This window comes from Azospirillum sp. A23 (assembly GCF_042938965.1).
Classification (GTDB): domain Bacteria; phylum Pseudomonadota; class Alphaproteobacteria; order Azospirillales; family Azospirillaceae; genus Azospirillum; species Azospirillum melinis.
The window spans coordinates 167,604-617,434 of the sequence record NZ_CP170667.1 but is presented as its reverse complement, the minus strand read 5'-3'; the positions used below and the strand labels follow the sequence as shown (position 1 = coordinate 617,434).

At 68.2% G+C, this 449,831-nt stretch carries 415 protein-coding genes, 5 tRNA genes, 1 other RNA gene and 1 pseudogene (2 of these 422 cut by a window edge); 207 read left to right on the top strand and 215 right to left on the bottom strand.

Annotated elements, in window-relative coordinates; all coding sequences use genetic code 11:
• The 4 genes from rnr to egtB form a co-directional block, all read left to right on the top strand.
• Positions 1–1,724 carry the 3' portion of a ribonuclease R gene (gene rnr, locus ABNQ40_RS20250; RefSeq protein ID WP_109047233.1) on the top strand. Its footprint begins 427 nt before the window's first position, so only the last 1,724 of its 2,151 coding nucleotides appear in the window; its start codon lies off the left edge, out of view; it ends in the stop codon at positions 1,722–1,724.
• Positions 1,725–2,004: 280 nt separating this feature from the next.
• Positions 2,005–3,684 (top strand): S41 family peptidase, encoded by a 1,680-nt coding sequence (locus ABNQ40_RS20245; protein WP_391348706.1) that lies wholly within the window; start codon positions 2,005–2,007, stop codon positions 3,682–3,684.
• Between the two features lie 157 nt (positions 3,685–3,841).
• A complete protein-coding gene (gene rpmG / locus ABNQ40_RS20240; protein WP_012974790.1) occupies positions 3,842–4,009 on the top strand; it encodes a 50S ribosomal protein L33 in 168 nt (55 codons plus the stop codon).
• Positions 4,010–4,237: 228 nt separating this feature from the next.
• Positions 4,238–5,611, top strand: a complete 1,374-nt coding sequence (gene egtB / locus ABNQ40_RS20235; RefSeq protein ID WP_247879460.1) for an ergothioneine biosynthesis protein EgtB — start codon at positions 4,238–4,240, stop codon at positions 5,609–5,611.
• On the opposite strand, the gene ABNQ40_RS20230 is transcribed toward egtB, so the two are convergent.
• Together ABNQ40_RS20230 and ABNQ40_RS20225 are read right to left on the bottom strand one after the other, a co-directional pair.
• Positions 5,535–6,875: a PAS domain-containing protein gene (locus ABNQ40_RS20230; protein ID WP_109047235.1), complete on the bottom strand. Its 1,341-nt coding sequence runs from the start codon at positions 6,873–6,875 to the stop codon at positions 5,535–5,537. The genes egtB and ABNQ40_RS20230 overlap by 77 nt on opposite strands.
• A 70-nt stretch (positions 6,876–6,945) precedes the next feature.
• The gene (locus ABNQ40_RS20225) at positions 6,946–7,137 is read right to left on the bottom strand and encodes a hypothetical protein (RefSeq protein ID WP_109047236.1); all 192 of its coding nucleotides are present in this window, start codon (positions 7,135–7,137) and stop codon (positions 6,946–6,948) included.
• 366 nt (positions 7,138–7,503) lie between these two features.
• Between ABNQ40_RS20225 and ABNQ40_RS20220 the strand changes: the two genes are divergently transcribed.
• The 4 genes from ABNQ40_RS20220 to leuA all read left to right on the top strand — a co-directional run bounded on the left by ABNQ40_RS20220 (position 7,504) and on the right by leuA (position 11,313).
• A complete protein-coding gene (locus ABNQ40_RS20220; protein ID WP_098739305.1) occupies positions 7,504–7,953 on the top strand; it encodes a pilus assembly protein TadG-related protein in 450 nt (149 codons plus the stop codon).
• Positions 7,954–8,076: 123 nt separating this feature from the next.
• Complete coding sequence (locus ABNQ40_RS20215; protein ID WP_109047237.1) at positions 8,077–8,472, top strand: CidA/LrgA family protein; 396 nt, start codon at positions 8,077–8,079, stop codon at positions 8,470–8,472.
• A complete protein-coding gene (locus tag ABNQ40_RS20210; protein WP_109047238.1) occupies positions 8,469–9,191 on the top strand; it encodes an LrgB family protein in 723 nt (240 codons plus the stop codon). The genes ABNQ40_RS20215 and ABNQ40_RS20210 overlap by 4 nt, the downstream gene beginning before the upstream one ends.
• Positions 9,192–9,615: 424 nt before the next feature.
• Positions 9,616–11,313, top strand: coding sequence for a 2-isopropylmalate synthase (gene leuA, locus ABNQ40_RS20205; protein ID WP_109047239.1), 1,698 nt, complete (start codon positions 9,616–9,618; stop codon positions 11,311–11,313).
• A gap of 53 nt (positions 11,314–11,366) precedes the next feature.
• Here leuA and ABNQ40_RS20200 read toward each other — a convergent pair whose 3' ends face one another.
• Positions 11,367–13,049: a methyl-accepting chemotaxis protein gene (locus tag ABNQ40_RS20200; RefSeq protein ID WP_109047240.1), complete on the bottom strand. Its 1,683-nt coding sequence runs from the start codon at positions 13,047–13,049 to the stop codon at positions 11,367–11,369.
• Positions 13,050–13,077: 28 nt separating this feature from the next.
• Positions 13,078–13,539, bottom strand: coding sequence for a cache domain-containing protein (locus tag ABNQ40_RS20195; protein WP_199235204.1), 462 nt, complete (start codon positions 13,537–13,539; stop codon positions 13,078–13,080).
• A 249-nt stretch (positions 13,540–13,788) separates the two neighbouring features.
• On the opposite strand from ABNQ40_RS20195, the gene rfaD reads away from it, so the two are divergent.
• The 5 genes from rfaD (at position 13,789) to ABNQ40_RS20170 (ending at position 18,794) form a co-directional block, all read left to right on the top strand.
• Complete coding sequence (gene rfaD, locus ABNQ40_RS20190; protein ID WP_109047241.1) at positions 13,789–14,775, top strand: ADP-glyceromanno-heptose 6-epimerase; 987 nt, start codon at positions 13,789–13,791, stop codon at positions 14,773–14,775.
• 11 nt (positions 14,776–14,786) lie between these two features.
• Complete coding sequence (gene lgt, locus ABNQ40_RS20185; protein WP_109047242.1) at positions 14,787–15,608, top strand: prolipoprotein diacylglyceryl transferase; 822 nt, start codon at positions 14,787–14,789, stop codon at positions 15,606–15,608.
• A gap of 4 nt (positions 15,609–15,612) precedes the next feature.
• Positions 15,613–16,746, top strand: a complete 1,134-nt coding sequence (locus ABNQ40_RS20180) for a class I SAM-dependent methyltransferase (protein ID WP_109047243.1) — start codon at positions 15,613–15,615, stop codon at positions 16,744–16,746.
• Between the two features lie 142 nt (positions 16,747–16,888).
• On the top strand, positions 16,889–17,656 hold the full coding sequence (gene pgeF / locus ABNQ40_RS20175; protein WP_109047244.1) for a peptidoglycan editing factor PgeF: 768 nt from the start codon (positions 16,889–16,891) through the stop codon (positions 17,654–17,656).
• A 202-nt stretch (positions 17,657–17,858) separates the two neighbouring features.
• Complete coding sequence (locus ABNQ40_RS20170) at positions 17,859–18,794, top strand: ribose-phosphate pyrophosphokinase (protein ID WP_109047245.1); 936 nt, start codon at positions 17,859–17,861, stop codon at positions 18,792–18,794.
• Between the two features lie 72 nt (positions 18,795–18,866).
• Here ABNQ40_RS20170 and ABNQ40_RS20165 read toward each other — a convergent pair whose 3' ends face one another.
• A complete protein-coding gene (locus ABNQ40_RS20165; RefSeq protein ID WP_109047246.1) occupies positions 18,867–19,076 on the bottom strand; it encodes a helix-turn-helix transcriptional regulator in 210 nt (69 codons plus the stop codon).
• Positions 19,077–19,133: 57 nt separating this feature from the next.
• Between ABNQ40_RS20165 and ABNQ40_RS20160 the strand changes: the two genes are divergently transcribed.
• Together ABNQ40_RS20160 and ABNQ40_RS20155 are read left to right on the top strand one after the other, a co-directional pair.
• Positions 19,134–19,838 carry a LexA family transcriptional regulator gene (locus ABNQ40_RS20160; RefSeq protein WP_247879461.1) on the top strand — a complete coding sequence of 235 codons (705 nt, stop codon included), beginning with the start codon at positions 19,134–19,136 and terminating at the stop codon, positions 19,836–19,838.
• A 120-nt stretch (positions 19,839–19,958) separates the two neighbouring features.
• Positions 19,959–20,246, top strand: a complete 288-nt coding sequence (locus ABNQ40_RS20155) for a hypothetical protein (protein WP_109047248.1) — start codon at positions 19,959–19,961, stop codon at positions 20,244–20,246.
• Positions 20,247–20,252: 6 nt separating this feature from the next.
• Here the strand turns inward: ABNQ40_RS20155 and ABNQ40_RS20150 are convergent, their stop codons facing one another.
• Positions 20,253–20,642 (bottom strand): carboxymuconolactone decarboxylase family protein, encoded by a 390-nt coding sequence (locus ABNQ40_RS20150; RefSeq protein WP_109047249.1) that lies wholly within the window; start codon positions 20,640–20,642, stop codon positions 20,253–20,255.
• A gap of 291 nt (positions 20,643–20,933) precedes the next feature.
• On the opposite strand from ABNQ40_RS20150, the gene ABNQ40_RS20145 reads away from it, so the two are divergent.
• A complete protein-coding gene (locus ABNQ40_RS20145) occupies positions 20,934–21,728 on the top strand; it encodes a molecular chaperone (RefSeq protein ID WP_247879462.1) in 795 nt (264 codons plus the stop codon).
• Positions 21,729–21,898: 170 nt separating this feature from the next.
• Positions 21,899–24,070: a hybrid sensor histidine kinase/response regulator gene (locus tag ABNQ40_RS20140; RefSeq protein ID WP_247879463.1), complete on the top strand. Its 2,172-nt coding sequence runs from the start codon at positions 21,899–21,901 to the stop codon at positions 24,068–24,070.
• On the opposite strand, the gene ABNQ40_RS20135 is transcribed toward ABNQ40_RS20140, so the two are convergent.
• Entirely contained in the window at positions 24,063–24,314 is a 252-nt protein-coding gene (locus ABNQ40_RS20135; RefSeq protein WP_109047252.1) for a hypothetical protein, read from the bottom strand. The genes ABNQ40_RS20140 and ABNQ40_RS20135 overlap by 8 nt on opposite strands.
• A gap of 174 nt (positions 24,315–24,488) precedes the next feature.
• Positions 24,489–24,713 (bottom strand): hypothetical protein, encoded by a 225-nt coding sequence (locus ABNQ40_RS20130; protein WP_042443767.1) that lies wholly within the window; start codon positions 24,711–24,713, stop codon positions 24,489–24,491.
• Between the two features lie 408 nt (positions 24,714–25,121).
• Here ABNQ40_RS20130 and ABNQ40_RS20125 point away from each other — a divergent pair, with 408 nt between their 5' ends.
• Complete coding sequence (locus ABNQ40_RS20125) at positions 25,122–25,490, top strand: hypothetical protein (RefSeq protein WP_244592747.1); 369 nt, start codon at positions 25,122–25,124, stop codon at positions 25,488–25,490.
• 4 nt (positions 25,491–25,494) lie between these two features.
• On the opposite strand, the gene ABNQ40_RS20120 is transcribed toward ABNQ40_RS20125, so the two are convergent.
• The 3 genes from ABNQ40_RS20120 to ABNQ40_RS20110 are packed head-to-tail and all read right to left on the bottom strand — an operon-like array spanning position 25,495 to position 28,180.
• Positions 25,495–26,454, bottom strand: a complete 960-nt coding sequence (locus tag ABNQ40_RS20120) for an ABC transporter ATP-binding protein (RefSeq protein ID WP_109047253.1) — start codon at positions 26,452–26,454, stop codon at positions 25,495–25,497.
• A complete protein-coding gene (locus ABNQ40_RS20115) occupies positions 26,451–27,446 on the bottom strand; it encodes an HlyD family secretion protein (protein ID WP_109047254.1) in 996 nt (331 codons plus the stop codon). The genes ABNQ40_RS20120 and ABNQ40_RS20115 overlap by 4 nt, the downstream gene beginning before the upstream one ends.
• The gene (locus ABNQ40_RS20110; RefSeq protein WP_109047255.1) at positions 27,443–28,180 is read right to left on the bottom strand and encodes a TetR/AcrR family transcriptional regulator; all 738 of its coding nucleotides are present in this window, start codon (positions 28,178–28,180) and stop codon (positions 27,443–27,445) included. The genes ABNQ40_RS20115 and ABNQ40_RS20110 overlap by 4 nt, the downstream gene beginning before the upstream one ends.
• A gap of 351 nt (positions 28,181–28,531) precedes the next feature.
• On the opposite strand from ABNQ40_RS20110, the gene nifA reads away from it, so the two are divergent.
• The 14 genes from nifA to ABNQ40_RS20040 all read left to right on the top strand — a co-directional run bounded on the left by nifA (position 28,532) and on the right by ABNQ40_RS20040 (position 40,616).
• A complete protein-coding gene (gene nifA / locus ABNQ40_RS20105; RefSeq protein ID WP_109047256.1) occupies positions 28,532–30,454 on the top strand; it encodes a nif-specific transcriptional activator NifA in 1,923 nt (640 codons plus the stop codon).
• 123 nt (positions 30,455–30,577) lie between these two features.
• Positions 30,578–31,474 carry an adenylate/guanylate cyclase domain-containing protein gene (locus tag ABNQ40_RS20100; protein WP_247879464.1) on the top strand — a complete coding sequence of 299 codons (897 nt, stop codon included), beginning with the start codon at positions 30,578–30,580 and terminating at the stop codon, positions 31,472–31,474.
• A 187-nt stretch (positions 31,475–31,661) separates the two neighbouring features.
• Complete coding sequence (gene nifB, locus ABNQ40_RS20095) at positions 31,662–33,224, top strand: nitrogenase cofactor biosynthesis protein NifB (protein ID WP_109490626.1); 1,563 nt, start codon at positions 31,662–31,664, stop codon at positions 33,222–33,224.
• 47 nt (positions 33,225–33,271) lie between these two features.
• The gene (locus ABNQ40_RS20090) at positions 33,272–33,463 is read left to right on the top strand and encodes a 4Fe-4S dicluster domain-containing protein (protein WP_014248512.1); all 192 of its coding nucleotides are present in this window, start codon (positions 33,272–33,274) and stop codon (positions 33,461–33,463) included.
• 52 nt (positions 33,464–33,515) lie between these two features.
• On the top strand, positions 33,516–34,043 hold the full coding sequence (locus ABNQ40_RS20085) for a hypothetical protein (protein ID WP_109047258.1): 528 nt from the start codon (positions 33,516–33,518) through the stop codon (positions 34,041–34,043).
• Positions 34,040–34,864, top strand: coding sequence for a 4Fe4S-binding leucine-rich repeat protein (locus ABNQ40_RS20080; protein WP_109047259.1), 825 nt, complete (start codon positions 34,040–34,042; stop codon positions 34,862–34,864). The genes ABNQ40_RS20085 and ABNQ40_RS20080 overlap by 4 nt, the downstream gene beginning before the upstream one ends.
• A gap of 30 nt (positions 34,865–34,894) precedes the next feature.
• Entirely contained in the window at positions 34,895–35,221 is a 327-nt protein-coding gene (locus ABNQ40_RS20075) for a nitrogen fixation protein NifZ (protein WP_109047260.1), read from the top strand.
• 58 nt (positions 35,222–35,279) lie between these two features.
• Positions 35,280–35,585 (top strand): nitrogen fixation protein NifZ, encoded by a 306-nt coding sequence (locus ABNQ40_RS20070; protein ID WP_109047261.1) that lies wholly within the window; start codon positions 35,280–35,282, stop codon positions 35,583–35,585.
• A gap of 29 nt (positions 35,586–35,614) precedes the next feature.
• The gene (locus tag ABNQ40_RS20065) at positions 35,615–36,766 is read left to right on the top strand and encodes a cysteine desulfurase family protein (protein ID WP_247879465.1); all 1,152 of its coding nucleotides are present in this window, start codon (positions 35,615–35,617) and stop codon (positions 36,764–36,766) included.
• A 40-nt stretch (positions 36,767–36,806) separates the two neighbouring features.
• Positions 36,807–37,016, top strand: a complete 210-nt coding sequence (gene nifT / locus ABNQ40_RS20060; protein WP_098739281.1) for a putative nitrogen fixation protein NifT — start codon at positions 36,807–36,809, stop codon at positions 37,014–37,016.
• Between the two features lie 5 nt (positions 37,017–37,021).
• Positions 37,022–37,306: a hypothetical protein gene (locus tag ABNQ40_RS20055; protein WP_109047262.1), complete on the top strand. Its 285-nt coding sequence runs from the start codon at positions 37,022–37,024 to the stop codon at positions 37,304–37,306.
• A complete protein-coding gene (locus tag ABNQ40_RS20050; protein ID WP_199235205.1) occupies positions 37,307–38,518 on the top strand; it encodes a DegT/DnrJ/EryC1/StrS aminotransferase family protein in 1,212 nt (403 codons plus the stop codon).
• A 36-nt stretch (positions 38,519–38,554) separates the two neighbouring features.
• Complete coding sequence (locus ABNQ40_RS20045) at positions 38,555–39,442, top strand: SIR2 family protein (RefSeq protein WP_109047263.1); 888 nt, start codon at positions 38,555–38,557, stop codon at positions 39,440–39,442.
• 118 nt (positions 39,443–39,560) lie between these two features.
• Positions 39,561–40,616 carry a lipid A deacylase LpxR family protein gene (locus ABNQ40_RS20040; protein ID WP_109047264.1) on the top strand — a complete coding sequence of 352 codons (1,056 nt, stop codon included), beginning with the start codon at positions 39,561–39,563 and terminating at the stop codon, positions 40,614–40,616.
• A gap of 4 nt (positions 40,617–40,620) precedes the next feature.
• On the opposite strand, the gene ABNQ40_RS20035 is transcribed toward ABNQ40_RS20040, so the two are convergent.
• Entirely contained in the window at positions 40,621–41,265 is a 645-nt protein-coding gene (locus ABNQ40_RS20035) for a DUF4337 domain-containing protein (RefSeq protein WP_109047265.1), read from the bottom strand.
• A gap of 220 nt (positions 41,266–41,485) precedes the next feature.
• Here ABNQ40_RS20035 and ABNQ40_RS20030 point away from each other — a divergent pair, with 220 nt between their 5' ends.
• The 10 genes from ABNQ40_RS20030 to ABNQ40_RS19985 all read left to right on the top strand — a co-directional run bounded on the left by ABNQ40_RS20030 (position 41,486) and on the right by ABNQ40_RS19985 (position 53,823).
• On the top strand, positions 41,486–42,052 hold the full coding sequence (locus tag ABNQ40_RS20030) for a septation protein A (RefSeq protein ID WP_109047266.1): 567 nt from the start codon (positions 41,486–41,488) through the stop codon (positions 42,050–42,052).
• A gap of 119 nt (positions 42,053–42,171) precedes the next feature.
• On the top strand, positions 42,172–42,480 hold the full coding sequence (locus tag ABNQ40_RS20025) for a twin-arginine translocase TatA/TatE family subunit (RefSeq protein ID WP_109047267.1): 309 nt from the start codon (positions 42,172–42,174) through the stop codon (positions 42,478–42,480).
• Positions 42,481–42,662: 182 nt separating this feature from the next.
• Complete coding sequence (locus tag ABNQ40_RS20020) at positions 42,663–43,793, top strand: SPOR domain-containing protein (protein ID WP_247879466.1); 1,131 nt, start codon at positions 42,663–42,665, stop codon at positions 43,791–43,793.
• A 267-nt stretch (positions 43,794–44,060) separates the two neighbouring features.
• Positions 44,061–44,459, top strand: coding sequence for a response regulator transcription factor (locus tag ABNQ40_RS20015; protein ID WP_109047269.1), 399 nt, complete (start codon positions 44,061–44,063; stop codon positions 44,457–44,459).
• Positions 44,456–46,693 carry an exonuclease domain-containing protein gene (locus tag ABNQ40_RS20010; RefSeq protein ID WP_247879467.1) on the top strand — a complete coding sequence of 746 codons (2,238 nt, stop codon included), beginning with the start codon at positions 44,456–44,458 and terminating at the stop codon, positions 46,691–46,693. Before ABNQ40_RS20015 ends, ABNQ40_RS20010 begins: the two co-directional genes overlap by 4 nt.
• Entirely contained in the window at positions 46,690–46,914 is a 225-nt protein-coding gene (locus tag ABNQ40_RS20005) for a hypothetical protein (RefSeq protein WP_109047270.1), read from the top strand. The genes ABNQ40_RS20010 and ABNQ40_RS20005 overlap by 4 nt, the downstream gene beginning before the upstream one ends.
• Before the next feature lie 9 nt (positions 46,915–46,923).
• Positions 46,924–49,728, top strand: a complete 2,805-nt coding sequence (locus ABNQ40_RS20000; RefSeq protein ID WP_109047271.1) for a sensor histidine kinase — start codon at positions 46,924–46,926, stop codon at positions 49,726–49,728.
• A 264-nt stretch (positions 49,729–49,992) separates the two neighbouring features.
• Positions 49,993–51,657 carry an ATP-binding protein gene (locus ABNQ40_RS19995; RefSeq protein ID WP_109047272.1) on the top strand — a complete coding sequence of 555 codons (1,665 nt, stop codon included), beginning with the start codon at positions 49,993–49,995 and terminating at the stop codon, positions 51,655–51,657.
• A gap of 52 nt (positions 51,658–51,709) precedes the next feature.
• The gene (locus tag ABNQ40_RS19990) at positions 51,710–53,431 is read left to right on the top strand and encodes a PAS domain-containing sensor histidine kinase (RefSeq protein ID WP_109047273.1); all 1,722 of its coding nucleotides are present in this window, start codon (positions 51,710–51,712) and stop codon (positions 53,429–53,431) included.
• On the top strand, positions 53,428–53,823 hold the full coding sequence (locus tag ABNQ40_RS19985) for a response regulator (protein ID WP_109047274.1): 396 nt from the start codon (positions 53,428–53,430) through the stop codon (positions 53,821–53,823). The genes ABNQ40_RS19990 and ABNQ40_RS19985 overlap by 4 nt, the downstream gene beginning before the upstream one ends.
• 107 nt (positions 53,824–53,930) lie before the next feature.
• Here ABNQ40_RS19985 and moeB read toward each other — a convergent pair whose 3' ends face one another.
• From moeB to ABNQ40_RS19955, 6 genes are all read right to left on the bottom strand, one after another.
• The gene (gene moeB / locus ABNQ40_RS19980) at positions 53,931–55,088 is read right to left on the bottom strand and encodes a molybdopterin-synthase adenylyltransferase MoeB (protein ID WP_109047275.1); all 1,158 of its coding nucleotides are present in this window, start codon (positions 55,086–55,088) and stop codon (positions 53,931–53,933) included.
• A 13-nt stretch (positions 55,089–55,101) separates the two neighbouring features.
• Positions 55,102–55,386: a MoaD/ThiS family protein gene (locus ABNQ40_RS19975; RefSeq protein WP_161958122.1), complete on the bottom strand. Its 285-nt coding sequence runs from the start codon at positions 55,384–55,386 to the stop codon at positions 55,102–55,104.
• Complete coding sequence (locus ABNQ40_RS19970; RefSeq protein ID WP_109047276.1) at positions 55,383–56,804, bottom strand: TfuA-like protein; 1,422 nt, start codon at positions 56,802–56,804, stop codon at positions 55,383–55,385. The genes ABNQ40_RS19975 and ABNQ40_RS19970 overlap by 4 nt, the downstream gene beginning before the upstream one ends.
• Positions 56,801–58,129 (bottom strand): YcaO-like family protein, encoded by a 1,329-nt coding sequence (locus ABNQ40_RS19965; protein ID WP_109047277.1) that lies wholly within the window; start codon positions 58,127–58,129, stop codon positions 56,801–56,803. The genes ABNQ40_RS19970 and ABNQ40_RS19965 overlap by 4 nt, the downstream gene beginning before the upstream one ends.
• Positions 58,130–58,258: 129 nt before the next feature.
• Positions 58,259–59,581: a hypothetical protein gene (locus tag ABNQ40_RS19960; protein ID WP_391348673.1), complete on the bottom strand. Its 1,323-nt coding sequence runs from the start codon at positions 59,579–59,581 to the stop codon at positions 58,259–58,261.
• Positions 59,582–59,764: 183 nt separating this feature from the next.
• Positions 59,765–60,310, bottom strand: a complete 546-nt coding sequence (locus tag ABNQ40_RS19955) for a GNAT family N-acetyltransferase (RefSeq protein WP_247880024.1) — start codon at positions 60,308–60,310, stop codon at positions 59,765–59,767.
• Between the two features lie 361 nt (positions 60,311–60,671).
• Between ABNQ40_RS19955 and ABNQ40_RS19950 the strand changes: the two genes are divergently transcribed.
• The 4 genes from ABNQ40_RS19950 to glyS all read left to right on the top strand — a co-directional run bounded on the left by ABNQ40_RS19950 (position 60,672) and on the right by glyS (position 64,685).
• A complete protein-coding gene (locus tag ABNQ40_RS19950) occupies positions 60,672–61,121 on the top strand; it encodes a hypothetical protein (RefSeq protein ID WP_109051636.1) in 450 nt (149 codons plus the stop codon).
• A gap of 131 nt (positions 61,122–61,252) precedes the next feature.
• On the top strand, positions 61,253–61,552 hold the full coding sequence (locus tag ABNQ40_RS19945) for a hypothetical protein (protein ID WP_247880214.1): 300 nt from the start codon (positions 61,253–61,255) through the stop codon (positions 61,550–61,552).
• 144 nt (positions 61,553–61,696) lie between these two features.
• The gene (locus ABNQ40_RS19940; protein WP_109051634.1) at positions 61,697–62,593 is read left to right on the top strand and encodes a glycine--tRNA ligase subunit alpha; all 897 of its coding nucleotides are present in this window, start codon (positions 61,697–61,699) and stop codon (positions 62,591–62,593) included.
• Between the two features lie 4 nt (positions 62,594–62,597).
• Positions 62,598–64,685, top strand: a complete 2,088-nt coding sequence (glyS, locus tag ABNQ40_RS19935) for a glycine--tRNA ligase subunit beta (RefSeq protein WP_109051633.1) — start codon at positions 62,598–62,600, stop codon at positions 64,683–64,685.
• A gap of 31 nt (positions 64,686–64,716) precedes the next feature.
• Here glyS and ABNQ40_RS19930 read toward each other — a convergent pair whose 3' ends face one another.
• Positions 64,717–65,355: a chemotaxis protein CheC gene (locus ABNQ40_RS19930; protein ID WP_109051632.1), complete on the bottom strand. Its 639-nt coding sequence runs from the start codon at positions 65,353–65,355 to the stop codon at positions 64,717–64,719.
• A 5-nt stretch (positions 65,356–65,360) separates the two neighbouring features.
• A complete protein-coding gene (locus ABNQ40_RS19925) occupies positions 65,361–65,720 on the bottom strand; it encodes a response regulator (RefSeq protein WP_109051631.1) in 360 nt (119 codons plus the stop codon).
• A gap of 158 nt (positions 65,721–65,878) precedes the next feature.
• Between ABNQ40_RS19925 and ABNQ40_RS19920 the strand changes: the two genes are divergently transcribed.
• The 3 genes from ABNQ40_RS19920 (at position 65,879) to ABNQ40_RS19910 (ending at position 67,707) form a co-directional block, all read left to right on the top strand.
• Positions 65,879–66,349 (top strand): putative toxin-antitoxin system toxin component, PIN family, encoded by a 471-nt coding sequence (locus ABNQ40_RS19920; protein WP_247880022.1) that lies wholly within the window; start codon positions 65,879–65,881, stop codon positions 66,347–66,349.
• Positions 66,350–66,482: 133 nt separating this feature from the next.
• On the top strand, positions 66,483–66,941 hold the full coding sequence (locus tag ABNQ40_RS19915; RefSeq protein WP_109051629.1) for a hypothetical protein: 459 nt from the start codon (positions 66,483–66,485) through the stop codon (positions 66,939–66,941).
• Positions 66,942–67,095: 154 nt separating this feature from the next.
• The gene (locus ABNQ40_RS19910) at positions 67,096–67,707 is read left to right on the top strand and encodes a DedA family protein (protein ID WP_098739256.1); all 612 of its coding nucleotides are present in this window, start codon (positions 67,096–67,098) and stop codon (positions 67,705–67,707) included.
• 83 nt (positions 67,708–67,790) lie between these two features.
• Here ABNQ40_RS19910 and ABNQ40_RS19905 read toward each other — a convergent pair whose 3' ends face one another.
• From ABNQ40_RS19905 to gltX, 10 genes are all read right to left on the bottom strand, one after another.
• Entirely contained in the window at positions 67,791–69,011 is a 1,221-nt protein-coding gene (locus ABNQ40_RS19905; RefSeq protein ID WP_247880020.1) for an HD domain-containing phosphohydrolase, read from the bottom strand.
• A 123-nt stretch (positions 69,012–69,134) separates the two neighbouring features.
• Positions 69,135–70,370: an SLC13 family permease gene (locus ABNQ40_RS19900; protein WP_109051628.1), complete on the bottom strand. Its 1,236-nt coding sequence runs from the start codon at positions 70,368–70,370 to the stop codon at positions 69,135–69,137.
• A 22-nt stretch (positions 70,371–70,392) separates the two neighbouring features.
• Complete coding sequence (locus ABNQ40_RS19895; protein WP_109051627.1) at positions 70,393–71,217, bottom strand: MBL fold metallo-hydrolase; 825 nt, start codon at positions 71,215–71,217, stop codon at positions 70,393–70,395.
• A gap of 218 nt (positions 71,218–71,435) precedes the next feature.
• A complete protein-coding gene (purL, locus tag ABNQ40_RS19890; RefSeq protein ID WP_109051626.1) occupies positions 71,436–73,661 on the bottom strand; it encodes a phosphoribosylformylglycinamidine synthase subunit PurL in 2,226 nt (741 codons plus the stop codon).
• Positions 73,658–74,347: a phosphoribosylformylglycinamidine synthase subunit PurQ gene (purQ, locus tag ABNQ40_RS19885; RefSeq protein ID WP_109051625.1), complete on the bottom strand. Its 690-nt coding sequence runs from the start codon at positions 74,345–74,347 to the stop codon at positions 73,658–73,660. The genes purL and purQ overlap by 4 nt, the downstream gene beginning before the upstream one ends.
• A 112-nt stretch (positions 74,348–74,459) precedes the next feature.
• A complete protein-coding gene (locus ABNQ40_RS19880) occupies positions 74,460–75,686 on the bottom strand; it encodes an ammonium transporter (protein ID WP_109051624.1) in 1,227 nt (408 codons plus the stop codon).
• Between the two features lie 240 nt (positions 75,687–75,926).
• The gene (locus tag ABNQ40_RS19875; protein WP_109051623.1) at positions 75,927–77,297 is read right to left on the bottom strand and encodes a TldD/PmbA family protein; all 1,371 of its coding nucleotides are present in this window, start codon (positions 77,295–77,297) and stop codon (positions 75,927–75,929) included.
• 120 nt (positions 77,298–77,417) lie between these two features.
• A complete protein-coding gene (locus tag ABNQ40_RS19870; RefSeq protein ID WP_247880018.1) occupies positions 77,418–77,768 on the bottom strand; it encodes a DoxX family protein in 351 nt (116 codons plus the stop codon).
• Positions 77,769–78,023: 255 nt separating this feature from the next.
• Positions 78,024–79,400, bottom strand: coding sequence for a cysteine--tRNA ligase (gene cysS / locus ABNQ40_RS19865; RefSeq protein WP_109051621.1), 1,377 nt, complete (start codon positions 79,398–79,400; stop codon positions 78,024–78,026).
• Between the two features lie 28 nt (positions 79,401–79,428).
• Positions 79,429–80,772 (bottom strand): glutamate--tRNA ligase, encoded by a 1,344-nt coding sequence (gene gltX, locus ABNQ40_RS19860; RefSeq protein ID WP_109051620.1) that lies wholly within the window; start codon positions 80,770–80,772, stop codon positions 79,429–79,431.
• A gap of 180 nt (positions 80,773–80,952) precedes the next feature.
• Here gltX and elbB point away from each other — a divergent pair, with 180 nt between their 5' ends.
• The 3 genes from elbB to ABNQ40_RS19845 all read left to right on the top strand — a co-directional run bounded on the left by elbB (position 80,953) and on the right by ABNQ40_RS19845 (position 82,698).
• Positions 80,953–81,621 (top strand): isoprenoid biosynthesis glyoxalase ElbB, encoded by a 669-nt coding sequence (gene elbB, locus ABNQ40_RS19855; RefSeq protein WP_109051619.1) that lies wholly within the window; start codon positions 80,953–80,955, stop codon positions 81,619–81,621.
• A gap of 135 nt (positions 81,622–81,756) precedes the next feature.
• Positions 81,757–82,326: a hypothetical protein gene (locus ABNQ40_RS19850; RefSeq protein WP_098739245.1), complete on the top strand. Its 570-nt coding sequence runs from the start codon at positions 81,757–81,759 to the stop codon at positions 82,324–82,326.
• Positions 82,327–82,473: 147 nt separating this feature from the next.
• On the top strand, positions 82,474–82,698 hold the full coding sequence (locus tag ABNQ40_RS19845; RefSeq protein ID WP_109051618.1) for a hypothetical protein: 225 nt from the start codon (positions 82,474–82,476) through the stop codon (positions 82,696–82,698).
• Between the two features lie 62 nt (positions 82,699–82,760).
• Here the strand turns inward: ABNQ40_RS19845 and nadE are convergent, their stop codons facing one another.
• A complete protein-coding gene (nadE, locus tag ABNQ40_RS19840) occupies positions 82,761–84,458 on the bottom strand; it encodes an NAD(+) synthase (RefSeq protein WP_109051617.1) in 1,698 nt (565 codons plus the stop codon).
• Positions 84,459–84,722: 264 nt separating this feature from the next.
• On the opposite strand from nadE, the gene ABNQ40_RS19835 reads away from it, so the two are divergent.
• Both ABNQ40_RS19835 and ABNQ40_RS19830 read left to right on the top strand, forming a co-directional pair.
• Entirely contained in the window at positions 84,723–85,706 is a 984-nt protein-coding gene (locus ABNQ40_RS19835) for a hypothetical protein (protein ID WP_247880017.1), read from the top strand.
• A 165-nt stretch (positions 85,707–85,871) separates the two neighbouring features.
• A complete protein-coding gene (locus ABNQ40_RS19830) occupies positions 85,872–86,282 on the top strand; it encodes a nuclear transport factor 2 family protein (RefSeq protein ID WP_109051615.1) in 411 nt (136 codons plus the stop codon).
• Between the two features lie 27 nt (positions 86,283–86,309).
• On the opposite strand, the gene ABNQ40_RS19825 is transcribed toward ABNQ40_RS19830, so the two are convergent.
• The 3 genes from ABNQ40_RS19825 to ABNQ40_RS19815 all read right to left on the bottom strand — a co-directional run bounded on the left by ABNQ40_RS19825 (position 86,310) and on the right by ABNQ40_RS19815 (position 90,600).
• Positions 86,310–87,557, bottom strand: coding sequence for a serine hydrolase (locus ABNQ40_RS19825; RefSeq protein WP_109051614.1), 1,248 nt, complete (start codon positions 87,555–87,557; stop codon positions 86,310–86,312).
• Positions 87,558–87,739: 182 nt separating this feature from the next.
• Complete coding sequence (locus tag ABNQ40_RS19820; RefSeq protein WP_109051613.1) at positions 87,740–89,482, bottom strand: glycosyltransferase family 39 protein; 1,743 nt, start codon at positions 89,480–89,482, stop codon at positions 87,740–87,742.
• Entirely contained in the window at positions 89,479–90,600 is a 1,122-nt protein-coding gene (locus ABNQ40_RS19815; RefSeq protein ID WP_109051612.1) for a glycosyltransferase family 2 protein, read from the bottom strand. Before ABNQ40_RS19815 ends, ABNQ40_RS19820 begins: the two co-directional genes overlap by 4 nt.
• 412 nt (positions 90,601–91,012) lie before the next feature.
• On the opposite strand from ABNQ40_RS19815, the gene ABNQ40_RS19810 reads away from it, so the two are divergent.
• Complete coding sequence (locus ABNQ40_RS19810; protein WP_109051611.1) at positions 91,013–93,022, top strand: methyl-accepting chemotaxis protein; 2,010 nt, start codon at positions 91,013–91,015, stop codon at positions 93,020–93,022.
• Positions 93,023–93,182: 160 nt separating this feature from the next.
• Complete coding sequence (locus ABNQ40_RS19805; protein WP_109051610.1) at positions 93,183–93,848, top strand: elongation factor P hydroxylase; 666 nt, start codon at positions 93,183–93,185, stop codon at positions 93,846–93,848.
• A gap of 82 nt (positions 93,849–93,930) precedes the next feature.
• Here ABNQ40_RS19805 and ABNQ40_RS19800 read toward each other — a convergent pair whose 3' ends face one another.
• From ABNQ40_RS19800 to ABNQ40_RS19785, 4 genes are all read right to left on the bottom strand, one after another.
• Positions 93,931–95,628 (bottom strand): methyl-accepting chemotaxis protein, encoded by a 1,698-nt coding sequence (locus tag ABNQ40_RS19800; protein WP_109051609.1) that lies wholly within the window; start codon positions 95,626–95,628, stop codon positions 93,931–93,933.
• Positions 95,629–96,251: 623 nt separating this feature from the next.
• On the bottom strand, positions 96,252–97,196 hold the full coding sequence (locus tag ABNQ40_RS19795; RefSeq protein ID WP_109051608.1) for an AEC family transporter: 945 nt from the start codon (positions 97,194–97,196) through the stop codon (positions 96,252–96,254).
• 84 nt (positions 97,197–97,280) lie between these two features.
• Entirely contained in the window at positions 97,281–97,949 is a 669-nt protein-coding gene (locus ABNQ40_RS19790; protein ID WP_098739234.1) for an RraA family protein, read from the bottom strand.
• An 836-nt stretch (positions 97,950–98,785) separates the two neighbouring features.
• Positions 98,786–98,860, bottom strand: a tRNA-Gly gene (locus ABNQ40_RS19785).
• A gap of 161 nt (positions 98,861–99,021) precedes the next feature.
• Here ABNQ40_RS19785 and ABNQ40_RS19780 point away from each other — a divergent pair.
• The 5 genes from ABNQ40_RS19780 (at position 99,022) to ABNQ40_RS19760 (ending at position 102,094) form a co-directional block, all read left to right on the top strand.
• The gene (locus ABNQ40_RS19780; RefSeq protein ID WP_109048127.1) at positions 99,022–99,582 is read left to right on the top strand and encodes a prolyl-tRNA synthetase associated domain-containing protein; all 561 of its coding nucleotides are present in this window, start codon (positions 99,022–99,024) and stop codon (positions 99,580–99,582) included.
• Between the two features lie 169 nt (positions 99,583–99,751).
• On the top strand, positions 99,752–100,714 hold the full coding sequence (locus ABNQ40_RS19775; protein WP_109048128.1) for a co-chaperone YbbN: 963 nt from the start codon (positions 99,752–99,754) through the stop codon (positions 100,712–100,714).
• Between the two features lie 58 nt (positions 100,715–100,772).
• Positions 100,773–101,441 carry an LON peptidase substrate-binding domain-containing protein gene (locus tag ABNQ40_RS19770; protein WP_109048129.1) on the top strand — a complete coding sequence of 223 codons (669 nt, stop codon included), beginning with the start codon at positions 100,773–100,775 and terminating at the stop codon, positions 101,439–101,441.
• A gap of 27 nt (positions 101,442–101,468) precedes the next feature.
• A complete protein-coding gene (locus ABNQ40_RS19765) occupies positions 101,469–101,699 on the top strand; it encodes a Trm112 family protein (RefSeq protein WP_109048130.1) in 231 nt (76 codons plus the stop codon).
• Positions 101,696–102,094, top strand: a complete 399-nt coding sequence (locus tag ABNQ40_RS19760; protein WP_109048131.1) for a gamma-butyrobetaine hydroxylase-like domain-containing protein — start codon at positions 101,696–101,698, stop codon at positions 102,092–102,094. The genes ABNQ40_RS19765 and ABNQ40_RS19760 overlap by 4 nt, the downstream gene beginning before the upstream one ends.
• A gap of 42 nt (positions 102,095–102,136) precedes the next feature.
• Here ABNQ40_RS19760 and ABNQ40_RS19755 read toward each other — a convergent pair whose 3' ends face one another.
• The 4 genes from ABNQ40_RS19755 to ABNQ40_RS19740 all read right to left on the bottom strand — a co-directional run bounded on the left by ABNQ40_RS19755 (position 102,137) and on the right by ABNQ40_RS19740 (position 107,351).
• Entirely contained in the window at positions 102,137–103,666 is a 1,530-nt protein-coding gene (locus ABNQ40_RS19755; RefSeq protein WP_109048132.1) for a UbiD family decarboxylase, read from the bottom strand.
• Positions 103,667–103,862: 196 nt separating this feature from the next.
• A complete protein-coding gene (gene phbB, locus ABNQ40_RS19750; RefSeq protein ID WP_063635164.1) occupies positions 103,863–104,585 on the bottom strand; it encodes an acetoacetyl-CoA reductase in 723 nt (240 codons plus the stop codon).
• Positions 104,586–104,733: 148 nt separating this feature from the next.
• Positions 104,734–105,909 (bottom strand): acetyl-CoA C-acetyltransferase, encoded by a 1,176-nt coding sequence (locus tag ABNQ40_RS19745; protein WP_098739226.1) that lies wholly within the window; start codon positions 105,907–105,909, stop codon positions 104,734–104,736.
• 113 nt (positions 105,910–106,022) lie between these two features.
• Positions 106,023–107,351, bottom strand: coding sequence for an alpha/beta fold hydrolase (locus ABNQ40_RS19740; RefSeq protein WP_109048133.1), 1,329 nt, complete (start codon positions 107,349–107,351; stop codon positions 106,023–106,025).
• A 590-nt stretch (positions 107,352–107,941) separates the two neighbouring features.
• Here ABNQ40_RS19740 and phaR point away from each other — a divergent pair.
• Positions 107,942–108,592 carry a polyhydroxyalkanoate synthesis repressor PhaR gene (gene phaR / locus ABNQ40_RS19735; RefSeq protein ID WP_109048134.1) on the top strand — a complete coding sequence of 217 codons (651 nt, stop codon included), beginning with the start codon at positions 107,942–107,944 and terminating at the stop codon, positions 108,590–108,592.
• A gap of 222 nt (positions 108,593–108,814) precedes the next feature.
• Positions 108,815–109,033, top strand: a complete 219-nt coding sequence (locus tag ABNQ40_RS19730) for a hypothetical protein (RefSeq protein WP_109048135.1) — start codon at positions 108,815–108,817, stop codon at positions 109,031–109,033.
• 39 nt (positions 109,034–109,072) lie between these two features.
• On the opposite strand, the gene ABNQ40_RS19725 is transcribed toward ABNQ40_RS19730, so the two are convergent.
• The 8 genes from ABNQ40_RS19725 to ABNQ40_RS19690 form a co-directional block, all read right to left on the bottom strand.
• On the bottom strand, positions 109,073–110,263 hold the full coding sequence (locus ABNQ40_RS19725; RefSeq protein WP_109048136.1) for a glutathionylspermidine synthase family protein: 1,191 nt from the start codon (positions 110,261–110,263) through the stop codon (positions 109,073–109,075).
• Between the two features lie 419 nt (positions 110,264–110,682).
• Positions 110,683–111,063 carry a hypothetical protein gene (locus ABNQ40_RS19720; RefSeq protein ID WP_109048137.1) on the bottom strand — a complete coding sequence of 127 codons (381 nt, stop codon included), beginning with the start codon at positions 111,061–111,063 and terminating at the stop codon, positions 110,683–110,685.
• 281 nt (positions 111,064–111,344) lie between these two features.
• A tRNA-Ala gene (locus tag ABNQ40_RS19715) sits at positions 111,345–111,420 on the bottom strand.
• A gap of 38 nt (positions 111,421–111,458) precedes the next feature.
• Positions 111,459–111,545: transfer RNA gene (locus ABNQ40_RS19710), tRNA-Leu, on the bottom strand.
• Positions 111,546–111,681: 136 nt separating this feature from the next.
• The gene (locus ABNQ40_RS19705; protein ID WP_109048983.1) at positions 111,682–112,623 is read right to left on the bottom strand and encodes a methyltransferase domain-containing protein; all 942 of its coding nucleotides are present in this window, start codon (positions 112,621–112,623) and stop codon (positions 111,682–111,684) included.
• A gap of 212 nt (positions 112,624–112,835) precedes the next feature.
• On the bottom strand, positions 112,836–113,804 hold the full coding sequence (gene mepA / locus ABNQ40_RS19700) for a penicillin-insensitive murein endopeptidase (protein WP_247879688.1): 969 nt from the start codon (positions 113,802–113,804) through the stop codon (positions 112,836–112,838).
• A gap of 157 nt (positions 113,805–113,961) precedes the next feature.
• The gene (locus ABNQ40_RS19695) at positions 113,962–115,095 is read right to left on the bottom strand and encodes an ABC transporter permease (protein ID WP_109048982.1); all 1,134 of its coding nucleotides are present in this window, start codon (positions 115,093–115,095) and stop codon (positions 113,962–113,964) included.
• A 70-nt stretch (positions 115,096–115,165) separates the two neighbouring features.
• A complete protein-coding gene (locus ABNQ40_RS19690; protein WP_199235492.1) occupies positions 115,166–116,959 on the bottom strand; it encodes an ABC transporter transmembrane domain-containing protein in 1,794 nt (597 codons plus the stop codon).
• A 233-nt stretch (positions 116,960–117,192) separates the two neighbouring features.
• On the opposite strand from ABNQ40_RS19690, the gene rpmE reads away from it, so the two are divergent.
• The gene (gene rpmE, locus ABNQ40_RS19685) at positions 117,193–117,417 is read left to right on the top strand and encodes a 50S ribosomal protein L31 (protein WP_012974887.1); all 225 of its coding nucleotides are present in this window, start codon (positions 117,193–117,195) and stop codon (positions 117,415–117,417) included.
• A 121-nt stretch (positions 117,418–117,538) separates the two neighbouring features.
• Here rpmE and ABNQ40_RS19680 read toward each other — a convergent pair whose 3' ends face one another.
• Positions 117,539–117,967, bottom strand: a complete 429-nt coding sequence (locus ABNQ40_RS19680) for a DUF1465 family protein (protein ID WP_098739216.1) — start codon at positions 117,965–117,967, stop codon at positions 117,539–117,541.
• A gap of 264 nt (positions 117,968–118,231) precedes the next feature.
• Between ABNQ40_RS19680 and ABNQ40_RS19675 the strand changes: the two genes are divergently transcribed.
• The gene (locus tag ABNQ40_RS19675) at positions 118,232–118,720 is read left to right on the top strand and encodes an Hsp20 family protein (protein WP_391348641.1); all 489 of its coding nucleotides are present in this window, start codon (positions 118,232–118,234) and stop codon (positions 118,718–118,720) included.
• Positions 118,721–118,822: 102 nt separating this feature from the next.
• Here ABNQ40_RS19675 and ABNQ40_RS19670 read toward each other — a convergent pair whose 3' ends face one another.
• The 3 genes from ABNQ40_RS19670 to ABNQ40_RS19660 form a co-directional block, all read right to left on the bottom strand.
• Positions 118,823–119,422, bottom strand: coding sequence for a PDC sensor domain-containing protein (locus ABNQ40_RS19670; protein WP_391348639.1), 600 nt, complete (start codon positions 119,420–119,422; stop codon positions 118,823–118,825).
• A 131-nt stretch (positions 119,423–119,553) separates the two neighbouring features.
• Complete coding sequence (locus ABNQ40_RS19665) at positions 119,554–120,216, bottom strand: hypothetical protein (RefSeq protein WP_391348638.1); 663 nt, start codon at positions 120,214–120,216, stop codon at positions 119,554–119,556.
• Positions 120,217–120,471: 255 nt separating this feature from the next.
• Positions 120,472–120,561 (bottom strand) — tRNA-Ser (locus tag ABNQ40_RS19660).
• Between the two features lie 208 nt (positions 120,562–120,769).
• On the opposite strand from ABNQ40_RS19660, the gene rplU reads away from it, so the two are divergent.
• The 5 genes from rplU (at position 120,770) to ABNQ40_RS19635 (ending at position 124,680) form a co-directional block, all read left to right on the top strand.
• Positions 120,770–121,087: a 50S ribosomal protein L21 gene (gene rplU, locus ABNQ40_RS19655; protein WP_391348635.1), complete on the top strand. Its 318-nt coding sequence runs from the start codon at positions 120,770–120,772 to the stop codon at positions 121,085–121,087.
• Positions 121,088–121,143: 56 nt separating this feature from the next.
• Positions 121,144–121,431 carry a 50S ribosomal protein L27 gene (gene rpmA / locus ABNQ40_RS19650; protein ID WP_109048977.1) on the top strand — a complete coding sequence of 96 codons (288 nt, stop codon included), beginning with the start codon at positions 121,144–121,146 and terminating at the stop codon, positions 121,429–121,431.
• 162 nt (positions 121,432–121,593) lie between these two features.
• Positions 121,594–122,901, top strand: a complete 1,308-nt coding sequence (gene obgE / locus ABNQ40_RS19645) for a GTPase ObgE (RefSeq protein WP_109048976.1) — start codon at positions 121,594–121,596, stop codon at positions 122,899–122,901.
• Positions 122,891–124,030: a glutamate 5-kinase gene (gene proB, locus ABNQ40_RS19640; RefSeq protein ID WP_098739206.1), complete on the top strand. Its 1,140-nt coding sequence runs from the start codon at positions 122,891–122,893 to the stop codon at positions 124,028–124,030. The genes obgE and proB overlap by 11 nt, the downstream gene beginning before the upstream one ends.
• Positions 124,031–124,035: 5 nt before the next feature.
• A complete protein-coding gene (locus ABNQ40_RS19635) occupies positions 124,036–124,680 on the top strand; it encodes an HAD family phosphatase (RefSeq protein ID WP_109490834.1) in 645 nt (214 codons plus the stop codon).
• A 22-nt stretch (positions 124,681–124,702) separates the two neighbouring features.
• On the opposite strand, the gene ABNQ40_RS19630 is transcribed toward ABNQ40_RS19635, so the two are convergent.
• From ABNQ40_RS19630 to ABNQ40_RS19590, 9 genes are all read right to left on the bottom strand, one after another.
• On the bottom strand, positions 124,703–125,281 hold the full coding sequence (locus ABNQ40_RS19630; RefSeq protein WP_109048974.1) for a hypothetical protein: 579 nt from the start codon (positions 125,279–125,281) through the stop codon (positions 124,703–124,705).
• A 133-nt stretch (positions 125,282–125,414) separates the two neighbouring features.
• Positions 125,415–126,590 (bottom strand): divergent polysaccharide deacetylase family protein, encoded by a 1,176-nt coding sequence (locus tag ABNQ40_RS19625; protein ID WP_391348630.1) that lies wholly within the window; start codon positions 126,588–126,590, stop codon positions 125,415–125,417.
• A gap of 15 nt (positions 126,591–126,605) precedes the next feature.
• Positions 126,606–128,048, bottom strand: a complete 1,443-nt coding sequence (locus tag ABNQ40_RS19620; protein ID WP_109048972.1) for a S41 family peptidase — start codon at positions 128,046–128,048, stop codon at positions 126,606–126,608.
• Positions 128,049–129,431, bottom strand: coding sequence for a murein hydrolase activator EnvC (locus ABNQ40_RS19615; protein WP_109048971.1), 1,383 nt, complete (start codon positions 129,429–129,431; stop codon positions 128,049–128,051).
• A gap of 246 nt (positions 129,432–129,677) precedes the next feature.
• On the bottom strand, positions 129,678–131,255 hold the full coding sequence (gpmI, locus tag ABNQ40_RS19610; RefSeq protein ID WP_109048970.1) for a 2,3-bisphosphoglycerate-independent phosphoglycerate mutase: 1,578 nt from the start codon (positions 131,253–131,255) through the stop codon (positions 129,678–129,680).
• Positions 131,256–131,344: 89 nt separating this feature from the next.
• On the bottom strand, positions 131,345–131,803 hold the full coding sequence (gene rlmH / locus ABNQ40_RS19605) for a 23S rRNA (pseudouridine(1915)-N(3))-methyltransferase RlmH (protein WP_109048969.1): 459 nt from the start codon (positions 131,801–131,803) through the stop codon (positions 131,345–131,347).
• 37 nt (positions 131,804–131,840) lie between these two features.
• Complete coding sequence (gene rsfS, locus ABNQ40_RS19600) at positions 131,841–132,287, bottom strand: ribosome silencing factor (RefSeq protein ID WP_109048968.1); 447 nt, start codon at positions 132,285–132,287, stop codon at positions 131,841–131,843.
• On the bottom strand, positions 132,284–133,012 hold the full coding sequence (locus tag ABNQ40_RS19595; protein ID WP_247879687.1) for a nicotinate-nucleotide adenylyltransferase: 729 nt from the start codon (positions 133,010–133,012) through the stop codon (positions 132,284–132,286). The genes rsfS and ABNQ40_RS19595 overlap by 4 nt, the downstream gene beginning before the upstream one ends.
• Positions 132,993–134,267 carry a glutamate-5-semialdehyde dehydrogenase gene (locus tag ABNQ40_RS19590; RefSeq protein WP_109048967.1) on the bottom strand — a complete coding sequence of 425 codons (1,275 nt, stop codon included), beginning with the start codon at positions 134,265–134,267 and terminating at the stop codon, positions 132,993–132,995. Before ABNQ40_RS19590 ends, ABNQ40_RS19595 begins: the two co-directional genes overlap by 20 nt.
• 181 nt (positions 134,268–134,448) lie before the next feature.
• Here ABNQ40_RS19590 and ABNQ40_RS19585 point away from each other — a divergent pair, with 181 nt between their 5' ends.
• The 15 genes and pseudogenes from ABNQ40_RS19585 to ABNQ40_RS19515 all read left to right on the top strand — a co-directional run bounded on the left by ABNQ40_RS19585 (position 134,449) and on the right by ABNQ40_RS19515 (position 149,606).
• A complete protein-coding gene (locus ABNQ40_RS19585; protein WP_109048966.1) occupies positions 134,449–135,192 on the top strand; it encodes a sulfite exporter TauE/SafE family protein in 744 nt (247 codons plus the stop codon).
• 20 nt (positions 135,193–135,212) lie between these two features.
• Positions 135,213–135,719 carry an RNA pyrophosphohydrolase gene (locus ABNQ40_RS19580; RefSeq protein WP_109048965.1) on the top strand — a complete coding sequence of 169 codons (507 nt, stop codon included), beginning with the start codon at positions 135,213–135,215 and terminating at the stop codon, positions 135,717–135,719.
• Between the two features lie 184 nt (positions 135,720–135,903).
• Entirely contained in the window at positions 135,904–136,218 is a 315-nt protein-coding gene (locus tag ABNQ40_RS19575; RefSeq protein WP_109048964.1) for a lipid asymmetry maintenance protein MlaB, read from the top strand.
• Entirely contained in the window at positions 136,203–136,580 is a 378-nt protein-coding gene (locus ABNQ40_RS19570) for a response regulator (protein WP_109048963.1), read from the top strand. Before ABNQ40_RS19575 ends, ABNQ40_RS19570 begins: the two co-directional genes overlap by 16 nt.
• A 34-nt stretch (positions 136,581–136,614) precedes the next feature.
• Complete coding sequence (locus ABNQ40_RS19565; protein WP_109048962.1) at positions 136,615–138,933, top strand: chemotaxis protein CheA; 2,319 nt, start codon at positions 136,615–136,617, stop codon at positions 138,931–138,933.
• A gap of 9 nt (positions 138,934–138,942) precedes the next feature.
• Entirely contained in the window at positions 138,943–139,482 is a 540-nt protein-coding gene (locus tag ABNQ40_RS19560) for a chemotaxis protein CheW (RefSeq protein WP_098739194.1), read from the top strand.
• A 67-nt stretch (positions 139,483–139,549) separates the two neighbouring features.
• Positions 139,550–142,099, top strand: a complete 2,550-nt coding sequence (locus ABNQ40_RS19555) for a methyl-accepting chemotaxis protein (protein ID WP_109048961.1) — start codon at positions 139,550–139,552, stop codon at positions 142,097–142,099.
• A 34-nt stretch (positions 142,100–142,133) separates the two neighbouring features.
• Entirely contained in the window at positions 142,134–143,054 is a 921-nt protein-coding gene (locus tag ABNQ40_RS19550; protein WP_109048960.1) for a protein-glutamate O-methyltransferase CheR, read from the top strand.
• Between the two features lie 3 nt (positions 143,055–143,057).
• Positions 143,058–143,720, top strand: coding sequence for a chemotaxis protein (locus ABNQ40_RS19545; protein WP_109048959.1), 663 nt, complete (start codon positions 143,058–143,060; stop codon positions 143,718–143,720).
• Between the two features lie 3 nt (positions 143,721–143,723).
• Positions 143,724–144,791: a chemotaxis response regulator protein-glutamate methylesterase gene (locus tag ABNQ40_RS19540; protein ID WP_109048958.1), complete on the top strand. Its 1,068-nt coding sequence runs from the start codon at positions 143,724–143,726 to the stop codon at positions 144,789–144,791.
• Positions 144,792–145,295: 504 nt separating this feature from the next.
• Positions 145,296–145,976, top strand: a pseudogene (locus tag ABNQ40_RS19535) (methyl-accepting chemotaxis protein); the annotation flags it as partial.
• 51 nt (positions 145,977–146,027) lie between these two features.
• Entirely contained in the window at positions 146,028–146,333 is a 306-nt protein-coding gene (locus ABNQ40_RS19530) for an STAS domain-containing protein (RefSeq protein ID WP_109048956.1), read from the top strand.
• Positions 146,334–146,338: 5 nt separating this feature from the next.
• Entirely contained in the window at positions 146,339–147,133 is a 795-nt protein-coding gene (locus ABNQ40_RS19525) for an ATP-binding protein (RefSeq protein WP_247879686.1), read from the top strand.
• Positions 147,134–147,198: 65 nt separating this feature from the next.
• Positions 147,199–148,392 (top strand): response regulator, encoded by a 1,194-nt coding sequence (locus ABNQ40_RS19520; protein ID WP_282187177.1) that lies wholly within the window; start codon positions 147,199–147,201, stop codon positions 148,390–148,392.
• The gene (locus tag ABNQ40_RS19515; RefSeq protein ID WP_109048955.1) at positions 148,389–149,606 is read left to right on the top strand and encodes a PP2C family protein-serine/threonine phosphatase; all 1,218 of its coding nucleotides are present in this window, start codon (positions 148,389–148,391) and stop codon (positions 149,604–149,606) included. The genes ABNQ40_RS19520 and ABNQ40_RS19515 overlap by 4 nt, the downstream gene beginning before the upstream one ends.
• 102 nt (positions 149,607–149,708) lie before the next feature.
• Here ABNQ40_RS19515 and rpsD read toward each other — a convergent pair whose 3' ends face one another.
• On the bottom strand, positions 149,709–150,323 hold the full coding sequence (gene rpsD / locus ABNQ40_RS19510; RefSeq protein WP_109048954.1) for a 30S ribosomal protein S4: 615 nt from the start codon (positions 150,321–150,323) through the stop codon (positions 149,709–149,711).
• A gap of 255 nt (positions 150,324–150,578) precedes the next feature.
• On the opposite strand from rpsD, the gene ABNQ40_RS19505 reads away from it, so the two are divergent.
• From ABNQ40_RS19505 to ABNQ40_RS19490, 4 genes are all read left to right on the top strand, one after another.
• Positions 150,579–151,739, top strand: coding sequence for an NAD(P)/FAD-dependent oxidoreductase (locus ABNQ40_RS19505; protein ID WP_109048953.1), 1,161 nt, complete (start codon positions 150,579–150,581; stop codon positions 151,737–151,739).
• A 125-nt stretch (positions 151,740–151,864) separates the two neighbouring features.
• Positions 151,865–152,341 (top strand): Hsp20 family protein, encoded by a 477-nt coding sequence (locus ABNQ40_RS19500; RefSeq protein ID WP_098739184.1) that lies wholly within the window; start codon positions 151,865–151,867, stop codon positions 152,339–152,341.
• 92 nt (positions 152,342–152,433) lie between these two features.
• Positions 152,434–152,655 (top strand): DUF1150 family protein, encoded by a 222-nt coding sequence (locus ABNQ40_RS19495; RefSeq protein ID WP_098739183.1) that lies wholly within the window; start codon positions 152,434–152,436, stop codon positions 152,653–152,655.
• 173 nt (positions 152,656–152,828) lie between these two features.
• Positions 152,829–153,905, top strand: a complete 1,077-nt coding sequence (locus ABNQ40_RS19490) for a hypothetical protein (RefSeq protein WP_109048952.1) — start codon at positions 152,829–152,831, stop codon at positions 153,903–153,905.
• 19 nt (positions 153,906–153,924) lie between these two features.
• On the opposite strand, the gene ABNQ40_RS19485 is transcribed toward ABNQ40_RS19490, so the two are convergent.
• The 4 genes from ABNQ40_RS19485 to rmuC all read right to left on the bottom strand — a co-directional run bounded on the left by ABNQ40_RS19485 (position 153,925) and on the right by rmuC (position 158,190).
• Positions 153,925–154,125 (bottom strand): hypothetical protein, encoded by a 201-nt coding sequence (locus tag ABNQ40_RS19485; protein WP_247879685.1) that lies wholly within the window; start codon positions 154,123–154,125, stop codon positions 153,925–153,927.
• Positions 154,126–154,259: 134 nt separating this feature from the next.
• Positions 154,260–156,284 (bottom strand): methyl-accepting chemotaxis protein, encoded by a 2,025-nt coding sequence (locus tag ABNQ40_RS19480; RefSeq protein ID WP_391348617.1) that lies wholly within the window; start codon positions 156,282–156,284, stop codon positions 154,260–154,262.
• Positions 156,285–156,460: 176 nt separating this feature from the next.
• Positions 156,461–156,649, bottom strand: coding sequence for a hypothetical protein (locus ABNQ40_RS19475; protein ID WP_098739180.1), 189 nt, complete (start codon positions 156,647–156,649; stop codon positions 156,461–156,463).
• 83 nt (positions 156,650–156,732) lie between these two features.
• Positions 156,733–158,190: a DNA recombination protein RmuC gene (gene rmuC, locus ABNQ40_RS19470; RefSeq protein WP_247879561.1), complete on the bottom strand. Its 1,458-nt coding sequence runs from the start codon at positions 158,188–158,190 to the stop codon at positions 156,733–156,735.
• Positions 158,191–158,337: 147 nt separating this feature from the next.
• Between rmuC and ABNQ40_RS19465 the strand changes: the two genes are divergently transcribed.
• A complete protein-coding gene (locus tag ABNQ40_RS19465; protein ID WP_109047926.1) occupies positions 158,338–158,946 on the top strand; it encodes an NUDIX hydrolase in 609 nt (202 codons plus the stop codon).
• Between the two features lie 8 nt (positions 158,947–158,954).
• Here ABNQ40_RS19465 and ABNQ40_RS19460 read toward each other — a convergent pair whose 3' ends face one another.
• Positions 158,955–160,190: a ChaN family lipoprotein gene (locus tag ABNQ40_RS19460; protein WP_247879562.1), complete on the bottom strand. Its 1,236-nt coding sequence runs from the start codon at positions 160,188–160,190 to the stop codon at positions 158,955–158,957.
• 54 nt (positions 160,191–160,244) lie between these two features.
• Positions 160,245–160,430, bottom strand: coding sequence for a hypothetical protein (locus ABNQ40_RS19455; RefSeq protein WP_146255395.1), 186 nt, complete (start codon positions 160,428–160,430; stop codon positions 160,245–160,247).
• Positions 160,431–160,503: 73 nt separating this feature from the next.
• Here ABNQ40_RS19455 and ABNQ40_RS19450 point away from each other — a divergent pair, with 73 nt between their 5' ends.
• A complete protein-coding gene (locus tag ABNQ40_RS19450) occupies positions 160,504–161,241 on the top strand; it encodes an SDR family NAD(P)-dependent oxidoreductase (RefSeq protein ID WP_109047927.1) in 738 nt (245 codons plus the stop codon).
• Between the two features lie 51 nt (positions 161,242–161,292).
• Here ABNQ40_RS19450 and ABNQ40_RS19445 read toward each other — a convergent pair whose 3' ends face one another.
• On the bottom strand, positions 161,293–162,456 hold the full coding sequence (locus ABNQ40_RS19445; protein WP_109047928.1) for a pyridoxal phosphate-dependent aminotransferase: 1,164 nt from the start codon (positions 162,454–162,456) through the stop codon (positions 161,293–161,295).
• A gap of 55 nt (positions 162,457–162,511) precedes the next feature.
• Positions 162,512–163,843, bottom strand: a complete 1,332-nt coding sequence (locus ABNQ40_RS19440) for a gamma-glutamyltransferase (RefSeq protein WP_247879563.1) — start codon at positions 163,841–163,843, stop codon at positions 162,512–162,514.
• A 67-nt stretch (positions 163,844–163,910) separates the two neighbouring features.
• Between ABNQ40_RS19440 and ABNQ40_RS19435 the strand changes: the two genes are divergently transcribed.
• The 4 genes from ABNQ40_RS19435 (at position 163,911) to ABNQ40_RS19420 (ending at position 168,445) form a co-directional block, all read left to right on the top strand.
• Positions 163,911–165,287, top strand: a complete 1,377-nt coding sequence (locus tag ABNQ40_RS19435) for a M48 family metalloprotease (protein WP_109047930.1) — start codon at positions 163,911–163,913, stop codon at positions 165,285–165,287.
• 162 nt (positions 165,288–165,449) lie between these two features.
• Positions 165,450–166,880 (top strand): esterase-like activity of phytase family protein, encoded by a 1,431-nt coding sequence (locus ABNQ40_RS19430; protein ID WP_247879564.1) that lies wholly within the window; start codon positions 165,450–165,452, stop codon positions 166,878–166,880.
• A 142-nt stretch (positions 166,881–167,022) separates the two neighbouring features.
• Entirely contained in the window at positions 167,023–167,802 is a 780-nt protein-coding gene (locus tag ABNQ40_RS19425) for a DsbA family protein (protein WP_247879565.1), read from the top strand.
• Positions 167,803–167,815: 13 nt separating this feature from the next.
• Positions 167,816–168,445, top strand: coding sequence for an HAD family phosphatase (locus ABNQ40_RS19420; RefSeq protein WP_247879566.1), 630 nt, complete (start codon positions 167,816–167,818; stop codon positions 168,443–168,445).
• A gap of 39 nt (positions 168,446–168,484) precedes the next feature.
• Here ABNQ40_RS19420 and ABNQ40_RS19415 read toward each other — a convergent pair whose 3' ends face one another.
• The 5 genes from ABNQ40_RS19415 to ABNQ40_RS19395 form a co-directional block, all read right to left on the bottom strand.
• Positions 168,485–169,153, bottom strand: a complete 669-nt coding sequence (locus ABNQ40_RS19415) for an MT-A70 family methyltransferase (protein ID WP_098739173.1) — start codon at positions 169,151–169,153, stop codon at positions 168,485–168,487.
• 128 nt (positions 169,154–169,281) lie between these two features.
• On the bottom strand, positions 169,282–169,989 hold the full coding sequence (locus ABNQ40_RS19410; RefSeq protein WP_247879567.1) for a Crp/Fnr family transcriptional regulator: 708 nt from the start codon (positions 169,987–169,989) through the stop codon (positions 169,282–169,284).
• The gene (locus ABNQ40_RS19405; RefSeq protein ID WP_109047932.1) at positions 169,986–170,606 is read right to left on the bottom strand and encodes a YgjV family protein; all 621 of its coding nucleotides are present in this window, start codon (positions 170,604–170,606) and stop codon (positions 169,986–169,988) included. Before ABNQ40_RS19405 ends, ABNQ40_RS19410 begins: the two co-directional genes overlap by 4 nt.
• Before the next feature lie 417 nt (positions 170,607–171,023).
• Positions 171,024–171,590, bottom strand: a complete 567-nt coding sequence (locus ABNQ40_RS19400; RefSeq protein WP_109047933.1) for a cold-shock protein — start codon at positions 171,588–171,590, stop codon at positions 171,024–171,026.
• A gap of 226 nt (positions 171,591–171,816) precedes the next feature.
• A complete protein-coding gene (locus ABNQ40_RS19395; RefSeq protein WP_109047934.1) occupies positions 171,817–172,947 on the bottom strand; it encodes an alkene reductase in 1,131 nt (376 codons plus the stop codon).
• 197 nt (positions 172,948–173,144) lie between these two features.
• Here ABNQ40_RS19395 and ABNQ40_RS19390 point away from each other — a divergent pair, with 197 nt between their 5' ends.
• Entirely contained in the window at positions 173,145–173,924 is a 780-nt protein-coding gene (locus tag ABNQ40_RS19390; RefSeq protein WP_109047935.1) for a histidine phosphatase family protein, read from the top strand.
• A 45-nt stretch (positions 173,925–173,969) separates the two neighbouring features.
• Positions 173,970–174,893 (top strand): NAD(P)H-hydrate dehydratase, encoded by a 924-nt coding sequence (locus ABNQ40_RS19385; protein WP_391348607.1) that lies wholly within the window; start codon positions 173,970–173,972, stop codon positions 174,891–174,893.
• A 3-nt stretch (positions 174,894–174,896) separates the two neighbouring features.
• Here the strand turns inward: ABNQ40_RS19385 and ABNQ40_RS19380 are convergent, their stop codons facing one another.
• Positions 174,897–175,643, bottom strand: a complete 747-nt coding sequence (locus ABNQ40_RS19380; RefSeq protein ID WP_109047936.1) for a ribonuclease T2 — start codon at positions 175,641–175,643, stop codon at positions 174,897–174,899.
• 150 nt (positions 175,644–175,793) lie between these two features.
• Here ABNQ40_RS19380 and aat point away from each other — a divergent pair, with 150 nt between their 5' ends.
• Together aat and ABNQ40_RS19370 are read left to right on the top strand one after the other, a co-directional pair.
• A complete protein-coding gene (gene aat / locus ABNQ40_RS19375; RefSeq protein WP_109490714.1) occupies positions 175,794–176,447 on the top strand; it encodes a leucyl/phenylalanyl-tRNA--protein transferase in 654 nt (217 codons plus the stop codon).
• Positions 176,448–176,491: 44 nt separating this feature from the next.
• Complete coding sequence (locus ABNQ40_RS19370; RefSeq protein WP_109047937.1) at positions 176,492–178,144, top strand: hypothetical protein; 1,653 nt, start codon at positions 176,492–176,494, stop codon at positions 178,142–178,144.
• Here the strand turns inward: ABNQ40_RS19370 and ABNQ40_RS19365 are convergent.
• The 4 genes from ABNQ40_RS19365 to ABNQ40_RS19350 form a co-directional block, all read right to left on the bottom strand.
• The gene (locus tag ABNQ40_RS19365) at positions 178,042–179,154 is read right to left on the bottom strand and encodes an anhydro-N-acetylmuramic acid kinase (RefSeq protein WP_109047938.1); all 1,113 of its coding nucleotides are present in this window, start codon (positions 179,152–179,154) and stop codon (positions 178,042–178,044) included. The two genes, ABNQ40_RS19370 and ABNQ40_RS19365, sit on opposite strands and share 103 nt — an antisense overlap.
• A 39-nt stretch (positions 179,155–179,193) precedes the next feature.
• A complete protein-coding gene (locus ABNQ40_RS19360; protein ID WP_109047939.1) occupies positions 179,194–180,057 on the bottom strand; it encodes a hypothetical protein in 864 nt (287 codons plus the stop codon).
• A gap of 316 nt (positions 180,058–180,373) precedes the next feature.
• Positions 180,374–180,838, bottom strand: a complete 465-nt coding sequence (gene bcp / locus ABNQ40_RS19355) for a thioredoxin-dependent thiol peroxidase (RefSeq protein WP_109047940.1) — start codon at positions 180,836–180,838, stop codon at positions 180,374–180,376.
• Positions 180,839–180,882: 44 nt separating this feature from the next.
• A complete protein-coding gene (locus ABNQ40_RS19350; RefSeq protein WP_109047941.1) occupies positions 180,883–183,924 on the bottom strand; it encodes a bifunctional [glutamine synthetase] adenylyltransferase/[glutamine synthetase]-adenylyl-L-tyrosine phosphorylase in 3,042 nt (1,013 codons plus the stop codon).
• A 99-nt stretch (positions 183,925–184,023) separates the two neighbouring features.
• Between ABNQ40_RS19350 and ABNQ40_RS19345 the strand changes: the two genes are divergently transcribed.
• Positions 184,024–187,755 (top strand): DUF3971 domain-containing protein, encoded by a 3,732-nt coding sequence (locus ABNQ40_RS19345; RefSeq protein ID WP_109047942.1) that lies wholly within the window; start codon positions 184,024–184,026, stop codon positions 187,753–187,755.
• Positions 187,756–187,806: 51 nt separating this feature from the next.
• Here ABNQ40_RS19345 and tyrS read toward each other — a convergent pair whose 3' ends face one another.
• A complete protein-coding gene (gene tyrS, locus ABNQ40_RS19340; RefSeq protein WP_109047943.1) occupies positions 187,807–189,075 on the bottom strand; it encodes a tyrosine--tRNA ligase in 1,269 nt (422 codons plus the stop codon).
• A 388-nt stretch (positions 189,076–189,463) separates the two neighbouring features.
• Between tyrS and bfr (ABNQ40_RS19335) the strand changes: the two genes are divergently transcribed.
• Together bfr (ABNQ40_RS19335) and bfr (ABNQ40_RS19330) are read left to right on the top strand one after the other, a co-directional pair.
• A complete protein-coding gene (gene bfr, locus ABNQ40_RS19335) occupies positions 189,464–189,946 on the top strand; it encodes a bacterioferritin (protein ID WP_109047944.1) in 483 nt (160 codons plus the stop codon).
• A 14-nt stretch (positions 189,947–189,960) separates the two neighbouring features.
• Positions 189,961–190,440 carry a bacterioferritin gene (bfr, locus tag ABNQ40_RS19330; RefSeq protein WP_109047945.1) on the top strand — a complete coding sequence of 160 codons (480 nt, stop codon included), beginning with the start codon at positions 189,961–189,963 and terminating at the stop codon, positions 190,438–190,440.
• 50 nt (positions 190,441–190,490) lie between these two features.
• Here the strand turns inward: bfr (ABNQ40_RS19330) and parA are convergent, their stop codons facing one another.
• Positions 190,491–191,135, bottom strand: coding sequence for a ParA family partition ATPase (gene parA / locus ABNQ40_RS19325; protein WP_109445569.1), 645 nt, complete (start codon positions 191,133–191,135; stop codon positions 190,491–190,493).
• Positions 191,136–191,249: 114 nt separating this feature from the next.
• Here parA and ABNQ40_RS19320 point away from each other — a divergent pair, with 114 nt between their 5' ends.
• The 3 genes from ABNQ40_RS19320 (at position 191,250) to leuC (ending at position 195,346) form a co-directional block, all read left to right on the top strand.
• Positions 191,250–192,245, top strand: a complete 996-nt coding sequence (locus ABNQ40_RS19320) for an L-threonylcarbamoyladenylate synthase (protein ID WP_109047946.1) — start codon at positions 191,250–191,252, stop codon at positions 192,243–192,245.
• Between the two features lie 111 nt (positions 192,246–192,356).
• Entirely contained in the window at positions 192,357–193,775 is a 1,419-nt protein-coding gene (locus tag ABNQ40_RS19315; protein WP_109047947.1) for an FAD-binding oxidoreductase, read from the top strand.
• Between the two features lie 167 nt (positions 193,776–193,942).
• Entirely contained in the window at positions 193,943–195,346 is a 1,404-nt protein-coding gene (gene leuC / locus ABNQ40_RS19310; RefSeq protein WP_098739155.1) for a 3-isopropylmalate dehydratase large subunit, read from the top strand.
• 75 nt (positions 195,347–195,421) lie between these two features.
• Here the strand turns inward: leuC and ABNQ40_RS19305 are convergent, their stop codons facing one another.
• Together ABNQ40_RS19305 and ABNQ40_RS19300 are read right to left on the bottom strand one after the other, a co-directional pair.
• Entirely contained in the window at positions 195,422–196,732 is a 1,311-nt protein-coding gene (locus ABNQ40_RS19305; RefSeq protein ID WP_109047948.1) for a branched-chain amino acid ABC transporter permease, read from the bottom strand.
• An 86-nt stretch (positions 196,733–196,818) separates the two neighbouring features.
• Positions 196,819–197,838: an aspartate-semialdehyde dehydrogenase gene (locus ABNQ40_RS19300; RefSeq protein ID WP_109047949.1), complete on the bottom strand. Its 1,020-nt coding sequence runs from the start codon at positions 197,836–197,838 to the stop codon at positions 196,819–196,821.
• 199 nt (positions 197,839–198,037) lie between these two features.
• Here ABNQ40_RS19300 and ABNQ40_RS19295 point away from each other — a divergent pair, with 199 nt between their 5' ends.
• Positions 198,038–199,648 (top strand): ABC transporter substrate-binding protein, encoded by a 1,611-nt coding sequence (locus tag ABNQ40_RS19295; protein WP_109047950.1) that lies wholly within the window; start codon positions 198,038–198,040, stop codon positions 199,646–199,648.
• A gap of 93 nt (positions 199,649–199,741) precedes the next feature.
• Here ABNQ40_RS19295 and ABNQ40_RS19290 read toward each other — a convergent pair whose 3' ends face one another.
• Entirely contained in the window at positions 199,742–200,377 is a 636-nt protein-coding gene (locus ABNQ40_RS19290; protein WP_109047951.1) for a cysteine hydrolase family protein, read from the bottom strand.
• An 85-nt stretch (positions 200,378–200,462) separates the two neighbouring features.
• Here ABNQ40_RS19290 and ABNQ40_RS19285 point away from each other — a divergent pair, with 85 nt between their 5' ends.
• The gene (locus tag ABNQ40_RS19285) at positions 200,463–201,347 is read left to right on the top strand and encodes a LysR family transcriptional regulator (RefSeq protein WP_109047952.1); all 885 of its coding nucleotides are present in this window, start codon (positions 200,463–200,465) and stop codon (positions 201,345–201,347) included.
• A 59-nt stretch (positions 201,348–201,406) separates the two neighbouring features.
• Positions 201,407–202,372: a S9 family peptidase gene (locus ABNQ40_RS19280; RefSeq protein ID WP_109047953.1), complete on the top strand. Its 966-nt coding sequence runs from the start codon at positions 201,407–201,409 to the stop codon at positions 202,370–202,372.
• A 6-nt stretch (positions 202,373–202,378) separates the two neighbouring features.
• Here ABNQ40_RS19280 and truA read toward each other — a convergent pair whose 3' ends face one another.
• The 3 genes from truA to def are packed head-to-tail and all read right to left on the bottom strand — an operon-like array spanning position 202,379 to position 204,638.
• On the bottom strand, positions 202,379–203,116 hold the full coding sequence (truA, locus tag ABNQ40_RS19275) for a tRNA pseudouridine(38-40) synthase TruA (RefSeq protein ID WP_109490715.1): 738 nt from the start codon (positions 203,114–203,116) through the stop codon (positions 202,379–202,381).
• Between the two features lie 5 nt (positions 203,117–203,121).
• Positions 203,122–204,078 (bottom strand): methionyl-tRNA formyltransferase, encoded by a 957-nt coding sequence (gene fmt, locus ABNQ40_RS19270; RefSeq protein ID WP_109047954.1) that lies wholly within the window; start codon positions 204,076–204,078, stop codon positions 203,122–203,124.
• Positions 204,079–204,125: 47 nt separating this feature from the next.
• Entirely contained in the window at positions 204,126–204,638 is a 513-nt protein-coding gene (def, locus tag ABNQ40_RS19265; protein ID WP_109047955.1) for a peptide deformylase, read from the bottom strand.
• A 141-nt stretch (positions 204,639–204,779) separates the two neighbouring features.
• On the opposite strand from def, the gene cobS reads away from it, so the two are divergent.
• The 3 genes from cobS to ABNQ40_RS19250 are packed head-to-tail and all read left to right on the top strand — an operon-like array spanning position 204,780 to position 206,855.
• Positions 204,780–205,631 (top strand): adenosylcobinamide-GDP ribazoletransferase, encoded by an 852-nt coding sequence (gene cobS / locus ABNQ40_RS19260; protein ID WP_109047956.1) that lies wholly within the window; start codon positions 204,780–204,782, stop codon positions 205,629–205,631.
• Positions 205,628–206,272 (top strand): histidine phosphatase family protein, encoded by a 645-nt coding sequence (locus ABNQ40_RS19255; protein ID WP_109047957.1) that lies wholly within the window; start codon positions 205,628–205,630, stop codon positions 206,270–206,272. Before cobS ends, ABNQ40_RS19255 begins: the two co-directional genes overlap by 4 nt.
• 52 nt (positions 206,273–206,324) lie before the next feature.
• A complete protein-coding gene (locus ABNQ40_RS19250) occupies positions 206,325–206,855 on the top strand; it encodes a pyridoxamine 5'-phosphate oxidase family protein (protein WP_109047958.1) in 531 nt (176 codons plus the stop codon).
• A gap of 135 nt (positions 206,856–206,990) precedes the next feature.
• Here ABNQ40_RS19250 and ABNQ40_RS19245 read toward each other — a convergent pair whose 3' ends face one another.
• The 3 genes from ABNQ40_RS19245 to mtgA all read right to left on the bottom strand — a co-directional run bounded on the left by ABNQ40_RS19245 (position 206,991) and on the right by mtgA (position 209,938).
• Entirely contained in the window at positions 206,991–208,361 is a 1,371-nt protein-coding gene (locus ABNQ40_RS19245) for a DEAD/DEAH box helicase (protein ID WP_109047959.1), read from the bottom strand.
• A 293-nt stretch (positions 208,362–208,654) separates the two neighbouring features.
• Positions 208,655–209,179, bottom strand: coding sequence for a flagellar basal body-associated FliL family protein (locus ABNQ40_RS19240; protein ID WP_109047960.1), 525 nt, complete (start codon positions 209,177–209,179; stop codon positions 208,655–208,657).
• Between the two features lie 84 nt (positions 209,180–209,263).
• Positions 209,264–209,938, bottom strand: coding sequence for a monofunctional biosynthetic peptidoglycan transglycosylase (gene mtgA, locus ABNQ40_RS19235; protein WP_109047961.1), 675 nt, complete (start codon positions 209,936–209,938; stop codon positions 209,264–209,266).
• Between the two features lie 112 nt (positions 209,939–210,050).
• Here mtgA and ABNQ40_RS19230 point away from each other — a divergent pair, with 112 nt between their 5' ends.
• Positions 210,051–212,816, top strand: a complete 2,766-nt coding sequence (locus ABNQ40_RS19230; RefSeq protein ID WP_109047962.1) for an ATP-dependent DNA helicase — start codon at positions 210,051–210,053, stop codon at positions 212,814–212,816.
• A 9-nt stretch (positions 212,817–212,825) separates the two neighbouring features.
• On the opposite strand, the gene ABNQ40_RS19225 is transcribed toward ABNQ40_RS19230, so the two are convergent.
• Entirely contained in the window at positions 212,826–213,773 is a 948-nt protein-coding gene (locus ABNQ40_RS19225; protein WP_109490716.1) for an AEC family transporter, read from the bottom strand.
• Between the two features lie 203 nt (positions 213,774–213,976).
• On the opposite strand from ABNQ40_RS19225, the gene ABNQ40_RS19220 reads away from it, so the two are divergent.
• The 4 genes from ABNQ40_RS19220 to ABNQ40_RS19205 all read left to right on the top strand — a co-directional run bounded on the left by ABNQ40_RS19220 (position 213,977) and on the right by ABNQ40_RS19205 (position 217,762).
• Positions 213,977–214,402, top strand: coding sequence for a tellurite resistance TerB family protein (locus ABNQ40_RS19220; protein WP_098739139.1), 426 nt, complete (start codon positions 213,977–213,979; stop codon positions 214,400–214,402).
• A 30-nt stretch (positions 214,403–214,432) separates the two neighbouring features.
• Positions 214,433–215,320, top strand: coding sequence for an NAD(P)-dependent oxidoreductase (locus tag ABNQ40_RS19215; protein ID WP_109047963.1), 888 nt, complete (start codon positions 214,433–214,435; stop codon positions 215,318–215,320).
• Between the two features lie 222 nt (positions 215,321–215,542).
• A complete protein-coding gene (gene cimA, locus ABNQ40_RS19210; RefSeq protein ID WP_109047964.1) occupies positions 215,543–217,144 on the top strand; it encodes a citramalate synthase in 1,602 nt (533 codons plus the stop codon).
• 150 nt (positions 217,145–217,294) lie between these two features.
• Entirely contained in the window at positions 217,295–217,762 is a 468-nt protein-coding gene (locus ABNQ40_RS19205; RefSeq protein WP_109047965.1) for a preQ0 transporter, read from the top strand.
• A gap of 77 nt (positions 217,763–217,839) precedes the next feature.
• Here ABNQ40_RS19205 and ABNQ40_RS19200 read toward each other — a convergent pair whose 3' ends face one another.
• From ABNQ40_RS19200 to ABNQ40_RS19175, 6 genes are all read right to left on the bottom strand, one after another.
• Positions 217,840–218,514, bottom strand: coding sequence for a ChrR family anti-sigma-E factor (locus ABNQ40_RS19200; RefSeq protein WP_199235235.1), 675 nt, complete (start codon positions 218,512–218,514; stop codon positions 217,840–217,842).
• A 10-nt stretch (positions 218,515–218,524) separates the two neighbouring features.
• The gene (locus tag ABNQ40_RS19195; RefSeq protein ID WP_109047967.1) at positions 218,525–219,100 is read right to left on the bottom strand and encodes a sigma-70 family RNA polymerase sigma factor; all 576 of its coding nucleotides are present in this window, start codon (positions 219,098–219,100) and stop codon (positions 218,525–218,527) included.
• A gap of 250 nt (positions 219,101–219,350) precedes the next feature.
• Positions 219,351–221,327: a molybdopterin biosynthesis protein gene (locus ABNQ40_RS19190; RefSeq protein ID WP_109047968.1), complete on the bottom strand. Its 1,977-nt coding sequence runs from the start codon at positions 221,325–221,327 to the stop codon at positions 219,351–219,353.
• Positions 221,328–221,374: 47 nt separating this feature from the next.
• Positions 221,375–222,547: a molybdopterin-binding protein gene (locus tag ABNQ40_RS19185; RefSeq protein WP_247879570.1), complete on the bottom strand. Its 1,173-nt coding sequence runs from the start codon at positions 222,545–222,547 to the stop codon at positions 221,375–221,377.
• Positions 222,544–223,461: a diguanylate cyclase gene (locus ABNQ40_RS19180; RefSeq protein ID WP_109047969.1), complete on the bottom strand. Its 918-nt coding sequence runs from the start codon at positions 223,459–223,461 to the stop codon at positions 222,544–222,546. The genes ABNQ40_RS19185 and ABNQ40_RS19180 overlap by 4 nt, the downstream gene beginning before the upstream one ends.
• Before the next feature lie 8 nt (positions 223,462–223,469).
• Positions 223,470–227,306, bottom strand: a complete 3,837-nt coding sequence (locus tag ABNQ40_RS19175; RefSeq protein ID WP_109047970.1) for a response regulator — start codon at positions 227,304–227,306, stop codon at positions 223,470–223,472.
• 289 nt (positions 227,307–227,595) lie between these two features.
• On the opposite strand from ABNQ40_RS19175, the gene ABNQ40_RS19170 reads away from it, so the two are divergent.
• Positions 227,596–228,984, top strand: coding sequence for a sorbosone dehydrogenase family protein (locus ABNQ40_RS19170; RefSeq protein ID WP_109047971.1), 1,389 nt, complete (start codon positions 227,596–227,598; stop codon positions 228,982–228,984).
• A 4-nt stretch (positions 228,985–228,988) separates the two neighbouring features.
• Here ABNQ40_RS19170 and cowN read toward each other — a convergent pair whose 3' ends face one another.
• A complete protein-coding gene (cowN, locus tag ABNQ40_RS19165) occupies positions 228,989–229,285 on the bottom strand; it encodes a N(2)-fixation sustaining protein CowN (RefSeq protein ID WP_085090167.1) in 297 nt (98 codons plus the stop codon).
• A gap of 221 nt (positions 229,286–229,506) precedes the next feature.
• Here cowN and ABNQ40_RS19160 point away from each other — a divergent pair, with 221 nt between their 5' ends.
• Entirely contained in the window at positions 229,507–230,991 is a 1,485-nt protein-coding gene (locus tag ABNQ40_RS19160) for a hypothetical protein (RefSeq protein ID WP_109047972.1), read from the top strand.
• Here the strand turns inward: ABNQ40_RS19160 and ABNQ40_RS19155 are convergent.
• The 5 genes from ABNQ40_RS19155 to ABNQ40_RS19135 form a co-directional block, all read right to left on the bottom strand.
• Positions 230,980–231,711 carry a LytTR family DNA-binding domain-containing protein gene (locus ABNQ40_RS19155; protein WP_109047973.1) on the bottom strand — a complete coding sequence of 244 codons (732 nt, stop codon included), beginning with the start codon at positions 231,709–231,711 and terminating at the stop codon, positions 230,980–230,982. The genes ABNQ40_RS19160 and ABNQ40_RS19155 overlap by 12 nt on opposite strands.
• Before the next feature lie 28 nt (positions 231,712–231,739).
• The gene (locus tag ABNQ40_RS19150) at positions 231,740–232,516 is read right to left on the bottom strand and encodes an RNA methyltransferase (protein ID WP_109047974.1); all 777 of its coding nucleotides are present in this window, start codon (positions 232,514–232,516) and stop codon (positions 231,740–231,742) included.
• A 51-nt stretch (positions 232,517–232,567) separates the two neighbouring features.
• Positions 232,568–233,698: a UDP-3-O-(3-hydroxymyristoyl)glucosamine N-acyltransferase gene (gene lpxD, locus ABNQ40_RS19145; RefSeq protein ID WP_109047975.1), complete on the bottom strand. Its 1,131-nt coding sequence runs from the start codon at positions 233,696–233,698 to the stop codon at positions 232,568–232,570.
• Between the two features lie 94 nt (positions 233,699–233,792).
• Positions 233,793–234,272 (bottom strand): cupin domain-containing protein, encoded by a 480-nt coding sequence (locus ABNQ40_RS19140; protein ID WP_109047976.1) that lies wholly within the window; start codon positions 234,270–234,272, stop codon positions 233,793–233,795.
• Positions 234,273–234,381: 109 nt separating this feature from the next.
• Positions 234,382–235,089 carry an OmpA family protein gene (locus ABNQ40_RS19135; protein ID WP_109047977.1) on the bottom strand — a complete coding sequence of 236 codons (708 nt, stop codon included), beginning with the start codon at positions 235,087–235,089 and terminating at the stop codon, positions 234,382–234,384.
• A 53-nt stretch (positions 235,090–235,142) separates the two neighbouring features.
• Here ABNQ40_RS19135 and ABNQ40_RS19130 point away from each other — a divergent pair, with 53 nt between their 5' ends.
• From ABNQ40_RS19130 to ABNQ40_RS19120, 3 genes are all read left to right on the top strand, one after another.
• Entirely contained in the window at positions 235,143–236,180 is a 1,038-nt protein-coding gene (locus ABNQ40_RS19130; protein ID WP_109047978.1) for a DctP family TRAP transporter solute-binding subunit, read from the top strand.
• Between the two features lie 156 nt (positions 236,181–236,336).
• Positions 236,337–236,876, top strand: a complete 540-nt coding sequence (locus ABNQ40_RS19125) for a hypothetical protein (protein WP_109047979.1) — start codon at positions 236,337–236,339, stop codon at positions 236,874–236,876.
• Positions 236,873–237,367, top strand: a complete 495-nt coding sequence (locus tag ABNQ40_RS19120) for a hypothetical protein (RefSeq protein ID WP_109047980.1) — start codon at positions 236,873–236,875, stop codon at positions 237,365–237,367. Before ABNQ40_RS19125 ends, ABNQ40_RS19120 begins: the two co-directional genes overlap by 4 nt.
• A gap of 87 nt (positions 237,368–237,454) precedes the next feature.
• Here the strand turns inward: ABNQ40_RS19120 and acs are convergent, their stop codons facing one another.
• A complete protein-coding gene (acs, locus tag ABNQ40_RS19115) occupies positions 237,455–239,395 on the bottom strand; it encodes an acetate--CoA ligase (protein WP_109047981.1) in 1,941 nt (646 codons plus the stop codon).
• Between the two features lie 414 nt (positions 239,396–239,809).
• Here acs and ABNQ40_RS19110 point away from each other — a divergent pair, with 414 nt between their 5' ends.
• Positions 239,810–240,034 (top strand): hypothetical protein, encoded by a 225-nt coding sequence (locus ABNQ40_RS19110; RefSeq protein WP_109047982.1) that lies wholly within the window; start codon positions 239,810–239,812, stop codon positions 240,032–240,034.
• Positions 240,035–240,078: 44 nt separating this feature from the next.
• Here ABNQ40_RS19110 and ABNQ40_RS19105 read toward each other — a convergent pair whose 3' ends face one another.
• The 4 genes from ABNQ40_RS19105 to ABNQ40_RS19090 all read right to left on the bottom strand — a co-directional run bounded on the left by ABNQ40_RS19105 (position 240,079) and on the right by ABNQ40_RS19090 (position 242,203).
• Positions 240,079–240,498, bottom strand: coding sequence for an EVE domain-containing protein (locus ABNQ40_RS19105; protein ID WP_109047983.1), 420 nt, complete (start codon positions 240,496–240,498; stop codon positions 240,079–240,081).
• 17 nt (positions 240,499–240,515) lie between these two features.
• A complete protein-coding gene (locus tag ABNQ40_RS19100; protein ID WP_109047984.1) occupies positions 240,516–240,800 on the bottom strand; it encodes a YciI family protein in 285 nt (94 codons plus the stop codon).
• Positions 240,801–240,932: 132 nt separating this feature from the next.
• Positions 240,933–241,562 (bottom strand): 3'-5' exonuclease, encoded by a 630-nt coding sequence (locus ABNQ40_RS19095; protein ID WP_109047985.1) that lies wholly within the window; start codon positions 241,560–241,562, stop codon positions 240,933–240,935.
• A gap of 38 nt (positions 241,563–241,600) precedes the next feature.
• Positions 241,601–242,203 carry an NUDIX hydrolase gene (locus ABNQ40_RS19090; RefSeq protein ID WP_109047986.1) on the bottom strand — a complete coding sequence of 201 codons (603 nt, stop codon included), beginning with the start codon at positions 242,201–242,203 and terminating at the stop codon, positions 241,601–241,603.
• A gap of 262 nt (positions 242,204–242,465) precedes the next feature.
• On the opposite strand from ABNQ40_RS19090, the gene ABNQ40_RS19085 reads away from it, so the two are divergent.
• A complete protein-coding gene (locus tag ABNQ40_RS19085) occupies positions 242,466–243,509 on the top strand; it encodes a cyclopropane-fatty-acyl-phospholipid synthase family protein (protein ID WP_247879571.1) in 1,044 nt (347 codons plus the stop codon).
• A 34-nt stretch (positions 243,510–243,543) separates the two neighbouring features.
• Here the strand turns inward: ABNQ40_RS19085 and lepB are convergent, their stop codons facing one another.
• Positions 243,544–244,254 carry a signal peptidase I gene (gene lepB / locus ABNQ40_RS19080; protein ID WP_247879572.1) on the bottom strand — a complete coding sequence of 237 codons (711 nt, stop codon included), beginning with the start codon at positions 244,252–244,254 and terminating at the stop codon, positions 243,544–243,546.
• Positions 244,255–244,663: 409 nt separating this feature from the next.
• On the opposite strand from lepB, the gene acnA reads away from it, so the two are divergent.
• Positions 244,664–247,354 carry an aconitate hydratase AcnA gene (gene acnA / locus ABNQ40_RS19075; protein WP_109047988.1) on the top strand — a complete coding sequence of 897 codons (2,691 nt, stop codon included), beginning with the start codon at positions 244,664–244,666 and terminating at the stop codon, positions 247,352–247,354.
• 84 nt (positions 247,355–247,438) lie between these two features.
• Here acnA and ABNQ40_RS19070 read toward each other — a convergent pair whose 3' ends face one another.
• Entirely contained in the window at positions 247,439–250,555 is a 3,117-nt protein-coding gene (locus ABNQ40_RS19070) for a PAS domain-containing protein (RefSeq protein WP_109047989.1), read from the bottom strand.
• Positions 250,556–250,918: 363 nt separating this feature from the next.
• On the opposite strand from ABNQ40_RS19070, the gene ABNQ40_RS19065 reads away from it, so the two are divergent.
• Positions 250,919–251,962 (top strand): amidoligase family protein, encoded by a 1,044-nt coding sequence (locus tag ABNQ40_RS19065; RefSeq protein WP_109047990.1) that lies wholly within the window; start codon positions 250,919–250,921, stop codon positions 251,960–251,962.
• Between the two features lie 24 nt (positions 251,963–251,986).
• The gene (locus tag ABNQ40_RS19060) at positions 251,987–252,730 is read left to right on the top strand and encodes a gamma-glutamyl-gamma-aminobutyrate hydrolase family protein (protein WP_109047991.1); all 744 of its coding nucleotides are present in this window, start codon (positions 251,987–251,989) and stop codon (positions 252,728–252,730) included.
• A gap of 174 nt (positions 252,731–252,904) precedes the next feature.
• On the opposite strand, the gene ABNQ40_RS19055 is transcribed toward ABNQ40_RS19060, so the two are convergent.
• On the bottom strand, positions 252,905–253,321 hold the full coding sequence (locus ABNQ40_RS19055; protein WP_109047992.1) for a hypothetical protein: 417 nt from the start codon (positions 253,319–253,321) through the stop codon (positions 252,905–252,907).
• Between the two features lie 444 nt (positions 253,322–253,765).
• Between ABNQ40_RS19055 and ABNQ40_RS19050 the strand changes: the two genes are divergently transcribed.
• A complete protein-coding gene (locus tag ABNQ40_RS19050) occupies positions 253,766–255,325 on the top strand; it encodes a phospholipase D-like domain-containing protein (protein ID WP_247879573.1) in 1,560 nt (519 codons plus the stop codon).
• Between the two features lie 88 nt (positions 255,326–255,413).
• Here ABNQ40_RS19050 and ABNQ40_RS19045 read toward each other — a convergent pair whose 3' ends face one another.
• The 3 genes from ABNQ40_RS19045 to ABNQ40_RS19035 form a co-directional block, all read right to left on the bottom strand.
• Positions 255,414–256,199 carry an OmpA family protein gene (locus tag ABNQ40_RS19045; RefSeq protein ID WP_109047993.1) on the bottom strand — a complete coding sequence of 262 codons (786 nt, stop codon included), beginning with the start codon at positions 256,197–256,199 and terminating at the stop codon, positions 255,414–255,416.
• Positions 256,196–256,801 carry a DUF4398 domain-containing protein gene (locus ABNQ40_RS19040; protein WP_109047994.1) on the bottom strand — a complete coding sequence of 202 codons (606 nt, stop codon included), beginning with the start codon at positions 256,799–256,801 and terminating at the stop codon, positions 256,196–256,198. The genes ABNQ40_RS19045 and ABNQ40_RS19040 overlap by 4 nt, the downstream gene beginning before the upstream one ends.
• 149 nt (positions 256,802–256,950) lie before the next feature.
• The gene (locus ABNQ40_RS19035) at positions 256,951–257,589 is read right to left on the bottom strand and encodes a DedA family protein (protein ID WP_109047995.1); all 639 of its coding nucleotides are present in this window, start codon (positions 257,587–257,589) and stop codon (positions 256,951–256,953) included.
• Positions 257,590–257,737: 148 nt separating this feature from the next.
• Between ABNQ40_RS19035 and ABNQ40_RS19030 the strand changes: the two genes are divergently transcribed.
• From ABNQ40_RS19030 to ABNQ40_RS19020, 3 genes are all read left to right on the top strand, one after another.
• Complete coding sequence (locus ABNQ40_RS19030; protein WP_109047996.1) at positions 257,738–258,409, top strand: NnrU family protein; 672 nt, start codon at positions 257,738–257,740, stop codon at positions 258,407–258,409.
• A gap of 110 nt (positions 258,410–258,519) precedes the next feature.
• Positions 258,520–258,954, top strand: a complete 435-nt coding sequence (locus ABNQ40_RS19025) for a CBS domain-containing protein (RefSeq protein WP_109047997.1) — start codon at positions 258,520–258,522, stop codon at positions 258,952–258,954.
• Positions 258,955–258,985: 31 nt separating this feature from the next.
• Positions 258,986–259,252, top strand: a complete 267-nt coding sequence (locus ABNQ40_RS19020) for a DUF2934 domain-containing protein (RefSeq protein ID WP_109047998.1) — start codon at positions 258,986–258,988, stop codon at positions 259,250–259,252.
• Between the two features lie 17 nt (positions 259,253–259,269).
• Here ABNQ40_RS19020 and ABNQ40_RS19015 read toward each other — a convergent pair whose 3' ends face one another.
• From ABNQ40_RS19015 to ABNQ40_RS19005, 3 genes are all read right to left on the bottom strand, one after another.
• Positions 259,270–260,037, bottom strand: coding sequence for a cold-shock protein (locus ABNQ40_RS19015; protein WP_109047999.1), 768 nt, complete (start codon positions 260,035–260,037; stop codon positions 259,270–259,272).
• Between the two features lie 175 nt (positions 260,038–260,212).
• Entirely contained in the window at positions 260,213–260,398 is a 186-nt protein-coding gene (locus ABNQ40_RS19010) for a hypothetical protein (RefSeq protein WP_109490720.1), read from the bottom strand.
• A 40-nt stretch (positions 260,399–260,438) separates the two neighbouring features.
• The gene (locus ABNQ40_RS19005; protein WP_109048000.1) at positions 260,439–261,047 is read right to left on the bottom strand and encodes a hypothetical protein; all 609 of its coding nucleotides are present in this window, start codon (positions 261,045–261,047) and stop codon (positions 260,439–260,441) included.
• A gap of 247 nt (positions 261,048–261,294) precedes the next feature.
• Between ABNQ40_RS19005 and ABNQ40_RS19000 the strand changes: the two genes are divergently transcribed.
• Positions 261,295–262,242 (top strand): DMT family transporter, encoded by a 948-nt coding sequence (locus ABNQ40_RS19000; RefSeq protein WP_109048001.1) that lies wholly within the window; start codon positions 261,295–261,297, stop codon positions 262,240–262,242.
• Between the two features lie 9 nt (positions 262,243–262,251).
• On the opposite strand, the gene ABNQ40_RS18995 is transcribed toward ABNQ40_RS19000, so the two are convergent.
• The 7 genes from ABNQ40_RS18995 to ABNQ40_RS18965 form a co-directional block, all read right to left on the bottom strand.
• The gene (locus ABNQ40_RS18995; RefSeq protein WP_109048002.1) at positions 262,252–264,831 is read right to left on the bottom strand and encodes an ATP-binding protein; all 2,580 of its coding nucleotides are present in this window, start codon (positions 264,829–264,831) and stop codon (positions 262,252–262,254) included.
• A 160-nt stretch (positions 264,832–264,991) separates the two neighbouring features.
• On the bottom strand, positions 264,992–265,642 hold the full coding sequence (gene maiA, locus ABNQ40_RS18990; RefSeq protein ID WP_109048003.1) for a maleylacetoacetate isomerase: 651 nt from the start codon (positions 265,640–265,642) through the stop codon (positions 264,992–264,994).
• 51 nt (positions 265,643–265,693) lie between these two features.
• A complete protein-coding gene (locus ABNQ40_RS18985) occupies positions 265,694–266,398 on the bottom strand; it encodes an ABC transporter ATP-binding protein (RefSeq protein ID WP_109048004.1) in 705 nt (234 codons plus the stop codon).
• Between the two features lie 12 nt (positions 266,399–266,410).
• On the bottom strand, positions 266,411–267,235 hold the full coding sequence (locus tag ABNQ40_RS18980; protein WP_109048005.1) for an ABC transporter ATP-binding protein: 825 nt from the start codon (positions 267,233–267,235) through the stop codon (positions 266,411–266,413).
• Entirely contained in the window at positions 267,232–268,179 is a 948-nt protein-coding gene (locus tag ABNQ40_RS18975; RefSeq protein WP_109048006.1) for a branched-chain amino acid ABC transporter permease, read from the bottom strand. The genes ABNQ40_RS18980 and ABNQ40_RS18975 overlap by 4 nt, the downstream gene beginning before the upstream one ends.
• Before the next feature lie 13 nt (positions 268,180–268,192).
• On the bottom strand, positions 268,193–269,068 hold the full coding sequence (locus ABNQ40_RS18970) for a branched-chain amino acid ABC transporter permease (RefSeq protein ID WP_109048007.1): 876 nt from the start codon (positions 269,066–269,068) through the stop codon (positions 268,193–268,195).
• Between the two features lie 165 nt (positions 269,069–269,233).
• On the bottom strand, positions 269,234–270,400 hold the full coding sequence (locus ABNQ40_RS18965) for an ABC transporter substrate-binding protein (protein WP_109490721.1): 1,167 nt from the start codon (positions 270,398–270,400) through the stop codon (positions 269,234–269,236).
• A 440-nt stretch (positions 270,401–270,840) separates the two neighbouring features.
• Here ABNQ40_RS18965 and paaX point away from each other — a divergent pair, with 440 nt between their 5' ends.
• The 4 genes from paaX to ABNQ40_RS18945 all read left to right on the top strand — a co-directional run bounded on the left by paaX (position 270,841) and on the right by ABNQ40_RS18945 (position 274,834).
• Entirely contained in the window at positions 270,841–271,785 is a 945-nt protein-coding gene (paaX, locus tag ABNQ40_RS18960) for a phenylacetic acid degradation operon negative regulatory protein PaaX (RefSeq protein ID WP_109048008.1), read from the top strand.
• Positions 271,786–271,916: 131 nt separating this feature from the next.
• Entirely contained in the window at positions 271,917–272,402 is a 486-nt protein-coding gene (locus tag ABNQ40_RS18955; protein ID WP_199235237.1) for a BLUF domain-containing protein, read from the top strand.
• 253 nt (positions 272,403–272,655) lie between these two features.
• A complete protein-coding gene (locus ABNQ40_RS18950) occupies positions 272,656–273,684 on the top strand; it encodes a diiron oxygenase (protein ID WP_109048009.1) in 1,029 nt (342 codons plus the stop codon).
• A 97-nt stretch (positions 273,685–273,781) separates the two neighbouring features.
• Positions 273,782–274,834: a 2Fe-2S iron-sulfur cluster-binding protein gene (locus ABNQ40_RS18945; protein ID WP_109048010.1), complete on the top strand. Its 1,053-nt coding sequence runs from the start codon at positions 273,782–273,784 to the stop codon at positions 274,832–274,834.
• A gap of 15 nt (positions 274,835–274,849) precedes the next feature.
• On the opposite strand, the gene ABNQ40_RS18940 is transcribed toward ABNQ40_RS18945, so the two are convergent.
• From ABNQ40_RS18940 to ABNQ40_RS18930, 3 genes are all read right to left on the bottom strand, one after another.
• Positions 274,850–276,934, bottom strand: a complete 2,085-nt coding sequence (locus ABNQ40_RS18940; RefSeq protein WP_109048011.1) for a methyl-accepting chemotaxis protein — start codon at positions 276,932–276,934, stop codon at positions 274,850–274,852.
• A gap of 312 nt (positions 276,935–277,246) precedes the next feature.
• Positions 277,247–278,263 carry a fumarylacetoacetate hydrolase family protein gene (locus tag ABNQ40_RS18935; protein ID WP_109048012.1) on the bottom strand — a complete coding sequence of 339 codons (1,017 nt, stop codon included), beginning with the start codon at positions 278,261–278,263 and terminating at the stop codon, positions 277,247–277,249.
• A 49-nt stretch (positions 278,264–278,312) separates the two neighbouring features.
• A complete protein-coding gene (locus ABNQ40_RS18930; protein ID WP_109048013.1) occupies positions 278,313–279,437 on the bottom strand; it encodes a homogentisate 1,2-dioxygenase in 1,125 nt (374 codons plus the stop codon).
• Between the two features lie 157 nt (positions 279,438–279,594).
• Here ABNQ40_RS18930 and ABNQ40_RS18925 point away from each other — a divergent pair, with 157 nt between their 5' ends.
• The gene (locus tag ABNQ40_RS18925; RefSeq protein ID WP_109048014.1) at positions 279,595–280,140 is read left to right on the top strand and encodes a MarR family winged helix-turn-helix transcriptional regulator; all 546 of its coding nucleotides are present in this window, start codon (positions 279,595–279,597) and stop codon (positions 280,138–280,140) included.
• 9 nt (positions 280,141–280,149) lie between these two features.
• Here the strand turns inward: ABNQ40_RS18925 and ABNQ40_RS18920 are convergent, their stop codons facing one another.
• Complete coding sequence (locus tag ABNQ40_RS18920; protein WP_109490722.1) at positions 280,150–280,788, bottom strand: transferase hexapeptide repeat family protein; 639 nt, start codon at positions 280,786–280,788, stop codon at positions 280,150–280,152.
• 245 nt (positions 280,789–281,033) lie between these two features.
• Between ABNQ40_RS18920 and ABNQ40_RS18915 the strand changes: the two genes are divergently transcribed.
• The 3 genes from ABNQ40_RS18915 to ABNQ40_RS18905 all read left to right on the top strand — a co-directional run bounded on the left by ABNQ40_RS18915 (position 281,034) and on the right by ABNQ40_RS18905 (position 284,454).
• On the top strand, positions 281,034–282,689 hold the full coding sequence (locus ABNQ40_RS18915; RefSeq protein WP_109048015.1) for an FAD-dependent oxidoreductase: 1,656 nt from the start codon (positions 281,034–281,036) through the stop codon (positions 282,687–282,689).
• A 27-nt stretch (positions 282,690–282,716) separates the two neighbouring features.
• Positions 282,717–282,914 (top strand): DUF2783 domain-containing protein, encoded by a 198-nt coding sequence (locus tag ABNQ40_RS18910; RefSeq protein ID WP_109048016.1) that lies wholly within the window; start codon positions 282,717–282,719, stop codon positions 282,912–282,914.
• A 124-nt stretch (positions 282,915–283,038) separates the two neighbouring features.
• Complete coding sequence (locus tag ABNQ40_RS18905; protein ID WP_391348559.1) at positions 283,039–284,454, top strand: CocE/NonD family hydrolase; 1,416 nt, start codon at positions 283,039–283,041, stop codon at positions 284,452–284,454.
• A gap of 77 nt (positions 284,455–284,531) precedes the next feature.
• Here ABNQ40_RS18905 and infC read toward each other — a convergent pair whose 3' ends face one another.
• The 5 genes from infC to ABNQ40_RS18880 form a co-directional block, all read right to left on the bottom strand.
• A complete protein-coding gene (gene infC / locus ABNQ40_RS18900; protein ID WP_376957331.1) occupies positions 284,532–285,095 on the bottom strand; it encodes a translation initiation factor IF-3 in 564 nt (187 codons plus the stop codon).
• Between the two features lie 48 nt (positions 285,096–285,143).
• Positions 285,144–287,108, bottom strand: a complete 1,965-nt coding sequence (gene thrS / locus ABNQ40_RS18895) for a threonine--tRNA ligase (protein ID WP_109048017.1) — start codon at positions 287,106–287,108, stop codon at positions 285,144–285,146.
• Positions 287,109–287,284: 176 nt separating this feature from the next.
• Entirely contained in the window at positions 287,285–288,559 is a 1,275-nt protein-coding gene (locus ABNQ40_RS18890) for an EAL domain-containing protein (RefSeq protein ID WP_247879575.1), read from the bottom strand.
• 128 nt (positions 288,560–288,687) lie between these two features.
• On the bottom strand, positions 288,688–289,761 hold the full coding sequence (locus tag ABNQ40_RS18885) for a quinone-dependent dihydroorotate dehydrogenase (protein ID WP_109048019.1): 1,074 nt from the start codon (positions 289,759–289,761) through the stop codon (positions 288,688–288,690).
• Complete coding sequence (locus ABNQ40_RS18880; protein ID WP_109048020.1) at positions 289,758–290,132, bottom strand: DUF952 domain-containing protein; 375 nt, start codon at positions 290,130–290,132, stop codon at positions 289,758–289,760. The genes ABNQ40_RS18885 and ABNQ40_RS18880 overlap by 4 nt, the downstream gene beginning before the upstream one ends.
• Positions 290,133–290,476: 344 nt before the next feature.
• On the opposite strand from ABNQ40_RS18880, the gene ABNQ40_RS18875 reads away from it, so the two are divergent.
• Entirely contained in the window at positions 290,477–290,695 is a 219-nt protein-coding gene (locus ABNQ40_RS18875) for a hypothetical protein (protein WP_109048021.1), read from the top strand.
• A 14-nt stretch (positions 290,696–290,709) separates the two neighbouring features.
• Here the strand turns inward: ABNQ40_RS18875 and ABNQ40_RS18870 are convergent, their stop codons facing one another.
• From ABNQ40_RS18870 to ABNQ40_RS18825, 10 genes are all read right to left on the bottom strand, one after another.
• On the bottom strand, positions 290,710–291,030 hold the full coding sequence (locus tag ABNQ40_RS18870; RefSeq protein ID WP_098739076.1) for a hypothetical protein: 321 nt from the start codon (positions 291,028–291,030) through the stop codon (positions 290,710–290,712).
• A 34-nt stretch (positions 291,031–291,064) separates the two neighbouring features.
• Positions 291,065–292,591 (bottom strand): phage terminase large subunit, encoded by a 1,527-nt coding sequence (gene terL, locus ABNQ40_RS18865; RefSeq protein WP_109048022.1) that lies wholly within the window; start codon positions 292,589–292,591, stop codon positions 291,065–291,067.
• Positions 292,588–294,618 carry a glycosyl hydrolase family 28-related protein gene (locus ABNQ40_RS18860; RefSeq protein WP_109048023.1) on the bottom strand — a complete coding sequence of 677 codons (2,031 nt, stop codon included), beginning with the start codon at positions 294,616–294,618 and terminating at the stop codon, positions 292,588–292,590. The genes terL and ABNQ40_RS18860 overlap by 4 nt, the downstream gene beginning before the upstream one ends.
• 30 nt (positions 294,619–294,648) lie before the next feature.
• Positions 294,649–295,455 (bottom strand): hypothetical protein, encoded by an 807-nt coding sequence (locus ABNQ40_RS18855; RefSeq protein ID WP_146255396.1) that lies wholly within the window; start codon positions 295,453–295,455, stop codon positions 294,649–294,651.
• Entirely contained in the window at positions 295,455–297,350 is a 1,896-nt protein-coding gene (locus ABNQ40_RS18850) for a hypothetical protein (RefSeq protein WP_109048025.1), read from the bottom strand. Before ABNQ40_RS18850 ends, ABNQ40_RS18855 begins: the two co-directional genes overlap by 1 nt.
• Positions 297,351–297,363: 13 nt before the next feature.
• A complete protein-coding gene (locus tag ABNQ40_RS18845) occupies positions 297,364–297,933 on the bottom strand; it encodes a hypothetical protein (protein ID WP_109048026.1) in 570 nt (189 codons plus the stop codon).
• An 80-nt stretch (positions 297,934–298,013) separates the two neighbouring features.
• Positions 298,014–298,286, bottom strand: coding sequence for a hypothetical protein (locus ABNQ40_RS18840; RefSeq protein WP_109048027.1), 273 nt, complete (start codon positions 298,284–298,286; stop codon positions 298,014–298,016).
• Between the two features lie 62 nt (positions 298,287–298,348).
• Positions 298,349–299,167 (bottom strand): phage capsid protein, encoded by an 819-nt coding sequence (locus tag ABNQ40_RS18835; protein WP_109048028.1) that lies wholly within the window; start codon positions 299,165–299,167, stop codon positions 298,349–298,351.
• A 325-nt stretch (positions 299,168–299,492) separates the two neighbouring features.
• Positions 299,493–299,717 (bottom strand): hypothetical protein, encoded by a 225-nt coding sequence (locus ABNQ40_RS18830; RefSeq protein WP_098739068.1) that lies wholly within the window; start codon positions 299,715–299,717, stop codon positions 299,493–299,495.
• Positions 299,714–300,160 (bottom strand): Fur family transcriptional regulator, encoded by a 447-nt coding sequence (locus ABNQ40_RS18825; RefSeq protein WP_109048029.1) that lies wholly within the window; start codon positions 300,158–300,160, stop codon positions 299,714–299,716. The genes ABNQ40_RS18830 and ABNQ40_RS18825 overlap by 4 nt, the downstream gene beginning before the upstream one ends.
• 156 nt (positions 300,161–300,316) lie before the next feature.
• Here ABNQ40_RS18825 and ABNQ40_RS18820 point away from each other — a divergent pair, with 156 nt between their 5' ends.
• On the top strand, positions 300,317–300,859 hold the full coding sequence (locus ABNQ40_RS18820) for a superoxide dismutase family protein (protein ID WP_109048030.1): 543 nt from the start codon (positions 300,317–300,319) through the stop codon (positions 300,857–300,859).
• Positions 300,860–301,177: 318 nt separating this feature from the next.
• A complete protein-coding gene (locus ABNQ40_RS18815) occupies positions 301,178–302,665 on the top strand; it encodes a DEAD/DEAH box helicase (RefSeq protein WP_199235238.1) in 1,488 nt (495 codons plus the stop codon).
• An 88-nt stretch (positions 302,666–302,753) separates the two neighbouring features.
• Here the strand turns inward: ABNQ40_RS18815 and gstA are convergent, their stop codons facing one another.
• The 7 genes from gstA to ABNQ40_RS18780 all read right to left on the bottom strand — a co-directional run bounded on the left by gstA (position 302,754) and on the right by ABNQ40_RS18780 (position 309,698).
• Positions 302,754–303,368 carry a glutathione transferase GstA gene (gene gstA, locus ABNQ40_RS18810; protein WP_109048031.1) on the bottom strand — a complete coding sequence of 205 codons (615 nt, stop codon included), beginning with the start codon at positions 303,366–303,368 and terminating at the stop codon, positions 302,754–302,756.
• Positions 303,369–303,447: 79 nt separating this feature from the next.
• Entirely contained in the window at positions 303,448–304,272 is an 825-nt protein-coding gene (locus tag ABNQ40_RS18805) for an acyl-ACP desaturase (protein ID WP_109048032.1), read from the bottom strand.
• 273 nt (positions 304,273–304,545) lie between these two features.
• Positions 304,546–304,962 (bottom strand): F0F1 ATP synthase subunit epsilon, encoded by a 417-nt coding sequence (locus ABNQ40_RS18800; RefSeq protein WP_109048033.1) that lies wholly within the window; start codon positions 304,960–304,962, stop codon positions 304,546–304,548.
• A 157-nt stretch (positions 304,963–305,119) separates the two neighbouring features.
• Positions 305,120–306,541 carry a F0F1 ATP synthase subunit beta gene (atpD, locus tag ABNQ40_RS18795; protein WP_109048034.1) on the bottom strand — a complete coding sequence of 474 codons (1,422 nt, stop codon included), beginning with the start codon at positions 306,539–306,541 and terminating at the stop codon, positions 305,120–305,122.
• A gap of 86 nt (positions 306,542–306,627) precedes the next feature.
• Positions 306,628–307,512: a F0F1 ATP synthase subunit gamma gene (locus tag ABNQ40_RS18790; RefSeq protein WP_109048035.1), complete on the bottom strand. Its 885-nt coding sequence runs from the start codon at positions 307,510–307,512 to the stop codon at positions 306,628–306,630.
• Positions 307,513–307,599: 87 nt separating this feature from the next.
• Entirely contained in the window at positions 307,600–309,129 is a 1,530-nt protein-coding gene (atpA, locus tag ABNQ40_RS18785) for a F0F1 ATP synthase subunit alpha (RefSeq protein ID WP_098739059.1), read from the bottom strand.
• Positions 309,129–309,698: a F0F1 ATP synthase subunit delta gene (locus tag ABNQ40_RS18780; RefSeq protein ID WP_098739058.1), complete on the bottom strand. Its 570-nt coding sequence runs from the start codon at positions 309,696–309,698 to the stop codon at positions 309,129–309,131. Before ABNQ40_RS18780 ends, atpA begins: the two co-directional genes overlap by 1 nt.
• Before the next feature lie 382 nt (positions 309,699–310,080).
• On the opposite strand from ABNQ40_RS18780, the gene ABNQ40_RS18775 reads away from it, so the two are divergent.
• Positions 310,081–310,476 carry a hypothetical protein gene (locus tag ABNQ40_RS18775; protein ID WP_109048036.1) on the top strand — a complete coding sequence of 132 codons (396 nt, stop codon included), beginning with the start codon at positions 310,081–310,083 and terminating at the stop codon, positions 310,474–310,476.
• Positions 310,477–310,585: 109 nt separating this feature from the next.
• On the opposite strand, the gene ABNQ40_RS18770 is transcribed toward ABNQ40_RS18775, so the two are convergent.
• Positions 310,586–311,092 (bottom strand): cache domain-containing protein, encoded by a 507-nt coding sequence (locus tag ABNQ40_RS18770; RefSeq protein WP_247879576.1) that lies wholly within the window; start codon positions 311,090–311,092, stop codon positions 310,586–310,588.
• Between the two features lie 210 nt (positions 311,093–311,302).
• The gene (locus tag ABNQ40_RS18765) at positions 311,303–313,609 is read right to left on the bottom strand and encodes a primosomal protein N' (RefSeq protein WP_247879577.1); all 2,307 of its coding nucleotides are present in this window, start codon (positions 313,607–313,609) and stop codon (positions 311,303–311,305) included.
• Between the two features lie 105 nt (positions 313,610–313,714).
• Here ABNQ40_RS18765 and fsa point away from each other — a divergent pair, with 105 nt between their 5' ends.
• The 4 genes from fsa (at position 313,715) to ABNQ40_RS18745 (ending at position 318,563) form a co-directional block, all read left to right on the top strand.
• A complete protein-coding gene (gene fsa / locus ABNQ40_RS18760) occupies positions 313,715–314,371 on the top strand; it encodes a fructose-6-phosphate aldolase (RefSeq protein WP_109048038.1) in 657 nt (218 codons plus the stop codon).
• Positions 314,372–314,388: 17 nt separating this feature from the next.
• Positions 314,389–315,111: a DUF484 family protein gene (locus tag ABNQ40_RS18755; protein ID WP_109048039.1), complete on the top strand. Its 723-nt coding sequence runs from the start codon at positions 314,389–314,391 to the stop codon at positions 315,109–315,111.
• Positions 315,108–316,073, top strand: coding sequence for a tyrosine recombinase XerC (locus tag ABNQ40_RS18750; protein WP_109048040.1), 966 nt, complete (start codon positions 315,108–315,110; stop codon positions 316,071–316,073). Before ABNQ40_RS18755 ends, ABNQ40_RS18750 begins: the two co-directional genes overlap by 4 nt.
• 309 nt (positions 316,074–316,382) lie before the next feature.
• A complete protein-coding gene (locus ABNQ40_RS18745) occupies positions 316,383–318,563 on the top strand; it encodes a methyl-accepting chemotaxis protein (protein ID WP_391348543.1) in 2,181 nt (726 codons plus the stop codon).
• 103 nt (positions 318,564–318,666) lie between these two features.
• Here ABNQ40_RS18745 and lpdA read toward each other — a convergent pair whose 3' ends face one another.
• Positions 318,667–320,064: a dihydrolipoyl dehydrogenase gene (gene lpdA / locus ABNQ40_RS18740; RefSeq protein WP_391348541.1), complete on the bottom strand. Its 1,398-nt coding sequence runs from the start codon at positions 320,062–320,064 to the stop codon at positions 318,667–318,669.
• 160 nt (positions 320,065–320,224) lie between these two features.
• Positions 320,225–320,812, bottom strand: coding sequence for a Uma2 family endonuclease (locus tag ABNQ40_RS18735; RefSeq protein ID WP_109052006.1), 588 nt, complete (start codon positions 320,810–320,812; stop codon positions 320,225–320,227).
• Positions 320,813–320,990: 178 nt separating this feature from the next.
• Between ABNQ40_RS18735 and ABNQ40_RS18730 the strand changes: the two genes are divergently transcribed.
• Complete coding sequence (locus tag ABNQ40_RS18730; RefSeq protein WP_042692070.1) at positions 320,991–321,149, top strand: entericidin A/B family lipoprotein; 159 nt, start codon at positions 320,991–320,993, stop codon at positions 321,147–321,149.
• Positions 321,150–321,306: 157 nt separating this feature from the next.
• On the opposite strand, the gene ABNQ40_RS18725 is transcribed toward ABNQ40_RS18730, so the two are convergent.
• The 4 genes from ABNQ40_RS18725 to ABNQ40_RS18710 form a co-directional block, all read right to left on the bottom strand.
• Positions 321,307–321,675 (bottom strand): DUF6481 family protein, encoded by a 369-nt coding sequence (locus tag ABNQ40_RS18725; RefSeq protein WP_109052005.1) that lies wholly within the window; start codon positions 321,673–321,675, stop codon positions 321,307–321,309.
• A gap of 206 nt (positions 321,676–321,881) precedes the next feature.
• Positions 321,882–322,091, bottom strand: a complete 210-nt coding sequence (locus ABNQ40_RS18720; RefSeq protein ID WP_109052004.1) for a cold-shock protein — start codon at positions 322,089–322,091, stop codon at positions 321,882–321,884.
• A 231-nt stretch (positions 322,092–322,322) separates the two neighbouring features.
• Positions 322,323–323,768 carry a D-glycero-beta-D-manno-heptose-7-phosphate kinase gene (gene rfaE1, locus ABNQ40_RS18715; RefSeq protein WP_109052003.1) on the bottom strand — a complete coding sequence of 482 codons (1,446 nt, stop codon included), beginning with the start codon at positions 323,766–323,768 and terminating at the stop codon, positions 322,323–322,325.
• Between the two features lie 69 nt (positions 323,769–323,837).
• Positions 323,838–324,152: a hypothetical protein gene (locus tag ABNQ40_RS18710; RefSeq protein ID WP_109052002.1), complete on the bottom strand. Its 315-nt coding sequence runs from the start codon at positions 324,150–324,152 to the stop codon at positions 323,838–323,840.
• A 130-nt stretch (positions 324,153–324,282) separates the two neighbouring features.
• Here ABNQ40_RS18710 and ABNQ40_RS18705 point away from each other — a divergent pair, with 130 nt between their 5' ends.
• The 3 genes from ABNQ40_RS18705 to ABNQ40_RS18695 all read left to right on the top strand — a co-directional run bounded on the left by ABNQ40_RS18705 (position 324,283) and on the right by ABNQ40_RS18695 (position 326,957).
• Positions 324,283–325,764, top strand: coding sequence for a HAMP domain-containing sensor histidine kinase (locus tag ABNQ40_RS18705; protein WP_109052001.1), 1,482 nt, complete (start codon positions 324,283–324,285; stop codon positions 325,762–325,764).
• Between the two features lie 119 nt (positions 325,765–325,883).
• Positions 325,884–326,072: a hypothetical protein gene (locus ABNQ40_RS18700; protein WP_109052000.1), complete on the top strand. Its 189-nt coding sequence runs from the start codon at positions 325,884–325,886 to the stop codon at positions 326,070–326,072.
• A 90-nt stretch (positions 326,073–326,162) separates the two neighbouring features.
• Complete coding sequence (locus ABNQ40_RS18695; protein ID WP_109051999.1) at positions 326,163–326,957, top strand: methyltransferase domain-containing protein; 795 nt, start codon at positions 326,163–326,165, stop codon at positions 326,955–326,957.
• 19 nt (positions 326,958–326,976) lie between these two features.
• On the opposite strand, the gene ABNQ40_RS18690 is transcribed toward ABNQ40_RS18695, so the two are convergent.
• The 3 genes from ABNQ40_RS18690 to tsaD form a co-directional block, all read right to left on the bottom strand.
• Positions 326,977–327,405 (bottom strand): DUF2141 domain-containing protein, encoded by a 429-nt coding sequence (locus tag ABNQ40_RS18690; RefSeq protein ID WP_109051998.1) that lies wholly within the window; start codon positions 327,403–327,405, stop codon positions 326,977–326,979.
• A gap of 137 nt (positions 327,406–327,542) precedes the next feature.
• Complete coding sequence (locus ABNQ40_RS18685; protein WP_109051997.1) at positions 327,543–328,562, bottom strand: NAD(P)H-dependent glycerol-3-phosphate dehydrogenase; 1,020 nt, start codon at positions 328,560–328,562, stop codon at positions 327,543–327,545.
• Positions 328,563–328,608: 46 nt separating this feature from the next.
• Positions 328,609–329,694 carry a tRNA (adenosine(37)-N6)-threonylcarbamoyltransferase complex transferase subunit TsaD gene (gene tsaD, locus ABNQ40_RS18680; protein WP_109051996.1) on the bottom strand — a complete coding sequence of 362 codons (1,086 nt, stop codon included), beginning with the start codon at positions 329,692–329,694 and terminating at the stop codon, positions 328,609–328,611.
• A gap of 144 nt (positions 329,695–329,838) precedes the next feature.
• Here tsaD and hemC point away from each other — a divergent pair, with 144 nt between their 5' ends.
• The 4 genes from hemC to ABNQ40_RS18660 all read left to right on the top strand — a co-directional run bounded on the left by hemC (position 329,839) and on the right by ABNQ40_RS18660 (position 334,825).
• Entirely contained in the window at positions 329,839–330,777 is a 939-nt protein-coding gene (gene hemC, locus ABNQ40_RS18675) for a hydroxymethylbilane synthase (protein WP_109051995.1), read from the top strand.
• Between the two features lie 26 nt (positions 330,778–330,803).
• The gene (locus ABNQ40_RS18670; protein WP_109051994.1) at positions 330,804–331,574 is read left to right on the top strand and encodes a uroporphyrinogen-III synthase; all 771 of its coding nucleotides are present in this window, start codon (positions 330,804–330,806) and stop codon (positions 331,572–331,574) included.
• Between the two features lie 135 nt (positions 331,575–331,709).
• Positions 331,710–333,479, top strand: coding sequence for a COG4223 family protein (locus ABNQ40_RS18665; RefSeq protein WP_109051993.1), 1,770 nt, complete (start codon positions 331,710–331,712; stop codon positions 333,477–333,479).
• A complete protein-coding gene (locus ABNQ40_RS18660) occupies positions 333,476–334,825 on the top strand; it encodes a heme biosynthesis protein HemY (RefSeq protein ID WP_109051992.1) in 1,350 nt (449 codons plus the stop codon). Before ABNQ40_RS18665 ends, ABNQ40_RS18660 begins: the two co-directional genes overlap by 4 nt.
• A gap of 131 nt (positions 334,826–334,956) precedes the next feature.
• Here ABNQ40_RS18660 and ABNQ40_RS18655 read toward each other — a convergent pair whose 3' ends face one another.
• Positions 334,957–336,801: a right-handed parallel beta-helix repeat-containing protein gene (locus ABNQ40_RS18655; RefSeq protein ID WP_247880080.1), complete on the bottom strand. Its 1,845-nt coding sequence runs from the start codon at positions 336,799–336,801 to the stop codon at positions 334,957–334,959.
• A 352-nt stretch (positions 336,802–337,153) separates the two neighbouring features.
• Between ABNQ40_RS18655 and ABNQ40_RS18650 the strand changes: the two genes are divergently transcribed.
• Positions 337,154–338,563: an O-antigen polymerase gene (locus ABNQ40_RS18650; protein ID WP_109051990.1), complete on the top strand. Its 1,410-nt coding sequence runs from the start codon at positions 337,154–337,156 to the stop codon at positions 338,561–338,563.
• On the top strand, positions 338,560–339,510 hold the full coding sequence (locus ABNQ40_RS18645) for a glycosyltransferase family 2 protein (protein WP_109051989.1): 951 nt from the start codon (positions 338,560–338,562) through the stop codon (positions 339,508–339,510). The genes ABNQ40_RS18650 and ABNQ40_RS18645 overlap by 4 nt, the downstream gene beginning before the upstream one ends.
• Here the strand turns inward: ABNQ40_RS18645 and ABNQ40_RS18640 are convergent.
• The gene (locus tag ABNQ40_RS18640) at positions 339,449–340,015 is read right to left on the bottom strand and encodes an MAPEG family protein (RefSeq protein ID WP_109051988.1); all 567 of its coding nucleotides are present in this window, start codon (positions 340,013–340,015) and stop codon (positions 339,449–339,451) included. The genes ABNQ40_RS18645 and ABNQ40_RS18640 overlap by 62 nt on opposite strands.
• A gap of 268 nt (positions 340,016–340,283) precedes the next feature.
• Between ABNQ40_RS18640 and ABNQ40_RS18635 the strand changes: the two genes are divergently transcribed.
• On the top strand, positions 340,284–340,412 hold the full coding sequence (locus ABNQ40_RS18635; protein WP_256379242.1) for a hypothetical protein: 129 nt from the start codon (positions 340,284–340,286) through the stop codon (positions 340,410–340,412).
• A 56-nt stretch (positions 340,413–340,468) separates the two neighbouring features.
• On the opposite strand, the gene ABNQ40_RS18630 is transcribed toward ABNQ40_RS18635, so the two are convergent.
• The 5 genes from ABNQ40_RS18630 to ABNQ40_RS18610 all read right to left on the bottom strand — a co-directional run bounded on the left by ABNQ40_RS18630 (position 340,469) and on the right by ABNQ40_RS18610 (position 343,236).
• On the bottom strand, positions 340,469–341,572 hold the full coding sequence (locus tag ABNQ40_RS18630) for an alpha/beta fold hydrolase (RefSeq protein ID WP_109051987.1): 1,104 nt from the start codon (positions 341,570–341,572) through the stop codon (positions 340,469–340,471).
• 37 nt (positions 341,573–341,609) lie between these two features.
• Positions 341,610–342,011 (bottom strand): envelope stress response membrane protein PspC, encoded by a 402-nt coding sequence (gene pspC / locus ABNQ40_RS18625; RefSeq protein WP_098739034.1) that lies wholly within the window; start codon positions 342,009–342,011, stop codon positions 341,610–341,612.
• 62 nt (positions 342,012–342,073) lie between these two features.
• Positions 342,074–342,301, bottom strand: a complete 228-nt coding sequence (gene pspB, locus ABNQ40_RS18620; protein ID WP_109051986.1) for an envelope stress response membrane protein PspB — start codon at positions 342,299–342,301, stop codon at positions 342,074–342,076.
• A gap of 81 nt (positions 342,302–342,382) precedes the next feature.
• Positions 342,383–343,054, bottom strand: coding sequence for a phage shock protein PspA (gene pspA / locus ABNQ40_RS18615; RefSeq protein WP_109051985.1), 672 nt, complete (start codon positions 343,052–343,054; stop codon positions 342,383–342,385).
• A 17-nt stretch (positions 343,055–343,071) separates the two neighbouring features.
• Entirely contained in the window at positions 343,072–343,236 is a 165-nt protein-coding gene (locus tag ABNQ40_RS18610) for a hypothetical protein (protein WP_199235430.1), read from the bottom strand.
• 179 nt (positions 343,237–343,415) lie between these two features.
• On the opposite strand from ABNQ40_RS18610, the gene pspF reads away from it, so the two are divergent.
• Both pspF and aceB read left to right on the top strand, forming a co-directional pair.
• Positions 343,416–344,435, top strand: a complete 1,020-nt coding sequence (pspF, locus tag ABNQ40_RS18605; RefSeq protein ID WP_199235429.1) for a phage shock protein operon transcriptional activator — start codon at positions 343,416–343,418, stop codon at positions 344,433–344,435.
• Positions 344,436–344,526: 91 nt separating this feature from the next.
• Complete coding sequence (aceB, locus tag ABNQ40_RS18600; protein WP_247880078.1) at positions 344,527–346,161, top strand: malate synthase A; 1,635 nt, start codon at positions 344,527–344,529, stop codon at positions 346,159–346,161.
• A 32-nt stretch (positions 346,162–346,193) separates the two neighbouring features.
• Here the strand turns inward: aceB and ABNQ40_RS18595 are convergent, their stop codons facing one another.
• A complete protein-coding gene (locus ABNQ40_RS18595) occupies positions 346,194–346,946 on the bottom strand; it encodes a class I SAM-dependent methyltransferase (protein ID WP_109051983.1) in 753 nt (250 codons plus the stop codon).
• 193 nt (positions 346,947–347,139) lie between these two features.
• Here ABNQ40_RS18595 and ABNQ40_RS18590 point away from each other — a divergent pair, with 193 nt between their 5' ends.
• On the top strand, positions 347,140–348,096 hold the full coding sequence (locus tag ABNQ40_RS18590; RefSeq protein ID WP_098739029.1) for an acetyl-CoA carboxylase carboxyltransferase subunit alpha: 957 nt from the start codon (positions 347,140–347,142) through the stop codon (positions 348,094–348,096).
• A gap of 129 nt (positions 348,097–348,225) precedes the next feature.
• Here ABNQ40_RS18590 and mgtE read toward each other — a convergent pair whose 3' ends face one another.
• Positions 348,226–349,653, bottom strand: a complete 1,428-nt coding sequence (gene mgtE, locus ABNQ40_RS18585; RefSeq protein ID WP_109051982.1) for a magnesium transporter — start codon at positions 349,651–349,653, stop codon at positions 348,226–348,228.
• Between the two features lie 354 nt (positions 349,654–350,007).
• Here mgtE and ABNQ40_RS18580 point away from each other — a divergent pair, with 354 nt between their 5' ends.
• A complete protein-coding gene (locus tag ABNQ40_RS18580; protein WP_109051981.1) occupies positions 350,008–350,310 on the top strand; it encodes an STAS domain-containing protein in 303 nt (100 codons plus the stop codon).
• Between the two features lie 92 nt (positions 350,311–350,402).
• Here the strand turns inward: ABNQ40_RS18580 and ABNQ40_RS18575 are convergent, their stop codons facing one another.
• Positions 350,403–350,723, bottom strand: coding sequence for a hypothetical protein (locus ABNQ40_RS18575; protein WP_109491191.1), 321 nt, complete (start codon positions 350,721–350,723; stop codon positions 350,403–350,405).
• A 386-nt stretch (positions 350,724–351,109) separates the two neighbouring features.
• Here ABNQ40_RS18575 and ABNQ40_RS18570 point away from each other — a divergent pair, with 386 nt between their 5' ends.
• Positions 351,110–351,823 carry a phosphatase PAP2 family protein gene (locus ABNQ40_RS18570; protein WP_109051980.1) on the top strand — a complete coding sequence of 238 codons (714 nt, stop codon included), beginning with the start codon at positions 351,110–351,112 and terminating at the stop codon, positions 351,821–351,823.
• 98 nt (positions 351,824–351,921) lie between these two features.
• Here ABNQ40_RS18570 and ABNQ40_RS18565 read toward each other — a convergent pair.
• Positions 351,922–352,006: transfer RNA gene (locus tag ABNQ40_RS18565), tRNA-Leu, on the bottom strand.
• Between the two features lie 186 nt (positions 352,007–352,192).
• On the opposite strand from ABNQ40_RS18565, the gene lipB reads away from it, so the two are divergent.
• Positions 352,193–352,933 carry a lipoyl(octanoyl) transferase LipB gene (lipB, locus tag ABNQ40_RS18560; RefSeq protein WP_109051979.1) on the top strand — a complete coding sequence of 247 codons (741 nt, stop codon included), beginning with the start codon at positions 352,193–352,195 and terminating at the stop codon, positions 352,931–352,933.
• Here the strand turns inward: lipB and ABNQ40_RS18555 are convergent.
• The 5 genes from ABNQ40_RS18555 to ABNQ40_RS18535 all read right to left on the bottom strand — a co-directional run bounded on the left by ABNQ40_RS18555 (position 352,930) and on the right by ABNQ40_RS18535 (position 357,709).
• Positions 352,930–353,442: a hypothetical protein gene (locus tag ABNQ40_RS18555; RefSeq protein WP_109051978.1), complete on the bottom strand. Its 513-nt coding sequence runs from the start codon at positions 353,440–353,442 to the stop codon at positions 352,930–352,932. The two genes, lipB and ABNQ40_RS18555, sit on opposite strands and share 4 nt — an antisense overlap.
• Positions 353,429–354,289 (bottom strand): hypothetical protein, encoded by an 861-nt coding sequence (locus tag ABNQ40_RS18550; protein ID WP_247880077.1) that lies wholly within the window; start codon positions 354,287–354,289, stop codon positions 353,429–353,431. Before ABNQ40_RS18550 ends, ABNQ40_RS18555 begins: the two co-directional genes overlap by 14 nt.
• Before the next feature lie 120 nt (positions 354,290–354,409).
• Positions 354,410–354,700, bottom strand: coding sequence for an acylphosphatase (locus tag ABNQ40_RS18545; RefSeq protein WP_109051976.1), 291 nt, complete (start codon positions 354,698–354,700; stop codon positions 354,410–354,412).
• Positions 354,697–356,442, bottom strand: a complete 1,746-nt coding sequence (locus tag ABNQ40_RS18540; protein ID WP_109051975.1) for a long-chain fatty acid--CoA ligase — start codon at positions 356,440–356,442, stop codon at positions 354,697–354,699. Before ABNQ40_RS18540 ends, ABNQ40_RS18545 begins: the two co-directional genes overlap by 4 nt.
• Positions 356,443–356,617: 175 nt before the next feature.
• A complete protein-coding gene (locus tag ABNQ40_RS18535) occupies positions 356,618–357,709 on the bottom strand; it encodes a serine hydrolase (protein ID WP_109051974.1) in 1,092 nt (363 codons plus the stop codon).
• Positions 357,710–357,896: 187 nt separating this feature from the next.
• Here ABNQ40_RS18535 and ABNQ40_RS18530 point away from each other — a divergent pair, with 187 nt between their 5' ends.
• On the top strand, positions 357,897–358,778 hold the full coding sequence (locus tag ABNQ40_RS18530) for a hypothetical protein (RefSeq protein ID WP_109051973.1): 882 nt from the start codon (positions 357,897–357,899) through the stop codon (positions 358,776–358,778).
• A gap of 30 nt (positions 358,779–358,808) precedes the next feature.
• Here ABNQ40_RS18530 and ABNQ40_RS18525 read toward each other — a convergent pair whose 3' ends face one another.
• The 5 genes from ABNQ40_RS18525 to ABNQ40_RS18505 all read right to left on the bottom strand — a co-directional run bounded on the left by ABNQ40_RS18525 (position 358,809) and on the right by ABNQ40_RS18505 (position 366,258).
• On the bottom strand, positions 358,809–359,450 hold the full coding sequence (locus tag ABNQ40_RS18525; protein WP_247880075.1) for an FkbM family methyltransferase: 642 nt from the start codon (positions 359,448–359,450) through the stop codon (positions 358,809–358,811).
• A 374-nt stretch (positions 359,451–359,824) separates the two neighbouring features.
• On the bottom strand, positions 359,825–361,378 hold the full coding sequence (locus ABNQ40_RS18520) for a SpoVR family protein (protein WP_109051972.1): 1,554 nt from the start codon (positions 361,376–361,378) through the stop codon (positions 359,825–359,827).
• A gap of 79 nt (positions 361,379–361,457) precedes the next feature.
• Positions 361,458–362,750, bottom strand: a complete 1,293-nt coding sequence (locus ABNQ40_RS18515; RefSeq protein ID WP_109051971.1) for a YeaH/YhbH family protein — start codon at positions 362,748–362,750, stop codon at positions 361,458–361,460.
• Between the two features lie 148 nt (positions 362,751–362,898).
• A complete protein-coding gene (locus ABNQ40_RS18510; RefSeq protein ID WP_109051970.1) occupies positions 362,899–364,845 on the bottom strand; it encodes a PrkA family serine protein kinase in 1,947 nt (648 codons plus the stop codon).
• 954 nt (positions 364,846–365,799) lie between these two features.
• Complete coding sequence (locus ABNQ40_RS18505; RefSeq protein ID WP_391348519.1) at positions 365,800–366,258, bottom strand: response regulator; 459 nt, start codon at positions 366,256–366,258, stop codon at positions 365,800–365,802.
• A 245-nt stretch (positions 366,259–366,503) separates the two neighbouring features.
• On the opposite strand from ABNQ40_RS18505, the gene ABNQ40_RS18500 reads away from it, so the two are divergent.
• Positions 366,504–367,370, top strand: coding sequence for a DUF4743 domain-containing protein (locus ABNQ40_RS18500; RefSeq protein ID WP_109491190.1), 867 nt, complete (start codon positions 366,504–366,506; stop codon positions 367,368–367,370).
• A 119-nt stretch (positions 367,371–367,489) separates the two neighbouring features.
• Here the strand turns inward: ABNQ40_RS18500 and ABNQ40_RS18495 are convergent, their stop codons facing one another.
• On the bottom strand, positions 367,490–368,029 hold the full coding sequence (locus ABNQ40_RS18495) for a cytochrome c family protein (protein WP_109051968.1): 540 nt from the start codon (positions 368,027–368,029) through the stop codon (positions 367,490–367,492).
• 387 nt (positions 368,030–368,416) lie between these two features.
• Between ABNQ40_RS18495 and ABNQ40_RS18490 the strand changes: the two genes are divergently transcribed.
• The 3 genes from ABNQ40_RS18490 to ABNQ40_RS18480 all read left to right on the top strand — a co-directional run bounded on the left by ABNQ40_RS18490 (position 368,417) and on the right by ABNQ40_RS18480 (position 370,733).
• Positions 368,417–369,202: a 3-deoxy-manno-octulosonate cytidylyltransferase gene (locus tag ABNQ40_RS18490; protein WP_109051967.1), complete on the top strand. Its 786-nt coding sequence runs from the start codon at positions 368,417–368,419 to the stop codon at positions 369,200–369,202.
• Positions 369,203–369,318: 116 nt separating this feature from the next.
• On the top strand, positions 369,319–370,185 hold the full coding sequence (locus ABNQ40_RS18485) for a prephenate dehydratase (RefSeq protein ID WP_109051966.1): 867 nt from the start codon (positions 369,319–369,321) through the stop codon (positions 370,183–370,185).
• A gap of 239 nt (positions 370,186–370,424) precedes the next feature.
• Complete coding sequence (locus ABNQ40_RS18480) at positions 370,425–370,733, top strand: hypothetical protein (protein ID WP_109051965.1); 309 nt, start codon at positions 370,425–370,427, stop codon at positions 370,731–370,733.
• An 8-nt stretch (positions 370,734–370,741) separates the two neighbouring features.
• On the opposite strand, the gene nudC is transcribed toward ABNQ40_RS18480, so the two are convergent.
• Positions 370,742–371,647: an NAD(+) diphosphatase gene (gene nudC / locus ABNQ40_RS18475; RefSeq protein ID WP_109051964.1), complete on the bottom strand. Its 906-nt coding sequence runs from the start codon at positions 371,645–371,647 to the stop codon at positions 370,742–370,744.
• A gap of 176 nt (positions 371,648–371,823) precedes the next feature.
• Here nudC and hisN point away from each other — a divergent pair, with 176 nt between their 5' ends.
• From hisN to rpmB, 10 genes are all read left to right on the top strand, one after another.
• Entirely contained in the window at positions 371,824–372,606 is a 783-nt protein-coding gene (gene hisN / locus ABNQ40_RS18470) for a histidinol-phosphatase (protein WP_109051963.1), read from the top strand.
• Between the two features lie 10 nt (positions 372,607–372,616).
• Positions 372,617–373,129, top strand: a complete 513-nt coding sequence (locus tag ABNQ40_RS18465; RefSeq protein ID WP_109051962.1) for a hypothetical protein — start codon at positions 372,617–372,619, stop codon at positions 373,127–373,129.
• A gap of 93 nt (positions 373,130–373,222) precedes the next feature.
• A complete protein-coding gene (locus tag ABNQ40_RS18460) occupies positions 373,223–375,073 on the top strand; it encodes an extracellular solute-binding protein (protein ID WP_109051961.1) in 1,851 nt (616 codons plus the stop codon).
• Between the two features lie 74 nt (positions 375,074–375,147).
• The gene (locus ABNQ40_RS18455; protein ID WP_109051960.1) at positions 375,148–377,007 is read left to right on the top strand and encodes an extracellular solute-binding protein; all 1,860 of its coding nucleotides are present in this window, start codon (positions 375,148–375,150) and stop codon (positions 377,005–377,007) included.
• A 61-nt stretch (positions 377,008–377,068) separates the two neighbouring features.
• Positions 377,069–378,178 (top strand): microcin C ABC transporter permease YejB, encoded by a 1,110-nt coding sequence (locus ABNQ40_RS18450; RefSeq protein WP_109051959.1) that lies wholly within the window; start codon positions 377,069–377,071, stop codon positions 378,176–378,178.
• On the top strand, positions 378,178–379,263 hold the full coding sequence (locus tag ABNQ40_RS18445; RefSeq protein WP_109051958.1) for an ABC transporter permease: 1,086 nt from the start codon (positions 378,178–378,180) through the stop codon (positions 379,261–379,263). Before ABNQ40_RS18450 ends, ABNQ40_RS18445 begins: the two co-directional genes overlap by 1 nt.
• Positions 379,264–379,288: 25 nt before the next feature.
• On the top strand, positions 379,289–380,929 hold the full coding sequence (locus tag ABNQ40_RS18440) for an ABC transporter ATP-binding protein (protein WP_109051957.1): 1,641 nt from the start codon (positions 379,289–379,291) through the stop codon (positions 380,927–380,929).
• 110 nt (positions 380,930–381,039) lie between these two features.
• A complete protein-coding gene (meaB, locus tag ABNQ40_RS18435; RefSeq protein WP_109051956.1) occupies positions 381,040–382,050 on the top strand; it encodes a methylmalonyl Co-A mutase-associated GTPase MeaB in 1,011 nt (336 codons plus the stop codon).
• 213 nt (positions 382,051–382,263) lie between these two features.
• Positions 382,264–383,001, top strand: coding sequence for a phasin family protein (locus tag ABNQ40_RS18430; RefSeq protein WP_109051955.1), 738 nt, complete (start codon positions 382,264–382,266; stop codon positions 382,999–383,001).
• 230 nt (positions 383,002–383,231) lie between these two features.
• Positions 383,232–383,531, top strand: coding sequence for a 50S ribosomal protein L28 (gene rpmB / locus ABNQ40_RS18425; RefSeq protein WP_012973047.1), 300 nt, complete (start codon positions 383,232–383,234; stop codon positions 383,529–383,531).
• Between the two features lie 259 nt (positions 383,532–383,790).
• Here the strand turns inward: rpmB and ABNQ40_RS18420 are convergent, their stop codons facing one another.
• Positions 383,791–384,414 carry a regulatory protein RecX gene (locus ABNQ40_RS18420; protein WP_247880070.1) on the bottom strand — a complete coding sequence of 208 codons (624 nt, stop codon included), beginning with the start codon at positions 384,412–384,414 and terminating at the stop codon, positions 383,791–383,793.
• A gap of 182 nt (positions 384,415–384,596) precedes the next feature.
• Here ABNQ40_RS18420 and ABNQ40_RS18415 point away from each other — a divergent pair, with 182 nt between their 5' ends.
• The 6 genes from ABNQ40_RS18415 to ABNQ40_RS18390 all read left to right on the top strand — a co-directional run bounded on the left by ABNQ40_RS18415 (position 384,597) and on the right by ABNQ40_RS18390 (position 389,804).
• On the top strand, positions 384,597–385,400 hold the full coding sequence (locus tag ABNQ40_RS18415; protein WP_109051954.1) for an ABC transporter permease: 804 nt from the start codon (positions 384,597–384,599) through the stop codon (positions 385,398–385,400).
• 140 nt (positions 385,401–385,540) lie between these two features.
• Complete coding sequence (locus ABNQ40_RS18410; protein WP_199235612.1) at positions 385,541–386,698, top strand: aspartate aminotransferase family protein; 1,158 nt, start codon at positions 385,541–385,543, stop codon at positions 386,696–386,698.
• Positions 386,695–387,648, top strand: coding sequence for an ornithine carbamoyltransferase (gene argF / locus ABNQ40_RS18405; protein ID WP_109051952.1), 954 nt, complete (start codon positions 386,695–386,697; stop codon positions 387,646–387,648). The genes ABNQ40_RS18410 and argF overlap by 4 nt, the downstream gene beginning before the upstream one ends.
• A 167-nt stretch (positions 387,649–387,815) precedes the next feature.
• Positions 387,816–388,757 (top strand): Hsp33 family molecular chaperone, encoded by a 942-nt coding sequence (locus ABNQ40_RS18400; RefSeq protein ID WP_109051951.1) that lies wholly within the window; start codon positions 387,816–387,818, stop codon positions 388,755–388,757.
• Between the two features lie 126 nt (positions 388,758–388,883).
• A complete protein-coding gene (locus ABNQ40_RS18395) occupies positions 388,884–389,480 on the top strand; it encodes a hypothetical protein (RefSeq protein WP_109051950.1) in 597 nt (198 codons plus the stop codon).
• Positions 389,481–389,549: 69 nt separating this feature from the next.
• Positions 389,550–389,804, top strand: a complete 255-nt coding sequence (locus ABNQ40_RS18390; RefSeq protein ID WP_109051949.1) for a hypothetical protein — start codon at positions 389,550–389,552, stop codon at positions 389,802–389,804.
• A 147-nt stretch (positions 389,805–389,951) separates the two neighbouring features.
• Here the strand turns inward: ABNQ40_RS18390 and ABNQ40_RS18385 are convergent, their stop codons facing one another.
• Positions 389,952–391,844: a potassium transporter Kup gene (locus ABNQ40_RS18385; protein WP_109051948.1), complete on the bottom strand. Its 1,893-nt coding sequence runs from the start codon at positions 391,842–391,844 to the stop codon at positions 389,952–389,954.
• Positions 391,845–392,075: 231 nt separating this feature from the next.
• Here ABNQ40_RS18385 and ABNQ40_RS18380 point away from each other — a divergent pair, with 231 nt between their 5' ends.
• The 6 genes from ABNQ40_RS18380 (at position 392,076) to ABNQ40_RS18355 (ending at position 398,824) form a co-directional block, all read left to right on the top strand.
• On the top strand, positions 392,076–393,134 hold the full coding sequence (locus ABNQ40_RS18380) for a diguanylate cyclase (protein WP_109051947.1): 1,059 nt from the start codon (positions 392,076–392,078) through the stop codon (positions 393,132–393,134).
• A 139-nt stretch (positions 393,135–393,273) separates the two neighbouring features.
• A complete protein-coding gene (locus tag ABNQ40_RS18375) occupies positions 393,274–393,840 on the top strand; it encodes a hypothetical protein (protein WP_109491188.1) in 567 nt (188 codons plus the stop codon).
• Between the two features lie 25 nt (positions 393,841–393,865).
• Positions 393,866–394,387 (top strand): hypothetical protein, encoded by a 522-nt coding sequence (locus ABNQ40_RS18370; RefSeq protein WP_109051946.1) that lies wholly within the window; start codon positions 393,866–393,868, stop codon positions 394,385–394,387.
• A 104-nt stretch (positions 394,388–394,491) separates the two neighbouring features.
• Entirely contained in the window at positions 394,492–397,614 is a 3,123-nt protein-coding gene (locus ABNQ40_RS18365; protein ID WP_109051945.1) for an error-prone DNA polymerase, read from the top strand.
• Positions 397,615–397,723: 109 nt separating this feature from the next.
• Entirely contained in the window at positions 397,724–398,101 is a 378-nt protein-coding gene (locus ABNQ40_RS18360) for a VOC family protein (protein ID WP_109051944.1), read from the top strand.
• A 27-nt stretch (positions 398,102–398,128) separates the two neighbouring features.
• Positions 398,129–398,824: a YafY family protein gene (locus tag ABNQ40_RS18355; protein WP_109051943.1), complete on the top strand. Its 696-nt coding sequence runs from the start codon at positions 398,129–398,131 to the stop codon at positions 398,822–398,824.
• A 20-nt stretch (positions 398,825–398,844) separates the two neighbouring features.
• On the opposite strand, the gene ABNQ40_RS18350 is transcribed toward ABNQ40_RS18355, so the two are convergent.
• Together ABNQ40_RS18350 and ABNQ40_RS18345 are read right to left on the bottom strand one after the other, a co-directional pair.
• Positions 398,845–399,468 carry a ParA family protein gene (locus ABNQ40_RS18350; protein WP_109051942.1) on the bottom strand — a complete coding sequence of 208 codons (624 nt, stop codon included), beginning with the start codon at positions 399,466–399,468 and terminating at the stop codon, positions 398,845–398,847.
• Between the two features lie 11 nt (positions 399,469–399,479).
• Positions 399,480–401,084: a CYTH and CHAD domain-containing protein gene (locus ABNQ40_RS18345; protein ID WP_109051941.1), complete on the bottom strand. Its 1,605-nt coding sequence runs from the start codon at positions 401,082–401,084 to the stop codon at positions 399,480–399,482.
• Between the two features lie 302 nt (positions 401,085–401,386).
• Here ABNQ40_RS18345 and ABNQ40_RS18340 point away from each other — a divergent pair, with 302 nt between their 5' ends.
• On the top strand, positions 401,387–402,580 hold the full coding sequence (locus ABNQ40_RS18340) for a phosphoglycerate kinase (protein ID WP_109051940.1): 1,194 nt from the start codon (positions 401,387–401,389) through the stop codon (positions 402,578–402,580).
• A 63-nt stretch (positions 402,581–402,643) separates the two neighbouring features.
• Here the strand turns inward: ABNQ40_RS18340 and ABNQ40_RS18335 are convergent, their stop codons facing one another.
• Entirely contained in the window at positions 402,644–403,822 is a 1,179-nt protein-coding gene (locus ABNQ40_RS18335) for an AAA family ATPase (protein WP_109051939.1), read from the bottom strand.
• Positions 403,823–403,972: 150 nt separating this feature from the next.
• Here ABNQ40_RS18335 and ffs point away from each other — a divergent pair.
• From ffs to recR, 4 genes are all read left to right on the top strand, one after another.
• Positions 403,973–404,070: signal recognition particle sRNA small type (ffs, locus tag ABNQ40_RS18330), an RNA gene on the top strand.
• Positions 404,071–404,174: 104 nt separating this feature from the next.
• Positions 404,175–406,037 carry a DNA polymerase III subunit gamma/tau gene (locus tag ABNQ40_RS18325; protein WP_109051938.1) on the top strand — a complete coding sequence of 621 codons (1,863 nt, stop codon included), beginning with the start codon at positions 404,175–404,177 and terminating at the stop codon, positions 406,035–406,037.
• 3 nt (positions 406,038–406,040) lie between these two features.
• Positions 406,041–406,364 carry a YbaB/EbfC family nucleoid-associated protein gene (locus ABNQ40_RS18320; RefSeq protein WP_063635355.1) on the top strand — a complete coding sequence of 108 codons (324 nt, stop codon included), beginning with the start codon at positions 406,041–406,043 and terminating at the stop codon, positions 406,362–406,364.
• 61 nt (positions 406,365–406,425) lie between these two features.
• Entirely contained in the window at positions 406,426–407,019 is a 594-nt protein-coding gene (recR, locus tag ABNQ40_RS18315) for a recombination mediator RecR (protein WP_109051937.1), read from the top strand.
• Positions 407,020–407,038: 19 nt separating this feature from the next.
• Here the strand turns inward: recR and ABNQ40_RS18310 are convergent, their stop codons facing one another.
• The gene (locus tag ABNQ40_RS18310) at positions 407,039–408,370 is read right to left on the bottom strand and encodes a class I SAM-dependent RNA methyltransferase (RefSeq protein ID WP_109051936.1); all 1,332 of its coding nucleotides are present in this window, start codon (positions 408,368–408,370) and stop codon (positions 407,039–407,041) included.
• Between the two features lie 39 nt (positions 408,371–408,409).
• A complete protein-coding gene (locus tag ABNQ40_RS18305; protein ID WP_109051935.1) occupies positions 408,410–408,832 on the bottom strand; it encodes a thioesterase family protein in 423 nt (140 codons plus the stop codon).
• A gap of 192 nt (positions 408,833–409,024) precedes the next feature.
• On the opposite strand from ABNQ40_RS18305, the gene ABNQ40_RS18300 reads away from it, so the two are divergent.
• A complete protein-coding gene (locus ABNQ40_RS18300) occupies positions 409,025–409,270 on the top strand; it encodes a hypothetical protein (protein ID WP_014248877.1) in 246 nt (81 codons plus the stop codon).
• A gap of 3 nt (positions 409,271–409,273) precedes the next feature.
• Here ABNQ40_RS18300 and ABNQ40_RS18295 read toward each other — a convergent pair whose 3' ends face one another.
• From ABNQ40_RS18295 to hemA, 5 genes are all read right to left on the bottom strand, one after another.
• Positions 409,274–410,089 (bottom strand): ABC transporter permease, encoded by an 816-nt coding sequence (locus tag ABNQ40_RS18295; RefSeq protein WP_109051934.1) that lies wholly within the window; start codon positions 410,087–410,089, stop codon positions 409,274–409,276.
• A gap of 10 nt (positions 410,090–410,099) precedes the next feature.
• Positions 410,100–410,984, bottom strand: coding sequence for an ABC transporter permease (locus ABNQ40_RS18290; RefSeq protein WP_109051933.1), 885 nt, complete (start codon positions 410,982–410,984; stop codon positions 410,100–410,102).
• Between the two features lie 102 nt (positions 410,985–411,086).
• Entirely contained in the window at positions 411,087–411,863 is a 777-nt protein-coding gene (locus ABNQ40_RS18285) for an Hpt domain-containing protein (RefSeq protein WP_109051932.1), read from the bottom strand.
• Between the two features lie 133 nt (positions 411,864–411,996).
• On the bottom strand, positions 411,997–412,542 hold the full coding sequence (locus tag ABNQ40_RS18280) for a hypothetical protein (protein WP_109051931.1): 546 nt from the start codon (positions 412,540–412,542) through the stop codon (positions 411,997–411,999).
• A gap of 205 nt (positions 412,543–412,747) precedes the next feature.
• Positions 412,748–413,962, bottom strand: a complete 1,215-nt coding sequence (gene hemA / locus ABNQ40_RS18275) for a 5-aminolevulinate synthase (RefSeq protein WP_109051930.1) — start codon at positions 413,960–413,962, stop codon at positions 412,748–412,750.
• A gap of 471 nt (positions 413,963–414,433) precedes the next feature.
• Here hemA and ABNQ40_RS18270 point away from each other — a divergent pair, with 471 nt between their 5' ends.
• Positions 414,434–415,558 (top strand): DUF2235 domain-containing protein, encoded by a 1,125-nt coding sequence (locus ABNQ40_RS18270; RefSeq protein WP_109051929.1) that lies wholly within the window; start codon positions 414,434–414,436, stop codon positions 415,556–415,558.
• A gap of 103 nt (positions 415,559–415,661) precedes the next feature.
• On the opposite strand, the gene upp is transcribed toward ABNQ40_RS18270, so the two are convergent.
• From upp to ABNQ40_RS18240, 6 genes are all read right to left on the bottom strand, one after another.
• Positions 415,662–416,312, bottom strand: a complete 651-nt coding sequence (upp, locus tag ABNQ40_RS18265) for a uracil phosphoribosyltransferase (RefSeq protein ID WP_109051928.1) — start codon at positions 416,310–416,312, stop codon at positions 415,662–415,664.
• 95 nt (positions 416,313–416,407) lie between these two features.
• Entirely contained in the window at positions 416,408–417,316 is a 909-nt protein-coding gene (locus ABNQ40_RS18260) for a diguanylate cyclase (RefSeq protein ID WP_109051927.1), read from the bottom strand.
• 95 nt (positions 417,317–417,411) lie between these two features.
• A complete protein-coding gene (locus tag ABNQ40_RS18255; RefSeq protein ID WP_109051926.1) occupies positions 417,412–418,056 on the bottom strand; it encodes a phosphoribosylanthranilate isomerase in 645 nt (214 codons plus the stop codon).
• Positions 418,053–418,766, bottom strand: a complete 714-nt coding sequence (gene pyrF / locus ABNQ40_RS18250; protein WP_109051925.1) for an orotidine-5'-phosphate decarboxylase — start codon at positions 418,764–418,766, stop codon at positions 418,053–418,055. Before pyrF ends, ABNQ40_RS18255 begins: the two co-directional genes overlap by 4 nt.
• A 72-nt stretch (positions 418,767–418,838) precedes the next feature.
• Positions 418,839–419,414: a biliverdin-producing heme oxygenase gene (locus ABNQ40_RS18245; protein WP_109051924.1), complete on the bottom strand. Its 576-nt coding sequence runs from the start codon at positions 419,412–419,414 to the stop codon at positions 418,839–418,841.
• A gap of 23 nt (positions 419,415–419,437) precedes the next feature.
• Entirely contained in the window at positions 419,438–421,333 is a 1,896-nt protein-coding gene (locus ABNQ40_RS18240; protein WP_109051923.1) for an ABC transporter ATP-binding protein/permease, read from the bottom strand.
• A 274-nt stretch (positions 421,334–421,607) separates the two neighbouring features.
• On the opposite strand from ABNQ40_RS18240, the gene ABNQ40_RS18235 reads away from it, so the two are divergent.
• Positions 421,608–424,142, top strand: coding sequence for a methyl-accepting chemotaxis protein (locus tag ABNQ40_RS18235; protein WP_109051922.1), 2,535 nt, complete (start codon positions 421,608–421,610; stop codon positions 424,140–424,142).
• Positions 424,143–424,248: 106 nt separating this feature from the next.
• Here ABNQ40_RS18235 and ABNQ40_RS18230 read toward each other — a convergent pair whose 3' ends face one another.
• Entirely contained in the window at positions 424,249–425,028 is a 780-nt protein-coding gene (locus tag ABNQ40_RS18230) for a 3-hydroxybutyrate dehydrogenase (protein WP_109051921.1), read from the bottom strand.
• A gap of 88 nt (positions 425,029–425,116) precedes the next feature.
• Positions 425,117–426,280, bottom strand: coding sequence for a patatin-like phospholipase family protein (locus ABNQ40_RS18225; RefSeq protein ID WP_247880067.1), 1,164 nt, complete (start codon positions 426,278–426,280; stop codon positions 425,117–425,119).
• A 350-nt stretch (positions 426,281–426,630) separates the two neighbouring features.
• Between ABNQ40_RS18225 and ABNQ40_RS18220 the strand changes: the two genes are divergently transcribed.
• Entirely contained in the window at positions 426,631–426,822 is a 192-nt protein-coding gene (locus tag ABNQ40_RS18220) for a hypothetical protein (protein WP_109051919.1), read from the top strand.
• Between the two features lie 12 nt (positions 426,823–426,834).
• Here ABNQ40_RS18220 and ABNQ40_RS18215 read toward each other — a convergent pair whose 3' ends face one another.
• Positions 426,835–428,436: a cisplatin damage response ATP-dependent DNA ligase gene (locus tag ABNQ40_RS18215; RefSeq protein WP_391348496.1), complete on the bottom strand. Its 1,602-nt coding sequence runs from the start codon at positions 428,434–428,436 to the stop codon at positions 426,835–426,837.
• The gene (locus ABNQ40_RS18210; protein ID WP_391348494.1) at positions 428,433–429,524 is read right to left on the bottom strand and encodes a ligase-associated DNA damage response exonuclease; all 1,092 of its coding nucleotides are present in this window, start codon (positions 429,522–429,524) and stop codon (positions 428,433–428,435) included. Before ABNQ40_RS18210 ends, ABNQ40_RS18215 begins: the two co-directional genes overlap by 4 nt.
• A gap of 39 nt (positions 429,525–429,563) precedes the next feature.
• Between ABNQ40_RS18210 and ABNQ40_RS18205 the strand changes: the two genes are divergently transcribed.
• Both ABNQ40_RS18205 and ABNQ40_RS18200 read left to right on the top strand, forming a co-directional pair.
• Positions 429,564–430,478, top strand: coding sequence for a pseudouridine-5'-phosphate glycosidase (locus ABNQ40_RS18205; protein ID WP_391348491.1), 915 nt, complete (start codon positions 429,564–429,566; stop codon positions 430,476–430,478).
• Between the two features lie 115 nt (positions 430,479–430,593).
• Positions 430,594–431,010, top strand: coding sequence for a hypothetical protein (locus tag ABNQ40_RS18200; RefSeq protein WP_109051915.1), 417 nt, complete (start codon positions 430,594–430,596; stop codon positions 431,008–431,010).
• 300 nt (positions 431,011–431,310) lie between these two features.
• Here the strand turns inward: ABNQ40_RS18200 and ABNQ40_RS18195 are convergent, their stop codons facing one another.
• Entirely contained in the window at positions 431,311–434,358 is a 3,048-nt protein-coding gene (locus ABNQ40_RS18195; RefSeq protein WP_391348489.1) for an EAL domain-containing protein, read from the bottom strand.
• 443 nt (positions 434,359–434,801) lie between these two features.
• Between ABNQ40_RS18195 and ABNQ40_RS18190 the strand changes: the two genes are divergently transcribed.
• A complete protein-coding gene (locus ABNQ40_RS18190) occupies positions 434,802–435,929 on the top strand; it encodes a catalase family protein (protein WP_391348487.1) in 1,128 nt (375 codons plus the stop codon).
• Between the two features lie 64 nt (positions 435,930–435,993).
• On the opposite strand, the gene ABNQ40_RS18185 is transcribed toward ABNQ40_RS18190, so the two are convergent.
• The 3 genes from ABNQ40_RS18185 to ABNQ40_RS18175 form a co-directional block, all read right to left on the bottom strand.
• The gene (locus tag ABNQ40_RS18185) at positions 435,994–436,548 is read right to left on the bottom strand and encodes a hypothetical protein (protein ID WP_391348485.1); all 555 of its coding nucleotides are present in this window, start codon (positions 436,546–436,548) and stop codon (positions 435,994–435,996) included.
• A 127-nt stretch (positions 436,549–436,675) separates the two neighbouring features.
• Positions 436,676–437,533, bottom strand: coding sequence for a pirin family protein (locus ABNQ40_RS18180; RefSeq protein ID WP_391348483.1), 858 nt, complete (start codon positions 437,531–437,533; stop codon positions 436,676–436,678).
• A 177-nt stretch (positions 437,534–437,710) separates the two neighbouring features.
• A complete protein-coding gene (locus ABNQ40_RS18175; protein WP_109051910.1) occupies positions 437,711–439,144 on the bottom strand; it encodes an ammonium transporter in 1,434 nt (477 codons plus the stop codon).
• Between the two features lie 672 nt (positions 439,145–439,816).
• Here ABNQ40_RS18175 and glgC point away from each other — a divergent pair.
• Both glgC and glgA read left to right on the top strand, forming a co-directional pair.
• On the top strand, positions 439,817–441,088 hold the full coding sequence (gene glgC, locus ABNQ40_RS18170) for a glucose-1-phosphate adenylyltransferase (RefSeq protein ID WP_109051909.1): 1,272 nt from the start codon (positions 439,817–439,819) through the stop codon (positions 441,086–441,088).
• Positions 441,089–441,227: 139 nt separating this feature from the next.
• A complete protein-coding gene (gene glgA, locus ABNQ40_RS18165; RefSeq protein ID WP_109051908.1) occupies positions 441,228–442,694 on the top strand; it encodes a glycogen synthase GlgA in 1,467 nt (488 codons plus the stop codon).
• 34 nt (positions 442,695–442,728) lie between these two features.
• Here glgA and ABNQ40_RS18160 read toward each other — a convergent pair whose 3' ends face one another.
• The gene (locus ABNQ40_RS18160) at positions 442,729–445,560 is read right to left on the bottom strand and encodes a pentapeptide repeat-containing protein (protein WP_109051907.1); all 2,832 of its coding nucleotides are present in this window, start codon (positions 445,558–445,560) and stop codon (positions 442,729–442,731) included.
• Positions 445,561–445,963: 403 nt separating this feature from the next.
• Between ABNQ40_RS18160 and ABNQ40_RS18155 the strand changes: the two genes are divergently transcribed.
• Both ABNQ40_RS18155 and ABNQ40_RS18150 read left to right on the top strand, forming a co-directional pair.
• Positions 445,964–446,392, top strand: a complete 429-nt coding sequence (locus tag ABNQ40_RS18155; RefSeq protein ID WP_109051906.1) for a helix-turn-helix domain-containing protein — start codon at positions 445,964–445,966, stop codon at positions 446,390–446,392.
• A 41-nt stretch (positions 446,393–446,433) separates the two neighbouring features.
• The gene (locus ABNQ40_RS18150; RefSeq protein ID WP_391348479.1) at positions 446,434–447,249 is read left to right on the top strand and encodes an IS3 family transposase; all 816 of its coding nucleotides are present in this window, start codon (positions 446,434–446,436) and stop codon (positions 447,247–447,249) included.
• Here the strand turns inward: ABNQ40_RS18150 and ppdK are convergent.
• Positions 447,177–449,831, bottom strand: the 3' portion of a protein-coding gene (ppdK, locus tag ABNQ40_RS18145) for a pyruvate, phosphate dikinase (protein ID WP_109051904.1). It continues 39 nt past the right edge of the window; 2,655 of the gene's 2,694 nt are visible here — the last part of the coding sequence; its start codon lies off the right edge, out of view; it ends in the stop codon at positions 447,177–447,179. The genes ABNQ40_RS18150 and ppdK overlap by 73 nt on opposite strands.

Sequence of the window (449,831 nt, the reverse complement as noted above, 5' to 3'; positions counted from 1 at the left end):
GCATCGACGGGGAGCGCGAGGGCCGCATCCTCGGCGTCTACCGGCCGAGCGCCGATGGCGGGCGCATCCTCCCGACCGACCGCCGCCACAAGACCGAATTCCTGGTGCTGCCACCCAACCGCGGCGATGCCGAGCCGGGCGACCTCGTCTTCGCCGACATCCTGCCGGCCGGGCGCGCCGGCCAGCCGCAGGCCCGCGTGGTCGAGCGGCTGGGCTCCACCGACGAGCCGCGCGCCTTCAGCCTGATCGCCATCCATGCCCACGGCATCCCCACCGTCTTCCCGCACGCAGCCTTGCGCGAGGCGGAACTGGCGGCGATGCCGGCGCTGATGCAGCGGGAGGATCTGCGCGACATCCCGCTGGTAACCATCGACGGCGCCGACGCCCGCGACTTCGACGATGCCGTGTGGGCGGAGGCCGACGGCGATCCGGAGAACCCGGACGGCTGGCACCTGATCGTCGCCATCGCCGACGTGTCCTATTACGTGCGGCCGGGATCGGCGCTTGACCGCACCGCCTACGAGCGCGGCAACTCCGTCTATTTTCCCGACCGCGTCGTGCCGATGCTGCCGGAGGCGCTGTCGAATGGCCTGTGTTCGCTGCGGCCGGGGGAGGATCGCGCCTGTCTGGCCTTCCACCTGTGGATCGACCGCAACGGTGTGCTGATCCGCCATCGTCTGGTGCGCGGGCTGATGCGGTCGGCGGCGCGGCTGACCTATGAACAGGCGCAGGACTGCCACGACGGCCGGCCGGACGAGGTGACGGGGCCGCTCGCCGACGGCGTGATCGCCCCGCTTTTCGGCGCCTATGCCCGGCTCGCCGCCGCCCGTGCCAAGCGCGGCACACTGGAACTGGACCTGCCGGAACGCCGCGTCCACATCGACGAACGCGGCCGGGTCGCCGAAATCGCCAGACGCGAGCGCCATGACAGCCATAGGCTGATCGAGGAGTTCATGATCGCCGCCAACGTCGCGGCGGCGGAGGTGCTGGAGCGGCGCACCATGCCGGGCCTCTACCGCATCCACGACCGCCCCTCGATGGAAAAGATGGAGGCGTTGCGCGGCTTCCTGGCCGGGATCGGCCACCCGCTGACCAAGAGCGCCGACCTGACGCCCGACCACTTCACTCGCATCCTGCGCAAGGTGGAGGGAACATCGCACGCGCCGCTGATCAGCGAGGTGGTCCTGCGCGCCCAGGCCCAGGCCGCCTACAGCCCGGACAACATCGGCCATTTCGGGCTGGCGCTGCACCGCTATGCCCATTTCACCTCGCCGATCCGCCGCTATGCCGACCTGATCGTCCACCGCGCCCTGATCCGCACGCTGGGGCTGGGCGTCGGCGGGCTGGACGACGAGACGCTGGGCCGGCTGGCGGAGATCGGGGACCATCTGTCCGGCACCGAACGCCGCGCCGCCACCGCCGAGCGCGACGCGGTGGACCGCTACACCGCCGCCTTCCTGGCCGACCGCATCGGGGAGCGTTTCAGCGGCCGAATCTCCGGCGTCAGCCGCTTCGGGCTGTTCGTGCGGCTGGACGAGAGCGGCGCCGACGGGCTGGTTCCGGCCAGCAGCCTGCCCGACGACCGCTACGACCATGACGAGGCCGCGCACGCCCTGGTGGGACAGCGTACGGGGCGAACGTACCGCCTCGGCAGCCCGGTCAAGGTGGTGCTGGTGGAGGCAGATCCGGTCAGCGGCAGCACGCTTTTCCGGCTGGCCGACTGAGGCCTGACGGAAGAGTCACCCCAGACCCGTTGCAGAATGGCAACGCTTGAGCCAGGAGGCCGGCCGGAAGGCGACTCGTGGGCAGGTCACGGTTTCAGGGTACCGCCGCCATACAAGCGTGGCCTTGGCGACACAGGGTTGGACATTCCGCAACATTGTGGTGCGGCCCGCAATTTTGTCCCGCCCGCCCTCCTGAACGAAGGTGTATCTATCACCCATCCGGGATCGGGAACATCCTCCTCCGGTCCGGCTGCAGGAAAGGGAGGCCGCGGTTCGCCCCATGGCCCAGTTCGATCACAACGTGTGCGATCACGGCGTGTGCGACCAGAATGCACCGTCCCACGTGCCGTCTTTTCGGATCTCCGCCCTATCGGGCGCCCTGATTTCAGGTGTGGCGCGCCGCTTCAGCCGCCCGCTCCGTCATCTGGCCTTCCAGTTTTCCGCCGCAGCCCTTCTCGCCACCACTACTCTTGCCGGAACTCCGCAGGCCGCGAACACCGCGCCGCAGCCGGTGACCGAACAGGTTTTCTCCGTCGGCTTCGCCAAGATCGCCGAGGTCTATCTGGAGCCGGTGTCCTTCAACCGCCTGGGAATGGACGGGTTGAAGGGACTGACCGCGCTCGACCCGTCGGTGACGGTGGAGCATGCCGGCAGCACCGTACGCCTGTACGTGTCGGGCGCCCTGGCGGCGGAGTACGGGACCGCGGCCGATGGCGACGCCGCCGGCTGGGCGGTTCTGACCACCCGCATCATCGACCGCGCCCGTGCCTACTCCCCGACCCTGGCGAAAGCGACGCCGGAGCGGCTGTATCAGGTGGTGTTCGACGGCGTCACCGCCGATCTCGACGGCTATTCCCGCTACACCGGCGTCCAGCGCGCCAGCAACGAACGCGCCCAGCGCGAGGGGTATGGCGGCGTCGGCCTCTCGCTGGACACCACATCCAACGGTCGCGTCATCGTGCATGACGTGATGCCGCACAGCCCGGCCGAGCGCGTCGGCATCGTCGACGGCGACCAGATTCTCGCCATCGATGGCGACCTGACGACGCGGATGAGCGCGGCGGACATGCGCGAGCGGCTGCGCGGTCCCACCGGCACGCTGGTCACGCTGACCGTCGCCCGCGACAATGGCGCCCCCCGCCGGCTGCCGCTGCGCCGCGAGCGGGTGGTGCCGAACACCGTCACCTATTCGCTGTCCGGCGACGTCGGCATCGTCAAGCTCGACCGCTTCAACGCCACCACGGCCTCCAGCCTGCGGTCGGCGGTGACCTCCATCCGTCAGGCGGCGGGGCCGACGCTGCAAGGCATGGTTCTCGACCTGCGCGGCAATCCGGGCGGTCTGCTGGACCAGGCGGTCGCCGTCGCCGACCTGTTCATCCGCCGCGGCAGAATCATCTCCACCGAAGGACGCAACCCCGAAAGCCGCCAGCGCTTCGACGCCAACCCCGACGACCTGCTCGACGGGCTGCCGCTGGTGGTGCTGGTCGACGGCCGCTCCGCCTCGTCGGCGGAGGTGGTGGCGGCGGCGCTGCAGGACTCGGGCCGCGCGGTGGTGGTCGGTGCCTCCAGCTATGGCAAGGGCAGCGTCCAGACGGTCAACCGCCTTCCCAACGACGGCGAGCTGTTCCTGACCTGGAGCCGCATCTACACCCCGGCCGGCTATACCCTGCATCGCCAGGGCGTCCAGCCCACCGTCTGCACCAGCCGGGCCGGCCAGACCGATCCGGAGGCTCTGCTGTCCGACCTGCGCGAGGGGCGGCTGCGCCCGGCGCAGGTGGCGAGCTGGCGGTCCAAGGCGGCCGACGACGAGCATGCGCTGAGCGCCCTGCGCGAAGCCTGCCCGTGGAAGGAGCACGAGCCGGAACTGGACCTGAAGGTCGCCATGCGTCTGCTGGCCGAGCCGGGGCTGTACCAGCGCGCCGTCGCCACCGCCGTGGTCAACACGGTGGCGGAGCGCTGACACCTGTTTCGGGGGGCGTCGCTGTGGCAATCGCCGTCGGACGCCAGATTCACCGCCCATAGGGCTTGACATTGCGGCGTCAGACGGTATTTTCCGCCGCTACGACGCCGCCCCCGCCGGGCCGGCGGGGCACGGATTTTTTGTCGGGATCGAGATCATGGCCAAGCAGAACACCGTCCTCATCAAGCTGGTGAGCACGGCTGACACCGGTTTCTTCTACGTGAAGAAGAAGAACCCGAAGAAGACCACCGAGAAGCTGTCGTTCCGCAAGTACGACCCGGTGGCGCGCAAGCACGTCGAGTTCAAGGAAGCCAAGATCAAGTAAGTCTTGTCCGACACTGAGCTGTGCTTCCAGTGAACAAGGCCGCCTTCCGGGCGGCCTTTTCGCTTTTGGTTCCATGCATCGCCGGTGCCTTTTATCGGCCATTGCAGATGCGGCGTCCGGTCGCAGCCGCTATTTGCGGTGACTGTTCCACCACGGATGCATGCATTCCAAAAGTGGCGCTCCGGGTGGACACTCTCCGAAGAGATCCGGATTTCGGAGGGACCGCCCGTGCCCGACACACATCCCATCCTGAGCGCAGATCCGACCGCCGCGCAATCCCTCACCGAACGCCGGCAGTCCCTCGCCACCCGCTTCCAGAAGGCACGTTCCCGCACCGCCGAACTGGTCGCCACCCTGTCGCCGGAAGACCAGATGGTGCAGACCGTTCCGGACGGCGCACCGGCGAAATGGCATCTCGCCCACACCAGCTGGCTGTTCGAGGTCGCGGTGCTGATTCCCTTCAGCCCCGGCTATCGGACGGCGGACCCGGCCTTCCTCGACCTGTTCGCCGCCAACAGTGATGGCGGCGTCGCGCCCACCCGCGTTCTGTCGCGCCCGACAGCGGCCGAGATCATGCGCCACCGCGACCAGATCAACGCCGCGGTGCTGCACCTGATCGACGGCATCGACGACGGGCTTTGGGACCCTGCCGAATCGGCGCTGATGATGGCCATCGCCCACGAGCGGCGCCATCAGGAGCGCATGCTGCTGCACATCAAGCATGCCCTGTGGAGCAACCCGCTGCGGCCGGCCTACGAGCAGGCGCCCGACCACCCGCATCTGGGTGCCCCGCCCGATGGCTGGCTGAATCAGCCCGGCGGCCTCGTCGAGGTTGGCCGGCCGATGCCGTTGCCCGGATTCGACCATGAGAGCCCGCGCCACCGCGTCTGGCTGGAGCCCTACCGGCTGGCTGCCCGCCCGGTGACCTGCGGCGACTATCTCGCCTTCATCGAGGCCGGCGGTTACGGCGACCGCTCCCTCTGGCTGTCCGATGGTTGGGGGGTCGCAAAGGCCGAAGGCTGGAGCGCCCCGCTCTACTGGCAGCGCGGCGACTCCGAATCGGGCAGCCGCTGGCAGGTCTTCACCCTCTATGGCATGCAGCCGCTCGATCCCGACGAGCCGGTCTGCCATGTCAGCTGGTACGAGGCCGACGCCTATGCCCGCTGGGCCGGCAAGCGCCTGCCGCGGGAGGCGGAATGGGAAGCGGTCGCCGCCGGCTGCGACAGCATGGGCAACCTGTTGGGCACCGGCCATCGCCATCCGCGCGCCGGCACCTGCCATGGCACCGGCCCCTGGCAGATGTGCGGCGACGTGTGGGAATGGACCGCCGACGCCTTCACGACATATCCCGGCTACCGCCGCCCCCACGCCGGGGACAAAACGGCTCTGGACGAGGCGGTGAACGGCCGGCTCGCCAGCAACCGCATGGTGCTGCGCGGCGGCAGTTGCCTCACCCCCTTCGACCATGCCGGCCCGTGGACGCGCCATTACCTGCGTCCGGAGACCCGGCTGTCGATGAGCGGGTTCAGGCTGGCGGAGGATGTGCCGGCGACACCTGCGCGTCGCCGCCGGCGATCAGCGCCCGCGCCTGCCCCTGGGTGACGACTCCGCGTTCCGTCAGGCGGGACAGCAGCGCGACGGCAAGCTCGGCCTGGGCCCGCGCCTCGCCCTGGGGACCGTTGCTTGAGCGGCGGGGCAAAGCGAAGGCCTCTGCCAAACGGTCGGACGATGCACCGGCCAGGGCCGGGTCCAGCGCTGCCGCCAGCGCGCCGAGATCGAGCGTCGGCGGAAACGCCGGTTCGGCGATGCCTGCCAGGGCTGCCGACCGCGCCAGCGCCGCAATCGCCGAGTCGATGCCGATCCCAACAGCGATGCAGTTGTGCAGCGCCTCCTGGATCGCCGGCCACACCGCGGCGAAGGGGCGTTCGCCCGCCACCATGGCGGTGCCGATGCCGTGACGGGCCGCCGCCTCGGCCGGTACCGGCTCGATGGGATCGATCAGCAGGGCGAGCGACACGGTCGGAAAGATGCGCGACCCGACCAGCCGGACGGTGCCGACCGCGATCACCGGACCGCCGTCAGCCTCCACCCCCGCAGTCGCCACCCAAAGCGCAACGAACGGCAGGGCGGCCAACGGCTCCTCGTCGCCAAGCGGGGTGGCGGGCTGGGCCGGACGCAGGCTGAGCGTGCGCTTGCCGCTGAGGCCGGCGGCGTGGGCCATGCCGCGGGCGGGGAAAGACAGCAGAACACCGGCGCTGAGCCCCAGATCGGCCACCCGCGCCGACAGTTCGCCGTCTTCCGTCCGGCGCAGCACGGCGGTGACGGGGACACCGCCGCCGCGCGCCCGCTCCATGGCGCGGGCCAGATCGTCACGGAGCAGCGACTTGCCGATGTCGGCCCCCTCCTCCACACCCAGCAGACGGGCCGCGGCAGGGTTCAGCTGCTCCACCCGCCCCTGCTCGTCGAGGATCAGCAGAGGATCGTCGGACAGGGCCAGAGCCGCCCGCAAGGCCCGGTCGATGCGCCCGCCGCCCAGCGGTCCCTCACCCAAACCGCGCTCGCTGCCGCGGGCCAGACTGACCACCTCGGCCAAGCGCGCCAGTTCGCCGGACATCGGTTCGAGATCGACCCGGTTGCGGGCGCCCGACAACCTGTCGGACAGGCGTTCGAGGTCGCGGAAATGGCGCGACAGTCGCGAGAAGACGAACCACCCCGACAAAAGTCCGAGCCCGCAGATCGCCAGGCCGCGGGTGAAGGCGGTTCGGTCGTCCGCCGCCAGCTGTGTGATCTCTACGCCCAGAAACACCAGCGCGGCCGCCGTCACGGCCAGCCCCAGCATCACCACGCGCCAAACTCCGCCCCTCATCGGGCCGTCTCCCCATCATTGCGCCCGGAGTCTAGCGGGCAGAGGGGAAACGGAGAAGCCGCACGCGTGTTCAGCGCATCAGGACGATGGTCCAGGCGCCCTCCACCTCGGCCATCAGGCCGGCCAGCGCACCGCGCACCGCGCCCGACAGGCCGACCAGCAGAAGTGCCACCGCCGCAACAGCCAGCGCATTGTCCAGGAGCGACCGCGTCGGCCAGCGTCCGGTGGAACGGTCACGGGCAAGAGACGGAAAGAACGGCATCGGCGGCTCCGGTCTGGAGGGAGTGGGACTTGGTCCAAGCCTACCGACGGCGATGACGAACAAGCCCTTAACGCGGTGCCGGGGAGTGCCGCTTGACTCACCTTTGACTCGGCACAGCCGCGATTCACGAAGGTTTTTAAAGTCGAGGCAGCGCTTCCCACCCCCATGCGGAGGGCTCTACCCTTTACGGCTGCGTCCGCGAATTTGGGTTACCGCCTTTGCGTAAAATACATAACAACTTGCGCCGCGATTTTTGCTGTCCTTCACCTGCATTTCTTGGTTTGCCTGTTTGTCGGATGATGCTAAGAGTGATGCATCCAATCAAAACACTCCTTTCCGCATAGGCAATTGCTTGGGAGGCCGGCAATGACTTTGGTCTATCGTCCCCTGCCCTATGGCGGGCACGAAGACCGGCGGACGGGTCGTCACCTGCTTCTGGTGGTCGCCCTGATCCTTGCCATTCCGACCGCGTTGGGTGCCGGCTGCACCGTCGATGCCTTGCGCAGCTATGCGGTGGAAGCCCGGCTGTCGCAGGCGGTCGATGCCGCCGCGCTGGCCGGCGGGCGCGTGATGTTCGACTCACAGCGCGACGGACACATCCGCAGCTTCTTCGACAAGGCCTTCCCCAACGGCTTCCTCGGATCGAACCTGTCGCCCCTGACGATTGCCGAGGATGCCGCCGCCGGCACCCTGACGGTCAGCGCCCACGCCACCGTCAACGCCATCTTCCTGCGCCTGTTCGGCAAGAAAGAGGTGACGGTGGAAGCGCAGTCCATCGTCCGCCGCGGCCAGCACGTCCGCAGCAAGCTGCAATAACCTCCCCACTTCCTGACCGAGACTCATCGCCGATTCGCGACGCTCGCATTCGCGGAATGCAGCCCGGCGACTTCGCAACTGCGGTAGAAGGAGCGCAGCACGCCCCTTCTATCGGAGTCCGCGATGCTCGGAACCCTGACGCTCCTGCTGCTCTGCCAACTGGCCGGTGAACTGGCTGCCCGCCTGTTGCACCTGCCGATCCCCGGCCCGGTGCTGGGCATGCTGCTGCTGTTCGCCGGGTTGCTGCTGCGCGGCGGCGTGCCGGACACGGTGCAGGACACGGCGGGCGGGCTTCTGCGCCACCTGTCGCTGCTGTTCGTGCCGGCCGGCGTCGGGGTGATGGTCCATGTCACCCGCCTGGAGACCGAGGCTCTGCCCATCGTCGCCGCCCTGTTCGGCAGCACCCTGTTCGGCATCGCGGTGACGGCGAAGCTGATGGCCTTCCTGTTGAGCCGCACCGATCCGCGGCTGGAAGAGGAACCGGCGGTCGGAGAGCAGGCCAAGGGAGACCGGGCATGAGCGCCGATCTTCACCAGATCTGGGTCTATCTGTCCGCCAGCCCGCTGGCCGGGCTGACGCTGACGCTGGTCGCCTACCAGATCGGCCTGTGGGTCTTCGAAAAGCTGGGACGGCGCCCGGTACTGAACCCGGTGCTGATCGCCGTCATCCTGATCGCCGGAACGCTCAGCCTGTCCGGCATCGATTACCGCACCTATTTCGACGGCGCGCAGTTCGTCCATTTCCTGCTCGGCCCGGCCACGGTGGCGCTCGCCATCCCGCTCTACAACCAGTTCCAGGAGGTCCGCCGCTCAGCCGTGGCTCTGGTGGTGGCGCTGCTGGTGGGATCCGCCGCCTCGGCGCTGAGCGCCGTGGCGCTGGTCTGGTCGTTCGGCGGCAGCAAGGCGACCATCCTGTCGATGGCGCCGAAATCCGTCACCTCACCCATCGCCATGGGCGTGTCGGAGCAGATCGGCGGCCTGCCGTCGCTGACCGCGGTGTTCGTCATCATCACGGGCATCGTCGCCGCCAGCCTCGGCACCTGGGTGCTGAACCTCGTGCGGGTGAAGGACTGGCGCGCCCGCGGCTTCGGCATGGGCGTGGCGGCGCACGGCATCGGCACCGCTCGCGCCTTGCAGGTCAACGAGGTGGCAGGTGCCTTCGCCGGGTTGGGCATGGGGTTGAACGGGCTGGCGACGGCGTTGCTGCTGCCGACTCTGTACCACCTGATCTGGGGCTGACGCGTGAGGATGGGAAGGATGGAAGGGGCGGCGATGGTTGGTGCATCCCGCAGTCCGATTTTCGCCAATCCGGGCTTGACAGCCATGCCGCACCTGCGCACAGTGCGCCCCATGAACACCATCGACCTGCAGAACGCCCTTCTTCGACTTCTCGGCCCGGCGCTTTAAGCGTCCGGGTTTGTCGCGTTCGCACACCATTTCCATCGGTCGAAGTGTCTGTTCCATGAGCGATGTTTTCAAAGGCGCCGGCATCGGCGTCGCCCGGCCGGGGCCGGGACTGCGACTTACCGACGGTCGCTGAGCCACATCCGGCGGCTCCGCGGCCGTACCCCTCGCCGGTCCCTCCGCCTTTCAAAATCCGATCCGCCGCCCCCGCCCGCACAGACTGCCGGGCCCGGAGCCGCCACTGGAGCCGAACGACGCCATGAGCACCGCGACCCAAACCAACATCCCGAGCCTGCCGAAGTCCCCGTCCAAATACGCCCCCTTCCCCCAGGTGAAGCTGACCGACCGCCAGTGGCCGTCACGCACCCTGGACAAGGCGCCGATCTGGTGCTCGGTCGACCTGCGCGACGGCAACCAGGCGCTGATCGAGCCGATGGGGCCGGACCGCAAGCGCGCCATGTTCGACCTGCTGCTGCGCATGGGCTTCAAGGAGATCGAGGTCGGCTTCCCCGCCGCGTCGCAGACCGATTTCGACTTCTGCCGCGAGATCATCGACGGCAACAAGATCCCCGACGGCGTCACCATCCAGGTGCTGACCCAGGCGCGCGAGGAGCTGATCCGTCGCACCTTCGAGGGCATCAAGGGGGCCAAGCGCGCCATCGTGCATCTGTACAACTCCACCTCGGAGTTGCAGCGCCGCGTCGTGTTCGGGCTGGACCGCCAGGGCATCGTCGACATCGCCGTCCAGGGTGCCAAGCTGATCAAACAGCTGGCCGACGAGACCCCGGAAACCGAGATCGTCCTGCAATACTCGCCGGAGAGCTTCACCGGCACCGAACTGGATTTCGCCGTCGAGATCTGTGAAGCGGTGATGGCGGTCTGGCAGCCGACGCCCGAGCGCAGGATCATCCTGAATCTGCCTTCGACGGTCGAGATGTCGATGCCGAACGTCCATGCCGACCAGATCGAGTGGTTCTGCAAGACGATGAAGAACCGCGAATCGGCGATCATCTCGCTGCATCCGCACAATGACCGCGGCACCGGCGTCGCCGCGGCCGAACTGGGGCTGCTGGCCGGCGCCGACCGCGTCGAAGGCACCCTGTTCGGCAACGGCGAGCGCACCGGCAACGTCGACGTCGTCACGTTGGCGCTGAACATGTTCACCCAGGGCGTCGATCCGGAACTGAACATCGACGACATCAACGAGATCGTCCGCGTTTCTGAATACTGCACGCAGTTGCCGGTCCATCCGCGCCATCCCTATGCCGGCGAACTGGTGTTCACCGCCTTCTCCGGCTCGCACCAGGACGCGATCAACAAGGGGCTGAAGGCTCTGACCAAGTCCAACACCGGCAAGTGGGAGGTCCCGTACCTGCCCATCGACCCGCAGGACCTGGGCCGCAGCTATGAGGCGGTGATCCGCATCAACAGCCAGTCCGGCAAGGGCGGCATCGCCTATGTGCTGGAGAAGGACTACGGCCTGCAGATTCCGCGCCGCCTGCAGATCGAGTTCTCCAAGGTCGTGCAGCGCGTCGCCGACGAGACCGGCAAGGAACTGTCGCCTGCCGACATCCACGCCGCCTTCCAAGCCGAGTATCTGGACGCCGACAGCCCGCTGGAACTGATCGAGCATTCGACCGAGCCGCGCGGTCCGAACTCGGGCGCCCGCGCCATGAGCGTGGTGATGCGCCGCAACGGCGAGATCGTCACCACCAAGGGCAAGGGCAACGGCCCCATCGACGCCTTCCTGGACGCCCTGCGCCAGGGCTGCGGCACCGACCTGCACGTCGTCGATTACCGCGAGCACGCCATCGGCTCCGGCGAGGACGCCCAGGCCTGTGCCTATGTCGAGGTAAAGACCGGCGACAAGACCCTGTTCGGTGTGGGCATCGACGCCGACATCGTGACCGCCTCGTTGCGGGCCTTGGTCAGCGCTGCGAACCGGTCGGTCCGCTAACGGATCCCGGATGCCAGGGACGGTGCGTCCTCGTCCCTGGCATCCCCGCCAAATCAGGCGCCGCGAACCTCGTTCAGGAAGCTGCCGATCTCATGGTTGAGCTGATCGGCTCGCCGCTGCAGGCTTTCCGCCGCGCTGTTCACCATGCGGGACGCCTGTTCGGTCTGGGTCGCCCCCTCCATCACGTTACCGACCTGGGCCGCGATCTCCCCCGTCCCATGCTGCAACTGGCGGATGTTGAGCAGAATGTCGCCTGTCATCGCCGTCTGGTTCTCGATGGCAGCGGCGATCTCGCTTGAGCTCCGGCTCATGCCGTCGATGGTGCCGACGATGGCGCGCAGGGCGTCCGCCGCTTCGCCGGTGGCGTGCTGAATGGCCTCCACATGGTCGGCGATCTCCGCCGCCGCCCGCGTCGTCTGACCGGCAAGCGATTTCACCTCACCGGCCACCACGGCGAATCCCTTACCGGCCTCGCCGGCGCGCGCTGCTTCAATGGTCGCGTTCAGGGCCAGAAGGTTGGTCTGTCCCGCGACCTCGCCGACCAGCCGGATGACCGCCCCGATCTGCTCGGCCGCCTGCGTCAATCCGCTGATCAACTTGTCGGTCCGACGGGCATCCGCAACGGCATGATGGGCAACCTCGGCGGATTCGCTTACCCGGCTTCCGATCGCACCGATGGTGTCGACCAGATGCTCGGCCGCCGCGGTGACGCTACGGGCGCTGGCCGCCGCCTGATCGATGGCCGCCACCATCCCCGAAGTCTGGCCGGTGGTACGGTCGGCGATCACCGCCATTTCCTGCGACGTCCGGCCCAATTGCCCCACCGCGGTGATGGTTTCGTCGATGACGGTCTTGGAAGCCGCGTCGAACTGCCGCGAAAGATCGGCGAGGCGGTCGGCACGCCGCCGCTGCACCGCACTGTTGTCGGCATTTTCCCTCATCATGCGCTGCCGGTCGGCCTCGTTCCCAGCCAGGATGGAGATCGCGGCAGCGATGCCACCGATTTCGTCACGCCGCATCGGCAACCCGGCGCTGACCGTCACACCGACCCTGCCGCCGGACAGATCCCGGACGACATCAGCGAGATGAGCAAGCGGCCGGGCGATGTCGCGCCGGGTGAAGCGATAGAGCAGCGAGACTGCAGCCATCGACAGCAGAACCTGGACCAGGACGACGCCGTACGACACGGCGATTGAATGGGTCGTCTGCCGCTCCGCCTCATCCACCAGTCCGCTGTAGAGCGTCGTAACCTCGGAAACCACCGCGGCGAGGATGTTGGCCTGTTTCTCCAACCCGCCCATGAAGGCCAGGGTGGTCGACGCGTCGCCATCCAGGATATCGATCAGGTCCACGCTGCGGGCGGTGTATTTGCGGACCGCTTCGTCCAGCCTCCGGCCGATCCCCTCATCGTCGAGATCGGTCAGTCCGCCGGCCAGCGCGGCGCCGCCGTCCGCGATGCTCCTACCAGCCTCATTGGCACGCTGCTTGGCTGCCTCGATGCGATCCTCGGGCAACTGGACCGACATCTGGGCAATCAACTCGTACATCAGTTTGCGATGCACCGCCAATGCCTGGGAGAATTCGGCCGCCCGGCTGGAACCGGCAATGGCACGGGCCAGCATGGTGGAGACCTGCCCGTCAACCGCCGACAAGGCATAGACCTGGACACCGCCCAGCAATGCCATCGCGGTCGCCAACGTGAGGAAATGGGCCACCAGTTTTCTTGAAAGCGTCATCGCACGCCCCGCTTGGCATTATCCTGGATTATTTTTTGTATATCCCGGCGCATACGATATTTTCACTGAGAACTTCGCAATACATTTGCTTCGGCTCTACTTTCTTGTTTGTTGGGTTTGTGAATTTATAATCTTGCCAGAAGCTCTGCTTCGATTGCGCCATTTCGACCCTTTCTTTCACATAGAGCTTCCCATCTATGTCCTGGGCGTCGATCAGATCCTTGCCGATCAGCTTGGGGTTAGCCCCATGGGCGATACAACGGCCCGTGCGGTCGTAGACCACCACATAGAGATCGCGATCCGTGAAGCTACCGCTCTTGTCATTGAAGGCCGTAAACGCCTTCTCCGCACCTGCGGACTTGATCTCGGCAACCGCCTTGCCCACCATCGCCACCGCTTCGTCCCTGGTGGCAAAGGTTTCGGCACCGGCGGAGGTGGCCATCAGCACCAGCAGCGCTCCGGCAACAGCAGTATGGTGGGAGAGACGCATGGACGCTTTCCTTTCGCAACCGTCCCCAAATCATCAGCCATGCTCACATCTTCGACGTGAGATCAACCAGATGGGAGCAACCCTTACAAAAATTTCCCGGCTGAATATTTCCAGATGTTGCTCAGCAACACTGTCGCCCTCCATGCTCCGAGGCATCAATCCCTTGAGCTTGCGACCATCTCCGCCACTGCCTATAACGGCCGGAACATCGGGCCGCGGCAGGCCGCCGCGGACAGCAGGGACAGCGCTATGATCGTGGTCACCGGCGGGGCCGGCTTCATCGGGTCCAACCTTGTCGCGGCTCTGGCTGCGCGCGGCATCACCGACGTGGCGGTCGTCGACCGCTTCCGCGAGGGCGAGAAGTGGCAGAACCTCGCCAAGCGCGAGGTCACGGCCCTGGTTCCGCCCGAGCAGACGCTGGCCTTCCTCGACCAGCACGCCGCCGAAATCGACACCGTCTTCCATCTCGGCGCCATCTCCGCCACCACCGAGCGGGACGTCGACAAGATCGTCGCCAACAACGTCGCGCTGACGCTGGATCTGTGGCGCTGGTGTTCCTGGCGCGGTTGCCGGCTGATCTACGCCTCCTCCGCCGCGACTTATGGCGACGGCTCCGCCGGTTTCGACGATGACGGCTCCTGCGACGGGCTGGCGCGGCTGCGGCCGCTGAACGCCTATGGCTGGTCCAAGCATCTGGTCGACCGCCGCATCGCCCGCGCCGTCGCCGGCGGCGACCTCGTGCCGCCGCAATGGGCCGGGCTGAAATTCTTCAACGTCTACGGCCCGAACGAAGCCCACAAGGGCGACATGATGAGCGTGGTCGCCAAGCTGCATCCGCAGCTGACGGCCGGCCAGCCGGCGCGCCTGTTCAAGTCGCACAAGGACGGCTTCGAGGATGGCGGCCAACTGCGCGACTTCATCCATGTCGACGATTGCGTCGCGGTGATGCTGTGGCTCTACGACCATCCAGACGTCAGCGGCCTGTTCAACGTCGGAACCGGCAAGGCGCGCAGCTTCAAGGATCTGGCGCTGGCGACGTTCGGCGCGCTGGGGCTACCCCCCCGGATTGAGTACTTCGAGATGCCCGAGCATCTGCGCGGCAAATACCAATATTTCACGCAGGCGACGACGGATCGCCTGCGCGCCGCCGGGTTCGACCAGCCCTTCACCGGGCTGGAAGAAGGTGTCCGGCGCTATGTGCAGGATTTCCTGTCGCAGCCCGACCCGTATCGCTGACCGGAGTTCCTATGCTCGCCACCCTGCCTGTCGTGGCCTTCCCCACCATCGACCCGGTCGCCTTTTCCATCGGCCCGGTCGTCGTCCGCTGGTATGCGCTGGCCTATCTGGCCGGCTTCGTGCTGGGCTGGCGTTATTGCCTGGGGCTGGCGCGGCTCGATCCCGACCGCCGGCCGAACCCCGAGGAGTTCGACGACTTCCTGACCTGGGCGGTGATCGGCACCATCCTGGGCGGGCGGCTCGGCTATGTGCTGTTCTACAACCTGCCCTATTATCTGGAAAACCCGCTTGACGCGGTTCAGGTCTGGCATGGCGGCATGTCCTTCCATGGCGGCATGGTCGGCGTGCTGACCGCCATTGCGCTGTTCTGCTGGCGGCGCGGCATCTCGCCCTTCGTCTTCGGCGACATCATCGCCGCCTGTGCGCCCATCGGGCTGTTCTTCGGCCGCATCGCCAACTTCATCAATGGCGAGCTTTATGGCCGGCCGGCCCCCGATTTCGCCTACGCCATGGTGTTCCCGCGCGACCCGTTGCAGGTACCGCGCCATCCCAGCCAGCTCTACGAGGCGGCCCTGGAAGGCGTGGTTCTGTTCATCCTGCTGGCGATTGCCATCCGCAGCCCGGCGCTGCGCAACCGGCCGGGCACGATCGGCGGGCTGTTCCTGATCGGCTACGGCCTGTCGCGCATCACGGTCGAGTTCTTCCGCGAACCCGACCCGCAATTGGGCTTCCTGTTCGCCGGCGCCACGATGGGGCAGCTGCTGTCGCTGCCGATGCTGGCAATCGGCCTGTGGCTGGTCCTGCGCGGCCGGCGTCATACCATCCCGGCCTGACGCCATGGCGGACGAAAGCGCCGGTCCGGAAACGCTGGCCCGCCTGCTGGCCCGCCGCATCGTGATGGACGGTCCGATCAGCGTCGGCGCCTTCATGGCGGAGGCGCTGGGCCATCCACGCTTCGGCTATTACATGCGCCGCGACCCGTTCGGCAGCGGCGGCGACTTCACCACCGCGCCGGAAATCAGCCAGATGTTCGGCGAGCTGGTCGGGCTCTGGTGCGTCGACAGCTGGGCAAGGCTGGGTGGTCCCGGCCCCTTCCATCTGGTGGAGCTGGGTCCCGGTCGCGGCACGCTGATGGCCGACGTGCTGCGGGCGGCGGCGGTGCTGCCGCTGTTCCGCGACAACGCCATCGTCCATCTGGTGGAAACCAGCCCGTCCTTGCGGGAGCGGCAGCGCCAGACGCTGCACCCCATCCTGGGCGACGCGATCCACTGGCATGACCGGCTGGAGAATGTGCCGGACGGCCCTACCATCCTGATCGCCAACGAGTTCTTCGACGCCCTGCCGATCCGTCAGGTGCAGAAGACCAACTATGGCTGGTTCGAGCGGCTGGTCGATGTCGAGCCCGCCAGCACCGAGGACGATCCGCGCTTCCGCTTCGTGCTGGAGGCCTTCGGCAGCTCCGGGAAACGGCTGGTACCGGATGCTTTGCGCGACGCGCTCGACGGCAGCGTGGTCGAGGTTTCTCCTGCCTCACAGGCGGTGGCGCGGCTGATCGGCACCCGGCTGGCCGCAGCCCCCGGTGCGGCGCTGGCCATCGACTATGGTTACGCCCACGGCCCGGCGGTCGGCGACACGCTGCAAGCGATGCGGCGCCATGCCTACGCCCCCGTGCTGGAGGCGCCGGGCGAGGCCGACCTGACGGCCCATGTCGATTTCGCCGCAATCGCCGCCGCGGCGCGGGAGGGCGGCGCCCAATCCTTCGGCGTGGTCGAACAGGGAGAATGGCTGACCCGGCTGGGCATACGCCAGCGCGCATCCGCCCTGGCGGCGAAGGCTCACCCGGCCCAGGCGCAGGACATCCGCAGCGCGCTGGACCGCTTGATCGATCCCGCGCAAATGGGCAGGCTGTTCAAACTGGTCGCGTTCGCCACGCCCGGAGCCTTCGCCGACTCTCCCCCGGCCGGCTTCTGACCGGCGGACGCGGAAACCGGGTCAGAGAGACCGCACCATAACCGCCAGAAACACAATCCGGGCGGACCGTGCATCGCGTCCCCTGCCCTGTCGGGCATAATTGCCGGGCATGGGGGCCACAGAACAGGGAAGGACGGCGTTCGTGATCACACTCGGCGCGCTGAACGACATCACCCACATTCGACACGCCTTTTTCACCCGCACCGGCGGGGTGTCCACAGGGCTTTACGCCTCGCTGAACTGCGGGCTGGGGTCCAACGACTCCGCCGCGGCCGTGCATGAGAACCGCGCCCGTGCCGCCGCGCGCATGGAAGTGACGCCCGCCAACCTCATCACCTGCCATCAGGTCCACAGCCCGACCTGCGTCGTGGTGGAAGAGCCCTGGACGCCGGAAACCGCGCCGAAGGCAGACGCCATGGCGACCCGGCAGTCGGGGATCGCGCTGGGCATCCTGACCGCCGACTGCGCGCCCGTCCTGTTCGCCGACAGCAAGGCGCGGGTGATCGGCGCCGCCCATGCCGGCTGGAAGGGCGCCAAGGGCGGCGTCATCGAGGCGACCGTCGCCCGCATGGTCGAACTGGGGGCCAAGCCGAACCGGATCGTCGCCTGCATCGGTCCCTGCATCGCCCAGCGTTCCTACGAGGTGGGGCCGGAATTCCCGACCCCGTTCGAGGAGGAGGACGCGCGCAACCGCGACTACTTCGCCCCCGCGCGCAAGCCCGGCCATTTCCTGTTCGATCTGGCGGCCTACGTCACCCGCCGGCTGGGCGACTCCGGCGTCACGGTGATCCAGCGCTGCCCCAACGATACGGTGGCCGAGGAGGATCGCTTCTTCAGTTATCGCCGCTCCTGCCTTCGGGAAGAGGCGGATTACGGCCGCGGCCTTTCGGCCATCGTCCTGCAGAACTGAAACAGCGCGAACGGGTGGGCGGAACGGCCATGGTCATGCCGCCCGCGCAGGGCGGCATTCCCCAATGGGGAAAGACCCGACCGTCATGGAACGTTTACATGGGGCCGACCCTTTGTTATGGTCCGCCCCGTTTTCAAGGGGCGCCGGCGCGCAAGCGGCGAACGTGCCTTGAGCCGTTTCCCTGCAAAGAGAGCCGACCCCGATGAAGGTGCTTGCCGGCAACAGCAACCGTCCGCTGGCCGAGGCGATCTCCACCTGTCTCGGCGTGCCGCTGACCAAAGCCAGCGTCCGCCGTTTCTCCGACATGGAGGTTTTCGTCGAGATCCTGGAGAACGTGCGCGGCGAGGACGTGTTCGTCGTCCAGTCGACCTCGTTCCCGGCCAACGACAACCTGATGGAACTGCTGGTGACGATCGATGCGCTTCGGCGCGGGTCGGCCCGGCGCATCACGGCGGTCATCCCCTACTACGGCTACGCCCGCCAGGATCGCAAGACCGGCCCGCGCACGCCGATCTCGGCCAAGCTGGTCGCCAACCTGATCACCCAGGCCGGCGCCAACCGCGTGCTGACGATGGACCTGCACGCAGGCCAGATCCAGGGCTTCTTCGACATCCCCACCGACAACCTGATGGCCGCCCCGGTCTTCGAGAAGGACATCCGCCAGTCCTTCGAGAACATCGGCGAGGTCACCATCGTGTCGCCGGACGTCGGTGGCGTGGTGCGCGCCCGCGCGCTGGCCAAGCGCCTGGACGCCGATCTGGCGATCATCGACAAGCGGCGTGAGCGCGCCGGCGTGTCGGAGGTGATGAACATCATCGGCGACGCCGACGGCCGCCGCTGCATCCTGATCGACGACATCGTCGACTCGGGCGGCACGCTGTGCAACGCCGCCGTCGCCCTGATGGAAGCCGGTGCCAAGTCGGTCCACGCCTTCTGCACCCACGGCGTCCTGTCCGGCGGTGCGGTCGCCCGCGTCGCCGTGTCGCCGCTGGAGCAGCTGGTCACCACCGACAGCATCCAGGCGACCGAGGCGGTGCGCGTGTCGCGCAACATCCGTCAGCTGACCATCGCCCCCCTGCTCGCCGAGGCCATCATGCGCATCAGCGAGGAGCGGTCGGTGTCGAGCCTGTTCTCGTAAGAGCGGCAGCGTTACAGGAAAAGCCCTTTCCCACCGGGAGAGGGCCTTTTTTGTTGCGCGCGTTTTGCTCCATCACCCCGCTCCCTGCCCGTCACCCAGCCCATGGAAGTCGTTCGCCGTCACCTGTCCACCGGTGGCGGCGGCAATTCGGGCCATCACGGCGGGACGGGGAACGCGGCGGCCATGGCGGTAACGGTTGACCGTTGCCTGGCTCGTCCCGATAAGGGCGGCAAAGGCCTCTTCCTTGGTTGCGGTCCGGTTGAGCCAATCGTCGAGCGTCATACCGCAATGGTTTAGACCAGGCAGGCTTCTGCGCGCAACTGGATTTATTCCGTCGCGATGGACTTTCCGAAGCCGTTTTGGTATGAACGGCTCATGACCACAATGCGCGAACTGCGGCAGGCCGCCGGGCTGAGCCAGGAAAAGCTGGCCGAGATGGCCGGCACCTCCCAGCCACAGATCAACAAGCTGGAAACCGGCCAGCGCAAGTTGACCGTCGACTGGGCGGTCAAACTGGCCGGGCCGTTGGGCGTCGAGCCTGCGGTTCTGCTCGGTCTCGACGGGCCGGCCGCCGCGATGGCCCAGACGGCTTCCATGCGCCCAGCACGCCCGTCGCTTTCGCCGCTCCTCCGCACAGCACCGCTTCCGCAGGCACAGGCTGCGGCCTCGATGCCGGTGCGGGCGGCCGCGCGCGGCGGCGTGGATCAGGAAATGTTTCTGGAAGACGGCCCCATCGACTGGATCGCACGGCCCGATTACCTGAAGAACGCGCGCGATCCCTACGCCATGTATGTGGTCGGCGACTCGATGATGCCGCGTTTCCGCCCGGCGCAACTTCTACACGTCAACCCGCATAAGCCGCCGGCAGCGGGGTCCGGGGTGGTGGTGGTCAAATGCAACAAGGCGGTGCTGGTGAAGGAGTTCGTACGGCGAGGCCCCGACATGGTGATCCTGCGCGAATACCGGCCGGCCGACCGTGAGTTTCCCGTTCCGCTGGAAGAGATCGATACCCTGCACACCGTGGTCGGCTTGCAGGAACCCTGAGCGGCATACCGCAACGGTATTGGCTTTTCCTGGCTCATATAGTCCAATTTGGACTATTCCTTCGTTCGGCGAAGCGACGGACATCTCCGGCGCACCACAGCCGATCAAGGAGACAAGGCCATGCCCCAGCTCTATCCACGCTTCCATCCCGGCCCGTCGGGCGGGCGGCTCGACAGCTTCAGCGAGCGCGGCGCCCACGAACTGGCCCGCCGCATCCGCACCGCCTGGGCCAACATCGGCTGGGACGTGGAGGTGCGGGTGGAGCGCATCGCCAGTGAAGAGTTGGGCGACGGCCGCAGCACCGCCCACTTCACCGTTCGCAGCGACCTGATCAACGGCCTGCCCCAGCGCCGCCTGTCCCAGCGCCGGCCGGACGAGGCGGCACGGGCGCTGCCGCGCGCCGCCTGATGCGGCTCACTTCAGCCGCTCGTCCAACTCGACCTGATAACCGACGGCAAGGCGGTTGGTCTCGTTCGCCATGCCCACCACCGCAATCAGTTCGCCGAACTGCGCGTCGGTCATGCCCAGACGCCGCGCCGCCGCCTCGTGCGAGCGGATGCAATACTGGCAGTTGTTGGTGACGCTGACCGCGACGAAGATCATTTCCTTGACCAGCGGGTCGAGCGCACCGGGCGCCATCACCTCCTTCAGGCTTTCCCAGGTCCGTGCCAGGGTCGGCGGATGGTGGGCGACCGCCTTCCAGAAATTGTTCACGTCGGGGACGTTGCGCGCCGCCTTGATGTCGTCGTAGACGGCGCGGACCTCCGGGGTGGCATCGGCCTGTTCGATCAGGGGAAACGGCATGGTGGCGGGAACTCCTGCGGGGGGACGGCGACTTGCGATAAGGCAGGACATCGTGTCGCAAGGCAACAGCCGGTCCACGTCTTTCCCCCGTCCATCGGCCAAGTTGACCAATGCTTGTCCCGCTGGTAGTAGAGACTTGCAACAGATCGCGCAAACGTTCGGACGAACAATCCGCCCGGAAGCCGCGGCGCTGGAAGAAATCCATAAGACACGAAATCCATTCGTGCAGCGTTCCCATGCGGCCCGGCCCCGGCACATGTCCGATCCGGCCCGAATGCCGGGAGGAACAGCGTGGACAGCACGGTTCTAGAGGCCGCCTTGCCACCCCATCGTCAGGACGGCCATCATAAGGATGGTGCCGGCATCGGAAGTGCCCCCGTTCCCAATACCCTCGATCTGGCCGCCTCATCCCAGGGCCTGCGTCTGCTCGTCCGCCTGCATGCCGAAGAACCGACCGCCGCCTTGCTGGAGACCTTGCGGCGCGACCCGGTCGGCCGCGGTCCGCTGGCGCTCGACCGCGACGACTCCCAGCAGGCCGCCGCCCTGGTGGACGAGGTGGTGAGCGATCTGCCGGAACGGATCACCCGCCGCAGCCTCGCCCCGCTGGTCGCCGATTTCGCCGCCATCCACATCAACGGCGGGCTGCGGGCCTGTCCGACCGAAGGTCTGTGGCTGGAGGAGAGGTTGCGGGACGATGCCGCCGCCTCTCTGCTGCGCTGGCGCACCGGCCTGGAAACGGAGCTGCGCCTGCCGCCGCTGGACCGGCTGCCGGACGACCATGTCGCGGCGGAGTTGGCCGTTCTCGCCGCGCTGCTCGACCGCGGGCGCACGCTCTACGCCGTCCGCTTCCTCGACCGCCACCCGCTGCGCTGGATGCCGGATTTCTGCAGCCGCGTCGCAACCCGGTGCCGCGAACCCTTCTTCGCCGGCATCGCCATCCTCACAAATGCCCATCTCGACGATCTTCGGGACCGGCTGGGCGATCTGTGCGGGCTGCCCCGCCCGGCCGATGACGGTTCCGATGTCCGCCGACGCCGACGCTGGACGGAAGGGCGCTTTCCCCGCGCCTGCACCTGCGATCCGTAAACGGCCGAACTGCGATCCGCCATCGCCGCCCTGCCTTAAAGTCAGAGTTGCCCACCCTTCGATGCTTCGGCCATGGTGACCGGAACGGGGTTAGACCAACGGTCTGCCCCGTGGCCTGTCCTGTGCCGCCGATGGCCGGCAAGCTTCCTTTTTCCTGGCAATGGTTGGTGATGCCCGTTCGCAACCTCGACAGTCGGACCGAGCGCAGGGGGGCCCTGCGCCTTCTGCGCCTGCTGCTGGCTGTGTCGGTCGCGCTGCCGCTCGTGCTGTTCGCCGGCATCGGCTGGCGCGAGCGGTGGGAGGCTCAGGACGAGGCCGAGCGGAACAGCCGCAAGAACGCCCTGATCCTGCACGAACATGTGCTGAAGGTGTTCGACACCATGTCCCAGGTTCTGGATCGGGTGGACGAGCGCATCCATGGACGCAGCTGGCGCGAGATCGCCGAGTCGGAGCCGCTGCACCGCTATCTGAAGACCCTGAAAGGCGAGCTTGAGCAAATCGGTGCCATCGGCCTGACCGATCCCGACGGGTTCGTGCGCAACTCCAGCCTCGTCTTCCCCGCGCGCAACAGCTACATCGGCGACCGCGCGGATTTCCGGGAGCAGCGGGAACAGGACTCCGGCCTGCTCATCGCCGGCCCTGTCGTCGACCCCACCAGCGGCAAGCCCAGCTTCGGCATCAGCCGGCGCCGCAGCAGTCCCGGCGGTCCCGACGGCAGTTTCGACGGGATGATCGCCGCCATCGTCGATCCGGACTATTTCGCCAGCTACTACCGACGGATTATCGGCACCGAAGGGGAATCCATCGCGCTGATCCGCGACGACGGCGCAATGCTGATGCGCTTCCCGACCCTGGACCCGACGCGGCCGAACGCGACTCTGCCGACCCTGCCGGCCGACCGCGGCCTGCGCGCCGAGATCCGCCGCCAGCCGGACGAGGGAGTTTTCCGCACCGGCAACAGCATCGTGCAGGGCCTGGAACGCGTGTTCGCCTACAAGCGGGTCGGCGCCTTCCCGATCTACGTCGTCTATGGGCTGGACGGGACGCAGGTCACCCGGTCCTGGTGGCGCAACATGGCTCTGGACGCCGCCTTCGTCGCTCCGGCGACGCTGGCGCTGGCGCTCCTCGCCTGGCTCGCTTACAGCCGCGCCGCCTCCGAAAACGCTGCGGTCCGGCGCTGGGCGGAAGAGGTGCGCAACCGCGAAAGGCTGGAAGAGGCGCTGCGCCAGAGCCAGAAGATGGAGGCGCTGGGCCAGCTGACCGGCGGGGTGGCGCATGACTTCAACAATCTGCTGACCGCAGCGCTCGCCAACCTGCATCTGCTGTCCCGCCATCTGCCGGCCGACGGCCAGCGCTTCCTGGGCGGGGCGCGGACCGCGCTGGAGCGGGCGGAGAAGCTGACACGGCAACTGCTGTCCTTCTCGCGCCAGGATGCCGTCAACCCGACGGTGGTCGATCTGGGCGACAGCCTGCGCCGGATGGCCGACCTGCTGGAACGCTCGGTCCGGGCGGACGTCGTGCTGGAGTGGGACATCGCCCCGGAGCCGATGGCGGTCGCCGTCGATCAGGTTCAGTTGGAAATGGCCGTGCTGAACCTGGTGCTGAACGCCCGCGATGCCATGCCCGGCGGCGGCCGAATCCGCATCGCCGCCGCGCCCGGTCCAGAGCCACGCACCGCCCGCATCGAGGTTTCCGATTCCGGCGCCGGCATGCCGCCCGATGTGATGGCCCGCGCCTTCGACCCCTTCTTCACCACCAAGGGGGTCGGCAAGGGAACGGGGCTCGGCCTGTCGATGGTCTACGGATTCGCCCGCCAGTCCGGCGGCAGCGCCACCATCGACAGCCGGCCCGGCGAGGGCACACATGTGTGCATCGACCTGCCGCTGACCGACGCCCGGCCGGAGGAGCCGGCCCCTGTCCCGGCGGCCCCGGTCGCGGACATCCGCCCACTGCGCATCCTGGTGGTGGAGGACAATCCGCTGGTGCTGATGGCGACAGTGGAAGGACTGACCCAGGAAGGTTTCTCGGTCGAGACCGCGGAAGACGGCGTCACGGCGCTGGCTCTGCTGGAGACCGACCGCAACTTCGATCTTGTAGTATCGGACGTCGTGATGCCGGGCGGCGTTTCCGGCATCGACCTTGCCCGCCACATCCGCCAGCACTGGCCGCAGTTGCGGGTCCTGCTGGCCTCCGGCTACAGTCCCGAATCGCTGGCCACCATGGGCGCCGACACCGCATCGGTGCTGGCGAAGCCCTTCACCCCCGACCAGCTGGCGGCGCGAATCCGGTCGCTGACCCGGACCGGACCGGGCGGTGGGATTGCGGCGGACGGGATCAGGTAAGCGCGCTGACGAACATCGGCGTCCACAGCGCCATGCACCACACCAGGCCAAGGCACAAGCCGCGGGTCAGATCGTCGAAGGTCGGCTGCTCCAGGCGGTTCAGCTTCCACATCGCGTTGACTTCGCCTGGCGTCAGCGGCCGGTCACCGTACTCGGTGTCGGGATCGAAATCGGACTGAACCGTACGGCGATCGGTCTGCTCACGGCTGGCGGCTGCGCGCCGTTCGGGGTCGCGTGACAGCATGGCTGGGGCCTCGCATCGATAGCGGAATGCCCAACAAGTTTGTGCCCGCCGCCGCCGGCGACCAGCCTTCCTTCCGTCCACGCCGGAATTTTGTCGACATACGAAAAAAGGCCGCCATCCGCTGGACGGATGCGGCCTTTTCGCCAAGCGTCCGGCCGGATCGGCCGGAAAGGATCACTTGCCGGGACGGATCACCGGGGTGAGCTGGTCGCCCCAGTTGCCGGTCTCGTTGTGGTAGCGGGCGGTGCGCATCAGCTCGACCGTCACGCCGGCCTCGACCGCCTTGACGACGGCGTCGTTCAGGCGGTGCAGGTTGTTGGCGACGATGCGGATGGCGCTTTCCTGCTCCGGCGTCAGTTCCGACCGGTCATCCGGCGGCGCGTCCTTGAAACCCGACATGCGTTGTTCCTTCCCCTGGATTGGGACCGCCCCGGCGGGACCGGCTGCGGTCCAGAACTTGGTCATGATCTTGACCGGCCTTTCCGGCCGGTTTTCATCATGTACCACATTGTGTGCGCCGCGACAAAGAGCACGACGCGCCAAGCGCTTGCGACCATTGGCCTCTTGCAACCGGCAAACCGATGCTGAGTCCCTGGCCCCCAGCAATTGACACCCCGACGTTGCGAAGGCATCAGCCTGTAGAAGGTGCCATCCATACCCACGCGCGGCCAAAGGTTGTTTTCTTACAGACGAAAGAAATAATGCTTCAGTGTTGCAATAAACTCTTGGGTTAACTCAATGGTTGACTATCCTCGATTGCGATGCACAGATTTTACCACGATCCAATTCCCCCCCACGGAGATCATCTTGAAGAACGTTGCTGCCAAGGCCCTTCTCGTTGCGTCCTCGCTGTTTCTGATGCATGGCGCGGCGTTTGCCGGCCAGCAGGACTTCACGATCGTCAACAAGACCGGCTATCCGCTGAAGCACATCTACGTTTCGGAAAACAACAACAACAGCTGGGACGAGGATATCCTCGGCCGCGACGTCCTGAACGACGGCGAGTACTTCGAGGTTGCCTTCGCCAAGGCCGAGAGCACCTGCAAGTGGGACATGAAGGTCGTCTATGACGACGGCGAGTCGGCGGTGTGGCAGGGGCTGAACCTTTGCCAGCTCTCCAAGCTGACGCTGAAGTGGAACAAGAACACCGGCGTCACCTCGGCCCAGACCGAGTAATCCGTCACCGGAAATTGTCGGTGCTGCGGTTCATCAGGTGGATGAAGACGTCTTCCAGCGTCGGTTCCGTCGCGGTGATCCGCAGCTCCGGCTGCCCCATCCAGGGGGCGAGCGCCCGGTCCAGGGCTGAGGCGTCGGTTCCGCTGACATGCAGGCGGCTGCCGAAGACCGCCACCATTTCCACTCCCGGCTGACCCTCCAGTGCCGCAGCGATGCGGTGCAGGCCATTGCCCGCGACCAGACGGGTGTGCAGGCCCGACCCGGCAATCACCTGATCGACCGTTCCGTGCGTCATCAGCGTGCCGTAAGCGATGTAGGCGATGCGGTGACAGCGTTCCGCCTCGTCCATGTAATGGGTGCTGACCAGAACCGTCAGACCCTCGCCGGCCAGCCGGTGAATCTCATCCCAGAATTCCCGCCGCGCCTTGGGATCGACGCCCGCCGTCGGTTCGTCGAGCAGCAGCAGCTTCGGCTCGTGCAGGATGCAGGCGGCCAGCGCCAGGCGCTGCTTCCAGCCGCCGGACAACTCCCCCGCCAACTGCGTGCGGCGGTTGGACAGGCCCAGCCGGTCAAGCGCCTCCACCACCCGCCGCCGCCGGTCGGGCAGGCCATACATGCGGGCGACGAAGTCCAGATTCTCGGCGATGCTCAGATCCTCCCAGAAACTGAACTTCTGGGTCATGTAGCCGACCTGCCGCTTGATCGCCGCACTCTGCCGCCGGATGTCGAGGCCAAGGCAGGTGCCCTCCCCCGCATCGGGGGTCAGCAAGCCGCACAGCAGCCGGATCGTGGTGGTCTTGCCCGACCCGTTGGGGCCGAGAAAGCCGTAGATCTCGCCGGTTTCCACCCGGATCGACACATCGTCGACCACGGTCTTGCTGCCGAAGCGCTTGACCAGACCGCGCACGTCGATGGCCGGGCCGCCATTGGCCGCAGAGCTTTCCGCCGAGCTGTCCACCGTCATTGCCCCGTCCCCGCCGGCCGGACATCCGCCAACCAGACATCGACCGGCAGTCCCGGGTTCAGCGGCCGGCCCGATGCCGTTTCCATCCGGGCCTCCACCCGGAAGACCAACTTCTCCCGGCTGCCGACGCTGTAGATCACCGGCGGGGTATATTCCGCCTGCGAGGCGATCCGTGTCACCCGTGCGGACAGGCCGGGTGGACAGCCGTCGCAACGCACCGTCAAGCCGCCGCCCGGCACCACACCCGCCAAGGCGGTTTCCGGGACGAACAGCACCAGCTTCACCCGCTCCGGCGGCAGGAGCGACACCACCGGGGAGCCGGCCGGCACCCACTCGCCGGGATTGTACAGCGTGTCCTCGACCAGGGCCGCCACTGGGGCGACGGGGGCCAGATCGGCCAGTCGCCGCTCCGCCTGGACAAGAGCCGCCTCCGCCTGGGTCACCGTTTCGTCGGCAGCCCGCAACTGTTCGGGCCGGGCCGGCAAGGCGGCAACCGCCAATTGGGCATCCGCCTCCGCCAACTGGCCACGGTCGCGGTCGAAAGCGGCGCGCGCCTGATCGAGCTTGTCCGGGGACGAGACCTTGCGGGCGACCAACTCCTGCTGGCGGGCCAGTTCGGCGGTTGAATAGCGCAGCGCCGCCTCCGCCCGCGCCTTCTGCGCGGTCAGCACCGCCACCTCCTGCGCCCGCTTGCCGGTGGCGAGGTCGGCGCGCTGTGCCCGCGCCTGGGCCAGCGCCGCTGCCAGCCGGTCGCGCTCGGCCCTGGCGGTGGCACGGTCGATGGCGAAGAGCGGCGCTCCTGCCGCCACCTGTGCCCCGCGGGCGACCGACAGGCTTTCCAGCATGCCGGCGCTGGGGGCGGCGATGCGCAGATACTCCCCCTCGACATAGCCATGGGCGAGCGGCGGCGTCCCGCCGGCCGCGATGGGCAGCCCCACCGCCAGAGCGATGGCCGCCAGCCCGTCCAGAAGGCTTCCGAGAAATCCGCTCATGGCGCATCCTCCCCCGCTCCGGCCCGCCCTGTCTGCTCATCCGCATCACGCAGCAGCACATGGCGCAGGTTGTCGATGTGGACCTCCACCAGCGCCGCCACGTCCATGGGCGGTTCGCCATTGACCCCGTCGAAGGAGGTTCGCCACACGGCGCTCATCAGCAGCGGTGCGACGATCAGACGCACGCTGGGATCGAGCTCCATCTGACGGAACTCTCCGCTCTCCATGCCCCGCCGCAGCAGGCCCCCCAAAACACCGAAGCCGCGGCGGATCACCTCGCGGTGGTAGAAGGCGGCAAGTTCAGGGAAATTGCCGGCCTCGGCGATCACCAGCCGCGGGATCACCGCCATGCGCGTCGTGGCGATCAACCGCGCCACCATGCGCAGCAGTTGCTCCAACACCGGAAAGCACGCCCCGCCGGCCGAGGCGACCAGCGCTTCGGCCTGGTGCAGGTTCGGCAGGATGGCGGCGCGGATCACCGCCTTGAACAGGTCCTCCTTGCTGGGAAAGTAGAGATAGAGCGTGCCCTTGCTGACCCCGGCGCGGGCCGCCACCTCCTCCAGCCGCGCGGCGGCGAAACCGCGGTCGGCGAAGACCTCCATCGCGGCGGCGACGATCTCCTGCGGCCGGGCGTCCTTGCGGCGGCGCCAGCGCGGCGGTTCGCCGGACGCAGCCGGATCGGAGGCGAGGGCGGGACGGGAATCGGGCGGAGGACCGGATTTGCGGGAGGGCATGGCGCGCCTCTCTTTATAACTGACCAGTCAGTTATTAACATGATCCGGCCGTTCCACCAATGGCCAAGGTCATTGTGCGCCGCAATAGAATCTATGCAAAAGGTCTTGCCTTTCCGCGAGCAGTCACGGACACTTTCCACCGGCTGGCAGCGTACGAACGGAGTCGCAGCCATGCCCGGCCTGGAAGACGGGCTCCAAAACAGGACATGAACGGCATGGCCGGACCAACGGCCGCCGCGGTTTTCGGGGGGTACGGATCAAGGCGCTGACGCCGGGACCCGATGGCTTGCGATGGCTGGACTCTCCCGTCCGGCATTGGCCCGGGTCCCCAGCCGAGCGAGGGGATCGAACATGCCGAGTGCTGCCCAGTCCGCGTCATCCTCCAGCCTGGAGCTGCTGACGATCTACGAGGTCAGCAAGATCCTCGGGTCGTCGCTGGATCTGGAGCAGACCCTGCGCGAGGTGCTGCGGGCGCTGTCCTACCAGCTGCAGATGCATCGCGGCCGTGTCTATCTTCAGGGCGAGGACGGGGCTCTGCGCCTCGTCGCCGCGCAGGGCCTGCCCAAGGACTCGCCGGCGCAGGAGATCGACTACAACCAGGGCGAAGGCATCAGCGGCCGTATTCTGAAGACCGGCATGCCGGCCGTCGTGCCCAACCTCGCCGAGGAGCCGCTGTTCAACAACCGCTCCGGCGGGCGGGACGATCTGGACGAGCAGGTGGCCTCGCTGGTCGGCGTGCCGATCAAGGCGGCCGGTGCCGTCATCGGCGTGCTGACCATCGACCGCATCTCCGACGACGGCCCCAGCGGTCATTTCGGCTCCGATGTCCGTTTCCTGACCATGGTCGCCAACCTGATTGGCCAGACCGTGCGCCTGCACCGCACGGTGGCGGAAGAGCGGCGCTTCATGATGCGCGAGACCTTCCGCGTCCAGAAGGAGTTGCGGCCGGTGGTGGCGCCGGTCAACGACGTGGTCTGCACCAGCCCCAACATGGTCGACGTTCTGGCCCAGGTGCACCGGGTGGCGCCCTTCAAGTCGACCGTGCTGATCCGCGGCGAGAGCGGCACCGGCAAGGAGCTGATCGCGCGAGCCATCCACAATCTGTCGCCGCGCAAGGATGCCCCCTTCATCCGCGTCAACTGCGCAGCATTGCCCGAATCGCTGCTGGAATCGGAGCTGTTCGGCCACGAGAAGGGGTCCTTCACCGGCGCGCAGAAGGACCACAAGGGCCGGTTCGAGCTGGCGTCCGGCGGCACGCTGTTCCTGGACGAGATCGGCGACATCTCCTCCAACTTCCAGGCCAAGCTGCTGCGCGTGCTGCAGGAGCAGGAGTTCGAACGGGTTGGCGGATCGAAGACGATCAAGACTGACGTGCGTCTGATCTGCGCCACCAACCTGAACCTCGAAGAGGCTGTCGGCCACGGCAAGTTCCGCGCCGATCTGTATTTCCGCATCAACGTGGTGACCATCCACCTGCCGCCGCTGCGCGAACGGCGTGGCGACATCGGCATGCTGGCCCGGCATTTCGTCGGCAAGTTCGGCCGCGACAACGGCCTCAATCTGGACATCGCCCCGGACGCGCTGGAGGTGCTGAACCGCTGCACCTGGCCCGGCAACGTCCGCGAGTTGGAAAACTGCATCGAGCGGGCGGCGACCCAGTGCCGCAACGGCACCATCCGCGTGCCCGACCTGTCCTGCAGCATGAATCTCTGCAACTCGTCGGTTCTGTTCCAGTACCGCACCATGGGCGCCGCCGTCGGCGGGCTGGCCCCGTCGATGAGCGGAACGCCGACCAACCCGTCGGTCGCGCCTCCCGCAGCGGGGCGTCCGCAGACGCCTGCCATGCCGCAAGGAATGCCCCCGGGGATGCCGCCGGCGATGCCGGCCCCCGCCAACGGGGGGGCGCATGGAGCAGCCAACGGAACGCCCAACGGAGCACAGTGGCCGGCCTGCGCATCGGGTTGCGGCGCCGGACCGATGCCGGTCTGCGGCGCCTCGAAACCGCTGCCACCCTCGGCCATCGTCCCCCTGCCCACCCCCCAGCCGACTGCGTCGGCCCCGGCCGTCCCATCCGCCCCGGCGCCGCAACCCGCCTCTGCCGGCCCCGACCTGCCGCTGGACGAACCGGAGTCGGGCCCGCTGCGCGACCGCCTGATCTGGGCGATGGAGCGGACCGGCTGGGTCCAGGCCAAGGCCGCCCGTCTGCTGGGCATGACGACGCGTCAGGTGAGCTACGCGCTGCGCAAGTACAACATCGAGATCAAGCGGTTCTAGGTCCGGAAACCGGGGGGCCGGACATCGTCCGGCGGCCACCCCCGTCGCGCACCCTGCGGTTTCGTGTTACCCTGCCGGGCCTTCGATTCGATGGCATGCTCCCCGGTCGAACGGATTTCCGTCTTGCCTTCGCTTGAGAAGCCCCTCGCCCTGCTGTTCGTCGACATCGCCGACAGCACGATGCTGTACGAGCGCGTCGGCAACGTCACCGCGGCGGCGCTGACGCAGCGGGTGCTGGCCCATCTGCGCCGGCTGGTGGAGGACAATCGCGGCGGCGTCATCAAGAGCCTGGGCGACGGGCTGCTCGCCGCCTTCCCGTTGCGCGACGACAGCGCCCGCACCGCCTGCGCGATGATCGTTATCGAGGACCAGTACGGGCTGCGACTGCGCATCGGCATCCATTTCGGTTCCGTGATCGAAGGAGTCGGCGACCTGTATGGCGACGCCTGCAACGTCGCCGCACGGGTGCAGCAGATCGCCCGGCCGGGCGAGATCCTGGCGACCCAGGCTCTGGTGGAGGGCTTGTCACCCGACCTGCGCAGCCGGACCAAGCCGCTGAGCAACGTCGCGATGAAAGGCAAGACCGCCCCGATTCCCGTCCATCAAATCCGCACCGGCGACGATGTCGAGGACGCCATCGACAGCACCACGCTCGGCTTCTCGCTGGTGTCGGAGGTCGGCCGCAGAATGGTGACGCTGCACCTCGCCTATCGCGGGCAGGACATCACGCTGAGCCAGGCCCTGCCCCGCGTCACCATCGGGCGGGAGGACAGCAGCGGCCTGCGCATCGCCTCGCGCCAGACCTCGCGCCAGCATGCGGTGGTCGACTTCACCCGCGAAAGCTTCCTGCTGACCGATCATTCCACCAACGGCACCTTCATCCGCAGCGGCGGGTCACCGCCGCTCGTGCTGCGCCGGGATGCGACCAAGCTGGTCGGCAGCGGCCTGATCGGCTTCGGGGCGGAGGCGCGCGACGAAGGGCAGGACCATGTCGTCGCCTTCCGCGCCGAACTGGCCTGACCGGTTTGTCGGTACCCCGACAAAGCCCTCCGCCCACCCCGCCATTGTCGCAATGACGACAGCGTCCGCACCCCCGACAAATCCGGACAAGCCTTTGTAATTCCTTCGTTTCTGTTTCTGGCCCCGAACTTGCTTTTCATTCTTCCGTCCAACGGTGTCGTCCGGCACGGCAGGGAAGGAGTGGATGATGAGCAACGTGGTTTCGCTCGACAGCATCTTCGGGCTGGGGGAACTGGCCCCGCCAGCCGTGATGCGGGCAGCACCCGAGGCGGCGTCCGGCTGTTCGTCGTCGCCCTGCGGATCTTCCGACGGTCCGGCCGACATGGACCCGGCGGTGTGGGAAAAGGTGAAGAACCATCCCTGCTACTCGGAAGAGGCGCATCACTATTTCGCCCGCATGCATGTCGCGGTCGCTCCGGCCTGCAACATCCAGTGCAACTACTGCAACCGCAAATACGATTGCTCGAACGAGAGCCGGCCGGGCGTGGTCTCCGAAAAGCTGACCCCCGATCAGGCGCTCAAAAAGATCCTCGCCGTCGCCCAGGAAATCCCGCAGTTGTCGGTGATCGGCATCGCCGGCCCAGGCGACAGTCTGGCGGCCGCCGGCAAGAACACCTTCGCCACCTTCGAGATGCTGCAGAAGAAGGCGCCGGACCTGAAGCTGTGCCTGTCCACCAACGGCTTGGCCCTGCCCGACCATGTGGACACCATCGCCCAGTACAACATCGACCACGTCACCATCACCATCAACATGGTCGATCCTGAAGTCGGCGTGCAGATCTACCCGTGGATCTTCTACAAGCACAAGCGCTGGACCGGGCTGGACGCCGCCAAGATCCTGCACGAGCAGCAGATGCTGGGGCTGGAGATGCTGACCTCGCGCGGCATCCTGGTGAAGGTGAATTCGGTCATGATCCCCGGGGTCAACGACGAGCATCTGCTGGAGGTGAACAAGGCGGTGAAAAGCCGCGGCGCCTTCCTGCACAACATCATGCCGCTGATCTCCGATCCCGCCCACGGCACCTATTTCGGCCTGAACGGCCAGCGCGGCCCCACCGCGCAGGAGTTGAAGGTGGTGCAGGACGCCTGCGAGGGCGGGGCCAAGCTGATGCGCCACTGCCGTCAGTGCCGCGCCGACGCCGTCGGCCTGTTGGGCGAGGACCGCGGCGAGGAATTCACCGCCGACAAGATCGAGGCGATGGGCATCCTCGACTATGACGACGAGGCCCGCCGCAGCTATCGCGAGCATGTCGAGGCCGAACGCGCCGGCCGCAGCGCCTCGAAGGCCGCGGCACAGGCCGATGTGCGCGACAGCGTCGGCACCACGGCCGATCCGATCCTGATCGCCGTCGCCACCAAGGGCGGTGAGCGCATCAACGAGCATTTTGGTCACGCCAAGGAATTCCAGATTTACGAGGTCGGACCCGCCGGCGCCAAGTTCGTCGGCCACCGCCGCGTCGACCAGTATTGCGAAGGCGGCTCCGGCGACGTCGACACGCTGGACGGCGTGCTGGCCGCCATCAACGACTGCACCGCGGTGTTCGTCGCCAAGATCGGCGGCTGCCCGTCCAAGTCGCTGGCCGACGCCGGGATCGAGCCGGTCGACCGCTTCGCCTTCGATTACATCGAGGAATCGGCGCTGGCCTACTTCAAGGACTACGCCGAGCGGCTCGGCCAGGGCGTCGTCCAGTCCCGTGCCGGCCAGGATGCGGTGATCCGCACCGGGGCGCTGACCGCGCGCCGCGCCTGACCCCCTTTTCCCCCTCCACAGCCATCCCATCACCCAAGGAGAGAGCCATGGCCTACAAGATCAAGTCCGCCGAATGCACCGTCTGCGGCGCCTGCGAGGCCGAGTGCCCGAACATCGCCATCAGCCTGAAGAAGGGCACCTACGTCATCGACCCGGCCAAATGCACCGAATGCCAGGGCCAGTTCGACAGCCCGCAATGCGCCGCCGTCTGCCCGGCCGACTGCTGCGTCCCGGCGTGATGTGAAGTCCCCTCTCCCTTGGGGGAGGGGGGAACCCCAGGAGCACCGCGCCATGCTGGACGAGGTGGATGAGGACTGGCTCGCCCGCCGCTATTACGGCGGTGATCTTCCGCCCGAAGCGGAGCGCTGCCTGCATCTGGCCGCCGCCAGCCATGCCGACAGCGGGGCGGCGCTCGCCCATCTCGCCCGCGCGGCGGAGGTTGCCCCCGGTCATCGCCTCGTCGACCTCGGCCATTACAAGTTCCACTTCTACAAGGCCAACCTCGATCAGGCGCTGGTCTATGGCGAGCGCATGCTCGGCCATGCGATGGCGGCACTCGGCGTCAACCATACGGACTGGCGCGGCATCACACCGGCCACGGCCGATTTCCGCGGGCTGGAACCGGCACCCCGCCTGTTCCTGTTCGCCCTGGTCGCCATCGGCTACCTGCTGCTGCGCACCGGCCGACTCGACGCCGGGCGGGAGGCGCTGACCAAGGTCCGCGACCTCGACCCCGACGACCGTTTCGGCGCAGGCCGCCTGATCGCCGTCGCCGACCGCCGCGAGCATGAGGACGAACTTGAGGAGGCCGGCGCATGAGCGACGACATCCTCGAAGCCCTGGACTGGCGCGGCGAATCGATCGACTGCACCGCCTGCGCCCACCGCGACCGCCGGCTCGACCCGGAGACCGCCGTTCTCCCGCCCGGCGGCAAGCTGCCCGGTCATTGCCTGCCGCTGAAGACCTGCGTCGAGGACCGCTACGCCAAGCGCATCCAGCGCTTCTTCGAATGGAACCCGGATCTGTCGGCCGGCCATCTCGACCATCCCTATTTCGAGGTCCGGGCGAATGCCGCGCGCTTCGCCCCGATCTTCCTGCTTCCCCGGCTGATGGGCGATCCGGACGAAACGGTGCGCTCCGTCCTGGCCCGGCGGCTGCCGCGCCGGCTGCTGCTGAAGCTGCGCGACGATCCCGACCGCGAGGTGCGGATCGCCGTCGCCACCCGGTTGGAGGACGCCGACCTCGCCCCACTGATGCGCGACCCCGACTGTTCGGTCCGGCTGCGGGTGGTGCGGCGGATTCCCGACGGCATGCTGCCGGCAATGATGCATGACGAGGACCCGGAGGTTCGGGTGGAGGTCGCCCGCCGCCTTGCCATGGACTGGCTGCCCAGCCTCGCCTGGGACGACAGCCCGCGGGTGCGGCTGGTGGTGGCACAGCGGCTGCCGGCGTCGAAGCTGCACATCCTGCTGCAGGATGCCGACTGGATGGTCCGCCTCGCCGTCGCCGGGCGCATCGATGCCGGACAGTTGGGCTCCCTGCTCGACGATCCGGAGGAGGAGGTGCGGGCCATCGCCCGCCAGCGCGCCGCCGGCCTCGCCGCCGGACTCACCATCGCCAACGACCTCCCGCCCCTCTAGCGACCCCTCAACGGACGGAGCACCCGCGCCATGACCGACACCGAAGCAGCCGCCCCATACCGCCGCGAACGCGCCCGCAGTGCCGAGGACGCCAACGAGCTGGTCGGCCCGCCGGTGCTGGAGCAGGGGTTCAAGGTCAAGGCCCTGCGCGACGTGCGCAACGACGGGACCTATCCGGGCCGGCCGGTCGGCGACTTCCTGATCCGCGAAGGCGATGTCGGCTATGTCATCTCCATCGGGACCTATCTGCAAATGTACTACATCTATGCCGTTGATTTCTTTGAAAAACGGGTCGTCGTCGGCATGCGTGCGCGCGAGCTTCAGGTGATCGACGCCCATTGCAACGCCCCCCAGTGAACACAGTCCGGAAGCCCCAAGCCAAACCAGCTGGTCCCCACCGATAAGGAGCCTTGCGATGTCCGACGTCGAAGCCGCCGCCAAGCCCGGTTTCATCCCGCCACGCGAACCGCTGTACGACTGGGGCCTGCGGGTCACGGTGCAGGAGGATCTGTTCAACGACGGCAGCCACCCGCAGGTGCCGGACGGCGCGCTGCTGGCACCCAGGGGCACGCCCGGCACCATCGTCCGCATCGGCCGCACCGAGGAGGGCAGCCTGCCGGTCTATCTGGTGGAGTTCCCCGGCGGCACCGTCGTCGGTTGCCTGGAGGAGGAGATCGTCCCGGCGGACGGATCGCGGCGCGGCGTGCCCGGTGTGATGTGATGGTGCGTGATGCGATGGGGAGCGATGCGATGACGATCTACCTCGACAACAACGCCACCACCGCCCTGGCTGCGGAGGTGCGCGAGGCGATGCTGCCGCACCTGTTCGGCGAGTTCGCCAACCCGTCCAGCCCCCATTCCGCCGGCATGACCGCCCGCCGCGCGGTCAGCGAGGCCAAGGCGCAGGTCGCGGCCCTGATCGGCGCCAAGCCAGCCGATCTGGTGATGACCGGCAGCGCCACCGAGGCGACCCACGCCGCCATCCTGGGCGCGCTGCGCGTGATCGAGGAGACCGACCACCGCCGCGACCACATCGTCACAACCGCGGTGGAGCATCCGGCGACGCTGGCCCTGTTCGACGATCTGCGCCAGCGCGGCTGGCGCGTCACCATCCTGCCGGTGAACCGCGACGGCCTGCCCTCGCTGGTCGATTTGGCCGCAGTGGTGACGGAGGCGACGGCGCTGGTCTCCATGATGTGGGCCAACAACGAGACCGGCGTCCTGATGCCGGTCGAAGGGGCCTCCGCCATCGCCCATGCCCACGGCGCCCTGTTCCACAGCGACGCGGTGCAGGCGGCGGGCCGGGTGCCGGTCGATTGCGGCATCGCCGACTACCTCACCCTGTCCGCCCACAAGATGCACGGACCGAAGGGCGTCGGCGCGCTCTATGTCCGCAAGGGCGCGCCCTTCCACGCGCTAATCCACGGCCATCAGGAGCGCCGCCGTCGCGGCGGGACAGAGAATGTGCCGGGCATCGTCGGCTTCGGCGCCGCCGCGTCGCTGGCATCGCTTTGGCTGGACGAGACCGACCTGACCGCCTTCCTGCGTGACCGGCTGGAGCAGGGCATCCTCGCCCGCTGGCCCGGTGCGGTGGTGAACGGTGCCGGCGCCGCCCGTCTGCCCAACACCAGCAACATCCGCTTCGCCGACGGGCGCGGCCATCCGGTGGACGCCGAAGAACTGCTGATGCGGCTCGACCGCGCCGGCATCGCCGTGTCGATGGGGGCCGCCTGCTCCTCCGGCGGCAACGAGCCGAGCCATGTGCTGACCGCGATGGGGCTGAACGGCGCCGAGGCCGCCGCCAGCTTGCGCTTCTCGCTGAGCCGCTACACCACGGCGGCGGAAGTGGACGCCGTCCTGTCGGAACTGCCGGCCCTGCATGCCCGGCTGGTCGTGGCCTGAACAAAAAACATAAACCAAACAACAGGATGGAGTGTCGGTGATGAAGGTGATGATCCGCAAGGCGTCCGAGCAGTACACGATCTACGTCGCCAAGAAGGACCTGGAGGAACCCATCGTCGAGATGGAGAAGCCGGGCCTGTGGGGCGGCTGGGTCAAGGTTGCCAACGGGTGGACGCTCGATCTGCCGGAGATGCCGGCGGAAACCCGCCTGCCGATCACCGTGGAAGCCAAAAAACGCGGCACGGAGTAACGCCCATGGCCTTGTCTCCCGAGCGCATCGACAGCATCGCCACCCTGGCCGGCCGGCTGCTCGCCGGGGGCGGCAAGCTCGACGCCGTGGTCCGCAGCGTGCGCGAGGCCAACCCGGACCTGAAGACCGTCACCGGCGCCATGGCTGCGGTGATGGCGGAGGATCCCTTCCGGGAAGAGGCGGGTTTCGACCTGCATCTGGTGGACGGCAACAACCACTGCTGGCTCATCACCGACAAGCCGGAGCTTGCCACCGGCGTCGTGATCGCCCAACGGGACGAGGACGAGTGAATGAGCGAAGCCGCCGCAGCATGGGCCCCCGCAGCCTCCGACGATGACGGGCTGGACGACTATATCCCGCTGACCGATCCGGACATCTCCGGTGCCGAGGTCGAGATGCTCGGCCGCCTGCTGTCCTCCGGGGCCTTGAGCGACGGGCGGATGGTACGGGCCTTCGAGGACGCCTTCGCCGCCTATGTCGGCCGCGACCATGCGGTGGCGGTGTCCAGCGGCACCATGGCCACGCTGCTGATGCTGAAGGGCCATGGCATCGGCGAGGGGGACGAGGTGCTGTGCAGCCCCTTCGGCTGGCATCAGGTGCAGCACGCGGTGGCGCTGTCCGGCGCCACGCCGGTGCTGGTCGACATCGACTATTGGCAGCACACCATCAACCCGGAGAAGGCGGCGGCGCTGATAACGCCGAAGACCAGGGCGATCCTGGCCGCCAACGTCAACGGCCACCCCGCCCATTGGGACGAGCTGCGTGCGCTGGCTGATGCCAAGGGGCTGATCCTGCTGGAGGATTCGACCGAGGCCATCGGCTCGACCTACAAGGGGCAGATGGTCGGCACCTTCGGCGATGCCGCGGTCTTCGACTTTTCCGAACCCGGCATCCTGCTGGCCGGCGAGGGCGGCATGATCGTCACCGACGACCGCGACCTCGCCCACCGTCTGCGCTACATGCGCCGGCGCGAGACGGAGCACCGCAACACGGTGGTCATCACCCGCACCCTGCCCTGGCAGGCGGGGATGAGCGACCTGAACGCCGCGCTCGCCCTGGTGCAGTTGAAGCGCCTGCCGGAGATCCTGACCCGTCGCAATCTGGTGATCGCCTATTACGACGCGGCGATGGCGAGCTTCGAGGGGATCAAGCCGCCCTATCGCGGTCCGGGGGCGGAGGTGGTCAACCCGATGGTCTATTGCGTCCATCTCGGCACCCGCTTCAGCGCGTCGGGCCGCCGCTCGATCATCGAGGATCTGGACACCCACGACATCGACGCCAGCGACTACGGCCAACCGCTGCACACCCAGCAATATTACATCGAAGCGCTCGGTGAACAGCGGGCCGGACGCGGGGCCTGCCCGGTCTGCACCAAGACGGCCGACCGCGTGCTGGCCCTGCCGCTGCACCGCAAGATCACCCGCGATCAGGTCGCCTTCATCGTGGAAACGCTGAAGGACGCCAGCGTCAACACCGGCGCCGGCGCCGCGATCTATCTCTGAAACGCCAGGCTCTAAAACGCCAGGGAGAGGCTTTCCATGACCGTCACCACGCTTGCAACCGATTCCGACACCGTCACGGTTCCGGACGCCGCCGCGGCCCTGGCCGACATCGCCGCGGCGTTGGCGGCGCGGCAGGTGGTGCCCTATCTCGGCCCCGGCGCCTTCGACCTGCTGCCGCCCGACCAGTGTCCGATCCCGCGCAATTCGGCGGAACTGGTGCAGCGCCTGAACGCCAAGGTCGCCGCCCCCGGCCGCATCCGCGCCAGCCTGACCGCGGTCGCGCAGTTCATCGAAACGCGCAAGCACCGCAAGACGCTGGAGACCATCCTCAACGACATCTTCCGGCAGACGGTGCCGGCCACCCTGGTGCATGCCCTGCTGGCGGCGATCCCGGCCCCGCCGCTGCTGGTCGATGTCTGGTACGACAATGTGCTGGACAACCTGTTGAGCGCCACCACCGACCGCCGCTGGGGCCAGATCCAGGGGGTGTCGCACCCGCAATCGACAGGCGAATGGGTGCGCTACTACGCCCCCGACGGCGCCGAAGCCTCCGCCGAGGCGGCGGCCGGCTGGGACACCGTGCTCTACAAGCCGTCGGGGGCGGTGACGCCGGCCGGCAACTACCTGATCTCCGACAGCGACTATGTCGAGATCCTGACGGAGATCGACATCCAGACCCCGATCCCCGCCATTGTCCAGGACCGCCGCGCCGGCCGTCATTTCCTGTATCTGGGCTGCCGCTTCGACCACGAAATCCAGCGCACCTTCGCCCGCCAGATCGCCAAGCGCTCCTCCGGCAGCCACTGGGCGGTGATCCCCGGCGAGTTGTCTAAGAACGAGGCGCGCTTCCTGGCGCTGCATGGAATCAAGCGCATCGACCTGACGCTGGAGGAAGCGGTGGAGGGCTTGCGGACACTGGTATGAGGGTGCGGGGGGCATCCTCGACCGAGGCGCCGGCCCCCTACCCCCAAAGAGGCCGCGCCGCATCGCAACACACATCGCCTCCGTCCGTTATCTCGCGAAACGGATGGAGCGTGCGGGAATGGTGACGAAGAGCGGCCCCACTTTGGCCGCAGCATTTGCGACCCTGCTGCTGACCGCGACGGCGGGCATATCGGCGGCGAATGCGCAGGAGACCACGCCTCCCCCCGGCGATGAGCCTGCGACCTCCGGCCCGGCCATCGGCTTCTGGATCGACAACGATCTGTTCGGCGGCGGGACCGACCGTTACTACACGAACGGGTTCCAGTTCTATTATTTTTCCGGGGCGCGGCCGACCTACGGCAACATCGACTGGCTGGCGAATCTCGTGCCCTGGATCGAACCGGGCGGGGTGCGGCGCTACGGCTTCGCCTTCGGCCAGAACATCTACACGCCGAGCGACCTGACCGCCCGCAACCCGAACCCCAAGGACCGGCCTTATGCCGGCTGGCTCTATGGCCGCGTGTCGGTGCTGAACGAGGCGCCGCGGGCGGTGGACCGCATCGACCTCGACCTCGGCATGGTCGGCCCGGCTTCGCTGGCGGAGCAGACGCAGAAGACGGTCCACAAGATCGTCGACGGCGCCACCTATCCGGAAGGCTGGAACTACCAGCTGCGCGACGAGCCGGGTGTCGTGCTGAGCTACGAGCATGTCTGGCGCGACGAGAAGCCCAACAGCCTCGGCCCGCTGGAATGGGATTTCAGCCCCCATGTCGCCGGCAGCGTCGGCAATGTGCTGAGTTTCGCCGCGGCGGGGGCCAGCATCCGGCTCGGCGGCAACATGCCGCCGCCGGTCGGTGCGCTGGTGACGCGCCCGACCTCCAGCATCCCCTACCAGGACAACCCCTATTCGGAGCGGCCGGGGCGCTTTTCCTGGTACGTCTATGCCAGTGCCGAGGGCCGGGCTGTGGCGCGCAACATCTTCCTGGACGGCAACAGCTTCCGCGAAAGCCGGTCGGTCGCCAAGCATCCGCTGGTCGGCAGCATGCAGGCCGGCCTGACGCTGCGCTATGGCCGCTATGGCCTGACCTACGCCCAGACCCTGCAGACGCCGGAATTCCAAGGCCAGAAGTCGCTGACCAACTACGGCTCCCTGCGTCTGTCGGCCCAGTTCTGAGGGGTCAGAGGAAGGGCAGCGGCAGGATCAGCGTGAAGCCGTCCACCGCCATCAGCACGCCGGCCGCCGCCAGTGCGCGGCTGGCCCACAGGATGAATCCGCGGTTGGTGATGGCGAAGACAGACGCCAGCACGATGGCCAGTTGCAGCATGCCCTCGGCGAAGTCGAAATAGGGGTCCTGAGCCGCGGCATGGTCGCGCCGGACCTCCGCCGCCTTGGCCTTGGCCAGCAGATCCTTGCGGCTGTTCTTGCCGTCGTCGGCCTCCATCCGGTCGGCCGATTGGCGGTATTCGGTGGAGCGCTGCAAAGCCTTGGCCTGGGCGTCCGCCGGCATGCCGGCGGACAGCAGTTCCAGCTCGTCGGCGGCAAGACGCAGGCTGATCTGGCGCTGGGTCTTGGACTGGTAATAGGCGAAGCTGTCCGACGCCTCGATGGCGCTGGCCATCAGCTCCTTGCCGGCATTCGAACCGGCGACGCTGACGATGGCCAGCACCGCCGCCAGGACGGAGATGTAAATGGCGGTGGACATCTTCACCCCATGCCCACCCTCGTCATTCTCTTCGGCATGGTGGTGTCCCGCGGGGCGGTGCTTGGCCCGTTCCCGTTCATGGGCTTCGTCGATCAGGTCCTTCACCTCGGCGGCTTCCATGGTCCCCTGCCCTTCGTCCGGTCCCCCGCCGTTCGGCGGATGACGAAAGAGTTAGCGAAACACTCGACGCGAGAAAAGCCCCGCTCGCGTTCCGTCGCCGGGGGCCACGCGATGTCACCGCCATATTTTCCTTTTCATGGGCGGGGGCGTGCTCCCGAATGTCTCGTGCGTCAACATTCGCCCCTTTCATGGGCGACCGGTTCGGGCTATGTCAGGAACCATGAACCAGTTCGCACGCCTGGCGATCGAGGCCGGCCCGCTCGCCGCCTTCTTCGTCGCCAATTCGCAGGCCGGCATCATGACCGGCACCGCGGTCTTCATGGTCGCCATCACAATCGCGCTCGCGGTATCCTGGCGGCTGGAACGGCGCATCCCGATCATGCCGGTGGTCGGCGCTGGGTTCGTGCTGCTGTTCGGCGGCCTGACGCTGTGGCTTCAGGACGACCTGTTCATCAAGATCAAGCCGACCCTGGTCAACCTGCTGTTCGCCATCGTCCTGTTCGTCGCCCACATGACGCGGCGCAACGTGATGAAGCGCCTGCTGGGCACGGTTCTGAACCTGTCGGACGACGGGTGGCGCACGCTGGGCATCCGCTGGGCGTGGTTCTTCCTGCTGCTGGCCGTGCTCAACGAGGTGGTGTGGCGAAACTTCGCCACCGATACGTGGGTCAACTTCAAGGTGTTCGGCATCATGCCGCTGACCCTGCTGTTCAGCGCCTTCCAGGCACCGCTGATCATGCGCCATCAACTGCCGGATGAGCCGGCGGAAAGCGGCCCGGCAGCCTGACGGCACCGCCTTTGTCACAGTTCCCGGCCATGCCCCTCTTGTGCGGCGCGGAAGGGGCACTCACATTGGTGGCGACCGCGACGACATCCGTTCCGACCGTTTTTCAGAGGTATTGATCGATGGGCAGTTTCAGCATCTGGCACTGGTTGATCGTTCTGGTCATCGTGCTTCTCCTGTTCGGCGCCGGCAAGCTGCCCAACGTGATGGGCGACATCGCCAAGGGCGTGAAGGCCTTCAAGGCCGGACTGAAGGACGAGGACGAGGCCCAGCCGCCAGCCGCGGCCACCACCGCCCAGACGCCGGCCCAGGCTCCCCCGGCCGCGATCAACCCGGCCCCGGCGCAGCCGGCTGCGCCTCAGCCGGCGCCGACCGCCACCACCACGACCACCGCCCAGCCGGTCGACCCGACCCGGCCGCATCAGGGCTGAGGTCCCTTCTTTTGTGCCGCCCGACTGCCGGGCGCGACCGCATGGCGGTTTGAAGGGGCGGCAAAATACGATAAGGAGAAGGGGCTTTCCGCAGCCGGTCCGTGTTCCGCGGCCCCGGCGCGCGGAAGGCCCCTTTTTCTGCTTTCAGCCGGCCCGCCATGACGGGCAAGCGCAGGTCGACCGTGACGCTCAAGCCACCTTACCGGCAGGCTCCCACCCTGACGACACCGACTTTCAAGGACGAGATGAAGGCCAACGGCAAACCTTCCGACACTCCGCCGCCGGAGAACGAGGACATCGCCAAGCTGCTTCGCGCCTTGAACGAAGATCTGCGGGCCGACCCGCAGGACGACGACGTGGAGTATGAGGAGGAGGAGCCGGCAGCCCGCAGCCGCCTGCCGCTAGGCAAGATCGCGTTGGCCCTGGTCGCTGCCGGCGGCATTGCCGTCGGTGTGGTGTATTTCGGCTCGGGCGATCCGGCTCCGGTGACGACGGCCGCCAACAGCGGGGCACCGATGGTGCCTGCCCCCGCCATCACCCGTGCCCCTGCCAACCAGGCGCCCGCCAACCCGGCACCCGGCACCACGGCGCCCGCGACCGGAAGCCTGCCGACCCCGGCAACCACGCCGCCGGCTGCCGCAACGCAGACTCCCCCGGTGCAGTCCGCGCCGGCACAGACGGCCCCCTCCGCCGCACCAGCGCCGCCGGTCGCCGCTTTGCCCGCCAGCCCGCCGCCGGTCCTGAAAGTGCCGGAGCCGCCGTCCGTCCCGGCCACCGCCCCCGCCGCAGCTCCGAAGCCGCGCGCTACGGCACCGGCGGACAGCACCCCCGCGGTCCAGAAGCCGGAGTCGCCGAAGTCCGAAGCAGCCAAGCCGGAAGCGCCCAAGCAGGAAGCGCCGGCGGACACCGGGTCGTTGCAGGCGATGCTGGCGCCGCCCAAGGAGGCGGCAAAGCGTCCGTCCGCCGCGATGCCGGCGGCCCCCGCCACCCCGCCCGCCGCATCCTCCGGCACTGGCGAGCCCAAGCAGGCCGCCAAGGCCGCCGCCCCGTCCGCTCCCGCTGCACAGGCGCCGGCCGGGCGCTACACGGTGCAGGTCGGCAGCTTCTCGGTGACGGGGAACGCCGATTCGCTGGTTCAGCGGCTTCAGGGCAACGGGTTCCAGGCCTACACGGTGGACTGGACCGACAGTTCGAACCGGTCCTGGCGCGCGGTGCGCGTCGGCGGCTACCCCGATCCGGCCGCCGCCAAGCGGGAGGCCGAGCAGTTGAAATCGAAGATGGGGCTCAACCCCGTCGTCGTGACGACGCGCTGACCCCCGGTCTGGCCGGCGACGGACGCCGGCCGGTCCTTGCTCCTGCGACACCGTGTCATCCCAACGAAAGCCCGACGGCGACATTTGGTCGCGGCCGGGCTTTTTCTTTCGGACTTCACCCCCGTTCTTTGGTCGGGGGAGCCGGGAGTGCCGCTTGATCCCCGCTTCTCTTTGCTCGTACCATGGACATTCCAGGGCACGAATGCATTGCCCCGGCCGCAAATTGGGAAGCCGGCACAAGACCGGCGCACCGGAGGACGCCCAGCCATGAAGCCGACCATCCTGGTTGTCGACGACGAGCCCAGCATCGTCCTCTCGCTCCAGGTTCTCATGCAGCGCGCCGGGTTCGACGTGCGCATTGCCCGCGACGGGGACGAAGCGCTGCGCTCGGTGGAGAATTTCACCCCCGACCTGATCCTGCTCGACGCGATGATGCCGAAGCGCGACGGCTTCGACGTCTGCCAGACCCTGCGGACCAATCCGGCATGGAAGACCCTGCCGATCATCATGCTGACGGCGCGCAGCCGCGACGTCGAACGGCAGAAGGGGCTGGCGCTGGGCGCCACCGACTACATCACCAAACCCTTCTCCACCCGCGACCTGCTGACCACAGTCCGCCGCCATCTGGGCCTGACTGCGACCGGCAGCGCGGAGCCGACACCATGACCGCCCCGGCGCTCGATGGGCCGCGGCCGGAGCGGAAGACTGGCGACGCGCCGCCGCCGGCCCCGCTGCTCCGCCCCTTGCCGCGCCGCATGATCCCTCTGACCTTCCGCGCCGCCGGCATCACGTTGGTGGCGCTGGCGGTCGGGCTGGCGGCGGCGGTGCGCGGGTCGGACGCGTCGGACCCGCTGCTGACCTATGCCGTGGTGATGACGGCAGCCTGCGCCGCAGCGGTGTGGGGACTGTGGCTGGCGGTCGACCGCTATCTGCTGCGCGCCGCGGAGACCCTGAGCCGCGAGGCCGGGCTGATCGCCCACGGCAATGCCGAGGGGGCGGTCGGCGGCCGGGTGCCGCTGGCCCGCTATGGCGACCTGCTGCCCATCGCCCGCGCGGTGAACGATCTGTCGGACAAGCTGGCCCAGGTCCGCCGCGACATCGCCCGCACCGTCGCCGACTCCACCGCCAAGGCGGAGGAACAGAAGACGCAGCTCGCCGCCGTGCTGCGCGACCTGCATGAAGGTGTGCTGGTCTGCAACACCCGGCACCAGATCCTGCTCTACAACCAGACCGCCCTCGACATCCTGCACCTGACCGGAGAGCTTGGGCTGGGCCGCTCGCTGCTGCATTTCGTGGTCGCGGAGCCGGTGACCCACACGCTGGAGCGGCTGACCCTGCGGGTGCGCGAAGGGCGGCACGTCAACCACGAGCATGGCACCACCGCCCAGTTCGTCGGCGCCACCACCGATGGCCGCATCCTGCTGGAAGGGCGGATGAGCGCCATCCTGCAGGATCCCGACCCAGCGTCGGACGAACCGCCGACAATCACCGGCTACGTTCTGACCCTGTCCGACGCCACCAGCGAGCTGGCGGCGCTGGGCCAGCGCGACTCCCTGCTGCGCGAAGCGACGGAAGGGTTCCGCGCCCCCGTCGCCAATCTGCGCGCGGCGGTGGAAACCCTGTACGACGCGCCCGACCTCGGCCCAGGCGAGCGCGCCGCCTTCGAAAGCGCGATGCTGGAATCCTGCAACAGCCTATCGCAAAGGCTGGAACGGGTGACCGCCGCCTATCGCAACGTCGTCACCGGCAGCTGGCCGATGAGCGACATCCACTCCAACAACCTGATCACCCTCGTCGCCCACCGGGTCGGCGCCGAATCCGCCACCACGGTGACGCTGACCGGCCTGCCGCAATGGGTGCACGGCGACAGCCACAGCCTCGTCCTGCTGTTCGCCTATCTGATCGGGCGGGTACAGGCGCTGACCGGCGCCACCGCCTTCGATCTGGAGGCGGCCGGCCCGCAGGACGGCGACCGCTGGGTCTATCTCGACCTCGTCTGGCAGGGGCCGGCGGTGTCCAGCGCCACGCTGGACGGCTGGCTGGACCAGACGCTGCCCGACGGTCTGGGCGGCCTCAGCGCCGGCGACGTCCTGCAGCACCACCGCAGCACCGCCTGGAGCGAGCCGCTGCCCACCGACGGCGCCCCAGATACCGCCCGCGCCCGATTGCGCGTGCCGTTGCCGCCGGCTCAGTCGCCACGCACCGCCCAGCCGCGGCCGAAGGCCGGCGCCCGGCCGGAATTCTTCGATTTCGGACTGCTGCACCAGCCGCTGGCGACCAGCGAGCTTGGCCGCACGCCGCTGGACCGGCTGCATTACGTGGTGTTCGACACCGAGACCACCGGCCTGTCGCCCAGCACCGGCGACGAGATCATCCAGATCGCCGCGGTCCGCGTCGTCGGCGGGCGCATCCTGACCGGCGAGACCTTCAACACGCTGGTCGATCCGAAACGGCCGATCCCGCCGGAATCGGTGCCCTTCCACGGCATCACCGACGGGATGGTGGCGGGCAAGCCGACCATCGACGCCGTGCTGCCGCAGTTCCGCGGCTTCGTTTCCGGCGCGGTGCTGGTGGCGCACAATGCCGCCTTCGACCTGAAATTCCTGAAGATGAAGGAACGGGCGGCGGGAGTGGCCTTCGATTGTCCGGTTCTCGACACCATGCTGCTGTCGCGCATGCTGCTGGGCAATGACGGCGACCACACGCTGGACGGCATCGCCGAACGGCTGGGCATCGAGGTGGTGGACCGCCACACCGCGCTGGGCGACAGCCTGGTCACCGCCGCGGTGTTCCTGCGGATGATCGAGATGTTGCGCGAGCAGGATGTGCGGACGCTGGACGACGCCATCCGCGGCGCCAACATCCTGGTCGAACTCGCCGCACGGGAACGCGCCTTTTGAGCGCGCCCGACCCGACACCGGGCCATGGGCCGGGCTCCGGCCGGTATCGCGACCGGATGATCGGCCTGTTCCTGCTGGCGGCCGCCCTGTTCAACCCGCCGCTGCTCGGCCTGTTCGGGGTGAAGGGAACGATCCTGGGGGTGCCGGCGCTCTATGGCTGGGTGTTCGGCATCTGGGCGGCGGTGATCGCGCTGGCGGCAATCGCCGGCCGGGCACGCTAGGAGGACGGCATGGAGGCCTGGCTGGATTGGGCCGCCGTCCTGATCGCCGCGCTGGTCTATCTTTCCGCCCTGTTCGCCATCGCCCATTGGGCCGACCGGCGAGAAGCGGCGGGGCGCAGCGTCATCGCCTCCCCCACCGTCTTCGCCCTGTCGCTGGGCGTCTATTGCACCACCTGGACCTTCTACGGGTCGGTCGGGCGGGCGGCGACTCTGGGCATCGGCTTCCTGCCGGTCTATCTCGGCCCCACCCTGCTGATGCTGCTGGCGCCGCTGCTGTTGCGCAAGATCCTGCGCATCGCCAAGGCGCAGCGCATCACCTCCATCGCCGACTTCCTCGCCAGCCGCTACGGCCACAGCCCCTTGCTGGGCGGTCTGGTGGCGCTGACGGCCACGCTGGGCGTGACCCCCTACATCGCTTTGCAGCTCAAGGCGGTGGCCGTCAGCTTCGACGCGCTGACCGGCGGCGGGCTGGGCACGCCCACCGAGCCTTTCCTCGACCAGGGCTTTCTCATCGCGGCGGTGATGGCGCTGTTCGCCATCGTCTTCGGCGCCCGCCAGATCGACGCGGCGGAGCATCATCCGGGCATGGTCGCCGCCATCGCGCTGGAATCGCTGGTGAAGCTGGTCGCCTTCCTGGCGGTCGGCATCTTCGTGGTCTGGGGCCTGCACGGCGGGCTCGACAGCCTGTTCGCCGCCGCCGCCACCCGCCCGGACCTCTCCCGCCTGATGGGCAGCGAGGCCGCGTTTGGGGATGCCGCGTCTGGCGGCGGTCCTTGGGGCGCCTGGGTCGCCACCACCATCCTGTCTGCCGCGGCAATGCTGTGCCTGCCGCGGCAGTTCCAGGTGATGGTCATCGAATCGACGGACGAGCGCCATCTCGACCGGGCGATCTGGCTGTTCCCGCTCTATCTCCTGCTGATCAACCTGTTCGTCCTGCCGGTGACGCTGTCGGGACTGCTGACCTTCGGCGGAGGGATGGACCCGGACCTGTTCATGGTCGCCCTGCCCCTGAACGGCGGTGCGGGATGGCTGGCCCTGCTGGCCTTTCTGGGCGGGCTGTCGGCGGCGGCGGGGATGATCGTGGTCGAGACGGTGGCGCTGTCCACCATGCTGTGCAACGACTTGGTGATGCCGATCCTGCTGCGCACCCGGTCGCGTGCGCTGGCCCGCTCGGCCGATCTGGCGCCGCTCCTGCTGGCGGTGCGGCGCATCGCCATCGTGGCGATCCTGCTCTTCGGCTACGGCTATTTCCGGCTGGCCGGCTCGGCCTACGCGCTGGTGTCGATCGGGCTGATTTCCTTCGCCGCGGTGGCGCAGTTCGCCCCGGCACTGATCGGCGGCCTTTACTGGCGGGGAGCGACCCGGCGCGGCGCCATCGGCGGCGTGACGGCCGGTGCGCTGGTCTGGGCCTATAACCTGCTGCTGCCCAGTTTCGCGCGTTCGGGCTGGCTGCCATCCAGCTTCATCACCGAGGGGCCATGGGGGATCGCCGCCCTGCGGCCCTACGCGCTGTTCGGGCTGGAAGGGTGGGACTCGCTCGCCCATTCGCTGTTCTGGACCGCACTCGCCAACATCGGCGCCTATGTCGGCCTGTCGCTGTTCGACCGGCAGGGTGCGGCGGAACGGGTGCAGGCTACCGCGTTCGTCGATGCCTTCCACTCCGTGTCGGACGGCGTGACGCCGACGCCAACCGTACAGTCCGACTGGCGCAGCGCCGCCAGCGTCGGCGACCTCACCCGCGTGGTCGCCCGCTTCCTCGGCCCACAGCGTGCCGGGCGTGCCTTCGACGGCGCCGATCCGGACGAGCCGGCCGGACCGGAGCGGCTGCGGCTGGCCGAACGGCTGCTGGCCGGTGCCATCGGCGGAGCGTCCGCCCGCGTCGCGCTGGCCTCCTCCGTGTCGGCAGGTGCCGTGGAGGCGGCGGAGCTTCTGCGGATGCTGGACGAGACCAGCGACGTCATCGCCCACAGCCGCGAACTGGAACGCAAGACGGCAGAGCTGGAACGCGCCACCGACGCGCTGCGCGCCGCCAACGAGCGGCTGACCGAGCTGGACCGGCTGAAGGACGACTTCCTGTCCACCGTCACCCACGAGCTGCGCACGCCGCTGACCTCGATCCGGGCGCTGAGCGAAATCCTGCATGACGACCCCGAACTGGACTCCGGGCAGCGGCAGGAGTTCCTGGCCGTCATCATCAAGGAGAGCGAGCGGTTGACCCGCCTGATCAACCAGGTGCTGGACATGGCGAAGATCGAGGCCGGCGCGCTGGACTGGCGGATCGAAACCATCGACGCCGGACAGGCCCTGACGGAGGCGGTTGCCGCGACGGAGGCGCTGTTCCGCGAGCGCGGCATCGCCCTATCGGTCGACATGCCGGAACGGCTGCCGCCAGTGCGCGGCGATGTGGACCGGGTGATCCAGGTCGTCGTCAACCTGCTGTCCAACGCCGCCAAATTCACCCCGCCCGGCGGACGGACCCGGCTGGTCGCCCGGCTGGAGGGCAGAGCCCTGCGGGTGGCGGTGATCGACAGCGGCCCCGGCGTGTCGGCGAAGGACCGCGACCTGGTGTTCGACCGTTTCCGCCAGTCCGGCGACGCGTTGACCGGCAAGCCCGCCGGCACCGGGCTGGGGCTGGCCATCGCCAAGCGGATCGTCGAACATCTGGGCGGCCGGATCGGGGTGGAAGATGCGCCGGCCGGACCGGTCGCCGAGTCGGGCACCGGGGCATCGTTCTGGTTCACCCTGCCGCTGGCGGATCAAGCCTTCAGCCAGGGCGCCGGAGAGCCGCCGGTCATGGATCGAAAGATTGATTAGACTCTAATCGTTTACAATCGTCTGGCCGTGATGCAATCCCGTGCTATCCTTTCCGGCATGTACGTTCCATATGGATCAGGGGATTTCCGCTTGCGGTCCGGCCCAGCCATGCGCCCATGGCGGCATACAACCGATGGGGTGCCATACGCCACGGCCCTTCCCGTTCGGGCGATGCGCGCTTATGGTGAGGCCCACGGATCGGCGTATGACGCGGCTCCGACGGAACGGCCCGCCTGTCCGGCGGGTTGGCGGTAGGAAGGCGGGATGGGCAAGATACTGGTTGTCGACGACGAGCGGGACGTCCAAACGCTGATCTTGCAGCGCTTCCGCCGCGCCGTCCGTACCGGCGAACTGGAATTCCTGTTCGCCCATGACGGGCAGGAGGCGCTGGCGACCTTGCGCGCCCGGCCCGACATCGACATGGTGCTGAGCGACATCAACATGCCCGGCATGGACGGGCTGACCCTGCTGGATCATCTGCCGCAGGTGAATTCCGACATCCGCGCCGTCATGGTGTCGGCCTATGGCGATCTGGGCAATGTGCGCGCGGCGATGAACCGCGGCGCCTTCGACTTCATCATCAAGCCCATCGACTTCGCCGACCTGGAAGCCACCATCCACAAGACGCTGGAGGCCTGCCAGTCCGTGCGCCGCCTGCGCGACGCACTTCAGGAAACCCGCACGGCGGAGGCGGCGTCGCGCGCCCAGGCCGCCCGCATGCGCCGGGTCCTGGACGGCAGCCCGATCGGTGTCGCCATCATCACCGAAGCCGGCGATCCGGTCTATTGCAACCAGCGCTGCACCGACCTGTTCGGCGTCCCCGCCGACACGCTCCAGCACCATTGCGCCCCCACCCTGTTCCGCCATGTCCAGGAACGCCTGCCGAACCGGGCATCCGGAATCGACGCCTTATCGGTGTCGGACGAGATCCATTATGTGCGCGAGGACGGGCGCACGGTGTGGATGGCGATGTCCGTCGACCGCACCAGCTACGAGAACCAGCCGGTCTTCATCGTCTGGCTCTACGACATCACCGAGCGCAAGGTTCAGGCGGAAGCGCTGCGCCGGGCCAAGGATTCGGCCGAACAGGCGCTGGCCGACCTGGAGCGCATGCAGTCCGATCTGATCCGGGCGGAGAAGATGGCGGTGATCGCCCAGCTGATCGCCGCCGTCGCGCACGAGATCAACACCCCCGTCGGCATCGCCCTGACCGCCGCCACCCATTTGCAGACGGCGTCGGAGGGGATCATCATGACCTTCAACGGCGGCCAGCTGCGCAAGAGCGACTTCCAGGACTATGTCGGCACCGCCAGCGAGGTCTCCACCCTGCTGGTCGCCAACATCGAACGCGCCGCCGCCCTGATCCAGAGCCTGAAGCTGGTGACGGAGGGCAAGGCCAGTTCGCCGCGCAGCCGTGTCGGCCTGCGCGACTACCTGTCGGACATCGTGCTGGCGGTGCAGGTGCAGCCGGCCGCCGCCGGACATGAGCTGGTGCTGGAATGCCCGGACGGGCTGGCGCTCGACACCTATCCCGGTGCGCTGACCGAGGTGCTGCTGGCCCTGCTGACCAATGCCTTCGCCCATGCCTTCGAGGCGGCGCCCGCCCCCGTCGGCTTCGGTGTAAGCGAGAGCGATCAGCCGGAGGACAGCATCCGCCGTCCGGGACAGGTCACGGTTTCGGTCCGGATGATGGGCGACGAGCGGGTGGAGCTGCGCGTGTCCGACAACGGCCGGGGCATCCCCGCCGACATCCAGCCGCGGCTGTTCCAGCCCTTCACCACCACCCGCCGCGGCGCCGGCAGCATGGGGTTAGGGCTGTATGCCGTGTTCAATCTCGTGACCGGCAAGCTTGGCGGCGAGATCGACATCGACAGCGAGGTCGGCCGCGGGACTTGCGTGATCCTGCGGCTGCCACTGGACGCCCCCTGACCCTTTCGGATCAGTGACCGAGCCCTGCGGACGACATCTTCGGGACCCACTTATGGACGACAAAGCCGATCTGCTGCGAGCCCTGCCCCCGCTGTCGTCCTACTCCCCGGAGGAGTCGGTCGTGGCCTCGCTGGACCGAGCGCAGAACTACCACGACCAGCTGGTCGCGGCGATGCCCGGCCTGATCGTCCACCGCGACGGCGTGATCCTCCATTGCAGCGGCACGCTTGCCCGCCTGCTGGGCTACGAGTCGGTCGGGGAGGTGATGGCCCTCCCCGACATCATGGCGCTGATTCCGGAAGACGCCCGGATGGCGGAGCGCAACGCCTATGCCCGCTGCCAGCAGGGCCCGATCCAGCCGCTGGCCCGCCGCATCAAGCGCCATCGGGCCGACACCAGCATCCAGTGGTTCGACCAGCTGCTCGAACCGGTGGACTGGGGTGGCGCGCCCGCGGTGATGGAGATGCTGACCCAGATGCGTCCCCAGGCGGCCAATGCCGAGATCCCGCATCAGGGGCAACTGTTGCAGGCGGCCATCGACGCCATGCCCAACGGCGTGCTGATGCTGGATCGCGGCCTGCGGCTGGAGGGCGCAAACAGCGAGTATTTCCGTCTGTGGGACTATCCCCCCGGCATGTTTCCCCCCGGCACCCCGGTGGCCGAAACCCTCCATTACAACCACCGGCGCGGCGATTACGGCGACGTCCCCTGCGAGGAGACGGTGGCGGAGCTGTGCACCCGCTTCCTGGTCAAGGGCGTCATCAATTCCGAACGCCAGGTTCCCTCGAACGGCCGCATCCTGGACATCCGCACGGCTCCCCGGGCGGACGGCGGCTATGTCATCACCCACCACGACATCACCGACCGCAAGCGCATCGAGGATGAGCTTCGCCAGGCCAAGGAGCGGGCCGAGGCGATCCTGAAGGAGCTGCGCGAGACCCAGCAGCAGCTGATCGTCCAGGAGAAGATGGCCTCGCTCGGCCAACTGACCGCCGGCATCGCCCATGAGTTGAAGAACCCGCTGAACTTCGTCAACAATTTCGCCGAACTGTCGGGCGAACTGCTGGACGAGCTGCTGGAATTGCTGGAGCCGCTGAACGACCATCTGGAGGGAGCGACCCGCACCGACGTGGACGATCTGGTCGACAGCCTGCAAAGCAACCTGCGCAAGATCGCCGACCATGGCCGGCGGGCCGACAACATCGTCAAGAGCATGCTGGCCCATTCGCGCGGCGGCGGCGGCGAATGGCAAAGCACCGACCTGAACGCTCTGGTGGAGGAGGCGCTGGCCCTGTCCTACCACGCCGTGCGCGCCCAGGACCGCAGCTTCAACGCGACTCTGGACCGCCGATTCGACGCGGCGGCGGGCGAAGTGAAGCTGGTTCCACAGGACATCTCGCGTGTGCTGGTCAATTTGTTCACGAACAGCTTTTACGCCGTCCGCAAAAAACAGCTGACCTGCGGCGATCCTGCTTACATACCGGCACTGACAATCACAACCGAAACGAGAGGATCGGACGTTTCCATAAGAATTCGCGACAATGGCATCGGCATGACTACCGCAGTGATCGAAAAGCTTTTCACTCCGTTTTTCACCACGAAGCCTACCGGTGAAGGAACCGGCTTAGGACTTTCACTCAGCTACGACATCGTGGTACATCAACACAGGGGCCGTTTCGACGTATCCAGCATCGAAAACGAGCATGCCGAGTTTACGATCACGCTGCCACGAACCGTGACGGCCATGTCGCTAGGGGAGCGCCGAAAGACATGACCCTGGGAATCCTCGTCGTCGATGACGAACCGGATATCGAGGATCTGTTTCGCCAGCGCTTTCGCGCAGAATTGCGCCGTGGTGAACTGGTGCTTCATTTCGCCACGTCTGGTGAAGAGGCGCTCAAAAGCTTGAACACCGGCCTGCAACCGGAAGCTGTTCTTGTCCTCAGCGATATCAATATGCCGGGGATGAGCGGACTGGACTTCCTGCGGTGTCTTCGTGCAGAAGCGCCGCATGTGCCGGTGATCATGGTCACCGCCTATGGCGACACCGAAAATCGCCGCCGCGCCCTGGACATCGGTGCGACCGAACTGGTGACCAAGCCCGTCGATTTCGTTGCCCTGAAGAAGCTGGTCCAGAGCGTCATCGTCCAGAAGACGGCGGCTTAACGCCCTGCCCCGCTCCCGGTCGACTCCAGGGCTGACCCCGGGGCCGACCCCAGGGCCAACAAAGGACCGGTCCGATTGCGGGACAGGGAATACGCCGCCGCTCTCCGTCACCCCGCGCACACTGCCGCAATGTCGCTCAATTCCGGATGCGCCCCGGCCGAACAGGACGGGCAATCGGGATCGACCGGAACCGTGATCTCGTTGAACTCACCGCGCAGACCGTCATAGAGCAGCAGCCGGCCAGCCAGCGGTTCGCCGAGGCCGAGCAGCAGCTTGATCGTCTCGGCCGCCATGATTGTGCCGATGACGCCGGGCAGCACGCCCAGAACGCCGGCTTCGGCGCAGGACGGTGCATATTCGGCCGGCGGCGGTTCCGGGAACAGGCAGCGGTAACAGGGCCGCACGCCCGGCGCCCCTCCGCCGAACACCGACACCTGCCCTTCGAAGCGGAAGATGGCACCATAGACGTTCGGCACGCCCAGCCGCAGGCAGGCATCGTTGACCAGATAGCGCGTCGGCAGATTGTCGGACCCGTCGACCACCACATCGTGCCCGGACAGCAGTTCCAGCACATTGGCCGCCTCCAGCCGCGTATCGTGCGACACCACCTCGATGGTCGGGTTGAGGTCGAGCAGGGCGGTGCGACCGCTCTCCACCTTGCGCTGGCCCAGCCGGCTTTCGGCATGCAGGATCTGGCGCTGAAGATTGCTGCGCTCGACCCGGTCGTCGTCGATCAGGGTCAGGCGCCCGACCCCGGCGGCGGCGAGATACAGTGCGATGGGCGAGCCCAGCCCGCCGGCGCCGATCAGGGCGACACGGCTGCGCAGCAGCCTGTGCTGTCCGGCCTCCCCCACCTCCGGCATGGTCAGGTGGCGGCGGTAGCGCTCGCGCTGGGCGGCGTCGAGCTGCGGCGGCACCTCAACCGGCAGGCCGCCGGCCTTCCAGGCGGAAAAGCCGCCGGCGACCGACCGCACATCCCGATAGCCCAGCCGCAGCAAATCCTCCGCCGCGAACAGCGACCGGGTGCCACCGGCACACATCAGCAGCAGGGGACGCGCCGGATCGGGCACCTTCTCTTCGATCCGCAACTCCAGGAAACCGCGCGGCAGGCGCAGCGCACCGGCCGGGCTGCCGGTCGCCGTTTCTTCATCCTCGCGGACATCGACCAGCAGGGCACCGTCCCGTTGCAGGGCCAGCGCGTCGGTAGCGGCGACTTCTGCGATGCGGGCGCGCAGTTCGGCGAGACGCCGGTCCTTCAGGCTCATGACGCGAGGCTCCTCAACCGCCGGCCAGGGCGACCATCAGGGTCAGGGTGGCGCCGGCCGGCAAGGCCGCTTCCAGCCCGCCCAGCCGACGGACATCGTCGCGGCCGAGATAGACATTCACGAAACGGCGCAGGTCGCCCTCGGCGGTGAACAGCCGGTCGCGGAAGGCATCCTGCCCGGCGGTCAAAGCCGCCAGCGCCTCACGCACCGTGGCGCCCGGCACCGTCACCTGATCGCGCCCGCCGACGAAGCCGCGCAACGGGGTCGGCACGCGGATGGTCACCTCAGCGTTCGTCACGTCTGCATCTCCTCTTCCGGCATCGCCTCTCCAGCGGGCTCCTGCGGCACCGCCTGAGCCAACGCCGCTTCCGCCTCAACCGCCAGCTGGCGGAACAGGTCGCGCACCTGCTTGGCCCGCATCAGGTCGATGCGCAGGTCCAGCAGGTCCTTGAAGCCATATTCATACGACCAGACGTCGGCCGGCGCATCAACCCGGCAGGCGGTGCTGGCGACATGCTCGGCCAGCAGTTGCTCCACCGTTTCCTTGGGCTGGCGGCTGGCGTCGCCGAAATGCAGCTCCATCACCCGCTCGACCAGCGCCGCCTCTTCGGCGGTGGATTCGTAGAGTCCGCGCAGGCGCAGTTCGTTCAGCACCGGCTTCGTCGTCCGCGCCAGGAAACGGCGCGGGACCAGCCAGAGCCGCATCGCCCGTTCGATGGCCAGCTCGGTCATCAGCTCGCTGAACTCGTCATCGGTCAGGTCGTTGCGGCGGCACCAGTCGGCAAGCGCGTCCGCCCCCACAAGTCCGCGCATGGCGCAGAAACGCCGGGTTTCCGTCCGCACCGCCGTCTCGTCCACCGTGACGCCCATCACCTCCGCGAACTGGCGGATCAGCAGGCGGCCGAGTGCGGCATTGTTGATTTCCGCGAAGTCCGGCCGATGCAGGGCGGCGTGGGAGGCGATCTCCGACAGCGGGACGGTGTTGCCGCCATGGCAGACGCGGCGGTCGCGCTCGTACAGGACATCGAAATAATGGGACGCGTTGAAGTCGAACGGCGCCGGCCGCGGCGGCATGATGAGGCTGCCGAGATGGCTGAGCAGAACCTCCGCATCGCGGCGCTTCTGGTCGATCCCGCCGCTTTCCAGGAAGCGCTGCAGCCGGTCCGTTTCCTCCCCGCTCAGCCCGGCTTCGGCGAAGATGCGGTCGCGGGTGCGTTCGGTGAAGTACAGCCCCTTGGCGGCGACGATCACCCGGTCGTGCAGGGTCCGGTCCGCCACCCCGGCGGTCAGCGCCGCCGCCATGCCGGCGCGCAGGTTCACCAGCGGCTCCGACAGCGGGAGCCAGCCGTCTTCAGGACCGGCATGGGCCAGCGCCACCTCGTCGTCGCCGGTCAGCCGGCCATCGACATAGCCGCGCGCGACCTCGCCGACCGGCACCATGCCGAAGGGATGGCATTCGGCCGCCCGCAAGGCGCCCATGCTGGACGCGCCATAGACCGCCACGCCCTTGTGCAGGGCATAGAGGATCTCCTTGTGCCAGACCGACAGCGACTGGCCGAACACCCCATCGATCAGGGCGATCACGTCCGGCCGGTGGATGGTCATGGCGCTGATGATGTCGGCCTGCGCCGCCGGCGGCAGGAACACCGCATCCGGCAGGATCGCGCGGGCATCCTCCACCGGCATGGTGGGGCCCAGGAACACACAGATCTTCATGCGACCGATCCCATTTGCGCCCCCATTTGCGCCTGAGACGCATGCGCCTTCAGAGCGTCCGCGAAAGCCAGCGGCCGGGCACCCGGAGTGTAGAAGTCGAACTGGTAGCCTTCCAGCCCCGGCACCAGAACCCGCACCACCGGAATGCCGATCTCCGGCAGGGTCAGGTCGAAGACGAGCGCCTGCTCGATCCCGGCGCGGTGCAGCACGGTCAGCAGGATGGTGATGTCGCCTTCGAAAGTCGGGGTGGCGTGGTTCCGGTGGCGGCGCCCGTCGGTGTTGATCGGCGTCGCCTCCAGCGCCGCGATCTCGGCATTGCCATCGGCATTCTGGTTGCGGACCAGATCGCGACGGAAGAAGTCGTCCCGCGAACCGGCGATCAGCACCAGCCGCGACTGCACCGCCTCGGTCAGGGCGCGGCACATGGCGACCGCCGGCTCCAGATGGCTGCCATAGCCGCGGTTCATGCCGGTCTTGCGCATCTCGCGGTCATAGACGATTGCCATGTAGCTCGGCACGCCCAGGTCCGTCGTGACGTCGAACAGCAGCGGACGGATGCCAGCCTGCTCGAACCGGTGCAGCAGGTCGCGCACGGTCGGCGCGTCGATACTGTCCAGATCGACCCGCGGCGTCGGCCAGTTGAGCCGGTCGCCGGCATAGCGCCAGCAGGCCACGGAGTCGCGCTCGATCACCTCGTAGAGACCGGAGGCGACCGCCTCCAGGATGTGGTTGCCGCTGGCCAGCCCGTTGGTGCCCATGGCGTAGAAGCTGCGCGCGCCCGGCTTGGTCCCCGGCGGCATGCTGTGCAGCCCGACCGAGGTCCAGGGAGCGGCGACCGGACGGCCGCTGATCAGGTCCCAGCCCCAGGTCCAGATCTCCGGCCGGTCGGGACGGAAGGAGCCGTGCTTGGTTCCCGGCAAGCGGTCCAGCGGGATACGTCCGTCGGCCGGCAGGTCGTTCCACGCCGCCTCGACATGCGGCAGGCGCAGATGCTCGGCATGGTGGAACTCGATCGCCTCCATCGCGGCGGAGACCGTCGCGGCGGCGAGGCTGAAACCCTTGCCGGCGCTGCCCGACAGGGTCGGGCTGTTCGGCCGGTGTCCGATGACGGTGTGGATGCCCAGACGGTCCAGCCCGGTCACGTCGGCCAGCCGCGTGATGCCGCAGCGGGCGAAATGGGGCGAGATGCGGGCCAGCGTCTCTTCCGGCGTCGCCGTGCGGTGGGTGCCGATGAAGAAGCGCTTGGCGGCGCGGTGGACGGTGTCGCCCAGGCGGATGCCGGGGAACTCCGGATAGACGGTGTCGGGCGATGCGCTGTCAGCCATGGGATGGATCAGGACTCGCGGTTCCGGCCGGTTCGGAGGGAGATGGATTGTCGCCCCGCGGGACGCGGGGCGCATAAGGACAAAGAGGGGCCGGCCGTCTCCCGTGAGGATAGGCCGGCCCCGATGCGATTACGCCTCGGTCTTGGGATCGTCGCCAGCCGCTGCCGGGCCCTGCGATGCGGAGGCCGACGCCCCAGGAGCGGCCGCAGCGGACGTCGCCGAAGCGGACTGCGCCGATGCGGAATGAGCGGAAGCCGGAGCGGCGACCGCCGAGAAGGCCGGGGCCGGAACAGCCGACGCGGACTGCGCGGCAGCCGAGAACGCCGACGCCGGAGCGGCAACCGCCGAGAAGGCCGGGGCCGGAACAGCGGACGCAGACTGCGCGGCAGCCGAGAACGCCGACGCCGGAGCGGCAACCGCCGAGAAGGCCGGGGCCGGGACAGCCGACGCGGACTGCGCAGCAGCCGAGAACGCCGACGCCGGAGCGGCAACCGCCGAGAAGGCCGGGGCAGGAACAGCCGACGCGGACTGCGCAGCAGCCGAGAACGCCGACGCCGGAGCGGCAACCGCCGAGAAGGCCGGAGCCGGGACAGCCGACGCGGACTGCGCAGCAGCCGAGAACGCCGACGCCGGAGCGGCAACCGCCGAGAAGGCCGGGGCAGGAACAGCCGACGCGGACTGCGCAGCAGCCGAGAACGCCGACGCCGGAGCGGCAACCGCCGAGAAGGCCGGAGCCGGGACAGCCGACGCGGACTGCGCAGCAGCCGAGAACGCCGACGCCGGAGCGGCAACCGCCGAGAAGGCCGGGGCAGGAACAGCCGACGCGGACTGCGCAGCAGCCGAGAACGCCGACGCCGGAGCGGCGACTGCCGAGAAGGCCGGAGCAGGAACAGCCGACGCGGACTGCGCGGCAGCCGAGAATGCCGACGCCGGAGCGGCGACTGCCGAGAAGGCCGGGGCAGGAACGGCGGACGCCGACTGCGCAGCAGCGGAGGTCGCCGACGCGGAGGTCGCCGACGCCGAAGACGCCGAAGCGGAGGCGGATGCCGACTGCGCGGAGGCGGAGAAGGCGGGGCCCGGAGATGCCGACGCGGAGGTGGCGGAAGCTGACGTGGCCGAGGCCGAAGTGGCAGAGGCAGAGGTCGCGGAGGCGGAGGTCGCAGACGCCGAAGTGGCAGAAGCGGAGGTGGCGGAAGCCGACGTCGCCGAGGCCGAGGCGGCGGTCGCAATCGACTCGACCGCCACGGCGCTGTCCAGACCGCTCTCTTTGCCCGTCAGGGAGTTGAAGGCGTCGACAGCGGCGCTGTGGACATGGTCGGGAAGGACACCGCCGAACCCGCTCTGTGCCAGCAGGGCTTGCTTGCCCTGAATATCGAGGGCGTTCAGCTGATTACGGAATTCGCCGTCGGTGGCGAGGCGCTTAATGAGGGCGAGTGCCTGTTCCTTGGCCATTTACGGGCCCCTCCTGCAATCGGTCAGCCAATAGGATTGCTGCGAATGGAATGCAACGGCTAAACCAATAGCATAGGCAATCCGCAAAAATTCTAGTGAAAATGCACAAGAATCGGCGATTGCCTCGGAAATTTTAAGTCCGGCACTGCCGCTCCCGACACCGGTAAGGTGGGGCGCATGGCTTTAGAGCAATATGCCTTCCGCAATACGCCGCCTTGCGCGCCATTCCTCGCGCGTCTGGTGCCAGACATCCGCCTCCGGCGGGTTGACCGGTTCAGGCAGCAAGGTCGACCCGCGCACCTCCGCCCCCAGCTTGCGCGCCACCGCCTGCGAGGCCGTGTTGCGGGGATGGATGGTGTGAATGACTTCGGTCCAGCCGAGATGGTCGAACACCCAATCGATGGCTGCGGCAGCGCTCTCGACCGCATAGCCCCGCCCCCAGCAATCCGGCATGATCGCCCAGCCGATTTCCGGCCCCGGCCAGCCATCCGGCACCCACGGCCCGACCCGGCCGACCCAGCGGCCGGTCTCCTTCTCGATGACGGAGAACATGGCGAAGCCCTGGATCGACCAGGCGCCCGCCATCGACAGGAAACCGCGCCAGGCGACCGGACGCGACTGCACGCCACCGATGAACTCGGTTCCTTCCGGATTGGCCATCATCGCCGCCCAGCCATCGAAATCGTCCGCCCGGGTCGGCCGCAGGATCAGGCGAGCGGTTTCCAGCATCGGTTCATCCCTGGGGACCATCATCGCGCCGCCTCGATCATCAGCAGAAAGCGCAGCCATGCCGCGAAAACCCTCCTACACACCGCCCGAGGGAAAGATCGGGGCGAAAGCTTCACAACCGAAGCGTATTTATCGAAACCCGTTCGGCAACGGATGCAAGAAACATCATTCACAAGCATCGAACCGGCGTCCAGAGCGAACTGTCGGCACCACCACTGCACAGCATGACCTTGACCGAACACATTAGGCTTTCTGGGCTAGAGCGACGCCGCTGATCGGATCCCATATAATAGGGCGATGCCCGGCCGTTCCATGTGGCCCGGGCGGACAAAAAGAACAGACACTAGTACGGAGCATAACGATGTCGCGGTTTCGGATGGCGATTCTGGCCCTGGCGGCGGTGAGCGGCGCGACCCTGGCCCTCTCCGGTTTCAGCGGCGGCGCTGCAGCCCAGTCCAAGCTGGATTCCTCGGGCAAGCCCGTTTGGGACGAAAGCCACAACCAGCGTCCGACCGCGGCCAGCGACCGCGCGCTGCCGGCCGGCGTGGTGACCCTGCGCACGGCGACCTCCGCCCCCGGCCTGCTCGGCGTCTATGCCGTCAACGGCCTGCCCTTCGACATCGTGCTGAGCCGGGTCGACGCCACCCAGTGCATCAACATCGTGCCGGAGGATTGCGGACTGCTCGGCACCGACATCCGCGTCGCCACCGGGACGGAGGTTCTGGTGCGCAGCGTGCGGCAGGCCGACATGACCCGTACCTATGGCGTCGTCCCGGTCTACAACTGGCACCCGGCCATCGCCGCCAAGTAAGCCTGTCGCTATCGCAGGACCGCCGCATGCTCTCGCGGCGGTCCCGCCACCTTCCACTCCCCCGTCTATTTCCTTGACTTCCCGTCACCTGCGGGCTGAATGCGCGGGAGATCAGACGGGTTCCGGCGATGATGTCCTTGTCCAAGATTATTCTTCTTGCGCTGGTGATCGGCGCGGTCTGGTTCGGCTGGCGCTGGGTCAACCGTGTGCAGGAGATCGGCCGCGCCCGCAACGCCGCCCGTCGCCAGGACGCACCCCCTCAGCACGAACGGCGCGACGGCGCAGCCGGCGGCGCGTCCGCGCGCAGTGCCGGCGCGCCCGCCCCGGCCATGGAGGCGGAAGATATGGAGAAATGCCCGGAATGCGGCGCCTATGTCGCCCCACGCTCCGCGGTGTCCTGCGGCCGCCCGGCCTGTCCCTACGGCCGCTGACACGATCGCCAACGGCGGGAATCGCCCTCCGCCATCCCCAGACACGACGCCGCGGCGGCGCGATCTGCCGCGCTGCGGCTTGATTTGACGGTGGCGCCCGCCTATCGTGCGGCGCGTTTTCAACATTTCTATTGTGGACCGTCCATGGCCTCCCAGATCGGGACTTCCGACGGCGGAAATTCCGCCGACCGCCGCGGCCTGTCGTTCCAGGCCCTGATCCTCAAGCTCCACCAGTTCTGGTCGGAGCAGGGTTGCGTCATCCTGCAGCCCTACGACATGGAGGTCGGCGCCGGCACCTTCCACCCCGCGACCACGCTGCGCGCGCTGGGTCCCGATTCCTGGAAGGCGGCCTATGTCCAGCCGTCGCGCCGGCCCAAGGACGGTCGCTATGGCGAGAACCCGAACCGCCTGCAGCACTATTACCAGTACCAGGTCATCATGAAGCCCTCGCCGGCCAACGCGCAGGAGCTTTACCTGGACAGCCTGCGCGCCATCGGCATCGACCCGGCGCTGCACGACATCCGCTTCGTCGAGGACGACTGGGAAAGCCCGACGCTGGGCGCCTGGGGCCTGGGCTGGGAAGTGTGGTGCGACGGCATGGAAGTGACGCAGTACACCTATTTCCAGCAGGTCGGCGGCATCGAATGCGACCCCGTCGCCGTCGAGCTGACCTATGGGCTGGAGCGCCTCGCCATGTATGTGCAGGGCGTGGAGAATGTCTACGACCTGGACTTCAACGGCCAGGGCGTGAAGTACGGCGACGTGTTCAAGCGCGCCGAGATCGAATACTCGAAGCATAATTTCGAGTTCGCCAACACCGACATGCTGCTCCAGCATTTCAAGGACGCCGAGGCCGAGTGTCAGGCGCTGGTGGCGCAGAACCTTGCGCTGCCCGCCTATGACCAGTGCATCAAGGCGTCGCATCTGTTCAACCTGCTGGACGCCCGCGGCGTGATCAGCGTTGTCGAGCGCGCAGCCTATATCGGCCGCGTGCGCACGCTGGCCAAGGCCTGCTGCGAAGCCTGGACGGGGGCGAAGTAAACCCATGACCGAACTCCTGATCGAATTCTTTTCCGAAGAAATCCCCGCCCGCATGCAGGCGCGGGCCGCCGACGACCTGAAGCGCCTCGTCACCGACAAGCTGGCGGCGAACGGCCTGACCTTCACGGCCGCCGATGCCCATTCCACACCGCGCCGTCTGGCGCTGGTGGTCGACGGGCTGCCGGAGCGCACCGCCGACGTGCGCGAGGAGAAAAAGGGTCCGCGCGTCGGCTCGCCGGAGCAGGCGGTCGTCGGCTTCCTGAAGTCGGCCGGGCTCGACAGCCTCGACCAGTGCGAGCAGCGCGACACCGGCAAGGGCCTGTTCTATTTCGCGGTGACCGAGAAGAAGGGCCGCGAGACCGCCGAGGTGCTGGCGGAGATCATCCCCGCCGCCATGGCCGAGCTGCCCTGGCCGAAGTCGATGCGCTGGGGCACCGGCACCGTGCGCTGGGTCCGTCCGCTGCACTCGATCGTCGCCCTGTTCGGCGGGCGCGTGCTCGACGGCGGCTATGACATCGGCGGCACCCAGGGCCGCATCGTCTTCGGCAACGGCACCCGCGGCCATCGCTTCCTGGCGCCCGACGCCTTCACGGTGGAGAGCTTCGCCGACTACAAGGAGAAGCTGCGCGCCGCCAAGGTCGTGCTTAGCCGCGAGGAGCGCAAGGCCAAGATCAAGGCCGACGCCGAGACGCTGGCCAAGGCCCAGGGCCTGACCCTGTCGCCCGACGACGCCCTGCTGGAGGAGGTCGCCGGCCTCGTCGAATGGCCGGTCGTGCTGATGGGCAGCATCGACGAGAGCTTCATGGACGTGCCGTCGGAGGTGCTGATCACCTCCATGCGCACCCACCAGAAGTATTTCGCCGTGCTGGATGCCGAGGGCAAGATGGCCCCGCGCTTCATCGTCGTGGCCAACACCGAGACGCTGGACGGCGGCAAGGCCGTGGTCGCCGGCAACGAGCGCGTTCTGCGCGCCCGCCTGTCCGACGCCAAGTTCTTCTGGGACCAGGACCGCAAGACCAAGCTGGAAGCCCGTGTCCCGGCGCTGGAGAAGATCACCTTCCACGCCAAGCTGGGCACGGTGGCCGAAAAGGTCACCCGCGTGCAGTTGCTGGCCGCCGAGATCGCCCGCGCCATCGGCGCCGACAGCGACGCCGCCAGCCGCGCCGCCCTGCTGTGCAAGGCCGATCTGGTGACCGAGGTGGTCGGCGAGTTCCCTGAGGTTCAGGGGATCATGGGCCGCTATTACGCGCTGGGCCAGGGCGAGAGCGCCGACGTCGCCAACGCCATCGCCGACCATTACAAGCCGCTGGGTCCGTCGGACAGCTGCCCGACCGCGCCGGTTTCGGTTTCGGTGGCGCTGGCCGACAAGATCGACACGCTGGTCGGCTTCTTCGCCATCGACGAGAAGCCGACGGGGTCGAAGGACCCGTACGCGCTGCGCCGTGCTGCGCTGGGCGTGATCCGTCTGGTGCTGGAGAACGGGCTGCGGGTGAAGCTGGGCGAGATCTTCGCGGCGGCGCATGGCGCCTACAAGGTCAGCGGCTTCGCCCCGGCCGGCAGCGTCGGCGGCGATCTGATGTCCTTCTTCGCCGACCGCCTGAAGGTGGTGCTGCGCGAGCAGGGCGTCCGCCACGATCTGGTCGATGCGGTGTTCGCGCTCGGCGGTGAGGACGATCTGGTGCGGTTGCTGGCCCGCGTGAAGGCTCTGCAGGCGTTCGTCGGCTCCGACGAGGGCGCCAACCTGTTGGCGGCCTACAAGCGCGCGTCCAACATCGTCCGCATCGAGGAGAAGAAGGACGGTGCGAGTTTCGACCAGCCGGTCGATGCCGACCGCCTTTCCCAGGACGAGGAAAAGGCGCTGTTCGCGGCGCTGAACGAGGCCTCGGCCACTGCGAAGCCGCAGTTGGATGCCGAGGACTTCACCGGCACCATGGCGGCGCTGGCGAAGCTCCGCGGCCCGGTGGACGCCTTCTTCGAGAAGGTCACGGTGAACGCGGAGGACAAGGACCTGCGCGCCAACCGCCTGCGCCTGCTGACGCAGATCCGCACGACGCTGAACGCGGTGGCCGACTTCTCGAAGATCGAAGGGTGATAAATTCGGGGGGCGTTCGCGCCCCCCTTTTTTACAGCCCCGCCAAAGCCCGCCGGATCGCCTCGCGGAAGGCGTCGAGCGATGCGATGTCCAGCAGGAACAACGCATGGCCGCTGGCATCTCCGGCGGCGAGCGCCATGTCGATGCGCACGAACAGCACCGGGTCTGTGCCTGACCCGATCACCGCCGCCGGCGCGCCGGCGCCATAGCCCGGAACCGCCCCCGACAGCTCGCCGCCGATCAGGTTGGACAGGCTGGCGAGACAGCCGTTCAGGATGATGTTGCCGATCTCGGTCAGCGCGTCCTGCTCCATCTCTCCCGGCGCCTCGGCGGCGGGGTCGACGGGGACGAGGCGGCCGACCAGGGCCAGCGTGCCGCGTTCGGGGAAGATCAGCATCGCTTCGCCGGTGAAGGGACCGGTGAAGGCACCGCGCACCGCACAGACCGGCTGGTCGCCATCCAACTCGTCGCCAACCTCGCTGGTGATGCGGGCACGGGTCGAGACTGCGAAGGACGGCACCGACAGATGAACCTCCTCCCCCAGCATCGAGCTGAGGGCGGCGGCCGCTTCGCCCATGCCGATGTTGAACAGTTCGGCGATGGCATCGGCCTCGTCGGCGTCGAGACGGAGCGGGTTGTCCGCCGATGGAACCGATCCGGGCTGTCCCATCGCCGTCACTGTCCGGCCGCGGCGAGGAAGTCGCGGATCTTGTCCGATGTGATCGGCTTGGCGATGAAGCGGACGCCCAGCGCCTCGGCCTTGCGCTTCAGCGTGTCCTGGACGTTTGCGGTCAGCAGCCCGATGGGCAGGCCGACGAAACGCTCCTTCAGCCGTTCGGCGAGAACAAGCCCGTCCATGCCCGGCATGTTGTAATCGACGATGGCGGCGACCGGCGGCACCTCGCCTACGATCTCCAGCCCCTCCTCGCCGCTCGCCGCGGTGACGATGGTCCAGTCGGGCCGCAAGGAGGCGATAACGCTGGAAACCATGTTGCGCGCAAGTCGGCTGTCGTCGACGACGAGGATGCTGGTCATGCCGATACTTCCGTCCTAAAGAGTCCGTTCACACCTTACCGGGTTATTACCGCAAAGTGCTCCTGCCCACAACAGACGCCTCGTATCAGGCCCGACAACTTCAACCGACACAGCTCTGCAATATATCAATGCTCAGTTCCGACAAAGCCGCCTCCGACATGGTTGGCTCCCCTATCCGCCCCCCCGTCCGGGCCGTACTCGACACCAACATCCTGGTGGCCTACGCGCTGCTGGGAAGTGCTGCTGCCCGGCGCCACGATGCGATCCGCCGGTGCGTGGAGCGGGTGCGTGCCGACCGCGGCCTCGTCGGCAGCAGCGAAACGCTGGCCGAGCTGCGGGAGGTGCTGATGCGCCCCACCTTCGACCGCTACGCCGCCGCGACCGAACGCCGCGCCTTCCTGGAGCGGGTCGGCCAGGAGATGACTCTGGTCGCACCGGCCGCGGTCGGTCGGCTGTGCCGCGATCCGGAGGACGACATGTTCCTGGCCGCCGCCGTCGGCGGCTCGGTTCCCTGGCTGGTGACGGTCGACCGTCAGCTCCTGTCGGTGCACCAGGCCGGCGCCACACGCGTACTGCGGCCCGAGCGATTCCTGGAAGCAGTGGCCGTCCAGGATGCCCCTCAGGCATAGCCCGGCAGAATCCACTCGACAAACCGACCGCGATTTCTAGAATGAAAAGAGAACACATCGCAAACTGCGAGTGAACGGGATTGGCCGCCGCAGCGCTGGCGGCATCGATGGAGCGCAGGGGGCATCTGCAGCGATGAGCGTCCAACGGCTATTGTTCGACGACCTGCCGGAAAGCGAGCCGGTGCGCAAGCCGCGCCGGGCGCGGGCTTCCGCGACGGGTGCCGCCCCCTCGACCATGGCCGCCCAGGTCGCCGTGGACGTGGTACGGGAAGCCGCACCGCCGCCCCGGGCGGCGGCGATGGCGGCGAGCGTCGCGACCCTGCCGCTCGCCCCCCCGGCCCCGCCGCCTCCCCCGCCGGCCTTCGACCCGGCAGCACTGTCCAACGCGGAATTGCGGGCACTGGTGCAGGCGCTGCCCGACCAGCGGCTGGCCCATCTGCTGATCGAAGCGGCGCGCGAACTGAAGCGCCGCGCCGCCCCCGACTCCGGGGATACCGACGGCGAAAACGGAGAAGGTGCGAGGGAGCCGAACCCCGCCCTGCTGCGTGCCGCGCGGCAGGCGGTGGGAGAGCTCTCGGGCGAGGATTTCTGACACGCCAGTCTCACTGCTGGGTGCGTCCCTTCGTCAATAAAGTTTCCGAGACAAACCACACGGCTTTATGTCATGATCCCTTCCAGCCCACGCTTTATATGCCGCATCGCACAATAAAGCGGTATCAAAGCGCCGCCGGGCACGCCGAACCCACATGCGACGTCTCCCGGAGGGAGCTTTGGACTGGATTTCGTGGTTGCAGGAATGGGGGAACGCCTTTTACCCGATGGCCTTTGTCTGGGCCTTTTTTGAAGGTGAAACATTTGTAATCTTCGGCGGGATGGGCGCCAAGCTCGGTATCGTCAATCTTTACTGGCTGGTCGGGTCGGTGTGGGTCGGCAGTTTCCTGGGCGATCAGGTCTGGTTCTGGTTGGGCCGCCGCTGGGGCAAGAAGGCGCTGGCCCGTTTCCCCTCCGCCGATGCCCACGCCTGCCGGGTGCTGGGTTGGCTGGAGAAATACGGCGTCGCCTTCATCCTGGTCTTCCGCTTCCTCTACGGCGTCCGGAACATCGCGTCGGTCGCCATCGGCACCTCGGGGATGCCGTGGTCGCGCTTCCTGTTCTGGAACTTCATCGCCGCCGGCATCTGGGCCTGGAGCTTCGCCGGCGCCGGTTACCTGTTCGGTGAGGCTGCCGCCGCCATCGGCGAGGATGGACCGAAGATCCTGCTGCTGACCGGCCTTGCCATCGGCGGTCTGTGGCTCGCGATCAAGAGCATCCGCTGGGTCCGCCGCCGCGCGCTCGCCGCGACCAACCCGGCCGAGTGACCCACACCTGAGCGGGTTGAGCCTGAGACAGGGCCGGTTCGGGAGGTCGTGGACCGCCCGCACCGGCCCTCTTTCGTCAGGCCTCAGGCATCCTGCGTTTCTTGATCCTTCAGCCGCTCCCAGATCTCGCCGAACTCCGCATGGCGGGCGGCGAACAGCGCCAGCAGGCGCGGATCGAAATGGACCTTCGGGTCCAGGCGATCGTCACCGTTCAGCAGGATGTCCACCGTCTTCTCATGGCTGAATGACGGCTTGTAGGGCCGGGCGCTGCGCAGCGCGTCATAACAGTCGGCAATGGCGACGATGCGGGCGGCGAGGGGAATTTCCTCGCCCTTCAGGCCGAACGGATAGCCGGTGCCGGCCCATTGCTCGTGATGGTACAGCGCGATCTCGGCGGCCATCTTCAGCCGGTCCGATGCGACCAGGATGTCGTGGCCATAGACCGGATGGCGCCGCATTTCCGCAAGCTCGCGCTCGTCGAGCCGGCCCCGCTTGTGCAGAACCGCCTGATCGACGCTCATCTTGCCGACATCGTGCAGGGCGGCAGAAAAGCGGATCTCCCGGCAAAAGGCGCGGCTGCAACCGGCCCAGGTCGCCAGCATGTAGGAATATTCGTTGACCCTCAGGATGTGGTTGCCGGTGTCCTCGTCATGCACCTCGGCAGCGCGGGCCAGCAGATTGACCGACACCATGAAGGCCCGCTCCGTCTCCGCCTGGAGTTCGGCGACACGGCGGCGCTCCTTGGTCAGGGCGCGGTTGCGTTCGGTCAGCCGCTCCAGCGTCGCAGCGCGTTCCAGCGCCCGGCCGACGATGTGGTTGACCGGGGCAATCATCTGCTCGTGATCGGGCAGAAAGGCCGGCGGCCCCTCCAGCGGGCGGCGGTTGATCAGCTGCACCACGCCGATGGGCCGGTCACGGAACCCCTTCAACGCGAAGGCCATGATGGACCGGGTGCGGAAGCCGGTGCGCTGGTCGAAGGCGGGGTTGAAGCTGTAGGGCTGGTCGGCCGGAATGGCGTAGGCATCCTCCAGCAGCAGCGTCTCGCCGGTCGCGGCGACATAGCCGACGATGGAGGCCTGGCTGACCGGCACCGAAAACAGGGTCGGCCTGGCGCGGATCACGTCGTTCTGCGCGCTGACCGCATCGAGATGACGGTGCCGTCCCTGCCCGCGCAGCATGAAGACCGTGCCGGCCTCGGCACCCGTCAGTTCGCGGCACTTGCGCAGCACCCGATCGCTGAGCGACCGCAGCGACTGGTTCGGGGCGCTTTCGATAAATTCAAGGAATTGGCCGACCAGACCCACAGCGCTCCCCCACCCCGGCGCACGACAATGGCGCTCCGAACAGAGTACCCCATTTGTCGCACCCGGCAGAAGGGGCTTGCACTTCCGAAAGTCACGCGCTGATCACAGGTCACAGCCTGCCCGTCACAGCCCCATCCACCCGCCGGCCCACAGCCAGACCGCCGCCACCGCCATCGACAGGAGCGCCATCGGCACGCCGCAGCGTGCATGCTCGACAAAGCCCAGCTTGACGCCGGCAGCGGCAGCCCGCTCCGCCACGATGATGTTGGCAAGGCTGCCCGGCAGCAGCAGGTTGCCGGCCAGGGTCGACAGCAGCGCCAGCCCGTAGAGCGCCCCTTCCGGCGGCGACGGCCAGGCGGCCAGCAGCAGGATCACCGCCGGAACGTTGCCGATGGTGTTGCTGCCCGCCAGCGACAGCGGCAGCATCACCGCCAGCCGGTCGGGAAGCCATCCTGCCGCGCTCAGGTCGTTGACCAGCGCCGTCGGGATGCCGGTCAGCCCCAGCGCATGGTTGATCGCGAAGAGCGCGCCGAACAGCACCAGAAGATGCCAGTCGACCATGCCCAGCATGTCGCGGCTGGCCATGCGGCGGCTGACCATCATCACACCGGCGATCAGCAGCACCGCATGCTCCTGCGGGATGTCGCGGGTGAACAGGATCAGCAGAACGAGCGTCGCCGCCACCGCCTTGCCCAACTGCCAGCGGTCGAGCTTCGGCGCCGCCTGCACGGCCTCCTCGTGCCCCTCCTGCGGCATGCCGAAACGGCCGCGCCAGACCAGCCAGACGGTCGCATAGGCGATGGCCATGGCCGCCAGCGCCGGGCCGCCGCAGATCGCCAGGAAGCGCCAGAAATCGAGATGCCCGACCTGCCCGATCAGGATGTTCTGCGGGTTGCCGATCATCGTCGCCGCCGACCCTGCATTGGCGGCGCCCGCCAGCCCGATCAGGTAGGGCCGCGGGTCCAGCTTGCGCGCCTGCAAGCCCAGGCACAGCATCGGCGTCATCGCGAAGACGACCACGTCGTTCGCCAGCACCGCCGACAGCCCGCCGGCGACCAGCACGATCACCGCCAGGAGCCGCGCCGGCGACTTCGCCGCCTGCGCCACCTTCAGCGCACACCAGTCGTAGAAACCGCTGCCGGCATATTGCGCCGACAGGATCATCAGACCCAGCAGGATGAAGATCGTCGGGAAGTCGATGGCCGACACGGCGGCGGCGGTATCCAGCGCCCCGGTCGCCAGCAGCAGGATCGCTGCGACCAGCGCGATGCCGGTGCGGTCGATGCGCAGGCCGGGAAAACCGCCCAGCGCCATGCCCAGATAGGTGGCGGCGAACAGAATCAGGATGGTTGCGGTCATAATGCCCGATGCACAGGGAATGTCAGTCGAGGGAAATGGTGGTTCCCTCGCGCGCGGCAAAGCAATTTGCGAACTCTGCCTTGGCCGCCGCCTCGATCCGCTCCATCGTCGCGTCGTCGTGATCCGGATCGTGGTGGAACAGGCCCAACGTCTTCACATGGGCCGCGCGGGCGATCCGCACCGCTTCCATCCAGGTGGAATGGCCCCAGCCGATCCGCTGCGCCCATTCATCGTCGGTGTAGGTCGAGTCGTAGAGCAGCAGATCCACCCCGTCGACAAGGTTCAGGATGTTGCGATCGGGGTGGTCCGGCACATGTTCGGTGTCGGTGACGTAGGCGACCGACCGCCCCTGATACTCGATCCGGTAGCCGGTGGCGCCGTCGGGATGGTTCAGCGCCGCGGTGTGGATGCGCACCCCGCCCTCCAGCTTGAAGCTGTGGCCGGGCGGCACCTCAAGGAAGCTCAGGTCACCGCCCATGGTGCGCAGCGGCACCGGGAAGAGCGGCCGTTCCATCTGGCGCGCCATCACCGATTCGATGTCGGGACCGCCGTTGAGATGGCCGGAGATGACGCGAAGACCGAAGCCTTTGGTGTAGGCCGGCGCGAAGAAGGGAAAGCCGCTGATGTGGTCGAGATGGGTGTGGCTCAGCAGTAGCGTGGCGCCGGTCACCCCTTCGGCCAGAAGCTTGCGCCCCAGCATCCGCAGCCCGGTACCGGCATCGACGATGATCCGCTGCTTGCCCGCCTGCACTTCAACGCAGGAGGTGTTGCCACCGAACCCCAAATGCGAGGCCATTGGGCAGGGAATGGTGCCGCGCACGCCCCAAAAGGTGACTGAAAACCCCATTCCCCGCCTCCAGGCGCGCTCATATGCCGATCCAACCCTTTAGAGCGGTGAGTTTAACGCGATTTGCCGGTCTGTACACGACAGAGCATGAACGGCGCAGGGTGCTCGCCGCTCCCCGGCCGGAAAAAGAAACGGGGCCGCCTCGCATGAAGCAGCCCCGTCGACCTCGATCGGTCACCTCGATCAGGCTTGGCCGTTTTCCTTACGACCCGGCCGTCTTACAGCTCGGCGGCCATGTATGTCGGCAGCCAGCCTTCGTTCGCCTCGCGCAGGCGTTTCAGGGAAACGATCTCGCCACCGCGGCCCGATAGCGAGGTGCCGCGGGTTTCGCCCAGCACGCTGACCGGAACCCCGGCGGCCTTGGCCTTCTCCTGCACCGTCTCGGCGACGTCCGGACGGACGGCCAGGACGTAGCGGCCCTGGTCCTCGCCGAACAGCACGCGGACATGCTGGCCGTCGAAACCGGTCAGGTAGGCGCCGATGCCGCCGGCCAGCGCCATCTCGGCGATGGCGACGATCAGGCCGCCGTCGGCCGCGTCGTGGCTCGACACCACCAGACCCTCGTGGATCAGGCCGCGGACGAAGTCGCCGTTGCGACGCTCCACCGCCAGATCGACCGGCGGGGGTGCCCCCTCCTCGCGGCCGAGGATCTCGCGCAGGAAGATCGACTGGCCGATGTGGCCTTTCGTCTCGCCCACCGCGAGGATCACGTCGCCCTCGTTCTTGAAGGCGATGCCGACGGCGATCATCGCGTCCGGCATGATGCCGACGCCGCCGATGGCCGGAGTCGGCAGGATCGCCTCGCCGTTGGTCTCGTTGTAGAGCGAGACGTTGCCCGAGACGACCGGGAAGTCCAGCGCCTTGCAGGCCTCGCCGATGCCTTGGACGGCGCCGACGAACTGGCCCATGATCCGCGGCTTCTCGGGGTTGCCGAAGTTCATGTTGTCGGTGATGGCGAGCGGCAGGGCGCCCACCGCCGACAGGTTGCGCCACGCCTCGGCCACGGCCTGCTTGCCGCCCTCGACCGGGTCGGCGAGGCAGTAGCGCGGGGTGCAGTCGGTGGTGATGGCAACCGCCTTGGTCTGGCCCGGCACACGGACGACCGCGGCGTCGGCCTGACCCGACATGAAGCGAGTGTCGCCGCCAACGAGGCTGTCATACTGCTCCCAGATCCAGCGCTTGGAGGCCAGATCGGGGCAGCCGAACAGCTTGGTCAGCGTGTCGCCCAGTTCCTCGGAATAGCCGTCGAACACGCTGTCGGCGACATCCGAAGCCTTCGGCGTCGGCTCCCACGGACGGTTGTATTCCGGTGCGGCGTTGGACACCGGGGCGATCGGCATGTCGCACCAGGTCTCGCCATACATCTTGATGACGAGGTTGCCGGTGTCGGTCAGGTGACCGATGACGGCGAAGTCCAGCTCCCACTTGTCGAAGATGGCCTTCGCCACCTCCTCGCGGCCGGGCTTCAGGATGATCAGCATGCGCTCCTGGCTTTCGGAGAGCATGATCTCATAGGGCGTCATCGCCTCTTCGCGCATCGGCAGGGTGTCGAGCGTCAGCTCGATGCCCAGGCCGCCCTTGCCAGCCATCTCGACCGACGACGAGGTCAGGCCGGCGGCGCCCATGTCCTGGATGGCGACGATGGCGTCCGTCTCCATCAATTCCAGGCAGGCTTCGATCAGCAGCTTCTCGGTGAAGGGGTCGCCGACCTGCACGGTCGGGCGCTTCTCCTCCGAATCCTCGGTGAACTCGGCCGACGCCATGGTGGCGCCATGGATGCCGTCGCGGCCGGTCTTGGAGCCGACATAGACGACCGGGTTGCCGATGCCGGCGGCGGCCGAATAGAAGATCCTGTCGGTCTTGGCGACACCCACGGTCATGGCGTTGACCAGGATGTTGCCGTTGTAGGCCGGGTGGAAGTTGGTCTCGCCGCCCACGGTCGGCACGCCGACGCAGTTGCCGTAGCCGCCGATGCCGGCGACCACGCCCGAGACCAGATGGCGGGTCTTGGGGTGGTCGGGCGAGCCGAAGCGCAGCGCGTTCATGTTGGCGATGGGACGCGCGCCCATGGTGAACACGTCGCGCAGGATGCCGCCGACGCCCGTCGCCGCACCCTGGTAGGGCTCGATGTAGGACGGGTGGTTATGGCTCTCCATCTTGAAGATGACGGCGTCGCCGTCGCCGATGTCGACCACGCCGGCATTCTCGCCGGGGCCGCAGATCACCTGCGGACCGGTGGTCGGCAGCGTCTTCAGCCACACCTTCGACGACTTGTAGGAGCAGTGCTCCGACCACATGACCGAGATGATGCCCATCTCGGTGAAGGTCGGAGTGCGGCCCAGGATGTCCAGGGCGTTCTGGTACTCCTCGGCGGACAGGCCGAACTCCTTGGCGAGTTCGGCGGTGACCGGACGCTCCTGCGCCCTGGTAGCTTCAGCGCTCACGACAGGGCCTCCACCAGACCTTCGAACATGGGCTTGCCGTCGGTGTTGCCGTGCAGGGCTTCCACCGCGTCCTCGGGGTGCGGCATCAGGCCCAGCACGGTGCGCTTGGCATTGAAGATGCCGGCGATGTCGGACACCGAGCCGTTCGGGTTGCCGCGGGGGTCGCTGCGCGCCTCGTCACCGACATAGCGGAAGGCGACCTGGCCTTCGCCGTCCAGCCGCTTCACCGTCTCCGCGTCGGTCCAGTAGTTGCCGTCGCCATGCGCCACGGGGAAACGGACGATCTGGCCCTTCGCGTATTTCCTGGTGAAGGGGCTGTCGGTGTTCTCCACCCGCAGATGCTGGACGCGGCAGACGAACTTCAGCGCGCCGTTGCGCATCAGCGCGCCGGGCAGCAGCCCGGCCTCGGTGATGATCTGGAAGCCGTTGCAGACGCCGAGAACCCGGACGCCCTGATCGGCCCGCGCCTTCACCTCGCGCATGATCGGCGAATGCGCCGCCATGGCGCCGGAGCGCAGGTAATCGCCATAGGAGAAGCCGCCGGGCACGACGATCAGGTCGACCTTGGGCAGTTCGGTGTCGCGGTGCCAGACCAGATGCGGCTTGGTCCCGCTGACGGCCTCCAGCGCGGCGACGGCGTCGCGTTCGCGGTTGGAGCCGGGGAAAACGACGATGGCGGCCTTCATGGGGCGGTCAAAATCCGGCGTCGTGAGGGGGAGGAGTTCGCGCTGGACACTAAAGCCGCCGCCCCGGCAAAGCAAGAGTCGGCCAAGGGGCGGCGGCGTTGTGCGCGGCGCATTACATGCCGGGCGCGTCCTCTTCCGGGTACGCGGTGATGTGGTGCAACGACAGGTCGGCGCCCTTGTACTCCTGCTCGGGATCGAGGCGGATGCCGACGGTGACGCGCAGCAGGCCGTAGACCGCCAGACCCGAGGCGAATCCGAAGCCGGCGCCGCCCAGCGTACCGACGATCTGGCTGAGGATCGACACGCCGCCAAGGCCGCCCAGCGCCTCCTGCCCGAAGACGCCGGCCAGCAGGCCGCCGGTCAGGCCGCACAGACCGTGCAGCGGCCAGACGCCCAGCACGTCATCGATCTTCCAGTCGATCTGGCACTTGTTGAAGGCCCAGACGAACAGCAGCCCGGCGATACCGCCGGTGACCAGCGCGCCCAGCGGGTGCATCACGTCGGACCCGGCGCAGATCGCCACCAGACCGGCCAGCGCGCCGTTGTGGACGAAGCCTGGATCGGTGCGGCTGATCACCAGCGACGTGACGATGCCGCCGACCATCGCCATCAGCGAGTTCAGCGCCACCAGACCCGTCACGCCGTCCAGTACCTGGGCGCTCATCACGTTGAAGCCGAACCAGCCGACGCACAGCACCCAGGCGCCCAGTGCCAGGAAGGGAATGTTCGACGGCGGAATGGCGATCAGCGAACCGTTGGGGCGGTAGCGGCCGCGGCGGTTGCCGAGGTTCAGCACCGCACCCAGCGCCACCCAGCCGCCGAAGGCATGTACCACCACCGATCCGGCGAAGTCGTGGAACGGCTGGCCGAATGTCGCAGCCATCCAGCCTTGCAGGCCGAAGCGGGTTCCCCAGACCGTGCCTTCCAGCAATGGATAGAACAGCGCGATCAACGCCAGCGTGGCGCCGGCCTGCGGCCAGAATCTGGCACGCTCGGCGATGCCGCCCGAGACGATGGCCGGCACCGCGGCGGCGAAGGTCGCGAGGAAGAAGAACTTCACCAGATCGTAGCCATAGGCTGCGAAGCCGCCGCTTCCCTTGCCGACCAGCGTGTGGGCGTCGGCGAAGAAGTCGATCCCGTAGGCCACGGCATAACCGACGAAGAAATAGGCGATGGTCGACATGGCGAAGTCCGACAGGATCTTCACCAGCGCGTTCACCTGATTCTTGCGCCGGACCGTCCCGACCTCCAGCAGGGCGAAGCCGCAATGCATCGCCAGCACCATCACCGCGCCCATCAGCACGAAAAGGACGTCGCCACCCGTCTTTGCCGCATCCATTTGCACAAACCTTCAGCATTTCGCCCAAAAAAACGGCAAATTGCTAACAGATCAGGCAGATACGCGCAAGGGCCTAGCTGATGTTTGGACAGGCAGAGTGGCGGAAATGCAGCACAAAAAGCGGGCGAACCCGCTTTGGGTTGCCCGCTGTCTGCGCAAGAACGATGCCAAATGATGAAGAGACGGGCGGAGCTGCCTCTGCCCTAAGCGGCTTGAACGCCGACGCCTACATACCGGCGCCTACATCCCGGCAATGGTCATGCCGTCGATGCGCACGGTCGGCGCATCCATGCCGAAGCGCAGTTCCAGGTCGTCGGCCGCCTCCATGTTCAGGAACATGTCCTTGAGGTTGCCGGCGATGGTGATCTCGTTGACGGGATAGGTGATCTGGCCGTTCTCGATCCAGAAGCCGCCGGCGCCACGGCTGTAATCGCCGGTGACGCCATTGACGCCCATGCCCATCAGGTCGGTGACGTAGAAGCCGTCCTTGATCTCCGCCAGCATGTCGGCGCGGCTGCGCTTGCCGGCAGCCATGTAGACATTGGCCGGCGCCGGACCCGGCGGGCCGGAGGTGCCGCGGGCGGCGTGGCCGGTTGTCGTCAGGCCGAGCTGCCGGGCGGACCGCAGGTCGAGCAGCCAGGTGGTCAGCACACCGTCCTCGATCAGCGTGCGCCGCGACACTTCGACGCCCTCGGCATCGAAGGGACGGGAGCGCAGGCCGCGCTTCACATGCGGGTCGTCGACGATGGTGATGGAGGACGCGAAGATCTGCTGCCCCATCCTGTCCTTGAGGAAACTGGTGCCGCGGGCGATGCTGGGACCGCTGATGGCGCCGGTCAGGTGACCGAGCAGGCCGCGCGATACCCGTGGGTCGAAGAACACCGGCACCTTGCAGCTCTTGACGCGGCGCGGGTTCAGGCGGCGGACGGCACGCTCGCCGGCCTCGCGGCCGATCTCGGCGGGATCGCGCAGGTCAGCGCCATAGACCTTGCTGTCATAATCATAGTCGCGCTCCATCCCGGTGCCGGTGCCGGCCAGGACGGAGGCAGACAGCGACTGGCGCGACACCCCGTAGGTGCCGGCGAAGCCGTTGGAGGCGGCAATCGCGATGGTCGAGCGGCTCCAGCCGGCATCGCCCCCTTCGGAATTGGTGACGCCCTCGACCGCCAGTGCCGCCTCTTCGGCGATGCGGGCCCGGTCGATCAGCGTTTCCGAGGACGGCTCCTCATCGTCGCAGATGTCGAGGTCGGGCCAGCTGCGGGACAGCTGCTCCGGATCGGCGATGCCGGCGAAGCCGTCCTCCGGCACCACGCGGGCCATGGCGATGGCACGCTCGACCAGCTCGTCCAGCGCCTTGCCGCTGCGGTCGGTGGAGGAGACGATGGCCTGCCGCTTGCCGATGAACACCCTGAGTCCGAGATCGCCGGATTCGGAGCGCTCAAGCTTCTCGGTCTTGCCCAGCCGGTGAGCGAGGGACACGGACGCGCTGTCGAACAGCACGGCATCGGCGGCATCCGCACCGGCGGCGCGCGCCTTGGCGATCAGGTCGTCCAGCAAATTCAGGACCCCGGAGGACTCCGTCTTGTGCTGGTCGTTCGGCGAAACGGTCATCAGGCTCTCCGGTTGGTCTCCGTCCTGTCTACCAAATGGGACGGCGACGCGGAACGGGGAAGAGGCAAATTGCCCCCTCCCCGCTCCGCGCCACCGTCGAATACCGGTTTCGGTTGCGGATCAGGCCAGTTCGCGACGGTCGGCCGGGGCGCCCAGCGCCGGAACCTTCAGGGCGAAGGCGCCCTCGCCCAGCAGCGACTGCACCACCAGCAGGACCGTCCAGAAGGCCGGGAACTCCCAACCGCCGCCCTGCGCATTGAACACCCAACCATTGCCGACATGCTGGAGCGTGGCGCCGATCATGATCGGCAGCAGGGCCAGCGCGATCCAGCGGGTGTAGACACCGGCGATCAGCAGCAGCCCGCCGCCGATCTCGCCCAGGATCACGAGATAGGCGAGAAAGCCGGGATAGCCGATGCTCTCGAAATAGCCGACGGTGCCGGGAATGGTGAAGGTCAGCACCTTCAGCACAAGGCCATGGGCCAGGAACAGCAGGCCGAGGCCGACGCGCAGCAGGAAGGCGGCATAGGGGGCGTGCGATTGTCGATCATGGTCAGGGTCTCCTCAGTCAGGCGGACCGGCGAGGGCCGCGTTTCGTCTGAAGAGGAGATTAGCCGGATCGACGCGCGGGATAATCAGCGGAAGCAGCGAAGGTTTGTTGCGGCCCTGGCAACAATACTAGGGCGGACCGCCCCCTCCCGCAGCGGGAAAGGGCGAATCGGCGAATTACCCCCGCTTCCAGGTCGTGCCCTGCGGACCGTCTTCGAGAACGATGCCCTTGTCGGCCAGTTCCTTGCGGATGCGGTCGGCCTCGGCAAAGTTCTTCGCCGCGCGTGCAGACTTGCGGTCGACGATCAGCTGCTCGACCTCGACGTCGGTCAACCCTTCGGCCCCACCGGTCGGCGCCCAGCGGAACCATGCCTCCGCATCCTGCTGCAACAGGCCGAGCTGTTGTCCGGCCGCCAGCAGCGCACCCTTGGCCGCGGCCTTCTCGGCATCGCTCTTCGCCTTGTTCACCGCGGTCGCCAACTCGTGCAGATGCGCGATGGCGAGCGGACTGTTCAGATCGTCCTCCAGTGCCGCCAGCACGTCGAAGGGCAGTTCGGCCGGAATCGCAGCCGGCTCGCCGCGCAGAGCCTGATACCAGCGGTCGAGCGTGCCCTTGGCCTGCCGGATGCCCTCGCGGGTGAAGTCCAGCGGCTGGCGGTAATGGGCGCTCAGCAGGGTCAGGCGGATCGCCTCACCCGGGAACTCGTCCAGCAGATCGTGGACGGTGAAGAAGTTGCCGAGGGACTTCGACATCTTCTCGCCTTCGACCGTCACGAAGCCGTTGTGGACCCAGGTGCGGGCCAGTCCGTCGGTGCCGTTGGCGCAGCAGCTCTGGGCGATCTCGTTCTCATGGTGCGGGAAGATCAGGTCCAAACCGCCGCCATGGATGTCGAAGGTGGCGCCGAGATGCTCCTTCGCCATGGCGGAGCATTCGATGTGCCAGCCCGGACGGCCGCGGCCCCAGGGGCTGTCCCAACCGGGCTGGTCGGGGCTGCTCGGCTTCCACAGCACGAAGTCGGAGCTATCGCGCTTGTAGGGTGCCACCTCCACCCGCGCACCGGCGATCATGTCCTCCAGCGAGCGGCGGGACAGCTGGCCATAGCTCGGCATCGACGGCACGGAGAACAGCACATGCTCTTCCGCGGCATAGGCGTTGCCGCGCTCGATCAGCGTGGCGATCAGCGCGATCATCTGGCCGATATGCTGGGTCGCCCGCGGCTCGATGGTCGGGCGCAGCGCGTTCAGCGCGTCCATGTCGGCATGGAACAGGTCGGTGGTGCGCGCGGTCAGCGCATCGATCGGCTCGCCGCTGTCCCGCGCCCGGTCGATGATCTTGTCGTCCACATCGGTGATGTTGCGGACATAGGTCACCGCCGGATAGAGCCGCGACAGCAGCCGGAACAGCAGGTCGAACACCACCACCGGCCGGGCGTTGCCGATATGGGCGGTGTCGTAGACCGTCGGACCACAGACATACATGCCGACATGGTCCGGGCGAAGCGGCTCGAAGCGCTCCTTACGGCGGGTCAGCGTGTTGTAGAGGTCCAACGGCACGGTCCGAACTCCTGGATGAAGAAAGGTTTCAGGCGGTTTCGCCGGCCAGACGCCGGAGGCTGCGCGCCCGTCCGATCAGGGGTAGCAGGTTCTTCAATTCCGGTCCATGGTCGCGCCCGGTCAGCGCGCGGCGCAGAGGAAGGAACAGCTCCTTGCCCTTGCGGCCCGTCGCTCCCTTCACCGCATTGGTCCAGGCACTCCAGGTGCCGAGGTCCCACGGCTCGTCGGGCAGCAGCGCCGCCGCCTGGGCCAGGAAAGCGGCATCCTCCACCAGCGGCGTCACCGGCGCATGGGTCACCGCCCACCAGTCCTGCGCGTCGCTCAGCCGCGCCAGATTGGGCCGCACCGCGTCCCAGAAAGCGGCATCGGCGCCCGTCAGGCCCAGCGCCTCCAGCCGGGCGGCCACCGCCTCGAACGGCGTCAGTTGCAGGATGCGGGCGTTCAGCCGGCCCAGCTCCTCCGGATCGAACTTCGGCGTGCCGCGGGCGATCTTCGACAGGTCGAACTCCGCCACCAGTTCCTCAAGCGTCAGCCGCGCCTCGATGGGATCGGAGGTGCCGAGCTTCGCCAGCAGGCTGTTGACCGCCATCGGCTCGATGCCGTCCTCGTCGCGCAGGCTGCCGACCGACAGGCTGCCCAGCCGCTTCGACAGCCCCTGCCCGCCGGCATCGGTCAGCAGCGGCAGATGGGCGAAGGTCGGCACGGCTGCGTTGAGCGCTTCGAAAATCTGGATCTGCACCGCGGTGTTGGCGACATGGTCTTCGCCGCGGATGATGTGGGTGATGGCGAAGTCGGCGTCGTCGACCACGCTGGTCAAGGTGTAGAGCGGCCGGCCATCCTCGCGGATCAGCACCGGATCGCTCAGCGCCATGCCCTCGAATCGCACCGGCCCGCGGACGAGATCTGTCCATTCCACCGGAGTCGGGTTCAACTTGAAGCGCCAATGGGCCTTGCGCCCCTCCCCTTCCAGCCGGGCGCGATCCTCGTCGGTCAGGCGCAGCGCGGCACGGTCGTAGATCGGCGGACGGCCCTGCGACACCAGACTGGCGCGCTTGAGGTTCAGTTCCTCCGACGTCTCGTAGCAGGGATAGAGCCGACCGGCGGCCTTCAACGCCGCTGCCGCCTCGTCATAGCGCGGATAGCGGTCGCTTTCGCGGGCGAAACGATCCCAGGTCAGGCCCAGCCAGGTCAGGTCGGCAGCGATGGCGTCGGCGAATTCCTGGGTGGAGCGCTCCTCGTCGGTGTCGTCAAGCCGGAACATGAAGCTTCCGCCGATCTTGCGCGCAAACAGCCAGTTGACGAGCGCAAGGCGCACATTGCCGACATGGATGCGGCCGGTCGGGCTGGGGGCGAAACGGACGGCGGTGGACATGGCAGGACTCGGGTTGCGGACGGGACAGGCGGGCAGTCCTAGCACGGCCGGCGCGCCTTCCGAAAGCGGTCCGCGACCGATGCATCCGCGCAACAGGTCGAGCATTGCGTCGGTTGCCACGGTAGGCGCGGGAAACGGGCTGCGTTAGCTTGGCGGCAAATCCAATCTCGGAGACATCCTATGGCGGACAAGAGCTTGCGCATCGGCGTCGTGCTGTCGGGCTGCGGCGTGTATGACGGCGCGGAAATCCACGAGGCGGTCTGCACCCTGCTGGCCATCGCCAGGGTGGGCGCGGTGGCGGTGTGCTACGCCCCCGACATTCCGCAGGCCCATGTCGTCAACCACCTGACCGGCCAGGAGACCGGCGAAAGCCGCAACGTGCTGGTCGAGTCGGCACGCATCGCCCGCGGCAAGATCACCGCGCTCAGCGAGTTCTCGGCCGGCGATGTCGATGCGCTGATCTTCCCCGGCGGATTCGGCGCCGCCAAGAATCTCAGCGACTTCGCCTTCAAGGGGGCCGACTGCTCGGTCAACCCGCAGGTGGTGGCCGCCGTCGCCGCCATGCGTGCGGCCGGCAAGCCGATCGGCGCGCTGTGCATCGCGCCGGCCATCCTCGCCAAGATCCTGGGCCAGCAGGGGGTGGAATTGACCGTCGGCAACGATCCTGGCACCGTCGCCGCCCTGGAAGCGATGGGGGCGGTCCATCGCACCGCCACTCATGGCGAGATCGTGGTCGATCCGGGGCTGAAGGTGGTCACCTCCCCTTGCTACATGCTGGACGCCACTCTGGCCCAGATCGCCGAGGGGGCAGAAAATACTGTCAAGGCTCTGGTCGATCTGGCGAAGTAAGCAAGAAAAACGCACGACGAAGGGGGTAGAGATACCTCCTTTGTCACGCGCAATGTCACAAAGCTAGGCAATAATTCATTAACCGTATTCCCACACCCTTTGCCTCGGTTTCTTTTTATCAGGCGAGGGTTGGCGATGACCTGCATTGTGGGATTGGTGGACGGCGATCGCGTGTGGATGGGCGGCGACAGCGCCGGGGTGAACGGGCTGGACATCACCGTCCGCGCCGACACCAAAGTGTTCCGCAACGGCGACAGCCTGATCGGCTTCACCAGTTCCTTCCGCATGGGCCAGCTGTTGCATTACCGGCTGGAGGTCCCGTCCCGCGACCATGACGCCGACCTGTTCCGCTACATGGTCGTCGACTTCGTCGATGCGGTCCGCAACTGCCTGAAGGACGGCGGCTACGCTCACCGCTCCAACGACGTGGAGACCGGCGGCACCTTCATGGTCGGGTTGGAAGGCCGCCTCTTCACCGTGCAGTCCGACTATCAGGTCGGCGAGGCGGTGCGCGGCTACCACGCCATCGGCTGCGGGTCGGATTATGCGTTGGGTTCGCTCGCCTCCACCGCCGGCCAGCCGCCGGAAGAGCGCGTGCTGAAGGCTCTGGAATGCGCCGAGCTGTTCAATGGCGGCGTCCGTGCGCCCTTCACCATCCAGTCCAGCCTACGCCGCCCACAGCTGGCGCTGACCGAAGCCGCGTAACCGGCGTCCCGGAACCCAATCTTCGACCAAAGTCGAAAGCAACGACAAAGGCTGCGCTCTGGCCATCCAAAGCATCGTGGCGTATGAACCCCTGTCTTGCTGCACTGCGGGACAGGGAATAACCACAAAAAACTTTGGGTGATAGAGATGACGGATCAAGCGGTTACCGCCGATGCTTATCTTGGTGAAGACGCGAACCCGGCCGGGTTGTCGAGCAACTGGGGAAACTCGCCCTTCTTCGTCTTTCCCGCCATGCTGCTGATCTTCATCATGCCGCTGGCGATCATCTTCCATCCGACCTGGGTGGTTCTGCCGGCCGTGCTGTGGACCTTCGGCATGATCGCCACGATCATCAAGCTGACGCGCGGCTGACCCCTGCATGACATCGGGATGGGGACGAAGAGGACCGCGGCTCCCCCTTCACCCCGCCCGCTCTACAGCAGATCGGTGAAGCCGCCGGCAATCGGAAAGCGCCGCAACCGCACCGTTGACCGGTGGGACACACGCGGCCCCGGCGGAGCCCCGCGGCGGCCTGCTTCCGCCCGAGCCATCAATCGCCAGACCGCCGCCACCGTCTCCGATGCATGACCGAACGTCATGAGATCGGCCGGCGACAGCCCGCCATCGAGCAAGCCGGCCAGCAGATCGTCCAACGCCTCCGCAGGCGGCAGCCCGGCCGGAGTTTCAGCCTTCATCCGACGCGTCAACACCCGCTCCGGCACCACCAGCCCGGCCGGCCCGCGCGATAGCGCCGGCTGGTTGCGGTTGCGCCAGCGCGCCAGTTCCAGCACCGCCGTCTTCGGCACGTCGGCCAGAACGGCATAGCCGCAACCCGTCTCCTCCGGCGCAAGGCCGAGTAGGCGGTCGGTGCGGTCCACGCTCGACAGCAGCAAGGCCCCCATCCGCTCCGCCAGCGCCGCCAGAGTCGCGGCACGCAGGCGGGCATGCATCCGCTCCACCGCCATGGCCGGATCGCGGCCGGCGAAAGCCGGGGCCAACAGCGAGTCGGCAGCCTTCAGCAGCGGCGCCAGCGCGACATTGTCGAGGCGGCAGCCCAGCAGCTCCACGATTTCCGCCGCGTCGTCCAGACTGTCGGCCAGGGCACCGGCAAGATCAGCGTCCGGGCCGCCCGGCAGCGGTGCCCGGACCGCCAGGACCCGCTCCGGCCCCAACGCATCGACGGCGATGGCGGCGACAAGCGCCGAGTCCAGACCGCCGGTCAGACCGACCGCCACACCCGGCGCGCCGGATTTCGTTACGGCATCGTGCAGACCCAGCACCAGCGCGCCATAGAGCGCCTCAGTTCCTTCAGCCGGAGCAATCGTTTCGGCCTCGGAACTGTCCCAGCCATCATCGTCTCCGCGTTCCCACCGGGTCAGCAGAAGATGTTCGGCGAACAGCGGAGCCTGGGCGACCAGCCGCCCGCCGGGGGCGAGCGCGAAGCTGCCCCCATCGAACACCCGCTCGTCCTGCCCGCCGATCAGGTTCACGGCGGCCAGCGGCAACCCGCATTCCACCACCCGCGCGACGCCGGCATGAATCCGCTGGTCGGCGCGGCCGGGAGCGAATGGACTTGCCAGCATGGCGACCAGCAGCTCGGCACCGCTTTCCGCCAGCGTTTCCGCAACGTCGCCGGTGGTCAAGTCGCCGCCGACCAGCAGGCCGATCCGCACCCCGCGAACATTGACCGGACCCGGCATCGGACCGCTATCGAAACGATCCTCCTCCGGCCCGCCGATTTCGTTGGAATCCGTTACGGCCTGGAAACGAACCGCAGAGATTCTTCCGCCATCCAGCAACAGCGCGGCATTGTGACGCTTCGATCCGTCGCGTCCCAAATCCCCAGGCACCGAATCCCCATGCCAGGGCGCGCCAACCAGCAAGGCCGGCCCACCGTCGGCGGTGTCCTCCGCCAGCGCCTGCACCGTTGCCTCCACCGCGTCGAGGAAGGCAGGAAGTGCGGCGAGATCCAGCAACGGGGCACCGGACAGGCCGGCAGCGGGACAGACGACCAGATCGGCACCGCGCGCCGCGGCCTCGGCCCTTACGGCGCGGAGTCGGTCGGCATTCGCGGCGAGGTTGCCGGCGGCGGGATTGATCTGGGCGAGGGCTATGGACAGGCGGTCGGTCATGATGGCTGGCTCCCTTCTTCCGGGTCCTTTGGCGACAAGGGTAGCAGCCCCTTCTCCTTGGTGAAAGCCGCGGCTCGTCGCAGCTCATCACGCAGGCGGAACAAGTGGCGGCAAGTTATCGGATGAAGTTTCACAGTCGCCGACACTTAGTAAGGAAACGAATTTGTTTCAATCATTGAAAGAAATCCATGAAATTAACAAACGGTAAAGGTTGCCGGCGTCATGCTTCGGCTTGCACACAAACAACGCGATGCGGGGGCATCCATGTACTACGCGGAGCTCAGCGGCCCGAGCGGCAAACCGTCGGTGCTGTCCACGGCTGTGCAGAACGGCTCGTCAAAGACGGCCGGCACGGTGAAGGACGCGCTGGCCAAATCGGACGCGAAAACGGTGGACGGCGACAAGGCAGACAAGAAGTCCCAGTCGCCGGCCTACACCATCAGCCAGTCGATGGAATCGCTGCTGGACAGCATGACCGGCAAGAGCGGCGCCCAGGCTGCGGGCGGGGCAGCGGGCGGGGGTGGCGCCCTAGCATCCGGCAGCGGCGTGGACCGTGCCAAGCAGGCCCAGTCGCTGATGCAGTCGGCGCTGGACCACGGCAAGGGTCTGGCCGGCATGTTCGGCAAGGGCATCGACGCCCTGAAGCAGGGGCTCGGTGACACGCTGAGTGCGCTGGGCGTTCCGCAGAACCGGATCGACGACGCGGTGAAGGGCTTCGGTGACGGGCTGAAGTCCAAGCTGGACGGCATGAACCTCAGCGACCTGTCGGTGGACATGCAGGCCACCCAGTCGCAGTGGTCGATCGAGTCGCACGGGATCGACCTGGAAATCCAGGACGGCGACCGCAGCGTCAAGATCTCGTTTGCGAAATCGACCCTGGACTTCCGCCGCGACGACCAGCGCCTGCAGGCTTCCCTGGGCAAGGGCGGCGACATGGCGCTCAGCGCCACCGGCATGACCACCACCGCCACCGGCAAGTCGACCGGCATGATCGTGCGGTCGGAAGGCTTCAGCGAGGATGAGATCAAGGACATCCTCGGCAAGCTGAACGACATGGCCGCCAAGGGCGGCGGCGGCGACGGGATGAAGGGGCTGGCGGTGCTGAAGCCGACCACGTCGAAGGACGGCGTCACCCACCTGACGCTCGACCTGTCCAATCCGATCGCAGGGCTGTCGGCCGGGAAGAGCGGGACGGCGGCCACCGCCGCAACTCCAGCGAAGTCGCAGAGCGTCGATCTGACCGCCTGAGGCGGTCCGATGCGGTCTCCGACGCGTTCATTGTCACAGCGCCGGCCCGGATCCGTCCGGACCGGCGCTTGCCCATGAGTGATGGCTTCTTTACAAGCGGTCCCGGTGCCGGCCCGCCGGGCCGGGCGCCGTCCGACCTCCCGGAACCATCGCCCGGATGAAGACATGACCGACCGCGACACGCTGCTGGCCCTGAACCAAGCCTTCTACAGGGCCTTCACCAACCGCGACGCCGCCGCGATGGAAGCCCTGTGGGCGGAAACGCTGCCCGTCTCCTGCATCCATCCCGGCTGGACCGCCCTGTTCGGACGCGACGCCGTGCTGACCAGCTGGCGCGACGTTCTGCGCACACCCAGCGGCATCACGGTGGCGGCCCGGAACGAACGGGTCACGCTGCACGGCGACACAGCGCTGGTGGTTTGCGAGGAAACGCTGGGCGATGCCGTCCTGGCCGCCACCAACCTGTTTGCCCGCGAAAAGGGCAACTGGCGTCTCGCGCATCATCAGGCGGGTCCCATCGCCCCAGCCCGCGCCGATGTCGAGATCCCGGTCAAGCCGCTGCGGCGCCTGCACTGAACCGGACCGCAGCTTCACGACAGGGCCTCAGGGCAGGCTCGCCACCTCCGGCCGCGCTTCCAGACGACGGACGAGGTCGATCACAACGTGGTCGGCGGTGACCTGATCGGGATCGCTGTTGGTCAGGGCCACAACGCCCCAGCGATGCGCCTTCGAGAAGGCGATATAGGCGTTGAAGCCGCCGGTGGAGCCGGAATGCCAATGGATCGGCGTGCCGTCCGTAGCCCAGGCGACGAACCATCCGAGCGCCATCGCCCCGCTTCCCAGGCTGCCGGGATCTGCCAGTGACCGGCCGTCGACCTGCACCGACTGCGCCAGCGCCAGGGTGGCCGCCACCGGCGGCGCACAGCCGTGACCGCCCGACCCAACGGCGGCACCGCCCGGGCAATCGCCGAGATTGGCGGAGAGCCAGCGCAGCAGATCGTCGGCCGAGGAATAGAGGCCGAAGGCGGGCAGCATCGCCGGCGCCTCCCAATCAGGCACGGTCCGGCCGCGGGCATGGCCCGCCGCCTTGCGCATCCGCTGCTCGGCCGTCGGGTGCAGGGTGGTGTCGCGCAGCCCGAACCGGTCGGTCACCACCCGTTTCAGCAAGGTCTCGTAAGGCTGGCCGGCCGCCGCCGCCAGCGCCTCGCCCAGCACCGACATGCCGGCATTGGAATAGCTGAAACGCACGCCCGGCGGCACCGGCAGCCGGTAATCGGACAGCCACAGCGCCAACTCGCCCCGCGACAGCGGCTTGTAGGGATTGCGCGGATCCTCCAGCCGGCTCCAAGAGAAGCGGGGGGTTTCCGGCACGTTCGGCAAGCCGGCGGTGTGGGTGGCGAGATCTCGCAGCCGGATCGGACGACCGTCATAGTCCGGCACATGGGCGACCTGCACCGCGCCGACCCGGCGCAGATGGCGCTGAAGCGGGTCGGCGGGGTCGACGCGGCCCTCCCGCATCAGTTCCGCCATGATGGTGCCGGTGAAGGGCTTGGTCAGCGACGCGATCTGGAACAGGGTTCGCCCGTCGGCCGGCCCGCCATCCGGCCGCCCGGCATCGCCACGCCCGACCACCAGCGTCCGGCCATCGCGGATGACGCCGACCACCAGGCTGCCGGTTCCGGCCACCGGCTGCCGCTCCTCCACCGCACGGGTGACCGCATCGACCAACGGGTCGGGAGCCCGGTCCAGGCCGATGGCCCCGGTCGGACCAAGCGGAACGCTCCACAGCAGCAGACACAAAGCGCCACAGAGCAGTCCGTGCCGCAGCCCGTGTAGCAGTCCGCGCCGCATGCACACCTCCGCCCGCTTCCAATCGCGAGCCTGGAGAGTGGGCAGACGTACGGCGGGCGGACAGGGCCGCGAAGGGCGATGCGGCGAAAGACGGGGCGGGAGCCGCCGGGGTACTCCCCAACTGTCCCATCGCCGCCCATCAGGTCAGGCTTGGCAGGCCGGCGTTGGTTATCCGGTCACGGCTATTCGGTGGGGATCTCGGCCCTTGGCGGACGGCGGTCCTTGACCACCGACAGTGGCACGTCGTCGGCAGCGATCTCCAGGATCGGATGGCCGTCCAACAGCGACGGGCACCGCTTCACCTGGGTGAAGGCCAGGAAGAAGTCCGCCTTGCGCCAGTCCGGCTCGATCCCGTTCACCAAACGCAGCCAGGGCGGCAGCTCGAACCGCACCGCCAGCGTGTTGCCGCAGACGGTCAGTGTGTATTGCCGCGGCGGCGCATGGCCATCGTTCTCGCGCTCGACATACTCGATCAGTTCCTGCAACGCCTCGTGCAGGGAATTACCCCAGTAATCCAGTTCGAACCGGCCATCGGCGCCGCGTACACCCCCGACAAACTGGTTGTAATACACGTACTGGTTCGGATGCATGGCGCCCAACTGCCATGCGTACACCACGGCGACCACGGTCATCGCGGCGGCGAACCCCTGCCCCAGCGCCCGGCCGCCGCGCTGTGACAGCGTCCACAGCCGGTCGGCGGCGATGGCGGCCATCACCACGAAAGGCGGCGCCAGGAACAGGAAATGGCGGATGCCGTTGTAGACGGACGGCCGCATCAGCACGAACAGCAGGATCGGCAGGAAGCCCGCCAGTACCAGCGGGGTATAGCGGACCACGGTGAAGGCACCGGCGCGCCGCCAGCCGCCGCGCGCCAGCCAGACCGCCGCCATGATCACCGCGGCCCCGACGCCGATCACCACCGCCTCCGGCAGCTTCACCGCCAGATAGACCGGAAGGTACAGGGCGGGCGGGTCGTTCGAATGGACCAGTTCGCCCATGAACAGCGTCTGGATGTCGATCGGAAAGTGGGAGACGACGCGCAGCGCCTCCAGCGGGTTGCGGAATGGCCGCTGCACCACCCAGGGCCAGAACACCGCCATGATGGCGTAGGCGACCGGGATCGCCGGCCACAGGGACAGGAAGGCGCGCCGCGCATCGGCCAGCGCCCAGCGGTGCCCCTCCTGCCGGGTGACCAGCGCGAAATGCAGCGCCATGGCGACCGCCAGATAGAAGCCGGCCAGCACCGCACCGACGCGGATCGCCAGCGTCATGCCCAGCACCAGCCCGAACTTCAATACGGCGCTCCGGCTGGGACGCGGCATCTGCTTCAGGATGCGGGTGGCGAAATAGAGCGTCCACACCATGCCGGCCGCGAAGGGCACGTCCTTGGTGTTGTTGAACATGGCGCCGTAATAGACGCCGCTCAGCGACAGCAGGGCCGCCGCGATGAAGCCGGCGCGCGGACCGGCCAGCAGCCGGGTGTAACGCCAGGTTCCGGCGATGCCCAGCACGCCGACCAGCGCGCAGAGCAGGTGCCGCGTCTCGTACTCCTCGAAGGGGGAGAAGGGCACGATGACGGCGGTGACGAGGTCGAACAGCCCGCCGTAATAGGCAAGATCCTTGAAATGGAAGGCCGACCGGTCCTGGAAGCCGCTGAGGTAATAGGACAGCAGCTTCTTGCCGTAGATGTGCTGCACCTCCTCGTCGGTGCTGATGCCGTAGCTGAGGAAGGTCAGCGCCGCCAGGATCAGCACGCCCAGAAGAAGCGCGCGCGACAGCCCGTCCCACAGGGCCGCCTCGCCACGTGGCAACGCGCGGTCGGCCGCCGTGGCGGTGGAAGGTGCGGCGGTGGCGGGACGCGGGCGGCGGGCGCCACCACCGGCATCCTCCCCGTCGCCGGTGTGCAGACGGGTCTCGATGCTCATCGGCGCGGCTCCTGCCCCGCTGTTCCGTCGCCGAAGCTTTCGCCGACAGGGTCCAGATCATGCTCGTGCCGGCCGTCCGCCGGACCGAAGCCGTGGGCGGAGCGGACGATGAACAGCGGACGCCCCTTCACCTCGGCGAAGACGCGCCCCAGATAGTCGCCGATGATGCCCAGGGTGATCAGCTGGAGGCCGCCCAGGAACAGCACGGCGACCAGCAGAGATTCATAGCCCGGCACGTCGATGCCATGGATCAGCGTGCGGATCAGGCGGATCAGGATATAGACGAAGGCGACGCCGGACACCGCCATGCCGACCAGACTCCACACCCGCAACGGGAAGGTGGAGAAGGCGGTCAGCCCGTCGAAGGACAGGCGCAGCAGCTTGACGAAGCCCCATTTGGTGTCGCCGCCGGCACGCTCGCCCTGCTCGTAGGGGATCGCGGCCTGACGGAAGCCGACCCAGGCGAAGATGCCCTTCATGAAGCGCGTGCGCTCCGGCATCCGGTTGATGACCTCGACGACGCGACGGTCCATCAGGCGGAAATCGCCGACCTCCCGCGGCAGCTTGATCTCCGACAGATGGTCGAAGACCCAGTAGAACATACGGGCAAACAGCCGGTGCTTCAGGCTCTGCCCGACACGGGCATGGCGCACCGCGACCACCACGTCGAAGCCCTCGCGCCACTTGGCGATGAAGGCCGGCAGCAGTTCCGGCGGATGCTGCAGGTCGGCGTCCATCGGCACGATGGCGTCGCCGGTGGTGTGGCTGAGCCCGGCGGAGAGCGCCAGTTCCTTGCCGAAATTGCGGGACAGGTCGACGACCTTCACTCGAGGCTCGCGGTCATGAACGTCCAGCAGCCGGTCGACGGTGTCGTCGCGGCTGCCGTCGTTGACGCACACCACCTCCCAATCCATGCCGAGCCCGTCCAGCACCGGTACCAGCCGGGCGAACAGGGCGTCGATGTTGGGACCCTCGTTGTAGAAGGGAATGACGACCGACAGGCAGCCGCGCCGTGGACGGCCGTATCGGTCCGCCGGGGGGCGGCCGGCCGCAGGACGGGCGAGAACGGTGCGGGCATCCGGGGAAGCCGCGGAAAGGGGCGCGTCGGGAATGGACATGGCCAGCCGTCGGATCAAAGCGTCAGGGACCGGGAGATGGGGAGATCGGCGACGACCCCGGACGGCCGCTGCGCCCTTTGGCATATATCACGATACGGGGGGATGTTCAAAATGCCTCTCCTGTGACCGCCGCGGCACAAAAAATGGACTGTTCGCCCGTGAAAGCGTCCGGACACCTGCAACCCGCAGTCCAACGAAACAGGCAAACATCCGGCGTTGCGGTTTATTCCAACGATGCCGAACGACTGCTTTCCCCTAGGTCATTCATGGGTCTCTTCGGTTATCGGCGCGCAAGGCCGGTCCATACCGGGGCATGTGGCATGCTTCCTGAAACCGGCCTTTTGGAACAGGTCGCTATCACTGACCTTTTCAGGTTCCGCGCAGTACCCCCGTGCCGATGGAGGCCCCGGCCATGAGCCTTTTCAATCGCTTTTCCGTAGGAACGAAGATCACGGCGGCCAGCGCCGGCATTCTGGTGTTCCTGGTGCTGATCGGCGGCATCGGCGTGGCGGCCCTGTCGGAGGTCGGCGGCGCGGTGGACACCTACCGGCAGCTCGGCCAGCAGACCAACGAGCTGGGACGCATCCAGGCCCTGATGCTGGAGATGCGCCAGCAGGCCACCCGCTTCCTGCTGACCGGGGATCCGGAGGTCGGCGCGACTGTCCGGCGCACGGCGCAGGAGGCGGCGCAGACCATCGACAAGACCCGCGCTTTGGTCACCGACCCTGCCCTGTTGCAGACCGCCGACCATATGGCGCAGGAGATCGCCCAATACCAGGAGGCCTTCGCCGCTGCGATGGATTTCCAGGCCCAGCGCAGCAAGGCCATCTCCGAACTGGACGAGATAGGCCCGCGGCTGGAAAGCGCGCTGGACAACATCATGGACAGCGCCAGCACCGGGGGCGATACCGACGCCGCCTATTTGGCAGGCATGGCGCTGCGCCACATGCTGTCGGCCCGCATTTCGGCGACCCGCTACAACATTGACGGCTCTCCGGCGCTGGCCAGCCAGACCCGGTCCCAGTTCACCGATGCCGCCAGCCGTGGCGGTGCCATGATGGCGAAGCTGACCGACATGGACCGCCGCAAGATGGCGATGTCCTACACCGCCATGCTGCGCGTCTACATCACCGGCTTCAACGGCGTGGTCAAGGCGACCACCGAACGTGACAGGCTGGTCAAGGAGGTGCTGATCCCCGTCGGCGACTCCATCGCCAAGGAGGCGGAGCAGCTGACGGTGGCGAGCGTCGACGCCCAGAAGAGCCTGGGCATGGCAACCGGCACCTTCATCGACAAGGCGCGCGGCGGGATGACGATCGCCTCCCTGATCGCGGTGGTGCTGGGGCTGGCGACGGCGCTGCTGATCGGCCGTGGGTTGTCGCGGCCGGTGGTGGCGATGACCGACCGCATGACCCGCCTGGCCGGTGGCGACCGCAGCGTCGACATTCCCGGCCTGCAGCGCGCCGACGAGATCGGCGGCATGGCCAAGGCCCTGCAGGTGTTCAAGGACAGCCTGATCGAGAGCGACCGGCTGGCCGAAGCCCAGCTCGCCGACCACGAGGCCCAGCGCAGCCGTGGCGAGCGCATCGACCGGCTGACCCAGGAGTTCGACCGGCTGGTGTTGCAGGCGCTGGGCCGGGTGTCGGCAGCGGCGACGCAGTTGCAGGCGACCGCCCAGACCATGTCGGCAACCGCGGAGCAGACCACCCGGCAGGCCGATGCGGTCGCCAACGCCTCGCTAGATGCGACCGGCAATGTGGAGACGGTGGCCGCCGCGACGGAGGAACTGACTGCCTCCATCGCCGAGATCGGCCGGCAGGTGGCGGAAAGCACCCGGATCGCCGGACAGGCGGTCGCCACCGCCGAGAAGACCGACGGCACCGTCCGCGGGCTGGTCGACGCCGCCCAGCGCATCGGCGAGGTGGTGCAGCTGATCAACGACATCGCCAGCCAGACCAACCTGCTGGCGCTGAACGCGACCATCGAGGCGGCTCGCGCCGGCGAGGCGGGCAAGGGCTTCGCCGTGGTGGCGTCGGAGGTGAAGAGCCTCGCCAGCCAGACCGCCAAGGCGACCGAGGAAATCGGCAGCCAGATTGCCGGTATCCAGGAAATCAGCCGGCAGGCGGCGGGCGCCATCGCCGAGATCGGCCGGGTGATCGCCGAGATCAACCACATCTCCACCACCATCGCCGCCGCGGTGGAGGAACAGGGTACCGCCACCAAGGAGATCAGCCGCAACGTCCAGCAGGCGGCGCGCGGCACGCAGCAGGTGTCCGGCAACATCGCCGGCGTGTCGGAAGCCGCGGCCTCCACCGGCGATGCCTCGCGCGAGGTGCTGACCGCCGCCGACGGGCTGAACCACGAGGCGACCGACCTGCGCGGCTTCGTGTCGCGCTTCCTGTCCGATATGCGCGCAGCGTAAGAAACCGCAACCATCCCAAGCGACACCGTGACAGTTATGGCGCCGGCAGGACCCGAAAAGACCGGGACTTGCCGGCGCCATTGTCTTGCCGGGCAGCCCTGCTGCTCTGCACGGTTACATTCCCCTTGCGCCGGGACGCCCCCTTGGGCACATAGGCCCCATGATCCTGACCCCCATCGCCATCGACGACATGCCGAAGGCCATCGCCGCCTTCGACGCCCATCTGGACGGCCATGCCCAAGCGCGCGCCGCCTTCCGCCGGATCGCCGCGACCTGGCCCGTGCGGCCGGACGACAAGCCGGGCGGTGGCGTCGACACACCGACCCACCGGGCGGACGCGGTGCGGCTGGCCCATGCCCATGGCATCGACACGCTGGACGAACCGCCCAGCCGCTCCTTCATGTGGGACGGCAAGGTGATCCGCACCGATGTCGAGGCGACGGTGATCGTGCATGAGGTGGCGCACTGGCTGTGCGCGGCGCCGGAGCGGCGGACGCTGATCGATTACGGCCTTGGCCCCGGTCCGGAGACCACCGCCCGCAAGGAGGCGCGCGCCGACAAGCGCCTGTGCTTCGAGGACTGCATGCATGAGGAGCAGCAGACGTCGCTGCTCGGCGTGCTGTGGGAGGTCGAGCTGGGCCAGCCGGGGATCCTGGCCTTCCTGGAACAGAACTGGATGGAGCATTGGGAGCGGTCGAGCACCGCCGCCTTCTTCATCCGCCATGCCGAGGAACTGTTCGCCCGCGGCCTGATCGACGCCGACGGCCGGCCGGCGACGGCACGCGACTGGGCGGATGCGCGCAAGAAGGTGCTGGAGAGCGTCTGACGCCTCAAAGAACCGGCAGCCAAAACGAGAAACGCCCTTTCCTGCACAATGCGGGAGAGGGCGTTTCTCGTTTTAACCCTCGCTATGCCGCGGTGATGCGGGTGATGAAGGCTTCGATCTCGTGGTCGAGACGGTTGAAGCTGCGCGACAGTTCTTCGGTCGTGTTCTGCACCGACCCGGCGGAATGGCCGGTGGTTTCGGCGGCCTGCTGGACCAGACGCATTTCCTGCATCACCGCCATGGTGTCGACGGCGGCGCGCTGGGACCGGGCGCTGATGTCGCGGGTGGCGGCGTCCTGCTCCTCCACCGCCGCGGCGACGGTGCCGAGGGACTCGTCGACCTGACGGATGGTGCCGACGATGGCGCGGATGGCGCCGACCGCCGCATGGGTCGCGGCCTGGACCGCAGCGATTTCGGCGCCGATCTCCTCGGTCGCCTTGGCGGTCTGGTTGGCGAGGCTCTTCACCTCCTGGGCCACCACGGCGAAACCCTTGCCGGCCTCGCCGGCGCGCGCCGCCTCGATGGTCGCGTTCAGCGCCAGCAGGTTGGTCTGGCCGGCGATGGACTGGATGAGGCCGACGACCTCTTCGATCTTGCGGCTGGCTTCGCTCAGCCCCTGGACGATGCTGTCGGTGCGGCCGGCCTCATCCACTGCGCCGCGGGCGAGCTGCGCCGACTGGCTGATGGAGCGGGTGATCTCGTCGATGGAGGCGCGGAGCTGCTCGGCGCCGGCGGCGACGCTTTCGACCTCACTGGTCGCCTCCTGCACCGAATGGGCGACGCTGTCGCTGTGGTGGCTGGTCTGCTTGGCGTTGTCGAGCATCGAGTTGGCTTCGTTGCGCATCGACGTCGCCGACCGCACGACCTCGCCCATCATTGCCTTGACCGACGCCTCCAGGTCGTTGGCGAGCGCCGTCATCGCCTGCCGCCGCTCCTGCTCGTTGCGCAGGCGCATCGCTTCCTGCTCCCGCGAGAGTTCCTGCACGCGGACGGCGTTTTCCTTGAAGACCTGAACCGTGCGGGCCATCTGGCCGATCTCGTCGCCGCGCTCCGCAGCGGGGATGTCCGCCTCCAGGTTGCCGCGGGCCAGTCGCTCCATCACGTCGGTCAGGCGCACGATCGGGCGGGCGATGTTCATGCCGATGAACAGTGCGACGCCGACCGTCACCAGCAGGGCCGCCGCGGCCACCGCCATGAAGGCCTGGGTGGTGTTGTCGACCGATGCGTTGACCGCGGCGTAGGCGTCGGTCGACACCTTGCGCTTGTAGGTCAGATAGTCGCGGCTGGTCCCCTGCAATCGGGTGTAGGCGGCCTGCACCTCCTGCAGGAAGTCCAGCGGATCGACGCCCATCTTCAGCAGGTCGAGGAAGCTGCCCACCTTCGCCAGATAGGTGGCGCTGTCGGCACCGAACCGCTCGAAGAACTTCGCCTCGTCGTCGGTGTCGGCGGTAGCGCCCTTCAGGGCCTCCGACTGGCTCTTCAGCTTGCCGAGCTGGTTGCCGAGGGCCTTCATCTCCTCTTCCACCGCCTTCGGCGAGGCGTTCGCGCTGCTGAGGATCACGGTCCGGTACATGCCGGCGTGGGCCACCGTCAGGGTATCGGTCAGCCCCTGGATTTCCGCTTCCCGGGTGAAGGAACGGTTGAACAGGGCGTCGAGCAGCGTCGACTGCTGGGTGATCGCCGACCAGCCGAGCAGCGCGATCACCAGCATGCCGATGATCGCCGTCGTCGCCGGAATGGCCATCTTGACGGGGATGTGGAAGTTGTTGAGGAGGGTCATGGGGCACCTGCGTCGGCCGGCTGTCCGTGGCGCGAACGATCCGGTATGGCATTGGGGCGGAGGAACGTGCGGCTGCCGCGCGACGCCGCTCCGGTCGATGAAACCCTGCGGGGACGGACTCCCGCGCCGGTTCCGGGAATGGCATCGACGCGGCCTGCCCGCCGGCACGGCCATCGCTGCGCCATCTCACCCGGAAAATCTTTTGCAATGATTAACGCACTTATTTTTGTACGAGTCTTTGATCTGACACAATCTACGCCGACTTTCTTCGGCATCGAAGCGTTCGGAGTCTTGACCATACTATGATATGCAACAGAAAAGACGGCTTTATTGTTATCCGGAACGAAACCGGCCAATTCCTGCCACCGAAGCGTCTGCTTATCATATTCCGTGTTCTGGAAGATCAAGACACAGCCTTGCCGATATCATGATGCTTAGAAATTCATACAATTAGAGGCTAACAGGATTTCGCTCGCCCATCAATGGTGAGAACGGCAGCCATACTGCCTCACACGGCATGGCGTGCGGCGCCGCCTCCCTCGGCATGGGTTGGCGAGCCATCAAGTAATTTCAGCGTATTGGCGGTCGTTCCGACAATTCCCGCAGACTGGTCCGACCCGGCATCAGCCTGCGGACGACACCATGAAGGCGATGGAAATCGACACCGGCGACAGCAGAGTGGAGATCAGCAGAGACATCGACACCACCTCGCGCCCGGCATTGTAGCGCTCCGCGAAAACATAGGCGTTGATGCCGATGGGCAAGGCCGCGGCGGTCACGGCCGGGGCGACCCACAGCGGCGGCAGGTCGAAAACCTGGGTGGCCAGCAGCCAGGTCAGCAGCGGGTGCAGCCCGGTCTTCAACAACGCCACCACGGTGGCCGGCAGCACCGCGCCCGAGGCCGGGCTGAGCGCCAGCGACGCCCCCAGCGTGAAGCAGGCGCAGGGAAGAACCGTCTGCGCCATCATGGTGAAGCTCTTCATCACCATGGGCGGGATCGCCAGATGGATCAAATTGGCGGCCAGCCCCAAAATAACCGATACCACCAGCGGGCTGGTCAACGTCGCCTTGGCGGCGTCCAGCGTCGCCTTCACCGGCCGCCCGGCCCGGCCGTTGCGCGCCGATCGCTGGGTTTCCGCCAGCATGGTGGCCGAGGTGAACAGCAGGGGCGATTGAAAGACGATCAGCAGCATCACCGGCACCGCCACGGTCGGCCCATAGGCCTCCATGATGATCGGCGATCCCAGCAGCGCGATGTTGGAAAAGGAGCTGGCAAGGCCGATGGGAGCGATCTGCTCCCGCCGGCCGGCCATCCGCATCCACAGCCCGCCGACCAGGAAGACCGCGACCGCCGCGATGTAGAAGGAACCCAGCACCGCCCATTCCAGCGGGTCCGGGATGTCCGCCCGCGCCATGTTGGAGAACAGCAGCGCCGGCAGCGCATAGATGCCGAGGAAACGGGAAAGCCCCTGGACCATCGCAGTGCTGAAGCCACGGTAGCGCGCCGCCCAGAAGCCAAGGGCGATCAGGCCGAACATCGGCAGGACGATCTGGAAAATCAGCGACATGGACGCGGCACCATGGGGGGGCGGGGTCGGCAACGGCCGACAATGCGGCCGACGATGCGGGGGCTTTCCTTTACACGGTTCCGCTCAGTCGGCGGGAACGATCTCCAGCGGCGGGACGCCCAGCACGTCCACCAGGGTCGCGCCGGCCTCGATCTGCTCGGTCCACTTGCGCTCACGCTCCAGCAGGGCGAGGCTCTGGGTCAGGGCGGCGTCGGCGAAGGCCAGCGGCACCACGACCACGCCGTCCTCGTCGCCCAGGATCAGGTCGCCGGGATTGACCGGGACGCCGCCGATTGCCGCGATGACGTCCATCTTGCCGCCGAAATTCTTGTGCGGGCCGCGGGCCACGGCACCCTTGGCGAAGACCGGCAGGCCCAGCCCGCGGATTTCGTGCAGGTCGCGGACCGAACCGTCGACAACCAGACCGCCCAGCGCACGCCGCTTGCAGCAGCGCACCACCCATTCGCCGGCCAGCGCCACGTCGTCCAGGCCGCCGCCGGCCACCACCACCACGTCACCCGGTTCCGCCAGGCTGACGGCGTGGTGAACCATGCTGTTGTCACCGGGCATGGTGACGACGGTGCGGGCCTGACCGCAGATGCGCATACCGGGGACCATCGGCTTGATCCGCGAATCCATGCTCTGACACCGGTTCATCGCGTCGGACGCGACGCTGCTGGGAACCGACGACCATTTGGCGAGGGCATCGGTGGACAGCCGGGGATAGTCGACGAGATAGCGCTGCATAGCCATGACGGTTTCCTTTCCTGGTATCTGGGTCTTGGTATCTGGGCTTCGTATCCGGGTCGGGAGGTCGGGGTCGAAGTCCGGAGAGGCGGAGGTCGCCAGAGGCCCCCGGTGAGGGACCGTCTCTCGATTCCGGCGAGGTTGGACGGAGGGGGGTGGAGCCGAACCGTGCTTTCAGCCATCCCGAATTCCTGCGCCGAATTCCTGCCGGAACCACGGCGGTGAAGCGGTGCCGGCCGAGCGAAGGTAAATGGCCGGAGCATCCTTTCACGGGAGTTTTTCTGAATTTTGACACGATTTTCCGCAGAGTGTCTTCGTTCGCCACAACCCCCGGAGCCTTAGACGCTACTTATTTAGATTTTGAAGTGTACATCCCTATGCGGTCATACGCAAGGAGGTTGACAATCTGTAAATACGTCATAGGAAATTCTGCATCCCCTTTCGGGCTATCTCAACTTGACACACAGCCAAAACGAGAAATTTCCGGAAAATTACAATGAACGCCGACAGCAGGCACAACTGCGGCCGTGCTGAACGGTCTTTTGCCGTAGCGGCGGGAACATCATGCCGTTTCAGCCTCACCATCCGCCTACAATTGTATGACGATCAGGCTTTGACTTGCCGCAATTGAAAGCTGAAAGAATGAGATGGATTGTCGATCCCGCGGATCGGCATCCGATGGTCGATCATCCCGCCCGGAGTTTTCCCCCACGGAGGGCTTGCGGACTGCTAGCCGGCAAGTCCGGATGGACGGGAAACAGGAGGGAGAAAATGCGAAAGGCCGGCACCCGAAGGTCCGGCCTTTTGAAATCGCATGCTCCAGCGTAAAGTCTGGAGGAAACTGGAGCGGGCGAAGGGATTCGAACCCTCGACCCCAACCTTGGCAAGGTTGTGCTCTACCCCTGAGCTACGCCCGCGCTCCATTCCATCGTCCGGCGTTTCATCGGTTCAGACCGTTGTCGCTGCCGTCCGGCGGTGTGCGGCGGACTATACTCATCGGCCGACGCAATGCAAGCGCCTTGTTTCAGTTTTTTTCACCGTCTGGACGATTTTCCGCGCGCCCGGTACAAGGGCTGTCATGGACACCGCATCGACCTCCCTTCCGGACGCCTCCCTTCCCGATGGGGACGCGCCGCTGCCGACCTCGCCGGATCAACTGCTGGCGCGGCTCGACGCGCTGGGCATCCAGGCGACCACGCACAGCCACCCGCCGCTGCACACGGTGGAGGAAAGCAAGGCCCTGCGTGGCGCCCTGCCCGGCGGCCATTGCAAGAACCTGTTCCTGAAGGACAAGAAGGACCAGCATTGGCTGGTGGTGGCGCTGGAGGATGCGAAAATCGACCTGAATCGGCTGGACAAGGCCATCGGGTCGGCGCGGCTGTCCTTCGCCTCGGCGGAGCGGCTTTGGCGCTTCCTCGGCATCCGGCCGGGATCGGTCACGCCCTTCTCGCTGGTCAATGATACCGGACACAAGGTGCGCGTGGTCCTGCAGCAGGCGATGATGGAGCATGACCTGCTGAACTATCACCCGCTGCTGAACGACCGCACCACCGCGATCCGGCGGGACGACCTGATGCGCTTCATCCGCGCCTGCGGTCACGAACCGGCAATCGTCGAGTTCGGCCGCACGCAGGAGTGACGGGCCGGCGCCTCTGCGCAGAGCCTGTCCACGCAATGCTTGCTTGAGCCGCCCTGCGCGCTCACATATGTCGCCAACGATGAGGATCCGGGCCGGCCGGATCGGCAACTCCATGGCCCACCGGGATGTCCTAATGGGCCAGGCATCACCAACGGGACCGAAACACGCCATGTTCTCCATGCCCCCCGCCAACGGGTCCAAGCCCGCCGCTCCCGCCGCCGGTTCCGCCGCCGGTGCCGCTGAGATCGTCAAGGACAGCACCGACCGCGCCTTCATGGCCGACGTGATCGAAGCCTCGCGCGACGTCCCGGTGATCGTCGATTTCTGGGCGCCCTGGTGCGGCCCCTGCAAGCAGCTGGGCCCGATCATCGAGAAGGTGGTGCGCGCCGCCAAGGGCGCGGTCCGCCTGGTGAAGATCGACACCGACGCCAACCCGATGATCGCCTCGCAGCTGCGCGTGCAGTCGATCCCGGCGGTCTATGCCTTCTTCCAGGGCCGTCCGGTCGACGGCTTCATGGGCGCCCTGCCCGAATCGCAGGTGAAGGCCTTCGTCGACAAGCTGGTGGCGCTGGCCAAGCAGGCCGGTGCCGGCGGCGGTGCCGACGACATGCTGGAGGAGGCCTTTGCCCAGGCCAAGGAGATGCTGGAGGGGGGCGACCTGCAGGGCGCACTCGACCTCTACAGCCAGATCCTGCAGGCCGAGCCGGAGAACGCCCAGGCCTATGCCGGCATCGTCCGCTGCCTGATCGCCGCCGGCGATCTGGAGAACGCCAAGCAGATGCTGGCCCAGGCCCCGGAAGCCATCGCCAAGGACAAGGAGCTGGCCAACGTCCGCGCCGCTCTCGACGTGGCGGAACAGGCCGCCAACGCCGGCCCGATCCCGGAGCTGATGGAAAAGGTCGCCCACGACCCGAACGACCATGCCTCGCGCTTCGACCTCGCCATGGCGCTGTTCGCCGCCGGCAAGCGTGAAGCGGCGGTGGACGAGCTGCTGGAGATCTTCAAGCGCGACCGGACTTGGAACGACGACGGCGCCCGCAAGCAGCTGGTGAAGTTCTTCGAGGCGTTCGGCCAGACCGACCCGCTGACGGTGAAGACCCGCCGCCGCCTGTCGACCATGATGTTCAGCTGACGCTTTTTCCGAAAAAAGGACGGCTGTTCCACCGGCGAAGGGGTTCTATCTGATTGGCATGACCAGAAACCCCTTCGACCCCGAGTTCAGCCAATTGCCGGCGATGATGCCGATCTTCCCGCTGGCCGGCGTCCTGCTGCTGCCGCGGGCGCGGCTGCCGCTGAACATCTTCGAGCCGCGCTATCTCGCCATGGTCGAGGATGCGCTGGGCAGCGGCCGCATGATCGGCATGATCCAGCCCCTCGACCCTGCCGGGCGGGAGCGCGAGCCGGCCGTCTATTCCTGCGGCTGCGCCGGCCGCATCACCAGCTTCGCCGAGACCGACGACGGCCGATGCCTCATCACCCTGACCGGGGTCGCCCGGTTCGAGATCGGGCGGGAGGTGGAGGGTGCGCGCGGCTATCGGCGGGTCGTCCCCGACTGGCGCCCCTTCCGCGCCGACCTGGAACCCGAGTCCTGCGGCGACATCGACCGCAACCGGCTGCTAGGCGCCCTGAAGACCTACTTCAGGGTCCAGGGCCTGTCGGTCGACTGGAAATCCATCGAATCGACGCTGGATGAACGGCTGGTCAACTCTCTGGCGATGATCTGCCCCTTCACGCCTGGTGAAAAACAGGCGCTGCTGGAGGCGCCGACCCTGGCGGAACGTGGGAAGCTCTTGATCGGGCTGGTCGAGATGGCCATTCTCGACAGCCATGACGGGGACGGCCCGCCGCCCAAGCACTGATTCCTTCCAATCACCACGAGACACGACATGGCGACGCCCGAGGACAAGAGCAGCGAAGCGAAAACCAACGCCCGCGTCGATCCGAAGCTGCTGGAGATCCTGGTCTGCCCGCTGACCAAGGGTCCGCTGCGTTATGACGCCGAGCGTGCGGAGCTGGTCAGCGAGCGCGCCGGTCTGGCTTATCCGATTCGCGACGGCATCCCGATCATGCTGATCGACGAGGCCCGCAGCCTGGACAAGGTGGGGGCGGCGCGATGAGTGCAGGCGCCGATACGGGCGATGGATTCGGCACGGTCCACTGGCCGACCGAGATCCGCCTGAAGAAGGAGGAGAAGCGGCTGGAGGTCGATTTCGACGACGGCCGGACCTTCTCCTACCCGGCGGAGTTCCTGCGCGTCGTCAGCCCGTCCGCCGAGGTGCAGGGCCACAACCCCAGCCAGAAGCAGACGGTGGCCGGTCGCCGCCATGTCGGCATCATGCGGTTGGAGCCGGTCGGCAATTACGCCATCCGCATCGTCTTCGACGACCTGCACGACAGCGGCATCTTCAGCTGGAAATACCTCTACGAGATCGGCATCGAACAGGAAGCGCTGTGGGCCGAGTATCTTGAAGAGTTGCAGTCCAAGGGCCTGAGCCGCGACCCGCGGCGCTGATGGACTCCCTCTCCCGACCCTGGCCGGGAGAGGGTGGCCCGCTCACTTCTTCCAGATCGGTTTCCCGCTGCCCGGCAGGCCGTACAGGTCCCATTTCCGGCTGACCGCCTCGACGACCTCGTCGGTCATGTGCAGCTTCTCGCCCCATTCACGCTTGGTTTCCGGCGGCCACTTGTTGGTGGCGTCCAGGCCAACCTTGCCGCCGAGCCCCGATTCCGGGCTGGCGAAGTCGAGATAGTCGATGGGCGTGCCTTCGATCACCGTGATGTCGCGGGCCGGATCCATGCGGGTGGAGATCGCCCACATCACGTCCTTCCAGTTCCGAGCGTCGATGTCGTCGTCCACGACGATCACCCACTTTGTGTACATGAACTGGCGCAGGAAGGACCAGACGCCCATCATCACCCGCTTGGCATGGCCGGGATAGGCCTTCTTCATGCTGACCACCGCGATGCGGTAGGAACAGCCTTCCGGCGGCAGCCAGAAATCGACGATCTCCGGAAACTGCTGGATCAGCAGCGGGATGAACACCTCGTTCAGCGCCTCGCCCAGCACCGACGGCTCGTCGGGCGGACGGCCGGTGAAGGTGGAGAGGTAGATCGGCTTGCGCCGCATCGTCATGGCGGTGACGGTGAAGACCGGGAAGGGCTCGACCGAATTGTAATAGCCGGTGTGGTCGCCGTACGGCCCCTCGTCGGCATACTCGTCCAGACTGACATGACCTTCCAGAACGATCTCCGCCTGGGCCGGCACCTTCAGCGGCACCGTCTTGCACTCCACCAGCTCCACCTTCTTGCCGCGCAGCAGGCCGGCGAACTGGTATTCCGACAGGGTGTCGGGCACCGGCGTCACCGCGGCCAGGATGGTGCCGGGATCGGCCCCCAGCACGACGGCGCAGGGCAGTGGCTCGCGCTTGCCGCCCTTCCTTTCTTGATGGGCAGCCCAGCGGTGATGGTGCTGGGCGCCGCCGCGGTGCTTTAGCCAGCGCATGATGGTCTTGTTCTTCCCCAGCACCTGCATGCGGTAGATGCCGAGGTTGAAGTCGTCTTCGCGCTTCCCCGTCGGCCCCTTGGTCACCACCAGCGGCCAGGTGATCAGCGGCGCCGGTTCGCCCGGCCAGCAGCTCTGCACCGGCAGGCGGCCGAGGTCGATGTCGTCGCCGGTCAGCACCACCTCCTGGCAGGGAGCCGAGCCGACCGTCTTCGGCTTCATCGACAGCACGGTCTTGGCGAGCGGGATCAGCTCCAGCGCCTCGCGGAAGCCGCCCGGCGGCTCCGGCTGCTTTAGGAAGGCCAGCGTCTCGCCGACGGCGCGCAGCTGGTGCGGCTCGCGGTCCATCCCCCAGGCGACCCGCTCCACCGTGCCGAACAGGTTGACCAGCACCGGCATCTCCGAGCGCGTGCCGTCGGCCTTGATGACGTTCTCGAACAGCACCGCCGGGCCGTTCTCGGCCAGCAGGCGGGTCTGGATCTCGGTCATCTCCAGCACGCTGGACACCGGCTCCTTCACCACCACCAGCCGCCCCGCCTTCTCCAGCCGGTCGATGAAGTCGCGCAACGAGGTGTAGGGCATCGCAGGGTGTCCAATGTGGTGGTGCGTCCGAAACGGACGATAACCTTCAACTCGGCGGCTGGTCCGTCAAGTGCGGTGGAGGCTGTTTCAAAAACAAAAGCCCCTCCCCCACCCACAGCGGACCAGCGGTCCGGGCAGGGGTGGGAAAGGGGCTTCGTCACATCTCAAAAACCAGGGTGCGAGACCCGGTTCGGGATCAGTACATGTGCTGGCCGCCGTTGACCGACAGGGTCGATCCGGTCATGAAGCCGTTGTCGTCGTCGACGAGGTACAGCACGGCCTTGGCGATCTCCGACGCGCGGCCGAGACGGCCGACCGGGATGCGGGCGACGATCTTTTCCAGCACGTTGGCCGGCACTGCGCGCACCATGTCGGTGTCGATGTAGCCGGGGGCGATGGCGTTGACGGTGATGCCCTTGGCGGCGCTCTCCTGCGCCAGCGCCTTGGTGAAGCCGTGGATGCCGGACTTCGCCGCGGCGTAGTTGACCTGACCGTACTGGCCGGCCTGGCCGTTGACCGAGCCGATGTTGACGATGCGGCCGAAACCACGCTCGCGCATGCCGTCGATGACGTTGCGGCACATGTTGAAGCAGGAAGAGAGGTTGGTGTGGATCACCTTCTCCCACTGATCGTAGGTCATGCGGTGCATCACGCCGTCACGGGTGATGCCGGCGTTGTTGATGAGCACATCGACCGGGCCCAGGTCGGACTCGATCGCGGCGATCCCCTTCTTGCAGGCGTCGAAGTCCGCGACGTCGAACTTGTAAGTCGGGATGCCGGTGCGGGCGGTGAATTCCTCGGCCGCCTGATCGTTGCCGGCATAGTTGGCGGCGACCTTGTAGCCGGCATTCTTCAGGGCGACGGCAACCGCCTCGCCGATGCCGCGGGTGCCACCAGTGACGACTGCAACACGAGCCATAGTTCTTCTCCCCAGATTTAGTGATGGTTGGTTGGTTTCTTTGACTTTTTATTGTTGGGCATGGGACTCCCTCCGCAGGTCCGGCGGATGTCCCAAGCCTTCAAGCGAAGCGGGCCGCTTCCATTTGCGAAAGCGGCCCGTCCGGTCCTCAGTCGCGCTGGACGCAGAGGGCGATGCCCATGCCGCCACCGATGCACAGGGTGGCGAGGCCCTTCTTCGCATCACGCTTCTGCATTTCGAACAGCAGCGTGGTCAGCACGCGGGCACCGGAGGCGCCGACCGGATGGCCGAGCGCGATGGCCCCGCCATTGACGTTGACCTTGCCGGTGTCCCAGCCGAGGTCCTTGTTGACGGCCAGCGCCTGGGCGGCGAAGGCCTCGTTCGCCTCGATCAGGTCGAGGTCGTCGACGGTCCAGCCCGCCTTTTCCAGCGCCTTGCGCGAGGCCGGGATCGGGCCGGTGCCCATGATCGCCGGATCGACGCCGGCGGTCGCCCAGGAAACGATGCGGGCCAGCGGGGTGACGCCGCGCTTGGCCGCGTTCTCCGCCGTCATCAGCACCAGGGCGGCGGCGCCGTCATTGATGCCCGACGCGTTGCCGGCGGTCACGGTGCCGTCCTTCGAGAAGGCCGGGCGCAGCTTGGCCAGCGATTCCTCCGTGGTGCCGTGCTTCGGGTACTCGTCGTCCGAGACGACGACGTCGCCCTTGCGGCCCTTGATGGTGACCGGGACGATCTCGTCCTTGAAGCGGCCGGCCTTCTGGGCAGCCTCGGCCTTCTGCTGGCTGGCGGCGGCGAAGGCGTCCTGCTCCTGGCGGGTCAGCTGCCACTTCTGGGCGACGTTCTCCGCGGTGGTGCCCATGTGATAACCATGGAAGGCGTCGGTCAGACCGTCGCGCAGCATGGTGTCGAGCAGTTCGGCGGACCCCATCTTGGTGCCGTTGCGCAGATGCATGACGTGCGGAGCCATGCTCATGCTTTCCTGGCCGCCGACGACCAGGATATCGGCGTCGCCGTTCTTGATCGCCTGATAGCCGAGAGCCACGGTGCGCAGACCGGACCCGCAGAGCTGGTTGACGCCGATGGCGGTCGCCTCAACCGGGATGCCGGCGTTGACGGCGGCCTGACGGGCCGGATTCTGGCCCTGGCCGGCGGTCAGGATCTGGCCAAAGATCACCTCGTTCACTTCCGCCGCGTCGGTCTTGGCACGGGCCAGCGCTTCGCGGATCGCGACCTCGCCCAGAACATGGGCGGGAACGGCGCTGAGGGCGCCGTTGAAGCTGCCGATGGGCGTACGGGCGGCACCGGCGATGACAACCTCGGTCATTGGACGCTCCTCGAAATAGGACAGTTTTATTATAGCGCTGGTGGGACGCTCGGAGTGATTCTTACCTTAAGTCGGGCAATATGACGGGTGCAAGCTGGCCGAAGGTCGCGGCGCTAACCTGTCGCAGCAAGCCATTCGGCCAGAGGATTCCACACTCCGGTTTCAGCACCGGCGCTCACCACCATACCGATATGGCCAAGCGGCGGGCGCAGGATTCTGGCACCGGGGATCGCGGCGGGCAGCGCCAGGGCGGAAGCCGGCGGGACGATCCGGTCGCGTTCCGGGATGAGGGCAAGCGTCGGCACGCGGATGGCGCCGGGATCGACCGGCAGCCCGGCGACCATCCAGGCCCCCGCCATCGTGTCGTTGCGCCCGTACCAGCCGGCCAGCGCGTCGCGCGCCACCCCGGCCACCAGCGGCACCCCGTCGTTCAGCCAATCCTCCAGCGCGACGAAGGCGGTGGCGGCACGGGAGCCGGGCGCCATGCGGGCGAAGCCGGAGAATTTCTTCAGCGCCAGCAGCGGGTCGAGCTGGGCGAACAGCGCCTGCAGGGCGTCGGTCGGCAGTTCGCCCCAGCGGTCCAGCACCGGGCCCCAAGGCTGGATGAAGGTCGCCACCCGGCGGGCGGTCGCCGCATCCTCCGCATGGAAGTCCCAGGGCGTCGCCATCAGCCCCAACCCGGCGAGCGAGCGCGGCCGGCGCTGCGCCAGAGCCGCGGCCAGCAGCCCGCCCATGCAGTAGCCGACCACCGGGACCGGCGCGCCGGCCATCTCGACGGCGAAGTCCAGCGCGCGTTCCAGCCGTCCGGCGATGTAGTCGGTCAGGGTGAAGCGCCGCTCCAGCGGCCCCGGCCTGCCCCAATCCAGCAGGAGCGGCCGGAAACCATGCGCCACCAGCCAGCGCATCAGGCTCCTGTCGCGCGACAGGTCGAGGATATAGGCGCGGTTGACCAGCGACGGCACGAACAGGACCGGCCGGCCGCCCCCTCTCTGGCCGTAATCCAGCAGGCGCGATCCGCCTTCCGTCCAGACCACCGGCGGATCGGGCAGGTCGCGGCGGTAGGGGTGGCTGCGGTAGCGCTCGACCCCGGTCAGGACGGCGTCGATGCGGCGGCGGATCTCGCGGTCAACCTCCCTGGCCAGACGGTCGCCGGGCCCTGGCGCCCTTTCCTGCGCTCGGTTTTCCTGCGTTCGGGTGCCCTGCATCCGGTCCGCCCGCGCCATGTCCTCCCGTAGCGCCGCCGCCCGGCTCCGCAGGGCCGGGGTCCAGGGAAGCAAGCCGCTCCTCAAGTGCGGCAATGCGGCCGAGGAGCTGAGCAAGCTGGCCAGAGCCGCCGTCAGATGGAGCGCCAGCGGGCGCGGTCCCTGCCGTTTCACCGGTCCCGCTGCCGGATTGGGCGGAGCCTCGCCCGTCTGCCTGTCGTCCGCCAGACGCTCGCTCATCGGAAGGCTGTCCGTGTTGGGGGGAGCCGCTGTTCGGGAATGGCCAGGGGTGGGGATCCCAGCCGGTGCCGGGCATGGAGCCGCCACCGAACGCGCCGAAGCCTGCGTGGCCGAATCCGAACGGCCCCGCCCCCTGCCCCATCATCTGGAACAGGCGGGTCATCATGTCGGCCATTTCCGGATCGGCGGCGCAGGCCGTCCATTGGTCCTGCCACAGGTCCAGGTAGCGGCGCGCCAGCGTTTCGTAGGAAGGCGGGTCGGCGGCGGACGGATCGGAGGAGCGGTCTGGATTCGACGGGTCGGCCATGGCCGGAGTATAGGGGCCGCCGGGCCGGCTTGACCAGCCCGGCATGGCCCCTTACCTGACCTTTCGGGTATCGGCGGGAGGCAGCCGCTTGCGCACCGATCCCCCATCCGCACCGCCGGGCGGAGCGCAACCGCGGCGCTATGCCGCGGCGCAACGCTGGACAAATTGCTATCCCTTCGAGTAGTCCTAATGACGGAACAATTTCCGCCGCCAGTCACGTGTGTTCCGGAACTCCATGACCTGGAACGTGACTGGAACGCGTCCCTTCTTGAAAGACTCAGCGATGGCCGACAAGGAAGACCAGAAGTCCGCTCCGATCACGATCAAGAAGTACGCCAACCGGCGGCTCTACAATACCGCCACCAGCAGCTACGTCACGCTCGACCATCTCTGCCAGATGGTGAAGGACGGGCTGGACTTCGTGGTCTATGACGCGAAGACCGGGGAGGACATCACCCGGTCCGTCCTGACCCAGATCATCGTGGAAGAGGAAAGCAAGGGGCAGAACCTGCTGCCCATCAGCTTCCTGCGCCAGTTGATCGGCTTCTACGGCGACAACATGCAGTCCGTGGTGCCGCGCTATCTGGAATATTCGATGCAGGCCTTCTCGCGCAATCAGGAGCAGATGCGCGACTATTTCCAGAACACGCTGGGCGGCATGTTCCCGTTCGGCCGGCTGGACGAGGTCAGCAAGCAGAACATGGCGATGTTCGAACGCGCCATGCGCATGTTCACTCCCTTCGGCGCCCCCGGCGCCGGGGACGAGGTGCCCGGCGCACAGCGCCCGGCCGGCCAGCCCGGCCAGGGGGGCAACGCCGCGCCCGCCGCCAATCCGGGCGGCGCCACCTTCGACGAACTGCAGAAGCAGATCGACGAATTGCAGAAGCAGATCGCCAGCATCGCCATTCCCGGCAGCAAGTCGGACACGAAGTGACGGGCCGCCGGATCCGTCCGGCAGAACGGGTCCCGGTGGACGGAACGCGAGGAAGGCGGGGTCATACCCCGCCTTTTTCATTGCGCATGCGGGACCGGGCGCGCAGGCTTGCCCCCGTGCATAGGGGGCACCTTCTCGTCCGCGGCGCCGGTCCGGCTGATTTTTCGGCCGGCTGATTTTTTGGATCGACCGGCCCGTCCAACCGTCAGGAGGGAACCGACCATGACCACCGAACTGACCGTTTCGATCACCATGACCAGCGACGATCCGCGTGAGGTCACGCGGTTCGAAAACCTGCTGCGCGACTGGCTCAGCCATCAGCCCGGCGTGGCCGGCATGGCCATCGCCGACCGCGGCAACGATGCGGCGGCCGAAAGCATCTGGCGCGCCGCCCGCAAGGCGACCTTCGGCCCGGCACTGAAGAACCCGTTCGCGCCCTGACGGGTTGTCGGGACAGTCGGCGGGCAATCAGCCCCTAAATCAGCCCCTGAACAGGTGCGGGACCATTGCCGCGTCCGGCCCGACACCGGCCGCCAGCCGCAGGTCGGTGGATTCCCGCACCGCCATGCCCAGGCACTTGTCGCCGACGATCCAGGCGTGCAGGACGGCGCGGGTGTCCTCCTCCCTGAAGCAGGATGGGGTTTCCAGCCAGACGGCACCATGGGCCGCGACATCCTCGCCGATGTCCGGCCCGTCGTCGGCGATCACCTCCCCATGCTGCACCATGCGGGTCGGCGCACCGTCCAGCCCATGCAGGGCGCGCGCGGTCACCCTATCGGCCCCGGCCACGCCGCTGGGGTCCAGCGCCGCACGGCACAGGTTCGGGTGGCGCGGATACAGGTGGGACAGCACCGCCAGCAGGCCGTGGTTCGACCACAACCAGCACCACAGCGGCGACAGCACGCTCATCCCGCTGCTGCGCAGGCGCTGGAGGAACCCGTCGTCGGCCAGCCCGTCCCACGGATAGAGCTTCGCCAGCCAGGAGATCGGCTGTCCCTCGTCGTCGAGGAAGCGGCGGCCGTCCCAGGCGATGGAATGGAGCGGCAGAAGCCGTGTGTCGATGCCGGCCTCCGCCGCGGTGGCGGCGAGATAGACCAGTTCGCCCTCGCGCACCGGGTCGGGGGTGGCGCAGGTCGCATGCATGCGACCGCGGCCGGGCACGCCCGTCGCCAGTTCCTCCCAGCGCTCCACCAGCGCCTCGTGCAGGCCGTTGAACTGGTTGGCGTCAGGCGCCATCGCCTCGCGCCAGTTGCGCTGGATCATTGAGGCGGCGAACAGCCCTTCGGTGGTGTCGTAGTTGCACCCGAGCAGCTTGACGCTGTCGCGCCCATCATAGGCCAGCGTCAACCGGCCAGCCAGCCCGCCCGCCCGTTCGTTGCGCCGTCCGCCGGCCCAGTAATCGACCCAGGACGCTTCCAGCATGCGCGCCAGATCGCCGCGGATGCCGAGCGAGGCGAACAGCTTGTGCTCCATCACATGGCGCACGGCGACGGCGATCATGCTGTGCAGCTCGTCCGCCACGCTTTCGATCAGGTCGATCTGTGAGGCGGTGAACTCATAGACGGTGTCTTCCCGCCAGCCGGCCCCAGCCGACATGGCGCGCACACCATAGGGGTATTTGCGGAGACCCGGGCGCCAGTCGGCCCGCGGCTTCATCGTCGTCCTGCGCATGCCAGTTCCGATCCCCGACCGTCAGTGCCGGCAGGCCGGGCGGCGGGCGCCCGAGGCCCGGCGCATGAAAGGCCACAGGGAAAAGGTGACGGGCGGCATGCTGGTCAACTGTCCACTGGTCAACGGTCAACTCCGGGGGAGGCCAATCCGACGCAGACGCGGATGCTCGCGACGCAATCGCTGCGACGCAAGCGCAGCCTTGCGTATGTAGCCTGCCGCGCCGCAGCGCGCCAGCACGCATCCGCAATAGCCCTCCCCCGACTGCGCGCACCGGGGCCGCATGGGACAAGGGTCAGCTCCGGCCCCTATTCCGGGCCGCCTGCCGCGCAACTCCGACCGTTGCGGCGAAAGGCGGCAGCGGTCCGCACCGGCGGGGACCAGTCGCCGGCACGGGACCGCTGCCTGTCAGCCGGCGCGCGTCAGATCAGCGGCGCCGACGGATGCCGTGCCAGCGAGCGCATCGCCCACAGGGCCAGACGGCCGCGGCGCGGCTTCATCGCAGCAACCGCCCGATGCAGCGGCGGCAATGGCGGAACCGCCGACAGGCCGGGGACCAGCACCGGGCCGTCGTCGCGCGAGCCGCCCATGCGTTGGAGCCGGCGGGCCGACAGCACGATGCGCAACACCTCTTCCTCAGACAGGATCCGGCGGGCCGGGCCGGACGCGAGGCTGGCCGCCTCGCTCAAGGCCGCCCGTTCGGCCAACAGCCCGGTCAGGCCCTTGGCAGCCGCCGTCAGTGCAGCTTCGTCGTAAAGGGCGAGGACAAGCGTCCTCAACCCGTGTTCCATCCGTGTGGACATGGCGGGCGCTCCGGAAAAATCGGAATGGCGTGCGATGTGGGTGCGTGTTTTTGTCGAAGCGTGCAGAAGAGAGTTTGCGGTTCGACAGGCGCGATTATCCGTGCGCGGCACCCGTTCGGCCATGCGCCCCAAGGTGGTAACACCCTGTCTGCGCCTTCCTGATGCGGAAAGGCCACAGTGGCTGTACCGATAAAGATCCCGGCGAGTTCAGCGGGGATCGGGGCGAATTCGAAAGATCGAGGATTGGCCGGGAATTTTCCGCCCCGGCAGGCGGCAGAGAATGGTGGAGCCAAGGAGGATCGAACTCCTGACCTCTACAATGCCATTGTAGCGCTCTCCCAGCTGAGCTATGGCCCCACTATACTTCTCTTACTCTTCACCAACACTGAAAGTGTTGGTGCGCTTGGAGGGACTCGAACCCCCACGGCCTTTCAGCCACTAGGACCTGAACCTAGCGCGTCTACCAATTCCGCCACAAGCGCGTCCGCGTTTCTTGGGGTCACGCGGGGCGCTCTATGTACCCAGAGCCGCGGCCACGCTCAAGTGAAAAAATGCAATTGCGCAAAAGTTTTTTCGGGAGGCACGGCAGAGGGGCACGCGCTCCCTACTCCGCCGGCCCTACTCCGCCGGCTTGATCGCGTAGAAGCGGTAGACCCGCACGCCGGCCTCGATGGCAGCGACGCGGCGGGCCCACAGCTCGACCTCCTCCATCACCGCCAGCTTGGTCGGGGTGTCGAGCTGGAATTTCTCCAGATGCTCGACCAGCCCCTGGATGGCGGACAGGATCAGGCCGCGGTGGGTGTCAGTGATGTCCTCGGCGATGCGCAGGTCGAGGTTGCGCTGGGCGAACGCATTGGCCATGCGGTCCTTAGGCCAGAGGTTCGGGGTCAGCGGCTCCTTGTCGCACCAGCTCTGCACCGCCTTTGCCCCCATCACATCCGCTTCGGCGATGTAATCGGTGATCAGCAGATGGCCGCGCGGCTTCAGCGCCAGTTCCATCCCGTCGAACATCTGCTCCTTGTCACGGACGAAGAACAGGCCTTCCTTGTAGACGATGGCGTCGACGCGCTTGGGATAGCCGAAATGCTCGGGGTTGAAGGTTTCAACGGGCGCCTTCTTCTCCAGACCAAGCTTGAAGGAGCGGACCATGCCCTCCTTGGCCAGCAGCTCCGACGCCTCCAGCCCGGTGACCCAGCAGCCGTATTTGCCGGCCATGGTGCGGCTGGTGCCGCCCAGCCCGGCCGCAAGGTCCAGCACGCTCATCGCCGGGTTCAGGCCCAGCGGCTTGACCAGATAGGGGATATGGTCGGCGCCGCCGGGGGTGTTAAAGCCCTCGCCCCACATCTTCTCGGCCACCTCGATGCGGGTGGCGGTCCACAGCGGCTTGCCCCAGCGGTTCATGCCCGGACCGGGAGCGGCAGGCTGCGGCTGTTCCGGTTCGGGCGCCGGCTCATCGCCTTTCTTCGCCTTCATGCCGGACAGGTCATAGCCTTCCCACCACGCATACAGGCGCGTCTTCAGGCTCGGTCCGTGTCCGGACGCTCCGTCCTTGTCCGTCATTTCCCCATGTCCGTCATCGCCGTGGCACCCCATCCGCCGAACGACTCCCGGCACCGCCGACCACCCCCGGCCGGCAGCACCCGGCGCAGCATCCTTGCGGTTGTCCGACACACACCGGACACTCCATCCACAAGAATCTCGCCGATGTCAGGTTAGACGGACGTTAATTGCATGCAAGTGGAAAAATTTCTCCGCGGAAACACGCCAACCCGTCAGCGCGAGGCCTTGGCCGGCGCCGCGGCGGAGTCGGCCAGCGATGCCATGCGGGTGCCTGCCGCATTCAGCACGGGAGCGCAGGCTGCCGGCATCTTGCGGACCACCCGTGGCTCCGGCTTGTAGCCCGGCGGATGCTCGATGGCGGGAGCGGCGCTGTCCAGCCAGGACATCAGCTCGTCCCCGCAGCCGTCGCCTTCCGGCTGGGCATCCTGCTGCTCGCACTGCGGACTGCCGGCGGGGCAGCCCAGCCGGATGTGCATGTGACCGTCATGGCCGTGCCAGGGGCGCAGCTTGTTCAGAAAGCTGCGGTCGGCCCAACTGCGCTGGCACATCGCCAGCTTGATCGCCGGGTTGACGAAGATGCGGGTGACACGGGCATCGCTGGCGGCGATCTGGATCATCTTCGCCTGACGGTCCGACCAGTCCTCGGTGACCCGCATACGGTCGTAATCGACATATTTGATCTCGTCCAGCCGCTCGCGGCCGGCACGGCCCATCGGCGGCAGGTCCAGACGCAGCCAGACGTCGGCATCCAGGCCGATCTGGTGGCTGGCATGGCCCGACGGCATCGGCCCGCCGCGCGCCTGCCCCATGTCACCGATCAGCGCGGTGCCCAGCCCGGAGAGCGCCACCCGCTGCCCGAAGTCGCGCAGCATGTCGACCAGCACCGGATGTCCATAATTGCGTTGGCGCGACAGGCGGATCACCTGATAGCCGACGCCCTCCGGCGGCAGGGCACGGGCACCCGCGATGCAGCCGGCGGCATAGCCGCCGATGGACTTGGCCGCTCCCAGCGAGGGGCCGGTCACCGCCCCCCAGGCGACGCTGGTGGCATAGGCCGGGATCGGCACCGGCTTCTTCTTGCGCGATTTGGCGTCGGCCTCGCCCGCCGCCAGCAGGGCGACAGCCAGCCCGACGCACGCGACCAGTTTGAAGGCACGCCCGCCAAAAGCGCGAAAACCCATCTCTGCCCCCCGCATCGCCGTCGCCAGCACCGCCACTGTTACGGCTATAGCGGAGTCGTGGTTAAGGAATGATGGAGGAGGCACCCCGGCGCCACAACTGAACGGATAGGCGCAAAGCCGGGCCATCGGTGGTGCGCCCCATGGCGGTTCCCGCGGCTCAATCCAGCGTCTGGCGATAGCGTTTCAGCGCCACCACCATGACCACCGTCAAGAACAGGGCCAGCGCCAGCACCTCCGCCGCGATCTCCGCCAGCCCGTTCCCCTTCAGCAGGATGCCGCGGACGATGCGCAGGAAATGGGTCAGCGGCAGGATTTCCCCCACCGCCTGCGCCCAGCCGGGCATGCCGCGGAAGGGAAACATGAAGCCGGACAGCAGCATCGACGGCAGGAAGAAGAAGAAGGACATCTGCATCGCCTGCAACTGGTTGCGCGCCAGCGTGGAGAAGGTGAAGCCGACGGCCAGATTGGCGGCGATGAACAAAATCAGCACGGCGGACAGCAGGCCCAGGCTGCCGACGATCGGCACGTCGAACAGCAGCCGCGCCGCCACGACGATCAGCAGCACCTGGACATAGCCGACGACGACGAAGGGCACGATCTTGCCCAGCATCACCTCGAACGGGCGCACCGGCATCGCCAGCAGGTTCTCCATGGTCCCGCGCTCCCGCTCGCGGGTGACGGCGAGCGCCGTCATCATCACCATGGTCATGGTCAGCACCACGCCCATCAGGCCGGGCACCACATTGTACTGGGTGATGCCTTCCGGGTTGTAGCGGCGGTGGACGCGCAGTTCGACCGGGTCGGGACCGGTTCGCAAGGTCGCCAGCGGCCCGGTCAGGTCCGGGTTCAGCGCCTGGCGGGCGATGGCGGTCAGCGCCGACAGGGCGTTGCTGGTCGCCGCCGGGTCGGTGGCATCGGCCTCCACCAGCAGAACCGGGCGGGTGCCGCGCTGGAGGTCGCGGGCAAAGCCGGGAGGGATGGTGACGGCGAACTGCACCTCCCCTTCCGCCAGCAGCCGGTCGATCTCGGCCTCCGATGTGGCGGTCCGGGTGATGGCGAAGTAGCGGGAATTCTCCATCGCCGCGACCAGCGTCCGGACGAAGGGGCTGGAGTCGGCGACCAGAAGCGCGGTCGGCAGCGCCTTCGGGTCGGAGTTGATGGCGAAGCCGAACAGGATCAGTTGCAGGATCGGCACCCCCACCATCATGGCGAAGGTCAGCCGGTCGCGCCGCATCTGGATGAATTCCTTCACCATCACCGCCATCAGGCGGCCCGCCGATATCCGCGCCATCGCATTGCCTCACAGGGCTGGGGATGGCGGCAAGGGTAGCGCGGTCGGCCGGAGGCGTCGATGTCCCCCCTTAGGCCACCCCGTCCGCGCGGTCGAACTGCAATGCCGCCAGCCTCGCATAGAGCCCGCCTTGCGCCACCAGCTCGCCATGGGTGCCGGTCTCCACCACGCGGCCCTTGTCCATCACCACGATGCGGTCGGCGTTCAGCACCGTCGCCAGCCGGTGGGCGACGATCAGGGTGGTGCGGCCATGCATCAACCGGTCGAGCGCGTCCTGCACCATTCGCTCGCTTTCGGCATCCAGCGCGCTGGTCGCCTCGTCCAGCAGCAGCACTGGCGGGTCGCGCAGGATGGCGCGGGCGATGGCGAGACGCTGGCGCTGGCCGCCCGACAGCCGCACGCCCTTCTCGCCCAGGAAGGTGCCGAACCCCTCCGGCAGCGCATCGAGGAAGTCCAGCGCATGGGCGGCCTCGGCGGCGGCGCGCACCTCGGCATCCGACGCGTCGGGCCGGCCGTAGCGGATGTTCTCCCAGGCGTTGGCGGAGAAGACCACCGGGTCCTGCGCGACGAGGCCGAGGCGGCGGCGCACATCCACCGGATCGGCATCGCGCACATCGACCCCGTCGAGCCGCACCGAACCGGCCTGAGGGTCGTAATAGCGCAGCAGAAGCTGGAACACCGTCGATTTGCCGGCCCCCGACGGGCCGACCAGAGCCACCCGCTCGCCCGGCTTCACATCCAGCGAGAAGCCTTCCAGCGCCGCCCAGTCGGGGCGCGACGGGTAGTGGAAGCGGACATTGTCGAAGGACAGCGCTCCCGCCGCCGGGCTGGGCAACGGCTTCGGTGCGGCCGGGGCACGGATATCCGACTCGACGGACAGCAGGCCGAACAGACGCTCGGTGGCGCCGGCCGCGCGCTGGAGGTCGCCGATCACCTCGCTGATGGCGCCGACCGATCCGGCGACCACCACGGAATAGATGACGAAGGCCGACAGTTGGCCCGGCGTGATGCGCCCCGCCACCACGTCATGACCGCCGATCCACAGGATGATGCCGACGGCGCCGAAGACCAGAACGATGACGATCACCGTCATCACCGCCCGCACCCGCACCCGGCGGATGGCGACGTCGAAGGCCTCCTCCACCCGTTTGCCGAACAGGGTGCGGTCGATGGCCTCGTGGGTGTAGGCCTGGACCGTGCGGATGGCGGCCAGCGTCTCCTCCACGAAGGACCCGATGTCGGCGATGCGGTCCTGACTGTCGCGCGACAGCTTGCGCACCCGCCGGCCGAAGAAAATGATCGGTGCCACCACCAGCGGAACCACCAGCGCCACCAGCCCGGTCAGCTTGGGCGAGGTGATCAGCAGCATGCCGGTGCCGCCGAGGAACAGCAGCGCGTTGCGCAGCGCGATGGAGGCGGACGAGCCGACCACCACCTGCAACAGCGTGGTGTCGGTGGTCAGGCGCGACAGGATCTCGCCGGTCTTGGTCGTCTCGAAGAAGCCGGGCGACAGGGTCAGCACATGGTCGTAGACGGCGCGCCGGATGTCGGCGACCACCCGTTCGCCGATCCAGCTGACCAGATAGAAGCGGCCATAGGTCGAGGCCGCCATCAGCGCGATCACCGCCAGCAGCACTAGAAGCGAGCGGTCGAGCAGCGAGGTGTCGCCGCCGGCGAAACCCTGGTCGATCAGCACCCGCATCCCCTGCCCCAGCCCCAGCACGGTGCCGGCGGCCACGGTCAGCGCCACCATGGCGCCCAGGATGCGCCACTTGTAGGGAAGCAGGAACGGCACCAGCCGGCGCAGGGGGCCGAGGTCGCGGCGGCGGGCATCCGCCTCGCCACGGGCGGAGGCGGCGATCATGTCGGGGGAGGGTTGGCGAGCCACGCGGTTCCCGCTTGTCTGTTGGGGTTATTGATGCGGATCGGTGGCATATAGCGCGGTGCGGCGACGCCAACAAGGCGATGGACGGGCGAAACCGCCGCAGAAATGGCCTTGGAACCCGCCGAAGACTCCGCGAACGAGGCTCGATTCCGGGGTTGCACCGGCGAAGGCGTTTTGGTATAGACGCCGCTCGCTTTGCAGGAACCCCGGCCATGAAGACTGACATCCATCCCGACTATCACGAGATCACCGTGGTCATGACCGACGGCAGCTCGTTCACGACCCGCTCCACCATGGGCAAGCCGGGCGACACGCTGCGCCTCGACATCGACCCGAAGTCTCACCCGGCCTGGACCGGTGTGCAGAAGCTGCTGGACACCGGCGGGCAGATCGCCAAGTTCAACAAGCGCTTCGCGAACTTCGGCCTCAAGAAGTAAGCGTTACCGCACTTCTATCCTGCCGATGCGAAAAGGGCGCCCGACCGGTTCGGACGCCCTTTTCGTTTGTGCTTTTCCGTTTGCATATGGCGCGGCGGCTGCCTTTCACCCCACCGCAAGCTTACCCCACAGCCGCCGCGGCGGCCTCGCGCTCCACATCGGCGCGGACCATAGCGTCGAGCCGGTGGACACGCATATAGAGGCTGTGGCTGCGTTCCAGCAGGCTGCGCAGGCCGGACGGCAGTTCCTCGTTGTCGGGGCCGCTGGGGTCGGAACAGATCTCGCCGCCGGACAGCGCGAAATCCTCGCTCGCCGCCTGCTCCTTCGACATCTCGCCGGCATGAACCGCCTTCTGCGCCAGCAGCCACGCCATCACCTGGGTCAGGCGGCTGGTCACCCGCATGGATTCGTAGGAAATCTGCAAGCGCACCTGAGGCGGCAGCTTCCGGTGTTCGGCCGCATCATGATAGGCGATGTAATTCCGCGCCTCGATCAAGAGGGCCATGGTCTCGTCGTAGGGACCGTTGAAGAAGAAGGTGTGCGAAGTCATGGTCGTCGGCCCCCTCCCGCGGACTTACGGCCCTAGCGTGAGCCTTGCCGCAACTGATTAACAATTGGTGACTGGGCGGTACCCGGCAACCCCAGGCGGGGTCTGGCCGGCGTTCGTGCGACCGCCCTCTTGAACAGGAAAAAGCATCGATTATCTCTCGCTCGTCAGGCGGATGCCCATACGGGGTCCGCCTCCAACCCCACCTTCGAGGACCGACCAGACCGTGGTCCTCGGTGGCCGTATCGCTCTTTCGGAGGATATGTCATGCGTAGCTACGACCTTTCGCCGCTGTTCCGTTCCACCGTCGGTTTTGACCGCCTGTCGCGTCTGCTGGAGACCGCGACCACCGGTGACGAGGCGGCGTCCTATCCGCCCTACAACATCGAAAAGCTGAGCGAAGATTCGTACCGGATCACCATGGCCGTTGCCGGCTTTGGTCTGGACGACCTCGGCATCGTCGCTCACCAGAACTCGTTGACCGTCACTGGTAAAGCTAAGAAGGACGAGCCGACCGGCCAATTCCTCTACCGGGGTATCGCCGGGCGCGCGTTCGAGCGCCGCTTTCAGCTGGCCGATTTCATCAAGGTGACCAGTGCGTCTCTTCAGAATGGCCTTCTGCACATCGAGCTGGCGCGCGAGGTACCCGAAGCGATGAAGCCGCGGAGCATTCCGATCGTCAACGCCACCGGCACCCAGGCGGTGGAGGTCGAGGCGCCTGCTCCGGCCCCCGCGCTGACCCAACAGGCGGCCTGACGCCCTGACGCGGTCCGTCCGCTCCCGAAGCGGACATGAAAACGGCGCCCCGGACCATCCGGGGCGCCGTTTGCTTTGCTGAACCGCCGCTGTGGGTGGCGCCTATTGGCCCAGCTTCGCGGTGTCCAGAACGATCATCGCCACGCCGATCTTCTGCTTGCCCGCCGGGTCCATCACCGGAACGCTGGCCTCGGTCAGCATGGCGCCGGTCTTGTCGTCCTTCTCCGGGTCGGTCATGTAGAGATCGGCATTGCCGGTGAAGATCTTCTGCCATTTCGGCTCGTCGCCCTGCCAGAAGTCGGAGGTCCCGGCGGTCTGGCCGACATTCAGCCCATGGTCGTCCATCAGAAGAATTTCGACGATCCGGCCATTGCTGCCGGCGACGACCTGCTTCAGCTGCTTGGACACCGCATTCGCCGAGACCTCATCGAAGGCCGGGTTGGCGCCTCCCGCCTTGGCCGCCGCCTTCCACCTGTTGTCCATCTCGTCGATCTTGGCCTGGGCGATGCCGGCATTCCTGCTGTTCTGCGATTTCACCGCGCCCACCACCGCCGGATCGGCCAGCCAGGGCTGGGCCTGCTGGCTGACCGCCTTGCGCACTGCGCCTTCCAGCGCGGGATCCGCGGCGGACGCCATCGAGAGCGTGCCTGCGCACAGAAGGGAAATCGCGCAGCCGGCGATCCAGTATCGAGCGTGCGTCATGTGATGTCCTCCCAGTCGTTTGGCCCAGTCATGGGCGGGGCGATGGTCGGACTCCCGATGCCGGCGCCACAGCGTCGGGGCTTGTTTTTCCGTCAAACGGAAGATCCGTGATGTCAACTAAATGTCGGAGATCACTGACGTGGAAAACTGTCCGGCGGCGCCAGCACCCACTCGGCGTAACCGGCGCGCAGCAGCTCAAAGGCAGCGACCAGCCCGGCGGCCCCGGCATAGGCGGTGACCAGCACCTGTTCCGGCGATACCTGCGCCCCGAAAACGATCAGCAAAGCGCCAAGGAATGGCCCGCCCAACAGGAATGCCGCCAGCCACAGCGGTTCGGCCGACAGCCAGGCGCTGAGCACCGTGCGGGTCCGCTGCGACAGGCGCAGCAGTCCGCCGGCCTTGGCGTCGAGCGCCTCAAGGCTGCCGGCGCGCAACTCCGCCAGCCGCCGGCCATCGCCGTCGATGAAGACGACCTCCACCTTCATGCCATGGCGGCGGACAGAGGCGCGCACCGAGTCGCCGAGCCGCGTCTCCAGCAGGATTGCGTTGCCGCCCAGCGCAGGCAGAGCGTCGCGCACCTCCTCCGGCGGCTCGCCCCATTCGCGCAGCGCCGCCAGGATGACACGGGGGTCGTCGCAGGGAATCGCATCCATATGGATCACCCGCCCCTGCGGCGCCGTCACCTTCAGGACCAGCACCTGCTCCGCCGGATCGTGGGTGCCTTCGACGCGCAGGCCGCCGTCGACGACATAGGAGAAGCGCAGGCACCCATCGTGACGGCTGAGCGTGTTCATATGGCGGCACCCCTCCGGTCGCATCCCTGGCGGATCGCACCGAAGGGATCTGGGCGTTGGCGTTGAGATGACCAACAAACCAGCCGGGGGAACGGCCATCGCGACGGCCCGGAGAAAAAGGGGATGCCCAACCGGAAAAGACCGGGGCGGCCGAGAGAAAGGCAGCCGAGACGAAGGCGGCCAGAAACCGGACAAGAAAAAAGCGCCTAGCCGGTGCGGCTGGCGCTTTGCAATTTACTCTCTCGTGAGAGAGAATGGCGGATGGGGGGAGATTCGAACTCCCGATACCCGCGAGGGTATGCCGCATTTCGAGTGCGGTGCATTCAACCGCTCTGCCACCCATCCGCTGCCCCGTTTGGCGGGGTGGGCGGAACCTATATAAACGCCTCCGGCCGCGCAAGCCTTTTTTGCAGAAAAATGCGAAGCTTTTCGGCCGTATCCCTGTTGACTCTCAGGCCACCTTGAGTATAGATCGTCGCTCCCATGAACGGGCTTGCGCATCGAACGGTGGGCGAGAAGCCCGCCGTTTGTTTTGACATAGGCAGTGACGACAATGTTTGCAGTGATCCGCACCGGCGGCAAGCAGTACAAGGTCGCCAATGGCGACGTGATCCGTGTTGAGAAGCTCGAGGCCGATGCTGGCGCCTCCATCACGCTCGATGACGTGCTGATGGTCGGCGACGCAGGCAACACCACCATTGGCACCCCGACCGTGGCCGGCGCCTCGGTCCTCGCCGAGGTCGTCGCCCAGGATCGCGGCCCGAAGATCATCGTCTTCAAGAAGAAGCGCCGCCAGAACTATCGCCGTAAGAACGGCCACCGCCAGGACCTGACCGTCCTGCGCATCACCGGCATCAACGGCGCGGCCTGATCCGGGGCTTCCGGTCAAGCTTCCAGGCGCATCTTCAGTATTAGGAGCAACACCCCATGGCACACAAAAAGGCAGGCGGCTCGTCCCGCAACGGCCGTGACTCCGCCGGTCGCCGTCTCGGCGTGAAGCGTTTCGGCGGCGAGAACGTCGTCTCCGGCAACATCATCGTCCGTCAGCGTGGCACGAAGTTCCACCCGGGCGAAAATGTCGGCCTCGGCCGCGACCACACCATCTTCGCGATGGCCGACGGTCAGGTTTACTTCAAGCACAGCTCGAACGGCCGCACCTTCGTGAACGTCGTTCCGGCCAACGACCAGGAAGTTCCGGCCGTCGCCGCCGAGTGATCGGGCCGAACAACCAGTAAGGTCGTTGCGCGGCCTGTGTCGCAGGCCTGCACGCTTGTGGGATAAAATCGGGGGACCGGGCGACCGGCTCCCCGATTTTCGTTTTCAGTCCGGTGCCGTCCCGCCGCCGGTTTCCCTTCCGTTTACGGGCAAGGTCCCCCGATGAAGTTTCTCGATCAGGCCAAGGTGTTCTTGAAGAGCGGTGACGGCGGCCCCGGTGCCGTGGCGTTCCGGCGCGAGAAGTTCATCGAGTTCGGCGGCCCGGACGGCGGCGACGGCGGTCGCGGCGGCGACGTGATCATCGAGGCGGCGGACGGCCTGAACACGCTGATCGACTACCGCTACAAGCAGCACTTCAAGGCGCAGCGCGGCCATCACGGCATGGGCAGCAACCGCAACGGCGCGCGCGGCGAGGATGTCGTCCTGAAGGTGCCGGTGGGGACCCAGATCCTGGACGAGACCCAGGAAACCGTGCTGTGCGACCTGACCGAGGCCGGCCAGCGCCGCGTCTTCCTGCGCGGCGGCGACGGCGGGCACGGCAACGCGCACTTCAAGACGCCGACCAACCGGGCGCCGCGCAAGTTCCACCCCGGCTGGCCGGGGCAGGAGCAGTGGGTGTGGCTGCGGCTGAAGCTGATCGCCGACGCCGGCCTGCTTGGGCTGCCCAATGCCGGCAAGTCGACCTTCCTGGCCGCCACCACCGCGGCCAAGCCGAAGATCGCCGACTACCCCTTCACCACGCTGGCCCCCAACCTGGGCGTCGTCCGCGCCGGTGACGAAGAGTTCGTCATCGCCGACATTCCCGGCCTGATCGAGGGCGCGCACGAGGGCCATGGGCTGGGCGACCGCTTCCTCGGCCACGTCGAACGCTCGCGCATCCTGCTGCACCTGATCGACGGCACGGCCGACGATGTCGTCGCCTCCTACCGCACGATCCGGAACGAGCTGGAAGCCTATGGCGGCAACCTCGCCGACAAGACGGAAGTCATTGGGCTGAACAAGTCCGACGCCCTGCTGGACGAGGAGATCGAGGAGAAGAAGGCGGCGCTGGAGGAGGCATCGGGCGCCGAGGTCATGGTGCTGTCGGGCGCCACCGGCCAGGGCGTGAAGCAGGTGCTCTACCGTCTGCTGACGGTCATCAAGGACTCGAAGGCGGAAGAGCCCGAGGTCATCAACGCCCCGGCGACCCGCTCCATCCCGCGCCCGCCGGTCGGCCAGAAGCTGCCCGACGACGGTGAGATGCAGTGGGACGATGAAACCGGCGAATGGGTCGGCGGCGAGGAAGACGATCTCGAGGAAGAGGATTTCGAAGAGGACGCCCTGGAAGAGGGCGAACTCGAAGAGGGTGAGGAACTGGACGGCGAGGGGCAGGAAGGCGACTCGGACGAAGCTCTTGACGGAGAGGAGCCGGAGGGCGAAGAGGACGGTTCGGACGACGATACGGACGGAACCTCCCGCCATGGCGCTTGACGCCCCTACCCTTCTCGAATCCCGCCGGCTGGTCGTAAAGATCGGTTCGGCCCTTCTGGTCGACGGGGAAACCCGGCAAATCCGCCGGGACTGGCTCGACGCGCTGGCCGACGACGTCGCCGCCTGCCGCAAACGGGGGCAGGAGGTGGTTATCGTCACCTCCGGCGCCGTCGCCTGCGGGCGGGAGCATCTGGGCCTCGTCGGCCGGGCGCTGAAGCTGGAAGAGAAGCAGGCCGCCGCCGCCACCGGCCAGATCCGCCTTGCCCACGCCTATCAGGAAACGCTGGCCCGCCATGACGTCACCGTCGCCCAGGTGCTGGTGACGCTGGAGGACACGGAAGAGCGGCGGCGTCACCTGAACGCCCGCAACACCATCGACACGCTGCTGAAGCTGGGCGCGGTTCCCGTCATCAACGAGAACGACACGGTCGCCACCGCCGAAATCCGTTTCGGCGACAACGACCGGCTGGCCGCCCGCGTCGCACAGATGGTCAGCGCCGACACGCTGGTGCTGCTGTCGGACATCGACGGCCTCTACACCGCCGACCCGCGCAAGGACCCGGACGCCCGCCACATCCCCACCGTGCGCGAACTGACGCCGGAGATCGAGGGCATGGCCGGCGAGCCGCCCCCCGGCTACAGCAGCGGCGGCATGGTGACCAAGATCGCCGCGGCCCGCGTCGCCCTGTCGGCCGGTTGCCGCATGGTCATCGCCAAGGGCAAGCGCATGAACCCGCTGGCGGCGCTGGAGCAGCGGCCGGAGGATGGCGGCGCGCTCTGCACCTGGTTCCTGCCGTCGGCCGAGCCGACCAGCGCCCGCAAGGCCTGGATCGCCGGCCATGTCAACGCCACCGGCGTGCTTGTGGTCGATGACGGCGCCATGCGCGCCCTGTCCCACGGTGCCAGCCTGCTGCCCGCCGGCGTCAGTGCCGTGCAGGGAGACTTCGACCGCGGCGACGTGGTGATCGTCCGCACGCAGGAGGGGCGCGAGGTCGCCCGCGGCCTCGTCGCCTACAGTGCCGACGACGCCCGCAAGATCCTGCGCCACAAGAGCACCGAGATCCCTGAGATCCTCGGCTATCAGGGGCGTGACGAGATGATCCACCGCGACGATCTGGTGGTGCGGTGACCGTGATGTCGCGCACCCCGATCCGCGCCATCCTGTGGGACATCGACGGCACGCTGATGGACAGCGAGCCCTGGCACCAGCAGATCACCGTCGATGTCTGCCGCGGCTATGGCCATGAGCTGAGCGAGGAGGACTGCCGGTCGATGCACGGCGTGGCCTTCCGCGAAATCTATGCCGCCCTGCATGCCCGCCGCCCCTTCCCCATCGACCTGCATGCCTGGGCCGACGAGATCAACACCCAGTATGTCGCCAACGTCGACCGGGTGCGCCCGCGCGAGGGTGCCTTCGCCCTGGTGGACGCCTTCGCCGCCCGCGGGCTGGCCCAGGCCTGCGTGTCGAACGGCGGGCGGATGATCGTCGACGCCAACATGCAGGCGATGGCGATCCCGCATTTCCGCTTCAGCATCGCCCGCGAAGACGTTGCCAACGGCAAGCCGCATCCGGAGCCCTACCTGCTGGCGGCGCAGATGCTGGGATTGCCGCCGGAAGCCTGCGCGGTGATCGAGGACAGCCCCACTGGCGCCCGCAGCGCCAAGGCTGCCGGCATGCTGACCATCGCCTGGCCCCAGCACCCCGCCGTGGTGTTCGACACGGTGGACCATCTGGTCGAGGATCCGGGGTCGCTGGATTGGGATGCACTTTGCGGATGAGAGGGTGCTGCCGGCCGCGCTCTCAGTCCAACGTCCACTTTGCCATCCGCGGGAACGGGGGCAGCCCGTTGTCGCCCATGAATGCGAACATCCCCGCATAGCCGGTGAAGTCCGCTTGCGCCAGATTGATCAGGCCGGAATGGGTTCCCTGCTCGATCCAGGCCAGCATCGGGTGGATGCCCTCATAGCCGCTGCACCGGTAGGAGCCGGGAAAGAACAGGCATTCCTGCGGCAGGCCCAGATGCTGGACCACTGCGTAGGACCAGGCCTGCGACATGAACTCGCCCTGGCGGGCGGCCCTGGTCAGGATCGGGTCGGGGGTTCCGTCGCGCGCGGTCTGGTCGGCGAGGATGCTGTCGATGTCCTCCTGCACGTCACGCCCCAGCGACGGCCAGTATCGGCGCGGCAGGACGATGATGTGCCCCGCCTCGTGCAGCAGGTCGCCCGGCCCCAGCAGCGTCTCCGGATCGACATGCAGAGCCCCGGCCTGGATGTTCACACCGGGCAGGAAGCCGCCATGGGCAGCGTCGCCATACTCCACCTGCATGCCGATGCCACGCAGGAACGCGACAATGGGCTCCAGCGCTTCCGGATGAAACATCCGCCCTCTCCGCCAATTCGAAAACCGGCGCGGATATTCTCGCATAGGACGCAATCGCGCAAGACATAGGCGTGCATCCGCCCGGCGCGCGTTGTCGCATTCAAGCGGATGGAATGCGGAGCCGGTTGGCGCGCTATTTCTGGATATTGACCACAGCCGACACCGGGGCCAGCGCGATGCCACGATCCGCCAGAGCGGTCATCCAGAGATTGAGGCGCTCGATCGTCGTCGGATAGGGGGAGGCGAAACCGACGGCGGCGCCGTTGGTCTTGGCAAGCTCTTCCAATTCGCGCAACTGGTCGTCGATGGCGCCGCGCGACAGGTCACGGTCGATGACGCGGTCGCCCAGCGCCCGCGGCACGCCGGCCAGATTGGCGAGTGGCCCGGCGACGCTCTTGGGATTGGCGCGGGCATCGACCAGCAGCAAGCCGCGGGCCTTCAGCGCGTCGATCAACGGCTGCATCGCCGCCGGGTTGGCGGTGAACTTGCTGCCGGTGGTGCTGGTGATGCCGACATAGCCCACCGCCTTGCCCAGCGACCATTCCAGCCGCTCCATGTTGCGGTCGGGGCCGAGCATGGTCAGCAGCGCATTGGGGCCGGGATCGTCGCGCGGGTAGTTCAGCGGCTCCATCGGCACCGACAGCATCACCTCGTGCCCTTTGGTGCGGGCACGCTCGACCCAGTCGTCCAGCCGCTCGGCGTAGGGCAGGAAAGCCAGCGTGATGCCGGGCGGCAGCTTCGCCAGCGCATTGCCGGTGGTGACGCCGCTGAGCCCGAGGTCGGACATCACGATGGCGATGCGTGGCCGCTTGTCGGTCGCCGGGAATGGCCGGGCATAGACCTGCCAGGGCTTGCGCCCATCCTGGGCAATGCGCGGCAGCGGGCCGTTGCGGCTGTCCTCCACCAATCCCGGCACCGGGGCCGGGACCAGCGTCACCGCCGCCGCCGGAACACCCGGCAACGGCAGCGGGGCGGCATCGGTCGGCAGCGGCGGCGGAACCGCCGATGCCGCAACCTTTGGCTCCGGCGGAGGAGGTGGCGGCAGCGGGGCGACCGCCACCGTCGTAGACGGAATCGACGCCTGCCACGCGTCCCGCGTCGCCCCGCCGTTCAGCGCCAGCCAACCGACCAAGCCGGCATAGGCGAGCGCCACCGCGGCGACGGCACCCAGCAGGGCTTTGGAGAGCGGCTTGCGCGGCCGCCCTGCCGGGGCGTCTCCATTGCGACGGAAACGGCGCAGCCAGCCGAGCCCGGGGCGCAGGCCCCGGACATCGAACCGCAGACGACCGAGCAGGGCGGGAGCCTTCACCGTCGTTCGCTCCGGTCAGCGCGCCGCGGAGCGCTGCTGGAACAGGGCGACGCCACGCAGCAGATCCAGCGCGCGGGCGAGCTGGAAGTCGAAGGGCGGCTCCGTCCCCTCCGCCGCCGCACCCTCGGCCGGGGCGGGAGCGGCGCCCGGAGCAGGGGCAGCACCGGGAGCAGCACCGGGAGCCGCCGGGGCGGCACCTGCGCCCGGTCCCGGAGCCGGCGCTGCCGGGTTCGGGGCAGCCGGCGTGCCGGGAGCGGCCGGGTTCGTGGTGGCCGGACGCGGCGCCTTGTTGCCGGCGTCGGGGTTGACCAGCGCGCCCTTCAGATCGGCCTCGCGACGGCGGATGACGTTCCTGTCCAGATCCTCCACCTTGGCGACATGCACCTCGATGTCCGGGGTGATGCCGAGCTGCTGGATCGAGCGTCCCGACGGCGTGTAGTAGCGCGCCGTGGTCAGACGCATGGCGCCATGGCCGGGCAGTGGGATGATGGTCTGCACCGATCCCTTGCCGAAGCTCTGGGTGCCCATGATGATCGCGCGCTTGTGGTCCTGCAGGGCGCCGGCGACGATCTCGGAAGCCGAAGCCGAACCGCCGTTGATCAGCACCACCAGCGGCATGCCCTTGATCAGGTCGCCCGGCTTGGCGTTGAAGCGGGTGCCCTCCTCGGCGCGCCGGCCGCGGGTCGACACGATCTCGCCCTTCTCCAGGAAGGTGTCGGAGACCGAAACCGCCTGGTCGAGCAGACCGCCCGGATTGTTGCGCAGATCGAGCACGAAGCCCTTCAGCTTGTCGCCCAGCTGCTGCTGGATGGAGGAGATCGCCTTCTCCAGCCCGCTCTGCGTTTGCTCGTTGAAGCTGGTGACGCGAATGTAGCCGATGTCGCCTTCCGTGCGGAAGCGGACCGACTGCACCTTGATGACGGCGCGGGTCAGCGACACGGTGAAGGGCTCTCCCGCCTCGCCGCGGCGGACGGTGACCTTCAGCTCGCTGCCCACCGGCCCGCGCATCTTCTCCACCGCCTCGTTCAGGCTGAGGCCCATCACCGCCTCGCCGTTCAGCTGGACGATCAGGTCGCCCGGCTGCAGGCCGGCGCGGAAGGCCGGGGTGTCGTCGATGGGCGACACGACCTTCACCAGGCCGTTCTCCATCGTCACCTCGATACCCAGCCCGCCGAACTCGCCGCGGGTCTGGACCTGCATGTCCTGGAAGCTTTTCTTGTTCAGATAGCTGGAATGCGGGTCGAGCGAGGTCAGCATCCCGTTGATCGCCGATTCGATCAGCTGTTCGTCGGTCACCGGCTCGACATACTCGGCGCGGACGCGCTCGAAGACGTCGCCGAACAGGTTCAGCTGCCGGTAGGTGTCCGACGAATTGCTGGACTGAGCAGTGACGGTGGCGACGCCGGCGCCCAGAAACACCAGAGCTGCCGCCGTTGCGGCGCGCTTGAACATCCTCATCTACCCTTGTCCTTTCCCCTCCGGGGCGCCGAACCCGCGTTGCGGATTGATCGGCTGGCCGTTTCGTCGCAGCTCGAAATAGAGATCCGGATTGCCATCCGGCGGCATGACCGCCAGCGGTTCCCCGCTGGCCACCTTACGCCCGACGGCCGTTTCGATCCGGCCCAAACCCGCAATCAAACTATGATATCCGTTGCCGTGTTCCACGATCAAGATGAGGCCATAGCCCTTGAAGGGACCGGCGAACACGATCGTGCCGCCGCGCGGCGCCACCACGGTCGCTCCGGCCCGGGTCTGGACCGTCACGCCACGGCTGGTCGCGCCATAGCGGTCGGCCTCGCCGAAGCGGGTCGTCAGCTTGCCGGCGGCCGGCAGAACCATGCCGGAGACGGCCGGCGGGCCATCAGGAGACTTCGCGGCCAGCTCGCGTTCGCGTGCCGCCTCCCTGGCGGCCTCGTCCTTCGCGCGCTTTTCCTCGGCGGCCTTCTGTTCGGCGATTTTCTGTTCGGCGGCGCGCAGTTCGGCCAGCTTTCGTTCGGCCTCCTTGCGTTCGGCTTCCTTCTGAGCGGCGAGGCGGCGCTCGGCCTCGCGCTTTTCCGCTTCGCGCTTGGCGGCTTCCTTGCGTTCCGCCTCGCGCCGCTCGGCTTCACGGCGGGCGGCGGCTTCGATGGCGGCGCGGCGTTCGGCCTCGATGCGCTCCATCAGCTGGCGGAGGTCTGTGGCCTGCCCCGACAAATCCGCCATGCGCTGGCCGACCTGGACGCGCTCCTCCTCCGTCTGGCGCGACAGCTCCTCGCGCCGGGCGACCAGGCGGTTCATCTCGTCCTGCTTTTCAGTCAGCGCCACCCGCGCCGCCAATGCCTTCGCCCGCTGGTCGACCAGCTTGCCACGGGTGTCGGCCAGCGCGGTCAGCGCCTGGGACAGCGCATCGGCCCGCGCCCTCAGCGCCGGCACGGCGTCGCGCAGCAGCAGGGCGGAGCGCAGGGTGTCCACGGGGCTTTCCGGCCGAGCCAGCGCCGCCTCCGGCGGAATCCGCGCCAGCCGCTGGAGGGCGGCCAGCAGGGTGGCGATCTGCTGCCGCTCGGCGTCGAGACCGGCGGAGCGCTCGCGCTCCTCCCCCTCCAGGGCGGTGAGCGAGTCTTCCAGCTGGTCGAGCGTCTGTTCCTGCCCGCGCGCCTGATCGGCCAGCGCGATCAGCCGGCCGCGCAGGGTGTCGAGTTCGGTCTGGAGCGCCTGGGACTGGCGTTCCAGCTGCTGCTGGCGCTGCTTGCCGGTCTGAAGCTGCTGCTCGACCCGCTTCAGCGTGTCCTTGGGAGCTTCAGATTGGGCGTTCGCCGGCTGGGCGAGGATCAGGCCGGCGATAACGACGAAGCCTTTAACCAATCCCTCTCCCGCTCCGGATACCCTCTCCCCCCCGCTCACGCGCAAACGAAGTTTGCGCTGACGCGACAGGCGGCCCGAAGGTCCGCCGATAGTGGGGAGAGGGCTGGGTGAGGGGGATGCATCGCGGGATGTAAATTGAAGCGCCGGCCCTCCCGCGACTCCACGCCACGCGCCCCCCTCACCCCGACCCTCTCCCCGGGGGGGAGAGGGGGCATCAAGGGCGAAGGGACCGCTCCGCGCCATCCGCTATTCCGCCGCCGCGCGGGCGGCGGTGCGGACCAGCAGGTTGCGGCCGGTCATCTCGGTCGGCTTGGGCAGGCCCAGCAGGTCGAGCAGCGTCGGAGCGATGTCGGCCAGACGGCCGCTGTCGATGCGGGCGCCGGCCGGGCCGTTGACCAGCACCAGCGGAACCTTGTCCAGCGTGTGGGCGGTGTGCGGGCCGCCGGTCTCCGGGTCCTTCATCAACTCGCAGTTGCCGTGGTCGGCTGTGATCAGCATGGTGCCGCCGGCACGGCGCACCGCGGCCTCCACCTGACCGACGCTGCTGTCGACCGCCTGCACGGCCTTGATGGCGGCATCCAGCATGCCGCTGTGGCCGACCATGTCGGGGTTGGCGAAGTTGACGACGATCAGGTCGTATTTGCCCGAATCGATGGCGCCGACCAGCTTGTCGGTCACTTCCGAGGCCGACATCTCCGGCTGGAGATCGTAGGTGGCCACCTTCGGCGACGGGACCAGAATGCGGTCCTCGCCCTCATAGACCCGCTCCTCGCCACCGTTGAAGAAGAAGGTGACGTGCGGATACTTCTCCGTCTCGGCGATGCGCAACTGCTTCAATCCGGCCTCGGAAACCACCTCGCCCAGCACCTTGGTCAGGGTTTTGGGCGGAAAGATGGTGGTCATCAGCTTCGCCAGCGCCGACGAATATTCGACCATGCCGACCACGGCGGCCAGCTTCGGCGCGCCACCGGCCGGGGAACTGGCCACCGGGAAGCCGTCGAAATCCTTCTCGACATAGGCGGCCAGGATTTCGCGGGCGCGGTCGGCGCGGAAGTTCGCCATCAGGATGGCGTCGCCGTCCTTCATGCCGGCGTAATCGCCGATCACCGTCGGCAGGATGAACTCGTCATGCTTGTCGGCGGCGTAGCTCTGCTCGATGGCCTGGATCGGGTCGGCGGCGCGTTCGCCTTCCGCCCTGGTCATCGCGGCATAGGCCTTGGCGACGCGGTCCCAGCGCTTGTCGCGGTCCATGGCGTAATAGCGGCCGATGACGGTCGCCACCTCGACGCCCGGCAGCTCGAAGACGTCGGCCATGAACTCGGCGACCTGATCCTTCGCACTCTGCGGCGGAACGTCACGGCCATCGGTGAAGGCGTGGACCGCCACCGGCACGCCCTCGCGCGACAGCACGCCGGCCAGCGCGGCGATGTGGTCCTGGTGCGAGTGGACGCCGCCCGGCGACAGCAGGCCCATCAGGTGGACGCGTCCGCCGGTCTTGTGCATCTCCTTGACCAGATCGTTCAGCGCCGCGTTGCGCTCAAGCTCGCCCTCGACGATGGCGTGGTCGATCATCACCAGATCCTGCATGACCACCCGGCCGGCGCCGAGATTCATGTGCCCGACCTCGGAGTTGCCCATCTGGCCCTTGGGCAGGCCGACCTCCTCCTCGCTGGCGTCGAGGAAGGCCGTCGGTTCGGCCGACCACAGGCGATCCCAGTTCGGGGTCTCGCCCAGCGCAATCGCGTTGTCGGACCGCTCCTCGCGATAGCCCCAGCCGTCCAGGATGCAGAGGACGACGGGGCGGGGTCGGTTGGTCTCGGTCATCGCGCTTACCTTTCTCGAAAGGTTGTGGTCTCGGAGTTTTGTGTTTTCAGCTCCGGCGCTATTCCGCGCGCCGGATGCGACGCTCGGAATCAGGACCTGTGATAGGGGTGACCGGCAAGAATTTGTTGAGCGCGATAGAGTTGCTCCGCAAGCATGCCGCGCACCAGCATGTGGGGCCAGGTCATCGGCCCGAAGGCGAGCAGGAAGTCGGCCCGCGCCCGCACCGCGTCGCCATGGCCGTCGGCACCGCCGATCAGGAAGGCGAGATCGCCGGCGCCGCGGTCGCGCCAGTCGCCGATCTTCGCGGCGAAACTCTCACTGGGCAGCGCCTTGCCGCGTTCGTCCAGCGCCACGACGATGGCGCCGACCGGCACGGCGGCGAGCAGCAGCTCCGCCTCCTGCCGTTTCAATTCGTCGGAGGAGAGGCGTTTCTTCACCTCGACCTCCTTCAGGGTGAAGGGCCAGCCGAGCCGTCCGACATACTCGTCGAACAGGTCGCGGGTCGGTCCACCCCGCGACCGCCCAACGGCGGCGAGCCACAGACGCATGATGCGGCCCTCCGCCGTCGTTTCCGCCTGCGGCCCGTCAGGCGCTCAGCCGCGCCGTGCCCGACGGCGTCGGCAGTTCCAGACCCCACATCTTCTCGATGTTGTAGAAGGTCCGGACTTCCGGCTTGAACAGGTGGACGATCACGTCGCCGGCATCGACCAGCACCCAGTCGCACTGGGCCATGCCTTCCATCTCGACGCCGCGGACGCCGGCCTGCTTCAGCTTTTCGGCCAGCTTCATCGCCATGGCGCCGATGTGCCGCGTGTTGCGGCCCGACGCCACGATCATGTAATCGGCGAAGGTGGTTTTCCCGGCGAGATCGATGACGGTCACGTCATCTGCCTGGTCGGCGTCGAGCGACGCCTGGATGAGCGCCTTCAGGTCCTGCGGTTCCAGGATCTGGGGAACGGCGGCTGGCCGCGGAGCGGTCGCGGCCGTTTCGGTGTGCGTGGTGATGGCTCCAACCTCTTGCAACGGTGTCACGACCCGGCGGCCCGTGCCTGCCGGATCGCCGTCGCCGAGGCCGGGTGCAAGGGGTTGCGTAAGAACGCCCAGGCCGGCCGCCTGCGGCGCGCCAGCCCTTTTACCCCGGACACCGACACCCGCCGACGGGTGTAGCGCTGGGCGGCCTTGCCGCTCAACGCACCAAGAGAATAGGTTGGACGGGCGAAAACCGCAACGGCCACCGAGTCGAAGATTCGATTCCAGTGCTTCCAGCGTGGAATTTGCCGCAAATTGTCCGCCCCCATCAACCATACGAAGCGGGTTTTGGGGAAGCGGCGCTGAAGCTTGGCCAGCGTATCGGCGGTGTAGCGGGTGCCCAGCGCGGTCTCGATGGCCGTCACCTCGATCCGCGGATGGGCGGCGACGGCCCGCGCCTCCGCCAGCCGTTCGGGAAGCGACGCCATGCCGGAGTTGGACTTCAGCGGGTTCTGCGGGCTGACCATCCACCAGACCCGGTCGAGCCCGAGCGCCTTCAGCGCGAACAGGCTGATGTGCCGGTGCCCGGCATGGGCCGGATTGAACGACCCGCCGAGAATGCCGATGGTCAGCCCGGCATAGAGCGGGCCGGAATAGAGGCTGGGGGCCTTTTGCAGCCGCTTCGAGAACCGTCCGGCAGACGGATCCCCCTCACCCTGCCCTCTCCCCGGAGGGGAGAGGGTTCCAAGGGAAGGGGAGAGGTCGGTCTTAAGGCCGCGTCTGGCCATCGCCGCGCACGACATACTTGTAGCTGGTCAGCTGCTCCGCACCCACCGGGCCGCGGGCATGGAACTTGTCGGTGGAGATGCCGATCTCCGCCCCCATGCCGAACTCGCCGCCATCGGCGAACTGGGTCGAGGCGTTCCACAGCACGATGCCGCTGTCCACCCGGGACAGGAACCGTTCCGCCACCGCCGGATCCTCGGTCAGGATCGATTCGGTGTGGTGGGAGCTGTGGGCGTCGATGTGGTCGATGGCCCCATCCACCCCGTCCACCACGCCGCAGGCGATGATGGCGTCGAGATACTCGGTATCCCAATCTTCCGGCGCCACCGCCGTCACCCGCGGATCGACCGCCTGGGCCGCCGCATCGCCGCGCACCGCACAGCCGGCATCGAGCAGATCCTTCACCAGAACCGGCAGGGCCGTGTCGGCGATGGCGCGGTCGACCAGCAGGGTCTCGGCGGCGCCGCAGATGGAGGTGCGGCGCATCTTGGCGTTCAGCACCACCTTGCGCGCCTTCTCCAGGTCGGCGGCGGCATCGACATAGACGTGGCAGTTGCCGTCCAGATGCTTAATGACCGGCACCCGGCTCTCGTCGGCGATGCGCTGGATCAGCGACTTGCCGCCGCGCGGAATGATGACGTCGATGTAATCGCGCATGGTCAGCATATGGCCGACGGCGGCGCGGTCGGTTGTCGGCACCAGCTGGATCGCCGCCTCCGGCAGCCCGGCCTCGCGCAGGCCCTGGGCCAGACAGGACGCGATGGCGCGGGACGAGCGGATGCTCTCCGACCCGCCGCGCAGGATGGCGGCGTTGCCCGACTTCAGGCAGATGCCGCCGGCATCCGCCGTCACGTTGGGCCGGCTTTCATAGATGATGCCGACGACGCCCAGCGGCACGCGGACGCGCTGGATGCGCAGGCCGTTGGGCCGCGTCCATTCCGCCAGCACGCCGCCGATGGGATCGGGGAAGTCGGCGATGTCCTCAAGCCCCTTGGCCATCGCCTCGATGCGCGTGTCGTCCAGCATCAGCCGTTCGCGCATGGGACCGGACAGGTCGCGGGCGTTCGCCATGTCATCGGCATTCGCCGCCTTGATCTCGGCGGCGCGGGCGCGGATGGCCGCCGCCGCCGCCCTCAGCGCCCGGTCCTTCGACGGTCCTGGCACGGTCGCCAGCGCGGCCGCGGCAGCGCGGGCGGCGCGGCCGAGGGCGATCATCTGGTCGTGCAGGGCGTCGGTGGTATCGAGCAGGGCGGACATGGAGGTCTCCGGACACTCTATCCATTGAAGGGACGACGACCTTAACGAATTGTTCGGGGTTGCGAAAGCCGCGCGGTTGTGGGACTTCGGCGTTGCGGTATGGGCGGGCGTGTGCAAAACGCAACGCGCCGGCCGCACCGGGACAAGGTTTTCGGGCCACAAGGCCTTCGGGTAGGGTGACATGCTGACGCTGCTGCTGATCGTCTCCGCCTTCTTCGCCGGCGTGCTGAACGCCGTGGCCGGGGGCGGCAGCTTCCTGACCTTCCCGGCGCTGATCCTGGCCGGCGTGCCGCCGCTCAACGCCAACGCCACCAGCACCGTCGCGGTGTCGCCCGGCGCGCTGGCCAGCGCCTTCGGCTACCGGCGGGAGCTGGGCCGCATCCGCGAGGTGCACCTGCCCTCCTTCCTCGGCATCAGCCTCGTCGGCGGACTGCTGGGCGCGCTTCTGCTGTTGTGGACGCCGCAGCGGACCTTCGAGGTCATCGTGCCGTGGCTGCTGCTGTTCGCCACGCTGCTGTTCGCCATCGGCCCGACCGCCTCGGCCTGGGTCCGCCGCAACTTCACCATCGGCCACGGCACGGTGCTGGCGGTGCAGTTCCTGATCGCCGTCTATGGCGGCTATTTCGGCGGCGGCATCGGCATCCTGATCCTGGCGACGCTCGGCGTCTTCGGCCTGACCGACCTGCATGCGATGAACGGGCTGAAGTCGCTGGTCTCCGGCTGCCTGAATGCGGTGGCGGTGGCGGCCTTCGTCCTCGGCGGCGCGGTCTATTGGACGGAGGCGCTGATCATGCTGGTCGCCGCGATGGCCGGCGGCTATGCCGGCGCTTCGGTCGCCCGCCACATCCCGCCGCCGGTCCTGCGCAAGCTGGTGATCCTGGTTGGGGCGGCGATGACCGTCTATTTCTTCCTCACGAAAGCCTGACCCGAACGGAGCCCGCCGGCATGACCGCCCCCATCGATCGCCCCCCTGTTGATCGCGAGTCCCTGCCCTACCGTCCCTGCGTCGGCATCATGCTGCTGAACGGACGCGGCGAGGTGTTCGTCGCCAAGCGCTGCGGGTCGGAGGCCGACTGGCAGATGCCCCAGGGCGGCATCGACGAGGGCGAGGATGCCCGCAGCGCCGCCTTCCGCGAGCTGGAGGAGGAAATCGGCACGGCGAAGGCGGAGTTCATCGCCATGACCGCCGCCCCCCACCGTTACGACCTGCCCGACGATCTGCTGGGCAAGGTGTGGAAGGGCCGCTGGCGCGGGCAGGAGCAGATGTGGATGCTGGCCCGCTTCACCGGCGACGAGACCGACATCCGGCTCGACACCGACCACCCGGAATTCGACGCCTGGAAATGGATCGACGCCGAAGAACTGCCGGGCCTGATCGTCGCCTTCAAGCGCCCGGTCTACGTGTCCGTCCTGGCCGAATTCCGTCCGCTGATCGCGCGGACGAAAGGCTGACGCATCCTGCCCGGGGCCTCCCCCTCCACCATGTCCCATTTTTGATTGCGGTTATCCCCAACTTCCCGCCGCCGCCCCCTCCGTCCGAAGCTTGCGCTTAACGAATCCTTGAGACGCAGTCTGGCAACGTCGCTGCTGCAACCGGAATGCGCAAGAATGTGCCTGCCGTAGACGGAGGGGTGGCGTGTCGCTGATCAAGTGGACGGATGAGGATGACGGCCGGCTCCGCCTGGGCCTGCCGAGCGACCTCGATTTGCCTATGGCGCAACCTCTGCTGGACAGTTTGCGCGCGGCGTTCAAGGCCTCGGCCGACGTCACCGTCCAGGCCGACGCCGTGGAGCGCATCAGCGCCGCCTGCATCCAGGCGCTGGTCGTCGCCGCCCGCGATGCGGCCGAGCGCGGGGCCGCCTTCGTCCTCGCCACCCCGTCCGAGGTCCTGTCCGAAGCGTGCGAGGATCTGGGACTCGCCGCCTGGCTGAAGCAATGGAGCCGAGCGTGAAGAAGAAAGTGATGACGGTGGACGATTCGCGCACCATGCGCGACATGGTGTCCTTCACCCTGCGGGGCGCCGGCTATGACGTGGTGGAAGCCGCCGACGGCCAGCAGGCGATGAGCGCCATCGCCACCAACAAGGTGGATCTGGTCATCACCGACCTGAACATGCCGGTGATGGACGGGCTGACCCTGATCCGCAGGCTGCGCGCCATCCCGGCCCACCGCACCCTGCCGATCCTGATGCTGACCACCGAGGCGGACGAGAGCAAGAAGGCGGAAGGCCGCGCCGCCGGCGCCACCGGCTGGATCGTGAAGCCCTTCAACCCCGACAAGCTGGTGTCGGTGGTGCAGAAGGTCTGCGGCTGACCGCAAGCCGTCGGATTCAGGGAGGGGTGCAGCAGTGGACGATCTCAGCCGCTTCAAACAGACCTACTTCGACGAGAGCGCCGAACTCCTGGCGGTCGCCGAGGCGGGGCTGCTGCGCCTCGCCCCCGGCGAAATCGACATGGACGAGGTGAACGCGATCTTCCGCGCCGTCCATTCGATCAAGGGCGGCGGCGGCGCCTTCGGCTTCAACGACCTCGTCGCTTTCGCGCATGAGTTCGAAACGGTGATGGACGGCGTGCGCAACGCCGAAATCCCGGTCAGCACCGAACTGGTCGACACGCTGATCCGCGCCAACGATGTGCTGGCCCGCCTGCTCGCCCACGCCGCCGACGAAACCGAGGTGCCGGCCGGCATCACCGACGACACCGTCGCCGCCCTCCGCCGCTTCCTGGGCAAGGCCGGGGAACCGGCGATCGAGGCCCCGGCCGCGCCGGCCGCCGCCATCCAGGCTGCCGCAGGCTTCTATCCCGACGACGAGGATGACGAGGCCGGCATCTTCGGCGACGCGCTGGCGGCGATCCAGGCCGCGCGCGACGACCAGTCGGCGCCCGCCACCGGCCCCGTTCCCGAAGGGAAGGTCCGCTGGACCATCGCCTTCCGTCCGAAGGCCGAACTGCTGCTGTCGGGCAACGAGCCCACCTACATGCTGCGCGCCCTGCGCCGCCTGGGCGAGGCGGAGGTGGTGTGCCATCTGGACAGGCTGCCCTCCCTGCGCGACCTCGACGCCGAACTGCTGCACCTGTCCTGGACGGTGACGCTGCTGGCCGACCCGCAGGTGGACCGCGCCCAGATCGATGACGTGTTCGAGTTCGTCGCCGACGACTGCGACATCCGCATCAGCGCCGAAGCCCCGCCGCCGGCGATCAGCGCCCCCGCGCTCATTACGCCAGTGGAGCCGGTCACGCCCGCCCCTGCCGCTAATCTGCCGGAGCCGGTTGCCCCCGCAGCCGCACCGGCCATCCCGGCCGCCACCCCGGCCGCCACCACGTCGGGCGCAGCGAAGCCCGGCGACGGCGCCAGGCGGACGAACGGCGGCACCGGCGGCAGCGACCATGCCGGGCCGACCACCCACACCATCCGCGTCGATCTCGACAAGATCGACCGGCTGGTCAACATGGTCGGCGAGATGGTCATCACCCAGGCGATGATCGCCGAGCATCTGCGCGACCTGCCGCCGGGCCAGTTCCAGGAACTGCTGGAGGGGCTGGAAGGCCTCGCCCAGCACACCCGCGAACTGCGGGAAAGCGTGATGTCGATCCGCGCCCAGCCGGTTTCCAGCGTCTTTTCGCGCATGCCACGGCTGGTGCGCGAATGCGCCGCCGTGACCGGCAAGGAGGTGATGCTGGTCACCACCGGCGAGACGACGGAGGTCGACAAGACGGTGGTGGAGAACCTCGTCGACCCGCTGACACACATGATCCGCAACTCCATCGACCATGGGCTGGAAGGTCCGGAGGAGCGGGAGCGCGTCGGCAAGCCGCGCGCCGGCACCGTGCATCTGTCGGCCGCCCACCGGTCGGGCCGCATCGTGATCGAGGTGACCGACGACGGCCGCGGCATCAACCGTGCCAAGGTGCTGTCGAAGGCCATCGAGAAGGGCTTGGTGCAGCCGGGTGCCAGCCTGTCGGACGAGGAGATCGACCACCTGATCTTTCTGCCCGGCTTCTCTACCGCCGATCAGGTGTCGAACCTGTCGGGCCGTGGCGTCGGCATGGACGTGGTACGGCGGAACATCTCCAGCCTGGGCGGGCGGATCGGCGTCTATTCGACGCCGGGCGAAGGGTCGCGCTTCGTCCTGTCGCTGCCGCTGACGCTGGCGGTGCTGGACGGCATGGTGATCTCGGTCGGGGAGGAACGCTTCGTCCTGCCGCTGACCAACATCGTCGAAAGCCTGCGCCCCAAGCCCGCCGACCTGCATGGGCTGGTCAACAAGTGCGACGTCATGATGGCGCGCGGCGAATATGTCCGGCTCGTCCATCTGCACCGGCTGTTCGGCATCCCCAAGGCCATCGACGACGCCACCAAGGGGCTGGTCGTGCTGGTGGAGACGGAGGACGGCTCCCGCCTCGGCCTTGTGGTGGACGAAGTGCTGGGCCAGCAGCAGGTCGTCATCAAGAGTCTGGAATCCAATTTCCGCCGGCTGGACGGCGTCGCCGCCGCCACCATCCTGGGCGACGGCCGAGTCGCCCTGATCCTGGACGTGGCGGGCCTGCGCGAAATGAGCCGCCATGGTTCAGGCACTGGCAACGCCTCCGGCGGCAGCCCCCGGCCTTCCCCGTCCCTGCCCGCCCCGGCGGACAAGTCCGACCAGCATCAACGCCAAACGGTTTGAGGTTCAGCGATGAGCAGTTCCACCGCAATCGCCCCCGTCAGTTCCCGCACCGATCTCCAGCCGGCCGGCGCCGCGAACGGGAGCGAGGAACAGTACGTCACCTTCACCGTCGGCAGCGAGGAGTACGGAGTCAACATCCTGGCAGTCAGGGAAATCCGCGGCTGGACGCCGGAAAGCCGGTTGCCCAATCTTCCCGACTATGTCCGCGGCGTGATCAACCTGCGCGGCATCATCATCCCGATCTTCGACCTGCGGGCCCGCTTCGGCGGTGGCCTGACCCAGGTGACGAAGCGTCATGTCGTGGTGGTGATGCAGGTGGGGGAGCGAACGCGCGGCATCCTGGTCGACGCCATTTCCGACATACTCGCCATCGGCCATGACGCCATCAAACCGCCGCCCGATGTCGACAGCGGTCTGGTCGACGCCGAGTATCTCAGCGGCCTCTACACCGCCGAGAACCGGATGGTGACCCTGCTCAACGTGGGGAAGCTGTTCGCCGGCGAGCATGTCGACCAGGACGCCACCCGCGCGGCGCTGGAGCCGACCTGATACCGGTTGGCGATCCCCCGGCTGCGCAGGCCGCAACGAGAAGCCATAAAAAGAGGGAACGTCAGCGATGGCCACCGACGGTACGATCGCCAAATCCGGCACCTTCCTCAGCAACATGCGCATCGCCAAGCGGCTGTGGCTGGTCTTCGGCCTGCTGCTGGTTCTGATCGCCGCCCAGTCCGGCACCGGCATCTATGGGCTGGACGGGCTGAACCGCCGCATCGACAGCGTCATCGCGTCGGGCGACCTCGCCGTCTTCGCCAAGGATCTGGAAAGCCGCCTGGGTGCGCAACGGCTGCAAACCCGGGAATACATCAATCTCGGCACCACCGAGGCGCTGGACCGGCTGCGCGTCCTGCGCGGGGAGTTCGAATCGGCGATGTCGGACCGGCAGGCCATGATGAAGGCTTCCCCCCAGGCCGCCGCGTTCGCCGACCTCAACAGCCTGCACGGCGCCTATCACGAGAAATTCGACGCGGTGCGGACCGTGCGCGAGCGCGCCGACCGGACGCTGCACGAGCGCATGGACCCGCTGGGCGCCCAGGTGACCAAGCGGCTGGAAGAGGCGGTGGCCGCGGCCGACGCCTCCGGCGACAAGGACATCGCTTTCGGCATGCAGGAGGTGGAGAAGCGCTGGCTGCTGACCCGCTTCTACGCCAACCGCGCCATCGGCCTGCGCGATCCGGCCGCCGCCGCCCAGGTGGAGGCGGAAGGCAAGGCGATGGGCGCCGGGATCGCCCGGCTGTCCACCCTGCTGCAAAACAATGCCACCCTGTCCGTGACCCTGCGCGACGTCGACGCCCGCGCTGCCGAATACCGCAGCGCCTTCCGCGAGATCGTCGCCGCCAATGACGACGCCAAGCGCCGCACCGACGACCTCGTGACCGCCGCATCCGCGGTCAACCGTGCCATCGACGGCATCGTCGCCTCCATCGCCGCCGGCTCCAGGGCCATCGAGCAGGCGGCCGGCAGCGAAGCCGCCTTCACCATCCGCCTGACGGTTGGGCTGGGCCTGCTGTCGCTGGTGATCGGCATCGTCGCGGCCAACCGCATCGCCGCCTCCATCGTCGGGCCAGTCACCGGCATCCGCCGGGTGATGACCGAACTGACGGAGGGCAAGCTGTCGGTCAGCGTCCCCCACACCGGCCAGCAGGACGAGCTGGGCGACATGGCCCGCGCCGTCGACGCCTTCAAGGACGAGGCGGTGGAGGCCCTGCGCTCCCGAATCGCGCTGGAACGGGTGTCGGCCAACATCATGATGGCCGATGCCGACGGCCGCATCCTCTATGCCAACGACTCGATCATGGCGATGTTCCGCCATGCCGAGGCCGACCTGCGGACCGCGCTGCCCGGCTTCGATCCGAGCAGGCTGGTCGGACAGAATTTCGACGTCTTCCACCGCGACCCGACCCACCAGCGCCGCCTGCTGACCGATCTGACCCACACCCATCGCGGCTTGGCCAAGACCGGCGGCCGCACCTTCCAGGTCATCGCCAACCCGGTGGTCAGCCGCCGGGGCGAGCGGCTCGGCACCGTCATCGAATGGCGCGACCTGACCGAGGAACTGGCGATCGAGGCGGAGATCGGCGCCATGGTGGAGAATGCCGTGCGCGGCGACTTCACCCACCGCATCCCGCTGGACGGCAAGAGCGGCTTCTTCCGGCTGGTCAGCGAAGGCATCAACCGCCTGTCCGGGAACATCGCTGCCGTCACCGAGGACTTGGCAACGGTGCTGGAATCCCTGTCGCGCGGCGACCTGACCAGCCGCATCGACAAGCAGTATGAAGGCGTGTTCCAGCGGCTGAAGGACGATTTCAACGGCACGGTCGGCCGTCTGTCGGAGATCGTGCAGCGCATCGACCATGCCGCCGGCTCCATAGCCATCGCCAGCCGCGAAGTGGCGGAAGGCAGCATGGACCTGTCGGAGCGGACCGAACAGCAGGCCTCCTCGCTGGAGGAGACCGCGGCCAGCATGGAACAGCTCGCCGCCACCGTGCGCTCCAACGCCGACAACGCCCAGCAGGTCAACGGCTACGCCACCGAGGCGCGCGCCGCGGCTTCGCGCGGCGGGCAGGTGGCGACCAGTGCGGTGGAGGCGATGCGCCGGATCGAACACTCGTCGCAGAAGATCTCCGACATCATCGGGGTGATCGACGAGATCGCCTTCCAGACCAACCTGCTGGCGCTGAACGCGGCGGTGGAGGCGGCGCGGGCCGGCGACGCCGGACGCGGCTTCGCCGTGGTGGCGCAGGAGGTGCGGCAGCTCGCCCAGCGCTCCGCCCAGGCCTCGAAGGAGATCAAGTCGCTGATCCTGGACAGCGGCGGGCAGGTGCGCGAGGGCGTCGACCTCGTGCGGTCGGCCGGCAGTTCCCTGACGGAGATCGTGTCGGGCATCGGGCGGGTCGCCGATCTGGTGTCGGAGATCGCGCGGGCGACCGCCGAGCAGGCGTCGGGCCTCGACGAGGTCAACATCGCCATCTCCCAGATGGACGAGATGACCCAGAAGAACGCCGCCCTGGTGGAGGAAAGCACCGCCGCCGCCCGCTCCCTGGAGGATCAGGCCGACCAGCTGCGCCAGCAGATGACCTTCTTCACCCTCGATCGCAGATCAGCCTGACCCGAGGTCTCTTGATGTTGCCCCCGGTGCCGCGATGACCGACCGCTCGCCCGCCTCACTGACCGAACCCGAGACGCTGCGGCGCCCCCCGGCCGCGCCGACCGCGGTGTTCGGTGGCGCGCGCGAATTTCATTTCGAGCGGCACCATTTCGACCTGATCGCCGGCCTGCTCTATCAGCTGGCCGGCATCGCGCTGGCGCCGCACAAGGCGGAGATGGTCTATGCCCGGCTGGCACGCCGCCTGCGCGAGCTGCGGCTGCCCGATTTCGACGCCTATTGCGCCCTGCTGCAATGCGACGGCGTGGCCGACGAGATCGGCTTCCTGGTCAATGCACTGACCACCAACCTGACCAGCTTCTACCGCGAATCGCATCATTTCGACTTCCTCGCCTCCACCGTCCTGCCGGAGCTGCGGACGCTGAACGCCCACAAGCCGAAACCGCGGCTGCGGCTGTGGTCGGCCGGCTGCTCCTCCGGACCGGAGCCCTACACCATGGCGATGGTGCTGGTCTCCGCCATGGGGGCGGAACTGCGCCGCTGGGACGCCCGCATCCTCGCCACCGACATCGACACCCACATGGTGGAAACCGCCCGGCGCGGCATCTACCCGCTGTCGGGCGCCACCGGCATTCCGCCGGCGATCCGCCAGCGCTTCACCACGGACACCCGGCTGGACGGCGAGCCGGCTGTGGCGATGGGCGAGGAGCTGAAGCGCCTCGTGACCGTCAAACCCCTCAACCTGCTGGAACATTGGCCGATGTCCGGCCCGTTCGACGCGATCTTTTGCCGCAATGTCCTGATTTATTTCGACCGCCGTGGCCGGATGCAGGTGATAGAGAACTTCGCCCGGATGCTCCGCCCCGGCGGGTATCTGTTCCTCGGCCACTCGGAGAGCCTGTATGGCGTGTCGAACCTGTTCCGGCAGGCCGGTCCGACCATCTATCGGAGGGAGTGAGCGATGAACGCCGAACCCCTCCCCCGGCAGGAGCCAGCCAGCCCGACGCCCCGCAACCGCTTGGGAAGCGGTCGCTACTTCAACCGGGAATTCAACGCCGACACCGTCAAGATCGGGCTGGGTCAGCAGGCGGTCAGCGACCGTCCCGACCTGATGATCGCGACGACGCTGGGCTCCTGCGTGGCGGCCTGCGTCAATGACCCGGTGCGCGGCATCGGCGGCATGAACCATTTCATGCTGCCCGACCTGCCGGCGAGCGAGCTTGAGGGGGCCGGCATGGCCGCGCGCTACGGCTCGGTCGCCATGGAGCGGCTGATCAACGCGCTGCTGGCCGCCGGTGCCGAACGTCAGCGCCTGCAGGTCAAGCTGTTCGGTGGCGGACGCGTCATCGAATCGAGCTACGACATCGGCGGGCTGAACTGCCGCTTCGCACTGGATTACGTGCGGACGGAAGGGCTGACGCTGGCCGGCCACGATCTGGGCGGAGGCTCCGCCCGGCGGGTGCATTACTTCCCGCACAGCGGACGCGCGCTGCGCCGCCTGCTGCGGCCGGAGGCGGCGGCCGACACCGTCACCCGCGAACGGCGTTTCATCACGCACCTGAGCCAGGCCCCCGAGGAGGGCGAGGTCGAACTGTTCACCCCCGCCGATCCGGAAGGGAGCTGACCCATGCCCAGACCGATCCGCGTCGTCATCGTCGACGACAGCGCGTTGATGCGCGAAATGCTGAAGGACATCCTGACTCGGGAGACGGGGATGGAGGTGGCCGGGGTCGCCCGCGATCCCTTCGAAGCGCGCGAGGTCATCAAGGCCACCAACCCCGACGTCATCACGCTGGACGTCGAGATGCCGAAGATGGACGGGCTGTCCTTCCTGGAGAAGATCATGACCCTGCGGCCGACACCGGTCATCATGGTCTCCTCCCTGACCCGCGAGGGGTCGGACGCCGCCATCCGCGCACTGGAGCTGGGGGCGGTGGACTGCGTCGCCAAGCCCGGCGGCTCCGAAGGACAGGGCTTCGAGGCGACGGCGATGGAGCTGGTTTCCAAGATCCGCGTCGCCGCCACCGCGCGCCTGACCATGCGTCGCCCGGCCGCCACCCATGGCGTCCTGCCGACGCCGCGGCGTGCCGGCTCGGGCAAGCGGCTGATCGCGGTCGGCGCCTCGACGGGCGGGGTGGAGCGCATCCGCGACGTGCTGGCCGCCATGCCGGCCGACTGCCCGCCCATCGTCATCACCCAGCATATGGGTCCCAGCTATGTGCCCAGCTTCGCGGCGCGGCTCGACCGGCTGTCCGCCCCCACCGTGCGGGTCGCCGTCCATGGCGACCGTCCGGCCCAGGGGCTGGTGCTGATCGCCCCCGGCGACCGCCATCTCGCCATCGTCCGCGACACCGCCGGCTTCGTCTGCCACATCCAGGACACCCCCGCGGTCAGCGGCCACCGCCCGTCGGTCGACGTGCTGTTCGCCTCCGTCGCCAAGGCGGCCGGCAACAACGCCGTCGGCGTCATCCTGTCCGGCATGGGCCGTGACGGCGCCATCGGCATGAAGGCGATGCATGACGCCGGCGCCTTCACCGTCGGCGAGCAGGAATCGAGCTGCGTCGTCTATGGAATGCCGCGCGCCGCCAGGGAGGCCGGCGCGGTCGGGGTCGAACTGCCGCTCGCCCAAATCCCCGCCGAAATGCTGCGCGCCTTCGACGCCGTCGGCGAACGCCCCCGCACCGCCCCGACCTGATCGGGGATCCGGGTAGAGTTTCCAAGGAGCACCAGTATGTTCAAGTCCGCTGCCCACGACGCCGTCCAGACCGGCCCTCGGAATGCCGCGCCCCGGGACGTCTCCGCGACGCCGGACGGCGACGCCAAGGTCGCGGTCACCGCGGAGCTTCTGTCCACCTGGCTCGGCTTCGCCGACGTGCAGCGCCGCACGCTCGACATCGTGCAGGGCGAGCTGACGCGCACCTCCGACCATGTGGAGACCTCCACCCTCGACCTGTCGGAGCGCTTCCGCGAACTGGCCCGGAAGGCGCTGGAGCAGTCCGAGCGGGTGGCCCAGATCGTCGACATGGCAGGGTCGGTCGACATCGACGGCGAGCGGGTGCCGCTCGACAGGCTGGTCGTCGGCATGCAGGACGTGATCACCGACATGGTGACCAACATCGTCACCCTGTCGCGCCATGCCATGAGCATGGTCTATCTGCTGGACGACGTGCAGAAGGATGTGGCCGAGCTGGAGAAATCGATCGGCGACATCGACGGCATCAACCGCCAGACCAACTTCCTCGCGCTGAACGCGACCATCGAGGCCAGCCGTGCCGGCGAGGCCGGGCGGACCTTCGCCGTGGTGGCGCAGGAGGTGCGGCACCTCTCCCGCTCCACCGGCGAACTGGCCGACCGCATGCGCGGCACCGTCACCGCCGTGGTGAAGGGCGTGCGCAACGGCCACGACATCCTGCGCCAGATCGCCAACACCGACATGTCGCCGCAGATGCTGGCCAAGGAACGCGTCGACAAGACGATGGACAGCCTGGTGGAGCAGACCAACCATTTCCAGTCGGTGCTGGAGACGGCGGCGTCGGTGTCGTCCGATATGTCGTCCACCATCGCGCACGTCATCACCGGCATGCAGTTCCAGGACCTGACCAAGCAGCGGATCGAGGCGATCAACGACAGCCTCGCCATCATGAGCGCCGGGCTGGGAGAGCTGGAAACCCGCATCCGCGCCCAGGTGCCGCCCGCCATCGGCGCACGCGAACCGCAGGAATGGCTGAACCAGCTGATGGGCCGCTTCACGCTGAGCGAAATGCGCGAGCGCTTCGTGCGCAGGCTGCTGCTGGAAGGCACGGCCCTGGACGAAAACGGTGTGCTTGACCTCGATGCCGCAGGGGGAAGCAGCGCCGGCGGTGATATTGAACTCTTCTAGTGCGGTGCCCCCCGCCTGTACACTGAACCACATTTGCGGAAAGACGGGCCTATGGACTACGGGATCGAAGTGCGCGATCAGGAGGCGGTCATCCGCCTGCGCGGTCGCCTGACCTTCAACGACCACGCGAAGTTACGGGCACTGATCGGCGAAATGGGGCAGAACAAGCTCAAGCGTCAGGTCCTCGACCTGTCGTCGCTCGAATTCGTCGATTCCGCCGGCATCGGCATGCTTCTGATCGCGCGGGAGGAGATGGACCGCGCCGCCAAGCAGTTCATCCTGCGCGGTGCCGCCGGTCAGGTCAAACGGGTGCTGACCGTGGCGCAGATCGCCAAGATCGTCCCGATCGAGGACTGATCCCGGTGATCGACGGGACAATCCAGGGCAAGACACAGAAGGCGGACCAGGCCGTCGGCTGCCGCACCCGCTTCGCCGGTCTTCTGGCGCCGGGGTTGGCGGCCGACCGGCTGAACCGGCTGGCGCTGGCGCTGCGCCTGTCCCCGGTGCAGGCGCCCGCCGGACCGGCGCCGCTGGCAGTCCTGCTGGCCGGAGACGGGAGCGCCGTCCCCGAGTCCGACGCGCTCTGGCTCCCGCCCGTCGCCGCCTGGATCGAGCCGCCGGCCGATACCGGCGCTTCCGATACTGCCGACCGGTTGGCGCCATTCCTGGCGGAGGCGGCGAAAAGCGACCTCTACCTGAACCTGACCACGGCCACCGCGCACGACCTCCAGCTTGGCGGCAGGCTGCTGGCCGCGCTGAGCGCCCGCCATCCGCTGGAGGGGGACCGCCGCGACGACATCGAACTTGCGTTGCACGAGGCGGTCAGCAATGCGCTGGTCCACGGCAACCTGGGCGTCGCCGGCATGAAGGAGCTGAGCGCCCAGGAGCTGGAACGCTTTTCCCGCGACCTGGGCGACCGTCTGGCCGACCCGGTGCTGGCGGGCCGCCGCATCGTCGTCACGCTCCGGATCGACCCGGCGGAGGATGGCCGGCGGCTGGCGACGGTGGAGATCACCGACGAAGGCGCCGGCTTCACCCCGGGCCCGCGTGCCAACTCGGGAGCGTCGGGCCGCGGCCTCGACCTGATCGGCAACATCGCCGACGGGCTGACGATCGAGGATGGCGGCCGCCGCATCCGCATGAGGTTCCGGCTGTGACCGCGGATGGCTGGCATAATCCCGGCTGTGGAGCGATCCCGCCATCGGATTCCGGACACTCCGATGTGCAGGGTTCCGGCGACCGGCTCTGCGAATGCCGGATCCCCGACTGCACCGTCCTGGACTGCCCGATCCTGGTGGTGGACGACACCGCCTTCAACCGCACGCTGATCGGCGCCTTCCTCGCCGAGGCGGGCTTCCGGCAGGTTTCCTTCGCCGCCAGCGGGTTCGAGGCGCTGGCGATGATCGAGGCCGCCATCCCCGACCTGCTGATCCTGGACATCATGATGCCGGGAATGGACGGGTTCGAGGTCTGCCGCCGCCTGCGCGCGATACCCGAGACGGCCGACCTGCCGATCCTGGTGCAGACCGCACTGTCGTCGGGCGAGGACCGCAACCGTGCCTTCGCCGCCGGCACCACCGATCTGGTGTCGAAGCCGCTGGAGCGCACGGAGCTGCTGGCCCGCGTGCGCATCCATCTGGAAGACCGGGTGCTGATCCGCCGCCTTCAGACCTATCGGGCGCGGGTGGAGGCCGAGCTGTCCATCGCCCGGTCGATGCAGGAGCACCTGCTGCCGACGCCGGCGCAGAGCGCCGCCGTGGCTGCCGCCGCGGGCTGCCGCCTGCGCGCGCACAGCGTGATCTCGCCCAATCTCGGCGGCGATCTCTGGGGGGTGCTGCCGCTGGGCGGGCGGCGCTTCGGCGCCTATCTGCTGAACGTCGCCGGCCGCGGAGTCTCGGCGGCGCTGAACGCCTTCCGGCTGCACGCCCTTCTGCAGGAGCTGGGCCCCGCCCATGGCGAGGACGCCGCCATCCTGATGACCGCGCTGAACGACCGCGCCGCCGGGCTGCTGGCACCGGGAGAGAAGGCCACCATGACCTATGGCGTGGTGGATGGCGAGGCCGGGCGCTTCATCCACGCCTCGGCGGACGGGGCGCCGCCGATGATCCTGAACGGCGACGGCAAGCCGGCGTTCGGTGCGGCCGCCGGCCTGCCGATCGGCATCGCGCCCGGCACCCGCTACCGCAGCGACGTGATGGAGTTGCCGCGGGGCAGCGTGCTGGCGCTCTACTCCGTCGCGGTTCTGGAGGCGCTGGACGCCGGCGGGACCGGGATCGGGCTCGGCTGGATGATCGCCCGTGCCGTGGCGGAGGGTGAAGGCTTCGATGCCGTGGTCCGCTCGCTGGGTTCCGCCCTGGGACAGGTCGGCGGCGACGACCACACGCTGCTGTGGATCGAACGGGAGGTGGCGGAATGAGCAAGTCTCCGCCGTCAGACCTGCTTCCGGCCGAGGCGCGCGATGCCGTCGACGGGCTGGCCGGCGCCCGCGTGCTGATCGTCGACGACAACCGGATCAACCGTCACCTTCTGCTGGCCCTGCTGGAGCGCGGCGGCATCACCCTGATCGAGCAGGCGGAGGACGGGGAGGATGCGCTGGTCCTGATGGAGCGCTTCAAGCCGGATCTCGTGCTGCTCGATCTGATGATGCCGCAGATGGACGGGTTCGAGATGTGCCGGCGCCTGCGTGCCGACCCACGTTGGAAATCGTTGCCGGTTCTGGTGCAGTCCAGCCTGAGCCGGGCGGAGGACCGCGCCCGCGCCTTCGCCGCCGGCGCGACCGACTATGTCACCAAGCCGATCAACGCGGTGGAGTTGCTGGCCCGCGTGGGCATCCAGCTGCGCAAGCGGGCCATGCTGCGCGACCTGGAGCAGTATCACAGCCGCACGGAAAACGAGTTGGAGCTGGCCCGCGCCATGCAGGCCCGGATGCTGCCCGGCCCAGAGCGGCTGGCCGAGCTGGAGGCGGCGACCGGCATCGCCGTCCAGGCGCATTTCGCGCCCTCCTCCGAGCTGGGCGGCGATTTCTGGGGGATCGAGCATCTGCCCGACGGCCGGGTCGCTGTCTATTTGGTCGATTTCTCCGGCCATGGGGTCGGTGCCGCGCTGAACACCTTCCGGCTGGATGCCATCTGCCGCCGGATCGGCAGCACCGACCTGACCCCGGCGGAGTTCCTGGAGACGGTGAACCGCCGGCTGTGCGGGCTGCTGCCCAGCGGCCAGTTCGCCACCATGTTGACCGGACTGATTGATCCTGTGGCCGGGGAGTTCCACTATGCGTCCGCCGCATCGACGGCGCCGATGGTCTGGCATCCCGGCGACGAGGCGCCGCGGCTGGGCGACGGCAGCGGGCTCCCGCTCGGCCTGCTCTCGTCGGTCACCTACGACGCCCGCCGGTTGCCGATGCCGCCCGGTGCCCGCCTGTTCCTCTATTCCGATGCGGCCATCGAAATCCCGATCGGCGGCGGCGAGGGCCACGAGGTTCTGGACGAGTACGGCCTCGCCACCCTGCTCGCCCGCCGCCTGCACGAGCCTGACGACGCTGGCCTGCTGTCCGGCCTGCTCGACGACCTGACCGCGACCGGCCCCATCGACGACGACCTGACGGCACTGCTGCTGACGCGCCGGCGGTGACTGCCGGGCTGCCGGCCCGGCAACACCGGAACGCTGCGGCCCCAAAAGCAAAAAGGCCGCTCCCGAGGGAGCGGCCTTTCGCGTTCGGCGGGAGCCGACCGATCAGCGCGAGTAGAACTCGATGACCAGGTTCGGTTCCATCTGGACTGGGTACGGAACATCGGCCAGCAGCGGAGCGCGGACGAAGCGGCCCTTCAGCGCGCTGCTGTCGACTTCCAGATAGTCGGGGATGTCACGCTCGCCGGAAGCGGCGGCTTCCAGGACCAGCGCCATCTGCTTGGACTTGGCGCGCACCTCGACGGTGTCGTTGTCCTTGATGCGGGCCGAAGCGATGTTCAGACGGCGGCCGTTGACCAGGATGTGACCGTGGTTGACCAGCTGGCGCGCGGCGAACGGGGTCGGCGCGAACTTCATGCGGTAGACCACGGCGTCCAGACGACGCTCCAGCAGGCCGATCAGGTTCTCGCCGGTGTCGCCCTTGCGGCGGACGGCCTCGGCATAGACGCGGCGGAACTGCTTCTCGCCGATGTTGCCGTAGTAGCCCTTCAGCTTCTGCTTGGCCATCAGCTGCAGACCGTAGTCCGACGGCTTCTTGCGGCGCTGACCGTGCTGGCCCGGGCCATACTCGCGCTTGTTCAGCGGGCTCTTGGCGCGGCCCCACAGGTTGACACCAAGGCGGCGGTCGATCTTGTACTTGGACTCTTGACGCTTGCTCATAACTCTCAGGCCTCGTTGGACACGAGTTGATGTTGTCCCGGTAGTTCCGTCCGCCCTGTTCAGGCGACGGACGGGGCGTCAAAAATTGCGCGCGCCCGCTTTCCCAGGAGGTGAAGGCGCGCACAATACCCATTGGCACGGCGGAGTCAAGCCCGACGCATATGCGGGTTCGACGGCATATTTGGAACCTCTTGCACGCCCCGCCCTTTTCCGCTCCCCTTCCCGGCGGCGCAAGCGGCAGGCAGGAATGACGCGATGGAACGGGTGGAGTGCGTGGTCGTCGGGGCGGGCGTGGTCGGTCTGGCGGTGGCGCGGCGGCTGGCACGGGCCGGGCGCGAGGTGATCGTGCTGGAGGCGGCGGATGCCATCGGCACCGGCACCAGTTCCCGCAACTCCGAAGTCATCCATGCCGGCATCTATTATCCGACCGGCAGCCTGCGCGCCCAACTGTGCGTGCCCGGCCGAGACGCGCTCTACGATTACTGCGCCGCCCACGGGGTGGAGCATCGCCGCATCGGCAAGCTGATCGTCGCGACGGAGGAGGCGCAGCTGCCGAAGCTGGCGGCGATCCGCGCCCAGGCGACGGCCAACGGCGTCACCGACCTGACGGAGATCGACGCCGCCACGGCGATGCGATGGGAGCCCAACCTGCGCACCGTCGGCGCCCTGCTGTCGCCCTCCACCGGCATCATCGACAGCCATGGGCTGATGCTGGCTTTGCTGGGCGACGCGGAGGACTCCGGGGCGATGCTGGCGCTGCTGAGTCCGCTGGAGCGCTCCCACCGCACCGCGGCCGGGTTCGAGCTGGAGGTCGGCGGGGCGGAGCCGATGCGCATCGCCTGCTCCACGCTGGTCAATGCCGCCGGGCTGGGTGCCTGGGCCGTTGCCCGCGGTCTGGAGGGGCTGGACGCCGCCCACGTGCCGCCGCGCGTGCTGGCCAAGGGCAACTACTATGCGCTGGCCGCCGGCCGCTCCCCCTTCTCGCGGCTGGTCTATCCGGTGCCGGTGGAGGGCGGGCTGGGTGTCCACCTGACGCTGGACCTTGCCGGGCAGGCCCGCTTCGGCCCCGACGTGGAATGGCTGGGCGACGTGAATGGCGGGATCGATTATGCCGTAGACCCCGCCAGGGCCGACTCCTTCTATGGCGCGGTCCGCGCCTATTGGCCGGGGCTGCCGGACAAAGCGCTGGTGCCCGCCTATTCCGGCGTGCGGCCGAAGCTGAGCGGGCCGGGACAGCCGCAGGCGGACTTCCTGATCCAGGGGCCGGGCACCCATGGGGTGGCCGGGCTGGTCAACCTGTTCGGCATCGAATCGCCGGGCCTGACCTCCTGCCTCGCCATCGCCGACGCGGTGGCCGTGGAGCTTGGCGAGGCTCCTGAGATTCTTAACCATTCCAGAGGCGCACAGGGTTCTTGACCGCAGCCGCGGCTCTCCCAATCTATAGGCATGGCGGCGCCGGCGGATGCTGGGCCGCCGACCCGCCGGGCGCCGGAAACGGGCCCACCTTCCGCAACTCGCTCCCGTCGTGAGGAGGATGCGTTGTGACGACTCGCCTTTCGCTTTTCAACAGCCCGCTGCTGCTCGGCTTCGACCAGTTCGAGCGGACGCTCGACCGGATCGCCAAGAATTCGGCCGAAGGCTATCCTCCCTACAACATCGAGCAGATCGGCGACGACGGCCTCCGCATAACGCTTGCCGTGGCCGGCTTCACCTCCGATGACCTGTCGGTCCAGATCGAGGACAACCAGCTCGTCATCCGCGGCCGCCAGACCGACGACAAGTCGCGCGTCTACCTGCACCGCGGCATCGCCGCGCGGCAGTTCCAGCGCAGCTTCGTGCTGGCCGAAGGGATCGAGGTGGTGGGCTGCTCGCTCGACAACGGGCTGCTCAACATCGACCTGACCCGCCCGATGCCGGAGCCGAAGGTCCGCACGATCAAGATCGAACAGCCGAAGAAGACCGCCGCCGGTGCGATGCCCCGCACCATCGACGTGTCCGCCGACGGCCGGGACGACTGATCCCCCTTTCCCGCTGTCTTCCCTGATACTCTCGCCCCCGATACTCTGCACGCGCGGCCGCCCATGACGGGGAGCCGCGGGAGACCAAGACCATGATGCACGATACCCACAGCCAGCTGCGCCAGCTGTCGACCCAGGATTTCGCCAGCTTCGGCCTGGGCGACGTCGCCTATGTCCGCCCGGTGGAGATGGACGGCGCCGCCGCCTTCGCCATCCATGCCGCCGACGGCACGCCGCTGAGCGTCGTCGCCGACCGCGAACTGGCCTTCGCCGCCATCGTCCAGAACGACATGGAGCCGGTCAGCGTCCACTGACCGCCCGCCGCGGCGCGCCGGCAGGAGGCCCCCCCCGGGCCTCTCGGCACGCTGCGGCCTGTTGCGCGGCAATCCGCCACATCTCGATCCTTGTCAGCCCTGACTCCTGTTGTAAGGTGCGCTCTGCGATAATCGCCGGCATGGGACGCGAGACGGCAGTGGGAGACGGTCGGTTGGACGGTGGGGCAAGCGATACGGCGGCGGACGCGAAGTCCACGCCCGATACGGAACAGCGCAAGACCTGGGACGACGAGGCCCGCGATTCCCTTCACATCCTGCCTTTGTCGGCGATCCCGCTGGAAACGCCCGGTCTTCAGCATGCGCGCCTGATCAAGAATGTCCGGCTTCAGACGGTGGTGGAAATGTTCCGCGACGCCCAGGCCGGCAGCGGTCAGGTGTCTCCCCGCCACATTCCCTCCTATTTCGAATCCTACAAGGACGAGGTCGAACGCGATCTGGTGAAGCTGGAGAAGATCGGCGCCGCCTCCAGCTTCGACGTCTATTCCTCGCGGATCGAGCTGCGGCGGCTGAACATCGACGTCAACAACGTCGAATCGCTGACCCTGTCCGACCGCAAGAAGGCCGAACTGACCAGCTACATGCGGGTCTTCACCCGCCCGCTGATGGAATATGTCTATGGCACGGAGGAGCTTCAGGTCGCCGACGTGACCGACATCATCCAGCTGTTCGCCAACCCCAACCGGGACGAGGCCCTGCGCAACCTGCGCATGATGGCCGACCGGCTGGACATCGGCCTGAATGACATCCCGAAGTTCCTCGAGGAATATGGCGACATCTTCCTGTCGCTCGCCTATTTCCGCAAATGCCTGGACGAGATCGTCCCGGAGGTTCAGCGCTTCGTCAGCTGGATGGAGGAGATCCGCAGCTCCGCCGAGGTCAAGCGCGATTCCCGCCAGATGCGCATGCTCGACGAGATCGCCCGCGACCTCACAGACATCGCGACCTCCATCACCGGCCGGTTCGAGAGCTTCGACAACCGCTCCAAGGATTTCTGGAGCGACATCAACGCCGACACCTTCCGGTCGATCCGCGAGCTGATTTCCTCGCACCACGTCACCATCGGCGGCGTGCTGTGCGGTCTGGCGGTGAAGATGAATTTGTGGAAGCACCGCTTCGCCCGCGGCGGCGGCGGCCCCAACCGCCGCATGGAATTCGTGAAGTCGGAGATCCTGCCCGGCCTGTCCCACATCAAGGCGCTGGAACAGTCGGCACGCACCGGGCACATGTAGGCCCGCTCAGGCTCCCGCATCAGTCCATCGACAGCATCTTCCCCATGCCGTTGTCCAGCAGAATGGTGGCGAACAGCGTCAGGATCGGGACAAGGAACATCAGCCCGATGACGCAGCGCACGACCAGATCCTTGCGCCGGGCGGACCGGCAGAGCGGGCAGTCGTTGGGACCATGCCCGTAATCGGACCCGCAATAGGGACAGGCGGTGGTTTCGACCATGGCGAGCGGGCTTTCAGAATGGGCCGGCGGCCCTGGAACCGACGCCATTCTGAACCCGGCAACCGCCGAACCGTCATGAAATCACTGTCATGATTAGGGTCATTGTCTGACTGCCGCAGCGCAGCCGCAACCGTTCAGGCGGCGCGGTCGAGCGCGGCCAGCCCGGCAACGCTGCGGCCGAACTGCGCGGCAAAGCGGTCGCGCTCGGCACCCGACAGGGTGAAGGTGACATGGAGCCGGCCGGCACCGCCGCGGTCCAGTGCCCGCACAACGGCAGCCACCGGCTCCAGCCCCGGCAAGGCGATGCGCAGCGCGCTCCCTTCCGCCAGATCGGACCATGCCTCCTGCGGCAGCCCGCTCAGCTGGGCGCCGCCTTCCGACGCATTGTCGACCGTCACCGGCAGTTCGCGCCCGCCCACCGACAGCCGGCCGGGGCGGTTCAGCGGATAGCGCGGGGCGGACCGGCGGTTCACCTCCGGCGTGGCCGTGCGGATCGCTTCGATCAGCACGCGGCGGAGCTGGTCGATGCTGGCGGCGACGCGGACGGACAGGGTGTTGACCTCGCTGGCGCGCTCGCCGGTGGCGGTCGCCTCCTGCGAGACGGCGGCGATGCGGGTCGCCACCTCCTGGGCGGCGTTGGAGGTCTGGACGACATTGCGGGCGATCTCGCCGGTCGCCGCCTCCTGCTCCTCGATGGCGGCGGCGACGGTGGCCGACACGGTTTCGACGCCGCGCACCCGCTCGGCGATGGCGCGCACGGCGCTCACCGCCTCGGCCGTGGTGGCCTGGATGGCGGCGATCTGGCTTTCGATCTCGTCCGTCGCCCGCGCGGTCTGGCCGGCCAGCTGCTTCACCTCGCTGGCGACGACGGCGAAGCCCTTGCCCGCCTCCCCTGCCCGCGCCGCCTCGATGGTGGCGTTCAGCGCCAGCAGGTTGGTCTGGCCGGCGACGTCGTTGATCAGGTCTGTCACCTCACCGATGCGGGTCACCGCGTCGGCCAGACGCTGGATGGTCTCCTCCGCCCTTACCGAAGCGCCGACGGCGTCGCCGGTCATCGTGGTCGCGGTGCCGATCTGGACCGCGATCTCGCGGATGGAGGCGCTGAGCTGTTCCGACGCGGCGGCGACGGTCTGGGCGTTCGACAGCGCCTGGGTCGCGGCCGCGGCGACATTCTGGCTGTTGTCGCTGACCGCGCGGGCCGATTCGGCCATGCGGGTGGCGTTGTCGGCCATCTGGCTGGTCTGGCTGGCCACCACGTCCACAGCGTTCGAGGCCTCCATCTCCACCGTTTCGGCCATGCGCAGCAGGGCTGCCTGCTTTTCGCGCTCCGACCGCTCGCGCTCCTCGTCGCGCAGGCGGCGCAGGCGCTCGGCCCCCTCCGCATTCTCCTTGAAGACACGCAGGGCCTGCGCCATCGCCCCGACCTCGTCACCGCGGTCGGTCCCGGAAATGGCTACGGTCAGGTCGCCCTGCGCCAGGGCCCGCATCGCGGCGGTCAGCTCTCCCACCGGCCGCACCACCCGGCGCCGGATGCCGAACACGCCGACCACCACGACCGCCAGCACAAGGGCCGAGACGCCCCACACCGCGGTCATGAACAGGTCCTCGCGGCTGGTGGCATAGACCTCCGTCTCGCTGTTGTAGCGGTTGGTGTCCTCGACGATGCGGTCGACGACGGCGCGGTGGGAGGCATAGGCCTCGGCGATCGCCGCGTAGGATGCACGGGCCGCCGCCTCGTCCTTGCGGGCCAGCGCCGGCAGGAACCTGGTCTCCACCTCGGTCCAGAAGCGCATCACCGGCGCGTGGGAGGTCTGGGTCAGCTGGGTGAGCAGCGACGGCTCGAAGCTCTCCTTGAGCCAGTACTCATGCCGCTCGTCATAGTCCTTGCGCAGTTGCGCCAGCCGTGCCCGGCGCTGTTCGACCGACGCCGGGTCGTTCATCGCCAGCGTCGCCTCCAGATAGGCTTCGATCACATATTCCGGCGGCGGCAGGATGTCGGCGATCAGATCCTTGCCCAGCACGATGCGCTGGTAGATTGGCCCGCCCACCTTCAGCTCGCGGATCGCCAGCGCGCCGGTGACGACCACCGCCAGGAAACCCAACGTGACCACCACCCCGAACAGGTTGGTAAGCGTGGAAATCCGGAGGTTTTTCAGCATTAGGCAACCCCTGCGCAGAAACGACGGCATAAGGTTGCTTCTCAAAATAGCTCTAATATGACAAGCAAAAAACTTGCTCGATTATCGGGCAAAACAGCAATGATGTTTCGTTATGCGCATTGCCCACGGATTGTGCAGTGCCTGCGCAAGGACCACCCAAAGTGCCGGGGCTGATCTCAGGTCAAGACCAAGGTACCGACCCAGCCGACCAGGGCCAGGATCACCAGCATCACCAGCAGCGCCACGATGACGGCGTTGGTGCGGCGAATCGACCGGCAGCGCGGGCATCCCTCCTCGGCGGCGGGATAGCGGTGGGCACAGCGGTCGCAGCGAACGGTCTGCTCGGTGGCCGTCTGGTCAGTCATCGGCGGGTTCCATCGGATCGATAAAGCTGTCAGGCCGCAGGGATAGCACGCTGGCGGCCCTGCATCCATCGGTCGGCAATGCCTCAATCGGCCGCAGTGGTCTCGACCGGCGGCACCGCGCGCAGTTCTGTCGCCTGCAGGCGGCGCGGGCTGTGGTCCAGCGGTTCGAGCAGCGGCATCTCCGCCCCCTCCGGCGCGGCATGCAGGTCGCGGAAGCGGCGCGCGCTGACCAGCACCCGCGATTCCAGCGTGCCGACGGCGCTGTTGTAGGAGCCGACGGCCTTGTCCAACTGCCCGCCCAACCGGTCCATATGACCGCCCAGGTCGGACAGCCGCTTGTACAGCTCGGCCCCGAGCGCGCTGATTTCGCGGGCATTGTCGGCAAGCCGCTCCTGCCGCCAGCCGTAGGCGACGGCGCGCAGCAGGGCGATCAGGGTGGTGGGAGTCGCCAGGATCACGCGATGGTCGATGCCGGCCTCGATCAGCGCCGGGTCCTGCTCCAACGCTGCCGAGAAGAAGTTTTCACCGGGCAGGAACAGCACGACGAATTCCGGGCTGTCGTCGAACTGGTCCCAATAGCCCTTGGTGCCGAGCTGCTTCATATGGTCGCGCACATGGCGGGCATGGCGGACCATGCCGTCGTGCCTGACCGTGTCGTCGACCGCCTGGATGCCGTCCAGATAGCCTTCCAGCGGCGTCTTGGCATCGACCACGAGGGTCTTGCCGCCGGGCAGCGTGACGATCAGGTCGGGGCGCAGCCGGCCGCTGTCGACCGACACCTGCTCGACGAAATCGCAATGGTCGAGCATCCCCGCCATCTCGCAGACCCGGCGCAGCTGGATTTCGCCCCAGCGCCCGCGCGCCGCTGGGGTACGCAGAGCCCGAACGAGGTTGCCGGTCTCCGTCCGCAACTCGCTCTGGCTTTGCACCAGCGACAGCACCTGCTGCTTCAGCCCCTCATAGGCCCCGGCCCGCGTGCTCTCCAACTCGCGGATTTGCCGGTCCATCGCCTCCAAACTCAGGCGCACCGGATCGACGATGGCGGCGATGGCGGTCTGGCGCTTGTCGAGGTCGCCCTTCGCCTGCTCCTGGAAGCCGGCCAGCGTCTCCCGCGCCAGATCGAGGAAGCTGCGGTTGTTCTGGTGCAGAGCCTCCGCCGACAGCGCCTTGAAGCTGTCGGCGAGCGCCGCCTGCGCGCGCTCCAGCAGCGCCATCTTTTCCGCCGCCGCGGTCCGTTCGGCCTCCAGCCGGGTGGACAGCTGGGCATGGCGTTCGCGGGCGTTGGCGACCTCGCCATGCAGGCGGGCGATCTGGTGGTCGCGCGCCTCGATCTCCTCGCGCAGATCGCCCTCGGTCCGCTCGGCGAGGTCGAGGCGGGTGGCGAACTCGGCATGCAAAGCGGCGGCCGCCGCTTCGGCCCGGCCGGCAGCGGCGCGCAGCACCGCCCAGGCGACGGCGGCGCCCAGCAGCAGACCGGCCGCAAGCCCTATCGCCAGCGATGCGCCATCCACCACCATCCCGTTGACCAGGAACTGCGTCACCCCAAATCCCCTCACCTCTGGACTGGGAGCAGCCTATCGGAACGAATCGCGAATTGGAACAGGGCGCGAACACACCAAGGACGGCGCCGGCCCGGCTTTCGCTTTCTCCGCTTGCCCAACCAAGGAGACCGCGCCATATCGGAAGCCATGCCAGACGACACTCTCCCCGACGACAAATCCCCCGACAGCGGCACGAACGATTGCGGCCCGGATTGTGGCGGCCCGCGCGTCCGCGCCATCCCGCCCGGCGAGGACCGTGAACGGCTGATGTGCCCGGACTGCGGCTATATCGCTTATCAGAACCCGCTGATCGTGGTGGGCGCCGTGGCGACCTGGGAGGATGGCCGCATCCTGCTCTGCCGCCGCGCCATCGAGCCGCGCAAGGGCTATTGGACCCTGCCCGCCGGCTATATGGAAGAGCGCGAGAGCACCCGCGACGGCGCCGCCCGCGAAGCCTGGGAGGAGGCGCGGGCGCGCATCGACATCGACCATCTGCTGGCGATCTACGACATCCCGCGCATCAGCCAGGTCCAGATGATCTTCCGCGCCCGCCTGCTCTCGCCCGATGTCGAGCCCGGCCCGGAAAGCCTTGAGGTCGGCCTGTTCGAGTGGAAGGACATCCCCTGGAACGAGCTTGCCTTCCCCACCGTCGTCTGGGCATTGCGCGAGCATCATGAGCGGCTCGGCCGCTCCGACTGCGCCCCGGCGGTCAACCCCACGCCGGACGCGCTCGCCCGGTGGGAAAAGATGCTGTAAGGGCCAAGTCAGGGTTGGGGCGGGTGCGCCGCCCCGTCCACTGGGAACTTCGCCACCACCTCCTGCTCGGCTCCGTCGCGCCGGATGATCAGCGGCAGCCAGGTGCCCGGCGCCTGCCGGCGGATCACCGCGACCAGATCGGCGGGCGCAGGCACCGGTGTGCCGGCGGCGATCAGAATGCGGTCGCCGGTGCGCAGGCCCGCCGCCTCGGCCACGCTGCCGCTGCTGACCGCTCCCACCGTGATGCCCTCCGGACCGGGGTCGAGTTGCACGCCCAGCTTGGGGCGCTGCGGCTCCGCATCCTCCCGTTCCGGCCCCAGGCCGAACACCGCATCGGCGATGCGGCCATCCAGCTCGCCGCAGTCACGGTCGGCGTCCCAGGGCAGCAGCACGGCTGCATCGCCGATGCCGAGATCGGCCAGCTGGTGCGGAACGCCGTCACGGCGGGCGACATGCCCCTCCCCCAGGATGCCGACCACGAGACGGCCGGTGGTGCGGCGGGTCTCGGCGATCTTCTCCGCCATCGCACGGTCCCAGACGCCTTGCGCCTCGATGAAGCGCTTGACCGCGCTGTCGGGTGCATCGGCCGGTGCGGCGGAGCGGGCTTCAGAGCGGTCGTGCGCCGCCAGCGTCTCGGTCAGGCGGTTGCGGTAGGCCTCCGTCGGGGCGGCGGGCGTGCCGACGCCCTCGCGTTCCGTCTCCGGGATGGTGGCCCAGCCGTTGCGGGCGGTGCGGCCGATCAGCGACCGCTCCACATTCAGCGCCACCACCGGCAGCCGGTGCAAGCGGGCGAATTGCAGGATCGGCAGGTAGAATTGCGGGTCGAAGCCCCAGACCGTGCGCCAGTCCGTCGCCTTCAGGAACTCACCCTGCGTCATCTCGCCCGCCACCCAGCGGTCGAGCACCGGTTGCAGCCGGCGCGGCAGCATCTCAATCCCGACGGCAAGGTCGGGGTTCAGAGCATGCAAGCCGGCAAGGGTGTGCAGTTGCCAGCGATGGTGGTCCGCCTTGTCATGCTGCTCCCCCAGCAAAACCACCGGTGCCTCGGCAAGGCGGCGCAGCAACGGCACCGGCTCCACCGCCGCACCGGCACTGTCGGCCCAGACGCCGGGCGGCACGCAGGCGACCCGCAAGGGCTCCGCAGCCCAGCCGGCCGACGCCGTCAGGGACAGCGCCGTGACGGTCAGCAGGACAAGGCGGCGGCGCAGTAAGGACGCAAGGGGACGGAAGGGCTGGCGCGGCAAGGGCTGGCTCCGTCTTGCGGGGATTCGCCAAGGTTGGCGCTGCCGGGCGCAACGTCAATGGACAAGGCCGCCGATTGCGTCGTTCTGCCGCGCCATATGCCGCCCCCGGCGCAGACCGGACAGCCGGGAGAAGTTGGCATACTGGCGGATGACAGGCGGTGATGACAGGCGGTGCGGGGGCGGGTAGGATCGCCGCAGGCGGTGGACCACCGGCGGATGAGGGGCCTTCGATCCTCCCATCCGGAACTCCCGAGGCCGTTCCCAGGGCGTCCGCTTTCCCCGCCGACCGCAATCATTCGTGAAGCGCAGCCCCATGCCGCACCGCAAAGTCGTCATTCTCACCGGCGCCAGCCGGGGTATCGGACACGCCACCGTCACCCGGTTCAGCAACGAAGGCTGGCGCGTGATCTCCTGCTCGCGCGAGGATGTGCCTGCCCATTGCCGCCGCGATCCCAACTGGACCCATCATATCCCGGCGGACCTGTCGGACCCCGCCAGCCGCGCCGCCTTCGTCGAGGAGGCGAACAAGGCGCTGGACGGCGCCCCGCTGCACGCCTTGATCAACAACGCCGGCATTTCGCCGAAGACGCCGATCAAGGAGCGGCTAGGCTGCCTGAACGGTTCTATCGAGGGCTGGCATCGGGTGTTCGAGCTGAACTTCTTCGCCACCCTGGTTCTGGCGCGCGGCTTCGCCGCTCCGCTGTCGCGGGCGAAGGGGGCAATCGTCAACGTCACCTCCATCGCAGGCCATTCGGTGCATCCCTTCGCCGGCTCGGCCTATTCGACCTCGAAGGCAGCGCTGTCCGGTCTGACCCGCGAAATGGCGGTGGAGTTCGCGGAGATCGGCGTCCGCGTCAACGCGGTGGCCCCCGGAGAGATCGAAACGGCGATGACCGGCCCGGAATATGACGTGCTGATCCCGCGCATCCCGCTGAAGCGCATGGGCACGCCGGAGGATGTTGCCGCGGTGATCTTCTACCTGTGCGGACCGGATGCGGGCTATGTGACGGGGACGGAGACCTTCATCACCGGCGGGCAGCATCTGTTCTGAACGGGAGGACGGCGGGGGCCGCCGCAGCGAACGCCCCCGCCGGAAACCACCCTACTTCCCGCCCCGCCAGGCGATCAGCCGCCGCGCCGCCTCGGCGATGGTCGCTTCCGACCCGGCGAAGCTGAAGCGCAGGAAGCGGCGGCCGCGGGCGGTGTCGAAATCGATGCCGGGGGTGCAGGCGATGCCCGTCTCCTCCAGGATCCGCTTCGCCAACGCCTCGCTGTCGTCGGTCATGTCCGACACGTCGGCATAGATGTAGAAGGCGCCGTCGGCCGGGGCCATCTTGGTGAAGCCGGCCTTCGGCAGCTCCTCCAGCAGCAGCGCGCGGTTGCGGGCATAGCGGGCGACGTGGCCGTCCAGCTCCTCGGTACAATCGAAGGCGGCAACCGCCGAGACCTGGCTCAGCGTCGGCGCGGAGATGAACAGGTTCTGCGCCAAGCATTCGACGGAGCGCAGCAGATCGTCCGGAACGATCATCCAGCCCAGCCGCCAGCCGGTCATCGAGAAATATTTGGAGAAGCTGTTGACCACCAGCGCCTGATCGTTGACCTCGGCCGCGGTGACCGCGTCGGTGCCATAGGTCAGGCCGTGGTAGATCTCGTCCGACACCATGCGCACGCCATTGGCGCGGCACCAGTCGGACAGCGCGGTCAGTTCCTCCCGGCTCAGCATCGTGCCGGTCGGGTTGGCCGGGCTGGCGACGATCAGCCCCTGCACCGGCTCGTCGAGCGCCTCCAGCAGTTCGACGGTCGGCTGGAAACGATGCTCCGGCCCGGTCGGCAGCTCGACAGGAATCACGCCGGCCGCAGTCAGGGTGTGGCGGTAGGCCGGATAGCTGGGCGAGGCCATCGCCACCCTGTCACCCGGATCGAAGGCGGCGAGAAAGCCCAGCTGGAACGCACCCGACGACCCGGTGGTGACGACCACGCGGCCCTCCGGCACCTCGACGCCGTAGCGGTCCTTGTACCATTTGGCGATGGCGGCGCGCAGCGGCGGGATGCCGAGCGCCCCGGTGTAGCCCAGCGGATCGGTGCCGACCACCGCGGTGGCCGCCGCCTGCACCACGCCCTTCGGCGCGCCGCTGGACGGCTGCCCCACCTCCATATGCAGGACCTCCAGGCCGGCGGCTTCGCGCTCGGCGGCGGCGCGCATCACTTCCATCACGAAAAAGGGCGGAATGGCGCCCCGTTTGGAAACCTTGGGCTGCTTGCTCATGATCGTCCGTCTCTACCTGTCGCCGGCCTTGGGCCGGGCCATTATTGTCCGGGACTCAGTCCCGCTTGCGCTCGCTTTCCACCGTCAGCGCGAGGCTGCCGGCACGCGGGTCGTTCGCCGTCTGGCAATAGCGGATCCCGTTCTCGGTCGATACCCGGCAACCGATGAAGCTGACGCGACCGGGAATGGATTGCGGCCGGGCTGCCTGAATCTGCGGCGCGGTGGAGGTCTCCTCCAGACCGGACGGCAGGGCGACCGACAGCAGCGCCGCCGGGCCGGCGGCCGGGCCGTCGTCGCCGTTGGCGGTGCCGACCCCGGCGAACAGGGTACGGCCGACGATGGAGTTGGCGATCAGCGCAGGCGCACCGAAATCGCCGCGGTCCACCCCCTGGGCCACCAGCATGCCGGTGCCGGGGATGCCGCGGCCGGTGCCGAAGGGCGCTCCCTGGGTGAAGGCGCAGGCGGCGCCGTTCTCGTCGGGATCGATCACCATCACGCCGGCTCCTGCGGCAGCCCCGGTGGCGGTTGGCCCCTTGCCGGTGGCGCCCAGCAGCTGGGCGGCGCGGGTGGCGCGCTCGGCCGGTGGCAGAGACGCCACCGCTTTCCAGGCCTGGACCAGGGCGGCACCGGTCTCCGGATCGCTCATGTCGGGAACATGCAGATCGGTGATGTCGAAGGGCACGGTCAGCGTGCCGCCGACGCGCGGCTGGTAGGCACGCAGCTGCGCCGGGTCGATGCCGGCGCCCTGGGCAACCGTCGCCGCGAGCGGCCCGTTGTAGAAAGCGCCCACCCCCTGGCGTCGCAGGACCGACAGCGTCGCCGCCAGCTCCGGCTGGCCGACCACGGCGCCGACCGCCGGAGTGCCGCTGCCGAGGAAGCGCCGCCTCGTCTCCGAGTCGGGCGCCAGCCGCCCGCCGAAGGTGCCGAGATCCTGCACCAGCGCGCGGCTGAGGCCGGGGGAGAACTGGGCCAGCTGTTCGGCCGGGGCGACGACCTGCTCCCACCGCATCGCACCCGCGGCAGCCTGGACGGCATACAGGCCGCGCGCCATCGCCGGCATGGCGACGCCGCCGGCACCGGCCGGGCGCGGCAGGAAATCGATGGTGCGGGCCTTCTTCGACGCCGCGTCGAACAGCACGCAGACGCCGCCGCCGGTCAGCCCGACGCGCGACGGCAGGCTGGCGGTCATCGCCAGGGCCATCGCCGCGACCGCGTCGCCGGCCTTGCCGCCCTGGGCGATGATGTCGCGCCCCACACCGGCGGCATAGGGCTCGTCGGCGACGACGAAGCTCTGCACCGTGGCGTCGGTCTTGAACTTGGTGTTGACGCAGCCCGACAGCAGTGATGCAGCTATGGCAACCGCGCCCAACCGTTGCCAGATTTGCAAGCGAGTGTGTCGCGGGCTCCGCCGGTCGTGCGCGGGGGTCCGCTGTTCCAAGCCGGAGGTCGTCACGGTGCGCAAGCCCAGCAGGCTGGTTTCGGTCGTCGCCATCATGTCCGTATGTCTGATGTCGCTGGTGTGGGGAGCGCCACCGGCGAGCGCGCAGCGCCGGTCGGAGATGCAAATCCTCAGCGACGCCGAGACGGACCATATCATCCGCAAGATGGCCCGGCCAATCTTCCAGGCGGCCGGCATCGACCCGGACTCGGTGCAGATTCTGTTGATCAACGATCCGACGGTGAACGCCTTCGTCGCCGGCGGACAGAACATCTTCATCCACACCGGGCTGCTGCTGGACGTCGACAACGCCGACCAGCTGCTGGGCGTCATCGCGCACGAGACCGGCCACATATCCGGCGGCCATCTGGTCCGCGGGGCCGAGGCGATGGACAATGCCTTCCTCGCCTCGCTGCTCGGCATGGGTCTCGGCATCGCCGGCGGTCTGGCCTCGCGCAATGCCGGCGCCGGTGCGGCCGGCGTCATGCTGGGCCAGCATCTGGCGGAGCGGAACTACCTGTCCTTCTCCCGCACGCAGGAGGCCTCGGCCGATCAGGCCGGCCTGTCCTTCCTTGAACAGTCCGGCATCTCCGCCAAGGGAATGGAGACCTTCCTGGAGAAGCTGGGCGTCAACGACCCGCTGATGAACGACCGCGACGCCGGCTATCGCCTGACCCACCCGCTGACGCGGGAGCGCATCGACGCGGTGAAGGCCTTCGTTGCCCGCTCCCGCTACAGCAATGCCCAGCTGCCGTCAGCGACGGAGGCCGACCTGCGGCGCGTCCAGGCCAAGCTTTTCGGCTATCTCGACCCGCGCGGCGCCCTGGTCCGCTACAAGGTGAACGATCCGTCGCCGGCCGCCCGCTACGGCCGCGCCTATGCCTATTTCCGCCAGGGCGACGTCAAGCAGGCGACGCCGCTGGTCGACGGGCTGATCGCCGACGAACCGAAGAACCCCTATCTCTACGAGATGAAGGGCGACCTGATGCTGCAGACCGGCCGGGCGCCGGATGCGGTCGCCCCTTATCGGAAGGCCGTGGAGATGGCCGGTTCCGATGCCGGCACGATCCGCGTCTCCCTCGCCCATGCCCTGCTGGAGCAGCATGATCCCCGTCTGGCCGACGAGGCGCTGAAGAATCTGCAGATCGCCTCCAAGGGCAAGGCGCAGTCGGCCTTCCTGTGGCGGCTGACCGCCCAAGCCTGGAGCATGAAGAAGAACGACGGCATGGTCGCCTACGCCACGGCGGAGGAGGCGCTGGCGAGAGGCGACATGCCGATGGCCAAGGCCCAGGCGGAGCGGGCGGAAAGAATGCTGCCTGCCGGATCGCCCGGCTGGCTGCGCGCCCAGGACATTCGCGGCCAGACCGGCGGCGCCGACAAGCCGGAGCGCTGACGGGACTGCCGGCGACGCACGGGTCATATGACCAAAGCGTCCTTCCGGTAACGCAACGGTCATTGAACCGTCCCGGCCACGTCATCGCCGCTTGCTATTCCGCGGACATCGAGCGCGCCTGAATGAAACAGGGCGCGCGGTTCCGTCCACGGAGTACACCGCATGCCGTCAGTCCGCCTGCCGTCCTGGCGCCTCCCCTCCTGGCGTGGCGCCCTGCTCGCCACCGTCGCCCTGATGTCCGCCTGCCTGACCGTTACCGCGGCCCATGCGCAGGACCAGCAGGCCAAGCGCTATCCCGCCACGCTGGCCGGCCATGCGGTGCTGCCGGCCGACACGCTGGTGCAGGCGCCGGCCGACGCCGGTCCGCTGTTCGCCACAGCCGGCAAGTTCACCAACGCCGACCGCAAGCGCGTCGACGCCGTGGGCACCATCCGCGCCACCTCCTTCGCCGCCGACCCGAAGGCTCCGCGTGAGACGGAGATCATGCTGCCGGTCGCAGGCCAAGCGGTTCAGGGCTTCTCCGCGGTCGTGCCGCAGCCCAATGGCGAGTTCCTGGCCCTGACCGACAACGGCTTCGGCAGCAAGGTGAACTCGGTCGACGCGCTGCTGATGGTCCACCGCGTCAAGCCGGACTGGCAGAGCGGCGCCATGCAGCGGCTGGAAACGACCTTCCTGCGCGATCCCGACCGCAAGGTCCCCTTCGCCATCGTCAACGAGAACACCGGCAGCCGCTACCTGACCGGTGCCGATTTCGATCCCGAATCGCTGGTGGTCCAGAACGACCGCCTGTTCATCGGCGACGAGTTCGGCCCCTATATCCTGGAACTGAGCCGTGACGGCGTGGTGATCGCCGTGCATGAGACGGTGATCGACGGCAAGCCGGCCCGCTCGCCCGACCATTACCGCAACAATGGCCTGCCGGCGGTGCCGGGTGCCGTCAGCTTCGAGGTCCGCCGCTCCCGCGGGTTCGAGCCGATGGGGATGTCGCCGGACGGCAAGACGCTGTACCCGTCGCTGGAAGGCCCGCTGTGGAACGCCGCCGCCAACGCCTTCGAGAACAAGGACGGCCGCGCGTACACCCGCATCCTGGAATTCGACGTCGCCAGCCGCGCGTACACCGGCAAGTCGTGGAAGTACAGGCTGGAGGACAACGCCAACGTCGTCGCCGACATGGCGATGATCGACGCCGGCAGCGCTCTGGTGATCGAGCGCGACGACACCACCGAAGGGGCGAAGGCCCAGGCCTGCCAGGGCGAGGTCAAGCCGGACTGCTTCAACGCGCCGGCCGCCTTCAAGCGCATCTACAAGATCGACATCGCCGGGGCGGATGCCGACGGCTTCGTCCGCAAGGTCGGCTACATCGACCTGACGGACATCGCCGACCCCGACCGCAAAGCCCGCGCCGGCCAGGCACCGGAAGGCCGCTTCGTCATGCCCCATCTCGGGCCTGAGGGGGTGAACATCGTCGATGGCGACCACATCGTCGTCGTCAACGACAACAACCTGCCCTATTCCACCGGCCGGACCATCGGCAAGGCCGATGGCGACGAAATGGCGCTGCTGTCGGTGGGCGAACTGCTGCGCGCCCGCTGACGGGTGACGGCCGATAGGTGACGGCCGCTCGCTTTGAAACGTGAGGTCAGGGCAGGCGTTTTGCGCTTGTCCGGACCGGATTGTCGGTCCAGTGTGGGCGGCCTTCGGCCCAATGCCCTTCGTGTTTCGGAGACCGCCCCCCATGCGCCGCCTTATGCGCCCCGCCCTGCCGTTCCTGCGTTCCGCCCTGCTCGCCCTGCCCGTCGCGGCGCTGGCGCTGTCCGCCGCCACCCCGGCGGGAGCGCAATCGGCGAGCTTCGACGGCAACCAGAAGGCTGCCATCGAGAAGATCGTCCGCGACTATCTGATGGAACATCCGGAGGTGATCCTGCAGGCCGTCGACGCCATGCAGGAGCGCCAGAAGACGGCGGAGGCTGAACAGGCCCGCAAGGCGCTGACCGAGAACAAGCAGGAGCTGCTCCGCAACCCCGCCGATCCGGTCATCGGCAACCCGCAGGGCGACGTCACGGTCGTCGAGTTCTTCGATTACCAGTGCGGCTACTGCAAGGCGGTGCAGGCCGACACCCAGTCGCTGATCAAGGGCGATCCCAAGCTGCGCTTCGTGCTGAAGGAATTCCCGATCCTGGGGCCGGCGTCCCTGGTCGCTTCCAAGGCGGCGCTGGCATCGCGCGGTCAGGGCAAATATGTCGAATTCCACAATGCCCTGATGGCCCAGCGCGGCCAGCTGGACGAGGCGGTCATCATGCGGCTGGCTAAGTCGGTCGGTCTCGACACCGACCGGCTGAAGAAGGACATGGAATCGCCGGACGTGTTGAAGGTGATCGCCGCCAACCAGGCGCTTGCCGAGAAGCTGAACATCCGCGGCACCCCCGCCTTCGTCTTCGGTGACGAGCTGGTGCCCGGCGCCATCAAGCTGGACGACATGAAGCGGCTGACCGACGCCGCCCGCGCCAAGGGTTGAGGCGGATCATTTCATGACCGGAATGACCGAGCGGGCCAAGCCGTCCGTCGTCGTCTTCGATGTCGGGCAGGTGCTGATCGAATGGGACCCGCGGCATCTCTACCGCGAACTGTTCGACGGCTATGAAGACCTGATGGAGGATTTCCTCGACGGGGTCTGCACCCCCGCCTGGAACCTGGAGCAGGACCGCGGCCGCCCCTGGAAGGATGCGGTCGCCCTGCTGACCGAGGAGCATCCGGACTGCGCCGAGCTGATCCGCGCCTATGACGACATGTGGGAGCGCATGGTGCCCGGCCCGATCCCCGGCACCCCGGACATCCTGGCGGAGCTGAAGGCCCGCGGCGTCCCCGTCTATGCCATCACCAACTTCTCGGTCGACAAGTTCGAGCTGACGCGCAAGCGCTTCGACTTCCTGAACGGGTTCGACGGGATCATCGTTTCGGGTGAGGAACGGCTGGTGAAGCCCGATCCGGCGATCTATCGGCTGCTGATGGATCGTTACGGTCTCGATCCGAAGGAGTGCTATTTCATCGACGACAACCCCGACAATGTCGAGGCGGCGAAGTCGGTGGGAATGTCGGCGCACCTGTTCCTGGGTGCCGAGGCGCTGCGGCGGGACTTGGAGTCGCTGGGAGTGCTGTGACGGGGGAGCAGGCGCTCCCGCCGGATCACTCCGCGCAAATCACTCCGCTGCCGCCTCGCGGTCGGTGGCGGAGTTGAACGCGTAGGTCTTCCAGGTCGGCTCATAGCCGTCGTCGGCCTGATTGCCCCAGACCGACCAGTTGGGCCGGGCGCCGCGGGCAAACATCTCCAGATAGGGGCCGGGGCTGCACGCCTCGATCAGTTCATACTGCTCGTCGGGCTTGCGGCTGTGCTCGCGCTTGCGGCTTTCGATCAGATTGACCTGGGTGCGGCCGGGCGGCAGCGTCCGGGCCTTCTTGCCGCGCACGCCGAACAGGATCAGTTCGGTCACGTTGCGGAAATAGAAGCCGACGCCGCGCCCGTCCGACCCGCCATCCTTGCGCACCTTGTGCCAGATCAGGTTGGTCTTGTACTCGAACCCCCAGCTGCGCATCACCTGCAAGCCTTCCGGCAGCAAGGCGTTGGGGACCCAGAGATAGAGGTGCGCGGTCGGGGCGGCGATGTCGGCGACCGGCAGGGCGCAGATGTCCTCCACCGTCATGGTGCCGTAACGCGACAGGCGGCGGTGCTCCGGCGCCATCTTGCCGGTGCGGTTGACGAAGCGCCAGGGCGGGTCCGCCATCACGGTGGCGAAGCGCCGGTCACCGGCGAAGGCCACCAGATCCTGCGCCGGATCCGATGTCGTCTCCACCGTCTTGCTGTCGCCCATCGCTGCCTCGAAATCCTGAACAAATGCGGTACCGGAAGGGGTGCAAACTCGCACGGGGGGACTGCGCCGTCAATCCGGTCTGAACCGCGGAGCCGATGCTGTCACAGCCGCCGGCGCCCGCGATCCCGTCACTCCTCCTCGCCGGCCTCCGCCATGGCGCGCAGGGCGGCACGCTCGGCAACGTTGACGGTCAGCCCCTGGGTCTCCACACCCACGGCCCGCAGCTTGGCCAGCGCCCGCGACAGGGTTTCCGGCTGCATGCCCAGGCGGCGGGCGATCAACGCCTTGTCGAAGGGAAGCAGGAACTGCGCCGGCCCATCGCCCGGCGGGCAGACGCGCATCAGGAAGGCGGCGACCCGCTGCGGCGCCGGTTGGACCTGGAGCTGTTCGATCTGAGTCACCAGATGGCGCAGCCGGACCGACAGCGACCCCAGCATGCCGAAGGCAATGCGGTCATCCTCGCGCAGGCAGCGGGCGAATCCGTCGGCGGTCAGGGTCATCACGCGGGCGTCGGTCACCGCCTCCGCACAGACCGGGAATTTGCCGTCGGCGAACATGGCGGCCTCGGCGAAGCTTTCCGCCGGGCCGATGACATGCACCACCGCCTCGGTCCCGTCGCGGGTCAAGCGGTACAGCTTCACCCAGCCGTCGAGCAGGACGAAGAAACGGTCGGCCGTCTCGTCCTGCAGAAACAGGGTGGTGCCGCGCGACACCGGCCGCACGATGGCGACGCCGCCGAGCAGCGACACCGCACGATCGGTCAGCTTGGCGAACAGCGGGATCGCGCGCAGCGCAGCGGTGTCTTCCGCCGACAGGTTCGAATGATTGACTGTCATGACAGCTTCCCCTCCCCGCCTGCCGACGGAATTGGCGTTGGTGGGGCCATTGGTGTTGCCATCGGTGTCGATGAGGCCGCCGACCCGGTGCCGCGCAGCAGCATCCAGCCATTGACGACGATGCCGGTGACGTCCGAGATCATCCCCGGCACCGATCCCACCAGACTGTTGTGCACGAACCAACAGGGCAAAGCCACCAGCATGGTGCCGCGGAAACGCGCAACCTGTGTTTGGTACCGGGCGAGGCTGATCAGCGCCATTCCCGCCGCCGCGAAGGCCGAGGGCAGACCGGACCAGGTGAGGGCCATCACCGCGGCGATCACCGGCAGAATCAGCAGATAGGCGATGCGGAAGGCCGGCCGGCCGCCGACCGCCAGCGCCGCCACCACCTGAAGCGCCGCCAGCCCGTTCAGCACCGCCGCCGTCGGAGAGCCCACCATGGCGAAATGCAGGGCGAAACACAGGCAGGGCACCAGTTGCACCAGCAGCATGCCGGTCCGGCTGCGGAAGAAGGGCCAGAGCATGCCGCCGAGCGTGCCGCAAAAACCCACCAGCTGCGCCAGGGACCATCCGCCACCCTCAGCGGCCGGGAGCAGGACGGTCAGCAGCTCGTTCATGCCGAATCGCGCCTTCGACAGCTTGGGGCAGCAGGAAAGAGACCAGCAAGCGAGCCTGGATAGGCCGGCTGATTCGCCCGCGCCGGCCGCCCCGGAGGGCGGCGCCAAAAAAGCAGACGGGAGGAAACAGAAAAGGGCGGAGAAGACACACGCAACGAACAGCCGGGCCGAACTGGAGCCACGGCCGGATCACTCACGAGCCAGGACCGCAAAAGCAGCAGAACAAAAGACAGGAACGCACGGCGCGCCCCCGAAGGGAGGCACCGTGCGCTGAAAGTCCGGACTCTCACCGGGAAGCCCGGAGCCAAGTCGGCTCGGGGCCTCGTCAGGCTTTTCAGCCAAGCGGAGCCAGCCGATGCGGCGTGCGTCCGGAGAGGACGAACGCCGTTACGGCCGAGGCCCGGATATTCCGGAGCCTTACAGGTACTCGACCTTGCCCGCTTCCGGACCCTTCTGGCCCTGGCGAACGGTGACGCGCACCTGATCGCCCTCCTGGAGGGTCTGCATGCCCGAACGGCGCAGCACGTTGACGTGGACGAAGACGTCCTTGCCACCGGTGCTGGGCGTGATGAAGCCAAAGCCCTTATCGGCATTGAACCACTTCACGGTGCCGTCGACTTCTTCGCCACCGGCGCTGCCGCCGGCATCGTAGCCGCCGCGGTCATAGCCGCCACGGTCGAAGCCACCGGTCGTCCGCGGACGGGCCGAACGCTGAGCGGTCGACGTATCGACCGTGTGGATGGAGGCAACCTGCGGACCCTTCGGCCCACGGGCCAGGTCACAGGTGATGGTGGTGCCTTCGTCCAGCGCGTCGTAGCCGGCGGCCTGAACCGCAGAGACGTGCAGGAAGGCATCGGGCGAACCGTCCTCAGGCGACACGAAGCCGAACCCCTTGGTGGGGTTAAACCACTTCACGGTGGCGGTGACGTTGGACTTGGTGATCTCGGGAGCGCGGAAGCCCTGGCGGGGCGGGCGGTCGAACATGTGTCTTCAAGCTCATAGAGTGTGCCGAAAGTCTGTTGTCACAGGTATCCGATCCCAGGTCAAGCCTTCCAAAGGAAAGATGACCGAATCGCCGTTAATTGCCCCACCCCAGGCTCACGCTTCCCCACCCGCCGGCTGGCTGGCCGGGCGAAAGCGGCACCGAAGTGCCGCTCCGCCCCCGTCTCCGGCACTCCCGTACCGCGCCCGGCGGAGCGACTCGGAAGGTTTATGCACGCCCCCCGTGCGCCGCAGCATCAGCCGGCCGGGCCAGCGCGGGATAGTCGGTGTAGCCATGGCGGTCGCCGCCGTAGAAGGTCTTCTGGTCCGGTTCGGCCAACGGGGCGTCGATGCGCAGCCGCTCGACCAGATCGGGGTTGGCGATGAAGGGCCGGCCGAAGGCGATCATGTCGGCATGACCGTTCGCCGTCGCCTGGATCGCCATGGCGCGGTCATAGACATTGTTGGCCATGTATCGGCCCGTATAGAGCCCGCGCAGTTCGGCGAGATCGCCGCCGAATCCGGGATGCGGACCACGGGTCACGCCCTCGATCATGTGCAGATAGGCCAGACCGTAGCCGTTCAGACGACGGATCACCGGGCTGAAGGTGCCGACCGGGTCGCTTTCCTGGGCGTCGTTGGCCGGGCTCAGCGGCGACAGGCGGATGCCGACGCGGTCGGCCCCGGCCTCCGCCACCACGGCGTCCAGCACCTCGAACAGGAAGCGGGCGCGATTCTCGACGGAGCCGCCATAGGCGTCGGTGCGCTTGTTGGTGCCGTCGCGCAGGAACTGGTCGATCAGATAGCCGTTGGCGGCATGCACCTCCACCATGTCGAAGCCGGCGGCCAGCGCATTGCGGGCGGCGCGACGGTAATCCTCAACGATCCCCGGCAGTTCCGACACATCGAGCGCCCGCGGAGTCGGGATGTCCTTGAAGCCGTCGACGGTGAAGGCCTTCATCTCCGGCTTGACCGCCGACGGTGCCACCGGCAGAGCGCCGCCCGGCTGCAGGTCGGGGTGGGAGATGCGGCCGACATGCCAGAGTTGCAGGCAGATGTGTCCGCCCGTGGCATGGACGGCGTCGGTCACCAGCTTCCAGCCCGCCACCTGTTCGGCGCTGTGGATGCCGGGGGTGTAGGCATAGCCCTTGCCCTGCGGCGAGATCTGGGTCGCCTCCGCGACGATCAGGCCGGCGGTGGCGCGCTGGGCATAATATTCGGCGTTCATCGCGGTCGGCACGCCGGTGGCGTTGTCGGTGCGGCTGCGGGTCAGCGGCGCCATGGCGATGCGGTTGGGCAGGGTGTAGCGCCCGATCGTCACCGGCTGGAACAGGGGGGCCGCGTCCTGGCTGTCCGTCATGTCCGATCCATTCTGTATGTTTTGGAAACTGGACAGGAAAGTGTGGCGCGCCATCGGCCTCGGGCAAGGCTCTGCTGCACCGCAGCAACCCGAAGGGCGGCATGGCTGCCATACCGGGTCAGGCACCCCGGCGGGACCTTTCGGGCTCTCCGGCGGTTATTCCCGGCAGATTCCCTCAGCAAGAAGCGGGACCGCCGATGCAGCACCCCCGGCCCAGGCACCCATGGCCCGACCGCCTCTGGATCGTCCGCCACGGCGAAAGCGCCGGGAACGTCGCCCGCGACGCCGCGCACGCCGCCGGACTCAGCCGGATCGACATCGCCGAGCGCGACGTGGACGTTCCGCTCAGCCCGTTGGGCGAACGGCAGTCCGACGCGCTCGGCCGCTGGTTCGCCGCCATGCCGGCGGTGGAGCGGCCGGACGTGGTTCTGACCTCGCCCTACCGGCGGGCGATGCGCACGGCGGAACGGCTGCACCAGTCGGGCGGAATGCCGGTCCACCCCAACGACTTCGTCGTCGACGAGCGGCTGCGCGAGAAGGAGTTCGGCGTGCTCGACCGGCTGACCACCGCCGGCATCCGCCAGGAATTCCCGGAGCAGGCCGAGTTCCGCCGCCTGCTCGGGAAATTCTATCACCGGCCGCCGGGGGGCGAGAGCTGGTGCGACGTGATCCTGCGGCTGCGCAGTGCGCTCGACACCGTCAGCCTGCATCACGGCGGCCGTCGCGTGCTGATCGTCGGGCATCAGGTGGTGGTGCTGTGCCTGCGCTATCTGCTGGAGAACCTGACGGAGGACGAGATCCTGGCCATCGACGCGGCTGGCGACGTCGCCAACTGCTCCGTCACCGAATACCGCTTCGACGCCCAGGCAGGCCCTCGCGGCAGACTGCTGCTGCACCGCTACAACGTCGTCGCCCCGCTGGAGGAGGCCGGCGCCCCGGTCACCGCCGAGCCGGACGCCGCCATCGCCGCCCGCTAAGCCGCCATCCACCACCTGCCACCTGCCCCCGCCGAGGAGGAGCGATTGGACGCCCCAACCGAGGAAATCCCCGTCACCGCCGAGCTTCTGCGTGGCATGCCCCTGCCCCAGCCGGACGGTCACGGCGACAAGGAAACCCGCGGACGGGTGCTGGTGGTGGCCGGCAGCGTTCCGGTTCCGGGCGGCGCCCTGCTCGCCGGGATCGGCGTGCTGCGGGCGGGGGCCGGCAAGTTGCAGATCGCCACCGCAGCCAGCATCGCGCCCCATCTGGGCCTCGCCCTGCCGGAGGCGCTGGTCGCCGGACTGCCCGAGACCGCCGATGGCGAAATAGCCCCCGGCTCGGCTGCGGCGCTGTCCGAACGCGCCTCGCGCTGCGACACGGTGCTGATCGGCCCCGGCATGATGGACGAGGCGGCGGTCGCCGACCTGACCGCAGAGCTGCTGACCCATCTTGAGGCGGGCGAGGACGGGCCGTGCTTCGTGCTGGATGCCGGGGCCCTGGCCGGGCTGCGCCGAAACGCGGCAGTTCTGCACCGTCATGAGAACCGCGTGGTGATCACCCCCCATGCCGGCGAGATGGCCGGGCTGCTCGGCTGTTCCCGCGACCGGGTGGACGCCGATCCGCTCGGCTGCGCAAGGCAGGCGGCGGACCAGTTGAAGGCGGTGGTGGCGTTGAAGGGAAGCTGCACCCGCATCGTCGCCCCGGATGGCCGCGCCTGGGCCTATCGCGGCGGCACGGTGGGGCTGGCGACCTCCGGATCGGGCGACACGCTGGCCGGGATCGTCACCGGCCTGCTGGCCCGCGGCGCCAGCCCGGAGCAGGCCGCAATCTGGGGCGTCTACCTGCATGGCGAAGCCGGCAACCGCCTGACCCGCCGCATCGGCCCGCTGGGCTTCCTCGCCCGCGAACTGCTGGCGGAGATCCCGGCGGTGATGGCGGCGCTGGCGAGCGAATCGGACGGCCGCTGAGCCTTACCGCACCGGGGCGCCGACGCTGGCAGGTGCCGGGGCTGGAGCCGGCGGCAGGGCCGGGGTGGCCGGGGGCGTCATGCTGCGGCGCGGCTGCGACGGCGCCACATCGGCCGACAAGGCGGCGTCGCGGTCGCGGCAGCGGTCGACCACCTTCTGGCCGCAGGCGACGAAGCCCAGATCCTTGTTCAGGCAGACGCGCACCTCCGACACGTCGCGGCGGGAGCAGATGACCGCCACCCCTTCCGCCGTCAGGCCGGGATTGGCGTCGAGGAACAGCCGCTCCACCTGGGTCGCCGGCACGGTCGGGCCGGGTGTCCTGATCGTCTCGGGGATCGTCACCTTAGCCGCGGCGGCGCGCAGCTTGGCGAAATAGTCGGTCGCGGTCAGGCCGGAGCAGGTCCCGTGCTTGCGCCATTCATGCATCATCAGGCCGACGCTCGGCATCACCGGCATGGTCTGGTCCACCACCGTCTTGGGCAGGTTGCGGTCGCGGGTGCAGGTGGCGGGATAGCTGCCGTCATTGTACTGCGGCCACAGGCCATGGACGACGAAGCCGTATTTCCGGTCGCCGCACTGGTCGGGATCGGGACCGTTCCTGTCGCGGGCGCAGTAGGTCGGCGTCCAGGACAGCGACAGGATGTAGTAATCGAAGGTCCCCGGCTCCGCCCGCCTCTGCGCCCAGGAAGGGCTTGCGGTGAACAGTCCGGCAACCAGAACGGACAGAATGGCGGCGGCAGCGCTTCGCATGACGGTCTTCCCCCAAGGCTATACTTCCCTGCGTTGCATACCATGGAAGGATGTTTCTGTCGCGGGGTCTCGACACCGGCATCACCCGGCCAAATCTCACTGTGCCGAACGTTTGCGCGTTCCGTCCCGGCAGAGGGTATAGTGACCGGCATGTTTACCCTGTCCGCCCCGATTCTGCTGCGCGCCTATGCCGCCGGCATCTTCCCGATGGCCGAAAGCGCCGAATCGCGGGAGCTTCACTGGTTCGATCCGGAACGCCGCGGCATCCTGCCGCTGGATGGCTTCCACGTCGCGCGCAGCCTGCGCAAGACCTTGCGGCGCTGTCCGTTCGACCTGCGCTTCGACAGCGCCTTCCGCGCGGTGATCGAGGGTTGCGCCGAAGCGACGGAAGAGCGGCCGAAGACCTGGATCAACGACGACATCGTCCGTCTCTACGGCGATCTGTTCGACGCCGGCTTCGCCCACAGCGTGGAATGCTGGCGCGACGGCCGGCTGGTCGGCGGGCTGTATGGGGTGGCGATCGGCGGCGCCTATTTCGGCGAGAGCATGTTCAGCCGCGAGACCGGGGCCAGCAAGGTGGCGCTGGTCCATCTGGTCGCCCGGCTGAGCGCCGCCGGCTTCGCCCTGCTCGACACCCAGTTCGTGACCGAGCATCTCAGCCGGTTCGGCGCCGTCGAGATCCCGCGCAACGAGTACCGCCGCCGCCTCGCCGCGGCGATGGAGCGCAAGACCGACTTCCGTGGCGTCGACCAGCAGGCGGCGCTGGCCGAACTGCTCGAGTCGGCAGTCACGCCACCCGGCTGACGGGGTATCCCGTTGCCGGGGGTCATGCCCGGAAGCGCCGCCCCATGGCCCCGCTCTACCACCCCCGATCCGTTGTGCGCCGCAACGAGGGCAGCCATCCTCCGCGCATCCACCGCCATGGCTGGAAGGCGCCCATGCGCTTCTGGAACGCATCCTGGATTTCGCCTGCCCTGGTCCTTGTCCTGGCAGGACTCCTGATCGGCGCACCGTTGCTGGTGCTGAACGGCTTTCCGCTGACCTTCGACGACACGCCGGGCTATCTGGAGCCGGCCTTCAACATCCTGCACCGGGCGGCCCAGCCCGCCTGGACGCCACCGCCGGACCTGTCGCCCCACGGCCTTCCATCGTCCAACATCTTCTTCCTGCGGCCCTTCGGCTACATGCTGTTCCTGCTGCCCTTCGCCGGAGGCTGGGGCGTCTGGCTGGTCCCGCTCGCCCAGGGCATCCTGGCGGCGGCGGTCCTGCGCGCGGCCCTGACCGCGGCGGGAGTGCCGGAGCGGCCGGGGCTGTTCCTCGGCATCGCCGCGGTGCTGGGGCTGACCACCAGCCTGTCGCTGCACGCCGCGACGATCATGCCGGACTTCCTGACCGGGCTGGCGATCCTGCTTGTCTATGTCGTCGTCGTCCGCTGGCCGGCCCTGACCGCCGTTCAGCGGCTGCTGACCGTTGCGGCGCTCACCGGAACGATCGTCTCCCATCTCAGCCATCTGGCGATCCTGGGCGGAATGATCGTTCTGCTCGGGCTTTGGGCGCTGTGGCACGACCGCGCGATGCTGCGGTCGCTGGCCTGGGGGGTGCTGCTGCCGATGGTGCTGGCGGTCGGGCTGCTGACCGGCTCCAACCTGCTGACCGCCGGCCGGCCGGTGCTGTCCGAAAGCTCGCCCGTCTTCCTGCTCGCCCGGCTGATCGGCGACGGGCCGGCGCGCGACTATCTGGCAGAGGCCTGCCGCAGCCGCGATTACCTGCTGTGCGGCAGCCTGGACAGCCTGGACCGCAGCGCGCCGGGCTACGTCACCTCCGACTATTTCCTCTGGCACCCCGACGGCGCCCGCCGCCGCTTTGGCGACCAGCCCCGCTTCGTGACGGAGGCGGCGGAGATCGCCCACAACACCATCGCCAGCCGCCCGGCCGCGGTCGCCACGCATGGGCTGACGAATGCCATCGGCCAGTTCGTCGAGGTCCAGCCCGACGACACCCTGAACGATCCCGTCAAGCCGCTGACCCGCCGCCTGTTCAGCCGTTTCCCGGCACCGGTCTATGACGCTTTCGACCGGTCGCTGCAAACGCAGCAGCGCTTTCCCCGCGATGGGCTGGCGCTGGTCCAGGATCTGTCGCTGTCGCTCGGCGTTCTTGGGCTGGCCGCGCTGGGGCTGGGGCGCTGGCGGCGGGTCGACGGACGGCTGCGGATGCTGCTTCTGGTGATCGGGCTGGGGCTGACGCTGAACGCCGTCGTCACCGGCGGGCTGTCGGCCGTTCATGACCGCTATCAGAACCGTGTGATCTGGCTCGTGCCCTTCGCCGCCCTGGTTTTGCTGGCGACAGCCCGCAGCCGCGACCTCCTGCCCGCCGGCCAGACGGGGCGCACAGGATCGGGTCAGCCGGCCGGGTGGAACACGCCGCCGGGCATCGGCACCGGCACCCCGGTGGTCGCCGGCAGGCTGAGCGGCAGCCCCAGCCTGCTGCGCACGGCGAGATAGCCGAAGGCCTGCGCCTCCAGCGCGTCGCCGTCCCAGCCGACGGTGTCGGCCGGCTGGACGGGCACGCCCAGCCGGTCGGCCAGCATCGCCATCAGCGTGGCATTGTGGCGCCCGCCGCCGCAGACCAACCAACGCATCGGCGGTGCCGGCAGATGGGGCACGACGGAGGCGACCGACTCCGCGGTGAAGGCGGTCAGGGTGGCCGCACCGTCCTGCGGCGACAATGCCGCCACCGGCGCCGGGTCGAAGGCGTCGCGGTCCAGAGACTTGGGCGCCGGGCGGCCGAAATAGGGATGGGCCATCAACACCGCCAGCGCCGCGTCGTCCACTTGGCCCGCCGCCGCCAGCGCGCCGCCGGCATCGAAGCGGCCAAGCCCATGGCGCAGCACCCAGTCGTCGATCAGGGCATTGCCCGGCCCGGTGTCGCAGGCAACCACATCGGCTTCCCCCTCCTGCGGGTCGGAACCGATCCAGCTGACATTGGCGACGCCGCCGATGTTGAGGACGGCAAGCGGACGCGGCAGCCCATGGACCAGCGCCCGGTGGAACAGCGGAACGAGCGGCGCGCCCTGCCCGCCCGCGGCGACGTCGGCACTGCGCAAATCGTTGACCACGGCGATGCCGGTTGCCGCGGCCAGACGGGCGCCGTCGCCGATCTGGCAGGTGAGGCGCCGGTCCGGATCGTGATGGATGGTGTGGCCGTGGAAGCCGATCAGCTCGACCTCCGCTGCCGCGACGCCCGCCTTGTCGAGCACGCGGTGCACCGCGTCGGCATGGGCGTCGGTCAGGTCGCGCTCGACCTCCGCCACCGGCCCGCCGCTGACATCGCTTTTGCCGAGGCAGCCGCGCAGCCGGGTCCGGAAGCCGTCATCATAGGGGATGGTCAGGAAGTCCAGCGCCTCCACCCGGTCGCGGCCGTCGGTGCGCAGCAAAGCGGCGTCGATGCCATCCATCGACGTGCCGCTCATCAGGCCGACGACCGTGCGCAGCCCCTCCTTCGCTTCCATCATCCGCTCCGCATCCCCTGTGGCGATGCGAGGCAGTCTAGCTCAGCTGAGCCAGAGCTGCAGCATCAGCCGCTCGCGGCTGGCCGGCGGGGTGGCCCGATGGTAGCAGGAGGTGTCCTCCAGGAAGCCGGTGCCGGCCGGCCCTTCCACCACCAGGATGCGGTCGCGGTCGAAGTGGGTGAACAGCTGCTCGTCGCGGACGTTGGCGGAACCCATCAGCATGCGCAGCGACTTGCCGTGATGGCTGCCGCGGACCAGCGCATGCTCCCCGGCGCCGGGCCCGACATCGGTCAGGTAGAACTGCGCCGAACAGAAATGGAAATCGTGGACGTCGAAGTGCCAGTCGATGGTCTGGCCCAACTGGCGGCGCTCGTCGTCGGTGGCGTCGGTGACGAAGCTCCAGAACAGGCGCGGGATGATCTTGGTGGCGGGGAAGCCCAGGAACTTACCGGCACACTCCATCAGCAGCGGATCGCGGCAGACCCGGCGCACCGCCGGGCAGTCCAGCGGATCGGGGACGATGCCCATCACCGCGGGCGACCCATCCTCCAGCCGGCCCTTGTGGACGTTGTGGCGATAGAACACGCGGTCGTCGCGCAGCCGCCGTTGCAGGGGGGAGTGGGTGGCGAACTCCACCATCTCCTCGACCATCGACCAGGGCAGGTCGAAACCGAACGCGATCGAGTCGCGACGCAGGTCGCCCAGCGCACGCTCCACCGTCTGGCCAGCGAACAGGGTGGCCGGCAGCGGAGGCAAGGCGATGGGTGGGCCGGCCGGCGCCCGTTGGCGCGACCGGGGAGACAGGCGGCGCAGGGCACTGTAGCCGCGCCGGACCGACTCGAACCGGCCCAGCGCATAGTGAAGCTCTCCGGCGACGAGGCGCCGGGCTATGTTCGCAACGTTCATGGCATGTGCATCCCTGGGGGCAGCCGAAGGACCAAAACCGCGGTGGGTTGCGCGGCCTCTGGTGCCGGAATGCACGAAGTGTAGGCAGGTTTGGGGTGATTCTAAAAATACCCTTGTGGCGTAAGCCCACACGCCGGAGGAATAGCCGGGCCGGCGGAGCGTCTTCCCCTACGGTCCACGCCGGGAGAAAAAGGCGCCCCGCCCTCCCGCTTAAGGTCAGAGCCTGTCCGGTGCTTCAGTAAGCACCGGACAGACTCTGAACTTTTGGTTTTCCGTGTGATTCACGCTTCAAGCGATTTCGCTTGAACCGATCACACTAGAGTGCCTGTACGGCCTTCAGAACCGCCGCGACATGGCCGGTGACCTTCACCTTGCGCCAGACGTTGCGCACCACGCCGTCCTTGTCGATCAGGAAGGTGGCACGGTCGATGCCCATGTACTTGCGGCCGTACATGCTCTTCTCGACCCAGGTGCCATAGGCCTCGCAGACGGCGCCGTCGGTGTCCGACGCCAGCGTGAAGGTCAGTTCATGCTTCGCCTTGAACTTGTCGTGGCTGGCGACGCTGTCCTTGGACACGCCGATCACCACCGCATCGATGGCGGAAAAGTCGGGCAGCTGGTCGCGGAAGCCGCAGGCCTCCGAGGTGCAGCCCGACGTGTCGTCCTTCGGGTAGAAATACAGAACCACCGGCTTGCCGCGCAGGGCCGACAGCGTGACGCTGCCGCCGCCGTCGGTCGGCATGGTGAAATCCGGGGCGGGCGATCCGACGTCTACGGTCATGGCTGCTTGACTATCCTTCTTCTTGCCGGCCGGGAAACGAGGTCTCAGGCCGGAGGCGTGGTGGCGGGTGGGGCCAGACGGCCCGCCGGTTCCTCGACCAGGGCCTTGAAATGACCATGGGCGCGGGCGGCGACGGCACGGATTCTGTGGTCCAGTTCGGGGAAGTCAACAGCGCCAGGCTCACGCTCGCCCTGAAAGTCGGCAGGAAAGGCGGCGCGGACCAGCCCGGCCAGCAGGCTGGGCGATACCTGGTTGGGGTCGAGCACCCCGGCGGTGGTCAGCCGCAGGAAGCCCTGCACCCGCCGCCACAGCCGCAGCGTCGTCTCCAGATCCTCCGCCACCTCCAGCGCCAGCGCGCCCGTCCGGGCGGCGCAGCCCAGCGCCTTGGCGGTGCCGATGTGCAGGATGTCCGGCCGCTCGTGACCATGGCGCAGTTGCAGGTACTGGGCGATGAACTCGATGTCGATCAGGCCGCCGCGAGCGTATTTGACGTTCCAGACATTGCTCGTCCCGAACTCCTTCTCGATCCGCCGCCGCATGTCGGCCACGTCCCACAGCAGCCGGTCGGCATCGCGCGGCGCCGTCAGCACCGAACGGATCGCCCCCGTCACCCGCCCGGCCAGTTCCGCATCGCCGCCGATCACCCGGGCGCGGGTCAGGGCCATATGCTCCCAGGTCCAGGCATCGGTCGCCTGATATTTCAGGAAGGCGTCCAGCGAGGTGGCGAGCGGCCCGGCATTGCCCGACGGGCGCAGCCGCATGTCGACCTCGTAAAGCCGGCCGTCGCCCATCGGTGCGGTGATGGCGTTGGTCAGCCGCTGGGTCAGCTTGATGTAATACTCGTTGGGCGACAGCGGCTTGGCACCATCCGAAAGACGGGGGCCACCACCGCCCCCTTGGCCCGGCGCCACGTCGTAGATGACGATCAGGTCAATGTCGGACGTGATGGTCAGCTGCCGGCTGCCCAGCTTGCCCATCGCCACCACCACCCAGGCGCCGCCGGGAATGTGGCCGTGGCGCTGGGCGAACTCCTCCTCCACCCGGCGGGCAAGGTCGGGGACGACGATATCGGCCAGATCGGCCAGGAAAGCGCCGCAACGGTCGCCATCGGTGATGCCGCGCAGGATATGGACCCCGGCGCGGAAGCGCTGGTCGTTGGTCCAGCGCCGCGACAGCGTCAGCGCATCCTCGAAATCGCGGGCCGGCGCCATCACGCGGGCGTGGTCGTCGGCCAGCCCGTCCTCCTTGCCCGGCAGCGGGTCGAAGAAGTCGGGCGACAGCACGGCGTCGAGCAGCGACGGGTTGCGCGACAGGGTCTGCGCCATCTGCGGCGCGATGCCCATGATCTCCGCCACCAGCTCCAGCAGCCAGGGATTGGCGACGAACAGCGAGAACAGACCGACGCCCGCCGGCAGCTTGCCGAGGAAGTCGTCGAAGTTCATCAGCGCCGAATCGGGGGCCGGAGTCTTGGTCAGCGCGCTCAGCAGGGCCGGCGTCAGTTCCGTCAGCAGTTCGCGCGCCCGGCCAGACCGGGTGGCGCGGTAGCGGCCGCGATGCCAGGCCGACACCACGCTGATGACGCGGGCCGGATCGGCGAAGCCCATGCCCGTCAGCGTCTCCACCGTGCCGGGATCGGGGTCGGTGCCGGTGAAGACCAGATTGCCGGGACCGGAGAGCGACGGCGCCTCCTCGAACAGCTCGGCATAGCGGTCCTCGACCTGCCCCAGCGTCGCCAGCAGCTCCGCCCGGAAGGCGGCGGGGTCGTCATAGCCGAGGAAGGTCGCCAGATGCGCCACCCCGGCATCGTCGGCGGGAATACGGTGGGTCTGCTGGTCGTCGATCATCTGGATGCGGTGTTCGACACGGCGCAGGAAACGATAGGCCCCGGCAAGCTCCTCCACCGTCTGCGGCGGCACGCGGCCGACATCGCGCAGCGCCTCGTTCGCCATCAGGGTCGGGGCGATCCGCACGCGCGGGTCGCGCCCGCCGAAGATCAGCTGCTGGGTCTGGGCGAAGAACTCGATCTCGCGGATGCCGCCGCGGCCGACCTTGATGTCGTGGCCGTTGACCGTCACCTCGCGGTGGCCCTTGTGGGCGTTGATCTGGCGCTTGATCGAATGGATGTCCTGGATGGCGGCGAAATCCAGGTTGCGGCGCCAGACGAAGGGCTCCAGGAAGCGGAGGAAGGACGCCCCCGCCTCGGGATCGCCGGCGATGGGACGGGCCTTGATCATCGCCGCGCGTTCCCAATTCTGGCCGACGCTGCCGTAATAAATTTCGGCCGCGGAGACCGAAACCGCCAGCGGCGTGGCGCCGGGATCGGGCCTAAGCCGAAGGTCGGTGCGGAAGACGTAGCCGTCCTTGGTCCGTTCATCCATAATGCGGACAAGATCGCGTGCGAGCCTGATGAAGGTTCGCGCGAGGTTGTCCGGCTGGGGCGTCTGCACAACAGCGTCGTCGTACAGGACGATCAGGTCGATGTCGCTGGAATAGTTGAGTTCGCGCCCGCCAAGCTTACCCATGCCCAAAACGATCAGGCCCGAACCGACCCAAGGTCGCTGTGGATCCGGCAGCGTCAGCATCCCCGCCTCCCCGGCGCGGCGCAGCAGGAAATTCGCGGCCAGCTGGACCCCCGTCTCCGCCAGTTCCGACAGGGCGCCGGTGACGCGGAACAGCGGCCACGCTCCGGCGATGTCGGCCAGCGCGATCAGCAGTGCCGCCCGCCGCTTCGCCACCCGCAGGCCCGCCATCAGCCGGTCCATCGACTTTTCCTCGTCATGCCCGGCATGGAGGGCGGCGATCAGCGCGGCGAAGCTGTCGTCGAAGCCGTCCTGCAGTGTACGGGCGACGAAGGGCAACTCCCGCGTCAGGCTGTGGCCGAGATACGGGCTGTTGCCGCACACCGCCTCGATCAGCGCCCGGCCGGTCTCCGAATCGGCGAAGGCTTCCGCCCAGGCGCGGGTCTCCGGCTCCGCCGCGGCGGCCTGCTGGCGCCAGCGCTCCATTCCCAGCGCCGCCTGCGCGCTGTCGAAGGGCTTCGGCAAGGGGCTTGAGAACGCGATGGGGCCAAGGGCGAAGCTGCACATGACGGCGGTCTTTCCTGCTCAAAACATGTGCAGAAAGCTGCACGTCTCGGACGGGAAGGTCAATCGGGCCGATTCTCCGTCTCTTCCTCACGGTGCCCGATGATCCGGCGTACCGCGAAGATCATCGGCCTGACGCTGACCGGGATCGGCGCCGTGGCGCTGGCAGCCGGCGGGCTGTTCGCCTGGCGCTTGGCGCAGGGGCCGGTCGCGCTCGACCCGCTGATCCCCTATGTCGAACGGGCGCTGAGCGACCGCGACGGCCGTTTCCACGTCGACATCGGCGAGCTGGTGCTGTCGCTGGAAGAGGAGGACGGGCTTGAGGGTGCCGGCCGCCGTCTCGACCTGCGCGCCCGGTGGGTGCAGGCGCTGAATGCCGACGGGACGGAGTTGGCCGCGGTGCCGGAGATGGGCATCGGCTTCTCCATCCCGGCGCTGTTCCGCGGCACCCTGTCGCCTACGCGCCTCGATCTGGTCCGGCCGCGCCTGTCCGTGCTGCGCCGGGCCGACGGCAGCCTCGCCTTCGACGTGCGGTCGGATGCGCAGTCCGCGCGCAAGGCCGACGACGGCGGCCCCGACCTGATCGACGAGGCGCTCGAAAGCCTGCGCCAGCCGCCCGACATCGACCGGCCGCTGGGACTGCTGCGCCGGCTGTCGGTGACGGGAGCCGACCTGCGGGTCGAGAACCGCATGCTCGATCTGGCTTGGCACGCCACCCGCGCCGACATGGTGCTGACCCGCGATGCCGAGGGCGCCCAGGGCCGCGCCCGCGTGACGCTCGACCTCGGCAATGCCGGCGGAACGACCTCGCCGCGCGCCGTGACCGTCTCCGCCGCCGGCCGCTACAACATCGCCGACACCACCAGCGACCTGACCATGTCCGTCGACGGGCTGGAGCCGGCGGCAGTGGCGGAGTTCGGACCGGCCCTGGCGCCGCTGTCGGCGGTGAAGCTGCCGATGTCCGGCACCGTCACGGCGCGGCTCGACCGCCGTTTCGAACCCCTGACGGTCGACCTGAACCTGCGCGGTGGCGCCGGCATCGTCGCCCTGCCTGCGCTGCGGCCGGAGCCGGTCGCGGTGCAAAGCCTTGCCTTGCGCGGCAAGCTGGACGTTCCGGGCCGGCGCTTGCGGGTCGAGGATTTGTCGCTGAAGGCCGGCGCGCCGGACGGCGGCGAACCGCTGGCGCTGAGCGCCCAGGGCCAGTTGGCCGAAACCGACCGCGGCCACGACCTCCAGGCCCGCCTGTCGCTGACCGTCGGTGGGCGCACCGCCGGGCTGGAGCTGTCGGGACAGCAGGGATTGGACAAGGACGGCCGGGCGACCGCGCGGCTGACCGGCTTCGTCCCCGCCGCTTTCGCCGATCTCGCCCCGGCGCTGGCGCCGCTGAAGGCAGCGGAGCTGCCGCTGTCGGGCACGGTGGAGGTGGCCTTCGATCCGTCTTTCCAGCCGACTGCCGGCAAGGCCGACATTGTTGCCGACCGCGGCCGACTGCTGCGGCCCGACCTGTTCGAAGGGCCGGTGCCGGTGGACAGGGCCTGGCTGCGCCTGCATGGCGACCGTGACCGCATCGACCTGGACGGGTTCGAGGCCGTGCTGGGCGAGGCCAGCGGACCGCAGCCGCGGGTGGAGGCCACCGCCACCGCCCGGCGCCAGGGCGACCGCATGGCGGTGGAGACGCAGGCGACCGCCCGCGGCGTGGCGCTGGACGAGCTTCGCCGCTATTGGCCGAAGATTGCCGGCCCCAACGCGCGCGAGTGGGTGACCCGCAACCTGTCGCACGGAACGGTGACGCAGGCGCGGGCGGAGGCGGCGCTGTCCGTGCCGCTCGACGGGGAAGGGAAGCCGTCGGGAGAACCGCCGGAACAGACGCGCTTCCTCGCCACCATCGCCGGCGAAGACATCAGCGTCCGCTATTTCCACAACCTGACGCCGGTCACCGGCGCCAGCGTGGAGGTGACGACCGACGGCAAGACCTTCACCGTCCTGACCAAGGGCGGCCGGATCGCCGATGTGAAATCGGGCGACATCGAGGTCGGCGACGGCAAGGTGGTGATCGGCGGGCTGGACATCGGCAAGGAGACGATGGACATCCGCCTGCCGGTGCAGGGACCGGTCCGCTCGATCCTGACCCTGATCGACATGCCGCCGCTGGGCTATCCCACCAAGCTGGAGATGGACCCGGCGCGCACCCAGGGCATGGCCGAAGCGAAGCTGCATTTCGCCTTCCCGCTGCTGGCCGACCTGAAGGTGGAGCAGCTCGACCTCGACGTGACGGGCAAGCTGCGCAAGGTGGCGGTGGAGAAGGTGGCGGCCGGGATGAACGCCACCGACGGCGAGCTGTCGCTGGCGCTCGACCTCAAGGCGATGCAAATCAAGGGCACCACCAAGCTGGACGGCATCCCGGTCGCCATCGACTGGAACGAATCCTTCGACAGTGCGGCCAAGGGTCCGCGCACCCGCATCGCGGTGAAGGGCGACGCCACCGCCGACGATCTGCGCGCCCACGGCATCGATCTGGAAGACCGGGTGCAGGGCCCGTTCGGCGCCGACATCCTGTTCACGGTCGACCGAAAGCACAAGCTGCTGCTGACCGGCACCCTGAATCTGGAAAAGACCCGGCTGTCCATCGAGGAGCTCGGCTGGGCCAAGCCGCCCGGCAAGCCCGGCACCGGCAAGCTGACGCTGGAATTCGACAAGGACCGTCCGACCCGCATCAGCAACCTGACCATCGATGCCGGCGGGCTGAAATCCGTCACCAACCTGGAACTGGCAGACGGCGGCAAGCGGGTGGCGCGGGTGCAGACCCCCAGCTTCAAGCTGGGCCAGACCGACCTGCGCGCCGACCTGACCGTGCTGCCCCCGCTGAAGCCCGGTGGTCCGGCCGGTGGCTATGCCGGGACCATCACCGGCACCAGCCTGGACGCCCGCGGCCTGACCGGCAAGACGCCGTCCGGCGAGGGCGCGGTCACGCCGCCGCCGAAAAAGCCGCCGTCACCCACCGACGACGGCCGCAAGACCCCGCTGGACATTGCCATCAAGTTCGACTCGGTGGTGTTCGGCGACAACCGGCGGCTGCGGCAGGTCGCGGGATCCATGAAACGGGATGCCAGCGCCTGGACCCTGCTGGACCTCACCGGCCGCAGCGAAGGCGGCGGCGTGTCGCTGAAATGGCGGCCGGGGCCGCAGGGTGCCTACGACCTCGCGATCAATGCCGAGGATCTGGGATCGGCCCTGCAGGCGATGGATCTGAACGACCGCATGCGCGGCGGACGGCTGACCCTGACCGGCCGGTCGGCCGAGCCGCGGGCCGATGCCGCCATCGTCGGCAAGGCGGAGATCCGCGACTACACCCTGATCGACGTGCCGGCCCTGGCGCGCATCCTGAACGCCATCTCGCCGTCCGGCTTCGCCGAGCTGCTGGGCGGCGGCAAGGGCGTCAATTTCGGCCGCATGTCGGCGGATTTCCGCAAGGAAGGTCGTCTCCTGACCCTGAAGGACCTGCGCACCTCCGGCTCGGCGCTCGGCCTGACGCTGGAGGGCCAGATCGATCTGGAGACGGAAACCGCCAACCTCCAGGGCACCATCGTCCCGGTCTATGGCCTGAACCGCCTGATCGGCCAGATCCCGCTGCTGGGCGACGTGCTGAGCGGCGGCGAGGGCCAGGGCATCTTCTCCGCCACCTGGCATGTCCAGGGCCCGCTGTCCGACCCGGACGTGTCGGTCAACCCGCTGGCGGTGCTGGCGCCGGGCTTCCTGCGCAACCTGTTCTTCCTGGGCGGCGACGGCACGCCGACGCCGGACACCAGACCACCGCCGGAAGCGCACACACGGTGACGGAAAGGAGCGCCGGCAACTGTCTGCCGGCGCCCCTCCCCTGCAAAGCCGTCAGCCCACCTTCACCAGCGCGTGGCGCTTCTTGCCGGCGCTGAGCTTCACAACGCCGTCGGCGTTCAGGTCCGCCGCGGTCGCCTTCACCGTCTCGTCGGCAATCGGCCCGTCGTTCAACTTGGCCCCGCCGCCCTTGATCAGGCGGCGCGCCTCGCCTTTCGACGCGGCCAGCCCGGCCGCCACCAGCAGGTCGACCACCGGCAGGCCGGCTTCCAGATCGGCACGGGCGACCTCGATGCTGGGCAGCCCCTCGGCCGCGGCACCTTCCTCGAAGGCGCGGCGCGCGGTCTCGGCGGCCTCAAGCGCGGCCTCCTCGCCATGGGCGAGCTTGGTCACCTCGTTGGCGAGGATCTTCTTGGCCTCGTTGATCTCGGCGCCCTGCAGGCTCTCCAGCCGAGCCACCTCGTCCAGCGGCAGTTCGGTGTAGAGGCGCAGGAAACGGCCGACGTCGGCATCCTCGGTGTTGCGCCAATACTGCCAGAAATCGTAGCTGCTGAGCTTGTCGGCGGTCAGCCACACCGCGCCGGCCGCCGTCTTGCCCATCTTGGCGCCCGACGAGGTGGTCAGCAGCGGCGTGGTCAGGCCGAACAGGTCGGCGCCGTCGGTGCGGCGGCCGAGTTCGACGCCGTTGACGATGTTGCCCCACTGGTCCGACCCACCCATCTGCAAGGTGCAGCCATGGCGGCGCTTCAGCTCCACGAAATCGTAGGCCTGGAGAATCATGTAGTTGAATTCCAGGAAGGTCAGCGGCTGCTCGCGGTCCAGCCGCAGCTTGACCGACTCGAAGCTCATCATCCGGTTGATGGTGAAATGCCGGCCGATGTCGCGCAGCAGCGGGATGTATTTCAGCTCGTCCAGCCAGTCGGCGTTGTTCGCCATCACCGCGTCGGTCGGACCGTCCCCGAAGGTCAGGTAGCGTCCGAAGATGCGCTTGATGCCCGCCATGTTGTTGGCGATGACCTCGTCGGTCAGCAGTTGGCGCGCTTCGTCCTTGCCGGACGGGTCGCCGATCTTGGTGGTGCCGCCGCCCATCAGGACGATCGGCTTGTGACCGGTCTTCTGCAGCCAGCGCAGCATCATGATCGGCAGCAGGCTGCCGACATGCAGGCTGTCGGCGGTGCAGTCGAAGCCGATATAGGCGACGATCGGCCCCTTCGTCGCACGCTCGTCCAGCGTGGCGAAGTCGGTGCACTGGTGGATGAACCCGCGATCCTGAAGGGTGCGCAGGAACTCCGAGACGGGAGCCGAGGGGGTGGTCGTCGTCATGGCCGCAATCCGGCTGTCGTTGGAATGAAGGGCGGAGAAATCCCGCGGTCTGTTAGCACGGAACGGCCCCTGCCTCAATGCGGCGGCCCCGATTGCCGCGGCTGGAACCGGCATGCGGGCCGGCCCGTTCTCCCGCCCAAGCATCGCTGCACCGCCGCAAGTCAAAGCCGGCAGCGCGGGCCGGGAATTCCGCGGAAATCCTCCCTTATCGCAATTGACATTGATTCGCAAAACAGGAGTCCGGCCCTGACTGTATTTTGGGCAGGCTGCATCGCCCCAATTGATAGTGACTATCAACTACATCATTGTTTCAAATTGAGATTTTTATTGTGCGAGTCCTTCGGCTGTGCCAAGGTGCGACAAATCGTCTATTTTGGAGTATCGCATCATGCAAGGCGATCAAGGGGTCCTGGACCGTTTGAACAAGCTGCTTACCGGTGAGCTGAGCGCGGCCGACCAGTATCTGTCCCATGCCCGCACCATGGAGGACATGGGCCTCAAGGCGCTGAGCGAGCGCATCTCGCACGAGCGGGTCGAAGAGCTGGAGCACGCCGACAAGCTGATCCGCCGCATCCTGTTCCTGGAAGGCACGCCCGATGTAGCCAGCCGCGACCAGATTCACATCGGCAAGACCGTGCCGGAGATGATGCGCAACGACCTGACCCTCGAATATGAGGTGGTGGCCGCGCTCAAGGAAGCAATCGCCTATTGCGAGCAGGTAAAGGACTACGACACCCGCCGCATCCTGCTGGAACTGCTGGTCGACACCGAAGAAGACCATGCCCACTGGCTGGAACAGCAGCTTGGCCTGATCGACATGCTCGGCCTGCAGAATTACCTGCAGTCGGCCATGGGCGGCTTCCCCACCTGAGCGGAGGACGGATCATGAAGGGCAACAGCGACGTCATCGTCCAGCTTCAGATCGTCCTGAAGGACCAGCTGACGCAGATCAACCAGTATTTCCTGCACGCCCGCATGTTGAAGAACTGGGGCGTCAAGGCACTGGGCAAGTGGGAGTATCACGCCTCCATCGAAGTGATGAAGAGCGCGGACGAGATCATCGAACGCATCCTGTTCATCGAGGCGATCCCCAACCTTCAGGACCTCGGCAAGCTGCACATCGGCGAGGATGTGCCGGAGATCCTGTCCAGCGACCTCGCCGCCGAGCGCGAGGCCCGCGACCGCATCGCCCACGCCATCTCCGTGTGCGAGGAGAAGGCCGATTACGTGTCGCGCGACGAGCTGTCCGAACTGCTGGAAGAGTCGGAAGAGCGCATCGACTATCTGGAAACCCAGCTGAGCCTGATCGACGACATCGGTCTGCCCAACTACATCCAGTCGGCGATGGGCGAGTTCAAGGACTGAGGTTGAGCGGGGGCTGACTCTGCGAGGAGCGCCCCCTCAAACCCGCCCACTCAAGCCCGCTGCAAAATCTCTTCCGCCAGCGCCTGCATTTCGGCTGCCGCCTGGGTCTTGCGTGCGGCCTCCGTCACCGAAAGCCCGGTCATCAGCGTGCCGGCATAGGCGGTGCGGTTACCAACCTGCGCCGTCGCCAGTTCCACCGCCGGCGGCGCGACCAGCTCATGCACCTTGCCGACCAGTTCGTCGGCGATGCGGGCGCGCGGCGGCACCCGGTTCAGAACCAGCAGCAGCCGGCGCCTCTCCTGCGCCGCCAGATCGATGGTCGGATGCACCGCCCACAAATCCATCGGGCTCGGCTGCACCGGCGCCACCACCAGCGTGGCGGCGCGGACGGCGATGCGCGCTTCGGTCTGGGCATGGGGCGGGCTGTCGATCACCACGATGTCGTGGGAGCGGGCCAGCTTCTCCACCTCCGCCTGGGTGCGCCAGCCGGTGATCTGCACATGGGTGAAGCCGGGCTGGCCGCCGGTGGCCTCCGACCGCACGGCATGCCAGCGGGTCAGGCTGCCCTGCGGGTCGATGTCGACGGTGGCGACCTTGTAGCCGAGCTGCGCCCAGGCGATGGCGAGGTGGGCCGCCAGCGTGGTCTTGCCGGCGCCGCCTTTCTGCTGCGCCACGGTGAAGACCTTGCCCGTCATGCCCGCACCCATCATGTTGTGTTGGTTGATTGCGCACTCCCCTCATAACCTTGGGCATGGCACCGGTGCAACCGCGCGAATTGACACCGGTGCTGCACGGGCTAGAAAGACGCCGTGACCGACCATTCCGCACCCGATACCGGTGAGAAGCGCCCGGCGCTGATCCCGGCCACCCCCACCGGCATTGCCCGCGCGGCCGACCTGCTGCGCGCCGGCCGTCTGGTCGCCTTCCCGACCGAGACGGTCTATGGGTTGGGGGCCGACGCCACCGACGACCGCGCCGTGGCCGCAATCTTCGCCGCCAAGGGCAGGCCGCAGTTCAATCCGCTGATCGTCCATGTCCCCGATCTGGTCGCCGCCCACTCCTGGGGCCTGTTCGACGACCGCGCCCACGATCTGGCGACGCAGTTCTGGCCCGGCCCGCTGACCATGGTCGTACCGCGCCCGGCCAACTCCGCCCTGTCGCTGCTGGTCAGCGCCGGGCTGGACAGCATCGCCATCCGCGTGCCCAACCACCCGGTGGCGCAGGCGATTCTGCGCGCCGCCGGCAAGCCGATTGCCGCCCCCAGCGCCAACCGCTCCGGCGCCGTCAGCCCGACCACCCCGCATCATGTGCTTGAAAGCCTGGGCGACCGGGTCGATGCCATCGTCACCGGCGGCAAATGCATGGTCGGCCTTGAGTCCACTGTCATCGACCTGACCGGTCCGGAAGCGGTGCTGCTGCGCCCCGGCGCCGTGCTGCCCGACGAGATGGAGCGGCTGATCGGCCCGGTCCGCCTGTCGGCCGGCGATCCAACCGCGCCGAAATCGCCCGGCCAGCTGGAAAGCCACTACGCCCCCAACGCCGCGGTGCGCCTGAACGCGTCGGCGGCGGAGGAGGATGAGGCCTTCCTGACCTTCGGCCCCGACCGCTTCGTCTTCGGCGGCACCACGCGGCTGAACCTGAGCCTGGAGGGCGACCTCAACGAGGCCGCCGCCAACCTGTTCTCCCACCTGCGCAGCCTGGACCAGAGCGGCGCCCGCCGCATCGCGGTGATGCCGATCCCCGATGTCGGTTTGGGTCTGGCGATCAACGACCGCCTGCGCCGGGCGGCGGCACCGCGGAGCTAACGAACCGCGTGTCGGCTGGTCTGCGCAACAGTTGCATGGAAATGGGGGCGGCTAGATTGTAGAAGTGTCGCGTTTCACCGCGACACTTCCAGCTGCCGGACCTCAAGCGCCATGACCAACATCGCCGCCGCTCTCGACCAGATCCGCGCCATCGTCGGCCCGTCCGGCATCCTCACCGACGCCGCCGACATGGCTCCCTACCTTGCGGAGTGGCGCGGGCGCTTCAAGGGCAACAGCCCGGCGGTGGTCCGCCCGGCCAACACCGCCGAGGTGGCGGCGGTCGTGAAGATCTGCGCCGAGGCCGGCATCCCCATCGTGCCCCAGGGCGGCAATACCAGCCTCGTCGGCGGCTCGATCCCTTATGAGGAAGGGCGCGAGATCGTTCTCAGCCTGTCGCGCCTGAACCGCATCCGCGACATCGACACGCTGAACTACACCATGACGGTCGAGGCTGGCGTGGTGCTGACCAGCATCCAGGAGGCGGCCGCCGACGCCGACCGCCTGTTCCCGCTGAGCCTGGGGGCGGAGGGTACCGCGCAGATCGGCGGCCTGATCTCCACCAATGCCGGCGGCATCAACGTCCTGCGCTACGGCAACACCCGCGACCTGGTGCTGGGACTTGAGGTGGTGCTGGCCGACGGCCGCGTCTGGGACGGCATGCGCCGCCTGCGCAAGAACAACACCGGCTACGACCTGAAAAACCTGTTCATCGGCGCCGAAGGCACGCTGGGCATCGTCACCGCCGCAGTGCTGAAGCTGTTCCCGCGCCCGCGCCAGTCGATCACCGCCTTCGTCGCCGTGCCCAGCCCGGCCGCCGCCATCGAGCTGCTGGCCCGCCTGCGCGCCGCCTCCGGCGACGCCGTGTCGGCCTTCGAGCTGATGTCGCGCCGCTGCCTGGACTTCGCCCTCCGCCATGTCACCGGCACCATCGACCCGCTGTCGGAGCCGTCGCCCTGGTATGTCCTGACGGAGCTGACCGCCGGCACCAAGTCCGACGCCTTCCAGGAGACGGTGGAGACCGCGCTGGGTGAGGCGTTCGAGGCAGAGCTGGCGACCGACGCCACGCTGGCCCAGTCGGACGCCCAGGCCAAGCAGCTGTGGTTCATCCGCGAGGCCATCGTCGAGGCGCAGAAGTTCGAGGGCGGCTCGATCAAGAACGACGTGTCGATCCCGGTCTCCCGCGTCGCCGAGTTCATTGAACTGGCGGAAGCGGCGGTGGCGGTGGCCTGCCCCGGCATCCGTCCGACCCCCTTCGGCCATGTCGGCGACGGCAACATCCACTTCAACCTCAGCCAGCCCGAGGGGGCCGACACCAAGGCCTATCTCGACCGCTGGGACGAGATCTGCCACGTCGTCAACGAGGTGATCTTCAAGCTCGACGGTTCGATCTCCGCCGAGCATGGCGTCGGCCGCTTCAAGAAGGACGAGATGCCGGCGATCAAGGGCCCGGTGGAGTTCGACATGCTGCGCGCCATCAAGGCGACGCTCGACCCCAACGGTCTGCTGAACCCCGGCAAGATGCTGCCCTGAGCACCCCCTCACCGGTCGCCCCTCATCGGCCTCCAGTGTCATAATATTGCGGGGGACAGGCTTGCGACGACAGACGTAGCGCAATGCTTGTCCCCGGCACGACACAAGGCTATGGTGCGGCCTCCATTTCTTCTGCGCCTGTCGTACCGCGAGAGAGAGTTTTTCCGATGTCCAAGCCGCGCACTCTGTTCGACAAGATCTGGGACAGCCACGTCGTGCATCGCCAGGACGACGGCACCTGCATCCTCTATATCGACCGCCATCTGGTCCATGAAGTGACCAGCCCGCAGGCGTTCGAAGGACTGCGCGTCGCCGGCCGCAAGGTGCGGCGTCCGGAAGCCACTCTCGCCGTGCCCGACCACAACGTCCCGACCACCGACCGCTCCAAGGGCATCGTCGAGGAGGAAAGCCGGATCCAGGTCGAGACGCTGGACAAGAACGCCCGCGACTTCGGCGTCCGCTATTTCCCGATGGACGACGTCCGCCAGGGCATCGTGCACATCGTCGGCCCGGAACAGGGCTTCACCCTGCCCGGCGCCACCATCGTCTGCGGCGACAGCCACACCGCCACCCACGGTGCCTTCGGCGCCCTGGCCTTCGGCATCGGCACGTCGGAGGTGGAGCATGTGCTGGCCACCCAGACCCTGCTGCAAAAGCCGGCCAAGAATATGCTGATCCGCGTGGACGGCACGCTGAACCCGGGCGTCACCGCCAAGGACATCGTGCTGGCCATCATCGGCAGGATCGGCACCGCCGGCGGCACCGGCTACGTCATCGAGTTCGCGGGCGAAGCCATCCGCGAGCTGTCGATGGAAGGCCGCATGACCGTCTGCAACATGGCGATCGAAGGCGGCGCCCGCGCCGGCCTGATCGCCCCGGACGAGAAGACCTTCGCCTACGTCCAGGGCCGCGCCCTGGCGCCGAAGGCCGGCGCCTTCGAGCAGGCCGTCCAGTACTGGAAGACGCTGCCGTCGGACGAAGGTGCGGTCTATGACGCCACCGTCGTGCTGAACGCCGCCGACATCGCGCCGCAGGTCACCTGGGGCACCAGCCCGGAAGACGTGCTGCCGATCACCGCGACCGTGCCGAACCCGGCCGACATCGCCGACGAGGGCAAGCGCGCCGCCGTCGAGCGCTCGCTCGCCTACATGGGCCTGACGCCCGGCCAGCCGCTGTCGAGCGTCAAGGTCGACACCGTGTTCATCGGTTCCTGCACCAACGGCCGCATCGAAGACCTGCGCGCCGCCGCCGACCTCGCCAAGGGCCGCAAGGTCGCCGAGGGCGTCCGCGCCCTGGTGGTTCCCGGTTCGGGTCTGGTCAAGGAGCAGGCCGAGGAAGAGGGTCTGGACAAGATCTTCACCGAGGCCGGCTTCGAGTGGCGCGAGCCGGGCTGCTCCATGTGCCTGGCGATGAACGCCGACCGTCTGGCGCCGGGCGAGCGCAGCGCCTCGACCTCGAACCGCAACTTCGAAGGCCGTCAGGGCCGCGGCGGCCGCACCCACCTCGTCAGCCCGGCGATGGCCGTGGCGGCGGCGGTGACCGGCCACCTGACGGACGTCCGCACGCTGTAAGGGCTGTTCGCCCCCTCTCTTCGACCCCCTCTCTCCGATTGCGGAGGGAGGGGGCACCCACAGCAAAGCTTCTTGCTAGTCCCCCCTGCCTCTCGCCTGCCCCAGCAGCCCTTGCGGCCGATAGATCAGGAACAGCGTCAGCAGCCCGAACGCCACGATGTCCTTGTAGGCGAGCGCGAAATAGGCTGACCAGAAGGTCTCGACCAGCCCCAGCAGGGCACCGCCGAGCATCGCCCCCGGTACCGAGCCGATGCCGCCGACCACCGCCGCGGCCAGCGCCTTGAAGCCGATCAGGTAGCCGGTGAAGAAGTTCACCCCGCCGTAATAGAGCGCGATCACCGCCCCCGCCGCCGCGGCCAGCCCGCCGCCGATGGCGAAGGTCGCCGCCACCGTGCGGTTGACGTCCACCCCGACCAGTTCCGCCGCCGCGATGTCGTCTGTGCAGGCCCGGTGCGCCCGGCCGAAGGCGGTGCGCTGCATGATCCCCCAAAGCGCCGCGTAAAGCCCGCCGGTCAGCACGAGGATCGCCAGTTGCGCGGTCAGCGCGGTGACGGTGAAGGCACCGTCGCTCAACAGGTCGTAGCGGCCGGTCAGCACCGGTGCCGGCCACCAGTCGCGCGCGCCATGCAGCAGCCGCACCCCCTCCTGATAGGCGATGGACAGTCCGACCGCGACGATCAACGGCGTGTGGCTGCGCACCCCGCGCAGACGGCGGAAGACCAGCCGGTCCATCGTCCAGCCCTGCACCGCGGTGAAGCCGATGACCAGAACCAGCACGCCGAGCAGCGCCGGCGGCCATGTCGCCCAGCCGGCCATGCCGAGCCCGGCCGCCGCCATCGCCGTCACCATGGCGCCGACCATGGTCAGTTCCCCCATCGCCAGATTGATCTGGCCGAGGATGGCGTAGACCAGCGTGTAGCCGAGCGCGAGCAGCCCATAGACGCAGGCGACGGTGGCAGCGTTGATGATTTGCTGAGCCAGGAACAGGACGGGCGTCCAGCGCGTCGGCTGCGGCCTTTCAGTCTCGACGACGCCGCCGATGGCATCGCGCGGCGGCCTGATGCGCAGCCATTGCTGAAGCATGGCGAAGCGGATGTCGGTCAGCCAGCCGCTGCGGTCGGTCGCCACCGCCACCAGGGTGCGCCGTCCCTCCTCCATCGACGTGCCGGCGAAACGGCAGGCGATCCAATGGGACTGGCTGCCGCTGTGGTAATCGACGCGCAGCACCCGCTTGTCTTCGGTATAGCTGCGGGTGGACAGGTCGGTGACGCGGCCGGGTTCGAAGGCCGGGATCAGCTTTCGGCACAGCACGTCCTGGTCGGCATCGACGCCGCACCCGGTGAGCATCAGCAGGACGAGGCACAACAGCGGCAGGATGCGGAGCACGGAACCGCCCGGTCAGGTGGGACGGTTCAGCCTACCGACAATTTGTAAGGGTGGGAAGCGCCGGCACTGTGCCCCCACCCGTCCCTTCACTCCACCATGTAATCGCGCACCAGCAGCTCGGCGATCTGCACGGCGTTCAGCGCGGCACCCTTGCGCAGATTGTCGGCGACGCACCAGAAGGACAGGCCATTCTCGACCGTGATGTCGTCACGGATGCGGCTGACGAAGACCGGGTTTTCGCCGGCGATCTCCACCGGGGTGATATAGCCGTCGCCGGTCTGCTGGTCGACCACCGAGATGCCGGGGGCAGCACGCAGGACGATGCGGGCCTCCTCTGCGCTGATCGGCTCCTCCGTCTCGATGTTGATCGAGAGGGCATGGCCGATGAAGGTCGGTACGCGGACGCAGGTGGCGGCGACCTTGATCTTGGGATCGAGGATCTTCTTGGTCTCCACTGTCATCTTCCACTCTTCCCTGGTGGAGCCATCTTCCATGAAGGCGTCGATGTGGGGGATGACGTTGAAGGCGATCTGCTTGGGGAAGACGCTCTTGGCGACGGGATCGTTGACGAAGATGGCACGGGTCTGGGTGAACAGCTCGTCCATCGCCTCCTTGCCGGCGCCCGACACCGACTGGTAGGTCGAGACCACGACGCGGCGGATCTTGAAGCGGTCGTGCAAGGGCTTCAGCGCCACCGCCATCTGGATGGTGGCACCGTTGGGATTGGCGATGATGCCGCGCTTGCGATAGCCGACCAGCGCCTCCGGGTTCACCTCCGGCACCACCAGCGGCACGTCGGGATCCATGCGGAACTGCGAGGTGTTGTCGATCACCATGGCCCCGGCGGCAGCAGCGCGCGGCACATGGATGGCCGACACCTTGGCTCCGGGCGACGACAGCACGATGTCCACGCCATGGAAGTCGAACTTGTTGAGATCCTGGACCTTGAGGATCTCGTCCTCGCCATAGGAGACCTCCTGGCCGATCGACTTCTCGGAGGCCAGAGCGATGACCTTGTCGGCCGGGAACTTCCGCTCGGCCAGCGTTTGCAGGATCTCGCGCCCGACATTGCCGGTGGCGCCGATGACCGCGACGGTATAGCCCATGACGGTGGTTTCCTTCTGCCGAATGTCCGCAAAGACAAGAATGGTGCCGGGGGGCGATAGGAGCTAGGCGCTTTCCCTGCGAATTGCAACCCGTCCCACATCAAACCTGCCTTCCAGCCGGGTTGACATGCGATGGAAGGCGGCGGGAAGATTCCGTCCCTCAACAGCGCCCGAATGGGCCTCCAGGGAGACTTCACGGATGACCAGCTTCAAGCGCGGCCTCATTGCGCAGACAGTTCTTGGTGCCGCCGCTCTCGCCCTCGCCGGTTTCGCCGCCCCCGCTTTCGCCGACACGCCGAAGGACGCGCTGGTGATGGCGTGGCAGTTCGACGACATCGTCAGCCTCGACCCCGGCGAGATCTTCGAGCTGTCGGGCGCCGAATACAGCGCCCAGGTCTATGACCGGCTGATCCATTTCGACGTCAACGACGTCAGCAAGATCGAGGGGGAGGCCGCCGAAAGCTGGACCGTGTCGCCCGACGGCAAGACCTTCACCTTCAAGATCCGCGACGGCATCGCCTTCCATTCCGGCAACCCGATGACGGCCGAGGATGTGGCGTGGTCCTTCTCCCGCGCGGTGAAGATGAACAAGGGTCCGGCCTTCATCCTGACCCAGTTCGGCCTGACGCCCGAGAATGTCGACCGGATGGTGCGCGCCACCGATCCGAAGACGCTGGTCTTCACCACCGACAAGGTCTATGCGCCGACCTTCGTGCTCTACTGCCTGACCGCCGACGTGGCCTCCATCGTCGACTCCAAGCTGGTGAAGGGCAAGGAGAAGGACGGCGATTTCGGTGCCGGCTGGCTGAAGACCAACTCCGCCGGCTCCGGCCCCTTCATTTTGAAGCAGTGGAAGGCGAGCGAGTTGCTGACCTTCGACGCCAACCCGAAATACTGGCGCGGCGCGCCGAAGCTGAAGCGCGTGCTGATCCGCCACATCCCGGAACCGGCGACCCAGCGCCTGCTGCTGGAGAAGGGCGACGTCGATGTCGCGCGCAACCTGAAGCCGGAGCAGTTCGAACCGCTGAAGTCGAGCGACGCCATCCGTCTGGTCCAGGCGCCGAAGGGCACGCTGTGGTATCTCAGCCTGAACCAGAAGAACGCCACCCTGGCCAAGCCCGAGGTGCGCGAGGCGTTCAAGTATCTGGTCGACTATGACGGCATGGCAGGATCCATCATGAACGGCATCGGCGCCGTCCATCAGGCCTTCCTGCCCAAGGGCTTCCTCGGGGCCGTCAACGACAACCCCTACAAGTACGATCCGGCCAAGGCGAAGGAGCTGCTGGCGAAGGCCGGCTATCCCGATGGCTTCACCGTCAGCATGGACGTCCGCAACACCAACCCGACCCAGGACATGGCCCAGGCGATCCAGGCCAGCGCCGCCAAGGCCGGCATCAAGATCGAGATCATCCCCGGCGACGGCAAGCAGGTGCTGACCAAGTACCGCGCCCGCAACCACGAACTCATGATCCAGCAGTGGGGCGCGGACTATCAGGACCCGAACTCCAACGCCGACACCTTCGCCTCCAACCCGGACAACAGCGATAACGCCAAGTCCAAGCCGCTGGCCTGGCGCAACGCCTGGGACATTCCGGAACTGACCAGGAAGACCGCCGCCGCCATCGAGGAGCGCGACGGCGCCAAGCGCGCCCAGATGTACGAGGAGCTGCAGCGCTCGGTCCTCGCCGACTCGCCCTTCGTCATCATGTTCCAGCAGACCGAGATGGTCGCCGAGCGCAAGAGCGTCAGCGGCCTCGTCTGGGGCCCGAGCTTCGACACCAACTACTACTGGAAGGCCGAGAAGAAGTAAGGAATCCCCCTCTCCCCCCCAGGGAGAGGGTCGGGGTGAGGGGGATGCATAGGGTGGATTCTCGGTAAGGGGCCGCCGCGCGTCCCCCTCACCCTAACCCTCTCCCCGGGGGAGAGAGGGGATTTTTTCCCAGGCGCCCGCATCCTCGACCACCACGGCGAGGCTGTCGGACAGGCCGGTCAGCACGCCGCGCTGGGTGTCGGCCGCCGGCACCACGCCGCCCCTGCCGTCCGGCAGGTCGCGGGTGGCGGTGGCCGATGCCACGACCGTCACCCGCCAGCCATGGTCCACCGCCGACCGCGCCGTGCTGCTCACGCAGTTGTGGGTCATGAAACCGGCGACGATCATCTCCGTCCGCCCGCTGTCGCGCGCAACCGTCTGCAACTCCGTTCCGGCGAAGGCGTTGGCGAGCTTCTTGACGATCACCGGTTCCCCATCGCGCGGGGCGACGGCCGGGAGGATTTCCGCCAGCGGCCCGGTGGGGTCGAACACCGGGGCGCCCGCCGCGGTGTGGTGGACGATGTGGATCACCGGCACGCCGTTGGCGCGGGCCAGCTCCAGCAGTTCCGCCGCCCGCTCCACCGCCGCATCGACTCCCGACAGCCGCAGGGCGCCGTCGGTGTATTCACGCTGAAGGTCGATCAGCACCAGCACCGCCTTGTCCAAGGGGGCGGGGGTGGACGGCGCACCGACGATCTGGCGTAGGGTCCGGGCAGGAAGAGTCGTCATCGGGAGATGCTCCGTGGTCGCTGAGAATCGATGACGGCGATGCTGCCCTGTTCACCGATGTGCGACCATTCGCTATGCTTGCACGATGGCTGTTCAGAAATTCACAGGCCCGCTCGATTGGGACGATTTGCGCGTCTTCCTGGAACTGGCACGCGCCGGCAGCCTGTCGGCGGCGGCACGCAGCCTGCGGCTGAGCCACGCCACGGTCGGACGCCGGCTGGCCGCACTGGAGACAACGCTCGGCCGCAGCCTGATGGAGCGCCGGCCCGACGGCTATGTCCTGACCGAGGACGGTGAAAGCGTCCGCGCCCTGGCCGAGGCGATGGACGAACGGGCACAGGCGATCCGCCGCCGCGAAGGCGATGCAGCGGGGCTGACCGGCACCGTGCGGCTGACCATGACCCAGGCGCTGGCCGACATCTTCCTGATCCCGCGACTGGGGCCGCTGCGGGCCGCCAACCCGGCCCTGGACCTGGAAATCATCGTCGACAACCGCACTCTCAGCCTTGCCCGGCGGGAGGCCGATCTGGCGGTCCGGCTGGCCCGGCCGCAGCGCGGCGATCTGGTCGGGCGGCGGCTGGCGACGCTGGGCTATGGGCTGTACGCGGCACCGGACGCGCCCGACACGCTGATCGCCTATGACGAGTCGATGGCGGAGTTGCCGGAGGCTTTGTGGCTGGACCGCCATGGCGGCGGCCGGCGTGTCGCCTTCCGCTCCAACAGCGTGCAGGGGCAGCTTGCGGCGGCGGTCGCCGGCTTCGGCATCGCCTTCCTGCCCTGCATGCTGGCGGACGGCGTGCCGGGACTGGTGCGGCAGCCGTTGTCCGGTCCGCCGCCCTGCTCGCCATTAACCCGCGAGGTCTGGCTGCTGGTTCACCGCGACCGCCGCGACGTGCCGCGGGTACGCACGGTGATCGAGCATCTGGTGGCCGTCTTCACGGCGGAGCGGGAACGGCTGGAAGGCGGTTGACGATGCCCCGCCACCTCCACCACCCTCCTTCAGCTGTCGCCACAAAAGGCTTGTCCGCCATGTCGTTCCGCTCCCTGTGTCTGGTGGGCCTCGCCATCGTCGCGGCAGTCCCCGCCCACGCGCAGTCCCGGCCCAATGACGAAACCTTCACCAACACGGTTGTCGCAGCCGGGAAAAGCGTCACCCGCACGCAATGCGCCGAGTTTGAGGCGCTGGAAACCGCCAGCTGGGTGGAGGTCGACGGTCGCGGCGAATGCCTGCGCTATTACGCGGCCGGCCTGAAGCCCGGCTCAAATCCGATCGTCGCGGCCTGGATGCATGGCGACGTGATGGGTTCCAGGCCGCAGCAGATCGGGCATCAGGAGGGGTTGAGCGTCGCCGGCATGATCGAACAGGAACGGGTCTTGTCGGCACGCTTCGGCGTGCCCTTCATTTTCCTGGCCCGTCCGGGAGCTTATGGCAGTTCCGGCAAATTCTGGACCATGCGCCATACCCCGCGCGAGGCGGCGCTGATGAACGCCCATCTCGATCTGCTCAAGAAGCGCTATGGCATCGGGCAATGGTCGCTCGGTGGAAGCAGTGCCGGAGGCACGCTGACGGCCGAATTCCTGGCCCGCCGCACCGACCTGAAATGCGCCGTCATCTCGTCCGGTGCCTCTGCTTACGAAGCCTACCTCCAGGCGCATGGCGTCAAGACCCGCTTGGCAAAGCCGGAGACTTGGTTCGATCCCTACCGCTCGCTCGACCTGATTCCCAACGATCCGGCGCGCCGGATCTTGGTCATCGGAGATCCGCGGGAAACGAATGTGCTGTTCCGTACCCAACGACTGTATTTCGACGGCTTGGCGGCACGGGGGCACAAGGCCTGGTTGGTCCCGCTCGAACGGGCCCGGCCGCCCCGCTACCACGGTCTGGTCGATTTCGGCGAAACCGCCACCGGCCTCTGCGCCCAGGGCGTCGACACGGACAGGCTGCTGAAGTCGCTCGACGCCATGCCCGAACAGCCGGAGCGCATCAGCAACTGACCCGCTTCAGTAACGCGCCGCCATGAAGTAGAGCCCGTCCGGCGGACAGGTCGGCCCCGCCTTGGCACGGTCGCGGGCGTCCAGCGCGCGGCGGACATCGTCCACCGTCCATTTGCCGGCACCGACCAGTTCCAGCGTGCCGACCATGTTGCGGACCTGATGATGCAGGAACGATCGCGCGGCGGCATGGACGCGGATCTCTTCGCCCTCACGCTCCACGGCCAACCGGTCCAGTGTCTTCACCGGCGACTTGGCCTGACACAGCGCGGCGCGGAAGCTGGAGAAGTCATGCTGACCGACCAGCACCTGCGCCGCTTCATGCATCGCCTCGGCGTTCAGCGGGCGGGTGACGTGCCAGGCCCGGCCGGCATCGAGCGCCAGCGGCGCCCGGCGGTTGACGATGCGGTAGACATAGGCGCGGCCGGTCGAGGTCAGGCGGGCGTGGAAATCCTCCGTCACCGCCTCCACCTCCAGCACCGCGACGGGCGCCGGCTTCAAGTGGAAGTTCAGGGCGTCGCGCAGCTTCAGGCCGGTGAAGGGCTTCTCCAGATCGAAATGGCAGACCTGTCCCAGCGCATGCACCCCAGCGTCGGTGCGGCCGGAGCCATGGACCCGCACCACCTCGCCCGACAGGCGTTGCACCGCCTCCTCCAGGCTCTGCTGGACCGAGGGGCCGTTGTCCTGGCGCTGCCAGCCGACGAAGGGACGGCCGTCATACTCGACGGTCAGTTTCCAGCGCTGCACGATGGTCAATCCGCCACGGGTTCGGCGGCTTCGGGAGCGGAGACCGGCTGCCCGACCGCCAGCGCGAAGCCGCGCAGGAAAGCCGCACCATCGACCGGCGCCTTGCCCGGCCGCTGCACCCTGGTCAGCCGAACGGCCCCGCCGGCGCAGGCGACCGTCAGCCGGTCGTCCAGCAGGGTGCCGGGCGTGCCGGCTCCGGAAGCGGGTTCGGCGGCCAGAACCTTGATGCGCTCACCATTGGAAGCGTCGAACCAGCAGCCGGGCCAGGGGGTCAGGGCGCGAACCTGCCGCTCGACATAGGCGGCGGGCCGGTTCCAGTCGAGACGGCCATCCTCGCGCGTCAGCTTGGCGGCGTAGGTAACGCCGTCTTCCGGCTGCGGCACGGCGGCCAGCGTGCCGGCGGCCAGCCCGTCCAGCGCCGGGGCGATCATGCGGGCGCCGAGTGCAGCCAACTCGTCATGCAGGCTGCTGGCGGTGGTGGCGGGGGTGATCGCCACCGCTTCCCGAGACAGCATGGCGCCGGTGTCGAGCCCGATGTCCATCTGCATGATGGTGATCCCGGTCTCGGCATCGCCGGCCAGGATGGAGCGCTGGATCGGCGCCGCCCCGCGCCAGCGCGGCAGCAGCGAGCCATGCACGTTGACGCAACCCAGCCGCGGCGCGTCGAGGATCGGCTGCGGCAGGATCAGGCCATAGGCGGCGACCACGGCGGCATCGGCCTTGAGATCGGCGAACTCGGCCTGGGCCTCGGCATTGCGCAGGCTCTTGGGCGTGCGCACGGGGATGCCGTGCTCCTCGGCGAAGCGGTGGACGGGCGATTTCTGCACCTGCTGGCCACGACCGGCCGGGCGCGGCGGCTGGCTGTAGGCGCAGACGACCTGATGCCCCGCCTCGATCAGCGCGGCAAGGCTGGGCACGGCAAAATCCGGCGTGCCCATGAAGACGAGACGGAGCGGGGTCATCGGATGTGTATCGCCGATCTGTGTTGCGGCCGGTCTTTTGCGACTGGTCAGGCCGTGGCCTTCTGCATCTTCTGGACCTTCTTCAGCAGGATGTTCCGCTTCAGAATCGACAGGTAGTCGACGAACAGAACGCCGTTCAGATGGTCGATCTCGTGCTGGATGCAGGTGGCGAGCATTCCGTCGGCCTCGATCTCCTGCGGCTGGTTCTTTTCATCCAGATAGCGGACGCGGATGCGCACGGGCCGGGTGACGTCGGCGTACTGTTCCGGCACCGACAGGCAGCCTTCCTCGCACACCGCCTTCTCGTCCGACGACCAGACGATTTCCGGGTTGGCGAGGCGGATCGGGTTCGGCGGCTCGCCCTTCTCATGGACGTCGACGACGATGACACGGTCGAGCACACCGACTTGCGGAGCGGCCAGACCGATGCCGGCGGCGTCGTACATGGTCTCCACCATGTCGTCCATCAGCTTGACGACGCGCGCATCCACTTCGGCGACGGGTTGCGCCTTGCGCTTCAGGATCGGATGCGGGGCGACGAGGATCGGAAGACGGGCCATGGGTGCTCGATGCTGGTAAGGGAAAGTTCAAACGGACAAAGTAGGCGGACCGAGCGTTTCGGTCAAGGAATCGGACCTATGCGAACGATGCAGAACCGCCTGCCGTGCGGGGTTGCGCCGGACGCCGGTTGGGCGTAGTCGATGCCGATCATGCCGGAAGCCACCACCGCCCCATCCCCGCCGCCGCGCTGGACACAGGACGCCGCCCTGGCGCTGGTGTTCCTGACCCGGCTCCCCCTTCCCCCCATCGGCCAGCTCAATGGCCTGCTCAGCGGCCCCTTGGCCGAGGGCGCGTCGGCGCGGGCGATGGGCTGGTTTCCGCCGGTCGGCGCGCTGATCGGGCTGGCCGGCGGGGCGGTGTATGCCGCCGCCGCCGCCCTGCACCTGCCGCCGCTGGCCGGTGCGCTGCTGGCCCTGGCGGCGACGGTCCGGCTGACCGGCGGGCTGCACGAGGATGGGGCGGCCGACGTGGCCGACGGCTTCGGCGGTGGGCGCGATCCGGCGCGCAAGCTGGAGATCATGCGCGACAGCCGCGTCGGCAGCTATGGCGTGTTGGCCCTGGTCTTCTCGGTCGGTATCCGCGCCGCGGCCCTGGCCGCCCTGCCAGTGCCGGCGGCGGTCGCGGCTCTGGCGGCGGCCGGCGCCCTGTCGCGCTGCGGGCTGGCGGCGATGGCGCGCGTTTTGCCGGCGGCGCGGCGCGACGGGCTGGCGGCGGCGCAGGGCCGGCCGGCGATGACGACGGTGCTGCTGGCCCTCCTCTTCGGCATCGCAATTGCCGCGATGGCGCTCGGCGGGCTTGCCCTTCCCGCGCTGGCCCTTCCCGCGCTGGCCGCCTCGCTCCTGGCGGTGGCCGCGGTGGCGGCGCTCGCGCGCAAGCAGATCGGCGGGCACACCGGCGACGTTTTCGGCGCGGCGCAGCAGGCGGCGGAGGCCGCGGTGCTGCTGACCCTGTCGGCCCTCATTGGAGCAGCGGCCATCGGAGCAGCGGCATGACCGCATTGAACCTCACCCCCCTGACCGTCACCCGCTGGTGGCTGATCCGCCATGCGCCGGTCCGCAACCCGGACAACGTCATCTGCGGGTCGAGCGACCGCGAGGCCGACACCGGCAACCGCGCCGCGGCAACCGCGCTCGCGGCCGGCCTCCCCGCCGACGCCCTGTGGCTGACCAGCCCGCTGCGCCGCAGCCGCCAGACCGCCCAGGCGCTGTGGAGCCGCAACCCCCGCCTTGCCGGCACCGCCGTGGTGGAGCCGGCGCTGGCCGAGCAGGATTTCGGCGATTGGGAGGGCATCAGCCACGACACCGCGGCCCGGCGCGATGCCGAGGCGGCGGCACGCTTCTGGGGCGATCCGGCCCGCCATGCCCCACCGGGCGGCGAAAGCTTCGCCACGGTGATAGACCGCACCGCGGGCGCGCTGCTGCGGCTGACCGACCTCCATGCCGGACGCGATCTGGTTGCGGTGATCCATGCCGGCACCATCCGCGGCGCGCTGGCGCTGGCGCTGGATCTGACGCCGGAGGCGGCTCTGCGGCTGCGGATCGACCCTTGGTCGCTGACCCGGATCGACCACCACCACGCCGGGACGGGATCCTGGTCTGTCGGGGGAGTGAATCAGCAGGCCGGAACTTTCTGACCGCGGCGGGCGTTCCCCAGTCTCAGTTGGGCTACCGAACGAGAGGCAGACCATGGTCCATAGCACCACCGCCGGCCACGGCCACAGCCCCGACCAGGGCGATGTCAAGAAGCTCTGGGAGATGATGAAGGGCGTCCAGGTCGCGATGATGACCACGCTGGACGACAACGGCCGGATGAACTCCCGTCCGATGGCGACGCTGTCCCATGCGGGGTTCGAAGACGGCACCCTGTGGTTCTTCACCCGCGCCCATTCCGAGAAGGTGGACGAGATCGACCGCCACTGGCGCGTCAACCTCGCCTATGCCAACCCCGACAAGCAGGATTACGTGTCCGCCTCCGGCGTTGCCGAAGTCGTGCGCGACCGCGATAAGATCCGCTTCCTGTGGCGCGACATCATGACCACCTGGTTCCCCCAGGGTCCGGACGATCCCGAGGTGGCGCTGCTGAAGGTGTCGGTCGATCAGGCCGAATATTGGGACAGCCCGTCGAGCACCATGGTCTACGCCTACGGCTATGTGAAGGCGAAGCTGACCGGCCAGTCGCCGGACCCGGGCGACCACGCCAAGATCGCGTTCCAGTAATCGCGTTTTGCTGAAAGCCGGCTGCACATGCCGGCCTGACATGAAAAAACCCTCCCTGCCGACCGCGAGGCCAGCAGGGAGGGCTTTTTCATTCAACGATCATCAGCAGGGCTTAAGAAGCGCCGCGGATGCTGCTTACCAGCTCTTCGCACGGGCCGCCGGCTTGCCGTTGCCGTGGGCTTCACGACGGGCATGACCATGGTCCGGGCGGGCGTCGCCGCGATGGTTGTCATTGCGGGCATAGTCCGGACGCGGGCCGCGCGGGGCGTGCGGGCCCTTGGACTCGCCGTTGCGGTGCCACGGCTTGCCGGCGCCGCCAGCCGGACGGCCGCTGCGGCCGGCCGGACGGCCGGCGCCGCCGGTGGTGAAGGGACGCGTCGGCTCCAGGCCGGGCACCACATGGACCTCGAGCGTCGCCTTCGTGTAGCGCTCGATGCGGACCAGCGTCTCGCGGTCGGCGCGGGCGGCGAAGGAGATCGCAACGCCCGAGGCGCCGGCGCGGCCGGTGCGGCCGATGCGGTGGACATAGTCCTCCGCCGAGCGCGGCAGGTCGAAGTTGATGACGTGGGTGATGTCGCGCACGTCGATGCCGCGGGCGGCGACGTCGGTGGCGACCAGCAGGCGGACCTGACCGGTGCGCAGGCGCTGGAGCGTGCGGTTGCGCTTGGTCTGGTCCATGTCGCCGTGCAGGGCGGCGGCGGCATGGCCGGCGGCGCTCAGCTCCTCGGCCAGCGTGTCGGCATCACGCTTGGTCGCAGCGAAGATGATCGCCTTGCCGACCTCTTCCTGGGCGGCGAAATGCTGCAGCAGGCGGCGCTTGTGGTCGAGATCGTCGGCATGGTGCAGACGCTGCTCGACGTTGATCGCGGTCGCCTGGCTCTCGACGGCCACACGCTCCGGGTTGCGCAGCAGGTTGCCGGCCAGCTGTGCCATGCGGCGGTCCAGCGTGGCGGTGAACAGCATGGTCTGACGCGTCGGCGGGCAGCACTTGGCGATGGTCTCGACATCGTCGAGGAAGCCCATATCCAGCATGCGGTCGGCCTCGTCGAGGATCAGCACCTCGACCTCGTCCAGCGAAATGCGGCGACGGGCGACGTGGTCCAGCAGGCGGCCCGGGGTGCAGACGAGAACGTCGACCGGACGCGACAGCAGGCGCAGCTGCTCGCGGTAGGGCATGCCGCCGACCACGTCCACGATGTTCAGCTTCATGAACTTCGCGTATTTGCGGGCGGCGTCGGTGACCTGCTTGGCCAGCTCGCGGGTCGGGGCCAGCACCAGCACGCGCGGGGTGGCGGCGCCGTTCAGCGGCAGCTCGGCGGTGCGGGTCAGCGCCGGCAGCATGAAGGCGGCGGTCTTGCCGGTGCCGGTCTCGGCGGTGGCGAGGATGTCACGGCCCTGGAGCGCCGGCGGAATGGCGGCGAGCTGGACCGGGGTCGGGACGGTGTATTCGAACGCCTCGAGAGACTTCAGGACGAGCGGGTGCAGACCGAGTTCGGAAAACGTCAAGTTGTAACAACCTTCTCAAAGCAACACGGCACGGCCCCGCGCGCCCCTATGGCGGGCGTGGGACATACCGGCGGACTCGCCGGGAGGAGGTCGATAGAGGGAGAGGCGTCTATCCGATGCAGCGGCCATTGCGTCCCTAGAACCCTGGGACGTTTGCCCCCTGAGGGGCTGCCGTTGCGCAATCACAGCGCGTCTCGCTCAAGAGACGCGCGAGCCTCCAGCGATCAAGACGCTCTAGATATGCTATTGCGTCGCACAACACAAGCCCCATCGCAGAACAAGCCCCGCGCACATCACTTGACGACCATGCGTTCGATGTAGATGTCGCGGAACAGGCCGGTCCCCGCCTCGCGGTTCACGGCCTCCTTGATGCGCGCCTTCAGGATTTCTGCGGAACCGGGGCCGGTCAGGGTTTCGCTGTCGATCCGGCCGATGGTTTGGAACAGCCGGTCGGCGATGCGGTCCTGATAGCGCAGGATGCGGTCGGGCTCGACCTTCGGCGCCAGCACCAGCGAGACCTGCATCTCCACCGCCCGCACGCTGCCCAGCGGCACCTCGATGGCGGGCAGCCGCGCCAATTGCGGCTTCGGCCCCATTCGCGCCTCGATCCGCCGCTGTTCCAGGATGCGGTCCAGCGCGATGCCGCCGGCATAGGCCAGCCCGGCCAGCGTGAACAGGGCGATCAGGACGACGATCAGCAGACGGGCGGGGTTTCCCGGTTCCGGCTGAGTTTCATGGTGCGGCGCCAGCTCGTCCCGCAACGGGTCGGGAGGCGGGGTCGAGAACAGGTTTCCGTGCAGCGTGCGGTGCGTGGCCATGATCGGCCTCCTGCGGGCCGGGCGAGAGCAGTGTGGAGCGTAGCGCGCCGGGTGTTAAGATTCGGTGGAGGGGCGCGCCCGGTCTCACCGCACGCACTCGGCCAGCCCGTCCCGCCGCACCACCGTCATCCGCCGCTCGATCACCCCGGCGCGGCGGGCGACATAGGCGCTGGGCCGGGTGGGCGACCAGTTGCGCGGGCTGGGCAGCACCACCGCCAGCAGCGCCGCCTCGCGCCGGGTCAGGGCCGCGGCTGATTTGTTGAAGTGGTGCCGCGCCGCCGCCTCGGCGCCATAGACGCCGTCGTCCCACTCCACGATGTTCAGATAGACCTCCAGGATGCGGCGCTTGCTCCACAGGCTTTCGATCAGCAGGGTGAACCACGCCTCCGCCCCCTTGCGGGTCCAGCTGCGGTCGGGCCAGAGGAAGGCGTTCTTGGCGGTCTGCTGGCTGATCGTGCTGCCGCCGCGCAGCCGCCGGCCCTCCTCGTTCTCCTCGAAAGCGCCCTCGATGGCCGCCCAGTCGAAGCCGCCATGACCGCAGAAGCCGGTGTCCTCCGAGGCGATCACCGCCTCGACCAGCGCGGGGGAGATGCGCTCCAGCGGTTCCCAGTCGCGCGACAGGCCGGAGCCGCCCAGCGCCCGGATCAGCATCAGCGGCGTCGCCGGCGGCGGCACGACCCGGTAGAGCGCCGCCCACAGGATGGTGAAGGCCATCAGCCCCGCAATCCCGATCAGCGCCCAGCGCAGCAGTTTCCGCATACAGCCCCGTCTCCGCTCGGCTCCTTCGGACTTCCCTCAATGGCGGTGAAGCGGTGCGCCGTCAACATGCGGCACTCGCTTTGCGGCACGCCACCGCCATATAGTGCCGCCGATGGACCTGACAGCCGATCCCACCCCGCTCCACAGCCTCGACGACGCGCCCGCCATGGTGGCCGGCGCGCGCCGTGTCGTGTCGCTGACCCTCGACGGCGAGGTCGAGGAGCTGTCGCTGGCCGCCGCCGCGGCGAAGGTGCGCCGCCAGCCGCCCCTGGTCTGCCATGCCCGCGCCTTCGCCCGCCGGCTGGGGATCGACGCCTTCCCGGCCTTCGACGTGCTGGAGCTGTTCGCCTTCGTCCACCCGGCCCGCTTCTGCGTTCCCACCCCGCGCGGCATCGCCGAGGCGCTCGACCTGCCCACCCCCGAGGGTCACGAGGCGGAGGCGCTGGCCCTCCAGCGCGCCGTGCGCCGCCTGCTGGGCGACTTGGGCGCTGCCGGACGGGAGGAATCCTCCGACCCCGTCGCCTTCGCCTGGGAGATGGGGCGCGCCGGCTGGCCCTGGGCGGCGGCGGTGCTGGCCGCACTCGGCAAGCCCGACGGGCCGGAGAAGGGTGCCGCACGCTCGGGCCTGCGCGTCTGGACCCGCATCAAGGAGTGGGAGGAAGGCGCACCGCCGCCGCCGCCCGCCCAGAATCCGGTCGATCCGGACGAGGCGCGCCGCCGCCTCGCCGCCATGCTGTCGGCCAACGTGCTGGGCAAGGTGGCGGAGCCGCGGCCGCAGCAGGCCGACTATTCCAGCGCGGTGTCCGCCGCCTTCGCCCCGCGCCAGCTTCCCGACACGCCGAATGTCGTGCTGGCGGAGGCCGGAACCGGCGTCGGCAAGACGCTGGGTTATCTGGCCCCGGCCACGGTCTGGGCGGAGAAGAATGGCGGGACGGTGTGGATCTCCACCTATACCCGCAACCTCCAACACCAGATCGACGCCGAGCTGGACCGGCTCTATGCCGACCCGGCGACCAAGGCGCGCAAGGTGGTGCTGCGCAAGGGGCGCGAGAACTACCTGTGCCTGCTGAATCTGGAGGAGGCGGTGCGCGCAATGCCGTTTCAGCCGCACAACGCCATCGGCGTCGGGCTGATGGCGCGCTGGGCGGCGGCGACGCGCGACGGCGACATGACCGGCGGCGACTTCCCCGGCTGGCTGGTCGACATCGCCGGGCGCGGGCCGACCATGGGGCTGGCCGACCGCCGCGGCGAGTGCATCTATTCCGCCTGCGACCACTATGCCCGCTGCTACATCGAGAAGAGCGTGCGCCGCGCCCGCCGCGCCGACATCGTCATCGCTAACCACGCGCTGGTGATGGTGCAGGCGGCTCTCGGCGGCGGCGAGGAACCGACGCTGCCCAGCCGCTATGTCTTCGACGAGGGGCACCATGTTTTCGACGCCGCCGACAGCGCCTTCGCCGGCCATCTGACCTGCCGGGAGACGCAGGAGCTGCGCCGCTGGCTGCTGGGTGCCGAGGAGACCGGCCGCAGCCGCGCCCGCGGCCTGAAGCGCCGGCTGGAGGACATCGTTGCCGGCGACGAGGAGGCTCTGCGCCATCTCGACGATATCCTGATCGGCGCCCGCGTCCTGCCCGCCGACGGCTGGTCGGCGCGTCTGGCCGCCGACAACCCGCAGGGGCCGACCGAGCGCTTCCTGCTGCTGGCCCGCCAGCAGGTCTATGCCCGCACCGCCGGCCAGGGCGGCCCCTACAGCCTGGAGGCCGACAAGGCCTATCCGGTGGACGGCCTGCTGGAGGCCGCAGAGGAGCTTGAGCAGTCCCTGGTCCGCCTGTCCGAGCCGGTCGAGGCGCTGGCCCGCCGGCTGGCCCAGCGGCTGGAGGACGAGAGCGCCGAGCTCGACTCCGACCAGCGCCGCCGCATCGACGCGCTGTCGCGCAGCCTGCACCGCCGCGGCACCCTGACGGTCGAGGGGTGGCGCGCCATGCTGCGCACCCTGCCGACCGAGACGCCGTCGCATTTCGTCGACTGGTTCGCGGTGGAGCGGATCGACGGCCGCGATGTCGATGTCGGGCTGTACCGCCACTGGGTCGATCCGACGGTGCCCTTCGCCGAGGCGCTGGCCGGTCCCGCCCATGGGCTGGTGGTGACCAGTGCCACGCTGACCGACGGCACCGGCGACATCGGCCAGGACTGGCGCGCGGCGGAGGACCGTTGCGGCGCCAGCCACCTGCCGGCCCCGGCGATCCGCGCCCAGGTCCCCTCCCCCTTCGACTACCCGAACCGCACCCGCGTCTTCGTCGTCAACGACGTGCGCAAGGACGATCTGGGGCAGGTTTCGGCGGCCTACAAATCGCTGTTCATGGCGGCGGGGGGCGGCGGGCTCGGCCTGTTCACCGCGATCAGCCGGCTGCGCGCCGTGCGCGACCGCATCGCCGAGCCGCTGGATCAGGTCAACATCCCGCTCTATGCCCAGCATGTCGATCCGCTGGACGTGTCGACCCTGATCGACATCTTCCGCAACGAGGAGCACGCCTGCCTGCTCGGCACCGACGCGGTGCGCGACGGGGTGGACGTGCCGGGGCGCAGCTTGCGCCTGATCGTCTTCGACCGCGTGCCCTGGCCGCGTCCCGACATCCTGCACCGCGCGCGGCGCGAGGCCTTCGGGCGCCGCCGTTATGAGGACATGATCACCCGGCTGCGCCTGAAGCAGGCCTTCGGCCGGCTGGTCCGCCGCGCCGACGACACCGGGGTCTTCGTCCTGCTCGACCCGATGATGCCGAGCCGGCTTGGAGGCGCCTTCCCCGAAGGGGTGGAGATGCGGCGCGTCGGGCTGAAGCAGGCGGTCGAGGAGACGGCGGAGTTCCTGCGGGGGTGGTGAGTTTCCCTCTCACCCCCCCGGCGCGTACACCGCCAGCAGCGCCGACAGCGTCACCACGCTCAGCACCGTCGACACCAGGATGGCCGAAGAGGTGCGCTCCACATAGGTCTGATACTGGCTTGCCACCACGAAGGTCAGGGCGCCGGTCGGCAATGCCGCCAGGATCACCGCGCTGCCGGTCCAGAACGGGTCCATCGGGAACAGCGTCTGTGTCAGCACCCAGGCCAGCGCCGGGTGGACCAGCAGCTTCAGGGCGCTGATCCAGCCCGCCTCCGCCAGCCCGGCGGTCAGGCGTTGTGAGGCCAGAAACAGGCCGATGGCGAACAGCGCGCAGGGGCCGGCGGGGGAACCCATCAACTCGCAGAACGTCGCGATCGGCTTCGGCACCGCGACGCCGGGCAGCAGCGCCGACCAGGCGAGGCCGGCGGCGGTGGACAGGATCAGCGGGTTCTTCGCCAGCGCCCGGCCGACATCGCGCAAGGCCTTGCCCAGTCCGCTGCCCTGGCTGTTGGCGAACTCCATCCAGATCACCGCGATTCCGACCATGATGGCGCTCATGATGACGGTCGCCAGGATGGTGGGGGCGAGCCGGTCCGGCCCGAAGGCGGCCAGGAACAGCGGAATGCCCATGTAGCCGGTGTTGGAGAAGGCCGAATTCAGCCCCTGCATGCACTGGATCTGCGTGCGCTCGCGGTGGACGAGGCGGCCGATCACCGCGCCCAGCGCATAGACCAGCAGCATCGACCCCAGGAAGGCGCCGATGAACGGACCATTGAAGATCTCCGGGATCGACCGCCGCGCCGTGCCCAGGAACAGCACCGGCGGCAGCGCCATCCAATAGACGAACTTGTTCAACGCCTCCGACGAGGCGGCGCCGAGCAGCTTCGACTTCCCGGACAGGAAGCCGGCCAGGATGATGGCGAATACGGGAAATGCGACATTGAGGACGACGTTCATGGTGCGCGACAATAGGCAACGCCAACCGTCGCGTCGAGCGGCCGACCCCTCCACTCCCGGCATGGCACCCTTGACGGCGCGGAAGCGGCGTCAAACTCAAACGACGCCGCGGAAGCGGCGTCGGACGCCAAGCTTGACGGCGCGCAGGCGGCGTTCGAGATTGCCGATCTTACACGCGACCACTCCCCAGCGGAGACCGCCCCATGAGAAAGCCGACCGATTCCATGATCGACCACCACAGCGCACTCATCTACGTCATGGTCCTGGTGTCCGCCTGCGACGGCGACATGACCGACCTTGAACTGGAAGCCATCGGCGAGAATGTGCGCTACCTGCCGATCTTCAAGGACTACAGCGGCGATCAGGTGATGGCCGCCACCCGCGAATGCACCGCCATGCTGTCCGACAATGACGGGCTGGACACGGTGCTGACCATCATCGAACAGGCGCTGCCGTCCAAGCTGCGCGAGACCGCCTATGCGGTGGCCTGCGACATCGCCGCCGCCGATCCCAAGGCATCGCAGGAAGAACTCCGCATGCTGGAGCTGATCCGCCACCGGCTGGGGGTCGACCGGCTGTGCGCCGCCGCCATCGAGCGCGGCGCCCGCGCCCGCCACATGCGCCTGTGACCCTAATCCACGTATAGTGAAAGCCTCGACATGACCGAAGAAACCATCCGCCCCGATCTCGCCGGCCAGCGCGTCGGCGTCATCGGGCTTGGCCTGATGGGTAAGCCGATGGCCCGAGCGCTCGCCCGTGCCGGCGCGGAACTGGTGGTGGCCAGCCGCAGCCCCGGCCCGGTCGCCGAACTGGCCGCGGAGGGGATGATCGCCGCCACCGGCCCGGCCGCCGTCGCCGGGCAGGCGGGGATCGTCATCCTGATGCTGACCGACACCACGGCGGTGGAGACGGTGGCCGAGGCTCTGCTGCCGGTCCTGCGCCCCGGCCATCTGGTGATCGACATGGGCACCACCGCCGTCGCCGCCACCCGCGCGCTGGCCCAGCGCGTCGCCGCCGCCGGGGCGGAGTGGCTCGACGCGCCGGTTTCCGGCGGGACGGTGGCGGCCGAGGGCGCCATCCTCACCATCATGGCCGGCGGGTCCGAGGCTGCCTTCGCCCGCGCCCTGCCGGTGCTGCAGGCGATGGGCCGCCGCATCACCCATGTCGGGGACAGCGGCGCCGGCCAGATCGCCAAGTCGGCCAATCAGGTCATCGTCGCCCTGACCATCGGCGCAGTGGCCGAAGCGCTGGCGCTCGCCCGGGCGGCCGGCGCCGATCCGGCCAAGGTGCGCGACGCCATCCGCGGCGGCTTCGCCGAATCCCGCATCCTCGACCTGCATGGCGGCCGCATGGTCAGCGGCGACTTCACACCCGGCGGCCGCGTCACCACCCAGGTCAAGGATCTGAAACAGGCGGAGGAGCTGGCGCAGCAGTCCGGCATCGACCTGCCGACGCTCGGCCTGTCGCTGGAGCTGTTCGAGATGCTGGTGGACCAGGGCGACGGCGCACTGGACCATTCCGCCCTCTACCGTCTGTTCGCCCACTGATCCCGGCGGGTGGCCGGGGACGGAGCGCAACGCTCCGTCCTCCCGCCGCCATTCTCCGGCCTATCATTCCCTCCGTTGCGGCAAAGCCCCGCTTTCCGCAAGTTTGTTCTCAAAACGGTTGAGGATAAGCGCCGCATCGTCCATTCTCCCGGCTTTCCGCAGGGTGGCAAAGCACTGCCGGCCCCTTTGTCTTAACAGGACATCTTCACAGGTCAGGCGGCGATGACGGGCGAGCGCATCTATCTCTACGACACCACGCTCCGCGACGGGGCGCAGACCCAGGATGTCGATTTCTCGGTCGCCGACAAGATCGCGATTGCCAAGGATCTCGACCGGCTGGGCATCGACTATGTCGAGGGCGGCTGGCCGGGCGCCAACCCGACCGACGACCAGTTCTTCGCCGAGGCGCCGGAGCTGACGCGCGCCACCTTCACCGCCTTCGGCATGACCCGCCGCCCCGGCCGCAGCGCCGCCAACGACCCGCAGCTGACGGCACTGGCGCAGTCGCGCGCCAAGGCGGTCTGCATGGTCGGCAAGAGCTGGGACTTCCATGTCGACGTCGCGCTGAACATCCCGCGCGAGGAAAACCTCGACCTCATCCGCGACAGCATCGCGGCCCTGCATGCCGCCAAGGGCGAGGCGCTGTTCGACGCCGAGCATTTCTTCGACGGCTACAAGCGCAACCCGGCCTATGCCGTGTCCTGCATCAGGGCGGCGTTCGAGGCCAGCGCACGCTGGATCGTGCTGTGCGACACCAACGGCGGCACGCTGCCGCACGAGGTCGACGCCATCGTCCGCGAGGTGGTGGAGACGCACGGCATCCCCGGCGACCGGCTCGGCATCCATTGCCACAACGACACCGAGAACGCGGTCGCCAACTCGCTGGCCGCGGTGCGGGCCGGCGCGCGGATGATCCAGGGCACCATCAACGGACTGGGCGAGCGTTGCGGCAACGCCAACCTCGTCTCGCTGATCCCGACGCTGATGCTGAAGATGGGCTACGAGACCGGCATCCGGCGCGAGGATCTGCCGATGCTGACCCAGCTGAGCCGCGCCTTCGACGACAGGCTGAACCGCGCGCCCAACCGCCACGCCCCTTATGTCGGCGCCAGCGCCTTCGCCCATAAGGGCGGGCTGCATGTCTCGGCGGTGGAGAAGGATCCGTCCTCCTATGAGCATGTGGCGCCCGAGGCCATCGGCAACCGCCGCCAGATCGTCATGTCCGACCAGGCCGGCCGCTCCAACCTGATCGTGCGGCTGCGCGACATCGGCATGGCGGTGGAGGCGAAGGACGACCGCCTAGCCGGCCTGCTCGACCTGGTGAAGCAGCGCGACAGCGACGGCTACGCCTACGACACGGCGGAGGCCAGCTTCGAGCTGCTGGTCCGGCGCGAGCTGGGCGAGGTGCCGCGCTTCTTCGAACTGCTGCGCTTCCACGTCACCGACGAGCGCCGCTACAACGCGGTCGGCAAGCTGGTGGTGGAGTCGGAAGCGGTGGTGCGCGTGCGGGTCGGCGACGCCGTGCGGATGGAGGTTGCCGACGGCAACGGTCCGGTGCATGCGCTGGACGTCGCCATGCGCAAGGCGCTGGAGCCCGCCTATCCGGCGCTCGCCAGGGTCAGCCTGTCCGACTACCGGGTGCGAATCCTGGCCGCCAAGGAGGGCACCGGCGCCATGCCGCGCGTCCTGATCCGCAGCGCCCGGACCGACGGCACCGAATGGTCGACGCTGGGCGTGTCCACCAACATCATCGAAGCCTCGATGGAGGCGCTGGTGGACAGCTACACCTACGCCCTGATGAAGGACGACGCGAAGCCGGTGTAAGGACCGGAGGCATAAGGGCCACGCGGCACCTTCCCAGCATGGCGATGTTCTGTTAGCTAGAGCGGTTTCGGGGCGCTCGCATTCACGCGGGGCCGGCTCCGGTCATCAGCACCCGTATTGCCGCGGGTCCGCTCTCGGAGGATCATCGCCATGCTCTGGCTCGCCGCCTATATCGGCAGCATTCTTGCCATCAACTTCGCCTTCAGCCTGTTTCCGCACCTGGATCTGGTCTGGTCCTGCTGGGCCGGCCTGATCTTCATCCTGCGCGACATGGTGCAGGTGCGCTTCGGCCACTGGGCGCTCGCCGCCATGCTCAGCGGCACCGTGCTGTCCTATCTGCTGACCGACCCCTTCGTCGCCACCGCCAGCGTCGTCGCCTTCGCCGTGTCGGAGATGATCGACTGGGCGGTCTTCACCGTCACCCGCCGTCCGCTGCGCGACCGGCTGTGGATCAGCGCCGCCCTGTCGGTGCCGGTCGACACCGCCATCTTCTTCGGCATGCTGGACGTCTGGGACCCCACCGTCTGGGCCGCCAGCTTCGCGTCGAAGCTGCTGGGCGTCTCGGTGGTCTGGCTGCTGATGCGCACCCGCGACGGCCGTGTGGCGGTCGCGGCGTAAGGGGCCGGCTTCGAACGCTCCCGCCTTGATCCTCCCCCGCCGGGCGGGGGAGGATAGGCGGAGGCTTGGCCTCTCCTTCAGAACCGCTTCACGAACCGGTTGAACAGCCGCCCCAGCGGTCCGGTCATCCGCAGCCCGCCGATGGTGGTGGCGAGGCACAGGCAGCCTTCCGGGTCCGACACCGGGCGGTGGATCAGCGACGGGTCGCCGACGGCGATGTCGCCGGGCAGGAAGGCGCCGAACTCGTCGGAAAAGCCACCCTCCAGCACCACGGTCAGCTCGATGCCGCCATGGGTGTGCACCGGCACGCCGACGCCGCCCTTCATGCGGATCAGCTTGGTGGTTCCGTCCGGGCCGGACAGCAGGTCCATGCTGCGCATGCCCGGCTGGAGGAACCGCCAGCCGCCCTCCCCCAGCCGCCCCTCGCGGTCGAGCCGTCCGCGCAGGTAGCTGCGCAGAGGTTCTGGATAGCGCGACTGCGCCGCCGACGGCTTCACGGCCGGGCGGCATGGCGCCGGCCGCTCGTGGTCCAGGCGGGCCATCAGCGCTTCCAGGCAGCCCTCGGACAGCGGTTCCGGTTCCAGATCGTCCAGCAGGGCGCCGCCGACCGCCTCCATCTCCGCCACGGCGTGGCGGCAGGCGGGGCAGAATGCCATGTGGGTGGCGACGGCCAGCGACGCGCCCTCGCACAGGGCGCCGCCGGCATAGTCGATCAGCAGGGTGTCGCCGGGGTGGTGGCTCGGCCGGTTCATCGGAAATGCCTCATCCGACATCCTTCAGCGACCGGCGCAGGCGTTCCATCGCCAGACGCAGGCGCGATTTGACGGTGCCGAGCGGGATGCCATGCTCCGCGGAAATGACGCTGTGCGGCTTGTCCTCGAAATAAGCCATGCACAGAAGCTCGGCCTGTTCCGGCGGCAGTTCCTTCAGCGCAGCGCGCAGGCGCCCGCTGCTCTCCTTCGCCTCGATCCGTCGGTCGGCGGCCTCATCGGCTTCGGGCACCAGGGCGGGATCGTCGGGGTCGATCTCCGGCCGCTGTTCGCGCCGCAACACATCGATTCGCTTGTTGCGGGCGATGGTGAACACCCAAGTGCCGGCCGAGGCATGGATCGGATCGTAGGTTTCGGCACGACGCCAGACCAACAGCATGACCTCCTGAACAAGCTCTTCCGCCGCGCTGGGATCGCATCCCAACCGGCGCAGATAGGTTTTCAGCCGTGGCGCGAAGTGGCCGAACAGAACCCCGAACGCCTGACGGTCGCGCTCGCGCCCTACGGCAACGAGCAGGTCTTCCAGGCTGGGGGCCATGTCGGCCGCGGGGGTGTGCTGGTCCTGCATGGGCCCATTCAAGGGGAACATCGGCTTCCGCACAAGCCGGGGATGGCACCCATTCCCGGAATTCGCGGCAGCCGCCCCGTTTTCAAGACCTCTGCGTCAATCCTGCATCCCGCGGGCTTTCACGCCGGGCTGTATGTCGCATCGTGACCTTCGGTACGCAACCGTCCGGCCGCTGGATCACGAAAAAACCCGGCCTGCGGCATTTTATTCGGATCCGCCGGATGATTGGGCCAAATCCTCTCTCCAGACCCTATCTGATGAACCCCATGGCGCGCAGGGCGTCGGCAACCTCCGGCATCTCCAGCGCCTCGACGAAGCGGCGGACGGCCGGGCGGTCGCGACGGGCGGCGGGGACGACGAAATCATAATGCTCCTCCTGCAACGGCAGGAAGCCCAACCCATAGAGGGTCGCCGCGGTTTCGATGGCGACACCCCAGTCGGCACGGTTCTGCGCCACCGCGACGGCGACGGCGTTGTGCGATTTGGCCTGCGTCCAGTAGCCGGTCGGCCGCGCCGGCCCCAGCAGCCGGTCGGTCAGGATGCGGGTGCCGCTGCCGGCATTGCGGTTGATCAGGATGCAGTCGGCCAGACCGGCAACCGCGGCCACCGCCTCCTGCGCCGTCCGCCCCTCGAACCGCGGATCGCCGCGGCGGAAGACGATGCCCTGCATGCGGCGGTAGCCTGTGACGAGGTCGAGACCCGGTGCCAGGAACGGCGTGTTGTAGGCACCGGTGGCGGGGTCCATCAGATGGACCGGGGCGATGTCGCACTCCCCGCGCCGTGCTGCCGCCAGCCCGCCCATCGAGCCGACATTCAGCGCCTTGACCGTCATCCCCCCGCCGATCAGGCGGCCGAGCACGGCGTTCAGGCCGATGCACTGGCTGCCGACCACGATCAGGTCGGCGGGCGTCAGCGAACGGCCGAGCAGTTGGACCGACACCTTTGTGCCGGCCTCCACCGCTTCGGCCTGGGCGTCGATGGCGAGGAAGCCGTCGGCATGGCTGAAGGCGGTGACCGCCCCCGACCCCTTCGACAGCGGATAAGCCGCCAGCTCGTCCCCGTTGGCGCCATGGACCAGCGAGACCATGACATATTCGGTGCGCCCGCGCTCCGACCCCAACCGCACCGGCAGGGTGGCCGGCACCTCCTCCGCCAGCGCCGGGGGCAGGCCGGCCAGGGCGCGGATCACCGGGGCGACGAAGCTGTGGAAGGTGAACATGGCCGATGTCGGGAAGCCCGGCAGGATCACCACCGGCTTGCCGCTGGTCACCGCGAGGCACAGCGGCTTGCCCGGCTTCAGCGCCACGCCATGGGCGACGATGCCGGGGTCCGACAGCTGCGCCACGATGCGGTGGGAACGGTCGCCCGCCCCCTTCGACGTGCCGCCCGACAGCAGCAACGCATCGCACTCCAGCCCCTGGGCAACCAGCCTCTCCAGAGCCTCGTCCTCGTCCGGGGCGATGCCCAGCGGCACCGGCTCGCCGCCCAATTCGGCGACGGCGGCGGCCAGGATGGCGCCGTTGCTGTCATAGACCGCTCCGGTGCGGATCGGCTGGCCCGGCGCCACGATCTCGTCACCGGTCGACAGGATGGCGACGCGCGGCCGGCGCACCACCGCGACCTCGCCGAGCCCGATGGCGGCGATCACGCCGATCTCGCGCGAGGTCAGCAGCTGGCCCTTGCGCAGAACCACCTCGCCCCGGCCGATGTCGGAGCCGGCGGCGGCGGCGAAGGCACCGGGGGTGGCCGGGCGGGTCAGGGTGACGAACAGGCCGTCGGGCCGCTCCACCGCCTCGGTCGTCTCCACCATCACCACGGCGTCGGCGCCGCGCGGCAGCATGCCGCCGGTGGCGATCACCGTGGCGGTGCCGGGCTCCACCGTCAGTTCGGGGGCATGGCCGGCGGCCAGCACCTCGTCGTTCAGGCGCAGGGCGACCGGCCGGTCCTCGGCAGCACCCACCGTGTCGGCGGCGCGCACCGCGAAGCCGTCGACCACCGAGCGGTCGAAACCGGGGACATCCACATCGGCCGTCACATCGGCGGACAGCACGCGCCCCAGGGAGGCCGACAGCGGCACCCGCTCCTCCCCCCGTGGCGACAGGTCGAGATGGCGGTGGAAACGGGCGCGCGCCTCCTCACCGCCGACCACCTCCAGGAACTGGTCCTGGCGGGCGGCCTGAGCGACGAAACGGCGGATGTCCTCGCGGCTGCGGTCGGAACTGTGCACGCGGCAAACCCTTGCTGGATAAGAGCGGCGGGATACTTCCTCGCCTCTCAGTCGAACCTGTACATGGTGACGGGAACGCCGTCCGGCACGCCTTCGCTGTCCGCGCCGATCAGGACGAAGCCGCCGGCCCGCGCCGCCGCCGCCAGCCCCGGCCAGCCGGGCGAGGCCACCGGCTCCACCCTGCCGTCCCCGTCCAGCCGGACCCGGTGCAGATCGAGGCAGCCGATTTCCGACACCAGCTTGCGCACCGTCACCGCCCGGACCGTCGCATGGGGCAGATCGGCCGGCAAGCCGGCAGCACGCCGAACCGCGCGGCCTGCCAGCAGTTCGTAAGCCGCCAGCGCCGCCATCGGCTCCCCCGGCAGCAGCAGCACGGGCACGGCGCCGGCGACGCCCAGCCCAGCGCTGCCGCCCGGCCGCATGGCGATGCCGTGCAAGTCGATGCTGCCGGCGCGGGCCAGAGCGGGCGCCGCCACATCGTCGGAGCCGGTGCCGGTTCGGCCGGCCGACAGGATCAGGTCGGCGCCCGGCCGGGCGAAGGCTTCGGCCAGGGCGTCCGCATCGGCCGCCACGACCTCGACCGCCTCGACACCCCCGCCGTCGCGCCCGACCAGCGCCGCCAGCATGGCCGCGACCTGCTCCGGCGCGCCGGCCCTGGGACCGCCGGCAATCAGAATCCGCACCCGCGGCGCCGGCAGGACCGATACGGTGTCATGCCCCGCGGCGGCGAGCAGGCCGAGATCGCCGGGGCGCAGGCGCCGCCCGGCCGGCAGCAGCGGACTTCCGGCGGCGGTCCAGGCGCCCTGCCGTTCCACCCCGCTGCCGGGCGCCACCGCGTCGATGGCCTCGATGAAGGGACCGACGGCCTGCGCCGCCTCATAGGGGATCACCGCGTCGCAGCCTGCCGGAAGGGGGTCGCCGGCGCTCACCGCAACCGCCGCCGTCAAGGGCACCGGGTTGTAGGAGCCGGCGCCGAGCGTGTCGGCCGCCGCCACGGCATAGCCGTCCACCGCGGCACGGTCGGCCGGGGGCCAGTCACCCAGCGCAGCGACGGCGTCGGCCAGCCGCGACCCGCCGCAGTCCGACACGGGTAGGACCCTTGCGGCAGGCGCGGCGATCCGGCGGTCGATCCAGTCCCAGCCATCGGCCAGCGGCGCACGGCGCGGGAAACCGCGGCCGCGGACATCGTAGAAGGACGGGCCCGGCAGCGGCGCTGTCACAGCGCCGGCACCGTGGCGTCCTGCACGCGGTTGCGGCCGGTGCGCTTGGCGCGGTAGAGCAGCTGGTCGGCCATCTCCGCCAACTGTTCGGGGCTGCCGTCGGCCGACGGGATCACGGTGGCGACCCCCAGGCTGATGGTGACATAGGGGATGACCGGCGACTGCGCGTGCGGGATGCGGCATTCGGCGACGCCGGTCCGGAAGCCTTCCGCCACGCGGACGGCGCCGGGGCCGTCGGTCTCCGGCAGCAGGCAGACGAATTCCTCGCCGCCATAGCGGGCGACGAGGTCGCTCGGGCGCTTTGCCCGGTCCGACAGCAATTCGGCCACCATGCGAAGGCATTCGTCGCCGGCCTGATGGCCGTAATGGTCGTTGTAGGCCTTGAAATGATCGACATCGAGGATGATGAGCGACAGCGGCAGGTTCGACCGGGCACAGCGCCGCCATTCGCGCGCCATCGCATCGTCGAAGCGGCGGCGGTTGGCGATGCCGGTCAGCCCGTCAAGGAAGGACAGGCTGCGCAGCAGGTCGGTCTGCCGCTTCAGCAGCAGATGGTTGCGCACCCGCGCCTTCACGATGGGCGGGCTGATCGGCTTGGTGATGAAGTCGATGGCCCCCACCTCCAGCCCGCGGGTCTCGTCCTCCACCTCGCTCTTGGCGGAGATGAAGATGACGGGGATGTCGTGGATGGCGGGATCGGCCTTGATGCGCCGGCACACCTCGAACCCGTCCATCCCCGGCATCATGATGTCCAGCAGGACGAGATCCGGCATCCGCGCCTGGACCAGATCCAACGCCTTCTCGCCGTCGGTGGCGAAATAGATGTCGTAATCGTCCTTCAGGATGCGGCTCAGCACATGGACGTTGGACGGAATATCGTCCACCACCAGGATTTTCGGGCGGAGGTCGGCCATGGGCGCGTTCAGACCGTCGCTAACGGGAGGCCGAGGTCTCGCGCGATCCGCTGCACGATCCCAAGCGCCTTGGTGAAGTCCAGACCGTCGATGGCGGCGGACAGCCCCTTCATCGTCGAAGGCTCGACCCAGTCCGTCAGCAACGGCGCCAGCATAGCGAACTCTTCCGCCGCTGCGAAGTTACTCTCTTGCAACAAAATTGCGAATTGGGGCAGGCGATTCGCCAGCTGCGCCCGGCTCTCCGCCGACCGGCCTGTCATCCCCGGCCCTCCTGCCGGCCCCGTCTTTCCGCCGGCCACCGCACGCAGCCGCTGCGCGCTTTCCAGCACGAGCGCCAGTTCGCTGCGCAGCACCGGCACCTGGGCCGCAGCCGCCATGGCATCGTCTCGGTAGGCGGCGGTCTGCAATGCATCGGCGGCGACAGACAGGCGGCGCGCACCGAGGTTGCCGGCGACGCTTTTCAGCTCATGCGCGATGGACTTGGCGGTGGCTAGATCGTTGCCGCTCACCGCCGCAGCGATCCGTTCGGCGATGTTGCCATAGCCGTCGGCGAACTGGCCGATGAAGCGGCGGAACAGGTCGGTGTCCCCGCCCAGCCGGTTGAGCGCATCGGCAAGGTCGATGCCCGGCAATCCATCGGGCAAATCGGCCAGCGGTCCGGCGGGACGGCCAACCGGCATCGGCGGAGCCGGGGTGCGCGTCAGCATGGCGTCGCCGTGCAGCGGGACGGGGCCGGCACCGCAGGGCGCGCAGGGCCGCACCGCCACCAGCGGCGGCCCGATCCAGCGGGCCAGCGTGGCGAACAGCTGCGGCAGGTCGAGCGGCTTCGGCACATGGGCGTCCATTCCGTTGTCGAGGCAGCGTTGCCGGTCTTCCGGCAAGGCGCTCGCCGTCATGGCGATGATCGGCATCTGCTGCCCGCCCGGCAGCGCGCGAATCGCGGCGGTCGCGGCGAAGCCGTCCATATCCGGCATATGCACGTCCAGCAGCACGGCGTCGAACGGCTGGCTGGCCGCGCGCACGCACTCCAACGCCTCCCGCCCCGTCGATGCCGTGGTGACCGACGCGCCGGCGCGCTCCAGGATCTCGAACGCTACCTGCCGGCTGATGTCGTTGTCGTCGGCCAGCAGCAGCCGGCGGCCATGCAGCGCCCGGCTGGCGTCCCAGGGCGGCCCGCTCAGCCCGCCCGACCCGCTGCCGCCCGACGGCGCTGGAACCGGGGATGGCAGGAGAGGCGCGCCATGCCCGGCTTGGGCATAGGCGACGGTCACGGCGTCGAGCAGGGTAGAGGCGGTGACCGGCTTCACCAGGAACCCGGAAATGCCAGCCTCCTCGAAGCGGGCGCCCAGCCGCTCGCGGCCATAGCCGCTGATGACGATGATCATCGGGGTGCCGGCATGGACATCGGCACGGATACGGCGCGCCGCCTCGATACCGTCCATCCCCGGCATCTTCCAGTCCATCAGAACCATGTCATAGGCATGGCCTGCCGCGGCGGCACGCTCCAGCTCGGCAATGGCGCTCCGGCCGTCGCAACAGGCGGTGACGGTCCAGCCGAAGCCGGTGGCGATGGCGCCCAGCACCTCGCGCGCGGTGGGGTTGTCGTCGACCACCAGCACCGTCAGGTCGCGCGGCACCGGGCGCGGGTGGGAGTCGGGCCAACCGGCCGCGGCCCCGCCGGGATGGTGGTCGAACTCCGCCTGGAAGCGGAAGACGCTGCCCTTGCCGGGCTCGCTCTCCACATCCATCGCGCCCTTCATCAGCGGGACGAGCCGGGCGCAGATCGCCAGCCCCAGCCCGGTGCCGCCGAACCGCCGGGTGGTGGAGCTGTCGCCCTGGCTGAATGCCTGGAAAAGCCGGTCGCGCTGTTCCGGCGCGATGCCGATGCCGGTGTCGCGCACGGCGAAGTCCAGCACCGCGCGCTCGTCGCCCAGCGACCGCACCCCGACCGACACCACGACCTCTCCCGCCTCGGTGAACTTGATGGCGTTGCCGGCGAGGTTGATCAGGACCTGCTGGAGCCGTAGCGGATCGCCGATCAAATCCAGCGGCACGTCCGGCGCGACGGAGAACAGGACGTCGATGTCCTTCTCCTGCGCGGCCGATCCGACGATCACCGCCAGCGTCTGCAACAGGTCGTCCAGCCGGAAATCGACCCGCTCCAGTTCAAGCTTGCCGGCCTCCACCTTCGAAAAGTCGAGGATGTCGTTCAGGATGCCCAGCAGCGACTGCGCTGACACCCGCACCTTCTGCACGTAATCGGCCTGCCGGCCGTTCAGCTCGGTCTGCTGCAAAAGGTGGATCAACCCGAGGATCGCGTTCATCGGCGTGCGGATCTCGTGGCTCATGTTGGCCAGGAACTCGCTCTTGGAACGGCTCGCCGCCTCCGCCGCCAGCCGGGCGCGCTGCATCGCCGCCTCCGCCCGCTTGCGCTCGGCGATCTCGTGGAAAACCACCACGGCACCCTCGACCTTGCCTTCGGCCAGCATCGGGGAGGCCGTGTACTCCACCAGGAAGGGCGTCCCCGCCTTGCTCCAATAGGTGTCCTCCAACCCGCGCCGGCTCTCCCCGCTCAGCAGCACCTCGGTCACCGGGCATTCCAGGGCCGGGAAGTGGCTGCCGTCGGCACGGCGGGAATGGATCAGCGCATGCAGATTGCCGCCCAGCAGCTCCTCGTTGGAATAGCCCGTCAGCGCCGAGGTGGCGGGGTTGGCGAAGGTGATCATCCCGTCGCGGTCGATGCCGCAGATGCTGTCGGACGCCGAATGCAGGATCAGGTTCAAACGGCGGTTGGCACTGGCGAATGCCTCATTGGCGGTTTCCAGCTCGCTCTTCTTGGTGTCCAGCTCGGCATTGGTGTCGGCCAGCATGCGGCGGCCGGCCACTTCGCGCTCCAGGCTGCGCAGCGCGGTATAGGCCAGACCGGCGCAGGCCAGAACCGCCAGCCCGACCAGGACGCTGCCCCGGAGCGTACGCTCCCGCCAGGAAGCCAGTTCCGTCCGCTCCGACAGGGCGACGAACGCGACGAGCGGCAGGTTCGGCACCCGCTGGTAGGACAAGATGCGCCTGCTCCCCGGCGTCGGTCCGTCTGCATCGAAGGTTTCGATGGCTGCATCGGCCGCATGGCGCAGCACGATATTCCCGTCCGGGCCGTCCAGCGGCTCGCTGGCGGGAAAGCGCAGCACGGGCTTTCCATCGGTACGGAAAACCGCAATCGCCGAACCGGCACCGAGATCCAGGCTTTCGTAGAGCTGGCTGTAATAGTCGAGGTCGACATTGGCATGAACGACACCCTGGAAGCGGCCTTCCAGCATGATCGAACGGCTGACGGTGAAAAATTCCGTCCCCGTCTGCCGACCGGTGATGCGCTCACCGACATGGAAATCGGTCCCGTTGAGATGCACCTTGAAAAAGCTGCGATCCGAAGCGTTGACGCGTGGTGTCGGGTATTGCCTGCTGGTCAGCACGGCGTCGCCGGTTGCGGCATCGATCCACAGCGCCGCGATTTCCGGCAGGCTGTCCACCATGTCGCGGACGGTGATCCAGGCCTCGCGATTGGTGTCCAGGCCGGGCATGCCGTAGTGGCGAATGAGATCCTGCGCACGGCTGATGACGAGATCTGCGGTCGCAACCGTCCGCCGGACATGCTCCTGCAGCAGGCGGGCGGTGGATTGGGCCTGTTCCCGGCTATGGCGCAGCGTCTCTTCCCGGTCGGCCCAGACGACATAGCCCCAGAACCCGGCGCCGAGCAGCGCGATCAGCGCGAAGGCCGCGACCAGCAGCAGACGGGTGCGCGTAGGCGAAAGCGTGGGTGCCGCAGCGTCGATCGGGTGTCTGTCCATCATTGCAGAGTTGTCGCCGCACCGCCGCCGGCAACCGGCGCCACCCGCCGGTCCTTCCGCCTACATCGGTCGGAGTATGGTCTGGCGCCGGCTGCGTCCGCAAGCAACTTGATGTGCGCAAGGGCGACGTTCGCGACACCCGGCGCTTGCGGGGGACCCCTCCGGTACAGCCCCCCTTGCACCGCCTGTGTTCGTACAACGGCTGGGGCATCGTCCCCATATTCACGTCCGATATTTGTCATGCCCGCCCCGCCCCCTTCGCCCTCGCCTCCGCCGTGAAAGCGCCCGTCCGATGGCCGACCGCCGCCCCCCGCCGCCCAAGCCTTTCCTGATCGCCACTCTGCTGGCTTTGGCCGCCGGCCCGGCCCTGGTCCAATCGGCCATGGCGCAATCGGCGCTGACCGGCCCGGTGCGGTCGGACCCGATGCAGACGGTCGGCGCCGAGGTGCATGTGCGGATCGAAACCCTGCCGAAGCCCTATGCCACGCCCGCGGTCGCCAACGAGGCGGTGCTGGTGCAGCGTCCCGCCGAGCAGCCCCTGCGCGCGCCGCGCGGCTTCACCGTCACCCTGTTCCGCGACCATGTGGAGAATGCGCGCAACCTGCTGGTCCTGCCCAACGGCGACGTGCTGGTGGCCCAACAGCGGCCGGGCACCCTGACCCTGCTGCGCGATGCCGACGGCGACGGCCGGGCGGAAATGGCCCAGGTCTGGGCCGACGGCTTCGACCATCCCTTCGGCCTCGCCTTCCATGACGGGGCGGTGCTGGTCGGCGATCTGGCCGGGGTGTGGCGGCTGCCCTGGACCGCCGGGACGATCCAGGCGGGGGAACGGCGGCGGCTGACGCCGGAGGGCGCCTTCGGCAAGCGCGGCGGCCATGCCACGCGCTCCGTCGCGGTGGCGCCGGACGGGCGGCATTTCTATGTCGGCATCGGCTCGGAGGGAAACATCGGGGTGGAGCCGGAACCGCGCGCCACCATCCAGGAATTCCGCATCGACGGCAGCGGCCAGCGCACCTACGCGGCCGGCCTGCGCAACGCGGTCGGCCTCGCCTTCAAACCCGGAACCGGCGACCTCTATGCCGTCGTCAACGAGCGCGACGGGCTGGGCGACCAGTTGGTTCCCGATTTCCTGACGGCGGTGAAGCCGGGCGGCTTCTATGGCTGGCCCTATTCCTACATCGGCGACAACCCGCAGCCCGACCTTGCCGGGCGGCGGCCCGATCTGGTGAAGGCGGCGCTGGTGCCGGGGCTGCTGTTCCAGGCCCATTCAGCACCGATCGGGCTGGCCTTCGGCGACGCCACCCATTTCCCGGAACGCTACCGCATGGGCGCCTTCGTGTCGCTGCATGGGTCGTGGAACCGCTCGCGTCCGACCGGCTATGCCATCGCCTTCGTGCCCTTCGACACCGCGCCCTTCGACAAGAGCCGGCCGACAGGCACCTACGAGACCTTCGTCACCGGCTTTCGCATCACCCCAGCCGCGGGGACCGCAACGGGGAGTGCCGCGGAGGGCGACGAGACCCCGAAGGTCTGGGGTCGGCCGAGCGGGCTGGCGGTGACCGCCGACGGCGCCCTGCTGATCGCCGAGGACGCCTCCGGCACGGTCTGGCGTGTCGCCTATGCCGCGGCGGACAAGGAGGCCGAGAAGGAGCCGGCAGCCAGGACGGCTCCCAGGCCCTGACGGGTCAGCAGCACTCGTCCTCCAGCTGGCGCAGCATCGCCAGCCCGTCCTCGTCGTCATGCTCCTCGAACAGGTCGGCGATGTAATAGATGTTGGCGCACAGCAGGCACAGCCCGTCGGCCTGCCGTTTCAGCGGGTCCTCGGCCACCGCCAGCTTGGCGCGGAACCGCTCCCAGAAGGCGTTGGTCTTGGCGGGGTCGTCGATGTGCATGTACAGGCGGTCGATGATGCGGCGGCTGTTGCCCTCGCAGTCAATCCCCTTGAACGAGACATAGCGGTCGGGCGCGTCGATGCTGTCCACGGAAGCGGGCTCCTCATTCCGGTCGGCAGGGGCAGGGAAGATTGGCCCGATGCTTCCCCGCCGGCATGCCTGCGATCAAGCGGCCCTGCACCAGCGGTATCCGGCCTGCGCGAATGGCGGGATCGCTGCATGAACGGAACCGTCGCCGAGGCTTGACCACGACCCGGTCCACGGACCACTCTCGCGCCACGGATGCAACCGGCGGGCGATTGGGGCGGGATATGGCGGTCCATGACTTAGTGGTGGCGGCCGGGCATTTCCGCGAAGGGCGCCGGCAGGAGGCCTACGATGCCTGCGCCGCGATTCTCGACCGGGAGCCGGAGACCGGCGACGCCTGGCAGCTCTCCGCCATCGTCCGCTTCCAGCAGGGGGCCGGCGGCGCGGCGGATGCGGTCGCGCGCCAATGCCGTGCCTGCGCCTGCGACCCGGCCCGCGCCGAATATGCCGCCAACCTCGCCGCCATGACGAAGGCCGGCGGCGACACCGGGGCGGCGATGGTCTGGCTGCGCCGCACCGCATTGCTGACCCCGGCCGATCCCACGCCGTGGCGCCGTCTGGCCGCCGCCCGCCGGCAGGCCGGCGACCGGACGGGCGCCGTCGATGCCCTCCGCGAAGCCGCCGCCCGGCATCCGCTGCGCTCCGACCTCCATGCCGAGCTCGGCGCGCTGGCCTTGCAGCAGGAGGACGGAGCCACGGCCGTGCAGGCCTTCCGCAACGCCCTCGCCCTCGCCCCCGGCGATGCCGCCGCCCTGCGCAATGCCGGTGTCGCGGCCCTGCGTTATGGCCCGGCGGAGGCATCGGTGGGCTGGCTGTCCCGGCTGCTGGCAGTCGAGCCGGACCATGAGGACGGCTTCTGCGATCTGGCCTTGGCGCTGCACCGCCGGCAGATCGCAAGCGGTGGGGCCCAGTGGCGGCTTCATGACTGGCGGCGGTTTCCGCCCGCTCCCGGCCGGCTGCGGATCTATTACCGGCTGAGCGACCGCGGGAACCCCAAGGAGAAGATCGCCGGCCCCTTCGCCTGTCTGGCCAATTTCCTCGACGTCTTCCGTCCGGCCGCCGACGAGCTGCGGGTGATCGCCGACAATTGCAGGGACGATACGGTGGAGCGGGTGGAGGCGATGCTGGCCCAGGCCGGCTGCCTCCGCCCCGGTGTAGTCCAGCGCACGGCCCTGGGCCATCACGGCTCCTTCCTGCATGCCAAGGCGCTGGCTCTGGCCGACCTGTCCGACCGCCAGCATGACCGTGACGCCATCGTCTATTTCCTGGAGGACGACTATCTGCATCTGCCGGGCGCCCGCGCCCTGCTGGCGGAGGGTCTCCAGATCGCCGATTACGTGACGCTGTACGACCATGCCGACAAGTACGCCGACCCCGCTGCCACCGGCCTGCATGGGGTGATCGCGGCCGGCGGCGAGGAAACCTGCGTGCTGCGCCGGCCGCTCAGCCATTGGAAATTCACCGCCAGCACCACCATGACTTGGGCCTGCCGGCTGTCGACGCTGCGCGAGGACAGCGCCGTCTGGGATCGCTTCCGCATCGAACGGCGGTCCATCGACTATTGCCTGCACTACACGCTGGGAGCGGCCGGCCGCTTCCTGGCCTGCCCGCTGCCGGGCCACGCCACCCATGGCGAACCGAACTGGGCCTCGCCCGGTCGCGATTGGCCTGCGCTGGCGCGGCAGACGGAGCAGCGGCTACAGCGCTAGCCGTTTCTTCAGCGCCTCGGCCCGGTTGCGGCTGACCGGCACGCGGGGGGCGCCGGGAGCGGCCATGACGAAGGCGGCGCGGCCGTCCTGCCGCTCCACCGCGCGGGCATGGCGCAGGTTGACGATGTAGCCGCGATGGGTGCGCACGAAGGACCGGGCGTCGAGCCGCGCCTCCAGTTCCGACAGGGGAAGGCCGCAGAAGAAGGCGCCGTCGGCGGTGTGGACAGTGGTGTAATGGCCGTCGGCCTGGAGATAGACGGCATCGGCCGGGTCGAGCAGCACGATCCCCTGCCCCTTCTCCACCGGCAGCTTGACCAGCGGTTCAGGCACCTGCAATGCGGGAGCTTGAGATGGCGGGATCTGCGCATCGGCGGCTGATGGCCGCGCCGCCTCCATCAGCATCAGGGCGGTGACCGCGCCACTCTCTCCCGCCGCGGTGGCAAGCGCCAGCGCGGTCGCCTTCACCACCAGCACCCGGCCGGGCAACGCCACCATCATCGAACAGGCCGATGCCGGGGCGGCGGGATCGGTGGCGGCGGCCATCAGCAGTTCCACCTTGGCGCGGTGGGAGGGAGGGTGCAGGTCGTGCAGATAGGCGCCGACCAGCCTGGCCGCGCGGTCGCCCAGCAGCCGCACCGCCGCCGGGTTCAGGGCCAGCACCCGCCGCGCGCTGTCCAGCAGCACCAGCCCGACATCCATGTTCTGCAACGCATAGTCCATGGACGCCCACTATAGCGGTGCTTGCGGCTTAACTCCCGCCTTTCCGCTTGTCGCCCTCGACCAGGGCGGTGACGACGCCGTGGAGGGTGCGCACCTCCTGCTCGGTCATCTCCATCCGCTCGAAGGCGTTGCGCAGGGTGCGGATCATCGAGGGGCGTTTCGCCTCGCTGGTGAAGAAGCCGGTACGGTCCAGCGACGCCTCCAGCCGTTCGAAGAAGTTCACCCGCTCCGCCATCGTCGCCGGGCGGGTCTGGCCGGTGTGCAGGAAGCGGTCGGGCGTGCGGTCGCCGGCCTGGAACCACTCGTAGCCGATCAGCAGCACCGCCTGGGCCAAGTTGAGCGAGGAGAAGGCCGGGTTCAGCGGCACCGTCACCAGCGTCTGGGCAAGGGTCAGGTCGTCGTTGAACAGCCCGGTGCGCTCCGGCCCGAACATCACGCCGACCTTCTGGCCGGCGGCATAGCGCTCCCGCATCTCGCCGGCCGCGACGCGCGGGGTGACGAAGCGCTGGATCATGTCGCGGGTGCGCACCGTGGTGGCGAAGACCGACTCCAGATCGGCGACCGCCTCGGCCGTCGTCTCGAAGATCTTCGCATTGTCGATGACGAGGTCGGCCCCCGACGCGGCGGCATTCGCCTTCGGGTTCGGCCAGCCGTCCCGCGGCTTGACGAGCCGGAGATCGGTCAGCCCGCAATTCAGCATCGCACGCGCGCAGGCGCCGATGTTCTCGCCGAGCTGCGGCTGCACCAGGATGACGGCCGGGCCGCCAAGGATCGATTCACGGGTGGGGTTCTGGCCGGAGGTCATGGGAACGATTGTGGTTGAACGATGAAGGGCGAAGACGGCCGGATCGCCGGCCTATTCCTGCTGCTCCGCCGGCTCCGCCTCGGCCGTCACCGGGCCGCCGTCGATGGCGGTCAGGCGCTTCTTCAGGTCGGAGACGTCGGCGAACAGGCGCTTCAGGCGGGCGAGGCCCTTGTATTGTTCGAAGGCGCGGGCGCGCGGCACGGCGGGATAGCCCATCCACACCGACTTCGGCGGGATGTTCATGCCGACACCGGAATTGGCCGCGACCACTGCGTCGCTGCCGATCTTGATGTGGTCGGCGACGCCGACCTTGCCGGCCAGAACCACGCGGTCGCCGATCACCGTGCTGCCGGCGATACCGACATGGCCGCACAGCATGCAGTTGGTGCCGACCTGGACGTTGTGGCCGATCTGGACGAGGTTGTCGATCTTGGTGCCGTTGCCGATGCGGGTGGCCGTCACCGTGCCGCGGTCGATGGTGGCGCCGGCGCCGATCTCGACATCGTCGCCCATGATCACGGTGCCGATGGAGTTCACCCGACGGATCAGCACGTTGGTGCCGACGACGCGGCCGGTGGTCTTGGCGGACTCCACGCTGCCCGGCTCCGGCGTGACGAAGCTGAAGCCGTCATTGCCGATGGCGGCGTTGGGATGGACGATGCAGCGCGCACCCATTTCCACCCGTTCGCCGATGCGGGCACCGGGATGCAGCAGGCTGCCCTCGCCGATCACCGCGTCGGCCCCGACCGTGACATGCGGCAGGATGACCACCCCGGCGCCGATGCGGGCGCGCGGGCCGACATAGGCGAAGGGGGCGATGGAGGCATCGGGCGCCACCACGGCGTCGGGCGCCACATAGGCCTGCGGCGACACCCCCGGCTCGGCATGGACCGGACGTTCGAAGATGTCGAGCATCCCCGCCATGGCGTAGCGCGGGCGCTTCACCACGATGCGGCCCTTGATCCCCTCCGGCACCTCGACCCCTTCGGCGACGACGGCGGCGACCGCCTTGCTGCCGGGCAGCAGGGCCAGCAGATCCTTGTCCATCGCCAGCGCCAGATCCTCCGGCCCTTCCGCTTCCGACGGATGGACGGCGCGGCGGATCGTGAGGGAGCCGTCGCCTTCGACAGCGGCGCCCAGCGCTTCGGCAATCTCGGTGAGGGTACGGGGGGCCTGGGTCATGATGGGACGCACCGGTGTCAGAGTCTTGCACGGGGGCCGTCCGGGCAGACGGCGCGGCGGACCCTAACACGGGCGTCCGGCGGATGGCGAGGTGTCAGAACGCGGTACCGGGCTGCGCATTCGCCGCCTGCCCGCCCTTGGCGCCCCCATTCTCCTTATCGGGCCGCAGCCAGCCCTTCACCCGCGCCTTCATCCGCCGCAGCAGCGGCTGGCGCGCCTGGACCGCATAGTATTTGCGCACCGTCTCCAGGATCTCCCAGGTTCCGGTGAAGCCCATCGGCAGCACCAGCGCGTCGCCGGCCTTGTATTCCCGCGGGGTTCCGCCCTCCGGCGTGATGATCACCCGGCCCGACAGCAGGACGCAGAACTCGTGATAGGGCCAGTCCTTCATCGCGACGAGGCCCGGCGTGCACTGCCACACCCCCGACCGGAAGCGGCTGTAGTCGCCCTCGAAGATGTTGCGGTGAATCTCCAGCGGCTGGCCGGACAGGATGGCGCCGAAGACCGCCGGCTTGCCGACCTCGTCGTCGGCGATGCGGTGGCTGTCGATGGGAATGGGGGTGTGATCCGGCATCGGCTCTCCCGGTCGGGGGTTTGAGGGAGGGGCGCAGGGCCAAAGGCCCATCAGCGCTTCTGCGCAACACTTCACCCCGCCGAAGGTTCCCGGCGGATCCGAAAAAACTTCAGCCACCCAGATTGACGATCTCCACCCGCCGGTTGGCCGCCGCCTTCGGCTGGTCGGGCAACAGCAGTTCCCGCGCGCCCATGCCGGACGCCTCCAGCCGGTCAGCGTGGATGCGGTGGCGAGACACCAGATACTCCACCACCGCCGCTGCCCGCCGCTTGGACAAAGCGAGGTTGGCCGCGTCGCCGCCGACGGCGTCGGTGTGGCCGACGATGCGGAAGCGGGTGGTGCCGGCCGTTCCCATCACCGCCGCCACCTTGTCCAGGATCTCCCGCGATTCCGGCCGGATGACGGCGGAGTTGAAGTCGAACTCGACCCGGAAGGCGGCGCGCAGTTCCGGCGCCTGCATGGCGGTCGGTCCGGGCAGCGGCGGCACCGTCACCGGTCCCGGCCGCTGACCAGAGGATGCGGCGGGGGATGTGGCCGGCGGCGGGGCGGCCGGCCGCTGCATCGCCACCGGGGGACAGTTGGGCCCGGTGGTGCCGAGCAGCGCCGCCTGGATTTCGCACTCGCTGGGATTCGGCCCCATCGGGGTCGCCGGGCCGGGCAGTCCCTGGGCGAGGCCTGCCGCCGGCAGGACCAGGCAGGCACAAACGCCGAGCATCAGGCCCAGTCGCATGGCCGCATTGCGGCTGCGCCGCATGGCCGCATTGTTCGGACCGCGGACGGTCGCTTCAAATTGCGCGTGGAACAGTCCTGCGTGCATCTGTACGATCCCGGTCCGTATCTTTCGTATAGGGCGCTTGGGAGGAAACAAGCATGAAATCGCTGAAGGCTCTGCTCGCCGGCATCGCGCTGGCCGCGCTGACGGTTCCGGCTCTGGTCGCCGGTGCGGCGAACGCTGCCGACTACAAGGCGGAGTACAAGCTTTCGACCGTTCTGGGCAAGCCCTTCCCCTGGGGTGTCGGCGGCGACCGCTGGGCCGAACTGGTCAAGGAGAAGACAGGCGGCCGCATCAACATCAAGATGTATCCCGGCACCTCGCTGGTGAACGGCGACCAGACCAAGGAGTTCACCGCGCTCCGCCAGGGCACCATCGACATGGCGGTCGGCTCCACCATCAACTGGTCGCCGCAGGTGAAGGAGTTGAACCTCTTCTCCCTGCCCTTCCTGATGCCCGACCACAAGTCGCTGGATGCCCTGACCCAGGGCGAGGTCGGCAAGAAGCTGTTCGATCTGCTCGCCACCAAGGACGTGATGCCGCTGGCCTGGGGCGAGAACGGCTTCCGCGAGATCTCCAACTCCAAGCACCCGATCCGCACGCCGGCCGACCTGAAGGGGCTGAAGATCCGCGTTGTCGGCTCGCCGCTCTACCTCGACACCTTTACGGCCCTCGGCGCCAACCCGACGCAGATGAGCTGGGCCGACGCGCAGCCGGCGCTGTCGACCGGCGCCGTCGACGGGCAGGAGAACCCGCTGGCGATCTTCGTCGCCGCCAAGCTCGCCACGCTGGGCCAGAAGAACCTGACCCTGTGGGGTTACGTCGCCGATCCGCTGATCTTCGTGGTCAACAAGGAGGTTTGGGCCAGCTGGTCGAAGGAGGATCAGGAGGCCGTGCGCGCCGCCGCCGTCCAGGCCGCAGCCGAAGAGGTCGCGATCTCCCGCAAGGGCATCACCGCCGAGGACGACAGCCTGCTGAAGGAGATCACCGCCCAGGGCGTCGAAGTCGTACGCCTGACGTCGGACCAGCAGAAGGCCTTCCAGACCGCCACCCAGCCGGTCTTCGACAAGTGGGCCAAGCAGATCGGCCCCGATCTGGTGAAGGCGGCCCAGACCGCCATCGGCGAGCGGAAATAAGCTTTAGTTCGCTTGGCGGACGGATGCGGCGCCCTGCGGGGCGCCGTTTTTCAGGACCGGTTTTTTTAGGGCCGCGAGGCACTTGCTTGTGATGCGTGCCCAGGCGGATTGCGCTACAACTCCCCCAATGCCGAATGGTTTGCGGAGCGGGCGCGTATGACGTCGGAAATGCTGCTGGCGCTGTTCAGCATCGGCGCCACCCTGCTGTTTCTGGGCATCCGCCGCGGCCTGATCCTGCGGACGGACCGGGAAATCCGCCGCTGCGGCGCCGCCCTGACCGCCGAACGCGACGCGCTGGAACTCCAGGCCAACGAGCTGGAGGCCATGCAGGCCGAAATCGAGGCGACGAAGGCAAGGCTGGTGGAGTTGTCGACCGACAAGCTGGTCCTCAACCGCCGCAGCGGCAAGCGCACCGCCGCCGCGCGCCGCTTCATCCACGAGATCGGCCGGCATGAGCCGGGGCGCAACCATTTCACCTTCCGCTTGGCGATGGCTCCGGGCTTCACCGCCCGGCCCGATGCCAAGGTGGTGGTCCACCCCGCCATCTGGCGCTTCGGGAACGAGGCGCAGGTCTGGGCCTCCGACTTTGCCGCCGCCCAGATGCTGACCCGCAACATCTTCCACGAGGGCGTGGGCGTCACCGTCTCCAGCGAGGAGGCGGACGAAGACGCTGTTGCCGGGGCCTCCGCACCATGAGCCCCGTCTGGGTTCTGGGAGCCGTCACCAGTCTGGTGATCGGCGTGCTGGCCGAGCGCATCCTCGGCATCCGCGCCCGCCGCCAGTCGGAGAAGCTGACCGCGCTGAAGGAGCGGCTGGACGTCTACGCCAACTACGCCAAGCTCGCCTCGGTCCGCCGGGTGGAGGCGGAGGAAACCCTGGCCGGCCTGCGCCGCGAGGCGGCGGAGGTGGAGGGCGAGATCCTGTCGCTGCAGTCGGCCGTCACCGACGATGCCGCCCTGACGCCGATGGAGTTCTATTGCGTCGACCGCGTCGCCCGATCCAGCGGCCCACTGTGGTATGTCGCGGTGGAGGCGCTGGAAACCACCGCCCCCTGGACCGGCATCCGCACCTATGCCGTCGCCGCCGAAAGCGCGGAAGATGCCCGCAAGCGGATCGTCGAGCGCCACCCCTCCCCCACTGCCTTCACCATCTCCCCCGCCGCCCCGCTGGTGCTGCCGGAGCGTTGAGGATGGTCGTGCCGTTGGGGCAAGGACCTGACACGACAAAGAAAAAGGGGCGCCCCACCGGAGCGCCCCTTTCCCATGAACCTGCCGTCAGGCGTTGTTCATGCGGTTGTCGATCAGGTCGGTCACCACGCCCGGATCGGCGAGCGTCGAGGTATCGCCCAGGCTGTCATGCTCGTTCGCGGCGATCTTGCGCAGGATGCGGCGCATGATCTTGCCCGAACGGGTCTTCGGCAGGCCGGGGGCCCACTGGATCAGGTCGGGCGAGGCGATCGGGCCGATCTCCTTGCGGACCCAGGCGACCAGCTCCTTGCGCAGCTCCTCGGTCGGCGTCTCGCCGGCGTTCAGAGTGACATAGGCGTAGATGCCCTGGCCCTTCAGGTCGTGCGGATAGCCGACGACCGCGGCCTCGGCGACCTTCGGGTGGGCGACCAGCGCGCTTTCGACCTCGGCGGTGCCCATGCGGTGGCCGGACACGTTGATGACGTCGTCGACGCGGCCGGTGATCCAGTAATAGCCGTCGGCGTCGCGGCGGCAGCCGTCACCGGTGAAGTACTTGCCGGCGAAGGTCGAGAAATAGGTCTGGATGAAGCGCTCGTGGTCGCCGTAGACCGTGCGCATCATGCCGGGCCAGGCATCGGCGATGCAGAGGTTGCCCTCGGTCTCGCCGTCCAGAATCTGGCCTTCGTTGTCGACGACGACCGGCTGGACGCCGAAGAAGGGCTTGGTCGCGGAGCCCGGCTTCTGGCCGATGGCGCCGACCAGCGGGCTGATCAGGATGCCGCCGGTCTCCGTCTGCCACCAGGTGTCGACGATCGGGCAGCGGGCGTCGCCGACCACATTGTAGTACCACAGCCACGCTTCCGGATTGATGGGCTCGCCGACCGAACCCAGCACGCGCAGGCTGGCGCGCGAGGTCTTCTTCACCGGGCCCTCGCCTTCACGCATCAGCGAGCGGATGGCGGTCGGGGCGGTGTAGAAGATGTTGACCTTGTGCTTGTCGATGACCTGCCAGAAGCGCGAGACATCCGGGTAGGTCGGGATGCCTTCGAACATCAGCGTGGTGGCGCCGTTGGCGAGCGGGCCATAGACGATGTAGCTGTGGCCGGTGACCCAGCCCACGTCGGCCGTGCACCAGTAGACCTCGCCGTCCTTGTAGTCGAAGACATACTGGTGGGTCATCGACGCATAGACGAGATAGCCGCCGGTGGTGTGCAGCACGCCCTTCGGCTTGCCGGTCGAGCCGGAAGTGTAGAGGATGAACAGCGGATCCTCGGCGTTCATCTCCTCCGGCGGGCAATCGGCGGAGACGCTCTCCATCTCCTCGTGGTACCAGAGGTCGCGCCCCTCGGTCCAGGCGACGTTGCCGCCGGTGTGCTTGACCACCAGCACATGCTTGACCGTCGGCGCGCCGGCCACCGCCTTGTCGGCGTTGGCCTTCAGCGGCACCTTGCGGCCACCGCGCAGACCCTCGTCGGAGGTGATGACGAAATGGCTGTCGCAGTCGACGATGCGGTCCTTCAGGCTGTCGGGCGAGAAGCCGCCGAAGACGATGGAGTGGATGGCGCCGATGCGAGTGCAGGCCAGCATCGCATAGGCGGCCTCCGGGATCATCGGCAGATAGATGGTGACGCGGTCGCCCTTCTTGACGCCGTTCTTCTTCAGCACGTTGGCGAGACGGCAGACCTTCTCGTGCAGTTCCTTGTAGGTGATGGCCTTGGAAACGCCGGGGTCGTCGCCTTCGAACAGGATCGCGGTCTGGTCGCCGCGGGTCGCCAGATGGCGGTCGATGCAGTTGGCCGACACGTTCAGCGTGCCGTCGTAGAACCAGCGGATATGGACATCGTCGTTGAAGTTGACGTCCTTCACCTTGCTGTATGGCTGGATCCAGTCGAGCCGCTTGCCCTGCTCGCCCCAGAACGCCTCGGGGTCCTTGACCGACTGCTCGTACATGCGGGCGTAGGCTTCCGCATTCACGTGGGCGGCGGCCGCGATCTCGGGCTTCACCGGAAAGAAGCTGTTGTCGGTCATGAGTGCGATTCCCCCGTGGTGCTTCCGAATTGGCCGGAAGATGATTGGAGGGCGGCGGGCCGCCGCCCGGAATTGAGCGGCATTATCCACACAAGTTGCGGGACGAACAAGCAAATCGGCCCCCGCAGGCCCCCCGACCAAAGGAGGATTGTGTCGCTGATTTTGCAGCGCGAGACTGTTTCTTCCCCAAGCATACCGAGGCATGCCAAGGCCTCCGTGACCGCGCCGCCAACCGGGCCGGAAGGGCAGCGGTCCGGCTCCGCGACCATCCGCCGCGCCGCGGCGCAGCATGCGGGGCAGCGTGCGGGGATGTCCGTCCTGTAACGGACGATCCCTTGCTTAACCCGACCTTAACCCGCCAGCAGCTATAGAGTTGCTGCATTACGGTAACGATCAGCGGCGGCAAGGATCGCAATGCCCAGCACCACGAACGCGGACGATCTTCCGAAAGCCGGCGACCGCAGCGACCGCCTCGTCGGAATGGCCGACCGCACCAGCCTGATGGCCATAGACGCCACGCTGCGCACGCTCGGCGGCCCCCTCGACGCCGTCTCGGCCGCCGGCATGGCGGACATCGCCCGCCGCATGCTGCAGGCAACCAACGACTTCCACGCGGCGATGCAGGAAGCGGCGGAGTAGGGTTTTCAGTGAAGAGCGGGGCCGTTTTCGCCCCGCTCGGCCCCTCAGGCCGGCACGCCGACCCCTGCCAGATCGCACACCCGCGCCCACTCGTCGTCGGTGACCGGGCAGACCGACAGCCGCGACTGACGCACCAGCGCCATCGACTGAAGTTCCGGATCGGCCTTGATCTGCTTCAGCGTGACGGGCGTCTTCACCGGCATCACCGGAGCCACGTCGACCATGCCGAAGCGGCCGGACTCGTCGCTGGGGTCCGGGTAATAGGTGCGGACGATCTCGACGATGCCGACGATCTCCAGCCCTTCGTTGGAATGATAGAAGAAGGCGCGGTCGCCGACCTCCATCGCCTTCAGATTGTTGGACGCCTGGTAATTGCGCACCCCGTCCCAATGGGTCCGGCCATCGGCGACCATGCGGTCCCAGGAATATTTGAACGGCTCGGATTTCACCAGCCAGTAGGCCATCGCCAGCGCTCTCCCGCTCAGGCCTTGGGGTAGACGCGGCGCCAGGGCCGGATCGTCACGCTGTCGAACAGGCCGGCCTTGGCATAGGGATCGCTGTCGGCGAACGCCTGCGCGGCGGCGGCATCGGCGCACTCGACGATCAGCAGGCTGCCGACCATGCCGCTCTGGTCGTCCGACAGCAGCGGGCCGGCGGCGAAGATGTTGGCGGCATTGGCTTCCAGATAGGCCAGATGCTCGGTACGGTTGGCGGCGCGGACATCGGCGGCACCCGCCTTGTCGACGCAATGGAACATGAACAGCATGCGGTTCGCTCCTTCACACGGTGGAGCGGGAGCCTAGATCGGATCGCGAAAAATCGGAATCGATTTGAAGCGTAAAGCCGATCGCAAAAATTTGAACACAGGGGAAGCCGGGGGAAAGCGCCGGCTGACGCTTCACGCCACCACGCGCGGGCGGCGCGGCGGCGCCTTGCCGCCCTTGCAGGGGGAATAGCCGCCGGGGGCGATGCGGCCCAGGCTGATGCCGGTGCGCCCGACCTCGCCGAAGCCGCCCAGCCCCATCTCCAGCGCCGCGGCCAACGCGATGCGACCGCAGGCCTCGGCGTCGCTGCCGGCATGGTGGTGGTGAAGCGCGATCCCCAGGAAATCGGCCAGATGGTTCAGGCGGTGTCCGGTCAGGGTCGGCCAGGCCCGGCGCGCCATCATGACGGTGCAGAGATAGTCGCAGGCCGGCCAGTCCAGCCCATAGTCGGTCAGGGTATGGCGCAGCACGCTGACGTCGAAGGCGGCGTTGTGGGCCAGGATCAGCCGGCCTTGCACCCGCTCCCGGAGGGCCGCCCACACCTCCGGGAATTCGGGCGCGTCGGCCACGTCCTCTTCCCGGATGCCGTGGATAGCGCTGTTGAAGGGGTTGAAGCGCGGTTCGCGCGGGCGGATCAGATGCTCTTCCGTCCCGGTCACGCGGCCGTTCTCGATCCAGGCGACGCCGATGGAGCAGGCGCTGGTGCGGGTCTCGTTGGCGGTTTCGAAATCGATGGCGACGGCATGGCCGGAAATGACGGTCATTGAGGTCCGATTTGTTGGCGGTTCAAATCGCCGGCAGGTCAGAGGCGGAGAATGCCGGCGAGATCCTCGGGCAGCGCGTCTTCCGCCGCCAGCACCCGCAGCTTCAGCAGGCTGGCCACCGCCATGGCGTCGGTGATGGCGCCGGCCAGCACCATGTCGATCACCTCGGCGAAGGGCACGCGGCGCAGTGCCAGCACCTCGGTCTCGTCGGGGGCGGACTCGCCCTGCTCCATATCCCAGGCGACGAAGGTGTGGGCCACCTCGTCGGTGATGCAGTTGGACAGGTGCAGCGTCATCAGCGGCATCCAGCGCCGCGCCGTCAGGCCGGTTTCCTCGCGCAGCTCGCGCGCGGCGGATTCCTGCGGCTCGACGCCCTTGCGCCCGCCGCCCTCGGGGATTTCCCAGCTGTACTGCTTCAACGGGAAGCGGTACTGGCCGACCAGGGTCACCGTGCCGTCGGCATGGACCGGCACCACGCCGGTGGCAAGACTGCGGGGATGAACGACGCCGTAGATGCCGGGAGAGCCTTTCGGGGTCAGAACCTTGTGTTCGACCACCTCCATCCAGGCATTCTCATATTTCGTCGTGCTGGTCAGCACGGTCCAGGGATTGCCGGTGGACTCACCGGTTTCGATCGGCACGCGAAGCCCCCTTCGTCGGTTGCGACGGGAGTATAGGGAGGCGCCCCGGTTGCCGCAATGGCCGCACAGAGCGGGTGGACAGACAAAAACCGGTAAAATTTACCGACAATTGGCGAAAACGAAGTCGAAATCGTTAAATAATGGTTTCTTGACAGACAAATCAGGCCAACCTACTTCTAAATCACGGTACCGAATGTCGTGACTATACCCAAAAGTGGTAGATCGGTGATTCGCCGCTTGACCTGGAAAGGGCAGATGCGTGGTGCCGCAGATCAGTCCGCAGGATTTGGAGAGGTGGCGTAACCCCGACTGGCGCATCCGTTTGGCTGCGTGGTGGGAGGGTTACGACCTGTCCCGCCTGCCCCGCATTTCGAACCGGGCCGACCCACGCGCTCTGGCGGGCCGCCGGCAGCCCGGCCCGGTCGATGCGGTCGGCAGCGCCACACCTCCAGCGCCGTCGGGCGCAAGCGCGCTGCCGGCCCCGCCCACCGGCAACCCGGAACTGGACCGGCTGGCGTTGATGCAACTCGACCGTCACGGCGAGCCGGTCTGGTCGCCGGCGCGCAGCGAGGGGGCGCAGCTTCTGTGGGGCCAGGACATGACCGGGCCGGAGGAAGCGGCGTGGATGGTCGATTCCGTCCGGTCCTTCGGGCTGAACCCGGCCAAGAGCGTGCTGGACCTGTCGGCCGGCCTGGGCGGCACTGCCCGCGCGCTGGTGCAAAGCTGCGACACCTGGGTGACCGGGCTGGAGTCGTCGCCGCTGCTGGCGAAGCTGGCGATGGACCGGTCGAAGGCGCTGGGCCTGTCGAAGAAGGCACCCATCGCCCATTACGACCCGGAGCATTTCAACCAGGCCGGCAGCTTCGACCTCGTGATGGCCGACCGCATCCTCCACCGTGTGCGCGACAAGGACCTGTTCCTCGACCGGCTCGGCGACTGCGTGAAACCCAAGGGCGGCATCGCCCTGTACGACTATGTGATCGACGGCACCCCCGGCTCCTGGGACAGCTGGAACGGCTGGCGGGAGGAGGAGCCGATGGAGGTCTATCCCTGGACCGCCACCCGCATGGCCGACGAACTGACCCAGCGCAACCTCGACCTCCGCATTTCGGAGGATCTGACCCAGCTGCACCGCCGCCACATCATCGACCGCGTGCGCAAGCTGGCCGACACGTTGGCTGCCGCCGCGCCGCCGGCACCGGTGCTGGCCGCGCTGAAGCGCGAACTGGCACTGTGGTGGGCACGGTTGCGGGTGCTGGGCAGCGGGTTGCGTTTCGTCCGCTACGTGGCGATGAAGCCCACCTGACGAAGCCCGCGCCATAGGATGGCGTGAGGGCAGCTCAGCGGATCAGCCCGATGCGGTCTAGCCGCAGGGCCGCCGGCCAGTGGGCCGGTTCGTCCAGCGCGGACGGATCGACGGAGAAATGCCGCAGGTCGGCCCGGCCGATGAGGTTTTCGGCGGGAACGAAGCCGACGCCGCCGGCCGTTGCCGCAACCCGGCTGTCCAGAGAATTGCTGCGGTTGTCACCCAACATGAAGTAATGGCCATCCGGCACCCGAAGCGACGGGGTATCGTCCAGGCCATCGCGCCCGGCCACATGCAGGACCCGGTGCGTCGGACCACCCGGCAGATGCTCCACATATTGCGGGATGGTCCGGCGGGCACCGTCGGTTCCTGTCTCGACGAAATCCTCCAGGCGCTCCAGCGCCGCCGGCTGGCCGTTCACATGCAGAACGCCGTCCCGCATCTGCACCACGTCGCCCGGCAGCCCGACGAGCCGCTTCACATAGACCTGCTCCGGGTCGCGCGGCAGACGGAAGACGACGATGTCGCCACGCTCCGGCGCATGGCCCAGCACCCGCCCGGCGATGGGAAGCGCGTCGAGCGGGAAGGAATAGCGGCTGTATCCGTAGGGAAACTTGCTGGCGAACAGGAAATCGCCGACCTCCAGCGTCGGCTCCATCGATCCCGACGGGACGTGGAAGGGCTGCGCCACCACCGAGCGGGCCCCAAGCGCCAGCAGCCCCGCGACCGTGACTGTGCGGACCATATCCCAAAGACCGCCTTTTTCCGTCACCGCCCGCCTCCGTGCCAGGGTCATCGCCGTTAGACTAGCCGGGCCGGACCCTCGCTGAAAGCCATATGCAATTCCGGACAGCATAAAACTTTGTAATGTATGGACCACTGCACCGTAATCGTTTCCAGTATCCAGACGCACGCCAAGTCCTGCCCAGTGGATTGGACTTCCACCTCGTCTTGCGGCAGGGGTCATCCGGTGCGTTGATAGACCGGCCTCGCGCCCTACATCTTGGCTGTATGGCGCGTCCTGTCCGGCGGCCTTCCAGTCCATCCGACGAGAAGCATCTTCCCCCAGGCATCCGTCCCGGTGCCCGCCCGAACCGAAAGCCACGATCCGGACTGCCGGGTCCAAAAGCCACAGAAGCCAAGGAGTCTTTCCCGTGACCACCTTCACCGGTCAAGATTCGCTCAAGACCCGCCGCTCGCTCAGCGCGGGCGGCAAGAGCTACGACTATTTCAGCCTGAAGGCCGCCGAGGAGGCGGGTCTCGGCGATCTGTCGCGGCTGCCGTTCTCGATGAAGGTGCTGCTGGAAAACCTGCTGCGGTTCGAGGATGGGCGCACCGTCTCCGTCGACGACGTGAAGGCGGTGGCCCAATGGCTGGTCGACAAACGCTCCGACCGTGAAATCGCCTATCGCCCGGCCCGCGTGCTGATGCAGGACTTCACCGGCGTGCCGGCGGTCTGCGATCTGGCGGCGATGCGCGAGGCAATGGCGTCGCTGGGCGGCGACCCGACCAAGATCAACCCGCTGGTGCCGGTCGATCTGGTCATCGACCATTCGGTGATGGTCGATTACTTCGGCGGCGCCGACGCCTTCCAGAAGAACGTCGATCTGGAGTTCGAGCGCAACCTGGAACGCTACGAGTTCCTGCGTTGGGGCCAGAAGGCCTTCGACAACTTCCGCGTGGTGCCGCCGGGCACCGGCATCTGTCATCAGGTCAACACCGAATATCTCGCGCAGGTCGTGTGGACCGACGGCGACCCGTCGGGCAAGCCGGTGGCCTATCCCGACACGCTGGTCGGCACCGACAGTCACACCACCATGGTCAACGGCCTGTCCGTGCTGGGCTGGGGCGTCGGCGGCATCGAGGCGGAAGCCGCGATGCTGGGCCAGCCGATCTCCATGCTGATCCCGGAGGTCGTCGGCTTCAAGCTGACCGGCCGGCTGAAGGAGGGCATGACCGCCACCGATCTGGTGCTGACCGTCACCCAGATGCTGCGCAGGAAGGGCGTGGTCGGCAAGTTCGTGGAGTTCTTCGGGCCGGGCCTGGACAGCATGACGCTGCCCGACCGCGCCACCATCGGCAACATGGCGCCGGAATACGGCGCCACCTGCGGCATCTTCCCCATCGACGCCGAGACCATCCGCTACCTGACCTTCACCGGGCGTGACCCCGACCGCGTGGCGCTGGTCGAAGCCTATGCCAAGGCCCAGGGCATGTGGCGCGAGCCGAACAGCCCCGACCCGGTCTTCACCGACGTGCTCGAACTGGACATGGGCACGGTGGAGCCGTCGCTGGCCGGTCCGAAGCGCCCGCAGGACCGCGTGCCGCTGTCGGCGGTGGCGCAGGGCTTCGCCAGGGACATGACCGAGGCCTACAAGGCCGACGATCCCAGGAAGGCTGTTGCGGTGAAGGGCGCCGACTACAGCTTGGAACAGGGCGCCGTCGTCATCGCCGCCATCACCTCCTGCACCAACACCTCCAACCCGGCGGTGCTGATCGCCGCCGGCCTGCTGGCCAAAAAGGCGGTCGAAAAGGGGCTGAAGCAAAAGCCGTGGGTCAAGACCTCGCTGGCGCCGGGCTCCCAGGTGGTCACCGACTATCTCGCCAAGGCCGGGCTGCAGCCTTACCTCGACCGCATCGGCTTCAACATCGTCGGCTATGGCTGCACCACCTGCATCGGCAATTCCGGCCCGCTGCCCGACGCCATCGCCGCGGCGGTGGAGGACGGCAACCTCGTGGTCGGCGCCGTGCTGTCGGGCAACCGCAACTTCGAAGGCCGCGTCAACCCGCACACCCGCGCCAACTACCTCGCCTCGCCGCCGCTCTGCGTCGCCTATGCGCTGGCCGGCAATCTGAACATCGACCTGACCACCGATCCGCTGGGCACCGGAACCGACGGCCAGCCGGTCTATCTGAAGGACGTCTGGCCGAGCAACCGCGAGGTGCAGGACGCCATCGACGCCTCGCTGACCGCCGAGATGTTCCGCAGCCGCTATTCCGACGTGTTCAAGGGGCCGGAACAGTGGCAGGCCATCGCCACGGCGGAGGGCCAGACCTACCAGTGGCAGGACGGCTCCACCTATGTGAAGCTGCCGCCCTTCTTCACCGGCCTGACCAAGACGCCGGACCCGGTGTCGGACGTGCGCGGCGCGCGGGCGCTGGCGGTGCTGGGCGATTCCATCACCACCGACCACATCTCCCCCGCCGGCTCGATCAAGAAGACCAGCCCGGCCGGCGAGTATCTGCTGAGCTATCAGGTCCGTCCGCAGGACTTCAACAGCTACGGCGCCCGCCGCGGCAACCATGAAGTCATGATGCGCGGCACCTTCGCCAACATCCGCATCCGCAACGAACTGATCCCCGGCGTGGAGGGCGGCGAGACCAGGCATTACCCGTCGGGCGAACGGCTGCCGATCTACACCGCCGCCATGCGCTACGCCGACGAAGGCGTGCCGCTGGTGGTGGTCGCCGGCAAGGAATACGGCACGGGATCGAGCCGCGACTGGGCGGCGAAGGGCACCCGCCTGCTCGGCATCCGTGCGGTGATCGCCGAGAGCTTCGAGCGCATCCACCGCTCCAACCTCGTCGGGATGGGCATCCTGCCCTTGCAGTTCAAGGACGGCCTGACCCGCAACGACCTGAAGCTGGACGGGTCGGAACGCTTCGACATCGCCGGCATTGAACAGGATCTGCGCCCACGCAAGGACGTCACCCTGACCCTGACCCGCGCCGACGGCACGGTGGAGACCCACCCGCTGCTGCTGCGCATCGATACGCTGGACGAGGTGGAGTATTACCGGAATGGCGGCGTGCTGAACTTCGTGCTGCGCAATCTGGCGAAGTAAGGCTGCCGGAGTTCGGATGGGACAAGGGCCGCTTCCCGGTGGGGAGCGGCCCTTTTTCGTGTCGGCGCAACCGAAGCCGGCGCCTCACGCCGCCCCGGCGCTCGCCATCATGCGGCGGAGGTCGTTGGGGAAGACCGGCTTGTGCAGGATGCGGAAGCCGCGGCGCTCGGCCTCCTCCTGGCGCTCGGAGCTGGTGTCGCCGGTCAGGATGATGCCGGGAACCGACTGACCCAGCATGGTCTGGACGGCGCACACCGCCTCCGGACCGGTGCGGCCCTGCTGGAGCTGGTAGTCGGCCAGCACGATCTGCGGGCAGCGGCCATCGGCGCGCAGCCGTTCCAGCGCCTGATCGCCCGACTTGGCGGTCAGCACGTCATAGCCCCAGCCCTCCAGGATCGCCTTGAGGCCGAGCAGGATGATCGCCTCGTCGTCGATCACCAGCACCATGCCCTTGGCGGCAACCATGCCCTTGGCGGCTCCGACGCCAGTTGCAACCGCAGCCGGCGCGGCAATCGTCTTGGTCGTCCCGCCTGCGCTCCGCCCGCCGCCAAAAGCGTTGGCAATGGCGCTGATCGCCTGTCCGCGGTCGTTGGCCGCAGCGGCATCGTTGGCGACGGACCGGCGCGCGAGCGTCGCGGCGGCGGCGGCGGTGCCGCTGGCCGGACGCGGGTTGCCCAGGATCACCCGCGGCAGCTCGACCGCGAAGACCGACCCCTTGCCCTCCCACGAGCGCACCGTCACCGGATGGCCGAGCAGCCGCGACAGCCGCTTGACGATGGCCAACCCCAGGCCGAGGCCGCGTTCGCTGCGCTCGCCCAGCTGGGTGAATTCCTCGAAGATGTCCTCCAGCCGGTCGGCGGGGATGCCGGCGCCGGTGTCCCACACCTCCACCCGCATGCCGGACGGCGTCCGGCGGCAACCCAACAGCACCTTGCCCCTGGTGGTGTAGCGCAGCGCGTTTTCCACGAGGTTGCGCAGGATGCGCTCCAGATGGGCCGGATCGGTGCGGACCCAGGCGCGGGTCGGCACGGCACGCAGTTCCAGCCCTTTCTGGGCGGCGCGCGGACCGTATTCGGCGACCAGCCGGCCGAGCATCTGGTTCAGCCGCACCTCGACCGGCGTGGCGACGATCTTGCCGGATTCCAGCCGCGACATATCGAGGAGACCGTCCAGCAGGCTCTTCAGCGTGTCCAGCCCCTGGCGGATGTTGTCGAGGATCGGCAGCGCCGCATGGCCCTGCAACCGGTCGCTCAACGCCGCGGTGAAGAGATAGAGCGACTGCACCGGCTGGCGCAGGTCATGGCTGGCGGCGGCGAGGAACTTGGACTTGCCGTCGTTGGCCTGATCGGCCTCCTCCCGCGCACGATGCAGCTCGGCCTCGGCCTGCTTGCGGTCGGTAACCTCGACGGCGGCGCAGGTGACGCCCTCCACGCGGCCGGAGGGATCGAGCAGCGGGTCGATGGTCAGGTCGAAGAAGCGGTCCTCGCCCTTGCAGCGGATGCGCACCTCTTCCCGCGCGCCGACGCCGCTCTCCATCACCCGACGCTTCAGCGCCATCATGCCGTCGGCATCCTCGCGCTGGCTGCACAGGTCGGCGTCGATACGGCCGATCAGCGCGTCGGGAGAGAAGCCGAGCCATTCCGAATGCGCCCAGGTGTAGCGCAGGTCGCGATCCTGGTTGAGCACCACCACGCCGGAATTGCGCAGGCCGGTGCGCACACGCTCCTCGGCGACGCGCAGCGCCTCCTCGGTGCGCTTGCGCTCGGTGATGTCGATGCCAGTGGCGATCAGATGGGTGACATGCCCGTCGGCATCGACCATCGGGGTCAGGTTGACGTCCACCGTCATCTCCCGCGGAGCGGTGTCCCGCCCGGTGGCGACGCGCAGCCCGGCATCGAAGCGGGAGGACCGTCCGCCGGCGCCCAGCGCCAGCGCCTGCCGCAGCCGCTCCCGCCCGGCCTCGTCGAAGGACAGCCAGCAGATCTCGTCGAAGGGGCGGCCGACGATGCGGGCGGGCGGCAACCCGGCGGCATCGGCGGCAGCGCGGTTGACCTGGGCCACCGCCCCGTCCGGCGTCAGCACGCCGACATAGGCCGGCAGCGCGTCCAGCACGGCGCGGATGTGGCTTTCGGACTGGCGCAGCGCCGCTTCGCGCGCTTCCAGACGTTCAGCCATCATGTCGAAGGCGTAGCCGAGCTGACCGATCTCCGACGAGCGGTCGGACAGCTTGACCCGCGTGGCGGTCTTGCCCTCGCTCCAGTCGCGGGCGGCGGAAACCAGTGCATCGACCGGGCGGCGGATGAACAGGGTGCCGCCGATCCAGGCGGCGGCGGCGGCGACCAGGAAGCCGGACAGCGTCATCAGCAACCCGTCCCGGGTGGCGCGGTCGACCGCGCCCATGGCGGCGCCACGGTCGACGCCGACGCTGATGAACAGGTCGCGGATGCCGGCGGACGGCGGGGAGAAGGCGAGGATGCGCGACACGCCGTCCAGTCCGGGCAGCATGGTCACGCCGGCTTCCCGTTCCGACAGAAGCCCCAGATAGCTGTCCGGCAGCCGTTCGCCGGCGCGGCCCTGGGTGCCCGGCAGCTTCACCAGGATGGTGCCGGAGCGGTCGGCGACGGTCAGGGTGGTGTTGTCCGGCATCGGACGGGAGGCGAAGAGGGCGGTCAGGCGCGGGACGTCGAGCGACAGGGCGACCACGCCGGCCCGCCGGCCATCGCTGTCCGAATAGGGAGCGGCGACCGGCAGTTCGCCGCCGTCGGCGCCGGAATGGGTGATCGTCCATTCGCCGACGGCGAAACGGCCCTGCGCCATCGCCCGGCGGAAATGCGGCTGGACGCTCAGCGAGGCACCGATGCGCGACGGATCGGCGCTGCACAGGATGCGCCCCTCGGTATCGGTGATCGACAGGGTGCGGTAGTCGGCGGAACGGGTCGCCAGCCGCTCCAGATAGGTCTGGCAGCTGTCGGCCTCGCCCCGGCGCAGGAAGCGCGCCTCGGTCACCGCGGTGACCATCAGGCGGGCGCTGTCGATGAGACGGAAATGCTCGCTTTCGACCTGCCGGAGAAGCCGTTCGGCCTGGAGTGTCACCTCGCCTTCGCGCTCCGCCCGCTGTTCGAGCACGCTGTAGATCTGGATGCCGATCGCCGGCAGGACCGCGAGCAGGACCAGGATGAAGAGGCGTGCCAGAAGGGTCATGGCGTAGACGAGGCTCCTCCGCAAAGCCGTCCGGATGGAACGATGGATGCGCCACCCTGCGGCATGCCTATCGCTAACGCACTTATGGTTAAGCGGCGGTTAATTTAGAAAAGAATGAGCCGGAACAGAGGGGAGAACCCGATCGAAGGGCTGTTATCCTCTCCCAATTTGCCGCCAACTGCAGAGCATTTACATCAAAAACCAAAACATACCACCATCGAGTGGTTACGGTCGAAAGGGATATGTCCCGCAGCCTGCTTGAATTCGCGTCGTTGCAGTGTTCAAGGACTTCCCATGCAACTGGAATTCTGATGCTGCTCCATCGATGGAACAGGCTGCGGGATGGGCTGTTGAAGCCTTGCAATGACCACACCCTTCCTCCTCCCCCCGCTCCGCACCACGTCCCAGGGCACGCCGCGCCGCGTGGGGGTGGAACTTGAATTCGCCGATCTGGATGCACCGTCGGCCGCGGCCTGCGTGCACCGGCTGTTCGGCGGCAGCGTCACCGTCGAGAACCCGCACCGATGTCTGGTGACGGAAACGCGGCTCGGCGATTTCACGGTCGAACTCGACATGCGCTCCGCCCACAAGGGCAAGGGGGGTGCGGCGATCCTCGACCCGCTGCGGCCGCTGTGGGGCAACATCGGCAGTCTGGTGATGCCCTTCGAGATCGCCGCCCCGCCGGTGACGGTGGAGCAGATGCCGGAGTTGGAGGAGATGGTCGCCCGCCTGCGCGCGCTGGGCGCCGCCGGAACGGAGGCCAGCCCGCTGTTCGCCTTCGGCCTGCATTTCAATCCGGAGGTGGCGCGGACCGATGGCGATTACCTGCTGGACATGCTGAAGGCGTTCCTGCTGCTGGCCCCCTGGCTGCGGCGGGAGATCCGCGTCGACGTCACCCGGCGCCTGTCAGGCTTCATCGCCGCCTTCCCGACGCCCTATGCCGCCAAGGTCGTCGATCCCGCCTATCGTCCCGACCTGGGCGGGCTGATCGACGATTATCTGGCCGACAACCCCACCCGCAACCGCGAGCTGGACCTGTTCCCGCTGTTCGCCCATCTCGACCGCGACCGTCTGGCGGCGGCGATGGAGGATCCGCATATCCGGCCACGCCCGACCTTCCATTACCGGCTGCCGAACGCGCGGCTGAGCGACCCCAGCTGGTCGCTCGCCGCCGACTGGAACCGCTGGGTGGCGGTGGAGCGGCTGGCCGCCGACCGCGCCCTGCTGGACGGCCTCGGCACCGAGTACCGCCGGGTAGCCGAGGCGCAGCAGCTCGAGGGCTGGGCCGAGCGCATCGACGCCATGCTGGCCGCCAATCCGGGCATTCACGGCGCTGAGGCGGATGCTGGGGCAGACATGGCCGGGCACGTCGATGGGGTCGACGACCCCGCCCGTCAGGCCGGCTGAGGGAGTTTTCTGAGGGAGTTTTCCATGGCAGCCATCGTCGGCAGGTCCCGGCCGCTGGTCGGCATCACCGCCTCGATCCATGGCAGCCGCATCGCCGCCATGGCCAACCGGCTTGCCCTGTGGCGGGCCGGAGCATCGTCGGTCCGCATCACCGCCGAGTCACCCTTCCCCATCGACCGGCTGGACGCGCTGGTCGTCGGCGGCGGCGACGACATCGACGCCTCGCTCTACGGCGAATCCGCCCGCCCGCACATCCGCATCGATCCCGAACGCGACCGGCTGGAGATGCTGGCGCTGGACTGCGCCGCCAAGATCGGACTACCGGTTCTGGGAATCTGCCGCGGCTCTCAGATGATCAACGTCCACCGCGGCGGCTCGCTCCACGTCGACATCCACGAGGTCTACGACGAAGCGCCGCACATGCGCACCGTGCTACCGCGCAAGCGCATCCGTATAGAGCCGGACAGCCGGCTCTACCGCATCCTCGGCATCGCCGAATGCCGTGTGAACGCCCTGCACCACCAGTCGGTCGACCGCGTCGGCGACGGTCTGCGCGTCGTCGCCCGCGAACGCGCCGGCGTCGTCCAGGGCATCGAGGCGCCGAACGAGCCCTTCATGATCGGCGTGCAGTGGCATCCGGAATATCTGGTCGCCGACAGCCGGCAGCAGGCACTGTTCCGCCGTCTGGTCGACACCGCCGCCGGAACCGCGCCGCTGGACGACTTCATGGAAATTCCGTCCCGCCGGTCGGTCCGCGCATCCGGCTGATGCCCGCAACCTCAGACTGATCTTCGACTCAAACTGATCTTCACAGGCTGATCCCGTCGGCGCAGCAGCACCCGGCTGCATATCCGACTCAGACGGATCGCGAGACCGAAAACGACGCGGGCGCCGCCGGAGGGATGGCTCCGGGGCGCCCGCGCTGTTGCCGCAGTAGGGGTGTTACTGGCTGCCGCCGTTGTCCGGGCCGCAGTTCGGGGTGCCCGGCGGGCAGTGGGTGCCGGTTGCGGTCTGGTTGTCGCGCGGAACGTTGCTGCCGGTGTTGTTGCCCATGCCCGACGGGGCGGTGGTCACACCCGGCACCGGCGACGTCGAGGAGCCCGACATGGTGCCGGTGGTGCCGGTCGAACCCGACATGCCCGCACCGCCGGTCGTGGAGCCGGCCGACGGCGAGGTGGTGGCGCCCGGCGGGGTGTGGACGATGCCGTCCGGTCCGACGTTGGTGGTGCTGCTCGGAGCGGTGGTGTATGCGCCGCTGCCCTTGACGGCGCCGGGGTTGGCTTGCTGAGCGGTCTGGGCCATGGCCGGGGCGGCCATCAGGAGAACTGCCGAAACAGCACCGATCATCAGGTTACGCATCCTCGAACTCCTTCATGGTGGCAACGCCTCGCATTTGGGCGTCTTTGGAACGGGACGGACGCCGTGCTTGGAGCCACAATCGGCGTCCGGCCAGGGCGTCTTTGTCTTTCATGGGTTTAGAACAGGGCAATCGGGGCATGATCTCGGTCGGTCCATGCGCTTTTTTTGGAAAAACGCCGGCAAAAGAGGGGCAAGAACGCGCCCGGCGGGTTCCTTCGGCGAGCCCCCGACGCACAGCCGGCGAGGCGGGAACAACAGGCGCGCCATAGGGTTCAAGCCGCGAGGCGGGTGGTCCGTGCAAAGCCTCCTCCCGACGCGTTTTCAATGAGGGTTCCAGCCGTGCCCGACGCCTCCCAGGATGCCACCCATCATTCCGGAACCTATGATTTCGGCATGTCCCCGAGGCCCCCCGACCCTTCCACTGGCATCGGAACGTCCGACCCGGTGCTCCGTCCCGGCCTGACCTGCTGGCGGACCGAGCGTGCCGGGCGGGTGGCGGTGCTGGTCGACGGCGCCGATTACTTCGTCGCCGCCCGCACCGCCATGGAACAGGCGAAGCGGTCGATCCTGCTGGTCGGCTGGGACATCGACCCGCGCATGCGCCTGGATCCCGAAAGCCACGAGACGCTGGGCCGCTTCCTCGCCCGGCTGATGCGGTCGCGGCCCGGGTTGCATGTGCGGGCACTGAAATGGGACATGCCCTTTCCCATCGCGCTCGACCATCCGCATGAGCCGCTGGAGCGGCTGGACCGCAGCACCGGCCGCCGGCTGAATGCCCGGCTCGACGGGGAACTGCCGGTCGGCGCCGCCCAGCACCAGAAGCTGCTGGTGATCGACGATGCCCTGGCTTTCTGCGGCGGCATGGACTTCTCCTTCGACCGCTGGGACACGTCGGAGCATCTTGATGACGACCCGCGCCGCCGCTGCCCGAACGGCGAGCCCTATGGCCCGCGCCACGACGTGATGATGATGGTCGACGGCGATGCCGCCCGTGCCCTGTCAGAACTCGCGAGGGAGCGCTGGCGCTGCGCCACCAGCGAGGTGCTGGAGCCCTGCCCGCCGCCCGACACCGACCAAGCCGATCAGGATCCCTGGCCGGACTGCCCGCTGCCCGACTGCGCCAGCCCGATCCTGACGGATGCGCGGATCGGCATCTCCCGCACCGTGCCGGAAATCGACGAGCGTCCGGCGATCCGCGAGAGCGAGGCGCTGACCTTCGCCGCCATCGCCGAGGCCGAGCGCACCATCTATCTGGAAAACCAGTATTTCGCCTCCGCCCGCGTCGCCGAGGCGCTGGCCCGCCGGCTGACCGAGCCCGACGGGCCGGAGGTGGTGCTGGTGGTGTCGATGGAAAGCCCGAGCTGGTTCGACCGCATGGCGATGGACACGCCGCGCTCGGTGGCCTTGCGCTGCCTGCGCGAGGCCGACCGCTACGGCCGGCTGCGCGCCCTGACCCCGGTGACGGAGGGCGGCGGGCCGGTGATCGTCCATTCCAAGGTGGTGGCGGTGGACGGCCGTCTGCTGCGCATCGGCTCGTCCAACCTGAACAACCGCTCGATGGGCTACGACAGTGAATGCGACCTGACCATCGAGGCGCCGCGGGAGCATGGGCCGCAACGGACCAGCGCGGAGGCCGCGATCATGGGCGTGCGCAACCGCCTGCTGGCCGAGCATATGGGCATCGACCGGACCCGGCTGGAGGCGGAGATCCAGGCGGCCGGCTCCCTCGTCGTCGCCATCGACCGGCTCTGCCCGCAGTCCGGCCGCCGGCTCGCCGAACTGCCCGCCAGCGACCCCAGCCTGACCGAACAGGCCTTCGCCGCCCTGCGCATCGCCGACCCCGACGACCCGAACGAGGCCTGGGCGCCGTGGAAGCGTCTGCCGCCGCCGCCGCGCTCCGCCCTGCGCGCCGCTGCCGCCGCTCTGCTGACGGTCGGGCTGGCTGCCGGAGCCTGGAGCGTGATCCGGAGCGGACGCGAAAAAGCCCGCCCCGCGCGCGACTGACCGTCACGACTGACCGTCACGCAAGGAGCGGGCCCGCTTTCCGGAATCCCCTCTCCTGCGGCGGAAGAGGGGATTTCCATGCCTGGACTTACCGCGTTTCCGCGACGCGTCCGTTGTCGGAGATGACGATCTCGACGCGGCGGTTCTGCTGGCGGCCGGCGTCGGTGTTGTTGGCGGCAACGGGCTGCGCCTCGCCCATGCCCTGGGTGACGATGCGCGACGGCGAGACGCCACGCATCGTCAGGGCGTCGCGGACGGAGTTGGCGCGGGCCTCCGACAGGCGCAGGTTGGTGGTGTCGCTGCCGGTGCTGTCGGTGTGGCCCTCGATCCGGATGGTGCGGCCGGGCTGGGATTGCAGGAACTGGGCGAGCCGGTCGATGCGCTCATAGGCGCCGGGGGTCAGCTCCGCCCGGCCGGTGGCGAACAGGATGTCGCCCAGCGTCATGACCAGACCGCGCTCGGTCCGCTGCGCCTGGAGGTCGCGCAGCTGCTGCTCCAGCTCGGTGTTACGGGCCTGGAGGCGGTAGGTGTCGGCATTGGCGACCACGGTCTGGGCGCCCTTCACCCCGGCCGTCTCCTGGGCGATCTGCACCCGGCGGCTGACGATGTAGGCCTGATGATCGACCTCGGCGGCATCGGCGCCCTGGTCGCGCATCGCCTCGGCACGGCGCAAGGCCGTCTCGGCGTCACGCAGCTGAAGCGGGGCGTTGCCGGCGACCTGCGGGTTGGCGGCGGCGAGGCTGTAATCCTGCCGCGCCTGGGTCAGGGCGGCGCTGTCGGTGGGCTGGGTGGCGCAACCGGCCAGCCCGAGGCCGAGACCCGCGAGGATGAGGCCCGAGAAAACGGGGATGCTGCGGGAAGCGAACGCGGTCATTGACGCACCTCCGGATAGCTGTAGCCCCAGCTGTTGCCGCCGCTGGTCCCGACGCCCGAGCCGCCCACCGAACCACCCACCGTGCCGAGCGAACCGGCCGGTGCCGGCGGAACCGCGGACGGAGCCGGGTAGCTGGAGCCGCTCATCCCGGAACCGCCATAGCCGGCCCCGCCGGACGGCGTGCTGCCAAGCGTCGACCCGCTATAGACCGGCGCCACGTCCGGCGCGGCGGCCGACCGCGGAGTGTTGGGGACCGCGGACTTGGCCACCGCGGTGGCGGCCTGCTGGGTCACCGCGCGCTGCGAGGTCACCGTCGCCAGTTCGGCATCGACGCGGGCCTCCTCGGCGAGGCGGCGGGCGCGGGTGCGCTCGTCGGCGCGCATGGCCTTGTCGGCGGAGGCCAGCTTGTCGCGGGCGCTCTGCAACGCCACCGGAGCGTATTGCAGGGCGTTGGCGCGCTCGGCCTCCTGCACCGCCTGGGACGCGGCGCCGAGCTGGGCGGTGGGCGGCGGCACGTCGGAAGCGCAGGCGGCCATGCCGAGCGCCGCCGACAGCACGGCGGCGGCTCGCCACCGGTTCGTCATTGCGGATTTGCGGGTCATCTGGTCGGTTCCTTTCGGATCGGGCTTCACGCCGGAAACCGGGGGCGGGCCAAGGTCGTGTCCCCCTCAAGCCATGCCCCTTCGGCCATGTCCTTTCGGGACGTCTCGCGCCTCAAACGCACCAGCCGGGGCGAAGGTTCCGCGCCGGTTCAGCCGCCGCTGCGCGAAACCCCATCACGCTCCGCCCGGCGGTTGTCACGCCGGTGGCGGACCAGCCGCAGCACATAGGCGGCCAGCAGGACGATGAACAGCACCAGCGCCCCCGGCACCATCCAGTCGGCGATCCAGGGAAAGCCGACCCGCACCAGATAGCCGGTGCCGGCCAGCACCAGAGACCACAGCGCCGCCCCGGCGGCGGCATAGAGCAGGAACACCGCCATCGGCAGCCCGCAGGCCCCGGCGGGAACCGAGATCAGCGTGCGCAGCCCCGGCAGCGGCTGGCACAGCAGAACGGCGACGCCGCCGCGCCGGGCGAACCATTCGGTGGCGCGGTGGACCTGCTCGGGCTTCACCGTCAGCCAATGGCCGTGGCGGCGGAGGAAGGCTTCGAACCGCTCACGCCCCATCCAATGGGCCGGCAGGTACCACACCAGCTCCCCCACCGCCGACCCCGCCCCGGCGGCCAGCGCCACCAGCAGCAGGTTGAACTCTCCTGTCGCGGCCCCCATGCCGGCCAGCGGGATCACCGTCTCCGCCGGCACCGGCGGCAGCACGCGGGCCAGGATCAGCATCAGGAAGATGCCGAGATAGCCGAACTGCTGCACGATCTGGATGATCCACTCGGTCATTGGGTCCACAGGGGGTCGGGGAGAAGAAAGCCGTCTCCAGTGAACCGTGCGGACCTTGCCGGCGTTCCCCGTTTTTCCATCCCCCTTGATGCCAATCTTGACCCCAATCAAGGCAAAGGCCGTTCGTACACGGTTCAGTGTCTCCATCATGACCGCATCCCTCGCCCTTGCCGCCGCCCTGCTGTTCCTCAGCCATGCCCTGCCGTCCTGGCCGGGGGTGCGGCCCGCCCTGATCGCCCGGCTCGGCCGCGGCGGCTTCGTGACGATCCATTCCGTCGGCTCGCTGCTGACGCTGGCCCTGTTCGTGCTGGCCTACCGCGCCGCCGACGGCGGGGATGTGGTGTTCACCCCCTTCGACTGGGCGGCCCCGCTGGTGGCGACGGTTATGCCCGTCGTCTTCCTGCTGCTGGTCGCCCGCGTCACCACCCGCTTCGGCAGCCAGGGCGCGCCGAACCCGCCCCGCGGCATCTACCGCCTGTCCCGCGCGCCGGGCAGCCTGGCGCTGCTGCTGTGGGCATGCGCGCACCTGAACGCCACCGGCGACGGGCGCCGGGTGCTGCTGTTCGGCACCATGGCGGCCATCGCCCTGTTCGCGCTGGTGAAGAACGAGATCGTGCTGCGCCGCAGCCCCGCCGGCCGCGCCTACCGGGACGAGACCTCGCTTTTGCCGCTGACCGGGCCGCAGGGCTGGCGCGGAGCGCTGCGCGGACTGGCGGAGATGGGACCGGCAAGACTGATCGGCGGGCTTGCCGCTTATGGTGGAATGCTGATGCTGCACCCCCTGCTCTTCGGGGTGGATCCACTCTACTGGGTAGGTTGAGCGGGACGGCGGACCGGTGCATCTGTTGAGGACGGGACACGAGTACCGCGTACCACCTCCAGCCTGCCCTCGCCGCTGCTCTCCCCGCCATTGCTTCAGGAAGCCCCCGCATGAAAATCCGCGAGATCATGACCCGCGACGTGCAGACGGTACGGCCCGACGACAGCATCCGCCGGGCCGCGCAATTGATGGACCAGTTGAACGTCGGCATCCTGCCCGTCTGCGAAGGGCGGGATCTGGTCGGCGTCGTCACCGACCGCGACATCACCATCCGGGCGATCTCCGCCGGAAAGCAGCCCGACCGCTGCAAGGTGTCGGAGGTGATGACCGCCAATCCCCGCTATTGCTACGAGGACGACCCGGTCGGCAGCGTGACCCAGTTGATGGCGGGCCAGCAGATCCGGCGGGTGCCGGTGGTGGACCGCAACGACCGGCTGACCGGCATCGTCTCGCTGGGAGACCTTGCCACAGATGCCAAGAACGACCGTGCGGTCCAGGACACGCTGGAACGGATTTCCTCCCCCTCCGAGCCGGACCGGACCTGAGCGGCCTCCTCGACAACAGGAACCGACCATCATGGAACAGACATCGGGTCCGGATGACCCGCGGGTCCGTGAACGGGCCTATCGGCTTTGGGAAGAGGAGGGGCGGCCCGACGACCGCCATCTCGACCATTGGGCGCAGGCCGCCCGCGAGATCGAGGAGGAGGACCGCCGCAACTCCGGCGGTCCTCGCGTCAACAGCCCGGATGCCGGGCTGGCCGTTCCCGATGACGCCGCCGCCCGCAACCAGCGGGAAGCGGCGGCGCATCTGGGCCAGTCCTCGGTGCCATCGGACAACTGATCACCGGATGGAGGCGGTCACTCGATCTTGAGGCTGACCGCTTCCATGCCCTTTTCGCCCTGGCGGACGGTCATGCGCACGCGCTGCCCGTCATCCAGCCCGCGCAGGCCGGCGCTCTCCAGCGCACGGGCCGGAATGAAGACGTCGCGCCCGCCGTCGTCGGGCTGCGCGAAGCCATAGCCCTTGCCGCCGTTGAACCACTTCACCGTGGCGCCCATCTCGCTGGTCGGACCGCTGGCCTGCTGCGGCCGGCGGGGGCCACCACGATCCTGGAAGCCACGGTCCTGGCTCCGGTCCTGGAAGCCACGGTCGGAGCCCCGATCCTGGAAACCGCGATCCTGGTTGCGGCTCTGGAAGCCGCCACGATCACCACCACGGTCGCCGAAGCCCCGGTCGCGCGGACCGCCGGCATCGCGGCGCGCACCGAAGCCCCGATCCCCACCCCGGTCACCGAAGCCCCGATCCCCGCGGTCCCCGAAGCTGCGCTCGCGCCCCTGCGGACGGGCCGGCGTGGCGGTGGAGAGGTCGACGGAATGCAGGACGCTGACCTGCTGGCCCTTGCGATCCTCGACGAGGTCGACGACCACGGTGGCGCCGTCCGGCAGGGTTGTGTGGCCGGCGGGCACGACGAGCGAGGCCGGCAGCAGGGCGTCCTTGCCGCTGTCGCCGACCTTGACGAAGCCGTAGCCACGTTCGGGGTTGAACCATTTCACGGTGGCCGTCACCTGGGTGGCGACGACGTTGGGCTGGCGATAGACGTGGCTGCGGGGCGGCTGATTGTGCATGGGAAACCCGAACTCCGGCAAACATAAGCGGCGCCCTTGCCGGTCCATCTCATGGACCGGTGGACGCCAACCCCTGACACATCGCCCGTCCGCGCGCTCTTGGCAAGTCGGGACCGCTCCGAATAAGCCGGACAGGCCGTTAAATCACACCCCAAGGGGGGCCGATGGACGAGCCTCAACCCATCAGGCGGTCCATCAGGCGGTCCGGCGCCGGCGGCGGCTCGCGCGGCGGAACCGGGATCGGGCCCGGCGGTTCTCCCAGCGGCGGACGCGCCGGATCGCCCGGCACCGGCATCGAGTCATCCGGCACAGACGGTTCGCGCGGCGGCGAGGGCGGATAGGGTCCAAGTTCGAAGATCATGCGCGGTTCCTCAAAATCATTGATAAGGCAATCGATGTCATCAGCCGCCATGACCGCCGGGGGCGGTCCGGGACAGGCGCCGGGCATCGTTCAGGCTGGTCATGCAGCGGGTCTCGTCGCCGTCGCGGGCGGCGCTGCGGGCGGCGGTGACCAGCGATTCCACCTGGGCGTTCCGCGCCGCCTGCCCCATCAGCCCATCGCCGCCGCCGGAGCCGCCCGGACCGCTGTCAGGCGGCGTCCGCGAATTGGCCTGGCGGCCGGCTTGCGAACTGCTCTGGGGACTGATGGACGGAGCGGTCGGCATGTTGCTGCCGATGGCCGGCGGTTCGACCACCGACCGGTCGCCGACGGCGGGAGGCGCCACCATGCCGCCTGATTGGGCGAGCCGGTCGCTGCCGCTGCCGGACCCAGGTTCGTCGCGCGGGGTGGAACCCGACAGGCCGGGCGTGCCGGTACCGCCACCAGGACCGGGGACGGCGACCGGCGGCGGTTCGGTCGACAGACCGAGATCGGCAGCGAACTGGTCCACCATCGCGCCGCAACTCGCCTGGGCCGCGGCATCCGTCTGGGCCGCCGCCCCCTGGGCGGCGAGGAGCCCGGCCGCCATGACGAGGGCGACGGGGCCGAACCTTGTGAAATTTGTCCGCATCGGTCGCGTGCTCCTCGGCTTGGCTCCTCGGGGTTGACCCCTCGGGTTGACCATGTCCATCCGGTCACGCCCATGGCGATCCCGCTCAGGGGCGTGTTCCGATGGAATCAACGGTCTTGGACCGGGCACGGTTCCGGCGGACCGGTCGAAGATCTGCCCGGCCATGCATCTTGCTCATTTCGCAGGCAGAGGGCCTTGGCTGTAGAGTGCCTGTCCCCCTCCTCAACCGACGGTCCGCATTTCCATCATGATCGCCAACATGGCCGCGCTGGGCGCGGCGCTGTGCTGGGCCGCGGGCGGCCTGATCGCCATCGGACCGGTGCGGGTGCTCGGCTCCATCGCCTTCAACCGCGTGCGCCTGACCATCGTCGCCGCGGCCCTGCTGGTCGCCACCACCCTGCTGGGCGGCTGGCAGACGCTGGACACCGGGGCCGCGCTGACGCTGGCGCTCTCGGGGCTTCTGGGGATCGTGGTGGGGGACATGGCGCTGTTCTGGTCGCTCAGCCGCCTGGGGCCGCGCCGCAACGTGGTGATCTATGCCGCCAACGCGCCGCTGACCGCCCTGCTGGCCTATGCCCTGCTGGGGGAGGCGCTGGGGCCGTGGACCGTTCTGGGCGTGGGGCTGGTCACGCTGGGGGTGATGCTGGCAGTGGCCCTGCGCTCCGGCTCCACCCACAGCTGGGAGGCGATCCAGGGCAATTTGCTGGCCGGCGTTTCGGTCTGCCTGCTGGCGGCGGTCGGTCAGGCCGCCGGCTCGATCATCGCCAAACCGGTGATGACGGCGGGCGCCGATCCGATCGCGTCGGCCGCGGTGCGGGTCACCACGGCGGCCCTGATGTTCACGGCCATCGGCGTGCTGTCGGCGGTTCGCGAGGGGGTTCGCGCCGGGGTTAACGGTGGCGCGGCGGTGGCAGGTGCCGGTGGGCTCGGCGGGCTGCTGGTCCCCCGCGGGCTGACGCCCAAGCTGATGCTGCAGATCGCCGGCAACGGGCTGCTCGGCGTCGGGCTGGGGATGACGCTGCTGCTGGTCGGGCTCGCCCACGGCAATGCCGGGGTGGTCGCCACCCTGTCGGCGCTCAGCCCGGTCCTGATCCTGCCGATGATGTGGCTGCTGACCGGCCAGCGCCCGTCGCTGGGCGCCTGGGCCGGCGCCGCGGTCGCGGTGGCCGGCGTCGCCCTGATCGTCAACAGATAGGAAGGCGGCTCAGCGGGCCGTTTCCACCGCCACGCCCAGCGTGGGCAGCGCCGCCTGAAGCGCCGAGGAGGCGCGGTTGACGGCATCGCGCAGGTCGGCTTTCAGCACCGGCTCGTCCGGCCATTGCTGCTCGCAGGCATGCTGAAGCTTGCGGGCGGTGCGCGACAGTTCCAATAGGCCGACATTGCCGGCCAGCGACACCATGGCATGGGCGTCGGCCGCAGCGGCCTTCGACGAGTCCGCCTCGCTGATGCGGTCGGTACGCAGGGCCAGCTCGGCCAAGGTTCCGGCGATGAAGCGGGGCAGCACGTCCGCGCCCAGCGTTTCGGCCAGCGTGTCCAGCGTGGCGCGGTTCAGCACCGGTGCGCTGTCCGACACCGTCGCCACCCCGGCCAGCACCGTCGCCTCTTCCACGGCATCCCCCTCCGGCAAGGCCCCATCCATGCTGGCCCCATCCATCCCGGCGTCGAGCCAGCGGCCGACCGCGGACAGCAGCGTGTCGCGCTCGATCGGCTTGGTCACATGGTCGTTCATGCCGACATCCAGGCAAAGCTGGAGCTGATCGGTCAGCGCGTTGGCGGTCAGCGCGATGATGGGCACGGCGCCGCGCCGCCCGCCAAGCTGACGGATCGCCGCAGTCGCCTGCAAGCCGTCCATCCGCGGCATCTGCATGTCCATCAGGACGAGGTCGAACTCTCCCCGGCGCATCGCCTCCACCGCCAGGATGCCGTCCTCCGCCACCTCGACCGTATGGCCGGCCTTGCAGAGGATGGAGGAGGTGACGATCTGGTTCATCGGCACGTCTTCGGCCAGCAGGATGCGGGCACTGCGGGTCGGTACCGCGTTTTTCCGCTCGACGGTGGGCAACCCCGGCGCGGTGGCGACCGGCAGCGGCAGTTCGAACCAGAAGGTGCTGCCCACCCCCGGACTGCTTTGCACCCCGATATGACCGCCCATCAGCTCCGACAGTTGCTTGGAGATGATGAGGCCGAGCCCGGTACCGCCGTAGCGCCGGGTGGTGGAGCGGTCGCCCTGGCTGAAACGCTGAAACAGGTTGGCCTGATCGGCCGCCGGGATGCCGGGGCCGGTGTCGCTGACCGAAAGCCGCACATGCGCCGCCGGAAGGGCCTCCCCCTCGCCGCCCCCCTGGCCCGACAGCAGCCCGGCCGACACCAGCACCGAGCCGCGTTCGGTGAATTTCACCGCATTGCCGACGAGGTTCAGCAGGATCTGGCGGATGCGCGCCTCGTCGCCGCGGACATAGCGCGGAACGGTGCCGCCCAGCGACAATTGCAGCAGCAGCCCCTTCTGCGAGGCGGCATTGCTCATCAGGTCGCGGCAGTCGCGCAGCAGCCGGTGCAGGTCGAAGGCGCGCTCCTCCAATTCCAGCTTGCCGGCCTCGATCTTCGAATAATCCAGGATGTCGCCGATGATCGCCAGCAGCCCGCGCCCAGCCTCGCGCTGGAGCGACACATACTGGCGCTGTTCCGCCGTCAGCTCGGTGCCGAGCAGCAGGTCGGCGAAGCCGATGACGCCGTTCAGCGGTGTGCGGATCTCATGGCTCATCGACGCCAGGAATTCCGACTTCACGCGGTTGGCCGCCTCCGCCTCGGCGCGGGCGGCGGACAGTTCCTCCTCGTAGCGCTTGCGCTCGGTCACGTCGCGCACCACGCCGACCACCACGAAGCCGCCGTCGGACCCCACCGTCGGCCGCATGCTGGACTCGACCCACAGGTAGTGGCCGTCGCGGTGGCGCAGCCGGTGGGTGAAGGTGACGGGGGGCGATCCCGGCTGCAACCCGGCGAAGGCCATCGCCGCACTCTCCAGATCGTCCGGGTGCAGCAGGTTGGCCGGGGCGGTGCCGACGATCTCCGCCGGATCGTGGCCCAGAATGTCGCGCACCGACGGCGACAGGTAGTGCACCGCCCCGTCGGCCTTCATCTCCAGGATCATGTCGGTGGCGTTGTCGGCCAGCAGGCGGTACCGCGCCTCGCTCTCGCCCAACCGCCGTTCGGCGTCGTGTTGGCGCTGCTCGCGCAGCAGCAGGCCGCCCAGGAACAGGGTGCCGAGCGGGATGATGGCCAGCAGCGCCGGCGCAGTGCGCTGCCCCACCTGCAAGGCAAGGTCCCACGTGGGCAGCAGCAGCAGGGTCGATGTCGACAGCAGCGTCAGCAGCAGCCCGAAGCCCAGCAGCGGACCGACGCCCATCGCCACCCCGCGCCGCTTCGACCACATCGCGAAGCCGACGCCGGTCAGGAACGACAGCAACGCGTTGGCGACGCCGGCCTCCATCCCCACCCCGCCCAGGAACATGCGGTATCCCGCGACCGTCACGGCGGTGATGGCGGAGGACAGCGGACCGCCGAACAGCGCGCTCAGCCCGATCAGCGGAGCCCGCGCGTCGATGAAGATGCCCGGCCCGATATGGATGGGGTGGACCATCGAGAAGATGGCGGTCAGCGCCATCACCGCGCCGAAGACGATCTGGCGGGTGTAAAGGCTCCAGCCGCCGGAGCGGCGGATCAGAAACGTGTAGGCAAGAACGACGAAGGCGCTCGCCGCGATGTTCTCGGCAAGATCGTACGCCATCGAAGAGAAGTTGCCTAACATCGCCCGGCCGCCGTCCCCACCCGATTTCCCGTTACCTCTATACCACGGAAGGATGTCGCGAAACCGCTAACACCAACGGGAGACATGTGATCTGGCGGGGACAAAGGTCGGGCTTGCGATGCCGGCAGGCGGCAACGTTTCAGGCCTCGGCGTCGGGCTGGCGGTCCGGAAGGGCGGCGGCGAAGGCCGGCAGGGCGCGGCAGGCTGCGTCGATGCGCAGCAGCGTGGGATAGCCGTCCAGCGGGCAGTCCAGGCGGCGGGCGTTCGCCATCTGCGGCACCAGCAGGATGTCGGCCAGACCGGGCTCGTCGCCATGGCAGAAGCGGCCGGTGCGCGGATCGCCGGCCAGCTGCGCCTCCAGCGCGGTCAGGCCGACGGCGATCCAGTGCCGGTACCAGCCGTCGACCTCCTCCTGGCTGTGGCCCATGGTCTTCAGGTGGTTCAGCACCCGCAGATTGTTCAGCGGATGAAGGTCGCAGGCAACCGCCAGCGCCAGCGCCCGCACCCGCGCCCGGCCCAGCGGGTCGGCCGGCAGCAGCGCCGGGGTGGGATGCGTCTCGTCCAGATACTCGATGATGGCGAGCGACTGGGTCAGCACATGATGACCGTCCGGCCCGTCGACCTCCAGCGCCGGCACCAGATGTTCCGGGTTGAGGTCGGAATAGGGCGGCTTGGCCTGCTCGCCCTTGCGCAGATGGACGAAGGCCTGGTCCGGCGTCAGGCCCTTCAGGTTAAGGGCGATGCGCACGCGGTAGGCGGCGGAGGAACGGAAGTAGGTGTGGAGTTTCAAGGGGCGTGTGTCCGTTGAAGTGTCGCGGCGATGATCGGATATCAGACCCTATCACAGCCCCAGATAGGCCTGCCGCACCCGCTCGTTGCTCAGCAGGGCGGCACCGCTGTCGCTCAGCACGATCTCGCCGGTCTCGATCACATAGCCGCGGTCGGCGATGGCGAGTGCCGCATGGGCGTTCTGCTCGACCAGCAGGATGGTGGTGCCCTCGCGCTTCAGCCGCTGCACGGCGTCGAAGATCTCCGCGACCAGCAGCGGCGCCAGCCCCATGCTGGGCTCGTCGAGCAGCAGCAGGCGCGGCTTCGCCATCAGCGCGCGGCCAAGGGCGACGATCTGCTGCTGGCCGCCCGACAGGGTGCCGGCGGGCTGGTCGCGCTTGACCTTCAGCACCGGGAACATCTCGTACAGCCGGTCGATGTCGTCGTCCGGCTTGCCGCTGCCCCGGCGGTAGGCGCCGAGGCGGAGATTGTCCTCCACGCTCTGCGGGCCGAACAGCTGCCGGCCCTCCGGCACCTGCACCACCCCTTCGGCGACGCGGCGCGACGCCTTCATCCGGGTGATGTCGCAGCCGTCGAAGGTGATGCGCCCGCTGCTGGCAGGGTGGACGCCGGACAGGGTGCGCAGCAGCGTCGTCTTGCCGGCCCCGTTGGCGCCGACCAGCGCCACCAGCTCGCCCTCCCGCACGGTCAGGCTGGCCGATTTCAGCGCGTGGATGCGGCCGTAATGGCTGTTGAGGCCCTCGATCTCCAGAAGCATGGGTGGCCCTCCTTACGGTGCGGCGCCGAGATAGGCGGCGATGACGTCCGGGTTGGCCCCCACCTCCTGCGGCGTGCCCTCGGCCAGCATGCGGCCCTGGTTCAGCGCGGTGATCCGGTGCGAGATGCCCATCACCATCTTCATGTCGTGTTCCACCAGGACGATGGTCACGCCGCTGGCCGCGACCGTCTTGATCACCTCGTCGATCTCGCGGCTTTCGGTGGCGTTCAGGCCGGCCGCCGGCTCGTCCAGCAGAAGCAGCTTCGGCTCCGACGCCAGCGCGCGGGCGATCTCCAGACGCTTCAGCGCGCCGTAGGGCATGGAGGAGGCGTCGGCGTCGACGTACTTCTCCAGCCCGACATCGGCCATCAACTGCGCCGCCCGGTCCTTCGCCTCGCGGTCCTTGCGCACCAGCGACGGGAAACGGAACAGCGCCGGCAGCAGCCGGGTGTTCAGGTGCAGGTGCCGCCCCACCATGACGTTCTCCAGCGCCGTCATGTTGAAGAAGATCTGCAGGTTCTGGAAGGTGCGCGACATGCCGCGGGCCGCCAGCCTGTAGGGCGCCATGCCCGACACATCGGCCCCGTCGAACAGCACCCGGCCGCCCGACGGCTTGTAGACGCCGGTCACCAGATTGAACAGGGTGGTCTTGCCGGCACCGTTCGGCCCGATGATCGAATGGATGTCGCCGGCCGCGATGGAGAAGCTGAGGTCGCCGATGGCGAGCACGCCGCCGAACTCGCGGCTGAGATGCTCCACCTTCAGGATCGGCGGGCCGACGCGGCGGGCCTGTGCGGTCATGTCCGGGGAGAGGTCTGTGGTCGCCAGCATCTTCATGCCCGCCTCCGCGCCGGAAGCAGCGTCGCCAGGGTGGGAAGCAGCCCCTTGGGCATGAACACCATCGTCGCCATCAGGATGCCGCCCAGCACGATCTGCTGGTAATCCTGGAAGATCGTCAGCGCCTGCGGCAGCAGCGTCAGCACCACCGCACCCACGACGGCGCCGAAGGTCGAGGCCATGCCGCCGAACACCACCATGGTGACCAGCTCGATCGACTTGAAGAAGTCGGCCTTGGCCGGGGTGATCAGGCCGGCGTAATGGGCGAACAGGCTGCCCGCCACGCTGGCGAACACCGCCGACAGCACGAAGACCATCACCTTGAAGCGCGCGGTATCGACGCCGACCACCTCGGCCGCCACCTCGGACCCGTGGACGGCGCGGAGCGCCCGGCCCATCGGGCTGTCGATCAGGTTCAGCGACAGCCAGACCACGCCGACCAGCAGCACGCCGACCACCCAGTACCAGACCTTCTCGCCATACAGCTCGACGCCGAAGATCTTGAACGGCTCCACCATCATGCCGTCGGGACCGCCGGTCAGGCCGCTTTCGGTCCGCAGCACGATGGACACGATGATGCCGATGCCGAGCGTCGCCATGGCGAGGTAATGGCCCTTCAGCCGCAGGATCGGCTTGGCGACCAGGAAGGCCAGCAGCCCGACGAAGGCGGCGCCGGCCAGCAGCGCCACAATCGGCGGCCAGCCGTAAGTGCCGACCAGCACGCCGGACGCGTAGGCGCCGATGCCGAAGAAGCCGGCATGGCCCAGGCTGATCTGCCCGGCATAACCGATCAGCAGGTTCAGCCCGACGCAGACCACGGCGTTGAAGCCGGCCAGGATGGCGATGTCGAGATAGAAGTTGTTGGGCAGGAAGGCCGGCAGGACCGCGATCACCGCGCTCAGCGCCAGAAGCCCGGTCAGCCGCCCGTGAAGGAGTGCGTTCATCGGGGATAAATCCTTACACCCGTTCGGTGCCGCGCTTGCCGAACAGCCCGTTCGGCATGAAGAGGAGGACGGCAAGGATGATGACGAAGGCCACCGCATCCTTGTAGGCCGACGAGATGTAGCCGGCGCCCAGCGCCTCGGCGATGCCGACGATCAGCCCGCCGGCAACGGCGCCCGGCCCGTGGCCGAGCCCGCCCAGAACCGCGGCGGTGAAGCCCTTCAGCCCCAGCATGATGCCCATCTCGGTGTAGGAGAAGGTGATGGGGGCCACCACCGCCCCGCCGACCGCACCCAACGCCGCCGACAGCGCGAAGGACGCCAGCACCACCCGCTTCACGTCGATGCCGACCAGCTGTGCGGCCAAGCGGTTGTGCGAGGTGGCGAGGATCGCCTTGCCGGTCAGCGTCCTGGCGAAGAACAGGCCGATGGCGACGATCAGCACGCCCGCGGTGCCCACCACCCACAGCGACTGCGGCTGCATCGAGGCGCCCATGATCTGGATCGGCGTCTCGCCCGAGAAGGCATCCAGCCGCTTGAAGTCCTTGCCCCAGACCAGCTCGGCGACGCCGCGCAGGAAGATCGACGCGCCGATGGTGATGATGATCAGCGTGACGGTGGAGGCGTTGCGGGCACGTTCGACCGCGAATTTCGCCACCAGGACGCCGACCAGCATGGCGCCGCCGCAGCCGATCATGATCGCCAGCGGCAGCGGCACGCCCGACGCGGTCAGGGTGGCCGACGCCATGCCGCCGATCATGATGAACTCGCCCTGGGCGAAATTGATGACGTGGCTGGCGTTGTAGATGATCGAGAAGCCGAGCCCCGCCAGCGCATAGATCGCGCCGATGGTCAGCCCCGACAGCAGATATTGCAGCAGTTCCGCGAACATCGTTTGGGTTTCCGCTTCGCAGGCCCCCTCCCCGACCCTCCCCCACCTGCGGTGGGAGAGGGTGCCTCACGGGAAAGCGGCGGCAGTCCCCTCTCCCACCACAGGTGGGGGAGGGTTAGGGAGGGGGCATCGTTGCGTGGGGATGAGAAAGGGAGGCAGTCCTCCTCACTTCACCAGCGCCCAATCACCCTGCTTCACCTCCACCATGTGGAAGGCGTCCAGCGTCAGGCCCATGTGGTCCTTGGCGCTCATGGTCACGGTGCCGCCGGTGCCGACATAGCCCTTGGTCTGCTCGATGGCGTCGCGCAGCTTGGCCTTGTCGGTGCCGCCGGCGCGCTTCACCGCGTCCAGCGCGATCATCAGCCCGTCATAGGCATGGCCGGCGAAGGTCGAGACCTCCGAGCTGAAGCTGTCCTCGTAGACCTTGGTGAACTCGGTCACCACCTTCTTCTGCGGGTCGCTGTCGGCCAGCTGTGCTGCGACGACCAGACCGGCGGCCGGCAGGCGCACACCCTCGGCGGCACCGCCGGCCAGACGGATGTATTCCTTCGACGCGACACCGTGCGACTGGTAGAGCGGCAGCGAGATGCCAAGCTGGCGGTAGTTCTTGGTCACCACCGCCGGCCCCTGGCCCAGGCCGAACACCAGCACCGCCTGCGCGGCCGCGTTGTTCTTGACCTTGGTCAGCTGGGCGGTGACGTCGGTGTCCTTGGCGCCGTAGGTCTCGTCGGCGACCAGTTCGATCCCGCGCTCCTTGGCGACGGCGACGGTCTGCTCGCGGCCCGACTTGCCGAAGCCGCTGTCCTCCGACAGCAGCGCCAGCTTGGTCAGCCCGCGCTTCTTCATGTCCTCCATCACCTTTTCCGCCGCCATGCGGTCGGTGTGGGGGGTCTTGAACACCCACTTCTTCACCGGCTCGACGATCACCACGGCGCCGGCCAGCGAGATGAAGGGCACGCCGGCGCGCTCCACCAGCGGCACCGCCGCCATGGTCGCCGCGGTCGTGGTGCCGCCGACGATCACGTCGACGCCGTCGCTCTCGATCAGCCGCTTGGTGAAGGAGGCCGCCTTGTCCGCGGCCCCGCCATCGTCATAGACGGTCAGCTGCACCGGCCGGCCGCCGACGCCGCCCGCCTGGTTGATGCGGTCGGCATACAGCTCCAGCACCTTCTTCTCCGGATCGCCGAGGAAGGAGGCCGGACCGGTGGCCGAGACGATGGCGCCGACCTTGATCGGGTCCGCGGCCTGGGCGGCCCCCGGCGTCAGACCGGACACGGCGGTCATGGCCGTCATGGCGGTGAAGGCGATGGTGGCAAGCAGGCGATTGCGCATGATGTCCTCCCTGATGCTGTCCCGCTTGTCGCCGGACCGGGCGGCGGCCCGATCCCGGCGCTGCGGAACGATTTGTCCCACATAATGTTTCAAACGAAATGGTTTCGAAAGAAAAATTTCGGCGGGCGCAACCACAATCGAATTGCGGATGTTGCCGCCTGCCTCCCCTTTTCTTTGCGATCCCTCCGGTCTGGCGGCGGGAAACCGTCATTTCGTTTTATGACACAAATTTACTTTGCGACGCCAAGCTAGTGTATCACATTAATGATTGTCAAACGGAAAGTCCGGGTTGCCTCCTATCGGCGGCGGCCCTGCTTTCCGCCTCCCGGCCCGCGCTGTCGTGGCACTGGCCCAACCGGCCCCGGGTTTCGTATACAACTCCGTCGCCCCCCGCTTCGACACACGATTCAAAGCCGCATCGATAAGGACGCCCCCTCCGCATGGCCCGCCCGCGCCGCCCCGAAGACCTCGCCGCCCAGCTGACCGAGACCATCGCGCCGCGGGCGAAGTCGCTGATCATCACCGTCTATGGCGACGCGGTTCTGCCGCATGGCGGATCGCTGTGGCTGGGCAGCCTGATCGAGCTGATGGGCCTGTTCGGCATGAGCGAGCGGATCGTCCGCACCTCGGTCTTCCGGCTGTGCAAGGATGACTGGCTGACCAACACCCAGATCGGCCGGCGCAGCTTCTACCGCGTCACCGAGAGCGGGAAGGAACGCTTCGCGGCGGCCGAACGGCGGATTTACGCGCCGTTGGCCCGCGAATGGGACCGCGGCTGGGACCTGCTGATGGTGCCGCCCAACGCGCTGGATGCCGAGACGCGCGACGCCTTGCGTCGGGAGTTGACCTGGCAGGGCTTCGGCGCCGCATCGGCCACCGTCTACGCCCATCCCAACTGCGACGAGGCGGCGATGCACCGTTCGCTGGCGGAGTTGGGCGTGGCCGACAGGATCGTCCACATGAAGGCCAGCCTGGACCGGGCGGAGGGGTTCGGGGCGTTGCGCGATCTGGTGCGCGGCTGCTGGGACATCGATCAGCTCGAACACGACTATGCCGCGTTTCTGGATCACTTCCGTCCGGTCTGGGCGGCGGTCGATGCCGCGGAGGCGCCCGACCCGGCCGCCTGCTTCGTCCTGCGCACGCTGATGATCCACGATTTCCGCCGCATCCTGCTGCGCGACCCGATGCTGCCGCCCGACCTGTTGCCGGCGGACTGGCCGGGACAGGAATCGCGGATGCTAACGCGCAACCTCTACCGCCGCCTCGCCGGCCCGTCGGAAGCCTTCCTGATGCAGGCGGCGACCACCGCCAACGGCCCCCTGCCCGACGCCCAGCCCGCCTTCCACGGCCGGTTCGGCGGGCTGGAGACCATTGCCGCCGGCTAATATAAGTATTCCCGGATCGGGCGGTTTCCGCGTCCTGAGGGCAGTCACACCAAAACACCACACGTCAGGCCCAGAAAAAGGCGATACAGTCGACGATCGTCCCCAATCGACCGAAGGCTGGAAAGCTGTCGATGCTGACCATCGTCTACCGCAGCGAGGCCATCGACCGGCTTCCCTACAGTGCGCTTGCCGACATCTGTCTGTTCAGCGCCCGCAAGAACTCTGAACAGGGCATTACCGGCTTCCTGGTCGAGTTCGGAGGCATCTTCCTCCAGGTTCTGGAAGGCGAAGCGGAGGCGGTGGACCAACTGTTCGCCCGCATCGTCGACGACCCGCGCCATCGCGACGTGACGCCGCTGCTGCGGGAGACCGCGGGCGGGGCCCCCGAATTCGGTTTCTGGGCGATGAATTTCGGCCCGCTCGACACGCCGACCTTCTGGCAGGCGATCTTCGGCACTCCGATGCGGAGCGAGGAATTCCGGCAACGGTCGCACGGGGTCGGCTTCGCGCGCGATGTGCTGAGCCGCGCCTACATGCACGCCTGCATCGTCGCCGATGTCGACCCCGCCGCCCGCGACATGGTGCGCGGCAACATTCCCGTCCTCGTCCGGTCCTGAACACGGCCCTGCCCACCGGGAATCCCGATACCCGCGCTGAGATTTTCGTTGGCTGAACGAACGAATTGATCTGGATCAATTCGTCGCTTTTCCACATTTATGTTTTTTAAATCAATGAATTACATGGGCGTTTCTCCCGATTCAAAGCGATACACATATCGTTGATAGGCCAGTTTTTTTGTGTCATATAAAGACCACAGGGCGCCGATGGAAATGTGAGCGCCCGCGGAATGCTCCCGGAGGAAACGCCCCCATGTCCAAGGACTACACCCCCATCGCCAACACGATGGAGCTGCCCCCCGCCACGCCGCAGCCGAACGTCTACCCGCTGTCCTGGGTGTCGCAGACCAAGAAGCTGGAAGAGGTCTATGCCGCCGCCCAGCGCGAGAACTGGGACCCGGCCAAGCTGCCCTGGGACAGCTTCGATGTGTCGCGCTACAGCTGGGAGGAGCGGGAGGCCATCGCCTATTGGTGGACCATCCTGTCGGTGTTCGACGCCTCCGCCCCGCCGGTCTTCGCCCATGCCCTGATCAAGACCTACGAGGTGCATGAGGAGGACCCCGTCCGCCGCTGCTTCTTCTCGGTCACCCGCGACGAGCAGAACCACGAGCAGATGTGCGGCCTCGCCATCACCAAGCTTCTTGAGGCCACCAGCCCGCTGACTTACGAGCCGAAGACGGATCTCGGCCGCCGGTTGCAGAAGAACGCCCACTGGCTCTACTACAATGGCGGGCGCTATTGGGACGGCTACAAGAAGGCGGTTCCGAAATACTCGCTGGCCGTGCTGTTCAGCTCCTTCCTGATGGGCGAGATCGCAGCGGCGACCATCTTCCATCAGATGGCGGCCGGTTGCAGCGAGCCGGTGTTCAAGGAGGCCTTCCGCAACATCGGCCGCGACGAGGGCCGCCACATGGCGATCTGCATGTCGGTGATGGAGCGCGACTATCCCCATCTGGCGATGGAGGACCGGTCGATCATCACCAAGCAGATCCGCGCCGGCTACCTGTTCCTGTCCGCCGTCCTGTTCGAACCGCCGCCCCAGTTCTGGGACCTGCCCGACGACTTCATCGCCACCCAGCGCGAGGCCGAGGCCATCGCCCGCAACGCCGGCTTCCACATCCCGGATTACGAGGCGAAGAAGGAGAACTGGCGCAACGCCATGCTGAACCTGAAGGGCGTGCTGGACCGCTACAACATCCCGTTCCCGGCCATCCCCGAGGTCGGCATCACCGGCGAGGAAGTCCGGGATGTCGACATGGACGAGATCATCCCGGTGTTCTGAGCAAGCCTGCCTGAACTCTCCTATCCCCCCTCCCTGCCCTTCTTCGAGGGTCAGGGAGAGGGCATCACGTCTCCAATCCCGCCCAAGGATCCCGCCGGTGAGCCGCATCCGCCTCCACCCCTCCGGCCGCACGGTCGAGTGCCGTGACGGCGAGACCGTCCTGTCGGCGCTGGAACAGGCCGGCTACGCCCTGCCCAACAACTGCCGCGCCGGCGCCTGCGGCGAATGCAAGGTCAAGGTCCTCAGCGGCCAGTTCGACCAGGGCATGGTCCTGGACATGGCGCTGTCCCAGCCCGAGCGGAAGGACGGTTATGGCCTGATGTGCATGGCCAAGCCGATCTCCGACGAGCTGGTGATCGAATACGGCACCGCCGACGCCCAGCCCAAGCTGTTCCCGCCGCGCGAGAACGTGCTGTTCATCGTCACCGACCGCATCCCGCGCACGCCGCGCATCGTGGAGCTGCGCCTGCGCCCGCTGGGCCAGCCGCTGCGCTACTGGCCGGGCCAGTATGTGATGCTGGGCGATGCGTCGGCCGGGGCGCCGCCGCGCTGCTATTCCATCGCCAACGCGCCCCGTCCGGACGGCGAGATCGTGCTGCAGGTGACCCGCGTCGACGGCGGCCCGACCAGCGGCTGGATCCACGACACGCTGACGGTCGGCAGCATGGTCAAGCTGTCCGGCCCCTACGGCACCTTCATCGGCGACCCGTCGGTGGACAGCCCGGTGCTGTGCATGGCCGCCGGCTCCGGCCTCGCCCCCATCCTGGCGCTGACCGACGCGGCACTGCGCCGCGGCTACCGCCCGCCGGTGACGCTGCTGTTCTCCGCCTGCACGCGGGCCGACGTGTATGAGCTGGGCCTGCTGAGCTACTGGCAGGCCAAATACCGCAACTTCAAGGTCAAGGTGACCCTGACGCGGGAGGAGGCCGCCGGCCATCTGACGGGCCGCATCCCCGCGATCCTACCCAGCCTGTTCCCCGACCTGTCCGGCCACGCCATCTTCACCGCCGGCAGCCCCGCTTTCGTCGAGTCCTGCGTCGCCGCCGCCCGCGCGCTGGGCGCCAGGGACGACCAGCTCCACAGCGAAGGCTATGTCTCGCAACACATTCCGGAAACGCTGCCGGCCGACCGGCTGATGGCGGTGGGATAACGGGAAACAGGCACCTCAGGCCTTGCGGACACCGGCGATGAAGCCGTCGATCTCACGGGTCAGATCCTTCGACTGGCCGGCAAGCGCGGCGGCGGCAGCGAGCAACTGGTCGGCGGCCGCACCGGTTTCGCCGGCACCCGCCCGGATGTTGCCCATGCCGCCGCTGACCTCCTGCGCCCCATCGGCCGCCCGGATCACGCTGCGGGCGATCTCCTGGGTCGCCGCCGCCTGCTGATCCACCGCCGCGGCGATCCCCGACGCGATTCGGCTGACCTGGGCGATGGTCTCGTTGATGCCATGGACGGCGGTCACCGCCTCCTGCGTCGCATCGCGGATGCCCTTGATCTGGGCGACGATGTCTTCAGTCGCCTTGGCGGTCTGGTTGGCGAGGCCCTTGACCTCCGACGCCACGACGGCGAAGCCCTTGCCTGCCTCACCGGCGCGTGCCGCCTCGATGGTCGCGTTCAGCGCCAGCAGGTTGGTCTGGCCGGCGATGGAGTTGATCAGTTCCACCACGGCGCCGATCCGTTCGGCGCTCTCCGCCAGAACGGTGACCGCCTCGTCGGCCCGCTTCACGTCGGACACCGCGGCATCGGCGATGCGGGCGGAGTCCGCCACCTGCCGGCCGATGTCCTGGACCGAGGCGGACAATTCCTCCGTCGCCGCGGCGGCGGTCTGCACGCTGTCGGCGGCAGCGCTGGCGGAGGCGGCCACCTGCTCCGACCGGCCCAGGCTCTGGTCGGCGATGCCGGTCAGGGCGCGGGCGGTCGATTCGAGTTGCTGGGCGGACGAGGCCAGCGCCCCGGTCAGGCCGCCGACGCGGACCTCAAAGCTCTTCTGCAAATCGGCCAGGGCCGCGACGCGGGCCTCCTTGGCATGCCAGTCGGCCTGCTGCTGGCGGTCGAGTTCCTTCGCCCGGACCAGCCCCTCCTTGAACACCTCGACGGCGCGGGCCATGCCGCCGGCCTCGTCGTCGCGGTCGGCACCCGGCACCGTCACCGCCAGATCGCCGGCCGCCAGCCGGTCCATGGCGACAGTGACGGCGCTGACCGGCCGGGCGATGCCGTCGCCGACCTTCCAGGCCACCACGCATCCCAGCGCGACGCAGCCAAGGCTGACCAGCACGATCAGGACGGCGAGCCGGTTCGCGTCCGCCATCACGCTGGATTGCGGCGCCGCCACCATGAAGGACCAGGCCCCCTCCGCGCCGGAGAAGCGCACCGGCGCCAGCCGCAGGTAATGCGGCGCCCCGGCAAGCATGACGAGGCCGTCGAAGGCGCGCCCCTCGGCGACGGCACGGCGGGCGGCCTCCGGCAGGTCGTCGGCGGTCTTCGACAGCCTGCCGCCGTCGGGATGGGCGACATAGAGGCCGGAGCCGGTCAGCACCGCGGCGAAACCGTCGCCATAGGGCTTCACCGAGCGGACAAGGTCGGTCAGGCCGCTCAGCGCCATGTCGACCCCGGTGACGCCGATCACCCGCCCCCCACCTGCCGTCCCGTCGATCACCGGGGCCGCGGCGCTGGTCATCAGCCGCTTGGTGAAGTCGTCGAGATAGGGCTCGGTCAGGACCGGCTTTCGAGCGGCGGCGGCCGACTTGTAATATTCCTTCTCCTGCACGTCGGAGAAGGGATAGCCCTCGCTGTCGTCGGCATGGACCCCCTTGTCCCCCGGCAGCCACAGCAGGCTCATCCGGCCGGTCTTGGGCAGCCCGAGAATCTCGGTCGAGCGGTCATGGTCGGCGAACGCCGCATCCCGGCCGTCGAACCCGTCGTCGGCCATGTCCACCCACACCCCGGCATAGAGCGGGTTGGCGTCCGCCACACGGGCCAGGTAACGGTTCACCGTTTCGCGCCGCGGGGTTCCGGTGGACCGTTCGACCTCCACGAGGGCCGCGGCGGCACGGGCGGCGTCGAGTGCCGCGGACAGGTCGGCGGCGACCCGCGCCCCATGGCGGTCCGCCATCTCGGCCGCCAGGGTCTGGGCGGCCTTGTGCCCGGCGTCGCGCGACAGGGTGAGCGACACCGCCGTCACCGCGGCGGCGCCCGCCGCCAGAACCGCCGCCACGCCGATGATGATCTTCGTCCTGAACCGAGCCTTCATGCCGCACGCCTTCTTCCGGTCCGCCAGATGTTCCGGGCCAAATGTTCCGGAATGAACGGTAAGGCGGTGCCAAATAGGGGTAAGGGGCGGCACCTTATAATCGATAACGGTCGGAAGGCACGTCAATTCTCATGATTGAACGACTGACGGATCAACCTCGGGACGGCTTCCGGACCGGGCGCGGTGCCTGGGCGATCGAGCGGCCGATATTGCTGCAACTGCGAAAAAAGAGCGCCGACGGAGCAGAAAAGCTCCGCCGGCACCGTATACACAACCAGAAATAAGATGGAGCACCGGCACTGACGCCGTCCCTTACGGCCCCTCGTACCGCACCACCTGCTGGTCGATGGCGCCGAACACGCTGGCGCCGGCGGCGTCGAACAGTTCGATCCGCACCCGGTCGCCGAAGCGCATGAAGGGTGTCTTCGGCGCACCGTGCTCGATGGTTTCGATCATCCGAAGCTCGGCAAGGCAGGAATAGCCGACGCCACCGGCATCGACCGGCTTGCCGGGACCGCCGTCCAGCTTGTTCGACACCGTGCCCGAGCCGACGATGCTGCCGGCCGCCAGATGGCGGGTCTTGGCGGCATGCGCGATCAGCGTCGGGAAGTCGAAGGTCATGTCGACGCCGGCATCCGGCTTGCCGAAGGGCTCGCCGTTCAGCGTCGTCACCAGCGGGCGGTGCAGCTTGGCACCGTCCCAGGACTCGCCCAGCTCGTCCGGCGTCACCGCGACGGGGGAGAAGCTGGAGGCCGGTTTGGACTGGAAGAAGCCGAAACCCTTGCCAAGCTCCGCCGGGATCAGGTTGCGCAAGCTGACGTCGTTGACCAGCATCAGCAGCCTGATCTGCCCGCGCGCCGCCTCGGCCGAAACGCCCATCGGCACGTCGCCGGTGATGACGGCGATCTCCGCCTCGAAATCGATGCCCCAGGCTTCGGTCGCCGCCGGGATCGGGTCGGTCGGCGCCAGGAAGCTGTCGGAACAGCCCTGATACATCAGCGGGTCGGTCCAGAAGCTGGGCGGCATCTCCGCCCCCCGCGCCTTGCGGACCAGTTCCACATGGTTGACGTAGGCCGACCCGTCCGCCCACTGGTAGGCGCGCGGCAGCGGCGAGGCCGCCAGCGCCGGGTCGAAGGGCCGGCCGGAGGACGGATTGGCGTTCAGCGCGCGATAGGCCTCCTCCAGCTTCGGCGCCAGCGCCGTCCAGTCGTCCAGCACCGCCTGCAATGTGCGGGCGATTTCCGGCACCGGGACGGCGCGGGTCAGGTCGCGCGACACCACGACCAGGGTACCGTCGCGCCCGCCCGCCTTCAAACTTGCCAGCTTCATTCGTCTCTTCCCTTCCTCGGAATTCAGCGTCCGGCGGCCTTACGGCCGCTCATTTCGCCTTCCAGCTGTCGGCGTAGCCGCCCCATTCGACGCCTTCCATCGCCTGATAGACGTCGAGCGGATCGCGGGTGTCGATCATCACCGCGACCTCGTCGGTCTCCTTGCGCTCGAACTTCTGCGCCACCTCGTAGGCCTTCGGGTGCGGCCCGTGCGGGAAGCCCGAAGGGTGATAGGTGACCATGCCGGGATGGATGTTGTCGCGCGAGAAGAACTGGCCGCGGTGATAGAACAGCACCTCGTCGAAATCCTCGTTCGAGTGATAGTAGGGCAGCTTCAGCGCCTCCGGGTCCGACTCGATGGGCCGCGGCACGAAGGTGCAGACGATGAAGCGGGAGGATATCCAGGTGCTGTGCGCCGAGGGCGGCAGATGGTAGCGGTGGCTCATCAGCGGCCGGATGTCGCGCCAGTTCAGCCGCACCGGGGCGAGGTCGCCATGCCAGCCCACCGCGTCCAGCGGGTTGAACGGATAGGTCATGGCGCAGATCTGTCCGCGCTTCTTCACCCGGACCAGGGTTTCGCGCTCGTTCTTCTGCGCCTGGAAGGCGTCGTCCAGCGCCGGCACGTCCAGCACCGCCGGATCGAAGATGGCATGGGTGCCGACCAGCCCCTTGTGCGGCAGCTGGTAGGCGTCGTTGGTGGCCTCCACCATCAGCACCATCACCGCCTCGTCCGTCTCCAGCCGCCAGCAGGTGTTGCGCGGCAGCACGACATAATCACCCTCGCGCACCTCGAGATGGCCATAGTCGCAGAACAGGTGGCCGCCGCCCTGATGGAAGAACAGCAGGTCGTCGCCGTCGGCGTTGCGGACCAGATGCTCCATCCTGCCCTTGAAGCGCCACAGCCGCACCTGGGTCGCCCCGTTGCCCATCAGGGCCGGCGCCTCCAGCGGGCAGCCGGGCATGGCGTCGACATGGTTCAGGTCGAAGGCGCGCGGGCGCAGCGGCCCGTCGAAGCTGGTCCAGCCGGTCGGCGGGTGGGCATGGTGCATCTGGGTCGCCGGGCCGAAGAAGCCCTCGCGCCCCATCTCGCGCTCGTAGGTGCCGGCGGGAAGCCGGACATGGGCCTGACGCGACGCGGTGCCCTCGACCTTCGGAAACGAAATCCAGTTCTTCATGGCGCTTCCCCACTCAATGCCGCCGGGCGTTTCCGCATCGGGCGCCGGCAGGCTTGTTCCGTTGCCGCCATTTTAGTTTCGTTTGAAACTGTTGCAAGAGCCAAATTACAGCGCAGGATGGGGACCCGCGACCCTCCCTACAGACGATGCGCCACCGATGCCGCCTGCCCGCCGTTCCCGCACCGCCTCCCCCAGCCCCGCATCCGGCCAGACGGATTTGCCAGCGCTGCATCTGACGCGCTTCCTGCCCTACCGGCTGTCGGTGCTGGCCAACACGGTCAGCCACACGCTGGCCAAGCTGTACGAGAAGCGGTTCGGCATCACGATCCCGGAATGGCGGATCATCGCCGTGCTGGGCGGCGGCGAGACGATGAGCGCAGGCGAGATCGCCCAGCGCACGGCGATGGACAAGGTGCAGGTCAGTCGCGCCATCAGCCGCATGCTGGATTCGGCGCTGATCCTGCGCGAATCGGGCGACACCGACCGGCGCAAGGCCCTGCTGACCCTGACGCCCAAGGCGCTGGCGATCTATGCGGAGATCGTGCCGATGGCGCTGACCTACGAGGAAGAGGTCACCGACGCCCTGTCGATCGACGAGCGGGCGCAGCTCGACACGCTGCTGTCGAAGCTCCAGGCCCGCGCCGACCAGCTCGCCACCCGACCGGCGCCGGCCGGCGCGCAGGCGGAGACGGCGGGCGAGTAAGGGAGCCGCTCAGGCCCCCTTCACCTTGTGCAGCGGCTGGCTGGTGCCGGCATCGACGCGGCCGCGGCCGGGCTCCTCCGCCTCCAAGGGCGCACAGGCGACCATGGTGGCGAGCGAGCGGCGGGCGAGGCGCTGGTATTCCTCCGTCCCCTCCGACTTCCAGGCGACCTCGTCGGGACGCAATTCGCGCATCACCTTGGCCGGCAGGCCGGCAACCAGCGTGCGCGGCGGCACGACGAAGCCGGCCTTGACGAAGGCCATGGCAGCGACGATGGACTCCTCGCCGATCTCCGCCCCGTCCATCACCACCACATTCATGCCCACCAGCGCATTGCGGCGGACGATGCAGCCGTGCAGCACCGCGCCATGGCCGACATGGCCGTCCTCCTCGACGATGGCGTCATGGCCGGGGAAGGCGTGGATCGTGCAGTTGTCCTGAACGTTGCTGCCCCGGCGCAGGACGATCCGGCCGAAATCGCCGCGCAGGCTGGCGCAGGGACCGACATAGCAGCCGGGCCCGACGACCACGTCGCCGATCAGCACGGTGGAGGGATGGACGAAGGCGGTCGGGTCGATGACGGGGATCACGCCGTCGATGGCATAGACGGTCGGGCGCGGCAAGGTCGGAAAGGCGGTCGGGGCGGTCATGAGCGGGCGTTCCTCGGTGTCGCTGTTCGGCTGTCTGCGGCCGATCTTTTGCCGCAAGGCTACACCGCCCCACGCTGTACGCGATACTGATTTTCCGTCATAGTGAGCATGTCTGTATCGCTTCACCGACTGCCTTGCCGGGAGCGATGCCGGGGCTTGATTGGTATCAAATGAAACTGTATCGTTGGCAACAATAACAATCCGCCAACGCGTCCTGTCATGGTTTCCGGGGGAGGAAACGCCCAATGCACGCGACCTTCAGCTATCCGAAATACAGCTTCACACCCTCCGACGAACAGCGCACCGGCAGCGTCCGGCGCCATCCGGTGGTGATCGTCGGCGCCGGCCCGGTTGGGCTGACCGCGGCACTCGACTTCGCGCGCAAGGGCGTGCTGGTGGTGGTGCTGGATGCAGAGGACACCGTCAGCGTCGGCAGCCGCGCCGTCTGCTATGCCAAGCGCGCGCTGGAGGTGTGGGACCGGCTGGGCGTCGGCCAGCGCATGATCGACAAGGGTGTCGTGTGGAAGATCGGCAAGGTCTTCAACGGCGACCGCATGGTCTACCAGTTCGACCTGCTGCCGGAACCGGACCACAAGATTCCCGCCTTCATCAACCTCCAGCAATATTACCTGGAGGATTTCCTGGTCGCGCAAGCCCGCAGGAGCGAGCTGATCGACCTGCGCTGGCTCTCCCGCGTCATCTCCGCCAAACAGGAGGCCGACCATGTCGTGCTTCAGGTCGAGACGCCCGACGGCGTCCATGCGGTCGAGGCCGGCTGGGTCATCGCCTGCGACGGCGCCAAGTCGTCGGTGCGCAAGATGCTGGGGCTGGAGTTCCAGGGCGAAGTGTTCAAGGACCGTTTCCTGATCGCCGACGTGGTGATGAAGGCCGATTTCCCGGCGGAGCGCTGGTTCTGGTTCGACCCGCCCTTCCACCGCAAGCAGTCGGCCCTGCTGCACATGCAGCCCGACAATGTCTGGCGCCTGGATTTCCAGCTGGGCTGGGATGCCGACCCGGAGGAGGAGAAGAAACCGGAGCGCGTCATCCCGCGCGTCCAGGCGATGCTGGGCGCCGACACGCCGTTCGAGCTGGAATGGGTGTCGGTCTACACCTTCCAGTGCCGCCGGCTGGAGCAATTCCGCCACGGCCGCATCCTGTTCGCCGGCGACAGCGCCCATCAGGTCTCGCCCTTCGGTGCCCGCGGCGCCAACAGCGGCGTGCCCGACGCCGACAATCTGGTGTGGAAGCTGGCGCTGGTGCTGGACGGCAAGGCGCCGGAGTCGCTGCTGGACAGCTACAGCGACGAACGGGTGGCGGCGGCGAAGGAGAATATCCTGAACTCCACCCGCTCCACCGACTTCATCACGCCGAAGAGCGAGATGAGCCGCGTCTTCCGCGACGCCGTGCTGGAACTGGCGGTCGACCAGCCCTTCGCCCGTTCGCTGGTCAATTCCGGCCGCCTGTCGACCCCCACCACCTACACGGACAGCCCGCTGAACACGCCGGACAGCGACAGCTTCGCCGGCAGGATGGTGCCGGGCGCCCCCGCCACCGACGCGCCGGTGGAGCGTGACGGCCTGTCCGGCTGGCTGATGGAGGCGCTGGACGGCCGCTTCACCGTGCTCTACGCCGCAGGTGACGGGCCGGTCCCGGCAGAGGTGGCGGAGGCGTTGGACGGTCTTGCCGCCGGGCCGCTGCCGCTGGCCTGGCACGCGGTGACCGACCGCCGCCGCGGCATCGCCGGGGAGCTGGTGGACAGCGCCGGCCGGCTGCGCGAGCGCTATGACCTGACCCCCGGCAGCGTCTATCTGATCCGCCCCGACCAGCACATCGCCGCCCGCTCGCGCCGTTTCGACGCCGCGGCGCTGTCCGCCGCGCTGGACCACGCGGTCGGCTGCTGATTCCCCGCTATTTCCGGAGCCCTTCCCATGGCCAAACTGATGACCGAGCAGCGCTTCGCCAGCCCGGACGACGTCTACCAGCTGCTGATCGACAGCCACCGCGACCTGACGCCCGAGCAGAGCACCCGCCTGAACGCCAAGCTGATCCTGCTGCTCGCCAACCATATCGGCGACGGGGAGGTTCTCGCCGAGGCGCTGCGCGCGGCGCGGCAGGGGATGGAGTAGAGGGAAAGGTCAGGGAGGGGGCATCCGTCAGCCGCCCCTTCCCTTTCACCTCCCCGCTGACGCCAAGTCCAAGATGGCGTACAAAGGCGCAAGAGCCCTTCCCTTGCGGAGACTGCGCCAGCCCATGATTCCCGCCATGACCCTGCGCCGCCTGTTCGCCCTGCTCTTCCTGCTGCTGTGTTGCGGCCCCGCCCTGGCCGAAGGTCTGACGCAGACGGCACTGCCGATCCCGGCGCGCTTCTCCGACGGCACATCCGCTACGCTGGAGGCGATGCTGCTGCGGCCGGACGGGCCCGGCCCCTACCCCATCGCCATCCTCAGCCACGGCACGCCACGCGACGCGGCGGAGCGGGCGCAGATGACGCCGTTGCGCTACCTGCCGGAAGCACGCGAGTTCGCGCGGCGCGGCTGGGCGGTGGTGGCGGTGATGCGGCGCGGCTATGGCGGGTCGGACGGCCCCTACAGCGAAACGACCGGCCCCTGCAACAACCCGGACTATCTGCGCTCCGCCCGCCAGAGCGCCGAGGATCTGCGACAGGCCATCCGTTATGTGGCAGCGCAACCCTTCGCTGACGCCAGCCGCATCCTGGCGGTGGGCGTGTCGGCCGGCGGGCTTGCCAGCATCGCGCTCAGCGCCGATCCGCCGCCGGGACTGAAGGCGGTCATCAGCTTCGCCGGCGGCCGCGGTTCCGTTGCCGACAATCAGGTCTGCCAGGAGGACCGGCTGGTCGGTGCCTTCGGCACGATGGGCCGCACGTCGCGCGTTCCCACCCTGTGGATCTATGCCGAGAACGATCTGTTCTTCGGCCCCGACCTCGCCCGGCGCCTGTGGGAGGCCTTCACCCAGGCGGGCGGACAGGCTGAGTTCGTCGCCGCACCGCCGAATGGCAAGGACGGGCATTTCTTCTTCAGCGCCGCCGTCCCGCAATGGACGCCGATGGTCGACCGCTTCCTGACGAAGACCGGGCTGACTCCGCGCGGCACGCCTATCATGGTCTCGCTGCCGGCCCTCCCGCCGCCGCCGGAACTGTCGGCCGCCAACCGGGCCAAGTTCCCCGCCTATGTCGAAGCCGGCGGCAACAAGGCCTTCGCCGTCTCGCCCGACGGCGCCTTCGGCTGGAAGTCCGGCCTGCGCAGCCTGGATGAGGCGCAGAAGGGTGCCTTGGAAAACTGCATGTCGCACACCCAGAAGGGCTGCCGCATCGCCTATCTCAACGACCGGCCGGCCGGCGGTGCCGCCGACATGGCGGCTGCCGCCCCAATGGCCGCCCCGATGGCTGTCGCGCCGGACGGGCCGCGCGGCACGCGCGTCAGGCTGGAGCCGCCGCCGGAACTGTCCGCCACCGGACGCGAGAAGTTCGATGCCTATGTTTCTGCGGCCGGACGCAAGGCCTTCGCCGTGTCGCAGGACGGCGCCTTCGGCTGGAAGTCCGGTATGCCGAGCGAGGATGCCGCCCGCCGCGCCGCGCTCGACAACTGCGCCAAATTCACCCGCCACACCTGCTATGTCGTCATCGTCGACGACCGGCCGCTGCGCTGAGGCGCCAGCCTCGTCACCGCAAATGAAAAGGCCCGTCCGGCATCCCGGACGGGCCTTTTTCACAACGTCACCACGGGTCAGCGCGGAGCCAGCACCATGACCATCTGACGGCCTTCGAGCTTCGGCATCTGCTCGACCTTCGCCAGCGCCTCCAGCTCGTCGCGGACGCGGACCAGCACATTCATACCCAGATCCTGGTGCGCCATTTCACGGCCGCGGAAACGCAGGGTCACCTTGACCTTGTCGCCTTCCTCAAGGAAACGGCGCGCCGAGCGCATCTTCACGTCATAGTCGTTGTCATCGATGTTCGGCCGGAGCTTGATCTCCTTGACTTCGATGATCTTCTGCTTCTTGCGGGCCTCGTTCGCCTTCTTCTGCGCCTCGTACTTGAACCTGCCATAGTCGAGGATTTTGCAGACGGGCGGTTCCGCCTGGGGTGCGATCTCGACCAGATCGAGACCGGCATCCTCGGCAGCCAGCAAAGCATCGCGCAACGACACCACCCCGATCATCTCGCCATCTGCACCGACGAGACGGACGGAACGAGCCGAGATCTCCCGGTTAACCCGCGGGCCATCGCGGGTCGGGGCGGCTTCGGACGGAATCCTGGCTATGGACGCTTCTCCATGGTCTGAAACCACGTGGAAGCCGGCCGTCCAGAGGAGCGGCCGGCGGCGTCACGCGGTCGGTTAAAACGGCGAATCGGTCACGGTCTCGCCGGCCGGCGATCTCGCTTCCTCCAACAGTTTAGCAACCGCCGCATCGAGGGCAAGAATTTCCTGATCCTTGCCACCCAGCACGCGGAGCGCGACCGTCCGCTCTTCCGCCTCACGCTTTCCGACAACCAGCATGAGCGGCACCTTCTGCAGGCTGTGCTCACGGACCTTGAGGTTGATCTTCTCGTTGCGGGTGTCGAGTTCGACGCGCAGGCCCTTGCGCTTCAACAGCTTGGCCACTTCCTCGGCATAGCCGTCGGCCTCGCTGGTGATGGTGGCGACGGTCACCTGGACCGGCGACAGCCACAGCGGGAACTTGCCGGCGTAATGCTCGATCAGCATGCCGATGAAGCGCTCCATCGACCCCAGGATCGCGCGATGCAGCATGATCGGACGATGGCGGGCGCCATCCTCACCGATGTAGCTGGCATCGAGTCGTTCCGGCAGGTTCGGATCGTACTGCAAGGTGCCGCACTGCCAGGTCCGGCCGATGGCGTCGGTCAGGTGGAACTCCACCTTCGGGCCGTAGAAGGCACCCTCGCCGGGCAGTTCCTCATACTCCAGCCCGGCGTCGCGCAGAGCCTGGGCCAGCGCGCCTTCGGCCCGGTCCCACAGCTCGTCGGCGCCGGTGCGGACATCCGGACGCAGAGCCAGCTTCACCGAGATCTTGTCGAAGCCCAGGTCCTTGTAGACGCCGAGCTGCAGCTTGAAATACTCGGCCGCCTCGCTCTGCACCTGATCCTCGGTGCAGAAGATGTGGGCGTCGTCCTGGGTGAAGGCGCGCACGCGCATGATGCCGTGCAGCGCCCCCGACGGCTCGTTGCGGTGACAGGCGCCGAACTCCGCCATGCGGATCGGCAGGTCGCGGTAGGAGCGCAGGCCGTGGCGGAAGATCTGGACATGGCCCGGGCAGTTCATCGGCTTGATGCCCAGCAGCTTCTCGCCGCCGTCGGCCTCCACCTTGAACATGTTGTCGCCATACATGTCCCAGTGGCCCGACGCCTTGAACAGCGAGCTGTCGATCAGCTGCGGCGTCTTCACCTCGACATAGCCGGCGGACTTCAGCTTGGTGCGGATGTAGTTTTCCAGCGTCTGGTAGAGCGTCCAGCCCTTCGGATGCCAGAAGACCGAGCCGACCGCCTCTTCCTGGACATGGAACAGGTCGAGTTCCTTGCCCAGCTTGCGGTGGTCGCGCTTCTCCGCCTCCTCGATCTGGTGCAGGTAGGCCTTCAGTTCCTTCTCGTCGCGCCAGGCGGTGCCGTAGATGCGCTGGAGCATCGGGTTGCGGCTGTCGCCGCGCCAGTAGGCGCCGGCCACCTTCATCAGCTTGAAGCCCTGGCCGACCTTGCCGGTCGTCATGGCGTGGGGCCCGCGGCACAAATCCAGCCAGTCGCCTTGGCGGTAGATCGACACCGGCTCGCCCTGCGGGATCGCCTCGATCAGCTCGGCCTTGTAATGCTCGCCAAGCTTCTTGAAGTAGGCGACCGCCTCGTCGCGGTCCCAGACCTCGCGGACGATGGGGATGTCGGCCCCGACGATCTCGCGCATCTTCGCCTCGATCTTCTCCAGATCCTCGGGCGTGAACGGCTCGTCGCGCGCGAAGTCATAGTAGAAGCCGGTGGCGATCGACGGGCCGATGGTGACCTGCGTGCCGGGATAGAGCTTCTGCACCGCGTCGGCCAGCACATGGGCGGCGTCGTGGCGGATGACCTCGAGAGCGTCGCCGTGGTTGCGCGTGACGATCTCGATCTTGGCGTTGGTAGTGACGGTGGTGGTGAGGTCCTTCACCGTGCCGTCGATCTTGACGGCAAGCGCATCTTTGGCCAGGCGCGAACCGATGGACTGGGCAATCTCGAGCCCCGTCACCGGCCGGTCGAACTCCCGCACGCTGCCGTCGGGCAGCGTGATGGCGATGTTGGACGTCACCGAAGTCACCATTTACTAGTGTTGGTCTCACCCGCATCGGGTGCCCGGACTTGGCCGGGAACGCGAAATTTCCATCGCCGCGTGGGGGAATGTCAAGCGCGGCTGCGGAAATCAAGGCTGTCGAAAGGCCAACGCTGCATTGCCGCCACAACTCGGCATTGGTCCGATGCGGACAATTCCATCCACCGTCACTCCGGCTTCCGGCTCAGCCTCGGTTCGCCGAACAGATAGCCCTGGCCGAAGTCGAAGCCGGTGTCGAGCACCTCGACCAGCTGGTTCTCCGTCTCGATCTTCTCGACGATCAGGTCGATGCCTTCGGCGGCGCAGCGGTGGCGCAGCTCGCGGATGCGCCCGGCGTTGGCGGGATCCAGCACCAGCGCACGATCCAGCTTGATGCAGCGGAATTCGTGGCGCAGCAGCCGGTCCAGGTCGATGGCGAGGTCGGTCACCTGATCCATAGAGAAGCGGAAGCCCAGCCGCGCCAGCTGCGACAGGATGCCCATCGTCACTGCCCCGCCCGCGCTCACGGCGTGCTGGCTCAGCTCAAACACCAGCTTGGGCACCAGGGCGTGGTTCTGCGCCATCATGTTCAGGAACTGGCGCATGAACTCCGCATCGGCCAGCGTCGCGGCGGAGATGTTGGCGAAGAAGCCGATGGCATGCTGGCGCCGTTCCGTCTCGCGGATCAGCTGGACGCAACGCACCAGCTGCAAATTGTCGATGGTGGCGATCAGCCCTTCGCGCTCGGCGATGTCGAGATAGCGGTCGGGCATGATCTGCTGCCCGTCGGCGGCGCGCACGCGCGAAAACACTTCATAGAAGCGATGCTTGCGCTGGGGCAGGCTGACGATGGGCTGGAGATAGACGTCGATGCGGTCGGCCTTCAGCGCGTCGCGCACCGCCTCCAGCACCGCCGCATCGTCCATCGGGGGCGCGGCGGGAACGGCTGCGGCAGAGGGCGGTGCAGAGGGCGCTGCGGATGGCGTGGGACGGCGCTCCCCACTGGCGGACGGTGGACGGGGGGCGCGCCGCTCGGTCAGGCGGGCGACCAGAGATTGCAGAAGCTTCACCTCCTGCATCACCGCGTCGTACCGCACCCCGCCGTCGGGCTGGGCGCCGGGATCGGCCGCAAGCCGCCGCTCCAACAGTTGGGCCAGTTCCTCCACACGGTCGTTCAGGCGGGCGATGCGGCGGGCGGCCTTGCGCTCGCGCTCCAGCCGCGTCACCGCCTCATGGACCAGCGCGCCGGCCAGCACCACCAGCGCGCCCACCAGCCACGCCACCAGCGGGTCGGCCTCCGGACGCAACGCCCACAGCGCCGCGCCGGCCGAACCGCCGGCGATCAGATAGGCCAGCGCATAGACGAGGTGCGTCAGCAGGGTCATCGCGGGAACCGGAGTGGTGGGCGCCGCCGTGGTCGGGACGGCGGTGCCGGGGCGGAAATCGGCGGTCAGGGCCTTCACGGGTTCGCAGCCTCCGGCAGGAGCATGATGCGGACCTTGCGGGCGTTCCAACCGTGGGACCCACTGTCGGGACGCCCGCTTGACGATCCGTTAATGCTACGCCGCCGCCGGCCCCACCCTGCGCGGGATCAGCGGTGATCGGCCCCCACCGCCTCGGCCACCGACTGGAAGCCGTCGCGGCGCAGCAGCTCCGCCAGTTCGCGGCGGATGCGGTGGACCACCGCCGGCCCGGCATAGACCATCGCCGAATAGAGCTGCACCAGCGAGGCGCCGGCGCGGATCTTGGCATAGGCATCCTCGCCGGTCGCGACACCGCCGACGCCGACGATCGGCAGCTTGCCGCCGGTCAGCGCATAGATCTCGCGCAGGACGGAGGTGGAGGCTTCGAACAGCGGACGGCCGGACAGGCCGCCGGCCTCGCTGCGCATCGCCGCCGGGATGCTGTCGGGCCGGGCGATGGTGGTGTTGGAGACGATCAGCCCGTCGATGCCGGACTCCAGCGCCACCGCGGCGATGTCGCTCTTGTCCTCCACCGTCAGGTCGGGGGCGATCTTCAGCAGCAGCGGCGGATTGCGGGTCAGGCCGCAGGATGCCCGCGCCTCCAGCACCCGTTCCAGCAGGGCACGCAGCGGGTCGCGGCCCTGAAGCGCGCGCAGGCCCGGCGTGTTGGGGGAGGAGACGTTGACGACCAGATAGTCGGCCAGCGGCGCCAGCCGGCGCACGCCGATCACATAGTCGTCGGCGGCGTCCACCGTGTCCTTGTTCTTGCCCAGGTTGGCGCCGACGATGCCGGACGCGCGCTTGGCCGAGTCGCGGCGACGCTCCAGCCGCTGGGCGAAGGCCTCCAGCCCCTCGTTGTTGAAGCCCATGCGGTTGATCACCGCGCGCTGCTCCACCAGCCGGAACAGGCGGGGGCGCGGGTTGCCGGGCTGGGGCCGCGGGGTGACGCTGCCGGGCTCGACGAAGCCGAAGCCCAGGTTGAGCATGGCGTCGACCACCTCGGCATTCTTGTCGAAGCCGGCGGCCAGCCCGACCGGGTTGGCGAAGTCCAGCCCCCACACGCGGGTGTGCAGCGCCGGCTCGTCCCTGCCGCGGGCCGGCGGGACCAGTCCGGACTTCAGCGCCTTGATGGTCAGGCCATGCGCGGTCTCAGGGTCGAAGCGGAACAGCAGCGGCCCGGCAAGCGGATAGAGGTCGATCACGGAACGAGGTCCTGAAGGGTGAAGGGAAAGCCGGCCGGGAAGACATGGCGCCCGTCCGGTCCCAGCGGCAGCGGATCGACCCGCAGCGCGGCGTCCACCGGCAGCGGCCCGTAGAGGTGCGGGAACAGCTGGCCGCCGCGCGACGGTTCCCAGCGCAGGGCATCGCCCAGCCGGTCGGCGTCCACCGTCAGCAGCAGCAGGCCATCCTGGCCGGCGCGATGCTTGGCCGCACTCTCCACCACCTGTGCGGCGGTCGAGAAATGGATGAAGCCGTCCTGGACGTCCTGGGACGAGCCGGGATAGCGGCCGGCCGGGCGGGCGGCGTCCCACTCGTCCGCGCGGCACATGTGGTGAATGATTCGGTCGGTCATGACGGTCGGACACTAACTCAATGCATGCCCAGCGGCCAGAGACCTCGAAGCCGCAGCCTGGCCGTAACCGGTCGTAGCCCGCGGATCATGACTGATAGCACAACGCAAGATCGACTCCCCGATTGCAATTCCGCACGCTTCGCGCGTTGCATTTTGCAAAGCACACTCGAAACTATTCGGCATTTTGCGGGTATTTTTGAAATTCGGCTGCGGCATTCGTCCTCGGATTATGGGAATTGCCTGCTCACCCCCCCGCGAATCCCCCGGAATTGCTGGATTTGGGCCGCCTCAGGCTGTTGGCACCGCTTTTGCTGTGACAGAAGCAAGTCAACGGAGGACCCGCCATGAACGCCATCTCCATGAGCCTGCTGAAGAAGACCTCGTCCTGCGAAACGGATCTGGGCGCGTCGGTCACCGCCATGGGCGCGCTGTGCGAGCCGGGTCAGACCGCGGTCCCGCTGAAGCCGAGCGCCACCATGCTGGCGGCGGGCGCGCGGGCCGGCGGCGTGTCGGTCGAAATCGCCTGGAAAATCTACCAGGCGATGATCCACCACGCCGACTGACCCGGCTTTTCCAGTCAGCGCCGTCCGCCTTCGAACGGCATGAAGCCCGAATCGAGTTTGGTCTCTATCCGCAGCAGATGGTCGGTCAGACGCTGCTCGACGTCCTTGAGCGTCGCGAAGGAGACATAGGTCTTCGCGACCTCCAGCTTGTATGCGGCAAGGCTCTCGCGCACCTGCGCCTGGGCCTCCTCCGCCCGGTTGCGCAGATCGTCCAGCGCGCTGTCCGCATCCTTGCGCACCCGCGCGATCAGCCAGAACAGCCCGCCCATCGCCGGCAACTCGACGGCGGTGATCCACCAGGTGAGATCCAGGCCCGCGGTCAGGGACTCATGCATCGGGGTCTCCCGTTCGTGTTGATGTGGAAACGACTCAAAGCTCCCAGTCCGCAGGTGCCACCACGGCGCCCGCACCGCGCCAGTCGGCGCGGCGCTCGGGCGGGGTGGTGCTGCGGTCGAAGCGGCAAGGTTCGGCGCCCAGGCAGCCGGCCACCGCGTCCAGCCCGTCGTCGGGCCCGCGATAGCGGCCATCCGGGCGCCAGTCGCGCATTTCGCGGATCAGCGGCGTTTGCCAGACCTGCCGGTGGGCCAGCAGGCGGCGGTCGGCCAGCAGGGCATCGAAGGCCTTGATGATGCGCTGCGCCTTGGGCGTGCGGCTGTTCTGCTCGACCACGCCTGCGGCCAGCCGGTCGTCGCGCAGCCGCTTGCGCAGCAGTCCGGGCAGGAAACGGCCGAGACCGTTGATCTCGATGTGGACAGCCGGCAGATGGTTGTCGGCCAGGAAGCGGGAGACCTGCATGCATTGCTGGTCGGCCTCCGTCTCCTCCGCCCTGGGATCTACGGACAGATACAGCACCCGGTGCAGGTAGAAGTGCTCGTTCTCCCCAGCGAAGACGGCGGCGACCACGCTGCCGTCGCCGCCTTTGGACCTGCCGTCCCCCTCCCCCGCCGGCCGGGCGAAGGCCGGATCCCACCAGCAGGTGGCGGAGACCATCTTCACCCCGTCCAGCGTCAGCACCGCGCGCCCCAGCGCCTCGCGATACTCCAGCTCCGCGTCGTAGCGGCCGAGCTTTTCGACATCCAGCACCCCGTCGGTGACGCTGACCGGACGCAGCAGCATCTGGCTGGTAAACTTGTTGGGACCGGTCGATTTGCGGATGCGCGCGACATGCGTCTCGCCGAAGCGCTCCTTCCAGGTATAGCTGCGGTTGCCCTCGGCATCCTCGGTGTAGACCGGCAGGACCAGCCGCTCGAACCCGTCCAGGAAGGGCGGGCTGCCGCCGTCGCTCTCTCCGGCATAGAGGCTGTCCTGCGCATGCGGCGTGCCGACATAGAGCTGCGCTCCGCCCGGCACCAGCACATACTCCAGCTCCGACAGCCGTTCGCGCAGGGCCGCGCGCTTCACCGCGGTGTCGGCGTTGCGCGGCACCTCCACGTCGTCGCAGATCACCACGTCGGCACGGCTGCCGGTGATGTTGCCGCCGATGCCGGCCGCCGCCATCGACGGGTCGCGCAGTTCCATCGGCCGCACCACGGTGAAGCGGTCGGCCGCCCACTGGTCCCGCGCCGATGCAGGCGGCTTCAGGTGGCTGCAATCGGGATGGCGTTCCAGGATGCGCTTGACGTTGCGCACCATCTTCATCGCCAGCTTCAGGTCGGCGGCCAGCACCAGCAGCCGCCGGTTGGGATCGCGCAGCAGCAGCCAGGCCGCGAACAGCCCGACCAGCGTCGATTTACCCGACCCGCGGAAGGCCATCAGCAGCATGCGCCGGCTCTGCCCGGCCATATGATCCTCCAACCAGCCAGCCATCCGCGCATGGTGGGCGGGGGTCTTCAGCTCCACCATGGCGTTCCAGCCCTGGACGAAGGCGCGGAAACCGTCGTCGTCCTTCCCCGTCATGGATTCCGCCCCAGGATGTGCCAGCCGGCACCGTTCGACATCGCCGTCACCGCATGGCCCTGCGCGGTCAGCGCGATGGCCTCGCTGTCCGGCCCGCCGCCGCCGGCCTGGGTGACGGTGACGCGGTTGCCGCCGGTGTCGGACTTCTTGATGGTGACCGTGCGGCCGACCGCATGCGGGGCCGAGGGCGCCGGCAGCCGCACCTCCACCGCCCCGTTCCAGGCGCTGACCAGATAGAGCTGTTGGTTCAGGTCCGGCTCGAACAGGCCGGGAGCCTCGTGATAGCGGGCGTTACCGGGCGGGGTGTTGCCGGCGACGATCCACCAGCCGGCCCCGTTCGACACCAGCGTCACGAAGTCGTACCGGTTGCCCAGCGACAGCACCCGCCCGTCCGGCCCCGGCCCGCCGCTCTCGGTCACCGTCAGCGGGTTGGTCGACGCATCGGTGCGCTTGATCGTCACCGCATGGCCGTTGGCGTCCTCGGCCTTGGGGAGCCGCACCTCCACCGCCCCGGCATAGGCGCTCGCCAGATAGACCGAACTGCTCAGGTCCAGCGCCACCACCCCGCCCCCGGCCGGCTCCACATATTCGGTGTCGTAACGCAGCGCCTCCACCACCAGTTCGGTGATGCGGCTGCGCTGAAGCCGGTTCTTCTCCGGATAGCCGGCATTGACCGCCGTATAGCGCCCGCCGGACCGGTCGAGGATCGCCGGACCGGCGGCGGCGGAGAATAGGTTGACGACCGCCGTCTCAACCGATCCGGCATCCAACTGCAGGTTCGGCAGGGCGCCCAGCGATTCGGCGTAGAAATTCACGATCAGCGTCTTGTCGGTGACGGCGCCGACACGGAAGCAGGCTTCCGCCTCGGGCCACAGGTTGGCCTCGCAGTCGAAGAAGGCGTTGTTGAAGCGACCCTGCTCGACGAAGAAGCCGCAGCCGCTCATCGGCGCCGACAGCGAATAGACCCGCACCGCCTGGAAGCGGTTGGCATTGGGCGTGTCGCCGGCCCCCGTCCGCGTCAGCCACACCCCATGGCGCGACGGCCGCGCCACCAGCACACGGGCGATGTTGTTCCAGTAGCAGGGCAGGTTCGGATCGGTGTGGCCGTCGAAGACCAGCCCCACCTCAGGCTCCCACAGCGTCAGGTCGGTCAGGCTGTTCTGCACGCAAGCGCCGTCGCGTCCGAACAGCCGCACCCCCGCCTTGCCCTGCTCCAGCCGCAGGCCCGACAGGGTGGCGTAGCCGTCCGGCAGATGGATCAGGTCGAATCCGTTCGACGCCCCCCGGATCACCGACGCCTGCCCCACCCCATACAGAGTCTGGCCATGGCCGAGCGTCAGCGTGTTGGCGATGCGGTAGCTGCCCGGCGGCACGAACACCGCACGGGCGGAGGTCAGCGCCGCCTGCAAGGCCAGCGTGTCGTCGACCAACCCGTCGCCCACCGCGCCGAAATCCTTCACCGACACGAGGTCGGCCAGCTTGTCGCGCACCGGCCGGGCGGTCGCTCCGGCGCCCGGCGGCACATAGGTCGCCAGCGCCTCCTCGTCCACCGGCGGGCGGATTGTCGGGTTGCCGGCGCTGTCGAAGGCCAGCAGCTTGCCCCGGCGCAAGGCCCGCTCCGGCAGCAGGGGGGAGGCCGGCAGGTCGCTGTCGCCATAGCGCAGCATCAGCTCCTGATCGCCCGCCACCTGCTGGAGCATGGCCGTCAGCCGGTCCAGCTCGCCGTTGAGGGCGGCGGCCGGCAGCGGCCCACTCTCGCCGAAATCGCTGCGCCGCTCGATGGGCAGCCGCCGGCGCAGCAGCACGACGGTCCCCTCGGCCGGTGCGGCTGCGAAGGTCACCGCCCCGCCCGCGGTCGCACCGGCTCCGCTGACCGCATAGCCGGTGCTCTGGACGGCCGCGCCCAGGAAGACCTGGAGATCCTCGGCGGCAAAGATCGGGAACGGGTAGGTAAAGACCCGCTGCATGCCGTCTGCGAGATACTGGACGCGCGGGGTTCCGCGCGGGATGAGAAGCGGCGTGGACATCGGGGGGTCTCCGGAGGATGGAGCCGTTCCTCAAAAGAACTTGCTCATGTATTCCAGTCGCTGACGGTCGGCGAGTTGCGACAACTCCAGCAGGTTGCGGCGCTTGGCATCGTCCAGCCCCTGCTGGATGGCGGCGCGTTTCAGCTGGTCGGTCGCCTGGGCGTCCTTGCGCTCGGTTTCGCTGGAGTTGGTCAGACCCAGCAGGATCGCCTCGCCCGACCCGTCCTGGGCGGTGACGCCCCGCGCGCCCAACCCGGCGCGGGTCTTGCTGACCGCCTGACGCAAGGCGGCCAGCCGCCGCTGTTCGGCGGCATCCGCCGCGGCGGTCAGTTGGGCGAGCTGGGTCTGCGAGTCGGTCTCCCTGGCGCGGACGGCCTCCTCCTGGCCGGCGCGCAGCTGGGCCAGTGTCTGCTCCTGGGCTCCGCGGAAGTCGTCCATCTCCTTGGCCCGAGCCGCCGCCGCGGCAGCCGCAGCCGTTTCGTCCTTCTGGCGCTGAAGCTCCTGTTCCTGTTGACGCAACTCGGCGTCATGCGCCCACTGGCGCGCCTGCGCCTCGGCCTCCAGCTGGGCCTGCTGCTGGCGGGCCGTCGCCGCGGCCTGGGCGTTGCGCTCGGCCGCCGTCGCTTCCTCGCGGTACTTCTGTTCCAGCGCCGCCTGCGCGGCTGCGGCCTGCGCCGCATCCTGCTGGCGCTTGTAGTCGAGTTCAGCCGCGGCCTGCTGGGCGGCGGCCTGTTGCGTGGCGGCGCTGGACGATGCGGAGCCGGCATTGCGCACGGTGCCGATGACGGAGTTCGCCAGCGGCAGCGCCGTGGTCACGAGAGGAGTGATTCCACCCATCAGTCATTCACCTTCAGTTCCATGGTCACGGAAAGCAGCGTGAAAGGCAGCGGCGCATCCTGTTCGATGCGCCACAGCGGGACATCGGTGTCGTGGCGCCAGCCGAGCGCCCGCAGCCGACGGTCGCCCGACACCCGCGGCGGCACCCCGCCGGCCGGTTGCGGCCCCAGCCGGTGAAGCGGAAGTTCCTGCAACCCGCGTCCCAGATCGACGCGCAGCGCCGCCGTCTCCTCCAGCCGGAAGGTGACGGCAACCAGCCGGACGATGTCGGCCCCGGTCGCCTGTCCCAGCAGGTTGGGCGGCAGCGGTTCGATCCGGTGGGTATAGGGCAGTCCGATCTCGACCTTGCGGGCCGGCGGGTCGAGGGTGACGCTGCCGGCCTGGACGGTGGCGGGGTTGCGGATCACGCGATCGGCGACGACGGCGACCGTCCGCCCTTCCAGATGCGCCAGCCCGCCCCAGACGGCGGTTGCCTCACCCCGCTCCGCCGTGACGGCGGCGTCGAGGTTCAGCGCGTCGTCGAACCGCTCGACCGTCCACACGCCGCGCCGCTCCACCAGCGTGTAGACCTCGTCTCCCACCGCAGCGACGGAGCGCACCGCCCCGTCAGTCTCCAGCAGGGTCCAGGCGGTGACATCCTCCGCCCGATAGGCGGTCAGCGCCCCCAGTGTGCCGTCCTCCATCACGACGAACAGCAGCCGGCGGTTCTGGTCGTAATCCTGGTCGCGCGGGCCGGCCATCAGATGGCGGGCCAGCAGGGCGAGGTCGTTCGCCTGATAGGCCGCCTCGGTGTCGGTGTAGAGGAACTCGCGGATTTCGCGCCGGTTGCGCGGCACGAACAGCGTCGCCCCCTCGACATCGCGCGGCGGGATGGCGCGGTCCATCGGCGAGCCGATGCGCGTCTGCCGGTTGACCTGCATGCTCTGCGGGGTCAGCGGGTCGCCGGTCACCATATACTCGGCGCCCGAGGTGAAGATCTGCAGATGCCGGCCGGAGAAGACGGCGCGCACCGCATTGACCTGATCGGACAGGATGCCGAACTCGATGGCCTGATCGTCCAGCCCCTCGCCCAGATCGAAATTCCAGATCTGGGCGGAGCGCGACAGCCACAGCCGGTTGGGCAGGTCGCGCGACCCGCCGATCACCAGCCGGTCCTGATGGAAGGCCGCCGACACCGGCCAGCCGCGACAGGCCGAGAAAGCCTGTTCCTCCCAAGCCGTCGTCGGCTGGGTGTCGGCCAGCGCCTCCTTCACCGTGGCATTGACCTGGGTGGCCGACACCACGCCGGTCACCAGCAACTGCCTGCCCTTGATGCGGATCCGGGTGGCGTCCTGGCGCGGATCGAAGACGGAAGCCGACGCGGTGACCGTGATCGCCCCAGTGGTGCCGGACGGCGTCAGCGTCACCGCCGGATCGCCGAATCGGTGGAAGGGGATGCGCACCAGTTCGCCCTCGACCGCGAAGGCCCAGTCCGACAGCGTCCAGCCGCCATCGTCACTGCGCGTCAGCTTGCGCGGCGGCAAATCGGGATGGCAGACCAGCAGCGTGTCGGCGCTCTGCGTCCAGGTGATCTGCGCCAGTTGCGTCAACGTCCAGGGGGCGGCGACCGACGCCAGCCGGGTGCCGCCCTGGAACACGTCGATCCAGCGGTCGGTGAAGACCAGCAGATAGGTCTGCTCGGCATTGCGCTCGAACGCCACCAGCCGCCCGTCGCCACGCGCCAGCGCGGTGAAGGCGAGCCCCGACCGCCGCGTCACCCCGCCGGTCGGGTCGATGAACAGGTTGCGCAGAGCCAGCGCGCCGTTGTCGTAAGCCTTGAGGTCGCCGCGCCCCAGCAGGCGGCGCGACACCTCGCCGGCGGTGAAGTTGGTCTTGACCTGATGCAGCCGTCCCATCACGCCCTCCCCGTCAGGCTCGCGCGTCGATCAGGGTGAAGTCCTCGAAGCCGGGCTGGCTGTCCTGCTGGGCGTCGATCTGGCGGGCACGGCGGAACTCGCTCTCGGCCTGCTGGGCCAGCAGTTCCGCCCGCGTCGAGCTTTCGGTCAGCGGGATGCAGAACTCGGCGGCCAGCCGGGCGATCAGCGCCTGATCGAAGAAGGCGGGGAAATCCTCCTCCGCCGGGCGGCCGATGTAGGACAGGGTGACGGTGCCGGCATCGCACAGCAGCGTGCGTCCGACGATACGGTAGGACAGGCCGCGCCCCCGTCCCCCGCCGCCCGCTCCCAGCGCCCGCAGGAAGCCGGCCGGCAGCTGGAAGGCATTGGCATAATCGGCGACCGGCGGCTCGGCCAGCCGCGGCAGCGTGGCCTGCAGGCTGGCGAAGCTCCAGGCGTTGGCCGACAGCAGCGCATCGCGCGTCGGCCCGTAAAGCGCGGCGGCCACCTCCGCCTCGGCGGAGCCGTCTTCGAAGGAAGCGATGGCGGTGGCGCCGAGCTTGATCAGCGCACGGCCGCACAGGCCGATGGCGGTCAGGGCCATGGATGTGTCTCCGGGTAGCGGGGATGAAGCGGAAGGCGAGCGGGAGGCACCGTCGGTGCGGCGCCTTTCCCTTGGGCGGATCAGTCGCTGTTGACGCTACCGAACGGCGTCAGGTTGGCGACATCGACCGCCCCGTTGGCGCTGGCCGCCACCACCAGCACGCCGGTGGCGGGGGTGGCGCTGCCGACCGCGCAGTTCGCCAGCAGCATGTCGCCCAGCCGCAGCAGGTCGGCCGCCCCGTTGAAATAGCCGGCGGTATCGACGTCGGTCGCCACGTCATGCGTGGTGTAGTGCCAGAGCGTGAAGCCGTTCGCATAGGCGAGCACGCTCAAATCCTTGGACGCATAGGCCATGGATCGAAAACTCCGGATTTTGTGGGGGGATGCGGACGGGAGGGCAGCTCACCCTCCTCCGGTCAGCTCTCCAGGCAGCGCAGGGTGACCACGCCGCTGGTGTCGATCAGCGCGGCGCCCTGGCTCATCATGTTGTTGACGAAGTGCGCCGCACGGTCGCCGTGCCAGGTGATGTCGGTCTTCACATCGGCACCCGCCGCATGACCGACCGCCGTCTTGTGGTACCAATGGCACAGCCGGACAGTGCCGCTCAGCGTCAGGCCGGAATGCGGCAGCCACAGCGTTCCGAGCCAGCGCTTGGCCTGGGTGCCACGCCAGGGCAGCTCGTCGGAGCCGACATAGTCGGCGCTGGCGAACTCCTCGATGCCCAACAGCTGGCTCCACTGCTTCCAGCCGACGACGGCATAGCGCTGGCCGTCGTCCGGCACGTCGGCCTCACCCATCATCTCGAAGGCCGTCAGGATCTTGGCCTTGGTCAGCCCGTCGGTGGCGCTGCCGGCATAGTTGACGGACCTGTTCAGCTCGGCGATCAGCAGCTCGTCGGTCTTGCGGCCCAGCGCATAGGCGCCGGCATTGGCGATGATCTGCCGCTCGTCGATGTTGGTCTTCAGCTCGTCCAGCCGGTCGACCCAGTCGCCGGCATAGAAGTCGTACAGCGCACACTCCACCGGCGTATGGTCCAGATTCATCACCGGAACCGCGCCGTGGCGCGACTTGGTGGCGGCGGCGCCCTTGCCGACCTTCTGGAAGACGGTGGAGGCGCCCTGCACATTGTTCTTGCCGCGCACCGTGTTGCGCAGCTTGGAGCCCATGCGCTGGTAAGCCTCATGGACCTCGCGCTCGAACTGTTTGACGAATGCCTGGGCGATGCTCGTCGACATGGGTATGATTTCCTTTCGCGTTCCTGCGGATCCCGCGGGGAGCATGGCGGGGGGATTCGTTCCGCCACCCGGTTGTCGGGGGTGCGTGCAGGACGCAGCGCCGGCCGCGGGCGAAACGCGAAAACAAAAAGGGCCGGCCGGACTTGGGAGTGTCCGGCCGGCCCTTTTCGGACCGAAGCGAGGGGGGAGCTCTGGTGCTGTCGGGCGTAAGGTCCGGGGGCGGACCCGTCGCCTTGACAGGTTTGGTTTTAGGATTTTATGCGGAGACGATCAAGGACTATTTTCATAAACCCATCCGCCGGCGGCTGTCTTTCCGCCGGGAACCTCAATGCCGGACCGGACCCGCCACCCAGTGGCTGACGATGGTCTCCGCCTGGGCCGGCGGAATCTCCGGATGGTGGTAGCGGTAGACGGTCACCGCCGCCTCCAGCGCATAGCGCTCCGGCTGGCCGCAGCGGCACAGGCCGGAGTAGCAGCGCTGTACCGCATTCCGGCAGGCGATGGCCTCGGCGATGGGCTGGTCGGCCTCGGGGAAACGGGGATCGGTCATGGACGCTCCTCCTCATCCCGGGCGCCGTCGGCCGCGTCGTCCAGCGGCACCCCGTAGATTTCAAGCCGGTGGCCGACGATCTTGTAGCCAAGCTCGCGGGCGATCCGCTCCTTCATCGCCTCCAGCTCCGGGCTGGCGAATTCGATGATCCGGCCGGTGCGGGTGTCGATCAGGTGATGGTGGTGGTCCGCCGTCGCCTCTTCATAGCGGGCACGGCCGTCGCCCAGGTCGACGCGCTCGATCACCTGCGCGTCCTCCAGCAGCCGCATGGTGCGGTAGACGGTGGCGATGGAGATGCGCGGGTCGATCTGCACGGCGCGGCGATGCACCTCCTCGACGTCGGGGTGGTCGTCCGCCTCCGACAACACCTGTGAAATGACACGACGCTGGCCGGTCATCTTCAGGCCCTTTTCCATGCACAACGCTTCCAGACGCGACGTCATAACCCCAACCCTGGTCTTTGCTTGCCGATGCCCCCATCATACTGAAAACCGTTCGCAATCCCAGAGCGGTTTCGCAGCGGCGTGAAGTCGTCACCCCGCCGGCCGTCCAGGCGCGCCGGCCAACAGGCCAACACTCAAGACGGAGGACCCACCAGAATGCCCCGCACCCTGTCCCTCACCCCGGCCCTGCTGTTCGCCGGCCTGTCGCTGGCCGCCACTCCGGCCTTGGCCCAGCAATCTGCCCCGGCACCTGCCCCCGCCGCCCAGGTCGCCGTCGCCGACGCGCAGGGCAAGCCGCTGGGAACCGTCACCTTCACCAAATTCCCCCACGGCATCCTGGTGCATGGCCAGCTGGAAGGGCTGACGCCGGGCTGGCACGGCATCCACATCCACGAAAACGGCGCCTGCACCCCCGATTTCAAGGCGGCCGGCGGCCATTTCGCCGCCCAGGGCGCCAAGCACGGGCTTGAGGCCGAACACATGCATTACGGCGAGCTGCCCAACATCTGGGCCAACGAGGCCGGCAAGGCCGGATTCGAGGCGATCACCCACATGGTCACCCTGACCGACGGCGCCGATGGCCTGTTCAAGCAGGGCGGCACCTCGATCGTCGTCCACGCCCAGCCCGACGATTACCTCAGCCAGCCGGCCGGCAATTCCGGCGACCGCCTCGCCTGCGGCGTCATCAAGAAGCCGTAAGCGTCGGCAGACGGTATCGGGGCGCGACCATATGCCGCAAGACAGCGGAGCCGGCTCGCGCCCCTTTCCTGCCGCCAAGCCTCCGCCTGTTCGGGCGAACCGGCAGGGCGCACCCCTGCCGCGCGCCGAGTTTGCTTGCCAAATCAAGCCATCGGCCCTATCTGTCCGGGGTCGGACGGCGCCCGGCGCCGCGCAGGACTTGCGCGCGCCTGATCGCCCGCCGCCCGACGGCTCCGCGCCAACCCGCCGCGGAGCGCGCAAGCCCGGCCGCTCCCTCCTGGCGCGGCCCCCATTCTGGTGACCAGGACCATCACTTCCATGACCGAATTTTCCGGCCTCGGCCTGATCGAGCCTCTTCTGCGCGCCGTCGCCGAGGAAGGCTACTCCACGGCCACGCCGATCCAGGCCGGCGCCATCCCGCTGCTGCTGGCCGGCCGCGACGTGCTGGGCCTCGCCCAGACCGGCACCGGCAAGACCGCGGCCTTCACGCTGCCGATCCTGCAGCGGCTGTTCCAGAACAAGAAGCGCGTGGCCGCCAAATCGCCCCGCGTGCTGATCCTGACGCCGACGCGCGAACTGGCACTTCAGATCGGCGACAGCTTCACCACCTATGGCCGCCATCTGCCGATCCGCCGCACCGTCATCCACGGCGGCGTCGGCCAGAGCCCGCAGGTCTCCGCCATCGCCCGCGGCGTCGAGGTGCTGATCGCCACCCCCGGCCGCCTGCTCGACCTGATGGCGCAGAACCACGTCAATCTCGGCACCATCGAGTTCTTCGTCCTCGACGAGGCCGACCGCATGCTCGACATGGGCTTCATCCGCGACGTGCGGAAGGTGGTCGCGGTGCTGCCGAAGGACCGGCAGACCCTGCTGTTCTCCGCCACCATGCCCGACGCCGTGGTGGACCTCGCCAACAGCATCCTGACCGATGCCGAGCGCATCGAGGTGACGCCGCAGTCGACCACGGTGGAGCGCATCAACCAGCGCGTCCTGTTCGTCGACCGCGCCGACAAGCGCCGCCTGCTGGCCGATCTGCTGGAAGATTCGGCGATGGCCCGCACCATCGTCTTCGCCCGCACCAAGCACGGTGCCGACCGCATCGCCGACCATCTGAAGAAGGCCGGCATCACCGCCGACGCCATCCACGGCGACAAGTCGCAGTCGGCCCGCGTCCGCGCGCTGGAGAGCTTCCGCAACGGCGAGCTGCGGGCGCTGGTGGCGACCGACATCGCCGCGCGCGGCATCGACATCGACGGCATCAGCCACGTCATCAACTTCGACCTGCCGAACGAGCCGGAAAGCTACGTCCACCGCATCGGCCGGACCGCGCGCGCCGGCACCGACGGCAGCGCGGTGTCCTTCTGCGACCATGAAGAGGTCGGCTATCTGAAGGACATCGAGAAGACGATCCGCCAGCCGATCCCGGCCGACACCACCCATCCCTACCATGCGGTGGAGGTGGCGCAGATCCACGCGTCGTCCAAACCGCCGCCCCGCCCCAAGGCGCCGGGCAGCAACCGCAACCAGAACAACCGCAACCAGCAGCAGGCCCGTCCCGCCGCGCCGAAGGCGGCGCCCAAGGCTGCCCAGCAGCCCGCCAAGGCGCCGCAGAAGGCCGGCAAGCCGGCCGGCGCCCCGCGTCCGGACGCCGCCCGCAACGACCAGAACCGCCACGACCGCCGCCCGGCCCCGCACGCCGTGTCGCATGGCAACAGCCATGGCAACGGCAGCGGCAAGCAGGCGCCGCGTGCGGCCGGCACCCCCGGCGGCAACACCCCGATGCGGCGCAAGCCCAACGCCGCCTGACCCCGACAGCTCGTCCACAAGGAAAAGGCCCCGTCTCCAGCGAGACGGGGCCTTTTTTCATCCGGTCCTCATCCAGGCCGGCCGGCGTTCAGCCCTGGGCTTCGGCAGCGTGCGCCGCCTGCACCGCCGGACGGGCGGCGACGCGTTCGGCGAAGGCCGTAAGGTTCGGGAAGGGCGACAGATCGAACTTGATGCGCGGCAGCCAGCTCAGCACCGTGTAGGCATAGGCGTCGGCGACGGTGAAGCTGTCGCCGGTCAGGTAGGCTTTGCCCTCCAACTGCTGGTTCAGCACCGCCAGCTTGCCGCTCAGGACCTTGGTCGCGAATTGGCGGTGGGTGTCGGACACCACGTCGTTCAACATCGGGAAGAGCGGGACGACGCCCTTGTGCAGTTCCGACCCGATGAAGTTCAGCAACTCCTGCACGCGGTAGCGCTCCATCGTGCCGGCCGCCGGGATCAGGCCGCTGGCAGGAGCCTTGTCGGCGATGTACTGCACGATCACCGCACCCTCGGTCAGGATGCCGCCCTCATCGAGCGCCAGGGTGGGCACCTGCCCCTTCGGGTTCACCGCGCGGAAATCGCTGCCGTCGGCCAGCGTCTTGGCCACGAGATCGACCTTGACCAGTTCGAAGGGCAGTCCCGCTTCGCGCAGGACGATGTGCGGCGACAACGAACAGGCGCCCGGCTTGTAAAAGAGCTTCATGTCTCCGGAACCCTCTTTGGGTGGTTGGCGCCGCCATGGCTACCCCAAAGAGACCGGCACCGCCAGTTTTCCCAAGCGGTCAGACGGCCTGTGCCGCCAGCTTCCGCGCCTGACGGTCGATGAACCACCAAGCGCCGCTCGATGCCACTCGGCACAAGCGGGTGTGCGGCTTCAACCCGCAGGCCTTGAACAGCATGGCGATGGCACGGTCGACATGCTTGCGGCGATAGCGGCCGAACGCCCGGCGCTTGTAGGCGGCGTTGTAGAGCTTGTGCTCATAGACGGCGTCGGCCGGCGCGTTGGCCGCGTAATAGGCATAGGCCAGTTCGTCGTCCTCCGACTCACCGATGCGCGACAGCGCCACCTTCAGCCGCTGGACCTTGTTCAGCCCTTCGCGGTCCAGATACTTCTTGGCGTAGGTGTAGAAGATTTTGTAATGGCGCAGTTCGTCGGCGGCGATGTTGCGGCAGATCTCCTTCAACACCGGCTCGTCGGTCGAATCGCCGATGGCGGCGTAATAGGAGCTGGTGCCGGTCTCCACCATGCAGCGGGCGATCATCTCGCCGGTGCGCGAACCACGGACCGAGGCGTCGAGGTCGATCGGCACGCGATAGCCAGCGCGGAAGCGCTCGACCGCCGCCCGAAAGTCGAAGGTCGGGTCGACCAGCTCGGCCCAGCGGCCCAGCGCCTCGCCATGCTGGACCTCCTCGACCGACCAGCCATGGGCGGCCTCCTGGAACTCAGGATCGTCGTTGAAGACGTTGCACAGATAGGCGGTGTAGTCGTCGGCGTTGAACTCCACCAGTGCCGCCGCCTTGATCAGCGGAACCAGGTCCGGATCGATCTTGCTGGCATCGAAACGGTCCCAGGGAAGCTCGTCGATCCGCCAATGCGCACGCGCCATGATCCGCTCTACCGCCTCGTTTTGGGCCGCTCTGCCGTGGCGGCCGGTTCATATCGGGAAAGGTTCGTTCCGGGAAAGGGTCCGCCCCCCATGTCCCCGCCTTTTGCCATCGGATGCGGCGGGCTTCACGGTTCAGGCCTTCGAATGTAATCGGTCTTCGCCGCGATGCAACCAAGTCGCAACGGAAAACGGGCGGCCTGGAAGCCCAAGCCGCCCGTTCCGTCGAAGAGATGTATGCCGTTCGCCCCAATGCAGGCCGACGGCCGCTGCCGCTCAGTGAGCGGAGCCCTGGCTCAGCGCGTCCAGCTTGGCACGCGCGACGGCCAGCTTGGACTCGGCGGCGGCCCGCTCGGCGTCGGACTTGCTGTCGTCCAGATCCTCGGACAGGTCCTTGATCTGCTTCTCGACCGCGGCGCGGTCCAGGTCGGTCAGCGCAACCGCTTCCTCGGCCAGGACGGTGCAGCGGGCCTCAGTCACCTCGGCGAAGCCGCCGGCGACGAAGACGCGGTCGACGATGCGGTCGCCTTCATAGACGTCGATGACACCCGGACGCACGGTCGAGATCATCGGCGAATGACCGGCGAGGACGCCGAAATCGCCTTCCGAACCCGGCACCACGACCATGTCCACGGGCTGCGACTTCAGCAGCTTTTCCGGCGAGACCAGCTCGAATTCGACTTTATCGGCCATGGGTTTCCTGGTGCCTCTTCATAGGAACCCCCTCCCCCGCTGACGGGGGGAGGGGGTGTGCTGATGTCGTTTTCCGCCCGGCCGTCTCACGCCTCTTCACAAGGCCGATGGGGCCGGGTCGGAATGCCGCGATCCCGGCCGGGATCAAACGACAGGATCAGGCGGCGGCCAGCTTCTTGGCCTTGGCGATCGCCTCGTCGATGGTGCCGACCATGTAGAAGGCAGCCTCCGGCAGGTGATCGTAGTCGCCATTCACGATGCCCTTGAAGCCCTTGATGGTCTCCTCGAGCGGGACCAGCACGCCCGGGGTGCCGGTGAACACCTCGGCGACGTGGAACGGCTGCGACAGGAAGCGCTGGATCTTACGGGCGCGGGCGACGACCAGCTTGTCCTCTTCCGACAGCTCGTCCATGCCCAGGATGGCGATGATGTCCTGCAGGGACTTGTAGGTCTGCAGAACCTTCTGCACCGAACGGGCGACGCCGTAGTGCTCCTCACCGACGACGCGCGGGTCGAGGATGCGGCTGGTCGAGTCGAGCGGATCCACGGCCGGGAAGATGGCCATTTCGGCGATCGAGCGCGACAGCACCGTGGTGGCGTCCAGGTGGGCGAAGGAGGCGGCCGGGGCCGGGTCGGTCAGATCGTCGGCGGGCACGTAAATGGCCTGCACCGAGGTGATCGAGCCCTTCTTCGTCGAGGTGATGCGCTCCTGCAGGGCGCCCATGTCGGTGCCCAGCGTCGGCTGATAGCCCACCGCCGACGGGATGCGGCCCAGCAGAGCCGACACTTCCGAACCGGCCTGCGTGAAGCGGAAGATGTTGTCCACGAAGAACAGCACGTCCTGGCCTTCCTCGTCGCGGAAATATTCCGCGAGCGTCAGGCCGCTCAGCGCGACGCGGGCGCGGGCGCCCGGCGGCTCGTTCATCTGGCCGTACACCAGGGCCACCTTGGAGCCCGGGCCGTCGAGCTTGATGACGCCCGACTCGATCATCTCGTGGTAAAGGTCGTTGCCCTCGCGGGTACGCTCACCCACGCCGGCGAACACCGACACACCGCCGTGCGCCTTGGCGACGTTGTTGATCAGCTCCATGATCGTCACGGTCTTGCCGACGCCGGCGCCGCCGAACAGGCCGATCTTGCCGCCCTTGGCGTAGGGGGCCAGCAGGTCGATGACCTTGATGCCGGTGATCAGCACTTCGGCGTCCGTCGACTGGTCGACGAAGTCCGGGGCCTGACGGTGGATCGGCAGGGTGCGGGCGGCGTTGACGGCGCCGCGCTCGTCGATCGGCTCGCCGATGACGTTGATGATGCGGCCGAGCGTCTCCGGACCGACCGGCACGGCGATCGGGTTGCCAGTGTCCGTCACTTCCGAGCCACGCACCAGACCGTCGGTGCTGTCCATGGCGATGGTGCGGACCGTGCTCTCGCCCAGGTGCTGCGCCACTTCCAGAACGAGGGTCTTGCCGTCGTTCTGGGTGTGCAGGGCGTTCAGGATCGCAGGCAGGTCGCCGTTGAACTGCACGTCCACGACGGCGCCCGTGACCTGCGTGATCTTGCCGACAGAATTGGTGGTGGCCATGGAGTAAAGCTCCCTAGGAACTCGGTAAGTGTCGGTATGCCGTCGCCGGCGCAAATGGGCTTGACCCTACGGGTCGGATGCCGCCGTTACAGGGCCTCGGCACCGGAGATGATCTCGATCAGCTCCTTGGTGATGTAGGCCTGGCGCGTCCGGTTGTAGGTGATCGTCAGCTTGTTGATCATGTCGCCGGCGTTGCGCGTCGCGTTGTCCATCGCGGTCATCCGGGCGCCCTGCTCGGACGCGGCGCTCTCCAGGAGGGCGCGGTAGATCTGGATGGACAGGTTGCGCGGCAGCAGTTCGGCGAGGATCTGCTCCTCGTCCGGCTCGAACTCATAGAGCGGCTTCACCTCGTCGGTGGCCGCGACCGCCTCGCCGGGGACGGCGAACGGAATGAGCTGCTGAACCGTGACGATCTGGGAGATCGCCGACTTGAACTTGTTGAAGACGACGGAGCAGACGTCGAACTCGCCGGCGTCGAACATCGCCAGCACCTTCGTCGCCACCATGTCGGCGTCGCTGAAGCCGAGCCGGCGGCGGCCGACATCCTCGTAGCTCTCGACGATCAGCGAGGCGAACTCACGGCGCAGCTGGTCGCGGCCCTTGCGGCCGACGGTCAGCACCTTGACGGTCTTGCCCTCGCCCTGCAGGCGCGTGATCTGGCGCTTGGCCTCGCGGACGATGGAGCCGTTGAAGGCGCCGCACAGACCGCGGTCGGAGCTGATGACGACCAGCAGATGCACCTTGTCGGCGCCCGTCCCGGTCATCAGCTTCGGCCCGTTGCCGCTGTCCTGCACGTTGGCGGCCAGGGACGACAGCATCCGGCCCATACGCTCCGCGTAGGGACCGCTGGCTTCCGCCTGCTCCTGGGCGCGGCGCAGCTTGGAAGCCGCAACCATCTTCATGGCCGAGGTGATCTTGCGCGTCGACTGGACGCTCGCGATCCGGTTCTTTAGGTCCTTGAGGTTAGGCATGCCGGCCCTTCAATTCCGCTCGAGGTCGTTCCGTGACCGTCTCTTCAAGACGGTGGGGGGCGGTTTCCCGCCCCCGCGCGCGGTCGGTCAGGCGAAGACCTTGGCGAAGCCGTCGAGGAAAGCCTTCAGCTTCTCTTCGGTCGCCGAGGTGATCTGCTTGTCGGTGCGGATCGCCGCCAGGATATCGGCGCCCTTGGCGCGGATTTCCGACAGGAACTTGGCCTCGAAGCGGTTGACGTCCTCGACCTTGATGGCGTCCAGGTAGCCCTTCACGCCGGCGAAGATCGACACGACCTGCTCTTCAACCGGCAGCGGCTGGAACTGGCCCTGCTTCAGCAGCTCGGTCAGACGGGCGCCACGGGCCAGCAGGCGCTGGGTCGAGGCGTCGAGGTCCGAGGCGAACTGGGCGAAGGCGGCCATCTCGCGGTACTGCGCGAGTTCCATCTTGATGGTGCCGGCGACCTGTTTCATCGCCTTGATCTGGGCGGCGGAGCCGACGCGGCTCACCGAAAGACCGACGTTGATGGCAGGGCGGATGCCCTTATAGAACAGGCCGGTTTCCAGGAAGATCTGACCGTCGGTGATCGAGATCACGTTGGTCGGGATGTAGGCGGACACGTCGCCGGCCTGGGTTTCGATGACCGGCAGGGCGGTCAGCGAGCCGTTGCCGTGGGCGTCGCCCATCTTCGCGGCGCGCTCCAGCAGGCGGCTGTGGAGGTAGAACACGTCGCCCGGGTAGGCTTCGCGGCCCGGCGGACGGCGGAGCAGCAGCGACATCTGGCGGTAGGCGACGGCCTGCTTGGACAGATCGTCGTACACGATCAGGGCGTGCATGCCGTTGTCGCGGAAATACTCGCCCATCGTGCAGCCGGTGTACGGCGCCAGGAACTGCAGCGGAGCCGGCTCCGACGCGGTGGCGGCGACGACGATGGAGTATTCCATGGCGCCGGCGTCTTCCAGGGTCTTGACGATCTGGGCGACGGTGGAGCGCTTCTGGCCGACGGCGACGTAGATGCAGTAGAGCTTCTTGCTCTCGTCGTCGCCCTGGTTGATCGGCTTCTGGTTCAGGAAGGTGTCGATGACGACGGCGGTCTTGCCGGTCTGACGGTCACCGATGATCAGCTCGCGCTGGCCGCGCCCGATCGGAACCAGGCTGTCGACGGCCTTCAGGCCGGTCTGCATCGGCTCGTGCACCGACTTGCGCGGGATGATGCCGGGGGCCTTCACTTCCACGCGGGTGCGGGTCACGTCGACCAGCGGGCCCTTGCCGTCGATCGGGTTGCCCAGGCCGTCCACGACGCGGCCCAGCAGGCCACGGCCGACCGGAACGTCGACGATGGTGCCGGTGCGCTTGACGGTGTCGCCTTCCTTGATGCCGCGGTCGTCGCCGAAGATCACGATACCGACATTGTCGGTCTCGAGGTTCAGCGCCATGCCCTGCAGGCCACCTGGGAACTCGACCATTTCGCCGGCGCGGACGTTGTCCAGGCCGTGCACGCGGGCGACGCCGTCACCCACCGACAGGACCTGACCAACCTCGGCGACATCCGCCTCGGTCCCGAAATTCGCGATCTGCTGCTTGAGGATCGCAGAGATTTCTGCGGCGCGGATATCCATCAGACTGATCCCCCTGAGGCCTTCATGGCGAGTTGCAATTTGTTCAGCTTCGTTCGCACCGAGGTATCGACCATGCGCGAGCCGAACTTAACGATCATGCCGCCGATCAACTCCGGATCGACGGAGGTGTTCACCAGCACCTTGGAACCGATGGACGCCTTGAGCGCGTCGATGACGGCGTTGCGCTGGGCATCGCTCAGCGGCTGGGCCGAGGTGACCTGCGCCGTGACCTCGCCGCGGCGCCGGGCCAGTTCGGCCAGGAAGCCTTCGATCATGCCGTCGATCGAGAACAGGCGGCGGTTGGCCGCCACCAGCCCGATGAAGCGCTTGGTCAGATCGGACACGCCGGCGCTGTCCAGGACAGCGGCCATGGCCTTGCCCTGATCGGCGCGGCTGATGACGGGGCTGCGGACGAGGCGACGGAGGTCAGCGCTCTCGGCCAGGATCTGCTTCAGCGTGGTCAGATCGCTCGCGACCGTGTCCAACGCCTGGTTTTCGTCCGCAAGCTCGAACAGCGCGATGGAGTAACGCGCGGCGAGTTCGGATACGCCTGTTCCTTCGGATGCCACCTGATCCCTCGAATTGAGTTCGGTAGACGGTGAATTCGGCGGCCTTATAGGGTGTCAACCCGAGGCACAAACACCCCGGCCGCGAAAGCGAGCGGTCCAATATCACAGGAATCGCGCCCACGCAACGGGGTCTGGACAATTTGGCTGCGGCGTTTTGAGCAACTGCGGAATCATTGGTCGCAACTGCGTTCGCCAATGACTCGAGTCGCTCTCGACTGGTCATACCGGCTGTGACTTCGATGTGGCCCTATTGCCTGTTTAATTCAAGGTTAACCAATCTGATCCACGGTCGGCCGGAACCGCGCGGGTGGGCGATCCGACCTTGGTTTCCCGTCATTTTGCCCCGCCGCAGCCGCTCCAGGCGACCAGGGACCCTTCCGCGATGACCATCCTGCCGACGACCGACACCGTTGCGACTGCCGACGCGGACACCGCCGCCGGTGCCGGCTCCCGTGGGGAAGAGCGCGGGGCGACCGTCATCCAGTTCTGCCGCGCCCGCTTTACCCCGGACGATATGGATGCCTTCGCCGCCGTGGCCGAACCGAAGATTCGCGACGGTCATTGGGCCGGTGTGCTGCGCGAGTCGGGACGCGATCACGACCGGCTTCTGGTGCTGCTGCCCGAGGTGGACCGCCCCGTCTTCCGCTTCGAACGCGACGCCAAGGGCCGCTACAGCCTGTCCTTCCACGACCGGTCGGGCTGGTACGGCATCGGCGCCGGTGACAGCGCCGCGGACTGCCTGTCGATCTGGCGCCCGCGCCGCCCGCGGGCTTTCTGACCCGCTTCGGCCGGGACCGGCGGCCATCCCGAAATTTCACCATGTAAAAAAGTGACGTGCGGCAACCCGCCGCACCGGTTTCACAAACACCTCAACGATACACGGCACCTCAGCGATAGACACCGACCGCCAGCATGTATGGCTTGCCGTTCAACACCAGACGGCGGGCATGCATCGTCTTGCGCGCGACCTGGCCCGTCAGCGGATCGATCCATCGATAGGTGACGTCGGTCCGTCCGTCGCGCGCCACCCCGTCCAGCGCCTCGCGGATGAAGGGCTTGCCCTCGATGTCGTGCAACTCGTTCAGGTTCGACCCGTTCAGCGTCGCGGTCCAGCCATGGGCGACCATCACCCCCTTGTCGTCCAGCAGCATCGGGTAGAGGTCGCGGTCGGTGAAAGCGCTATCATGGCCGGCAAACGCTTCGGCCGCCGCGTCCGGACCGATCCGCTCCAGCAACTGCTGGGCACGGTCGATCATCGTCAGCGCCTCGGCGTCGGTGCCGCGGGTGCGGGCCGGAGCGCCGGCGGCGAACGCGATGACCGCCAGCAGCAGAAGAACCGGCAGCACGGTCAGCAGGGTTTGCCGCTGAACGCGCAGACGAAGCTTGGAGAGCATGCCGACCATCAGCCCGAACCTGTCCCTATGACGTTTGGCTCCGCGGGTTTCATCCCGGCAGGGATGTTTCGATTCGGAACCATCCCTGCCGTGGTAATACCATGCCCCGCGCTGTGCAATGGACCAAACGTCACAGGTGCCATGCCGGATCGCCCACGGGACCGCATCGTGTCAATTCGCCGCAGCCTGGTCCGATCGCCTTAACCGCACCTAAAGGAAGCTGTAGGGATCGACATCGATCTGCACGCGGATGGCCGGCGGGATCTCCACCCTGTCCAGCCACTCCGCGATCAGCGGCTGAACCTGGGTGCTGCGCGGCGCCTTCATCAGCAGGCGGCGGCGGTGCCGCCCGCGCAGCAGCGCCAGCGGCGCCGGGGCCGGCCCCAATATATGGACGGTGTCGCTGCGCGGTGCCGCGCGGCCCAGCGCCATCGCCACCCGCTCCACCAGCGTCGGATCCTCCCCCGACACGATCAGCGCCGCCAGCCGGCCGAAGGGCGGCATGCCGGCCTCCAGCCGCATCTCCGCCTCCAGCTGATAGAAGCCGTCGCGGTCGCCGGCGGCCAGCGCCTGCATCACCGGGTGTTCGGGCATGAAGGTCTGCAGCATCACCCGGCCCGGCCGCTCGCCGCGCCCGGCACGTCCCGCCACCTGATGCAGCAGCTGATAGGTGCGCTCCGCCGCCCGCAGGTCGCCGCCGTTCAGCCCCAGATCGGCATCGACCACCCCGACCAGCGTCAGCATCGGGAAATGGTGGCCCTTGGCCATCACCTGGGTGCCGATGATGATGTCCAGTTCGTGCCGGCCGATGCTCTCCACCATCTCCTGGATGGCGCGCGGACCGTGCAGGGTGTCGGACGCCATGATGGCGGCGCGGGCGTCGGGGAACAGCTCCGCCACCTCTTCGGCGATGCGCTCGACGCCGGGACCGCAGGCGGCCATCGTCCCTTCCTCGCCGCAGTCCGGGCAGGCATGGGGCAAGGGCTGCTGCAAACCGCAATGGTGGCATTGCAGCTTGCGGGCAAGCCGGTGCTCCACCAGCCACGCCGTGCAGTTCGGGCATTGCATGCGGTGGCCGCAGGCCCGGCACAGGGTCAGCGGGGCATAGCCGCGGCGGTTCAGGAACAGCATCGCCTGTTCGCCGCCGGCCAGCGTGTCGGTCAGCGCCTTGCGCAGGCTGGGCGCCAGCCAGTGCCGGGCGGGAGGACGGTCGCGCCGCAGATCGACCAGTTCCACGTCGGGCAGCACGGCGCCGCCATGGCGGGACGGCAGCTCGATCCGGGCATAGCGGTGGCTGTCGGCGTTGACCTTGGTCTCCAGCGACGGCGTGGCCGACACCAGCACAATCGGCAGCCCGCCGAGATGCGCCCGCGCCACCGCCATGTCGCGGGCATGGTAGATCGCCCCCTCCTCCTGCTTGTAGGCGGAGTCGTGTTCCTCATCGACGATGATGACGCCCAGGTCGGGATAGGGCAGGAACAGCGCCGAGCGCGCCCCGACCACCACCGGCACCTCGCCCTTCGACACCGCGCGCCAGGTGTCGCGGCGCTGCGCCCCAGTCAGCTCCGAATGCCATTCCGCCGGCGGAGCGCCGAAGCGGCGGGCGAAGCGGTCGAGCCACTGCGCCGACAGCGCGATCTCCGGCAGCAGCACCAGTGCCTGCTTGCCCTGTTCCAGCGCCGCGGAGATCGCCTCGTAATAGACCTCCGTCTTGCCCGATCCGGTGACGCCGTCGAGCAGGACGGTGGAATAGCATCCCGAGGTCACCCGCTCGCGCAGATCGTCGGCCGCCCCCTGCTGGTTCGCCGACAGGGCGGGTCCGGGCCGGCGCCAGTCCGGCCGGCCGAGCCGCGTCGGTTGCAGCATCACCGGGTCGAGCAGCCCGGCCTCGGCCAGCCCGCGCACCACCGTCACGCCGCAGCCGGCCTCCTCGGCCAGTTCCGAGGGCGTGCGCGGAGGCCCATCCGTCAGCAGCGCCAGGATGCGCTTGCGCGGGTCGGTCATCTTGAAGCCGGGCGGCGGTTCCGCATCCGGCTTGCGCAGATAGGCCAGCATCGGCTTGGGTGGCTCCAGCGCCGACGGCACGCTGACCGCCATGCGCAGGACGAAGCCCGGCGGCGTCATGGTGTAGGCGGCGACCCATTCGACGAAGCGGCGGCCGACCTCGGTCATCGGCGGCACATCGAACCGGCGCACCACCGCCTTCAGCCGGCCGGACTCCACCGTCCCGGCGCCGGGGCCCCAGACGACGCCGATCAGCCGGCGCGGCCCCAGCGGCACCTCGACGAAATCGCCGGGAACCAGCGCCATTCCGTCGGGCACGCGGTAGTCGTAGGCCTCGCGCAAGGGCAGCGGCAGCAGCACGGCGACGCGGCGGTCCGGCCCGCGCTGCTGCGGCTTCGCCGGGAAATCTGCGGAATTTGCCGTGGAATCGCCTTCGGGCTGCCCCGTTTCGGGCGCGTCCCCAAGAAGATCCCCCTGAAAGCCCGGGGCGGAACTGGCGGAAATCGAACGCATCGGCTAGAGTGGCCTCATGTCCCGGGCACCGGGCGGGACGGCGCGTCGGTCAGCTTTCCGGCGCGGCCGGTTCCGGTCAACATCAGCAAGCATGGACCCTTCGTCATGAAGTTCTTCGTCGACACCGCCGACATCGCCGAGATCCGCGATCTGGCCGATACCGGTCTGCTGGATGGTGTTACCACCAACCCCTCCCTGATCGCCAAGTCCGGCCGTCAATTCCTCGACCTCGTGGCCGAGATTTGCGACGTCGTCAACGGTCCGGTCAGCGCCGAGGTGGCGTCCACCGACTTCGAGACCATGCTCGCCGAGGCCCACAAGATCGCCAAGCTCTCCCACCGCGTCGCGGTGAAGGTGCCGCTGACCCCGGCCGGCCTGAAGGTCTGCAAGATCATCTCGTCCGAAGGGACGATGGTCAACGTCACGCTGTGCTTCTCCCCCGCCCAGGCGATCCTGGCGGCCAAGGCCGGCGCCAGCTTCGTCTCGCCCTTCGTCGGCCGCCTGGACGACATCGGCCAGGACGGCATGGGCATCATCAAGGACATCTGCGAGATCTATAACAATTACGACGCCTTCAAGACCGAGGTGCTGGTCGCCTCGATCCGCAACCCGATGCACATCGTAAAGGCCGCCCGCCTGGGCGCCCATGTCGTGACCGCGCCGGCGTCGGTGCTGAAGCAGCTGTTCAACCACCCGCTGACCGACAAGGGTCTCTCCCAGTTCGTCGAGGACTGGAAGAAGACCGGCCAGTCGATCCTGTAAGGCGGGCCGGAGCGATCATGGCCGACAGGGGCCGCGAACCGGGCCACCCCCCGCGTCAGGCGTCGACGCTCTCTTCGGAGGATGTGCGCGCCTATCTGCGGACCCACCCGGACTTCCTGGCCCAGAACGCCGATCTGGTCCACCACCTGACCCCGCCGTCGCTCGACCGCGGGCGTGGGGTGGTGGACCTCCAGGCCTTCATGGTCGACCGGCTGCGCGCCGAGGTCCGCACTCTCAAGGACCAGCAGCGCGAGCTGATCGGCACCAGCCGGGCCAACCTGAACAGCCAGAACCGCATCCATGCCGCGGTGCTGTTCCTGCTCGACGCCCAGAGCTTCGAACAGCTGATCCAGACCATCACCACCGACCTCGCGGTCCTGCTCGACCTCGACGTCGCCTGTCTGGTCATCGAATCCAACGGCACCGACATCCCCCATGTCCACCGCTCCGGCGTGCGGGTGGTGGAGCCGGGCGCCATCGCCGGCCGGCTGGGCCGCGCCGACGTGGTGCTGAACACCGACATCCAGGGCGATCCCGAGATCTACGGCCCCGGCGCCGGTCTCGTCCGGTCGGAGGCGCTGATCCGCATCCAGGTCTCCAGCGAGACGCCCGACGGGTTGCTCGCCTTCGGCAGCCGCGAACCCGACACCTTCCACAGCGGCCAGGGCACCGAGCTGGTCGGCTTCCTCGCCCGCGTGATCGAGCGGGTGATCCGCGGCTGGCTGGAGCTGCCGGCGTGACAGACCCTGTTCCCATTGCTCCAGGTTTGGGTTTTTCCGCCAAGCCCGATGTCCAGGACGTGCTGGCCCACTGGCGGCGCTGGATGGAGAGCGAGAAGGCGGTTTCCCGCCACACCCTGTCGGCCTACACCGCCGATGTGGGAGAGTTCCTGCGATTCCTCACCGAATTCCGCGGCGGCTCCCCGCCCTCGCTCAACGATCTGGGCGACCTGAAGGCGGTGGATTTTCGCGCCTGGATGTCCCGGCTGGCGATGGACGGGCTGGTCGGGGCCAGCCGGGCGCGCAAGCTGGCGTCGGTGCGCAACCTGTTCCGTTGGCTGGACCGCAGCGGCCGGCTGCACAATCCCGCCGTCGCCACGCTGGCGACCCCGAAGGTCAAGCGTCCCGCCCCGCGTCCGCTGACCGAGATCGACGCCGACCGCCTGCTGGAGGAGGCCGAGCGCGAGCGCGATGAGCCGTGGATCGGCAAGCGCGACCGCGCCCTGTTCACCCTGCTCTACGGCTGCGGCCTGCGCATTTCCGAAGCCCTGGGACTGGCGCGCAAGGACGCCCCGCTGGGCGACACGCTGCGCGTCACCGGCAAGGGGCGCAAGGACCGCATGATCCCGGTCCTGCCGGCTGTGACGGACGCGGTGCGCGCCTATATCGAGTCCTGTCCCTTCACGCTCGCGCCCGACGGCCCCCTGTTCGTCGGCACCCGCGGCGGCCGGCTGAACGCCGGCGTCGCCCAGCACCAGATGCAGAAGCTGCGCGCCCTGATGGGCATGCCGGACAGCGCCACCCCGCACGCCCTGCGACATAGTTTCGCGACCCACCTTTTGGCGGACGGCGGCGACCTGCGCGCCATCCAGGACCTGCTCGGTCACGCATCGCTCTCCACGACCCAGCGCTACACGGACGTTGAGAACGAGCAGCTGATGAACGTGTACCGCAATGCCCATCCGCGGGCGCGCAAGGGCTGACGCTCACGGCCCCTAAACGCTTGTGCATATTAGCGTATTCATTTCTGTTCGTATGGCATCGTCATTTGCCGTGTGGCGGTTGGCCAGCCCCTAACGCTCACTATGAGATCCTGAGATCACGATAACATTGCCTGCAAAGATCATTGAAGTTTCTGATCTAAGCGCTCCAAATTACCTTAGAGAATAACTCGGAGATACAACTTAAGGCGCACAGGCGAGATTTGACCCCTTAATTCTCGTTAATCTGTCGTTAACTTTGGAGTTTGACAGTTTCCCCTATCCACACGGCGGCGACGGGGGAGATGTTTTATGCAGACGAAATCCATCCAATCGAAGATTGCGATGCTATCGGGCTTTTGTTTGGCAGGCACCGTTGCCGTCCTTGTCGGCTTCGCCGTCCTGTCGACACGCTCAAGCAATGAATTCGTCACCGGGAACGTCGAACGGATTCTCGAAAGCAAAACGACGGAGTCCCTGCAGAATCTCGCGGCCACCCAGGCCGGACTGCTGCGGTCGGAATTCGACACCGCGCTGAATGCCGCGCGGACGATGGCAAGCGGCTTCTCCAGCCTCGCCGACGATGGAGTGCCCGGCAATGTCCCGCCGGACCGGCGGCGTGAGGCCTTCAACAGCGTGCTGCTGTCGGTGCTGAAGCGCAACCCGCTGTTCAATGGCACCTATTCGGCGTGGGAGCCCGACGCGCTCGATGGCCGGGACGAGGAGTTCCGCGGTCGCCGCGAGACCGGCACCGACGCCACCGGACGCTTCATTCCCTACTGGAACCGCGACCAGAACGGCCGCATCGCCATGCAGCCGCTGGTCGAATATGACAGCCGCGACCGTCACCCCAACGGCGTGATGAAGGGCGGCTGGTACATCGGCCCGCAGGAGACCGGACGCGAAAGCGTGCTCGACCCCCTGCCCTACATCGTGCAGGGCAAGCAGGTGTTCCTGGCGACCCTGTCGGTTCCGGTGGTCATCGGCGGCAAGTTCCGCGGCGTGGCCGGCGCCGACTTCAACCTCGACTTCGTCCAGCAGCTGTCGACGAAGGTCAGCGCCGCGGTGTTCAACGGACGCAGTCAGGTGGTCATCATCAGCAACATGGGTCTGATCGTCGCCCACAGCGCCCGGCCCGACCTGATCGGCCAGTCGATCTCCACCTTCGACGCCTCCTGGCAGGCCGATCTGGCGAGCGTCCAGGCGGGCAAGCCGCATGTCGACATCGAAGCCTCCACCAACATGCTGCGCAGCTTCGCTCCCATCACGCTCGGCAACACCGAGAAGCCGTGGGCCGTGCTGGTCCAGGTGCCGAAGGACATCGTGCTGGCCGACGGCATGGCGCTGTCCTTGGCGCTGGGGGAGCGGGCCAATTCCAACATCCTCTGGCAGGTCACCGTCGGCGCCCTGGTCGCGCTCGGTGCCGTCGCGGTGATGTGGGTGGTCGCCGGCGGCGTCGCCCGGCCGATCCGCGCCAGTGTGGCCTTCGCCGAAGGCATCGCCGCCGGCCGCTTCGACCAGACGCTGGACATCCGGCAGTCCGACGAGGTCGGCGCGCTGGCCGAGGCCCTGCGCAAGATGATGGCCGAGCTGAAGCGGATGATCGACCAGCGGGCCGAAGATCAGGCCAAGGCCGACGCCGAGCGCCGCAAGGCCATGCTGCAGCTGGCCGACACCCTGGAAGCCCAGGTGATGAATGTGGTGGACGGCGTCGACCGTGCCGCCCAGTCGATGACCGGCACCGCCCAGACGATGACCGCCACCGCGACCCAGACCAGCCAGCAGGCCGGCGTGGTCGCCAACGCCTCCCAGGATGCCAGCAGCAACGTGCAGACCGTCGCCAGCGCCACGGAGGAGCTGTCGGCCTCGATCCAGGAGATCGGCGAAAGCGTCAACCGTTCCGCCCAGATCGCCCGCGAGGCGGTGGAGGCGGCCCAGCAGGCCAACGGCCAGGTCCTGAGCCTGACAGAGGCCGCGGAGAAGATCGGCACGGTGGTGCAGCTGATCCAGGACATCGCCAGCCAGACCAACCTGCTGGCGCTGAACGCCACCATCGAGGCCGCCCGCGCCGGAGAGGCCGGCAAAGGCTTCGCCGTGGTCGCCCAGGAAGTGAAGAGCCTCGCCAGCCAGACCGCCAAGGCGACGGAGGAGATCGCCGGCCACGTCACCGGCATGCAGCGCGTCACCGGCGAGACTGCCGGCGCCATCAAGGGCATCGGCGGCATCATTGCCCAGATCGACGAGATCTCCACCGCCATCGCCGCCGCGGTGGAGGAACAGGGCTCCGCCACCGCCGAGATCGCCCGCAATGTCCAGCAGGCCGCCAGCGGCACCCAGGAGGTGACGAAGACCATCGCCGACGTCCGCAGCGCCGCCGTCGAGGCCGGCCATTCCGCCGAGAACGTCCTGTCGGTCTCCGGCCAGCTCGCCGGCGACGCCGGCCGCCTGCGCACCGCGGTGAACGGCTTCCTGTCGACGATCCGCGCCGCCTGACGGACGGCACCGGCGCCAATGCGAAAAAGGCTCCCCCGCCAGATGGCGGGGGAGCCTTTCGTCGTTGCGGGCCTTGCGGCCCACGGTTCGTAGGTGCCGAGGATCAGATGTGCAGCGGACGGCCATCCACCGCCAGCGCCGCTTCCTTGACCGCTTCCGACAAAGTCGGGTGGGCGTGGCAGGTGCGGGCGACGTCTTCGGCCGACGCGCTGAACTCCATGGCCAGCACCAGCTCGCCGATCATCTCCGACACGTTCGGGCCGATCATGTGGACGCCCAGCACCTGATCGGTGGCGGCATCCGACAGGATCTTCACGAAGCCGTCGGTGTTGCCGCCGGCACGGGCGCGGCCGTTGGCGGTGAACGGGAACTTGCCGGCCTTGTAGGCGACGCCCGCGGCCTTCAGCTGCTCCTCGGTCTTGCCGACGGCGGCGACTTCCGGCCAGGTGTAGACGACGCCGGGAACCAGGTCGTGGTTGACGTGGCTCTTCTGGCCGGCCAGCTGCTCAGCCAGGGCGACGCCCTCTTCCTCGGCCTTGTGGGCCAGCATCGGGCCTTCGACCACGTCGCCGATGGCGTAGATGCCGGGCACGTTGGTCTGGAAGTGGTGGTCGATCTTGACGCGGCCGCGGTCCAGCTCGACGCCCACCGTCTCAAGGCCGAGGCCTTCGGTGTAGGGGCGGCGGCCGATGGCGACCAGGACGGTGTCGGCCTCGATGGTCTGCGCGGCACCGCCGGCGGCGGGCTCGACCGTCAGGGTCACGCCGGTCCCGGTCACGGACGCGCCGGTCACCTTGGTGCTCAGCTTGAAGTCCATGCCCTGCTTGGCGAAGATGCGCTGGGCCTGCTTCGACAACTCGTTGTCCATGGTCGGCAGCACGCGGTCGAGATACTCGACCACGGTCACCTTGGCGCCCAGGCGGCCCCAGACCGAGCCCAGTTCCAGCCCGATCACGCCGCCGCCGATGACGACCAGATGCTTCGGCACCTCCGGCAGCGACAGGGCGCCGGTGGAGGACACCACGCGCTTCTCGTCGATGGCGATGCCCGGCAGCGGGGTCACGTCCGACCCGGTGGCGATGACGATCGCCTTCGACGCGGTGATGGCGCCGACGCCCTCGACCTCGACGGTGTTGGCGGCGGTGATCTTGCCGGCACCCTTCAGCCAGGCGATCTTGTTCTTCTTGAACAGGAACTCGATGCCGGTGACGTTGTCCTTGACGACCTTGTCCTTGTGGGCCTGCATGCCCGGCAGGTCGAGTTCGACGCCGCCGACCTTGATGCCGAACTTGGCGAGGCCGTGGGCCGCTTCCTCGAACTTCTCCGACGCCGCCAGCAGAGCCTTGGACGGGATGCAGCCGACGTTCAGGCAGGTGCCGCCCAGCGTCCCCCGCTTCTCGACGCAGGCTACCTTGAAGCCGAGCTGCGCCGCGCGGATCGCGCAGACATACCCGCCGGGGCCGCCGCCGATCACAACGACGTCAAAAGTGCTTTCAGCCATGAGAGGCTTTCCTTTCGCCATTCTTGCTCGTTGCCAAAAGCCGTCCCATCCAGCGGGGAGGGCACGCGGGATCATCCGCGGGGCGATTTATGCCCGCGCTCACGCCCCGTGGCAACGGGACACTTCGTCTCTGGAGGCAGGGTTGCCCAATGGACGGCGGTCAGAACCCGAGGTCGCGGTAAAGCTCCGCCAGCTGGATGTCGAGGCCGGCGGTCTCCAGCACCAGCCTCCCCTCCTCCTCCAGCACCTCGGGTGCGGCAGGCCAGAGATTGTCCGAATCGCGGCGGTGCAGTTCCGCCCGGATGGTCCGGGAGTCGAGGAACAGGATCTCGCGCACCGACGGCATGGCGGCATAGGCATGCAGCTTGGCACGCTGCGCCTTCTCCTCCGTCGGCGACAGGATCTCCACCAGCAGCACCGGGGCGGTGGTGTAGGGGACTTCCGGGTCGAAGGGCTCGCAGGTCACGGCAAGGTTAGCGACCCGGTAATTGTGGGTCGGGTCGAAATGCGGACGGACGCCGGCTTCCGACAGGGCGCGGCAACGGCTTCCATCCCTCTTGCCTTTCTCCCGCAACGCATCGCGCAAAGCGGCGCCCAAGGCGATCTGCAGGGTGCTGTGTGCCGGGCTTGGATGCACCTGCCCGACGATCCCGCCATCGACGAGTTCGTACCGGGCGTCGTCCCGGAACTCCATCGCCAGGAACTCCTCGACGGTCGTCAGCGGGGTGAAGCGGCGGGCGAGCGGCATGGCGGTCTCCGATCCGGACGATGACGTTCGGGAACAGTGCCAATGTAGTCCATTCCGGCATGGAAGCGAAGGGCACCCCTTTTGCGCAAGGCTCCTCCACTTCCGATTCCGGAAACCTTTACGGCCCCGCTTGCGTTCAAATCGGCATCACATCGCCACCGCAACGGAGACCACCGCCATGACCACCATCAAGAAGTTCGCCCTGCTCGCCGTCCTGGGCACCCTGCTGGGCACCACGCTGGCCGCCTGCAACACGGTCGAGGGCGCCGGCCAGGACGTGCAGGCCGGCGGCCGCGCCATCGAGCGTGGCGCCGACAACGTCCAGAAGAAGATGTAATCCCGAAGCACTCGCGGTCTCGGACAACGCCCTCCGGAGCCGGCCCCAAAAAGCAATGGCCTCCCATGCGGTTCGGATCGAACGCATGGGAGGCCATTGCTGTGCTGGACAATCGGCGCGGCAGGTCGAATCGGTTGCCGACGTCCCGCGATCCGCCTCAGCGGCTCCTGGCCTTGCGGGCGGCGTAGCGGGCATCGCGGGCGGCTTTCGCCTCCGCTGCGGTCGCCACCTGGCGCTTGGCCTGCTCGGCAAGCTCCTGAACCGCCAGCGCCTCGCGAGCGGCCTGCTCGGCCTGTTTGGCCTTCAACGCTTCCTGTTCGGCGGTCTTGCGGGCATCGCGGGCGGCATTGCGTTCAGCCTCGCGGGCCTCGCGGGCGACGCGAACGGCCAGCCGGGCCGCTTCACGCTCCGCGAAGATCGGATCGTTCACGCCGGGCTGCGCCTTGAACTTTTCCAGCAGTGCCTTCTTCGCGCCGGCAGCTGCGCTCAGACGCTCCGAAAGCCCTGCATTCTTAAAACCGTTCATATCCATCCATTTCATGAGTTTGCCGTGCCCGCAGGCAGGCGGTCAGACAAACCTTACATCGGGCTCGGCCATCACAGGCGGCGATGGACAGGGCCGCCAATAGCGGCATGCGGCGCCGGGGATCAGCGGTCCCGGCTGCGGCGCTCCCGAATTCCGGTACAAAAAAAGGCGGCCGAAGCCGCCCTTTCTCTTCGAACCTGCTGCGCTCAGAGCGCGCGCAGATTCTCCGCCGCAACCTTGCCGCGGCGCGGATCGCGGATCGCGTCGAAGGACAGCTTCTGGCCTTCACCGAGGTTGCTGATCCCAGCGCGCTCGACAGCGGAGATGTGGACGAACACGTCGGCCGTGCCGTCTTCCGGCTGAATGAAGCCAAAGCCCTTGGTCGAATTGAAAAACTTTACGGTACCGATAGCCATGGGTCAGTTCCCTTCCTGGCGTTGCCCTGCGCGAGACTGCGCAGGTGCATCAATTTCACTTCGGGGAAGAGACCCAGATCCGCAAGACGAATCGGAACAACAAAGCCCAGAGCAACGTCGACCATCCATAGATGGGCCATGGACCGGCAGCTTACAAGTGACAATCGATACCGTCTGAGAATTCATACTGGCCGACAATCGATACCGGCGATGCCGACCCGCCTGATCGTTTCAGCCCTTCATGCGCTTGATGGTGTTGGTCGTGCTCTGTCCCTGGACCAGCTCGGCCAGCACCACTTTTCCGCCATAGCTCTGGACGAAATCCGCCCCCACCACCGTCGCGATGGTGTAGTCGGCTCCCTTGATCAGCACGTCGGGGCGCAGGGCGTGGATCAGCGTCTCCGGCGTGTCCTCGCCGAAGATCACCACCAGATCGACGCAGCCCAGCGACGCCAGAACCGTGGCGCGCGCCGTCTCGTTCTGGACCGGCCGGCTTTCGCCCTTCAGCCGCTTCACCGACGCATCGCTGTTCAGCCCGACCACCAGCACGTCGCAGGCGGCGCGGGCCTGCTTCAGCAGCGCGATGTGGCCGGGGTGCAGCAAATCGAAGCAGCCGTTGGTGAAGCCGACCCGCTTGCCGCGCAGCCGCCAGCGCTCCGCCCGTTCCGCCGCAGCGTCACGGGTCAGCACCTTTTCCTCGCCATGGCGCCACTGCTGCTCGTGCAGGCCGGACAGCAGTTCGGCCGAGCGGACCACCGCCGTGCCGACCTTGCCCACCACGATGCCGGCCGCCAGATTGGCAAGCCGCGCCGAATCGACCAGATCGATCCCCACCGACAGTGCGGCGGTCAGCGTCGCCACCACGGTGTCGCCGGCGCCGGACACGTCGAACACCTCGCGCGCCTCGGCCGGCAGATGCACCGCATCCCCGGCGGTCACCACCGACATGCCCTGCTCGCTGCGGGTGGCGACGACGGCGCCGATGCCGCAGGTGGCGATCAGGTGGCGGGCGGCGGCGATCACCTCCTCGTCGGTGCGTGCCGGCAGGCCGGTGGCCTCCATCAGCTCCTTGCGGTTCGGCGTGACGATGTCGGCCCCGCGATAGCGGCGGTAGTCGCGCCCCTTCGGATCGACCACCACGGTGCGCCCGGCCCGCCGCGCGGCGGCGATCACCGCCACCACCAGCTCGTCGGTCAGCACGCCCTTGCCATAGTCGGACAGAATGACGCCGCCCACCTCGGGCAGCAGGTCACGCACCCGCTCCAGCACGCGGTCGGTCACGGTGATCGGGACCACCGTCTCAATGTCGGTGCGCAGAAGCTGCTGCTGGCCGGCGATGAAGCGGGTCTTCACCGTGGTCTGGCGCCCGTCCTCCATCACGATGGCGCCGTCGCTGACGCCCTCGCGACGCAGCAGGGCCAGCAGATCGGTGCCGACGCCGTCGCGCCCGACCACCGAGACGAAGCGGCAGTCCGCCTCCAGCGCCACCAGATTGGCCGCGACATTGCCGGCGCCGCCCAGCTTGGGCACTTCGCGGTCAACGCGCAGGACGGGAATCGGCGCCTCCGGCGACACCCGGTCCACCGAACCATAGACGAAACGGTCAAGCATCACGTCGCCAATGCACAGCACGTTGGCGCGCGACAGGGTGTCGATGTGACGGGCAAGGTCGCTCATGGCGCCTGTCTTACCAACGCCAAAGCGGTAACGCCAGAGGACAAGTTTGCGCCGGCAGGAATGAAGGCGTCAGGAAAAAGCGGGAACGTCCCGGCGCAGATCGCCGGTTCCGCGGGCGAAGGTCAGGGTGATCGCCCCGTTCACCTCCTCCGCACCGGCAGTCCCCGCAGCCGGTTCGACCGTCAGGCCGGCATCGGCCAGGGCGGTTTCGAACAGTCCGGTCCGGTCGCCCGGCAACGCGAAACGGACGGTCGCCATGACGTCGGAGAACAGCGTGTGGTCGACGATCCAGCCGCCGGCCGCCCCCAGCGCGTCGGCGACCGCGGTCAGAGCCGCATTGCGCTCCATGGCGACCACCGCTTCGTATTTCAGAAAGCCCCGCATCGCACGTCCTCCGGTCCCGCCGCCTTCCGGCATCCGAGCCGTTGACGGTCGCTCAGTGTAGTGGATGACTGTCCGGCGCGTAAGGTCACGCGTCCTGCCCGCCGGCACATCCGGCACACTGCGAGCCACCATGCCCCGCCCCACCATCGCGACCAGCCTGTCGGCCAAGCTTCTGCTGCTCACCATCCTGTTCGTGCTGCTGGCGGAGGTGCTGATCTACGCCCCCTCCATCGCGCGCTTCCGGATGAGCTACCTGGAGGAGCGGCTGGCCGCCGCCAACATCGCCGCCCTGTCGGTGGAAGCGGCCCCCGACCTGATGGTGACGAAGGAATTGCAGGCCAAGCTGCTGGCCTACACCGGCACCCACGTCATCGACCTGATCCAGCCGGGTGCCCGCGTCTACATGCTGTCGCGTCCGATGCCGCCGCAGGCCGATGCGGTGTACGACCTGCGCGGCACCGGCATGGGCATGCAGTTCGTCGATGCCGGCAACGCTCTGTGGCTCGCCCTGGGGGAAGCCCTGGGGGGAGCCGTCGGGCCGCAGCGCAACCGGGTGATCCGGGTGATCGACCGGTCTCCCAACGACCCGGCTCAGCGCGTCGAGGTGACGATGGACGAGCGGCCGCTGATCGATGCCATGCTCGACTTCTCCCGCCGCATCCTGGCGGTGTCGGTCGCCATCTCGCTGATCGCGGCGATCCTGGTCTATGTCACGCTGCATGCCCTGCTGGTGCGGCCGATGCGCCGCCTGACCGCGGAGGTGGTCGCCTTCCGCCGCGATCCCGACGGCGCCCCGCCGCTGGTGCCCGGCACCCGCGCCGACGAGATCGGCGTGGCGGAGCGCGAGCTGGCCGCCATGCAGGGCACGGTGCGCGCCGCCCTGCGCCAGCGCGAGCGGCTCGCCGCGCTGGGCACCGCGGTGGCGAAGATCAACCACGACCTGCGCGGTATCCTGTCCACCGCCTCCCTCCTGTCGGAGCGGCTGACCGAAAGCGCCGATCCCGAGGTGCGGCGGGTGACGCCGCGGCTGGTCGCCTCGCTCGACCGGGCGGTGGAGCTGTGCAGCCAGACCCTGTCCTTCACCCGCGACGGCGTCCTGCCGCTCTCTCCCGCGCCTACGGACCTGCGCCGGCTGGTGGAGGAGGTCGGGGCCGAGGTTCTCGCCACCGCCCGGCCCGACGGCGGCCGGGTGGAGGCGGACTGGGTCAACGAGGTCCCCACCGGCACGCTGGCGCAGGTCGATGCCGCCCAGCTTAGCCGCGCTCTGGTCAATCTCGGCCGCAACGCGGTGCAGGCCGGTGCCGACCGGGTGCGCATCTCCATCCAGGCCGAACCGGCAAACCGGCTGACCCTGACCGTCGCGGACAACGGCCCCGGACTTGCGCCGCGGGCGCGGGAGAACCTGTTCCAGCCCTTCGCCGGATCGGCGCGGGCCGGCGGAGTGGGCCTTGGCCTCGCCATCGCGCGGGAGGTGCTGCGCGCCCATGGCGGCGAGCTGCGGCTGGTGGAAAGCGACGCCGCCGGAACGGCCTTCGCCCTTGACATACCGCAATGCAATGCGGACACCGGTGCTGTAGCCGTTGCAGCGCACAAGTCGTTTGTGTCGCATTGATTCTGCCGGGCCAGTCCCGCAGAATTCCTTCAAAGCCGAAGCGTTCGCGAGCAGCCCGGCGGGGCGGGAGGCGGGCGCTTCCCCACCGCCAACGCCTTGTTCTGAAAGGACTCCGCGACGTGAAAGCCCTCTCCTTCTGGATCAACCCCATCCTCGCCGGCATCATGGCTTTCGTCGGGCTGCTCGCCTCCTCGCGCGCGGCGGACGGAGCCTTCGCGGCCGGCGGCCTGATCGTTTTCCTCGGCTGCGTGCTCTTCATCTTCGCGTCGATCGGCCGCTATTTCGACCGTCCGGGCTCTGCCCACTGACGGTCGCGCCAGGCGACCGGTAACGCGAAGGCCGGGTGAACCACCCGGGGGGCAGGCGCCCAACGAAGCGGGTGCCACATGACATGCTCTATGACATGGGCAACAACGGCGGACCCCAACGCCTTCGCGACCATCGATGTCCTGCGCCGCCGTCCCGTCATGGATTTGACGGCGGCGCTTCCCTTCTCCCTGACGCCGCACACCGTCGTCGATCTCTGCTGCGGAGCCGGACAGCTGTCCCGGCTGCTGGCGGCGCGCTGGCCCAAGGCCGACGTGCTGGCGGTCGACCATTCCCCGGCGATGCTGCGCTGGGCCGCCGACACGCCGTCGCGCGTGCGCTACCAGCAGGCCGATCTCGGCGAATGGCGCCCGCACTGGCCGGTGGACCTCGTCATCTCCGCCGGCGGGCTCCACCATCTGGGCGGGCACGAACGGCTGTTCCCCGACCTGCTGCAATCGCTCGGCCCCGGCGGCATCCTTGCCGTCGCCCTGCCCCGTCCGCAGGCCCAGACCGCCCATCGCCTGCTGCTGGAAACCGCTGCCGACGGCCCCTGGTCGGACCGGCTGCACGATGCGTGGCCCGCGGCGGAGCGGACGGAAAGCCCCGGCCACGGTGCCCAGGACTATTATGACTGGCTGGCTCCCCAGGGCGCCGTGATCGACCTGTGGGAAACCGAGTATTTCCAGGCGCTCGACGGCGACGTGCCGCTTTTGCAATGGCTGCACCAGTCGGCGCTGGTTCCGGTGATGGACCGTCTGGCCGGACCCGAACTCGACCGCTTCCTCGCCGCCTACCGCCGCCGGCTGGAGACGGCCTATCCCGAACATTCCAGCGGCGGCGCCTTGATCCCGACCAAATGGCTGTTCCTGGTGGCGCAGGTGTGAAGACGCTGCCGCCGACCCGTCACTCGACCAGCCGGATCTCCGTCGTCGCGACGCCCGAGGCCCCGACCGCCACCGCGTAATCGTCGAAGCCCGGCGGACCGAAGCTGCCGCGGGCGGAGCGGCTGAACCCGTGCGGCTCGGCCGGGATGCCGAACAGGCCGGTGGCCATCTCCCCATTGTTGTCGAGATCCTGGAAGGCGATCAGCCCATAGCGCCCAGCCGGCAGGTCCGGAAACACCACCTGCACCTCGGTCCCCAGCGCCGCGGCGAAATAGCCGGCGCGCGGCACCTTCGCCTTCTGCGCCTCGGCGCTGTCGAACAGCGCGACCATCACCTTGCCCTGGTTGGGCTTTACGTTGCGGACGGTCGCGCGGAGTTCCCCGGCCGTAGCAGTTCCCGCGCCCGATCCCACGGCAGCCAGCGCCAGCAGCGTCACCGGGGCGATCATCCTTGTGGACCAACTTGTGGACCAACGCGCGAACCGTCGCCGTGCCGTCATTCCCCGTTCTCCCCTGGCGGCACCCGACCGGCCGGGTGCTTCGCGGTACAGTACGCGACCATGACCACCGCAGATCAGCCTGACCCTTAAACGCCTTCCCCGCGGAACGGCCGGGACAGCAGCCCGTCGATGGTCTCGTCCAGCCCGGCGCCACGGTTCAGGATGGCGTCGACGGCGGCGCAGATCGGCATGTCGACGCCCAGCTTGGCCGCGAGCCCGACCACCGCGGCGGCGGTATAGACGCCCTCCGCCACCGACCGGCGCACCGCCAGGATCTCGGCCAGCGCCTTGCCTTCGCCCAGCGCCGCCCCCAGCGACATATTGCGCGATTGCAGGCTGGAGCAGGTCAGCGTCAGGTCGCCCAGCCCCGACAGCCCCATCAGCGTCTCCGCCCGGCCGCCGAGCGCCAGCGCCAGCCGGGTGATCTCCGCCAGCCCGCGGGTGATCAGCGCCGCCCGCGCATTGTCGCCCAGCCGTCGCCCCTCGACCACGCCGCAGGCGATGGCCAGCACATTCTTCACCGCCCCGCCGATCTGCGAGCCGACGACATCGTCCGAACGGTAGGGCCGGAAGGTGCGGCTGCCCAGCGCCGCGACCAACGCCGTGCCCAGGTCTTCGTCGGCACAGGCCAGCGTCACCGCCGTCGGCAGCCCGCGCGCCACCTCCGCCGCGAAGGTCGGACCGGACAGGATCGCCACCGGATTGCCGGCCGGCAGCGATGCCGCCACCGCCTCGCTCATCAGCGCGTGGCTGTCCAGTTCGATCCCCTTGGCGCAGACGACGACCGGCGCCCCCGGCTTCAGAATTGGCGCCATCCGCGCGGTGACGCTGCGCGCATGCTGGGCCGGCGACACCAGCAGCACCGCATCGCAGCCCCCCAGATCGGCCAGCTCGCCGGTGACCCGCAGCGCATCGGGCAGCGGCACGCCGGGGAGGTAATCGCGGTTCTCGCGGCGGATGCTCATCGCCTCCACCACCGCCGGCTCGCGCGCCCACAGCAGCGTCTCGCGCCCGGCCCGCAACGCCGCAAGCGCCAGCGCAGTGCCCCAGGCGCCGCCACCGACGACGCCGATGCGGCTGAGGGGAGAGGTGGGCAAGGCACTCATGGCAGGTCACTCACGCGTAAGAAACAGAGGGGTATGCGCACACTCGTCACGCCTTCACCCCCGCCCCCACGCCTGCACGCCCGATCACCGGCGCGGCGTTCGGGTCCAGCGGCCAGCGCGGACGGGGGGCGAAGTTCAGCGGGTCGCTCTCACCCATGCGGAAGCGCTCGATCCCGGCCCAGGCGATCATCGCCGCATTGTCGGTGCACAGGCGCAGCGGCGGGGCGACGAACGGCATGCGATGCGTCTCCGCCAGCGTCGACAGGCGGCTGCGGATCGCCTTGTTGGCCGCCACGCCGCCGGCGACCACCAGGGCGCCGCCCTGCGGATGGTCCTCTTTGAAGCGGCGGATGGCGCGGGCGCAGCGGTCGGCCAGCACCTCCGCCACCGTCGCCTGGAAGGCGGCGGCGAGATCGTCGCGATCCGTATCCGACAGGACGCCGCCCGACATGCCGCCCAACTCCTCCACATGACGCCGCACCGCGGTCTTCAGCCCGGAGAAGGAGAAATCGCAGCCCGGACGCCCCAGCATCGGCCGCGGCAACTCGAAGCGCGCCGGATCGGTGGCCCGCGCCGCCGCCTTCTCCACCAGCGGCCCGCCGGGATAGCCCAGCCCCAGCAGCTTGGCGGTCTTGTCGAACGCCTCGCCGACCGCGTCGTCAATGGTGGTGCCCAGCCGGCGATAGCGGCCCACGCCCTCCACCGCCAGAAGCTGGCAATGTCCGCCCGACACCAGCAGCAGCAGGTAGGGAAAGGCGACATTGTCAGTCAGCCGCGCGGTCAGCGCGTGGCCTTCCAGATGGTTCACCGCGACGAAGGGCAGCCCGCGCGCCGCGGCGATAGCCTTGGCGGTCATCACGCCGACGATGACGCCGCCGATCAGCCCCGGCCCGCCGGTGGCCGCCACCGCATCCAGGTCGCCGAAGCCGATCCCGGCCTCACCCATGGCGCGGCGGATCAACCCGTCCAGATGCTCGAGATGGGCGCGGGCGGCGATTTCCGGGACGACGCCGCCATAGGGCGTGTGGTCGTCCAGCTGCGACAGTACGACGTCGGCGCGGATTTCGCGCGCGTCGGTGACGACGGCGGCGGCCGTCTCGTCGCAGCTCGTTTCGATTCCAAGAACGATCATGGCGCCAAATTAGCCGCCTTGGCGGTCCGGGTACAGGATGGAGTTGCGGGCTGCCGCGCACATGAAATTTGATCCGCCTCAATCTTACGTATGGAGGGCAGACGAATCCTTGCAAAGCTGCGCGGATCCCCTAGAACACGCCCTATGACGACCCACCCGCTCCGTATCGGGACGCGCGGCAGCCCGCTGGCGCTGGCGCAGGCCCATGAAACCCGCGACCGCCTGATCGCAGCCCATCCGCATCTCGCCGCGCCCGGCGCCATCGAGATCGTCGTCTTCAAGACCACCGGCGACCGCATCCTCGACCGCACCCTGGCGGAGGCGGGCGGCAAGGGCCTGTTCACCAAGGAACTGGAGGAGGCGCTGTTCGACGGCCGCGCCGACCTTGCCGTCCATTCGATGAAGGACGTGCCGACCCAGCTTCCCGACGGGCTGGAAATCGCCACCCTGCTGCCGCGCGAGGATCCGCGCGACGCCTTCTTCTCCCGCTCCGGCGGCGGTATTGCCGATCTGCCGGCCGGCGCCGTGGTCGGCACCGCCGGGCTGCGCCGTCAGGCCCAGGTCCTGGAACTGCGCCCCGACCTGAAGATATTCCCGCTGCGCGGCAACGTGCAGACCCGCCTGTCCAAGCTGGACGCCGGCGAGGTCGACGCCACCCTGCTGGCGCTGGCCGGCCTGCGCCGCCTCGGCCTGACCGACCGCATCACCGCGGTGCTGGAACCGGAAACCATGCTGCCGGCGGTGGCCCAGGGCGCCATCGGCATCGAGATCCGCAGCGACGACGACGCCACCCGCGCGCTGCTGGCTCCGCTGAACTGTGATGAGACCATGGTCCGCGTCACGGCGGAGCGCGCCCTGCTGGCCGCGCTGGACGGCTCCTGCCGCACGCCCATCGCCGCGCTGGCAATGCTGGACGGCGACGGGCTGCATCTGCGTGCCAAGGTGCTGTCGCATGACGGGAGCATCATCTTCCGGACCGAACGCCGCGGCCGGTCGGCCGATGCCGAGTCGCTCGGCAGCGATGCCGGCGCCGAGATCCGGGGGCAGCTGCCGCCCGATTTCTTCGTCGCCTCCCCCCACTGATCCTTCGCTCCGGTCAGGTTTTCCGCATGACGGAAAAGCAGCCCGAACCGCCTCGCCGGCAGCCCCGTACGCGCCTGCTGGTGACCCGCCCGGCGGAGGATGCCGAGGCGCTGGTCCGCCGGCTGGAAGCGCTCGGCCATGCGGCGGCGGTGGAGCCGATGCTGTCGATGGTCTGGCTCGACGGGCCGGAACCCGACCTTTCGGACGTACAAGCCCTGCTGTTCACCAGCGCAAACGGCGTACGCGCATACGCCAAACGTACGAGCCGGCGCGACCGTCCGGTGCAAGCCGTCGGAGACGCCACGGCACGGGCAGCGCGGGCGGCGGGCTTCGGCCAAGTCGACAGCGCATCGGGCGACGTGTACGCGCTGGCCAAGCGGGTGCGCGCGATGCGCGATCCAACCGCCGGGGCCCTGCTGCATGTGGCGGGAAGCAAGGTGGCGGGCGACCTTGCCGGCCTGCTGGGAGCGGCCGGCTTCACGCTGCGCCGCAGCGTGATGTACGATGCCGTACCCGCACTAACCCTCTCGGACGATACCGCGACATTTTTGCGTACGTCCGCACTCGACGGCGTGTTGTTTTTCTCTCCCCGTACCGCAGCATCCTTTGTTAGGCTGCTGGCCGAGGCGGGGCTGGTCGACTGTTGTCGTACGGTCGATGCGTTCTGCCTCAGCCCCGCGGTCGCGGAGGCTGCCCGTGCGTACGGCGAACAGGGAGCGATGCCGTGGCGAAGCGTACGGGTGGCGGCTCGGCCGGAGCAGGACTCTCTGCTCGATCTGTTGCCGGTCGCCGGGTAACCCCGGCGCGGTCCGGCCGTACGGCTTACGCCTCCGGTGCTTCCGGATGGTCGGGTCAGCCGTACGGGGGACGAGGGGGACCGGTCAGGGGGCTGTGACGTTACAACGAACAACAGCGAACCGAAGGTACAGCCCATGACCTCTCGTCCAGGCTCCGAACGCCCCGGCACCGACCGTGACGGCGACGGCGCCAGCACCGGCAATGCGGCGGTCGACCGCATCGTCGAACGTTTCGGCGGCATCCGCCCGATGGCCCACAAGCTGGACACCCCGGTGACGACGGTCCAGGGCTGGAAGAAGCGCGGCGCCATCCCGCTGGCCCGCCATGCCGACCTGCGTGCCGCCGCCGCCAAGCACCGCATCAAGCTGGACGACGCCGACCTGGACGCGGCGACTCCCAGCGAGGACCGTCCGACGGATGCCTCCGCAGCCGCCGTCATCACCCCGCCCGCCAGCGTGCCCGTCACCACGATCGACGTGGTTCCGGTGGTCGAACCGATCCCGGCCGCCTCCCCGGCCGACACCATTCCCGGCACCATTTCCGGCGCCGACACCCCGGCCCCCGGCGCGACCGCCGGTGCGGTGACCGAGCTGCAATCCGCCGACGCCCTGATCCCGCCGGCCACGCCCATCGGCGCCACCGACAGCCTCGGTGACCTGCCGAAGAGCGACGCGGAGAAGGCCGAAGACACGAAGACGGATTCCATCAAGTCGGACGGGACGAAGACGACCTCTTCGACCACCAGCTGGACGCCCTCCGGCACCACCGGCAGCGCGGGCTACAGCCGCAGCGCCGATGCCGAGCCGGTGCGTCCGACCATCGCCCCGACCCCGTCCTATATCGAGGAGCCGCGCTCCGGCGGCGGTTTCGCCACCGCCCTGTCGGTCGTGGCCCTGCTCGTCGGCGCCGCCGCGCTGTCGGAGCCCTGGTGGGGTCCGGCCCTGCCCGGCTGGCCGGCATCCCCGCCGCCCGCCGCCTCCGGCGGCGCGCCCGCTCCGGCCGATCCGGCGCTGCGGTCGCAGATCCAGCAGCTGGCCGACCGCATCGGCAAGCTGGAGCAGCGCCCGGCCGCTGTCGCCGGCAACGGCAGCGCAGGCGTCGACGTCTCCGCACTGACCCAGCGGATCGACGCACTGGAGAAGCGCCCGGCCGCCACCCCGGACACCGGCGCCGCCGCCAGCGCCGCCGAAGCCCAGAAGGCGCTGGCCGACCGCCTCGCCGCCCTGGAGCAGAAGGTCACCGCCGCCTCCGGCAACGCTCAGGCCGCGCAGGAGCTGCGTGGCGAGGTCGATGCGCTCAAGCAGCAGGTCACCAGCGTCAACCAAGCCGTCAGCGAGCGGCAGGATGCCGCCACCGCCGCCCAGGCGCTGGTGCTGGCCGCCGGTCAGCTGCGCGCCTCGCTGTCGGGCGGGCAGCCGTTCCAGCAGGATCTCCAGGCCGTCCGTGCGCTCAACATCGCCGATGCCGGCGTCACCCAGCCGCTCGACGCCGTGGCGCCCTATGCCGCCAAGGGCATCCCGACCCGCGCCCAGCTGACCGACCGCTTCCAGCCGCTGGCCGGCGAGATCGTCCGTGCCGAAATCCGCGGCGAGGGCAACAGCTGGATCGACTCGGCTGTCGGCAAGCTGTCCACCCTGGTCACCGTGCGCCGTGAGGGCGGCGGGGTGGTCGGCACCACCGCCGACGCCGTCGTCGCCCGTGCCGAGGCCGCTCTCGCCGCCGGCAATCTGGCCAAGGCGGTGGAAGAGCTGTCGACCCTCCAGGGTCCGGCCGCCCAGACCGCCGCGCCGTGGCTGGCCGACGCCAAGGCGCGTGTGGCCGCCGATCAGGCCGCGCGCCAGCTGAACGACCGCGCCATCGCCCTGATGACCACCGCCGCCGGCGGGAAGGGGACGGCCCAATGATCCGCGCCCTCTGGTTCCTTCTGAAGGTCGCGGTGGTCATCGCCGCCGCGATCTGGCTTGCCGACCGTCCCGGCACCGTCAGCGTCCATTGGCTGGGCTACGCCGTCGAGGCGCCCTTCTGGGTCGCCCTGCTGGTCACGCTGGCGGCGCTGGGCATCGCGGCGCTGGGCTACCGCCTGCTCCGCGGCATGATCCGCACGCCGCAGCGCATCCGCCGCCACAGCCGGGCCCGCCGCCGCGAACGCGGCTACCGCGCCCTGACCCAGGGCATGGTCGCCATCGCCGCCGGCGACGCGCCGACAGCGCGCAAGATGGCGCGCAAGGCCGATGGCCTGCTGAACGAGCCGCCGCTGACCATGCTGCTGTCGGCCCAGGCCGCCCAGCTGCAGGGCGACGAGCGCGCCGCCCGTCAGTATTTCGAAGCGATGCTGGAGCGGCCGGAAACCGCCTTCCTCGGCATGCGCGGGCTGCTGACCCAGGCGATCAAGTCGGGCGACCGGGTGGAGGCGCTGAACCTCGCCCGCAAGGCGCGCGGGCTCCAGCCCAACACGCCCTGGCTGCTCGGCACGCTCTATGACCTGGAGGCGCAGGCCGGCGACTGGGCTGCCGCCGAGGGCACGTTGCAGCAGGCTATTCAGAGCGGGGCCATCCCGACCGAGGAGGGCCGCCGCCACCGCGCCGTCCTGCTGCTGGAGCGCAGCTTCGAGGCGGAGCGCCGCGGCCGTGCCGACGCCGCCCTGTCGCACGCCCAGGCGGCGCACGACATGATGCCGGGCTTCGCCCCCGCCGCCGTGCGTCTGGCCCGTCTCCAGGTCGCCGCCGACCGGCTGAAGCCGGCCGCCAAGGTGGTCGAGCGGGCGTGGCGCCACGCGCCGCACCCGGAACTGGCCGACATCTACCGGACCATCGTTTCCAGCTATGACGCGCTGACCCGCGTGCGTCTGTTCCAGAAGCTGGTGCGTCAGGCCCCCGATTCGGCCGAGTCCCACCTCGCCGTCGCCCAGGCCGCCATCGAGGCCCAGCTGTGGGGCGAGGCGCGCCAGCACCTGAACCGCGCCATGGAGATCGGCCCGACCCGCCGCGCCTATCGCCTGATGGCCGAGCTGGACCGCGGCGAGCGCCATGACGAGGAGGCGGCGAAGGACTGGCTGGCCCAGGCCGCCAACGCACCCGAGGATCCGGTGTGGACCTGCAGCTCCTGCGGGGCGGTCAGCCACAACTGGGGTGGCCTGTGCGGCCATTGCGGCGCCTTCGACAGCCTGACCTGGAAGACCCCGACGGTGGCCGTCCCGGTGATGGAACCGACCGACATCCCCCCGGCGCTGGCCCGTCCGGCAACCGCGTAAGGGATCGTTGCAACGCACGAGGAAAAGCGCCCTTCCCCACCGGGAAGGGCGCTTTTTCTTTGAGGGACAGTCGCAGGCGTCAGCGGTCTCCCGTCCACTGCGCCTGCGATCTCCCCATCTGCTTCGCAGCCCTAACGCATCCCCTCCGGTCCGACACGGTCCAGCGGCAGTTCCTTCATCGCCAGCAGACGGTCCAGCAGACGCCCCCCGGCAGGCGCGTTGGCCGGCGGAGCCGCTGCCCTGGCGGCGGCGGAGGCACCGGCCGCCTCCGCGACGGGTGCGGCACTCTCCAGCCGGGTGTTGTCGATGCGGTACTCGCCGCCCGACAGGCTGTTGACGAGCTGCTCCTTCGGCGACGGGCCGGCCACGACATTGCCGTCGGCGACATTGCCGTGCATCCGCCCGGCCTGTCCGGCGCTGGGCACCCATTCCAGCCGCAGGAAGCGGTCCTTGCCGTCATTCATCACCGTGATGTTGTCGGCCACCCGGTTGTTGTCGCCGCCATGCAGGAAGATCGCCGCCATCCCGGTGTTCTCCAGCAGGTTGCCCTGCACCGTCACGCCGCTGGTCATGTCGTCGAGATAGATGCCGAAGCCCTTGTAGCGGGCCAGCCAGCGCCCCTGCGCATCGGTGGCGAGCCCGCCGGTGTCGCGGATGTCGTTGAAGCGGACGACGCTACGGGTGTCGTTGCCGCTGCGGCCCAACATCTCGATGGCCCCGGCGTCGGCGGTCTGGCGCGAGGTGTCGCGGATGCGGTTGAACTCGATGGTGTTGTCGCTGTTCACCGTCTGCGGGTTCCAGTTCTTGATCGAGATGCCGTAACGGGCAGACCGCCGGATGTCGTTGTGGGCGATCAGCGTGTTGCGGATGCCGGCGCCCATCACGCCGCCGCTGAAGAAGCGCACCTCGCCGATGTCGCTGATGCGGTTGGCGAGGATGCGGTTGTCGCTGCTGCCGGGTGCCAGCACCACGCCGGACCGGCCGAGATGCTCCATCCGGTTGCCCGACACCTCGGTCCGGCTGGCGCCGTCCAGCATCACCGCGGTGCCGACCAGGGTGAAGCGGTTGCCGGAGACCCTGGCCCCGCTGCCGCCCTTCACCACCACCGCATTGCCGTCCCACGGCACGTCGGTGAAGGTCAGCCCCTCGACCGACACGTTGCGGGCATTGTCCAGCCGCAGCAGCACCGGCTGCCGCGCCACCACGAGGTCCGCCCCCGCGGCGTTCAGCCCGGTCGGCGGCTTGACCAGCAGGCGCTTGGCCTTGGCGTCCCAGGCGAATTCGCCCGGCCGCGTCAGGAAGTCGGGATGGCCGAGCAGCCGCACGGTCGAGCCGTCGCGGTACGGATACTGCCCGTCGCCGTCGAAGCTCAGCAGCCCGCCGGGATCGGCCGACACCACCCCCAGCAGGTCGTCGGACAGCCGTTCGCGGTCCAGCGCCTGCGCCCGCACCCCCGGACCGGCCCATCCGGCCTTCAGCACGCCGGGAGGCAGCCGCATCTGCCGCTTGCTCCCCTGGCTCTTGGGATCGGACTGCACCGCCTTGGCCGGGAACCAGCCGCTGCGCGGATCGCCGGGCATGAAGTCGCCGCTGCGCGCCGCATCCAGGCGCAACCTTTCACCGGGACCGCCGATGGACACGTCCAGCGCCGGATCGCGCGCCAGCGGCGCCGACAGCACGCCGTTGGCCGTCTGCGCGCCGCCGACCGTCTCGCCCCCCGACAGCACCGGCTGCTCGCCCTCCACCGCGGCCAGCCGCAGCCCCGGCAGCGACGCATCCACCACCAGCGGCGCCGTCAGCCGATAAGTGCCGCCATGCAGCCGCACGGTCGCCGGGCCGCTTCCCTTGGCGGCGGCCAGCGCACGGGCCGGTGTGGCGAACGGACCGTCGCGCCCGTCGGCCGACGGCTGCGAGAGGCGTCCCGACCAGCGGTCATTGCCGGTGGGCGAGACGTAGAAGGTCGTATCCGCTGCCATAACCGGCCCCCATCCGGCGGCAGTCAGCAGAAACGCTGAAGTCAGCAGAACCCGAGGCAGGATTTGGGCCGCTCCACTCCGAAGACGAGGTTGGGAACGGAACATGGGAGAACCTCCTCAAAGACAGCGGCAGATGCCGCCGAAGGGGGGAGACTGACCCAGGCCACCCGCACCGGCAAAAGCGCGAAGGGGGTGTGCGGGTGCGAAGGGGCCACGCCCTCTGCACACCTGCCCGACCGGGACGGGACGTATAGGCTGGCTTTTCATCCTAGCCTGACCGGCCGGTCGTACCCGTTTGCCTGCGGATCGCCCGTCTGTCCAGGCGGAGCCTACAACCGGGGACGGTTTGCCGATGATCGAAATGGCGCTGATCGCGCAGGTCCTGGTGCTGGTGCTGGTGACTGCGGTGTACCTCAGCTCCGGCAGCGCGTCGATGTTCCATCCGCTGACGCTGTACCTGATCTTCCACACCCTGGTCTTCGTCATGCGGCCGATCCTGGTCCACACCCAGCATTTCGACGATGTCTGGCTGTTCATGGGATTCTGGCCGAGCGAGCAGCAGTTCGTCATGACGCTGGTGGTCAGTTCGGTGGCGTTGATCGCCTTTTCCGCCGCCTGCATCTGGGCAGGGCTGGTCCGGCCCGACTGGACCCCGAACGGCGAGCCGGCGCCGGCCTTCACCTTCGACCGCGTCGACATCGTCGCCTTCCTGACCACCGCGGCGCTGCTGGGTCCGCTCGCCATCTATTCGGCGGTCCAGCGCCAGGGCGGCGCCAGCTTCGACGGCACCGGCGACGTGCAGATGGAGCGCGACCCGCTGACCGGCCAGCCGATCTACACCAACACCACCGGCTATATCGCGGAAGCCCATTCGATGGGCCTGCCGCTGACGCTGGGGCTGATCTGGGTCTGCCGCTTCCACCCGCTGTCCTTCATCCCCTTCGCCGGCTTCGTCGCCTACCGCGCCTATCTGGGCTGGGGCCGCTGGGCCATCATCATGGGCATCCTCGGGCTGGTGCTGCTGATGCTGTACCGCAGCCGCACCAAATGGTTCCGGCTGTGGCATGTGCTGGCCGCCATCCCGGTGATGGGGCTGTTCACCGTGCTGGGCAACAACCGCGACGCCTTCCGCGACGTGCTGGCCGGCGACGCGCCCGCCTCCGTCCTGCTGAAGTTCAACGGCGGCAGCGGCAGCGGCCGGGCGCTCGACGCGCTGGCCGGCCAGGATCTGGCGAACTTCGACTTCCTCGCCTACATCCTGTGGGTGGTGCCGAAGCAATCTGCGACCTACACCTGGTTCACCCAGTATCTGCAGCTGTTCACCGAACCGATCCCCCGCCTGCTGTGGCCGGGCAAGCCCGTGGGCGCGCCGGTGAAATGGGTGGACCTGAACGACTACGGCGTCTTCTACAACCTGACCACCTCGCTGCCCGGCGACGGCTGGATGAGCGCCGGCTGGATCGGCATGATCGTCACCATGGTGGTGGTCGGCCTGATCCTCGGCCGCCTGCACCGCTGGTTCTGGACCAGCGGGTTCCGCAACCGCTATGCCGTGCTGTTCTATTGCGCCTTCCTGCCGCTGTGCCTGCAATGGTTCCGCGACGGCAACATCACCATCGTGAAGTTCGGCTTCTTCTCGCTGCTGCCGATCCTGCTGTGGATCGGGCTGACCCGCGCGCTCCGCGCCTGGGGCATCCTGGACGACGACCCGCTTCGCCCGGTGGTGGCACCGCCCAATTACGTCGGAAGGAGGCCGTCATGACGCTGAGCGTCAGCGCCGTCATCGCCACCTACAACCGCGGGCCGGAGCTGCGCATCGCGCTGACCCGGCTGATGAACCAGACCACCCCGCCGACGGAGATCATCGTCATCGACGACGGCTCCAGCGACGGCACCGGCGCCATGATGCGGGCGGAGTTCCCCACCGTCCGCTACGTCCGCCAGCCGCACAATGGCGGGCTGATCCTGGCCCGCAACTTCGGTTTCGTGAACACCACCGGCGACTGCATCCTGTCTGTCGACGACGACAGCTGGTTCGAGGATCCGGACGGTCTCGCCCGCTGCGTCGCCTATCTGGATGAGAATCCGGAGGTCGCCGCCGTCGCCTGCAACATCGAGACGCGCGACGGGCTGGTCTATTTCCCCAGGGGCGCCGCTCCCTTCGACGTTCCCTGGTATGTCGGCTGCGGCCATCTGCTGCGGCGCAGCGCCGTGGAGCAGGTCGGTCTCTACATGCCGGAGCTCTACCGCCAGGGCGAGGAGAAGGACCGCTGCCTGCGGTTGGTCGGCGCCGGCTACCGCGTCGTCGCCTTGCCCGACGTCATGGTCTACCACGACAAGAGCGAGAAGGGCCGCAAGCCGGGGATGGAGCGCTTCTACAACCACCGCAACGACCTGATCCGCGAGGTGGCGCGCTGCCCGTCGTCGTTGATGGCGTGGCGGCTGGCGCGCAGCTGGGCCGGCAACAGCTGGAAGAACCTGCGCAACGGCCCACGCCTGACCGATCTGAAGGTGCTGCTGGCCCTGCCGGAGATCGTCCGCATCGGGCGGAAGCACCGGGCGCCGGTCAGTGTGGAGGCCTATAACCGCTGGCTGCATCTGGCGAAGACCGCGGCTCCGGCCAGCGCCCCAGCCGCGGACAAGCCCGTCAGCCGGGCTGCATCCCGCCCAGTTGCAACAGAACGGCCCAGCCCAGCACGATCAGATTGACGGTCAGCGTCATCGCCATGCCCGGCGCCCGCGCGAAGGGATGCACCAGATATCCCGCCCAGAACAGCAGCCGCCCCAGCACGAACAGCCCGGTCGCCACCACCGCCGCTCCCAGCGAGGGCTGCGGCAGGGTGGCGACCAGGGCCGCCAGCGCCGGCACGAAGATGGCGGACTGCTCCACGCTGTTGGCCAGCACCCGCTGGCAGACGCGCTGGCCGCGCGACTCGGGATCCTCGATCGGGTTGAAGGCCTGGGTGCGGCCGCGCATCGCCATCACGCCGACGACCATGCCGAACAGCAGCAGCGCCGGCCACAGCGCCAGCCGGGCCAACAGTGCCATCCGCGCACCGGGCGCATTCAGCCCCATCGGCGGCGCCACCAGCGACAGCAGCAGGACGAACAGCAGCGCGGTCACGACGACCGCCGCCCCGTTCAGCATCAGGGCACCGCGGAGCAGGGATTTGCGCCGGCGGGGGGCGCGTTGCTGAAGGCTGCTGTCGGACATCGGGGCAGGGCTCCGTCAAAGGCCGGGGATTGGACAAAGGGCCTGCCCCTTCCCATCTGGAAAAGACGGCGCTCTGTCCTTTCGACCAATAACGGCTCAGTCCGTGATTTGGATCAAGGCCTGGACGCCGCCGCGGGTGTCCCCTACCGGTGTGACCTGGGGGCGACCGCAGTGTCGGAGATGTTGTCAGTCACTCTTTTCGCTACCATGTTGTAACCATCTGCTTCACCATGTGGGTGAACGCGGGGATCTCGATGGTGGAGGGCCTATGATGGATCTCGTTCTGCTCGGTGGTGCGGTGGCGACGGCTGCGGCGTTGGCCGGTCTGATCGCCACGATGCCGACACCCAAACCGATTCCGATCCGCGTCCGCGACCGGCGCCGCCAGCGGCGCTGACGTCACCGGCCGATCCGATCTCTGATCGATTGCCTGTGATGACGGTGGTCGCCGCCTTACTGCGGCGGCATCGCTAAGCCGAGGAAGCCGACGACCAGTTCCGACACCTGACGGTGGATGGCGTCCCGGTTGCGCATCTCCTTGGCATCGGTGCCCTGGCCGTGCCCGTTGCCATCGCGGCAAATCATTCCATCCCCAGGCCTTGCGGCCTCAAGCAGCGGGACGGCGCCCTCCTTGCAGATGCCGAGAAAGCTGAAATGGCTGGCATCGGCGATTTCGACACCGCGCGTCCTTTCGCCCGGCAACAGTGCCGCCAGATGGCGCGACTCCAACTCAGCCGGCATTTTCGGATTTCCCGGAGCGGCGCCGACGACCAGGACCGGCTTGTCGATCCTGCCGAGGCTGACCGGGTCGAAGCCCTGCGCCAGTCCCAGATCGAGCGTGACCACCGCCGCGACCCGCCCATCCGCCAACGCGGTCGACGCCCAGCCCTGAGAATCCGGAGCCTGAGAATCCGGAGCCTGTGAGCCGCCATCCAGCGCGCCGATCTCCGGTCCGCAAGCCGCCATCAGCGGGTGGGCCTTGCAGGCGGTCTCATGACGCCACGGCTCGAACCGCCCTCCCGCCAGCGCCACGGCGGTCCATCCCCCCAGCGAATGACCGATCACCGCCGCCCGTCCGGCAATGATCGACCCGGACCAGCGGGGATCCTCGTTCATCCAGTCGATGACCCGGCTGATATCTCCCGGACGCTTCCACAGCATGCTGGCGCCCGGCGGGGCCATGTCGCGGCTGGTCGATCCGGGATGGTTGGGGGCGGCGACAAGATAGCCCCGTGCCGCCAGATCGGCGGCCAGCCATTGCTGGTTGGTCCAGTTGCCGCCATAGCCGTGGGAGAGCACCACCAGCGCATGCAGCCCCGGCTGCGGCGGAGCGCCGACCCGCAACGCCATCCCCACCATGACCGGCGTGTCGCCGACCATCGTGGTTTCTCCCGCCGCCTCCACCGGATACCAGACCGCAACCTCAAGCGCCCGGTGCCGCTCCGTTGCCGGCAGCGACAGTTTCTGGAAGCCGACGGACGGCGACTCGGCCCGAACCGGACCCGCCAGCGCCCCAACAGCCAGCGCAAAGAGCGCGAGGTGGGAAAAACGGGTCATGTCGGCGCTCCATAATCCGGAAAAATGTCCCGGACGGTCAGCGGTCCAGATCGCGGATCGCGCGGTTCAACTCGAATTCCTTCGAGGCGACGTAGGCTTCCATCCCGACGATCCGCTTCTCCATGTCGCGGAAGCGCTGGGTCAGACCGGCGAGCGTGCGGTCGGGCTTGGTCGACACCGTCCGCCAGAACGCCTCTTCCTCGGCATCGCGGTACAGCTGCGGCGGACGCACCGGCAGCACCATCAGCGCGATCACATAGGCGATCACCAGCGGCACCGAAAAGAAGAACAGGGCGACCAGCATCGCCAGCCGGACGACGCCCGGCTGCATCCCGAAGTAATCGGCGATGCCCGTGCACACCCCACCCAGCACCCCGCGCTGCGGGTCGCGGTAGAGCCGGTGCGGATTCGGCGAGTCGTAGGGGGACGCGCGGTCCATGACTCCTCCCAAGAATTGAATGACACAGCCTGAAAAGGCGCGCTACAGCCGGCGAACCACCGTCACAGCTTGTTGCGCCAGTTCGGCGCCTCGGCGTCCAGCACGCGTTCCAGCGCATGGACGCGAGTCTCCAGCCGGTTGGAGATTTCCCACAGTTCGGCCAGAAGCCGTTCGTCCTGCGCGGACAGCCCGCGCTGCGAGCGCCATTTGGTGATGTAGTGGAAGACGATCCAGACCGGCGCCACCACCACCAGGAACAGCACCGCAAGGACGAAACCCAGGAACCCCATGGTCGTCGGGCCTTCTTATTGTCGTGAGGGGAGTGGGTGGGGCCTCGAAGCCCCACCCCGGCGGCCGGGTCCGATCCGCCGTCAGCCGTTGCGGCGGGCAGCGACACGGGCCTTCAGCGCGGCCAGATCCTCCTCGACCTTCTGGCTCGCCTCAAGCTCGGCGATCTCCTCGGTCAGGCTCTTGGTGCGGCCGATGTCGTAGGACTCGACGCGGCCCTCCAGCTCGTCCAGGTTGCGCTCGACCTGCTCGAAGCGCGACAGCGCCTCGTTGATGCGCTCGTCATGCAGGGCGCCGCGCACCTTGACGCGGTTGGCCGCAGTCTGGGTGCGGGCCACCAGCGCCTTCTCGCGGGCCTTGGCGTCGGCCAGCTTGGCCTGCAGGCGGCCGATGTCCTCGTTGGCCTTGGACAGGGCCGCTTCGACCTGCACCAGCTGTTCGGTCAGCATGTCGGCCTGCTCGGCGACCTTCGACTTGGCCATCAGGGCGCCCTTGGCGAGATCCTCGCGGCCGGCGGTCAGCGCCACCTCGGCCTTGCGGTCCCACTCGTCGCGCTCGCGGCGCAGATCGGCGACGCGGCGCTCGATCTCCTTCTTCTCCGCGATGATCTTGACGGTGGAGGAGCGCACCTCGACCAGCGTGTCTTCCATCTCCTGAATGATCAGGCGAATCAGCTTCTCCGGCTCCTCGGCGCGGTCGAGCAGGGAGTTGAGGTTCGACTGCACGATGTCGGTCAGGCGCGAAAAGATGCTCATGATACGTGTCCCGTCAATCAGCCGAGGATGGCGCCGGCGACGATGCCGGCGAAGAAGAACAGCCAGCTTTCGGCCGGCCGGGTGGCGAGATAGTTGCGCACGCGGCGCGCCAGCGGGCGCCCCTGCGAAGCGTTGAAGCGGTCACCGCCGTAGCGGCGGCGGAAATCGCTGAAGTCGCTCATGGATGACCTCCTTGCCATGACAGAGCTATCGCAACCGCCGTGCCAATTCCGCCGAAAGGCAACCAACCCGTTGAAGCGCTTGGGCGTTCGGCGCTCGGGACCAGCAGGATCCATCCGTTGCCGTATCGCCATTCAGGCGATATCATCGCCAGATCGGCGAACTCATGGCGAAATCAACGATGACAGTCACTCCGCCCTCCCTTCTCGGTGAATCGCCGGCCTTCCTCGCCACGCTCACCCATGTGTCGCGGGTGGCGCCGCTGGAACGCCCAGTGCTGGTGATCGGGGAGCGCGGGACCGGCAAGGAACTGATCGCCGCCCGGCTGCACTACCTGTCGCAGCGGTGGGACCGTCCCTTCATCAAGGTGAACTGCGCGGCCCTGCCGGAGTCGCTGCTGGATTCGGAACTGTTCGGGCATGAGGCCGGGGCCTTCACCGGCGCCACCCGCCGGCAGATCGGCCGGATCGAGCAGGCCGACGGCGGCACCCTGTTCCTCGACGAGATCGCAACCGCCTCTCCCGCCGTTCAGGAAAAGCTGCTGCGCGCCGTCGAGTATGGCGAGATCGAGCGGGTGGGCGGCCGCACCGCCACCGTCGATGTGCGGGTTGTCGGCGCCACCAACGCCGATCTGCCGGCGCTGGCCGCCGCCGGCCGCTTCCGCGCCGACCTGCTGGACCGGCTGGCCTTCGACGTGGTGACCCTGCCGCCGCTGCGCGCCCGCCCCGACGACATTCCGCCGCTGGCCGAGCATTTCGCGCTGGGCATGGTGCGCGAACTGCAACGTCCGCTGTTCCCCGGCTTCACCGATGCGGCACTCGACCGGCTGCGCGGCCATGACTGGCCCGGCAACGTGCGCGAGCTGCGCAACGCGGTGGAGCGCTCCGTCGCCGCCGCCGACCCCGACGAGCCGCTCGACCACATCGTCCTCGATCCCTTCGAGTCGCCCTGGCGTCCGGCCGCCGCCCCGACCGCCCGTCCGGAGGCGGCGTCTCCCCAGGCGAACGCCCCCGTCCCCTCCTTCGACGGCGGCATCCTCGATCAGGTCCGCGCCTTCGAGGCGTCGATCCTGCGCGAAGCGCTGGAGCGCAACCGCTTCAACCAGCGCCAGACCGCCGAGTCGCTGGGGCTGGGCTACCATCAGCTGCGCGGCATGCTGAAGAAGCATGGGCTGATCCCGCCGGCCCATCTGCGACCTTAGGCCGTCCCCGGACCATCCGTTTCCCGTGCTATACCGGATGCCCAACCGCCGAGAGAGCGGTTCGCCACGCTACGGGATGGGGAGCAGCACGATGGCCACCAGCATGTCCGGCCCAGCCATTTCAAGCCAAGTCATTTCAGGCCTCGAGGTCCGCGGTCCGATCAACGCCGGTTTCGAGGAGATCCTGACGCCGGAGGCAATGGCATTCCTGGCGGAGCTGGAGGGGCGCTTCGGCGGCGAACGGCTGCGGCTGCTGGATGTGCGGACCAAGCGGCAGGCATTGCTCGACCAGGGCCACAAGCCCGACTTCCCGCCGGAAACCCGCGCGATCCGCGAGGCCGACTGGACGATCAGCCCGCTGCCCGTCGATCTGCTCGACCGCCGGGTGGAGATCACCGGACCGGTCGACCGCAAGATGGTCATCAACGCGCTGAACAGCGGCGCCAAAGTCTTCATGGCCGATTACGAGGATGCCACCTGCCCGACCTGGACCAATCTGGTCGAGGGGCAGATCAACATCCGCGACGCGGTGCGCCGGACCATCACCCACGAGGATCCCGCTAGCGGGAAGAAATACCGCCTCAGCGACAAGACCGCGGTGCTCAAGGTCCGGCCGCGCGGCTGGCATCTGGAGGAGCGCCATGTGCTGATGGATGGCGAACCGATGTCGGGCGCGCTGTTCGACTTCGGCCTGCATGTCTTCCACAACGCCAAGGAGCTGCTGGCGCGCGGCAGCGGCCCCTATTTCTACCTGCCCAAGCTGGAAAGCCATTTCGAGGCGCGGCTGTGGCGTGAGGTCTTCCTGGTGGCGGAGGAGTATCTCCACCTGCCGCACGGCTCGATCAAGGCGACGGTGCTGATCGAGACCATCCTCGCCGCCTTCGAAATGGACGAGATCCTGTATGAGCTGCGCGAGCATTCCGCCGGCCTGAACTGCGGGCGCTGGGACTATATCTTCAGCTTCATCAAGAAGTTCCGCAAGGACCCCGCCGCCGTCATGCCCGACCGGGCGGAGGTGACGATGGCCACCCCCTTCCTGTCCGCCTACAGCCAGCTGGCGATCCGGACCTGCCACCGCCGCGGCGCGCCGGCCATCGGCGGCATGGCCGCTTTCATCCCGGTGAAGGACAACCCGGAGGCCAACGAGGTCGCCTTCTCCCGCGTGCGCGCCGACAAGGAGCGCGAGGCGTCCAACGGCCATGACGGCACCTGGGTCGCCCATCCCGGACTGGTCCCGGTGGCGCGGGAGGTGTTCGACGCCTACATGCCGACGCCGAACCAGATCGCCCGCAAGCGCACCGACGTGACCGTCACCGCCGCCGATCTGCTGGCGGTGCCCGACGGGCCGAAGACCGAGGCGGGCCTGCGCAACAACGTGGCGGTCGGCATCGGTTATATCGAGGCATGGCTGCGCGGCCAGGGCTGCGTCCCGCTGTTCAATCTGATGGAGGACGCCGCCACAGCGGAGATCAGCCGCACCCAGGTCTGGCAGTGGGTCCACACCGGCACCGCGCTGGACGACGGGCGGGTTGTGACGCTGGACCTCGTCGACCGCATCGTCGCCGAAGAGCTGTCGGCCTGGGAGACCCGCGTCGGCGCCGACGCTTATGCCGGAGGCCGCTATGCCGACGCCGCGTCGCTGTTCCGCGATCTGGTGGCGCGGGAGGACTTCACCGACTTCCTGACCCTGCCGGCCTATGAACGCGTGGTGGCGGAGGGGGCGTAAAGGGACAACGCGGCAGGGGGACGCAGCGCCCCCTACCCCACCCGCCCCAGCCGGACCGTCAGCGGCCAGCGGATCTGCCGCTCCGTTTCCGGATCGCCCCACAGCAGCGCGATCTCCTCGGCAAAATCCTCAAGCGGGTTGCCGCCCAGCGCCCTGGTCGCCGCCTTCACCCCCGACCATGTGTTCATGTAGCCGAGCAGCCGCGCCAGCGGCCACACCGCCTCCATCGCCAGCGGCGGCACCGCCAGTTCCGGAAACGGGAAGTCCATGCCGCGATAGCCCTCGATCACCTTCCAGCGGTCGGCCGGCCAGTAAGGCCCTAGCGTGCCGTTGTGGAATCGCTCCACCACCGGGTCCAGCACGGGATCGTCCAGCCACTGCCGTCCGTAGCAGACGAGCGCCACCGCCGCCGCCGGCTTCGACACCCGCCGCACCTCGGCATAGAAGCGCCCGAGGTCGAACCAGTGCGCCGCCTGCGCCGCGACGATCAGGTCGCAGCAGCCGTCGGGCAGGCCGCTTTCCTCCGCCGGGGCGACGGCATAGCGGACGCGATCGTGCGCTTCAGCCTGGGCGATCTGCTCCGCGCTGGCGTCGGTAGCCTGGACCGCCGCAAAGTGGCCGGCCAGCGCCACGGAGAACTGCCCGTTGCCGCAGCCGACGTCCCAGGCCAGCCCGCGCCCCGGCGCCGCACCGGCCAGGGCGGCGGCCAATCCAGGCGGATAGGTCGGGCGGAAGGCGCGGTAATCGCCGGCATGGCCGGAAAAATGGTCCTTGAAGGAACGCATGGGATGGGATCGCCTCGATCAACCGGGACAACGATTAGGCTTGGAATTTTCCGGCGGATGAGGATAAACCCTGTGGGTTCGTCGCGGAACCCTTCCCAGGGTGACCCGCATCTTTCCGCTGTGGCGCAGGCGCGCCGGGCGTGCTACCAAGCGCGCGATTTTTCGTGCGCCTCGCCAACCACCTGTGTCCGGCATGCAGACCTTCCTGGAATTCGAAAAGCCGATCGCCGAGCTTGAAGGCAAGATCGAGGAGTTGCGGCACCTGACCAACGCCGGCGACATCAACATCGCCGACGAGGTCGCAAAGCTGCAGGCCAAGGTCGACAAGCTCCTGCGGCAGACCTACGCCAAGCTCACGCCCGCGCAGAAGGTTCAGGTGGCCCGCCACCCCAATCGGCCGCACTGCCTGGACTATGTGCATGGTCTGATCGAGGACTTCACGCCGTTGGCCGGCGACCGCCATTTCGCCGAGGACCGTGCGGTCATCGGTGGTCTGGGTCGCTTCCGCGGCCGGTCCGTGGTGGTGATCGGCCAGGAAAAGGGCAACGACACCGAAACGCGCGTCCGCCACAATTTCGGCATGGCGAAGCCGGAAGGCTACCGCAAGGCCCAGCGCCTGATGGATCTGGCCGACCGCTTCAAGCTGCCGGTCGTCTCGCTGGTCGACACCGCCGGCGCCTTCCCTGGTGTCCAGGCGGAGGAGCGCGGCCAGGCCGAGGCCATCGCCAAGAGCATCGAGCGCTGCCTGCGGCTGAACGTGCCGATGGTCGCCTCGGTCATCGGCGAAGGCGGCTCGGGCGGCGCCATCGCGATTGCCACCGCCGACCGCGTGCTGATGCTGGAACACGCCATCTATTCGGTGATCTCGCCGGAAGGCTGCGCGTCGATCCTGTGGCGCAGTTCCGACATGGCGGGCGAGGCGGCCATCGCGCTGCGCCTGATCAGCCAGGACCTGAAGGAGCTGGGCGTCATCGACCATGTGGTGAGCGAGCCCATCGGCGGCGCCCACCGCGACCCGGCCGAGACGATCAGGAAGCTGGGCGACTGCATCGAGGAGTCGCTGGGCGAGCTGGACGGGCTGGACGGCGTCACCCTGCGCGCCAAGCGCCGCGAGAAGTTCCTGGAGATGGGGCAGAAGGGGCTGGGCTGAGGCCCGGCCCTTTCCCGCCTCTCCATTCCTCTACCCTTTTCCACCCTTCCCCGCGTTCGGCCCGCACCTCGGTCGAGCGGGGCGGGGAATGGATAAGGCAGCGGGCGCCATTGCCCCCCATCCTGCTCCCTACAGCAGGAACACCGAAGCCAGTCCGAGGAACGCCAGGAACCCGACGACGTCCGTCACCGTCGTCAGGAACACAGCGCTCGACACCGCCGGATCCACCCCCAGCTTTTCCAGCCCCAGCGGGATCAGGGCACCGCTCAGGCCCGCCACGACCAGATTGATGATCATGGCGAGTCCGATGACGACGCCGATCAGCGGGCCGTACCAGACCAACGCGATCAGCCCGACCATCACGGCGAAGATGCCGCCGTTGATCAACCCGACCAGCAGTTCCTTCCCCACCACGCGCATCGCGTTGGCCGACGACAGGTCGTGCGTCGCCAATGCGCGGACGACGACGGCCAGCGTCTGGGTGCCGGCATTGCCGCCCATCGAGGCGACGATGGGCATCAGCACCGCCAGCGCCACGATCTGCTCGATGGTGCCCTCGAACAGCGAGATCACCCCCGAGGCCAGGAAGGCGGTGCCGAGGTTGATGGTCAGCCAGCCGACACGGCTGCGGGCGATGTCGCCGATGCCGCTGAACACGCCGGTGTCGCCCGACCCGCTCAGCTTGCGCAGGTCGTCGTCCGCCTCCTCGTCGATGATGCGCACGACGTCGTCGACGGTGATGACGCCGATCAGCCGGCCGGCGGCATCGACCACCGGGGCCGAGACCAGGGCATATTGCCGGAACAGGTTCGCCACCTCCTCCCGCTCCATGGTGGCGGGGATGGCGTCGACCTCGCCGGTCACCAGATCGGCGATGCGCACGGCACGGCGCTGGCGCAGCAGGCGCGACAGCGGCACGGCCCCGACCACCCGGTGCATCGGGTCGACGATGAAGATGTCGTAGAAATCCTCCGGCAGCGTGTCGGTCGCCGCCCGGACGAAGTCGATGGTCTTGCCGACCGTCCAGAATTCCGGCACCGCGACCAGCTCGCGCTGCATCATGCGGCCGGCGCTGTCCTCGTCGTAGGTCAGGTTCTCCTGAACCAGCGCGCGTTCGGCATCGGGCAGCTTCGCCAGGATCTGCGCCCGCGTCTCCGCGTCCAGATCCTCGATCAGTTCCACCGCATCGTCGGTGTCGAGGTCGGCGACGGCGTCGGCCAGTTCCTGCGGCTCGAACCGACCGATCAGCGATTCGCGCAGGTCCGGGTTCAGGTAGGACAGCACCTCGCCATCCAGTTCGGTGGGCAGCAGGTCGATCAGGTCGGCGCGCTCGGCCGGCTCCGCCTGTTCGATCAGGTCGGCGATGTCGGCGGCATGCAGCCCGTCCAGCCGCGCCAGCACGGCATCGCGCTCGCGGGCGCGCAGCAGGCCGGCGATCTCCTCCACGAACTCCGGCTCGACGCCGTAGCGGCGTTCGTCCTCCACCTCCTGGGCATGGCCATGGGGGTTGGCGGCGCCGTCCGTCCGCGGAACCGGTGCATGGGGATCGGTGTGCATGCCGGCACCCTCCCTTCGACGATGCAATCCCCGGATGCCGAGCCAAAGTGGCGGCAAGGAAACGGCGGACGGCTCCGCGACATCGGACGGTGGCCGGCGGCGTTCAGGGTTTGCGGGTTGTGGAAGCCTTCCGGCCGGTTCCGGAAGCCCGCTGCACAGGAGCGGGACCGGTGTCGGCGGAAGCGACCCCGACATAGAGGCGTCGCCCCGGTTTGTCCAGCCCGCTTCGGCACGGCCCGGCCGGTTCCGCCGCTTTTGCCACCATACCCTTGCACCGCCGCAACCCTTCATGCTCCCATGGGCCGGCGGCGCATCGCAGGCGCCGCATCATGGGGAGAGGGACTGGACGGGCCGATGGAGTATGCCTTCACCACTGTCGACGGTTGCGACGGCATCCTGTTGTCCGGCCGCTGCACCTATGAGGATGGCAACCGCTTCCATGACATGCTGCGCGACTGGGATTTCGCAGCCAACCCGGTGGTCCGGATCGACCTGCGTTTCGTCACCTTCATCGATTCCGCCGCCATCGGGATGATGTTCATCCTGGCCAACCGCTGCCGGGAGGCCGGCGGCCACATCGTCGCCAGCGGCGCACCCCCTCACATCGTCCGCGCGCTGCGCCGCGCCGCGCTGGACCGCTACATCGAGTTCCGCTGAAAAAGACGAAAAGCTGAAAAGACGACGGGCGGCGCCGTACCGTGCGCCGCCCGTCGTCTTTTCAACTTCCGAGATCGATCCGTCAGGGCCGATCAGGTCGGGTTCGGGACCGCAGCGGCCGCCTCGACGCCGAGCTTGGCGCGGGCCAGGCTGTTCAGCGCCTCGGTATCGGCGAAGACGTAGCCCTTTTCGATCAGCTTGGACGTGTAGCTCTTGTTGTAGAGAAACGCGGCGATGATGCTGGAAATGTTACCGGTGAAGAAGGCCAGCAGCGTCAGGAGAAGCCCCATTCCCCAGTCGCCGCGGAACAGGGCGGGAAAGCCGCCGAAGAACAGTGTGGTCCAGCTGAACCCGACCAGCCCCTTCTTGGTAAGCCCCGTCTGCGGGTGCTTCATCATTACGACAGTCGCCATCAAATCCCCCATGCAATCCGTATCTTGAATGGTTTGGCGTATCGCCATCCATTCCGTCTTTCGCAGCGTAGGATATTACCACTTTCGATAGGCAGCAAGAGCAGTCCAGATGAATCCTGGCCAGATCATTCTCTTCCGGCATCATTTTGACGATAGCATTTTCTTTATATTATCAAAGGCGATATTAAATACTGCACCATCTCATGAAAGCACCGGCTGCCCGCCAGCCGCAGTGGATATCCCGGCAACGGCGGCGAGGATCGGCGGGAGGGGGCACCCCGAAGCCGCCGCCCCGACCCGGATGGCGCCTTCCGATGCTCCATTGACCGCCCCTGTCATAGAACCGCAACACTTTCCCCTGCCCCGTCCAGCAGAGGAGACGCTGTGTGGAGTCGCTGCATCGTCTCGACCAGACGCTGCTGCTCTGGCTGAACCAGTTCGCCGGGCACAGCGCGGCCTTGGACATGGCGGTGCGCGGGATCGCCAATATCTATCCGGTCAAGCTCGGCCTGTTCAGCGCGGCGCTGTGGTGGCTCTGGTTCCGCCGGGAGGACACGCAGGGCGGACGCCGGCTGGTGGTGGACGCCATCGCCGCCGTTGTGCTGGCGGTGGCGGCATCCATCCTGATCCAGGCGGTGATGCCGGCCCGGCCCCGACCGCTGCACGATGCCGGCCTGCCCTTCGTCCCGCCCATCGGCCAGAGCCGCGAGGCGCTGAAGAACTGGAGTTCCTTCCCCAGCGACAATGCCGCCCTGGGCTTCGCACTGGCCGCCACCTTCGTCCGCGCCTCCCGCCCGTGGGGACTGCTGGCCTGCCTGTGGGCGGCGCTGGTGATCTCCCTGCCGCGGGTCTATCTCGGCCTGCATTACCCCGGAGACGTCACCGGCGGTGCGCTGCTGGGCATCCTCAGCGCCGTGGCCGTCGCCCGGCTGCTGCCGATGGACGGCGTTCACCGGCTGGTCACCTGGATCGAGGAACGCTGGCGCCCCTGGTTCTACAGCGGCGCCTTCCTGGCGATCTACGAGATGATGGTGCTGTTCGAGGATGTCCGCCGCGCCGCGGGCGGAGCATCGAAGCTGCTGCACGCGCTGGCCGGCTGATACGGGAGCCCGGACACGAAAAAGCCCGCTCGGTCTTACGACCTGCGGGCCTTTCGTCTTTCCCGTATCCCCGGGATGGTCCCATCTGCATGGGAGAGTGGTGCGGTCGAGAAGACTCGAACTTCCACGGGTTGCCCCACAGCGACCTCAACGCTGCGCGTCTACCAATTCCGCCACGACCGCATCAGGCTGGTAGTCCCCGACGCTCGCTTGCGCGCCTCATCGGGTGGAGCGGGTAGATATCAGCTTCCCGACGGTCGATCAAGCGCTACAATCATCATCTGCGAAGAAAAATTCGGAACGGCCCTCCGGCCGGTCCCACGAGACCCTTGCCGGCACCGCCGCCCATAGCGCCAGAGACCCCATCGAATGACCTCCCTGACCAGCCAGCCTGCCAGCCTTTCCGCCAGCCAGCCCGATAGTTCCCCCCCGCGCCAGCCGATCGAGTGGCGCATCTCCGACGAGCCCGTGCCCTACCCCGACGCCATCGCCGAGATGGAGGCGCGCGTCGAGGCGATCCGCGCCGGCACGGCACCGGAACTGGTCTGGCTGCTGGAACATCCGCCGCTCTACACCGCCGGCACCAGCGCGCGCGACGAGGATCTGCTGGAGGCGGACCGCTTCCCCGTCTACCGCAGCGGCCGCGGCGGCCAGTACACCTATCACGGGCCGGGACAGCGGGTTGCCTACGTCATGCTGGACCTGAAGGCGCGCGGCGCCGACATCCGCGGCTTCGTCCGCGATTTGGAGGAGTGGATCATCCGCACGCTCGCCTCCTTCAACATCAAGGGCGAGCGGCGCGAAGGGCGCGTCGGCATCTGGGTCGACAAGCAGCCCTATGGCGGGCTGAAGGGGCAGGAGGACAAGATCGCCGCCATCGGCGTGCGGGTGCGCCGCTGGGTCAGCTTCCACGGCATCGCCCTGAACGTCGAGCCCGACCTGTCGCATTTCGGCGGCATCGTCCCCTGCGGCATCGCCGAGCATGGCGTCACCTCCATCGTGGCGCTGGGCCAGCTGGTGACGATGGAGGATGTGGACTCGGCCCTGATCGCGGCCTGGCCGGAGGTGTTCGGCGGGGGGATGCGGGATGGGGAGGAGGGCGGGGCCTAATACTTCTTGAACCCGCCGGCGGCCGGGGTGGCGGCCTGGTTGGCGGCGGGGTTCACGCGCGGGTCCTTGTTGTCCATCGACTGCACGGTGCAGTTGGTCGAATCGCCGTTGCGGAACAGGTAGATCTTCTTGCGGTCGGCCTTCTTGCCGGGGTCGTGCAGGTTCAGCCCATGGCCGAAGGCGACGCCCAGCACCTCGCCCTTGTAATAGGCGCGGAAGCGCATCGGCTCGATCTCGCTGAAGCGCAGGGCGGCGCAGTCCTTGCTCAGCTCCTTCTCGAAGGTGCCGGCCTTGCGCCAGTCCTCCTTGGAGCGGATCGTCATCCATTGCGACGGCAGCGCATACTGCACGATGGGCGGCGCGATGGGCAGGTTGCCCCCCGGCTGCGGCGGCGCCTGATGGCCGGGCTCCGTCCGCTCCAGCGCACCGGCCAGCGCCGGGGCGGCCCCCGGCAGCGTCAATGCGCACAAGCAGAGGACCGCCAGGAACCGCACATCAAATCCGGACATCGAACCCACGCTCCTTCACCTCGCCCACCACATCGCCAGGCGGCCGCTCCTTTGCCGGCTTGCGTTCGGGCGGTGCAGGGGCGACCGCCTCTCCCAGCCGGCCGGAAAGCGTCAGCGACAGCTCCATGGCTCCGCCGCCGGCGGGCGCACCCGAGGGCGACAGCGTCACCGTGCCTTCCAGCCCCTGCGGCGGCGCGGCCATCGCCGCGGTCAGCATCTCCATCACCCGGCCCAGATCGTCGATGGCGATCCGGTCGGTCTCGACCGTCAGCCCCTTGCCCGGCCGTATGGCGGAGCGGAGGGCGCCGAGCATGGCGGCCAGCCCCTCCCCCTTCTCCTCCGCCGGCACCCGCGCCAGCGCAAGAGCCGTACCGTCCAACCGCAAGCCCGCCGTCCCATCGCACAGGACAAGGCCGATCCCGCTCAGCTCAACCGCCACCTCCTGCCGGACATCGTCTGCCAAGGGCCGCAACGCGCCCGCCGGACCATCCAGCGCCGCGACGGCGGCCCGGCGCTCCACATCTCCGAAGCGGACGACCAGCGCCGTCTCCGCCGCCGCGGCCTCGCTCCCGTCCATCCCGAAGGCGGTCAGCAGCCGCCCCAGATCGCGCGCCAGCGCCCGGATCGCTGGCTCCAGCCGGTCGGCAAGATCATCATCACCCGCCGGAGCCTGGAACGGGCGTGCCGGCGCATCCTCCACCGCCGCCGGCCCCAGGCTGAGACGGACGGCGGGGTCGTGCCCCGGCACAGTGGAGGATTTCGGAGCCGGGACGGCCCCCGGCTTGCGGCCAGCCTTGTCCTTGGCCTTCGCCGCCTTGGCGAAGACACCGGTGAGCATGGCCTTCATCCCGGCTACATCCGATTTGCTGGCGGTCATCCCGGCCGTCGCCCCTCAACCACAAGGCCCAAAACCCGCATTCACCGCCAGCATGCCGCCGTCATGGTTAGCGGAAGGCTAACGCGGGGCTCACGCCGTCGGCCGTTGCTCGAATCCGGCCATGCCCGGATCCTGCTCCGGTTCGGACACCACGTCGCGGACGATGGCCGACGGCGGACCGCGGCGGCAGGCTTCCACCATGCGGTCGACGGCGTCGGCGGGACCGGCGAACAGGGCCTCCACCGTGCCGTCGCTGCGGTTGCGCACCCAGCCGGTCAGGCCGAGCGTACCGGCTCGGTCGACGGTCCAACCGCGATACCACACCCCCTGCACCTTGCCCTGGATGCGGACACGCACCGCCTTCCGGTCCACCGCGCTCATGCGGCGCCATCCTTTGCCGCGGTACGCCTGCCCTGCTCCTCGTCCAGCAGGGCCTTGCGCGATAGTTTTCCGATCATGGTCTTGGGCAGCTCCTGGCGGAATTCCACGACTTTCGGCATCTCGATGGGCGACAGCTTGTCCTTCAGGAAGGCGATCAGCGCCTCGGCGGTCAGGCTCTGGCCGTCGTCCAGCCGGACATAGGCCTTGACCGTCTGGCCGCGATACTCGTCCGGCACGCCGGCCACCACGCATTCCGCGACGGCGGGGTGCAGGTAGATCGCCTCCTCCACATTGCGGGGATAGACGTTGAAGCCGCTGCACAGGATCATGTCCTTGATGCGGTCGACGATGGTGGTGTAGCCGTCCTCGTCCATGATCCCGACATCGCCGGTGTGCAGCCGCCCGTCGATCAGCGTCTGTGCCGTTTCGGCCGGCCGGCGCCAATAGCCCTTCATCACCTGCGGCCCGCGGATGCAGACCTCGCCCTTCTCGCCGGGGGGCAGGACGCGGCGCGGCTCCTCCAGGCTGACGATCTCGATGATCGTACCGGGCAGCGGCAGGCCGATGGAGCCCTTCTTGGTCGCATGCAGCACCGCCGGGTTCACCGTCGCGACGGGCGAGCATTCCGACAGTCCGTAGCCTTCCACCAGCGTGCAGCCGGTGGTGCGCTCGAACGCCTCCTTCACCTCCAGCGGCAGCGGCGCCCCGCCTGACATGCAGAAGCGGATGGAGGACAGGTCGTAGTCCTTCAGGTGCTTGTGATGGTTGATCGCCGTGTAGATGGTCGGCACGGCCGGGAACAGGGTGATCCGCTCCTTCTGCAGGGTGCGCATCACCTGCTCCAGTTCGAAGCGCGGCAGCAGGATGATCTCCGCCCCCAGATGAAGGCCGAAATTCATCACCGCGGTCATGGCGAAGACATGGAACAGCGGCAGCACGCCCAGCATGCGCTCCTGCCCGTCTTCCGCACCGACCTCCCCCGGCTTGCGCTCCTTGGCCGCGTACCAGGTCGCGCACTGGATGGTGTTGGCGTAGAGGTTGGCGTGGGTCAGCATCGCGCCCTTCGGCACGCCGGTGGTGCCGCCGGTGTATTGCAGAACCGCCACGTCCTCGCGCGCATCGATGGCGACCGGGCTCGGCCGGCCGTCGTTGGCGATCAGCTTGGCGAAGGGGATGTGGCGGTCGTCGCGCGGGATCGCGGCGATCTCCGCCTTTTTGGCGATGGGGAACAGCCAGTTCTTCGGGAAGGGCAGGATGTCGGCCATGCGGCAGATCACCAGCCGCTTCAATCCGGTCTCGGCCAGCATCCGCGCCATCTTGTCATAGAGCAGCTTCAGGTCCAGCGTGACCATCAGGTCTATGTCGCTGTCGCCGATCTGATGGACCAGTTCGCGTTCGGCATAGAGCGGGTTGAAGTTCACCACCGTGCCGCCGGCCTTCAGGATGGCGAAGAAGGCGACGACGTAATAGGGCGTGTTGGGCAGGAACAGCCCGACCCGCGTCCCCTTCCCCACCCCGATGGCCTGGAAGCCGCGGGCGGCGCGGTCGACCAGCCGGCCCAACTCACGGTAGCTGGTGCGCTTGCCGAGGAAATTCAGACAGGGCTTGTCGCCATGGCGGGCGACCGCCCCCTCCAGCAGTTCGGTCAGCGGCCGGACCGGGATCGGCATCGCCCAGTCCACCGTCGGCGGGTACGAGGCCAGCCATGGATAATCGGGCAGCTTGCGGGCGGCATCTCCCATCGCGCGGTTCCTCCCCCATTGGTTCTTGCTCCCGGTTGCCGGTTTCGTCCGGCACCGTCTTCTCCCCCAAGCCTACGCCGGGAAGCGGGGAATTGTCCCCTGGAGAGGAGATGGGATCGCGATACCCATGAACAAGCAGGCCATGAACAAGCGGAGGATGTGGTGCCGTGCTCCCTTATCGACTGCGCAGCCGGTGCAGCACCTCCACCGCCATCCATTCGGCGAGGTTGCCGTCCTCGCCATCCAGAAAGACGGCGACGGAGACCGGGACCGGCCCCGGCGCGTGGTAGGCTGCCGGCGTCACCCCCGGACCGCCGCCGGTGTGGCCCCAGTAAGGACCGGCCGCCGGATCAAGCTCCACCATCATCCCCAGCCCATAGGATGGCTCGACCCAGGGACGCCCGCCCATCGGCCCGCCTACCGGCAGCCCATCGCGCATCCGCCGCAGCAACAGGCCAGGCAGATACTCCTCGGTCAAACCGTGAATGAGGCGGCAGGCGTCCGCCGCCGTCATCGCCACCACCCCATGCGACACCCAGCCGGGATGATAGGCCTCCGCCACCGCGGCCCCGCCGAAGGTCGGGCTCGGCCCGAAGAACAGCCCGTCGAAGTCGGCGCGGTCACGCAGCAGCGACGCACTGGCGAGGCCGAGCGGCGCGAAGACCTCGCGCGCCAGAACCTCGGCCAGCGGAGCGCCGCCCGCCCGCTCCAGCAGCCGGCCGATCAGCAGATAGCCGATGTTGGAATAGGCGAAGCTGCCGACCGGCGGCCCCTCCAGTCCGCAGCGGGCCAGGAACTCGTCGCCGCTCCAAGGCGCCGCACCGGCGGCGACGGCGGCGTGATAGTCGGCCTGTCCGCCATAATCGGGCAGTCCGGCGCGGTGGGTCAGGATCTGCGCCACGGTGACCGATCCCGGCCGTCCGGCCAGTTCCGGCAGCCAGCGCTCCGCCGGCCCATCCAACTCGACCACGCCACGGGCGACCAGCCGCAGCACGGCGGCGGCGAGAATGGTCTTGGTCAGGCTGTAGACCAAAGCGCGCCGGTCGGCCAAATCCTCGCCCGCCGCCCCGCTGTGCCTCCCCTTCCGCCGCAGCACCAGCGTCCGCACCGGTTCCGCATCGGCGCCCCGGCCGCGGGCGATGGCGACGAGCGCCGTGAAAGCCGGGGCCGGGCTTGCGCTGTCCTCCTCCAGCAGGCCGGCGAGCGCCACGGTCAGCACCGCCAACTCGGGATCCGCCCCGGCCGCCCCGTTCCTGTCCTTACCCATCGCCTGTCCGCTCCCCGCCACCGTTTCCGTTTGTCCTCACAGATAAGAAGGCCGTCGGCCGGCAAATGAAAATCCGGTCCGATCCTACTGGGGCGCCCCTCAACTGTCCCATTAACCATAGCCGGCCGCTGACGCACCCCACGAGTTGGGCTATCCTGATGCGATCGCCCGTGTGGAGGGCCGCGCCATGCCCGTGATGGACGCCGACCAGCGCCGTAAACTGGAAGTTCAGCTGCTTCGCAAGGCGGAGGAGGCGGCCCGGATCCTGCGCCAGGAGGCGGAAACCGGCGATCCCGCCCATGTCGACTCGCTGGCGGAGGGGCTGGCCGGGCTGTTGAAGACCAGGGAATTTCCCAGCCTGCGCGCCGCCGAGTTCCGCGAACTGACCCGCGTCTACCAGCGTGGCGCCTACCAGCGCAGCGTCGATTCGCTGCTGGTCCAAGCCGAACGCTGCGGTCATCGCGGCGACGAAAAGGGGCGCAACGCGCTGCTGACCCAGGCCAAGGACCATTTCGCCAAGGCCCTGCGTTTCGGTGCCGACGACGAATTCCGCCACGGCGTCGAACGGCGTGTGCAGGCGACGCTGATGACCAGCAAGGACGGGGTGGACGACCGCACCAAGCAGGCGGCCAAACGCAAGCTCGACCAGCACGACGTCGGCGCCAAGCCGCCGAACGGGATCGAACGCCGCCGTGCCATCCGCTATGCCGATCCGGTCCTGACGGTGGAGGCGGAGGGCCGGCGCTGCACCACGATCAACTGGTCGACCCGCGGCCTGCTGGTCGATCTGCCGCCGGAGGAGTTCGCCCATGCCGTCGGCGGCAAGCTGCGGCTGGACCTGCATTGCCCGGACATCCCGGAAAGGGCCGGCCCGGAAACGGCCGGCCCGGAAACAAGCCGTCCGGACAAAACCGGCCATCGGGTCGGCGGCCGGCAGATCGCCCATGTGGTGCGCCTCGACCCCGACCGCCGCGCGGTGGCCCTGTCCTTCCCCGACATCAGCACGGTGATGCTGGATCTGATGCACGCCATGAAGGAAGCCGGCATCAAGCCCGAACCGGAGCGCTGATGCGGCCGTCCTCAGGCCGGCGCCTTCCCCTCATCCGCCGACGAAGCGCCCGTTGTGGCCGCGCACCAGCGGATGTTCGTCCGGACCGGCGACAGGCAGCAGGCCGTTGATCCGCGCACCCGCTTCCGCCGGCAGGCAGAACAGGTTGATCCCCATGCCGAGCCCGTGGATCTCCGTCCCGTTGTCAACCAGCCCATAGCCGAAGATCGCTTCCGACCGGCCGGCGAAATTGGCGGGATTGTGGAAGGCCGGCAGATACCAGTAGCAGGCATAGCCCAGCTCGCCGAGCAGGCGGATCAGCGCGGCCGACCGGTCGGGACGGTCGTTCTCCACATACAGGACCGGCCGGTCGCGGGCGATCAGGCCGCGCGAGCCCTCCAGAACCTCGGCCTCCATGCCCTCGACGTCGATCTTGATCAGGCGGATGCGGCCCGCCCCCTCACGGCACAGCCCGTCCAGCCGATGCACCGGCACCGGCCGGTCGCCGGCCAATTCGTCAAGGGACAGCGCGCCGAAATTGCCGTCCGTGTCCATCGCCACCGCGGCGAGATGCAGCATGCCGTCGGCAGCCCCGGCGGCGGCCAGCAAGCCGTCGGCCCAGTCCAGCCCGTTCAGCGCAAGATTTCCGCAGAGCAGCCGGTGGTTGGCATCGACCGGCTCCAGAGCCAGCACCTGGCCGGCGGGGCCGACCCAGCCGCGCCAGCGCCACCGTGTGGGCGCCGATGTTGGCGCCGACGTCGATCACCCGGTCGCCGCCCCGGACGCACTGGCGGAACAGTGCGACCTCCTGCTCGAAATATTCACCATAATAGCCGAGCGAACGGCCAACGACGCTGTCGGTCCGCCGGTGCATCATCAAACCGTGCCGCGCCTTCACCAGCCCGACCGGTCCCTCTCCACCCAGCAGATCGTCCGCTATCGCCCCTTCCCGCCGCTCCATCGGCCAGAAGTGTAGCGGAGCCGGATGCAAAGGTCGCGTCCGCCGGAGCCATGACGCACCCCCTCCCCGGCCTGTCCGTACGGCGGCCGGGGGAGAGGGCAAGGCATCACCCCACGCCGATCCCGCTGGGCGCGGTGACGGCGTGCTCCTTCAGGATCGCTTCGGAGATCGCCGACACCTCGATCAGCTGCACCTCGTAGCCCCACAAATTGGCGATGTGCCGCAGCACCGCCTTGGCGTCGCTCTCGTCCAGCAGCACGCCGTTGGTGACGCGATGCTGCAGGATCAGCTTGCGGTCGCCGGCGAGATCGACGTCGACGATCTGGATGTCCGGCTCCAGATAGCCGAGGTCGTACTGGCGGGCCAGCTTCTTGCGGATGTCGCGGTATCCGCGCTCGTTGTGGATGTGATCGACCAGCAGATAAGGGTCTTCGGCGTCGTCGCGCACGCTGAACAGCTTCAGCTTCCGCATCAGGTGCGGGCTGAGATATTGCAGGACGAAGCTCTCGTCGCGGAAGTTGGCCCAGGCCTCGCGCACCGCCGCCATACCGTCGCCGCGGCCGGCAAGCTCGGGGAACCACTGGCGGTCCTCGTCGGTCGGCTTTTCGGCGATGCGGGCGATGTCCTGCATCATCGCGAAGCCCAGCGCGTAGGGGTTCAGGCCGGAGAAGCGCTTGTCGTCGAATTCCGGCTGGAACACGACGGACGTGTGCGAATGCAGAAACTCCAGGAACGCGCCTTCGCTGATCTGGCCGGTCTCGTGCAGGCGGCTCATGATCTGGTAATGGACGTAGGTGGCGCAGCCCTCGTTCATCACCTTGGTCTGTTTCTGCGGATAGAAATACTGCGAGATGTGGCGGACGATGCGCAGAAGCTCGCGCTGCCAGTGCTCAAGGCGCGGCGCCTTCTTCTCCAGGAAATAGAGGATGTTCTCCTCCGGCAGGCCCAGCAGCTTCTTGCGCTCCGACACAGACTTGGCCGGGCGCGGGCCGGCGGCGGTCTTGGGCACCGTGCGCCACAGGTCGTTGAAGGTCTGGTCCTGATATTCCTGCCGCTCGCGCTCGCGCCGCTGCTCGGTCCGCAGGTCGGACCGCTTCTTCGGGTATTTGTGCACGCCCTGGCTCATCAGCGCATGGGCGGCATCGAGCACCCGCTCCACCGCGGCATGGCCGTAGCGTTCCTCGCAATGGGCGATGTAGGTCTTGGCGAATTCCAGATAGTCGAGGATGCCCTGGGCATCGGTCCATTGCTGGAACAGCTGGTTGTTCTTGAAGAAATGGTTATGGCCGAAGGCGGCGTGGGCAATCACCAGCGTCTGCATCGTCATGGTGTTTTCTTCCATGATGTAGCTGATGCAGGGGCTGGAGTTAATGACGATCTCATAGGCCAGGCCGCGATAGCCCTTGCGGTACATCATCTCGTCGCGGGCGAAATGCTTGCCGAAGGACCAGTGCTTGTACATCAGCGGCATGCCGATGGACGAATAGGCATCGAGCATCTGCTCGGCGGTGATAACCTCGATCTGGTTGGGATAGACGTCGAGGCCCATCTCCTTCAGCGCGATGTGCTCGATGGCGTCATAGACGCGCTTGATCTTGTCGTAATCCCACTCGACGCCGTCATACAGCAGCGCCTCGGGTCTGGTGATCACAGCGGTCATTCTCGATCTCCCCCTGCCGCCCCTCTGCCCCCTGTCGGGGATGAGGGCGGTGATTTCCCTTTATCCCCTCAGGCGCCCCTTACGCTCCCGCCTTCTCGCGGGCGAACAGCTCGCGGAAGACCGGGAAGATCTCCCGGCGGGAGCGGACGCGGCGCATCGCCAGCGGGCGTTCCGGGCTTTGCACCTGCTTGTAGGTGCGCCACAGCTCGGTTTCGCGGCCCAGCGCCGACAGGCCCATATTGTGTTCCGCCGCCACCTCGATGTAGGCGAAATACTGGCACATCGGCAGGACGACATCGCGCAGCAGGGTCGCCGACTTGGCATTGTCCGACGACATGTTGTCGCCGTCCGACGCCTGGGCGGCGTAGATGTTCCATTCATTGTGCGGGTAGCGCTCCTGCACCACCTTCTGCATCTCCTCCAGCGCCGTCGACACCACGGTGCCGCCGGTCTCGGTGGAATAGAAGAAGGTTTCCTCGTCCACCTCCTTGGCCTCGTGGGTGTGGCGGATGAAGACGATGTCGACCGACCGGTAGCGCCGCCGCAGGAACAGGTACAGCAGCATGAAGAAGCGCTTGGCCAGATCCTTCATGTGCTCGGTCATCGAGCCGGACACGTCCATCAGGCAGAACATCACCGCCTGGGCGATCGGCTTCGGCACAGATTCGAACCGGTTGTAGCGGACGTCGATCGGGTCGATGAAAGGTATCCGGCGGGAACGCAGGACGATGTGTTCCAGCTGTTCGCGCAGCGCCTGGATCTGCGTGGCGTCCTCGCCGGACTCCTCGGCCTCGCGCAGCATCTCCTCCAGCTCGCGGATCTCGTCGCGCTTCGGGCGTTTCAGCGCGATGCGGCGCGACAGGCTGTTCCGCATGGTGCGGACCAGATTCAGGTTGGCGGGCGACCCCGACACCGAATAGCCAGCCCGCGTCAGCGTGTGCGATTCCGACTGCTTGACCTTCTGCTTCACCAGATCGGGAAGCTCCAGATCCTCCAGGAAGATGTCGAGGAACTCGTCGCGCGACAGGACGAAGCGGAACTCGTCCTCGCCCTCGCCGTCGGCGCTGCCCTCGCTGCCGCGCCCGCCACCGCCGCCGTCCGGGCGCTGGATGGTGTCGCCTTCCACATATTCCTTGTTGCCGGGCACGACATAGTCGCGCACCCCGCCCTGGCTGGCGCGGTGGAAGGACGGTTCGCGCACGCCGCCGGCGGCGATCGTCACCTTCTCGCCGTTCTCGATATCCTGGATGCCCCGTTTTCCCGAGGCGTCGCGGACCGCCTTGACCACCTGTTCCTTGGCACGGCGCAGGAAACGCTGGCGGTTGGCCAGGCTCTTGCCCTGCGGGTTCAGGCGACGGTCGATGATGTTCATCAAGGGGCTGGCCCTCCCACCCGTTTCGTCACGCGGCCTTAGGATTCTGACAGCTTTCTATGACAGTGGGGTTGCCGCGGGGCGTTGCAACACCCCGCCCCGCGGCAATTAAGCGTCCCCTCGGTCCACCTGTCCCGACCCGCCGGCCTCAGCCCGCCTGCTTCACCCGCATGTACCACTCGACCAGCCGGCGGACCTGCCGCTCGGTGTAGCCGCGCGTCATCATGCGCGAGACGAACTCGGTGTGCTTCTTCTCGGTGTCGCCGTCCTTCTTCGAGCCGAAGCTGATCACCGGCAGCAGATCCTCGACCTGGCTGAACATCCGCTTCTCAATCACCTCGCGGATCTTCTCGTAAGAGGTCCAGGACGGGTTGCGCCCGGAATTGGCCGCCCGGGCGCGCAGGGCGAACTTCACAACCTCGTTGCGGAAGTCCTTCGGGTTGGCGATGCCCGCCGGCTTCTCGATCTTGGTCAGCTCCTGGTTCAGCAGCTCGCGGTTCATCAGCTGGCCGGTGTCGGGATCCTTGAAGTCCTGATCCTCGATCCAGGCGTCGGCATAATCGACATAGCGGTCGAACAGGTTCTGGCCGTAGTCGGAGTAGGATTCCAGATAGGCCTTCTGGATCTCGTTGCCGATGAACTCGGCGTAGCGCGGGGCGAGTTCGGCCTTGATGAACTCGACGTATTTCTTCTCCGTCTCCTCCGGGAACTGTTCGCGGCGGATCGCCTGCTCCAGCACATACATCAGATGCACCGGATCGGCCGAAATCTCGGTCGAGTCGTAGTTGAAGGTCGAGGCGAGCACCTTGAAGGCGAAGCGGGTGGAGATGCCGCCCATGCCCTCGTCGACGCCGCCCTGGTCCTTGTACTCCTGCATCGACTTGGCCTTGGGATCGGTCTCCTTGACGCTCTCGCCGTCATAGACCCGCATCTTGCTGTAGACGCTGCTGTTCGGATGCTCGCGCAGGCGCGACAGCACCGAGAAGCGGGCCAGCATCTCCAGCGTCGCCGGCGCGCAGGGCGCGGTAGACAGATCGGAGCCGTTGACCAGCTTCTCGTAGATCTTCTGCTCCTCCGCCACCCGCAGGCAGTAGGGGACCTTGATCACGCAGATGCGGTCGATGAAGGCTTCGTTGTTCTTGTTGTTCTTGAAGGTCTGCCACTCCGCCTCGTTGGAGTGGGCCAGGATCACGCCCTGGAAGGGAATGGCGCCGATGTTCTCCGAGCCGACATAGTTGCCCTCCTGCGTCGCGGTCAGCAGCGGGTGCAGCATCTTGATCGGGGCCTTGAACATCTCGACGAATTCGAGCATGCCCTGGGTCGCCCGGTTCAGGCCGCCGGAGAAGCTGTAGGCGTCGGGATCGTTCTGGCTGTAGATCTCCAGCTTGCGGATGTCGACCTTGCCGACCAGCGAGGAGATGTCCTGGTTGTTCTCGTCGCCCGGCTCGGTCTTGGTGACGCCGATCTGGCGCAGCTTGCTGGGGTGGAGCTTCACCACCTTGAAGCGGTTGATGTCGCCGCCGAACTCATCGAGGCGCTTGACCGCCCAGGGGCTCATCAGCCCGGTCAGGCGGCGCTTCGGGATGCCGAAGCGCTCCTCAAGCTCGTCGCCGATCTCGTCTGGGTTGAACAGGCCGAGCGGGCTTTCGAAGGTCGGGCTGATCTCCTTGCCGGCCTTCAGCACATAGATCGGGCATTTCTCCACCAGCGACTTCAGCCGTTCCGCCAGCGACGACTTGCCGCCGCCGACCGGGCCCAGCAGGTAGAGGATCTGCTTGCGCTCCTCCAGCCCCTGCGCTGCGTGCCGGAAGAAGCCGACGATCCGTTCGATCGTCTCTTCCATGCCGTAGAACTCGGAGAAGGCTGGATAGACCTTGATGGTCCGGTTCATGAAGATGCGGCCCAACCGCGGGTCGCGGGCCGTGTCGACCACCTCCGGTTCGCCGATGGCGGCCAGGATGCGTTCGGAGGCCGAGGCGAAGGACATCGGGTCGTCGCGGCACAGCTGGAGATAGTCCATCAGGGACATCTCGGTCTCGCGGCGGGTCTCGTAATTCTGCGTGTAGCGCGTGAACAGTTCGTCGGCCGGGAACATTCGTCGCTCCGTCTTATCTGGTCCGATGCGCCGGGGGGCCGCCGGTGGCTGCGGCGGCAGGGCGCGGCGCATGCCGCGATCCAAGGGGCACTCCAGGGAAGACGCGGACCGCGCAGGGTCCGCAGCCTCCCCGCTCAGCGATAGAAGCCAGCGGTCTGGTGTAAGGAACGGTCCTGTGAAGGCCGGGAGAGGTCCGTCTCGCGACGCGGCGACCCCCGAACGAGTCATTTTTGAATGTAATGCTCCACCTGGAGCTTTCCAGGCACTCAGGCTCCATAGCCGGAAAGCCCGCGGTAAAGCTGGCCTCAGCCATAGGACCTAGGTCCTGCGGCTGGTGTGGGTGCGCCGAGCGCACCTGCTCAACCCATGCGGGTATCGGCCGCGCATGCGTCGGAAGGTTCGGCGGAAGACGTGTGACGGTGTCGGGAGAAGACGGCGTGGAACCGGCGGCAATCTTCGTTGCCCGTCCGATCGGGAAGAACTGCCCAGTGCGATGCGACCCAAGCGGGTTCCATCGGGCGCTCCTTGTCACGCCATCGGCCTCCTCAAGCAGACGCGCCGCCTCGACCAAGCACGGCGCAGGGATTTACCGTCGATGCTGAACTCCAAACCTTAACAATTTCCGGTAAGGGGCCTTGCGGTCTGCCGCAGTGTCGACCACGGCCTCGCAACACCTCCCCCAACACTTCTTTGAGGTCATGTTGCGTCCCAATCGTCCTCATCAACAAGGCGGAAATTGGGTGAGGATGGGGCACCAACGCGGCACGGTGGAGGGTTACCGCTGGATTACCGAATTGTTTCAACGACTTGGCACACTTGCCACGGGGTGGGAAATTTTAAGGGCAGGTCTGCGCCCCCCGTTTGCCGCCAGTGGCGGCAGCAATCTCCGGCGGTAAACCGGACTTTCGGACAATGCCGACAGCCGTCCGCCGGACGGCCCCTCAGCATGGCCCCTCAGGCCGGCTGCCAGGCCTTCACCCCGATGCTCAGCGCCTCGCGCAGGCTCGCGGGGGTGACAGGCTTGGCCAGCACCGCGTGGGCGCCGCTGTCGCGCGCCTGGGCTTTGCGGTCGTCATCGACCCGGCCGCTCATGAACACGACCGGCAGACTGCTGTGGCGCGACTCGCCGCTGGTGCGCAGCGCCCGGACGAAACCGAATCCGTCCATCGGCTGCATCTCCACATCGCACAGAACCAGATCGGGCGCATAGGCGGCGACCACGGCCAGTCCCGACTCGCCGTCGGCGGCCTGATGGACCGCCTTGACGCCCAGCGTGCCCAGCATCTTCGCCAGCACCATGCGGGTGAAGGATTCGTCCTCGACCACCAGGACCGACAGGGCGCCGAACGGCGTCCCCGTCTCGCCTGACGTCTTGCCTGCCGCAGCGCCCTCAGCCGACCGGTCAGTCACCACGCCCGCCCTTTCGCTTGAGCGACCGGCCGGCGGAATGCTGCCGACGGTCATTTCGTGACCCGACCTGTGTACGATGGCAACCAGAGACGCGCAAGATGTCCAAAATACGAGGGTGCCCACTGCCCTGACCCACCGCCCCGGCCTATGCTCTGGCTCGTGCTCTGGCCCGTGCTCTGGCCCATGCTCTGGCCCATGCTCTGGATGAGCGGTTGCACCGGTCCGTCCGCCCCGCTTAGATGGACGGCATGAGCTTCCTCGATCACATCCGCGCGTGCAACGCGCACGACCTGTCCGGCTTCCGCCCGTTCGAGCTGGACGGCCACACCGTGGGCTGGGTGCGCCATGCCCTGGCCGAGGCGCTGCCCGAGGTCGATCCCGGCTTCGTCGTCAGCGCCGACCGGCTGACCATCGCGCCCGAGATCCGGGATTTCGAGGCGCGCTCCACCCTGCTCGACCATGCCGCCGCCTATCTGGTGGAACAGGGAACGGTCAAGGCGCTGCGCGGCGAATATTACCCGGTCCTGCCGCGCTGGGGGGCGGAGCCGCTGGCCCGGCTGGACCGCGCCGCCGTCGGCGCCTTCGGGATCGAGGCCTATGGCCTGCACATCAACGGCTTTGTCCGCGACGAATCCGCCGGCAATGGGGCCGGCGGCCTTCTGCTGTGGGTCGGCCGGCGCGCCAGCGACCGCGAGGTGGCACCGGGGCAGCTCGACAACCTGATTGCCGGCGGCCAGCCCATCGGCCTGACCCTGGCCGAGAATCTGGAGAAGGAGGCGGCGGAGGAGGCCGGGCTGGACGCCGAGACGGCGCGGCGCGCCGTGCCGGTCGGCGCCATCAGCTACACCATGGAAACGCCGGCCGGGCTGAAGCGCGACCGCCTGTTCGTCTACGATCTGGAACTTCCGCCCGGCCTCACCCCCGTCAACACCGACGGCGAGGTCGAGTCCTTCGACCTCTGGCCGCTCGACAAGGTGGCGGAGTCGGTGCGCGGCACCGGCGACTGGAAGTTCAACGTGACCCTCGTGGTGGCCGATTTCCTGATCCGCCACGGCTGGCTGACGCCGGAAAACGACCCCGATTATCTGGAGATCGCCCGCAGCCTGCGGCGGTAGGCCCGCCGCTTCGCCGGTCGGGTGCTACTCCGGACAAACAAAAGGCCCCGCCCTCTTGCGAGAGCGGGGCCGTTTTCTTCCGGCCGCGGCGGCGCCCGGTACCCTGTTACTGGAGCAAGTTACTGGGGCAGCGGCTGCGGGCTGTCGGCCAGCGAGCGCAGGTAGGCGACGACAGCTGCGCGGTCCTCATCCTTCTTGAGGCCGGCGAAGGTCATCTTGGTGCCCGGGGCGTAGGCCTTCGGGTCATAGAGGAACTTGTTCAGCTCGTCATACGTCCAGCTGCCGCCGGTCTTGACCAGCGCGTCGGAGTAACCGAAGCCCTGCATGTGGCCCTTCGGACCGCCGACGATTCCGAACAGGTTCGGGCCGACCTTGGCGGCGCCGCCCTTGTCGAAGCTGTGGCAGGCGGCGCAGGCCTTGGCGACCTTCTGACCGGCCTCCGGGCTGGCGGCGGCGAGCAGCGGCGCGATCGGTGCCGGACCAGTGGGAGCGGCACCCTTGTCGGCGGGCGCGCTGGCCCCCTCGGGCGTCGCGACGACATAGACGCTCTTTTCGAGCGGCTTCGAATGAACCAGCACCTTGGACGCGAATCCGGCCAGCATCGCGATCAGCCCGGCCAGCAGCACGGCGCCGAAAACCTTGTTCCACTCCATGCTCATTGATGAGCCCCTTGTTCCCTAATTTCAGTACACTCGGCGTTTCTCCCGCCCGCGGCTGAACGCGCCGCGGCTACCATAGCCCGCGGTCCGAAGCTTGTCATAGCCCGGCGGACCGCGAAAAAAGGTCGCATACAAATTTGTCGCAGTCACCAACCACTTAATTTGCTTGCGCATTACGCTGCATCGCAAAACAGCGGAAAGGCAGGCTCTGCAGCTCCACAGCAGCTCCCAGACCATCCCCCATGCCATCGCTCGACGCCGCCCCTTGACGCCGCCCCGGCGTCCGTGGTTCACCCGCGCCAGACAATCGTCACGAATCCAAGCGTCACGAATCCAGGCGTTCCGATTCCCTGACCCACCGGACCTTCCCACCGGAGTTTCCGCGCCATGCCGACCGCCGCCCCCGCCAGTAACCCCGTCGCCCGTCCGGCCAACCCGGTCGTGGTGATCCCGGCACGCATGGCCTCCGTCAGGTTGCCCGGTAAGCCGCTGGCCGACATCCTCGGCGCGCCGATGATCGTCCATGTGCTGCGCCGCGCCATGGAGGCGGAGATCGGCCCGGTGGTGGTCGCCTGCGCCGAGCCGGAAATCGCCCGCGCGGTCGAGGCCGCCGGCGGCACCGCGGTGCTGACGCGCCCCGACCATCCCTCGGGCTCCGACCGTATCTTCGAGGCGCTGCAACTGATCGACCCGGAAGGGCGGCACGATGCGGTGGTGAATGTGCAGGGCGACCTGCCAACCATCGAGCCGGAGAGCGTGCGCGCCGCCTTCGCCCCGCTGGCCGACCCGGAGGTCGACATCGCCACCCTGGTCGCCGAGATCACGCGGGAGGAGGAGCGGACCAACCCCAACGTGGTGAAGGCGGTGCTGGAGCTGCCGGCAGGAGCCCGCCAGGGCCGCGCGCTCTATTTCACCCGCGCCACCGCGCCGACCGGCGACGGGCCGCTCTATCATCACATCGGCCTCTATGCCTACCGCCGGGCGGCGCTGGAGCGATTCGTGTCGCTGCCGCCGTCGGTGCTGGAGCAGCGCGAGCGGCTGGAGCAGCTGCGCGCCCTGTCGAACGGCATGCGCATCGACGCGGCGGTCGTTGACGCGGTTCCGCTGGGTGTCGATACTCCCGCCGACCTGGAGCGCGCCTGCGCCCTCCTCGCCGGCCGCAAGGCCGGCTGAAACTTGATGACCTCCGGCCGCAAGGCCGGCTGAAACCTGATGACCTCCGGCCGCAAGGCTGGCCTACACCTGATATATCGGTCTCATATTTAAGATCCGCCGGGGGAATTCCGCTCATGGGCACGTCCAACATCATCGCCTTCCAGGGCTTCCCCGGCGCCTATTCCGATCTGGCCTGCCGCAACGCGCGGCCGACCATGACGACGATGCCCTGCGCCACCTTCGAGGACGCCTTCTCCGCTGTGCGCGATGGCCGGGCCTCGCTGGCGATGATCCCGGTAGAGAACTCCATCGCCGGCCGTGTCGCCGACAACCACTATCTGCTGCCCGAAGGCGGCCTCCACATCATCGGCGAGCATTTCCAGCGGGTGAACCACCAGCTGCTGGCGCCGAAGGGGGCCACGCTGGACAGCATCCAGACCGTGCGCAGCCACATCCAGGCATTGTCGCAGTGCCAGACCGCCATCCGCGGCCTGGGCCTGCAGGCGATCAACCATGCCGACACGGCCGGCGCCGCGAAGGAGATCGCGGCGATGAACGACCCGCGCCATGCCGCCATCGCCTCCTCTCTCGCCGCAGAGATCTACGGCCTCGACATCCTGAAGAGCGGGATCGAGGACGCCACCCACAACACCACCCGCTTCCTGATCCTGGCGCGCGAGCCGAAGCTGCCGGCGCAGGGCTCCTGCAAGACGATCACCACCTTCGTCTTCCGTGTCCGCAGCGTGCCGGCCGCGCTCTACAAGGCGCTGGGCGGCTTCGCCACCAACGGCATCAACATGACCAAGCTGGAAAGCTATATGGTCGGCGGCCACTTCACCCAGACCCAGTTCTATGCCGATGTGGAAGGCCATCCCGACGAACGCCCGCTGCGCCTCGCCCTGGAGGAGCTGGACTTCTTCGCCCGCGAGGTGAAGATCCTGGGCGTCTATCCGGCCAACCCCTTCCGCTATCAGGAAAGCCAGCGCGTCGGCGAGGACTGACCTTCTCCCGCAACGCCGCAAGTCTTTTCGCAGTTGCCGCAAGTCACGCGTCATTCCGCCGCAGTGACGCGACTTAGCCTTGGCCGCGTCCGGCGGGCGCTGGGCAAGATTAGCGAAAGTTGTTATACAGGAGACACCGGCAAGCACCGGTTCCACAAGGGTCCGATTACAACGGAACACCACGGCGGCTGACGGGTGACACCCCGCCGACGGCCATGGCGCCACGGATGGAGGTTGCCATGCTCACGATGGACGATTGTCTGGGATTGGCCGATCTGGAGGCGGACGAGGTGGCGCAGATCGCCGCCCACGAACATCTCCCCTTCATGGCTGCGCTGGAAAAAGGCGCTTCGCTTCTGCAGGAGCCCTGGGGCGATGCCGCCGTCCGCCAGATGGTGTGGGACAATCTGTGCTGCGCCACCTGCCGCAGCCCGGCCGAAACGGCCTCCCTGATGATGCTCTACAACGACACATGCACCCGCCACCCCAACCCCTTCGACCGCCGCCGCTCCCCCACGCGTGCGGTGGGGTTGCAGCAACGGCATTAGGGAGGCGATCACCCCTCCGCCATCCATTCCCGGATCAGGCGGTGGGCAATCGAGTCAGGCCGGGCGAGGCGGAAATTCTCGTCCGGGGTGTGGGTGCGCAGGAAGTCGCGGTCGAACCAGCGGGCGCTTTCCAGCTCGTCGTTGCCGGTGTCGATGTCGAAGCTGGTGGCCCGCGCGGTGAAGCCCAGCATCAGCGAGGACGGGAAGGGCCAGGGCTGCGACGAGCGGTACTGGATGTCCGTCACCGTCAGCCCGACCTCCTCGAACACCTCGCGGGCGACGGTGTCCTCCAGGCTTTCGCCCGGTTCGAGGAAGCCGGCCAGCACCGAATGCATGCCGGGCGGGAACCGGCTCTGCCGGCCCAGGACCGCCCGGTCGCCGCCGTCATGGACCAGCATGATCACCGCCGGGTCGGTGCGCGGGAAATGGTGGGTGGCACAGTCGGGATTGGTGCAGATCCGCACATGTCCACCCTCCGCCGTCGCCGCCGGAGAACCGCAGACGCCGCAGAAACGGTGGCGGGCGTTCCACCACACCATGCCGCGGGCATAGGCGCACAGCGCCGCCTCGCCTTCCGGCATCAGCGGGCCGGTGACGCGCAGATCCTCGAACCGGCCATGGCCGCGCAGGGCGGGCAGCGCGTCCGGCTCCTCGACCATCGAGAGGTCGACGGTGAACACCGGCGTGCCATCCATCAGACCGAGAAAGATCGGCACTGCGTCCAGCCCCTCCGCCGGCAGCAGGACGGCGCGGGGCGCGTCCTCCGGGCCGGCTACGAAGCTTTTGGTCTGCCAGATCGGCAGGACGCGGGACGCGGGGGCGAGCCAGGCCTCCGTCAGCCAATCCTCGTCCTTGCGGCGGAGGGAGGCGCGGTCGATGGGCGTGGCGGCGTAGATGTTGGGTCGGTTCGTCATGGCCGGTCGAGGCTGCCACAAGCCGGGCCGGGCGCAAAGCCCCGCCGGCGGATGGGCTGCCCGGCGGAAACCGCGACCTCCCCTCAAGCGGCAGCGGGAGCCTTTCGGGTTTTCGCAGCGGACCCGCGCCGTTAGGATGCGGCACCCGATATCGACAAGATCCTCAAGGAGCGACCATGACCGAACCCTGCCCCGCCCCGATGGTGGCGCTCGCCCAGCGGTTGGCCGACTCCAGCGGCAGCGTGGTCCGGCGCTATTTCCGCACACCGGTCGCCATCGACGACAAGGCCGACGCCTCGCCGGTCACCATCGCCGACCGCGAGGCGGAGCATGTCATCCGCACCATCATCGAAAGCCAGCGCCCCGACGACGGCATCTATGGCGAGGAGCACGGCACCAAGAACCTGGACGCCGAATGGGTGTGGGTGATCGACCCCATCGACGGCACCAAGTCCTTCATCACCGGCCGGCCGATCTTCGGCACGCTGATCGCCCTGCTGCACCGGGGCCGCCCGGTGCTGGGCATCATCGACCAGCCCATCGTCGGCGACCGCTGGATCGGCGTCGAAGGCCGCCCGACCACCCACAACGGCCAGCCGGTGCGCGTGCGCCCCTGCCCCGGCGGGCTGGGCGCCGCCATGTTCGGCACCACCTCTCCCGACCTGTTCCCCGGCAGCGACTACGAGGCCTACCGCCGCGTCGCCGCCAAGGTGAAGACGGCGTCCTACGGCGGCGACTGCTACAGCTACGGCCTGCTGGCGTCGGGCTATTACGACCTCGTCGTCGAGTCGGGGCTGAAGCTGTACGATTTCGCGGCGCTGGTGCCGGTGGTGACCGGGGCCGGCGGGCTGATGACGGATTGGGAGGGCAAGCCGCTCGACGCCAAGTCCAGCGGCCAGGTGATCGCCGCCGGCGACCCGCAGACCCATCGGGACGCCATGGCGGCGTTGGCAGGCTGAGGGATCCGACATGACCGCCATCACCCATCCTGCCCGTTCCGTTTTCGAAACCTCCCCTGAAAAGCTGCGGCCCTTTCTGGAGGGGCTGGCGGCGCGGGTGTCGGGCGGGTCGAACTGGATGGTGCGCAAGAAGACCGTTTGCGACCTGCTGCTGGGGCTCGACGCCTTCTTCGCCCTGCCGGCGGCCGAACGCAGCGCCCTGATGGCCGACGGCGGCGCCTCTCCCGACATCGCCGAGGCCGAGGGCAAGGCCGAAGGCGGGCCGGAGGATTTCCGCAAGGTCCTGCCGCTCTATGTCGGCGCCATCCTGGAGGGGATGCGGGAAACGGTCATTGCGTCCCCGGAACAGGCGGCGATCTATCTGCTGTCGATCCATCCGGAACATCAGGCGGCGGCGGAGGCCTGGATGCTGGCCGACCCGCGCAACGGAAAGTCGGTGCGCAGGCTGATGCGGACCGACCGCCGCTATCGCCAGTTGATGGACCGCATGGCCGACCATTGGCGCGCGGCGCGAAGCAACTGACTTGAGAACCGGAATTGCGCCCGGAATTGCGCTTGACCGGGGCGTGGGCGTGGCAATCTAACCAGAACGTCCGCTCCCCACACAGGACCGCCGATGCGCCGCCTTCTCGCCATTGCCGCCACGATCCTGACCCTGTCCGCGACGGCGGCCCTCACGCCCGCGCAGGCCGCCACCCGGACCGTCACCGCGCTGAAGCAGTTCGGCGAGCCGCAGTTCCAGCCCGGCTTCACCCATTTCCCCCACGTCAACCCCGATGCGCCCAAGGGCGGGTCGGTCGGGCTGGCCGAATCGCAGCCGGGCACCTACGACAGCCTCAACACGCTGATCCTGCGCGGGGTGCGGCCGCGCACGCTGGGACTGATCTCCGACACGCTGATGGTCGGGTCCGGCTGGGAGCTGGACGCCGCCTACGCCCACATGGCGGAAAGCGTCGAGGTGCCGGACGATTACGGCTGGGCGGTCTTCACGCTGCGCCAGGGCGCCCATTGGCATGACGGCACGCCGATCACCAGCGCCGACGTGGTCTTCACCTGGGACGCCATCCAGGCCCATGGCGCGCCCTTCATCAAGTCCTTCCTCGACCGCACCGCCAAGGTGGAGGCGCTGGACGACCGCCGCTTCAAGATCACCCTGACCGGCACCGGGGAGATCAAGCCGATCATCGACTTCGCCACCACCTTCTCGCCGCAGCCCAAGCATTGGTGGACGTCGAACGGTCGCGACATCTCCAAGACGACGCTGGAGCCGGTGCTGGGCAGCGGCCCTTACCGCATCAAGACAGTCGATCCCGGCCGCTCCATCACCTATGAGCGGGTCGCCGACTGGTGGGCGAAGGATCTGCCGACCGCCCGCGGCTTCTACAATTTCGACACGGTGAAGGACGACTTCTACCGCGACGACGACGTGATGTTCGAGGCGTTCAAGGCCGGCGCCTACGATTTCCGCGGCGAATACCGGGCGCAGCGCTGGACCACCGGCTACGACTTCCCCGCCATGAAGGATGGCCGGGTCAAGAAGCTGGAGGTGCCGAGCGAACTGCCGTTGGGCGCCCAGGGCTTCCGCCTGAACACCCGCCGCGACAAGTTCGCCGACCCGCGCGTGCGCGAAGCGCTGGCCCTGCTGTTCGATTTCGACTGGATCCAGAAGAACATCCTGTACGGCCAGTACAAGCGGACGCTCAGCAACTTCCCCAACTCCGATTTCGGCGCCAAGGGCCCCCCCGGCCCGGCGGAGCTGGCCCTGCTGGAGCCGTTCAAGCCGCAGCTGTCCGAGCGGTTGCTGACGCAGCCCTTCACCCTGCCGACCACCGATGGCAGCGGCAACAACCGCGCCCAGGTGCGCGAGGCGACCCGCCTGTTCAAGGAGGCCGGCTGGGAGGTCCGCAACGGCAAGCTGACCAACGGCAAGACCGGCGAGGCGATGGCCATCGAGTTCCTCGACGGCACCGGCGCGCTGACCCGCGTCATCCAGCCCTATGTCGAGAGCCTGCGCCGCGTCGGCATCGACGCCTCCCTGCGTCTGGTCGACACCGCGCAGTATCAGGCGCGGCTGGACGAGTTCGATTTCGACTCGATCATCGTCAACCTCGCCTTCTTCACCCCGCCGGGCACCGAACTGCGCGGCTATTTCGGCTCGGCCGCCGCCGGCCTGAAGGGATCGGCCAACTATTCGGGCATCCATGACCCGGTGGCCGACGCGCTGATCGAGACGGCGCTGACCGCCAAGGATCTCGACTCGGTGCAGGCCGCCACCCGCGCGCTCGACCGCGTGCTGCTGTGGGGGTTCTACATGGTGCCGCAATGGCACAACCCGGAAAGCTGGATCGCCCACAAGGCGTGGCTGGCCCATCCCGCGGTCTGGCCGAAATACGATCAGGACTATCGCAGCACCAATTTTCCGGCGACCTGGTGGGTCGATCCGGCTGTCAAGGCGGCGCAGCCTTGATGACGCCCCATTGCGGGGCTAACTCCATCAAGCTGAACGCTTTTCGAGAAAACAAGCGAGGGAGGGGATCGGGCATGACGGGTCGGATGCGGTGGCTGGGCACCGGTATGGCGGCGGCAGCGGTGATGATGGCGGCAGCGCTTCTGCCGGCATCTCCTGCCTCGGCTCAGGAAAAGGGCAGCCACGCCCTGGCCCTGTACGGCAAGCCGAAATACGGACCGGACTTCCAGCATCTCGACTATGCCAATCCCGACGCCCCGAAGGGCGGCGAGGTCAAGCTGATGGCCTTCGGCGGCTTCGACAATTTGAACCCCTTCATCCTGCGCGGGCAGGCCGCCGCCGGAGCCGGGCTGGTGTTCCAGACCCTGACCACCAGCAACGGCGACGAGGCGATCACCGAATACGGCCTGCTGGCCGAAAGCATCGAGGTCGCTCCCGACCGCACCTGGGTCGCCTTCACCCTGCGGCCGGAGGCCCGCTTCCACGACGGCCAGCCGGTCACGGCGGACGACGTGATCTGGAGCTTCGACACGCTCAAGGAAAAGGGCCATCCGCTCTACCGCACCTATTACGCTGACGTAACGAAGGCGGAGAAGACCGGCGAGCGGACGGTCAAATTTTCGTTCCGGGATGGCAACAATCCGGAGCTTCCGGTGATCATGGGCCAGCTGCCGGTGCTGCCCAAGCATGCCTTCGCCAGCCGCGATTTCGCCACCACGACCCTCGATCCGCTGATCGGCAGCGGCCCCTACAAGGTGGTGGACGTGCAGGCCGGCCGCGCCATCACCTATGAGCGGGTCAAGGACTGGTGGGCGAAGGATCTGCCGATCAACCGCGGCCGCTACAATTTCGACCGCATCCGCTACGACTATTACCGCGACCTCGACGTCGCCTTCGAGGCGTTCAAGGCCGGCGCCTATGATTTCCGACTGGAGAACTCGTCGAAGAACTGGACCACCGGCTACAACGTTCCGGCGGTGCAGAACGGCCAGATCATCAAGGAGGAGATCAAGCACGAGGATCCGCAGGGCATGCAGGCCTTCGTGTTCAACATCCGCCGCCCGATCTTCCAGGACCGCCGCGTGCGCGAGGCGCTGAATTACCTGTTCGACTATGAATGGACGCGGGCCAACCTGTCCTATGGCCTGTACCAGCGCACCAAGAGCTATTTCGCCAACACCGAACTGGCCTCCACCGGCCTGCCGTCGCCTGAGGAACTGAAGCTGCTGGAACCCTTCCGCGGCCAGATCCCGGACGAGGTGTTCACCAAACCCTACGAGCCGCCGAAGACCGACGCCAGCGGCAACATCCGCGGCAACCTGCGCACCGCGCTGGGCCTGCTGAAGGACGCCGGATGGGATCTCAAGAACGGCAAGCTGGTGAATGCTCAGGGCCAGCCCTTCCGCTTCGAGTTCCTGCTGGTCCAGGCCGACATGGAGCGCATCGTCCAGCCCTTCGTCCGCAATCTGGAACGCGCCGGCATCGAGGCGCAGATCCGCGTGGTCGACAGCGCGCAGTACCAGAACCGCAGCGATAATTTCGATTACGATATGATTATCGAGCGGTTCCCGCAGTCGTTGTCGCCCGGCAACGAGCAGCGCGATTACTGGGAATCCTCGCGCGCCGACCAGCCCGGCAGCCGCAACTCGATCGGCATCAAGAACCCGGCTATCGACAAGCTGGTGGAGACGCTGATCGCCGCCCCCGACCGCGCGTCGCTGATCGCCGCGACGCGGGCGCTCGACCGCGTGCTGCTGTGGAACTGGTACGTCATCCCGCACTGGCACGACACGGTGTACCGCGTGGCCTATTGGAACCGTTTCTCCCATCCGGCGGTTGCCCCAAAGTACGGCCTGGGCTTCCCGGACAGCTGGTGGATCGACGCGGACAAGAACGCCAAGCTCGCCAACAGCGCACGCCGTACGGGACCCTGACCTGTGGTCTGGTCTAAGCTGTCGTTTCCTTAGAAGACTGGGGAGGGTCGGGACACCCGCGATGCTGGCCTACATCATCCGCCGCCTGTTGCTGATCATCCCCACCCTGTTCGGGATCATGGTGATCAATTTCCTGATCGTGCAGATCGCCCCCGGCGGCCCGATCGAGCAGATGATCGCCCGCGTCCAGGGCACCGCGGTGGAGGCGACCTCGCGCATCGGCGGCAGCGCCGGCGGCGACGCCAACGCCGCCCAGCGCCAGAACCAGACCGGCGGCGACAACGGCGGCAAGTACCGCGGCGCCCAGGGCCTGGATCCCGCCTTCATCAAGCAGCTGGAGAAGGAGTTCGGCTTCGACAAGCCGCTGCACGAACGCTTCATCCACATGATGTCGAACTACATAATGTTCGATTTCGGCACCAGCTACTTCCGCGACCGCCGCGTGGTCGATCTGGTGCTGGAGAAGATGCCGGTGTCGATCTCGCTCGGCATCTGGACGACGCTGATCGTCTATCTGGTCTCCATCCCCTTGGGCATCGCCAAGGCGGTGCGCGACGGCCAGCCCTTCGACGTCTGGACCTCGGGCGTCGTCATCGTCGGCTACGCCATCCCCAGCTTCCTGTTCGCGGTGCTGCTGATCGTGGTGTTCGCCGGCGGCCGCTACCTCGACTGGTTCCCCCTACGCGGGCTGGTCTCGGACAATTGGGGCAGCCTGCCCTGGTACAAACAGGTGCTCGATTACTTCTGGCACATGGCGCTGCCGGTGTTCTCGATGGTGATCGGCGGTTTCGCCGGCCTGACCATGCTGACCAAGAACTCCTTCATGGAGGAGATCGGCAAGCAGTACGTCACCACCGCCAGGGCCAAGGGCCTGACGGAGAACCGCGTGCTGTACGGCCATGTCTTCCGCAACGCCATGCTGATCGTCATCGCCGGCTTCCCCGGCGCCTTCATCGGCATCCTGTTCACCGGCGCCATGCTGATCGAGGTGATCTTCTCGCTCGACGGGCTGGGGCTGCTCGGCTTCGAGGCGGCGATCAACCGCGACTATCCGGTGATGTTCGGCACGCTCTATTTCTTCACGCTGCTGGGGCTGATCATGAACCTGGTCGGCGACATCACCTATGTGATGGTCGATCCCCGCATCGACTTCGACTCGCGGAGGGTGTGATGACTCCGCTGACCCGGCGCCGGCTGGCCAATTTCAAGGCGAACCGCCGCGGCTTCTGGTCCTTCTGGATCTTCCTGGTGCTGTTCACCGTCTCGCTGGGGGCGGAGTTCATCGCCAACGACAAGCCGCTGCTGATCGAATACGAGAACCACTATTACTGGCCGGTCTTCCACACCTATCCGGAGACGACCTTCGGCGGCGAGTTCGAGACGGAGACCGATTACCGCGATCCTTACGTCCGCGACCTGATCGCCGCCAAGGGCTGGATGGTCTGGCCGCCGATCCCCTACAGCTACCGCACCATCAACTACAACCTGCCGGTCCCGGCGCCCGCCCCGCCGTCGGCCGACAACTGGCTCGGCACCGACGACCAGGGACGCGACGTGGTGGCGCGGCTGATCTACGGCTTCCGTATCTCGGTGCTGTTCGGTCTGGTGCTGACCGTCTTCTCCTCGGTCATCGGCGTCGCGGCCGGCGCGGTGCAGGGCTATTTCGGCGGGCTGACCGACCTGTTGTTTCAGCGCTTCATCGAGATCTGGCAGGGGCTTCCCACCCTGTTCCTGCTGATCATCCTGGCGAGCGTGGTGACGCCGACCTTCTGGTGGCTGCTCGGCCTGCTGCTGCTGTTCTCCTGGACCGCCCTTGTCCATGTGGTGCGGGCGGAGTTCCTGCGGGCGCGCAACCTCGATTACGTGCGCGCGGCCAAGGCGCTGGGCGCCGGCGACGTGACCATCATGGTGCGCCATGTGCTGCCCAACGCCATGGTGGCGACGTTGACCTTCATGCCTTTCATCCTCAACGGCTCGATCACCACCCTGACCGCGCTGGACTTCTTAGGCTTCGGCCTGCCGCCCGGCTCGCCGTCGCTGGGCGAGTTGCTGGCCCAGGGCAAGGCCAATCTCCAGGCGCCGTGGCTGGGCCTGACCGCCTTCTTCGTGCTGGCGATCATGCTGAGCCTGCTGATCTTCATCGGCGAGGCGGTGCGCGACGCCTTCGACCCGCGCAAGACCATCGCCCAGATGTCCACCGCGCTGCCCGGCGAGGCCGCGGCGGCGACGGCGGCGCGCAAGGAGGCGGCGGAGTGACCATAACGACCCTCAAGAGCCCGACATGAGCCTGATGCCCCCCAACCCCGATCTCCTGTCCGTGCGGGGCCTGCGCGTCGATTTCCGCTCGGGTGCCGGCGCGACCCAGGCCGTCAAGGGCGTGTCCTTCGACATTCAGAAGGGCGAGACGCTGGCACTCGTCGGCGAATCGGGCTCCGGCAAGTCGGTGACGGCGCTGTCGATCCTGCAGCTGCTGCCCTACCCGATGGCGCACCACCCCGCCGGCTCGATCCGCTTCCGCGATACCGAGCTGCTGGGTGCCGAGGAGAAGACCCTGCGTCAGGTGCGCGGCAACCGCATCGCCATGATCTTCCAGGAGCCGATGACCTCGCTGAACCCGCTGCACAGCATCGAGCGGCAGATCAACGAGACCCTGTTCCTGCACAAGCGCCTGTCGGCCGGCGCTGCCCGCGCCCGCACGCTGGAACTGCTGCGCCTCGTCGGCCTGCCCGACCCGGAAAAGCGGCTGACCGCCTACCCGCACGAACTGTCGGGCGGACAGCGCCAGCGCGTGATGATCGCCATGGCACTCGCCAACGAGCCCGACCTGCTGATCGCCGACGAGCCGACCACAGCGCTCGACGTCACCATCCAGGCGCAGATCCTGGCGCTGCTGAAGGATCTGCAAAGCCGCTTCGGCATGGCGCTGCTGCTCATCACCCACGACCTCGGCGTGGTGCGCAAGATGGCGGACCGCGTCTGCGTGATGAACCAGGGCGAGATCGTCGAGCAGGCCAAGGTCGACGACCTGTTCATCCGCCCGCGCCACGCCTACACGAAGAAGCTGCTGTCGGCCGAGCCGCGCGGCAACCCGCTGTCGCCGCCCGACGATGCGGCGGAGGTGATGGCCGCCGACCGGCTGAAGGTCCATTTCCCGATCAAGAAGGGCCTGCTGCGCCGCACCGTCGGCCACATCAAGGCGGTGGACGGCGTCGATGTCGCGGTCCGCCGCGGCCACACCGTCGGCGTCGTCGGCGAATCGGGATCGGGCAAGACCACGCTGGGGCTGGCCCTGCTGCGGCTGCACGCCAGCGAGGGCGCCATCCGCTTCGACGGCACCGACATCCAGGGCTGGCAGCCGAAGCGCCTGCGGGGCCTGCGCCGCGAGATGCAGATCGTCTTCCAGGACCCCTACGGCAGCCTGTCGCCCCGCCTGTCGGTCGGCCAGATCATCGGCGAAGGGCTGGGCATCCACGGCATCGGCGACCAAAAGGAGCGCGGGGCGATGGTCGCCCGCGCGCTGGAGGAGGTCGGCCTGCCGCCCGAGGCGCGCAACCGCTACCCGCACGAGTTCTCCGGCGGCCAGCGCCAGCGCATCGCCATCGCCCGCGCCCTGGTGCTGAAGCCGAAATTCGTCGTGCTGGACGAGCCGACCTCGGCGCTCGACATGTCGGTGCAGGCACAGATCGTCGATCTGCTGCGCGACATCCAGGCCCGCCACAACCTCGCCTATCTGTTCATCAGCCACGATCTGCGGGTGGTGCGGGCGCTGTCCAGCCACGTCATGGTGATGAAGGACGGCAAGGTGGTCGAGCAGGGGCCGACCCAGCGCATCTTCGAGGAGCCGTGCGAGGAGTATACCCGCGCCCTGCTCGCCGCCGCGCTGAATTTGGAGGCCGTCGAGTCGCCGGCGGTGCGGACGTGAGGCGTCGCCATCGGGCATGGACATCAGGCGTCTGCGTCAGGCATGGGCTTTATCCCAAGCCGCTCCGCGGGTAGGGTAGCCCTTCCCTCGCACAAGCCGATACCGCCGCCATGACCGACACCGCCCCGCAAGACGCCGCCCGCCTCGCAACCCAACTTGCGGGGGCCGTCCGGTCGGGGGACCGGCGGGCGCTGGCGCGGGCGATCACGCTGATAGAATCGACGCGCGCCGACCATCGCACCACCGCCGAAGCACTGCTGGCGGCGCTGCTGCCCCATACCGGCAACTCGGTGCGACTCGGCATCTCCGGCGTGCCGGGGGTGGGGAAATCGACCTTCATCGAGGCGTTCGGGCTGCATGTCATCGGGCTGGGGCACAAGGTCGCGGTGCTGGCGGTCGATCCGTCGTCGCAACGCACCGGCGGCTCGATCCTGGGCGACAAGACCCGGATGGTCGACCTGTCGCGCGATCCCGACGCCTTCATCCGCCCCTCCCCCGCCGGTGCGACGCTGGGCGGCGTGGCGCGCCGCACGCGCGAGGCGATGCTGGTCTGCGAGGCCGCCGGCTTCGACGTGATCGTGGTGGAGACGGTCGGCGTCGGCCAGTCGGAAACCGCGGTCGCCGACATGGTCGACCTGTTCATGCTGCTGCTGCTGCCGGCCGGTGGCGACGAGCTGCAGGGCATCAAGAAGGGCATCGTCGAGCTGGCCGACCTCGTCGTCGTCAACAAGGCCGACGGCGACCTCGCCGCCACCGCCCGCCACACCGTCGCCGATTACCGCCACGCGCTGACGCTGCTGCGCCATGGCGACTGGCGGGTCCCGGTTCTCAGCTGCTCGGCCTTCCGGAAGGTGGGCATCGACACGATCTGGGACACCATCGGCGAGCACAAGGCGCTGACCGAGGCCAACGGCGCCCGCGCCACCCGCCGGGCGGAGCAGGCCCGTGCCTGGCTGTGGAGCGAGATCCGCGAGACGCTGATCGACCGTTTCCGCGCCCATCCGGCGGTGCGGGCCGATCTGGCGCGACTCGAGGCGGAGGTGACAGCCGGAACCACCATCCCGGCGGCGGCGGCCCACACCCTTCTCGGGCGCTTCCTCGACCGGACGGATGGCGCATAAACCGTTCAGCTTATGTTGCACCGCAACAAATCCGTTGCGCCGCACCAGCCGTAGGGCTATTCTGCACCGGGCGGGAAAGGGGCGACGTGCGCCGATTCGACTTTGTCGGTTCGCATCCGTCGCTTGGGCCGGGGTGCCCGCGGTCTCCTGGGGTTACGCCGGAGCGGCCTTTCCGTTTCCGCCAATATGCCTTGCTCTACGGGAGACAACGCCATGACCGCTCAGCCGACCCCCGCCAACGTCCTGAACCTGTTCAAGACCAACGCCCAGACCACTGCCGCCAAGTCCGCCCGCGTCGCCACGCTGGTGCAGGACGGCTACCGCCGCTGGTTCGACGGCGTCACCGCCTCGGTCAACGACGCCAGCCGCCTGGCCGCCGGGCTGGGCAAGGCCCGCAACCCCGCCGATCTGGCGGCCTTGCAGCGCGACTGGCTGTCCACCACCCAGGCCCGCGTGACCGAGAGCGTACAGGGCTTCCTGGACGTCTCCAGCAAGATCGCCGCCGAGATCACCGCCCTGCCGGCTCCGGCCGCGGAGGCTGCCCCGGTGGCCGCCCCCACCGTGGCCCCCATCACTGCCCCGGCCCCGAAGGCCGAGGCTCTGAAGCCGGCACCGGTGGCAGCCCCGGTGGTTGCCGCGCCGAAGGTCGAGGCCCCGAAGGTCGAAATCGCCGCCGCGGCGCCGGCCGTCGAGGCTCCGCAGGCCGCCCCGGCCCCGGCTCCGGCTGTTGCTGCGGAGACCGCTCCGGTCGCCGCCACCGTTGCCGCTCCGGCCGCCGAGCAGGTCGAGGTTCCGGTGAAGGAACTGGTCGAAACGGTGAAGGCCGAGACGGCTGCCCCCGCCGCGGCAATCGCCGCCGAGGCGAAGGCCGTGGCCAAGCCGGCGCAGCGCCGCCCCGCCAAGCCGCTGGCCGCCAAGCCGGCGTCGAAGACCTCCCCGACCGTGAACTGACACCCGTCGGCACAAGATTGGCGCGGCTCGTCTCTTCGTCGGATCGAAGAGGCCGCCGCGCTTCGACTCTCCACAATCCCGCGACGACTCGGGCTTTAACGGTTTCATCGCGGTTCCCGGCTTGACGACAGGCTTGACGACGGCGCTTTTGTTCGACTATATAGCGGCCTCCTTCGGGCGGCAGGCCGTCCGTTACCGGGTTTCATTTGCTAAAATAAAGGAACAGTCCGATGGCACGTCGGTGCTCCGTGACCGGCAAGGGCACGCAGTTTGGCAACAACGTCAGCCACGCCAACAACAAGAATCGTCGCCGCTTCCAGCCGAACCTCCAGGAAACGTCGCTGCTCAGCGACAGCCTGGGTCAGCTGGTGCGTCTGCGCCTCTCGGTGAACGCGATCCGCTCGATCGAGCACAAGGGTGGCCTCGACGCCTTCCTGCTCGATGCGAAGGACGCGGTGCTGAGCCTGGATGCCCGTCGCATCAAGCGCCGGATCTCCAAGGCGCAGGAGAAGCAGCAGGCTGCGGCCTGATCGCTTCCCCGATTCTGGGGCGCGTTTGGTGTGCTGACGCGGGGCGCTTGCCGCTCCGCTGAAGAAGTTTAGGACGCGTACAGGACGATTCCGACTCCCGGTAAGAGAGCGGCGCGCGACATCCGAAAGGGTGCCGCGCGTTTCGTCGTTTTAGGGCCCGCCATTTCCGGGCCTCTCATTTCTTGCGATGTGAACCATGGAACATCTCCGGAAAGATGTTCCACGCCGTTCCATCATCAAGGATCCATCTGCCGCCGCCCTACTCCTCCAGCAGCCCGTCCGGATCCTCGGCATCCACCACCCGCCGGGCGATCTCATAGCCGAAGCCGGCCCGTCCCAGCGCCGCCATGTCCTTCTCCCGCTGCGCCGCGCGCTGGTCCGGCCGCCGGTAGGGCCCCAGACGGCGCCGCTTCGCCAGCGCCAGCGCCGCCGTCAAATCCAGATCGGGTCCGACATCCTCGCGCAGGCTGTCCAGCGCCTTGTCGGCCTCGTCACGGCCGATGCCCTTGCCGGCCAGCTTCTGGGCGATCAGCCGGGTGGAAGCGCCGCGGCGGTGCAGGATCTCGGTGCGCATCCGGGCATAGGTCTCGTCGTTCAGCAGGCCGCTGCGGACATAGCGGGCCAGCAGTTCGTCGATCCAGCGGGCACCCTCCTCGCGGTCGGTGCCGTGGGCCTTGGCCGACAGATCGACCTTGCGCATCAGCACCCGGCGCAGATTGGATGTCGAACTGGCGAAGCGCTCCAGATAATGCAGCGCCGCGTTTTCCAGATACTGCGGCGTGACCCGCTTCGGCGGCTTTCTCGCCGGCGGACCGGCAGCCTTGTCTCCGGCGGTCTTGTTCCCGGCGCTCTTGTTCAAAGGGCGTTTATCGTCGGTGTTCATGGCAGTCCCTTCGGCGGCGGCGGTTGCCGGATGGGCGGGCCGCACGTACAGTCCGTGGCCTTACTGGCGGTCCGTGACCTATCCGGCGCCCTTTCCTGGCGAAACAGTTCCGGCCCTCACCCGGCTCCCCCAAGGGGGCCGAAACCGCGGGTGCCGGTTCCCAAAAGGCAGATCGTGACGCGATGACCCTTCCCCTTCCTCCCATGCCGCGCAATGTCGGTTCCGTCAACTGGATCGGCCTGTGGACGCTCTACGCACGCGAGGTGCGGCGCTTCATCAAGGTGCACCAGCAGACCGTCTGGGCGCCGGTGGTGACGACGCTGCTCTATTACGCGGTGTTCGCCCTGTCGCTGGGGTCGGCGGTGCGGATGGTCGGTGCGACGCCTTACCTGGAGTTCCTGGCCCCCGGCCTGATCATGATGGCGATGGTGCAGAACGCCTTCGCCAACACCTCCTCCTCCGTGGTGATCGCCAAGGTCCAGGGCAACATCGTCGACATCCTGATGCCGCCCTTGTCGCCGATGGAACTGGTCAGCGGCTTCGTGCTGGGCGGCGTCACCCGCGGCATCGTGGTCGGTCTGGTGACGGGCCTCGCCATCTGGGCGGTGATCCCGATGCACATGCCGCATCCGGGCTTCGTCCTGTTCCATGCGGTGATGGCGTCGATGCTGCTGTCGCTGCTGGGTCTGGTCGGCGGCGTCTGGTCGGAGAAGTTCGACAACATCGCCGCCGTGACCAACTTCGTGGTGACGCCGCTGTCCTTCTTGTCCGGCACCTTCTATTCGGTCGACACCCTGCCGCCGGTCTTCTGGTGGGTCGCCCATTTCGACCCGTTCTTCTACATGATCGACGGTTTCCGCTACGGCTTCATCGGGGTGTCCGACGGGGCGCGCTGGCTGGGCGTGGCGGTGATGCTGGGCGTGAATGCCGGCCTGTGGTGGCTCGCCTGGCGCATGTTCAAGACCGGCTACAAGCTTAAGGCGTGAAGACGCTGCGAAAACAGCGCTTTTTCACCCCTGTCCGTTGACAGAACCCATCAATCTCCGGATATTTGCCGTTCCCGGCGGTCAGGCATGGCCGCCGGATTTTCCTTTTTTGGGAGACCAAAGCCGTGATCCCCGTCGTTATGCCCACATACGCCCGCGCCGATGTCGTTTTCGAGCGCGGTGAAGGTCCGTATCTCTACGCGACCGACGGGCGACGATTCCTCGACTTCGCCGCCGGCGTCGCGGTGAACGCCCTGGGTCACGCGCATCCCTATCTGGTTGAGAAGCTGACCGAGCAGGCGCAGAAGCTGTGGCACACCTCCAACCTGTTCCGGGTCGCCGGGCAGGAGAGCCTGGGCAAGCGCCTGACCGAGGTGACCTTCGCCGACACGGTGTTCTTCACCAACTCCGGTGCGGAAGCGTGGGAATGCGGCGCCAAGGCCGTCCGCAAGTACCATTATGACAGCGGCAACCCGCAGAAGAACCGCATCATCACCTTCGAGCAGGCCTTCCACGGCCGCACGCTGGGCGCCATCTCGGCCGCCAAGCAGGAGAAGCTGGTGCACGGCTTCGACCCGCTGCTGGACGGCTTCGATCAGGTGCCGTTCGGCGATCTCGACGCCGTGCGCGCCGCGATCACGCCGGCCACCGGCGGCATCTGCGTCGAGCCGATCCAGGGCGAGGGCGGCATCCGTGCCGGCTCGGTGGAGTTCCTGCGCGGCCTGCGTGCGCTGTGCGACGAGCATGGCCTGCTGCTGTTCCTGGACGAGATCCAGTGCGGCATGGGCCGCACCGGCAAGCTGTTCGCCCATGAATGGGCCGGCATCACGCCGGACGTCATGTGCGTCGCCAAGGGCATCGGCGGCGGCTTCCCGCTCGGCGCCTGCCTTGCGACCGAGCGTGCGGCATCCGGCATGACCGCCGGCACCCACGGCTCGACCTATGGCGGCAACCCGCTGGCGACCGCCGTCGGCAATGCGGTGCTGGACGTCATGCTGGCGCCGGGCTTCCTGGACGACGTGCAGAAGACCTCGGCCCTGCTGCGCGGCCGCCTGGAGGAACTGATCGCCAGGCATCCGTCGATGTTCCTGGAACTGCGCGGCCAGGGCCTGATGCTGGGCCTCAAGCTGGGCCAGCCGGTCGGCGAGGTGGTGGTGAAGCTGCGCGCCAACGGCCTGCTGTCGGTTCCGGCCGGCGACAATGTGGTGCGGCTGCTGCCGCCCCTGAACATCGGCGAAGCCGAAGTGAACGAAGCCGTCGGGATTCTCGACCGGACGGCGCAGGAGTGCGTGGGATGAACGGCGACAACAACACCGCCAACGGCACGGTTCGGCATTTCCTCGACATCGACCGGATGGACGGCGCCACCCTGCGCCGCCTGCTCGACCATGCCGTCCGCATCAAGGCCGACCTGAAGAAGGACCGGCTGGCCCATTCCACCCTGCTGGCCGGCCGCTCGCTGGCCCTGATCTTCGAGAAGCCCTCGACCCGCACCCGCGTGTCGTTCGAAGTCGGCATGCAGCAGTTCGGCGGCAATGTCGTGGTGCTGAAGCCCGACGACATGCAGCTGGGCCGCGGCGAGACCATCGGCGACACCGCCCGCGTGCTGTCGCGCTTCGTCGATGCGGTGATGGTCCGCACCACCGGCGAGGAGCGGGTGCATGAGCTGGCGGCCCATGCCAGCATTCCGATCATCAACGGCCTGACCGACCAGACCCACCCCTGCCAGATCATGGCCGACCTGATGACCTTCGAGGAGCATCGCGGTCCGATCAACGGCCGGACCATCGCCTGGATCGGCGACTGCAACAACGTCGCGGTCAGCTGGGCGCACGCCGCCGTCCGCTTCGGCTTCGAGCTGCGTCTGGCCTGCCCGACCGTCTACGGCCCGTCGCCGGAGCTGCTGGCCTGGGCCGAGCGCGAGGGCAGCGGCCGTCTGGTCGTCACCGACAGCCCGGAAGAGGCGGTGCGTGGGGCCGAATGCGTCATCACCGACGCCTGGGCCTCGATGCACAACACCGACGTGGACGAGCGCGCGGCCATCCTCGCCCCCTACCAGGTGAACGAGGCGCTGATGGCGCACGCGCATCCCGAGGCGCTGTTCATGCACTGCCTGCCGGCCCACCGGAACGAGGAAGTGACCGACGGCGTGATCGACGGCCGCCATTCGGTGGTCTGGGACGAGGCGGAAAACCGCCTGCACGCCCAGAAGGCCATCCTCGGCTGGTGCATGGGCGTGCTGGACTGACCGTCCACGCCCGATCCCTGCAGTCGACGCTTCGATTGGCCCTCTCCCCACCCCGGGAGAGGGCCAAATTCGCATGGGTGCCCTACCGGCCTTGATTCGACCCTTCCGCACCCCGATCTTCGGCCCTACGCCTGCATAACCGGTCTCTGTCTTAAGGAATCTGCCCTATGGACGATCCGTCCGTCCGCCCGCTCACCGATGATTTCGTCCTGCCGTTCCAGATCGAGGCGTCGCGCCTGCGCGGCCGCATCGTCAAGCTGGGGCCGGCAATCGACGAGATCCTGACCCGCCACGACTATCCGCCGACCGTCGCCCGCTTCCTGGCGGAGACGGCGACGCTCGCCGTGCTGCTCGCCAGCATGCTGAAGTACGAGGGCATCTTCACGCTCCAGACCAAGGGCGACGGGCCGATCAGCCTGATGGTGGCCGACATCACCTCGGTCGGCGACGTGCGCGCCTATGCCCAGTTCGATCCGGAAGCGCTGGCAAAGGCCGAGCGGGACGTCGATATCGCCCCGGCCGCGGCGCTGCTGGGCAAGGGCTACATCGCCTTCACGGTGGACCAGGGCCCCGACACCGACCGCTACCAGGGCATCGTCGAGCTGTACGGCAAGACGCTGACCGACTGCGTCCAGCATTACTTCCGCCAGTCCGAGCAGATCGACACCGGCCTGACCGTCTCGGTCGACCGCGCGGCGCTGCCGGACGGCTCCTTCGGCCCCTGGCGGACCGGCGGCATCATGGTCCAGCGCCTGCCGCAGGAACAGGGACTGACCGCGTCGGACAGCGAGGACGACTGGCGCCGCGCCATGGCGCTGATGGCCAGCGTCACCGGTGACGAGTTGCTGTCGACCGACCTGCCGGCCGCCGACCTGCTCTACCGCCTGTTCCACGAGGACGGCGTGCGGATCTATGAGGGCAACGCGCTGCGCTTCGGCTGCCGCTGCTCGCGCGAGCGGGTGGAGAACATGCTGCGCAGCCTGCCCCGCGAAGAGGTGCAGGAGTTGAAGATCGACGACGGCCGGGTCGAGGTGACCTGCCAGTTCTGCTCGACCGACTACCACTTCACCGACGCGGATCTCGACCGCGTCTATGGCCCTGCCTCCTGACCTCGCCTCCCTCGTGGGAATAGGGTCAGATAAAAACGCGTTCATGGGGGCGCGGCGTCCGCGCCGCGCCCCTTTCCTTTTCCAGTAACCCAGGTTGCCGAAAGCAGCCCAAGAACCGGAGCCCCCATGCTGTCGCGCCGCTTCACCCTCGCCGCCGGAATGGCCACCCTCCTGCTTGCCGCCTGCCAGAGCGCGCCGCCACGGCCGGCGCCCCGTCCGGTCGACTTCTCCAATTTCGGGCCGATCGTTCTGAATGCCGGCACCATCGACGTGGTCGATGCCTACCGTCCGGTCGGCGGCAAGCATGTGGAAGACCGCTCCGCGGTTCCGCCGGCCGAGGCGGTGCGGCGCTGGGCGGCGGAGCGCTTGCAGGCGGCCGGTGGGACTGGACGCCTGCGCGTCACCATCCGCGACGCCGGCATCGTCGAGGTGGCGCTGCCCACCAAGAAGGGCATCACCGGCTATTTCACCAACGACCAGGCCCAGCGCTATGACGGCCGGATCGAGGTGGAGATCGCCGGCGAGGTGCCGGACACCGGCAATGGCGGCTTCCGCGGCGTGACCCGCTCCACCGTCACCCATTCCACCACCGTGGCGGAGAACATCTCGCTGGCCGACCGCGAGGCGACCTTCCTGGAGATGACCCGCCGGATGATGGACGATCTGAACGCCCGCCTGGATGCCGGCATCCGCAAGGATCTGGCGCCGATGGTCCGGCGCTGACCTTTTTGTAAGAGTTGGCCCGGTCTTTGCGGTGGGGCACCCGACGTTTCGTCAGAACGGAAGGTGCCCATGCCGAAATTCGACCTCTATGTCGTCCGGCCGCCGGAGGGATCGGCCACGATCACAGCCATCCCCGAGGAAAAACAGCAGTCGTCCCAGGCGGCGCTCCGCAATCTCAGCCGCTCCGGCTGCGTGGTGAAGTCCTTGGGCGACATAGACCTGTCCTTCGTCAAGAAGTCGGAGGCACAGATCAAGATTGAACTGGCGGTGCGGCAGATGTTCGCCGCCTCCGCCTATAAACCGCCGGTGTCTATTGTCTGGTAGTGACCGTCCTGTCTTGACCATCCAATAGCGGCATGAGGCGAGTGGCCTTCTGGCGGGGGCGGCAGAAACTGCCCCCGCCCGCCGCCCCTATCGGCAAGTTCGGCCGGTAAATGCGGCCTGCAAAAAACCTGTCCGGCAAACCCAGCCCTAGATTTCCAGCTGCATGCCCAGCTCGACCACCCGGTTGGGCGGGATGCAGAAATACTCCGATGCGCTGGACGACAGCTTCGACAGGAAGATGAACAGCGGTTCCTGCCAGCGCGGCAGCCCGGACTTGCCATGGCTGCGGATCAGCGTCTCGCGGCTGACGAAATAGGTCGTTTCCATCGGCTCGAACGGCAGTCCGGGAATGCGCTTGCTTTCCAGCGCCACCGGGATGTCCGGTTCGTCCTTGAAGCCGAAATGGACGATCAGCCGGAAGAACCCGGCCGACAGCGCCTTCAGCTCGAAGCGCTGCTCGTCCGGCACATGCGGCACATCCTCGATGTCGACGGTCAGCAGGACGACGCGCTGATGCAGCACCTTGTAGTGCTTCATGCTGTGCAGCAGCCCCGGCGGCAGGCCGCGCGGGTTGCCGGTCAGGAACACCGCGGTGCCCGGCACCCGCTGCACCGACCCGCTCTTCAGCCGCTCCAGCAGCATGTCGAAGGGCAGCGCATCCTCGGCCAGCCGCTTGCGCACCACCTCGCGCCCGCGCCGCCACGTCGCCATCAGCAGGAAGACCGCCGCACCCACCACCAGCGGGAACCAGCCGCCCTCCTCCACCTTCACCAGATTGGCGAGGAACAGCGCCATGTCGACGGTCAGGAACACCGCCAGCGCCAGCACCGCCTGCCACAGCTTCCAGCGGCCGAGCGAGCGCGCCACCTTGTAGGCCAGCAGCGTGGTCGCCACCATCGTGCCGGTCACCGCGATGCCGTAGGCGGCGGCGAGGTTGCTGGAGGTCTGGAAGCTCAGCACCAGCAGGATGACGCCGGCCAGCAGCAGCCAAGTCAGCTGCGGCATGTAGATCTGGCCCTTCTCGTGCTCCGACGTGTGCATCACCTCCATCCGCGGCAGATAGCGCAGATGCATGGCCTGCAAGGTCACCGAATAGGCGCCGGAGATCACCGCCTGCCCGGCGATGATGGTGGCGGCGGTGGCCAGCAGCAGCAGCGGCACCTGCGCCCAGTCCGGCGCCAGATGGAAGAAGGGATTCTCGATGGCTTCCGGCTCGTGCAGCAGCAGGGCGCCCTGGCCGAAATAGCACAGCAGCAGCGACGGCAGCACGATGCTGTACCAGGCGCCGCGGATCGGCTTGCGGCCGAAATGCCCCATGTCGGCATAGAGCGCCTCCGCCCCCGTCACCGCCAGCACCACCGCACCCAGCAGCAGGAAGCCGTGCCAGCCATGGTTGAACAGCATCTCCACCGCATGGCCGGGCCACACCGCGCCCAGCACGCCGGGATAGCGGATGATCTGCCCCAGACCCAGCACGGCCAGCGTCAGGAACCACACCAGCATCACCGGCCCGAACAGCTTGCCGACCTTCTCGGTGCCGAATCGCTGCAGCACGAACAGCCCGACCAGGATGGTCAGCGTGATCGGAATGACATAGCTGTCCAGGGCGGGTGCGACGACATGCAGCCCCTCCACCGCGCTCAGCACCGAGATGGCGGGGGTGATCAGGCTGTCGCCGTAGAACAGCGAGGCGCCCATCACGCCGATCGCCATGACGACCCCGGTCCGCCGGTGCCCCGGCCGCATGCCGCGCAACGCCAGCGCGGTCAGCGCCAGGATGCCGCCCTCGCCCTGGTTGTCGGCGCGCATGATGAAGATGACGTACTTCACCGTCACCGTGATGATCAGCGCCCAGAAGATCAGCGACAGCACGCCCAGGATGACTTCGGGCGTCAGCGGGAAGCCGCCGCCCTCGGTCAGGCATTCGCGCAGCGTGTAGAGCGGGCTGGTGCCGATGTCGCCATAGACGACACCCAGCGCCCCCAGCGCGAGCGCGCGCAGCTTGGCCGCATGCTCCCGCCCATCCATGCTTGCTTCCATACCCGGTCCGCTCCGATCATTTCGATGCACAGCCATGCCTAAGGTGGCTTGGCGTGGCCGCGCAAGCACCGAATGGCGAAACGCGCCACCGGCACGACCGATCCCCCGTGATTTTCATCCCGACGGGTGCAGAACGCCATAGCGCCGGCGTGGCACTCGGCACCGTTGCATCGGGGCCGGGGCCGTGCTTCCATTCTGGCGTGTACCGTGGGCATTCCCGAGCCGGCAGCCATGTCCAACGATTTCCTGTTCGCCTCGGACGAGTCCCCCACCCCGCAGGACCTGTCCGGCGGGACCGGCGACACCGACCGCGCCGCTCCGCCCTGGCTGGTTCTGGTGGCCGACGACGAGCCGGAGGTGCATGCCGTCACCCGGCTGGCGCTAGCCCGGCTGCGCTTCCGTGGCCGTCCCGTCCGCCTGCTCGACTGCCCCAGTGCGGCGGAGGCGGAGCGCATCCTGCGCGACACCCCGGACATCGCCGTCATCCTGCTCGACGTGGTGATGGAGACCGAGGATGCCGGCCTGCGGCTGGCCCGCCGCATCCGCGAGGAGTTGGGCAACCGCGCCATCCGCATCGTCCTGCGCACCGGGCAGCCGGCCCGCGTGCCGGAGGAGGAGCTGGTCCTCGCCTATGAAATCGACGGCTACACCGCCAAGACCGAACTGACGGCACGCCGGCTGTTCACCAGCGTGGTGACGGCATTGCGCGCCTATGCCGATCTGGCGGCGCTGGAACAGAAGCTTGCCGAACGCGGCCGCGCGCTGGAGGAGGCGACCGTCCGCCTCAACCGCATGGCGATGCTGGACCCGCTGACCGGCGTGTGGAACCGCCGCCGCTTCCTGGAACTGGCGGCGGCGGAGCTGGCACGGGCACGGCGCTATGGCCGGCATCTCGGCGTTTTCCTGCTCGACCTCGACGGCTTCAAGGCGGTCAACGACGCCCATGGCGATGCCGTCGGCGACGCGGTGCTGCGCGCGGTGGTGAAGCGGATCCGGGCGGCGCTCCGCATCTCCGATCACATCGCGCGGTCGGGCGGGGAGGAGTTCGTCGTGCTTCTGCCGGAAACCGACGATGCCGGCAGCGCCGTGGTGGCGGAACGGGTGCGCGCCGCCCTGGCCGACAGCCCGATCCTGGTGGAGGAGCGGACGATCCCCGTCACCGCCAGCATCGGCGTCGCCAACTGGCTTCCCGCCGAGCCCGGCGTCGAACAGACCCTGCACCGCGCCGAACACGCCTTGCATGCCGCCAAGCAGGCCGGCCGCAACCGGATCGAGCGCGCGCCTGGGTAACAAAGTGCCGCACCCGGCCTTCCGTCCTGTCGACTGTGTAATATCGTTTCAGCGCCGCGATTGAACGGCGCCAAGCCAGCGGTTACTCCTATCGTTGGAAACATCTTGGCGTATGCCATTTCCGATCGGGGGTTCGCACATGTGGCAGAACTACACCAACGCGCTGATGACCGCCTTCGGACTGGCCGGGCTGGGGTTCGGCATCGGCAAGCTCGTCATCGTGCTGGGCGAACGCGCGATCGAACGCCGCCACGGGTCGGAGGGGGTGCGCGACATCATCGCCCGCCGCGCCAAGCTGGAGACAAAGCTGGAGGCCCGCCGCGGTGACCGCATCCGCGAGCTGAAGGATCTGGACGGTGCGGCCGAGGATGTGCTGCGCCGCCGCAAGGTGATGGAACGTCAGATCGAGGAGGCGCGCCAATCCGGCGAGCGGCTGGTCCGTCTGGTCGGCGAGGAGGTCCAGGGCAGTCCCTGCTACGTCGCCATGGTGGTGAACAAATATGTCGGCACCGGCGCCGTCCAGCAGAGCCAGCATGCGCTGGTCGATCCCAGCTGGGCGCAGCCGCAGATGATCGAGGTTTGGGCGCGCTCGATGGCGGAGGCGCGGACGGAGATCGAGCGGCGCTACCCACCCGCCTTCGGCTATGCCGTGACGCGGATGCAGGAATTCCTGTCCGCCGACACCCCCGTCGCCAAGGCCAGCTGAGCCCCCATCGAAAGCCGGACCCGCCATGGACAGCATGCCCTACATCTTCTCCGGTCTGGTCGGCCTCGCCTCCCTGGCGGTGTCGCTGCTGCTGGCGTTGCGCCGCCTGAAGACGTCGGAGGAGCGGATCGCCACCGCGGTGTCGCGCAAGCAGGCGCAGGTCGAGCGGATCAAGAAGATCGCCCGCGTCACGCTCCAGCAGGCCCGCGACCTGCGCGACGCCCGCCGCCGCAAGGCGATGGCCGAGCTGGGCTGCGAGGATTTGGAGCAGCGCCTGAAGGCCGCCGGTGCCAACGACCGCCGCATCTATGTGCTGGACGACCGCCGCACCCAGAAGGATCAGGGCTGGCTACTGCGGGTGGTCAACATCGAATACGGCACCCGCGTCAACCCCACCCTCATTCCCACCGCGCTCGACAGCTGGAAGCGCGGCCGGCGCTTCCTCGTTTGGGCGCTCGACGAGAAGAAGGCCCGCGAAAAGGTCAACGCCCGCTTCCCCGAGAACAAGGGCTTCACCGTCATGGGCGTCGAATCCTATATCGAGTGAGAGCGCGGCAGGAAAGCCGCAGCGCGCCCTGATAATGACATAAGTCCCATTTTTAGATTATCATCCCCGTGCGCACCCATGTGCCCGCGCCGGGGAGCCTTGCCATGATCCGTTACGCCGAGTTGCAGCTCGCCACCAACTTCAGCTTTCTGGAGGGGGCGTCGCATCCTGACGAGCTGGCGATGACGGCGGCGGCACTGGGGCTGGCGGCGGTGGGGGTAACGGACCGCAATTCGCTGGCCGGCGTGGTGCAGATGCATGTGGCGGCGAAGAAGGTCGGCATCCGGCCGCTGATCGGCTGCCGGCTGGACCTGACCGACGCCGACAGCCTGCTGGCCTACCCGACCGACCGCGCCGCCTATGCGCGGCTGTCGCGGCTGCTGACGCTGGGCAAGATGCGGGCACCGAAAGGCGAGTGCTTCATCGCCCGCACCGATGTGCTGGCCCATGCCGAAGGCATGCTGTTCCTGCTGCTCGGCCCCGACCGCCGCGACGAGACGTTCCTGCGCGAGCTGCGCGCCTGGCGCAGCGGGCTGGCGCGCGGACAGCTCTATCTGGCGGCGAGCCATCGCTACCAGGGTGACGATGCCCGCCGGCTACGCTGGCTGGCCGGTCTGGCGGAGGCGGAGGGGGTGCCGCTGGTCGCCACCAACGACGTGCTCTACCACGGCGCCGGACGGCGGGCGCTGGCCGACGTGATGACCTGCATCCGCCACCACACCACCATCGACGAAGCCGGCTGGCGGCTGTCCGCCAATGCCGAGCGCCACCTGAAACCGGCCGTCGAGATGATGCGCCTGTTCCGCGACCATCCCGACGCCGTCGCCCGCAGCCTGGAGATCGCCGAGGCCTGCCGCTTCTCGCTGGAGGAGCTGCGGTACGACTATCCCGACGAGGTGGCGGAAGGCCGCGACCCACAGGAGACACTGGTCGCCCTGACCTGGGACGGCGCGGCCAAGCGGTATCCGTCCGACCGCTTCCCCGGCGGCATCCCCGATGCGGTGCGCCAGACGGTGGAGCGCGAACTGGCCCTGATCGCCGAGCAGCGCTTTGCCCCGTACTTCCTGACCGTCCACGACATCGTCCGCTTCGCCAGGGAAAAGGACATCCTCTGCCAGGGCCGCGGCAGCGCCGCCAACTCCGCCGTCTGCTATTGCCTGGGCATCACCTCGGTCGATCCGACCGAAGTCGACCTGCTGTTCGAACGCTTCATCTCCTCCGCCCGCGGCGAGCCGCCGGACATCGACGTCGATTTCGAACATGAACGGCGCGAGGAGGTGATCCAGTACATCTACAGGAAATACGGCCGCGCCCGCGCCGGCCTGACCGCCACCGTCATCCGCTACCGCGCCCGCAGCGCCCTGCGCGAGGTCGGCAAGGCGATGGGTCTGTCGGCCGATCTGGTGGCGCGGCTGACCGGCTCGATCTGGGGCTGGGGCGGCCAGGGGGTGGACGAGGAGCGCGCCCGCAAGCTCGGTGTCGATCCCGACGACCCGAGGCTCAAGCGCACGCTGGAACTGGCCCAGGAGTTGATCGGCTTCCCCCGCCACCTGTCGCAGCATGTCGGCGGCTTCGTCATCACCCGCGGCCCTTTGTCGGATCTCTGCCCGGTCGCCAACGCGGCGATGGAGGACCGCAGCACCATCGAGTGGGACAAGGACGACATCGACGCGCTGAACATTCTGAAGGTCGATGTGCTGGCATTGGGCATGCTGACCTGCATCCATCGCGCCTTCGACCTGATCGAACAGGTGCATGGGCAACGCTGGGCGCTCGCCACCCTGCCCCAGGACGATCCCGCAGTTTACGAGATGCTGGGACGGGCCGACAGCCTGGGCGTCTTCCAGGTCGAAAGCCGCGCGCAGATGAGCATGCTGCCCCGGCTGAAGCCGAAGGAGTTCTACGATCTGGTGATCGAGGTCGCCATCGTCCGGCCCGGCCCGATCCAGGGCGGCATGGTCCATCCCTACCTGCGCCGCCGCAACAAAGTGGAGCCGGTAACCTATCCGATGCCGGCGCTGGAACCGGTGCTGCGGAGGACCCTGGGCGTGCCGCTGTTCCAGGAGCAGGCAATGAAGGTCGCTATGGTCGGCGCCGGTTTCAGCGCCGAGGAGGCGGATCAGTTGCGCCGCGCCATGGCGGCCTTCCGCAAAAACGGACAGGTCGAGCGGTTTCACGACAAGTTCATCGCCGGCATGATCGCCAACGGCTGCGACCCCGCTTTCGCCGAGCGCTGTTTCAAGCAGATCGAGGGGTTCGGCGAATACGGCTTCCCCGAGAGCCACGCCGCCAGCTTCGCGCTGCTGGTCTATGTCTCCGCCTGGATCAAGCACCACCACCCCGCCATCTTCGCCGCCGCCCTGCTGAACAGCCAGCCGATGGGCTTCTACGCCCCGGCCCAGATCGTCCGCGACGCGCGGGAGCACGGCGTGACGGTGCTGCCGCCGGACGTGAACCTGTCGGGCTGGGATTGCGCGGTGGAGGGCTCTTCCACCCTCCGACTCGGTCTCCGCCTGATCAAGGGCTTCACCCAAGCCCACGCCGACTCGGTCGTCCTCTCCCGTGCCGGCGGCTACAGCGACCCCTACGATCTGTGGCGCCGCGCCCGCCTGCCGGTCGCGGCACTGGAAAAGCTGGCAAAGGCCGACGCCTTCCGCTCGGTCGGGCTCGACCGACGGGCGGCGCTGTGGGCGGTGCGGGCGCTGGGCGACCAGCCGCTGCCGCTGTTCGCCCGGCTGGACGGTCCGATGGCCGAGGAGCCGGAAGCCCCGCTGCCCGCCATGGCGCTCGGCGAGCATGTGGTGATGGATTACGGCAGCCTGTCCCTGTCGCTGAAGGCCCACCCGCTGTCGCTGCTGCGCGACGGCCTGCCCGGCATCACTCCGGCGGAGCGGCTGGCGCAGACGCGCGACGGCCGCCGCCTGACCACCGCCGGCCTCGTCCTCGTCCGCCAGCGGCCGGGCAGCGCCGAGGGCGTCGTCTTCATCACGCTGGAGGACGAGACCGGGATCGCCAACCTCGTCGTCATGCCCGACGCCTTCGAGACCTTCCGCCGCCCGATCATGACCGCCCGGATGCTGGCCGCCACCGGCCGGGTGCAGAACCACGAGGGTGTGGTGCATCTGCGCGTGGAATCGCTGATCGACCTGACCCACCGGCTGTCCGAACTGACCGGCGAGAAGCGCCCGTCAGCAGGCCCCTTCCCCAAGGGCCGCAATTTTCATTGAGGGAGGCCATCGCTCCTGACATCACGCTGTCAGGAGGGGCGTGCTATCAAGAGGGCGTGCCGGCACGAACCACGAACATCCACCCCACTCGCTGTCAGGAGCCACCCCGATGAACATCCCGCACGTCGTCACCTGGTTCGAGATTCCGGTCACCGACCTCGCCCGCGCGGTCGGTTTCTACGAGACCGTCTTCGCCGCCAAGATGGTCCAGGAGCCCTGCCCCAGCGGCATGACCATGGCCGTCTTCCCAGCCGAAGGCACCGCCGTCAAGGGCTGCCTGATCCAGCACGAGGCCTGCAAGCCGAGCGCCGACGGCACCACCGTCTACCTGAACGGCGGCGACGACCTGTCCGCCCCGCTGGCCCGTGCCGAGCAGGCCGGCGCCCGCATCGTCGTGCCGAAGACGCTGATCACCCCCGAGATCGGCTATTTCGCCCAGTTCATCGACAGCGAAGGCAACCGCGTCGGCCTCTATTCGATGCACTGACCCCGCCAGCCCGCCGGAGCCGCCGCCATGCGCCGCGCCGACCGCCTGTTCCAGATCGTCCAGCATCTCCGCAAGGGGCGGCTGGTGACGGCTGCCGAACTGGCGCGGTGCCTGGAGGTGTCGGAGCGCACCGTCTACCGCGACATGCGCGACCTCGCCTCCTCCGGCGTGCCGGTGGAGGGCGAGGCCGGCGTCGGCTATCTGCTGCGCGACGGCTATGACCTGCCGCCGCTGATGTTCACCCAGGACGAGGTGGAGGCGCTGGTGGTCGGCGCCCGCCTCGCCCGTGCCTGGGTCGGCGGCGCGCTCGCCGATGCCGCTGCCCGCGCGCTCGACAAGGTGGAGGCGGTGGTGCCGGAGGCGCGGCGGCGCGAACTGGCCGACAGCCGCGTCTTCGTCCCCGACTTCTCCTTCCCCGCCCCCCTGCGCGACCGGATGGACGTTCTGCGCTGCGCCATCAACGCCAGGCGCGTGGTGATGTTCGACTACCGGCGCCAGGACGGCACCCATTCCGCCCGCGCGGTCCAGCCGCTGGGCCTGTTCTTCTGGGGCCGGGTGTGGACGCTGGGCGCCTGGTGCGAGCTGCGCGAGGAGTTCCGCAGCTTCCGCATCGACCGCATGGAAACACTGCTGCCCCTGGAGCGCCGGTTCGACGAGATCCCCGGCCGCGGCCTGGACGATTATCTCGCCCTCTGGCGCCGGGAGGGCTGCCAGCAGGGGTGAGGCCCCCCTCAAAAAACCCCTCAAACCCCGTCGATGTAGGCCAGCAGCGGCTGCCAGTCGCCGCGATGCTCGGCGGCGCGCTTGCCCGGCATGTCGAACAGGCTGAGGCCGCTTTCCGCCGCGTCGGCATAAATCTGGCTGTCGCGCAGCCGCGTCACCACCTGATGGCCGATGCCGCCCAGGAAACGGTCCAGCCGGTCGGCGGCCTTGGTGCGGGCGCGCATGCGGTTGCCGACCACCGCCACCGTGGTCTTCTTCTTGGCAATGCGCTTCAGCTCGTCGAGCTTGACCAGAAAGCGCTGGGTCGCCTGCTCGTCGAAGGCGCCGGGCAGCACCGGCAGCACGACGATGTCGGCCATCTTCACCAGATCCTCGATCTGCTTCGTCTTCAGCGCGGCGGGCGCGTCGATGACCAGCCGCTTGATGCCGCGCGGCGTGTCGGTGAAGTCCTTGGCCCAGTCGAGCCCGACCAGGGCCGGCGCCTTCTCCGGCCGGCGCTCCAGCCAGCCGAGCGAGGAGCGCTGACGGTCCACGTCGGCCAGCACGGTGGGCAGGCCCGCCGCGGCGGACGCGGCGGCGAGGTGGGTGGCGACGGTCGTCTTGCCGCAGCCGCCCTTGATGTTGGCGACGAGGATCGTGAGCATGGCCGTGGACTCTACACCCCGGCGTCCGGCTTCGACCAGAAATGCTTGGTGTCGATGAAATCATGCCACAGGGCGACCAACGCCGCCTCGGTGTCGGCCACGCCACGGGCATGCCAGCCGATGACGATGCCGGCGGCGCGCGGCTCGCCGGGGGCCGAGCGGCTGCCGTCGTCGTGCAGCTCGTGCAGAAGCCGCGTTGCCGTCGCCACGTCGTTCAGATGGCCCAGCGCGTCCTGGAAGGCGGCCATCTGCTGGATGTAGCGGCGCACCGGCTTGTCGTCATACAGGCTGCGGAAGAACTCCACCGCATAGCGCAGCTTCTTCAGTGCGATGCGCAGCTGATGGCGCTGGGCCACCGGCAGGTGGGCGAAACCGTGGCCGGCCCGCTTGGCCTTCTTGTGGCGCTTGTTCAGCAGATGGTCGGCCAGCCCGATGACCGGCTGGAACAGCCGCACCGACTCCTCGCTGACCGGCTGGTCGCGCCAGCCGCGCTTCTCGACCCAGCTGCCGACGCCGAGCAGGAAGGCGGTGTAGCGGTCGGAGCGGATCGCCTCGCGCACGCCCTCATAGGCGCGCAGCCGCTTGGCCTCGGCCGCCGCCGCCAGTGCGTCGAGATCCTCGACCGCCGAGCGGCCATGCCCGTCGGCCTTGTGGAAGGCGTCGCGCACCGGCGCCAGCAGTTCCTCGCCGAACACGTCCCAGTCGCGCGCCGGCCCCAGGCTGCCGGCCAGCCACTTGATCTCGCAGACCAGCCACAGATATTGCGCGGCCGGAATGAAGGGCCGGAACAGCGCGGTGGCCGAGCGCAGCCGGCGCAACGCGACGCGCATCTGGTGCACGCCCTCCGGATCCTCGCCGGCCAGCGTCACCGCCTCGTTCGCCACCATGTGTGCGATGCAGGCGCGCACGATGCGCGCCACCGCCCCCTCGACCGTCGTCTCGGGGTCGAGCACCAGCTTTTCGGCTTTCAGCGCCTTGTCGGCCGTGCCGTTGGCCAGCGCATGGCCGCGCTCCGCCTTGGTCCGCATCTCCAGCCGCAGCGGGGCGGCCTGCGTCAGTTCCTGCGCCAGATCGTAGAGCGCCGCGGGCGTGCCGCTTTTAAGCTCCAGCTCCACCTCGCAGAGGTCGGTGGACCGGCCGTCGGGCAGTTCGATCCGGCCGCGGTCGAAGGCGACCTCGATCACGGCGGCACCGTCGCCCTCGCCCAGCGTCACGTCCTGCGTGGTGCGTTCGACGATGGAGGTGAAAATCGGCCGGAGTTCCGAGTCGCTGAGCGATCCCAGCAGATCGATGGCGTCGGCATCGGCGATCAGCGTCAGGTCGGGGGCGGCGGAGGTCACCGCGCATTCCCATTCCCCGCGCCCCAGCCCGTCCTCGTCGGGTGCGGACTTGACCGTCTGGACGAAGCCGTCGCCGGTCTTGCGCACCCGCAGCGTCACCTTGCGCGCGGCGAGCCGGCGCTCCTCGGTGTCGTAATAGGTGCTTTCCAGGGTCCGTGTCGCCGCCGGGCCGGACACCCGGTCTGCGATGGCGGAAGCGGCGCGCAGCCTGTCGAAGTCTTCCGGCTTCGCCGCCAGCTTCAATTCCGTCTCGCGGTTGATCTCGGCCTCAGCCATCGCCTGCGCTTCAACCCCCGTTTTGCGGCCCATCGGCCTACAGTTGGGTGTTTGCACAGCCAATGGACAGGGTCAAGTTACGGAAATGTTGCAGAAGCCTGCGGTTGCGGCACCCGCCGGCTGTACGTCCACCGCCGGTTCCTGGCGCTCGGCCAGGGCTTTAACCAGGACGTTGCAGGGTCATTATGCCCCATTTCACCCCACCCTTGGGGCGTTGCAAAGCGTGCAGGCCTGTGGTTGGGTTCCCGCAAACTGAAACGGCCTGTCCCGTTGGGATCGGCCATAATTGGGGAAGTGTGACGATGACCGATTTCAACACGATCGACGACCTTGAGGTGAGCGGCAAGACGGTGCTGGTGCGCGCCGACCTGAACGTTCCGATGCAGGACGGCAAGGTGTCCGACACCACCCGCATCGACCGCCTCGCCCCCACCCTGAAGGAGTTGTCCTCCAAGGGTGCCAAGGTCGTGGTCCTGTCGCATTTCGGTCGCCCGAAGAACGGTCCGGACGCCAAGAACTCCTTGCGCAACGTGCTGGACGCTCTCAGCGCCGCCGTCGGCCAGAAGGTGGCCTTCGCCGAGGATTGCGTCGGCGAGAAGGCCAAGGAGGCCATCGCCAAGGTGCATGACGGCGCCATCGTGCTGCTGGAGAACACCCGCTTCCACGCCGAAGAGGAAAAGAACGATCCGGCTTTCGCCAAGGAAATGGCCGCGCTCGGCGACATCTACGTCAACGACGCCTTCTCCGCCGCGCACCGTGCCCATGCCTCGACCGAGGGTGTCGCCCGCCTGCTGCCGAACGCCGCCGGCCGCCTGATGGAAGCCGAGCTGAAGGCCCTGACGCTGGCGCTGGAGAAGCCGGAGCGCCCGGTGGCCGCCGTCGTCGGCGGTGCCAAGATCTCCACCAAGCTGGAACTGCTCGGCAACATGGTCCGCAAGGTGGACCTGCTGGTGCTGGGTGGCGGCATGGCCAACACCTTCCTGTTCGCCCAGGGCACCGACGTCGGCGCCTCGCTGTGCGAGAAGGACATGGCCGATCAGGCCCGCGCCATCATGGCGACCGCCAAGGACGCGAACTGCGAGATCCTGCTGCCGAAGGACTTCGTCGTCGCCAAGGAGTTCAAGGCCGGTGCGGCCAACCGCGTCGTCGCCTTCGACGCCATCGGCGCTGACGAGATGGCGCTGGACGTCGGCCCGGCCACCGTCGAGTTCCTCGGCGTGAAGCTGCAGGGCGCCAAGACCGTCGTGTGGAACGGCCCGCTCGGCGCCTTCGAAATCCAGCCCTTCGACGCCGGCACCAACGCGGTGGCCGGTCTGGTCGCCGCCCGCACCGAAGCCGGCGGCCTGCTGTCGGTGGCCGGCGGCGGCGACACCGTCGCGGCGATGGCCCATGCCGGGGTCGAGGACAAGTTCACCTACGTGTCCGCCGCCGGCGGCGCCTTCCTGGAATGGCTGGAAGGCAAGGAACTGCCGGGTGTGGCAGCGCTGAAGAAGTAAGCGGTTCCGTAAGGATCGCCGACAAAAAGGCTCCGGGTTTCGGCCCGGAGCCTTTTTGCTTTTTCATCCCTGTCCAACCCGTTCCGCCCTCATCTTCAGCCACTCCGCCAAGCCCTGATCGTCCAGCGCATATTGTCCGCGTGCTGACCGCCACAGGATATTCTTCTGCCGCAGCGCCTCGATGGCCGCCTGGACGGCCGGCGGCTCCACCATCTCCCCGACCGCATCGGCATAGGCTTGCAGAGCCGGAGCGGAGAAGGGAGCGGATTGCGGCCCCTCCAGCGCCAGCCGTTCGACCACTGCCTGCTGCAACGGCGTCAGCCCCGACCATGCGAACTCGTAGTCTTCCCACACCCGCTGGCGAAGCTCGGTCGCGCCGTCCGCCAACGCACGTTTCAGGTCGCCGGCATCGCCGACCAGCAGCGCCGCATCCGACAGGATCCGCATCAGGGCCTCGGGCCGCCGCCCTACCGCGTCGAAGGCTGCGAAGACATCGTCCGCGTCGAACCGGTTGCCCTCGGCCAGCCGCTCGTTGATCCAAGTGGTGTAGGCGTCGGTATAGGCGCGGTCGAGCAGCGGAAAGCTGCGGACGCTGGTTCCGAAGAAGGGTTGGTCGCGGTTCAGCACCAGCCGGCTCAGCTTGTCGCGGTGAGATCCGGTCAGCACGATCATCAGATTCGGACCGTCGCGCGCATCGTCCCTGGTGTTCAGCCGGTCGCGCGCCGCCTTCAGCGCGAACATGGCGTTCAGCCCGGCCTCGGTCGTCAGCGCGTGCTGCGCTTCATCCACCAGCAGGGCGATCCGCTTGTGCGTCCGCTCCAACAGCGCCTCCAGCGCGTCGGCCAGCGTGGTCCCCTGCGCCTGCCCGATCCGGTCGACGTCGACCGAGACGCCGCCTATGCCCAGCTTGCTGAGTCCGACCGCCCGCACCGCCTTGACCGGCAGGCTGTCGGCCTGGCGAAGCTCAGCCTTCAATGCCTCCGCGATCAGATGCGCCGGGTCGGCCGCCATGTCCGACCACAGATCGACATAGACCGCGAGGATGCCGCGCCCTTCAAGCTCCGGCCCCAGATCGTGGCGCAGGAATGTGCTCTTGCCGGTCCGCCGCGGTGCTGCCAGACAGAGCGTCGGCTCCGCCCCGATCGGCGCGTCCCCCGTCACGATGTCGGCCAGCGCCGCCGCCAGCTTCGGGCGGTGAAACAGGAACTTCTGTGCAGGCGTGGAGGCAGGGTGGGACGGCACGGGCGGCCTCTTTAGGACCAATTATGGAGCGAACCATAATTTATAGTCTGAAAAATAATCTTCAATAGTCCGCTGCGGACTGCGCAACGACCCGTGCGCACCAACCGTTTCCCCTTGCATCCGCCCACACGAATGGTCATAAAAGCGGCGGGAGACTGGCGTCGGACGAGTCCCTCGCCAACCCGGTCAGGTCCGGAAGGAAGCAGCCGCAACGAGTTACGGCTCGGGTCGTTCGTCCAGTCTCCCACCCTCAGCAAAAATTGCCAGCACGAAACAGACGGCGACAGCGCGGTGCCGGGACGCTATCCTGCGGCCCGAAATTCCCCTCCCGTCGTTTCGACAGGCCAGCCGCGTGACCGATACCACCGCCGAAATCACCGCCGCTTCCGCTCCCGCCACCGGGCAGGCTTACCGGGTGCTGGCGCGCAAATACCGGCCGAAGACCTTCGACGAGCTGATCGGCCAGGACGCGCTGGTCCGCACCCTGACCAATGCCATCCAGTCCGGCCGCATCGCCCAGGCCTTCATGCTGACCGGCGTGCGCGGCGTCGGCAAGACCACCACCGCCCGCATCATCGCCCGCGCGCTGAACTGCACCGGGCCGGACGGCACCGGCGGGCCAACGGTCAGCCCCTGCGGCGTCTGCGACAATTGCCGCGCCATCGCCGAGGACCGCCACGTCGACGTGATGGAGATGGACGCCGCCAGCCACACCGGCGTCGACGACATCCGCGAGATCATCGACGGCGTGCGCTACTCGCCTGTCTCGGCCCGCTACAAGCTCTACATCATCGACGAGGTCCACATGCTCTCCAAGAGCGCGTTCAACGCGCTCCTGAAGACGCTTGAAGAACCGCCGAGCCATGTGAAGTTCGTCTTCGCCACCACCGAGATCCGCAAGGTGCCGGTGACGGTGCTGTCGCGCTGCCAGCGCTTCGACCTGCGCCGCGTCGACGCCCAGGTGCTGAAGGAGCATTTCACCCGCGTCACCGCCCTGGAAGGCGCCGGCATCGAAGGCGACGCCGCCTCGCTGATCGCGCGGGCCGCCGACGGGTCGGTGCGCGATGGGCTGTCGCTGCTCGATCAGGCGATTGCGCTGGCCGCCGGCACCGTCACCGCGCAGCAGGTGCGCGACATGCTGGGGCTGGCCGACCGCACCCGCGTCATCGACCTGTTCGAGGCCGCCGTCTCCGCCAAGCCGGCCGAAGCGATGGACATCCTGTCCGACCTGCACCGAGTCGGTGCCGACCCGGTGGTGATCCTCCAGGACCTGCTGGATCTCGTCCACAATCTGACCCGCCTGAAGGTGGTGCCCGACAGCGCCAACGACCCTTCCCTGCCGGAGGCCGAGCGCACGCGCGGAGCCAGCCTGTCCTCCAAGCTCGGCATGCCGGCGCTGACCCGCGCCTGGCAGCTTCTGCTGAAGGGGCTGAACGAGGTGCAGGCCGCCCCGGTGCCGCAGCAGGCGCTGGAGATGGTGATCGTCCGCCTGTCCTATGCCGCCGACCTGCCGACTCCGGGCGAACTGATCCGCCAGTTCCAGGCCCAGCAGGCCAATGGCGGTGCAAATGGCGCGCCGATGGGCCGCGGCCCCGGCGGTGGCGGCGGCCCCGTCGCAGTCGCCAGCCAGTCCACTCATGCCGTCGCCCGCTCCATGGGCTCGGCCCAGCCGCAAAGCGCCCCGGTGGCGCAGGCGGCCCCCGCCCCGGCCGTCATCCCGGACGGCGAGGAGCTGTCGCCGATGCCGCACGACTTCCGTGCGCTGGTGCAGCTGTTCTCCGACCGGCGCGAAGGCGCGCTCTACGGCTATCTGATGGAGACGGTCCAACTGGTCCGCATGGAGCCGGGCACGCTGGAGCTGAAGCTCCGCCCTGCCGCCCCGCCGACCCTGCCGGCCAAGGTCGGGCAGTTCCTGACCGAATGGACCGGCCAGCGCTGGATCGTCGCGCTGTCGGAAGGCCCGGCCCAGCCGACGCTGGCCGAGCAGGACAAGGCCGAAAAGCACCGCGCCTGGGCGGAGGCGGAAGCCAACCCGGTGGTGCGCGCCGTGCTCGACACGTTCAGCGGGGCGAAGATCATCGATGTCCGCGACCTTGCGGAAGTTGCCGCCGCGGAGAGCGCGGCGGTTGCGGATGACGGCGAGACACCCGATTTCATGGTTCAGCAGCAGGACGACGGGGTCTATTACCCCCTCGACGACGAAGGAGAGTACTGACCGATGAAGAATATCGGCAACATGATGAAGCAGGCCCAGCAGATGCAGGCCAAGATGCAGGAAATGCAGGCGAGCCTGGAGCAGGTCGAAGTGACCGGCCAGAGCGCCGCCGGCATGGTGGTCGTGACCGTCAACGGCAAGAGCGAGATGAAGAAGGTCAAGCTCGACAAGTCCGTCGTCGATCCCGAGGACGTCGAGGTTCTGGAAGACCTGATCGTCGCCGCCTTCAACGACGCCAAGAAGAAGGTCGAGCAGCACGTCGCCGAGGAAACCTCGAAGATGATGGGCGGCCTGAAGCTGCCGCCGGGCATCAAGCTGCCGTTCTGATCCTGACAGTCTTTTGTGAAAGTCCCCTCTCCCCGGAGGGGAGAGGCGGATTTGCACATCGATGATCGGACCTGAAATCGAACGCCTGATCCAGCTGCTGTCCAAGCTGCCGGGACTCGGTCCCCGGTCGGCGCGGCGGGCGGCGCTGCATCTGATGAAGCGGCGGGACAGCCTGCTGATCCCGCTGTCGGAAGCAATGGCGGCGGCCGGCGAATCGATCCGCGCCTGCTCCGTCTGCGGCAACCTCGACAGCCGCGACCCCTGCACCGTCTGCTCCGACCCCACCCGCGACCGCTCGGTCATCTGCGTGGTCGAGGATGCCGGCGACCTGTGGGCGCTGGAACGCACCCGCGCCTTCCGCGGCACCTATCACGTGCTGGGCGGCCTGCTGTCGGCACTCCAGGGTGTCGGCCCCGACGATCTTAACTTGGCCGGCCTCGCCGAGCGCGCCAAGGACCCGGCGGTGCGCGAGATCATCCTGGCGCTGAATGCCACCGTCGACGGCCAGACCACCGCCCATGTGGTGACCGACCGCCTGACCGAGTCCGACGTGTCGGTCTCCCGCCTTGCCCACGGCGTCCCGGTGGGCGGCGAGCTTGACTATCTCGACGACGGCACGCTGACCGCGGCGCTGAAGGCACGGCGCCCGCTCTAGTCCGGGATGTGCCGGCCTCTCACCGCTCGAACAGCCCGACCAGTTCCACATGGGCCGACCACAGGAACTGGTCGACCGGCCAGATTTTCACCAGACGATAGCCGCCATCCACCAGCACCCGCGCGTCGCGGGCGAAGCTGGCGGGGTTGCAGGACACGCCCACCACCCGCGGCACTCTGGCTCCGGCGAGCGCCGCCGCCTGGGCCGCGGCACCGGCCCGCGGCGGGTCGAACACGACGGCATCGTAACGATTGAGTTCCTTGGCGCTCAGCGGGTTCTCGAACAGGTCGCGCCGCTCCGCCGTCAGCCGCAGCCCCTGCACCGAACGGCCGAGCGCCGCCACCGCCGCCTCGTCGCCCTCCACCGCATGCACCGCCGCCTGTTGCGCAAGCGGAATGGAGAAGGTGCCGATGCCCGCGAACAGGTCGGCGATGCGGGCGGCCTGCCCCACCCCCTCACGCACCGCGGCGACCAGGGCCGCCTCGCCCTCCGCACTCGCCTGGAGGAAAGCGCCGGGCGGCGGCTGGATCGGAACGCCTGCGAAACGGATGAAGGCCGGCCGGCGGTTCGCCACCGGCTCCGCTGCCGCGCGGTCGGTCGGCTGCCAGGCGATGCGGGCGATGCGTTCCGGCTCGAACCCGACCAGCACCTCACGCGCCGCGCGGTCCAGGCTGCGCGGCCCGACCAGCAGCAGATCGACCCCGCCCTCCAGATCGGTCAGCACCACATCTGCGTCCCCGCCATCCGGCAGCAGACCGTTCAGCAGGGTCCGTAAAGGCTCCACCAGCGTGAACAGCCGGGGCGACAGGACCGGGCATTCCTCCAGATCGACCAGCCGGTGGCTCTGCCGCTCGTTGAAGCCGAACCAGACCCGCTTGCCGCGCTTCAGCGCCGCAAAACGGGCGCGGCGGCGGGCGCCGGCGGGCGTCCGTGCCAACGGCTCCATCCGGACATCGCCAAGCCCGACCCGCTCCAGCGCTCCGCGCACCATCCCGACGGTCCAGGCGGCGTAGGTCGGATCGTTCATCTGCTGGAGCGTACAGCCGCCGCAGCGGCCGAAATGGCAGCAGGGCGGAGTCTGGCGGCCGGTTCCGGGCTCAAGCACCTCAAGCAGTTCGGCCCGTACGCCTTCCCCCTTCCCATCGCTGTCGGCAGCACGTACACGCACGCGGTCACCCGTCACCGTATAGGGCACGAACAGGCGCAGCCCCTCGGCAAAGGCGATCCCGTCGCCACGCGCACCGACGTCGGCGATGGACACCTCCATCTCCTTTACGTCACGGGGCGGCGCGGCGGTCTTGCGGGTCGGCTGGCGCCCCTTGGCGAAGGGGCGCTTGGCGGGACGCGTCATGTCGGGGGTCCGTTGGATACAGGTGTGGAGCGCCTCCCTTTACGCCTCCAGCAGCTTGGCGCGCAACGGTTCCGGGATCGGCGTCGGGCGATGGGCAGCCTTGTCGACGATCACCGCCACCGCCTCCTGGGTGGCGATGCAGCGGTCGCCCAGGAAAATGGCGCAGCCCAGCGTGATCGAGCTGGTGCCCAGCCGCAGCGTCCGCGCGCCGACCCGCACCGTGTTGGGATAGAGCAGCTCCGCCTTGTATTCGATCAGGCTGCGCGCCAGCACGACGGTCCAGGGAACCTCGGGGGTAAAGCCGCCGACCGTGTTTATCAGAGCAACGCGCGCCTGCTCGAAATAGACGCCGAGGGCGTTGTTGTTGACGTGCCCCACCGCGTCGAGATCGTTGAAGCGCACGCGCTCCTCCCACCAGAAGCGGTAGAGGTCGGGTTTGCTCAGGTCGGGCGTGCCGGTCATGCCGTCTTCCTTGCCGTATAGGTCAATGCGTCTCCGGACTGTGGCGTATGGCCCGGAGCGGCGCAAGCCCGGCTTCGCGCCCTGCTGCCCCGGCTTGCATCCATATTTCCAGGGTGGCCCGCGAATTCCCGCGCCAATCCCCGATTGGCCGTGTTATTGGAGTCGGACCAACCCTCCGCAACGGACCGGACGATGAGCAAGGACACCACCAACCAGACGGCCGAGGCGCTGTTCGAAAAGGCGCTGTCGATCGCCGAAAAGCACCTGGATGAGGCGATCAAGGAAGGTGGCCCGCTCGGCCCCTACATCGCCGTCGCCATGATCGAGGCCGCGGTGAACGCCGCCGTGGACGAGACCAGCCACGAAGACGTCATCGACATGCTGCGCGATCTCGCCGCCCAGATCGAGGCGGACGCCGACGAGGCGGAAGAGGACTGAGGATCAAGCGGTTACGGACCCTGCCTGCCGGCGCGCCTCGCGCCGGCGCAGGATCTCGTAGACGACGGCGCCCAGGATGGTCAGCGCGATCAGCACCAGCGACAGCGCGTTGACCGCCGGTGTCAGGCCGGTGCGCACCTTGGTCGCGATGTAGACGGTCAGCGTGGTGTCCAGCCCGCGCACGAACAGCGTGGTGTTGTAGTTTTCGAAGCTCTGCAGGAAGGCCAGCAGGGCCGCCGACAGGATCGCCGGCATCAGGTACGGCAGCGTGATGCGCCGGAACACCTGCCCATGCGTGGCGCCGAGGTCGAGTGCGGCCTCCTCCAGCGCCGGATCGAACCGCTCCAGCCTTGCCGAGAACAGCAGCATGGCATAGGCGGCGATGAAGCTGGATTGCGCCACCACGGTCAGGAACAGCCCGCCGCTGACCCCGAACCACTCCCGCCAGAACACCAGCGTCGAGATGCCGACGATCACCCCCGGCGTCAGCAGCGGCGACACCATCAGCGCATAGAGGACGGTCTTGGCCCGGCTGTGCAGCCGGTCGAGCAGCAGGGCCGCCGCCAGCCCCAGCGGCACGGCCAGTGCGATCACCCCCGCCCCCACCAGCAGGCTGGTGCCCAGCGCCGCCCACATGCGCTGATCCTCCCACAGTGCCTGGAACCAGCCGAGCGTGAAGCCCATCCAGGGCGTCACCGTGGGAAAACGGCTGCTGTTGAAGGTCGCCGCCGCCATGATGCCCAGCGGCAGGAACAGATAGCCGAAGAACAGCATCAGATAGGCGCCGGTCAGCAGGCGGCGGAAGCGGGCAGCGGTCATGGCTTGAGGCTCATTTCGCGATATCCGCCAGCCCGACGCGGAACAGCCGCATCGCGCCGAGGATGAAGCCGATGCACAGCACCAGCAGGATGAAGGCGTAGGCCGCCCCCTGGTTCCAGTTCCCGCCTTCGAAGAACCAATTGTAGATGATCTCGGTGAACCAGCGGCTGTTCGGCCCGCCCAGCAGGGCCGGCACGGCATAGCTGCCGGCGGCCAGCATGAAGGTCATGATGCAGCCGACCGCGATGCCCGGCTTGGCGTGCGGCAGCACGATGCGGCGGTGGATGCGCAGCCAGCCGGCGCCGAGGTCCCGCGCCGCCTCGATCTGGTTGCGGTCCAGCGATTCGATGGCGTTGTACAGCGGGAAGACCATGAACAGGATGTAGACATAGACCATGCCGACGATCACCCCGGCGTCGCCGCCCAGGAAGCGCTGCGGCTCGTCGATGATGCCCAGCCCCAGCAGAATCGCGTTCAGTGGCCCGTTGAAGGCCAGGATGATGTACCAGGAGAAGGTGCGCAGCAGCTCGTTGATCCAGAAGGGCACGACCAGCATCAGGATCAGCAGCGGCAGCCGCCGCTTCGGCACCACCTGCGCCAGATAGTAGGCGACCGGATAGCAGACGGCCAGCGTGGTCGCGGTGACCAGCGCGCTGGCCCAGATCGTCTTCAGGAAGATCGACAGATGGATCTGGTTGGTCCACAGGGTCAGGTAGTTCCTGACCGTGAACACATCCTCCGGACCGCCGATCTTGGACGGCGGCAGCGACGGCCGGAAGGAGAAGCCGATCATCATCAGCTGCGGCAGCAGCACCAGCAGAGCCAGCCAGACCGCCACGGCCAGCAGGATCACCCCGGTCAGAACCGGGCCGTACCGGCGAAGAACCTCCGTCATTCGGGCACTGCTCCAGCCTGTGGGACCGGTTTGACGCCTAACATGGGGATTCCCGCCGGCGCAAGCGCCGCTATATGACGATGACGTTCAGCAGAGGGAATCTCAGCCGAGATTGTGCTTGGCCACCACGGCGGCGAAGTCGTCGCCGAAATGCTCGCCGACGCGGATGACGGAGACGCCGTAGGGGATTTCCTTCAGCGACGGGTGGTCGAGGTTCAGCGAGGTCAGCAGCGCCATCGGCACATGCTGGGTCACGCTCATGGCGCGCAGGCCGCGGATCAGGTCCAGGCCGGACAGGCCGTCCATCACCATCGAGGCGATGACCATGTCCGGCGGCACGCGCACGGCAAGGCTGATCGATTCGATGGGGTCGGTCACCGTCATGGTGCGGAAGCCGCACGCGGCCAGCTCCGTCCCCAGCTTCTTGGCGACGACCTTGGACGGGGTGACCAGCATGATCTCGACGTTGCGGACATCGACGTCGGTGACCTGGAACTCGTAGCGCACCGGCAGGGCGCGGATGATCCGGTTGGTCTCGGCCAGCAGCGGCTGTTCGGCGCGGTCGACCAGTTCGGAAATGCGGTCGATGAAGATCTGGGCATCGACCAACTGCTTCTCGTCCAGCCGCTTCAGGCCGCTGAGGTAATCCTCCAGCCGGTGGGCGACGAGGCTGACGGTGGGATAGCCGAAGCTGGTGCCCATGCCCTTGAAATTGTGGGCTTCCAGCCGCAGGACGCCGATGGTTTCCACATCGCTGCGCTGGCCCTTCACGCGGTCCGCCAGCGTCGCGTTCATCAGCTCCAGCCGATCGCGCGCGTCGTCCACGAACTCCATGCGCAAGCGGTCTTCGAGGTCGTCGGTCGACATGTGCGAGGCCATGGAGCGGATTCCGGCTGGGGAGGGAAAGGGGTAACCCGAAGGTACACCAAATCCTTGCGCCGAAACAGACGCGGCGCGCCCCTATTCGAAAGGGCGCGCCGCGCGCAACAAAACCACTGGTTTTAAAGGGTGATCAGAGCCGGGCGAGCAGCTTCTGGAACCAGGCCAGACGCTCTTCCGTCTGGGCGATGTCCCGATCCAGCCACGAGGCGAAATGGCCGTCACTGCCGACATCCGCCCGCTTCAGGTCGCCCAACCGCGCCAGCTCGGTCTCGCTAAGCACCACGAGATTGTCGATCTGGTCGCGCTGCGACTCGACATCCAGCAGATGCAGGAAGCGCAGCTTCAGCGCGATGACCAGCTTGTTCAGCCCGTCGGCCGACGGCGCGCGGACATTGGCGCGCATCAGCGTGTCGAACTCCGCCCGGCCGGCTTCGGTCGGACCCAGCAGGGCATTGTCTTCCATGCCGCTGCCGTCCAGCGCCTCGATCAGCCCTTCGTAGCGCAGCATCTCCAACGAGGTGCCCATCAGGTCCAGCGACGGACCCATCATGCGGTCTAGGAAATGACGGACGGAGCCGGCCAGATCGGCGTAGCGCAGCGGCCCACCCTGGATCAGCGTGCCCAGGACGACGAGGCGCACGGCCTCCTTCGGCATCAGCGAGTTGTCACGGTACATGGCGAACCCCCTAGGCGAGCCGCTGGATGCGAAGCCCCGGAAAAACGGAAAGGACGGCAAGGGCGACGGCCGATCCGCAGCACTGAAGCTGCGAACCGGTCGCAACACTACCCCTCAAAGTAGGGATGCGCGCGCCGTCTGTCCAGGGGGCAAAACGTCCTTATCGCCAAAAGGGTCTTTCCGAACCTGTTTTCAGAAGCCCCGCTCAGGCGGCGAGGCGCAGGTCGAGCCGGCTCCACACATCCAGCAGCGCATCGACCAGCATGCCCATCTGCGCATCGGTGTGCAGCGGGGTCGGGGTGAAGCGCAGCCGCTCCGTCCCGCGCGGAACGGTGGGGTAGTTAATCGGCTGGACGTAGATGTTGTGCCGGTCGAGCAGTTCGTCCGAGGCGCGCTTGCAGCGGTGGGCGTCGCCGACCATGAGCGGCACGATGTGGCTCATCGACGGCATCACCGGCAGGCCGGCGTCGGCGAACATCCGCTTCAGCGTGGCGGCGCGTTCCTGGTGATGCGCTCGTTCGGTCTGGCTGTGCTTCAGGTGACGGATGGAGGCCAGCGCCCCCGCCGCCATCACCGGCGACAGCGAGGTGGAGAAGATGAAGCCGGCGGCGAAGCTGCGGACGCAGTCGATCAGCGCGGTGGAGCCGGTGATGTAGCCGCCCTGGACGCCGAAGGCCTTGCCCAGCGTGCCCTCGACGATGGTCAGCCGGTCCATGACGCCGTCGCGCTCGGCCACGCCGGCACCGCGGGCACCGTACATGCCGACGGCGTGCACCTCGTCGAGATAGGTCATGGCGCCGTGCTTGTCGGCAACGTCGCACAGGTCGGCGATGGGGGCGATGTCGCCGTCCATCGAATAGACGCTTTCGAACGCCACCACTTTGGGACGGCCGGGGGCGATGCCCGACAGCAGCTCATCCAGATGCTTGGGGTCGTTGTGGCGGAAGATGTGCTTTTCGGCGCCCGAGTTGCGGATGCCGGTGATCATCGAGTTGTGGTTCAGCGCGTCCGACAGGATCACGCAGTTGGGCAGGATCTTGCCCAGCGTGGTCAGCGTCGCGTCGTTCGACACATAACCCGAGGTGAAGAGCAGCGCCGCTTCCTTGTGGTGCAGGTCGGCCAGCTCGCGTTCCAGCAGCACATGGTAGATGTTGGTGCCGGAGATGTTGCGCGTGCCGCCGGCGCCGGCGCCGACCTGGTCCAGCGCGTCGTGCATCGCCTTCAGCACGCTGGAGTGCTGGCCCATGCCGAGATAGTCGTTGGAACACCACACCGTGACCGGACGCTCGCGCCCGTGGGAATCGCGGAAGGTCGCCGTCGGGAAATTGCCGGCATGGCGCTCCAGATTGGCGAACACGCGGTAGCGGCCATCCTGCTTCAGGGTCGCAATCTGGTTGCGGAAGAAAGTTTCGTAATCCATCGCGCGTTCCCGTTCGCGTTCATCCACACGGTCGGCGGCGCCGGTTTCAGACTTAGGGGCTAGGCCATTCGTCCGGCGCGTCGAAGAGGATGGCATGATCCGTCCCGGCATGCCACCCGGCATTGATCGAAATCAAGCCGCCGCCGCATGAGACCTTCGCACAAGTGGCAAGCTCCCATGCCCTGCGGATGCCGCATGTCGGCGTCCCGCGGACAGGCCATTGGCACGGCGATGACTTGAATTCATCGGCAGAAACATGGTCCGAATGTGCCGGATAACCATGGCGGAGGTCCGGGAATACGTGCACGTGTCTGCCGTGATCCATCGGCCTGTTCCACAGACCGTACACGGTTGCGGCAAGATGCGCCGCCCGTTCCAGGGTTGCGGTCGATTTTAATAAATCTATTGAAGTTGAAAAAATATCGCCGTCATCATCCCTCGCGCGCACTCATGTGATGGGGGGAGAGGAAGATGGGCAAGCGGATCGTCCTGTGTTTCGACGGAACCTGGAACAAGCCGGGCAGCGGCAGCCAGCCCGACACGGACAACGAGACATCGACCAACGTCTGGAAGTTCTACAAGTCGGTCCTCGGCGCCGCACCGGACAATACCGAACAGGTTTGCTATTACGATTCCGGTGTCGGCACCGATGAAAAGGGCGGCTTTCTCCACGACTGGTTCGACAAAATCTTCGGCGGGGCCTTCGGCCTCGGCCTCGACAAGAAGATCAAGGACGGCTACCGGTTCCTCGCCTCGCACTACAACGACGGCGACCATGTCTTCATCCTGGGCTTCTCGCGCGGCGCCTACACCGCCCGCAGCCTCGTCGGGCTGATCCGCAATGCCGGGCTGCTGCCGGCCGACAAGCTGGGCGAGACGGACGACGCCTACACGCTCTACCGCAAGCGGGACGACGGTCCGGACGTGGGTGAGGCAAAGCGGTTCCGCGACACCAACGGTTCGACGCTGATCCCGATCCATTTCCTCGGCGTCTGGGACACGGTGGGCGCGCTCGGCGTGCCGCTCGGCATCTGCAAGCAGCTGGATCAGGACCTGTACGGCTTCCACGACACCGAACTCAGCAGCCTTGTCCGCAACGCCTTCCAGGCGCTGGCGATCGACGAGCATCGCAAGACCTTCGCCGCCAACCTCTGGGATCCGAAGGCGAAGCCGGCGCAGCGGATGGAGCAGCGCTGGTTTGCCGGCTGTCATTCGAACGTCGGCGGCGGCTATGACGACGACAGGCTGTCGGACATCACGCTGAAATGGATGATGGAGCACGCCGAGGGCTGCGGCCTCGCCATCGACCCCATCTGGGTGCCGGAGGTGTCGCCCGGCAATGCCCTGGGCGTCATCGTCGATTCCTATGCCCGTTTCCTCGACGGGGTCGGCGAACTGGTGCAGCCGCGCCACTACCGCCCGGTCTGCGTCCTGCCCTTCAGCCAGGAGAACCTGCACGAGTCGGTGCAGCACCGCGCCGCCAGCGATACGGGCTACGCACCGCCCAACATCGGCTACCGCAAGGCGCTGGCGCAGTTCGGCGTTCCGCCTGTGCAGCAGCCGGCCCCGGCACCAGCATCGACTGCGGCCGGCTGACGGCGAAGGCCCGGCGGGAAAAGGCAAAAAAAACGGGGCGGGGCCGTCCTCCGGCACCCGCCCCGTTCTTGCCTTGGCGTCGGCAGTGCTTGCCCGGCGGTCCTTACTTGGTGCCGAACATGCGGTCGCCGGCATCGCCCAGGCCGGGAACGATATAGGCGTTCTCGTCCAGATGGCTGTCCAGCGCCGCGGTGAAGACCTTCACGTCCGGGTGCGCCTCGTGGAATCGGCGCACGCCCTCGGGTGCTGCGACCAGCGCCATGAAGCGGATGTTCTGGTCGTCCACGCCGTGGCGGTTCAGCACGTCGCAGGCATGGGCGGCGGAGTTGCCGGTCGCCAGCATTGGGTCGACGACGATGAACAGCCGCCCGTCGGCCGGCGGCAGCTTCACCAGATATTCGTGCGGCTGCTTGGTGTCATGGTCGCGGTAGAGGCCGATATGCCCCTCGCGCGCCGATGGCACCAGCTCCAGCAGGCCGGCCGACATGCCGAGCCCAGCGCGCAGCACCGGCACCACGGCCAGCTTCTTGCCCAGGATCACCGGGGCGTCCATCGGCTGGAGCGGCGTCTCGATCCGCTCGGTGGTCAGCGGAATGTCGCGCGTCAGTTCATAGCCCATCAGCAGCGAGATTTCGCGCAGAAGGGTGCGGAACCCGCCGGTCGACCGCTCCTTGTTCCGCATATGGGTCAGCTTGTGCTGGATCAGCGGATGGTCGAGGACGAACAGGTTGGGAAATTCGGGCAGGGTGCGCATGGAATCCGGATCGCGGCTGACGGTATGGTTGCCCCGATCCTAGCGCGCCTGGGGGGCCGGGGCCAAGGGGGCTGACCGGCTGCTGCGGTTTGTCCCTACCCCCGCCCCACCTTCGCCACCGCCGCCTTCGGTTCCGGACGGTCGATGCCGTAGCGGATCACCCGGTTGCGGCCGGAATTCTTGGCTTGGTAGAGCGCGCGGTCGGCGCAGACCACCAGATCGTCGACGGTCAGGTCGGCCACCGCCTCCACCAGCCCGAAGGAGGCGGTGACCGGGATCACCCGGCCATCGGGCAGCACCACCGGCGAGCGCATCAGGTCGACGCGTAGCCGCTCGATCACCGCATAGCCCTCGTCCAGCCCGGTTTCCTTCAGGCAGACCAGGAATTCCTCCCCGCCCATGCGGAAGGCCTCGTCGAAGCTGCGGACACCCCGGCTGATGACGGCGGCGGTGGCCGCCAGCACGCGGTCGCCGATGTCATGGCCGTAGCTGTCGTTGATGCCCTTGAACTTGTCGATGTCGGCCAGCGCGACGCAGAAGGGCTGGCCGGTGCGGCGGTAGCGGTTGTGCTCGCGCTCCAGCGCCTCGCCCATGCCGCGGCGGGTGCGCAGGCCGGTCAGCGGATCCAGGCCGGAGGCGGCGGCGGCGAAGGCGCGCTCCATCCGCCGCAGATGCAGCATGAACTCCTCGAAGCGGCCGATCACCCCCTCATACTCGGACTCGGTCGGCAGCTCGCCGCTCGACGCCTTGAGCAGGATCAGCCGAGCCTGCCGGTGCATCTGCTCGTGCAGGTTCGCCAGCTTCTGCACCGCCGGCTGCTGCAGCAGGTCGTCGCGGCTGGCCGCCTGGCACCAGGTCTGGAAGGAGGCCGGGGCCGACGATCGTTCCCCACCGCGGCCGTCGCGGTAGAAAACGGCGCGCTGCCACTGGCCGATCCAGCGCAGATGCTCATCGAGCACGGCGCCAAGCGCCTCGGTTGTGGACGGAGTGGTGGAATCGCTCATGGGCGCATCCTAGCCGACGGCGAAGGGTCCCGCCATGCGATCAAGATAAGCCGAAGCATTCGTCTAAAACAGGGCGCTATTCCGGAGAAGGATCCTCAAAGCGCGGCGACCGCCGAAAGGAAGGACCGGACAAGCGCCGGATCCTTGTGGCCGGGGCGGTCCTCCACGCCGGACGACACGTCGACCTCGGTGGCACCGGTGACCCGCACCGCCTCCGCGACATTGTCCACCGTCAGCCCGCCCGACAGCATCCAGGGCCGCGGCCAACGGCGCCCGGCCAGGATGGTCCAGTCGAAGGCGATGCCGTTGCCGCCGGGCAGCGCCGACACCTTGGCCGGCGGCTTGGCGTCGAACAGCAGCCGGTCGGCGACCTCCGCCGCCTCCAGCGCCGCAGTCAAATCTTCCGGCCCGCCGATCTTGATCGCCTTCATCACCGGCAGGGCGTAGCGGCTCTTGATCTCGACGATGCGGCGCGGCGTCTCGGCACCGTGCAGCTGGATCAGGTCGAGCGGGACCTGCCCGGTGACATGCTCCAGGAACTCGTCGTCGGGGTCGACGAACAGACCGACGGAGCGCACGCCGGTCGGCAGCAGCCGCGCCAGCTCCGCCGCCATCGGCGGGGCGATGGCGCGCGGGCTGCGCGGATAGAAGACGAACCCGACATAGCGCGCCCCGCCGGCGACGGCGGCGCGCAGGCTTTCGGGCTCGCTCAGCCCGCAGATCTTGGCGGCGACGGTCATGCGGCCCCCTCTATTTCGGCGACGATGCGGCGGGCGGCGGCGGCCGGGTCGGGCTCGGCGGTGATCGGCCGGCCGATGACCAGATGGTCGGCGCCGGCGGCCAGCGCCTCCGCCGGGGTCATGAAGCGCTTCTGGTCGTTGGTGGCGGCCCAGGCCGGGCGGATGCCGGGCACCATCAGGATGAAGTCGGGGCCGCAGGCGGCGCGCACCAGCGCCACCTCGGCCGGCGAGCAGACGACGCCGTCCACCCCCGACGCCTTGGCCAGCTTGGCCAGCCGCACCACCTGATCGGCCACCGGCACCGACTGCCCGACCGCACCCAGATCGTCCTCGTCCAGGCTGGTCAGCACGGTGACGGCCAGGATTTTCGGCCGGTCGGCGCCGGCGGTGGCCGCCGTCTCCGCCGCCGCGCGCATCATCGCCGGGCCGCCGGCGCTGTGGATGGTCATGAAGGCCGGCTTCAGCGGCAGCGCCGCGCGCACGCCGCCGGCCACCGTGTTGGGGATGTCGTGCAGCTTCAGGTCGAGGAACAGCGGCGGTCCGTCCTCGCCCACCACGGCACGGACACCGGCCGGCCCCTGAGCGATGAAGAACTCCAGCCCCAGCTTGATGCCGCCGACGGCCCCCGCCACCTGCCCGGCGATGCGGCGGGCGGCGTCGATCTCGGTGGTGTCGACGGAGCAATAGATGCGCGAGGCTGGCGCGGTCATGGGAAAGCGGTCTCCAGAACCCGGATGAGGATGGTCCGGCACCCTAGCAAGGGACGGGAGCGGATGCCAGTTTCAACCCCTCAGTTCCGCCATCCACTGCTCGGCCGTCCACGTCTCCAGCGCCGCGAACAGGCCGGCGGCAGTGGCACAGGCGGTGGCGAGTGCGGCGGGGTCGGTAAGCTCCTCTTCCAGCCGGACCATCAGCGCCTTCCAGGCCCCTGCCATGTCCAGCCCGTCCGATGCCAGAAAGCGGGCGCCGCGCCGGGCGTCATGGCCCAGCGCTCGGGTGATCCCCGGCAGCATCGCCCGCCCGCCATGGGCCGAGCCGTCCAGCACGTAGCGCGCCGCCAGCCGGGCCGGCGCGCTGTCCAGCGGCGGCAGTCCCTCCATCTCCGGCAGCGCGTCCGGGTCGGTGCCGAGCACCCGCAGATCCTCACGCAGCAGCGCCAGCCGCGCCGCGCCGTCTCCCCCGGCCTCCCCCAGCCTCCGCTCCACCGGTGCGTTGAAGCCGTGAAGAACGGCCAGCGCGCGGACATATTGCGGCTGAGTGATGTCCGGCCGGACCAGAGGCTGCAGCACCTCGGCCTTGTCCAGCCGGTCGTGGCTCTCCCGCGTCGCGGCGCGCAGCGCCTGCCTTGCCGGTCCCATGATCTCTGCTCCCCGCTTCCGGCTCAGGTCGGCGCCAGCACGCCGGGCAGCGGCGCCGGGCCCCCGGTCGATGACCCGACCGCCGCTTGGCTGGCCTCCTGCTGCCGTGCCCACAAGGCGGCATAGGCGCCGCGGGCGGCCAGCAGGTCGGTGTGATGGCCGCGCTCGATCACCCGGCCGGCCTCCAGCACCAGGATCTCGTCGGCGTCGATCACGGTGGACAGCCGGTGGGCAATCACCAGCGTGGTGCGGCCGCGGCTGACCTCGCGCAGGTTGGCCTGGATTTCCCGCTCGGTATGGGTGTCGAGCGCGCTGGTCGCCTCGTCGAACAGCAGGATCGCCGGGTCCTTCAGGATGGTGCGGGCGATGGCGACCCGCTGCTTCTCGCCGCCGGACAGCTTCAGCCCGCGCTCGCCCACCGTCGTCTGGTAGCCGTCGGGCAGCGCCATGATGAAGTCGTGGATGTGGGCCAGCCGGGCCGCCCGCTCCACCTCCGCCGGGCTGGCGCCGGGGCGGCCATAGGCGATGTTGTAGAAGACGGTGTCGTTGAACAGCACCGTGTCCTGCGGGACGATGCCGATGGAGGCACGGAGCGACGCCTGGGTCACCCCGCGGATGTCCTGCCCGTCGATCAGCACCCGGCCGCCATTGACGTCGTAGAAGCGGAACAGCAGCCGGCTGATGGTGGACTTGCCGGCCCCCGACGGGCCGACGATGGCGACCGTCCTGCCGGCCGGCACGGTGAAGCTGACATCCTTCAGGATCGCCCGCCGCGGGTCATAGCCGAACTCCACCCCTTCGAAGCTCAGCTCCGCCCCGTCAATCGCCAGCGGCTTCGCATCGGGGCCGTCGGCCACCTCGCGGTCGACCGCCAGCAGCGTCACCATCGACTCGATGTCGATCAGCGACTGCTTGATCTCGCGATAGACGACGCCGAAGAAATTCAGCGGCTGGTAGAGCTGCAACAGATAGGTGTTCACCAGAACGAAGTCGCCCAGCGACATGCTGCCGTCGACGATGCCCTTGGCGGCCATGCCCATCACCGCCGCCAGCCCCAGCGAGATGATCGCCGACTGCCCGACATTCAGCAGCGACAGGCTCTGCTGGCTGCGCACCGCCGCCTTCTCGTAGCTTTGCAGCGCGCCGTCATAGCGGCGGGCCTCATGCTCCTCGTTGCCGAAATACTTGACCGTCTCATAGTTCAGCAGGCTGTCGATCGCCTTGGTGTTGGCCTTGCTGTCGGTGTCGTTCATCAGGCGGCGGAACTTGATGCGCCATTCCGACACGAAGAAGGTGTAGAGGATGTAGCCCATCACCGTGACGAAGGTCGCCAGCGCGAACCAGACGCTGAACAGCTTCCACAGGATGGCGCAGACCAGCGCGATCTCCACCAGCGTCGGCACGATGGAGAACAGCGTGTAGCGCAGCAGCGACTCGATAGCACGGGTTCCGCGCTCCAGCGAGCGGGTCAGGCCGCCGGTCTGGCGTTCCAGATGGAAGCGCAGCGACAGCGCGTGCAGGTGCCGGAACACCGACAGCGCCACCCGGCGGATGGTCCGCTGCGCCACCGTTGCGAAGACGGCGTCGCGCAGCTCGGCGAAGACCAGCGAGGTCACGCGGGCAAGGCCGTATGCGACGATCAGCCCCAGCGGAATGGTCACCGCGGCCCCCGGCCCCACAGTTCCTCCGGCGCTGGCAGGAGTCAGCGCGTCCACCGCATGCTTGTAGAAGATCGGCACATAGACGTTGGCGACCTTGGCGCCGATCAGCAGCAGCATCGCCAGCACCACCCGCACCCGCGTTTCCACGGAATCGCGGGGCCAGATGTAGGGGCCGAGCGAGCGGATCGCGGCCCGCAGGTCGCCGGACGGGCGGGTGAAGGCGCTGGTGTCGGAGGTCGGCGGGAGGCTGCGGCGCATCGGAGTTTTCAGTGGCCTTATAATGTGATGTCTGCCGGCCCAGGGGGAACCGGCCCCCGAAGGACCGTCACCCGAATGCTGTGCAGGCGACGTAACCTAGGGACCGCTGCCGCATCGTCAAAGCCCCGGGTCACGGCTTTGACACGATTTTGCCGCGCCCCAGGGGCGCTTTCCGTGCATTTCCCTGCGCCATGGCAACGGACTGGAAACCACTTTCCTCTACCCTGCCGGGCGTATCGCGTTCGATCCGATCCGCAGACCAAGGCATTTGACCATGCAGAACGCCAGCTTCGCCGGCCGTTTCAAGGTGGGCACCCGCATCCAGGTGGGTTTCCTTCTGATCCTCGCCCTCCTCGTCCTGGTGGCAGCGCTGGGCGTGCGGTCGCTGTCGACGGTGCAGAGCGGCTTCACCCGCTATGGGACGATCTCCGACAACTCGCTCCGCATTTCCGACATCGACGGCTCGGTCTCGGACATGCGCCGCAACGCGCTCAACTACTCCTTCTCGGGCAACAACGCGCTGATCGCGCCGATCCAGGCGCAGCAGAAGAAGCTCGGCGAGTTGCTGCAGACCGCCCGCGACACCTCGCAGGACCCCGGACGCCGCGCCCTCATCGAGCGCATGATCCAGCAGTTCGACGGCTACAGCGTCAATTTCGGCCAGTTGGTCAAGCTGCGCGAGCAGCGCGACCGCTTGGTGTCGGAGGAGTTGATGCCGCTGGGCGAGAAGGCGCGCGAGGGGTTGAGCCGGGTCGCCACCAACGGCATCGCCTCCGGCGACTTCGAGTCCGCCGCCTATGCCGGGCAGGCCCAGGAATCGCTGATCCTCGCCCGTCTCAGCGCGCAGCGCTTCCTGACGGACCCGTCGGCGAAGGCGGCGGACGAGGTGCGCAGCCGGATGGACGGCTTCATCAAGGCGGCCTCCGCACTTCCCCCCCGTCTGGCCGACCCGCTGCAGAAGCGGGCCGCCGAGGAGGCGGTGCAGATCGGCAGCCGCTATCTGGAGAGCTTCAACCGCGTCGTCATCGCCGTGAACGACGCCCAGACCCTGGCCTTCACCACCATGGCCCAGGAGGCGGAGGAATTCGCCGGTCTGGTGGACAAGGTCATCCTCGCGCAGACCGACGCCCGCAAGGCGGTGCTGACCGCCGCGCAGGACGATATGGACAACACCAGCACGCTGATGATCGGCATGGCGGTGGGTGCCCTTGTGATCGGTGTTCTCGTGGCGCTGGTCACCGCGCGCTCCATCGTCCGCCCGGTGGTGCAGATGACCGGCACGATGACGGAACTGGCCGCCGGCAACCTGACGGTGGACGTGCCGGCGCTCGCCAACCGTGACGAGATCGGCAGCATGGCCAAGGCCGTGCTGGTGTTCAAGGAGAACGCCATCGAGAAGAAGCGGATGGACGAGGCCGAGCGCGAAAGGCTGGAGGCCGAACGCCGCGCCGCCGAAGCCCAGCGCGCCCGCGAGCAGGCCATCGGCGAGGAGATCGCCACCCTGATCGACGCCGTGTCGAGGGGCGACCTGGAGCGCCGCATCGATCTGGCCGGCAAGGACGGCTTCTACAGGACCATGTCGGAGGGCATCAACCGCCTGACCGACACGGTGGAGGCGGTGATCGCCGATTTGGGCGAGGTGCTGGCGGCGCTGGCCCAGGGCGACCTGAACCGCCGCGTCACCCGCGACTACCAGGGCGCCTTCGAGCGGGTGAAGACCGACGTCAACACCACCTCCACCCGGCTGACGGAGATCGTCGGACAGATCAGCCAGGCCGCCGAGACCATCGCCGCCGCCGCCGCCGAGGTGTCGCTGGGCTCCTCCGACCTCGCCGACCGCACCGAACAGCAGGCCTCCTCACTGGAGGAGACCGCGGCCAGCATGGAAGAGCTGGGGGCGACCGTGCGTTCCAACGCCGAGAACGCCCAGCGCGCCAACGTGATGGCGGCCCAGGCCCGCGGCTCCGCCGAATCGGGCGGCGGCGTCGCCGGTTCCGCCATCGAGGCGATGCGCCGGATCGAGCAGTCCAGCCGCAAGATCACCGACATCATCGGCGTCATCGACGAGATCGCCTTCCAGACCAACCTTCTGGCGCTGAACGCGGCGGTGGAGGCGGCGCGGGCCGGCGACGCCGGGCGCGGCTTCGCCGTGGTGGCGCAGGAGGTGCGGCAGCTCGCCCAGCGCTCCGCCCAGGCGTCGAAGGAGATCAAGGGCCTGATCCTGGACAGCGATGCCCAGGTGAAGGACGGCGTCGATCTGGTCAGCAAGGCCGGCGACGCGCTGCAGGGCATCGTGTCCGGCGTGCAGCAGGTGGCGACCCTGATCGCCGAGATGGCCTCGGCTTCGGCCGAGCAGGCGACGGCGCTGGACGAGATCAACTCGACCGTCGCCAACATGGACGAGATGACCCAGAAGAACGCCGCCCTGGTGGAGGAGACCACCGCCGCCGCGCAGGCGATGAGCGGACAGGCGACCGACCTGAAGTCGCTGGTCGGCTTCTTCAAGTTCGATCAGGCGGCCGGCTTCGGCGCGGTTGGCTTCGGTTATGCCCCGGCGCCGCGCGCGATGGCGGCGGTCCAGGCCGCACCGGCGGTCACCACCACCCGCCGCGCTCCGGCTCCCACCCGAACCGCCGCCAAGCCGGCGGCGAAGCCCACCGCCCGCGGCAACGGCACGTCTCATGCGACGGTCCACACGACGGCCACGGCCAAGCCGGCCACCCGCGCCGACACCTCCACCCGCACCACCGCCGCGGTCCCGGTCCTGAAGCACAGCACCAGCGACGACGACGACTGGAAGGAGTTCTGAGAGGGGGCGCAAACCACCTCTGAACAGATCGGTGCATCTTGAAAAGAAAAAGGCGTCGGGCCGATGACCCGACGCCTTTTTCCGTTCCGGCAGGCTTGCCCGACGCCTATTGCATGAACCAGCCGTGGCTGACGACCAGCGACTGGCCGGTCAGCGCGTTGGACTCGAAGGATGCGAAGAACAGGGCGGCCTGGGCGACGTCCTCGACCGTGGTGAACTCACCGTCGACGGTCTCCTTCAGCATCACCTTCTTCACCACGTCCTCTTCGGAGATGCCGAGCTCCTTGGCCTGTTCGGGGATCTGCTTCTCGACCAGCGGGGTGCGGACGAAGCCGGGGCAGATCACGTTGGCGCGCACGCCATGCGCCGCCCCTTCCTTGGCGACCACCTTGGCAAGGCCGATCAGCCCATGCTTGGCGGTGACATAGGGCGCCTTCAACGCCGACGCCTCCTTGGAGTGGACCGATCCCATATAGATGATGCTGCCGCTGCCCTGCTTGTACATCGTCCTGAGGGCGGCGCGCGTGGTCAGGAAGGCGCCGTCCAGATGGATGGACAGGAGTTGCTTCCACTTGGCGAACTCGAACTGCTCGACCGGCGCCACGGTCTGGATGCCGGCATTGCTGACCAGGATGTCGATGCGGCCGAAGGCGTCGGCGGCACGGGCCATGCCAGCATCGACCTGAGCCTCGTCGGTCACGTCCATGGCAACGCCAAGAGCCCGTTTCTCCGTGGGGTCCAGGCTGGCCGCGGCGGCATCGGCACCGGCCTGGTTCAGGTCGGCGATGACGATTTTGGCGCCCTCACGGGCGAAGGTCCGGGCGATCTCCAGCCCGATTCCGCTCGCCGCCCCGGTGATGACGGCAACTTTGTCCTGCAAGCGCATGGGTCCGCTCCTGTTCGGTCGAAAGGTCGGTAAAGGTTGTTCCTGGCAGAGATCGTTTCCGGCAGAGAGGGCCGGTCAGGCCGTCCGGTCAGTCCGGCTTTCCGTCGTCGCGCAGCAGGTCGTGCGTGACGGGTCCACCCAGCCGCGGCGGCATCGCCAGCCAGTCCGGGTGGGCAAGCGTGGCAAGCGTGTCGGCAAGGCCGCTTTCCCAATGCTCCCGCATGCCGGCGTTGGAGAACTCGTAGTCCTTGCTGTCGCGTTCGTAGCTTTTGCGGCGGTAGATCAGGTGGATGATGTTGACCGCCGCCCCGCAGGCGGCGTGCCGCAACGCCTCCGCCTCCGGCGTGTCCCGGAGGTCCTCCGGCAGCCGGTCGAGCAGCGTCACCAGCTGGTTGCGCAGGGTCTGCTCGTAGGTGACCTTGTCGGTGTTGAAGCGGGTGCGGCTGGAATAGGTGATGTCCTTCTGCCGCTCCAGCACCTCCGACATGCCACGCGGCACTTGGCCGCTGGCGCTCCACAGATCGACCTGGAAGACCAGCGTGTCGCGGCGCGGCTGGTCCTCCAGCACATGGTCGAGCGGCGTGTTGGAGACCAGCCCGCCATCCCAGTAGAAGCCGCCGTCGATCTCAACGGGTGCGAAGCCGGGCGGCAGGGCGCCGCTCGCCATCACATGCTCCGGCCCGATCCGGTGGGTCTCGGTGTCGAAATAGATCGAGTTGCCGGTCAGCACATCGACCGCCCCCAGCGACAGCCGGATGTCGCCCCGGTTGATCCGGTCGAAGTCGATCAGGTCCTCCAGCGTCTTCCTCAGCGGTGCCGTGTCGTAGAAGCTGGTCGGTCCGGCGAAGGGACCGGCCGCCGCCCATTCCACCGCAGGCCGCGGCCGGAAGAAACCGGGCTGCCCGGACAGCGCCGTCCGCCACGCACTCCACTGGTTGAGGACCGAGATCGACGGCCCGTCGGGATCGAGCCGCCGCCAAAGCGCCTCCGCCCCTTCCCAGGGCGAGGGCGGGGCGATGCGGCTCCAGAACTCCAACAGCGCGGCGCAGCGCCGCTCCGGCGGGTTGCCGGCGATCAGCGCCGCGTTGATGGCGCCGATCGACACGCCGGCCACCCAGGTCGGATGGATGTCGTGTTCGAACAGCCCTTCGACAACGCCCGCCTGATAGGCGCCGAGCGCGCCGCCACCCTGAAGGACGAGCGCCACCCGGTCATAGGGGGCAATGAGATCGGCAAAGGATCCGTCGCGCATCTGTGTCTTTCCCAACCAGTCAATCGATTGCAGACATCTTTCCTCGGTCGGCAAGCCAGATATGGGGCCGGAAGTGAATACGGCTATGCAGAAACGTTCCTGCGAAACGGAGAATTCTTCATGACAGCCATGCCTATCTCCTGTAACCCCTCCGCACCCTTGCGAGAACCTACATCAAGGTATTACACCGCCATGAATTACTTGTAATACTCGGCACCGTCCTGAAAGGACGCCGCATCGCGCGGCGGCAGAATTCACCGCTCTTGCGCCAAATGCCGGGATTAACCTTTCGGTCGGAATTGCGTGCTGCAATCGCCCCGTATCCGTTTCCGGTTTTTTTGGAGGACGCCATGTCCCGCCGCCCCGCCTCGCGCCGCCTTCTTCCGCTCGCCGCCCTGCTGCTGCTCGGCGGTTCGCTGACCGGCTGCGGCGCCGTCACCGGCGTGGCCAGCGGTGCCGCCAGCATCGCCGGCACCGCCGTCGACGTGGTCGGCACCGTGGCGGAAACCTCCGTCGACGTGGTGACCGCTCCGCTGCGGTAGGGCGGTCCCACCCTACCCCGCGACCATCGCCGCCAGCGTCTCCAGCCGGTCGGCCTCGTGCGCCGGCTTGTCCCAGCGGATGCGGTGGACGCGGGGGAAGCGCATGGCGAGCCCGCTCTTGTGCCGGTTCGACGGGTGCACGCTGTCGAAGGCGACCTCCAGCACCAGCCCGGCCTCTACCTCGCGCACCGGGCCGTAGCGGCGGGTGGTGTGGTTGCGCACCCAGCGGTCCAGTTCGACCAGCTCGGCGTCGGTGAAGCCGGAATAGGCCTTGCCGACCGGCACCAGCTCCTGACCCAACTCCTGATCGCGCCAGACGCCGAACGTGTAGTCCGAATAATAGCTCGACCGTTTGCCGTGGCCGCGCTGGGCGTACATCATCACGGCATCGAGAGTCAGCGCCCCGCGCTTCCACTTGAACCACGGCCCCTTCGGCCGCCCGGCGAGATAGGCGCTGTCGCGCCGCTTCAGCATCAGCCCCTCGATGCCATTCTCCCGCGCGCCTTCGCGCAGGGCGACCAACTCGTCCCACCGGTCGAACGGCACCAGCGGCGACAAATCCATGCGCCGCGGCCGCACCGCCTCGTACCAGCGCTCCAGCCGGGCGCGCCGCTCGACGAAGGACAGGCCGCGCAGATCCTCCTTGCCGTCGAACAGGATGTCGTAGAGCCGCACCCAGGCCGGCCCGTCGCGCAGCATCTGCGCCGTCACCGTCTTGCGGTTGAGGCGCTGTTGCAGATCGTTGAAGGGCGCCACCACCCCGTCGCGCGCCACCAGCAGCTCGCCGTCCAGCACCGCGTCGAAACTCATGTGATCGACGATGTCGGGGAAGGCGCCGGACACGTCGTCGCCGGTGCGGCTGTAGAGCCGCCGCTCTCCCCCGCGCGCCACCATCTGCACGCGGATGCCGTCCCATTTCCATTCCGCGGCATAGGCGGCGGGGTCGAGCCCGGCGCGGTCCTCCTCCTCCAGCGGGTGGGACAGCATCATTGGGCGGAAGCCGGCGCCGGCCCCGGTCGCCGGCCGCTCCGCCCGCCCCTCCAGCCAGGCGAACAGCTCCGCATAAGGGGCGGTCAGCCCGTGCCAGACCTCCTCGACATCGTCGACGCTCACCTCCGGCCGCGCCGCCTTGCCCCATTCCGCCAGCGCCGTCTTGGCGAGCCGGGCCGAAACGCCGATGCGCAACGCCCCGGTGATCAGCTTCAGCAGGGCGAAGCGCCCCGACGAGTCGAGCGTGTCGAGCCAGCCCTCCACCAGCCCGATCACCTGCCCGCGCTTGGCGGCCCGCAGCGCCTCCACCACCTCGTCCAGGCTGGGCGGCAGGCTGTTGGCGCGCTCAGGACGTTCCGGCCAGATCAGCGCCACCGTCTCCGCCAGATCGCCGACATAGTCGTAGGACAGCGCCAGCAGCTCCGGATCGACCCTGGTCGCCGCCAGTTCGCGGATCGCCGCCGGCTTGGCCTCGCGGAAGCTGAGCGCCCCGGTCAGCGCCGCCAGCGCCCAGCCGCGCTCGGGATCGGGCGCAGTGGCGAAATGCTCGACCAGCAGGCGGATCTTGCCGTTGCGCGACGGCATGAAGACCAGCGCGTCGATCAGCGCGGCAAAGCGGTTCACGACGCCTCCCCTTCCCCGGCCTTCTCCGTCATCCCCTCCGAGTCCTCGTCCTCGAAGCCGATCAGCGCCAGCGCGCGGGCGCGGATGCCGCGGCCGGTGGCGTAATGGACCAGCGCCTCCTCCCGGCCATGGGTCACCCAGACCTCCGGCGCGCCGACATCCTCCAGCGTCTGGCACAGCTCGTCCCAGTCGGCATGGTCGGAGATGACCAGCGGCAGTTCCACCCCACGCTGGCGGGCGCGCTGCCGCACCCGCATCCATCCCGACGCCACCGCCACCACCGGGTCGGCCAGGCGCCGAACCCAGCGGTCGGCCACCGCCGCCGGCGGGGCCAGCACCAGGGCACCCTTCAACTCCTCCTTCGCCGCCACCGTCGCCGGCCGCAGCTCCCCCAGCTCCACCCCCAGGCTGCTGTAGAGCCGGCAGAGCGGTTCCAGCGCGCCGTGCAGCCAGATCGGCCGGTCGTAACCCGCCGCCCGCAGCAGCGTGATCAGCCGCTGGCATTTGCCGAGCGCATAGACGCCGACGACATGGCTGCGCTCCGGGAACAGCGCCATCGAATGCAGCAGTTTCTGTACCTCACCCAGATCGGGCGGATGGCGGAACACCGGCAGGCCGAAGGTCGCCTCGGTCACGAAGACGTCGCAGGGCACCGGCTCGAAGGCTGCGCAGGTGCGGTCGAGCCGGCGCTTGTAGTCGCCTGAGACCACCACGCGCGACCCGGCATGCTCCATCACCACCTGGGCGCTGCCCAGCACATGGCCGGCCGGCACCATCCGCACCGTCACGCCGCCGATGCGCAGGGTCTCGCCATAGTCCAGCGCTTGCAGGCTGCCGCCCACCCCCTCGCCCATCCGCTGGCGCATGATGGCGAGCGTGCCGGATGTCGCCAGCACGGTGCGGTTGCCGGGCCTTGCATGGTCGGAATGGCCGTGGGTAACGACCGCGCGCTCCACCGGGCGCACCGGGTCGATGTAGAAGCCTCCCGGCTCGACATACAGCCCCTCGGGCAGGACCTTGATCCAGGTGTCGGGGTGCGGGCGGCCCGGATTGGACCCGCCCTGATTGGATTGCTGTGCAGCGGACATGCGTCCTAATATAGGGCGTTCCAAGCGGAGACCCAGCGCATGCACCCGATCCTGCTGCCGACCCCCGAAATCGCCGACGCGCTCGCCACGGGGCGCCCGGTGGTGGCGCTGGAATCGACCGTGATCTCCCACGGCATGCCCTATCCGCGCAATCTGGAGACCGCCCGCGCGCTGGAGGCGGAGGTGCGGGCCGCCGGCGCCCTCCCCGCCACCATCGCGGTGATGGACGGCCGCATCCGCATCGGGCTGGACGACGATGCGCTGGAACGGCTGGCGACCGCCGGCCATGCCGCGCGCAAACTGAGCCGCCGCGACCTGCCCGTCGCCCTGGCGACCGGGGCCCTTGGCGCCACCACGGTGGCGGCGACGATGATCGGGGCGCGGCTGGCCGGCATCTCCGTCTTCGCCACCGGCGGCATCGGCGGCGTCCATCGCGGAGCGGAGACCAGCTTCGACATCTCCGCCGACCTCGACGAACTGGCCCGCACGTCGGTCTGCGTGGTCTGCGCCGGAGCCAAGTCGATTCTCGACCTGCCCAAGACGCTGGAGCTGCTGGAAACCCGCGGCGTTCCGGTCCTGGGCTTCGGCACGGAGGAATTTCCCGCCTTCTACAGCCGCCGCAGCGGCCTGCCGGTCGATCATCGCTGTGACAACGTGCAGGAGGTCGCGGAAATCCTGCGGACGAAATGGCAGCTCGGTCTGGAGGGCGGCGTGCTGCTCGCCAACCCGATCTCAGCCGCCGACGAATTGGACGCCGATGCGATGGAGGAGGCGGTCGCCCAAGCGCTGGCCGACGCGGACGCCAAGAAAATCAAGGGAAAGGACATCACCCCGCACCTGCTGGCGGCGCTGGAGGCCATCACCGGCGGGCGCAGCCTGACCGCCAACATCGCGCTGATCCGTAACAATGCGCGGATTGCGGCAGGGGTGGCCGCCGCACTCGCCGGCCTCTAAAACCGATAGGATAGGACTACTCCCCTGGTGGTAAGGCTTTAGCCCCGGTACCGGCTTAAGACCCCGTTAACCGCCTGCGCGCAAATCTGTCGTCATCGAACGAGCGGAGGCTTCAATGCGCGCACCCAGCAGCACCTCGACCCTGGTTTCCCGGATGATTGCGATGGCCGGCCAAGGCGACGAGGCGCCGGGCGTCGCGGAGATGAAGGAGCCCGCACACGTCAAGCGCATCGTCTGGGCCTCCCAGGCAGCCAAGTTGCGCGTGTCGCTGTCCGCCCGCTCCATCCACGAGATCGAAGCCGCCGTAACCGCCGACCTGGACAGCATGGAACTGCCGGAAGTGTTCTTCACCTCCGTCGAGGTGGGCAGCCATGTGGTGACCTGCGACCTGGACGCCTCCGGCACCGCCTCCATCTTCGGGCTGATCGAGGCCCACGAATATGACGATCTGGTTGAAGAGGCCGGCGACGACGCCCTGTTCGGCGTCGATTGGGACGGCGTCTACATCACCCCGGCCCGCACGCGGCACTGAGCCCGGCGCCTCCGGTCCCAAAAGCCCCGCGTTCAAAAACGCCCCGCAGCCAGCCTGCGGGGCGTTTCGCGTTTGACTGTTCAGGATTTGCCAGCCGCCAGATGCCTTGCCGAGTGAGCTTCAAGCCGGCCGCTTCGGATCGTGACCTTCTCTTGGCCGTCATTCCCGCGAAGGCGGGAATCCAGCAGTTTCAGCCACTCAGCCGCAGAGTTTCCTGGATCCCCGCCTTCGCGGGGATGACGGCCGACAAGAGTTCGACAGCCTCCATTCGCTTTTTTCCCAACCCTGCGAAATCGGCCCCTACGAAATCGGCAGGGACGGCCGGTTCGCTCCGGCGGTGGGCATGCCGACCACCACATCGTCGCGGATCACCGGCAGACCGGCCCGCCGGTCCTCCCAGGCGGCCAGGAAGGCGTCGATGCAGTCGGCCGGCAGCGGGCGGCTGACGAAATAGCCCTGGATCAGGTCGCAGCCCATCAGCGACAGCACCTCCCACTGGGCCGCCTCCTCCACCCCTTCCGCCACCACGCTGTGCCTCAGATCGTGGGCGATGCGCGAGATGGACGACACCATGCTGCGCGCATCGGGCCGGCGGTGGACGTCGTCGATGAAGGCCTTGTCCAGCTTCAGCGTGTTGATCGGCAGCGTCCGCAAATAGGTCAGCGACGAATAGCCGGTGCCGAAATCGTCCAGCGCGATGTGGATGCCGGCCTTCCGCAGCGCGTTCAGCTTGCCGATGGCGGCATCGAGCGAGCCGATCATCTGCGACTCGGTGATTTCCAGCTCCAGCCGGTTCGCCGGCAGGCCGGTGCGGGCCAGGATCTCCAGAACCCGCGGCACGAAATCATGCTGGGCCAGCTGGACCGCCGACATGTTGACGCTCATCGTCACGTCGCCGGCCCCGCGGCAGGCCAGCCCCGCCGCCTCGATGCAGGCGGTTTCCAGCACCCACAGGCCGAGCGGGACGATCAGGCCGGAATCCTCGCAGACCGGAATGAAGCGGTCGGGCGACACCGGCCCCAGTTCCGAGTCGGTCCAGCGGATCAGCGCCTCGAAACCGCGGACCCGGCCGTCGCGCGTCGCGACCTGCGGCTGGTAATGCACGGTGAAGGCCTGGCGGTCGAAGGCCAGCCGGGCCCGGCTGAGCAGCCGCATGCGCTCCACCACCTTCAGGTTCATGTCGACGGTGAAGGTGCAGATGCGCCCGCGCCCGCTGTCCTTGGCCCGGTACATGGCTGTGTCGGCGTTCTGCAACAGATCGTCGAAGCAGCGGCCGTCCCAGGGATAGCGGGCGATGCCGACGCTGCATGTCACGAAAAAATGCTGTCCCTCGACCAGGAAGGGGGCGGCGAATGCCTGTTCCAGCCGTTGCGCCACCTCCGCCGGCTCGCCGGCCTCGCCACCCTGGACGACCACCACGAACTCGTCGCCGCCCAGCCGCGCGATGAACAGCCCGTCGCCCGCACCCTTGCGGATACGCAGCCCCAGCATCATCAGCAGCTCGTCGCCGGCCTTGTGGCCGAAGCCGTCGTTGATGAACTTGAAATTGTCCATGTCGAGGAACAGCAGCGCCAGCGGCCCGGCTTTGCCGGATGCCTTTGTGTCGGCGATCAGCCGGTCGACATGCCGTTCCAGGGTCAGCCGGTTGGGCAGGCCGGTCAGGGAATCGTAATGGGCCAGATGGTCCAGCCATGCCTGCTGCCGCTTCTGCGCGGTGATGTCGGTGTAGGAGCCGCCCATCATCACCGGCTTCCCCCGCCCTGCCGTCCCGCCCTGGCCGTCCCCATCGAACAGGATCTTGCCGGTGGCATAGAGCCACAGGTAATTGCCGTCGCGGTGGCGGACCCGGTATTCCACCCGGTATTCCGGCAGTTCGCCCGACAGGTGGCGCTGCAACGCCTCCTCCGCCAGCGACCGGTCTTCGGGATGGATGCGGTCGAACCAGGCCGCGCGGGAATCGATGCTGGCGGCATCGACGCCCAGCAGCTCCTCGACCCGGCCGGACAGGACGCGGACGTCATTGACGATGTCCCAGGTCCAGATGATGTCGCGCGATGCCTCCGCCACCAGCCGCATCCACCGCCCGCGTTCGCGCAGCGCATCCTTGCTGGCGGTCAGTTCGACGACCTTGGCCTGCAACTGCCGGCGCGACTCTGTCAGCGCCTCGTTGCTCCGCTGCAACGCCGCCTCGGTCTTCCGCCGGCTGCGCAGGGTGAGGGACAGCACCAGAACCATGCCGAACAGCAGCAGCAGCACGCCGCCGACCGTCACCACCAGCCAGCGGTAGGTCTCCATGAAGGAGAAGGGCTTGTCGACCAGCCGGTCAAGCGGCATCAGCCGCGCGGGATCGATCCCGTAGCGCTGCATCCGGCCGTAATCGGCGGCCCGGACGACCGACTGGCGTTGCTCCGCCGGCAGGCCGGCGATGGACGCGCCATTCACCAGGGCGGCGGCCAGCCGACCGACCGCGCGGCCATGCTCCTGCCCGCTCAGCAGGCTGCCGCCGGCGATGCCATGGCCCAGCAGGAATTCCTGCAAGCCATAGATCGGCACGCTGCTTTTCTCGCTCATCAGTTCCAGGAACTGCTCGGGCGGCAGGACCAGGCCTTTGGGGTCGGTGGCATAGGTGCCCAGCAGCACCGCGCTGTCCGGCGGCAGGGCGGCCAGCCGCTCCTCCAGCCGGGCGAAGGGCAGCGCCGGCAGGGTCTGCCGCTCCACCTCGGCGGGGAAGCGGCCGGCGGCGGCCAGCGCCTCGATCTCGGCGTCCAGCCCCAGGCCCGTCTCGGTGTCGTCATGCAGGATGAACAGGCGTTGCAGCCGCGGATTGGCCGCCATCGCCATGCGCACGGTGCCCTCGATGTCCTTGGCCTCGTCGATGCCGACGACATTGGCCTCGCGCTCGGTCAGCCGCCGCGCCGAAATCGGCAGCACGCCGCCATGCACCAGCGGCACCGGCCCGTAAATCTCGTGCCGCAAATCCAGGGCGAAGGAGAGCGCGGCATCGTCGGTGGAGACGATGGCGTCGACGGTGCCCTTGGGATGGCGGTAGGCGATCAGCGCCCGCAGCCGCTCGATCCCGGCGGGGTCTGGAAAGCGCTTCCAGTCCAGGTAATAGGGGATCGCCAGCGCATTGGGTGCCGCCGAGGCCAGCATGTCGGAGATGCCGTCCGCCTGTCCGTCGGTCCACTCATAGCCCTGGTGGTAGGAGTGCAGGACCAGCACCGTCCTGTTGGGCGGTGTCGCCCGCCCGCCCGCCGGCACCGACAGGGTCGCCAGCACAAGCAGTCCCAGCAGCAGGACGCCGCTACGCATCCATATGGAGGACCAGATGACGCTCCGTCCGGTCATGGGACACCCTTCGCTCGCTTGTCCGGCCGCCCCACGATGGCCGCGTGTCGGGCAGCCGCGGGAGGCGTAAAGAGGTTTGGCCTTTCCTGACAAAAGGATAAGCAGCGCAGTCATTTCGGCGCCAGAGTCTTTTGCTAAGGACTTCCCCGGAATTCATGGTTAATTTTCCATAGGAGATTGGAGAAATTAAAAAATACTCGCGCATGAGGCGCGGTCGATTATTTGCGCAGGCCGCCCTCTCATTTTGCAGCGCAAACCGCGGCAGCCGCCGGCTATTCTCGCATACGCACAATAGCCGCCCGGGATATCGCGGCTCCTTGCCGGCGGCCCTTTCGCGCTGGCGCCGCAGGAGAGCACCGCCGCGTCGTTGCGGAACAGAGGACAGTGCGCGGCTGTTGTCCCGGCTGCACCCCGCCCTTTCCTCCTCTTCGGGAGCCCCGCCCGTGTCCGCTGCCTCCACCCAGCCCACCCCCCGGCGCACTGCCAGGCCCCTGGCCTATACGCCATCGGTCGAAAACCCGGGCCCCGATGAAGCGCAGGTCTTCAACGATCTGGCCGAGACGATGCTGTCGATCAGCGCCAGGACCTTCGAGGACAGCGGCCATGCCAACCGCAGCGTCCATGCCAAGAGCCACGGGCTGCTGATCGGCCGGCTGGATGTGCTGGACGATTTGCCGGCCGAACTGGCCCAGGGACTGTTCGCGAAGGCGGAGAGCTATCCGGCAATCCTGCGGCTGTCGACGACGCCGGGCGACATCCTGCCCGACAGCGTCTCGACACCGCGCGGTTTGGCGGTGAAGGTGCTGGGCGTGTCCGGCGAGCGGCTGCCGGGGTCGGAGGGCGAGGCCACGCAGGATTTCGTCATGGCCAACGCCCCTGCCTTCTCGGCTCCCGATGCCGGGCAGTTCCTGTCGACGCTAAAGCTGCTGGCCGCCACCACCGACCGGGCGGAAACCGCGAAGAAGGTATTGTCGGCCGGCCTGCGCGTCGCCGAACGGGTGGTGGAGGCCTTCGGCGGCGAAAGCGCGACGCTGAAGACGCTGGGCGGCCACCCGGAAACCCACATTCTGGGCGAAACCTTCTACAGCCAGGCAGCATTGCGCCATGGCGACCACATCGCCAAGCTGTCGATCGTCCCGGTCTCGCCGAACCTGACCGCGCTTGCCGACGCGCCGCTGGATCTCAACGGCAAGCCGAACGGCATTCGCGAGGCGGTGACGGAGTTCTTCCGCGACCATGAGGCCGTCTGGGAGCTGCGCGCCCAGCTGCGCACCGACGAGGAGCGCATGCCGGTGGAGGATGCCAGCGTGGTATGGCCGGAGGATCTGAGCCCCTACCGCACCATCGCCCGCATCACCGTGCCGCCGCAGACGGCCTGGAGCGAAGAACGGTCGCGCTCCGGCGACGACCGGCTGGCCTTCAGCCCCTGGCATGGGCTGGCGGCGCACCGGCCGCTGGGCTCGATCATGCGCGCCCGGCGCCTTGCCTACGACCGCTCCGCCGAATTCCGCATGGAGCGGAACGGCTGCCCGATGCATGAACCGGCGGCTGGCTACCGGCTGCCGGGGTAGGCACACAATCCCCTCTCCCCCCTTGGGAGAGGGTTAGGGAGAGGGGGAATTACCCTCCTCACCCTCATTGCAGGCTGCGCTGCATCTCCTCGAAGGTGCGGGAGAAGCCGTTCAGCGGGAAATCGATGTCGCGCTTGCCCACGCGGGAGTTGACGCGGACCAGGATGGTCGAGCCGTTGCGGAACTGGTCGGCGACGCGGCCGGACACGAAGTTCGGGAACATGCACATGTTCAGCGTCGCCACATGCGATTCGATGCGCGGCTGGCGGTCGACGCGGATGGCGCAGCGGTCGATCAGACCCTGGCTGGTGGTCAGGAACAGGTGGAAGTCGTTGCCGGTCGGAATGATGCTGAGCGCGACGAAGCCGACATCCTTCCCGTCGTCGAACAGGCGGTAGATCATCAGCCGGCAGGTCTTGCTGTCGGTCATCCGGTCGATGTCGCACTGGTTGGTCCAGGCGCCCTCCGGCCCGAAGTCCGCCGCGGCCTTGGAGACGTCCACCGCGGCGGCGGGCTTGGCGGCGACCAGGGTCCCGGCCAGCCCCAGGGCCAATGCTCCAGCAGTGGCAACCGCCCTGAACCCGCCCCAGACCCCACCCAACAGACCCTTTGCACGCATAGCCCCGGCCCCCGCCATCGTTCGTATTAACACGGAATGCGCCATGATAACTGGCGGCGGCGGGGGTGCAAGGCACGAGATGCCGCGCATGGAACCGGTCAGCGGCCCTCCGCGCGGCATCTCGGGATCAGATGCGGCCTTCCTCGAAGTCGCGGAAGGCCTGCATCACCTCTTCCCGCGTGTTCATGACGAAGGGACCGCCCCAGGCGATGGGCTCGCCGATGGGCTCGCCGGCCAGCAGCAGGAAGCGCGCGCCGTCGGGTCCGGCGGCCGCCTCCACCCGCTCGCCGTCGCCCAGCACGATCACCCGCGGTCCCGACAGCAGCCCCTCCCCGCCGACATCCAGCGTGCCTTCGAACAGCACCAGGAAGGCGGTGTGGCCGGCCGGCAGCGGCTCGGCGAAGGCCACCGACGGCGGCAGCGCCACGTCGAAATAGCGGGCGTCGGTCGCCTCGGCCCGCACCGGGCCCGCCGTGCCGCGGGCGGTGTCGCCGGCGATGACGGTGACGGTCGCCCCGTCCTCGCGCCGCTCCACCGGGATGGAGGCTGCCGGGAACTCCTGATAGCGCGGCTCGGTCATCTTCAGCCGGGCCGGCAGGTTGATCCACAGCTGGAAGCCACGCATCAGCCCTTCGGTCTGCTCCGGCATCTCCGAATGGATCAGGCCGCGGCCGGCGGTCATCCATTGCACGCCGCCGGTCTCGATCACGCCCTCATGCCCATGGTTGTCGGCATGGCGCATGCGGCCGGCCAGCATGTAGGTCACCGTCTCGAACCCGCGATGGGGATGGTCGGGGAAACCGGCGAGATAGTCGGTCGGCCGGTCGGACCCGAACAGGTCGAGCATCAGGAAGGGGTCGAGCGTGCGCAGGCGCGGCGAGCCCAGCATGCGGGTCATGCTGACCCCGGCACCGTCGGAGGTCGCCATGCCCTCGACGGCGGCAAGCACCGGGCGGACAGCGGGGATCGCGGACGTGACGGACATGGCGGCAACTCCTGAGCGGACACAATGACGATGCACCACAGGTAGTCCCTCCCAGCCCCGCCGTGAAGCCGGCCCGCCCGCGCCACAGCGTTCCGCTCCGCGCAACAATCGGACACGAAAAAGGCCGCCGGAGAACCGGCGGCCTTTTCGCGAGAGACCCGTGGGAAAGGGATGTTCTTAGTGGATGCTCTCGCCATGCAGGGCGAGGTCGAGACCGTCGCGCTCCACATCTTCCTCGACGCGCAGGCCCATGACCACATCGACGACCTTCAGCAGGACGAAGGTGGCGACGGCGCACCAGACCATGGTGTAGAGGACGCCCTGGACCTGGATCCAGACGGCGGCGGCGTTGCCTTCCAGCAGGCCCAGCGTGGCCTTCGGGTCGGCCTGGAGGACCGCGGCGAAGCCGCCTTCGCTGTTGGACACCGACATCTTGGCGAACACGCCGGTCAGGATGGCGCCGATCAGGCCGCCGACGCCGTGCACGCCGAAGGCGTCCAGGCTGTCGTCATAGCCCAGCATGTGCTTGAGGCTGGTGGCCGACCAGAAGCAGACCACGCCGGCGACGATGCCGATGACGATGGCGCCCGTCGGGTCGACGAAGCCGGCGGCCGGGGTCACCGCGACCAGGCCGGCGACGGCGCCGGAGATGATGCCGAGGATCGACGGCTTGCCCTTGACGATCCACTCCGCGAACAGCCAGCCCATGGCGGCACCGGCGGTGGCGATGTGCGTGGCGGCCAGCGCCATGCCGGCGCGCGGACCGGCGGTCAGGGCCGAACCGGCGTTGAAGCCGAACCAGCCGACCCACAGCAGCGAGGCGCCGATCAGCGACAGCACCAGGTTGTGCGGCATGAAGGCTTCCTTCGGATAGCCCTTGCGCTTGCCGATCACCAGCGCGGCGACCAGGCCGGCGACGCCAGCGTTGATGTGCACGACGGTGCCGCCGGCGAAGTCCAGCACGCCCAGGCCGAACAGGAAGCCCGACGGGTACCAGACCCAGTGGGCGATCGGCGCATAGACCACGATCGACCACAGGGCGGTGAAGACCAGCAGGGAGGAGAACTTCATGCGGTCGGCGAAGGCGCCGGTGATCAGGGCCGGGGTGATGATCGCGAAGGTCATCTGGAACATCATGAAGACCGGCTCGGGGATGGTCGTCGGGACGCCCGACCCCGTCGCCTCGCCCAGCACGAAGGCCTTCGTGAAGTCGAGCCCGTTGAGGAACAGCCGGTCGAGACCGCCGACATAGGCACCGGTGCCGGTGAAGGCCAGGCTGTAGCCGATGACGTACCACAGGACGCTGATCAGGCAGGTGATGGCGAAGCTCTGCATCACCGTCGACAGCACGTTCATCTTGCGGACCATGCCGCCGTAGAACAGCGCCAGGCCGGGGATGGTCATCATCAGCACCAGCGCGGTGGAGATGAGCATCCAGGCGGTGTCGCCGCCATTCAGCGCCGGAGCCGCCGGTGCGGCAGCAGCGGCGGCAGCCGCAGCCGCGGCAGCGGCGGCAGCCGCCGGATCCTGGGCAAGGGCTGCGGCCGGCATGCCGACCGCGCCCAGAGCAACCGCCATCATCGGTGCGGCCATAAGGAACAGACGGTTCATCGAGGCTCCTCTTTCTCCAAAATCGCTCCCACCCCCGGACGGCCGGCGCGGCACCGGAGGTGTTCCGCGCACAGGGCACCGCACTGGGGCGACCCCGTCCCGGTCGCCCCGTCCCCGGCAAAGACGGGGCGGCGGACGGGACCAAGGACGCCTCCAGCGTTACAAGAAGCGTGCCAGTCGAAAACGGCTTGGAATCGTCAGGGTTGTCCCAGGCCGGGACCCCCGAACGGGCACCCTCCTACGAGTCGCACCCGGTGTTTGCACAGGAAATGGGCAGATCTCGGAACCGACATTTCGCCGCAAATTCCGGGCTTTCGACCGGACGGCAGGGCCGGCAGCCCGATATCGGTCGGCTTCCACCCCGCACTCTGGCTGTCATTCCGGCAGATGATGAAAATTTAGGCACGGCATGGCCTGCAAGGCGCTCATTGCGGCGGCATCGCAGCGACGCCGGGCTGGCAATCTATCTCTTCCATCCAGTCCGTTCGGCGGGGTGGTGCATACGCCCCCCTTTCCTCCTAAGACTGGGGAGAGCCGGTGCGGCGGGTAAGCCGATGCGACCCTTCCGCCGCGCCTATTGGACATGGCGGCGAGATGTGGCACCGTCAACGCCTCCATATGGAATGGCCGCAGCCGAGCGGCCGCAAGAATAAGGCAAAGGGGGTAACGGCCATGCTCGACAAACGGGATCTGCGCCTCGCACCGCGACGTGCGGTGGCGCTGGTGCTGGCCGGGGGACGCGGAAGCCGTCTGAAGCAGCTGACCGACCGGCGGGCCAAGCCGGCGACATATTTCGGCGGCAAGTACCGCATCATCGACTTCGCGCTGTCCAACTGCGTCAACTCCGGCTTCCGCCGCATCGGCGTGCTGACGCAGTACAAGTCTCACAGCCTTCTGCGCCATCTCCAGCGCGGCTGGAACGTCTTCCGCGGCGAGATGAACGAGTTCTGCGACCTGCTGCCGGCCCAGCAGCGCGTCAGCGAGACCGAGTGGTACCAGGGCACCGCCGACGCCGTGTACCAGAACCTCGACATCCTGCGCGACCACGAGCCGGAATATGTCCTGATCCTGGCCGGCGACCACATCTACAAGATGGATTACGGCGCGCTGCTGCTCGACCACATCGACCGCAAGGCCGACGTCACCGTCCCCTGCATCGCGGTCCCGCGCGAACAAGCGAGCGGCTTCGGCGTGATGCACATCGACGAGGAGCGCCGCATCATCGACTTCGTCGAGAAGCCGGCCGACCCGCCGCCGATGCCCGGCCGCCCCGACATGGCGCTGGCCAGCATGGGCATCTACGTCTTCAACGCCCAGTTCCTCTACGACCAGCTGGAGCGCGACGTCGCCACCCCCGGCTCCAGCCGCGATTTCGGCAAGGACATCATCCCGCATCTGGTGAAGACCGGCGCCCGCATCATCGCCCACGATTATGCCGACAGCGCCATCATCGACGCGCCGGACGACGCCCCCTACTGGCGCGACGTCGGCACCATCGACGCCTATTGGGAAGCCAACCTCGACCTCTGCCACGTCACGCCGCAGTTGAACATGTACAACCGCGACTGGCCGATCTTCACCTATCAGGAGCAGCTTCCCCCCGCCAAGTTCGTCTTCGACGACGAGAACCGCCGCGGCACGGCGATCGACAGCCTGGTGTCGGGCGGCTGCATCATCTCCGGCTCGACCGTGCGCCGCTCGCTGCTGTTCAGCTCGGTCCGCGTCAACTCCTACAGCGAGCTGCACGAGGCGGTGGTCCTGCCGGAGTGCGACATCGGCCGCCATTGCCGCCTGAAGAAGGTGGTGATCGACCGCGGCGTCAGCATCCCCAACGGCCTCGTCGTCGGCGAGGACGCGGAGCTGGACGCCAGGCGCTTCCACCGCAGCGAGGGCGGCGTCGTCCTGATCACCCGCGAGATGATCGAGAAGCTGCCGAAGGAGTAAGGCGGCATTTCGCCGCCCTCCCCCGCACCATGGCCTGCGCCGATGCGGTCCGGCTCCCCACCGGACCCGCATCGGCGCTATACCATGTCCACACCCTCCCGCCTTTCACCCCTCCCGCCTATCGCCGAGTGCCTTCCCGATGCGCGTCCTCTACGTCACGTCCGAATGCTACCCGATGGTCAAGACGGGGGGGCTGGCCGACGTGTCCGCCGCCCTGCCGCCGGCCCTGAACGCCGCCGGCGCCGATGTCCGCCTGCTGCTGCCGGGCTATCCCGCCGTCCTGAACAGTTTGCAGAACCTGCATGAGGTCGGCGACCTGATCACCGACCTGCCCGGCTGCGACCGCGCCCAGCTGTGCATCGGCCGCACCGCCGACGGGGTTCTCGCCTATGCGCTGAAGGCGCCGTCGCTGTACGACCGTCCCGGCAACCCCTATCTCGGGCCGGACGGCAAGGACTGGGCCGACAACGCCCTGCGCTTCGCAGCCCTCGCCTGGGTCGCCGCCGGCTTCGCGGCGGAGACCTCCTACGATCCCTGGTGGCGACCCGACATCCTGCACGGCCATGACTGGCAGGCGGCGCTGATCCCCGCCTATCTGACCCTGCGCCCCGACCGTTTCGCCGGCCCCTTCCGGCCGGGCACGGTGCTGACCATCCACAACATCGCCTATCAGGGCCTGTTCGGCCCCTGGATGATGGGCGACCTCGGCCTGCCCTCCTCCAGCTTCCGCGTCGATGGGGTCGAGTATTACGGCAACATCAGCTTCCTGAAGGCCGGTTGCTTCTATGCCGACCGCCTGACCACGGTCAGCCCGACCTACGCCAACGAGATCCAGACGGCCGAGCACGGCACCGGCCTGCAGGGTCTGCTCGCCACCCGCTCCGACGTGCTGACCGGCATCCTGAACGGCGTCGATTACGCGGTGTGGGATCCGGCGACCGACCCGCATCTGCCCGCCCGCTACACCCCCGACGATCTGGGCGGAAAGGACGCCTGCAAGGCCGATCTGCAATCCGCCTTCGGCCTGGACCGCCGCCCCGACGCGCCCTTGGCCGCCGTGGTCAGCCGCCTGACCTGGCACAAGGGCCTCGATCTGGTTCTGGAGGCCGCCGGCCAATGGGTGTCCTGGGGCGGCCAGCTGGTGGTTCTGGGCAGCGGCGACGCCTCCAGCGAGGCCGGCTTCCGCCAGCTTGCCCAATGGCATCCGCAATCCATCGGCGTCCGCATCGGCTATGACGAGCCGCTGTCCCACCGCATCCAGGCCGGATCCGACCTGTTCCTGGTGCCGTCCCGGTCGGAACCCTGCGGCCTGACCCAGCTCTATGCCCTGAAATACGGCACGCTGCCGCTGGTCCGCCGCACCGGCGGCCTCGCCGACACGGTGATCGACGCCAACCCGGCCGCCAGCGCCGACGGCAGCGCGACGGGGTTCCAGTTCGTCAACGCGACCGGCCAGGAACTGGTGTGGGCGCTGCGCCGGGCGATGAGCGTCTACCGCAAGCCCGACCGCTGGCAGGCGATGCAGCGCCGCGCCATGACGCGGGACTTCGGCTGGCACGGGCCGGCGGAGGAGTACATGGAGCTTTATCGGGGGTTGGTGAAGTAGCGAAACAAGCCTCTTGCTTAACGTCTGCTTCCGTTCATGCAATTCGAAAGCAGGCGTTAAGCTGATCTGGTGTAAGTTGTCCCGGTTCGAGATTGGCGCCTGTTAGGTCAGCACCTGTTAGATTAGCGCCTGTTAAGTCAGCACGCCTCAGATCGGCGCCTGTCAGATTAGCGCGTGTCAGGGTCGCGTAAGTCAGGTCGGCGCGCATCAGGATCGTGCCCCTCAAGTCAGCACCCGTCAAGTCGGTGTTCCTAAGGTCGGCACCCGTCAAGTCAGCGTCCCTTAGATCAGCACCCGCCAGATCAGCGTTTGTCAAATTGGCACGGATTAGATCGGCATCCACCAGAGTGACACGATTCAGACCTGCACCCATTAGGTCGGCGCGCGTCAGAGCAGCGGACGTCAAGTCGGCGCGCATTAGAGTAGCGTCCCTCAGGTCGGCGTGCGTCAGATCAACGTGCGTCAGGTCGGTATCTCTCAGATCGGCACCCGTCAGTTTGGCGCCCATCAGGTCGGCGCGCGTCAGGTTGGCACCTCTTAGCTTCGCCCCTATCAGGTTGGCACGTGTCAGGTTGAGGCCCATTAAGTCTGTGCCGCTAAGGTCAAAGATGTGAAGTGTATCCCGAGCAACGGACCATTCCATCATAGGCCCAGAGAGGCGATGCAAGGTTGCTGCCAGAATTGTAGGATTGATAAAAATGGGATCGGATTTCTCAACCGAAACACTGAAAGCTGACGCAACTGCGCAAAGCATAGCTATCTCTGCATTGCGAACCAGCCGCTCGCTGTCTCGGGAGCGCTTTACTCCGTCTGGCATGGGCATGCCTGTTTCTAGGCACTCTACCAAGAGGCTGGACAGGGCGTTCCGCCATCGGGTGACCTCCAGAGGACTGCGATCAGCTTCAGCAGCCACTTGCGCGGACAGAAAGCCATAGGTTGCCCAGTCCATGACCGCTGGACCGCACAATTCCAGCCATTTCCTTAACGCTGCTTCGGTCATGTAACGGTCCACGTCTTGGGTGTCCGGCATGCTCGGCATTAGCCGAACCACCCGGCGAGCTGTCAGGAACTGACCGAAGCTTTTATGAGTGAATTCGACCAGTCGATACTCCATCCCTTGATGAGCACGACAGAAAAAACTGTCGAGTAGTGTGGTTAAGGCAGCATCAGTGTTATCGGAAAGACGTCTCAGTTCCTTGGACAGCTTATTCTCCTCAAGCCGTCTTTCCACTGCACTCAACGGTACAGCGCGGTCGGTGCCAGCATGCCATGCCGCCACCGCGACCTCCTCCAGCATCTGCTCCAACCGAGCACGGACAGGATCAATAGCCTCCGTGCTCCCATCCCCTGGATGCCGCCGATGAATACGGTCGAGGACATGCCCAAACAGACGGGTGTAAAGGTCGTGCACTCCGCTGATCGTAGCTGCCCGTTCTGGTCCTTCCTCAGTCAGGATTTGTGCCAGCAGCCAATTTAACAGCGGTTGCTCAGTCAGCGAATCAATATGCGGGTCATCGCGCTTCAGCGGCTCAGGCATTCCACCCACTGGATCGAAGGAGTGCCACCAATCCGACCGCTGGTCGAGATTTGCCAAGTTCTGCGGTTCGTAACCGTAACAGTCATCATCAGCAATATTATAGCGCAGCACATGCAGACGGGCGTCATCGTCGCGACCAATGGCCCCGGTGGCGACCGCAGCACCCGTGGCGCCCGGCCGGCCGGCAAGCAACAGCAGCACACGAGTGCTTTCACGGTTCCACTCCGACAATCGCTGTCCCAAATCGGCGATGAACCCGTTCAATAGTACTGTCGCCCCTTGGCCCGACTTGGCCAATTCGTCCAGTCCGTCCAGAATCAGTACCAGCGGCTCGCCAGTCGGTAGAGGATTGAAGGGATCGTGTCCTAGGTCGCTGGCTAGATAACGCGCCAACTCCTCAAGCGAGCCTTTGGCGATGTTAAGCCGGGTGAGCGAAACCAGCAGCACCCGCCGCTTTTCTGCCGCCAGCAGGGCAGCGAGCCTCATACAGGCACTCGACTTGCCAGCGCCGGCTTCGCCGGACAGCACACGAATCCTGTCTGCTGGAGCATGGTTCGTTCGGGTCGCCCAGACGTACAGCGTGTCGTCCAACCAGACGAGAGTCCGTTTGCGCGGCTCTCCGTTTGTTCTTTCCGGCGCTTCCGGATCGCCAACCGCTGCCCGCAAGGGAACGTAGAGATCGTTCAGGGAACAGCGGATCTTCTCCGGGTTCAGCGCCCGCAACGGCGCATCCATCGCCTTGACCAAGCGGTCACGGTAGGCGTTCCACTGCAACGACCGCTGCGCCGCCGGGTCGAACGGCGTCGGCTCCAGCGCCGCCCGCAGCGCCTGATACTCCTTTTCCCGCTCCGCGTTCCGCCACTCCCCGGCCAGCGCCAGCGGCAGCGCGTCGGCGAAGGCGCGGCGGATCGGCGGCCGCTTGTCGTCGGGCACCGCACAGACCCGCATGAACCAGTCGAACCGGGTCAGCAACGCCACCAGACCCGGCCAGCGCTCCGGATCGGTGAAGGCGATTTCGGTCAGGTCTAAGGATGTTTCGGCGGTGGCGCCCAGGATCGCCGCCTCGATCTCCTGCGAATCAGCCTCGGCCGCCATCACCGGGGCGTTGCGCGCCTCCGCCTGGATGATGCGGATGGCGGCGGCATAGGCGGCGCGCTGAAGCAGCAGCTTCGCCCCCTCCTCCGCCGTGGGCTGGATTTTCGGATCGGCCTTGAAAGCACCGGTGGCGTCGATCACCCCCTTGATCGCGCTGGCGAATTTCAGATCGGCCAGATCGACCGCCACCTTGCCGAACGCCCGCACAAGGCTGGCCCGCTCAACCGCAACCATGGTTTGCTCCCAATTTTCCCGATATTGCTTTTCGCTGCCTTCCGGTGTCAGCCGTGGGGAGCGGTCTATTCTCGCTCCAGAGGTCGCAGCGCGTTTGGGCGCCACACGGTCAAGGACCGTGGCGCCGTGCGGCCCCCGTTCGCCTCCTCATGGACGACGGTATCCGAATGGTGGAGGAAAAGAACAGGCATCGCCGGACCTTCAGCCTTTTTCCGTGTCCTTTACTCTCACCTTTCTACCCTTAGGAGATCAAGATGGGCATTTCGCGACGCCCGGCTTATAATCCCAAGCATCATCTGCCAGGACTCCGTCCACAGCAGGAGTGAACACTGAACACACCCTGGAGTGCCCCCTGAAACTGAGACAGGGTTAAAGTGTTCCGGTTCTCTGCAGGAGAGGACCGATGGGAGAGAAGCGAAGTTTGAAGTTCAAGGTTTCGCTGGTTCGTCGGCTTGAAGCTGGCGAGCGGATAACGGATCTTGAACGGGAATCTGGCGTATTCCGTGCGCAGATTTACCGCTGGCGCGATGCTTTTGGTCGTGAGGGTGAGGCTGGATTGGAGCGTCGTCCTGGCCGCCGACGCGGCTATCGGCGGTCTCGATCTGCAGAGGGAGGCCCGTCGACGGGTCCGGCGCCGAGCGCGCCTGCGGTGGCAGCATTGGATCAGCTTGCGCCTGATGTGCGGGCCTGGGTATCGGAGCTTGAGCGAACGGTTGCGCGCCAGCAGCTTGAGTTGGATTTTTTCAGCGAAGCCTTGCAGCGTATCGAGGCGTCACGCCGGCCGAAGAGCGCGGCTGGCGAGACGGCGTCTACGCCGCCATCCAGGCGATGACGCAGCGGCAAGGCAGAGTTTCGGTGGAAGGGATGTGCCGGTTGGCCGGCGTGAGCCGGGCCGGCTTTTACCGGCATTGGCAGGGGCGCTCGCCGGCAGCGGAGGAGACCGACCTGCGCGACGCCATCCAGCGGTTGGCCCTGGCGCATCGGCATTACGGTTACCGGCGGATCACGGCGCTGTTGCGTCGGGAGGGGCGGCTGGCGAACCACAAGCGGGTGCTGCGGCTGATGCGGGAGGACACCCTGCTGTGTCTGCGGCGGGCAGCGTTCGTCCCGGCGACGACGGACAGCCGGCATGACTTTCCGGTCTGGCCCAACGTGGCACGCCGCTTGACGCTGAGCGGGCCGAACCAGCTGTGGGTTGCCGACATCACCTATGTCCGGCTGGGTAGGGAGTTCGCCTATCTGGCGGTTATCCTGGACGCCTGGTCGCGCCGGGTGATCGGCTGGGCACTGGCCGATCATCTGCGTGCGGAGCTGACACTGGAGGCGCTCGACGGCGCCTTGGCCGCGCGCGGAGCGGGACCGATGGTTCACCACTCCGACCGAGGCGTCCAGTATGCGTGCCGGGCCTACATCGGGCGTCTGGAGGCTCATGGCGTCCAGCCAAGCATGAGCCGGGTCGGCTGCCCTTACGACAATGCCATGGCGGAGAGCTTCATGAAGACACTCAAGACCGAAGAGGTCGACGGTCGAGCCTACGCTGACATCGCCCCCAAAACGAAACGGCCCCCTTCCCTTGCGGGAAGAGGGCCGTCGTCGTTTCAGCTACCCGGTTCGGCTCAGTCGCGCTTGACCGTGTCGCTGTTCAGCGCCGCCTGCGCCGCCGCCAGACGGGCGATCGGCACGCGGTAGGGCGAGCAGGAGACATAGGTCAGCCCGACCTTCTCGCAGAAGGAGATCGAGGCCGGGTCGCCGCCATGCTCGCCGCAGATGCCGAGCTTGATGTCCGGACGGACCTTGCGGCCACGCTCGGTGGCGATCTCCACCAGTTCGCCGACGCCGGTGACGTCCAGCGACTGGAACGGGTCCTGCTCCAGGATGCCCTGGCGCTGGTACTCCGGCAGGAAGCTGCCGGCGTCGTCGCGCGACAGGCCCAGCGTGGTCTGGGTCAGGTCGTTGGTGCCGTAGCTGAAGAACTCGGCCGACTCGGCGATCTCGCCGGCCTTCAGGGCCGCACGCGGGATCTCGATCATCGTGCCGGTCAGATACTCCACCGTCACGCCGGTCTCGGCCTTCACCTGCTCGGCGGCGCGGTCGATCACCGCCTTGAGGATGTCGAACTCCTTGCGGGTGATGATCAGCGGGATCATCACTTCGGGAATGACGGCCTCTCCGGTGGTCTTGGCGACCTCGGCGGCAGCGGCGAAGATGGCGCGGGCCTGCATCTCGTAGATCTCGGGGTACGAGATGCCCAGACGGCAGCCGCGATGGCCCAGCATCGGGTTCGCTTCATGCAGCTGGATGGTGCGGTGGCGCACCCGCAGCGGATCGGTGCCGGTGGCCGCCGCGACCTCCGCCATGTCCTCTTCGGTGTTCGGCAGGAACTCGTGCAGCGGCGGGTCGAGCAGGCGGATCGTCACCGGCAGGCCGGCCATGATCGTGAACAGCTCGACGAAGTCCTTCTTCTGGAAGGGCTCCAGCTTGGCAAGCGCCTTGCGGCGGCCGGCCTCGTCCTCCGCCAGGATCATCTCGCGGACGGCCAGGATGCGCTCCGGGTCGAAGAACATGTGCTCGGTGCGCGACAGGCCGATGCCCTCGGCGCCGAACTTCCGCGCGGTGCGGGCGTCCAGCGGGGTCTCGGCGTTGGCGCGGACCTTCATCCGGCGGATCTTGTCGGCCCAGCCCATCAGGGTGGCGAAGTCGCCCGACAGCTCCGGCTGGATCGTCGGCACCTCGCCCAGCATCACCTCGCCGGTGGAGCCGTCGATGGTCAGGATGTCGCCTTCCTTCACGGCGACGCCGCGGACCGACATCTGCCTGGTCTTGTAGTCGATGCGCAGGTCGCCGGCGCCCGACACGCAGGCACGGCCCATGCCGCGGGCAACCACCGCCGCGTGGCTGGTCATGCCGCCGCGGCTGGTCAGGATGCCGCGGGCGGCGTGCATGCCGTGGATGTCCTCAGGCGAGGTCTCGATGCGGCAGAGGATCACCGACTCGCCCTTGCCGGCCATCTGCTCGGCCTCGTCGGCGGTGAAGACCACCTTGCCCGAGGCCGCACCGGGGGAAGCCGGCAGGCCCTTGGCGATGATCTTGCGGTCGGCCTTGGGGTCCAGCGTCGGGTGCAGCAGCTGGTCGAGCGAGGCCGGATCGATGCGGCGGACCGCCTCGTTCTGGTCGATGACGCCCTCGTTCGCCAGATCCACCGCGATCTTCAGCGCCGCCGGAGCGGTGCGCTTGCCGTTGCGGGTCTGCAGCATGAACAGCTTGTTCTGCTGGACCGTGAACTCGATGTCCTGCATGTCGCGGTAGTGCTTTTCCAGCTTGAGGCGGACCTCGTTCAGCTGGTTGAACACCTCCGGCATCACCTCTTCCATGGCGGGGAGGTCGGACTTGTTGGCGATCTTGCCGGCGACGGTCAGGTGCTGCGGCGTGCGGATGCCGGCGACGACGTCCTCACCCTGGGCATTGACCAGATACTCGCCGTAGAAGGCGTTCTCGCCGGTCGACGGGTTGCGGGTGAAGGCCACGCCGGTGGCGCAGTCGTTGCCCATGTTGCCGAAGACCATGCACTGCACGTTGACCGCGGTGCCCCAGGCGGCCGGGATGTCGTGCAGCTTGCGGTAGGTGATGGCGCGGGCGTTCATCCACGAATCGAAGACGGCACCGATGGCGCCCCACAGCTGCTCCTGCACGTCCTGCGGGAAGGGCCGGCCCAGCTCGCGCTCGACCGCCTTCTTGTAGTCCTCGATCACCGCCTGCCAATCCTCGGCCGACAGGTCGGTGTCGAGGTTGTAGGACTTGTCGCGCTTGTGGTTGTCGAGGATGTCCTCGAAATGGTGATGCTCAACGTCGAGCACGACGTTGGAGTACATCTGGATGAAGCGGCGGTAGCTGTCGTAGGCGAAGCGGCCGTCGCCCGACCGCTTGGCGAGGCCGGCGGCGGTCGCGTCGTTCAGGCCCAGGTTGAGGACGGTGTCCATCATGCCCGGCATCGACGCGCGGGCGCCGGACCGGACCGACACCAGCAGCGGGTTGGCCTGATCGCCGAACTTGGCGTCCATCGCCGTTTCCAGCCGCGTGATGGCGGCGTTCACCTGCGCCGTCAGCTCCGGCGGATAGGAGCGTCCGTTGGCGTAGAAATAGGTGCACAGCTCGGTGGTGATCGTGAAGCCCGGCGGAACGGGCAGGCCAAGATTGGCCATTTCGGCCAGATTGGCGCCCTTGCCGCCCAGCAGGTTCTTCATCTCGGCCCGTCCTTCGGTGGCACCGGCCCC

Excerpts from the sequence above, each read along its gene's own strand:
- ABNQ40_RS20245 (WP_391348706.1), top strand. The coding sequence starts at position 2,005 with ATGGCCCAGTTCGATCACAACGTGTGCGATCACGGCGTGTGCGACCAG.
- rpmG (WP_012974790.1), top strand. The coding sequence starts at position 3,842 with ATGGCCAAGCAGAACACCGTCCTCATCAAGCTGGTGAGCACGGCTGAC.
- ABNQ40_RS20230 (WP_109047235.1), bottom strand. The coding sequence starts at position 6,875 with ATGAGGGGCGGAGTTTGGCGCGTGGTGATGCTGGGGCTGGCCGTGACG.
- ABNQ40_RS20225 (WP_109047236.1), bottom strand. The coding sequence starts at position 7,137 with ATGCCGTTCTTTCCGTCTCTTGCCCGTGACCGTTCCACCGGACGCTGG.
- ABNQ40_RS20220 (WP_098739305.1), top strand. The coding sequence starts at position 7,504 with ATGACTTTGGTCTATCGTCCCCTGCCCTATGGCGGGCACGAAGACCGG.
- ABNQ40_RS20215 (WP_109047237.1), top strand. The coding sequence starts at position 8,077 with ATGCTCGGAACCCTGACGCTCCTGCTGCTCTGCCAACTGGCCGGTGAA.
- ABNQ40_RS20210 (WP_109047238.1), top strand. The coding sequence starts at position 8,469 with ATGAGCGCCGATCTTCACCAGATCTGGGTCTATCTGTCCGCCAGCCCG.
- leuA (WP_109047239.1), top strand. The coding sequence starts at position 9,616 with ATGAGCACCGCGACCCAAACCAACATCCCGAGCCTGCCGAAGTCCCCG.
- ABNQ40_RS20200 (WP_109047240.1), bottom strand. The coding sequence starts at position 13,049 with ATGACGCTTTCAAGAAAACTGGTGGCCCATTTCCTCACGTTGGCGACC.
- ABNQ40_RS20195 (WP_199235204.1), bottom strand. The coding sequence starts at position 13,539 with ATGCGTCTCTCCCACCATACTGCTGTTGCCGGAGCGCTGCTGGTGCTG.
- rfaD (WP_109047241.1), top strand. The coding sequence starts at position 13,789 with ATGATCGTGGTCACCGGCGGGGCCGGCTTCATCGGGTCCAACCTTGTC.
- lgt (WP_109047242.1), top strand. The coding sequence starts at position 14,787 with ATGCTCGCCACCCTGCCTGTCGTGGCCTTCCCCACCATCGACCCGGTC.
- ABNQ40_RS20180 (WP_109047243.1), top strand. The coding sequence starts at position 15,613 with ATGGCGGACGAAAGCGCCGGTCCGGAAACGCTGGCCCGCCTGCTGGCC.
- ABNQ40_RS20170 (WP_109047245.1), top strand. The coding sequence starts at position 17,859 with ATGAAGGTGCTTGCCGGCAACAGCAACCGTCCGCTGGCCGAGGCGATC.
- ABNQ40_RS20165 (WP_109047246.1), bottom strand. The coding sequence starts at position 19,076 with ATGACGCTCGACGATTGGCTCAACCGGACCGCAACCAAGGAAGAGGCC.
- ABNQ40_RS20160 (WP_247879461.1), top strand. The coding sequence starts at position 19,134 with ATGGACTTTCCGAAGCCGTTTTGGTATGAACGGCTCATGACCACAATG.
- ABNQ40_RS20155 (WP_109047248.1), top strand. The coding sequence starts at position 19,959 with ATGCCCCAGCTCTATCCACGCTTCCATCCCGGCCCGTCGGGCGGGCGG.
- ABNQ40_RS20150 (WP_109047249.1), bottom strand. The coding sequence starts at position 20,642 with ATGCCGTTTCCCCTGATCGAACAGGCCGATGCCACCCCGGAGGTCCGC.
- ABNQ40_RS20140 (WP_247879463.1), top strand. The coding sequence starts at position 21,899 with ATGCCCGTTCGCAACCTCGACAGTCGGACCGAGCGCAGGGGGGCCCTG.
- ABNQ40_RS20135 (WP_109047252.1), bottom strand. The coding sequence starts at position 24,314 with ATGCTGTCACGCGACCCCGAACGGCGCGCAGCCGCCAGCCGTGAGCAG.
- ABNQ40_RS20130 (WP_042443767.1), bottom strand. The coding sequence starts at position 24,713 with ATGTCGGGTTTCAAGGACGCGCCGCCGGATGACCGGTCGGAACTGACG.
- ABNQ40_RS20120 (WP_109047253.1), bottom strand. The coding sequence starts at position 26,454 with ATGACGGTGGACAGCTCGGCGGAAAGCTCTGCGGCCAATGGCGGCCCG.
- ABNQ40_RS20115 (WP_109047254.1), bottom strand. The coding sequence starts at position 27,446 with ATGAGCGGATTTCTCGGAAGCCTTCTGGACGGGCTGGCGGCCATCGCT.
- ABNQ40_RS20110 (WP_109047255.1), bottom strand. The coding sequence starts at position 28,180 with ATGCCCTCCCGCAAATCCGGTCCTCCGCCCGATTCCCGTCCCGCCCTC.
- nifA (WP_109047256.1), top strand. The coding sequence starts at position 28,532 with ATGCCGAGTGCTGCCCAGTCCGCGTCATCCTCCAGCCTGGAGCTGCTG.
- nifB (WP_109490626.1), top strand. The coding sequence starts at position 31,662 with ATGAGCAACGTGGTTTCGCTCGACAGCATCTTCGGGCTGGGGGAACTG.
- ABNQ40_RS20090 (WP_014248512.1), top strand. The coding sequence starts at position 33,272 with ATGGCCTACAAGATCAAGTCCGCCGAATGCACCGTCTGCGGCGCCTGC.
- ABNQ40_RS20085 (WP_109047258.1), top strand. The coding sequence starts at position 33,516 with ATGCTGGACGAGGTGGATGAGGACTGGCTCGCCCGCCGCTATTACGGC.
- ABNQ40_RS20080 (WP_109047259.1), top strand. The coding sequence starts at position 34,040 with ATGAGCGACGACATCCTCGAAGCCCTGGACTGGCGCGGCGAATCGATC.
- ABNQ40_RS20075 (WP_109047260.1), top strand. The coding sequence starts at position 34,895 with ATGACCGACACCGAAGCAGCCGCCCCATACCGCCGCGAACGCGCCCGC.
- ABNQ40_RS20070 (WP_109047261.1), top strand. The coding sequence starts at position 35,280 with ATGTCCGACGTCGAAGCCGCCGCCAAGCCCGGTTTCATCCCGCCACGC.
- ABNQ40_RS20065 (WP_247879465.1), top strand. The coding sequence starts at position 35,615 with ATGACGATCTACCTCGACAACAACGCCACCACCGCCCTGGCTGCGGAG.
- nifT (WP_098739281.1), top strand. The coding sequence starts at position 36,807 with ATGAAGGTGATGATCCGCAAGGCGTCCGAGCAGTACACGATCTACGTC.
- ABNQ40_RS20055 (WP_109047262.1), top strand. The coding sequence starts at position 37,022 with ATGGCCTTGTCTCCCGAGCGCATCGACAGCATCGCCACCCTGGCCGGC.
- ABNQ40_RS20050 (WP_199235205.1), top strand. The coding sequence starts at position 37,307 with ATGAGCGAAGCCGCCGCAGCATGGGCCCCCGCAGCCTCCGACGATGAC.
- ABNQ40_RS20045 (WP_109047263.1), top strand. The coding sequence starts at position 38,555 with ATGACCGTCACCACGCTTGCAACCGATTCCGACACCGTCACGGTTCCG.
- ABNQ40_RS20040 (WP_109047264.1), top strand. The coding sequence starts at position 39,561 with ATGGTGACGAAGAGCGGCCCCACTTTGGCCGCAGCATTTGCGACCCTG.
- ABNQ40_RS20035 (WP_109047265.1), bottom strand. The coding sequence starts at position 41,265 with ATGGAAGCCGCCGAGGTGAAGGACCTGATCGACGAAGCCCATGAACGG.
- ABNQ40_RS20030 (WP_109047266.1), top strand. The coding sequence starts at position 41,486 with ATGAACCAGTTCGCACGCCTGGCGATCGAGGCCGGCCCGCTCGCCGCC.
- ABNQ40_RS20025 (WP_109047267.1), top strand. The coding sequence starts at position 42,172 with ATGGGCAGTTTCAGCATCTGGCACTGGTTGATCGTTCTGGTCATCGTG.
- ABNQ40_RS20015 (WP_109047269.1), top strand. The coding sequence starts at position 44,061 with ATGAAGCCGACCATCCTGGTTGTCGACGACGAGCCCAGCATCGTCCTC.
- ABNQ40_RS20010 (WP_247879467.1), top strand. The coding sequence starts at position 44,456 with ATGACCGCCCCGGCGCTCGATGGGCCGCGGCCGGAGCGGAAGACTGGC.
- ABNQ40_RS20000 (WP_109047271.1), top strand. The coding sequence starts at position 46,924 with ATGGAGGCCTGGCTGGATTGGGCCGCCGTCCTGATCGCCGCGCTGGTC.
- ABNQ40_RS19995 (WP_109047272.1), top strand. The coding sequence starts at position 49,993 with ATGGGCAAGATACTGGTTGTCGACGACGAGCGGGACGTCCAAACGCTG.
- ABNQ40_RS19990 (WP_109047273.1), top strand. The coding sequence starts at position 51,710 with ATGGACGACAAAGCCGATCTGCTGCGAGCCCTGCCCCCGCTGTCGTCC.
- ABNQ40_RS19985 (WP_109047274.1), top strand. The coding sequence starts at position 53,428 with ATGACCCTGGGAATCCTCGTCGTCGATGACGAACCGGATATCGAGGAT.
- moeB (WP_109047275.1), bottom strand. The coding sequence starts at position 55,088 with ATGAGCCTGAAGGACCGGCGTCTCGCCGAACTGCGCGCCCGCATCGCA.
- ABNQ40_RS19970 (WP_109047276.1), bottom strand. The coding sequence starts at position 56,804 with ATGAAGATCTGTGTGTTCCTGGGCCCCACCATGCCGGTGGAGGATGCC.
- ABNQ40_RS19965 (WP_109047277.1), bottom strand. The coding sequence starts at position 58,129 with ATGGCTGACAGCGCATCGCCCGACACCGTCTATCCGGAGTTCCCCGGC.
- ABNQ40_RS19960 (WP_391348673.1), bottom strand. The coding sequence starts at position 59,581 with ATGGCCAAGGAACAGGCACTCGCCCTCATTAAGCGCCTCGCCACCGAC.
- ABNQ40_RS19955 (WP_247880024.1), bottom strand. The coding sequence starts at position 60,310 with ATGCTGGAAACCGCTCGCCTGATCCTGCGGCCGACCCGGGCGGACGAT.
- ABNQ40_RS19950 (WP_109051636.1), top strand. The coding sequence starts at position 60,672 with ATGTCGCGGTTTCGGATGGCGATTCTGGCCCTGGCGGCGGTGAGCGGC.
- ABNQ40_RS19945 (WP_247880214.1), top strand. The coding sequence starts at position 61,253 with ATGTCCTTGTCCAAGATTATTCTTCTTGCGCTGGTGATCGGCGCGGTC.
- ABNQ40_RS19940 (WP_109051634.1), top strand. The coding sequence starts at position 61,697 with ATGGCCTCCCAGATCGGGACTTCCGACGGCGGAAATTCCGCCGACCGC.
- glyS (WP_109051633.1), top strand. The coding sequence starts at position 62,598 with ATGACCGAACTCCTGATCGAATTCTTTTCCGAAGAAATCCCCGCCCGC.
- ABNQ40_RS19930 (WP_109051632.1), bottom strand. The coding sequence starts at position 65,355 with ATGGGACAGCCCGGATCGGTTCCATCGGCGGACAACCCGCTCCGTCTC.
- ABNQ40_RS19925 (WP_109051631.1), bottom strand. The coding sequence starts at position 65,720 with ATGACCAGCATCCTCGTCGTCGACGACAGCCGACTTGCGCGCAACATG.
- ABNQ40_RS19920 (WP_247880022.1), top strand. The coding sequence starts at position 65,879 with ATGGTTGGCTCCCCTATCCGCCCCCCCGTCCGGGCCGTACTCGACACC.
- ABNQ40_RS19915 (WP_109051629.1), top strand. The coding sequence starts at position 66,483 with ATGAGCGTCCAACGGCTATTGTTCGACGACCTGCCGGAAAGCGAGCCG.
- ABNQ40_RS19910 (WP_098739256.1), top strand. The coding sequence starts at position 67,096 with ATGCGACGTCTCCCGGAGGGAGCTTTGGACTGGATTTCGTGGTTGCAG.
- ABNQ40_RS19900 (WP_109051628.1), bottom strand. The coding sequence starts at position 70,370 with ATGACCGCAACCATCCTGATTCTGTTCGCCGCCACCTATCTGGGCATG.
- ABNQ40_RS19895 (WP_109051627.1), bottom strand. The coding sequence starts at position 71,217 with ATGGGGTTTTCAGTCACCTTTTGGGGCGTGCGCGGCACCATTCCCTGC.
- purQ (WP_109051625.1), bottom strand. The coding sequence starts at position 74,347 with ATGAAGGCCGCCATCGTCGTTTTCCCCGGCTCCAACCGCGAACGCGAC.
- ABNQ40_RS19880 (WP_109051624.1), bottom strand. The coding sequence starts at position 75,686 with ATGGATGCGGCAAAGACGGGTGGCGACGTCCTTTTCGTGCTGATGGGC.
- ABNQ40_RS19875 (WP_109051623.1), bottom strand. The coding sequence starts at position 77,297 with ATGACCGTTTCGCCGAACGACCAGCACAAGACGGAGTCCTCCGGGGTC.
- gltX (WP_109051620.1), bottom strand. The coding sequence starts at position 80,772 with ATGTCCACCGCCGTCCGTTTCGCCCCCAGCCCGACCGGCCGCATCCAT.
- elbB (WP_109051619.1), top strand. The coding sequence starts at position 80,953 with ATGGCGGACAAGAGCTTGCGCATCGGCGTCGTGCTGTCGGGCTGCGGC.
- ABNQ40_RS19850 (WP_098739245.1), top strand. The coding sequence starts at position 81,757 with ATGACCTGCATTGTGGGATTGGTGGACGGCGATCGCGTGTGGATGGGC.
- ABNQ40_RS19845 (WP_109051618.1), top strand. The coding sequence starts at position 82,474 with ATGACGGATCAAGCGGTTACCGCCGATGCTTATCTTGGTGAAGACGCG.
- nadE (WP_109051617.1), bottom strand. The coding sequence starts at position 84,458 with ATGACCGACCGCCTGTCCATAGCCCTCGCCCAGATCAATCCCGCCGCC.
- ABNQ40_RS19835 (WP_247880017.1), top strand. The coding sequence starts at position 84,723 with ATGTACTACGCGGAGCTCAGCGGCCCGAGCGGCAAACCGTCGGTGCTG.
- ABNQ40_RS19830 (WP_109051615.1), top strand. The coding sequence starts at position 85,872 with ATGACCGACCGCGACACGCTGCTGGCCCTGAACCAAGCCTTCTACAGG.
- ABNQ40_RS19825 (WP_109051614.1), bottom strand. The coding sequence starts at position 87,557 with ATGCGGCGCGGACTGCTACACGGGCTGCGGCACGGACTGCTCTGTGGC.
- ABNQ40_RS19820 (WP_109051613.1), bottom strand. The coding sequence starts at position 89,482 with ATGAGCATCGAGACCCGTCTGCACACCGGCGACGGGGAGGATGCCGGT.
- ABNQ40_RS19815 (WP_109051612.1), bottom strand. The coding sequence starts at position 90,600 with ATGTCCATTCCCGACGCGCCCCTTTCCGCGGCTTCCCCGGATGCCCGC.
- ABNQ40_RS19810 (WP_109051611.1), top strand. The coding sequence starts at position 91,013 with ATGAGCCTTTTCAATCGCTTTTCCGTAGGAACGAAGATCACGGCGGCC.
- ABNQ40_RS19805 (WP_109051610.1), top strand. The coding sequence starts at position 93,183 with ATGATCCTGACCCCCATCGCCATCGACGACATGCCGAAGGCCATCGCC.
- ABNQ40_RS19800 (WP_109051609.1), bottom strand. The coding sequence starts at position 95,628 with ATGACCCTCCTCAACAACTTCCACATCCCCGTCAAGATGGCCATTCCG.
- ABNQ40_RS19795 (WP_109051608.1), bottom strand. The coding sequence starts at position 97,196 with ATGTCGCTGATTTTCCAGATCGTCCTGCCGATGTTCGGCCTGATCGCC.
- ABNQ40_RS19790 (WP_098739234.1), bottom strand. The coding sequence starts at position 97,949 with ATGGCTATGCAGCGCTATCTCGTCGACTATCCCCGGCTGTCCACCGAT.
- ABNQ40_RS19780 (WP_109048127.1), top strand. The coding sequence starts at position 99,022 with ATGGACACCGCATCGACCTCCCTTCCGGACGCCTCCCTTCCCGATGGG.
- ABNQ40_RS19775 (WP_109048128.1), top strand. The coding sequence starts at position 99,752 with ATGTTCTCCATGCCCCCCGCCAACGGGTCCAAGCCCGCCGCTCCCGCC.
- ABNQ40_RS19770 (WP_109048129.1), top strand. The coding sequence starts at position 100,773 with ATGACCAGAAACCCCTTCGACCCCGAGTTCAGCCAATTGCCGGCGATG.
- ABNQ40_RS19765 (WP_109048130.1), top strand. The coding sequence starts at position 101,469 with ATGGCGACGCCCGAGGACAAGAGCAGCGAAGCGAAAACCAACGCCCGC.
- ABNQ40_RS19760 (WP_109048131.1), top strand. The coding sequence starts at position 101,696 with ATGAGTGCAGGCGCCGATACGGGCGATGGATTCGGCACGGTCCACTGG.
- ABNQ40_RS19755 (WP_109048132.1), bottom strand. The coding sequence starts at position 103,666 with ATGCCCTACACCTCGTTGCGCGACTTCATCGACCGGCTGGAGAAGGCG.
- phbB (WP_063635164.1), bottom strand. The coding sequence starts at position 104,585 with ATGGCTCGTGTTGCAGTCGTCACTGGTGGCACCCGCGGCATCGGCGAG.
- ABNQ40_RS19745 (WP_098739226.1), bottom strand. The coding sequence starts at position 105,909 with ATGACCGAGGTTGTCATCGCCGGTGCCGCCCGTACGCCCATCGGCAGC.
- ABNQ40_RS19740 (WP_109048133.1), bottom strand. The coding sequence starts at position 107,351 with ATGAGCGAGCGTCTGGCGGACGACAGGCAGACGGGCGAGGCTCCGCCC.
- phaR (WP_109048134.1), top strand. The coding sequence starts at position 107,942 with ATGGCCGACAAGGAAGACCAGAAGTCCGCTCCGATCACGATCAAGAAG.
- ABNQ40_RS19730 (WP_109048135.1), top strand. The coding sequence starts at position 108,815 with ATGACCACCGAACTGACCGTTTCGATCACCATGACCAGCGACGATCCG.
- ABNQ40_RS19725 (WP_109048136.1), bottom strand. The coding sequence starts at position 110,263 with ATGCGCAGGACGACGATGAAGCCGCGGGCCGACTGGCGCCCGGGTCTC.
- ABNQ40_RS19720 (WP_109048137.1), bottom strand. The coding sequence starts at position 111,063 with ATGTCCACACGGATGGAACACGGGTTGAGGACGCTTGTCCTCGCCCTT.
- ABNQ40_RS19705 (WP_109048983.1), bottom strand. The coding sequence starts at position 112,623 with ATGACGGACAAGGACGGAGCGTCCGGACACGGACCGAGCCTGAAGACG.
- mepA (WP_247879688.1), bottom strand. The coding sequence starts at position 113,804 with ATGGGTTTTCGCGCTTTTGGCGGGCGTGCCTTCAAACTGGTCGCGTGC.
- ABNQ40_RS19695 (WP_109048982.1), bottom strand. The coding sequence starts at position 115,095 with ATGGCGCGGATATCGGCGGGCCGCCTGATGGCGGTGATGGTGAAGGAA.
- ABNQ40_RS19690 (WP_199235492.1), bottom strand. The coding sequence starts at position 116,959 with ATGATCGCCGCCTCCGCCCGTGGCGAGGCGGATGCCCGCCGCCGCGAC.
- rpmE (WP_012974887.1), top strand. The coding sequence starts at position 117,193 with ATGAAGACTGACATCCATCCCGACTATCACGAGATCACCGTGGTCATG.
- ABNQ40_RS19680 (WP_098739216.1), bottom strand. The coding sequence starts at position 117,967 with ATGACTTCGCACACCTTCTTCTTCAACGGTCCCTACGACGAGACCATG.
- ABNQ40_RS19675 (WP_391348641.1), top strand. The coding sequence starts at position 118,232 with ATGCGTAGCTACGACCTTTCGCCGCTGTTCCGTTCCACCGTCGGTTTT.
- ABNQ40_RS19670 (WP_391348639.1), bottom strand. The coding sequence starts at position 119,422 with ATGACGCACGCTCGATACTGGATCGCCGGCTGCGCGATTTCCCTTCTG.
- ABNQ40_RS19665 (WP_391348638.1), bottom strand. The coding sequence starts at position 120,216 with ATGAACACGCTCAGCCGTCACGATGGGTGCCTGCGCTTCTCCTATGTC.
- rplU (WP_391348635.1), top strand. The coding sequence starts at position 120,770 with ATGTTTGCAGTGATCCGCACCGGCGGCAAGCAGTACAAGGTCGCCAAT.
- rpmA (WP_109048977.1), top strand. The coding sequence starts at position 121,144 with ATGGCACACAAAAAGGCAGGCGGCTCGTCCCGCAACGGCCGTGACTCC.
- obgE (WP_109048976.1), top strand. The coding sequence starts at position 121,594 with ATGAAGTTTCTCGATCAGGCCAAGGTGTTCTTGAAGAGCGGTGACGGC.
- proB (WP_098739206.1), top strand. The coding sequence starts at position 122,891 with ATGGCGCTTGACGCCCCTACCCTTCTCGAATCCCGCCGGCTGGTCGTA.
- ABNQ40_RS19635 (WP_109490834.1), top strand. The coding sequence starts at position 124,036 with ATGTCGCGCACCCCGATCCGCGCCATCCTGTGGGACATCGACGGCACG.
- ABNQ40_RS19630 (WP_109048974.1), bottom strand. The coding sequence starts at position 125,281 with ATGTTTCATCCGGAAGCGCTGGAGCCCATTGTCGCGTTCCTGCGTGGC.
- ABNQ40_RS19620 (WP_109048972.1), bottom strand. The coding sequence starts at position 128,048 with ATGAGGATGTTCAAGCGCGCCGCAACGGCGGCAGCTCTGGTGTTTCTG.
- gpmI (WP_109048970.1), bottom strand. The coding sequence starts at position 131,255 with ATGACCGAGACCAACCGACCCCGCCCCGTCGTCCTCTGCATCCTGGAC.
- rlmH (WP_109048969.1), bottom strand. The coding sequence starts at position 131,803 with ATGCGTCTGTGGCTCGCCGCCGTTGGGCGGTCGCGGGGTGGACCGACC.
- ABNQ40_RS19595 (WP_247879687.1), bottom strand. The coding sequence starts at position 133,012 with ATGGCCAGACGCGGCCTTAAGACCGACCTCTCCCCTTCCCTTGGAACC.
- ABNQ40_RS19590 (WP_109048967.1), bottom strand. The coding sequence starts at position 134,267 with ATGTCCGCCCTGCTCGATACCACCGACGCCCTGCACGACCAGATGATC.
- ABNQ40_RS19585 (WP_109048966.1), top strand. The coding sequence starts at position 134,449 with ATGCTGACGCTGCTGCTGATCGTCTCCGCCTTCTTCGCCGGCGTGCTG.
- ABNQ40_RS19580 (WP_109048965.1), top strand. The coding sequence starts at position 135,213 with ATGACCGCCCCCATCGATCGCCCCCCTGTTGATCGCGAGTCCCTGCCC.
- ABNQ40_RS19570 (WP_109048963.1), top strand. The coding sequence starts at position 136,203 with ATGGAGCCGAGCGTGAAGAAGAAAGTGATGACGGTGGACGATTCGCGC.
- ABNQ40_RS19560 (WP_098739194.1), top strand. The coding sequence starts at position 138,943 with ATGAGCAGTTCCACCGCAATCGCCCCCGTCAGTTCCCGCACCGATCTC.
- ABNQ40_RS19555 (WP_109048961.1), top strand. The coding sequence starts at position 139,550 with ATGGCCACCGACGGTACGATCGCCAAATCCGGCACCTTCCTCAGCAAC.
- ABNQ40_RS19550 (WP_109048960.1), top strand. The coding sequence starts at position 142,134 with ATGACCGACCGCTCGCCCGCCTCACTGACCGAACCCGAGACGCTGCGG.
- ABNQ40_RS19545 (WP_109048959.1), top strand. The coding sequence starts at position 143,058 with ATGAACGCCGAACCCCTCCCCCGGCAGGAGCCAGCCAGCCCGACGCCC.
- ABNQ40_RS19540 (WP_109048958.1), top strand. The coding sequence starts at position 143,724 with ATGCCCAGACCGATCCGCGTCGTCATCGTCGACGACAGCGCGTTGATG.
- ABNQ40_RS19530 (WP_109048956.1), top strand. The coding sequence starts at position 146,028 with ATGGACTACGGGATCGAAGTGCGCGATCAGGAGGCGGTCATCCGCCTG.
- ABNQ40_RS19515 (WP_109048955.1), top strand. The coding sequence starts at position 148,389 with ATGAGCAAGTCTCCGCCGTCAGACCTGCTTCCGGCCGAGGCGCGCGAT.
- rpsD (WP_109048954.1), bottom strand. The coding sequence starts at position 150,323 with ATGAGCAAGCGTCAAGAGTCCAAGTACAAGATCGACCGCCGCCTTGGT.
- ABNQ40_RS19505 (WP_109048953.1), top strand. The coding sequence starts at position 150,579 with ATGGAACGGGTGGAGTGCGTGGTCGTCGGGGCGGGCGTGGTCGGTCTG.
- ABNQ40_RS19495 (WP_098739183.1), top strand. The coding sequence starts at position 152,434 with ATGATGCACGATACCCACAGCCAGCTGCGCCAGCTGTCGACCCAGGAT.
- ABNQ40_RS19485 (WP_247879685.1), bottom strand. The coding sequence starts at position 154,125 with ATGGTCGAAACCACCGCCTGTCCCTATTGCGGGTCCGATTACGGGCAT.
- ABNQ40_RS19480 (WP_391348617.1), bottom strand. The coding sequence starts at position 156,284 with ATGCTGAAAAACCTCCGGATTTCCACGCTTACCAACCTGTTCGGGGTG.
- ABNQ40_RS19475 (WP_098739180.1), bottom strand. The coding sequence starts at position 156,649 with ATGACTGACCAGACGGCCACCGAGCAGACCGTTCGCTGCGACCGCTGT.
- ABNQ40_RS19465 (WP_109047926.1), top strand. The coding sequence starts at position 158,338 with ATGCCAGACGACACTCTCCCCGACGACAAATCCCCCGACAGCGGCACG.
- ABNQ40_RS19455 (WP_146255395.1), bottom strand. The coding sequence starts at position 160,430 with ATGGGAGGATCGAAGGCCCCTCATCCGCCGGTGGTCCACCGCCTGCGG.
- ABNQ40_RS19450 (WP_109047927.1), top strand. The coding sequence starts at position 160,504 with ATGCCGCACCGCAAAGTCGTCATTCTCACCGGCGCCAGCCGGGGTATC.
- ABNQ40_RS19445 (WP_109047928.1), bottom strand. The coding sequence starts at position 162,456 with ATGAGCAAGCAGCCCAAGGTTTCCAAACGGGGCGCCATTCCGCCCTTT.
- ABNQ40_RS19430 (WP_247879564.1), top strand. The coding sequence starts at position 165,450 with ATGCCGTCAGTCCGCCTGCCGTCCTGGCGCCTCCCCTCCTGGCGTGGC.
- ABNQ40_RS19425 (WP_247879565.1), top strand. The coding sequence starts at position 167,023 with ATGCGCCGCCTTATGCGCCCCGCCCTGCCGTTCCTGCGTTCCGCCCTG.
- ABNQ40_RS19420 (WP_247879566.1), top strand. The coding sequence starts at position 167,816 with ATGACCGGAATGACCGAGCGGGCCAAGCCGTCCGTCGTCGTCTTCGAT.
- ABNQ40_RS19415 (WP_098739173.1), bottom strand. The coding sequence starts at position 169,153 with ATGGGCGACAGCAAGACGGTGGAGACGACATCGGATCCGGCGCAGGAT.
- ABNQ40_RS19410 (WP_247879567.1), bottom strand. The coding sequence starts at position 169,989 with ATGACAGTCAATCATTCGAACCTGTCGGCGGAAGACACCGCTGCGCTG.
- ABNQ40_RS19405 (WP_109047932.1), bottom strand. The coding sequence starts at position 170,606 with ATGAACGAGCTGCTGACCGTCCTGCTCCCGGCCGCTGAGGGTGGCGGA.
- ABNQ40_RS19400 (WP_109047933.1), bottom strand. The coding sequence starts at position 171,590 with ATGTTCGACCGCCCGCCCCGCCAGGGCTTCCGCGCTCCCGAGATCACC.
- ABNQ40_RS19395 (WP_109047934.1), bottom strand. The coding sequence starts at position 172,947 with ATGACGGACAGCCAGGACGCGGCCCCCCTGTTCCAGCCGGTGACGATC.
- ABNQ40_RS19390 (WP_109047935.1), top strand. The coding sequence starts at position 173,145 with ATGCAGCACCCCCGGCCCAGGCACCCATGGCCCGACCGCCTCTGGATC.
- ABNQ40_RS19380 (WP_109047936.1), bottom strand. The coding sequence starts at position 175,643 with ATGCGAAGCGCTGCCGCCGCCATTCTGTCCGTTCTGGTTGCCGGACTG.
- aat (WP_109490714.1), top strand. The coding sequence starts at position 175,794 with ATGTTTACCCTGTCCGCCCCGATTCTGCTGCGCGCCTATGCCGCCGGC.
- ABNQ40_RS19370 (WP_109047937.1), top strand. The coding sequence starts at position 176,492 with ATGGCCCCGCTCTACCACCCCCGATCCGTTGTGCGCCGCAACGAGGGC.
- ABNQ40_RS19365 (WP_109047938.1), bottom strand. The coding sequence starts at position 179,154 with ATGATGGAAGCGAAGGAGGGGCTGCGCACGGTCGTCGGCCTGATGAGC.
- ABNQ40_RS19360 (WP_109047939.1), bottom strand. The coding sequence starts at position 180,057 with ATGAACGTTGCGAACATAGCCCGGCGCCTCGTCGCCGGAGAGCTTCAC.
- bcp (WP_109047940.1), bottom strand. The coding sequence starts at position 180,838 with ATGACCGTAGACGTCGGATCGCCCGCCCCGGATTTCACCATGCCGACC.
- ABNQ40_RS19350 (WP_109047941.1), bottom strand. The coding sequence starts at position 183,924 with ATGTGCAGCTTCGCCCTTGGCCCCATCGCGTTCTCAAGCCCCTTGCCG.
- ABNQ40_RS19345 (WP_109047942.1), top strand. The coding sequence starts at position 184,024 with ATGATCCGGCGTACCGCGAAGATCATCGGCCTGACGCTGACCGGGATC.
- tyrS (WP_109047943.1), bottom strand. The coding sequence starts at position 189,075 with ATGACGACGACCACCCCCTCGGCTCCCGTCTCGGAGTTCCTGCGCACC.
- bfr (WP_109047944.1), top strand. The coding sequence starts at position 189,464 with ATGCAAGGCGATCAAGGGGTCCTGGACCGTTTGAACAAGCTGCTTACC.
- bfr (WP_109047945.1), top strand. The coding sequence starts at position 189,961 with ATGAAGGGCAACAGCGACGTCATCGTCCAGCTTCAGATCGTCCTGAAG.
- parA (WP_109445569.1), bottom strand. The coding sequence starts at position 191,135 with ATGACGGGCAAGGTCTTCACCGTGGCGCAGCAGAAAGGCGGCGCCGGC.
- ABNQ40_RS19315 (WP_109047947.1), top strand. The coding sequence starts at position 192,357 with ATGACCAACATCGCCGCCGCTCTCGACCAGATCCGCGCCATCGTCGGC.
- leuC (WP_098739155.1), top strand. The coding sequence starts at position 193,943 with ATGTCCAAGCCGCGCACTCTGTTCGACAAGATCTGGGACAGCCACGTC.
- ABNQ40_RS19300 (WP_109047949.1), bottom strand. The coding sequence starts at position 197,838 with ATGGGCTATACCGTCGCGGTCATCGGCGCCACCGGCAATGTCGGGCGC.
- ABNQ40_RS19295 (WP_109047950.1), top strand. The coding sequence starts at position 198,038 with ATGACCAGCTTCAAGCGCGGCCTCATTGCGCAGACAGTTCTTGGTGCC.
- ABNQ40_RS19290 (WP_109047951.1), bottom strand. The coding sequence starts at position 200,377 with ATGACGACTCTTCCTGCCCGGACCCTACGCCAGATCGTCGGTGCGCCG.
- ABNQ40_RS19285 (WP_109047952.1), top strand. The coding sequence starts at position 200,463 with ATGGCTGTTCAGAAATTCACAGGCCCGCTCGATTGGGACGATTTGCGC.
- ABNQ40_RS19280 (WP_109047953.1), top strand. The coding sequence starts at position 201,407 with ATGTCGTTCCGCTCCCTGTGTCTGGTGGGCCTCGCCATCGTCGCGGCA.
- fmt (WP_109047954.1), bottom strand. The coding sequence starts at position 204,078 with ATGACCCCGCTCCGTCTCGTCTTCATGGGCACGCCGGATTTTGCCGTG.
- def (WP_109047955.1), bottom strand. The coding sequence starts at position 204,638 with ATGGCCCGTCTTCCGATCCTCGTCGCCCCGCATCCGATCCTGAAGCGC.
- cobS (WP_109047956.1), top strand. The coding sequence starts at position 204,780 with ATGCCGATCATGCCGGAAGCCACCACCGCCCCATCCCCGCCGCCGCGC.
- ABNQ40_RS19255 (WP_109047957.1), top strand. The coding sequence starts at position 205,628 with ATGACCGCATTGAACCTCACCCCCCTGACCGTCACCCGCTGGTGGCTG.
- ABNQ40_RS19250 (WP_109047958.1), top strand. The coding sequence starts at position 206,325 with ATGGTCCATAGCACCACCGCCGGCCACGGCCACAGCCCCGACCAGGGC.
- ABNQ40_RS19240 (WP_109047960.1), bottom strand. The coding sequence starts at position 209,179 with ATGGCCACGCACCGCACGCTGCACGGAAACCTGTTCTCGACCCCGCCT.
- mtgA (WP_109047961.1), bottom strand. The coding sequence starts at position 209,938 with ATGCGGAAACTGCTGCGCTGGGCGCTGATCGGGATTGCGGGGCTGATG.
- ABNQ40_RS19230 (WP_109047962.1), top strand. The coding sequence starts at position 210,051 with ATGGACCTGACAGCCGATCCCACCCCGCTCCACAGCCTCGACGACGCG.
- ABNQ40_RS19225 (WP_109490716.1), bottom strand. The coding sequence starts at position 213,773 with ATGAACGTCGTCCTCAATGTCGCATTTCCCGTATTCGCCATCATCCTG.
- ABNQ40_RS19220 (WP_098739139.1), top strand. The coding sequence starts at position 213,977 with ATGAGAAAGCCGACCGATTCCATGATCGACCACCACAGCGCACTCATC.
- ABNQ40_RS19215 (WP_109047963.1), top strand. The coding sequence starts at position 214,433 with ATGACCGAAGAAACCATCCGCCCCGATCTCGCCGGCCAGCGCGTCGGC.
- cimA (WP_109047964.1), top strand. The coding sequence starts at position 215,543 with ATGACGGGCGAGCGCATCTATCTCTACGACACCACGCTCCGCGACGGG.
- ABNQ40_RS19205 (WP_109047965.1), top strand. The coding sequence starts at position 217,295 with ATGCTCTGGCTCGCCGCCTATATCGGCAGCATTCTTGCCATCAACTTC.
- ABNQ40_RS19200 (WP_199235235.1), bottom strand. The coding sequence starts at position 218,514 with ATGAACCGGCCGAGCCACCACCCCGGCGACACCCTGCTGATCGACTAT.
- ABNQ40_RS19195 (WP_109047967.1), bottom strand. The coding sequence starts at position 219,100 with ATGCAGGACCAGCACACCCCCGCGGCCGACATGGCCCCCAGCCTGGAA.
- ABNQ40_RS19180 (WP_109047969.1), bottom strand. The coding sequence starts at position 223,461 with ATGGCCGACCTCCGCCCGAAAATCCTGGTGGTGGACGATATTCCGTCC.
- ABNQ40_RS19175 (WP_109047970.1), bottom strand. The coding sequence starts at position 227,306 with ATGATGGACAGACACCCGATCGACGCTGCGGCACCCACGCTTTCGCCT.
- ABNQ40_RS19170 (WP_109047971.1), top strand. The coding sequence starts at position 227,596 with ATGGCCGACCGCCGCCCCCCGCCGCCCAAGCCTTTCCTGATCGCCACT.
- ABNQ40_RS19160 (WP_109047972.1), top strand. The coding sequence starts at position 229,507 with ATGGCGGTCCATGACTTAGTGGTGGCGGCCGGGCATTTCCGCGAAGGG.
- ABNQ40_RS19155 (WP_109047973.1), bottom strand. The coding sequence starts at position 231,711 with ATGGACTATGCGTTGCAGAACATGGATGTCGGGCTGGTGCTGCTGGAC.
- ABNQ40_RS19150 (WP_109047974.1), bottom strand. The coding sequence starts at position 232,516 with ATGACCTCCGGCCAGAACCCCACCCGTGAATCGATCCTTGGCGGCCCG.
- lpxD (WP_109047975.1), bottom strand. The coding sequence starts at position 233,698 with ATGACCCAGGCCCCCCGTACCCTCACCGAGATTGCCGAAGCGCTGGGC.
- ABNQ40_RS19140 (WP_109047976.1), bottom strand. The coding sequence starts at position 234,272 with ATGCCGGATCACACCCCCATTCCCATCGACAGCCACCGCATCGCCGAC.
- ABNQ40_RS19135 (WP_109047977.1), bottom strand. The coding sequence starts at position 235,089 with ATGCACGCAGGACTGTTCCACGCGCAATTTGAAGCGACCGTCCGCGGT.
- ABNQ40_RS19130 (WP_109047978.1), top strand. The coding sequence starts at position 235,143 with ATGAAATCGCTGAAGGCTCTGCTCGCCGGCATCGCGCTGGCCGCGCTG.
- ABNQ40_RS19125 (WP_109047979.1), top strand. The coding sequence starts at position 236,337 with ATGACGTCGGAAATGCTGCTGGCGCTGTTCAGCATCGGCGCCACCCTG.
- ABNQ40_RS19120 (WP_109047980.1), top strand. The coding sequence starts at position 236,873 with ATGAGCCCCGTCTGGGTTCTGGGAGCCGTCACCAGTCTGGTGATCGGC.
- acs (WP_109047981.1), bottom strand. The coding sequence starts at position 239,395 with ATGACCGACAACAGCTTCTTTCCGGTGAAGCCCGAGATCGCGGCCGCC.
- ABNQ40_RS19110 (WP_109047982.1), top strand. The coding sequence starts at position 239,810 with ATGCCCAGCACCACGAACGCGGACGATCTTCCGAAAGCCGGCGACCGC.
- ABNQ40_RS19105 (WP_109047983.1), bottom strand. The coding sequence starts at position 240,498 with ATGGCCTACTGGCTGGTGAAATCCGAGCCGTTCAAATATTCCTGGGAC.
- ABNQ40_RS19100 (WP_109047984.1), bottom strand. The coding sequence starts at position 240,800 with ATGCTGTTCATGTTCCATTGCGTCGACAAGGCGGGTGCCGCCGATGTC.
- ABNQ40_RS19095 (WP_109047985.1), bottom strand. The coding sequence starts at position 241,562 with ATGACCGTCATTTCCGGCCATGCCGTCGCCATCGATTTCGAAACCGCC.
- lepB (WP_247879572.1), bottom strand. The coding sequence starts at position 244,254 with ATGGTCCGCACAGTCACGGTCGCGGGGCTGCTGGCGCTTGGGGCCCGC.
- ABNQ40_RS19070 (WP_109047989.1), bottom strand. The coding sequence starts at position 250,555 with ATGACCCTTCTGGCACGCCTCTTCATCCTGGTCCTGCTCGCGGTCCTG.
- ABNQ40_RS19065 (WP_109047990.1), top strand. The coding sequence starts at position 250,919 with ATGACCACACCCTTCCTCCTCCCCCCGCTCCGCACCACGTCCCAGGGC.
- ABNQ40_RS19060 (WP_109047991.1), top strand. The coding sequence starts at position 251,987 with ATGGCAGCCATCGTCGGCAGGTCCCGGCCGCTGGTCGGCATCACCGCC.
- ABNQ40_RS19055 (WP_109047992.1), bottom strand. The coding sequence starts at position 253,321 with ATGCGTAACCTGATGATCGGTGCTGTTTCGGCAGTTCTCCTGATGGCC.
- ABNQ40_RS19045 (WP_109047993.1), bottom strand. The coding sequence starts at position 256,199 with ATGACCGCGTTCGCTTCCCGCAGCATCCCCGTTTTCTCGGGCCTCATC.
- ABNQ40_RS19040 (WP_109047994.1), bottom strand. The coding sequence starts at position 256,801 with ATGACCCGCAAATCCGCAATGACGAACCGGTGGCGAGCCGCCGCCGTG.
- ABNQ40_RS19035 (WP_109047995.1), bottom strand. The coding sequence starts at position 257,589 with ATGACCGAGTGGATCATCCAGATCGTGCAGCAGTTCGGCTATCTCGGC.
- ABNQ40_RS19030 (WP_109047996.1), top strand. The coding sequence starts at position 257,738 with ATGACCGCATCCCTCGCCCTTGCCGCCGCCCTGCTGTTCCTCAGCCAT.
- ABNQ40_RS19025 (WP_109047997.1), top strand. The coding sequence starts at position 258,520 with ATGAAAATCCGCGAGATCATGACCCGCGACGTGCAGACGGTACGGCCC.
- ABNQ40_RS19020 (WP_109047998.1), top strand. The coding sequence starts at position 258,986 with ATGGAACAGACATCGGGTCCGGATGACCCGCGGGTCCGTGAACGGGCC.
- ABNQ40_RS19015 (WP_109047999.1), bottom strand. The coding sequence starts at position 260,037 with ATGCACAATCAGCCGCCCCGCAGCCACGTCTATCGCCAGCCCAACGTC.
- ABNQ40_RS19010 (WP_109490720.1), bottom strand. The coding sequence starts at position 260,398 with ATGATCTTCGAACTTGGACCCTATCCGCCCTCGCCGCCGCGCGAACCG.
- ABNQ40_RS19005 (WP_109048000.1), bottom strand. The coding sequence starts at position 261,047 with ATGCGGACAAATTTCACAAGGTTCGGCCCCGTCGCCCTCGTCATGGCG.
- ABNQ40_RS19000 (WP_109048001.1), top strand. The coding sequence starts at position 261,295 with ATGATCGCCAACATGGCCGCGCTGGGCGCGGCGCTGTGCTGGGCCGCG.
- ABNQ40_RS18995 (WP_109048002.1), bottom strand. The coding sequence starts at position 264,831 with ATGGCGTACGATCTTGCCGAGAACATCGCGGCGAGCGCCTTCGTCGTT.
- ABNQ40_RS18985 (WP_109048004.1), bottom strand. The coding sequence starts at position 266,398 with ATGCTTCTGGAGATCGAGGGCCTCAACAGCCATTACGGCCGCATCCAC.
- ABNQ40_RS18980 (WP_109048005.1), bottom strand. The coding sequence starts at position 267,235 with ATGAAGATGCTGGCGACCACAGACCTCTCCCCGGACATGACCGCACAG.
- ABNQ40_RS18975 (WP_109048006.1), bottom strand. The coding sequence starts at position 268,179 with ATGAACGCACTCCTTCACGGGCGGCTGACCGGGCTTCTGGCGCTGAGC.
- ABNQ40_RS18970 (WP_109048007.1), bottom strand. The coding sequence starts at position 269,068 with ATGTTCGCGGAACTGCTGCAATATCTGCTGTCGGGGCTGACCATCGGC.
- ABNQ40_RS18965 (WP_109490721.1), bottom strand. The coding sequence starts at position 270,400 with ATGCGCAATCGCCTGCTTGCCACCATCGCCTTCACCGCCATGACGGCC.
- paaX (WP_109048008.1), top strand. The coding sequence starts at position 270,841 with ATGGCCCGCCCGCGCCGCCCCGAAGACCTCGCCGCCCAGCTGACCGAG.
- ABNQ40_RS18955 (WP_199235237.1), top strand. The coding sequence starts at position 271,917 with ATGCTGACCATCGTCTACCGCAGCGAGGCCATCGACCGGCTTCCCTAC.
- ABNQ40_RS18950 (WP_109048009.1), top strand. The coding sequence starts at position 272,656 with ATGTCCAAGGACTACACCCCCATCGCCAACACGATGGAGCTGCCCCCC.
- ABNQ40_RS18940 (WP_109048011.1), bottom strand. The coding sequence starts at position 276,934 with ATGAAGGCTCGGTTCAGGACGAAGATCATCATCGGCGTGGCGGCGGTT.
- ABNQ40_RS18935 (WP_109048012.1), bottom strand. The coding sequence starts at position 278,263 with ATGAAGCTGGCAAGTTTGAAGGCGGGCGGGCGCGACGGTACCCTGGTC.
- ABNQ40_RS18930 (WP_109048013.1), bottom strand. The coding sequence starts at position 279,437 with ATGAAGAACTGGATTTCGTTTCCGAAGGTCGAGGGCACCGCGTCGCGT.
- ABNQ40_RS18925 (WP_109048014.1), top strand. The coding sequence starts at position 279,595 with ATGCCGCCTGCCCGCCGTTCCCGCACCGCCTCCCCCAGCCCCGCATCC.
- ABNQ40_RS18920 (WP_109490722.1), bottom strand. The coding sequence starts at position 280,788 with ATGACCGCCCCGACCGCCTTTCCGACCTTGCCGCGCCCGACCGTCTAT.
- ABNQ40_RS18915 (WP_109048015.1), top strand. The coding sequence starts at position 281,034 with ATGCACGCGACCTTCAGCTATCCGAAATACAGCTTCACACCCTCCGAC.
- ABNQ40_RS18910 (WP_109048016.1), top strand. The coding sequence starts at position 282,717 with ATGGCCAAACTGATGACCGAGCAGCGCTTCGCCAGCCCGGACGACGTC.
- ABNQ40_RS18905 (WP_391348559.1), top strand. The coding sequence starts at position 283,039 with ATGATTCCCGCCATGACCCTGCGCCGCCTGTTCGCCCTGCTCTTCCTG.
- thrS (WP_109048017.1), bottom strand. The coding sequence starts at position 287,108 with ATGGTGACTTCGGTGACGTCCAACATCGCCATCACGCTGCCCGACGGC.
- ABNQ40_RS18880 (WP_109048020.1), bottom strand. The coding sequence starts at position 290,132 with ATGACCGACCGAATCATTCACCACATGTGCCGCGCGGACGAGTGGGAC.
- ABNQ40_RS18875 (WP_109048021.1), top strand. The coding sequence starts at position 290,477 with ATGAACGCCATCTCCATGAGCCTGCTGAAGAAGACCTCGTCCTGCGAA.
- ABNQ40_RS18870 (WP_098739076.1), bottom strand. The coding sequence starts at position 291,030 with ATGCATGAGTCCCTGACCGCGGGCCTGGATCTCACCTGGTGGATCACC.
- terL (WP_109048022.1), bottom strand. The coding sequence starts at position 292,591 with ATGACGGGGAAGGACGACGACGGTTTCCGCGCCTTCGTCCAGGGCTGG.
- ABNQ40_RS18860 (WP_109048023.1), bottom strand. The coding sequence starts at position 294,618 with ATGTCCACGCCGCTTCTCATCCCGCGCGGAACCCCGCGCGTCCAGTAT.
- ABNQ40_RS18855 (WP_146255396.1), bottom strand. The coding sequence starts at position 295,455 with ATGGGTGGAATCACTCCTCTCGTGACCACGGCGCTGCCGCTGGCGAAC.
- ABNQ40_RS18850 (WP_109048025.1), bottom strand. The coding sequence starts at position 297,350 with ATGGGACGGCTGCATCAGGTCAAGACCAACTTCACCGCCGGCGAGGTG.
- ABNQ40_RS18845 (WP_109048026.1), bottom strand. The coding sequence starts at position 297,933 with ATGGCCCTGACCGCCATCGGCCTGTGCGGCCGTGCGCTGATCAAGCTC.
- ABNQ40_RS18840 (WP_109048027.1), bottom strand. The coding sequence starts at position 298,286 with ATGGCCTATGCGTCCAAGGATTTGAGCGTGCTCGCCTATGCGAACGGC.
- ABNQ40_RS18835 (WP_109048028.1), bottom strand. The coding sequence starts at position 299,167 with ATGTCGACGAGCATCGCCCAGGCATTCGTCAAACAGTTCGAGCGCGAG.
- ABNQ40_RS18830 (WP_098739068.1), bottom strand. The coding sequence starts at position 299,717 with ATGACCGATCCCCGTTTCCCCGAGGCCGACCAGCCCATCGCCGAGGCC.
- ABNQ40_RS18825 (WP_109048029.1), bottom strand. The coding sequence starts at position 300,160 with ATGACGTCGCGTCTGGAAGCGTTGTGCATGGAAAAGGGCCTGAAGATG.
- ABNQ40_RS18820 (WP_109048030.1), top strand. The coding sequence starts at position 300,317 with ATGCCCCGCACCCTGTCCCTCACCCCGGCCCTGCTGTTCGCCGGCCTG.
- ABNQ40_RS18815 (WP_199235238.1), top strand. The coding sequence starts at position 301,178 with ATGACCGAATTTTCCGGCCTCGGCCTGATCGAGCCTCTTCTGCGCGCC.
- gstA (WP_109048031.1), bottom strand. The coding sequence starts at position 303,368 with ATGAAGCTCTTTTACAAGCCGGGCGCCTGTTCGTTGTCGCCGCACATC.
- ABNQ40_RS18805 (WP_109048032.1), bottom strand. The coding sequence starts at position 304,272 with ATGGCGCGTGCGCATTGGCGGATCGACGAGCTTCCCTGGGACCGTTTC.
- ABNQ40_RS18800 (WP_109048033.1), bottom strand. The coding sequence starts at position 304,962 with ATGGCCGATAAAGTCGAATTCGAGCTGGTCTCGCCGGAAAAGCTGCTG.
- atpD (WP_109048034.1), bottom strand. The coding sequence starts at position 306,541 with ATGGCCACCACCAATTCTGTCGGCAAGATCACGCAGGTCACGGGCGCC.
- ABNQ40_RS18790 (WP_109048035.1), bottom strand. The coding sequence starts at position 307,512 with ATGCCTAACCTCAAGGACCTAAAGAACCGGATCGCGAGCGTCCAGTCG.
- atpA (WP_098739059.1), bottom strand. The coding sequence starts at position 309,129 with ATGGATATCCGCGCCGCAGAAATCTCTGCGATCCTCAAGCAGCAGATC.
- ABNQ40_RS18775 (WP_109048036.1), top strand. The coding sequence starts at position 310,081 with ATGACCATCCTGCCGACGACCGACACCGTTGCGACTGCCGACGCGGAC.
- ABNQ40_RS18770 (WP_247879576.1), bottom strand. The coding sequence starts at position 311,092 with ATGCTCTCCAAGCTTCGTCTGCGCGTTCAGCGGCAAACCCTGCTGACC.
- ABNQ40_RS18765 (WP_247879577.1), bottom strand. The coding sequence starts at position 313,609 with ATGCGTTCGATTTCCGCCAGTTCCGCCCCGGGCTTTCAGGGGGATCTT.
- fsa (WP_109048038.1), top strand. The coding sequence starts at position 313,715 with ATGAAGTTCTTCGTCGACACCGCCGACATCGCCGAGATCCGCGATCTG.
- ABNQ40_RS18755 (WP_109048039.1), top strand. The coding sequence starts at position 314,389 with ATGGCCGACAGGGGCCGCGAACCGGGCCACCCCCCGCGTCAGGCGTCG.
- ABNQ40_RS18745 (WP_391348543.1), top strand. The coding sequence starts at position 316,383 with ATGCAGACGAAATCCATCCAATCGAAGATTGCGATGCTATCGGGCTTT.
- lpdA (WP_391348541.1), bottom strand. The coding sequence starts at position 320,064 with ATGGCTGAAAGCACTTTTGACGTCGTTGTGATCGGCGGCGGCCCCGGC.
- ABNQ40_RS18735 (WP_109052006.1), bottom strand. The coding sequence starts at position 320,812 with ATGCCGCTCGCCCGCCGCTTCACCCCGCTGACGACCGTCGAGGAGTTC.
- ABNQ40_RS18730 (WP_042692070.1), top strand. The coding sequence starts at position 320,991 with ATGACCACCATCAAGAAGTTCGCCCTGCTCGCCGTCCTGGGCACCCTG.
- ABNQ40_RS18725 (WP_109052005.1), bottom strand. The coding sequence starts at position 321,675 with ATGAACGGTTTTAAGAATGCAGGGCTTTCGGAGCGTCTGAGCGCAGCT.
- ABNQ40_RS18720 (WP_109052004.1), bottom strand. The coding sequence starts at position 322,091 with ATGGCTATCGGTACCGTAAAGTTTTTCAATTCGACCAAGGGCTTTGGC.
- rfaE1 (WP_109052003.1), bottom strand. The coding sequence starts at position 323,768 with ATGAGCGACCTTGCCCGTCACATCGACACCCTGTCGCGCGCCAACGTG.
- ABNQ40_RS18710 (WP_109052002.1), bottom strand. The coding sequence starts at position 324,152 with ATGCGGGGCTTTCTGAAATACGAAGCGGTGGTCGCCATGGAGCGCAAT.
- ABNQ40_RS18705 (WP_109052001.1), top strand. The coding sequence starts at position 324,283 with ATGCCCCGCCCCACCATCGCGACCAGCCTGTCGGCCAAGCTTCTGCTG.
- ABNQ40_RS18695 (WP_109051999.1), top strand. The coding sequence starts at position 326,163 with ATGACATGGGCAACAACGGCGGACCCCAACGCCTTCGCGACCATCGAT.
- ABNQ40_RS18690 (WP_109051998.1), bottom strand. The coding sequence starts at position 327,405 with ATGATCGCCCCGGTGACGCTGCTGGCGCTGGCTGCCGTGGGATCGGGC.
- ABNQ40_RS18685 (WP_109051997.1), bottom strand. The coding sequence starts at position 328,562 with ATGAGTGCCTTGCCCACCTCTCCCCTCAGCCGCATCGGCGTCGTCGGT.
- tsaD (WP_109051996.1), bottom strand. The coding sequence starts at position 329,694 with ATGATCGTTCTTGGAATCGAAACGAGCTGCGACGAGACGGCCGCCGCC.
- hemC (WP_109051995.1), top strand. The coding sequence starts at position 329,839 with ATGACGACCCACCCGCTCCGTATCGGGACGCGCGGCAGCCCGCTGGCG.
- ABNQ40_RS18670 (WP_109051994.1), top strand. The coding sequence starts at position 330,804 with ATGACGGAAAAGCAGCCCGAACCGCCTCGCCGGCAGCCCCGTACGCGC.
- ABNQ40_RS18665 (WP_109051993.1), top strand. The coding sequence starts at position 331,710 with ATGACCTCTCGTCCAGGCTCCGAACGCCCCGGCACCGACCGTGACGGC.
- ABNQ40_RS18660 (WP_109051992.1), top strand. The coding sequence starts at position 333,476 with ATGATCCGCGCCCTCTGGTTCCTTCTGAAGGTCGCGGTGGTCATCGCC.
- ABNQ40_RS18655 (WP_247880080.1), bottom strand. The coding sequence starts at position 336,801 with ATGGCAGCGGATACGACCTTCTACGTCTCGCCCACCGGCAATGACCGC.
- ABNQ40_RS18650 (WP_109051990.1), top strand. The coding sequence starts at position 337,154 with ATGATCGAAATGGCGCTGATCGCGCAGGTCCTGGTGCTGGTGCTGGTG.
- ABNQ40_RS18645 (WP_109051989.1), top strand. The coding sequence starts at position 338,560 with ATGACGCTGAGCGTCAGCGCCGTCATCGCCACCTACAACCGCGGGCCG.
- ABNQ40_RS18640 (WP_109051988.1), bottom strand. The coding sequence starts at position 340,015 with ATGTCCGACAGCAGCCTTCAGCAACGCGCCCCCCGCCGGCGCAAATCC.
- ABNQ40_RS18635 (WP_256379242.1), top strand. The coding sequence starts at position 340,284 with ATGATGGATCTCGTTCTGCTCGGTGGTGCGGTGGCGACGGCTGCGGCG.
- ABNQ40_RS18630 (WP_109051987.1), bottom strand. The coding sequence starts at position 341,572 with ATGACCCGTTTTTCCCACCTCGCGCTCTTTGCGCTGGCTGTTGGGGCG.
- pspC (WP_098739034.1), bottom strand. The coding sequence starts at position 342,011 with ATGGACCGCGCGTCCCCCTACGACTCGCCGAATCCGCACCGGCTCTAC.
- pspB (WP_109051986.1), bottom strand. The coding sequence starts at position 342,301 with ATGGGGTTCCTGGGTTTCGTCCTTGCGGTGCTGTTCCTGGTGGTGGTG.
- pspA (WP_109051985.1), bottom strand. The coding sequence starts at position 343,054 with ATGAGCATCTTTTCGCGCCTGACCGACATCGTGCAGTCGAACCTCAAC.
- ABNQ40_RS18610 (WP_199235430.1), bottom strand. The coding sequence starts at position 343,236 with ATGAGCGACTTCAGCGATTTCCGCCGCCGCTACGGCGGTGACCGCTTC.
- pspF (WP_199235429.1), top strand. The coding sequence starts at position 343,416 with ATGACAGTCACTCCGCCCTCCCTTCTCGGTGAATCGCCGGCCTTCCTC.
- aceB (WP_247880078.1), top strand. The coding sequence starts at position 344,527 with ATGGCCACCAGCATGTCCGGCCCAGCCATTTCAAGCCAAGTCATTTCA.
- ABNQ40_RS18595 (WP_109051983.1), bottom strand. The coding sequence starts at position 346,946 with ATGCGTTCCTTCAAGGACCATTTTTCCGGCCATGCCGGCGATTACCGC.
- ABNQ40_RS18590 (WP_098739029.1), top strand. The coding sequence starts at position 347,140 with ATGCAGACCTTCCTGGAATTCGAAAAGCCGATCGCCGAGCTTGAAGGC.
- mgtE (WP_109051982.1), bottom strand. The coding sequence starts at position 349,653 with ATGCACACCGATCCCCATGCACCGGTTCCGCGGACGGACGGCGCCGCC.
- ABNQ40_RS18580 (WP_109051981.1), top strand. The coding sequence starts at position 350,008 with ATGGAGTATGCCTTCACCACTGTCGACGGTTGCGACGGCATCCTGTTG.
- ABNQ40_RS18575 (WP_109491191.1), bottom strand. The coding sequence starts at position 350,723 with ATGGCGACTGTCGTAATGATGAAGCACCCGCAGACGGGGCTTACCAAG.
- lipB (WP_109051979.1), top strand. The coding sequence starts at position 352,193 with ATGACCTCCCTGACCAGCCAGCCTGCCAGCCTTTCCGCCAGCCAGCCC.
- ABNQ40_RS18555 (WP_109051978.1), bottom strand. The coding sequence starts at position 353,442 with ATGTCCGGATTTGATGTGCGGTTCCTGGCGGTCCTCTGCTTGTGCGCA.
- ABNQ40_RS18550 (WP_247880077.1), bottom strand. The coding sequence starts at position 354,289 with ATGAAGGCCATGCTCACCGGTGTCTTCGCCAAGGCGGCGAAGGCCAAG.
- ABNQ40_RS18545 (WP_109051976.1), bottom strand. The coding sequence starts at position 354,700 with ATGAGCGCGGTGGACCGGAAGGCGGTGCGTGTCCGCATCCAGGGCAAG.
- ABNQ40_RS18540 (WP_109051975.1), bottom strand. The coding sequence starts at position 356,442 with ATGGGAGATGCCGCCCGCAAGCTGCCCGATTATCCATGGCTGGCCTCG.
- ABNQ40_RS18535 (WP_109051974.1), bottom strand. The coding sequence starts at position 357,709 with ATGGGTAAGGACAGGAACGGGGCGGCCGGGGCGGATCCCGAGTTGGCG.
- ABNQ40_RS18530 (WP_109051973.1), top strand. The coding sequence starts at position 357,897 with ATGCCCGTGATGGACGCCGACCAGCGCCGTAAACTGGAAGTTCAGCTG.
- ABNQ40_RS18520 (WP_109051972.1), bottom strand. The coding sequence starts at position 361,378 with ATGACCGCTGTGATCACCAGACCCGAGGCGCTGCTGTATGACGGCGTC.
- ABNQ40_RS18515 (WP_109051971.1), bottom strand. The coding sequence starts at position 362,750 with ATGAACATCATCGACCGTCGCCTGAACCCGCAGGGCAAGAGCCTGGCC.
- ABNQ40_RS18510 (WP_109051970.1), bottom strand. The coding sequence starts at position 364,845 with ATGTTCCCGGCCGACGAACTGTTCACGCGCTACACGCAGAATTACGAG.
- ABNQ40_RS18500 (WP_109491190.1), top strand. The coding sequence starts at position 366,504 with ATGAGCTTCCTCGATCACATCCGCGCGTGCAACGCGCACGACCTGTCC.
- ABNQ40_RS18495 (WP_109051968.1), bottom strand. The coding sequence starts at position 368,029 with ATGAGCATGGAGTGGAACAAGGTTTTCGGCGCCGTGCTGCTGGCCGGG.
- ABNQ40_RS18490 (WP_109051967.1), top strand. The coding sequence starts at position 368,417 with ATGCCGACCGCCGCCCCCGCCAGTAACCCCGTCGCCCGTCCGGCCAAC.
- ABNQ40_RS18485 (WP_109051966.1), top strand. The coding sequence starts at position 369,319 with ATGGGCACGTCCAACATCATCGCCTTCCAGGGCTTCCCCGGCGCCTAT.
- ABNQ40_RS18480 (WP_109051965.1), top strand. The coding sequence starts at position 370,425 with ATGCTCACGATGGACGATTGTCTGGGATTGGCCGATCTGGAGGCGGAC.
- nudC (WP_109051964.1), bottom strand. The coding sequence starts at position 371,647 with ATGACGAACCGACCCAACATCTACGCCGCCACGCCCATCGACCGCGCC.
- hisN (WP_109051963.1), top strand. The coding sequence starts at position 371,824 with ATGACCGAACCCTGCCCCGCCCCGATGGTGGCGCTCGCCCAGCGGTTG.
- ABNQ40_RS18465 (WP_109051962.1), top strand. The coding sequence starts at position 372,617 with ATGACCGCCATCACCCATCCTGCCCGTTCCGTTTTCGAAACCTCCCCT.
- ABNQ40_RS18460 (WP_109051961.1), top strand. The coding sequence starts at position 373,223 with ATGCGCCGCCTTCTCGCCATTGCCGCCACGATCCTGACCCTGTCCGCG.
- ABNQ40_RS18455 (WP_109051960.1), top strand. The coding sequence starts at position 375,148 with ATGACGGGTCGGATGCGGTGGCTGGGCACCGGTATGGCGGCGGCAGCG.
- ABNQ40_RS18450 (WP_109051959.1), top strand. The coding sequence starts at position 377,069 with ATGCTGGCCTACATCATCCGCCGCCTGTTGCTGATCATCCCCACCCTG.
- ABNQ40_RS18445 (WP_109051958.1), top strand. The coding sequence starts at position 378,178 with ATGACTCCGCTGACCCGGCGCCGGCTGGCCAATTTCAAGGCGAACCGC.
- ABNQ40_RS18440 (WP_109051957.1), top strand. The coding sequence starts at position 379,289 with ATGAGCCTGATGCCCCCCAACCCCGATCTCCTGTCCGTGCGGGGCCTG.
- meaB (WP_109051956.1), top strand. The coding sequence starts at position 381,040 with ATGACCGACACCGCCCCGCAAGACGCCGCCCGCCTCGCAACCCAACTT.
- ABNQ40_RS18430 (WP_109051955.1), top strand. The coding sequence starts at position 382,264 with ATGACCGCTCAGCCGACCCCCGCCAACGTCCTGAACCTGTTCAAGACC.
- rpmB (WP_012973047.1), top strand. The coding sequence starts at position 383,232 with ATGGCACGTCGGTGCTCCGTGACCGGCAAGGGCACGCAGTTTGGCAAC.
- ABNQ40_RS18420 (WP_247880070.1), bottom strand. The coding sequence starts at position 384,414 with ATGAACACCGACGATAAACGCCCTTTGAACAAGAGCGCCGGGAACAAG.
- ABNQ40_RS18415 (WP_109051954.1), top strand. The coding sequence starts at position 384,597 with ATGACCCTTCCCCTTCCTCCCATGCCGCGCAATGTCGGTTCCGTCAAC.
- ABNQ40_RS18410 (WP_199235612.1), top strand. The coding sequence starts at position 385,541 with ATGCCCACATACGCCCGCGCCGATGTCGTTTTCGAGCGCGGTGAAGGT.
- argF (WP_109051952.1), top strand. The coding sequence starts at position 386,695 with ATGAACGGCGACAACAACACCGCCAACGGCACGGTTCGGCATTTCCTC.
- ABNQ40_RS18400 (WP_109051951.1), top strand. The coding sequence starts at position 387,816 with ATGGACGATCCGTCCGTCCGCCCGCTCACCGATGATTTCGTCCTGCCG.
- ABNQ40_RS18395 (WP_109051950.1), top strand. The coding sequence starts at position 388,884 with ATGCTGTCGCGCCGCTTCACCCTCGCCGCCGGAATGGCCACCCTCCTG.
- ABNQ40_RS18390 (WP_109051949.1), top strand. The coding sequence starts at position 389,550 with ATGCCGAAATTCGACCTCTATGTCGTCCGGCCGCCGGAGGGATCGGCC.
- ABNQ40_RS18385 (WP_109051948.1), bottom strand. The coding sequence starts at position 391,844 with ATGGAAGCAAGCATGGATGGGCGGGAGCATGCGGCCAAGCTGCGCGCG.
- ABNQ40_RS18380 (WP_109051947.1), top strand. The coding sequence starts at position 392,076 with ATGTCCAACGATTTCCTGTTCGCCTCGGACGAGTCCCCCACCCCGCAG.
- ABNQ40_RS18375 (WP_109491188.1), top strand. The coding sequence starts at position 393,274 with ATGTGGCAGAACTACACCAACGCGCTGATGACCGCCTTCGGACTGGCC.
- ABNQ40_RS18370 (WP_109051946.1), top strand. The coding sequence starts at position 393,866 with ATGGACAGCATGCCCTACATCTTCTCCGGTCTGGTCGGCCTCGCCTCC.
- ABNQ40_RS18365 (WP_109051945.1), top strand. The coding sequence starts at position 394,492 with ATGATCCGTTACGCCGAGTTGCAGCTCGCCACCAACTTCAGCTTTCTG.
- ABNQ40_RS18360 (WP_109051944.1), top strand. The coding sequence starts at position 397,724 with ATGAACATCCCGCACGTCGTCACCTGGTTCGAGATTCCGGTCACCGAC.
- ABNQ40_RS18355 (WP_109051943.1), top strand. The coding sequence starts at position 398,129 with ATGCGCCGCGCCGACCGCCTGTTCCAGATCGTCCAGCATCTCCGCAAG.
- ABNQ40_RS18350 (WP_109051942.1), bottom strand. The coding sequence starts at position 399,468 with ATGCTCACGATCCTCGTCGCCAACATCAAGGGCGGCTGCGGCAAGACG.
- ABNQ40_RS18345 (WP_109051941.1), bottom strand. The coding sequence starts at position 401,084 with ATGGCTGAGGCCGAGATCAACCGCGAGACGGAATTGAAGCTGGCGGCG.
- ABNQ40_RS18340 (WP_109051940.1), top strand. The coding sequence starts at position 401,387 with ATGACCGATTTCAACACGATCGACGACCTTGAGGTGAGCGGCAAGACG.
- ABNQ40_RS18320 (WP_063635355.1), top strand. The coding sequence starts at position 406,041 with ATGAAGAATATCGGCAACATGATGAAGCAGGCCCAGCAGATGCAGGCC.
- recR (WP_109051937.1), top strand. The coding sequence starts at position 406,426 with ATGATCGGACCTGAAATCGAACGCCTGATCCAGCTGCTGTCCAAGCTG.
- ABNQ40_RS18310 (WP_109051936.1), bottom strand. The coding sequence starts at position 408,370 with ATGACGCGTCCCGCCAAGCGCCCCTTCGCCAAGGGGCGCCAGCCGACC.
- ABNQ40_RS18305 (WP_109051935.1), bottom strand. The coding sequence starts at position 408,832 with ATGACCGGCACGCCCGACCTGAGCAAACCCGACCTCTACCGCTTCTGG.
- ABNQ40_RS18300 (WP_014248877.1), top strand. The coding sequence starts at position 409,025 with ATGAGCAAGGACACCACCAACCAGACGGCCGAGGCGCTGTTCGAAAAG.
- ABNQ40_RS18295 (WP_109051934.1), bottom strand. The coding sequence starts at position 410,089 with ATGACCGCTGCCCGCTTCCGCCGCCTGCTGACCGGCGCCTATCTGATG.
- ABNQ40_RS18290 (WP_109051933.1), bottom strand. The coding sequence starts at position 410,984 with ATGACGGAGGTTCTTCGCCGGTACGGCCCGGTTCTGACCGGGGTGATC.
- ABNQ40_RS18285 (WP_109051932.1), bottom strand. The coding sequence starts at position 411,863 with ATGGCCTCGCACATGTCGACCGACGACCTCGAAGACCGCTTGCGCATG.
- ABNQ40_RS18280 (WP_109051931.1), bottom strand. The coding sequence starts at position 412,542 with ATGTACCGTGACAACTCGCTGATGCCGAAGGAGGCCGTGCGCCTCGTC.
- hemA (WP_109051930.1), bottom strand. The coding sequence starts at position 413,962 with ATGGATTACGAAACTTTCTTCCGCAACCAGATTGCGACCCTGAAGCAG.
- ABNQ40_RS18270 (WP_109051929.1), top strand. The coding sequence starts at position 414,434 with ATGGGCAAGCGGATCGTCCTGTGTTTCGACGGAACCTGGAACAAGCCG.
- upp (WP_109051928.1), bottom strand. The coding sequence starts at position 416,312 with ATGCGCACCCTGCCCGAATTTCCCAACCTGTTCGTCCTCGACCATCCG.
- ABNQ40_RS18260 (WP_109051927.1), bottom strand. The coding sequence starts at position 417,316 with ATGAGCGATTCCACCACTCCGTCCACAACCGAGGCGCTTGGCGCCGTG.
- ABNQ40_RS18255 (WP_109051926.1), bottom strand. The coding sequence starts at position 418,056 with ATGACCGTCGCCGCCAAGATCTGCGGGCTGAGCGAGCCCGAAAGCCTG.
- pyrF (WP_109051925.1), bottom strand. The coding sequence starts at position 418,766 with ATGACCGCGCCAGCCTCGCGCATCTATTGCTCCGTCGACACCACCGAG.
- ABNQ40_RS18245 (WP_109051924.1), bottom strand. The coding sequence starts at position 419,414 with ATGGGACCGGCAAGGCAGGCGCTGCGCGCCGCGACGCGGGAGAGCCAC.
- ABNQ40_RS18240 (WP_109051923.1), bottom strand. The coding sequence starts at position 421,333 with ATGCGCCGCAGCCTCCCGCCGACCTCCGACACCAGCGCCTTCACCCGC.
- ABNQ40_RS18235 (WP_109051922.1), top strand. The coding sequence starts at position 421,608 with ATGCAGAACGCCAGCTTCGCCGGCCGTTTCAAGGTGGGCACCCGCATC.
- ABNQ40_RS18230 (WP_109051921.1), bottom strand. The coding sequence starts at position 425,028 with ATGCGCTTGCAGGACAAAGTTGCCGTCATCACCGGGGCGGCGAGCGGA.
- ABNQ40_RS18225 (WP_247880067.1), bottom strand. The coding sequence starts at position 426,280 with ATGCGCGACGGATCCTTTGCCGATCTCATTGCCCCCTATGACCGGGTG.
- ABNQ40_RS18220 (WP_109051919.1), top strand. The coding sequence starts at position 426,631 with ATGTCCCGCCGCCCCGCCTCGCGCCGCCTTCTTCCGCTCGCCGCCCTG.
- ABNQ40_RS18210 (WP_391348494.1), bottom strand. The coding sequence starts at position 429,524 with ATGTCCGCTGCACAGCAATCCAATCAGGGCGGGTCCAATCCGGGCCGC.
- ABNQ40_RS18205 (WP_391348491.1), top strand. The coding sequence starts at position 429,564 with ATGCACCCGATCCTGCTGCCGACCCCCGAAATCGCCGACGCGCTCGCC.
- ABNQ40_RS18200 (WP_109051915.1), top strand. The coding sequence starts at position 430,594 with ATGCGCGCACCCAGCAGCACCTCGACCCTGGTTTCCCGGATGATTGCG.
- ABNQ40_RS18195 (WP_391348489.1), bottom strand. The coding sequence starts at position 434,358 with ATGACCGGACGGAGCGTCATCTGGTCCTCCATATGGATGCGTAGCGGC.
- ABNQ40_RS18185 (WP_391348485.1), bottom strand. The coding sequence starts at position 436,548 with ATGCGTGCAAAGGGTCTGTTGGGTGGGGTCTGGGGCGGGTTCAGGGCG.
- ABNQ40_RS18180 (WP_391348483.1), bottom strand. The coding sequence starts at position 437,533 with ATGTCCGTCACGTCCGCGATCCCCGCTGTCCGCCCGGTGCTTGCCGCC.
- ABNQ40_RS18175 (WP_109051910.1), bottom strand. The coding sequence starts at position 439,144 with ATGAACCGTCTGTTCCTTATGGCCGCACCGATGATGGCGGTTGCTCTG.
- glgC (WP_109051909.1), top strand. The coding sequence starts at position 439,817 with ATGCTCGACAAACGGGATCTGCGCCTCGCACCGCGACGTGCGGTGGCG.
- glgA (WP_109051908.1), top strand. The coding sequence starts at position 441,228 with ATGCGCGTCCTCTACGTCACGTCCGAATGCTACCCGATGGTCAAGACG.
- ABNQ40_RS18160 (WP_109051907.1), bottom strand. The coding sequence starts at position 445,560 with ATGGTTGCGGTTGAGCGGGCCAGCCTTGTGCGGGCGTTCGGCAAGGTG.
- ABNQ40_RS18155 (WP_109051906.1), top strand. The coding sequence starts at position 445,964 with ATGGGAGAGAAGCGAAGTTTGAAGTTCAAGGTTTCGCTGGTTCGTCGG.